This is a genomic window from Rhodococcus globerulus, assembly GCF_019334125.1.
In the GTDB taxonomy this organism is placed as follows: domain Bacteria; phylum Actinomycetota; class Actinomycetes; order Mycobacteriales; family Mycobacteriaceae; genus Rhodococcus_F; species Rhodococcus_F globerula.
Genome location: NZ_CP079698.1, coordinates 1,250,343 through 1,711,715 on the forward strand (window position 1 = coordinate 1,250,343; position 461,373 = coordinate 1,711,715).

420 protein-coding genes, 2 tRNA genes, 1 other RNA gene, 5 pseudogenes and 1 riboswitch (2 of these 429 running past the window's edge) are annotated in these 461,373 nt (G+C 62.3%); of the genes and pseudogenes, 170 read left to right on the forward strand and 258 right to left on the reverse strand.

Translation table 11 applies throughout. From position 1 onward, the window contains the following. The 18 genes from KYT97_RS05585 to KYT97_RS05670 form a co-directional block, all read right to left on the reverse strand. A protein-coding gene (locus KYT97_RS05585) for an MCE family protein (RefSeq protein ID WP_219111887.1) crosses the window boundary here: on the reverse strand, nt 1-195 show its 5' portion. Its footprint begins 1,104 nt before the window's first position; 195 of the gene's 1,299 nt are visible here — the first part of the coding sequence; it begins with the start codon at nt 193-195; the stop codon falls past the left edge of the window. After that, nucleotides 192-1,277: an MCE family protein gene (locus KYT97_RS05590; protein ID WP_219111888.1), complete on the reverse strand. Its 1,086-nt coding sequence runs from the start codon at nt 1,275-1,277 to the stop codon at nt 192-194. The genes KYT97_RS05585 and KYT97_RS05590 overlap by 4 nt, the downstream gene beginning before the upstream one ends. Next, nucleotides 1,274-2,494: an MCE family protein gene (locus tag KYT97_RS05595; protein ID WP_219111889.1), complete on the reverse strand. Its 1,221-nt coding sequence runs from the start codon at nt 2,492-2,494 to the stop codon at nt 1,274-1,276. The genes KYT97_RS05590 and KYT97_RS05595 overlap by 4 nt, the downstream gene beginning before the upstream one ends. Continuing rightward, nucleotides 2,494-3,516: an MCE family protein gene (locus KYT97_RS05600; protein WP_245006026.1), complete on the reverse strand. Its 1,023-nt coding sequence runs from the start codon at nt 3,514-3,516 to the stop codon at nt 2,494-2,496. The genes KYT97_RS05595 and KYT97_RS05600 overlap by 1 nt, the downstream gene beginning before the upstream one ends. Then, nucleotides 3,513-4,535: an MCE family protein gene (locus KYT97_RS05605; protein WP_219111890.1), complete on the reverse strand. Its 1,023-nt coding sequence runs from the start codon at nt 4,533-4,535 to the stop codon at nt 3,513-3,515. The genes KYT97_RS05600 and KYT97_RS05605 overlap by 4 nt, the downstream gene beginning before the upstream one ends. After that, entirely contained in the window at nt 4,532-5,701 is a 1,170-nt protein-coding gene (locus tag KYT97_RS05610; RefSeq protein WP_219111891.1) for an MCE family protein, read from the reverse strand. The genes KYT97_RS05605 and KYT97_RS05610 overlap by 4 nt, the downstream gene beginning before the upstream one ends. Before the next feature lie 9 nt (nt 5,702-5,710). Then, nucleotides 5,711-6,562 (reverse strand): MlaE family ABC transporter permease, encoded by an 852-nt coding sequence (locus tag KYT97_RS05615; protein WP_045071047.1) that lies wholly within the window; start codon nt 6,560-6,562, stop codon nt 5,711-5,713. A gap of 5 nt (nt 6,563-6,567) precedes the next feature. Further along, the gene (locus tag KYT97_RS05620; protein WP_045071049.1) at nt 6,568-7,308 is read right to left on the reverse strand and encodes an MlaE family ABC transporter permease; all 741 of its coding nucleotides are present in this window, start codon (nt 7,306-7,308) and stop codon (nt 6,568-6,570) included. A gap of 36 nt (nt 7,309-7,344) precedes the next feature. Beyond that, nucleotides 7,345-8,598, reverse strand: coding sequence for a cytochrome P450 (locus KYT97_RS05625; RefSeq protein WP_219111892.1), 1,254 nt, complete (start codon nt 8,596-8,598; stop codon nt 7,345-7,347). Between the two features lie 47 nt (nt 8,599-8,645). After that, nucleotides 8,646-10,283 (reverse strand): acyl-CoA synthetase, encoded by a 1,638-nt coding sequence (locus KYT97_RS05630; RefSeq protein WP_219111893.1) that lies wholly within the window; start codon nt 10,281-10,283, stop codon nt 8,646-8,648. A 26-nt stretch (nt 10,284-10,309) separates the two neighbouring features. Beyond that, nucleotides 10,310-11,557 (reverse strand): hypothetical protein, encoded by a 1,248-nt coding sequence (locus tag KYT97_RS05635; RefSeq protein WP_425332400.1) that lies wholly within the window; start codon nt 11,555-11,557, stop codon nt 10,310-10,312. Nucleotides 11,558-11,562: 5 nt separating this feature from the next. Continuing rightward, nucleotides 11,563-12,114 (reverse strand): Cif family virulence factor, encoded by a 552-nt coding sequence (locus KYT97_RS05640; RefSeq protein ID WP_045070097.1) that lies wholly within the window; start codon nt 12,112-12,114, stop codon nt 11,563-11,565. Nucleotides 12,115-12,130: 16 nt separating this feature from the next. After that, nucleotides 12,131-12,325: a ferredoxin gene (locus KYT97_RS05645; RefSeq protein WP_045070099.1), complete on the reverse strand. Its 195-nt coding sequence runs from the start codon at nt 12,323-12,325 to the stop codon at nt 12,131-12,133. A gap of 3 nt (nt 12,326-12,328) precedes the next feature. Continuing rightward, nucleotides 12,329-13,741: a cytochrome P450 gene (locus KYT97_RS05650; protein ID WP_095886437.1), complete on the reverse strand. Its 1,413-nt coding sequence runs from the start codon at nt 13,739-13,741 to the stop codon at nt 12,329-12,331. Beyond that, complete coding sequence (locus KYT97_RS05655; RefSeq protein ID WP_095886438.1) at nt 13,738-14,544, reverse strand: SDR family oxidoreductase; 807 nt, start codon at nt 14,542-14,544, stop codon at nt 13,738-13,740. The genes KYT97_RS05650 and KYT97_RS05655 overlap by 4 nt, the downstream gene beginning before the upstream one ends. Further along, nucleotides 14,544-15,749, reverse strand: a complete 1,206-nt coding sequence (locus KYT97_RS05660; protein ID WP_219111895.1) for a cytochrome P450 — start codon at nt 15,747-15,749, stop codon at nt 14,544-14,546. Before KYT97_RS05660 ends, KYT97_RS05655 begins: the two co-directional genes overlap by 1 nt. Further along, on the reverse strand, nt 15,746-16,321 hold the full coding sequence (locus KYT97_RS05665) for a TetR/AcrR family transcriptional regulator (protein WP_141484394.1): 576 nt from the start codon (nt 16,319-16,321) through the stop codon (nt 15,746-15,748). The genes KYT97_RS05660 and KYT97_RS05665 overlap by 4 nt, the downstream gene beginning before the upstream one ends. Before the next feature lie 101 nt (nt 16,322-16,422). Beyond that, complete coding sequence (locus KYT97_RS05670) at nt 16,423-17,280, reverse strand: mycofactocin-coupled SDR family oxidoreductase (RefSeq protein ID WP_045070108.1); 858 nt, start codon at nt 17,278-17,280, stop codon at nt 16,423-16,425. Nucleotides 17,281-17,504: 224 nt separating this feature from the next. Here KYT97_RS05670 and KYT97_RS05675 point away from each other — a divergent pair, with 224 nt between their 5' ends. The 6 genes from KYT97_RS05675 to KYT97_RS05700 all read left to right on the forward strand — a co-directional run bounded on the left by KYT97_RS05675 (nt 17,505) and on the right by KYT97_RS05700 (nt 23,993). Continuing rightward, nucleotides 17,505-18,971, forward strand: coding sequence for an aldehyde dehydrogenase (locus KYT97_RS05675; RefSeq protein WP_219111896.1), 1,467 nt, complete (start codon nt 17,505-17,507; stop codon nt 18,969-18,971). A 40-nt stretch (nt 18,972-19,011) separates the two neighbouring features. Then, entirely contained in the window at nt 19,012-19,788 is a 777-nt protein-coding gene (locus tag KYT97_RS05680) for an SDR family oxidoreductase (protein ID WP_219111897.1), read from the forward strand. Beyond that, entirely contained in the window at nt 19,785-20,702 is a 918-nt protein-coding gene (locus KYT97_RS05685) for an NAD(P)-dependent oxidoreductase (protein WP_219111898.1), read from the forward strand. Before KYT97_RS05680 ends, KYT97_RS05685 begins: the two co-directional genes overlap by 4 nt. Next, a complete protein-coding gene (locus tag KYT97_RS05690; protein WP_219111899.1) occupies nt 20,699-21,130 on the forward strand; it encodes a carboxymuconolactone decarboxylase family protein in 432 nt (143 codons plus the stop codon). The genes KYT97_RS05685 and KYT97_RS05690 overlap by 4 nt, the downstream gene beginning before the upstream one ends. A 6-nt stretch (nt 21,131-21,136) precedes the next feature. After that, on the forward strand, nt 21,137-22,621 hold the full coding sequence (locus tag KYT97_RS05695; RefSeq protein ID WP_219111900.1) for an FAD-dependent oxidoreductase: 1,485 nt from the start codon (nt 21,137-21,139) through the stop codon (nt 22,619-22,621). A 241-nt stretch (nt 22,622-22,862) separates the two neighbouring features. Next, nucleotides 22,863-23,993, forward strand: coding sequence for a lipase family protein (locus tag KYT97_RS05700; protein WP_219111901.1), 1,131 nt, complete (start codon nt 22,863-22,865; stop codon nt 23,991-23,993). A 12-nt stretch (nt 23,994-24,005) separates the two neighbouring features. Here KYT97_RS05700 and KYT97_RS05705 read toward each other — a convergent pair whose 3' ends face one another. Then, nucleotides 24,006-24,311: a hypothetical protein gene (locus tag KYT97_RS05705; protein WP_219111902.1), complete on the reverse strand. Its 306-nt coding sequence runs from the start codon at nt 24,309-24,311 to the stop codon at nt 24,006-24,008. Nucleotides 24,312-24,590: 279 nt separating this feature from the next. Beyond that, a complete protein-coding gene (locus tag KYT97_RS05710; protein WP_172936168.1) occupies nt 24,591-25,190 on the reverse strand; it encodes a TetR/AcrR family transcriptional regulator in 600 nt (199 codons plus the stop codon). 119 nt (nt 25,191-25,309) lie between these two features. On the opposite strand from KYT97_RS05710, the gene KYT97_RS05715 reads away from it, so the two are divergent. The 4 genes and pseudogenes from KYT97_RS05715 (at nt 25,310) to KYT97_RS05730 (ending at nt 28,149) form a co-directional block, all read left to right on the forward strand. Beyond that, nucleotides 25,310-26,254, forward strand: coding sequence for an alpha/beta hydrolase family protein (locus KYT97_RS05715; RefSeq protein WP_172936167.1), 945 nt, complete (start codon nt 25,310-25,312; stop codon nt 26,252-26,254). Nucleotides 26,255-26,725: 471 nt separating this feature from the next. Beyond that, nucleotides 26,726-26,839, forward strand: a pseudogene (locus KYT97_RS05720) (IS110 family transposase); the annotation flags it as partial. A 282-nt stretch (nt 26,840-27,121) separates the two neighbouring features. Then, complete coding sequence (locus KYT97_RS05725; protein ID WP_033230885.1) at nt 27,122-27,763, forward strand: nucleotidyltransferase domain-containing protein; 642 nt, start codon at nt 27,122-27,124, stop codon at nt 27,761-27,763. Beyond that, nucleotides 27,763-28,149, forward strand: a complete 387-nt coding sequence (locus KYT97_RS05730; protein WP_033230886.1) for a hypothetical protein — start codon at nt 27,763-27,765, stop codon at nt 28,147-28,149. Before KYT97_RS05725 ends, KYT97_RS05730 begins: the two co-directional genes overlap by 1 nt. Before the next feature lie 122 nt (nt 28,150-28,271). On the opposite strand, the gene KYT97_RS05735 is transcribed toward KYT97_RS05730, so the two are convergent. After that, on the reverse strand, nt 28,272-29,210 hold the full coding sequence (locus tag KYT97_RS05735; RefSeq protein ID WP_219111903.1) for a thiamine pyrophosphate-dependent enzyme: 939 nt from the start codon (nt 29,208-29,210) through the stop codon (nt 28,272-28,274). A gap of 176 nt (nt 29,211-29,386) precedes the next feature. Continuing rightward, a pseudogene (locus KYT97_RS05740) lies at nt 29,387-29,668 on the reverse strand (hypothetical protein); the annotation flags it as partial. Nucleotides 29,669-30,154: 486 nt separating this feature from the next. Here KYT97_RS05740 and KYT97_RS05745 point away from each other — a divergent pair. Then, on the forward strand, nt 30,155-30,634 hold the full coding sequence (locus KYT97_RS05745; protein WP_033231413.1) for a carboxymuconolactone decarboxylase family protein: 480 nt from the start codon (nt 30,155-30,157) through the stop codon (nt 30,632-30,634). Here KYT97_RS05745 and KYT97_RS05750 read toward each other — a convergent pair. The 3 genes from KYT97_RS05750 to KYT97_RS05760 all read right to left on the reverse strand — a co-directional run bounded on the left by KYT97_RS05750 (nt 30,628) and on the right by KYT97_RS05760 (nt 59,585). After that, the gene (locus tag KYT97_RS05750; protein ID WP_219111904.1) at nt 30,628-31,458 is read right to left on the reverse strand and encodes a helix-turn-helix domain-containing GNAT family N-acetyltransferase; all 831 of its coding nucleotides are present in this window, start codon (nt 31,456-31,458) and stop codon (nt 30,628-30,630) included. The genes KYT97_RS05745 and KYT97_RS05750 overlap by 7 nt on opposite strands. Nucleotides 31,459-31,551: 93 nt before the next feature. Continuing rightward, a complete protein-coding gene (locus KYT97_RS05755; RefSeq protein WP_045070131.1) occupies nt 31,552-32,595 on the reverse strand; it encodes an alpha/beta hydrolase in 1,044 nt (347 codons plus the stop codon). Nucleotides 32,596-32,708: 113 nt separating this feature from the next. After that, nucleotides 32,709-59,585 (reverse strand): non-ribosomal peptide synthase/polyketide synthase, encoded by a 26,877-nt coding sequence (locus KYT97_RS05760; RefSeq protein ID WP_425332401.1) that lies wholly within the window; start codon nt 59,583-59,585, stop codon nt 32,709-32,711. Between the two features lie 196 nt (nt 59,586-59,781). Between KYT97_RS05760 and KYT97_RS05765 the strand changes: the two genes are divergently transcribed. Genes KYT97_RS05765 through KYT97_RS05775 form a run of 3 tightly spaced genes read left to right on the forward strand, consistent with a single transcriptional unit; the run spans nt 59,782 to nt 64,276 of the window. After that, nucleotides 59,782-60,606 (forward strand): FAD binding domain-containing protein, encoded by an 825-nt coding sequence (locus KYT97_RS05765; protein ID WP_033230890.1) that lies wholly within the window; start codon nt 59,782-59,784, stop codon nt 60,604-60,606. Beyond that, a complete protein-coding gene (locus tag KYT97_RS05770; protein ID WP_219111905.1) occupies nt 60,603-63,308 on the forward strand; it encodes a molybdopterin-dependent oxidoreductase in 2,706 nt (901 codons plus the stop codon). The genes KYT97_RS05765 and KYT97_RS05770 overlap by 4 nt, the downstream gene beginning before the upstream one ends. Further along, on the forward strand, nt 63,305-64,276 hold the full coding sequence (locus KYT97_RS05775; protein WP_045070134.1) for an antibiotic biosynthesis monooxygenase: 972 nt from the start codon (nt 63,305-63,307) through the stop codon (nt 64,274-64,276). Before KYT97_RS05770 ends, KYT97_RS05775 begins: the two co-directional genes overlap by 4 nt. A gap of 210 nt (nt 64,277-64,486) precedes the next feature. Here KYT97_RS05775 and KYT97_RS05780 read toward each other — a convergent pair whose 3' ends face one another. The 4 genes from KYT97_RS05780 to KYT97_RS05795 all read right to left on the reverse strand — a co-directional run bounded on the left by KYT97_RS05780 (nt 64,487) and on the right by KYT97_RS05795 (nt 70,610). Further along, nucleotides 64,487-65,818 (reverse strand): HNH endonuclease signature motif containing protein, encoded by a 1,332-nt coding sequence (locus tag KYT97_RS05780; protein WP_219111906.1) that lies wholly within the window; start codon nt 65,816-65,818, stop codon nt 64,487-64,489. Nucleotides 65,819-65,950: 132 nt separating this feature from the next. Then, complete coding sequence (locus KYT97_RS05785; RefSeq protein WP_219111907.1) at nt 65,951-69,094, reverse strand: multicopper oxidase family protein; 3,144 nt, start codon at nt 69,092-69,094, stop codon at nt 65,951-65,953. Nucleotides 69,095-69,192: 98 nt separating this feature from the next. Continuing rightward, nucleotides 69,193-70,200, reverse strand: coding sequence for a cation diffusion facilitator family transporter (locus KYT97_RS05790; protein ID WP_219111908.1), 1,008 nt, complete (start codon nt 70,198-70,200; stop codon nt 69,193-69,195). After that, nucleotides 70,197-70,610, reverse strand: a complete 414-nt coding sequence (locus KYT97_RS05795; protein WP_219111909.1) for an ArsR/SmtB family transcription factor — start codon at nt 70,608-70,610, stop codon at nt 70,197-70,199. The genes KYT97_RS05790 and KYT97_RS05795 overlap by 4 nt, the downstream gene beginning before the upstream one ends. A 103-nt stretch (nt 70,611-70,713) precedes the next feature. On the opposite strand from KYT97_RS05795, the gene KYT97_RS05800 reads away from it, so the two are divergent. From KYT97_RS05800 to KYT97_RS05810, 3 genes are all read left to right on the forward strand, one after another. Continuing rightward, the gene (locus tag KYT97_RS05800; RefSeq protein ID WP_033230896.1) at nt 70,714-71,139 is read left to right on the forward strand and encodes a nitroreductase/quinone reductase family protein; all 426 of its coding nucleotides are present in this window, start codon (nt 70,714-70,716) and stop codon (nt 71,137-71,139) included. Between the two features lie 25 nt (nt 71,140-71,164). Beyond that, the gene (locus KYT97_RS05805) at nt 71,165-71,752 is read left to right on the forward strand and encodes a DinB family protein (protein WP_219111910.1); all 588 of its coding nucleotides are present in this window, start codon (nt 71,165-71,167) and stop codon (nt 71,750-71,752) included. Nucleotides 71,753-71,880: 128 nt separating this feature from the next. Next, complete coding sequence (locus KYT97_RS05810) at nt 71,881-72,492, forward strand: VOC family protein (RefSeq protein WP_033230898.1); 612 nt, start codon at nt 71,881-71,883, stop codon at nt 72,490-72,492. A gap of 8 nt (nt 72,493-72,500) precedes the next feature. On the opposite strand, the gene KYT97_RS05815 is transcribed toward KYT97_RS05810, so the two are convergent. From KYT97_RS05815 to hisI, 4 genes are all read right to left on the reverse strand, one after another. Beyond that, entirely contained in the window at nt 72,501-72,890 is a 390-nt protein-coding gene (locus tag KYT97_RS05815; RefSeq protein ID WP_045070148.1) for a DUF2784 domain-containing protein, read from the reverse strand. Nucleotides 72,891-72,963: 73 nt separating this feature from the next. Beyond that, nucleotides 72,964-73,590 (reverse strand): SRPBCC family protein, encoded by a 627-nt coding sequence (locus tag KYT97_RS05820; protein WP_045070150.1) that lies wholly within the window; start codon nt 73,588-73,590, stop codon nt 72,964-72,966. A gap of 24 nt (nt 73,591-73,614) precedes the next feature. Further along, nucleotides 73,615-73,908: a DUF1905 domain-containing protein gene (locus KYT97_RS05825; RefSeq protein ID WP_033230901.1), complete on the reverse strand. Its 294-nt coding sequence runs from the start codon at nt 73,906-73,908 to the stop codon at nt 73,615-73,617. Nucleotides 73,909-73,933: 25 nt separating this feature from the next. After that, the gene (gene hisI / locus KYT97_RS05830; RefSeq protein WP_033230902.1) at nt 73,934-74,278 is read right to left on the reverse strand and encodes a phosphoribosyl-AMP cyclohydrolase; all 345 of its coding nucleotides are present in this window, start codon (nt 74,276-74,278) and stop codon (nt 73,934-73,936) included. Nucleotides 74,279-74,407: 129 nt separating this feature from the next. On the opposite strand from hisI, the gene KYT97_RS30835 reads away from it, so the two are divergent. Further along, complete coding sequence (locus KYT97_RS30835; RefSeq protein ID WP_245006027.1) at nt 74,408-74,575, forward strand: hypothetical protein; 168 nt, start codon at nt 74,408-74,410, stop codon at nt 74,573-74,575. A gap of 12 nt (nt 74,576-74,587) precedes the next feature. Next, nucleotides 74,588-74,944: pseudogene (locus KYT97_RS30840) on the forward strand (universal stress protein); the annotation flags it as partial. A gap of 305 nt (nt 74,945-75,249) precedes the next feature. On the opposite strand, the gene KYT97_RS05840 reads toward KYT97_RS30840, so the two are convergent. The 4 genes from KYT97_RS05840 to KYT97_RS05855 all read right to left on the reverse strand — a co-directional run bounded on the left by KYT97_RS05840 (nt 75,250) and on the right by KYT97_RS05855 (nt 81,187). After that, nucleotides 75,250-75,588, reverse strand: a complete 339-nt coding sequence (locus KYT97_RS05840) for a hypothetical protein (protein ID WP_172936152.1) — start codon at nt 75,586-75,588, stop codon at nt 75,250-75,252. A 57-nt stretch (nt 75,589-75,645) separates the two neighbouring features. After that, nucleotides 75,646-76,155 carry a DUF3558 domain-containing protein gene (locus KYT97_RS05845; RefSeq protein ID WP_342393906.1) on the reverse strand — a complete coding sequence of 170 codons (510 nt, stop codon included), beginning with the start codon at nt 76,153-76,155 and terminating at the stop codon, nt 75,646-75,648. 101 nt (nt 76,156-76,256) lie between these two features. Then, nucleotides 76,257-79,589: a protein kinase domain-containing protein gene (locus KYT97_RS05850; RefSeq protein WP_219111911.1), complete on the reverse strand. Its 3,333-nt coding sequence runs from the start codon at nt 79,587-79,589 to the stop codon at nt 76,257-76,259. A gap of 116 nt (nt 79,590-79,705) precedes the next feature. Further along, nucleotides 79,706-81,187, reverse strand: a complete 1,482-nt coding sequence (locus KYT97_RS05855) for a flavin-containing monooxygenase (RefSeq protein WP_219111912.1) — start codon at nt 81,185-81,187, stop codon at nt 79,706-79,708. Nucleotides 81,188-81,264: 77 nt separating this feature from the next. Here KYT97_RS05855 and KYT97_RS05860 point away from each other — a divergent pair, with 77 nt between their 5' ends. Then, complete coding sequence (locus KYT97_RS05860; protein WP_033231415.1) at nt 81,265-81,894, forward strand: TetR/AcrR family transcriptional regulator; 630 nt, start codon at nt 81,265-81,267, stop codon at nt 81,892-81,894. Here KYT97_RS05860 and hisF read toward each other — a convergent pair. The 11 genes from hisF to hisD all read right to left on the reverse strand — a co-directional run bounded on the left by hisF (nt 81,891) and on the right by hisD (nt 89,903). Further along, nucleotides 81,891-82,664: an imidazole glycerol phosphate synthase subunit HisF gene (hisF, locus tag KYT97_RS05865; RefSeq protein WP_033230908.1), complete on the reverse strand. Its 774-nt coding sequence runs from the start codon at nt 82,662-82,664 to the stop codon at nt 81,891-81,893. The two genes, KYT97_RS05860 and hisF, sit on opposite strands and share 4 nt — an antisense overlap. Next, nucleotides 82,661-83,494, reverse strand: a complete 834-nt coding sequence (locus KYT97_RS05870; RefSeq protein ID WP_095886456.1) for an inositol monophosphatase family protein — start codon at nt 83,492-83,494, stop codon at nt 82,661-82,663. The genes hisF and KYT97_RS05870 overlap by 4 nt, the downstream gene beginning before the upstream one ends. A gap of 9 nt (nt 83,495-83,503) precedes the next feature. Beyond that, nucleotides 83,504-84,238: a bifunctional 1-(5-phosphoribosyl)-5-((5-phosphoribosylamino)methylideneamino)imidazole-4-carboxamide isomerase/phosphoribosylanthranilate isomerase PriA gene (gene priA, locus KYT97_RS05875; RefSeq protein ID WP_045070169.1), complete on the reverse strand. Its 735-nt coding sequence runs from the start codon at nt 84,236-84,238 to the stop codon at nt 83,504-83,506. A 19-nt stretch (nt 84,239-84,257) separates the two neighbouring features. Further along, a complete protein-coding gene (locus KYT97_RS05880) occupies nt 84,258-84,521 on the reverse strand; it encodes a hypothetical protein (protein WP_219111913.1) in 264 nt (87 codons plus the stop codon). Continuing rightward, complete coding sequence (gene hisH / locus KYT97_RS05885) at nt 84,518-85,153, reverse strand: imidazole glycerol phosphate synthase subunit HisH (RefSeq protein ID WP_033230912.1); 636 nt, start codon at nt 85,151-85,153, stop codon at nt 84,518-84,520. The genes KYT97_RS05880 and hisH overlap by 4 nt, the downstream gene beginning before the upstream one ends. A 37-nt stretch (nt 85,154-85,190) precedes the next feature. Next, a complete protein-coding gene (locus KYT97_RS05890) occupies nt 85,191-85,487 on the reverse strand; it encodes a DUF2470 domain-containing protein (RefSeq protein WP_219111914.1) in 297 nt (98 codons plus the stop codon). Further along, nucleotides 85,474-86,628, reverse strand: a complete 1,155-nt coding sequence (locus KYT97_RS05895) for an MFS transporter (protein WP_245006030.1) — start codon at nt 86,626-86,628, stop codon at nt 85,474-85,476. Before KYT97_RS05895 ends, KYT97_RS05890 begins: the two co-directional genes overlap by 14 nt. A gap of 62 nt (nt 86,629-86,690) precedes the next feature. Beyond that, a complete protein-coding gene (locus KYT97_RS05900; protein ID WP_033230914.1) occupies nt 86,691-86,840 on the reverse strand; it encodes a hypothetical protein in 150 nt (49 codons plus the stop codon). Continuing rightward, entirely contained in the window at nt 86,837-87,451 is a 615-nt protein-coding gene (hisB, locus tag KYT97_RS05905) for an imidazoleglycerol-phosphate dehydratase HisB (RefSeq protein WP_033230915.1), read from the reverse strand. The genes KYT97_RS05900 and hisB overlap by 4 nt, the downstream gene beginning before the upstream one ends. Further along, a complete protein-coding gene (locus KYT97_RS05910; RefSeq protein WP_219111916.1) occupies nt 87,448-88,584 on the reverse strand; it encodes a histidinol-phosphate transaminase in 1,137 nt (378 codons plus the stop codon). Before KYT97_RS05910 ends, hisB begins: the two co-directional genes overlap by 4 nt. Next, the gene (gene hisD, locus KYT97_RS05915) at nt 88,581-89,903 is read right to left on the reverse strand and encodes a histidinol dehydrogenase (RefSeq protein ID WP_033230917.1); all 1,323 of its coding nucleotides are present in this window, start codon (nt 89,901-89,903) and stop codon (nt 88,581-88,583) included. Before hisD ends, KYT97_RS05910 begins: the two co-directional genes overlap by 4 nt. Nucleotides 89,904-90,238: 335 nt before the next feature. On the opposite strand from hisD, the gene KYT97_RS05920 reads away from it, so the two are divergent. The 3 genes from KYT97_RS05920 to KYT97_RS05930 are packed head-to-tail and all read left to right on the forward strand — an operon-like array spanning nt 90,239 to nt 95,195. Next, the gene (locus KYT97_RS05920; protein ID WP_245006146.1) at nt 90,239-93,412 is read left to right on the forward strand and encodes an arabinosyltransferase domain-containing protein; all 3,174 of its coding nucleotides are present in this window, start codon (nt 90,239-90,241) and stop codon (nt 93,410-93,412) included. A gap of 49 nt (nt 93,413-93,461) precedes the next feature. Next, nucleotides 93,462-94,748: a glycoside hydrolase family 1 protein gene (locus KYT97_RS05925; RefSeq protein WP_219111917.1), complete on the forward strand. Its 1,287-nt coding sequence runs from the start codon at nt 93,462-93,464 to the stop codon at nt 94,746-94,748. Nucleotides 94,749-94,754: 6 nt separating this feature from the next. Beyond that, nucleotides 94,755-95,195: a DUF8021 domain-containing protein gene (locus KYT97_RS05930; RefSeq protein WP_033230919.1), complete on the forward strand. Its 441-nt coding sequence runs from the start codon at nt 94,755-94,757 to the stop codon at nt 95,193-95,195. 8 nt (nt 95,196-95,203) lie between these two features. On the opposite strand, the gene KYT97_RS05935 is transcribed toward KYT97_RS05930, so the two are convergent. The 3 genes from KYT97_RS05935 to KYT97_RS05945 are packed head-to-tail and all read right to left on the reverse strand — an operon-like array spanning nt 95,204 to nt 97,571. After that, on the reverse strand, nt 95,204-95,752 hold the full coding sequence (locus tag KYT97_RS05935; protein ID WP_033230920.1) for a dihydrofolate reductase family protein: 549 nt from the start codon (nt 95,750-95,752) through the stop codon (nt 95,204-95,206). Further along, on the reverse strand, nt 95,746-96,402 hold the full coding sequence (locus KYT97_RS05940; protein ID WP_033230921.1) for a nitroreductase family protein: 657 nt from the start codon (nt 96,400-96,402) through the stop codon (nt 95,746-95,748). Before KYT97_RS05940 ends, KYT97_RS05935 begins: the two co-directional genes overlap by 7 nt. Nucleotides 96,403-96,458: 56 nt before the next feature. Continuing rightward, nucleotides 96,459-97,571 (reverse strand): GGDEF domain-containing protein, encoded by a 1,113-nt coding sequence (locus KYT97_RS05945; RefSeq protein ID WP_219111918.1) that lies wholly within the window; start codon nt 97,569-97,571, stop codon nt 96,459-96,461. 161 nt (nt 97,572-97,732) lie between these two features. Between KYT97_RS05945 and KYT97_RS05950 the strand changes: the two genes are divergently transcribed. After that, entirely contained in the window at nt 97,733-98,362 is a 630-nt protein-coding gene (locus KYT97_RS05950; protein ID WP_033230922.1) for a LysE family transporter, read from the forward strand. 15 nt (nt 98,363-98,377) lie between these two features. Here KYT97_RS05950 and KYT97_RS05955 read toward each other — a convergent pair whose 3' ends face one another. From KYT97_RS05955 to KYT97_RS05985, 7 genes are all read right to left on the reverse strand, one after another. Then, nucleotides 98,378-99,070, reverse strand: coding sequence for a DUF1345 domain-containing protein (locus KYT97_RS05955; protein WP_267951774.1), 693 nt, complete (start codon nt 99,068-99,070; stop codon nt 98,378-98,380). Between the two features lie 21 nt (nt 99,071-99,091). Beyond that, entirely contained in the window at nt 99,092-100,381 is a 1,290-nt protein-coding gene (locus KYT97_RS05960) for an SAM-dependent methyltransferase (protein WP_033230924.1), read from the reverse strand. A 109-nt stretch (nt 100,382-100,490) separates the two neighbouring features. Further along, nucleotides 100,491-102,005 (reverse strand): pyridoxal phosphate-dependent decarboxylase family protein, encoded by a 1,515-nt coding sequence (locus KYT97_RS05965; protein WP_219111919.1) that lies wholly within the window; start codon nt 102,003-102,005, stop codon nt 100,491-100,493. Further along, nucleotides 101,992-103,368: an MFS transporter gene (locus KYT97_RS05970; protein ID WP_415395478.1), complete on the reverse strand. Its 1,377-nt coding sequence runs from the start codon at nt 103,366-103,368 to the stop codon at nt 101,992-101,994. The genes KYT97_RS05965 and KYT97_RS05970 overlap by 14 nt, the downstream gene beginning before the upstream one ends. A gap of 113 nt (nt 103,369-103,481) precedes the next feature. Beyond that, nucleotides 103,482-103,895 carry a DUF7144 family membrane protein gene (locus KYT97_RS05975; RefSeq protein ID WP_033230925.1) on the reverse strand — a complete coding sequence of 138 codons (414 nt, stop codon included), beginning with the start codon at nt 103,893-103,895 and terminating at the stop codon, nt 103,482-103,484. A 39-nt stretch (nt 103,896-103,934) separates the two neighbouring features. Then, nucleotides 103,935-104,216, reverse strand: a complete 282-nt coding sequence (locus tag KYT97_RS05980; protein ID WP_033230926.1) for a hypothetical protein — start codon at nt 104,214-104,216, stop codon at nt 103,935-103,937. Nucleotides 104,217-104,526: 310 nt separating this feature from the next. Continuing rightward, nucleotides 104,527-105,789, reverse strand: coding sequence for a multidrug effflux MFS transporter (locus tag KYT97_RS05985; protein WP_245006031.1), 1,263 nt, complete (start codon nt 105,787-105,789; stop codon nt 104,527-104,529). An 85-nt stretch (nt 105,790-105,874) separates the two neighbouring features. Between KYT97_RS05985 and KYT97_RS05990 the strand changes: the two genes are divergently transcribed. Together KYT97_RS05990 and KYT97_RS05995 are read left to right on the forward strand one after the other, a co-directional pair. Continuing rightward, a complete protein-coding gene (locus KYT97_RS05990; RefSeq protein WP_095886466.1) occupies nt 105,875-106,330 on the forward strand; it encodes a MarR family winged helix-turn-helix transcriptional regulator in 456 nt (151 codons plus the stop codon). A 146-nt stretch (nt 106,331-106,476) separates the two neighbouring features. Continuing rightward, entirely contained in the window at nt 106,477-107,511 is a 1,035-nt protein-coding gene (locus KYT97_RS05995) for an iron-siderophore ABC transporter substrate-binding protein (RefSeq protein ID WP_045070188.1), read from the forward strand. A 28-nt stretch (nt 107,512-107,539) separates the two neighbouring features. On the opposite strand, the gene KYT97_RS06000 is transcribed toward KYT97_RS05995, so the two are convergent. From KYT97_RS06000 to KYT97_RS06010, 3 genes are all read right to left on the reverse strand, one after another. After that, nucleotides 107,540-108,088: a GbsR/MarR family transcriptional regulator gene (locus KYT97_RS06000; protein WP_219111920.1), complete on the reverse strand. Its 549-nt coding sequence runs from the start codon at nt 108,086-108,088 to the stop codon at nt 107,540-107,542. Between the two features lie 68 nt (nt 108,089-108,156). Further along, nucleotides 108,157-109,341: a hypothetical protein gene (locus KYT97_RS06005; protein WP_219111921.1), complete on the reverse strand. Its 1,185-nt coding sequence runs from the start codon at nt 109,339-109,341 to the stop codon at nt 108,157-108,159. Between the two features lie 47 nt (nt 109,342-109,388). Then, nucleotides 109,389-111,275 carry a glycosyltransferase family 39 protein gene (locus tag KYT97_RS06010; RefSeq protein ID WP_219111922.1) on the reverse strand — a complete coding sequence of 629 codons (1,887 nt, stop codon included), beginning with the start codon at nt 111,273-111,275 and terminating at the stop codon, nt 109,389-109,391. A gap of 112 nt (nt 111,276-111,387) precedes the next feature. Here KYT97_RS06010 and KYT97_RS06015 point away from each other — a divergent pair, with 112 nt between their 5' ends. After that, complete coding sequence (locus KYT97_RS06015; protein WP_033230929.1) at nt 111,388-111,840, forward strand: GNAT family N-acetyltransferase; 453 nt, start codon at nt 111,388-111,390, stop codon at nt 111,838-111,840. 65 nt (nt 111,841-111,905) lie between these two features. On the opposite strand, the gene nadC is transcribed toward KYT97_RS06015, so the two are convergent. The 3 genes from nadC to nadA are packed head-to-tail and all read right to left on the reverse strand — an operon-like array spanning nt 111,906 to nt 115,383. Continuing rightward, nucleotides 111,906-112,778 (reverse strand): carboxylating nicotinate-nucleotide diphosphorylase, encoded by an 873-nt coding sequence (gene nadC / locus KYT97_RS06020; RefSeq protein WP_219111923.1) that lies wholly within the window; start codon nt 112,776-112,778, stop codon nt 111,906-111,908. Then, nucleotides 112,775-114,349 (reverse strand): L-aspartate oxidase, encoded by a 1,575-nt coding sequence (locus tag KYT97_RS06025; RefSeq protein WP_092800504.1) that lies wholly within the window; start codon nt 114,347-114,349, stop codon nt 112,775-112,777. The genes nadC and KYT97_RS06025 overlap by 4 nt, the downstream gene beginning before the upstream one ends. Then, nucleotides 114,346-115,383 carry a quinolinate synthase NadA gene (gene nadA / locus KYT97_RS06030; RefSeq protein ID WP_033230932.1) on the reverse strand — a complete coding sequence of 346 codons (1,038 nt, stop codon included), beginning with the start codon at nt 115,381-115,383 and terminating at the stop codon, nt 114,346-114,348. Before nadA ends, KYT97_RS06025 begins: the two co-directional genes overlap by 4 nt. 102 nt (nt 115,384-115,485) lie before the next feature. Here nadA and KYT97_RS06035 point away from each other — a divergent pair, with 102 nt between their 5' ends. After that, nucleotides 115,486-116,214 (forward strand): NUDIX hydrolase, encoded by a 729-nt coding sequence (locus KYT97_RS06035; protein WP_033230933.1) that lies wholly within the window; start codon nt 115,486-115,488, stop codon nt 116,212-116,214. A gap of 15 nt (nt 116,215-116,229) precedes the next feature. Here the strand turns inward: KYT97_RS06035 and KYT97_RS06040 are convergent, their stop codons facing one another. From KYT97_RS06040 to KYT97_RS06050, 3 genes are all read right to left on the reverse strand, one after another. Then, on the reverse strand, nt 116,230-116,562 hold the full coding sequence (locus KYT97_RS06040) for an SDR family NAD(P)-dependent oxidoreductase (RefSeq protein WP_219111924.1): 333 nt from the start codon (nt 116,560-116,562) through the stop codon (nt 116,230-116,232). A gap of 229 nt (nt 116,563-116,791) precedes the next feature. Next, complete coding sequence (locus KYT97_RS06045; protein ID WP_415395479.1) at nt 116,792-118,165, reverse strand: DUF2252 domain-containing protein; 1,374 nt, start codon at nt 118,163-118,165, stop codon at nt 116,792-116,794. A gap of 50 nt (nt 118,166-118,215) precedes the next feature. Continuing rightward, on the reverse strand, nt 118,216-118,785 hold the full coding sequence (locus tag KYT97_RS06050; RefSeq protein WP_095886471.1) for a DUF2567 domain-containing protein: 570 nt from the start codon (nt 118,783-118,785) through the stop codon (nt 118,216-118,218). 121 nt (nt 118,786-118,906) lie between these two features. Here KYT97_RS06050 and KYT97_RS06055 point away from each other — a divergent pair, with 121 nt between their 5' ends. Beyond that, the gene (locus KYT97_RS06055) at nt 118,907-120,073 is read left to right on the forward strand and encodes a TDT family transporter (protein ID WP_280639072.1); all 1,167 of its coding nucleotides are present in this window, start codon (nt 118,907-118,909) and stop codon (nt 120,071-120,073) included. An 18-nt stretch (nt 120,074-120,091) separates the two neighbouring features. Here the strand turns inward: KYT97_RS06055 and bsaP are convergent, their stop codons facing one another. Then, nucleotides 120,092-120,316: a biotin synthase auxiliary protein BsaP gene (gene bsaP / locus KYT97_RS06060; protein WP_092800548.1), complete on the reverse strand. Its 225-nt coding sequence runs from the start codon at nt 120,314-120,316 to the stop codon at nt 120,092-120,094. Then, complete coding sequence (gene bioB, locus KYT97_RS06065; protein WP_033230938.1) at nt 120,313-121,341, reverse strand: biotin synthase BioB; 1,029 nt, start codon at nt 121,339-121,341, stop codon at nt 120,313-120,315. Before bioB ends, bsaP begins: the two co-directional genes overlap by 4 nt. A gap of 139 nt (nt 121,342-121,480) precedes the next feature. Between bioB and KYT97_RS06070 the strand changes: the two genes are divergently transcribed. Then, a complete protein-coding gene (locus tag KYT97_RS06070; protein ID WP_092800554.1) occupies nt 121,481-122,119 on the forward strand; it encodes a TetR/AcrR family transcriptional regulator C-terminal domain-containing protein in 639 nt (212 codons plus the stop codon). Here the strand turns inward: KYT97_RS06070 and KYT97_RS06075 are convergent. Next, entirely contained in the window at nt 122,105-122,425 is a 321-nt protein-coding gene (locus KYT97_RS06075; RefSeq protein WP_219111925.1) for an AzlD domain-containing protein, read from the reverse strand. The genes KYT97_RS06070 and KYT97_RS06075 overlap by 15 nt on opposite strands. Continuing rightward, a complete protein-coding gene (locus KYT97_RS06080) occupies nt 122,422-123,099 on the reverse strand; it encodes an AzlC family ABC transporter permease (protein WP_219111926.1) in 678 nt (225 codons plus the stop codon). Before KYT97_RS06080 ends, KYT97_RS06075 begins: the two co-directional genes overlap by 4 nt. 64 nt (nt 123,100-123,163) lie before the next feature. Between KYT97_RS06080 and KYT97_RS06085 the strand changes: the two genes are divergently transcribed. From KYT97_RS06085 to KYT97_RS06095, 3 genes are all read left to right on the forward strand, one after another. Beyond that, nucleotides 123,164-123,724 (forward strand): helix-turn-helix domain-containing protein, encoded by a 561-nt coding sequence (locus KYT97_RS06085; protein WP_116101420.1) that lies wholly within the window; start codon nt 123,164-123,166, stop codon nt 123,722-123,724. Nucleotides 123,725-123,815: 91 nt separating this feature from the next. Continuing rightward, nucleotides 123,816-124,226 carry a VOC family protein gene (locus KYT97_RS06090; RefSeq protein ID WP_045070208.1) on the forward strand — a complete coding sequence of 137 codons (411 nt, stop codon included), beginning with the start codon at nt 123,816-123,818 and terminating at the stop codon, nt 124,224-124,226. Then, nucleotides 124,223-124,603: a VOC family protein gene (locus KYT97_RS06095; protein WP_219111927.1), complete on the forward strand. Its 381-nt coding sequence runs from the start codon at nt 124,223-124,225 to the stop codon at nt 124,601-124,603. Before KYT97_RS06090 ends, KYT97_RS06095 begins: the two co-directional genes overlap by 4 nt. Before the next feature lie 20 nt (nt 124,604-124,623). On the opposite strand, the gene KYT97_RS06100 is transcribed toward KYT97_RS06095, so the two are convergent. Further along, nucleotides 124,624-124,782, reverse strand: coding sequence for a hypothetical protein (locus KYT97_RS06100; protein WP_172936148.1), 159 nt, complete (start codon nt 124,780-124,782; stop codon nt 124,624-124,626). A gap of 135 nt (nt 124,783-124,917) precedes the next feature. Here KYT97_RS06100 and KYT97_RS06105 point away from each other — a divergent pair, with 135 nt between their 5' ends. The 12 genes and pseudogenes from KYT97_RS06105 (at nt 124,918) to KYT97_RS06160 (ending at nt 137,805) form a co-directional block, all read left to right on the forward strand. Continuing rightward, nucleotides 124,918-125,058: a hypothetical protein gene (locus KYT97_RS06105; protein ID WP_187328468.1), complete on the forward strand. Its 141-nt coding sequence runs from the start codon at nt 124,918-124,920 to the stop codon at nt 125,056-125,058. 428 nt (nt 125,059-125,486) lie between these two features. After that, nucleotides 125,487-127,085 (forward strand): SMP-30/gluconolactonase/LRE family protein, encoded by a 1,599-nt coding sequence (locus tag KYT97_RS06110; protein WP_245006032.1) that lies wholly within the window; start codon nt 125,487-125,489, stop codon nt 127,083-127,085. 8 nt (nt 127,086-127,093) lie between these two features. Then, nucleotides 127,094-127,954, forward strand: a complete 861-nt coding sequence (locus KYT97_RS06115; protein WP_116101421.1) for an SDR family NAD(P)-dependent oxidoreductase — start codon at nt 127,094-127,096, stop codon at nt 127,952-127,954. Between the two features lie 28 nt (nt 127,955-127,982). Beyond that, the gene (locus KYT97_RS06120; RefSeq protein ID WP_092800567.1) at nt 127,983-129,359 is read left to right on the forward strand and encodes an aromatic ring-hydroxylating oxygenase subunit alpha; all 1,377 of its coding nucleotides are present in this window, start codon (nt 127,983-127,985) and stop codon (nt 129,357-129,359) included. 44 nt (nt 129,360-129,403) lie between these two features. Then, a complete protein-coding gene (locus KYT97_RS06125) occupies nt 129,404-131,257 on the forward strand; it encodes a flavin-containing monooxygenase (protein ID WP_245006033.1) in 1,854 nt (617 codons plus the stop codon). Next, nucleotides 131,250-132,176 (forward strand): SDR family NAD(P)-dependent oxidoreductase, encoded by a 927-nt coding sequence (locus tag KYT97_RS06130; protein WP_219111928.1) that lies wholly within the window; start codon nt 131,250-131,252, stop codon nt 132,174-132,176. The genes KYT97_RS06125 and KYT97_RS06130 overlap by 8 nt, the downstream gene beginning before the upstream one ends. After that, nucleotides 132,166-133,872 (forward strand): thiamine pyrophosphate-binding protein, encoded by a 1,707-nt coding sequence (locus KYT97_RS06135; protein ID WP_219111929.1) that lies wholly within the window; start codon nt 132,166-132,168, stop codon nt 133,870-133,872. The genes KYT97_RS06130 and KYT97_RS06135 overlap by 11 nt, the downstream gene beginning before the upstream one ends. A gap of 69 nt (nt 133,873-133,941) precedes the next feature. Further along, nucleotides 133,942-135,372 carry an aldehyde dehydrogenase family protein gene (locus KYT97_RS06140; protein ID WP_045070218.1) on the forward strand — a complete coding sequence of 477 codons (1,431 nt, stop codon included), beginning with the start codon at nt 133,942-133,944 and terminating at the stop codon, nt 135,370-135,372. Between the two features lie 13 nt (nt 135,373-135,385). Further along, a pseudogene (locus tag KYT97_RS30845) lies at nt 135,386-135,502 on the forward strand (SDR family NAD(P)-dependent oxidoreductase); the annotation flags it as partial. A 109-nt stretch (nt 135,503-135,611) separates the two neighbouring features. Beyond that, nucleotides 135,612-136,448 (forward strand): TauD/TfdA dioxygenase family protein, encoded by an 837-nt coding sequence (locus KYT97_RS06150; RefSeq protein ID WP_219111930.1) that lies wholly within the window; start codon nt 135,612-135,614, stop codon nt 136,446-136,448. Further along, nucleotides 136,445-137,188 carry an SDR family NAD(P)-dependent oxidoreductase gene (locus KYT97_RS06155; RefSeq protein WP_116101429.1) on the forward strand — a complete coding sequence of 248 codons (744 nt, stop codon included), beginning with the start codon at nt 136,445-136,447 and terminating at the stop codon, nt 137,186-137,188. The genes KYT97_RS06150 and KYT97_RS06155 overlap by 4 nt, the downstream gene beginning before the upstream one ends. Before the next feature lie 38 nt (nt 137,189-137,226). Then, entirely contained in the window at nt 137,227-137,805 is a 579-nt protein-coding gene (locus KYT97_RS06160) for a carboxymuconolactone decarboxylase family protein (RefSeq protein ID WP_116101430.1), read from the forward strand. A gap of 85 nt (nt 137,806-137,890) precedes the next feature. Here the strand turns inward: KYT97_RS06160 and KYT97_RS06165 are convergent, their stop codons facing one another. The 4 genes from KYT97_RS06165 to KYT97_RS06180 form a co-directional block, all read right to left on the reverse strand. Continuing rightward, on the reverse strand, nt 137,891-139,282 hold the full coding sequence (locus KYT97_RS06165; RefSeq protein ID WP_219111931.1) for an HNH endonuclease signature motif containing protein: 1,392 nt from the start codon (nt 139,280-139,282) through the stop codon (nt 137,891-137,893). A gap of 120 nt (nt 139,283-139,402) precedes the next feature. Further along, nucleotides 139,403-140,188 carry an enoyl-CoA hydratase/isomerase family protein gene (locus KYT97_RS06170; RefSeq protein WP_045070230.1) on the reverse strand — a complete coding sequence of 262 codons (786 nt, stop codon included), beginning with the start codon at nt 140,186-140,188 and terminating at the stop codon, nt 139,403-139,405. Continuing rightward, the gene (locus tag KYT97_RS06175) at nt 140,188-141,432 is read right to left on the reverse strand and encodes an acetyl-CoA hydrolase/transferase family protein (protein WP_045070233.1); all 1,245 of its coding nucleotides are present in this window, start codon (nt 141,430-141,432) and stop codon (nt 140,188-140,190) included. The genes KYT97_RS06170 and KYT97_RS06175 overlap by 1 nt, the downstream gene beginning before the upstream one ends. Continuing rightward, on the reverse strand, nt 141,423-142,571 hold the full coding sequence (locus KYT97_RS06180) for a CaiB/BaiF CoA transferase family protein (protein ID WP_141484438.1): 1,149 nt from the start codon (nt 142,569-142,571) through the stop codon (nt 141,423-141,425). The genes KYT97_RS06175 and KYT97_RS06180 overlap by 10 nt, the downstream gene beginning before the upstream one ends. A 77-nt stretch (nt 142,572-142,648) precedes the next feature. Here KYT97_RS06180 and KYT97_RS06185 point away from each other — a divergent pair, with 77 nt between their 5' ends. The 4 genes from KYT97_RS06185 (at nt 142,649) to KYT97_RS06200 (ending at nt 147,505) form a co-directional block, all read left to right on the forward strand. Continuing rightward, nucleotides 142,649-144,178 (forward strand): class I adenylate-forming enzyme family protein, encoded by a 1,530-nt coding sequence (locus KYT97_RS06185; protein ID WP_245006034.1) that lies wholly within the window; start codon nt 142,649-142,651, stop codon nt 144,176-144,178. Next, nucleotides 144,175-144,951, forward strand: a complete 777-nt coding sequence (locus KYT97_RS06190) for an SDR family NAD(P)-dependent oxidoreductase (RefSeq protein ID WP_245006035.1) — start codon at nt 144,175-144,177, stop codon at nt 144,949-144,951. The genes KYT97_RS06185 and KYT97_RS06190 overlap by 4 nt, the downstream gene beginning before the upstream one ends. Before the next feature lie 125 nt (nt 144,952-145,076). Next, entirely contained in the window at nt 145,077-146,216 is a 1,140-nt protein-coding gene (locus tag KYT97_RS06195; RefSeq protein WP_219111932.1) for an acyl-CoA dehydrogenase family protein, read from the forward strand. Further along, complete coding sequence (locus tag KYT97_RS06200; RefSeq protein ID WP_245006036.1) at nt 146,213-147,505, forward strand: acyl-CoA dehydrogenase family protein; 1,293 nt, start codon at nt 146,213-146,215, stop codon at nt 147,503-147,505. Before KYT97_RS06195 ends, KYT97_RS06200 begins: the two co-directional genes overlap by 4 nt. A gap of 18 nt (nt 147,506-147,523) precedes the next feature. Here the strand turns inward: KYT97_RS06200 and KYT97_RS30850 are convergent, their stop codons facing one another. Further along, nucleotides 147,524-148,093, reverse strand: coding sequence for a GGDEF domain-containing protein (locus KYT97_RS30850; protein WP_245006037.1), 570 nt, complete (start codon nt 148,091-148,093; stop codon nt 147,524-147,526). Nucleotides 148,094-148,132: 39 nt separating this feature from the next. Next, on the reverse strand, nt 148,133-148,924 hold the full coding sequence (locus tag KYT97_RS30855) for an MASE1 domain-containing protein (RefSeq protein ID WP_245006038.1): 792 nt from the start codon (nt 148,922-148,924) through the stop codon (nt 148,133-148,135). A 337-nt stretch (nt 148,925-149,261) separates the two neighbouring features. On the opposite strand from KYT97_RS30855, the gene acuI reads away from it, so the two are divergent. The 3 genes from acuI to KYT97_RS06220 are packed head-to-tail and all read left to right on the forward strand — an operon-like array spanning nt 149,262 to nt 153,190. Beyond that, the gene (gene acuI, locus KYT97_RS06210) at nt 149,262-150,245 is read left to right on the forward strand and encodes an acrylyl-CoA reductase (NADPH) (protein ID WP_219111933.1); all 984 of its coding nucleotides are present in this window, start codon (nt 149,262-149,264) and stop codon (nt 150,243-150,245) included. Between the two features lie 16 nt (nt 150,246-150,261). Continuing rightward, nucleotides 150,262-151,461 carry an FAS1-like dehydratase domain-containing protein gene (locus tag KYT97_RS06215; protein ID WP_045070242.1) on the forward strand — a complete coding sequence of 400 codons (1,200 nt, stop codon included), beginning with the start codon at nt 150,262-150,264 and terminating at the stop codon, nt 151,459-151,461. A 28-nt stretch (nt 151,462-151,489) separates the two neighbouring features. Further along, on the forward strand, nt 151,490-153,190 hold the full coding sequence (locus KYT97_RS06220; protein ID WP_245006039.1) for a class I adenylate-forming enzyme family protein: 1,701 nt from the start codon (nt 151,490-151,492) through the stop codon (nt 153,188-153,190). Nucleotides 153,191-153,247: 57 nt separating this feature from the next. Here KYT97_RS06220 and KYT97_RS06225 read toward each other — a convergent pair whose 3' ends face one another. From KYT97_RS06225 to KYT97_RS06245, 5 genes are read right to left on the reverse strand one after another with little or no spacing between them, the layout of a single operon-like run. Then, entirely contained in the window at nt 153,248-154,345 is a 1,098-nt protein-coding gene (locus KYT97_RS06225; RefSeq protein WP_219111934.1) for an acyl-CoA dehydrogenase family protein, read from the reverse strand. Next, nucleotides 154,345-155,523, reverse strand: coding sequence for an acyl-CoA dehydrogenase family protein (locus tag KYT97_RS06230; protein WP_219111935.1), 1,179 nt, complete (start codon nt 155,521-155,523; stop codon nt 154,345-154,347). Before KYT97_RS06230 ends, KYT97_RS06225 begins: the two co-directional genes overlap by 1 nt. Beyond that, nucleotides 155,520-156,302 carry an enoyl-CoA hydratase/isomerase family protein gene (locus KYT97_RS06235; protein ID WP_219111936.1) on the reverse strand — a complete coding sequence of 261 codons (783 nt, stop codon included), beginning with the start codon at nt 156,300-156,302 and terminating at the stop codon, nt 155,520-155,522. Before KYT97_RS06235 ends, KYT97_RS06230 begins: the two co-directional genes overlap by 4 nt. Beyond that, entirely contained in the window at nt 156,299-157,288 is a 990-nt protein-coding gene (locus KYT97_RS06240; RefSeq protein ID WP_219111937.1) for an acyl-CoA dehydrogenase family protein, read from the reverse strand. The genes KYT97_RS06235 and KYT97_RS06240 overlap by 4 nt, the downstream gene beginning before the upstream one ends. Beyond that, nucleotides 157,285-158,460, reverse strand: coding sequence for an acyl-CoA dehydrogenase family protein (locus KYT97_RS06245; protein WP_219111938.1), 1,176 nt, complete (start codon nt 158,458-158,460; stop codon nt 157,285-157,287). The genes KYT97_RS06240 and KYT97_RS06245 overlap by 4 nt, the downstream gene beginning before the upstream one ends. Before the next feature lie 96 nt (nt 158,461-158,556). On the opposite strand from KYT97_RS06245, the gene KYT97_RS06250 reads away from it, so the two are divergent. Next, nucleotides 158,557-159,363, forward strand: a complete 807-nt coding sequence (locus KYT97_RS06250; protein ID WP_033230967.1) for a FadR/GntR family transcriptional regulator — start codon at nt 158,557-158,559, stop codon at nt 159,361-159,363. On the opposite strand, the gene bioD is transcribed toward KYT97_RS06250, so the two are convergent. Next, nucleotides 159,319-160,035, reverse strand: coding sequence for a dethiobiotin synthase (gene bioD / locus KYT97_RS06255; RefSeq protein ID WP_033230968.1), 717 nt, complete (start codon nt 160,033-160,035; stop codon nt 159,319-159,321). The genes KYT97_RS06250 and bioD overlap by 45 nt on opposite strands. Then, nucleotides 160,032-161,177, reverse strand: coding sequence for an 8-amino-7-oxononanoate synthase (locus tag KYT97_RS06260; RefSeq protein ID WP_033230969.1), 1,146 nt, complete (start codon nt 161,175-161,177; stop codon nt 160,032-160,034). The genes bioD and KYT97_RS06260 overlap by 4 nt, the downstream gene beginning before the upstream one ends. Before the next feature lie 38 nt (nt 161,178-161,215). Between KYT97_RS06260 and KYT97_RS06265 the strand changes: the two genes are divergently transcribed. The 5 genes from KYT97_RS06265 (at nt 161,216) to KYT97_RS06285 (ending at nt 169,215) form a co-directional block, all read left to right on the forward strand. Then, the gene (locus KYT97_RS06265; protein WP_095886489.1) at nt 161,216-162,502 is read left to right on the forward strand and encodes an adenosylmethionine--8-amino-7-oxononanoate transaminase; all 1,287 of its coding nucleotides are present in this window, start codon (nt 161,216-161,218) and stop codon (nt 162,500-162,502) included. Between the two features lie 61 nt (nt 162,503-162,563). Next, nucleotides 162,564-164,918, forward strand: coding sequence for a glycogen debranching protein GlgX (gene glgX / locus KYT97_RS06270; protein ID WP_219111939.1), 2,355 nt, complete (start codon nt 162,564-162,566; stop codon nt 164,916-164,918). A 10-nt stretch (nt 164,919-164,928) separates the two neighbouring features. Further along, complete coding sequence (gene treY / locus KYT97_RS06275) at nt 164,929-167,283, forward strand: malto-oligosyltrehalose synthase (protein ID WP_045070258.1); 2,355 nt, start codon at nt 164,929-164,931, stop codon at nt 167,281-167,283. A gap of 110 nt (nt 167,284-167,393) precedes the next feature. Further along, entirely contained in the window at nt 167,394-168,206 is an 813-nt protein-coding gene (locus tag KYT97_RS06280; protein WP_092800635.1) for a mycofactocin-coupled SDR family oxidoreductase, read from the forward strand. 79 nt (nt 168,207-168,285) lie between these two features. Continuing rightward, nucleotides 168,286-169,215, forward strand: a complete 930-nt coding sequence (locus tag KYT97_RS06285; protein ID WP_045070263.1) for an NADP-dependent oxidoreductase — start codon at nt 168,286-168,288, stop codon at nt 169,213-169,215. Between the two features lie 16 nt (nt 169,216-169,231). On the opposite strand, the gene KYT97_RS06290 is transcribed toward KYT97_RS06285, so the two are convergent. Next, on the reverse strand, nt 169,232-169,651 hold the full coding sequence (locus KYT97_RS06290; RefSeq protein ID WP_239654798.1) for a PaaI family thioesterase: 420 nt from the start codon (nt 169,649-169,651) through the stop codon (nt 169,232-169,234). Between the two features lie 55 nt (nt 169,652-169,706). Here KYT97_RS06290 and KYT97_RS06295 point away from each other — a divergent pair, with 55 nt between their 5' ends. Then, nucleotides 169,707-170,300: a TetR/AcrR family transcriptional regulator gene (locus KYT97_RS06295; RefSeq protein WP_141484449.1), complete on the forward strand. Its 594-nt coding sequence runs from the start codon at nt 169,707-169,709 to the stop codon at nt 170,298-170,300. 34 nt (nt 170,301-170,334) lie between these two features. On the opposite strand, the gene KYT97_RS06300 is transcribed toward KYT97_RS06295, so the two are convergent. The 3 genes from KYT97_RS06300 to KYT97_RS06310 form a co-directional block, all read right to left on the reverse strand. Beyond that, the gene (locus tag KYT97_RS06300) at nt 170,335-170,688 is read right to left on the reverse strand and encodes a PLD nuclease N-terminal domain-containing protein (RefSeq protein WP_141484450.1); all 354 of its coding nucleotides are present in this window, start codon (nt 170,686-170,688) and stop codon (nt 170,335-170,337) included. A 56-nt stretch (nt 170,689-170,744) separates the two neighbouring features. Beyond that, the gene (locus KYT97_RS06305; RefSeq protein ID WP_033230976.1) at nt 170,745-171,374 is read right to left on the reverse strand and encodes a TetR/AcrR family transcriptional regulator; all 630 of its coding nucleotides are present in this window, start codon (nt 171,372-171,374) and stop codon (nt 170,745-170,747) included. Nucleotides 171,375-171,452: 78 nt separating this feature from the next. Beyond that, complete coding sequence (locus KYT97_RS06310) at nt 171,453-171,641, reverse strand: DUF1918 domain-containing protein (protein ID WP_141484451.1); 189 nt, start codon at nt 171,639-171,641, stop codon at nt 171,453-171,455. 174 nt (nt 171,642-171,815) lie between these two features. On the opposite strand from KYT97_RS06310, the gene KYT97_RS06315 reads away from it, so the two are divergent. Beyond that, nucleotides 171,816-173,807: an MFS transporter gene (locus KYT97_RS06315; protein WP_033231434.1), complete on the forward strand. Its 1,992-nt coding sequence runs from the start codon at nt 171,816-171,818 to the stop codon at nt 173,805-173,807. Between the two features lie 86 nt (nt 173,808-173,893). Next, nucleotides 173,894-175,615, forward strand: coding sequence for a malto-oligosyltrehalose trehalohydrolase (treZ, locus tag KYT97_RS06320; RefSeq protein ID WP_219111940.1), 1,722 nt, complete (start codon nt 173,894-173,896; stop codon nt 175,613-175,615). A 26-nt stretch (nt 175,616-175,641) separates the two neighbouring features. Here treZ and KYT97_RS06325 read toward each other — a convergent pair whose 3' ends face one another. Beyond that, nucleotides 175,642-177,186: an MFS transporter gene (locus KYT97_RS06325; protein WP_033230978.1), complete on the reverse strand. Its 1,545-nt coding sequence runs from the start codon at nt 177,184-177,186 to the stop codon at nt 175,642-175,644. Nucleotides 177,187-177,327: 141 nt separating this feature from the next. On the opposite strand from KYT97_RS06325, the gene KYT97_RS06330 reads away from it, so the two are divergent. Next, a complete protein-coding gene (locus tag KYT97_RS06330) occupies nt 177,328-177,849 on the forward strand; it encodes a TetR/AcrR family transcriptional regulator (RefSeq protein WP_033230979.1) in 522 nt (173 codons plus the stop codon). 19 nt (nt 177,850-177,868) lie between these two features. Here the strand turns inward: KYT97_RS06330 and ilvA are convergent, their stop codons facing one another. Together ilvA and KYT97_RS06340 are read right to left on the reverse strand one after the other, a co-directional pair. Beyond that, a complete protein-coding gene (gene ilvA / locus KYT97_RS06335) occupies nt 177,869-179,224 on the reverse strand; it encodes a threonine ammonia-lyase IlvA (RefSeq protein WP_033230980.1) in 1,356 nt (451 codons plus the stop codon). A 53-nt stretch (nt 179,225-179,277) separates the two neighbouring features. Further along, the gene (locus KYT97_RS06340; RefSeq protein WP_219111941.1) at nt 179,278-180,525 is read right to left on the reverse strand and encodes a phytanoyl-CoA dioxygenase family protein; all 1,248 of its coding nucleotides are present in this window, start codon (nt 180,523-180,525) and stop codon (nt 179,278-179,280) included. A gap of 83 nt (nt 180,526-180,608) precedes the next feature. Between KYT97_RS06340 and KYT97_RS06345 the strand changes: the two genes are divergently transcribed. Further along, nucleotides 180,609-181,319: an IclR family transcriptional regulator gene (locus KYT97_RS06345; protein ID WP_045070273.1), complete on the forward strand. Its 711-nt coding sequence runs from the start codon at nt 180,609-180,611 to the stop codon at nt 181,317-181,319. 1 nt (nt 181,320) lies between these two features. On the opposite strand, the gene KYT97_RS06350 is transcribed toward KYT97_RS06345, so the two are convergent. After that, nucleotides 181,321-183,096 (reverse strand): pyruvate dehydrogenase, encoded by a 1,776-nt coding sequence (locus KYT97_RS06350; RefSeq protein ID WP_095886493.1) that lies wholly within the window; start codon nt 183,094-183,096, stop codon nt 181,321-181,323. A 15-nt stretch (nt 183,097-183,111) separates the two neighbouring features. Beyond that, nucleotides 183,112-183,546 carry a nitroreductase family deazaflavin-dependent oxidoreductase gene (locus KYT97_RS06355; protein ID WP_033230984.1) on the reverse strand — a complete coding sequence of 145 codons (435 nt, stop codon included), beginning with the start codon at nt 183,544-183,546 and terminating at the stop codon, nt 183,112-183,114. A 172-nt stretch (nt 183,547-183,718) separates the two neighbouring features. Between KYT97_RS06355 and KYT97_RS06360 the strand changes: the two genes are divergently transcribed. Further along, nucleotides 183,719-183,949 (forward strand): hypothetical protein, encoded by a 231-nt coding sequence (locus KYT97_RS06360; protein ID WP_033230985.1) that lies wholly within the window; start codon nt 183,719-183,721, stop codon nt 183,947-183,949. Between the two features lie 86 nt (nt 183,950-184,035). Here the strand turns inward: KYT97_RS06360 and dnaE are convergent, their stop codons facing one another. The 5 genes from dnaE to lspA all read right to left on the reverse strand — a co-directional run bounded on the left by dnaE (nt 184,036) and on the right by lspA (nt 190,926). Further along, nucleotides 184,036-187,572: a DNA polymerase III subunit alpha gene (dnaE, locus tag KYT97_RS06365; protein WP_033230986.1), complete on the reverse strand. Its 3,537-nt coding sequence runs from the start codon at nt 187,570-187,572 to the stop codon at nt 184,036-184,038. 99 nt (nt 187,573-187,671) lie between these two features. Then, nucleotides 187,672-188,625: an EamA family transporter RarD gene (gene rarD, locus KYT97_RS06370; RefSeq protein ID WP_045070278.1), complete on the reverse strand. Its 954-nt coding sequence runs from the start codon at nt 188,623-188,625 to the stop codon at nt 187,672-187,674. Then, nucleotides 188,622-189,266: a hypothetical protein gene (locus KYT97_RS06375; RefSeq protein WP_095886495.1), complete on the reverse strand. Its 645-nt coding sequence runs from the start codon at nt 189,264-189,266 to the stop codon at nt 188,622-188,624. Before KYT97_RS06375 ends, rarD begins: the two co-directional genes overlap by 4 nt. Further along, nucleotides 189,263-190,189: an RluA family pseudouridine synthase gene (locus KYT97_RS06380; protein ID WP_045070283.1), complete on the reverse strand. Its 927-nt coding sequence runs from the start codon at nt 190,187-190,189 to the stop codon at nt 189,263-189,265. Before KYT97_RS06380 ends, KYT97_RS06375 begins: the two co-directional genes overlap by 4 nt. Beyond that, nucleotides 190,186-190,926: a signal peptidase II gene (gene lspA, locus KYT97_RS06385; RefSeq protein WP_342393907.1), complete on the reverse strand. Its 741-nt coding sequence runs from the start codon at nt 190,924-190,926 to the stop codon at nt 190,186-190,188. Before lspA ends, KYT97_RS06380 begins: the two co-directional genes overlap by 4 nt. A 90-nt stretch (nt 190,927-191,016) precedes the next feature. On the opposite strand from lspA, the gene KYT97_RS06390 reads away from it, so the two are divergent. From KYT97_RS06390 to gad, 6 genes are all read left to right on the forward strand, one after another. After that, a complete protein-coding gene (locus tag KYT97_RS06390) occupies nt 191,017-191,958 on the forward strand; it encodes a hypothetical protein (protein WP_051730192.1) in 942 nt (313 codons plus the stop codon). Next, nucleotides 191,958-192,716 carry a sensor domain-containing protein gene (locus tag KYT97_RS06395; protein WP_219111943.1) on the forward strand — a complete coding sequence of 253 codons (759 nt, stop codon included), beginning with the start codon at nt 191,958-191,960 and terminating at the stop codon, nt 192,714-192,716. Before KYT97_RS06390 ends, KYT97_RS06395 begins: the two co-directional genes overlap by 1 nt. 127 nt (nt 192,717-192,843) lie before the next feature. Next, complete coding sequence (locus tag KYT97_RS06400; protein WP_095886496.1) at nt 192,844-193,686, forward strand: mycofactocin-coupled SDR family oxidoreductase; 843 nt, start codon at nt 192,844-192,846, stop codon at nt 193,684-193,686. A 19-nt stretch (nt 193,687-193,705) separates the two neighbouring features. Then, nucleotides 193,706-195,472: a flavin-containing monooxygenase gene (locus tag KYT97_RS06405; RefSeq protein WP_219111944.1), complete on the forward strand. Its 1,767-nt coding sequence runs from the start codon at nt 193,706-193,708 to the stop codon at nt 195,470-195,472. Between the two features lie 186 nt (nt 195,473-195,658). Beyond that, nucleotides 195,659-195,994 (forward strand): hypothetical protein, encoded by a 336-nt coding sequence (locus KYT97_RS06410; protein ID WP_133637953.1) that lies wholly within the window; start codon nt 195,659-195,661, stop codon nt 195,992-195,994. A 111-nt stretch (nt 195,995-196,105) separates the two neighbouring features. Further along, on the forward strand, nt 196,106-197,497 hold the full coding sequence (gene gad / locus KYT97_RS06415) for a glutamate decarboxylase (RefSeq protein ID WP_033230992.1): 1,392 nt from the start codon (nt 196,106-196,108) through the stop codon (nt 197,495-197,497). 73 nt (nt 197,498-197,570) lie between these two features. On the opposite strand, the gene KYT97_RS06420 is transcribed toward gad, so the two are convergent. The 25 genes from KYT97_RS06420 to KYT97_RS06540 form a co-directional block, all read right to left on the reverse strand. Further along, complete coding sequence (locus KYT97_RS06420) at nt 197,571-198,068, reverse strand: WKL family lipoprotein (RefSeq protein WP_095887886.1); 498 nt, start codon at nt 198,066-198,068, stop codon at nt 197,571-197,573. Between the two features lie 117 nt (nt 198,069-198,185). Continuing rightward, nucleotides 198,186-199,538 carry a DNA polymerase IV gene (locus KYT97_RS06425; RefSeq protein WP_051730193.1) on the reverse strand — a complete coding sequence of 451 codons (1,353 nt, stop codon included), beginning with the start codon at nt 199,536-199,538 and terminating at the stop codon, nt 198,186-198,188. 36 nt (nt 199,539-199,574) lie between these two features. After that, complete coding sequence (locus KYT97_RS06430) at nt 199,575-199,922, reverse strand: TfoX/Sxy family protein (RefSeq protein WP_033230993.1); 348 nt, start codon at nt 199,920-199,922, stop codon at nt 199,575-199,577. A 59-nt stretch (nt 199,923-199,981) separates the two neighbouring features. Next, nucleotides 199,982-203,095 (reverse strand): isoleucine--tRNA ligase, encoded by a 3,114-nt coding sequence (gene ileS / locus KYT97_RS06435; RefSeq protein ID WP_280639073.1) that lies wholly within the window; start codon nt 203,093-203,095, stop codon nt 199,982-199,984. Between the two features lie 280 nt (nt 203,096-203,375). Continuing rightward, the gene (locus KYT97_RS06440) at nt 203,376-203,639 is read right to left on the reverse strand and encodes a hypothetical protein (protein WP_033230994.1); all 264 of its coding nucleotides are present in this window, start codon (nt 203,637-203,639) and stop codon (nt 203,376-203,378) included. A 49-nt stretch (nt 203,640-203,688) separates the two neighbouring features. Continuing rightward, a complete protein-coding gene (gene wag31 / locus KYT97_RS06445) occupies nt 203,689-204,519 on the reverse strand; it encodes a DivIVA-like cell division protein Wag31 (RefSeq protein ID WP_033230995.1) in 831 nt (276 codons plus the stop codon). A gap of 117 nt (nt 204,520-204,636) precedes the next feature. Further along, a complete protein-coding gene (locus KYT97_RS06450; RefSeq protein WP_033231443.1) occupies nt 204,637-204,924 on the reverse strand; it encodes a YggT family protein in 288 nt (95 codons plus the stop codon). Between the two features lie 189 nt (nt 204,925-205,113). Beyond that, nucleotides 205,114-205,764, reverse strand: coding sequence for a cell division protein SepF (locus KYT97_RS06455; protein ID WP_045070302.1), 651 nt, complete (start codon nt 205,762-205,764; stop codon nt 205,114-205,116). Nucleotides 205,765-205,846: 82 nt separating this feature from the next. Continuing rightward, nucleotides 205,847-206,605 (reverse strand): YggS family pyridoxal phosphate-dependent enzyme, encoded by a 759-nt coding sequence (locus KYT97_RS06460; protein WP_033230997.1) that lies wholly within the window; start codon nt 206,603-206,605, stop codon nt 205,847-205,849. 9 nt (nt 206,606-206,614) lie between these two features. Beyond that, entirely contained in the window at nt 206,615-207,370 is a 756-nt protein-coding gene (gene pgeF / locus KYT97_RS06465) for a peptidoglycan editing factor PgeF (protein WP_033230998.1), read from the reverse strand. A 144-nt stretch (nt 207,371-207,514) separates the two neighbouring features. Next, the gene (gene ftsZ, locus KYT97_RS06470; protein WP_033230999.1) at nt 207,515-208,702 is read right to left on the reverse strand and encodes a cell division protein FtsZ; all 1,188 of its coding nucleotides are present in this window, start codon (nt 208,700-208,702) and stop codon (nt 207,515-207,517) included. Between the two features lie 226 nt (nt 208,703-208,928). Next, nucleotides 208,929-209,735 carry a cell division protein FtsQ/DivIB gene (locus tag KYT97_RS06475; protein ID WP_342393908.1) on the reverse strand — a complete coding sequence of 269 codons (807 nt, stop codon included), beginning with the start codon at nt 209,733-209,735 and terminating at the stop codon, nt 208,929-208,931. After that, complete coding sequence (gene murC / locus KYT97_RS06480) at nt 209,732-211,240, reverse strand: UDP-N-acetylmuramate--L-alanine ligase (RefSeq protein ID WP_033231000.1); 1,509 nt, start codon at nt 211,238-211,240, stop codon at nt 209,732-209,734. Before murC ends, KYT97_RS06475 begins: the two co-directional genes overlap by 4 nt. Next, nucleotides 211,237-212,427: an undecaprenyldiphospho-muramoylpentapeptide beta-N-acetylglucosaminyltransferase gene (murG, locus tag KYT97_RS06485; RefSeq protein ID WP_219111945.1), complete on the reverse strand. Its 1,191-nt coding sequence runs from the start codon at nt 212,425-212,427 to the stop codon at nt 211,237-211,239. The genes murC and murG overlap by 4 nt, the downstream gene beginning before the upstream one ends. After that, nucleotides 212,424-213,800, reverse strand: a complete 1,377-nt coding sequence (gene ftsW / locus KYT97_RS06490) for a putative lipid II flippase FtsW (RefSeq protein ID WP_219111946.1) — start codon at nt 213,798-213,800, stop codon at nt 212,424-212,426. Before ftsW ends, murG begins: the two co-directional genes overlap by 4 nt. Then, the gene (murD, locus tag KYT97_RS06495) at nt 213,797-215,314 is read right to left on the reverse strand and encodes a UDP-N-acetylmuramoyl-L-alanine--D-glutamate ligase (RefSeq protein ID WP_415395482.1); all 1,518 of its coding nucleotides are present in this window, start codon (nt 215,312-215,314) and stop codon (nt 213,797-213,799) included. The genes ftsW and murD overlap by 4 nt, the downstream gene beginning before the upstream one ends. 2 nt (nt 215,315-215,316) lie before the next feature. Further along, a complete protein-coding gene (gene mraY, locus KYT97_RS06500) occupies nt 215,317-216,399 on the reverse strand; it encodes a phospho-N-acetylmuramoyl-pentapeptide-transferase (RefSeq protein WP_033231003.1) in 1,083 nt (360 codons plus the stop codon). Further along, a complete protein-coding gene (locus tag KYT97_RS06505) occupies nt 216,396-217,895 on the reverse strand; it encodes a UDP-N-acetylmuramoyl-tripeptide--D-alanyl-D-alanine ligase (protein ID WP_045070313.1) in 1,500 nt (499 codons plus the stop codon). The genes mraY and KYT97_RS06505 overlap by 4 nt, the downstream gene beginning before the upstream one ends. Further along, the gene (locus KYT97_RS06510; RefSeq protein ID WP_116101961.1) at nt 217,892-219,523 is read right to left on the reverse strand and encodes a UDP-N-acetylmuramoyl-L-alanyl-D-glutamate--2,6-diaminopimelate ligase; all 1,632 of its coding nucleotides are present in this window, start codon (nt 219,521-219,523) and stop codon (nt 217,892-217,894) included. The genes KYT97_RS06505 and KYT97_RS06510 overlap by 4 nt, the downstream gene beginning before the upstream one ends. A gap of 153 nt (nt 219,524-219,676) precedes the next feature. Next, entirely contained in the window at nt 219,677-221,620 is a 1,944-nt protein-coding gene (locus tag KYT97_RS06515) for a peptidoglycan D,D-transpeptidase FtsI family protein (RefSeq protein ID WP_245006041.1), read from the reverse strand. Beyond that, nucleotides 221,617-222,285 carry a cell division protein FtsL gene (gene ftsL, locus KYT97_RS06520; protein WP_033231006.1) on the reverse strand — a complete coding sequence of 223 codons (669 nt, stop codon included), beginning with the start codon at nt 222,283-222,285 and terminating at the stop codon, nt 221,617-221,619. The genes KYT97_RS06515 and ftsL overlap by 4 nt, the downstream gene beginning before the upstream one ends. Further along, complete coding sequence (rsmH, locus tag KYT97_RS06525) at nt 222,282-223,295, reverse strand: 16S rRNA (cytosine(1402)-N(4))-methyltransferase RsmH (protein ID WP_045071103.1); 1,014 nt, start codon at nt 223,293-223,295, stop codon at nt 222,282-222,284. The genes ftsL and rsmH overlap by 4 nt, the downstream gene beginning before the upstream one ends. A gap of 158 nt (nt 223,296-223,453) precedes the next feature. After that, entirely contained in the window at nt 223,454-223,885 is a 432-nt protein-coding gene (gene mraZ, locus KYT97_RS06530) for a division/cell wall cluster transcriptional repressor MraZ (RefSeq protein WP_033231007.1), read from the reverse strand. 532 nt (nt 223,886-224,417) lie between these two features. After that, the gene (locus KYT97_RS06535; RefSeq protein WP_033231008.1) at nt 224,418-224,864 is read right to left on the reverse strand and encodes a DUF3040 domain-containing protein; all 447 of its coding nucleotides are present in this window, start codon (nt 224,862-224,864) and stop codon (nt 224,418-224,420) included. A 238-nt stretch (nt 224,865-225,102) separates the two neighbouring features. Further along, the gene (locus tag KYT97_RS06540) at nt 225,103-225,660 is read right to left on the reverse strand and encodes an SAV_6107 family HEPN domain-containing protein (protein ID WP_242484544.1); all 558 of its coding nucleotides are present in this window, start codon (nt 225,658-225,660) and stop codon (nt 225,103-225,105) included. A gap of 181 nt (nt 225,661-225,841) precedes the next feature. Here KYT97_RS06540 and KYT97_RS06545 point away from each other — a divergent pair, with 181 nt between their 5' ends. The 4 genes from KYT97_RS06545 to KYT97_RS06560 are packed head-to-tail and all read left to right on the forward strand — an operon-like array spanning nt 225,842 to nt 229,651. Further along, nucleotides 225,842-226,483 (forward strand): GNAT family N-acetyltransferase, encoded by a 642-nt coding sequence (locus tag KYT97_RS06545; RefSeq protein WP_033231009.1) that lies wholly within the window; start codon nt 225,842-225,844, stop codon nt 226,481-226,483. A 5-nt stretch (nt 226,484-226,488) separates the two neighbouring features. Continuing rightward, complete coding sequence (locus tag KYT97_RS06550) at nt 226,489-228,069, forward strand: phytoene desaturase family protein (protein WP_219112855.1); 1,581 nt, start codon at nt 226,489-226,491, stop codon at nt 228,067-228,069. Further along, a complete protein-coding gene (locus KYT97_RS06555) occupies nt 228,069-228,890 on the forward strand; it encodes a carotenoid biosynthesis protein (protein ID WP_219112856.1) in 822 nt (273 codons plus the stop codon). Before KYT97_RS06550 ends, KYT97_RS06555 begins: the two co-directional genes overlap by 1 nt. A gap of 23 nt (nt 228,891-228,913) precedes the next feature. After that, nucleotides 228,914-229,651, forward strand: coding sequence for an LppM family (lipo)protein (locus KYT97_RS06560; RefSeq protein WP_219111947.1), 738 nt, complete (start codon nt 228,914-228,916; stop codon nt 229,649-229,651). 9 nt (nt 229,652-229,660) lie between these two features. Here the strand turns inward: KYT97_RS06560 and KYT97_RS06565 are convergent, their stop codons facing one another. Further along, on the reverse strand, nt 229,661-230,650 hold the full coding sequence (locus tag KYT97_RS06565; protein WP_033231012.1) for a methylenetetrahydrofolate reductase: 990 nt from the start codon (nt 230,648-230,650) through the stop codon (nt 229,661-229,663). Between the two features lie 172 nt (nt 230,651-230,822). On the opposite strand from KYT97_RS06565, the gene KYT97_RS06570 reads away from it, so the two are divergent. Further along, nucleotides 230,823-231,935 carry a polyprenyl synthetase family protein gene (locus KYT97_RS06570; protein WP_219111948.1) on the forward strand — a complete coding sequence of 371 codons (1,113 nt, stop codon included), beginning with the start codon at nt 230,823-230,825 and terminating at the stop codon, nt 231,933-231,935. A 188-nt stretch (nt 231,936-232,123) separates the two neighbouring features. Next, a complete protein-coding gene (locus tag KYT97_RS06575; protein ID WP_033231013.1) occupies nt 232,124-233,680 on the forward strand; it encodes an alpha-(1->6)-mannopyranosyltransferase A in 1,557 nt (518 codons plus the stop codon). A 158-nt stretch (nt 233,681-233,838) separates the two neighbouring features. On the opposite strand, the gene KYT97_RS06580 is transcribed toward KYT97_RS06575, so the two are convergent. Further along, nucleotides 233,839-234,207, reverse strand: a complete 369-nt coding sequence (locus tag KYT97_RS06580) for an Rv2175c family DNA-binding protein (protein WP_033231451.1) — start codon at nt 234,205-234,207, stop codon at nt 233,839-233,841. A 137-nt stretch (nt 234,208-234,344) separates the two neighbouring features. Here KYT97_RS06580 and pknB point away from each other — a divergent pair, with 137 nt between their 5' ends. Then, nucleotides 234,345-236,396, forward strand: coding sequence for a Stk1 family PASTA domain-containing Ser/Thr kinase (pknB, locus tag KYT97_RS06585; protein WP_084703063.1), 2,052 nt, complete (start codon nt 234,345-234,347; stop codon nt 236,394-236,396). A gap of 94 nt (nt 236,397-236,490) precedes the next feature. Here pknB and KYT97_RS06590 read toward each other — a convergent pair whose 3' ends face one another. The 8 genes from KYT97_RS06590 to KYT97_RS06625 all read right to left on the reverse strand — a co-directional run bounded on the left by KYT97_RS06590 (nt 236,491) and on the right by KYT97_RS06625 (nt 243,055). Next, the gene (locus KYT97_RS06590) at nt 236,491-237,876 is read right to left on the reverse strand and encodes a class II 3-deoxy-7-phosphoheptulonate synthase (protein WP_033231014.1); all 1,386 of its coding nucleotides are present in this window, start codon (nt 237,874-237,876) and stop codon (nt 236,491-236,493) included. Between the two features lie 90 nt (nt 237,877-237,966). Continuing rightward, nucleotides 237,967-238,458 carry a polyadenylate-specific 3'-exoribonuclease AS gene (locus KYT97_RS06595; RefSeq protein WP_033231015.1) on the reverse strand — a complete coding sequence of 164 codons (492 nt, stop codon included), beginning with the start codon at nt 238,456-238,458 and terminating at the stop codon, nt 237,967-237,969. Nucleotides 238,459-238,524: 66 nt separating this feature from the next. Next, nucleotides 238,525-239,340 (reverse strand): lysophospholipid acyltransferase family protein, encoded by an 816-nt coding sequence (locus KYT97_RS06600; protein WP_116101470.1) that lies wholly within the window; start codon nt 239,338-239,340, stop codon nt 238,525-238,527. Nucleotides 239,341-239,448: 108 nt separating this feature from the next. Then, entirely contained in the window at nt 239,449-240,447 is a 999-nt protein-coding gene (locus KYT97_RS06605) for an ROK family glucokinase (protein WP_033231453.1), read from the reverse strand. A gap of 71 nt (nt 240,448-240,518) precedes the next feature. After that, a complete protein-coding gene (locus KYT97_RS06610; RefSeq protein ID WP_033231017.1) occupies nt 240,519-240,935 on the reverse strand; it encodes a hypothetical protein in 417 nt (138 codons plus the stop codon). After that, a complete protein-coding gene (locus KYT97_RS06615) occupies nt 240,932-242,149 on the reverse strand; it encodes an ArsA family ATPase (protein ID WP_219112858.1) in 1,218 nt (405 codons plus the stop codon). Before KYT97_RS06615 ends, KYT97_RS06610 begins: the two co-directional genes overlap by 4 nt. After that, entirely contained in the window at nt 242,146-242,583 is a 438-nt protein-coding gene (locus KYT97_RS06620) for an SRPBCC family protein (RefSeq protein WP_033231018.1), read from the reverse strand. Before KYT97_RS06620 ends, KYT97_RS06615 begins: the two co-directional genes overlap by 4 nt. Before the next feature lie 79 nt (nt 242,584-242,662). Then, nucleotides 242,663-243,055: a polyketide cyclase / dehydrase and lipid transport gene (locus tag KYT97_RS06625; protein ID WP_033231019.1), complete on the reverse strand. Its 393-nt coding sequence runs from the start codon at nt 243,053-243,055 to the stop codon at nt 242,663-242,665. Nucleotides 243,056-243,216: 161 nt separating this feature from the next. Here KYT97_RS06625 and KYT97_RS06630 point away from each other — a divergent pair, with 161 nt between their 5' ends. Continuing rightward, the gene (locus KYT97_RS06630) at nt 243,217-245,028 is read left to right on the forward strand and encodes an AMP-dependent synthetase/ligase (RefSeq protein WP_219111949.1); all 1,812 of its coding nucleotides are present in this window, start codon (nt 243,217-243,219) and stop codon (nt 245,026-245,028) included. 69 nt (nt 245,029-245,097) lie between these two features. Here the strand turns inward: KYT97_RS06630 and KYT97_RS06635 are convergent, their stop codons facing one another. The 4 genes from KYT97_RS06635 to KYT97_RS06650 all read right to left on the reverse strand — a co-directional run bounded on the left by KYT97_RS06635 (nt 245,098) and on the right by KYT97_RS06650 (nt 249,685). Then, on the reverse strand, nt 245,098-246,225 hold the full coding sequence (locus KYT97_RS06635; RefSeq protein ID WP_219111950.1) for a glycosyltransferase family 4 protein: 1,128 nt from the start codon (nt 246,223-246,225) through the stop codon (nt 245,098-245,100). A 50-nt stretch (nt 246,226-246,275) separates the two neighbouring features. Beyond that, the gene (locus KYT97_RS06640) at nt 246,276-247,646 is read right to left on the reverse strand and encodes a hypothetical protein (protein ID WP_245006042.1); all 1,371 of its coding nucleotides are present in this window, start codon (nt 247,644-247,646) and stop codon (nt 246,276-246,278) included. Nucleotides 247,647-247,715: 69 nt separating this feature from the next. After that, a complete protein-coding gene (locus KYT97_RS06645) occupies nt 247,716-248,684 on the reverse strand; it encodes a C40 family peptidase (protein ID WP_106939680.1) in 969 nt (322 codons plus the stop codon). A gap of 425 nt (nt 248,685-249,109) precedes the next feature. Continuing rightward, nucleotides 249,110-249,685: a C40 family peptidase gene (locus KYT97_RS06650; protein WP_033231024.1), complete on the reverse strand. Its 576-nt coding sequence runs from the start codon at nt 249,683-249,685 to the stop codon at nt 249,110-249,112. Nucleotides 249,686-249,699: 14 nt separating this feature from the next. Beyond that, nucleotides 249,700-249,877, reverse strand: a riboswitch (cyclic di-AMP (ydaO/yuaA leader). A gap of 524 nt (nt 249,878-250,401) precedes the next feature. Between KYT97_RS06650 and KYT97_RS06655 the strand changes: the two genes are divergently transcribed. Together KYT97_RS06655 and KYT97_RS06660 are read left to right on the forward strand one after the other, a co-directional pair. Further along, nucleotides 250,402-252,183 carry a DEDD exonuclease domain-containing protein gene (locus KYT97_RS06655; RefSeq protein ID WP_245006043.1) on the forward strand — a complete coding sequence of 594 codons (1,782 nt, stop codon included), beginning with the start codon at nt 250,402-250,404 and terminating at the stop codon, nt 252,181-252,183. Nucleotides 252,184-252,223: 40 nt separating this feature from the next. Continuing rightward, nucleotides 252,224-252,499: an Lrp/AsnC family transcriptional regulator gene (locus KYT97_RS06660; protein WP_033231456.1), complete on the forward strand. Its 276-nt coding sequence runs from the start codon at nt 252,224-252,226 to the stop codon at nt 252,497-252,499. Between the two features lie 3 nt (nt 252,500-252,502). On the opposite strand, the gene trpD is transcribed toward KYT97_RS06660, so the two are convergent. Both trpD and KYT97_RS06670 read right to left on the reverse strand, forming a co-directional pair. Then, entirely contained in the window at nt 252,503-253,594 is a 1,092-nt protein-coding gene (gene trpD / locus KYT97_RS06665; protein ID WP_033231025.1) for an anthranilate phosphoribosyltransferase, read from the reverse strand. Nucleotides 253,595-253,703: 109 nt separating this feature from the next. After that, a complete protein-coding gene (locus KYT97_RS06670; protein WP_202025934.1) occupies nt 253,704-254,192 on the reverse strand; it encodes a hypothetical protein in 489 nt (162 codons plus the stop codon). Between the two features lie 128 nt (nt 254,193-254,320). Here KYT97_RS06670 and ctaE point away from each other — a divergent pair, with 128 nt between their 5' ends. The 4 genes from ctaE (at nt 254,321) to qcrB (ending at nt 258,671) form a co-directional block, all read left to right on the forward strand. Beyond that, the gene (ctaE, locus tag KYT97_RS06675) at nt 254,321-254,935 is read left to right on the forward strand and encodes an aa3-type cytochrome oxidase subunit III (RefSeq protein ID WP_033231027.1); all 615 of its coding nucleotides are present in this window, start codon (nt 254,321-254,323) and stop codon (nt 254,933-254,935) included. 63 nt (nt 254,936-254,998) lie between these two features. Next, entirely contained in the window at nt 254,999-255,850 is an 852-nt protein-coding gene (gene qcrC / locus KYT97_RS06680) for a cytochrome bc1 complex diheme cytochrome c subunit (RefSeq protein ID WP_080711563.1), read from the forward strand. Continuing rightward, the gene (gene qcrA / locus KYT97_RS06685; RefSeq protein ID WP_033231028.1) at nt 255,847-256,989 is read left to right on the forward strand and encodes a cytochrome bc1 complex Rieske iron-sulfur subunit; all 1,143 of its coding nucleotides are present in this window, start codon (nt 255,847-255,849) and stop codon (nt 256,987-256,989) included. The genes qcrC and qcrA overlap by 4 nt, the downstream gene beginning before the upstream one ends. Nucleotides 256,990-257,048: 59 nt before the next feature. Next, complete coding sequence (gene qcrB / locus KYT97_RS06690) at nt 257,049-258,671, forward strand: cytochrome bc1 complex cytochrome b subunit (protein ID WP_204369004.1); 1,623 nt, start codon at nt 257,049-257,051, stop codon at nt 258,669-258,671. Between the two features lie 83 nt (nt 258,672-258,754). Here qcrB and KYT97_RS06695 read toward each other — a convergent pair whose 3' ends face one another. The 4 genes from KYT97_RS06695 to ctaC all read right to left on the reverse strand — a co-directional run bounded on the left by KYT97_RS06695 (nt 258,755) and on the right by ctaC (nt 261,664). Continuing rightward, a complete protein-coding gene (locus KYT97_RS06695; protein WP_033231030.1) occupies nt 258,755-259,729 on the reverse strand; it encodes a helix-turn-helix transcriptional regulator in 975 nt (324 codons plus the stop codon). Then, nucleotides 259,726-260,034 (reverse strand): antibiotic biosynthesis monooxygenase family protein, encoded by a 309-nt coding sequence (locus tag KYT97_RS06700; RefSeq protein ID WP_033231031.1) that lies wholly within the window; start codon nt 260,032-260,034, stop codon nt 259,726-259,728. Before KYT97_RS06700 ends, KYT97_RS06695 begins: the two co-directional genes overlap by 4 nt. Before the next feature lie 109 nt (nt 260,035-260,143). Next, nucleotides 260,144-260,560: a cytochrome c oxidase subunit 4 gene (locus KYT97_RS06705; RefSeq protein ID WP_033231032.1), complete on the reverse strand. Its 417-nt coding sequence runs from the start codon at nt 260,558-260,560 to the stop codon at nt 260,144-260,146. A 39-nt stretch (nt 260,561-260,599) separates the two neighbouring features. Next, a complete protein-coding gene (ctaC, locus tag KYT97_RS06710; protein WP_033231033.1) occupies nt 260,600-261,664 on the reverse strand; it encodes an aa3-type cytochrome oxidase subunit II in 1,065 nt (354 codons plus the stop codon). Nucleotides 261,665-261,985: 321 nt separating this feature from the next. Between ctaC and asnB the strand changes: the two genes are divergently transcribed. After that, nucleotides 261,986-263,911 carry an asparagine synthase (glutamine-hydrolyzing) gene (asnB, locus tag KYT97_RS06715; RefSeq protein WP_045070326.1) on the forward strand — a complete coding sequence of 642 codons (1,926 nt, stop codon included), beginning with the start codon at nt 261,986-261,988 and terminating at the stop codon, nt 263,909-263,911. Between the two features lie 69 nt (nt 263,912-263,980). Here asnB and KYT97_RS06720 read toward each other — a convergent pair whose 3' ends face one another. The 3 genes from KYT97_RS06720 to KYT97_RS06730 form a co-directional block, all read right to left on the reverse strand. Beyond that, nucleotides 263,981-264,955 carry a carbohydrate kinase family protein gene (locus tag KYT97_RS06720; protein ID WP_033231035.1) on the reverse strand — a complete coding sequence of 325 codons (975 nt, stop codon included), beginning with the start codon at nt 264,953-264,955 and terminating at the stop codon, nt 263,981-263,983. 118 nt (nt 264,956-265,073) lie between these two features. After that, the gene (locus KYT97_RS06725) at nt 265,074-265,424 is read right to left on the reverse strand and encodes a HesB/IscA family protein (RefSeq protein WP_033231036.1); all 351 of its coding nucleotides are present in this window, start codon (nt 265,422-265,424) and stop codon (nt 265,074-265,076) included. 143 nt (nt 265,425-265,567) lie between these two features. Continuing rightward, the gene (locus KYT97_RS06730; protein ID WP_219111952.1) at nt 265,568-266,629 is read right to left on the reverse strand and encodes a glycerate kinase family protein; all 1,062 of its coding nucleotides are present in this window, start codon (nt 266,627-266,629) and stop codon (nt 265,568-265,570) included. A gap of 101 nt (nt 266,630-266,730) precedes the next feature. Here KYT97_RS06730 and KYT97_RS06735 point away from each other — a divergent pair, with 101 nt between their 5' ends. From KYT97_RS06735 to KYT97_RS06750, 4 genes are read left to right on the forward strand one after another with little or no spacing between them, the layout of a single operon-like run. After that, on the forward strand, nt 266,731-267,387 hold the full coding sequence (locus tag KYT97_RS06735; protein WP_045070330.1) for a DUF3043 domain-containing protein: 657 nt from the start codon (nt 266,731-266,733) through the stop codon (nt 267,385-267,387). Between the two features lie 2 nt (nt 267,388-267,389). Next, nucleotides 267,390-267,941, forward strand: coding sequence for a bifunctional adenosylcobinamide kinase/adenosylcobinamide-phosphate guanylyltransferase (cobU, locus tag KYT97_RS06740; protein WP_245006044.1), 552 nt, complete (start codon nt 267,390-267,392; stop codon nt 267,939-267,941). A gap of 31 nt (nt 267,942-267,972) precedes the next feature. Beyond that, nucleotides 267,973-269,127 (forward strand): nicotinate-nucleotide--dimethylbenzimidazole phosphoribosyltransferase, encoded by a 1,155-nt coding sequence (gene cobT, locus KYT97_RS06745; protein WP_045070332.1) that lies wholly within the window; start codon nt 267,973-267,975, stop codon nt 269,125-269,127. A 2-nt stretch (nt 269,128-269,129) separates the two neighbouring features. Then, entirely contained in the window at nt 269,130-269,897 is a 768-nt protein-coding gene (locus KYT97_RS06750; RefSeq protein WP_172936117.1) for an adenosylcobinamide-GDP ribazoletransferase, read from the forward strand. Between the two features lie 91 nt (nt 269,898-269,988). On the opposite strand, the gene KYT97_RS06755 is transcribed toward KYT97_RS06750, so the two are convergent. After that, the gene (locus KYT97_RS06755) at nt 269,989-271,092 is read right to left on the reverse strand and encodes a branched-chain amino acid aminotransferase (RefSeq protein ID WP_033231041.1); all 1,104 of its coding nucleotides are present in this window, start codon (nt 271,090-271,092) and stop codon (nt 269,989-269,991) included. Nucleotides 271,093-271,124: 32 nt separating this feature from the next. Beyond that, nucleotides 271,125-272,225, reverse strand: coding sequence for a glycine cleavage system aminomethyltransferase GcvT (gene gcvT / locus KYT97_RS06760; protein WP_219111953.1), 1,101 nt, complete (start codon nt 272,223-272,225; stop codon nt 271,125-271,127). 133 nt (nt 272,226-272,358) lie between these two features. Between gcvT and KYT97_RS06765 the strand changes: the two genes are divergently transcribed. Next, on the forward strand, nt 272,359-273,876 hold the full coding sequence (locus KYT97_RS06765) for a leucyl aminopeptidase (protein WP_141484476.1): 1,518 nt from the start codon (nt 272,359-272,361) through the stop codon (nt 273,874-273,876). Nucleotides 273,877-273,932: 56 nt separating this feature from the next. Here the strand turns inward: KYT97_RS06765 and KYT97_RS06770 are convergent, their stop codons facing one another. After that, nucleotides 273,933-274,283: a hypothetical protein gene (locus KYT97_RS06770; RefSeq protein ID WP_033231043.1), complete on the reverse strand. Its 351-nt coding sequence runs from the start codon at nt 274,281-274,283 to the stop codon at nt 273,933-273,935. A gap of 356 nt (nt 274,284-274,639) precedes the next feature. Here KYT97_RS06770 and sucB point away from each other — a divergent pair, with 356 nt between their 5' ends. The 5 genes from sucB (at nt 274,640) to KYT97_RS06795 (ending at nt 280,099) form a co-directional block, all read left to right on the forward strand. Beyond that, on the forward strand, nt 274,640-276,388 hold the full coding sequence (sucB, locus tag KYT97_RS06775) for a 2-oxoglutarate dehydrogenase, E2 component, dihydrolipoamide succinyltransferase (protein WP_219111954.1): 1,749 nt from the start codon (nt 274,640-274,642) through the stop codon (nt 276,386-276,388). Between the two features lie 108 nt (nt 276,389-276,496). Next, nucleotides 276,497-277,384, forward strand: coding sequence for a TIGR01777 family oxidoreductase (locus KYT97_RS06780; protein ID WP_033231045.1), 888 nt, complete (start codon nt 276,497-276,499; stop codon nt 277,382-277,384). Between the two features lie 29 nt (nt 277,385-277,413). Then, a complete protein-coding gene (lipB, locus tag KYT97_RS06785; protein ID WP_092800882.1) occupies nt 277,414-278,175 on the forward strand; it encodes a lipoyl(octanoyl) transferase LipB in 762 nt (253 codons plus the stop codon). Between the two features lie 51 nt (nt 278,176-278,226). Further along, nucleotides 278,227-279,267, forward strand: a complete 1,041-nt coding sequence (lipA, locus tag KYT97_RS06790; RefSeq protein WP_230589957.1) for a lipoyl synthase — start codon at nt 278,227-278,229, stop codon at nt 279,265-279,267. 76 nt (nt 279,268-279,343) lie between these two features. After that, nucleotides 279,344-280,099 (forward strand): DUF4191 domain-containing protein, encoded by a 756-nt coding sequence (locus KYT97_RS06795; RefSeq protein ID WP_219111955.1) that lies wholly within the window; start codon nt 279,344-279,346, stop codon nt 280,097-280,099. A gap of 66 nt (nt 280,100-280,165) precedes the next feature. Here the strand turns inward: KYT97_RS06795 and KYT97_RS06800 are convergent, their stop codons facing one another. Next, nucleotides 280,166-280,639 (reverse strand): RDD family protein, encoded by a 474-nt coding sequence (locus tag KYT97_RS06800; protein ID WP_033231048.1) that lies wholly within the window; start codon nt 280,637-280,639, stop codon nt 280,166-280,168. A gap of 215 nt (nt 280,640-280,854) precedes the next feature. Between KYT97_RS06800 and glnA the strand changes: the two genes are divergently transcribed. Continuing rightward, complete coding sequence (gene glnA, locus KYT97_RS06805) at nt 280,855-282,291, forward strand: type I glutamate--ammonia ligase (RefSeq protein WP_021344608.1); 1,437 nt, start codon at nt 280,855-280,857, stop codon at nt 282,289-282,291. 407 nt (nt 282,292-282,698) lie between these two features. Here glnA and KYT97_RS06810 read toward each other — a convergent pair whose 3' ends face one another. Then, nucleotides 282,699-282,875 carry a hypothetical protein gene (locus tag KYT97_RS06810; RefSeq protein ID WP_219111956.1) on the reverse strand — a complete coding sequence of 59 codons (177 nt, stop codon included), beginning with the start codon at nt 282,873-282,875 and terminating at the stop codon, nt 282,699-282,701. A gap of 720 nt (nt 282,876-283,595) precedes the next feature. Here KYT97_RS06810 and KYT97_RS31155 point away from each other — a divergent pair. Both KYT97_RS31155 and KYT97_RS06815 read left to right on the forward strand, forming a co-directional pair. Next, nucleotides 283,596-283,859 (forward strand): cyclic-phosphate processing receiver domain-containing protein, encoded by a 264-nt coding sequence (locus KYT97_RS31155; protein ID WP_033231055.1) that lies wholly within the window; start codon nt 283,596-283,598, stop codon nt 283,857-283,859. A 694-nt stretch (nt 283,860-284,553) separates the two neighbouring features. Next, the gene (locus KYT97_RS06815; RefSeq protein WP_155276671.1) at nt 284,554-284,706 is read left to right on the forward strand and encodes a hypothetical protein; all 153 of its coding nucleotides are present in this window, start codon (nt 284,554-284,556) and stop codon (nt 284,704-284,706) included. Nucleotides 284,707-284,750: 44 nt separating this feature from the next. Here the strand turns inward: KYT97_RS06815 and KYT97_RS06820 are convergent, their stop codons facing one another. Both KYT97_RS06820 and KYT97_RS06825 read right to left on the reverse strand, forming a co-directional pair. Continuing rightward, nucleotides 284,751-285,356 (reverse strand): transglutaminase-like domain-containing protein, encoded by a 606-nt coding sequence (locus KYT97_RS06820; protein WP_045070342.1) that lies wholly within the window; start codon nt 285,354-285,356, stop codon nt 284,751-284,753. Nucleotides 285,357-285,366: 10 nt separating this feature from the next. Further along, complete coding sequence (locus tag KYT97_RS06825; RefSeq protein ID WP_219111957.1) at nt 285,367-286,569, reverse strand: LppP/LprE family lipoprotein; 1,203 nt, start codon at nt 286,567-286,569, stop codon at nt 285,367-285,369. A gap of 122 nt (nt 286,570-286,691) precedes the next feature. Between KYT97_RS06825 and KYT97_RS06830 the strand changes: the two genes are divergently transcribed. Beyond that, on the forward strand, nt 286,692-287,039 hold the full coding sequence (locus KYT97_RS06830) for a nitroreductase/quinone reductase family protein (RefSeq protein ID WP_095886522.1): 348 nt from the start codon (nt 286,692-286,694) through the stop codon (nt 287,037-287,039). On the opposite strand, the gene KYT97_RS06835 is transcribed toward KYT97_RS06830, so the two are convergent. After that, a complete protein-coding gene (locus tag KYT97_RS06835; RefSeq protein WP_045071116.1) occupies nt 287,040-287,438 on the reverse strand; it encodes a PPOX class F420-dependent oxidoreductase in 399 nt (132 codons plus the stop codon). It abuts the gene before it with no gap. A gap of 116 nt (nt 287,439-287,554) precedes the next feature. Between KYT97_RS06835 and KYT97_RS06840 the strand changes: the two genes are divergently transcribed. The 3 genes from KYT97_RS06840 to KYT97_RS06850 all read left to right on the forward strand — a co-directional run bounded on the left by KYT97_RS06840 (nt 287,555) and on the right by KYT97_RS06850 (nt 290,342). Beyond that, entirely contained in the window at nt 287,555-288,793 is a 1,239-nt protein-coding gene (locus KYT97_RS06840; RefSeq protein WP_245006045.1) for an inorganic phosphate transporter, read from the forward strand. 11 nt (nt 288,794-288,804) lie between these two features. After that, nucleotides 288,805-289,134: a DUF3349 domain-containing protein gene (locus tag KYT97_RS06845; protein ID WP_080711566.1), complete on the forward strand. Its 330-nt coding sequence runs from the start codon at nt 288,805-288,807 to the stop codon at nt 289,132-289,134. Between the two features lie 176 nt (nt 289,135-289,310). Then, entirely contained in the window at nt 289,311-290,342 is a 1,032-nt protein-coding gene (locus KYT97_RS06850; RefSeq protein ID WP_219111958.1) for an alpha/beta hydrolase, read from the forward strand. Nucleotides 290,343-290,369: 27 nt separating this feature from the next. Here KYT97_RS06850 and KYT97_RS06855 read toward each other — a convergent pair whose 3' ends face one another. Then, the gene (locus KYT97_RS06855; protein ID WP_033231058.1) at nt 290,370-290,828 is read right to left on the reverse strand and encodes a DUF5994 family protein; all 459 of its coding nucleotides are present in this window, start codon (nt 290,826-290,828) and stop codon (nt 290,370-290,372) included. Nucleotides 290,829-290,999: 171 nt separating this feature from the next. Further along, complete coding sequence (locus KYT97_RS06860; protein ID WP_230589960.1) at nt 291,000-291,257, reverse strand: hypothetical protein; 258 nt, start codon at nt 291,255-291,257, stop codon at nt 291,000-291,002. A gap of 155 nt (nt 291,258-291,412) precedes the next feature. On the opposite strand from KYT97_RS06860, the gene KYT97_RS06865 reads away from it, so the two are divergent. From KYT97_RS06865 to KYT97_RS06875, 3 genes are all read left to right on the forward strand, one after another. Further along, nucleotides 291,413-291,643 (forward strand): hypothetical protein, encoded by a 231-nt coding sequence (locus tag KYT97_RS06865; RefSeq protein ID WP_033231472.1) that lies wholly within the window; start codon nt 291,413-291,415, stop codon nt 291,641-291,643. A 32-nt stretch (nt 291,644-291,675) separates the two neighbouring features. Continuing rightward, nucleotides 291,676-292,122, forward strand: a complete 447-nt coding sequence (locus KYT97_RS06870; protein WP_219111959.1) for a hypothetical protein — start codon at nt 291,676-291,678, stop codon at nt 292,120-292,122. A gap of 78 nt (nt 292,123-292,200) precedes the next feature. Beyond that, a complete protein-coding gene (locus KYT97_RS06875; protein ID WP_141484478.1) occupies nt 292,201-292,518 on the forward strand; it encodes a hypothetical protein in 318 nt (105 codons plus the stop codon). A 29-nt stretch (nt 292,519-292,547) separates the two neighbouring features. Here the strand turns inward: KYT97_RS06875 and KYT97_RS06880 are convergent, their stop codons facing one another. Then, nucleotides 292,548-292,940, reverse strand: coding sequence for a VOC family protein (locus tag KYT97_RS06880; protein ID WP_033231060.1), 393 nt, complete (start codon nt 292,938-292,940; stop codon nt 292,548-292,550). Nucleotides 292,941-292,996: 56 nt separating this feature from the next. Between KYT97_RS06880 and KYT97_RS06885 the strand changes: the two genes are divergently transcribed. Further along, a complete protein-coding gene (locus KYT97_RS06885; protein WP_245006046.1) occupies nt 292,997-293,818 on the forward strand; it encodes a helix-turn-helix transcriptional regulator in 822 nt (273 codons plus the stop codon). A gap of 17 nt (nt 293,819-293,835) precedes the next feature. On the opposite strand, the gene KYT97_RS06890 is transcribed toward KYT97_RS06885, so the two are convergent. From KYT97_RS06890 to KYT97_RS06900, 3 genes are read right to left on the reverse strand one after another with little or no spacing between them, the layout of a single operon-like run. Further along, nucleotides 293,836-294,945 (reverse strand): LLM class flavin-dependent oxidoreductase, encoded by a 1,110-nt coding sequence (locus KYT97_RS06890; RefSeq protein ID WP_219111960.1) that lies wholly within the window; start codon nt 294,943-294,945, stop codon nt 293,836-293,838. Further along, nucleotides 294,945-295,787: a hydroxyethylthiazole kinase gene (thiM, locus tag KYT97_RS06895; protein ID WP_219111961.1), complete on the reverse strand. Its 843-nt coding sequence runs from the start codon at nt 295,785-295,787 to the stop codon at nt 294,945-294,947. The genes KYT97_RS06890 and thiM overlap by 1 nt, the downstream gene beginning before the upstream one ends. Nucleotides 295,788-295,829: 42 nt before the next feature. Beyond that, nucleotides 295,830-296,738: a sulfurtransferase gene (locus KYT97_RS06900; protein ID WP_141484479.1), complete on the reverse strand. Its 909-nt coding sequence runs from the start codon at nt 296,736-296,738 to the stop codon at nt 295,830-295,832. A 185-nt stretch (nt 296,739-296,923) separates the two neighbouring features. Here KYT97_RS06900 and KYT97_RS06905 point away from each other — a divergent pair, with 185 nt between their 5' ends. From KYT97_RS06905 to KYT97_RS06930, 6 genes are all read left to right on the forward strand, one after another. Then, nucleotides 296,924-297,610 carry a GntR family transcriptional regulator gene (locus tag KYT97_RS06905; protein WP_033231065.1) on the forward strand — a complete coding sequence of 229 codons (687 nt, stop codon included), beginning with the start codon at nt 296,924-296,926 and terminating at the stop codon, nt 297,608-297,610. A 188-nt stretch (nt 297,611-297,798) separates the two neighbouring features. Continuing rightward, the gene (locus tag KYT97_RS06910) at nt 297,799-298,962 is read left to right on the forward strand and encodes an ABC transporter substrate-binding protein (protein ID WP_219111963.1); all 1,164 of its coding nucleotides are present in this window, start codon (nt 297,799-297,801) and stop codon (nt 298,960-298,962) included. Continuing rightward, entirely contained in the window at nt 298,943-300,028 is a 1,086-nt protein-coding gene (locus tag KYT97_RS06915) for a FecCD family ABC transporter permease (RefSeq protein WP_219111964.1), read from the forward strand. The genes KYT97_RS06910 and KYT97_RS06915 overlap by 20 nt, the downstream gene beginning before the upstream one ends. Beyond that, nucleotides 300,021-300,812, forward strand: coding sequence for an ABC transporter ATP-binding protein (locus KYT97_RS06920; protein ID WP_219111965.1), 792 nt, complete (start codon nt 300,021-300,023; stop codon nt 300,810-300,812). The genes KYT97_RS06915 and KYT97_RS06920 overlap by 8 nt, the downstream gene beginning before the upstream one ends. Then, a complete protein-coding gene (locus tag KYT97_RS06925; RefSeq protein WP_052683624.1) occupies nt 300,809-301,441 on the forward strand; it encodes a hypothetical protein in 633 nt (210 codons plus the stop codon). Before KYT97_RS06920 ends, KYT97_RS06925 begins: the two co-directional genes overlap by 4 nt. Next, the gene (locus KYT97_RS06930) at nt 301,438-302,127 is read left to right on the forward strand and encodes a hypothetical protein (protein WP_219111966.1); all 690 of its coding nucleotides are present in this window, start codon (nt 301,438-301,440) and stop codon (nt 302,125-302,127) included. The genes KYT97_RS06925 and KYT97_RS06930 overlap by 4 nt, the downstream gene beginning before the upstream one ends. Here KYT97_RS06930 and KYT97_RS06935 read toward each other — a convergent pair. The 4 genes from KYT97_RS06935 to gatC all read right to left on the reverse strand — a co-directional run bounded on the left by KYT97_RS06935 (nt 302,101) and on the right by gatC (nt 305,804). Further along, on the reverse strand, nt 302,101-302,631 hold the full coding sequence (locus tag KYT97_RS06935; RefSeq protein WP_045070373.1) for a hypothetical protein: 531 nt from the start codon (nt 302,629-302,631) through the stop codon (nt 302,101-302,103). The genes KYT97_RS06930 and KYT97_RS06935 overlap by 27 nt on opposite strands. A gap of 72 nt (nt 302,632-302,703) precedes the next feature. After that, nucleotides 302,704-303,831, reverse strand: a complete 1,128-nt coding sequence (locus KYT97_RS06940; protein WP_033231475.1) for an NDMA-dependent alcohol dehydrogenase — start codon at nt 303,829-303,831, stop codon at nt 302,704-302,706. A 195-nt stretch (nt 303,832-304,026) separates the two neighbouring features. Further along, entirely contained in the window at nt 304,027-305,508 is a 1,482-nt protein-coding gene (gene gatA / locus KYT97_RS06945; protein ID WP_045070375.1) for an Asp-tRNA(Asn)/Glu-tRNA(Gln) amidotransferase subunit GatA, read from the reverse strand. Then, nucleotides 305,505-305,804: an Asp-tRNA(Asn)/Glu-tRNA(Gln) amidotransferase subunit GatC gene (gatC, locus tag KYT97_RS06950; RefSeq protein ID WP_033231072.1), complete on the reverse strand. Its 300-nt coding sequence runs from the start codon at nt 305,802-305,804 to the stop codon at nt 305,505-305,507. Before gatC ends, gatA begins: the two co-directional genes overlap by 4 nt. A 254-nt stretch (nt 305,805-306,058) precedes the next feature. Here gatC and KYT97_RS06955 point away from each other — a divergent pair, with 254 nt between their 5' ends. Continuing rightward, the gene (locus tag KYT97_RS06955) at nt 306,059-306,709 is read left to right on the forward strand and encodes an ACT domain-containing protein (protein ID WP_033231073.1); all 651 of its coding nucleotides are present in this window, start codon (nt 306,059-306,061) and stop codon (nt 306,707-306,709) included. Between the two features lie 55 nt (nt 306,710-306,764). Here KYT97_RS06955 and KYT97_RS06960 read toward each other — a convergent pair whose 3' ends face one another. The 9 genes from KYT97_RS06960 to KYT97_RS07000 form a co-directional block, all read right to left on the reverse strand. Beyond that, the gene (locus KYT97_RS06960) at nt 306,765-307,253 is read right to left on the reverse strand and encodes a GNAT family N-acetyltransferase (RefSeq protein ID WP_033231074.1); all 489 of its coding nucleotides are present in this window, start codon (nt 307,251-307,253) and stop codon (nt 306,765-306,767) included. Nucleotides 307,254-307,306: 53 nt separating this feature from the next. Then, nucleotides 307,307-309,346: an NAD-dependent DNA ligase LigA gene (gene ligA, locus KYT97_RS06965; RefSeq protein WP_202026010.1), complete on the reverse strand. Its 2,040-nt coding sequence runs from the start codon at nt 309,344-309,346 to the stop codon at nt 307,307-307,309. 105 nt (nt 309,347-309,451) lie between these two features. After that, nucleotides 309,452-310,474, reverse strand: a complete 1,023-nt coding sequence (locus KYT97_RS06970; protein WP_033231076.1) for a uroporphyrinogen decarboxylase/cobalamine-independent methonine synthase family protein — start codon at nt 310,472-310,474, stop codon at nt 309,452-309,454. Further along, nucleotides 310,471-311,583, reverse strand: coding sequence for a tRNA 2-thiouridine(34) synthase MnmA (mnmA, locus tag KYT97_RS06975; protein ID WP_116101494.1), 1,113 nt, complete (start codon nt 311,581-311,583; stop codon nt 310,471-310,473). The genes KYT97_RS06970 and mnmA overlap by 4 nt, the downstream gene beginning before the upstream one ends. Continuing rightward, nucleotides 311,583-312,812, reverse strand: coding sequence for a cysteine desulfurase family protein (locus KYT97_RS06980; protein ID WP_033231476.1), 1,230 nt, complete (start codon nt 312,810-312,812; stop codon nt 311,583-311,585). The genes mnmA and KYT97_RS06980 overlap by 1 nt, the downstream gene beginning before the upstream one ends. Nucleotides 312,813-312,856: 44 nt before the next feature. Further along, on the reverse strand, nt 312,857-313,714 hold the full coding sequence (locus tag KYT97_RS06985; RefSeq protein ID WP_219111967.1) for a lysophospholipid acyltransferase family protein: 858 nt from the start codon (nt 313,712-313,714) through the stop codon (nt 312,857-312,859). After that, nucleotides 313,711-314,541 carry a GNAT family N-acetyltransferase gene (locus KYT97_RS06990; protein ID WP_045070386.1) on the reverse strand — a complete coding sequence of 277 codons (831 nt, stop codon included), beginning with the start codon at nt 314,539-314,541 and terminating at the stop codon, nt 313,711-313,713. Before KYT97_RS06990 ends, KYT97_RS06985 begins: the two co-directional genes overlap by 4 nt. A gap of 135 nt (nt 314,542-314,676) precedes the next feature. After that, nucleotides 314,677-315,633, reverse strand: a complete 957-nt coding sequence (locus KYT97_RS06995; protein WP_045070388.1) for an electron transfer flavoprotein subunit alpha/FixB family protein — start codon at nt 315,631-315,633, stop codon at nt 314,677-314,679. 48 nt (nt 315,634-315,681) lie between these two features. Next, nucleotides 315,682-316,482 carry an electron transfer flavoprotein subunit beta/FixA family protein gene (locus KYT97_RS07000; RefSeq protein WP_033231080.1) on the reverse strand — a complete coding sequence of 267 codons (801 nt, stop codon included), beginning with the start codon at nt 316,480-316,482 and terminating at the stop codon, nt 315,682-315,684. 247 nt (nt 316,483-316,729) lie between these two features. Here KYT97_RS07000 and KYT97_RS07005 point away from each other — a divergent pair, with 247 nt between their 5' ends. From KYT97_RS07005 to KYT97_RS07015, 3 genes are read left to right on the forward strand one after another with little or no spacing between them, the layout of a single operon-like run. Continuing rightward, on the forward strand, nt 316,730-317,539 hold the full coding sequence (locus KYT97_RS07005; RefSeq protein ID WP_045070389.1) for a class I SAM-dependent methyltransferase: 810 nt from the start codon (nt 316,730-316,732) through the stop codon (nt 317,537-317,539). A gap of 29 nt (nt 317,540-317,568) precedes the next feature. After that, the gene (locus KYT97_RS07010) at nt 317,569-319,104 is read left to right on the forward strand and encodes a 1,4-alpha-glucan branching protein domain-containing protein (protein WP_219112864.1); all 1,536 of its coding nucleotides are present in this window, start codon (nt 317,569-317,571) and stop codon (nt 319,102-319,104) included. Beyond that, complete coding sequence (locus KYT97_RS07015) at nt 319,101-320,345, forward strand: glycosyltransferase family 4 protein (protein WP_033231082.1); 1,245 nt, start codon at nt 319,101-319,103, stop codon at nt 320,343-320,345. The genes KYT97_RS07010 and KYT97_RS07015 overlap by 4 nt, the downstream gene beginning before the upstream one ends. On the opposite strand, the gene KYT97_RS07020 is transcribed toward KYT97_RS07015, so the two are convergent. Both KYT97_RS07020 and KYT97_RS07025 read right to left on the reverse strand, forming a co-directional pair. Next, nucleotides 320,331-320,960 carry a maleylpyruvate isomerase family mycothiol-dependent enzyme gene (locus KYT97_RS07020; protein WP_219111968.1) on the reverse strand — a complete coding sequence of 210 codons (630 nt, stop codon included), beginning with the start codon at nt 320,958-320,960 and terminating at the stop codon, nt 320,331-320,333. The two genes, KYT97_RS07015 and KYT97_RS07020, sit on opposite strands and share 15 nt — an antisense overlap. A 28-nt stretch (nt 320,961-320,988) precedes the next feature. Continuing rightward, entirely contained in the window at nt 320,989-321,750 is a 762-nt protein-coding gene (locus KYT97_RS07025) for an acyltransferase (protein ID WP_033231084.1), read from the reverse strand. A gap of 117 nt (nt 321,751-321,867) precedes the next feature. Between KYT97_RS07025 and KYT97_RS07030 the strand changes: the two genes are divergently transcribed. Beyond that, nucleotides 321,868-323,175 (forward strand): outer membrane protein assembly factor BamB family protein, encoded by a 1,308-nt coding sequence (locus KYT97_RS07030; protein ID WP_219111969.1) that lies wholly within the window; start codon nt 321,868-321,870, stop codon nt 323,173-323,175. Between the two features lie 19 nt (nt 323,176-323,194). Here KYT97_RS07030 and KYT97_RS07035 read toward each other — a convergent pair whose 3' ends face one another. From KYT97_RS07035 to KYT97_RS07055, 5 genes are read right to left on the reverse strand one after another with little or no spacing between them, the layout of a single operon-like run. Then, nucleotides 323,195-324,352 (reverse strand): THUMP-like domain-containing protein, encoded by a 1,158-nt coding sequence (locus tag KYT97_RS07035; RefSeq protein ID WP_219111970.1) that lies wholly within the window; start codon nt 324,350-324,352, stop codon nt 323,195-323,197. A 4-nt stretch (nt 324,353-324,356) separates the two neighbouring features. Continuing rightward, nucleotides 324,357-325,370: a class I SAM-dependent methyltransferase gene (locus tag KYT97_RS07040; protein WP_372472364.1), complete on the reverse strand. Its 1,014-nt coding sequence runs from the start codon at nt 325,368-325,370 to the stop codon at nt 324,357-324,359. A gap of 52 nt (nt 325,371-325,422) precedes the next feature. Further along, nucleotides 325,423-326,202, reverse strand: coding sequence for an enoyl-CoA hydratase/isomerase family protein (locus KYT97_RS07045; protein ID WP_033231088.1), 780 nt, complete (start codon nt 326,200-326,202; stop codon nt 325,423-325,425). Between the two features lie 10 nt (nt 326,203-326,212). Continuing rightward, a complete protein-coding gene (locus KYT97_RS07050; protein WP_033231089.1) occupies nt 326,213-327,040 on the reverse strand; it encodes an NUDIX hydrolase in 828 nt (275 codons plus the stop codon). Nucleotides 327,041-327,051: 11 nt separating this feature from the next. Beyond that, nucleotides 327,052-327,903, reverse strand: coding sequence for an ABC transporter ATP-binding protein (locus KYT97_RS07055; RefSeq protein WP_033231090.1), 852 nt, complete (start codon nt 327,901-327,903; stop codon nt 327,052-327,054). A 33-nt stretch (nt 327,904-327,936) separates the two neighbouring features. Between KYT97_RS07055 and glgX (KYT97_RS07060) the strand changes: the two are divergent. After that, nucleotides 327,937-329,877: pseudogene (gene glgX, locus KYT97_RS07060) on the forward strand (glycogen debranching protein GlgX); the annotation flags it as partial. 14 nt (nt 329,878-329,891) lie between these two features. Here the strand turns inward: glgX (KYT97_RS07060) and yczE are convergent. The 4 genes from yczE to ctaD all read right to left on the reverse strand — a co-directional run bounded on the left by yczE (nt 329,892) and on the right by ctaD (nt 334,576). Then, nucleotides 329,892-330,581, reverse strand: coding sequence for a membrane protein YczE (yczE, locus tag KYT97_RS31160; RefSeq protein WP_342393915.1), 690 nt, complete (start codon nt 330,579-330,581; stop codon nt 329,892-329,894). Between the two features lie 120 nt (nt 330,582-330,701). Next, nucleotides 330,702-331,475 carry a peptidyl-tRNA hydrolase gene (locus tag KYT97_RS07065; protein ID WP_116101510.1) on the reverse strand — a complete coding sequence of 258 codons (774 nt, stop codon included), beginning with the start codon at nt 331,473-331,475 and terminating at the stop codon, nt 330,702-330,704. Continuing rightward, nucleotides 331,472-332,692: a phosphoserine phosphatase SerB gene (gene serB, locus KYT97_RS07070; RefSeq protein ID WP_033231092.1), complete on the reverse strand. Its 1,221-nt coding sequence runs from the start codon at nt 332,690-332,692 to the stop codon at nt 331,472-331,474. The genes KYT97_RS07065 and serB overlap by 4 nt, the downstream gene beginning before the upstream one ends. Before the next feature lie 150 nt (nt 332,693-332,842). Further along, complete coding sequence (gene ctaD, locus KYT97_RS07075; RefSeq protein ID WP_072782333.1) at nt 332,843-334,576, reverse strand: aa3-type cytochrome oxidase subunit I; 1,734 nt, start codon at nt 334,574-334,576, stop codon at nt 332,843-332,845. 359 nt (nt 334,577-334,935) lie between these two features. On the opposite strand from ctaD, the gene KYT97_RS07080 reads away from it, so the two are divergent. From KYT97_RS07080 to KYT97_RS07090, 3 genes are read left to right on the forward strand one after another with little or no spacing between them, the layout of a single operon-like run. Continuing rightward, entirely contained in the window at nt 334,936-335,928 is a 993-nt protein-coding gene (locus KYT97_RS07080) for an ABC transporter substrate-binding protein (protein ID WP_033231093.1), read from the forward strand. 37 nt (nt 335,929-335,965) lie between these two features. Then, a complete protein-coding gene (locus KYT97_RS07085; RefSeq protein ID WP_219111971.1) occupies nt 335,966-337,030 on the forward strand; it encodes an iron-siderophore ABC transporter substrate-binding protein in 1,065 nt (354 codons plus the stop codon). 4 nt (nt 337,031-337,034) lie between these two features. Beyond that, nucleotides 337,035-337,511: an NUDIX hydrolase gene (locus KYT97_RS07090; protein ID WP_219111972.1), complete on the forward strand. Its 477-nt coding sequence runs from the start codon at nt 337,035-337,037 to the stop codon at nt 337,509-337,511. A gap of 89 nt (nt 337,512-337,600) precedes the next feature. Here the strand turns inward: KYT97_RS07090 and nrdF are convergent, their stop codons facing one another. Then, on the reverse strand, nt 337,601-338,566 hold the full coding sequence (gene nrdF, locus KYT97_RS07095) for a class 1b ribonucleoside-diphosphate reductase subunit beta (RefSeq protein ID WP_033231096.1): 966 nt from the start codon (nt 338,564-338,566) through the stop codon (nt 337,601-337,603). A 171-nt stretch (nt 338,567-338,737) separates the two neighbouring features. On the opposite strand from nrdF, the gene KYT97_RS07100 reads away from it, so the two are divergent. Beyond that, a complete protein-coding gene (locus KYT97_RS07100) occupies nt 338,738-339,655 on the forward strand; it encodes an SPFH domain-containing protein (RefSeq protein WP_033231097.1) in 918 nt (305 codons plus the stop codon). A 12-nt stretch (nt 339,656-339,667) separates the two neighbouring features. Then, nucleotides 339,668-339,880, forward strand: a complete 213-nt coding sequence (locus KYT97_RS07105) for a type II toxin-antitoxin system antitoxin (protein WP_020969285.1) — start codon at nt 339,668-339,670, stop codon at nt 339,878-339,880. Nucleotides 339,881-339,950: 70 nt separating this feature from the next. Here the strand turns inward: KYT97_RS07105 and nrdE are convergent, their stop codons facing one another. The 3 genes from nrdE to KYT97_RS07120 form a co-directional block, all read right to left on the reverse strand. Next, entirely contained in the window at nt 339,951-342,134 is a 2,184-nt protein-coding gene (gene nrdE, locus KYT97_RS07110; RefSeq protein WP_033231098.1) for a class 1b ribonucleoside-diphosphate reductase subunit alpha, read from the reverse strand. Then, nucleotides 342,092-342,571 carry a class Ib ribonucleoside-diphosphate reductase assembly flavoprotein NrdI gene (gene nrdI / locus KYT97_RS07115; RefSeq protein WP_033231099.1) on the reverse strand — a complete coding sequence of 160 codons (480 nt, stop codon included), beginning with the start codon at nt 342,569-342,571 and terminating at the stop codon, nt 342,092-342,094. The genes nrdE and nrdI overlap by 43 nt, the downstream gene beginning before the upstream one ends. Nucleotides 342,572-342,672: 101 nt before the next feature. Next, entirely contained in the window at nt 342,673-342,903 is a 231-nt protein-coding gene (locus KYT97_RS07120; RefSeq protein ID WP_033231100.1) for a redoxin NrdH, read from the reverse strand. Between the two features lie 302 nt (nt 342,904-343,205). On the opposite strand from KYT97_RS07120, the gene KYT97_RS07125 reads away from it, so the two are divergent. Next, entirely contained in the window at nt 343,206-344,045 is an 840-nt protein-coding gene (locus tag KYT97_RS07125) for a siderophore-interacting protein (protein ID WP_116101514.1), read from the forward strand. Between the two features lie 75 nt (nt 344,046-344,120). Here KYT97_RS07125 and KYT97_RS07130 read toward each other — a convergent pair whose 3' ends face one another. Beyond that, nucleotides 344,121-344,687, reverse strand: coding sequence for an NAD(P)H-dependent oxidoreductase (locus KYT97_RS07130; protein WP_033231102.1), 567 nt, complete (start codon nt 344,685-344,687; stop codon nt 344,121-344,123). 107 nt (nt 344,688-344,794) lie between these two features. On the opposite strand from KYT97_RS07130, the gene KYT97_RS07135 reads away from it, so the two are divergent. After that, nucleotides 344,795-345,394, forward strand: a complete 600-nt coding sequence (locus tag KYT97_RS07135; protein ID WP_033231103.1) for a TetR/AcrR family transcriptional regulator — start codon at nt 344,795-344,797, stop codon at nt 345,392-345,394. Between the two features lie 36 nt (nt 345,395-345,430). Continuing rightward, nucleotides 345,431-346,210, forward strand: coding sequence for an META domain-containing protein (locus tag KYT97_RS07140; protein ID WP_219111973.1), 780 nt, complete (start codon nt 345,431-345,433; stop codon nt 346,208-346,210). A gap of 15 nt (nt 346,211-346,225) precedes the next feature. Here KYT97_RS07140 and KYT97_RS07145 read toward each other — a convergent pair whose 3' ends face one another. Continuing rightward, complete coding sequence (locus KYT97_RS07145; RefSeq protein ID WP_219111974.1) at nt 346,226-346,780, reverse strand: nucleosidase; 555 nt, start codon at nt 346,778-346,780, stop codon at nt 346,226-346,228. A gap of 33 nt (nt 346,781-346,813) precedes the next feature. Here KYT97_RS07145 and nadE point away from each other — a divergent pair, with 33 nt between their 5' ends. Continuing rightward, nucleotides 346,814-347,638, forward strand: coding sequence for an ammonia-dependent NAD(+) synthetase (gene nadE / locus KYT97_RS07150; RefSeq protein WP_219111975.1), 825 nt, complete (start codon nt 346,814-346,816; stop codon nt 347,636-347,638). A gap of 81 nt (nt 347,639-347,719) precedes the next feature. On the opposite strand, the gene KYT97_RS07155 is transcribed toward nadE, so the two are convergent. From KYT97_RS07155 to moaA, 3 genes are all read right to left on the reverse strand, one after another. Beyond that, a complete protein-coding gene (locus KYT97_RS07155) occupies nt 347,720-348,493 on the reverse strand; it encodes a hypothetical protein (protein WP_219111976.1) in 774 nt (257 codons plus the stop codon). Between the two features lie 364 nt (nt 348,494-348,857). Further along, a complete protein-coding gene (locus KYT97_RS07160; RefSeq protein ID WP_080711593.1) occupies nt 348,858-349,115 on the reverse strand; it encodes a MoaD/ThiS family protein in 258 nt (85 codons plus the stop codon). Beyond that, nucleotides 349,108-350,181, reverse strand: coding sequence for a GTP 3',8-cyclase MoaA (gene moaA, locus KYT97_RS07165; protein ID WP_219112867.1), 1,074 nt, complete (start codon nt 350,179-350,181; stop codon nt 349,108-349,110). The genes KYT97_RS07160 and moaA overlap by 8 nt, the downstream gene beginning before the upstream one ends. A 117-nt stretch (nt 350,182-350,298) precedes the next feature. On the opposite strand from moaA, the gene KYT97_RS07170 reads away from it, so the two are divergent. From KYT97_RS07170 to KYT97_RS07185, 4 genes are all read left to right on the forward strand, one after another. Further along, nucleotides 350,299-351,498: a molybdopterin molybdotransferase MoeA gene (locus KYT97_RS07170; RefSeq protein ID WP_219111977.1), complete on the forward strand. Its 1,200-nt coding sequence runs from the start codon at nt 350,299-350,301 to the stop codon at nt 351,496-351,498. A gap of 49 nt (nt 351,499-351,547) precedes the next feature. Continuing rightward, nucleotides 351,548-352,540 (forward strand): bifunctional molybdenum cofactor biosynthesis protein MoaC/MoaB, encoded by a 993-nt coding sequence (gene moaCB, locus KYT97_RS07175; RefSeq protein WP_116101517.1) that lies wholly within the window; start codon nt 351,548-351,550, stop codon nt 352,538-352,540. Continuing rightward, nucleotides 352,533-352,946, forward strand: coding sequence for a molybdenum cofactor biosynthesis protein MoaE (locus KYT97_RS07180; protein ID WP_033231110.1), 414 nt, complete (start codon nt 352,533-352,535; stop codon nt 352,944-352,946). Before moaCB ends, KYT97_RS07180 begins: the two co-directional genes overlap by 8 nt. Nucleotides 352,947-353,180: 234 nt before the next feature. Continuing rightward, entirely contained in the window at nt 353,181-354,593 is a 1,413-nt protein-coding gene (locus KYT97_RS07185) for a DEAD/DEAH box helicase (RefSeq protein WP_033231111.1), read from the forward strand. 15 nt (nt 354,594-354,608) lie between these two features. Here the strand turns inward: KYT97_RS07185 and bluB are convergent, their stop codons facing one another. The 3 genes from bluB to KYT97_RS07200 are packed head-to-tail and all read right to left on the reverse strand — an operon-like array spanning nt 354,609 to nt 356,906. Further along, nucleotides 354,609-355,238, reverse strand: a complete 630-nt coding sequence (gene bluB / locus KYT97_RS07190; protein ID WP_033231112.1) for a 5,6-dimethylbenzimidazole synthase — start codon at nt 355,236-355,238, stop codon at nt 354,609-354,611. Further along, the gene (locus KYT97_RS07195) at nt 355,235-356,257 is read right to left on the reverse strand and encodes a CobW family GTP-binding protein (protein ID WP_116101519.1); all 1,023 of its coding nucleotides are present in this window, start codon (nt 356,255-356,257) and stop codon (nt 355,235-355,237) included. Before KYT97_RS07195 ends, bluB begins: the two co-directional genes overlap by 4 nt. A gap of 34 nt (nt 356,258-356,291) precedes the next feature. After that, nucleotides 356,292-356,906 carry a lipocalin family protein gene (locus KYT97_RS07200; RefSeq protein ID WP_033231114.1) on the reverse strand — a complete coding sequence of 205 codons (615 nt, stop codon included), beginning with the start codon at nt 356,904-356,906 and terminating at the stop codon, nt 356,292-356,294. Nucleotides 356,907-357,069: 163 nt separating this feature from the next. On the opposite strand from KYT97_RS07200, the gene KYT97_RS07205 reads away from it, so the two are divergent. Then, the gene (locus tag KYT97_RS07205) at nt 357,070-359,604 is read left to right on the forward strand and encodes an alpha/beta fold hydrolase (RefSeq protein ID WP_219111978.1); all 2,535 of its coding nucleotides are present in this window, start codon (nt 357,070-357,072) and stop codon (nt 359,602-359,604) included. A gap of 56 nt (nt 359,605-359,660) precedes the next feature. Here KYT97_RS07205 and KYT97_RS07210 read toward each other — a convergent pair. The 13 genes from KYT97_RS07210 to KYT97_RS07270 all read right to left on the reverse strand — a co-directional run bounded on the left by KYT97_RS07210 (nt 359,661) and on the right by KYT97_RS07270 (nt 370,930). Beyond that, nucleotides 359,661-359,736: transfer RNA gene (locus KYT97_RS07210), tRNA-Ala, on the reverse strand. A 138-nt stretch (nt 359,737-359,874) separates the two neighbouring features. Then, nucleotides 359,875-360,612 (reverse strand): DsbA family protein, encoded by a 738-nt coding sequence (locus KYT97_RS07215; RefSeq protein ID WP_033231116.1) that lies wholly within the window; start codon nt 360,610-360,612, stop codon nt 359,875-359,877. Between the two features lie 60 nt (nt 360,613-360,672). Continuing rightward, nucleotides 360,673-361,161, reverse strand: a complete 489-nt coding sequence (locus KYT97_RS07220; protein WP_033231117.1) for a MauE/DoxX family redox-associated membrane protein — start codon at nt 361,159-361,161, stop codon at nt 360,673-360,675. A 9-nt stretch (nt 361,162-361,170) separates the two neighbouring features. Further along, nucleotides 361,171-362,382 carry an MFS transporter gene (locus tag KYT97_RS07225; protein ID WP_045070444.1) on the reverse strand — a complete coding sequence of 404 codons (1,212 nt, stop codon included), beginning with the start codon at nt 362,380-362,382 and terminating at the stop codon, nt 361,171-361,173. Between the two features lie 42 nt (nt 362,383-362,424). Then, entirely contained in the window at nt 362,425-364,062 is a 1,638-nt protein-coding gene (gene pgm / locus KYT97_RS07230) for a phosphoglucomutase (alpha-D-glucose-1,6-bisphosphate-dependent) (protein ID WP_045070447.1), read from the reverse strand. A gap of 56 nt (nt 364,063-364,118) precedes the next feature. Further along, on the reverse strand, nt 364,119-364,463 hold the full coding sequence (gene crcB, locus KYT97_RS07235; RefSeq protein ID WP_033231120.1) for a fluoride efflux transporter CrcB: 345 nt from the start codon (nt 364,461-364,463) through the stop codon (nt 364,119-364,121). Next, a complete protein-coding gene (locus tag KYT97_RS07240; RefSeq protein WP_219111979.1) occupies nt 364,460-364,837 on the reverse strand; it encodes a fluoride efflux transporter FluC in 378 nt (125 codons plus the stop codon). The genes crcB and KYT97_RS07240 overlap by 4 nt, the downstream gene beginning before the upstream one ends. 62 nt (nt 364,838-364,899) lie before the next feature. Beyond that, the gene (locus tag KYT97_RS07245) at nt 364,900-365,679 is read right to left on the reverse strand and encodes a DUF1295 domain-containing protein (RefSeq protein WP_219111980.1); all 780 of its coding nucleotides are present in this window, start codon (nt 365,677-365,679) and stop codon (nt 364,900-364,902) included. Then, complete coding sequence (locus KYT97_RS07250) at nt 365,667-366,938, reverse strand: SAM-dependent methyltransferase (protein ID WP_095886542.1); 1,272 nt, start codon at nt 366,936-366,938, stop codon at nt 365,667-365,669. The genes KYT97_RS07245 and KYT97_RS07250 overlap by 13 nt, the downstream gene beginning before the upstream one ends. After that, nucleotides 366,935-368,203: an SAM-dependent methyltransferase gene (locus tag KYT97_RS07255; protein ID WP_116101974.1), complete on the reverse strand. Its 1,269-nt coding sequence runs from the start codon at nt 368,201-368,203 to the stop codon at nt 366,935-366,937. The genes KYT97_RS07250 and KYT97_RS07255 overlap by 4 nt, the downstream gene beginning before the upstream one ends. Before the next feature lie 11 nt (nt 368,204-368,214). After that, nucleotides 368,215-368,955, reverse strand: coding sequence for a DUF1365 domain-containing protein (locus KYT97_RS07260; RefSeq protein ID WP_219111981.1), 741 nt, complete (start codon nt 368,953-368,955; stop codon nt 368,215-368,217). After that, the gene (locus KYT97_RS07265) at nt 368,946-370,283 is read right to left on the reverse strand and encodes an NAD(P)/FAD-dependent oxidoreductase (RefSeq protein WP_219111982.1); all 1,338 of its coding nucleotides are present in this window, start codon (nt 370,281-370,283) and stop codon (nt 368,946-368,948) included. Before KYT97_RS07265 ends, KYT97_RS07260 begins: the two co-directional genes overlap by 10 nt. Next, nucleotides 370,280-370,930: an alpha/beta hydrolase gene (locus tag KYT97_RS07270; protein WP_219111983.1), complete on the reverse strand. Its 651-nt coding sequence runs from the start codon at nt 370,928-370,930 to the stop codon at nt 370,280-370,282. Before KYT97_RS07270 ends, KYT97_RS07265 begins: the two co-directional genes overlap by 4 nt. A 146-nt stretch (nt 370,931-371,076) precedes the next feature. Between KYT97_RS07270 and KYT97_RS07275 the strand changes: the two genes are divergently transcribed. Next, entirely contained in the window at nt 371,077-372,432 is a 1,356-nt protein-coding gene (locus KYT97_RS07275) for an HNH endonuclease signature motif containing protein (RefSeq protein WP_245006048.1), read from the forward strand. Between the two features lie 104 nt (nt 372,433-372,536). On the opposite strand, the gene ssrA is transcribed toward KYT97_RS07275, so the two are convergent. From ssrA to KYT97_RS07290, 3 genes are all read right to left on the reverse strand, one after another. After that, nucleotides 372,537-372,907: a transfer-messenger RNA gene (gene ssrA, locus KYT97_RS07280) on the reverse strand. A 66-nt stretch (nt 372,908-372,973) separates the two neighbouring features. After that, complete coding sequence (locus KYT97_RS07285; RefSeq protein WP_033231126.1) at nt 372,974-374,461, reverse strand: SDR family oxidoreductase; 1,488 nt, start codon at nt 374,459-374,461, stop codon at nt 372,974-372,976. 28 nt (nt 374,462-374,489) lie between these two features. Then, nucleotides 374,490-375,479: an NAD(P)/FAD-dependent oxidoreductase gene (locus KYT97_RS07290; protein ID WP_033231486.1), complete on the reverse strand. Its 990-nt coding sequence runs from the start codon at nt 375,477-375,479 to the stop codon at nt 374,490-374,492. A gap of 65 nt (nt 375,480-375,544) precedes the next feature. Here KYT97_RS07290 and KYT97_RS07295 point away from each other — a divergent pair, with 65 nt between their 5' ends. Next, nucleotides 375,545-376,129 (forward strand): helix-turn-helix domain-containing protein, encoded by a 585-nt coding sequence (locus KYT97_RS07295; RefSeq protein WP_033231127.1) that lies wholly within the window; start codon nt 375,545-375,547, stop codon nt 376,127-376,129. Nucleotides 376,130-376,143: 14 nt separating this feature from the next. Here KYT97_RS07295 and smpB read toward each other — a convergent pair whose 3' ends face one another. From smpB to prfB, 6 genes are all read right to left on the reverse strand, one after another. After that, complete coding sequence (gene smpB / locus KYT97_RS07300; protein WP_033231128.1) at nt 376,144-376,620, reverse strand: SsrA-binding protein SmpB; 477 nt, start codon at nt 376,618-376,620, stop codon at nt 376,144-376,146. Nucleotides 376,621-376,700: 80 nt separating this feature from the next. After that, nucleotides 376,701-377,606 (reverse strand): permease-like cell division protein FtsX, encoded by a 906-nt coding sequence (gene ftsX / locus KYT97_RS07305; protein WP_033231129.1) that lies wholly within the window; start codon nt 377,604-377,606, stop codon nt 376,701-376,703. An 82-nt stretch (nt 377,607-377,688) separates the two neighbouring features. Beyond that, nucleotides 377,689-378,369: a cell division ATP-binding protein FtsE gene (gene ftsE / locus KYT97_RS07310; protein ID WP_202025995.1), complete on the reverse strand. Its 681-nt coding sequence runs from the start codon at nt 378,367-378,369 to the stop codon at nt 377,689-377,691. A 73-nt stretch (nt 378,370-378,442) separates the two neighbouring features. Beyond that, nucleotides 378,443-378,928, reverse strand: coding sequence for an Rv3103c transmembrane domain-containing protein (locus KYT97_RS07315; protein WP_072782331.1), 486 nt, complete (start codon nt 378,926-378,928; stop codon nt 378,443-378,445). After that, nucleotides 378,925-379,809 (reverse strand): mechanosensitive ion channel family protein, encoded by an 885-nt coding sequence (locus KYT97_RS07320; RefSeq protein WP_033231131.1) that lies wholly within the window; start codon nt 379,807-379,809, stop codon nt 378,925-378,927. Before KYT97_RS07320 ends, KYT97_RS07315 begins: the two co-directional genes overlap by 4 nt. A gap of 19 nt (nt 379,810-379,828) precedes the next feature. Continuing rightward, a complete protein-coding gene (gene prfB, locus KYT97_RS07325; RefSeq protein ID WP_033231132.1) occupies nt 379,829-380,935 on the reverse strand; it encodes a peptide chain release factor 2 in 1,107 nt (368 codons plus the stop codon). 77 nt (nt 380,936-381,012) lie between these two features. Between prfB and KYT97_RS07330 the strand changes: the two genes are divergently transcribed. The 3 genes from KYT97_RS07330 to KYT97_RS07340 all read left to right on the forward strand — a co-directional run bounded on the left by KYT97_RS07330 (nt 381,013) and on the right by KYT97_RS07340 (nt 383,993). Further along, nucleotides 381,013-381,507: a beta-class carbonic anhydrase gene (locus KYT97_RS07330; protein ID WP_033231133.1), complete on the forward strand. Its 495-nt coding sequence runs from the start codon at nt 381,013-381,015 to the stop codon at nt 381,505-381,507. A gap of 61 nt (nt 381,508-381,568) precedes the next feature. Continuing rightward, nucleotides 381,569-382,351 (forward strand): histidinol-phosphatase, encoded by a 783-nt coding sequence (gene hisN, locus KYT97_RS07335; protein WP_033231134.1) that lies wholly within the window; start codon nt 381,569-381,571, stop codon nt 382,349-382,351. A 136-nt stretch (nt 382,352-382,487) separates the two neighbouring features. After that, entirely contained in the window at nt 382,488-383,993 is a 1,506-nt protein-coding gene (locus KYT97_RS07340) for a multicopper oxidase family protein (RefSeq protein WP_219111984.1), read from the forward strand. On the opposite strand, the gene KYT97_RS07345 is transcribed toward KYT97_RS07340, so the two are convergent. Together KYT97_RS07345 and KYT97_RS07350 are read right to left on the reverse strand one after the other, a co-directional pair. Further along, nucleotides 383,987-384,625, reverse strand: coding sequence for a response regulator (locus tag KYT97_RS07345; protein WP_219111985.1), 639 nt, complete (start codon nt 384,623-384,625; stop codon nt 383,987-383,989). The genes KYT97_RS07340 and KYT97_RS07345 overlap by 7 nt on opposite strands. Continuing rightward, a complete protein-coding gene (locus tag KYT97_RS07350) occupies nt 384,622-385,764 on the reverse strand; it encodes a sensor histidine kinase (protein ID WP_245006049.1) in 1,143 nt (380 codons plus the stop codon). The genes KYT97_RS07345 and KYT97_RS07350 overlap by 4 nt, the downstream gene beginning before the upstream one ends. A gap of 148 nt (nt 385,765-385,912) precedes the next feature. Here KYT97_RS07350 and KYT97_RS07355 point away from each other — a divergent pair, with 148 nt between their 5' ends. From KYT97_RS07355 to KYT97_RS07365, 3 genes are all read left to right on the forward strand, one after another. Then, nucleotides 385,913-387,328 carry an acyl-CoA dehydrogenase family protein gene (locus KYT97_RS07355; RefSeq protein ID WP_045070477.1) on the forward strand — a complete coding sequence of 472 codons (1,416 nt, stop codon included), beginning with the start codon at nt 385,913-385,915 and terminating at the stop codon, nt 387,326-387,328. 27 nt (nt 387,329-387,355) lie between these two features. Next, nucleotides 387,356-388,558 carry an acyl-CoA dehydrogenase family protein gene (locus KYT97_RS07360; RefSeq protein ID WP_033231139.1) on the forward strand — a complete coding sequence of 401 codons (1,203 nt, stop codon included), beginning with the start codon at nt 387,356-387,358 and terminating at the stop codon, nt 388,556-388,558. Nucleotides 388,559-388,648: 90 nt separating this feature from the next. Beyond that, nucleotides 388,649-390,274 (forward strand): acyl-CoA synthetase, encoded by a 1,626-nt coding sequence (locus tag KYT97_RS07365; RefSeq protein WP_219111986.1) that lies wholly within the window; start codon nt 388,649-388,651, stop codon nt 390,272-390,274. On the opposite strand, the gene KYT97_RS07370 is transcribed toward KYT97_RS07365, so the two are convergent. The 3 genes from KYT97_RS07370 to KYT97_RS07380 are packed head-to-tail and all read right to left on the reverse strand — an operon-like array spanning nt 390,271 to nt 393,864. Then, entirely contained in the window at nt 390,271-391,602 is a 1,332-nt protein-coding gene (locus KYT97_RS07370; protein ID WP_219111987.1) for an amidohydrolase family protein, read from the reverse strand. The genes KYT97_RS07365 and KYT97_RS07370 overlap by 4 nt on opposite strands. 38 nt (nt 391,603-391,640) lie before the next feature. Further along, a complete protein-coding gene (locus tag KYT97_RS07375; protein ID WP_045070488.1) occupies nt 391,641-392,618 on the reverse strand; it encodes an isopenicillin N synthase family dioxygenase in 978 nt (325 codons plus the stop codon). A 19-nt stretch (nt 392,619-392,637) separates the two neighbouring features. Further along, nucleotides 392,638-393,864, reverse strand: coding sequence for a nitrate ABC transporter substrate-binding protein (locus KYT97_RS07380; RefSeq protein WP_245006050.1), 1,227 nt, complete (start codon nt 393,862-393,864; stop codon nt 392,638-392,640). A 208-nt stretch (nt 393,865-394,072) separates the two neighbouring features. Here KYT97_RS07380 and KYT97_RS07385 point away from each other — a divergent pair, with 208 nt between their 5' ends. The 4 genes from KYT97_RS07385 to KYT97_RS07400 all read left to right on the forward strand — a co-directional run bounded on the left by KYT97_RS07385 (nt 394,073) and on the right by KYT97_RS07400 (nt 397,507). Further along, a complete protein-coding gene (locus KYT97_RS07385; RefSeq protein ID WP_033231143.1) occupies nt 394,073-394,855 on the forward strand; it encodes an ABC transporter ATP-binding protein in 783 nt (260 codons plus the stop codon). A gap of 95 nt (nt 394,856-394,950) precedes the next feature. Beyond that, complete coding sequence (locus tag KYT97_RS07390) at nt 394,951-395,715, forward strand: ABC transporter permease (RefSeq protein ID WP_202025990.1); 765 nt, start codon at nt 394,951-394,953, stop codon at nt 395,713-395,715. A gap of 36 nt (nt 395,716-395,751) precedes the next feature. Next, a complete protein-coding gene (locus KYT97_RS07395; protein WP_219111988.1) occupies nt 395,752-396,813 on the forward strand; it encodes an isopenicillin N synthase family dioxygenase in 1,062 nt (353 codons plus the stop codon). A gap of 49 nt (nt 396,814-396,862) precedes the next feature. Beyond that, on the forward strand, nt 396,863-397,507 hold the full coding sequence (locus tag KYT97_RS07400; RefSeq protein ID WP_045071140.1) for a GntR family transcriptional regulator: 645 nt from the start codon (nt 396,863-396,865) through the stop codon (nt 397,505-397,507). 76 nt (nt 397,508-397,583) lie between these two features. Here KYT97_RS07400 and KYT97_RS07405 read toward each other — a convergent pair. After that, nucleotides 397,584-397,657 (reverse strand) — tRNA-Met (locus KYT97_RS07405). Between the two features lie 444 nt (nt 397,658-398,101). Here KYT97_RS07405 and KYT97_RS07410 point away from each other — a divergent pair. Then, nucleotides 398,102-398,656 (forward strand): transglycosylase family protein, encoded by a 555-nt coding sequence (locus tag KYT97_RS07410; RefSeq protein WP_219111989.1) that lies wholly within the window; start codon nt 398,102-398,104, stop codon nt 398,654-398,656. Nucleotides 398,657-398,754: 98 nt separating this feature from the next. On the opposite strand, the gene KYT97_RS07415 is transcribed toward KYT97_RS07410, so the two are convergent. Next, the gene (locus KYT97_RS07415) at nt 398,755-401,712 is read right to left on the reverse strand and encodes a UPF0182 family protein (protein WP_033231490.1); all 2,958 of its coding nucleotides are present in this window, start codon (nt 401,710-401,712) and stop codon (nt 398,755-398,757) included. Between the two features lie 147 nt (nt 401,713-401,859). On the opposite strand from KYT97_RS07415, the gene KYT97_RS07420 reads away from it, so the two are divergent. Next, nucleotides 401,860-402,462, forward strand: coding sequence for a PPA1309 family protein (locus KYT97_RS07420; RefSeq protein ID WP_033231147.1), 603 nt, complete (start codon nt 401,860-401,862; stop codon nt 402,460-402,462). A 7-nt stretch (nt 402,463-402,469) separates the two neighbouring features. Here KYT97_RS07420 and KYT97_RS07425 read toward each other — a convergent pair whose 3' ends face one another. Then, nucleotides 402,470-403,516, reverse strand: a complete 1,047-nt coding sequence (locus tag KYT97_RS07425; protein ID WP_179300731.1) for a YlbL family protein — start codon at nt 403,514-403,516, stop codon at nt 402,470-402,472. A gap of 91 nt (nt 403,517-403,607) precedes the next feature. Here KYT97_RS07425 and KYT97_RS07430 point away from each other — a divergent pair, with 91 nt between their 5' ends. The 3 genes from KYT97_RS07430 (at nt 403,608) to KYT97_RS07440 (ending at nt 407,368) form a co-directional block, all read left to right on the forward strand. Further along, complete coding sequence (locus KYT97_RS07430; protein WP_033231148.1) at nt 403,608-405,038, forward strand: zinc-dependent metalloprotease; 1,431 nt, start codon at nt 403,608-403,610, stop codon at nt 405,036-405,038. Between the two features lie 109 nt (nt 405,039-405,147). Beyond that, nucleotides 405,148-406,041, forward strand: a complete 894-nt coding sequence (locus KYT97_RS07435; RefSeq protein ID WP_219111990.1) for a hypothetical protein — start codon at nt 405,148-405,150, stop codon at nt 406,039-406,041. A gap of 7 nt (nt 406,042-406,048) precedes the next feature. Further along, nucleotides 406,049-407,368: an ABC1 kinase family protein gene (locus tag KYT97_RS07440; RefSeq protein ID WP_092801093.1), complete on the forward strand. Its 1,320-nt coding sequence runs from the start codon at nt 406,049-406,051 to the stop codon at nt 407,366-407,368. A gap of 17 nt (nt 407,369-407,385) precedes the next feature. Here KYT97_RS07440 and KYT97_RS07445 read toward each other — a convergent pair whose 3' ends face one another. Together KYT97_RS07445 and KYT97_RS07450 are read right to left on the reverse strand one after the other, a co-directional pair. Next, nucleotides 407,386-407,676, reverse strand: a complete 291-nt coding sequence (locus KYT97_RS07445; RefSeq protein WP_045070502.1) for a WhiB family transcriptional regulator — start codon at nt 407,674-407,676, stop codon at nt 407,386-407,388. A 373-nt stretch (nt 407,677-408,049) separates the two neighbouring features. Next, on the reverse strand, nt 408,050-410,173 hold the full coding sequence (locus tag KYT97_RS07450) for an ATP-dependent DNA helicase UvrD2 (protein WP_033231151.1): 2,124 nt from the start codon (nt 410,171-410,173) through the stop codon (nt 408,050-408,052). A gap of 102 nt (nt 410,174-410,275) precedes the next feature. On the opposite strand from KYT97_RS07450, the gene KYT97_RS07455 reads away from it, so the two are divergent. Then, nucleotides 410,276-410,533 (forward strand): mycoredoxin, encoded by a 258-nt coding sequence (locus KYT97_RS07455; RefSeq protein ID WP_033231152.1) that lies wholly within the window; start codon nt 410,276-410,278, stop codon nt 410,531-410,533. 4 nt (nt 410,534-410,537) lie between these two features. Here KYT97_RS07455 and nudC read toward each other — a convergent pair whose 3' ends face one another. After that, nucleotides 410,538-411,434, reverse strand: coding sequence for an NAD(+) diphosphatase (gene nudC / locus KYT97_RS07460; protein WP_033231153.1), 897 nt, complete (start codon nt 411,432-411,434; stop codon nt 410,538-410,540). A 42-nt stretch (nt 411,435-411,476) separates the two neighbouring features. After that, nucleotides 411,477-412,544, reverse strand: a complete 1,068-nt coding sequence (locus KYT97_RS07465) for a potassium channel family protein (RefSeq protein WP_033231154.1) — start codon at nt 412,542-412,544, stop codon at nt 411,477-411,479. An 80-nt stretch (nt 412,545-412,624) separates the two neighbouring features. Between KYT97_RS07465 and KYT97_RS07470 the strand changes: the two genes are divergently transcribed. Next, the gene (locus KYT97_RS07470; protein ID WP_033231155.1) at nt 412,625-413,020 is read left to right on the forward strand and encodes a DoxX family protein; all 396 of its coding nucleotides are present in this window, start codon (nt 412,625-412,627) and stop codon (nt 413,018-413,020) included. On the opposite strand, the gene KYT97_RS07475 is transcribed toward KYT97_RS07470, so the two are convergent. Together KYT97_RS07475 and KYT97_RS07480 are read right to left on the reverse strand one after the other, a co-directional pair. After that, a complete protein-coding gene (locus KYT97_RS07475; RefSeq protein WP_219111991.1) occupies nt 413,017-416,403 on the reverse strand; it encodes an ATP-dependent helicase in 3,387 nt (1,128 codons plus the stop codon). The genes KYT97_RS07470 and KYT97_RS07475 overlap by 4 nt on opposite strands. Then, nucleotides 416,404-419,763, reverse strand: a complete 3,360-nt coding sequence (locus KYT97_RS07480) for an ATP-dependent helicase (protein ID WP_245006051.1) — start codon at nt 419,761-419,763, stop codon at nt 416,404-416,406. It lies immediately after the preceding gene. Between the two features lie 63 nt (nt 419,764-419,826). Between KYT97_RS07480 and KYT97_RS07485 the strand changes: the two genes are divergently transcribed. From KYT97_RS07485 to KYT97_RS07495, 3 genes are read left to right on the forward strand one after another with little or no spacing between them, the layout of a single operon-like run. Beyond that, nucleotides 419,827-420,603, forward strand: coding sequence for an alpha/beta fold hydrolase (locus KYT97_RS07485; protein ID WP_219111992.1), 777 nt, complete (start codon nt 419,827-419,829; stop codon nt 420,601-420,603). A gap of 10 nt (nt 420,604-420,613) precedes the next feature. Then, on the forward strand, nt 420,614-420,913 hold the full coding sequence (locus tag KYT97_RS07490; protein WP_045070513.1) for an MGMT family protein: 300 nt from the start codon (nt 420,614-420,616) through the stop codon (nt 420,911-420,913). A 14-nt stretch (nt 420,914-420,927) separates the two neighbouring features. Next, on the forward strand, nt 420,928-422,670 hold the full coding sequence (locus tag KYT97_RS07495; RefSeq protein WP_219111993.1) for an NTP transferase domain-containing protein: 1,743 nt from the start codon (nt 420,928-420,930) through the stop codon (nt 422,668-422,670). Nucleotides 422,671-422,720: 50 nt separating this feature from the next. Here KYT97_RS07495 and KYT97_RS07500 read toward each other — a convergent pair whose 3' ends face one another. From KYT97_RS07500 to KYT97_RS07525, 6 genes are all read right to left on the reverse strand, one after another. Beyond that, on the reverse strand, nt 422,721-423,428 hold the full coding sequence (locus tag KYT97_RS07500) for a sirohydrochlorin chelatase (protein ID WP_280639082.1): 708 nt from the start codon (nt 423,426-423,428) through the stop codon (nt 422,721-422,723). After that, entirely contained in the window at nt 423,403-424,542 is a 1,140-nt protein-coding gene (locus tag KYT97_RS07505) for a uroporphyrinogen-III synthase (RefSeq protein ID WP_219111995.1), read from the reverse strand. The genes KYT97_RS07500 and KYT97_RS07505 overlap by 26 nt, the downstream gene beginning before the upstream one ends. Then, on the reverse strand, nt 424,539-424,934 hold the full coding sequence (nirD, locus tag KYT97_RS07510; RefSeq protein WP_033231161.1) for a nitrite reductase small subunit NirD: 396 nt from the start codon (nt 424,932-424,934) through the stop codon (nt 424,539-424,541). The genes KYT97_RS07505 and nirD overlap by 4 nt, the downstream gene beginning before the upstream one ends. Nucleotides 424,935-425,024: 90 nt before the next feature. After that, nucleotides 425,025-427,526, reverse strand: a complete 2,502-nt coding sequence (gene nirB, locus KYT97_RS07515) for a nitrite reductase large subunit NirB (RefSeq protein ID WP_219111996.1) — start codon at nt 427,524-427,526, stop codon at nt 425,025-425,027. A gap of 56 nt (nt 427,527-427,582) precedes the next feature. Continuing rightward, complete coding sequence (locus KYT97_RS07520; protein WP_092801120.1) at nt 427,583-428,983, reverse strand: MFS transporter; 1,401 nt, start codon at nt 428,981-428,983, stop codon at nt 427,583-427,585. 115 nt (nt 428,984-429,098) lie between these two features. After that, nucleotides 429,099-430,328, reverse strand: a complete 1,230-nt coding sequence (locus KYT97_RS07525) for a CynX/NimT family MFS transporter (RefSeq protein WP_219111997.1) — start codon at nt 430,326-430,328, stop codon at nt 429,099-429,101. A 90-nt stretch (nt 430,329-430,418) separates the two neighbouring features. On the opposite strand from KYT97_RS07525, the gene KYT97_RS07530 reads away from it, so the two are divergent. After that, entirely contained in the window at nt 430,419-431,084 is a 666-nt protein-coding gene (locus KYT97_RS07530) for a FadR/GntR family transcriptional regulator (protein ID WP_033231164.1), read from the forward strand. Between the two features lie 9 nt (nt 431,085-431,093). Here KYT97_RS07530 and KYT97_RS07535 read toward each other — a convergent pair whose 3' ends face one another. The 3 genes from KYT97_RS07535 to KYT97_RS07545 are packed head-to-tail and all read right to left on the reverse strand — an operon-like array spanning nt 431,094 to nt 434,196. After that, nucleotides 431,094-431,948 carry a TIGR02569 family protein gene (locus KYT97_RS07535; protein WP_033231496.1) on the reverse strand — a complete coding sequence of 285 codons (855 nt, stop codon included), beginning with the start codon at nt 431,946-431,948 and terminating at the stop codon, nt 431,094-431,096. Nucleotides 431,949-431,995: 47 nt separating this feature from the next. After that, nucleotides 431,996-433,183, reverse strand: coding sequence for an adenylyltransferase/sulfurtransferase MoeZ (moeZ, locus tag KYT97_RS07540; RefSeq protein ID WP_045070524.1), 1,188 nt, complete (start codon nt 433,181-433,183; stop codon nt 431,996-431,998). Between the two features lie 23 nt (nt 433,184-433,206). Next, on the reverse strand, nt 433,207-434,196 hold the full coding sequence (locus KYT97_RS07545) for a DUF3152 domain-containing protein (RefSeq protein ID WP_230589980.1): 990 nt from the start codon (nt 434,194-434,196) through the stop codon (nt 433,207-433,209). A 395-nt stretch (nt 434,197-434,591) separates the two neighbouring features. Between KYT97_RS07545 and fasR the strand changes: the two genes are divergently transcribed. After that, nucleotides 434,592-435,254: an HTH-type transcriptional activator FasR gene (gene fasR / locus KYT97_RS07550; RefSeq protein ID WP_033231167.1), complete on the forward strand. Its 663-nt coding sequence runs from the start codon at nt 434,592-434,594 to the stop codon at nt 435,252-435,254. A 98-nt stretch (nt 435,255-435,352) separates the two neighbouring features. Here fasR and KYT97_RS07555 read toward each other — a convergent pair whose 3' ends face one another. Together KYT97_RS07555 and KYT97_RS07560 are read right to left on the reverse strand one after the other, a co-directional pair. After that, nucleotides 435,353-435,583 (reverse strand): DUF3107 domain-containing protein, encoded by a 231-nt coding sequence (locus tag KYT97_RS07555; protein WP_033231168.1) that lies wholly within the window; start codon nt 435,581-435,583, stop codon nt 435,353-435,355. 105 nt (nt 435,584-435,688) lie between these two features. Next, nucleotides 435,689-436,384 carry a ferritin-like fold-containing protein gene (locus tag KYT97_RS07560; protein WP_033231169.1) on the reverse strand — a complete coding sequence of 232 codons (696 nt, stop codon included), beginning with the start codon at nt 436,382-436,384 and terminating at the stop codon, nt 435,689-435,691. Nucleotides 436,385-436,813: 429 nt separating this feature from the next. Here KYT97_RS07560 and KYT97_RS07565 point away from each other — a divergent pair, with 429 nt between their 5' ends. Then, nucleotides 436,814-438,355 (forward strand): DEAD/DEAH box helicase, encoded by a 1,542-nt coding sequence (locus tag KYT97_RS07565; protein ID WP_245006052.1) that lies wholly within the window; start codon nt 436,814-436,816, stop codon nt 438,353-438,355. A 9-nt stretch (nt 438,356-438,364) separates the two neighbouring features. Continuing rightward, nucleotides 438,365-439,567, forward strand: a complete 1,203-nt coding sequence (locus tag KYT97_RS07570; RefSeq protein WP_219111998.1) for an Rv3212 family protein — start codon at nt 438,365-438,367, stop codon at nt 439,565-439,567. 6 nt (nt 439,568-439,573) lie between these two features. Here KYT97_RS07570 and KYT97_RS07575 read toward each other — a convergent pair whose 3' ends face one another. Then, on the reverse strand, nt 439,574-440,371 hold the full coding sequence (locus KYT97_RS07575; protein ID WP_033231497.1) for a ParA family protein: 798 nt from the start codon (nt 440,369-440,371) through the stop codon (nt 439,574-439,576). A gap of 84 nt (nt 440,372-440,455) precedes the next feature. Here KYT97_RS07575 and KYT97_RS07580 point away from each other — a divergent pair, with 84 nt between their 5' ends. Then, entirely contained in the window at nt 440,456-441,076 is a 621-nt protein-coding gene (locus KYT97_RS07580; protein ID WP_051730206.1) for an acid phosphatase, read from the forward strand. A 5-nt stretch (nt 441,077-441,081) separates the two neighbouring features. Continuing rightward, complete coding sequence (locus KYT97_RS07585) at nt 441,082-441,561, forward strand: GNAT family N-acetyltransferase (protein WP_033231172.1); 480 nt, start codon at nt 441,082-441,084, stop codon at nt 441,559-441,561. A 4-nt stretch (nt 441,562-441,565) separates the two neighbouring features. Here the strand turns inward: KYT97_RS07585 and KYT97_RS07590 are convergent, their stop codons facing one another. Beyond that, nucleotides 441,566-442,036, reverse strand: a complete 471-nt coding sequence (locus tag KYT97_RS07590) for a hypothetical protein (RefSeq protein ID WP_172936064.1) — start codon at nt 442,034-442,036, stop codon at nt 441,566-441,568. A 41-nt stretch (nt 442,037-442,077) separates the two neighbouring features. On the opposite strand from KYT97_RS07590, the gene KYT97_RS07595 reads away from it, so the two are divergent. Further along, nucleotides 442,078-443,034, forward strand: a complete 957-nt coding sequence (locus KYT97_RS07595) for a diacylglycerol/lipid kinase family protein (RefSeq protein ID WP_033231174.1) — start codon at nt 442,078-442,080, stop codon at nt 443,032-443,034. Nucleotides 443,035-443,287: 253 nt separating this feature from the next. Further along, nucleotides 443,288-443,542 carry a WhiB family transcriptional regulator gene (locus KYT97_RS07600; protein WP_003940950.1) on the forward strand — a complete coding sequence of 85 codons (255 nt, stop codon included), beginning with the start codon at nt 443,288-443,290 and terminating at the stop codon, nt 443,540-443,542. 134 nt (nt 443,543-443,676) lie between these two features. On the opposite strand, the gene KYT97_RS07605 is transcribed toward KYT97_RS07600, so the two are convergent. Further along, nucleotides 443,677-445,179 carry a sensor histidine kinase gene (locus tag KYT97_RS07605; protein WP_033231175.1) on the reverse strand — a complete coding sequence of 501 codons (1,503 nt, stop codon included), beginning with the start codon at nt 445,177-445,179 and terminating at the stop codon, nt 443,677-443,679. A 10-nt stretch (nt 445,180-445,189) separates the two neighbouring features. After that, nucleotides 445,190-445,405 (reverse strand): biotin/lipoyl-binding carrier protein, encoded by a 216-nt coding sequence (locus tag KYT97_RS07610; protein WP_033231176.1) that lies wholly within the window; start codon nt 445,403-445,405, stop codon nt 445,190-445,192. A 128-nt stretch (nt 445,406-445,533) separates the two neighbouring features. Here KYT97_RS07610 and KYT97_RS31245 point away from each other — a divergent pair, with 128 nt between their 5' ends. Beyond that, a complete protein-coding gene (locus KYT97_RS31245; RefSeq protein WP_095887907.1) occupies nt 445,534-445,608 on the forward strand; it encodes a 50S ribosomal protein bL37 in 75 nt (24 codons plus the stop codon). A gap of 90 nt (nt 445,609-445,698) precedes the next feature. Here KYT97_RS31245 and rsrA read toward each other — a convergent pair whose 3' ends face one another. Together rsrA and KYT97_RS07620 are read right to left on the reverse strand one after the other, a co-directional pair. Continuing rightward, nucleotides 445,699-445,980: a mycothiol system anti-sigma-R factor gene (rsrA, locus tag KYT97_RS07615; protein WP_219111999.1), complete on the reverse strand. Its 282-nt coding sequence runs from the start codon at nt 445,978-445,980 to the stop codon at nt 445,699-445,701. Further along, nucleotides 445,977-446,702, reverse strand: coding sequence for a sigma-70 family RNA polymerase sigma factor (locus KYT97_RS07620; protein WP_202025927.1), 726 nt, complete (start codon nt 446,700-446,702; stop codon nt 445,977-445,979). Before KYT97_RS07620 ends, rsrA begins: the two co-directional genes overlap by 4 nt. A gap of 142 nt (nt 446,703-446,844) precedes the next feature. Between KYT97_RS07620 and ybaK the strand changes: the two genes are divergently transcribed. The 4 genes from ybaK to KYT97_RS07640 all read left to right on the forward strand — a co-directional run bounded on the left by ybaK (nt 446,845) and on the right by KYT97_RS07640 (nt 450,264). Further along, nucleotides 446,845-447,339, forward strand: coding sequence for a Cys-tRNA(Pro) deacylase (gene ybaK / locus KYT97_RS07625; RefSeq protein WP_116101553.1), 495 nt, complete (start codon nt 446,845-446,847; stop codon nt 447,337-447,339). Between the two features lie 356 nt (nt 447,340-447,695). Further along, a complete protein-coding gene (locus KYT97_RS07630; protein WP_219112000.1) occupies nt 447,696-448,910 on the forward strand; it encodes a hypothetical protein in 1,215 nt (404 codons plus the stop codon). A 139-nt stretch (nt 448,911-449,049) separates the two neighbouring features. Continuing rightward, nucleotides 449,050-449,499: a class F sortase gene (locus KYT97_RS07635; protein WP_219112001.1), complete on the forward strand. Its 450-nt coding sequence runs from the start codon at nt 449,050-449,052 to the stop codon at nt 449,497-449,499. Between the two features lie 45 nt (nt 449,500-449,544). Continuing rightward, entirely contained in the window at nt 449,545-450,264 is a 720-nt protein-coding gene (locus KYT97_RS07640) for an SIMPL domain-containing protein (protein WP_141484514.1), read from the forward strand. A gap of 42 nt (nt 450,265-450,306) precedes the next feature. Here KYT97_RS07640 and KYT97_RS07645 read toward each other — a convergent pair whose 3' ends face one another. After that, complete coding sequence (locus KYT97_RS07645; protein ID WP_045070552.1) at nt 450,307-451,059, reverse strand: SOS response-associated peptidase; 753 nt, start codon at nt 451,057-451,059, stop codon at nt 450,307-450,309. Between the two features lie 49 nt (nt 451,060-451,108). Here KYT97_RS07645 and aroA point away from each other — a divergent pair, with 49 nt between their 5' ends. Together aroA and rsgA are read left to right on the forward strand one after the other, a co-directional pair. Beyond that, nucleotides 451,109-452,416: a 3-phosphoshikimate 1-carboxyvinyltransferase gene (gene aroA, locus KYT97_RS07650; RefSeq protein WP_092801157.1), complete on the forward strand. Its 1,308-nt coding sequence runs from the start codon at nt 451,109-451,111 to the stop codon at nt 452,414-452,416. Further along, the gene (gene rsgA, locus KYT97_RS07655) at nt 452,371-453,402 is read left to right on the forward strand and encodes a ribosome small subunit-dependent GTPase A (RefSeq protein ID WP_045070554.1); all 1,032 of its coding nucleotides are present in this window, start codon (nt 452,371-452,373) and stop codon (nt 453,400-453,402) included. The genes aroA and rsgA overlap by 46 nt, the downstream gene beginning before the upstream one ends. Before the next feature lie 55 nt (nt 453,403-453,457). Here the strand turns inward: rsgA and KYT97_RS07660 are convergent, their stop codons facing one another. The 6 genes from KYT97_RS07660 to KYT97_RS07685 form a co-directional block, all read right to left on the reverse strand. Then, nucleotides 453,458-454,699 carry a fatty acid desaturase family protein gene (locus KYT97_RS07660; RefSeq protein WP_033231184.1) on the reverse strand — a complete coding sequence of 414 codons (1,242 nt, stop codon included), beginning with the start codon at nt 454,697-454,699 and terminating at the stop codon, nt 453,458-453,460. A gap of 115 nt (nt 454,700-454,814) precedes the next feature. Then, nucleotides 454,815-456,077, reverse strand: coding sequence for a fatty acid desaturase family protein (locus tag KYT97_RS07665; RefSeq protein ID WP_033231185.1), 1,263 nt, complete (start codon nt 456,075-456,077; stop codon nt 454,815-454,817). 24 nt (nt 456,078-456,101) lie between these two features. Further along, nucleotides 456,102-457,220, reverse strand: coding sequence for a ferredoxin reductase (locus tag KYT97_RS07670; protein WP_033231186.1), 1,119 nt, complete (start codon nt 457,218-457,220; stop codon nt 456,102-456,104). A gap of 117 nt (nt 457,221-457,337) precedes the next feature. Then, the gene (locus KYT97_RS07675) at nt 457,338-457,832 is read right to left on the reverse strand and encodes a DUF6912 family protein (RefSeq protein WP_219112002.1); all 495 of its coding nucleotides are present in this window, start codon (nt 457,830-457,832) and stop codon (nt 457,338-457,340) included. Between the two features lie 41 nt (nt 457,833-457,873). Then, nucleotides 457,874-459,283 carry a WS/DGAT/MGAT family O-acyltransferase gene (locus KYT97_RS07680; RefSeq protein ID WP_219112003.1) on the reverse strand — a complete coding sequence of 470 codons (1,410 nt, stop codon included), beginning with the start codon at nt 459,281-459,283 and terminating at the stop codon, nt 457,874-457,876. Then, a complete protein-coding gene (locus KYT97_RS07685; RefSeq protein WP_219112004.1) occupies nt 459,277-459,741 on the reverse strand; it encodes an HAD-IA family hydrolase in 465 nt (154 codons plus the stop codon). Before KYT97_RS07685 ends, KYT97_RS07680 begins: the two co-directional genes overlap by 7 nt. Nucleotides 459,742-459,905: 164 nt before the next feature. Between KYT97_RS07685 and KYT97_RS07690 the strand changes: the two genes are divergently transcribed. Further along, nucleotides 459,906-460,373: an Rv3235 family protein gene (locus KYT97_RS07690; protein ID WP_245006053.1), complete on the forward strand. Its 468-nt coding sequence runs from the start codon at nt 459,906-459,908 to the stop codon at nt 460,371-460,373. A 41-nt stretch (nt 460,374-460,414) separates the two neighbouring features. Here KYT97_RS07690 and secA read toward each other — a convergent pair whose 3' ends face one another. After that, a protein-coding gene (gene secA / locus KYT97_RS07695) for a preprotein translocase subunit SecA (RefSeq protein ID WP_219112006.1) crosses the window boundary here: on the reverse strand, nt 460,415-461,373 show its 3' end. The gene runs 1,879 nt beyond the window's last position; 959 of the gene's 2,838 nt are visible here — the last part of the coding sequence; the start codon falls outside the window, past its right edge; its stop codon occupies nt 460,415-460,417.

The following is a 461,373-nucleotide window of genomic DNA, read 5'->3' on the forward strand; positions in this document are numbered from 1 at the left end:
GGTGTCGCCTCGGTACGTCACATTCGCATTGCGGTACAGGCCACCGGCGTTGGGCAGTTCCAGCGTCACTGTGTATCGCCCGATACCCAGCATCGTGGGAACACGGAGGTACGCGATCGCGGCCACCGTCATACCGAGCACGGCAAGGATCGCAAAGATCACCAACTGCCGGCGAACAAGCTTGGTGAGGATCATCGTCCTCCCTCCCCTGCATTGCCCGTTGCATTCAGCGGCGCGGTCATCGGGTCGACCGGCCCGCCGCCTATTTGCGGAGCACCGAACGGGGTGCCGAAACCGAGTCCGGACTGTAATCGGTTGGTGGTCAGGTCGATCAGCGCCCACAGATTGGTGTAGTCGCCGCGCATCCCGTCATCGATGGTGGTCTGGGGGAACGGGAAGGTGCTCAGGTTTCCGAGATTGTTGATCAGATCCGGACCTGCCGCGACAACCTGCTGCAATGTCGGCTCGAGTGCCGCAAGATTTGCGCTCAGATCATCTCGCGTGCGGTTGACCAGGTCGGTGCCGACGTCTCCGAATCGGCCCACCGAATCGAGTGCGGTGGTCAGGGTAATGCGCTGATCTTCCAGTTCCGCCAAGGCTGGAGCCAGCACGTCGAGCGCCTTCCCCAGTACGTCGCGTTGGGCGTTGATTTCCCCCGCAAACACATCCAGGTTCTCCATCGTGGTCACCATGGCGATGCGTTGCCGGTCCAGGGTCTCGGTCAACGTGTCCATCTGCGCGAGTAAGTCACGTGCTGATACGGTGCGTCCGCCGAGTGCATTGTTCAGTTCGGTGGTGATGGTGTGAATTTGCGCGAGTCCGCCGCCGTTGAGCACTATGGACAGCGCTGTCAGAGTTTCCTCCGTAGTCGGGTACACGCCCGCCGACGCCAGAGGAATGAGCGAGCCCTCGGCGAGCGTCCCTTCCGGTTCGACACCGACCGGCGGTGCCAGGGCAACATGCTTGGAACCCAGCAGGCTGGTCTGTCCGATTTTCGCGGTGGAATTAGCCGGCAACACCACCGAACCATCCAGGGACACTGTCACTTTCGCGTGCCAATTGTCGGAGGCGATGGCACTGATAGTGCCGACGGTCACATCGTTCACCATTACCGGGGAGTTGGGACTGATCGACGTGACGTCCGGCATCTCGATGACCACGGAAAAACTGTCGGCGCCGCGCCCCGCAGCACCGGGCAACGGCACCGAATTCAGGCCGTTCCACCCGCAGCCGGACACGAGCACAACAACACCGACGCAACAGATTCTCCGGATCATCGTGTCCCCACCTCCGGCATCAGCAACTGACCCAGCCCTGCGGGAACACTCACGCTCGGCAGGGAGGGAGCCGGCTTCAGATCCGGTTCGCTGTACACCAACTGATCCGGCGCCGCACCAAGCGCACGGGTCGGATTGATGTTCAGATCCGGATAGTTCGCTCTGATGGTGTTCAGGTACGGTCCGAGGTACTCGGCACACAATTCCGCACCCTTCGCAGAGGTTTCGTTTGCCAGTCCCGCGATACCGCCGCAGATGAAGTCGATGGGATTGCCGATGTTCTGGAAGGCAGGCACCCCGACCATCGCGCCTTGGGCCGGGCGGTACACGTTGTAGTAATTGGACAAGGCCGTCGGCGCCAGATGCAGAAGCTTTTCGATCCCATCGCGTTTGTCCACCAGCACCTGGGAGACATCGGCCAATGTGTTCACCTGTTCGGTGAGCCCGCTGCGATTCTGTTCGACAAATCGGTGGACATCACCGATCGCCGCATCCAGATCAACCAGAGCTGGTGCCAATTGTGTCCGGCTGTCTGCCAACAGGCCTGTCACTGTTGCCAGACGTCCCTGAAAGCTCACTATCTGTTCGTTGCTTGCCGCCAACGCCGTGGTGAAAGTCTGCAGTCCCCGGATCGTTCCGAAAAGATCGCCACCTCCCTCGTTCAGAGTGCTCATGGCCGAAGACAGTTCCGTGATCGAACGTCCTAACGCCTCACCGTTCCCACTCAAAGCCGTGCCTGCGGCATCGAGGAATTCGGCCGCTGACCCGCGGGTGCCCTCGGACGGCCCCAATGCATCTGCCGCCCGGCCCAATTGCTCCTTGATCTGGTCCCATTCCACGGGCACCGCGGTTCGCTCGATTCCGATCTCCGCTCCCTCGGCCAACGCGTCTCCCCCGTCCTCCGTCAATGCCGGCGTCAGCTGGACGAACCTGGCCGAGACCAATGACTGAGCAACGATCACCGCGTGTGCGTCCGCTGCGACAGGGACGGATCGGGCGAGTTCGAGTTCGACCCGCATCTTGTCCCCCTGCGGACTTATCGAGGTGACCTTGCCGACGTCGACGCCCACAACACGGACGTCGTCGCCGACGTAGAGTCCCGTCGTCGACGCAAAATAGGCCGTCACCGAGTAGTACCGAAAGTGTTGTACGACAAAATATCCCGCCACCGCCACCGCGAGTACCCCGACCGCGGCGACAATACGTTTCGCGACCATCAGCGAACCTCCGGTATCGGTAGCGGCGCAGGCGGAAGCCCGACAATCGCGTTGATCAACGGTTGGGTGTACTGGGCGGGAAGAAGGTTCTGAATGTACGAGTAGTAGAACGGTCCGCTCGCGACGGTATCGCCGAGCGTCCCCACGTACGTTCCGAGTCCGTCGATGCCCTGGGCCAGGTTGTCCTTGTTCTTCTGGAGTATCCCGAGCACCGTGTCGAGCTTGTTCAGCACCGGGCCCAGTTGTGCTTCGTTGTCGTGTACCAACCCACTGAGTTGAGTGGAGACAGCCGAGATGTCGGTGATGACGTTGCCCAACGCATCCTGCCTGCGGACCAGTTCACCAAGGAGAGCATTGCCGTCGACAAGAAGCGCGTTGACCTGCGGTCCCCGGTCCGCGAGGAGACCGGCCACGTGATTCGCATCTGCGAGCAGAAGCTTCAGTGTCTCGTCGCGGCGGTTGATGCTGTCCGACAGGCGGGCTACCCCGTCGAGGGCGGGCCGCAAGGAAGGCGCGCTGTCCGTCATCACTGCACCAACCTCCTCCAACGACGCCGACAACTGGTCGAGGTTGATGTCCTCGACCGTGGTAGTGAGGTCGCCGAGTACGTCGGGCAACGAATACGCCGATCGGGTGCGTTCGAGTGGGATCTGTCCGCCGACGGGAATCCGTCCACTTCCATCCAGGTCGAGCGATAGCGCACGTTTACCGAGCAGGGACATAGTGGTGATCGCCGCCGACGTACTCTCACCGAGAGTGACGGAACCGTCGAGCGTGAAATCAACTCGAGCACGGCCTTTTTCGACAGCGATGCCATCGACGGTACCGATCTTCACCCCGGCCGCGTTTACCTCGTCACCGGCAGCCACACCACTCGCGTCGTTGAACACTGCGCTGTAGCTCACCCCGTTTTTCACGAACTGCAGATCCTGATACTGCAGAGACGCCAGCACCACCGACGCGGTCATCACCATCCCCACAACGCCTACTCGCACGGCCTGCTTCTGCGCCATCTCTCTCATCGTGGTGCGCACCTTCCGGTCGTCTGGTCGATCAGGTCGACCGTCATCGGTTTGCCGTCAGCCCCGTCGACTTTGAGCGCGATACCGCAGAGATAGAAGTTGAAGAAGGACCCGTAGGCACCAACTCGGATCAGTTGCCGATAGTTCGACGGCATCGACGCGAGGATTCGATCGAGCTCGCCTTGTTGCTCGACCAAAGGGTCCAAGCTCTGGTCGAGTTGCGACAGTGTGCCACTGATGTCGGGCCTGACCCCGGCCAGGAGATCTGCGAAAGTTTGTGCAGCGGTATCGATGCTCGTCACCGAAGCCCCGATCAGTTCCTTGTCCGACGCGAGTCCGCTGACCAGTTGTTGCAGATGGTCGAGTGTGTCGGTGAACTGTCCGCCTCGCCCACGTAATTCACTCAATACGCCGTCAAGATTGTTGATGACCCGGCCGATGAGCACATCACGGTCGGCAAGTGTGTTGGTGATCGATCCGGTATGTGCGAGCACCGACGCCACTGTCCCCGACTGCCCTTGAAATACCTCGAGCAGCGACAGGGACAGCGCGTTGACCTGGGTCGGGTCGAGCGCCTGGAACAACGGTTTGAAGCCACCGAGCAGCGCGTCGAGGTCCAGCGCCGGCGCAGTCCTGGTGGTGGGGATGATTGCACCTGCGGCCATAGGTTGCGCGGCGCCGGGACTGTCGAGCAATTCGAGATAGCGGTTGCCCACGAGGTCCTGATAGCGCACCGCCGCCCGGGTCTGCTCCGTCAGAGTCTCCACTGAATCAACGCTGAATTTCACGTGAGCAAGGTGGTCGTCACCGAATTCGACGGCGCTCACCGTTCCAACAGGCACCCCGGCGATCCGTACCTTGTCGCCGGATTTCAGCCCGGACACATTGACGAATTGGGCTGCGTAACTGTGCTCGTCGCCTCCTCGCATCTGCCCGAAGACCAGCACGAGCCCAGCATTGACCAGCAACATCACCGCCACGAAGATGCCGAATTTGATGCCGTAGCCGCGCCGCATCATCGAATCGCCGTTCCGAACAGGTAACTGAGCAGGTTCGGCATGTCGTTTATCGGCTGGCCGCCATTCCACTGACGTTCCGGTTCGAAAGGATTCACACCCGTGTCCGTCACCAGGTAGGGCGCGTTGACATTCGGATCGCGCAACGGAAGGCCCATGCACTGCGGTCCGCCGGTTGCCGCGACCTTCGGGAGATCGTCAGGATAGCGATACGGCTCGGTGCCTGCGATCAATCCGATCGACATCTTGATTCCCGGCTGCCCGTTGTACGCGCCGTCGCCGATTGCCTTGCTCTCCTCGAGGCCATGGAACATGCATGGAATCACCGGCGAGTACTCTTCAAGAAGTTCGGTGGTTGGGCGCATGAGCGACAGGACGGTGTCGACACCGTCGGTATTTGCCCCGAGGACATCTTCTCCGGTGCGCGCCAACCCGATGACGTTCAGTAGCAGCAGATCCAGATTCTCTTGCTCGTCGAGGACGGTGGTGCCGGTGACAGTGAGCGAGCCGAGGGTGTCCATCAGATCCAGCACAGCCGCCCGATATGTCCCGGACACTACCGGAAGGTCTGTGAGAACCTCGTCGAAAGCGGCACCGGCACTGTTGAATTCGGCCAGCGACGCGTCGGCCTTCCCGAGTGCGACGCCTAACCTCTCCCCGCGACCTTGCAACGCGGTGGAAATCGCCCCAAGCGTCTGATCGAGTTTTCCGGGATCAACTGTCCGCAGGACGGCCGTCAACTTCTCGAACACGGTATCGATTTCGACGGTCACGTGATTCGCGTCGATGGTGGCGCCAGCGGTCAATCGCTCGCCGCTCGGATCCGCAGGCGCCGACATACTGACGAACTTTGCGCCGAAGGCGGTGTTCGAGGTGATCGCGACATCGACGTTGGCGGGAATCGACTCGAGTGCATCGGGATCGAGAAGGATGGACAACGTCGCGGTGGAATCGTCGGCCGGCGCGATCGACTCGACGGACCCGACGGTGACACCGGCCATCTTCACTCGCGCACCCGGATCCATCACAAGGCCGGCCCGCTCGGCAACAATTGTTATCGGAACGCGGGTGGTGAACGACTGATTGAACGACGCGACCGCCAGCGCCACGACGGCAACAATCGCGCACGTCAAGCCTACTGCCGCAAGCTTGTATCCGTATCTCTCCACTCGCTCTCCCTATCCGGACAAGTTGAAGTTGCCGGAACCGCCGTACAGCGCCAGCGAGACCAGAAGGGTCACCGCCACAACACAAATCAGTGACAGACGGACGCCGCGCCCGACAGCTGTGCCCACCCCCGAGGGTCCGCCTACAGCGCTGTAGCCGTAGTACGTGTGAATCAGCATGACCAGCAACGCCATCACCAGTACCTGCACGAAGGACCAGGCGACGTCGACCGGATCGAGAAAGGTGGTGAAGTAGTGGTCGTAGAGCCCGGACGATTGACCGAACAGCACCACCGTGGTGAAACGTCCCGCGAGGAACGATCCGACGAGCGCCAACGAGTACAGCGGCAGAATGGCGAGCATCCCGGCCACGATGCGCGTACTCACCACGTACGGAACAGAACTGATCGCCATCGCTTCGAGTGCGTCGATTTCTTCACTGATGCGCATCGCACCGATCTGCGCCGTCGAGCCGGCGCCGATGGTTGCGGACAGCCCGATTCCCGCGATGACCGGCGCGGCGATGCGCACGTTGATGAACGCGGAGAAGAACCCGGTGAGTGCCTCGACACCGATGTTTCCGAGCGAACTGAAACCTTGAATCGCGATGGTTCCGCCTGATGCCAGCGTCAGGAACCCGACAACGGCGACGGTGCCGCCGATCAATGCCAACGCACCTGTTCCCATGCTGATCTCGGCGACCAGACGCAAGACTTCTTTCGGGTGTTTGCGCAGCGCCCAGGGAATGAAGGCAATAGCTCTGACGAAGAAAACCGCTTGCCGTCCGACATCGTCGACGGACCGCGACACACGTGCCATCCGCGCTCGGGTCGCCCCGAATTTTCCGAGTTCCGCCAGTGCCACGCCGCTCACCCCGCCGTCAGCCTGATGCCCACCGCGGTCACGATGGTATTGACCACGAAGAGCGCCATGAACGCGTAGACCACTGTCTCGTTGACAGCCTCGCCAACACCTTTCGGACCGCCACGGACGGACAGTCCCCGGTAACACGCAACCAGTCCGGCGAGCATGCCGAACAGTGCGGCCTTCACCATCGACAAGGCAACTTCGGGTAATCCGGTGAGCAACGTGATGCCGTCGACAAACGCACCGGGATTCACGCCTTGGAGGAACACCGAGAAGATGTAGCCGCCGGTGATGCCGATGACGCACACAAGTCCGTTGAGCAGCAACGCAACCACCGTCGACGCGACAACCCGGGGAATCACCAGCCGATTGATCGGATCGATCCCGAGCACTTCCATCGCGTCGATCTCCTCGCGAATGGTCCGCGAACCGAGATCTGCGGCAATGGCGGTGGCGCCGGCGCCCGCCACGATGAGGACAGTGACCACTGGCCCGACCTGGGTGACGGCGCCGAGTGCCGCCCCGGCTCCGCTGAGGTCGGCAGCACCGATCTCGCGCAGCAGTATGTTGAGAGTGAAGCTCACCAGAACCGTGAACGGCACTGCCACCAGAACCGTCGGTACCAGCGACACCCGCGCGATCATCCAACTCTGTTCGAGAAACTCCTGCACCTGAAAGCGTGTGCGTACCAGTCCCACCGCAACATCGGCACCCATTTTGTAGAACTGACCGAGTTGACGCATCGGCGCTGCCAGCGAGACCCGCCCGGTGTACACGGTTCAGTGCTCCACGGGACACGAGGCGTTGTTGCCGTAATCGACCCTGAATTCCTTGATCCCGTTGATCCACCCTGATGCCAACCGGCTGGGATCACCAAGTTTGCTGATGTCCGGCATGTGGTCGGCGATCTTGTTGAAAATCAGGTCGATCTCCATCCGGGCCAGGTTGGCGCCGACGCAGTAGTGTGGCCCGGTACCACCAAAAGCCAAGTGCGGATTGGGATCACGAAAAATGTCGAATACGTCCGGGTTCTCGAACGCAGATTCGTCGAAGTTCGCCGATCCATACAGGAGCACAACACGCTGCCCCTTCTTGATCGGAGTTCCGGCAATCTGAGTGTCCACCAACGCCGTACGTTGGAATGACGTCAGCGGCGACGCCCAGCGAATGATCTCGTCGGCCGCCGTGCGTGGACGCTCACGCTTGTACAGTTCCCATTGATCCGGGTACGCCAGGAACGCCATCATCCCGAGTGTTGTTGCATTGCGTGTTGTCTCGTTGCCCGCAACCGCCAACATGATGACGAAGAAGCCGAACTGTTCCGGCGTGAGAGCCTCACCGTCCACGTTCGCCTGGACCAATCGCGAAATGATGTCGTCGAGCGGTTCGTCGCGACGAGCCTCGGCAAGCTGATACGCGTACCCGAGTATCTGCGCCGACGCCATTCTGGACTCCCCGGCCATGGATTCGTCGTCGTATCCGGTCATCTGATTCGACCATTCGTAGAGCTGGCGTCGGGCCTCCTGCGGAACTCCGATGAGGTCCGAGATCGCCTGCATCGGTAGCTCACTGGCAACCTGCTGGACAAAATCACCGGTACCCGACGCCGCCGCGGCTTTCGCAATCTCTTCGGCTCTCTCTTCGAGCCCGGCTCGCATCGCTTCGACGGACCTGGGTGTGAACAATCGCGCCACCAACTTGCGCAACTGGGTATGTTCGGGCGCGTCCTTGTTGATCAGAACGTATTTACTGACTTCCAACTCTTCGGCGGTGATGTTGTCTTCATGGCGTGGGACGCACCCGTTGACGTTGTTGGAGAACTCCTCCGAACGCAGCGACACGTCACGCACGTCGGCGTGCCGCGACACTACCCAGGCGCCACCGTCGTGGAAACCGCCGGTTCCCGGTTCCTGCGCGTTCCACCACACCGGAGCGCAGCGGCGTAGTTCCGCGAACTCGGCAAGGGGAACGCGCTTGCCGTACATCTGGGGGTCGGTGACATCGAAGCCGTCGGGAAGGTTCAGCTCGGGCATTTCGGTTGCTCCTGTTACAGGCAAGGCGCCGCGCGCGCCGAGGCGGACTAATCGATGCGGTGAACCGGCTCCTGACCGAGGGCGTACTCCTTCGCCCAGCGGTAGTCGGGTTTTCCGCTTGGCGCTCGCACCACCTCGGACGCAATCCAGAACGCACGCGGAATCTTGTACCCGGCAAGCTGGCTCCGAGTGTGTTTCTCGATCGACTCGAAATCCGGAACAACACCATCGCGCACCCGGACCACGGCCGAGACTCGACTTCCCCAGCGTTCGTCCGGCAGCCCGATGACGGTGGCGTCGTAGATATCCGGATGGGCCTTGACGACGGCCTCGACCTCTTCGACGAATACTTTCTCGCCGCCGGTATTGACCACCATGTTGCCCCGGCCGAGCAGCGTGATGGAACCGTCGTCCTCGATCCGGGCGCGGTCTCCGGTGACCACTGCCCGTCCGCCGTCCACCGTTCGGAAGATTTCCGTCGACTTCACCGGATCCTTGTAGTAGCCGAGTGGGACGTTGCCGAGTTTTGCCAGCCACCCCTCGTCGCCGGAACCCGGTGGCAGAATCCGGTTGTCATCGTCGACTACCACCGTGAACCGGTTGGAACCCACCCTAGGTCCACCGTGCTGCTTCAACCCTTTGGCTGCGAATCCGATACCGCCGAAGCCTGTTTCGGAAGAGCCCACCGAGTCGGAGATCATCAGATTCGGGAACACCTCGAAGAAGGCGTCCTTCACCGAACCGGAGAACAGCGCCGCCCCGGACGCGAGAACCGCCAAGCTGGACGCATCTGGTTGTAGTTCGCGGTGCGCTTCCACCAAAGGCCGCCCCATTGCGTCACCGGTGATCACCATGACCTGTGGCCGGTATTCGGCAACAACTTTCCAGACGTGTGCCGCATCGAACCGTGGTTCGAAGATCACGGTGTTGCCCGAGAACAGTGCGTTGAACGTCGGCATCAAGGCCGACGTGTGGATGAGCGGTGGCAGCATGCACCATCGCATAGGTTCTGCAGCCGCTGCGCCGCCACGGGATTGTTGGTACTCGTCGGCAATCGGCTCACCGGTGTAGAAATCATAGCCTCCGGCCAGAACTCGCCAGATGTCCTCTTGACGCCACACCACGCCCTTGGGTCGTCCGGTGGTTCCGCCCGTGTAGAGAATGTACGGGTCGTCTCCGCTCCGCTCGTCGAACGCGTCACTACCGGTGCGTTCCGGAGATTGCGGCGACAGCGCGTTCTCGTACGCGACCGCGCCTGGCACGGGCGGTTCGGCACCCGATGCAAGCTCGTCCGGCACCACCACAGCGTGCTTCACCCGAGGCGTGGATTCCAGGGCCTCGGCGACGCGAGCGGAGTACCCCCGATGGAACACGAGTGCCTCGAGATCGGCGTTGTCGTAGAGGTACACCAACTCGTCGGTGGTGTACCGATAGTTCACGGTGATCGGAACGGCGCGAACCTTGAACGACGCGAGGACCGCAACCATCGTCTCGATCGAATTGTGCATCTGAATTCCGATATGGGTGCCGTGCCCGAAACCCAACGACAGGAAATGATGTGCCAGACGGTTGGCCCGCGAGTCGAGTTCGCGGTACGTCACTTCCTCCCCCGACACGATCAGCGCTCGTCGATCAGGCATCGCATCGACGGAATGCTCGAAAAGGTCTGCAAACGTGTAGGCCATGAACGATCCTTTTCAGGGTCAGCCACTCAAACCACGAAGAGAGGCAACGGAATTCCACGATCTTCGAAAGCAAATGCTGCGCCGCTGCTCACTTTGGTGATGGCGACCTCGACACATTCCGGCGCAGCCTCCGCCGTCGTATCGACCGTGATCAAAAGCCCGGCCTCGGAATCGTCGAGCACCCGGGCTGTGAAATGTGGATTCACGCCGCGTACCAGTGCCTGAAGCGGATCCAGATGCTCACCGTCGATCAGAGTGGGCCAGCCACCGTCGGCGTCAACCAGGCCGGTCCGCGAAATCAAGATCTCGAGACTCTCTCCATCCCAGCGAATTTCACGCTCGACATATTGCCTCGGATTGAGCAACGGATGTAGCTCCAGCACCACCGACAGGCCTTCCAGATCCGGCGGCAGACCCAATGCGTCGCGGATGCGCTGCGAAGCGACGCCTGCAATTCCGGTGAGTTGTTTGAGCGTAATTTCTCGGGCTTTGTCCGCACTACTGCGCCCGCGCACCGCGAGCAGAAACCCCAGCGCAAGTAGGTGGTGTTGCAGGCACACTTCCTGCGCGATACGAACCAGCGCTGACTGGGAGAAGTCGGAGAAACGCAGATCCGAGAGCAGCGGTCCCGAGTAGTCGGCCGCCCCGTCGTCGCTGCCGTCGATCGGACTCAACTCAACCGACACCGCAGCAGTCCGGCCGATCTGCTCGGTGTGGGCCGTCATGACCGGCGGGACATGCGACGGGTCGATTACGACTGTCCACGCACAGTGTGGGTGCCTGTCAGCAGGTTTGCGCGGCGGCCGATGGATCGGACGGATCTGCGCATGCGCATTGGTTGCTATCGCCGTCGCGTCGAACGTCGGGTCTTCGATGTCATGACACATGGTGGTGACAAACTCGTCCCCCAGCGGTTCGACGTCGGTCAGAGCGCCACAATGGTCGAGCCAGAACTCACCGTGTTGCGGGTCGTCGACGCGATAGCGGAAATCCATGAACTGCGGCGGGGCCCCGATGTCGAGTTGCAGTCCTTTGAAAATGGTCACGACGTCGTCACCCTCGTACCGCAGCGCCTTCTGCATCCGGCGGGTGTACCAAGGACTGGCGGATTCCCACTCCGCGATCGCAACCTCCGCCATGCCTTCGCGCCCGTACTCCACGATCAGGTGCGCCATCCCGGATCTGTCGATCAGCTGACCACAGAGCAGGAGTTCTGGCACCAACACAGCAAGGTCGCCGCGCGAGAGCGTCTCGAAGGACCCACCGACAGTCACCGGACTCACCACAGTGGAACCGGCGAGGTACCCGCGCGATACCAGCCTGGGAGTGGTTCGCCGGAGATCGATCGCTGAATGCGTGCCTGCATACCTTTGGACAGCGCGTTGTTCTGGATCATCTCCATGAACAGTGCCGAGACGTTTCCGAAGTCGAAGAAGTCACGCTGCCAGGACCATTGGAAATTTCCGCCGTACCGGAACCAACTACCGCCGATGCCGTAGACGGAGTAGTTACTGCCGTCGTCTCGTTTGGCGTCGGAGATCTGTTTCCACAGTCCGATGACGTTGCCACTGCGCTCGTCGATCACAAAGTCCTGATAGGGATACTCCCAGCCTTCGAGGCCGTTCATCTCGAGACCTAGCGCGACGGTGCGGATCTCTTCCCGACCGATCGCCATGAAATCCTGTTTGGGGCCGTAGTTCCAGCCGTAGGTCGCGTCCTCGGTGTACATGTCCGCCAACGGCTTCCAGTCGCCGGCGGCCTCGGCCTTCTTGTTCGCGTCAATCCAGCGTTGCACCATGTCGTCGAGCTCGGCGCGGTCGAATCCGGTCATGTGAACCTCTCCCTGGTCAGTCCTCGACAATTTTCAGTGCGCCTGTCGGGCAGTAACGCACTGCCATTTCCACCTCGTGTCGCTGCTCGTCCGGCAGCGGCTGATCGGACACTTCGACCTTGCCCCTTTTCGGAACCACAAAAACGTCCGGCGCTTCCAATTCGCATGCGGCGTGGCCCTGACACAGATCCAGGTCGACTTCGACACGCATGACTCACGCTCCCCTGCCAGTATCGGATCGACTGCCTGTACCGGTTCTCCGCCGATATCTGACCGAGCACGGCTGCTCCAATTGCACGACCATCTTGCTGTGATCGTTGCGATAGCTTTCCGACGGTTGGGTCATCTCGAATTCGTAGTCGCGCAGCAGAATCGAAAAGATCGCCTTGAGCTGCATTTGGGCAAACGCCGCGCCGACGCACCGATGCCTGCCCGCTCCGAACGGAATCCACGTCCATCGATTGACGATGTCTTCCTGACGTGGATCGATGTAGCGGCCAGGATCGAATTCGTCGGGATTCGGAAAGTCTTCGGGAATGCGATTGGAAATTGCCGGGGTGGCCGCCACCAGGTCACCTTCGCGAATCTCGAAACCACCCACCTCGAAGTCCCCCCGCGCCACCCGCAGCAAGATAATCAGCGGCGGATGCAGTCGCAGTGTTTCCTTCACCACGGCTTCGAGAATCGGGATCTGGCGCAGGGCATGAAAACTGATGTCGGCACCGTCTGCGTACAAACTGTCGAGTTCCTCGACGACGTCGGCCATGACGACGGGATGGCGTAGCAATTCGATCAACGACCACGCCGCCGTCCCGGATGTCGTGTGGTGACCGGCAAACATCATCGAAATGAAAATTCCGGTGATCTCGTCCGCACTGAAGCGCAGCTCACCGTTCTCGTCCTTGACCGAAACCAGGATGTCGAGCATGTCCCGGTCGTCCTTGCCATGGGGAGGATTCGCAATCCGCCCGTTCATGATCTCCTGAACCAGCGCAACCAAAGCCAGTCTCGCTTCGTCGCGTCGGCGAAAGCTCTCGATCGGCGCATACGGATCGACAAAGGCAAGCGCGTCGGTGCCCTGTTCCAGTTCGTGATAGAGCTTGGCAAAACTGTCGTCGAGTTCGTCGCGGAATTTCTTTCCGATCAGGCAGGCCGACGACGTGTAGATGGTCAACTCGGCGAAGAAATCGAGCAGATCAATCTCGCCCTCGTCGCCCCACTCTGCCACCAACGCTTCGACTTCCGTGCCGATTGTCGAAGCATGGCCTTTCATCTGCTCGCCGCGCAGTGCCGAGTTGTGCAGCATTTCCTTGCGCCGCTCAGGACTGGCGTCGAACACCACCCCCTCACCGAAGATCGGCTTCATGAACGGGTACGCAGCTTGCTGGTCGAGGTCCTCGTCAGTCGAACGGAAGAAGAATTCGTTTGCCTCGGCGCCGGACAGCAGGATCACCGTGCGATCGGCTAGTTGGAAGGCTCCCACGTCGCCGCACTCGTCGCGGACCCGGCGCATCAATGCGATCGGATCGGTACGCAGTTCTTCGAGATGACCGTGTTCGAGTTCGCCGCCGGACACCCGCGGGGGCTGCGGCAGCGTGCGCGGATTCTCCTGTACGCCGTGAGTCATGTCGTCTCCTGCGAAGTGTGAGTAGGACGAGGATTGAGTGGAGCTTCCGGCTGAACCTCCACCAGAACGAGGTGCGCACCTCGGGGAGCGGTCACGACGGCAACGATGGCGTTTGCGATATCGGACGGCCGCAGCATGTAGCCGTGTCGCGCGAAGCCCCACCTGGCCCACGATTCGCCGACGGGGCCGATGATCTCCGGCGTCGTGTCCATTCCCATCCCGGTCAACGTCGGTCCAGGCCTCACGATCGAGGCGCGAATGCCCGTGCCTTCGAGTTCCATTCGCATCTGACGCCCCATTGCTTCGAGACCGGCTTTCGACGCGTCGTAAGCACCCATGAGCGGACGTTGCCGGTCGGCGCAATCCGAACCGATCAGCACAAAATCACCCCGTTGCCGCTCCCTCATACCGGGCAGGATTCGGTGAGCGAGCCGTTGTGCACCGACAAGATGGACCTCGACCTGACGCAAGAACCGTTCGGGTTCCATTTGATCGGCGGCACCGAATTCGAGATCACCGGCACCCGATACGACGATTTCCACCGGCCCCATCGCTTTTTCGGCGGCAGTGACACACGCATCCACCGAACTGCCGTCAGTGACGTCGAGGAAATGTGCCATGGCTTCGCCGCCGTTGCTGCGGATCTTTTCGGCAATCGCCTCGCACTCGGCTTCCCGCCTCGCTCCGAGGACGACTGGGTGACCGAGTTCCGCCAGGGCATAGGCCGCCGCGGTGCCGATACCCGACGATGCGCCGCTGATCAAAGCGGTCCGCCGGGCCGGATTGGGTTCGAAACGAGGCATCAGCGCACCTGCACCTTCACCGGCAGGGCCGCGAAACCCCGCACATTTGTCGAATGGACTCTCTCGATACCCGCCTCGTCCACCTCGTAATCGCGCACGTGGCGGGCAAATTCGGCAAGAGCGATCTTCGCTTCGAGACGCGCCAGGTGAGCACCGAGGCAAAAGTGAACGCCCGCACCGAAACTCGCCAACTTGTTGCCAGAATTACGTCCGAGGCGAAACGCGTCTGCATCGTCGAAGACATCCGGATCTCGATTGGCCGAACCGATCAGGAGCAGCATCTTCTCCCCCGCCGGAACGGTAGTGCCGTAGTACTCGAGATCGACAGTGGTCGTGCGAGCCACGATCTGACTCGACGTGTCGTAGCGCAGCGTTTCGTCCACCCACTCCGCTGACAGATCCGGATCACGAAGAACCTCCGCAATCTCGTTGGGATTGTGCGAGCCCCAGTACAGGGCGTTTCCGAGAAGTTTGGTGGTGGTTTCGTTTCCGGCAACGACCATCAGAAACATGAAGCCCAGAATCTCGGCATCCGACAGTTTGTCTCCGTCGATTTCGGCATCGAGCAGCGCTGATGTCAAGTCGCCGGTTGGTGAACGACGACGCTCGGCGATCATGTCCTTGTAGTAGTTCATGAGGCTGATCGATGCTTCCACGGCCGCTGGCGGTACGTCGAGGACGCCGTCTTCGCGGTGCACCACCAGATCTGCTTTTCTCCGCAGTTCCGCGCGGTCCGGTTCGGGAACGCCCATCAACTCGGAGATCACGTCCATCGGCAATTTGCCGGCCACTTCGGATATCCAGTCGAATTCCCCGGTGGCAAGTGCCGGAGTCAGGTGCGCCGTGGTGAGCTCGAGTATCCGCGAGTCCAGTTCGGCAACACGGCGGGGTGTGAAACCGCGAGACACCAACTGCCGCAGACGCATATGCCGCGGATCGTCCATGGCAAGAAAGGACATCACGTAGTGCGCATGGGGCCCGTATGCTGCCGGGTCGAGCGAAACCCCGTTTGCACTCGAGAGTCGCTTGTTGTCCTTGAATGCACTCAGAACGTCCGAATACCGTGACAGCGCCCAGAATCCGACGTCGTCGTTGTGGTAGATCGGAGCTTCATTCCGCAATCGCGCGTAGGTCGGATACGGGTCTTCGTGAAAATGGTAGTCGTACGGATTGAACACCACCGGTTCGATCAATGCTTCGGTCATGGATGCTCCAAGATCAGTCGTGCGGAAGCCTCCAGGCGTCCGGCAATGTACTCGTAAGTCCCATATCCCATTCCGGCCCGCAAAAGTGCTCCGGCATACAGCATTTCAATTGCCTCGATCCGATGTGGATTAACTACCGGATCCATTGCCGCGACCAGCCTGCTGTGAATCTCGAATCCGATCCGGTCGCGAAGGTGCTCAACCTCAGGATCGGTTCCCAGCAATGCATTGGTCACGGCCGCCGACACCTGCGGTTCGTCGGCCAGCAGCAACGCAATGTTGCGCAGTACGGCCAACACTCGGGCGGTGGGGTCCGAACCGGTGCCGTCCGAGTTCGGGAACGCTCGCAACCGGCGCCAGAAGACCTCGGCAACAAGATGCTCCTTCGACGAGAAGTAGGTATAGGCGGTTGCTGCTCCCACCCCGGCCTCGGCAGCGACGGCGCGCACAGTCAAACCGGAATATTCATGCTCACGGAGCACGACAACGGCAGCTTCGGTGAGCTTGGAGACGGTGTCTGCCTGCTTACCGTTGAGGCGTCGGCGAGTCGATTCGTAACCATGACTGGACACATGTCTGGACGTTACTACAGGTACCTGTCCAGGGCAACGAATTCGAGATTTCAGTGTTCAGAAGCAAGTCATCCACGCCGGTCACAGCCGAAAATCGCACCTTAGAGGCCGATCTTCATGCCGGCGCCCGCATCAACCCGAAGCTGCTGACCAGTGACAAATCGCGACTCGTCCGACGACAAATACACGACCGCGTGCGAGATGTCCTCCGGTTCCACCCACGGCGTCGGCATCGCCTGCATGAAAGGAAACGTCACAGCGGCATCTTCCGCGGTCGGGTTTTCCAAATCCGGACGAAAGGTCCGATACATGGGCAAGCTCTGCAGCATGTTCGTGTTCACATTGGTCGGATGGATCGCATTGACCCGAATCGAACTCGGCCCCAGTGTCAATGCCAACGACATGGTGTACGTCTGAATCATCTTCTTGGCCAAGCCGTATCCGTCACCGCCAGGCCCTTGCAGCGCCTGTTGACCGTTGAATCCGGTCTGCGGAACCAGGCCGGCCACGGACCCGATAGCAATGATCGATCCGCCCTCCCCCAGGTATTCCAAACCCGCATGGACGGTGTTCACGACGCCGAGAAAGTTCACGTCGAACGCGTCGACGAAGCCGGAATTGGAGACATGCTTACCCAGCGGACAGATCCCGGCATTGGCAACAACCACATGTAACCCGCCGAGCGTTTCCACGCCCTCTGCCAGGGCTTCTTCGACGCCGGCCCGATCTCGAACGTCCACCCTCGCTGCGACAACGCGGCGCCCGGTTTCCTTGACCAGCCTCGCGGTCTCATCCAAATCGTCTCGAGTGGCCAGCGGGTACTCATTGGTTGCGATGTCGGCGCAGATGTCGAACGCTATGACGTCCGCACCTTCCTGAGCCAGACGCACCGCATGACTGCGCCCCTGGCCACGGGCGGCGCCCGTCACCAGGACAACTTTTCCAGCAACTCTGTTCATCGGCCTACTCCTGCACTCGGATCGACACACGAAGGGAACCGCCCAGGCCCACAGCAGGGCACCGGATCGGGGATATCTGGTGGAGAACCGTAGCGCCCGAACCGACTAACCAAGACAGTTTTCGAATTCTCGGTACCCAAATCGCTTATGCCCGAAACTCATTGCCATGGACGATTGTGTGAACTAGAGTCCAGACATATGTCCAGAAAGGAAGAGTTCACGCTATGAACCTTCGACCCACAGACAGTTCCGCCCTTCTTGTCGACGGCAAACTTGTTCCCGGTTCCGGCGGCACCTTCGACATCCTCAATCCCGCCACCGAGGAAGTACTCGGTCAAGCGGCCGAAGGCACCTCCGTCGACATGGACGCCGCAATCGCCGCGGCCCGACGCGCCTTCGACACCACCGATTGGTCTCGGAACCACACATTTCGCGCACACTGCCTTCGCCAACTCTGCGATGCTCTCGAGTCTCATATCGAAGAGCTACGCGACATCACGATCGCCGAGGTCGGGGCACCGCGAATGTTGACCAGCGGCCCCCAACTCGAAGGACCGATCGATGACCTCCGATATTGGGCACAACTGATCGAATCCTATTCGTGGCAACAGGATCTCGGGAATGCCTCGCCGATGGGAGTCCCCACCCACCGTCAGCTACTCAAGGAAGCCGTTGGGGTGGTCGGTGCCATCACTCCGTGGAATTTTCCACACCAGATCAACTTCGCCAAACTGGGTCCGGCGCTCGCCGCCGGCAACACCATTGTTCTCAAACCGGCACCGGACACACCGTGGTGTGCCGCGTTGGTAGGCAAGGTGATCGCCGAGGAGACCGACATCCCCGCCGGCGTCGTCAACATCATCACCTCCACGGACCACTCGCTCGGCACACAACTGTGCGCCGACCCCCGTGTCGACCTGATCTCCTTCACCGGATCCACCGCGACCGGGCGTGCGGTGATGTCTACCGCGTCGAGCACCCTGAAAAAGGTGTTCCTCGAACTTGGCGGAAAATCTGCCTTCATCGTCCTCGACGATGCCGACATCAAATCCGCCAGTTCCGTCGCGGCATTCTCGGTGTGCGTCCACGCCGGGCAGGGCTGCGCTTTGAGCACGCGACTATTGGTGCCGCGCAGCCGATACGACGAAGCGCTTGCCGCCGCCACCCGGACCATGGCCGGCATTCGTGCTGCCGATCCGTCGATACCGGGAACCATCTGCGGCCCGCTGAGCTCCGCACGCCAACGCGAACGCGTCGAAGGCTATCTGAAGCTGGCCCAGGACGAAGGGGGCACCGTGGTCACCGGCGGCGGCCGACCGGACGATCAACCGCTCGGATACTTCATCGAGCCCACTTTGATTGCGGGACTGGAAAACTCGTCACGGGTCGCCCAAGAAGAGATATTCGGTCCGGTACTGGTGATCATTCCGTTCGACGATGACGACGATGCCATCCGCATCGCCAACGACTCTCCGTACGGCCTGTCAGGTTCGGTGTGGGGCACCGATCCCGATCGCGTCAACCGCGTCGTCGCTGGTGTACGCACCGGAACTTTGAGCGTCAACGGTGGAGTGTGGTATTCCGCCGACGCCCCGTTCGGCGGCTACAAGCAATCCGGAATCGGCCGAGAGATGGGCCTCGCCGGTTTCGAGGAATACCTCGAGACAAAGCTCGTCGCATCCCCCGCATAAGCACCTCACACACATCCGTCACCTCGAAAGCAGGATCGACATGGGACGTACAGAACCTACAGAACGTACCGAACGTTTTAGGGGACGCACTGCAATCGTCACCGGCGCCGCTCAGGGAATCGGCGAGGCATACGCCCGCGCACTCGCAACCGAGGGTGCCAATGTTGTTGTCGCCGACCTCAATCACGAACTCGGCGAATCGGTGGCCAAACAGATCTCTGCCGACGGTGGCAGCGCGGTCTTCAAGGCGGTCGACGTTGCCGACGGCGCATCCACCCAGGCGCTCGCAGACTTCACGATCGAGCAATTCGGAAGCATCGAACACCTGGTCAACAATGCTGCCATCTACGGCGGAATGAAGATCGACTCACTACTCACAGTCGACTGGGAGTACTACCGGACGTTCATGAGCGTGAACATGGACGGCGCACTGCAGATGTGCCGAGCAGTAGTGCCCCACATGCGCGCCAACGGCGGTTCCATCGTGAACCAGTCCTCCACTGCCGCCTGGCTGTACTCCGGTTTCTACGGCCTTGCCAAGGTAGGGATCAACGGCCTGACTCAGCAATTGGCCACCGAACTCGGTTGGTCCAAGATCCGGATCAACGCGATTGCACCCGGACCGATCGACACCGAAGCCACCCGCACGGTCACACCAGGCAACATCGTCAAGGACATGGTCAAACGAATTCCACTGCAACGCATGGGAACACCGGAAGACCTGGCGGGCATGTGCCTGTTCCTCCTCTCCGACGAAGCGAGCTGGGTGACCGGCCAGATCTTCAACGTCGACGGCGGGCAGGTGTTCCGATCGTGACCGAGAATGCCGACAAGCCCACGCTCGGATACATCGGACTGGGCAATATGGGCGCGCCCATGGCGACCCGTCTCCTCGGTTGGCCGGCCGGGCTGGTGGTGTGCGACGCGCGAGCCGAAGCGCTCGAACCGTTCACTGCCGCGGGGGCTCGTGCAGCACAAACGCCGGCCGACGTCGCAACCACGGCAAGCGTCATCTCGGTAACCGTGCTCGACGACGCTCAAGTGCGTGATGTCGTCAACGGACCTGACGGCATCCTCAGCACTGCTCGGCCCGGGACCGTCATCGCCGTCCACTCGACCATCTCCGACACCACCGCGGTGGAGTTGGCCAGGATCTGCGACGAGCACAGTGTGACCTTGATCGACGCACCCGTCAGTGGCGGCGCCCCCGGTGCCACACAGGGCAAGCTCGCCGTGATGATCGGCGGGCCGATAGAGGCTTTCGAGAGGGTTCGCGAGCCGTTCGGATGTTGGGCAGAACTGGTGGTCCACGCCGGAGACATCGGCGCCGGAACCCGAATGAAGCTGGCGCGTAACCTTCTTCACTTCGTATCCTTCACCGCCGCTACCGAAGCATCGAGGTTGGCCGAAGCTGCCGGTCTCGATATTCGCACCCTGGGTAAGGTCGTACGCCACACCGATGCCATTACCGGTGGGGCCGGCGCCATCATGCTGCGGACCACCACCGAGTCCGTTGACGAGGGCGATCCTTGGTTCTCGATCCTCGGTCACGTCCGCAACCTGGGTGAGAAAGATCTGAGCCTGGCGCTCGATCTGGGTGACCGTCTCGGCGTCGACCTGCCCCTCGCGCACCTTGCACTGACCGGGCTCGGTACAGGACTCGGTGTGGGGGTAGGCGCCCCGCCGGAAAATACCGCATTCTCAGGACCATCCACGAAGGAGCAGTCATGACCGATCTGAACGGACACTCCATCTCCGAGGCCCGGACACGCGGTGTGTCGAAAATGAACGAGGTGTACGGCTGGAACTTGCCTGCCGACGTTCCGGGAGAGTTTTTTGCCGTCACAGCAGATCATCTGTTTGCCGATATCTGGACTCGGCCGGGGTTGTCGATGCGTGATCGACGGTTGCTCCTCCTTGGCGCGATTACCGCCCAGGGGCAAACCGACGTCGCAAAAATCCAGATCAATGCGGCGATCCTCAACGAGGAACTCACCGAGCAGCAAGTCGAAGAAGCTGCCATCTTCCTGTGTCACTACACCGGGTGGCCTTTGGCAACCGGACTCAACAATGCCTTGATCTCGGTCAAGTCCGACCGGCGTAAGGCTGCCCGAGCTGCCGAAAAGGCCGCAACCGAACCAACTCCCGCGAAGGACTGAAACGCGATGGCCCCAGCGAACTCCACCGGATCGGCGCACTCGATTCGGCCCGTAGCCGTAGACGATGTAGACACCTGGCATCTCGAAGCCGACGTTGTTGTCGCCGGATACGGAATTGCCGGAGTCAGCGCCGCCATCGAAGCGGCGCGGGTGGGTGCGGACGTGCTCGTTCTCGAACGCACCAGCGGGTGGGGCGGGGCCGCCGCGTTGGCGGGCGGGTTCATCTATCTCGGCGGCGGTACACCGCTGCAGAAGGCACTCGGTTTCGAAGACACCCCCGAGAACATGAAGACGTTCATGATGGCCGCTCTCGGCCCAGGTGCCGACGAGGAAAAGATCACCGACTACTGCAACGGCAGCGTCGAACACTACAACTGGCTGGTCGACAACGGAGTGCCGTTCAAGGAGAGTTTCTACGGCCAGCCGGGCTGGGAAACTCCGTTCGACGACGGTCTCATGTACTCCGGCGGCGAGAACGCCGCGCCTTTCAACGCTATCGCCACCCCGGCCCCGCGCGGGCACGTACCGCAGATGAGCGACAAACGCACCGGCGAGAAGGGCGGCGGGTTCATGCTGATGAAGCCACTCGTCGAGACGGCGGAGAAACTCGGCGTGCGGGCCGAGCACGACATGCGGGTGCAACGCCTTGTTGTCGACGGTGATCGAGTGGTCGGCATCATCGCCAAGCGCTACGGCAAGGAAGTGGCTGTGCGGGCTCGGACCGGTGTTGTTCTGGCAATGGGCAGTTTTGCCTACAACGAGTCGATGGTCGAGTCGTATGCGCCGCGTCTGATCGGGCGGCCAGGTGCGGCCATCGAGGAGCACGACGGCACTGCCATCCGGATGGCGCAAGCTCTGGGCGCCGACCTCGCGCACATGGATGCCACCGAGGTCGCGTTTTTCGGCGATCCTCAGCTGATGGTGCGCGGAATCCTGGTCAACGGCCGCGGGCAACGCTACGTCAACGAGGACACCTATCCTGGGCGCATCGGCCAGGAAACGTTGCTCCGCAACAACAATGAGGCCTACCTGATCATCGACGAAGCCGCGTACGACGAGGGCGCCGGCGCTGACAGTTCCACGCCGTTCTTCCGGTTCCGCCCCAAGTGGGTGGCCGAGACCGCCGCGGAACTCGAATCGGACATGGGTTTGCCCGAGGGCACCTTGCAGTCCACTGTCGAGGTGTACAACCGCCACGCCGAACGGGGCGAGGATCCGGTCTTCGGCAAGAAACCCGAATGGGTCAAGCCGATCGGCTCCCCGATTGCCGCCCTTGACCTTCGGGGCTTCACGGCAGGCTTCACCCTCGGCGGCCTGCGAACGTCGATCCAGTCGGAGGTACTGCACGTTTCGGGCGAACCGATCCCCGGATTGTTTGCTGCGGGCCGCTGCACTGCCGGAGTCTGTGCCGGCGGATACGCGTCGGGAACGTCGCTCGGCGACGGCAGTTTTTACGGTCGGCGCGCCGGGATCAGCGCAGCCAAGGGCTAGCGGGAGTACTCTCACCGACCGCGTCCCCGTCAACGAACCGAAAACGGACCTAAAGAGCCTCGCACCACATGATGCGCTGCGGAGCATTCGCCCTCGCCTCTGGACCGACAGTGAAACCACTCGACCGGCCCTCGACCGCGGTAGCGGCACCCGAAGATGGTCGAACCGGTATGCCGGCACCTCCAGTTCGCGCAGAATGGAAGTCGGCGTACTTATACGGACGAACCCCGGGAGCGGTGCAATGATCCGACGACGGCTCGGCCAAACATTGATGGTGATCACGCTCGCCTCTGCGGTCGTCTCGACCGCGCCCGCCCAGGCGCAGGTGCCGTTGCCAGTCACGGCGCCGGGCACAGTGACCGCGACAGATCCCCTGCCACGAACCTTCTGGATCCCCGGCGCCGTCAACGGATCAAAGCTCACCTATTGGTCCACGGGACCGCTGAACCGGCCCGCGTTGAGTACGGGCGCGCTCTTCCTCCCCGCCGGTGATCCACCCGAAGGCGGCTGGCCGGTGATCTCGTGGGCCCACGGCACCGTCGGTATTGCCGACAAGTGCGCTCCCACGGTGACCGGGACCGTCGGCAGTCCATACCTCACGAACTGGCTCTCGCAGGGCTACGCGATCGTCGCGACCGACTACGTGGGGCTCGGCACGCCGGGAATCCACCCCTACCTGGACGGACCGTCGGAGGCGCACAGCATGATCGACATGGTGCGTGCTGCGCGTGCGGTCGAACCGTCGCTCTCACCGCGGTGGGTGGCACTCGGACAGTCTCAGGGCGGGCAGTCCGCGATGGTCACGGCAGCGATCGCCACACGGTACGCACCCGAATTGGACTACCGGGGCGCGGTCGCGACCGGGGCGCCGTCGAATCTGGAGAACCTTGCACCACTCCTGGGGCCGGACTTTCCCCGATTGCCACTGACCGGCAGCACCGTATTCGTGTCATACATCCTGGCCGGACTACGGGCGGCGCGACCCGATCTCGACATCGATCGTTACTTGACACCGCGCGGCACCGATGCCCTGGCCCGAGCCGAAACCGACTGCTACCAGGAAATGGCATCGGACCTCGGCGACGTCACGATCGGCGATCTGGTGAACCGGCCCCTCGACGATCCCGCAGTGCTGGCCGCTGCTCGCAGCATGCTGGAAATCCCGGCGACCGGGTACGATCGGCCCGTCTTCCTCGGGCAGGGGCTGACGGACGAGATGGTGCCGGCGCCGCTCGCGTTGAAACTCGCCGCCGAACTCGCCGCCAACCGCCAGCCAGTCACATTCCGCACGTATCCGACGGGGCATATCGAGACGATGCGGGCTGCACTCCCCGAGAGCCTCTCCTTCGTCCGGAACCTATTCGAGCCGTAGATAAGTCGATGCTCAGCGCGGGGCCAGGTTCTTCAGCGCCAGAGCAAGAATGCGCTGCATGTCTTCGAACCGATAACTCGTCTCGGGCTGGCAGACTCGGACAACGACCAGGTAATTCGACATGGCCAGTCCGTGCAGCAGACGCCAGAGCATTGGACCGATGTCCCGAGCCTCGCCGGCGATCAGGGTGCCGCTCTGCTGCGCCTCGACGACACTACGCTCGACGAGTCCTTGCGGCGTGCGGTAATACGTCCGCGAGATCTGCACTATTACGGGGATGCCGAGGCAATCGTGTCTCGGTACGAGGCCCGTTTTCATCCGGACCAAAAGATCCATTTGCGTGATGACCGACCACAACTGACAAGCCACGTGATCGTGCAAAGTCATTGAAGTACGGATGTGAAAAGGAAGATTAGGGCCGAGTGCGTCTCGGCGGTGCCGACGACAGTGCCTCAGAATCGTTCGTTACTAACACACCCGACGATGAGACACTCCGAACCTGCGCCGGCCTTGCCGACTGTGAATCACAGCAGTAAGTGGCGTGATTTTCGCGGCGCTTCCCGTCCGTGCTCCACGTGAGGGTGCGATGGGCCTGGGTCAGCGAAGTCCTCGGCTCAGCACGCCCGAAATGAGTAGTTGCACGAGAATGGTGGCCTCGTATTGGGCGTCGCTTGCGGCACCGATGCAGAGGTTGCCGATGCCTTTGAGCACGTTGTACGCATCGACCGGCGGAGCAGAGTCAACGGACTCGAGTGCTGCCTCGAGGAGATCGCCACACACCGGTACGAGACGGTCAACGAAGTAGGTGTGCAGAGCGTCGGACCCGGCGCTGTCTCCGTGGAGTGCGCCAGCGAGCCCGTGTTTGGTGACAAGGAAATCGACGAACAAATCCACCCATGCCCGCAAGGCCGCCTCGGGCGCCGCGCTCTCCGCGAGTAGTCGCGGGCCGGCTTCTGCGCATGCCTCGACCTGGTGTCGGTACACCGCCACCACGAGCTCCGGACGGGTCGGAAAGTGACGGTAGATCGTCCCCACACCGACGCCGGCTTTCGCTGCGATCTCCCGCACCGGAGCGTCGACCCCGGACGTCACGAACACCGCCGCCGCTGCGTCAAGGAGTGCCTGCTGGCTTCGACGCGGACGGCCCACCTGCTGGGGCCGCGCAACGCGCGACTGGTCGCTCTCGGTGTCAGTCATGTGCCTGTCCTCACCATTCGATCGGGTGCACTTGCATTACGGAACACTGTTCCGTAACGTTACGGAACGTCACTCCGATAACCAGTATCGCAGAGCGCACCCGCAGCAAGGAACTTTCCATGACCTCATCAATGATCAACACACTGAACGGCATTGTCGGCGCCGGCACTCCGGTCGTCTCCGTTGCTCCCACCGAACTGTCCGCCCCCGACCGGCCGGTACCGCTGGAAGTTCGGGTGTCCGCCCCGGCGACCGGCGCGAACCTGCCGATCGTGGTGTTCTCCCACGGCAACGGGTGGAACCTCGACGGCTACGCTCCGCTCACCGCGTTCTGGGCCTCCCGCGGGTTCGTCGTGATCCAGCCCACCCACCTCGACTCGCGCCGGAACGGTTTCGGGTTCGACCACCCGGTGTTCCCGACCATCTGGACCGAGCGGATCACGGATCTCACCCGCATCCTCGACCAGCTCGACACCATCGAGGCCGCCGTCCCCGGGCTTGCCGGCCGCATCGACCGCAGCCGCGTCGCCGCCACCGGTCACTCCTGGGGCGGACAGACAGCGCAGTCACTCCTCGGCGCTCGGATCTTCGACGAAGCAGGCCAAGTCGGCGAGGACATGTCCGACAGCCGCGTCACCGCGGGCATCCTGTTCGCAGCAACCGGCGTCGGCGGCGACGACCTGCATCCGTTCGCGAAGGCGAACTTCCCATTCATGCGCCCCTCGTTCCAGGAACTGACCACGCCCACACTCGTCGTCGCCGGCGACCACGACCAGTCCAAGATGTCCAGCCGCGGCCCCGACTGGTTCACCGACGCCTACACACACAGCCCCGGCGCCACCGACCTCCTAACCTTTTACGGTGCCGAGCACTCGCTTGGCGGAATCGTCGGATACGAAGTCGCCGAAACCACGGACGAAAGTCCGGAACGGGTCGCCGTCATCCAGCGGATGAGCACCGCCTACCTTCGCAGCGCTCTCCGCGTCGATGAGACCAGCTGGCCCGCCGCCCGCGCCGCATTCACCGACAGCGCCGACCCGATCGGGCACGTCGACAGCAAGTGACAGGCCCAGTTAGGTCTCTCGTCGTGCACCAATGGTCGCTGGCAGAGGCCTGACTGCGGTACTTGGGAGCGGCACGTCGACAGCGACTACTGCCGGCGAGACTGGTGGTGGTCGTAATGAGATGAAGACGTTGCGCCGGATGCCGGGATGACTGCATTTTTCAGAAGACGACTGCGCGCTCGGTGGAAGCATCATCACTGAGTCGTTCCCTGACTGACTGCTGAACCTTGAGTCCGAGAATTGATCGGGTGTTCCCTAAGGTTGGTGGTGTCCAGAGTGGACGCTCTGGATGCCCAGCGCGGTGGGGTGTAGCTGATCGGGTTTTGTTGCTGTCGTAGCTCGATAGGACTGGCTGCCTCACCGTTCTGGACGCTCCGGTCGCTGATTGAGAGCTGATGCGAACGGTCGCTGTTTAGGGATCTGGTGACGGAGACGTCCACGGGCCCCACCTGCAACGACAGGAGCGAGTTGATGAATGATCACCTCACCGTGTGGATCGGGATCGATGTCGGGAAGGCCTCGCACCACGCATGCGCGATCGACGACACCGGAAAGGCCCTCTGGAGCCAGAAAGTGCGCAACGACCATACGCCGGCTGCTTCGACGCAGAAAGAATGACCGCAAATCGACTCCACAGATGACGGACGGAACACACATTACGATGGACGCCGTCACAGCCACGCTCCCAACAATATTGGCCCACACAGCATCTGCTCACAAGGCTCGAACACAGAAGCCGGCAAGCACGTCGACAGAATTGCTCAGGTCCATTCTGTGGCTCTCAGCCCTGACGGTCCGGACTACCTCGCACTACTCCAACTATAGTTGCTATAGTCAAACTTTAGTTGGAATGAGGAGGTGCCTGCCATGCAGCTGAACAGGCCGTTCGCCACGGTAACACCGACCCTGGACGGCGACGTGCTAGCTGTCTTGGCGAGCGCGGAGGTCACGTTCACGATCAGCCAGGTCCAGCGCATCCTCGCCACGGGGTCGGGCGAAGGCATCCGCAAGGTCCTCACCCGCCTCGTCGCGCAGGGTGTGGTGCGCCGCGATCAGGTAGGTAGGACCAACACCTACCGCCTCAACACCGAGCATCTCGCGGCCGAGCCCATTATGGCGCTTGCACAGCTGAACTCCACCTTCCTCAAGCGCCTCGAAAAGCACCTGGACGGGTGGCACAAGACGCTGCGATACGCCGCAGTGTTCGGATCGGCAGCGACCGGGCGCATGAAGCTCGACAGCGACATCGATCTGTTCCTGGTACGCGCCGCTGACGCCGGCAACGACGGGGACGATGCATGGGAGGAACAGGTAACCGAACTCGCCCGACTGGTCACGGCGTGGACCGGCAACGACGGCCGCGTCGTCGAGTACGCCGAAGACGAACTCCGTGCCGCGGCCGCCGCCGGCGAACCCCTGCTCCGTGACGTGGCGAAGCAGGGCCTGACCGTAGCGGGAACACGGAGCTGGTTCAACGCGCAACTGCTCCCCGCTGCGAGGAGATCCTGATGGCGGGACAACGCGACTGCGACTCCGTTGTCACCGCGGGGCGCATGTCCAAAGCGAACGAGTTCTTCGACGCGGCTGACTATCTCGGAGAGGAGATGCCCAACGCCGCCGGGGACTTGTACGTCGACGCGGCTATCGCCGCCTCGGACGTACTCTGCTGCGTGCGCCTCGGTGTGCACTCGAACACCGGCAACCACAGCGAGGCCATTGCCCTACTCAAACGTGCCGACAGTGGATCCGAACGGCATCTGAACACACTGCTGAACTTGAAGAACAAAGCGGCCTACACGCACCAGGACCTGACCTCTGCGGAGTTGAAGAAGATGAACCGCGCGGCGGAGCACCTGGTCGAGGCAGCCAAGCAGGCAATGGCCGCCCGGGGGTAGTCCGCCGACTCCCCGGGATCCAGCGCGCCTACCGTTGCGTGGTGCGCCGTCGTTTGTTCACAAAAAAATGCGCTTTGAGCCATCACAGCTGTACTACCCGATCATGCATCCCGATCCCTGCATTACCCGACTACCGCTTCCACGAGCGTGGGTCCAGGGACCGCATGTGCCCGGCGCAACGCCGCCCGCAACTCTCCCACCGAGTGCACCTGAGAGGACGGCACTCCGTAGCCACGAGCGGTCGCACACCAGTCCAGACTCGGATTGGTAAGCGAAGTCAGAGAGTTCGCCAAGTCGCCACTGGTGTGACCGAGGCGCTGCAGTTCGGTGTTAAGGATTCCGTACTTTTGGTTCGACACCAAGACGACGGTGATATCAGTACCTTCGAGGGCCATCGACCACAGTGCCTGAACCGTGTACTGGGCACTGCCATCGGACTGAATCGCGACGACGCGACGTCGTGGTGCCGCCAACGACGCACCAAAAGCTACAGGTAGTCCCTGTCCGATTGCACCACCGGTGTTGGTAAGAACACTGTGACGCGGCCCGTTCTGCGATGCTGCGAAAAAGCTGTGCCCGACAGTGCCACCTTCGATTGAAACAATGGCGTCCTCCGGCATCGTCTCAGCCGCCACAGAACCGATGGTCCATCCGTCCAGGCCCTGCTCATCCGAGAGCGCGGCAGTTTGGCCACCCACACTGACGGTGGCCGTCGAAGCGCCCACCGGGAGGCCGGACAATTCTTCGTCCAGCGCAACAAGTGCGGCGTACGAGTCCTCCTCGCCGGTCGACAACGTCAGTGTTGCAACGCCTTCAGCAAGAGCACTCGGATGTTCCCGGTACCCGAAAAACGCGACCGGCGACTTGGTACCGACCAACACCAGCGGGGCAGCGGTCGATAACGCCGCAACCACATCTTCGGGGAAGTACGGCAACCGGCCGAACTCAGGGCGGTCTCCAACCTCGATCAAGTCGCGCTGCCGTCGTTCCGGTGAATGCGCGGCCACCAGTTCGTCGACAGATCCGATCAAGTATTGTGCGGCAACGAGTTTCGAGCGCATCCCCGCCAATGAGAAACACCGGCCGCGCATCATTCGCTCGTAGGCTCGCAGCAACTGCCTCCACCGCGCTGCCCGCAGGACGTGACCGCGCGGTCTGGCAGGAAGTCACCGAGAGCGGGATTGCATCCTGAATCGTAAACAATCCCAACTGGGTGCATCGCCGTGTTCTCCAAACCTATTGCGCCACTATTCCTTTGAATCAACGGGACAGTGCCATCCAAGATCGGGTTCAAACCCTTGAACCATGCCTGCGCGACCGCAGCCGTGTCACAGGCAGTGACCAGTTTCGCGGCACGGCACGCGATACGAAGGCGTTCGACATCGGTGTCGTTGCCGATGGTTCGCGTGCCCTCCACCCACAGACGGACCGCCCGTGTTTCCTTGACCTTCCCGAGATCCGCGACAAGGCGAGCGCCGAGCATCTCGCGCAGTGCGGTCACCAGTTCCGCCCGCTTCATGCGGGCAGCAAGATTGTAGGCAGCGAGATCAGGACTCGGATGCGCCGTAGTCGTACAAATACAGCTCCCAATCACAGGGAAGATCACATCGAGAAACCCGCCATCAACACAAGCTCGTGTGGCATCGACCATGGCTCGAACTGGCCGACAAACTGTTGAGTGACCCGCTGTTCGACTCTGCCAAAACCACGTTCTTCCTGCGCAGAAGACTGAACCGAGATTTCTCGGCCTATTCGGTTGAGAACGGCATCTTCACTCCATGTCCCGCTGGATTCCGGCGAATTGAACCGCTCCAGAGAGGTTTGAACAGAGTCCCCAACTTGGCGTGATTCCGATCGGTCGCCGCGCCGGGATCAGGGCAGCCAAGGGATAGCGGGCACATTTTCACAACGTGGTTCTCATGCCGACCAGTGGGATTCGCACAGCGGCTTGGCAGGTTCGCGCCGCTATCGTCGGAGAAAGAAACCACACGAGATGGAGTCGACGATGAACATCACTGTGCCCGAGGGTAAAGATCCCATCGAATACGTGTGGGGTGACCTGGTTCCCGAGATCGGGCGCGCGGCGTCGAGACTCTCACGCGCGGTCACCACGAAGTCGACTCTCGGCCTACGCGAGTTCGAGGCCGCACGGTTGCGGATCGCGCAAATCAACGGCTGCATCGTGTGTATGGACTGGCGCACCGAACGCGACGGAGTAAAAGTTGAAGATACTTTTGGCGAATCCGTTGAAAACTGGGAAACCACTGACGCTTTCGATGACCGCACGCGCCTGGCCGCCGAATACGCGCAGCGGTACGCATTGGATCACCACGGACTCGACGACGCATTCTGGGAACGGATGAGCGCGCAGTACAGCCAAGCGGAGATCGTCGAACTCTCGATCAGCATCGGATCGTGGATCACGTCCGGTCGGCTCAATCACGTTCTCGGACTCGACACGGTCTGCGCACTGCCCGGTCAGTGAAGCTGGGACTCACGGCGTCGTTCCAGAAACAAGGTGTCACGCCACTGTCCACCCAGCTGGGCGATCCGTGAGCGGGTGCCGACAATGCGGAATCCGACGGCCTGATGCAGAGCAATGCTCGCTCGATTCTCAGGGAAGATGGACGACTGGATTGTCCAGATCTCGCTGGTGTCGGCGGCCTGAACTTGATGACGAAGGAGCAGTTTTCCGACGCCGCGGCCACGCGCCGCGCCGCCGACGTAGATGGAGTTCTCGGCAACACCCCGGTAGCAGTCGCGCGATGAGGTGGGACTGAGGGTCGCCCAGCCCACGACATGGCCGTCGATCTCGGCTACCCACCGATGATCGGGCAACCATTGCTCGTCCAGCTTCTGCACGGAAGGCACCGACGTGGTGAATGTTGCTGTACCGGTGTCGATTCCCTCGCGGTAGATCGATCGCACGCCGTCCCAGTCACTCTCGGCCATTCTGCGGAGCGTGACGTCCGTCGGCAAGGCCCCCAGTGTGTCGCGCACTTGCGCCCGCGGCGAGACGATCTTTGCCGCGTCCATGAGGTCGGAATACGCCGAACCCGCAACGCGGATCACGGAAGTCTCGCCTTGGACGTCGACATCGATGAAGCCCACGTTCGCGAGCGCCTCGAGATGGGTTCCGAGTGTCGACGGTTCGATGCCGGTTTCACCTGCAAGTGCCGCAATCTCGACTGGTCCGACTGCAGCGAGTTGCAACACTCGAAGCCTCGCGGGATCTCCCAGACAAGCAAACCGACGGGCAAGAACGTCAGTGTCTTCGACTGCGGCGACGCTGCGCGTTTCGGAACTCACCCGGTGATGATAACCGCGCTGACCAGCATCTAGGTTAGTCAGCTCTCGAACGATGCGAGAGAAGTGAGCAATAACTCACCGGCTCATCGGTACCTATCGCTGGGTACCGATCGCGTCGGCGATCATGGGCCAGGAGTTGTGCAGATCGTCCTGCCAGTAACCCCACGAGTGAGTGCCGGTCGGCCGGAAGTCGTACGTTGCCGGGATTCCCAAGGTATTGAGGCGATCCGCGAGACGCTGCGTGCACTGATTTGTCCCCGCCTCGATGACGCCGCCCACGATCACCTGATTAGCGAGGACGCCCGGATCTCCATTCACCATCGGCCCCGCCAAGGTCTCATGTGGGCCAGGTAAACCTGTTCCGTTGCTGATGTACAGGTCGATGCCACGCAACTTCTCCGCGTTGACAACCGGATCGTTGGCCACCCAGGCCGGGCTGCCGGGCGGACCCCACATGTTGTTGACGTCGCCGCCGCGGAAGCTGACCACGAAGGTCACATAGTCCTGACCCGGTTGGGTGCTCGTCTCAGCGCAACCGCTGAACGCTCCCACGGCGCGATACACCGACGGCGCCGCTTCGGCCAGACTCAGAACCGATGTGCCGGCCATGGATAGACCAGCGACGGCATTCTCCCCAGTCGTTCCGAGCGTTGCGTCGACGATCGGGGGAAGCTCCTCGGTCAGGAAGGTCGTCCATTTATTGAGTCCGAGAACGGGATCGGGTTGCTGCCAGTCCGTGTAGTAGCTGTATGCACCGCCGATGGGATTGACGACATTGACGTTCTTGTCACCGAAGAAATTGACGACGTCTGTCCGGGTCTGCCACGTCGCCGAATCTTCGCCGCCGCCGGCTCCATTCAGCAGATAGAGCGTCGGCCGCGGCGCGCTCGCATCTGCTGGGAGGATCACCTCGAGCGGTATCACTTTGTCCATCGCCGCCGAGCGGACGTACATCGTCAGTTGGCGGTCGTTGACCACTTCGATGCGATCGAGCGCGGACCCGTCTGCCGATGTCGGTGTGCCGGGGGGAAGAGATCGAGACTGATCGGCAGACGCCAGCGCTACTTCACCGAACAATCCCGTCGACGCAATGAGTGCGCCAACCAGTAGTGCCCGACTGTGTCTGATCCTTCTCATTGCCGCTCCTCGTGCTCGATTGCGGTGCCCGAAAACGGGATGGTCGCTCTTGTGTCATTCCCCCACAGTCCAATCCGAAAACATCACCCGATCAGTACCGTATGCACACGGGTTCAGGAATCAGCGGAAAGCGCGCGTGCCAGTGCCGGCCCGATGATGGTCATGGCCTGCGGTTCGATCATCTCGTTATGGGAGCAGTCGACAGGTATCTCGTCGATCCTCCCGGTCACGAGCGGCTTCCATTCCTGCGGTGACCGCTCCCGAGTATCACTGTCCCCATCACCTGTGGCCGGAAAGATCAGCAGGTTCCCGTCGTACACTTGCGGGACGAATTGATGACCGATCCGCTGCGAGTTCTCGTATCCCGCGGCAATCCGTTCGAGGTCTTTTCCGCGTATCCCGGTCTCGGTCCCGAGCGACTCGTCCAACAGTGCAGCGGCGTGTTCGAAAGTCATCTCACCTCCCGATTCGATCTCCAATCCGAGTCCGCGCAACAGATCTCGAACATCGAGTCCGCCCTGCGGTGCCACCTCACCGTTGTCGGGATAACTGTCCATGACAGCCAATGTGGCGACCTCACGACCCGACAATTGAAGTTCGACAGCCATGGCGTGTGCGATGACCCCGCCGAGCGACCAGCCGAGCAAATCGTACGGACCGTTGGGCGCGATGGCCTCGATCTCCTCTACATAGCGGTTCGCGAGTTGTTCGATCGACCGGTAGTCGCCGTCGTCGCTGATCGTCGGCAACTGTAACCCGTACACGGGCCGATCTGGCGGTAGGTACTGCACCAAACCCGCGTAACCCCAAGACAATCCGATTCCGGGATGCACGCAGAACAACGGCCTACCGCCCCCCTCGGCGCGTAGCGGAATCACCACGGCAAGAGCCTCTTCCAGGTCGCTGCTCGCTGTCGGGATATCGAGGCGCCTGGCGATCCCCGCCGGCGTGGGGTCGAGGAACATCCATTGAAGCGGAATCCTGCGATCCAATCGGGCATGCAGGGCGGTAACTATTCTGGTCGCGATGAGCGAATTGCCGCCCAAGTCGAAGAAACTGTCGGCGGTACCCACCCGATCTACTCCGAGAACCTCGACAAAAGCGTCCACGACGGCGTGTTCGGTTTTAGTGGTCGGTGCGTGATACTCGGCACCGATCGACCCGAATTCCGGTGCAGGCAAGGCTTTTCGATCGAGCTTACCCACCGGCGTCATCGGGATGCGATCGAGTACCACCACCGCAGACGGCACCATGTGCGACGGCAACCGCTCCGCGGTGAAGGCGCGTAGGTCTGCGGGCTCCACCTGGTGCCCGTCCACTGCTCGCACGTACGACGCGAGAACGGTGTCACCCGATGGAGCGGTATGACCGATGGTGGCGGCAAAGTCCACCGACGGATGACGCACGAGAACGGCATCGATTTCGCCGAGTTCGATACGGAACCCTCGAACCTTGACCTGGAAGTCGCTACGTCCGATGTACTCGAGCGTGTGGCCAACTCCATTTCCCGTCCCGCCGTTCGCCGACTCGCGCCACCGGACCACGTCTCCGGTTCGGTACATCCGGCGCCCCGGCTCACCGTACGGGCACGCGACAAACCGTTCCGAGGTGAGGACGGTTCGATTGTGGTAACCGCGCGCCATACCGGGTCCGATGATGTACAACTCGCCGTGAACACCCAACGGAACGGGCTGCAGTCGCTCGTCGAGGACAAGGAAGCCGAAACCTAGCGCAGGCGCCCCGATGTTCACCCCTTCTCCTGGCCGCATCGGTGCGCTGACGCTGGCCTGAACTGTAGTTTCCGTCGGTCCGTACCCGTTGTGCAGGCTACGACCTGGCGCCCATTGCGCAACTACATCTGGCGGGCAGGCCTCCCCAACCAAATCGAGGACGTGCAGCGACTCGAAGCCGTTGTCACCCAATGCCGCCAGCGCCGTAGGCGTGATGGTGGCATGGGTGACCTCCTCGTCGCGAAGCAGGTCGGCCAATTCACTGCCGCCGAACACTGCGGGCGGAACGATCACCACACGCGCCGACGCACTGAAGGCCATCATCAACTCGAACACAGACGCGTCGAAGCTCGGAGAAGCCAATTGCGATACCCGCGAATCATGAGTGACGTCGAATCGTTCCCGCGTTTCAGCGGTAAGGTTCGCCAACCCGCGATGAGTGACGTTGACACCCTTCGGCTTTCCGGTCGAACCCGAGGTGTAGATGAGATAGGCCGGATGTTCGAGATGCAGCGGGCACGTACGATCCCGATCGGTGACCTCGTCCGCCGATTCCGCGGCCACACGCTCCGCAAAATCCACGTCGTCAAGTACCAGCCAGGGAACCGTATCGGGTAGTCGACCTCGACTGCCCGCTACTGTGAGCCCGACCGAAGCACGGCAATCGGCGAGCATGTAGTCGATACGCTCGCGCGGGTATGCGGGATCGACAGGCACAAACGCCGCTCCTGCCTTTGTCACCGACCAGATCGACACGACGGATTCGATCGACCGCGGCATCCCCAATGCCACAAAGGTTTCCGGACCAACTCCACGCGCTCGCAGGACCCTGGCCACTCTGTTGGACCATTCGTCGAGTTCGCGATAACTGACGTGGCGACCTTCGTAGGTCAACGCCACCGAATCCGGGTCGAACGCCGCGGCGGTCGTGAGCAACTCGGGCCACAACTCAGGTTGCACTGCCGGCTCTCCGAGCGCCGGCACCATCATGCGACGATCCATCTCGCCCAGCAGCGGAATATCGCCGATCGGCAGGTCCGGGTTCTCGGTGACGGATTCCAGAATGCGTACGAACATGTCGGCAAACCCGGCAACGGTCTCCGTGTCGAAGAGGTCTGTGGCGAAGTCGACGGCACCGCTCATCCCCGTCGGCGCACCATCGTCGTCGAATTCCTCCGCCAGCAGGAATTCGAGGTCTACCTTGACTACGTCGAGCTCGGGGTCGAGTCCTCCGACTTCCAACTCCGGCAGTGTCAGCACCGGCCGATCGTTGTTCTGGAATTCGAGCGACACCGAGGCAATCGGTGCATACGCCGTCGACCTGCTCGGACCGATCGTGTCGACCACTCGCTCGAAGGGGACGTCTGCATGGGCAAAGGCACCGAGATCAACTTCACGGCAATGCGCTGCCAGCGCGCGGAACGAGTGCGCAGGTTCGACTTTCGTTCGCAGAGCCAGCGTGCCGACAAACATGCCGATCAGGTCGTCGAGAGCGCGATCCCCCCGGCCGGCGATGGGCGTTCCGATCACCACATCGTCAGTGCTGCCGAGACGCGCCAGCAGGATCGCGAGCGCAGCATGCACGGTCATGAACTCGGTGGACTGATGCCGACGCGACAGTTCCCGGATGCGGCGATGAAGGTCACGTCCAACAGTGAAGTGCACACGAGCGCCGTGGAAGGTCTGCTGCGCCGGCCGGTCACGATCGAGCGGCAGTTCGAGAAGATCCGGGGTACCGGCCAGCGCGTCGCGCCAGTAGGCAAGCTGCTCTCCGATCACCGACTCCGGGTCGTCATCATCACCGAGTACCTCTCGTTGCCACAACGCGTAATCTGCGTACTGCACCGGCAACGGCGCCCAGTCCGGCGCGGCGCCGCTGGTGCGCGCCTGATACGCCGTCATCACGTCCCGAACAAGCGGGGACATCGAGAAACCGTCGGCCGAAATATGATGTACCACAACGGCCAGAACGTGTTCGGTGTCGGTGAGCTCAAACAGGGCGACTCGCAACGGAATACGCGCGGTGACATCGAATCCCGCCGATACCAGACGGGCAAGCTCGTCATGCAGTTCGTGCTCGTCCGCAACGCGGTGAGGCAGCAGAGTCTCCACCGCATTCTCGGTCGGGAGTATCTGCTGGACGGGTGCAGCGCCGCGGATGGGAAACATCGTTCGCAGCGACTCGTGCCGGGCAACCAGATCGGACACCGCCGAATCAAGCGCGGCCACATCGAGTTTGCCACTCAACCGGACCACGATCGGAATGTTGTATGCGGGAGAACTGGTATCGAGCTGATTGACAAACCACATTCGCTGTTGAGCGAACGAGAGTGGAATGTCTCCCGGCCGGGTGCGGCCAGCAAGGGGTGCACGCCCGGATTCTGCGGTACCCAGTGGCTCAGTTGTACGCAGTTGCTCGATGCGCGAAGCCAGGCCGTCGACGGTCGACGCTTCGAAGAGATCCCGCACTCCGCTGTCAACACCGAGCACAGTCCGGAGCCTGGCTGTGACCCGAGTTGCACTGAGCGAATTGCCACCGAGTTCGAAGAAATCGTCGTCACCACCTACCCGTTCGAGGCCGAGTACATCGGCAAACACTTCCGCAACTGATTGCGCAACAAACCCCGTCGGCTCTCGGAAGGGCCTGGTCCGTGACAGGGCGTCGGGGATGGGCAAGGCTGAACGGTCGAGCTTGCCCACTGCTGTCAGCGGAATCCGCTCCAGCACTGTGATCGAGGAGGGAACCATGTGCGAGGGCAAGCTCGCGGACAACGCCCGCATGAGAACCTCGCCGTCGAGCGCACCTCCAGCGGTCGGTACGACGTACGACGCGAGCAGGGTGTCGCCAGCTGAGCCACGGTGAGCGATCGTGGCCGAAAATCCGACCTGGGGCTGCGCCATGAGGGCACCGTCGATTTCACCAGGTTCGATGCGGAAACCACGAACCTTGACCTGGAAGTCACTGCGACCCACGTATTCGATGCGCTTCTCCGGAGTCCAGCGCACGATGTCCCCGGTGCGGTACATGCGCGCTCCCGGATCGGCGGGATTGGCAACAAAACGTTCGGCGCTCAGCCCTGGTCGCCGGTGATATCCACGCGCCAATCCGGCCCCGGCCAGGTAGAGCTCGCCTGGCACGCCCACCGGCACCGGTTGCAGCCGAGCGTCGAGTACGAGTTCACTCACGCCACGGATAGGTCCACCGATGGTGATCCGGTCGCCAGGCACCATCGGTGCGCTGATGTTGGACATGATCGTCGTTTCGGTCGGCCCGTACGCGTTGTGCAACCGACGCCCTGGCGCCCAGCGAGTGACCAGGTCGGGCGGGCAGGCCTCACCGCCGACCACGAGGTCCGAAAGATGTTCGAGCCCAGCCGGATCGAGGGATGCCAGCGCCGCGGTGGTGATAAAAGCGTGGCTGACGTCCTGCTCGGCCAACAGACGGGCGAGTTCCTCACCGCCGTAGACGTCTGGTGGCGCAATGACCATCGTCGCGCCGGCGCCGAACGCCTGCAGATATTCGAACAGCGACCCGTCGAAACTCGGCGTCGAGAAGTGCAAGGTTCGAGATCGGGGGCCCGCTGAGAACCTGTCGATCTGATCACGGGCGAAGTTGTCGAGACCCCGGTGCGTGACCACCACACCTTTGGGCAGGCCGGTGGACCCTGAGGTGTACACGACGTACGCGGCGCTATCCATCCTGATCGGACGGATTCGGTCGGCATCTGTCACCGGCGCCCCGGAGTGTTCCTCGCATTCGCCCACGAAATCGGGGTGGTCGAGAACCAGCCAGCGCGCGGTTCCCGGGAGACGATCGTGATGATCGGCAGTGGTGACACCCAGGCTCACTCCCGAATCTGCGAGCATGTGGGAGATGCGCTCGTCCGGATAGTTCGGATCGATCGGCACAAACGCGGCGCCGGTTTTTGCCACCGCCACTATCGACAGCACCGAATCGAGAGAGCGCGAAATCCCCACCGCCACAGAGTTCTCCGGGCCAACGCCACGCGAGATCAGCAATCGGGCAACTCGATTCGAGCGTCGGTCCAACTCCTCGAAGCTCATGTCGCCGTCCTCCGACACGACGGCGAGCGCGTCCGGATCACGCGTGGCGGCGTCGTCGAAGATCTCTGGCAAAGTGCGAATCGAACCGCCACTGGAGCCACGGACCGGCACCAGTTCGCTGCGCTCGCTGTCGGTCAACAACGATACGGCGGCCAGAGGTAGGTCTGGGCGAACACACGCGTCGAGCACTTGATGCAGGCGCCGCGCCATGGATTCGACTGCATTCGGACCGAAAACGTCGGGAAGGTACTCGAATTTGAGGTGCAACTTGGTGTCGACCGACGCGACCAGACTCAGCGGATAGTGAGCGGCGTCCTTGGCCTCTACACCGGTGACTCTCATTCCGGCGATATCGGTGTCGGTCGACAATCCTTCGCGGTCAACCGGATACGACTCGAACACGGTCAACGTATCGAATCCGATCTCCGGACCACCGACGTCCTGGATCTCCGCGAGTCCGAGGTAGTGATGATCCAACAACGCTGCCTGCTCAACCTGAACCCGATCGAGCAATTCACCCAGCGTCTCGTCGGTGCGCAGACTGATCCGAACGGGAAGTGTGTTGATGAACAGTCCGATCATCGTTTCGATGCCACCCAATTCGGGCGGCCGGCCCGACACTGTGGCACCGAACAGCACGTCGTCACGACCGGTCAGCGTGGCAAGCACGATCCCCCACGACACCTGCACCAACGTGTTGATTGTCAGTCCGCGCGAACGCGCAACATCGCGCAGACGCGTAGTCCCCTTTTCACCGACATCGAACTCCCACTCCGCCGCCACGGTGGACAGCCGACGCGCCCGATCCACGGGAGCGAGGAGGGTTGGGCCGTCCACCCCGGAGAGAGCCCGGGCCCAGGCGTCTCGCGAGTCACCGTGATCGCGGCGACTCATCCAGTCGAGGTAGTCGCGGTACCCGCGGGTGCGTGGCAGTGCCGACGCGTCACTGTCGACGGCATACAACGTCAACAGTTCTTTGACCAGCAAGGGCATCGACCAGCCGTCGAGCAGGATGTGATGGTTGGTGATCACCAGCGTGTACGTACTCGCTGTGATCTTGATCAGTGTGAACCGGATCAGTGGCGGTTGTGTCATGTCGAAGGGCGTCGACCTGTCCTGCGCCAGAACCTGTTCGAGGTTCTGCTCGCCACCGGACGTGAGATCAACCTCGCGCCACGGAGGTGGCACTTGGCGCCCAACGACCTGCACGGCCTGTCCGTCCACGTCGTGCAGAAAAGCGGTGCGAAGGTTGGCATGCCTGTCGAGCAGCGTGGCGGCGGCACGGTGCAACCGATCGGAATCCACGTCGCCTACAAGGTCTAGCGCCACTTGCACCAGGTAGGCGTCGACAGATTCGTGGTTGTGGGCTGACTCGAGATCCTGGCCGGACTCGTCTGCCAGTTCGGCGTGGAAGAGGAGCCCCGATTGCAACGGCGAGAGTGGCCAGACGTCAGCCAGGTCCGCGCAACGCCTTTCGAGGTCTTCGATCGCATCCTGTCGAAGGTCGACAAGATCGAAGTCGGACGGGGTGAACCCACCACTCGATGCCGCGTACGCACCGAGCGCAGCAAGCGCTTCCAACCACAGCTGGGTAAGTTGTTGTGCGTCTTCGCTGGTGAGCACGCCGGGAGGATACGTCCAGGTAGAGCTCAGCACCGTACCGTCGTCGGTCTCGATAGCCATCGCATTGATATCGACGACAACAGCCAGCGGCAGGTCTGCCGTTGTCGCGTCGCGTAGTGCACCATCGTCAATCGGCGCCCAGCCCGCTGAACTGTCCATGCCGGCACTGCCTAGCCGTCCGTGGTAGTTGAAGCTGATCTGCGGATCGGGTAGCGGAGAAAGCTGACTGGCCGTTTCACTGTTCAGATATCGGAGCAACCCAAAACCGATGCCGCGCTCGGGAATTGCGCGAAGCTGTTCCTTCACCGTCTTGATCGCATTGCCCATGGACGGACCGCCGGCATACGCGTCGTCTAGATCCACGCCGTTCAGATCGAGACGAACCGGGAAGATCGTCGTGAACCATCCGATAGTGCGGGCAAGATCTGCACCGGGTACGACGTGCTCTTCGCGGCCGTGACCTTCGAGATTGAGCAATGCGTCCGCATGTGCGATACCGCGGTCACGACGCCACCGGATCAATGCCAGGCTCAGCGCAGTCAACAATCCGTCGGCAACACTGCCGTGAAATGCCTGCGGCACCGCCACGAGCAGGCTCTCGGTCAACGCAATGGGCACTCGCACCTCGATATCCGCGACGCTGGCTCCGGTGTCCCGCGGTGTCAGTGCCCGTGTACCCAGCGCTGGATCGGGACCTGTGAGTGTCTGTCGCCAGAAGTCGAGTTCACCAGCGCGGTGCGGATCGTGGGCGGCGTCGACCAGTGCATGCGACCACCGGCGCATCGACGTTCCCACCGGCGCTGGGGCCGGCTCGACACCGGCCTGAACCTGAGCACAAGCAAAGGCAAGGTCGGGGATCAATATTCGCCAGGACACGCCGTCCATCACCAGATGATGGACGGCAAACAACAAGCGGCCCTCTCGATCCGGACCGGCGTCGAGCCACACAATCTGCACCATGACACCCGACTCCGGGTCCAACCGCCCCACTGCCGCATCAAGTTCCCTCGCTGTATCCGTGGCCGTGGTTGCTTCAGGGGCGGTCGGAACCCGCCGAACCACCGCGGATGCCTTCACCGAACCTTGGCCCATCACCTCTAGTGAATAGCCGTGCTCGGTGTGGTGTAGCCGCGACCGCAAAACGTCGTGCCGGTCCAGGACTACCTGCACGGCCGTCGTCAGAGTGTCTTCATCCATGTTCCCCGGAACCGTGAAGAGTGCAGACTGCGAGTATCGGCGGAAATCGCCGCCACGCTCGAACATCCACGCCGCGATCGGGGTCAACGCGATCTCGCCGACACCGCCGCCTGGCAGTTCGTCCAGAACAACTTCGTCGCCACTCGTTCGCGCTGTCTGGGCCAGCGCCGCAACGGTTTTACGCTCGAACACGTCTCGCGGTGTGATCAGAACTCCGGCTGCTTTGGCACGGGTCACCAACTGGATCGACATGATGCTGTCGCCGCCCAAGGTGAAGAACGAATCGTCGACGCCTACTGTGCCTAGTCCCAGAACTTCGGCAAACAGGTCGACGAGAATGCGTTCGTTCTCGGAACCCGCAGCTCGACTCACCCGCACCTGTTGCCCGAAGTCTGGTTCCGGCAGAGCTTTTCGGTCGAGCTTCCCATTCCCGGTCAGGGGCAGTTGATCCAGGACCACGACAACCGACGGCACCATGTGAGATGCCAAACCCTCCGCGGCCTGATCGAGTAGCGCAACCGGGTCGATCACCGCGCCGGCTTCCGGCACAACGTAGCCCACCAACCGGTCACCGCGTGCCACCGCCGCAGCCTGCGTCACCCCAGCGCCGGCGAGCAATGCCGACTCGACCTCGCCGAGTTCGATCCGATAACCCTTCACCTGCACCTGTTGATCGTTGCGGCCGAGATACTCCAACTGGCCATGCGCATTCCATCGCGCCAGGTCGCCGGACCGGTACATACGCGCCCCAGGTGTGAAGGGGTCCGGCACAAATCGTGCCGACGTGAGTCCGAACCGACCGAGATAACCACGGGTGATCTGCGTGCCTGAGACGTACATCTCGCCGGCCACGCCCGGTGGCACCGGATGCAGCCGATCATCGAGCACGTAAACGCGGAGGCCGGGCAATGCCGGGCCGATCACCGATGCGGATACGTCGCGCACAAGGTCGTGATCCAGAGGTAGGTAGCTGACATGCACCGTCGTTTCCGTGATGCCGTACATGTTGACCAAAGTCGGGGCGGTGTCGCCGCGTCGCGAGTACCAGCGTTCCAACTGCGCGAAATCGAGGGCTTCCCCGCCGAAGATCACGTACCGCAACGACAAGTCGGGTTCGCCGGCCAGGCGGTCTGCCTGCGCCAGTTGATAGAAGGCCGTCGGGGTCTGATTGAGCACGGTGACGCGTTCGCGCTGCAGGAGTTCGAGGAACGCCTCCGGTGAGCGGGCAGTGAAGTAGTCGACCAACACCAGGCGGCCACCGTGGGCAAGGGCACCCCACATTTCCCAGACCGAGAAATCGAACGCGGCGGAATGGAACATCGTCCATACATCATTTTCGCCGAATTTGTACAGCGCCTGGGTGTTTGCCAGCAATGTGACCACGTTGCAGTGCGCTACCTGCACGCCCTTCGGCCGTCCGGTAGAGCCCGACGTATAGATCACATACGCCACCGAATCGGGATGCAACGGACGCAGGCGGTCGGCATCCGTGACCGGAAGAGGCGAAAACTGTTGCAGCGCAGTCACAGTATCGTCGCTGTCCACCACGATCATGGGGACAATCGAAGACTCCAATGCGCCGCAGTCTTCGATTGTGGTGAGAGCGCAGGCCGGCGCGGCATCACTCAACAGGAATTCCAGTCGCTGCGCCGGAGAAGCCACGTCCACCGGGAGGTAGCCCGCACCCGCTTTCACCACAGCTAGCAGTGCCACAACAAGATCGACAGATCGCGTCATAGCCACGGCTACCAGAGTTTCCGCGCCCACTCCCCGCGCCACCAACAGCCTCGCGAGTCGGTTCGCCCGCTCGTCGAGTTCGCGGTACGTCACCGCATTGCCGTCGCAGCTCACCGCAACCGCATCACCCGCCGACGCCACCGACTGATCGAACAGATCCACCAGTGACATCGGTCCGACATCAACGCCCCGGCGGTTCGGGTCCAGGAGCACACGCTCGCGTTCTGTCGGCAGCAGTATGTCGATATCACCTACCGCAACCGAGGGGTCCTCGGCCACGGTTGCGATCACACGCTCAAATCGCTCTGCCATACGTTGAATCGATTCCTGATCGAAAACGTCACTCGCATAGCGGAACCCGGCGCTGATCCCGGCCGGCGACCCGTGCTCGTCGACCCGCTCGATGAGACTGAGTTGCAAGTCGAATTTTGCCACGTCCAGATCCACGTCGAGTTCGCGGACAGTCAACTCAGGTAGTTCGAGTCGCAGGTGGCTGGCGTTCTGGAATTCGATGACCACCTGAAACAGAGGCGTATGCGACGTAGACCGTTCTGGTGCAAGCTCGTCCACCAGCCTCTCGAAGGGGATATCCGCATGCCCGAACGCCCCGAGATCCACTGATCGCACCACACTCAGCACGTCTGCAAAGGAAGATCCCGGCGATACCGGGGTTCGAAGCACCAGCGTATTGACGAACATCCCCACCACGTCGTCGAGCAATGCTTCACCCCGGCCTGCGACCGGCGTCCCCACCGCAACGTCACCCGAGCCAGACAACCGTGCCAACAGCGCTGCCAGCGCTGCGTGCATCACCATGAACAACGTCGAATTACTCTGATGCGCAATCTCGACCAGTTCACGATGCACGCTGAGAGGAATGTCGAACGGGATCACGGAACCTTCGGTGGACCGCTGAATCGGCCTCGGGCGATCCAAGGGCAACGGCAGGACCTCGGGGATCCCTTCCAACGCTGCGGTCCAGTATTCGAGCTGATCGGCGACCACCGACTCCGATTGTTGCTCCGTGCCCAGAACCTCCCGCTGCCATAGGCTGTAGTCGGCGTACTGCACGGACAACGGCGCCCACTGGGGCCTCTGGTCTTGCGCGCGAGCGGTGTACGCGAGCATGACATCCCGGGCAAGCGGTGTCATCGAGAATCCGTCAGCCGAGATGTGGTGAGCGACAATGGCAAGAACGTGCCGCTCGGGAGCCAGTCGCAGCAACTGCACTCGGATCGGAAGATCCGTGGTGACGTCGAATCCCGTGCCGATGAAGCCCTCGATCACATCGTGAAGTTCCTGATCGAGTGCGGGAATCGGACGAAGATCCGGCGCGACATCCGAGGATTCGAGTATCAGCTGACGCGGTCCGTCCGCCGAACCCGGGAACACTGTACGCAAGGACTCATGCCGGTCCAGCACATCGCCCAGCGCCGCACGCAGAGCCTCCACATCCAGTGCGCCGTCCAACTGCAGGACAACCGGGATGTTGTAAGCCGACGAGGACGTGTCGAACTGGTTGACGAACCACATCCGAGCCTGGGCAAGGGACAACGGGATTCGATCGGGCCTCGCCCGCGCCGCGAGTGCGGGTTGGGTGAGTTCGGTTCGTGCAGTCGACTCGAGCCTGGCAGCAAGCGCGGAAACCACTGGTGTGTCGAACAACCCGGCCACGCCCAATTCGGTGTTCAACGCACTGTTGATCCGTCCCACTGCTCGGGTAGCACTGAGCGAATCGCCGCCGAGTGCAAAGAAACTGTCGTCGGCGCCGACGCGATCAACGCCGATCACGTCGGCAAATGCCTGCGCAACCACTTCCTGTGCCAGTGTGCTCGGAGCTCTATACACCACTGCGGCAAATTCCGGTTCCGGCAGGGCTTTTCGGTCCAGCTTGCCGTTCCCGGTCACCGGTAGCGCCGCAAGCACCGTCACCACCGACGGCACCATGTACGCAGGTAGATCCTGTGCTGCCGCGTCGAGCACTTCTCGTTCGACCAGTGTTATACCCTGCGCGGCAACAACATAGGCAGCCAGGAAATCGCCGGCTTCGCCGCTTCGGAGAACCACCACCGCCTGCGCAACCCCCTCCTGGCGCGCCAATACTGCCTCGATCTCCCCCAATTCGATGCGCTGACCCCGCAACTTCACCTGAAAATCACTGCGCCCGACGTACTCCAACTCACCCAAAGCAGCAACATTCCCCCTCACTCCGCTCGACCCCGCAATACCACTCCGCACCCACCGCACCAGATCCCCGGTCCGATACAACCGCTCACCCGGTGCCCCGAACGGATCCGCCACAAACCGATCCGCCGTCAAATCAGCCCGCCCCTGATACCCCTGAGCCAACTGCACACCACCGAGATACAACTCACCCACAACACCCACCGGAACCGGACGCAAGCGCCCGTCCAGCACGCACACCGTGGTGTTCCACACCGGCGCACCGATGGGCACTACTGTCGTGTCGACATCGCTGACCTCGTGGGACGTCACGTCCACCGACGCCTCTGTCGGACCGTACAAGTTGTGCAATTCTGCATCACTGCACCTCAGCAGACGCGCCGCCGTCGATGCTGCCAGCGCCTCACCACTGGTAAACACCCGCCTCAGCGTGTCACAACCGCCGACATCTGCGCCGGCGAGAAACGCCTCCAACATCGACGGCACAAAATGCACCGTCGTCACCGACTCGTCGCGGATCACCCGGTCCAGATACACCGGATCACGATGCCCACCAGGTTCGGCGATCACCAGTCGAGCACCAACCTGCAACGGCCAGAACAACTCCCACACCGATACGTCGAACGTCGCCGGCGTCTTCTGTAGCACCACGTCACCGGCGTCCAATGGATACCGATCCTGCATCCACAGCAACCGATTCACCACACCCTCGTGTGGAACCACCACACCCTTCGGCCGGCCCGTCGATCCCGATGTGAACATCACATACGCCGGATGCTCCGGTCGCAGCGGCGAAATCCGCTCGCACTCGAGTACTGTGTCCGGCGAGAACTCCGATACGTCAACATGATCCAGCTCCACGACCGTCATGGCCCCGGGCAGCACAGCCCGCTCGGCAGCAGTGGAGAGCACCAGCACCGGATCGACCGCTCCCACCACATATGCGACGCGCTCCGCAGGTTGATCGGGGTCGATCGGGACGTACGCCCCGCCTGCCTTCCCCACGGCGTAGATTGCGACCAGCATCTCCAGCGACCGAGACACCGCAACACCCACCCGCGACTCCGGACCCACGCCTGCACCGATCAGCAGCCGCGCTAGTCGGTTCACGCGCGCATCGAACTCCGCGTACGTCAACACTGAGCCATCTATCACCACCGCACCAGCGTCCGGAGTGCGTGCCACCTGTGCGTCGAATAGATCCACCAAGGTCGCAGCGGGCACGCGATGCTCCGTCGCATTCCACTCATCCAGCACCAACTCCCGCTCACCGTCGGCAAAGATGTCGACTTCAGCGACCGGTGTTGAGTCGTCGAGAGCAATCGTTTCGAGAATCCTCGTCAACCGATCGGCGTACAGGTGGACTGTCGCGGAGCCGAAGATCGATGGTTGATAGCGCAGGCTCAGACGCAACCGGGGTTCGAGGATCGAGAGCACGGTCAGCGGGTAGTGCGTCGCGTCGCGAGCATCCAACCCCGTCACCCGCATACCGGCGATGTCCACGTCATCATCGAGCCCTGATGTGTCGACAGGGTACGACTCGAATACCGACAGCGTGTCGAACAGGTTGCCCACACCGACGCGGGCCTGAATCTCACCGAGCCCCACCTCGTGATGATCGAGAAGAGCGGCCTGCTCCTCCTGCATCCGAACCAGCAACTGTGCGCAGGTCTCGTCAGGATCAACCTGCATTCGCACGGGCAACGTGTTGATGAACAACCCCAGCATGTTTTCCACACCGGGCAGTTCCGGTGATCGCCCCGAGACAGTGGCGCCGAATACTATGTCATCACGAGAGAGTAAGCGGGACAGTAGAACACCCCACGCAGCCTGAATCACTGTGTTCATCGTGACCCCGCTGCGCTGGGCCGTGGCAGTCAGGGCATCGAGCACCGAAGCGGGCAGGTCGATGTCGACCTCGGCCGGCACAGCCCGGTGCCCGCCAGGCGCGGAAGGCGCCAGCATCGTCGGCTCGGTGACACCGCGCAGCGCACGTTCCCACGCCTGTGCTGACGCTTCGGAATCCCGATGTGCCAACCAGGTCAGATAATTGCGGTACGAAGCAGACTCCGGCAGATCCACCGGGGTTCCGTCGGCGGCGTACCGCGTCAGAAGCTCGCGCACCAGCAAGGGCATCGACCAACCGTCGAGGATGATGTGATGGTTTGTCACCGCAAGCACTGATCGATCGGGTGCAGTTCGCAGCAGAGTCAGACGCAGCAACGGAGGTGAGTCGAGATTGAACCGGGCACTGCGATCCGCGTCGAGGTAGCGTCGCAATTCCTCGTCGGCGGCCGATCCGTATCCGGTCAGATCCACCTCCTGCCACGGAATCTCCACGTCGTCGACAACCACTTGAGCGGCAGCACCGTCGCTTCCGTAGACGAACGCGGTACGCAGATTCGGGTGACGGGCCATCAAACCTGCTGCAGCGGAACGCAGGCGCCCCGCATCGACGGAACCTTCCAACTCGATGCACAGCTGTGCGGTATATACGTCCACGGTTTCTGCGGCCACCGCGGCGTGAAAGAGCAACCCCTCCTGCAGCGGCGAGAGCGACCACACGTCGCGCACTGTGGGGAATCGCTCCTCCCAAGATTCGATCTGCTGCTGGCTCACCGACACAAGTGGAACATCGGACGGGGTGAGCCCACCCGCTCCCGGCAGTGACGTGTAAGTAGCAAGGCCTTCGAGGCCACGACGCCACAGATCGGCAAACACCGCGACTTCGTCCTCGTTGATCACACCGGTCGGGTAGGTGAACGTCGCGGTCAGATGCGGACCGTCCGGACCGTCCTCGACGGCAGCGTTGATGTCGATCACGGACGCGACCGGCATGGTGTGGTTCTGCGTCCCACCGAGCTCTCTGCTGCCCGCGACCGGTAGCCAGTCTTGCGTTCCGTCGGAGGTGCTCACTCGTCCCAGATAGTTGAAACTGACTTGAGGAGAACCATATTGGCTAAGCGACGCTCCCTCGACACCGAGGTATCGCAGCATTCCGTAGCCGATGCCGTGATCCGGGATCGCACGCAACTGCTCCTTGACGGCTTTGACCGACTGCCCGGCGGCACGACCACCGGCCAGCGCATCGTCGACATCGATCCCGGCGAGACTCAGCCGCACCGGATACACGGTGGTGAACCATCCGACGGTGCGGGAAAGCTCCGCGCCGGGGACTGCATTTTCCTCGCGGCCGTGTCCCTCGAGTGTGATCAGCGCGTCTGCCGCAACAGTGCCCTGTTGACGCCGCCAACTGACGAGAGCCAGCGCCGCGGCAGCAAGCAACCCGTCGCCAACGCTTCCGTGAACAGCCGTCGGCAATGTGGTGAGCAGACTACGTGTAACGGCGGGCGGCACGTCGACGGTGACAGTGCCAACACTCGCGTCGACGTCGATAGTGGGATCGAGTGGACGCGACCCGATCAACGGATCGGGGCCGTCCAGGATGCTCGTCCACAGGTCGATTTCACTGCTGCGGTCGCGTTCGCGCAGGCCATGAGACCAGCGACGCATCGACGTACCCACGGGCGCGAGAGAAGGCGTTTCACCGGCCTGGACTTGTCCCACTGCCGACGCAAGATCCGCGACGAGGATGCGCCACGAGACGCCGTCTACCGCGAGGTGATGAATCACCACAAGGAGTCGGCCGTTGGCATTCGGGGCGTCGAACCAGACAATGCGCAGCAGGCCGCCGGTGGCCGGATCCAAAAGGTCGGCAGCGGCCTCGAGTTCCGCGGCGGCCAAGGCGGCAAAATTATCCCCGTCAACCGTGTCGACGAGCACCCGACTGATCACCGTGTCCGCCGTGATCGAACCTGGCGGCAGCACCTCCATGCCAGGTCTTGCCATATCCCGGTGTGCACTGTTGTCCACGATCAGACGCGCCCGAAGTATGTCGTGGTGGTCCAGCACTTCCTGGACTGCGAGAGCAAGAACGCTCTGCGTGAGGCCGGCGGGCGCTGCCAGCAGCAAGGCTTGAGAGAATCGGTCGAGTTGGCCGCCGCTGCGTTCGAGCATCCACGACGCGACCGGGGTAACGGGCAGGAAACCGACACCGCCACCGGGCAACTCGTCGAGGGCATCCGCGTCGTCACCGTCGAAACGCGCCGATTCGGCAAGCGCTGCAACGGTTCTGTGATCAAAAACGTCTCGGGGACTCAGGATCACACCGGCAGCCTTTGCGCGGGCTACCAATTGGATGGACATGATGCTGTCCCCGCCGAGCGCGAAGAAAGAATCGTGAACGCCCACCGATTCCAGTCCGAGTACCTCGCTGAACAGTCCGGCAAGCAACGCCTCGGTCTCGGTTCGCGGTGGTCGATCCGGTCTCGCCGCGGCCGAGAAGTCAGGCTCCGGCAACGCCGCGCGGTCAAGTTTCCCGTGAACCGTGAGGGGAAGAGATCCGAGTATCACCAGCGTCGCCGGGACCATGTACGACGCCAGTCGCCCAGCGGCGACGTCGAGAACTTCTTTCGAGTCGATTATCGCGCCAGGTTCGGGCACCACGTAACCGATCAACCGGTCGCCGCTGCCGTCACCGTTCCATACGTCGGTAACGGCCTGAGCCACGTCCTCGTGCGCAGTGAGCGCCGATTCGACTTCGCCGAGTTCGATGCGGAAACCACGAATCTTCACTTGTGAATCAGTGCGCCCGAGGTACTCCAATTGCCCATCTGACGACCACCGCACCCGATCGCCGGTGCGGTACATACGCGTTCCGCCCGGGCCGAAGGGGTCGGCGACAAAACGTTCGGCGCTCAGGCGGAACCGCTCGTGATAACCACGTGCAAGAGCCGGACCGGCAAGATACAACTCGCCGGCAACACCCACCGGTACCGGCTGAAGCCGCGTATCGAGAACAACTTCAGTGAAACCGCGCGTGGGAGCACCGATGGTGACCGGGTCCGAGGGCGCAAGGGGCGCACTGATACTCGATACTACTGTCGTCTCGGTCGGTCCGTAGGCGTTGAACATCCGCCGACCCGGCGCCCATCGTGCCACCAGTTCGGGCGGGCAAGCCTCCCCACCCGTCACCACGCATTCGAGCGAAGACAGACCTGCCGGTTCAACCGACGCCAGTGCCGCCGGAGTGACAAAACAATGCGTGACCCGCTCGGATTCGAGCAGTTCCGCCAAAGCGGTTCCGCCGTACACGGACGGCGGCGCAATCACCATCGTGGCGCCGGCACCGGTCGCCAACAACAATTCGAGGATCGATGCGTCAAAGCTGGGCGACGCAAAGTGCAGTGTCCGCGACTGCGTTGTGGTTCCGAATGTTTCGCGCTCCTGAACGGCAAAGCTGTGCAGACCGCGGTGTGTCGTAACGACGCCCTTGGGTGTGCCGGTCGACCCGGAGGTATAGATCAAGTACGCCGGATTATCGATCCGAATCGTCGATGTCCGCTCCTCATCGCTGATCCCCGACGACGGGTAGGACGACAGTCGTTCGTCGAAGCCCGGTTCATCCAGTACCAACCAGGGCACGACAGCGGGAAGGGTGGCGTGGTGCGCCGCCCCGGTCACGCCCCACACTGCGCTGGAGTCGGTGAGCATGTATTCGATCCGCGCAGAGGGATGATGTGGATCGACCGGAAGGAACGCGGCACCCGTCTTGGCCACAGCCCACAGCGCCAGAATGGACTCGACGGATCGCGACACGCATAGTGCAACTACGTTCTCGGGCCCGATACCGTACTCGATCAGCATGCGGGCCAATTGATTCGAGCGTTTGTCGAGTTCGTGGTACTTGACCTCACGCGTGTCATAGATCAGCGCAACAGCATTCGGATCGTGACCGGTTGCGGCTGCCAACAGATCCGGCACCGTGTGCGGGTCCACTCCCTCCTTACCTCGAACCGGGGTCAGGTCGTCACGTTCACCAGCGTCGAGGATATCGATATCTCCGACCCTTGCATATGGATCAGCGGTGACACTGACGAGGATTCGCTGCAGCCGCCGCGCAAACGTCAAGGCAGAATCACTGTCGAAAAGGTCTGTGGCATAACCGAACTTTGCATCCATGCCGCCTGGGTTACCGTCGGCGTCCACGCGTTCCGACACTGTCAATTGCAGATCGAAATTGGTGGTGTCGATCTCGACATCGACACTGCTCACCTGCAGATCGGGAAGTTCCAAGGTCGGACGCTCGATGTCCTGGAACTCCAGCATGACCTGGAAGAGCGGAGAATGCGCGGTCGACCGTGACGGATTCACCACTTCCACAACACGTTCGAAGGGAACTTCCGCGTGCGTGAATGCACCCAGATCAGCTTCCCGGACGGTGTGGAGCAATTCGGCGAATGTCGCGCCCGTGTCGATCGTGGTGCGCAGGACAAGCGTGTTGACGAACATGCCCACGACGTCGTCGAGCTCCCTCTCACCACGACCCGCGATCGGTGTGCCGACGGCGATATCGTCGGAATCAGTCAACCGCGCCAACATTGCCGCCAACACCGCGTGCACAACCATGAACACCGTGACGTTGTATTCCCGCGACAGCGCCACCACGCCCGCATGAACCTCGGGATCTATCGAAAACGGGACGTGTCCGCCGCGAAGCGAACGAACAGCGGGACGCGGACGGGCGGTGGGAATCTCCAACACCTCGGGCAGGTCAGAGAGCGTGTTGCTCCAATACGCCAGCTGCGTCGACATCAGCGACTGCTCATCGGATTCCGAACCCAGCCACTCGCGTTGCCACAACGTGTAGTCGGCGTACTGAACCTCGAGTGGTGCCCAGTCCGGTGCCGAACCCAGCACACGTGACGAATACGCGCCCATGACATCTCGGGCCAGCGGCGCCATCGAGAAACCGTCGGCAGCAATGTGGTGCACCACGACTGCCAGGACATGAGAAGCCGCCTTTCCTTCGAGCCGGAACAGAGCGGCACGCAGCGGGACCTGCTCTGTCACGTCGAAGCCTTCGGCCAGCACCTGCACGCACTTCTCGCGAAGCTCTGCGTCACCGGACACTGCGATGGGATCAAGGTCAGGCACTGCACTCGCGGTAGGCACGACCACTTGGTGTGGGCCGTCATCGGCGAGCGGGAAGATTGTGCGCACTGCCTCATGTCGTTCGACGACGTCACCAAAAGCTGCCTGCAGCGCACTGATATCGAGCGCGCCGTCCAACCTCAACGCAAACGCGACGTTGTACGCCGACGACGACGTGTCGAACTGATTGACAAACCACATCCGCTGTTGCGCCAGCGACAGTGGGACTTCCGCAGTACCACCCCGCGGCTTCAGCGGCGGTCTGGATTCCACACCGTCATTCGACTGCGCCAATGCCGCCAAATCCGCGACGGTCGGAGCGTCGAATACGTCCCGCACTCCTATCCTGTCCCCGACCACGGCATTGATCCTTGCGACCAACCTCGTGGCGATCAGCGAGTTCCCTCCGAGGTCGAAGAAATTGTCGTGCGTACCTACTTTCGCGACTCCGAGTAGATCCGCAAATACAGTGGCGACAATGTCCTCGATCGGATTGCGCGGTGCAAGATATCCGGCAGCACCGGCTTCGAAATCTGTTTCCGGCAGCGCTTTCCGATCCAGCTTTCCATTTGCCGTCACCGGCAACTCGTCCATCACCGCCAGCACTGACGGCACCATGAACCCCGGAAGCTCGGCGGCGGCCCGCTCCAAGATCACTCGCTCGTCAACTGTCGCCCCTGGCTGGGGAACCACAAACCCGGCGAGATAATCGCCCGCGACCCCCGACCGCAGTACCACTACCGCCTGCGCTACCCCGTCGCACCGGGCCAGCGTTGCCTCGACCTCTCCGAGTTCTACCCGCTGACCACGCAACTTCACCTGGAAATCACTACGCCCGACGTACTCCAACTCACCCAAAGCAGCAACATTCCCCCTCACTCCGCTCGACCCCGCAATACCACTCCGCACCCAACGCACCAGATCCCCAGTCCGATACAACCGCTCACCCGGTGCCCCGAACGGATCCGCCACAAACCGATCCGCCGTCAAATCAGCCCGCCCCAAATACCCCCGAGCCAACTGCACACCACCGAGATACAACTCGCCCACAACCCCCACCGGCACCGGATGCAAGCGCCCGTCCAGCACGTACACCGTGGTGTTCCACACCGGCGCACCGATGGGCACTACTGTCGTGTCGACATCGCTGACCTCGTGGGACGTCACATCCACCGACGCCTCCGTCGGACCGTACAAGTTGTGTAGCCCGGCACTGGGAATCAACTCACGCATCCGCCGCGCAGTCCCCGGCGGCAGCGCCTCACCCGATACAAACACTCGCCGGATACCTGAACACCGCGCCGCCGACGCCTCGGCAACAAACACCTCCAACATCGATGGCACAAAATGCACCACTGTCACCGACTGGTCGACAATCACGCCCGCAAGATATGCCGGATCACGATGCCCACCCGGTTCTGCGATGACCAACCGCGCACCAACCTGCAACGGCCACAGCAACTCCCACACCGAGACGTCGAACGTCGCCGGCGTTTTCTGTAGCACCACGTCACTGGCGTCCAAAGGGTAGCGATCCTGCATCCACAGCAGGCGGTTGACTACTCCCGCGTGCGGAACCACAACACCTTTCGGCCGACCCGTCGATCCCGACGTGAACATGACATACGCCGCATGTTCCGGCCGCAGTGGAGTCAGCCGGTCACAATCTGTCACCGGTGAACTCGAAAACTCACTCACATCAACATGATCCAACTCGACGACGAACACACTGGCGGGCAATACCGAACCTTCACCCGAAGTTGTCAGCACCACCACGGGATCCGCGGCGCCCACCACAAACCCCACCCGGTCCGGTGGCTGGCCCGGATCGATCGCGACATACGCCCCACCTGCTTCGAGCACGGCATACACCGATACCAACAACTCCACCGAACGAGAAATAGCGACACCCACTCGCGATTCCGGACCAACACCCACCGAAATCAGGAATCGGGCCAGCCGATTCACCCGCTCACCGAACTCCCGATACGACAGCACCGTTCCGTCGAACACAACAGCTGGCGCATTCGGTGTCCGCAAAACCTGCCCATCGAACAGATCAGCCAACGTCACCGACGGAATCGGTCGATCCGTCTCGTTCCACACCCCCACAACCACGTCGCGCTCACGCGAATCGACCACGTCTACATCACCGACAGGGGTGTTCGAATCCGCTACTACAGCGCTCAGAATTCGAACGAACTGCTCCCCGAAGCCTGCGACCGTGTCCCGATCGAAGATGTCCGACGCGTACGTGAACGACGCCGCAAAGCCTGCTGCCGACCCCATGTCGTCACGGCGTTCCGCAAGCGTCAACTGCAGATCGAATTTGGCGACGCCGGAATCGACCGGTACGACGTCCACTGTGAGGCCCGGGAGTTCCAGGTGGGGCGCGACCGTGTTCTGGAACTCCAGCAAGATCTGGAAGAGCGGTGATTGCGATGTCGAGCGTTCCGGCGCCAATGCTTCGACGACACTCTCGAAGGGCACCTCCGTGTGGCCGAACGCCGCCAAATCCACCTCACGGACGCCGGCCAGTACTTGTTCGAAGGTCGCGGCAGAATGTACGGCCGTCCGCAGCACCAGTGTGTTGACGAACATCCCGACCAGGTCGTCGAGTGCCTCCTCACCACGACCTCCTGTCGGTGTCCCGATTGCTATGTCTGCCGATGCGCTCAGCCGCGCCGACATCACCGCAAGCACAGCATGCATCACCATGAACACTGTGGCGTTGTGCCGGCGCGCAAGTTCGAGGACTTCACTGTGCAATTCCGCGGGAACCGAGAACTCGACGGTCTCACCGCGCAGCGATCGCTGCGCCGGCCGCGGCCGATCCAGCGGTAAGTCGATAGCGGCGGGGACGCCGGACAGCGTCGACTTCCAGTACCCCAATTGTGCGGACATGACGCTGCCCGGATCGTCGTCGAGGCCGAGAACACCCTGTTGCCACAGGCTGTAGTCCGCGTACTGCACCGGTAGTGGGAGCCAATTCGGATCCTGCTTCGCCGCTCGCGCCGCGTATGCCGCCGTGAGGTCGCGGGCGAGCGGTGCCAGTGACGCTCCGTCCGCCGAAATGTGGTGTACCACAAGAACCAGGACATGCTCATCGGGACTGATCCGAAACAACGCACTGCGAACGGGCACATCGGCACTCACGTCGAAACCCCGACCGGCAAGTTCGGAAATCCGCGCATCCAACGTGGAGCGCGTGACGGCGACAAGCGGAATCAACTCCGGGATCACCTGCGCCGGCGGAACAATAGCTTGAAGAGGACCGTCCACCGACGCCGGATACATGGTGCGGAGCGACTCGTGGCGGTTGATCACGTCTGTCATTGCGGCCCGGAGCGCATCTACATCCAACGTTCCTGCCAGCCGCACCACCATCGGAATGTTGTACGCGGCCGACGATACGTCGAACTGATTGACGAACCACATACGTTGTTGCGCAAGCGAAACAGCGACTCTGCTGGGACGAGGTTGCGCGTTCAGATTCGGACGGCCGGAGCGAGCGGCGGTCCGCGCACCGCGAATTTCCACCGCCAGCGCGTCAACGGTGGGAGCCTCGAACAGACTCCGTACACCAAGGTCGACCCCCTCGGCCGCGTTGACCCGAGCGATCAGCCTTGTTGCCACAAGGGAGTTTCCGCCGAGATCAAAGAAGCTGTCGCCCAGTCCAATCCGTTCAACCCCGAGGACATCGGAGAAGATCTGTGCAACAACCTGCTCCAGCGGGTCGAGCGGAGCACGGAACTCGCCGGCGCCGCGCAGAAATTGTGGCGCTGGCAACGCCGCACGATCAAGCTTCCCCACCGGCGTCATCGGCAACTCGTCGCGCAACACGATCGCCGCCGGCACCATATACGTGGGCAGATGTTCCCCCACGTATTCCGTCAGGTCGGCGGGCGACAGCACCTGCCCGTCGGCAGGCACAACATACGAGACGAGCACCGTATCGCCTGACGGCGCGGTTCGTGCCACGGTTACAGCAGTCCGCACCCGCGGATGAGCTAGCAGAAGAGTATCGATTTCACCCAGTTCGATGCGGAACCCGCGGACCTTCACCTGGAAGTCGCTGCGCCCGACGTATTCGAGCGTGCCGCCGCGGCGGCGCACCACATCTCCAGTCCGGTACATCCGGTCACCAGGATGGCCAAAGGGGCTGGCCACAAACCGTTCTGTGGTCAATGCCGGTTTTCCGTGATACCCGCGAGCGAGGGCCTCACCGGAAATATAGAGCTCACCGGCAACACCGTCCGGGACGGGATTCAACCTCGAATCGAGGACAACTTCGACGCACCCGCGAAGCGGGCCACCCAGTGTGATCGGTCCCGCCGGCGACATCGGCGTACTGATATTCGCCATGATTGTCGCCTCGGTCGGCCCGTAGGCATTGCACAACCTGCGACCAGGAGACCACCGCTGCACCAGCTCCGGCGGGCATGCCTCACCGCCGAACACAACATCCTGAAAGTCGGGAAGGCCGTCGGCGGGTGTTGATCCGAGTGCGGCGGTGGTGATGAATCCGTGGGTGACCCGTTCGGTTTTCAGGAAGCGGGCCAACTCCTCGCCGCCGTAGATCGTGCGCGGAGCGATCACCATTGTGGCTGCGGCCCCGAACGCCTGAAGATACTCGAAGATCGACGCGTCGAAGCTCGGGGTCGAGAAATGCAGCGTTCGAGAGTTCGGTGTAGCACCGAACCGTGAAAGTTGCTCAGCAGCAAAGCCGTCCAGTCCAGTGTGGGTGACCGACACGCCTTTCGGTCGCCCCGTGGAACCCGAGGTGTAGACCACGTACGCCGGATTCTCGCGGCGAAGTGGTCGCGCTCGCTCGGCGTCGGTGACTGCCGAAATCGGCATCGCCGCGCAATGACCGCGAAAGGTGTTGTCATCGAGAGTCATCCACGGAATCGAATTCGGCAATGACGATTGCTCAGCGGAAACTGTCAACCCCACGACAGCGCCGGAGTCCATCAGCATGTGTTGAATTCGTTCAGTCGGATACGTCGGATCCACGGGAACAAATGCCGCACCGGACTTTGCCACGGCGAGCATGGCCAGGATCGACTCCACCGAGCGTGTCATACCCAGCGCCACACGATCTTCCGATCCGATGCCGCGGGCAGCCAACACGCGCGCCAACTGGTTCGAACGTTCGTCGAGTTCTCGATAGGTTACCGAGGCGCCCTGATACGACAGCGCGATACCGTCGGGATGCGCCCGCGCCGCCGCATCGAACAACTCCGGCAGGGTGCGCTGCGAACGTCCCGGCGCGGCCTGGACCGGAAGGAGCGCTCCCCGTTCGTCCTCGGAGAGAATGCCTATGTCACCGACTACCGTCTCAGGGTCGGCGGTGACCGCCTCCAGAATTGTTCGGTATCGAATTCCGAGACGAGTCACAGTGTCGGCATCGAACAGATCGGTGGCAAACCCCAGCGTCACATTGATGCCGGACGGTGCGGCGTCGTCGCTGAACGTTTCTTCCGCAGATACCCGAAGGTCGAATCCGCCGATACCGTTGCCAGTCCCCTCCGCGGCAGTGCCGGTTTCGAGGCCGGTCTCGAGGCCGCGCTCGAGGCCGCTCTCGAACAACACTTGAACAACAGGCGAATACGCAGGGGATTCACTGACCTCCAGCTCCCCCACCAACCGATCAAACGGTATATCGGCGCGCTCGAACGCTTCCGCGTCGACCTCGACAACGTGGCCCAACAGTCGCGTGAAGGACTTGTCCGGTTCCACCTGGCTGCGCAACACGACGAAGTTCGATCCTGCCGACACCGGCGTCCCGACCGCCACATCGAGCGCACCGGACAGGCGGCTCGTCAAGAGCGCGAACCCAGCGTGCAGCACCTCGAACATTGTGGTGTTGTGTTCCTGAGCCAGCGCGATCAGGTGCTGATGTGTGTCAGCGCTGATCCGAACGTCAACCCGATCGCCGTTCAACGACTGCGCCGCGGGTCGAATTCGGTCGGACGGGAGACTCAGCAGTTCGGGCATCCCCGCGAGCTGGTTCTTCCAGTACTCGAGTTGCTCTGCTTCACGGCGCAGTTTGACACCGGTGCGGAAGGAGCGGTCGTGAATGGTCGCAAGCTGCACATCCGGAGCCGCCGCGATCAGTTCTTCCAGCAGTTCGACGAACTGCCCGTGATGCGTACGCAACACCGAATCCGCGTACCTGTTCGGATTCGCCCGGAAGTCGACGAACAGTTGATCCGCGCTCGGATACACGTTGACCAGGAGATCTTCCACTGGCCCCGAGGTGACGATGTGGTATTCACCCACCATCGCCCCGAGCTGAACTTCTTGTCGGAACATCATGACGTTGACCATCGGCCCGGCCAATGCGTCATCACTGCTCACACCATTTGTACTGACACCATTTGTACTGACACCGATGTCGCGGCGAATGTCTTCGAGGCTGCAGCGCTGATGCCTTAGTGCACCCATCAATTCACGCTGAACCCGGGACGCCAGTTCGGCGACGGTACCCCCTTCGTCGACCGAGATGGACAGCGGCGCAACATTGACCATCATTCCGCCGGACTCACGCAGTACCGCCGTCGTCCGGCCTGACATCGGAACTTGCACCAGGACAGTGCCTTTCGCAGTGAGACGTGCCAAAAAGCAGGCCAGCGCTCCGATGATCGTAGCCGCCTGACCTTCGGATTCCAGGAGTTCGGCAGACGATTCCCCTGACAGCACAGCGCTCTGGAGTTTGCTCGCAGCGACTGCCGGTTCGTGCCCGGCCGCCAAGGCTGAACCGGTACCGCCTGAGTTCCTCTCCGCCCAGTACTCGCGATCGGCGGCAAACCGATCCGACGACCGGTAGCGACTGTCGATGTCGTACAGCTTGCGTAGTGGCGCAGCGCGATTCGGATCCGGCTCACTCCCGGAGACTGCTGCCGAATATCGGTGCGCAATACGATTCATAAGCGTCATCGCACCAAATCCGTCGAGTGCGACATGATGAATTCGGCTGTACCACAAATAGTGCAGCTCACCCACGCAGAGCACCGAGGTCTCGACCAGTCGATCAATTCCGAGATCAAGAGTGGTCTGATAATCCCGCTGCATCCACTCGTGTGCAGCGACCATCGGATCGTCGTAGTCACGGAAATCGATGAGCTCGACCGGGATCTCCATCGAGTTGTCCACGTACTGCATCGGCTGGCCGTCGACCGCGAGCACTTTGAGCAAGGGCGACTGAAACTCCCGCGCGACCGTCCGGGTTTCCCTGCGCAGCAGGTCGACATCGAGAGCTCCCCGCAACTCGACGTAGTGCGCTATCGAAATCGGCACCTTCGGCTCGAGTTGCTGCGCAAACCAGGTCGCACGCTGCGCGGCGGAGAGAGGAAACAGCTCTACGTCCGAAACTCGAGTGGGCTGTTGCCTGACATCGAAGCGTTTCACAATAGTGCCACCCTGTTGGGTCTCCGCAGCCGCCGAATGCGTAGCCACGTCCGTATCCGAGCTCGCAAAATGCAAGAGGCGGAACCCGCCCCGTACTCAGACGTACCCAAAATCTGAAATCGCATGCACCGACCAGTTGGACTTAATTCCGATTGGTCTGAAATACCCGAAACATGTGAATGCGCTTCGTGTACTCGGTAATGTCGCAGTCCGGTATGTCACTTCCCCGAGGGGAGCACGACGCATGGACCTCACCACCATCAACGACGTAGTTCGGCGACCACCGGATCGCCCCGGTGCGATCTGGCGGGTCGGCGACGCGTGGCTTGCCGGTGGTACATGGCTGTTTTCAGCAGAACAGCCCGATCTGGATCGCCTTGTCGATCTGACAACGCTGGGCTGGACGCCGCTGGAAACACACGCGACCGGTCTCACCATCGGCGCAACCTGCACGATCCATGACCTGTATACGTTTGTAGCGCCGGGTGATTGGCCGGCGGCTCAACTCTGTCGTATCAGTTGTGAGTACTTCCTGTCCTCGTTCAAGGTCTGGAACAGCGCAACCGTGGGCGGGAACATCTGCATGTCGCTGCCCGCCGGCCCGATGATCACGCTGTGCGTCGCACTCGAGGCGACATACACGCTGTGGTCCACCGACGGCACCGAACGAATCGTCGACGCCGCCGATTTTGTGATCGGAGACCACCAGAACATCCTCGAACCGGGCGAGGTGCTTCGTAGCATCGACATTCCGATTCACGCGCTCACCAAACGTCACGCCCACCGCCGATTCAGTCTCACCCACCTCGGCCGTTCCACCATCTTCATGATCGCTACTCGGACACCGGGCACTACTGATCTCCTGCTCACCATCACCGCCGGAACAACCCGACCGATCCAACTGTCGTTTGCCACCATCCCGGACCGCGATTCGCTGCAGCACGTCATCAATGCCATTCCTGAAGCTGCCTGGTTCGACGACCCGAACGGCACCCCTGACCACCGCCTTCACCTCGCCCGGCATTACGCCGAGGAGCTGCGCCTGGAACTGAGCGAGGACCGGTTATGAGCTACGTGGTGAACGGCAAGATCTTCAGCGAGCAGCCATTCGCCGGGCAGTGTCTACGCACCTTCCTCCGGACACTCGGCCATCACGGCGTCAAGAAAGGATGTGACGGGGGCGATTGTGGAGCCTGCACCGTCTGGCTTGACGGCGCTCCGATCCACAGCTGCATCACCCCCGCCTTTCGAGCCGAAGGTCGGGATGTCACGACTATCGAAGGCCTCGGAACTCCGGAGAATCTGCACCCGATGCAGGCGCAGTTCCGCGACGCGCCCGGATTTCAGTGCGGCTTCTGCACCGCCGGCATGATCATGACGGCGGCAGCATTGACCGACGATCAGAAGGACGACCTGCCGCGCGCCCTGAAGGGAAACCTGTGCCGCTGCACCGGGTATCGAGCGATCGAGGACGCGGTCAACGGAGTCAGCGCGATCGAGGTTGCACTACCCGGGCAAGCAGTAGGGACAAGCGTCGGCGCACCCGCCGCTACCGATATCGTGACCGGCCGCGCCGAGTTCACGATGGATACAACGATCGATACACCGACGGGCAGGATGCTGCATCTGAAGGTGCTGCATTCACCGCACGCCCACGCACGAATCGTCTCGATCGACACTGCTGCTGCGCTCGCCGTTCCCGGAGTGCACCGCGTCTATACCTGGAAAGACGTGCCGCGCAAGCGTTTCACGACGGCTATCCATACCGACCACCTTGTGGATCCCGACGACACCTACATTCTCGACAACGTGGTGCGCTTCGTCGGGCAGCGGGTGGTAGCCGTACTTGCCGAATCCATTGCCGCAGCCGAAGAAGGTCGTCGCAAAGTTGTGGTCGAGTACGAGGTTCTCCCGGCTGTTTTCGATCCAGAGGAGGCGATGGCCGACGGCGCCCCGGCATTGCATGGATCGGACGACCCGTTTGTCCGCGACCCCGAGCACAACATCCTGCTCGAGATCCATGGGCATGTCGGCGACGTGGACGCCGGGTTCGCAGCGGCGGACGTGATCCACGAAGGCACATACTTCTCGCCCCGGGTCCAACATGCGCACCTCGAGACACACGGTTCCATCGCCTGGATGGAGGACGAACGCCTGCACGTGCGCACCAGCTCGCAGTCGCCGTCGATTGCCAAGGTCAAACTTTCGCACCTGTTCGATCTGCGGCCGGATCAGCTTCGCGTGTTCTGCAAACGGGTGGGCGGCGGATTCGGTGGAAAACAAGAGGTGATCACGGAAGATCTCGTTGCACTGGCAACACTGGACACGGGCCGACCCGTCAGCCTCGAGTTCACGCGCGAAGAGGAGTTCACCACCGCATCTCCGCGACATCCGATGAAATTGACTATCAAATTGGGCGCCACGGCGGACGGGACGCTGACCGCATTTCAGTACCGAAACATCTCCAACACCGGCGCCTACGGAAACCACGGCGGTGAAACGTTGTTCGCCGGCGGAGCTGCCGTCTCGCTGTACCGATGCGCAAACAAGAAGTTCGACGCGTATTCCGTCTACACGAACAACGTTCCGAGTGGAGCCCTGCGCGGTTACGGGATGACTCAGCCCGCATTTGCCGTGGAGTCCGCGATGACCGAACTCGCACTCGCGTTGAACATGGACCCGCTGGAACTGCGCCGACGCAACATCGTGCGGCCCGGCGATTCACTTGTGGCACTCGAGGACGGACCCGATGACGTCATCTTCACCGAAGACGGACTCGGCAAGTGCATCGACCTGGTGGACTCCGCTTTGGATCGCACGCCGGTCCCATCTCTCGGCGAGGAATGGCTCATAGGCACCGGCACAGCCAGCTCATTACACGAGACCGCCCCACCCACTGAGCACATCTCGGAGGCCTGGCTCACGCTCGGCGACGACTGCATGTACGAACTTGCCATCGGCACAGTCGAATTCGGCGAAGGAACGTCCACCGCTCACGTCCAGATCGCCGCGAATCAGTTGGGAACCACCCCGTCCCGCGTGCGAATCATCCAGTCGGACACCGACCGTACCGGTTTCGACACAGGGGCTTTTGCCAGCGCCGGCCTGTTTGTAGCCGGAAACGCTGTCTTGCGAGCATCGAATGCGTTGCGAGATCGCCTACTTGCCTTTGGCGCACACCACACTGGCGTTGCAGTCGATCAGTGCTCGATGGACGACGACAAGATCGTCTGCGCAAGTACACGATTGACTCTGCAGGAAGTTCTCGACGCCGCGAGGCAACGCGGGATCCGATTTACCGTGGCCCGCAAGGCCTACGGATCGCCGCGGAGCGTGGTGTCCAATACTCACGGCTTCCGCATCGCGGTGCACCGGATAACCGGCGAAATCCGGATACTCTCCAGCGTTCATGCGACCGACGCTGGTGTGATCATCAATCCCGCACAAGTTCGAGGGCAAATCGAAGGTGGCGTCGCGCAGGGAATCGGCTTTGCTCTCACCGAGAACTTTCATGTGGACGCAGCCGGCGCGATGATGAACCCGAACTTGCGAAACTATCGCATTCCCACGTATGCAGATGTTCCTCGCACCGAGGTGATATTGGTCGATTCGGCTGATTCCGTCGGCCCACTCCGCTCGAAAGGCATGGCGGAGTGCTGCATCAACCCGGTCGCCCCGGCCCTGGCGAATGCTGTGCATAACGCGACCGGCACCCGATTCCGGTCGCTTCCCCTCACTCCTGAACGGATCTACACGGGGTTGAACCGATGACCGCGGAAACATCCGCCGACAACATCGCCACAGTCATCATCGGTCAGCGGGTACACGCCGGAATGGCAGAGCAGTTCGAAGTCTGGCAAAAGGACCTCAACCGGGCTGCCGCGGGCTACGCCGGATTTCTGGGCACCGAAGTGTCCGCGCCGACGGCCATCCACCCGGAGTGGGTAATCGTGTATCGCTTCGACTCCATCGCTCATGTTCAGGCCTGGATCAACAGCGCGACACGTCAGGATTTCCTCGAGCGCGGCCGCCAATTCTTCGACGGACCCGGTACCCAACAGGTAGTGAGTGGCGGGATCAAACCACCCGATCCACTTCTCACCGTTGTCGTGTCACACCGAGTCAGTGATGACAACATCGAGGAATTCCTTGCCTGGCAAGACCGCCTGCGCGAGGTGGAAAGCACGTTCGAGGGATTCCGCGGCACCGAACTTTTCCGACCCGTCGACGGAGTCCAAGACGAATGGACCACTCTCTACCGCTTCGACAGCGCCGCCCATCTCGATACCTGGCTGACCTCCCCCGAACGTCAGGAACTCCTTGCCGAGGGGCGTAGGTTCCACGATTTCGAATTGCGCACCGTCGACAATTCATTCGGCAGTTGGTTTGCGTTCGACGAGAACGGCAACGAAGCCCCACCACCATCGGACACCAAGACTGCGATCGCGGTGTGGGTTGGCCTGTACCCGACTGTCGTCTTGCTGACCTTGGCATTGTCACCACTGAAAATGCCGCTCTGGCTTGGGTTGTTGGTGGGAAACCTTCTCTCGAGCTTCATCATGAGTTTCTTCACGATGCCTTATTACGTGAACCGTCTGCTGAGTCGCTGGTTGCGTCCGCCGGCCGATGTTCCCGCGGCGAAAATAAATGCTCAGGGTTTGGCGATCGTCGCAGCGGTGACAGTGTTCTGGGTTGTGGTGTTCTATCTCGTCACTACACAGATCTGGTCGCTGCCCTGATTGCACTGCACCACGCAGCAGCACTGAACGCAAAGCGGTCCCTCCCCATCATCAGCGGAATCCTACTTACCCGCTTTGGCCCTCACCACGAATATGCCGTGCGAACCCGTGCGTGTTTGCTTCAGGAGCTGCGCATGCGTGTGGGCTTCGCATCGTCTTTCCTGGTGATGCGAAGCTCTCACACGGTATTCAGTTCCGGCAGAGCCGGTTTCAGTCTCGATGCACTGGGCCTTGGCGGGTGGTGGACCGGCGGCGTCGTTGTTTCGGGTCGATCGCAGCTGGTGGGATGAACCAAGGTTTGTGATCGGTACCCATCTTGATTTCCCAGATCCCGCGGAACCCGCTGGTGCTGTGGATCAATCGGTGGTGGCTACGGCAGAGGAGGGTGAGGTTGTCCATCACCGTCAAGCCTCCGGTTGACCAGGGTTTTATATGGTGCGCGTCGCACCAAGCAGGTACGGCATCACAGTTCGGGAAGGCGCAGCCTTTGTCCCGGGCAATCAACGCAGTCCGCTGCTCGGGTGTGACGAGGCGTTTGTGCGGGGTCACATCCAACGGTGCCCCGTTGCCGTCCATCAACACGGTGGAGAGCATGCAGTCACAGGCGAGCATCCGGGTCAGGCTCACACTCAGTGGTCTCATCCAGGGCATGTAGCCGACGTCCAGATCTTCGACATCAAGCTCTGCGTCCCTGCTAGGTCGCGTAGCGGCGCATTCGCGATGCTCGGCAAGATCTTTCGCGGTGATGTGCACATTCACGTGCGGACGCTGACCACCGTCAACACCGGTCATGGCATTGTCGAGGTACCGGCGAATCAACTCCGTGAAGGCGTCGGCAGTGCGTTTGGCAGCCGACCGCTGATCCGGGGTTCCGTCCGCTGCTGGCTTCGGCATCGACAACCCCGAAAGTGCCGACAACAGCATTTCACCAGTGAGCGCGTCGAAATCACCCTTGATCGCGACCCGTCCGTTGAGCGTTGGCGAAATCCGCAAGACGTTGAGATCATCGTCTTCACCGGGTGGGGTCTCGTCGGATTCGAAAATCCGCTCCAGGACCGCAATCGCGTAGCGGAGTTTTATGGTGGTCGCTTCCACCCCGGATGCCGCAGCGAGCAGTGTTGCCATGCAGGACGGTAGAGCGTTCTCCGGCATACCTTTTGGTGGGGATTCACAGAACGCGACGATTATTGCCGCATGATCGAGCGAGAGATCACCGGCCTCGAACTGCGCAGCAACATCCGGGAAGGACCGCAGTGCGGCACCGAGAGCGGCGATTTTGTTACCGGCCGCATTCTGCAGCATCGTATTCGCCGCCAACCACCGACCAACACCCCGGTAACACAGCACCTGCTCGTCCGGACTAAGCGCCAACGCGTCGACAGCGGCAACCCGAATCGATTCCAACCGAAGAATTTCCGCAGACGCACTAACGGCAACGTCCCGAACCTCCGCCGGGCGCAATTGCCACAACCTGCCACGCACACCCGCAGCCGAACCCGCTACAACACCCCCCACCGAAACAAAATCGCTGACCGTAGTCATCAAGGCCTCCCCACCCGTGACCCAATTATACTCGAACAACCATTCGATTCAAGGGGCATTTCGGGCAGGCTTAAGGAGATCTACGCTCGAGAACTTCTGACATGCAACAGCATTCAACGTTCGACATACGCACTAGCGACCTCCTAGCGGCAACGCTCCGATCCCACTCGCATAGGGCGGCAATGTTCCGATCAGGCTAGGCGTAAGCGTCGTCGCAGACGGATCTGCACGTCCCAGAGAGAACTTCCGAACTTCGGCACTCGCTCCGCTACCGCTGATCAGCAAATCCGCCCCCGTTGTGGTGCTGGTAGTCGCAACGCTCACGCCGGAGAGCCCCTCGAACGGATCGAAGGACGCAATCTCCCGAAAGGCAACGTCGGTTGAGTGGTGGTCGGGGCTTTCCAGATACATCTCAGGTGATCCGTCGAGGCGTGATCCGCTCGAGAAGATTCGCACCGTTCCGTCTCCGCCGCTCATCCCGGCGACTATGGATTTCGCGCCGCCTTCCGCACCGGCCACCCAACCGGTCGACAGTGATACCCCACCTCGATAGCTCTGATCGAATGCCAAGAACTGCGAGGTCGCCACCGGCCCACCTGTGTGTCCTTCATGTTCGTCGGTCTTTCCGGCGGCTGCTGTCGGCTCGTACAGGTCATACCGGAACGTTTTCACCAACGGCTCGTCGCCGGGGCCGGGAGCAGTCACGATGCTCGCCCGGCCGGAATGCGCGTCGACCATTCCCGTGGCAATGGTGACTCCGCTGCTCGAACCCGGATATGGGATGAACGATCCGAATTCGGCCGGCGCCGACTTCTTGTCCGTCGGCAGTACGGTGGAGTAGATCTTGACCTGCGATTCCATACCCGGGCCGGAGGCCACGATAATGTTGTCCGCCAATGCATTTCCGTCGATATCGACGCCGGCGACGTTGACACCACCACGGAAACCCGCATCAAAAGGAGCAAACCGTGCCAGTTCGTCGGTGAACGGTGGCCCGTCGACCGCGTTGTACGCCACGACTTCCGGTGCCACTCCACCTCCGGTTCCAGCGATGAGGTCGAGCACCATGTCACCGTTGACGTCTGCCATCGCCACACTCGGAGTTCCCTCGAACGACGGGAACGGTGTCACGGTTGTGAGCAACGCGTCGCCGTTCGCGTCGAAGATCTGCACTGTTGCAGGCACGCCGGGCGAACCGGGCACCGCAACCGCATACGTCGACACTTCGGGAATCACGTTCACCGTCGCCATCAACCCGTTGTCCTCGTGATTGAGCCGATGGCAATGGATCACAAAAGTCCCCGTATATTCCGTGAATTTGGTTCGCAGCGTCACCGACGCCGGTACGAGCGCGTTCTCATTCTCGTCCGTCACAGGCGCAGGCACGTTGACGTTGTCGATCCCCCACTGCTGCACCCCGGTTGTGGTCCCGGCAACAGGATCCACAACCTCCATCACTTGAAAGTCATTGACGTGGATATGCATTGGATGCTCGTCATTGTTGAGGTTTGTGATTGTCCATTCCTCGACCGAGTTCAGCCGCGGCTGAATCAAGGGGATGTTCGGGAAAGTGTTGTCGGCGAACTCATATGTGAAGGCTTTCGGGTCACTGTTACTGGCCTTGTTGTTTCCGAATCCACCAGAGACAGTCAGGTTGCGGGTCACATCGGGATTCGCTGCTGCGGTATCCACGAAAGACGTATAGGCATCAAGTTTCTGACCGAACTCGAATGGTGTTGTCCTGCCTTCACCTTCGTCTGGCGTTGCTCGGATCAGCTGCTGGGTCGGGAAGGTGAAGAATCCGTCGGCGTAACTGATCACCGACGGGTCGACAGTGACGGTTCCGAGCTCAGCAGGAGGATTATCGGTGCCGTTGTTGGTGTAGAGAATGCCAGGATTGCTCACCGGTTGTGCACCGTCGAGCGGCGGCATTTCCAGCACCAGATCACCGGACTCCGGCATCGTGACCGCAATCGCGTATCGCGACGCCGGCGGAATCACGAGCCTGGTTCCGTCACCGTCCACCGGCGGCCTGACCTCGGAGAACGGGTTTCCGTCCTGACCCACTATCGCGAACCGCGGATGGTGGCCTGTCGCGGTTTCCGTCAACGTAACCGGCATGTATGCGAAGTCACTGATATTGGCGAGCACCCAGATTTCGGTCTGACCCGGCTTCAGTTTCAACGAAGGTTGGAACTGCCCGTTCACGGTGTACTGCACATCGCGTTGATTGTCCGGCAGCGACAGATCGGCCGGAACGTTCGTCGATTCGCCAACGAAACTCTGCAGATTTGCGGGGACAAACTGATTCTGCCCACGATGGTTGGCCGGTGACAAGGGCCCGCTGTACCAGTTGGTGAAATACTGTGAGCCCTCCGTGGTTTCCGAGAAATTCACCGGCGCGAGACTAGGGCGGTACGAGCCGTCGGCAAGTTCCTGACCCGTCGGCGGATCCAAAGTGCTGACAAATTGTGGCCACATTGCGTCATTGAGTTTTCGGCCCAGGCCTTTGCGGTCAAAAATGAAGTTGTACTGCAGTGCCATATCGCGAACTGGTATGTCATTGGCCGTCACTATTGGCAAATTCCCATCGGGGCGGCCGATTTCCAGCAGTCCCGCGAGTCCCATATATGTCTGTTGAGCAGTGAGCGTGTGACGGTGGCTGTGGTACCAGTACAAACCGTTGGGCATCGTTCCGGGAATCGCGTAGTCGTAAACATTCCCCTGCCCGGCGGGAATGTTGAGCAACACGTTGTCGGCATTACCGTCCGGACTGACGTGCACGCCATGAGTGTGCAGATTGAGCGGCGCAGACGTCAGCACCGGAGGATAGATCGGTACTTCACCACCCGCCGGAGTGAATGCGGGATCGTAGAAGTCCTCGATCGTGAGATCTTGCAAGTCGTTGTCGTAGTGGACAATCAAACGCTCGCCAGGATTCACCCGCAATGTCGGAGCCGGATACACATCGGTTCCGGAACTCGACCCATCAGACGCTGCGCCACGAATGACGTCGTATCCGAAGAGCAAGAAGTCCGACACTGTTCCCGACGCAGTATCAAGCGGCACCGATCCCTGGTGCGCAGACAATCGCACCTCGAGAACACCGTCCACGCTACTGAGTTTGATCGGTTCCCGGAAGTCGGCCGGCGCCCCGTCCGACCCGTAATTGGCGCCGGCACCAGATACCGGATCACCCGTTGCGCAGGCAGCCAAGGCCACCGTCAATGACACCACTACCAGGGCAACGAGCGACCTTCTGTACCGAGCGATCACTGGTTTCCCCGTTCCGTGGCGGCGTGAGATACGTCCGATCGACGCTTCGTAGCGTACCGAGGAAACCCCTAGTGAACAGGATATTCAGAACAAAGTGGTCATGTTGTTGTGTGCCTGTCGAGCGTGGTGTGAGCGGGGTACGCATGAACCAACGCTGAGGACAGCTTCGGAACCGCGTGCGTCAATGTGTGTTCGGCGCTGTGCGCAATCGCGTGGGCCTCCGCAAGACTCGCAGATGGATCGATATCGAGTTCGGCATCTGCGTGCAACCGATGACCGATCCACCGCATCTTCAAGCCGCGAACCCCGAGAACGCCGGGTTCCGCACGCAAAGCGGTTTCAGCGTCGTCCACCAACTCCGGTTCGACGCCGTCCATGAGACGTCGCAACACGTCACGAGCGGCGCTGCGGAGCACGGCAACTATGGCAGCGGTGATGACAAGTCCGATGATCGGGTCTGCAAGCGGGAATCCCAACGCAACTCCCCCGGCACCGAGCAGAACTGCCAATGACGTGAATCCGTCTGTCCGAGCGTGTAATCCGTCGGCGACCAGTGCGGCGGAACCGATCTGCCGACCGACCCTGATCCGGTACAACGCCACAAGTTCGTTGCCGACGAAGCCCACCAGACCTGCGGCAGCAACCCATCCCAGATGATCGATCTCGATCGGGTTGATGAGCCGCCTAACTGCCTCGACACCGGCAACCACCGCAGACAGCGCGATCATGGCCAGGACGAACAGTCCGGCCAAGTCCTCGGCACGGCCAAATCCGTAGGTATATCGACGCGTTGCCGCTCGTCGTCCAAGAGCAAAGGCAATCCACAGCGGGATCGCGGTAAGCGCATCCGAAAAGTTGTGAATGGTGTCCGCCAGCAGCGCCACCGACCCGGAGATCGCAACGATCGCCACTTGCACCGAAGCAGTGATTCCCAACGCCACCAAGCTGATCTTGACTGCCCGGATACCGATCCTGCTCGATTCGAGAGCGTCGTCGACGCTGTCGGCCGCATCATGACTGTGTGGCGCAAACACGTCACGCACGGCAGACCGGAAACCACCGCGAGGATGGCCGTGGCCGTGACCAACAGTGGGTTCGTGCGTCATGACGCCCCCTCCTCCTCATTTCCACGAGGCACGCGCTCAGGATGTATCTCACGGAGTTCTCCGGCGTTGCGGTGATGCCCCGGCAAGCCTGGACCGGCGTGCTCGGCATTGAAGACTGCGTCGGTAACCAGTTGGCGCACATGGTCGTTCTCGAGGCGGTAGAACACAGTGGTGCCTTCACGACGGGTTCGCACCAATCGAGCCATCCGTAGTTTTGCCAGGTGCTGCGACACTGACGGCGCGGGCTTTCCGACGCGCTCCGCCAGTTCGTTCACCGAGCACTCTCGATCGACCAACGCCCAGAGAATCTGCACACGCGTCGCGTCAGCGAGCATCCGAAACACCTCGACGACGAGGTCCACCTGATCGTCGGGAAGCTTCCGCCTACAAACCTGACTATCTGCGTTCATGCGTAGATAATAGATCAAGTATGTCTGAACACAACCCCTCGCATCCCAAGGTGTGCCAAGATTTTGTTATCGAAACCCCCACAGTCCTAACCAGGAGACGACGATGAGTACTGACGACTGGAACGCAGACATCATTGCCCAATTCCGAGAAAATCAAGGTCACGTGGGAGGCCCCTTCGAAGGCGCACCGATGGTGTTGGTCCACCATCGAGGCCGAAAGTCCGGACGTGAATTCGTCAGCCCGATGATGTACCTGGCCGATGAGGAAGACCCCGACACCATCTACGTCTTTGCGTCCAAAGCCGGCGCCCCCACCAATCCGGATTGGTACTACAACCTCACTGCAACGGACCACGCCGAAATCGAAGTCGGCACCGAAAAGTACTCGGTTGCTGTCAGCGACGTGACCGGCGACAAACGCGACAAGATCTTCAACGAGCAGGCCAAGCGGTATCCCGGTTTTGCAGAGTACGCAGAGAAGACGGCTGGAATCCGCACTATTCCCGTGATTGCTCTCCGACGCACGTAGCTAGCGACGCTGGCAGAGTGAGTACATGAACGCAACTGAATTCGACTGGAATCGTACGCTCCGCGAGCAGTGGGAATTTCATTGGAACCATCAGATCAAAACTCGACTCGACGGTCTCACCGACGACGAGTATTTCTGGTCCCCGGTGCCCAATGCCTGGAGCATCCGTCCTCGCGGCCAGTCGACGGCACCGATGCATGTCGGCGCTGGAGAGTTCGCGATCGACTTCGCCTTTCCCGAGCCGGTCCCACCGCCTTTCACGACAATCGCGTGGCGACTCGGCCACGTCATTGTCGGTGTGCTTGCCGCGCGGAATGCTTCACACTTCGGCGCTGCCGCCGCGTCGTACGAGACCTGGGAGTATGCCGGCACCGGGGCCGAGGCACTCGAGCAACTCCAGACGCAGCTCGATATCTGGCTCGCCGGAGTCCGGAGTCTCGGCGAGAGCGGCCTGCGGGAACTAGTCGGAGCGAAGGAGCCTTACCCCGAATTGGCGATGGCCGATCTGGTGCTGCACATCCACCGCGAGCTGATCCATCATCTGTCCGAGGTCGCCCTGCTGCGCGACCTCTACACCCACACCAGATCTGTTGATATCCAGGCAAACCCGTAGCAGCCCGGAGCGCGCACAAAACCGATCAGGAATCGAGAAGCGTTGGTTTCCGCACCGAAACTACCGTTACAGACATGAATTCACCACGTGATACCCAGTCCGCTCGCATATCAACGAGGAGCGCCAAGATGACCACCGCAGAGTCCGTGATCCTCGAAGTCCCCGATACCGCAGCCGCCCAATCCTTTTACGATGCTTTCGGCGTCGGAGACCGCGTGAGTGTACGAGCGTCGGAGACACCGACAACAGGGTTCCGCGGCCACACGCTTTCGCTTGTCGTGTCGCAGCCGAACATCGTCGACGCCTTCGTCGATGCGGCCCTCGAAGCCGGCGCCACAGTGTTGAAGCCCGTCAAGAAATCGTTCTGGGGATACGGCGGTGTTGTACAGGCACCCGACGGCGCAATCTGGAAAGTGGCAACGTCGTCGAAGAAGAACACCGGCCCAGCGACCCGGGAGATCGAAGATCTCGTGCTGTTGCTCGGCGTCGAGGACGTCAAGGCCAGTAAGCAGTTCTACGTCGATCACGGTCTCGAGGTGTCGAAAAGCTACGGACGCAAGTACGTCCAGTTCACAGCTCCCCCGAAAAAGCTCACGGTTGCGCTGTACGGCCGGAAGGCCCTGGCCAAGGATGCGGGCGTCGCCCCAGAAGGCAGCGGATCGAGTCGAATCATCATCACTGGTGACGGGGCGCCGTTCACCGATCCGGACGGCTTCACGTGGGAGACCGGACTCGCCTGAAAACACCATCAACGGCGTGGCTGCGCCCCTACCGACGCAGACTTCACATGCCGTCCGAGCAACACGTATCCCACCCAGGAACCCACGACCACTGTCGCGGCAACGCCCTGGACAATCGCTTCGATACTGACCGGATAGAAAACGCCGGCAATGTAGTGAGAGATGAACCCTGCGGACGGTAATTCGGAACTTCCCGCCATCCGACGGGCCCAGTTCTCGAGATGCGTGAGCGGGCAGTCATATCCGATCAGGACCGAACCTGCACCCCACGCGACTGCGACGAGGTGAAAAACAATTGTATGACGCCACTTCCACGCCACGAAACCACCGAAGACCACGTAGAGAATGAAGCTGAAGTGAACGAATACCGTCGCACTTTCGATGAGCCGGTACACCATCGTTGTCTCCGCTCGTGGCGCGGAAGTCCCGCAACAACCAGACTATTCCGATGTTAGTCCGCGGAGATGATCTCTACCCGGTGTATGCAGCGGTTGTTCGTGCGGCGGCGGCTCGCGCCTGCGCAGGATCGTCGCCGGAAGCAATCGCGGCGTCAGCCCACAATTCACTACTGGCTGCCATGAATGCCTTGGCTTCGTCACTTGCCGACCACTCCGGCGCCTCCAGTGGTGTGTTGGTTCCCTGTTCGACGTGTTGTGCCAATCCCAGCAATCCCATGTCCCAACCGACCCCTACGGCACCTGGCCCGTATTCACTCCAACGATCCGGGTCGACATCGGCGGTGTGATCGAAATCGAATAGCGTTTCCCCGCTGGAGGTTTCGATCAATTTGATCGTCACGTAGCTGACGTCACCGCCGTATTCCCAGGTGATCTTCAGTGTGTGCGGCGCGGTGCACGCCAGAATCTCACCACCGGCATTGCCGTCGAGTTGATAGCGACTACCGAGTCGGGCGTCGCCTGAAACAGGCATGAACCACTGTGGAATGCGATCCAAGTCGGCTATTGCCGACCACACCGTCGTGATCGGAGCCGCGAGTTCACGCGACATGTGGAGCGATCGCGTTTTCCCCTCGTCGCCACTGACCCCGCTCAGGTGCCGGGTTACCAATGACAAAGAGTCAACTGCTTCAGCGACCATGACGCTCCTTCATCAAGGCAAAAGTCAGCTCAAACGCTGCTGCAGGTGAACCGACACTTCTTCGCCTGCCGCGCTCTTACCGATCGCTTTGCACAGCGCTACCCGCAGTGGCAACCAATGCGGTCCGTCGCCTGAGGGCATCAAGGTCGCTTCGAAGGGGTGCTCACCGTCCAGCGTGCCGACAACCTTGACTGCTCGCCGGGTACCGAGCAGGTCCGCCGACCCCGGCACGGTCAGATACGTCGCAAACGCGCCGTCCTTCTCGATCGGAGAGGTAAACGAATAGTCGAGCGGTTGCGGAGTCTTCGTCGCGGCCATAATGCTCCCCTTCGGTGAAGTTTTCCTACTCTGCAGCGAGCAGAACGTCGGTATCGAAGCAGGTGTGTGTGCCGGTGTGGCACGCAGCGCCTTCCTGATCGACGATCAGAAGGACTGAATCGCCGTCACAGTCGAGGCGAACTTCGTGGACATACTGGGTGTGGCCCGACGTCTCCCCCTTGACCCAGTACTGCTGACGTGAACGCGAATAGTACGTTCCCTTACGGGTTTCCAAAGTGCGAGCGAGTGCTTCGTCGTCCATCCACGCGACCATCAACACATCGCCTGTGGACTTTTCCTGCGCGACTGCGCTGAACAGTCCGGCGTCATTTCGCTTCAGTTTTGCTGCAATCGCGGGGTCAAGACTCATAGGACGTTTATACCGTCCCACGGCCTCTCCTGCGGAATCCGCCTCCGGAAACTCAGTGGCGACAGCCGTAAAGTAGTTGTCAAAGTTCCGAATTCGTAGATTCGTTCGCCTGGTTAAGGAGAACTCGCGATGAAGAAGCATCATGACGGACCACACCCCGAGCACACCTTCCACCTCGAGAGTCCGGCAACAGGCATCGCCAATCCACGCCATGTCGTGGTGGGCATCGGCAGCGAACCGTCGAGCGTCGACGTGCTGGACTTTGCCCTCTCGCTGGCCACCGCGGAAGATGCATGACTTCATGTCGTTCACTGCATCGATGCCGAGGACCAACCCGTGGAAACCGATTCACCTCAGTTCGAGAAACGCCTCAATTCCGCGATGATCACTCAACGTGAACGCGCACTCTCTGCTTTGACATCTCACCCCGGCAACTGGACATACGACTGCAAGCACGATGACCCGGCAGATCTCATCGTGTCGACGGCGGAGAAGTACGACGCGTTCACCATCGTGATCGGGGCGCCGCGACGAGGTCCGATTTCCGCGATGAGTCAGTTGCTGCACAGTTCTGTCACCTCGCGCCTGGACCGCCAGAACAGATACCCGATTGTCATGGTTCCTGCCGGGGTGAAGTCGAGGACATGGACGCATAAGTCGACGTAACTATCGCCGGCAATACCGCACTGTCAGGTTCGCTTCCCTTCAGACCAACTGCTGCCGTCCGACGATTGCGCGGTCGTAACTTCTCGTATCGAACAGGGCGCGACCACATTCAATCTCCAACGAACCAGAGATATCCATGCCGACGGATTGCAGATTTCGCCGCAGTTTTCAGATCGGCGATCGATTGTTCTTCTTGCTCGTTCTTCGGAATCACCATTGACAATTAGTTCAACAGGAACTGCAATTGATAGCTGTTGAACATAGTATGGCAATATGTGTCAATCCCGTCCGATAATGAACATAATTCAGTTGGTCTGACCCACACCCCTGAGAGAGTCAACATTGGTTTGCTCTTGTGTTACTGCATTGTCGATGCACTTCTGAAAGTACGCGCGCATGCCATCGACTGCAGCGATGTGACTTTCCAATGCGTTGACCAATGAGTCTGGACTACCAAAAGCCTTTTCTTGAAATTTTCCTTGGAGAGCAAGACCGGAGTTCAGAGTACCGAAACCTCCAAACTGCTTGATGTGTTGGGCATCGTTTACTAACGATCGATACTCGGCGATCAGTACCTCACATGCAATCGCCAGCGGTTTTGCAACATTCGGGTCAACGCCGAAAACCTGATCCGAATTTGACACTGATCTCACACTCACTCTCAATAACTCGATTTTCGGTCAAGACAAAATCCCACCCCTTCAGGACAGCAGCGGAACGATTGTTTGCGCCGCCCGCTCTACTAGTGCGCATGGCGTTTCAGGCCGGTCGATACTGAACTTTGCACCCACACGAACCATCGCGGTTGACTGAGCTGTCGCGAAGGCTACGTTGCATGCCAAATCCCCGTCATCGCCCTGTTCCTGGTACACAAGAATGCTTCGTCCCGCGATTTCGTCTCGACGCAAATCTCGAATCGTGGAGTTTTTTTCCACAGCATCGAGTGAACGATCCGCTGACGTGAGTCCGAGATAGAACCACGAGCCCTCCCAGCTACACACGTTGAATCCATCGATGTGGGTGTTTAGGAGGTCCACACGCTGCGTGCCGGGATCAACACCCAAGTTCAAGAGCTCATCGTGACTCAGAACCGCGCACGGATCGAACATTCCGATCGAATCGACCGGGTAAGCCTCACCCTCGACCGTCGAGGAACATCCCCCAAGTAGAGCGACCACAGAAACCGACAGACAAGCGCCCCACGGCCTCACAGCACTCCCCCTTGTCCATTGGCTTCACCCAGTTGGACGCACGGGAGTACCGCACGGTTCCGCCCGACTACATCCATTGCGACAAGTCATGATCCCCAGCGCTACGAGGGCTGCTCCAACTCCCACGCCGCGAGTTGTGTGCGCGAGGTGAAACCGAGCTTTGTCAGAATGTGCTCGATATGCCGTTGCGTGGTCCGAACCGAGATTGCCAGGTTATCCGCGATGGCTTTGTTATCCAGGCCGACAGCGACGAGGTCGGCAACCTGTTGTTCGCGCGCACTCAATCCGGCCTCCTGGCCGGTAGCCGACGGATTCTCTTGCAGCGCAAAGGCTACGGACTCGTGAAAGTCCAGGGCGTGCCCTTGATTCCGGGCACTGCGAAAAGCCTGGCTGCCAAGCGCACGAAGCGTTTCCTGCTCGCATCGCTGCCGATAGTTTCCCAAGCTCGGAAACAGAACCGGAGAACTGTTCACCATGTCGACGATCGCCTCGGCGGCGCCCATCAAGACCACGGCGCGACGTTCGTCGTGTTCGGCGCCGGCAATCCATGCAAGCGCGTCCAAACACACCGTCGCTGTGAGCGGTTCCTCGACGCGTTCGGCGATACGCAATGCCTGTTTGACAAGGTCCGCTGCGTAAGCGAGATCTCCTTGACGCCAGACCGCGACGCCCATCGACCACAGCGAGTAGGACCGGTACACCGATTCGCCGGTGCGCTGCGTGATCGCAAGAACCTGCTCATGACAGGAGATCGACTGGTCCGTCTCACCATTGGCTTCGTACGCCATCCCGAGCGTGTTCAGAATCCACACCCGCAAGGCGAGATCATCGCCGGTGCCGACCAGGTCCAACGCCTTCCGGAGGTAGTCACACGCGCGCGCAGTGTCGCCGAGAAACAGTTCGAGGCAGCCTTGCGCTTGGATCACCCTAGCCTGCGAGGTCCACTCGTCGAGATGCTCGGACAAGTCCAGGTGATCGAACACATCCAGTTTTTGGGACAGCTCGACCGCTTCGGCAACACGCGCCGCCGCGACATCGAGCGCACCCTGGATTTCGGCGAGAACGCCACTGGCACATAGCGCTTTGATTCTGTCGACGGTCGGATGCTCGACATCGATGTCCAGGAGGTGGTCGAGCCAATAGCGCCCCTCGCTGAAAAGTCCACGCGAGAGCCAGAATGGGAAGAGTGCGCCGGCGATCTGCAGCCCGAGGCGGTCGTCATTGTGCGTCGACTCCGCGTAGTCCATCGCGTCGCGGAGATTTGATTGTTCTCTCCCCAATCGATCAATCCAGTCCTTCTGCCGGGCACTGATCCATTCGGTTTCCGCTTCCAGCACCATCTTTCGATACCAGTCGCGATGTTGCCGCCGCAACAAACCGTAGTCGCCGGATTCCTCTGCCTTCTCGCGGCCGTAGTCGTGGAGCGTATCGAGCATCCGGAAACGCACGACCGTTTCCGATTCTTCGCGGATCAGGATCGACTTGTCGACCAGCGAGGCCATTCCGTCGAGCAACTCGTCCGCACTGTGATCGCCGCAGCAAATGCTTTCCACTGCATCGAGTTCGAAGCCACCGGCAAAAACGGACAGCCGCGCCCACAACTGCTGTTCCCACCTGGTGCAGAGGTCGTAACTCCAGTCCATGCACAACCTCGAGGTCTGTTGACGGGACGGCGCATTACGACTACCGAGTGTGAGAAGCTTGAACCGGTCGGTCAACCGATCCAGGATCTGTTCGACGGACATCGAACGCAATCGGGCTGCAGCCAATTCGATGGGTAGGGGCAATCCGTCGAGTCGCTGACAAATCCTCGCAACCGTGACCTTGTTTCCCTCAGTCAGCTCGAATCCAGGCAATGCCGCCGCTGCCCGATCAGTGAACAGCGTGATCGCGTCGAATCTGGACAAACCGTGAATTGACGTTTCGCGGTCGGGGGCGGGCACGGACAACGGCGGCACCCGAAGGACAGTCTCGCCACCGATACCGAGCGGTTCACGACTGGTTGCGAGAATGCGAAGTTCCGGACACACACGCAGAAGAAACGTGACCAGATCGGCTACTGCATCAACCAGGTGTTCGCAGTTGTCCAGCAAAAGCAGAACGTTCCGATTGGCCAGAAAGTCAGCCAATACGTCGTCGAGAGGGCCGGTTCGGTCTCTGATCCCGAGCGAGGACGCAACAAGATCGGCAAGCAAAGACGCGTCCTGGAGTTCGCCCAGTTCGGCTACGGACACTCCGTCGTCAAATTTCTGTCGCAGATCCGCTGCGACTCTGACCGCCAGCCGAGTCTTTCCTACGCCACCGATACCCGTCAATGTGACCAGCCGAGATTCGAGAATCTTCGCTTTGGTTTCGGTCAACTCTCGCCGCCGACCGATGAAGCTGGTCAGTTCCAACGGCAAATTGCCGGAAGGGGGCGGAGAGGTGGTAGTCGCCGACGAGCCTGCGTATCTGACGAGGACATTCCCATCTGACGCTCCGGAGTTCTGCTGACTTTCCTCACCCGCTTCGGTTGCCAGCAGCGCCATATCGGTAACGGGAAAACCTTTAGCCGACTGGATCTTTCGAAGGTCTTCGCCGAATTCACGGGCAGAAGCAGTCCGCCGAAGTGGGTCGCCATTCATCGCGTGCTCGATCGCCGCGGACATCCCTTCCGGGATTCCCAGTTCACGGAGGTCGGGAATCGGCTCGGTCGTGATGCGCAAGAACTGCGCGATCAATTCCTCGCCGCTGCGACGTTGGAATGCCGCGTGCCCGGACACAGCGCAGAACAATGTTGCACCGAGACCGTAGATATCTCCCGCAACGCTGGGCGGCTCTCCGCTGAGAATTTCGGGTGCCGTGAACGCCGGCGATCCCGTCACGGTACCGGTGGACGTCTCGAATCCGCCCACGATGTGCGCGATACCGAAATCCGTGATCGCCGGCTCGCCATAGTCGGTGAACAGGATGTTCGCAGGTTTGACGTCCCGGTGGAGGATCCCGAGTCGATGAGCACTTTCGAGGGCGCCGGCAATTTTCACTCCGAGCCTAAGAGTCTCGTTCAGCGACAGCGGACCCGTCGAACGAATTCTTGTTTCCAGAGATCCTCTCGGGTGATACGGCATCACGATGTACGGGTGACCGCTTGCCGTGGTGCCGACGTGCAAAACGTTGACGATGTTCGGATGGCCGGTCAGCCTCCCCATCACGTGTTGTTCACGGACGAAGCGAGCATCGTTTTCCTGTTCAACGCTCGCGGTCAGGACCTTGACAGCAACGATGCGATCCAAGCGCGGCTGCGAACAGCAATAGACGACGCCGAAGCCTCCACGCCCGATCTCGCGAGCGTCCTCCAGCCCCGACATCTCCAGTTCGGAGACGACGTTCGACGTATCGTGCGCCGTGCTGAACGGATCAGCACGCTGCGTACCAAACGGATCGATTTCCGACATCAACCTTGCACCAACCAACCCTCCCCGAAGATTCGCTGGCACTGATCTCGAGAAGCCCAAAATCAGGATATCCCTTTTTACCGCAGCGCACCGTCGCCCTCGGCCAGGAAACAAGCTCAGGAGATCGAATAGGCCTCGAGAGGGAAGCGCTTCGCCTCGACAAATGCGTTGCGCGTCGATGTTGGCCGCAGGATAGCCGCCTCACCGTGCTGATTGAAGTAATAGCTTCGCGCGGTCTGGCAACTGCCGCCGTAGAAAACGGAGTCCGCCAGGTTTTCGGTCATTCGGTCGAGAAACTCGGTATTGGCGGCCTCGGTGACCTCGAAGGTGTCGGCTCCTCGCCGCTTCAATTCACCGAACAGTCGCTCGATGTGCTGCATCTGCGATTCGATAGTCGTGAAGTAGGACAGCCCGCTGTACGAATAGGGACTCGCGAGGGTGAGAAAGTTGGGGAAATGCGGAACCGACACTCCCTCATACGCCTGGAAACGGTTGTCACGCCACCACTTTCCGAGATTTCTGCCCTCTCGGCCGATAACCTCGATGGCCGGGAAGTTGACGTCCCACAGATTGAACCCAGTGGCCAGCACCAGAGTGTCGATCTCGGTCTTACGACCGTCAACAGTGACGATACCGTCGGCGGCAATGTGGTCGATCGACGTGGTCTCGAGGTGAACGTTTCGTTTGGTGAATGTACGGAAGTAGCTGTTGGAGAAGGTAGGTCGCTTGCATCCGAAATCGTAGTCGGGAGTGAGCTGCTTACGCAGCGCCGCGTCGCGGACCTGCGACCGCAGGAAGGCACGCGATGCTGCTGCGGCGCCCTTGTTGAGCAACTTCACCTGCTTGTAGTGCAAGACAGCGCTCACCATGATCATTTCCAGAATTCCGGAACTGACAGCTCGTGCGATCCGCTGGGTCAACGGAATTCGAGAGAAGAGCTTCTGGACGGCCGACGGAATGGGGACGTCGAGCTTGGGAACAACCCAGATTGGCGTGCGTTGGTACACGGTCAGATCCGCGGCTTGGCGCGCAACTTCGGGAATGAGTTGCACTGCAGTAGCGCCGGTTCCGATGATTGCCGTCTTCGTACCGGCAAGTTCGTACGAATCGTCCCACGCCGTGGTGTGAATGATCTTGCCCGCAAATTCGTCGATGCCGGAGATATCCGGCCGATGCGGCTGAGAGAGAAAGCCCGTCGCCGTCAGTAGATAGGTCGCGGTGATCTCAGGCTGCCCCTCCACGGACACCACCCAGTGTGCCTTGTCCTCGTCCCACCGCGCGCCGTTCACCACGGCGCCGAACGTCATATGGCGTCGTAGGTCGTACTTGTCCGCGACATGGTCGGCATACTTCTTCAACTCCGCACCTGGCGCAAAGAGCCTCGACCAGTGCGGATTGGGCTCGAACGAATACGAGTAGGTGACCGACGCGATGTCGACCGCCAATCCCGGATAGCGATTGACGTGCCACGTTCCACCCAGATCATCCTCGCGTTCGAGGATCGCCAGGTTGTTCAGGCCCAACCGCTTGAGTTGAATGGCTGCGCCCATTCCGCCAAAGCCCGCCCCGACCACTACTGCGTCGTACTGCACTGCCATCAGTTGAAATCCCCTCGTGAACCGCACATCAGAAACTGACACGTCATTCCGTTATGGAAAACGGTATCATCTTCAGCGTGACGAAGGCCATAACCCGAGCGGAGCGAAAAAAGGCGGAACTACGCCGCGAGATCATCGACGCATCGTTCGAGTGTTTTGCCCAACGGGGCTATCACGCCACCGGAATCGCTGATATTGCAACAACTCTCGGTATCGGCCACGGCACGTTCTACCGATACTTCGAGAACAAACGCGACATCATCGATCACGTCATCGACGATCTGATTGCCAAGATCATCGACGCACTGGCCACCGACAATGCGCCGGACGCAGCCAACACCTTGGACGAGTACCGAGCTCAGGTAGCCCGCATCGCGGATGTACTCCCCCGTATCTTTTTCGACGACCCACGGATCCCGCGGGTGCTGCTCTTCGAGACAACGGGGGTCGACGCCGACCTGACGGGCCGGATGCTCGACCTACTCGACCAGGCCGCGGCACTGACTGCCGGATATCTCCGTCACGGCGTCGAATGCGGATACCTTCGCGCCGACCTCGACATCGCGAATACAGCCCAGGCCGTCAACGGCATGATGCTGGCCAGCGGCATACAGGGACTGCGAGCCGAGTCGTCCGTGGACTGCACCGCCCTCAATCAGGCGATCACCCGGATGATGTTCGACGGAATCCGAGCAGAAAACACCTAGCGGACAACAATCCCTTCGGCGCGCATGGCATCCTTGACCTGCGGGATGCTCAGGTCACCGAAGTGGAAGACACTCGCCGCGAGGACTGCGTCGGCGCCTGCTTCGACGGCAGGCGCAAAATGTTCGACCAGACCGGCGCCGCCGCTGGCGATGACCGGAACGTGAACAGCGGCACGGACAGCGCGGATCATCAGGAGGTCGAAACCGGCCTTGGTGCCGTCGGCGTCCATTGAGTTGAGCAGGATCTCTCCGACGCCCAACTCTGCGCCGCGCTCGGCCCACTCGACCGCGTCGATGCCGGTTCCGCGCTTGCCACCGTGCGTCGTGACCTCCCAGCCGGACGGAGTATCCGGCTGGCCCTGCGGAACCGTCCTTGCGTCGACGGACAAGACGATGCACTGCGAACCGAAACGCTCACTCAATTCCTTGAGCAGTTCAGGACGTGCGATGGCTGCGGTGTTGACGCTGACCTTGTCGGCTCCGGCGCGCAGTAGGCGGTCGACGTCCTCGACCGTGCGTACACCGCCGCCCACCGTCAGCGGAATGAAAACCTGCTCGGCAGTACGACTTACGACGTCCAGCATCGTGCCACGATCAGACGTCGACGCGGTCACGTCCAGGAAGGTCAGCTCGTCGGCGCCTTGGGCGTCGTACGCTGCGGCCAGTTCGACCGGATCGCCCGCGTCGCGAAGGTTCTCGAAGTTGACACCCTTGACCACTCGTCCGGCATCGACGTCGAGGCACGGGATCACACGAACTGCGAGGGTCATGACGTTGGTCCTCCTGAGGACGAAGCGCGCGGATCACCGAGCGATGTAAGGATGTCGAGAATTTCACCGTGAACACCGGGAGCGGCAGCAAGTACCGAACCCGATTCTACGGTCCACGGGTTGCCGGCGAGGTCGGTGACCACCCCACCTGCCGCGCGCACAAGGGCAACGCCCGCCGCATTGTCCCACGCATTGTGCCCATAGACGATTGCGCCGCCTAAAATGCCTGCCGCGGTGAAGGCCAGATCAACTCCCGTGCTGCCGTGGATACGGATACGGGAAGACACCTTGCTGATTTCGGCCAGTACTTCCAGCCGATAGCTGCCGGGAATTCGTCCGCGACTCTTCACGTTGAGCGCACCCAGCGCAACGATCGACGACGCCAGATCAGTGGATTCCAAGGGTGGTACGGCACTGCCGTTCACCAGCAACGGGCCGCCTGCTTTTGCCGCGTAGGTATGTCCGATCAACGGCAACCAGGTCAACCCCAGGACCGGAACGCCGTCGTCGAGCAATGCCAGCAGAGTTCCGGCCTGCGGGAGCCCGGCCGAGTAGTTGAACGTGCCGTCGACGGGATCGAGAACCCAGACGAGCCCGGACTCGATGTCGGGCCCGCCAAATTCCTCGCCGTGCACTTCAATCCCGGTGCGATCGAACAACTCCGACGACAACCGCTTCTCGAGCGCGAGGTCCACCTCGGTGGCAAAATCGGCCCAACCCTTACGGACTGCGCTCGGCGAACCCACACCGGCAACAAACTGATCGTGAACGCCGTCAAGCAGCCCACCGGCAATCGCGAGGAGTTCGTCGAGGTCACGCGGCGGGTTCATCAAGCGAATCTAACCGGAAACTGCAGCAAGTGCTTCAGGAAGGGTGAAGCGGCCGGCGTACAGCGCCTTGCCGACAATCGCGCCTTCGACGCCCTGATCAACGAGGCTGGAGATGGCCAGCAGATCATCGATGGTTGAAACACCACCGGATGCAACAACGTGGGCGTCGGTCACGGCGCACACCTGGCTCAGAAGTTCGAGATTGGGACCGGTGAGGGTTCCGTCCTTGGATACGTCGGTGACGACGTAACGCGTGCAGCCGTCACGGTCCAGACGCGCGAGGGTTTCCCAGAGGTCTCCGCCGTCGGTGACCCAGCCGCGCCCGCGGGTACGGTACTGGCCGTCGACCAGACGCACATCGAGGCCGACGGCAATCTTGTCGCCGTACTTGGCCAATGCACGAGCACACCACTCGGGATCTTCGATGGCAGCGGTGCCGAGGTTGACGCGAGCACAGCCGGTGGCCAGTGCAGCTTCGAGGGAGGCGTCGTCACGGATTCCACCGGACAGTTCGACCTTGACCGTCAGGTCACCGATGACGCCTGCCAGCAGTTCGCTGTTGGATCCGCGCCCGAAGGCGGCGTCGAGGTCGACAAGATGTACCCATTCGGCACCGTCGTTCTGCCACGCAAGGGCGGCGTCGCGGGGCGACCCGTAACCGGTCTCACTTCCCGCCTCTCCTTGCACGAGGCGAACAGCTTCACCGTTGACAACATCCACAGCAGGCAAAAGGACCAGGCTCACGTGCGATAACCCTAGTCGGTCAGGACCTTGAACCGTGTGCCGGGTCTTGATCACCGTCGCCGAAGGCATTTCGCGTCATCCGCTTCGACACGACGCCCATCGCCGCGATGGCCGCGCCAACCCCGACGAGGCCGATCACGAGCCCTACGACCGGCGTCGGATCCACCAGAACGACGATCACCGTCGTGACTGCCAGAACAGCCACGGCTGCGCCGAGCGAGAACAGCGCAAGACGAGCCAACGAGAAGTTGTCTCCGCTGTACTTGCCGGAAGGTCCGGTCACAAACTCTGCACCCAGTTGCTCAGCAATTCAGCACCGGCATCGCCCGACTTCTCGGGGTGGAACTGCGTTGCGGACAGCGCACCGTTCTCGACGGCCGCGAGGAACTTTCCGCCGTGATCGGCCCACGTGAGTTTGGGAGCAGCGATGTGCTCGGACGGCGGCAGTTCCCAGTTCTGCACACCGTACGAGTGGACGAAGTAGAAACGGGTGTCCGCGTCGATGCCCTTGAACAGCGTGCTGGACTCGGGTGCTTCGACGGTGTTCCATCCCATGTGCGGCAACACATCGGCCTTCAAGCGCTCGACAGTGCCGGGCCATTCGCCGCAGCCTTCGGCTTCGACGCCGAATTCGACTCCGCGCTCGAACAGGATCTGCATACCGACACAGATGCCCAGAACCGGCCGTCCGCCCGCGAGGCGCTGACCGATGATCCGCTCACCCCGAACCTCACGCAGGCCCTCCATGCACGCAGCAAAAGCGCCGACGCCGGGAACGACCAGGCCGTCTGCGGCCAGCGCCACCTTGGGATCGCTGGTTACCTCCACCTGTGCGCCGGTGCGCGCCAATGCGCGGGTGGCCGAATGCAGGTTGCCGGAGCCGTAGTCGAGGACGGCAATCGTGGAAGCGCTCATGCCCCAACTCTATCGGGCACGTCTGACGCTACTGCGATCAGTGCTCGGGCCTCGCGACACCAAGTTTGTTGTACGCGTCCATACACAGAGCAACCACTTGCGTCCGGATGGCGGCGCGGTCCACTGCCGGCTCGGGCCACGGAACCTTCACGAGCTTTTCCGTCCCGTCGACATCGGCAACCCACTCGCCCGCAACCGAATCGAGTCCCACCATTCGCGCGCTGGTCGCGGTCGGCTCCGCGAAAGCCCGAACGATCATCAGATTGTCGCCCGTGTGATCCGCATTCATATGAGCGGTCACACCGGCGATAACCGTGTCGTCAAAGGTTGTCATAGCTCCGGATCTTAGAACCTGCCGTGTGGTTGTCCGGTTTCGGATCGCCCCGTCGGCCGATCGATGTGCCGGCCACAGCGAGTGCCGGGATCAACGCGACGACACTTGCCGAGACGATGAATACCCACGTGTATCCCGACACCGATGCCACAAATCCCAGCGCAATCGCGCCGATTCCAGTTCCGGCGTCGTATGCGATGTTCCAGATCGCGCTGGCCGATCCGATGCGTTTCGGACCTGCAGCCGAAAAAGCCATGACCAAGGATTCATTCTGCACAGCACCGAATCCGAACCCGAAAAGCACTGCAGCGCCGATCAACACCACATTCGCACCGTCGTCGACACTCAGGGCGAACAGGAGGAGACCGACTGTCGCCGACACCAAGGCCGGTGCGAGCATCTTGCCGCTACCGAATCGATCGGAGATCAATCCCGCTGAGTATCGACCCACCAGCATGGACCCACTGGCCGTCGCCAGCACCACGCCGGCGATCGCGGCACGATCCGAAATTGCGATGGGCAACAGCGAGGACAAGCCGCCGAACGACGCTGACACGCACGCAAGCGCGACCACGGGGACGATCACCGTGAACACACTCACTCGCGCAGACGTGCCGGTTGGCTGAGCGCGCAATTTCGGCAAGCGGGTGATGGCGATTACCGCGAGCGCCGGAACCACGGCGCCCAAAACGAAGACCGGTGTGGCCGACCATCTTGCCGCTATCGCCAAACCCAGTGGCAACCCTGCCATTTGAGAGGCTGCAATCGCGATGCCCTGGGCTCCGGTAGCTCGGCCCAGTATCCGCCTGGGCGCCAATTCCGCGACCAGTGCGCCGCCGGCGACCGTGAGCAAACCGAATCCGACACCGCGCACTGCCGACACCGACAACGCCGCAATCGAATCGGAAGACATCAACAGCACCAGCGACGGTGGCCCGAGCAACAGGCACCCCGCAGTGAGTACAGGACGATAGCCGCGAGTCCTCAACAAGCGCGGCACCAGCAACTGTGTCAGCACAGTAGCCGCCATGAAGACGCCCGTCACGGCCCCGGCCAAGGCGTCGGAGCCACCCGACTGCGCCACCACCAACGGAACAACCGGAAGCAGTAACGACCAGCCACCAAATGCAGCAGCAGCCATGACCAGGACACTGATCATCCCCGGGGTTCGGAGTAACCCCGGGGATGATGTGCGTTCGACCATCAGATGCGCAGCGCGCCGGCTACCGCTGCAAGAATTGCCAGTGCCAGAAGGATTCCCGACGCCAATTTGTTCACCTTGAACATCGAGTAGGCCCCGCCCACAGCGATTCCCGCGCCGATGAACAACAGATAGGTAAAGAGGACGCTCACAGAGTTCCCTTCGTCGAAGGCACGCCGCTCACGCGCGGATCCGGCTCGACGGCCTCACGCAGAGCGCGAGCAACAGCCTTGAACTCGGCCTCCGTGATGTGGTGCTGATCGCGTCCGTACAGAACCCGAACATGCAGGGCGATACGAGCATTGAGCGCGATCGACTCGAAAACGTGGCGGTTGATCACCGCGTGGTACGGAACGCCGGGGTACCCGCCGATGACGGAATGCACCATGTAATCCGGTTCCCCGGTATGCACGCAGTACGGACGGCCGGACACGTCGACGGACGCGTGCGCGAGGGTTTCGTCCATCGGGATGAAGGAATCACCGAATCGGCGAATACCCTTCTTGTCCCCCAATGCCTGACCCAACGCCTGACCGAGAACAATGGCGGTGTCCTCGACGGTATGGTGAGCGTCGATTTCGACGTCACCTTTCGCCTGAACACTCAAGTCGAAGCTGGCGTGCGTACCCAACGCGGTGAGCATGTGGTCGAAGAACGGAACGCCGGTGGAAACGTCGACAATGCCGGTCCCGTCCAGGTTCAATTCGACGACGATGCTGGATTCTCGCGTCGTTCGTTCGATCCGCGCAATGCGATCGCTCATGCCGTTTCTCCTGCGTTGATGAGTTCTGTACCGGCGATCTCGTCACTGGCTTTGATGAACGCGTCGTTCTCGGCTTCGAGTCCGACCGTCGCCCGCAGATATCCGGGGATGCCGATGTCGCGAATGAGGACACCTCGATCGAGGTAGGCCTGCCACGCCTGCGCACTGTCGGTGAATTGACCGAACAAGATGAAGTTCGCGTCACTGGGAATCACTCGGAAACCGGTGTCCGCCAATGCCTTCGATACCCGATCACGCTCGGCTGACAATGCGTGAACGCTGGCGAGGGTCTCGTCGGCGTGACGCAGCGCAGCGCGCGCGGCAGCCTGTGTGACCACCGAGAGGTGATACGGCAAGCGCACCAACAACAATGCATCGATGAACGCGGGGGCGGCAGCCAGATAGCCGAGTCGGCCACCGGCAAACGCAAACGCCTTGCTCATCGTGCGCGTGACCACGATCTTGGTGGGGAACTCGTGGATGAGCGTCATCGCGCTGGGGGCGGCGGAGAACTCGGCGTAAGCCTCGTCGACGATCACGATGCCCGGCGCCACCTCGAGGATGCGTCGCAGTTCCGCGATGCCGACACTGTGGCCGGTCGGGTTGTTGGGACTGGTCACGAACACGACATCCGGTCGACGTTCCGCGATCACGGTGACGGCAGCATCCACGTCCAATGCGAAGTCATCCCGACGGAAGACCTCGACCCACTCGGTATCGGTGCCGTCCGCGATGATCGGGTGCATCGAGTACGAGGGCACAAATCCCATCGCGCTGCGTCCAGGACCGGCAAAGGCCTGGAGTAGTTGCTGCAGGATTTCATTCGATCCGTTGGCCGCCCACAGGTTGTCGACGGTGACCGGTACACCCGTCTGCTTCGACAGATACGCAGCAAGATCCGTCCGCAGCGCCACAGCGTCGCGGTCGGGGTAACGGTGCAGTTCCTTGGCCGCTTCACGCACGGATTCGGCGACGTCATCGATGAGCGCCTGCGTCGGCGGATGCGGGTTCTCATTGGTGTTGAGCTGTACGGGAACCGTCAACTGCGGAGCGCCGTACGCGGACTTACCGCGCAGGTTCTCACGAATCGGGAGCGCGTCGACCGAAATCGACGCTCCGGGAGCGGCACTCATCGCAGAGCCTCGAACCGCAGACGCACAGCCTCACCGTGAGCCGGCAGGTCTTCCGCATTGGCCAGTGTGATGACATGTCCGGCAACATCTTTCAATGCCGATTCGGAGTAGTCGATCACGTGGATGCCGCGCAGGAAGGTCTGCACACTCAGTCCGGACGAGTGACGCGCACAGCCGGCCGTCGGCAGCACGTGGTTTGAGCCGGCGCAGTAGTCGCCGAGGCTGACCGGCGCCCACGGACCGACAAAAACCGCTCCGGCGCTGGTGACCTGAGCTGCGACACCGGTGGCGTCTTCGGTCTGGATCTCGAGGTGCTCGGCCGCGTAGGCGTTGACTACGCGGAGACCGGCTGCGACGTCCGAGACCAGAACGGTTCCGGACTGGCTTCCGGTGAGGGCGGTGGTGACGCGCTCGCGGTGCTTGGTGATCTCGAGTTGCGCGGCCAGAGCCTTGTCGACCGCGTCGGCCAATTCAACGCTGGTCGTGACAAGGACGCTGGCGGCCATCACGTCGTGCTCGGCCTGGCTGATGAGGTCGGCGGCAACGTGGACCGGGTCAGCGGTGTGGTCGGCGAGGATCGCGATCTCGGTGGGACCGGCTTCTGCGTCGATGCCGACCAGTCCGCGGCACAGACGCTTGGCCGCAGTGACGTAGATGTTGCCGGGACCGGTGATGAGGTCGACCGGGACAAGCTCGGTTCCATCGGTGTCGGTTCCGCCGTAGGTCAGGAGGGCGACGCCCTGCCCGCCGCCGACGGCCCACACCTCGTCGACGCCGAGCATGGCTGCTGCGGCAAGAATGGTGGGGTGCGGCAATCCGCCGAAGTCAGCTTGGGGCGGCGAAGCGACAACCAACGATCCGACGCCGGCGGTCTGAGCCGGGACGACGTTCATGACAACGCTCGACGGATACACGGCATTGCCGCCGGGAACATAGAGACCAACACGCTCGACCGGAACCCAACGCTCGGTGACCGTGCCACCCGGAACGACCTCGGTGACGGTGTCCTTGCGACGCTGATCGGCGTGCACCTTGCGAGTGCGCTCGATCGCAACCTCGAGGGCTTCCTTGACTGCCGGGTCGAGTTCACGAAGTGCGCGCTCGAGCTCAGCTGCGGGCACACGAACCGACCCGGGACGAACGCCGTCGAACTTCTCGCCGAACTCGAGAGCAGCTTCTGCGCCGCGATCGCGAACGGCCTCGACCATCGGGCGAACCTGATGCAGCACCGCATCCACATCCACTCCACCTCGCGGAAGCGCGGCACGAAGTTCGGCCGTGGATGGGGTACGACCACGCAGGTCGGTGCGGGCAAGCATGAGAGTTCCTCTCGTACGCAAACGGGGGACCTGTGTCTCGCGGAGAGAACACAGAACTGACGTCAATTATTCAGGATAGTCGCACCCTGTTAAGCACCGGTCCACCTGCGGCGCTCAGCGACCACCCGCCATCGCCGCCAGTGGCGGCGGTCACGGTCGATCGGCGTCGCGGGATTAGGCAAATTCCACATCCGACATTTCGAAGGTCGCTGTGTTTATAACAAACGCGTCACGCACCGCTAGGGTCGAAAGTCGTGACAGACAGTGACGTGGCCGTGGCCGCACCTCCCAACCCGCCGATTCCGCAGCGCGCCGCACGGCAGTCGCACGCAAGGATGGTGGCAATCGTTGCCTCCATTCTCGGAATCCTCGCGTGTGTTTCCATACCGTTCCTGCCTATCCAGCAGGACACGGCCGGCATCAACTGGCCACAGGCCGGTTCGACGACCAGCGTCGAATCCCCCCTCGTCTCGTACACACCGCAGCGGTTCGAGGCCTCCATTCCGTGCGCGTCGATAAACGAGCTGGCAGCAACGGGTGGAACCCTCGTATCTACCGCGCCCGCAAGCGCCGCCGATGCGCGTCGCTACGGGTTTGTCGCTACGGTGTCGCCCGCATCGGCAGACGCACCCGCACGCGTCGACGCGATCCTGCGGGACGAGGTTGTGTTCTCGGGACCGCTTGACGAACTCCCCGGCGGTTGCGCGCTGACGGTGCTCGCCGAGCCCACCCGGACGACGGTCTCCGTCACCGGGTCAGAGCCACGGATTCTCGATGGTGACCACCGGCCGCAAGTTGTCGGCGTGTTCAGCGACCTGAACACCGCTGCCGCCGGATTGGACGTCTCGATAGTCTCCGACTCCCGATTCACGTCGAGCCCGTCGACGATCAAAACGCTCGCCATGATTCTCGGTGCGCTGACCGCGATCATCTCGCTCGTCGCGTTGCACCGCCTCGACAATCTCGACGGCCGTCACAGCCGCAAATTTCTGCCGACGAGGTGGTGGAAATTCACCCGCGTCGACGGTGTTGTCATCGGAACATTGGTGCTGTGGCACTTCATCGGAGCCACGACAACTGACGACGGCTACCAGTTCACGATGGCCAGGGCAGCTGAGCAATCCGGGTACATGTCGAACTACTTCCGCTGGTTCGCCGTCCCGGAAACACCGTTCGGAACTCCCTACTACAACATCCTCGGACTACTCGCGCACATCAGTCCGGCAAGCCCGTGGGTCCGGCTACCGGCACTGGTGGCCGGCGTCGTCGCGTGGCTTGTCATCAGTCGTGAGGTCGCCCCGCGCCTCGGCGCAGCAATCCGCGGAAACCGTCTTGCTCTCTGGACCGGCGCGCTCGTTTTTCTCGCATTCTGGCTCCCGTTCAACAACGGATTGCGCCCCGAACCGATTGTTGCACTCGGCGTTCTCCTGACGTGGTGCTCGATCGAACGCGCCATCGCGACACGTCGACTCCTGCCGGTTGCCGTCGCAATTCTGATTGCCGGGTTCACGTTGACGGCAGGTCCGTCCGGGCTGATCTGCTTCGCCGCGCTGATCGCCGGCATCCGTCCCGTCATCGGCATCATCGTCGAACGCGCTCGGACCACCGGTTACCTCGCTGCCGTCGGACCGCTTCTTGCTGCAGGACTGTCGATTCTCATCCCCGCCTTCGGCGATCAGAGCCTGGCCGCCGTCATCGAAATGCAGCGCGTTCACTCGATCTCACCGAACGCCCCGTGGTTCGACGAATATCTGCGCTACCAGTACCTGCTGAACATCTCCGTCGACGGATCACTGACACGGCGCTTCGGCGTGTTTGTCATGTTCCTGTGCCTTGGAGTCTGCACCGCGATGATGCTCCGCAAAGGCGGCCGCATCCCCGGATTGGCCGCCGGCCCGCCGCGGCGAATTGTCGGTCTCACCATCGGCGCGCTGCCGCTGCTGATGTTCTCGCCCACCAAGTGGACTCACCACTTCGGGATCTTCGCGGGGCTGACAGCAATTCTCGCAATGATGACGGCAGTTGCGGTCGGAACCACCCTTCTGCGTTCCCCGCGCAATCGCGCGCTGTTCGCCGCAGGCGTGCTGTTCCTGCTCGCAGTGGCGTTCACCGGCAGCAACAGCTACTACTACGTCTCGAGCTACAGCGTTCCCTGGTGGGACAAACCCGTATCGATCAGTGGGCTCGGCGCGAGCACCGTTCTACTCGGGCTGACCGTGCTGATGCTCGGGGTCGCCGCGTGGTTCTTCTTCCGTGAGCCGTACACCGTCGGCAAGGAAATGTCGCCGCGTCAGGCTCGCCTGCTGGCCATCTCACCGCTGACCGTCGCGGCCGGTGCCATGGTTCTCTTCGAAGTTCTCTCGATGTCCAAGGGCGTGATCAGCCAGTACCCGGCCTATTCGGTGGGTCGCGCGAACGTCGACGCGGTGCTCGGACAACCCTGTGGACTAGCCAACGACGTCCTGCTCGAAACAGATCCGAACGCATCGATGCTGGCTCCGTTGTCCGGCGACATCGCAACCGCACTTTCAGCCGGCGGCGCCACCGGATTTGATCCGAACGGTGTTGCCGGCGACCTCAGCGCCGACGAGGAAGCGACCGCCACCGGTGGTGCCAACACTGTCGACAGCGACGAGACCACGGCCGGAAACTCCGCCGGAACCGGTGGTGGCGCTGGAGTGACCGGCGTCAACGGCAGTTCGGTCGCGTTGCCGTTCGGCCTCGATCCCGCCACAACTCCGGTGATGGGCAGCTACGGCCAAGCCGCACCGGGCACCCTGACCAGTGGGTGGTACCAACTTCCCGACCTCAGCGACAGCGGCACCCGCGGCGACATCATTTCCATCGCCGCAGCCGGACGCGTCCGATCCGTCGACACCGACGGCATCGTCACGTACGGGCAGAACGTCGAGGTCGAATACGGCACCGCGCGAGGTGCCGATGACGTCGAAATCGGTGGCCGAATCGCACCTCTCGACATCGGCCCGTCGCCGTCGTGGCGCAACCTTCGCGTTCCTCTCGACCAGATTCCTGTGGAAGCCAACACCATTCGTCTTGTTGTCAGCGATCTCGACAGCAAGGACGATCAATGGGTAGCGGTTACTCCGCCGCGTGTACCGCAAACACAGAAACTGCAGGACGTTGTCGGTTCCGACGCTCCCGTGATGTTGGATTGGGCTGTGGGTCTGGCCTTCCCGTGCCAACGGCCGTTCGATCATCGCGTCGGCGTTGCCGAGGTTCCCGAGTACCGCATCCTGCCCGATCACAGCGGCGCACTCGTGACCACAGCGTGGCAGGACCACTTCGGTGGTGGTCCGCTCGGGTGGATCGATCTCCTCGTCAGTGCGCAGACCATACCGTCGTATCTCGACAACGACTGGGATCGCGACTGGGGTTCGATCGAGAAATACACTCGACTGGATCCCGCGGCGGTACCCGCGGAACTCGACGAATCCCGCGTGCAACGTTCAGGTATGTGGACTCCCGGTCCGATGACGATTGAATTCTGATCCTGCAAAAGCCACCTTTCTGGACACCTGTATGACCTAACCTCCCATCATGGGAGTCACGTCACGGTCGATTGCCGCCGCCCTACTCGCCCTCGTGATCGGGGCGGCGGCATCGCCGGCGCAGGCATCGGAAACCCCGTCGGAGGAGTTCCTGTGGGGCGTTGCCACTTCCGGTTTTCAGTCGGAGGGTTCCTCCCCAGACAGCAACTGGTCGAGGTACTCCGCATCGGGTCGCACCCACGACGCCATCGGCGACTCGGTCGACTTTCGGCACCGCTTCACCGAGGACATCGACCGCGCGGCAGATCTGGGCGCGCGAGTGTTCCGCTTCGGCGTCGAATGGGCGCGGGTGCAACCCTCACCCGGAACGTGGAACGAGACCGAATTCGGATACTACGACGATGTCGTCGCGCATATCCTGGCCCGCGGAATGACGCCGATGATCACTCTCGATCACTGGGTATATCCGGGTTGGGTCGTCGATCAAGGTGGGTGGACAAACCCGAAAACCGAAGCCGACTGGCTGACCAACGCCGAGAAGGTGGTCACGCGATATTCGGGGGTCGGCGCATTGTGGATCACGATCAACGAACCGACGGTGTACGTGCAGCGTGAGTTGACGTACGGCGGAATCACTCTCCCCCAGGCACCCTCGATGTTCGACGCATTGGTTCGGGTGCACCGATCGATCTACGACCGCATCCACGTCCTCGACCCGGGCGCTCGTGTCAGCAGCAACTTCGCGTTCATTCCGGGTGTCTCGGAGGCAATCGACTCCGTGTTCACCGATCGGGTCAACGACAAGCTCGATTTCCTCGGTATCGACTACTACTACGGTGTGGCACTGGACAACCCGACCGCGGCCTACGCCGCGATCGACGAGTTCTACAACGTCACACCACAGCCCGAGGGTTTGTACGACGCACTGATGCGCTATTCGCGCAAGTACCCGGCACTCCCCCTCTACATCGTCGAGAACGGAATGCCCACGGACAACGGAAATCCTCGCCTCGACGGGTACACGCGCTCGATTCATCTGAGCGACCACGTCTATTGGATGGAACGCGCCCGCGAGGACGGCGCCGACGTTATCGGATACAACTACTGGTCCATCACCGACAACTACGAATGGGGTTCGTACCGGCCACGTTTCGGTCTGTACACCGTCGACGTCCTGACCGATCCCACCCTCACCCGTACCCCCACCGACGGCGTGGAGACGTACCGGAACATCATCGAAAACAACGGCGTCGGGCCGGAATACGTACCCGTGAAAGCGCCCGCATTCTGCTCGCTTGTCGATCCCCCACTCAGTTGCACCAACACCACGCGATAGGAACTCATGTCCACGTTCGGAAAGACCGTCGCCACTGCAGCCATCTCTGCAGCAATGATTTTTACCGGTGCTTCACTTGCCCAAGCCGCACCGGACTCACCCCGTGAGGCAGAAGCCCGGGCCTACATCGACGCGTTGGTCTCTCACGACGTCACCGACGTGCACTTCGCGCCGGACGCCACGCGCGTCGAAGCAGGCATCCAAACCGGGTTCTCGGGCCCTCAGTTGAGCGCCGACCTCGATCACGGTGTGCAGTACACCGTGATTCAGTCCGTGCGTGATCTTCGAATGACCGAAGAGGGGGACGTCGTGACCGCCGTCTATCTCCTCGACGCCGGCGTTGCCGACACACGCTTGATGACGGTCGAGATCCGGGAGACATTCGAGATTCGCGACGGCCTCATTCACGTCATCGTGGCAGATATCATGCCCGTATCGCTGTCCTGACTCAGTCCCTACCTCACTCTGTATCGCAGATAGACAACTCCGCTCCGAAACGCCTTCTGCTCCATCAGTTCGAGGTCGACATGAACGTCGGCAGACAATGCGCGCAGTCCGCTACCGACGATCACGGGGCAAAGGAACAGGTGAATCTCGTCGACCAGACCGGCGGCCAGCGCATGAGCTGCCAGTGTGGGACCACCGATCGAAATATCCTGCGTCGCCCTTGCTTTCATCGCCCGCACGGCTTCGGAGTCAAAGGTCCGCTCGATACGGGTTCGCTGAGTCGACGGCTCCGCCAGCGTCGTCGAGTACACAACTTTGTCCGCTCGGCGCCAGATCCGAGCGAAGTCTTCGGCAATCGGGTCGGGATCCGCCATCGTTTCCCACGCCGCCATGATCTCGTACATCCGGCGCCCGTACAGCTGCGTGCCCACGTCGCGTTCGAGGTTGTTGGCAAAGCCGTGTACCTCGGCGTCCGGCATTGCCCAGTCGAAGTTCCCCTCCTCGTCGGCGACATAGCCGTCGAGCGAGCAGATCGCCGAGTACTCGAGGTTCACCATCGGTCAAGGTGCAGAATGTTGTCGATCGGCTCGCGTGCCGCCGGTTTGAAGGTCTCTCCCGTGAAGTACGCGGTGGGTACCAGCGCGCCCTGGTGGAAGCCCGCCGGGATTCCCAGGATTTCTGCGACTTCGGCTTCGCGCGCAAGGTGCAGTGTTGTCCACGCCGTTCCCAATCCGCGGGCGCGCGCCGCCAATGCGTAACTCCACGCCGCGGGAAGTAACGATCCCCAGAGTCCCGCCTGATTACCGGCAGGCAAGGTCCGCTCCGCCTTGATGCACGGAATCATCAGCACCGGAACTTCACCCATGTGTTGGCCGAGCCACTCGGCACTACTTCCGACACGCGCTTGGACTGCAGCCCGATCCGGATCGTCACTGAACAACTGCGCCGGAGCCCCCTGCGACGCCAAATAGCTCTCCGTGACGTCTTTGTAAATGTCGCCGATCTGTCGACGCAGTTCGGGGTCGGTCACCACCACCCATTGCCATCCCTGGCGGTTCGATCCCGACGGAGCTTGCAACGCGATCTCCAGGCATTCCTTGATCAGATCCAGAGGAACGGGCCTTGTCAGGTCCAAGCGCTTTCGTACCGTGCGCGTTGTCGTCAACAATTCGTCGGGCGTCAGGTCCAGAACCGGAAATTCACTCATCAATCGATCATCGCATCGACGGGACGAGCGGCGCTGGAAATGTGGCTCAGTGTGGACTACTGCGCTGACACATCAGCCACGACGCGGTTGCGACCGTCCGACTTCGCCTCGTACATCGCTTTGTCTGCACGAGACAAAGCCTCCTTGATCTGTTCCTGCCCCGTCAGTTTCCCGTGCGCGCCCGACGCGAGTTGTGCAACACCGATACTGACCGTGATCGGAACGTCGTCGGAACGCACGGCGACCTCCCCCCGAATCGCTTCTGCAAGTCGGGTGAGCCCTGCTATATCGCCGCGCACCGCGATAGCAAACTCATCGCCACCTGTTCGAGCTACTGCCGCGTCCACCCCGACGACTCGTTCGAGTCTGCGCGAAAGCAACCGCAACACCGTGTCACCGCCGTCGTGACCGGACCCGTCGTTGACCGCCTTGAAGTTGTCGATGTCGAGCAGTAGCACGCCGGATCGACCAGGCCCACGCTCTTCCGCAATCTGCATCCACAATTCGAAGCCTCGCCGGTTGAGGAGTCCGGTCAACGGATCACGATTGGCATTCGCAAATTGAGTGCGGTACGACGTCAGCATGCCCGCCGAGAACGACCTGAGTAGGACAAGCGTCGCATTGACAGCGATCACCGACGTTGCCGCCCTCGCAAGAATTCCCGCAATATCGTGGTATCCCTGACGCCACGTGAGAACGGCAAAAACGGCGATCACACAACTCGTGAAGACCATGTGCACCACGGTCTCTGCCCACCGGACAAAATGCGCCACGTACACACTGATCACCGCAAACAGAGCTGTCCCGTACAGCGCCAATTCGTGATTGGCGAACGTCGCCAGTACTACGGTCACACCCAAATCTGCATAGAGAACGAAGTACGTGCTCGCCCGTGGAACGGAATGATGCCCCATATCCCGGTTCCACCAGATGATGCCGAATCGAATTCGACTGACCAGATACGCTGCCGGAAGAGTACTGACGAGGACCAGCACCGCAACAATTCTCCGGAACGCATTGTTCTGACCTTCATCGGAAAACGCAGCACACACCCCGACAAGAGCAAAAACGGGAACCAGCACGGCGATCCCGTAACGCATACGGGTTTCGGAAACCTCGATCTGATTACGAATCAACGAACGCGGCCCTGCGTCACCGCCAAAATTCATCACGCCGATCCCCCGCCTGGCAAATATTCAGACAACAAGAACGAATGTACCGTGCCGGAACGGTCGGTACCACTCCGAACCCACCAACACGTACAACTACACTTCTTCGGAGTCCCGTCACCATCACGGGCCGCATACCTTCCCAGCCGAAAGGCAAAAGTATGAGTTGGCACGTCTGGTTGGCATTCTTCGGCGCAAGCTGGGTGATCAGTCTGTCCCCCGGCGCCGGGGCAATCGCCTCGATGTCCTCCGGTCTGGCCGTCGGACTCCGTCGCGGCTACTGGAACATTCTCGGATTGCAACTGGGACTTCTCCTGCAGATCGGAATCGTCGCGGCCGGCGTCGGCGCGATCCTCGCCAACTCGACGGCGGCGTTCTCGATCATCAAATGGCTGGGCGTCGCCTACCTGGTGTATCTCGGAGTGCGGCAGTGGCGGTCCGCTCCCAGCGAGATAACCACCGACTCCGAAGCCGCGCGGCGCTCCGGTCCGATGATGATGGTGCGTGGGTTCCTGGTAAATGCCAGCAATCCCAAAGCCGTGGTGTTCATGCTCGCAGTTCTTCCGCAGTTCCTCGATCCGAACGCGCCACTGGTACCGCAGTACCTGATCATCGCGGCGACCATGTGCGCGGTCGATGTCGTCGTGATGACCGGATACACCGGACTTGCGGCTCGGGTCCTGCGGCTCATGCGGTCACCGAAACAGCAGAGAATCACCAACCGTGTTTTTGCCGGACTGTTCTTCGGGGCGGCAGGCTTCCTGTCGAGCATCGGCCGCGCCGCGGCCTGACTTACCGGTGGCAGCTCATAATCCGGCGATCAAATTGACTACCGACGCGACGATGACCGAGCCGAACAGATAAGACAGCAACGCGTGGCCGAGCGCCATTGCCCGCATGTCCGACGACTGCAAATTGGTGTCCGAGATCGCGAAGCTCATACCCACGGTATAGGCGACATAGGCAAAATCGCTGTACCGCGGCGGTTCTTCCTGATTGAAGTCGATCCCACCGTCCGGACCTGTGTAGTACAACCGGGCGTATCCCAGAGCGAACAGCGTGTGCACAGCTATCCACGAAATGACAACGCTGACAACCGCAACCGACGCGGCGACAACTTGGTATCGACGGCCGTCAGGTGAGGCAACAAGCAGGAGCGCGATACCGACCAGGCTGGCCACCGCTGCAGCGAGAACGAGAAGGTGTGCGACATTGCGTGCCGGTTCCTCACGAGTCGCGTGACTGGCCGTCGTCACAGCGTCGAACGGCCACACCAGGATCCACGTCCAGACCGTGAACACCAGCGCCGCCACATTCCAGCCGATCAGAAAGGAGAACCGCGGAAAGCCCACTATCCACATGACAATTCCCGCGACAATGCCGAGCACCAGTCCCGCGGTGACTCGCAGTGCGGGCCCGGCACCCAAGCCGCTCTGGTTTCCCGGAATCGGCAAATCCTGCAATGGCTCGTTCACCCGCTCAGTCAACCATCGACGCATCGAACGCGCCCGCGATCCGGCTCAGCGATACCAGTTGCGCCGCGATCGCGGCATGCCACTTGATCCTCGTTCACCGGGTTTCACCGCCAGCACTTGATGAATGGTCAGTCGATGCGCCTCCTCGAAGCCGAGAGCGCTGGCCGCAAGGTACAACAACCACGTACGGACCCGCGCGTCGCCGACCTCGGCAACAGCAGCGTCCCAGTTCTCCCGCAGATTCGCCACCCACGCACGCAGTGTCAGCGCATAGTGTTCGCGCAGCGCATCACTGTCCCGAGTCTCGAATCCTGAACGCTCCAGAGCGTCAACCGTTTTACTCAACGGAAGGATCTCACCGTCCGGGAAGATGTATCTGTCGATGAAACCAGGAGCGCCGACAACCTTGTCCGGCAACGACTTCACCGAAGCAATGGCGTGATTGAGAAAGCGTCCCTCCGGCTTCAGCAACCCGTGCAGGTGTGCCGCATAGACCGGCAGGTTCGCCAAACCCACGTGTTCCGACATACCGATGCTCGAAATAGCGTCGTACGGGCCGTCATCCACGTCGCGGTAATCCTGCACCCGAACCTCGATATGTTCGGTCAATCCCGCGTCCGCTACCCGAGCCTTGGCGTACTCCACCTGTTCGCGGCTGAGCGAAACACCGACAACGTCGACGCCGTAATTCTGCGCCGCATGCAGTGCCATCGATCCCCACCCACACCCGACGTCGAGCAGGCGCATTCCCGGCTTCAAATCCAGCTTCCGGCAGATCAGATCAAGTTTCTCTCGCTGCGCGTCCTCGAGTGACACAGTGCCGTCCGGCCAGTACCCGCACGAATAGACCATGCTCGGTCCGAGAAACAGCTCGTAGAAACGATTTCCGACGTCATAGTGGTGAGAGACAGTCGCCGAATCACGAGACTTGCTGTGGCGCTTTCCCCGTTTGGAGCGCATCTCGATCTCGGGCGGCGACGGCGGAAGCCCGACCGCGCCCAAGCCGACAAAAGTCACCACCGACCGGGCAATCGTGCGTGCCGACATCCCGGCCAGGCGATGCTCACCAATCCGCGAAACAAGATCCGGAACATCCAGCAGCGCAAAGATGTCTCCGTCGACGTCCAAGTCTCCGGAGACGTACGCCCGCGCCAAACCCAATTCGTTCGGCGAATAGAGAACCCTCCGCAGCGCGCGTCGGTTCCGGAAAAAGACCCGGGCCGCTGCGTCGGGAGGGCCGGCTTGGGAACCGTCCCAACAGCGCACCTGGATTGGGAGTTCGATCCCCACCAATTCCTCGAACAGTGTCAGAACCTTGGTTGCGGCACCAGTCACCCATTCGTCCCTTCCCCGAAACGACAGCCTCCGATACTCGAAATCTACGCCCGGGACAGCGAAATTTCGCGGCATATGTGAGGTTTTGATGCGACGCAAGCCGTTCGAATCAGGGTTCCACGAGTCCAGCCAGGAACTCCACCAGCAGTCGCGTCGTGACCTCGCGGGGCAAGGACTCGACGGCGGCGAGGACCGCAGCCATGTCGAGGGGCGAGTCGCCCGCGCCCTTCGGATCCAGCCCCGCCGACACGAGCGCTGCCGCAACAGCCTCACTCGGCAATGCGCGAACGTCGTCGACACTTACGTCACCGCGCTCGAACGCGCCGGCCAGCTCGGCCAGCGCGGGCGGCGGCCCGGCCGCGGGAAGGCCGCGAACATCGTCGGCCCCCAACAACAATGCCGTGGTCAGCTCGGTCAGCACACTGTCCGTGACGGGTGTGATCGTGAGATGTGTGGTTCGCGGCAATGCAGTGCCGTCGGGTTGCGTCGACGCAGGTTGCCCCTGGAGCACAAACCCTCGAACTCCGACGGCGGTGGCCCAGCGATGCGGATCGACCTGGCGGTCCGGCGGCACTCCCACATCCGCCGCTACTGCGAAGAGTGGGCCGACCGGCGTTCCGACGACGCGCAAACCGTCGATGCCGCCAATCGTGTCCACGAGCGAGGCAGTTGCCCGGTGAGCGCGCGCAACCAGGTCGGCGTAACCCGATTCGCCCAGCACTTGGGTGATGGACCAGGCTCCAGCCAGGGCGGCAACGGATTTCGACCCCATCAGTGTCGGATTGACCACGGGATATCCGGGCCACGCTGTAAGACCGAAGTACTGCTTACGGTGCAGATCTCGCCCCCGGTACAGAAGAACCGACGCACCTTTTGGCGAGTAGCCGTACTTGTGTACGTCGGCCGAGATACTGGTGACACCGGGAACCTGGAAGTCCCAGGCCGGCAGTTCACCCCACCAGGGCAGGGCAAACCCTCCGATGCAGGCATCGACGTGAAACGGAACCGACTGTGTGCGAGCAATTTCCGCGATCTCGACGATCGGGTCTAGAGCAGCAAACGGATAGCTCGGTGCCGACGCCACGATCAGCACCGTGTCGCTGCGCAGAGCCGATCCAATGTCGGCGGCGCGCACACGACCGGAATTGGGATCGACAGCGACGAGAATCAGTTCGAGTCCGAGTAGGTGCGCCGCCTTGTGGAAAGCAGCATGAGCGGTAGTAGGCAGGACTATCGATCCCTCTCCCGGCGGAAGTCCGCGCAGGTCGCGGGCGGCTTTGACGGCCAGCACACAGCTTTCGGTGCCACCGCTGGTGACGTTGCCGATAACATCGCCATCTCCGTGGAGGAATCCGCGGACAAACCCGACGAGTTCTCGTTCCATCACCGCGGTGGACGGAAACACCGTGGGATCAAGCCCGTTGACGGGTTGTACTAATTGCGCTGCGTCCGTGGCCAACTGATCAAGCGCGGCCAGTCCGCTGTCGTACACGTAAGACAGAACTCGCCCACCGTGGGTGGGGGCGTCCTGTTCACGCAGGCTGCGGAGTCTCTCCAGCACTTCCGCAGACCGTTGCTCGATCGAGGTATTACCAAGAAAAGAGTTGGTGTCACTGGCGGTCATCGTGCTCCTGTTCACTGCTGTATGCGCGTAAGACGACAAGGCTGATCGCGACCAGAGCGGCCGGGGCCAGAGAGAATCCGAGGGCGATGCCGGTGATTGCGGAGTCCGGCTGGTCAACCGTCTCCCCTGCCTGCGAGGACACAAAGCCTGTCGACGCCAGAAACAGCAGGAACACTGCTGGTCCGAGTGCAAGACCCGCGGTTTCTGCTGCCGTCCAGATCCCGCTGAGCGAGCCGCCTCGTTGGCGTCCGCCGATGCGGGCATCGTCTTCGATTACGTCGGGAAGCATGGCCAACGGAAATACCTGCATTCCGGCGTAGCCGACGCCCGCCAGTCCGACCGCACCGTAGATCCACGCTCCGGCGTCAACTGCAGCGAACGCCAAAAGCAGTGTGGCGACAACAAAGACCGTCGATGCGACAACATATCCGCGGAGCTTGCCGTGGCGATGGGAATAGCGGTACCACAGCGGCATGATGACCAGCGCCGGGCCGACCAACGCCGCGAACAGCCACGTGATGGCGTCTTCGTTCCCCATGACATACGTCGCGAGATACTGGGCACCGCCCAACATCACGGCCGTCGCGAGGGCTTGCAGGACAAACACGATCACGAGCAAACGGAACGATCGCGTACTGCGAACTGCGTCGAATCCGTCGCGATACTGCGAGAGCAATGAGCCCACCGGGGCATCGGCGCGTGTCACCGTGCGCCGCGCCGCGCCGAATACCGCCCAGAGCATTGCCCCGCACATCAACGCCGACACGCCCACGGCCATCACCAGATAGCCCGCAGCCCCACCTCCAGCAGCGTTGCGAAGCGCTGGTCCCCCGCCACCGATCACAAGAATTGCCAAGGCCAGTACCGCTATTCGGACGGACACCAATCGAGTTCGCTCGTGATAGTCGCCCGTCAGTTCTGTAGGCAGGGCGATGTACGGCACTTGGAACAGGCTGTAGGCGCTCGCTGCCAGCAGGAAAAACACCAGTACCCACACCGCGCCGACACCCGGGCCGGCTGACACCGGTGCAGCAAAGGTGAGTACGAAGAGCAACGGAAGGGCAAGCGAACCCGCCAACATCAGGGGTACGCGCGTGCCCGTTCGATGCGAACTTCGATCGCTGACCGTGCCGATCAGCGGATCGACAAGTACGTCCGCAATCTTGGGAACAATTACTACCAGCGACGCCAAACCAGCCGCGACGCCCAAGGTGTCGGTGAGGTAGTACGCCAGTACCAATCCTGGCAGGACGCCAAAACCACCCGTCCCGACACTTCCCGCGGCGTAGGCGGCAACAACCCCCCGCGACAACCGTCCGCCCGCGCGGCGTCCGCTGCCCTGTATGGGCTTTTCTGTGGTCACCAATCACACACTAGATGGCGACGTGCATCCTCAAGAGCAAAAGCCGGGAGACACGAATAACTCGGAAAACACCTCGAGGCACCTTCTGCCGAGACGCTTCGAGCCTCGCTTGGTCAGTCCTCGGCATCCCAGGTGGCTACGGCCCAGATAACAATGACATCGAGCGCGATGATCAGGATCGACCAGAGCGGATAATGCGGAAGCCACAGGAAGTTCGCGATGATCGAGAGCGCTGCAATCAGGATCGCAGCGATACGCGCCCACGTGGCAGCCATCATCATTCCGATGGCAATCGCGAGGCCAACGACGCCCAGGGCTATGTGAATCCAACCCCACGTCGTCACATCGAATTCGTAGACGTAGTTGACCCCGACAACAAAAAGGTCGTCGTTCGCGACAGCCGAAATCCCTTGAAGGAGGGAAATGATGCCGACAATGAAGAGAAGGGCTGCTGCTGCAAAATTTGTGCCGGTCGCGATGCCACTGCGCACCGGATGAGCGTGTGACGGTGACGATGTGTCGGTCATATTCTTGCCTCTCGCAGAAGGAGATGTCGACGATGAAAGTTAGCGATCGGTGGAATGCGCAGCGTTGCTCGAAGTCCGGCGGTACCACTGCCAGCCTGCGGTGATCAGGACAGCTCCGACCAGCGAGCCGATGATTCCACTGGGACGCAATGAAAGTCCGTCACCCGCAATCAGACTCACGAGCAAGCCGCCGACCAGCGATCCACCAATTCCCGCGATGAAAGCGAAGGGCCAGTCCAATCGTCGGGTGTTGCCACCGAGAATCAACTGGGCACCCGCTCCGATGACGGTTCCGAACAAGATCATTCCGATGATGAGCATGAGGCAAAGCCCTTTCAGCTAGGCGTACTCCGCGAACCGAACACGACGCTTTCGCGCAATCTTTCCCATATGTCCGTTTATCCGTCGGTGAATTGAGCAAAATCCGCTGACCGCCTTGCTTCAACCTGCACTGTTCTCTCGCGCACTTCTACTTCGCGCAGTTCTACTTCGAGGAAACGAGTAGCTGAAATGTATCCGGCCACTGGCGGTCGGACATCACCCACTGAGGGTGATATTTCGACTCCTTCCACGTGAAAACCGACCCGGGACTGGTGGTGTCCCGGGTCGGCTGTGGCGAGTTCGGCACAGATTACTGCGCGTCTGCTGAAGCCTTCCCTCTCGTCAGGGCAAGCGCCGACAGCGCGATGAGCGCACTGACGACCATTGCGATGGCCATAGGCAGGGCGGTGCCCTCCCCGCCGATCCCGACGAGCGGGGAAATCGCAGCAGCGAGCAGGAACTGCAGCGCACCAAGCACTGCCGATCCGGTACCGGCGGCCTGCCGCGCCTCACCGAGCGCCAAGGTTGTGGCGTTGGCGATGACAAGGCCGAGGCTGGCCATCGTGCACCACAACGCGATCAGAGTGATCCACAGAACGGGCCCGGCAAGCGCATTGATCAGCATGACTGTCGAAAACACCGCGAGCAAGGTGAGGCCGATCCGCAACGTCACCCGGTCACCTAGTCTCGCGACAACCCCGCCGTTGGCGACGCTGAAGATCACAAGGCCGACCGCGTTGACGGTGAAAACAACTGTGTACCAAGCAGTGGAGAGTCCGTGCACATTCTGCAGGACAAACGGTGACGCAGAGATGTACGCAAACATGACACCAAAAGCGAAGGCGTACGCGAGGGTGAACCCGACGTACCGGCGGTTCCGCAGAACGTTTCGAGCCTCACCCAGCATCGCGGCAGCGCCGCCGGTGGTGCGCAATTCCTTCGGGAGCGTTTCCGATACCAATGCAAGGACGCACACGAACATCAACGCGGACAGCACTGTCAGAACCCAGAACACGCCACGCCACCCGAAATTAGTGACAACAACACCGCCGAGTAGCGGCGCGATTACCGGTGCTACTGCGTTGATCACCACGAGCAGGCTGAACAATTTTGCCGCAGCGGCACCGCGGGCACGATCGGAGATCACTGCGCGGCCCAGGACAATTCCCGCCGCCCCGGCAAAGCCCTGCACAAAGCGCGCTGCGGCCAGAAGTTCGATACTCGGCGCCAGTGCGGCACCCGCACTGAAGACGGCGCAAGCCGCAGTCCCGATGAGAAGTAACGGCCGTCGACCGTACCGATCGGAGAGCGGGCCGAACACAAGCTGTCCAAGGGCAAGGCCGACCAGGAAGGTCGTGAGTGTCAGCTGTACGGCTGATGCACTGGTATCGAACTCCACCGACATCTCAGGGAATGCCGGCAGATACATGTCGATGGCCAGTGGTGCCACAGCCGCCAACAGAGCCAATGTTGCGATGATCTTGGCGGGTAGATGTGTCGCGTGTCCCGCGTCCGACACAGACACCGGGTCGGACTCCACCATGGCGTCTGCTTCCTGCACGTGCTGTTTCACATTGATCCTTCATCCAGTTTTACCCTACAGCTATATCTAGAAATAGATATAGATTTATATATAGCTTAACGTCTAGACTGGGTTCGTGTCCAACAAATCGGTTGCAACAGATGACGACGTCCAGCGCTTGGCACATACGGCGCGTTCGGTGGTGTGGGCATTGCGGCGCTTCGGCGAGAAGGAGGCAGGCTTGTCCCGACTCCCCCATTCCGAGATCGAAGTCCTCCGCGTAATCGAGGAACATCCCGGCAGTACGGTGTCGGAGATCGCGCGCGCCTTGAACTTGCAAAGCAGCAACGTCAGCACAACGGTTCGCCGACTGGTGGACCAAGGCCTACTCGAGAAGCGATCCGATCCCAGCGACGGACGCTCGTTCCGCCTGCATCAAACCCCAGTGGCCACCCACAACAACCAGAAGATCGACCAGATGTGGGCCGACGGCATTCGAAGCCTCTTGGCGGGAATGGATCCTGACGACGCGGCCAAACTTGTCGACGCGGCGCCACTCCTGGCCCGCCTGGGATCCATGCCGACGGACTGAACAACCGGTGCAGGCGGTCTGAACTTTCAATTGACTTGAAAGTTCAGGGAAGGCTAGCCTATGCTTCCTGTGCGCTAGTCCATCTTGCTCGGCGATCCACGAGAGCCACAAGAGCACTCCGGCGCCTCGACACCGAAAGGCTCTTCATGCGATACGCCCCCGTGCGATCCCTCCGCCGGTCTGCGCTCCTGAGTGGACTTGTCATCGCCGCCCTGGCAATCGGCGGTTGCAGTACCAGTAGCAGCGACACCACCGACACCAATACCGGCAACTTCGAGACCGTCACTATCGAGCATGCTCTCGGCAAGGCAGTCATCACCGAGAAGCCGGAGCGGATCGTCACGCTCGGCATGGGTTCCGCCGAGACAGTCATCGCGCTGGGTACCATTCCCGTCGGCGTCGAGAAATATTCATGGGGCAGTGACGAATCCGGCTACCTCCCCTGGGTTCACGAGGCAGTCACCGAACAAGGCGGTGAACTCCCCGAGCAGTTCACCGGCGGAGCCGATCTGAACATCGAAGCGATCATCGCTCTTGATCCCGATCTGATCCTCGCACCATGGTCCGGTATCACCCAGCAGCAGTTCGACTCCCTCAACGCCTTTGCACCCACCGTTGCGTACGAGGAAAGCCCGTGGACCATCACATGGGAAGAGCAGATCAACGTGATCGGAAAGGCCATGGGCGAAACCGGGAAAGCCACCGCCGAGATCGACAAGATCAAAGACCAGTTCGCGAAATCGTCTGCAGCACATCCCGATTACGCAGACGTAAGCTTCTCGTTCATCTACAACACCGGCCCAGGAACACTCGGCGTGTTCTTCGCCGAAGAGCAGCGTGTTGCCATGGTTCGCGGACTGGGCTTGCAGGTTGATCCCGTCGTGAACACGCTGACCGAGTCCGAAGGTACCGATTCTGCAGTGATCGGCCTCGAGAATGCCCACCTCCTGAACAATTCGGATCTGCTGTTCACCTTCTACTCCGATCCCGCGAACCGGGCCGAAATCGAAGCGCAGCCCGCCTATCAGCAGATTCCGGCCGTCGCACGAGGAACTATCATCGCCCCGACGGACCAGCCTTTTGTGACGGGATCATCGATGATCAATCCCTTGACCGTCCCGTGGTCACTCGAGCGCTACGCACCGATGATCGACGAGGCAGTCGCAAAACTGAACAAATAAATCCGGCGAGACCCGCAGGGCCCGTACCTTATTCAGGTGCGGGCCCTGCTCTATCTTGTCCTGCCTCGTCCCGAACTGGCCCGTCCCGAACTGCCCCGTCCCGTACTTCCTTGAATCGAGCCCATTCACTGCCCAGCATGCGATTGTCGATGATCCAGCCCATGTAGTCGCGCATGTTCAGCACACGAATGTAGGCGGGGCCGTTGGGGTTTGCATACTGGAGTGCCTCGGTCGCGAGCGTGCGCTGATTCTCGAGGTACTGGTGCTCGTTCTCGAGGAAGCCGCCCCACACGTCGGAATCCATGACGTAATAATGAGTTCGATCGCGAGGCTTACGAACGAGCTTCACAAATCCACGATCGATAAGCCGTCGAATGTAGTTGGAGACAGATCCACGACTGGTGTCGAGAGCAATGGCCAACTCCTCGGCACTGACTCCCGGAGATTCACTGATGAGCAGATAGCCGGCGATCCGGCCCTCGATGCGAGCACCACCGCCCGACTGCCAATACGTCGCAAACTGGTCGATGAACCACGCGGAAAAGTCCCCACCCCGCGCCGGGCTGACGTCGCCCATTTTTTGTTGCCTCCAGCTAGTCGAAGCGGCAAATACCCTCTGATTCTGCCAGTTCCATCGAACCTTCCCTAGCTCGGCGCAATTTCGAGACCGGGTGACGTCGCAATCAACTCGAGTTGCTCGATTACCAGCGGCGACACAGTGTGCGTCACCGTTCGCACAACAACAGTCTCGCCGGACGGATGCTGGACGGCCACCGAACTTGTGCCGGGGTTCTCGGTGCGACTGATCAACGTATCGTCGGGCAGGATTACGGCGTTCTCGAGCAAGCGGAATTCGTTCCGGGTAATCGAGATTTGCAGGTTCGCTGCCGCACCCGGCGCGCTCACGACAACGTCCCCACACAGGCCGCTGCCCGAGTCGTCTGGCACCAGCGAACCCAACGGACGGTCAAGCGTGACGCCGGTTGTTCCGAGCCACCGCCATCGCTCGTCAAGTACGGCGTTGAGCCTCGACACGTCGTCTTCGTCCACCCCACCCTCGTCCATCACCGTGAGAATGCCACAGAATGTCGCCGGCGGAATATCTTCTGTCACAGCAAAACCTGGCGCGAGAGCGACGTCGACCAACTCGTCCGTCGACAGGACTTGCGCGTCCGATCCGTCAAATCCGGTTACCGAGGCGAAGACGCGACTGACACCGGGGACGTAGACTACGACAAAGTCCTGAGCATATGGACTGGCAGCGTCTTTCGCCTCGTAGAAGTCGAGAACTGTTCCGTCGGCACGCACTTCACGCCGATCTACGGAACCTTCGACACACGACGGAATCGGTCCTGTCCATTCTCGAACATCCACCGAGACCGTTGCTCGCGCATCACCGCGGGCTATGTCACCAAGTGCAGTGGTCGAACCACCGAGGGTCAATTCCTCCGCCGATTCGGGCGACCGGGCCTCGCCGAAGTTGTGCACTGGCGGAAATATGAAGGCGAATCCCGGGTCTTCAAGTCTGGCGTCCACCGGTAGTGCCTCAGTCACCGCCCTACGCATCGCGTCTGCTTTCGACTTGGAGAACCACGGATAGTCAGGATCGTTGTACCCGGGGTCGTCACCCCCGATCGTGGCGACCAGAAAACTCTCCACCTCCCCGGCCGCTTCGACGGATTCACAACCGGGAATCGCAGCCGGGCCGTCGTCCTGCGTCAGGCGCGCCGCACCGGCGCCCAGCAGCACGACCACCGCGATAAACGCGGTGTCGCGCCACGTCCATCGTTGACGCCGATCCTTCGGCAGACGCTCCTCGGTTCCAGGCATTGTTCGATCATGACCGACAGTGTCCGGCGACCGGGCACCTGCCCTGCCTAGTCGGCGTAGCCACTGAGGTCGTAAACCGTTGCATTCCCGACGGTTGTGCCTTCGAAATTGGCTTCCACCCAGGCTTGGATTGCACTCGACGTACTGTCACCGCCGCCGCGGCCACCGCCCTGACCACCAGCGACGTAATAGTGGACATCGCCGTTCGTGACATAGGAGATGAACTGGTCCAACGTGGGTGCTGGGTCCGAACTCCAACCACCGGTCGCCATCACGGCAGTATTGCTCGCCAACTCGTACGTCGCGGCACTCTGCGACCCGTTGGTTGCTGCGGACCAGCGGGTGCCTGCGCCGATCAGCATGGCTGTCAGCTCGGAACTGTTGGCACCCGTACCGGCCGATGGGGTCGGCGCAATTGAGACGGCACCGGCCGGGCCGGCCGTGGGGATAGATCCACCGTGAGCTGTTGCTGCGGTGGCGATTGAGTACGAGGCTGAGCCTCCGATGCCGGCCAACGATCCGACGACCAGCCCCGCGATCACCAACTTCCGGAACCGATTCCTGGCGCCGAGGAGAATCAGTGCCGCGCCGACGACAGTCCCTGCCAGTACGATCCATTCGAGAGCCGGTAGCCAGTCGGAATTGCGATGCAGGAGAACCCAACTCCAGATTCCCGCAGCAAGCATCATTGATGCCAGGCCGAGTCGCCCGATCCACCGCGACCGTTCCAACCACAATGCGTATCCGCCGGCTGCGATCATTCCGGCAATCGCGGGAGCCAACGACACGGTGTAGTAGGGATGGATGGTGCCGGACATGTAGCTGAAGATCAGCCCCGTCACCAGGAACCAGCCGCCCCAGACGATCATCGACGCCCGCAACAGATCGGTTCTCGGGGCACGACCACGCGCTATCAGTCCGAGAACAAGTGCAATCAGCGCAGCGGGGATCAGCCACGAGATCTGAATTCCCATCTCACTTCCGAACAACCGATCGAGGCCCGTGCTCCCGCCGAAGCTCGAACCTGCAGCGCCGCCACTCATTCCGCCGCCACCGCCACCGGAATTCCCGAAGATCCGACCGAGCCCGTTGTACCCGAGGACAAGATCCATGACGCTGTTGTTGATCGAGCCCCCGATGTACGGCCTCGAATCTGCGGGCCAGAGCCACACGGCCAGCACCCACCACCCGGCCGCCAGGATCACCGCACCAACACCGATCGCAAGGTGCAGAACCCGGGCGCGCAACCTGGCCTGTCCGGCAACCAGATACGCCAGGCCGAACGCGGGCAGCACCATCAGGCCCTGCAGCATCTTGGTGAGGAATGCAAAGCCGAGAGCAATGCCGGTGAGAGCAATCCACATCGCGGCGCGTCGGCCCACCGACGTCTCGACTGCTCGAACCACCCAGTAACCCGCCAGTGTCATCAGGAGCACTAACAAGGCATCGGGATTGTCGAACTTGAACATGAGCGCAGCCGCGGGTGTTGCCGCGAGAACGGCGCCCGCAATGAGCCCCGCTGTCGGAGTCGCGAAGCGTTTCACTGCCGCGTAGACGAGCGCAACCGAACCAACTCCCATCAACGCCTGCGGCACAAGCAGACTCAGGCTCGAGAATCCGAAGATTCGTCCTGACAACCCCATTACCCACAGCGACGCGGGTGGTTTGTCGACGGTGATGAAGTTGGACGTGTCCAACGATCCGAAGAACCAAGCTTTCCAGTCCTGCGAACCTGCCTGAGCCGCTGCCGCATAGAAGGTGTTGGCATAACCACTTGCGCTCAGGTTCCACAGGTAGAGAACTGCGGTGCCTACGAGAAGCGCAGTCAAGGCCGATGCGGCGCCGCGGGTACCAATCCACGACTGTGACGGGTCGCCGTGATGGACAGGGGGCGCCGGCGGCCGCGTCGGCGCCGGATTCAGAACTGCGGTCATCATGAGTCCCTTCACAGGTGGTGATATTCACTACCTTCGCGCGCGGACCCGCGACGCCACTGCACAGTGGCTGCGAGATTCCTGTGAACTCGAGATGACCTAGGGTGATGCCGTGGACTCAACAGGCGCCAACATCGTGAAGATTCGACCCTATCGGCCCTCCGACGAGGATGCCGTCATCGAATTGTGGTCGCAGGCATCAAAACTCGCACACCCCTTTATCGACGGCGAGGGCGAAGGTGCACGTGAGGCGAAGATGCGCGACATCTACCTCGTGAAGGCAGACAACTGGGTTGCCGAAACCGACGAGCAGGTTGTGGGACTGCTCGGCCTACTGGGAGCAGAGATCGGCGGCCTGTTCGTGTCACCACAGGCTCAACGACTCGGAATCGGGCGGCTGCTCGTCGAGCATGCAACGACACTGCACGGAGCGGTGACGCTCGAGGTTTACGAACTCAACGGATCGGCACGACGCTTCTACGACATCATGGGTTTCGAGGAAACGGGACGCTACACCGATGCCGAGACCGACCACGTTCTGATCCAGCTTCGCCTGACGACCTGACGACCTGACGGCCGACACCACACATGCTCTCATGGCCGCCCCCGAACAGGCGGCGGCCATGAGAGTCACATATCCAGACCGAGATCCAGAACCGTCACAGAGTGCGTGAGGGCACCGACCGCCAGATAATCGACTCCGGTACCCGCGTACTCGGCGGCAACGTCGAGACTCAGACCGCCGGAAGATTCGAGCTTGGTCGTGGGCGACGCGGTGTTACGTCGCTGCACCGCGATCTGGGTCTGCCACAGCGGGAAGTTGTCCAGCAGAATTAGTTCGACATTTTCGGCAAGCACCAGATCAAGCTGCTCGAGGGTGTCTACCTCGACCTCGCACTCGATGTCTGGCGCAAGTTCACGCACAGCCCGCAGTGCTGCGACGACAGATCCGGCGGCAGCAACATGATTGTCCTTGATCAAAGCCGCGTCACCGAGACCCATGCGGTGATTGACTCCCCCACCGACCTGGACGGCGTACTTCTGCAGCGCGCGCAGACCGGGAAGGGTCTTGCGGCTGTCGCGGATCTTCGCATCGGTGCCGGCAACGGCATCAACCCAAGCCGCTGTAGCGGTGGCGATTCCGGACAGGTGGCACACCAAGTTGAGCATCGTCCGCTCCGCCGTGAGCAGTCCGCGGGTAGGCGCTTCAACGGTCAGCACCGATTGGCCGGGAACCACACGGGTGCCGTCGGCAACACGATCGACCACGTCGTAGTTGCCCGCGCCGATCACTTCGTCGAGGACAAGCAGTCCGACATCGATTCCCGCAACCGTCCCTTCGGCGCGCGAGACAACCGACGCCTTCGCGGTCGCGTCAGCGGGAACTGTCGCAACGGAGGTGACGTCTGGTCCATAGCGAAGATCTTCGTCCAAAGCGAGTCGAACCAGCGTCAGGACTTCGTCAAGCTCGAGGGGGGCCGGCAAGGTCTTCTGCGCGGTCATCGGTGGGCTCCTGTCAACAACATGTCGTGTATTTCCATCTCGCCATCGGCACCGCGCTTGATGCGGATGCTGCGACGCTGATCGGGATCGGTTTCCGGGTAATCGGTGCGGGTGTGGCACCCGCGGCTCTCGGTACGTGCAGCGGCGACCGCAACCAGTGCCGTCGCAGTCACCGTCAACGCGGCGTCCTCGAGTTCCTCGGCATTCACTGCAAGAGTGAGTTCCGCATTCGCAAGGCCGGTGCGTGCAGCTTCGAGGCCGGCGCCGTCTCGAACAACCGATGCGTGAGTAGTCATGATCGTCTGAACGGCCTCGCGGGGCAATATCGGCAGCGGTGCGCTGGCGACGTTGACAACCTCGGCGTGAACCTCACGTCGCTCCGCGGCGGCGATCCCGGCTCGCTCCCCAACGACCAATCCTTCGAGAAGACTATTGGATGCAAGGCGATTGGCACCGTGCAGACCGGTACGGGCAACTTCTCCCGCCGCATAGAGTCCCGGAACTCCGGTACGTCCGTGGACGTCCGTCGCGACACCACCACACGAGTAGTGGGCGGCGGGAGCAACCGGAATCAGCTGCGTCCGAGGATCTATGCCCGCCTCGAGGCACGAGGCCGTGATGTTCGGGAATCGCGTCGAGAACCCGTCGAGTTTTCGAGCGTCGAGGTACACATGATCGCTGCCCAGGTCACGCAGACGCGCGGCAATTGCCCGCGAGACGACGTCACGGGGCGCCAGATCACCAAGTGGGTGAACTCCTGCAGTCACCGAATCACCGTTGGTGTCAACAAGAATTGCACCCTCACCGCGTACGGCCTCACTGATCAGCGGCCGTCGACCGAGGCCGCCGGGAGTGAACAGAACCGTCGGGTGGAACTGCACGAATTCGAGGTCGGCGACCGACGCACCAGCTGCGAGCGCCAGCGCGATACCGTCAGCGGTTGCACCGGGCGGATTGGTACTGCACGAGTACAACTGGCCGAGACCACCCGTCGCCAACAGAACAGCAGGCGCATGGATCACGCCCAGGCCGTCCGGGGAGGACACGACAAGCCCGCACACACCGCGCCGATTGGTGACTACCTGCACGGCAGCGGCGCCGAACAGGACCGGGAGACCAGCGGCGTTGAGTGCCCGCTGCACTTCCGCGCCGGTGGCGTCTCCACCGGCGTGGATGATTCGCCTGGTGCTGTGGCCACCCTCGCGGGTACGGGACACTTCGCCGTCACGCCCACGATCGAACACTGCACCGAGCGCGGCCAGTGCCGCGACTGCCTCGTGCCCTGCTTCCACAACGGAGTACACCGCTGCTTCGTCGCACAGTCCGACACCGGCTTCGCAGGTATCGGCGACATGTGAATCCACCGAATCGGTACTCAAGTCGCCCACGACGGCAATCCCGCCCTGCGCATACTGCGTCGACGTATCGGTCGGACCGCCCTTGCTGACAGTGAGCACCTTCAACCCGCGCATCGACGCGACGCGCGCAGCTGTGAGCCCCGCAACGCCGCCGCCGACCACAACAAGATCGGCATGCGCCTCCCAGGCGTAGCGCCCGGCAGGGCTCGTCACTCGCCGCCGCCCGGATTACCGATCTCGATCATGCGCTGCACAGATTTCTGAGCACGCTTGGCCATCTCGAGGTCGACGTGAACCTCGTCCTTGCCTTCGAGGAGGCAACGAAGCAACGCGGCCGGAGTGATCATCTTCATGTACGGGCACGACGCGCGGTCATTCACCGCCTGGAAGTCGACATCCGGTGCGGCTTTACGCAACTGGTGCAGCATGCCGATTTCCGTGGCGACCAGAACCTGCTTGCTCTTCGTGACGCGGGCAGCGTCGAGCATGCCACCGGTGGAGAGGATCTTGACCTTGTCCGCCGGAACCGCACCTTCACCGGCCAAGTACAGAGCCGAAGTGGCACAACCGCATTCAGGGTGCACAAAAAGCTCGGCATCGGGGTGAGCCTTGGACTTCGCCGTCAACTCGTCACCGTTGATACCCGCGTGGACGTGGCATTCACCGGCCCAGATCTGCATGTTGGTGCGGCCTGTGACGCGCTTGACGTGGGCTCCGAGGAACTGGTCCGGGAGGAAGAGAACTTCCCGGTCGGGATCAATGGAGTTGACCACGTCGACTGCATTGGACGACGTGCAGCAGATGTCCGTCAGGCCCTTGACCTCGGCCGTGGTGTTGACATAGGACACGACGAGGGCGTTCGGGTTGTCCGCCTTCCACTCGCGAAGTTGCTCCGCGTTGATGGAATCAGCCAACGAGCAACCGGCGCGCTCGTCCGGAATCAGCACCGTCTTGGACGGCGACAGAATCTTGGCGGTCTCGGCCATGAAGTGGACGCCGCAGAACACGATCGTGTCTTCGGGGGCCTCCGCCGCGATACGCGAGAGGGCAAGAGAGTCACCGACGTGGTCGGCGACATCCTGAATAGCGGGAAGCTGGTAATTGTGCGCCAGAATCGTGGCACCGCGTTCGCGAGCCAGACGTTTGACCTCGGCAGCCCACTCGGGGGTCGCTTCGACTCCTGCGTAACCGCCGGGGCCGTCGTGAATCTGCGAGGTCGATCCCTCCCACAACGTCGTGGTCGTCATGGCGTTCTCCTTCACCGTGAACCCAGGCTCATCACCCAGTTCAAATCCGAACGGGCTGGCCCGGATTTCCGTTATCGAGGTTTTCGACTTAGGATCGAAAACGTGCCCAATAGTAACACCACCCACGAAGTGCTCACAGCGGTGTTCCAGGTTCGAGCCTTTCCCACTGACATCACCGCAGGTGACGGCGCTCACAGCACCGATGAACGTGAAGAACTTGCCGTCCTGCTGTGGCAGCGCGCGCTCGATCCACAGAAGGGCACATGGTCACTGCCCGGCGGCACCCTGCGTGACGACGAGGACCTCACCACGTCGGCTCGCAGACTCCTCGCCGACAAGGTCGATCTGCGTAAGGTCGCACATCTCGAACAACTGTCCGTTTTCAGCGATCCGCAGCGCGTTCCGGGTGGGCGCCGCATCGCGTCGACCTTCCTGGGACTGGTTCCCTTGAGCGCGGACCCTCAACTTCCGTCCGACACTGCGTGGCACCCCGTGTCGCAACTGCCGGAGATGTCTTTCGACCACGGCACTGTTGTTCGGCACGCCCGCAACCGACTGGCCGCCAAGCTCTCCTACACGAACATCGGCTTCGGCCTGGCTCCAGACGAGTTCGCGATGTCGACTCTGCGTGAAATCTATTGCGCTGCACTTGGATACCAGGTGGATGCAACCAATCTGCATCGAGTCCTTTGCCGACGCGGTGTGCTCACCGCCACCGGAAACACGGCGCCGTCCGGGAAATCAGGTGGCCGTCCGCCGGCGCTCTACCGCTTCACCGACTCCACTCTGCGCGTGACGGACGAGTTTGCGGCTCTACGACCGCCAAGCTGACTGCGAATATCACTGTCAGGCAACAGCATCGGCACTTTCCCGCGTATGCCAGACTGATGCGATAACGCCCGCTGGATCGACGATTCTATTGATCGTGCCGAAACGCACCGTCACCCGATCGAGGATACGATCTGCCTGCCAACGATCCGTCGGATCCGCGACAACCGCGAAGAACCGATGCGCCGGCTTGCCAGCCATGATCCGAACCAGTTCCGTAACGCTCCGAGCCGTCACTGCCACATTCCAGCCGGCAGCAAGGAACTCGGCGGCAACACGCGTTCCGTGATCGCGGCCGATATCGGTCACCAACACCACTCCCCGGTCGAGATCAACTGTGTGAGCACTCATTGCGGCATCTCCTTCGAGGAATCAATCACTGTGACTCCTATGTAAGCCCACAATCTTGTGCTGCCGTTGTGCTCATTCTGTGAGAACTCTGGGGATTCGGCCTAGGAAGGACGAATGATCGGTGGCATGGGGCTTTCGCTGACCAAGACCAAGGCCACGGCGTCGTGTTTCGCAGCGAGTTCGCAAAATACCCGTTGAGCGTCCTCGGCCTGGCTCGCGCGGTCCACCGTCACCAACCGGGAGCACGCGCCACCGATCCACGGGCAATCGCCGCAACCAACTGTGCGTGATCGCGCTCGTTCTGATCCGCGTACCGGCGTGCGAACTTCGCCAAAGCCACAACGGCTTTGTCCGACTGGCCGAGATATTCGGAGATCGCGCTCGCGTCACCGCTGCGGGCATGAGCACGAGCCAGCACTTCCCCACACGCACTTGCGAATTCGGCGAGGTACGGTCCGATGGTTGCGCCGTCGGGAATGACCTTCATGTCGCGGAATTGTCGAACGTAGAAATCCATGCCGCCAACACTGGTCCACCCGACGAACATGTCTGTCGCACTCTGAAGCATGCGTTGCCCCTGGACAACTCGCTCACCGGAGTTCGAGTATCTGCTCGGTTCGACGTATCCCTCGTACACCGAGCGCCCGGCTTGCTTGATCTGGAGGAAAAACGGATCGCCGGTCCGACGCTCTTCGAGAAGTGCAAGATAGACACGCATCCCGACGCTGCCGACACCCACCACTTGCCGCACCACGTCCGATGCCCGATATCGCGAGAGCAGACTCCAGATATGGTCCGGAACCGAAGTGCTGTAACCGGCCACGACCTCGGTGACAAGTTCGACCTGACTGTCGCCGACGTGCGTGCGGAACGGTGGCTCTTCACGGATACGTCGCCGACCGTCGACCAAATCCGTAAGTTTGCGTGACGCTCCCCGACTGGTTCGACGCTGAGCTTTGGTTTCGATCATTTTCCCGGCGCGCAGGGCAGTATCCGGGGTGAAGTAGCCCAGCAGACGGTCAACGTCGATGCGGTCGTACCAGATGTCGATTTCGGGGGTTGCAGCGTAGGACTGGATCTTGTCGCGGTAGGCCCTCATTGCTGCCACCGTCGCCGCTTCTGCACGGCCCTCGGAAACTCCGTTCTCACGGGCGAGGACAACGATGCTTGCGGCGAGTCTCTTGACGTCCCACTCGAACGGGCCTGGAAGGGTTTCGTCGAAGTCGCGGAGATCGAAGGACAAGTTGCGTTCCGGGGTGGCCCAGAGCCCGAAGTTCAGCACGTGGGCATCTCCACACAACTGCACCCCGATGCCGGTGCTCGGCGCCGATCCGAGATCGGCGGCCATGACCGCGGCCGCGCCCCGGAAGTACGTCCACGGAGATGCCGCCATTCGGCCATGCCGGATGGGCAGCAAGTCCTGCGCCCGAATCGTGTTCTGCGCCAGTATCGTTGCGAGCGAATCGTGACCCCGCTCGGCGTCGTTCCACAGCGCTAGTTGCGAGCGGGTCACAACCTTGCGAGCAGACCTACCACCCAGCAACACCTCAGGAGTGGTTACTGTGGCGCGCGGACGGGCGATGTCAGCTTCGAATACAGGCACGCGCTGAGTATGAACGACAACGGACAATTAGGCGTCTGCTAGACCAACCGTCAGGACAATTCCTGCGTCGCGGGCTCCGACAACACATCAGCCTCGACGTCCGCGTCGTCCGCATGGTCGGCAACCCCGAGGTCGTCGTACGGGCTCAGTGCCACAAGAACCAATGTCGTGATGCACGCCGCCAACGGCTGAACGATCAGCACAAGCAACGTGCCGATGCCGGGCGCCCGCGCGATGATCTCCCCCACCGCCGGATTGTCGACGGACGGAAATCGCAACTTCGCGATGCCGGTGCCCACTGCAGCCATCAGTGCAGTACCGAGCACTGAACCGACGATCAACCCGCCGAGCGCGTACGGCCCTCGGCTGAGTCTCGCGAGCCACGCGGCCACCCCGGTGAGAACACCGAGAATCAAGGCAAGCAGGAAAAAGATCGCGACCGCATCGAACTGATGAAGACTCTCCCCGGTCAGCGCAATTCCGCGGCCCTCGGCGACAACCAACAGATGCTCGGCCGGCGCCAGGAACGCCCACAGCACTCCGATCAGCGCGCTGACCGCTGCCGTTGAGCAACCGATGAGAAGGGCAGTGCGTAGTCGAGTCCGCCGAAGAGAAATCACACTGTGTGACGCTACCTTCCCCCGTCCATCAGTCGAGAACCTCTCGGAATCAGTGCCGGCGCCGCTACGCTGACCTGACGCACCATTTCATATCAATTGGCGCCCTGAGCGAGGAGCAATCGTGGTTGCACCGCACCAGCCGTGGTTACTTTCCTCACTGCAATCGCCCGGGCAGATCCTCGGCAATCTCGGGCCGAACTGGTTCGCGTCCGTCATGGGCACCGGAATTGTCGCGACGGCAGCAGCAACACTCCCCGTGCAAGTTCGGGGTCAGCAAGTGTTTGCACAGGTGATGTGGACACTCGCCACGATTTTGCTCGTGGTTCTCGTCGTCGCAGTGGTGGCGCATTGGGTACGCCATCCGACAGTGGCTCGCAGCCATGCACACAACCCGCAGATGGCGCATTTCTACGGCGCCGCACCGATGGCATTTCTGACAGTGGGAGCCGGAGCGCTATTGGTCGGAAAGTCTCTCATCGGGGAACGCGCTGCTGTCGGCCTCGACGCGGCACTGTGGACGATGGGAACCATCGGCGGACTATTTACCGCAATGACCATCCCTTATCTGATGTTCACTCAGCACAAGGTCGAAGCGGACGCGGCCTTCGGCGGGTGGCTGATGCCCGTCGTTCCGCCCATGGTCTCCGCCGCGACCGGCGCGCTGCTCATCCCCCATATGCCGCCCGGCACCGGACGCACGACGATGCTCTACGGCTGTTACGCCATGTTCGGCCTGTCGTTGTTCGCGTCGTTCATCATCATCACGATGGTGTGGAGTCGCCTCGCCCACTTCGGCACCTCCGGAACCGCTCGTGTGCCGACTCTGTGGATCGTCCTGGGTCCGTTGGGCCAGTCCATCACCGCGGTCGGCCTGCTCGGAGCGAATGCGCATCTTGCCGTTTCACCGCAGTTGGCATCCGGGATGGGAATCTTTTCGATCCTGTTCGGAGTTCCCGTGTGGGGATTCGCTGTGTTGTGGATCGGATTGGCCACAGCGCTGACAGTCCGGACCGCACGCCAGGGAATGCCATTTGCCCTGACGTGGTGGAGTTTGACTTTTCCGGTCGGCACTTTTGTTACTGGCACAACACAATTGGCGTTGCATACCGAATTGCCGGCCTTCCGATATGCCGCTGCCATCGCTTACGTCGGGCTATTGGGCACGTGGTGCCTGGTGGCAGTCCGGACTGCCCGCGGCAGCCTTCGCGGAAATCTGTTCCTGCCACCTCCGACGACTGGGGCGATCAAGGCACACAAATTCCCACCGGTGACAACGCCTCCGACGTGAGTTGCCACCTGCCGCGCGCTACCTGAGCTTTGCGTCGATCGAGTCGACCACCCCGTGACGTGAGCACTGTGCCCACCAACCGTCTGGGCTGATTTGCACGATCATGCGCCGACCGCAGTGCTCGCAGAACCGAGGTGGTTCGAGTCCGAGCGACGCAGCGGCCGGCGTCGGGTCTTCGACGCCCTCGACGAGTCGACGCCCGGTGTACGGGTTGTATCGCTCGTCCGTGACCGACTCGGTCACAGCGTGTCGTTCAGGGCTTTGATCGGCATCTGCAGATCGATGAGCAAATCGAGGTCACTTTCGGCTGGACGGCCGAGCGTCGTGAGGTAGTTACCGACGATGACGGCATTGATGCCGCCGAGGATTCCCTGCTTGGCACCAAGGTCGCCGAGCGTGATCTCACGCCCACCGGCGAAACGCAGGATGGTGCGCGGCAATGCGAGGCGGAATGCGGCGACGGACTTCAGCGCCTCGCTTGCGGGAAGGACCTCGAGGTCGCCGAACGGCGTACCCGGACGCGGATTGAGGAAGTTGAGCGGAACCTCGTCTGGCTCGAGTTCAGCGAGGTTCGCGGCAAATTCCGCTCGCTGCTCCAACGTCTCGCCCATTCCCAGAATTCCACCGCAGCACACTTCCATGCCCGCTTCGCGAACCATGCGCAACGTGTTCCACCGCTCGTCCCACGTGTGAGTGGTGACCACGTTCGGGAAATGCGATTTCGAGGTTTCCAGGTTGTGGTTGTACCGGTGCACTCCCATCGCGGCGAGTTGATCAACCTGCTCCTGCGTCAGCATGCCGAGCGAGCAGGCGATCTGAATGTCGACCTCATTGCGGATCGCTTCGATTCCGGCCGCGACCTGCGCCAGCAACTTCGCGTCCGGCCCACGGACGGCGGCAACGATACAGAATTCCGTGGCACCCGATTTGGCCGTCTGCTTGGCAGCCTCCACCAGGCTGGGAATATCGAGCCATGCCGCACGCACAGGAGATTGGAAAAGCCCGGACTGCGAGCAGAAATGGCAGTCCTCGGGACAACCGCCGGTCTTGAGGCTGATGATGCCTTCGACCTCGACTTCGGGCCCACACCATTTCATACGCACATCATGGGCGAGGGCCAGCAGGTCCTCCAGGCGTTCGTCGCCCAATCGAAGTACGTCGAGCACCTGGCTTTCGCTCAGGCCTTCGCCGCGTTCGAGGACCTGCTCGCGGGCGAGGTCGAGGATGTCGATCGAAGCGGGCGCCGTGCTTACCGAGGTCGGAGTCACCGGGAGTCTCCTTCAAGACTGGAAAATTGAACACCGTACAAGTTGAACGGTGTTCACGTTAGAGACGAGGTGGAATACTGTCAAAGGCAAGCTCCGATGAGGCCATCGGTTCGATCCACAGAAAACGAGGGGCAAACACGTGCAGTTGCGACGCGGAGACGTTCTGGACGGCGCTATGGCGATCCTCGACGAATTCGGCCTGGCCGACCTCACGATGCGCAGACTCGCCACGTCTCTCGGCGTTCAGCCCGGCGCCCTGTACTGGCATTTCCCGAACAAGCAGACTTTGCTCGGCGCGGTGGTCGACAAGATCCTCGAGGGCGTGGACACCCCGATCGACGCCGAGAGCTGGGAAGAATCCTATTCCGAACTGGCACACAGACTTAGGTCCGCTCTGCTGGCGCACCGCGACGGCGCCGAGTTGGTGAGCGCCACCTTCGCGTCACGGATGACGACAAGCGAGGTGCGCGAGAACTTCGTGACGGCCGGACTCACGTCAGGCCTGTCACGGGAACATGCCGAACTCGCAGCCTACGCAGTCCTGTACTACGTCCTCGGGCATACCGTCGACGAACAGTCTCGCGCCCAAATGGAAGAATTCGGCGCCCTGACCAGGGCTCCCATCTCCCCCGACGCCCCGGAGATCATCGGCGGCGGATCCGACGACGATCTCCTCGCCGGCGATCCCACCGTCCGCTTCCAGTTCGGCCTCGACCTGTTCATCGACGGAATACGCGCACGATTGACAAACCCGCACGCTGCGCTACGCAACTCCTGACAACCGCAGCAATGCGGTGACGCCCGCCGCGACGAACACCACCGCAACCAGTGGAGCTTTGAACCACGCAGCAATCGCGCCGGCGCTCACCCCGGCGACACGTGCGAGCCCACCATAATCGTTGCCGTCGAATAGCATCGACGTCAGCGCTACGGCAACCAGCAGACACACAATACTGCGATCGAGCGACGCAAGCGCCCCAGCGGACAGTGCAACCCGAGCCCGGAGCAGAACTCCACTGACCCTCAAGGCATAAGTGCCACAGGCAAATACGACGATCGCAACACTCACGCCCAGTGCGCTCATCGGGCGTTCTCCCGAAACGGGAGGACAGCAGCCATCCCCAACAAGGCCACAAGTGGGGCCATTCCCGATGGCAAGAAGGTCGAAGTGCCCACCGCTACAACCGCGCCGACGGACGCCGCAATCAACGTGAGTCTCTCCTTCAATGCCGGCAACACCAGCGCGAGAATCACGACCGGAAACGCGGCGTCCAGTCCGAGCGTCGCCGGATCACGGACCACCGAGCCGAGAATTCCGCCCGTCAACGCACCGAGCGGCCAGCAGATCGCGATTCCGATTCCGCACAGCCAGAAGGCCGCTCGCTTTCGCGCGAGAGTGGAGTGAGCGGTGGCAATCGCCACGGATTCGTCATTGACCAGATGCGCGCCCACTACTCGCCGCCAGCCTTGGCCGAGGAATGAGCCGACAGATAATCCGTAGGCAAAATTTCGTGAATTGATCAGCAACCCGGCAAGAACCGCCGCGACCGGACTTCCGCCGACGGCAATGATCCCGATGAACAGAAACTCCGACGATGCCCCGAGCACCAGGATCGCAAGCACAAGTAGTTGCCAGAGCGAGAATCCGGCAGACCCGGCAGTGACGCCGTAGGACACCCCCACCACGGCCACAGACGCGCAAATCAACGCGGCCACCCGGACAGTGTCACGATCAAGTGTTCGCCATAGAGAACGCATGTATTCTATGTTGAACGAACTGACACCGTTCGTCAAGGCGAACGAATGATCGGAGCATCGAACAATGGTGAGTGGGGACAGCACACCTCAGCAACTGGTTGCGCGTGCGCTCAAACGAGAGCGCACCCGAGCCGGACTGAGCATCTCCGAAGTCGCACGACGGGCCGACATCGCCAAATCGACACTCTCGCAACTCGAATCCGGCCTGGGAAACCCCAGCCTGGAAACGTTGTGGGCTCTCGGAAACGCGCTGGGTGTTCCATTCGCGCAACTCGTCGACTCCCCGTCGCACCCCGTCCAGTTGATTCGCGCCGGTGACGGCCCGGCCATTGGGTCTGCAAACGCGTCGTACATTGCGACGCTTCTGGCTCCCAGCCCACCGAATGCCCGGCGCGACCTCTACCGGATAGTCGCCGAGCCGGGCGAACCGCGCATATCCACGCCGCATGCACGCGGAACCACCGAACACGTTGTCATCGGTCATGGTCGAGCCGAAGTCGGACCGACCACTGACCCCGTCGAACTGGGTCCGGGTGACTACCTCTCCTACCCCGGCGACGAAGACCATATCTTCCGAGCGCTCGAACCCGGCACGACGGCAATCCTGGTGTCCGAACATATCTGAGTATCGTGCGATGACTTTTGCGGAAGTGGGCAGTCTATAAATCAAGGCAGTCCTTCTCGACTCGCCCGTACGGCTACCAGCAGGAGGAAGCATGTCCGGATCCAGCATCGGGAGCATTTTGCTCTCCAGCACCAACCCAGATCGGCTGCGCGACTGGTATGCGCAGGCATTTGCGCCGAAAGTCGACCGAACACCCGGAGAACCCGGCTACGACGTCCTCGACTTCAACGGTTTCTACGTGATGATCGACAAACGCGACGACATCGGCGACACCAACAAAGAACCCGGCCGAATGTTCCTCAATATCGAGACCGACGATGCGCGCGCAATTGCGAAGCGGATCGATGCACTCGACGGAGCCTGGTTCGCCCCGCTAGAAGACCGCGGCGGCAGTTGGTTTGCCACTGCGATCGATCCCGATGGCAACTACATCCAGATTATCGAGTTCAGCGAGGCAGCCCGAGCAGAGATGGAGTCGACCATGAGTGAGGACAAGAAATGAGCGCACTCGGAAGCACAAAGGCCATCAGCGGATTCTCTGTCGACGACATTGACGCGGCCAAGAAATTCTATGGCGAAACCCTTGGATTGAAGGTCACCGACGAGGAAATGGGAATTATCCGCCTGCACCTAGCAGGTGGGACCGAAATACTCGTCTATCCCAAGCCGAATCACGAACCCGCGTCGTACACGATCCTGAATTTCCTCGTGGACGATATCGACAGTACGGTCGACGAACTGACCGGCCACGGAGTGGAGTTCGTCAAATACGACGGATTCCCTCAGGAGGAAAACGGCATCATGCGAGGCAATGGACCCGATATCGCCTGGTTTACCGACCCGGCCGGCAACGTGATCTCCGTCCTGAAAGAATCCTGACCCGTCTCGGCGCCGAAAAACTACCCGCTGAACAGCTGCGACTGGCGCTGTTCAGCGGTGTCGGCGTTGGAACGTTCCGCCACAGATGCGGTGCGTTCGGACGCCAATTCCTCTGCAGTTTTTTCGATCTCGGCCGGCTCCGTCGCACTGGAGTCGGAGAACAAATTCGATTCGTACATTTGCCACCCTTGTGATTTTCACCCGCCGCGATTTTCACCCTATTGCCGTAGAAACGGCACCTATCCGGAACGGATGACTCAGCGGTTCATCCACCAGTCTTGCACGCCATCGCGTTACCGGAATAAACGGTATCCATGGTTGCGTCCAGAGGAGCGTGGAAAGTGATCGCAGAGCGGGCCAACCACGCACGAATCGTGGATGCCTTCGCGGATGTAGGCAATGCAGTGACCGCATCGCGTGACGCCGAGGCCGGCCCAAAGGTAGTCGCGCGCTAACCCGCCTTCGGGCAGATCAGCACCTGGACTTACGGTCGCGATCATGCCTCCGCCTGGCATATCGCCGAAGTGTGCCGGATTGCTCGAAGGTCAGGGCGAACGAAAGTCGCTGTCCACCAAGGACAGTCAAACCCCTTGCCCGCCGGCCAGCAGCGCCGGACTCACAGCGAACAAACCGCCGTACTGCACATACGCACATGGCGGTCATCAGTACTGCCCACGATCAGTGCTGCGTCAAAACCGGAAATCAGACACACATATAGCGAGAATCGTACTTCCATCCTCCTAAGGATTGCAATACTTGAAATGCTTAGGGTTCCGTGATTAGCTCACGATCAACGAAGAGTGGCGCACGTCACGACCCAATCGGTCAGTCGAGGCCCGTCTACTCACCCCCAAAAATCTCTCCTCACCACAGGAGGCACTCCTTGACACAGGCGGCCCGCTACACCAGCCCAGCGCAATTCACCCTCGCCGAGGGCTGGAATCTCACCCGGCTCACTCCCCCGAGCAGGCTGTTCGGCGCAAACGGACTCCGCACCGGACCGGACGGCCGCGTCTACGTGGCACAGGTGGCAGGCAGCCAGATCAGCGCGCTCGACATCAACACCGGCAACCTCGAGACCATCAGCGCCATGGGCAGCGACATCGTTGCGCCCGACGACGTCGCCTTCGATCCCACCGGTGACCTGTACATCACCGAGTACTACGACGGCCGGGTCAGCGTGCGCGAATCAAGCGGCAGCACGCGGCTTTTGCGCGACGACCTCCCCGGAGTCAACGGAATCACGTTCCACCAGGGGCGACTGTTCGTCAACGAGTGCCGCATCGGTGGCCGGTTGATGGAACTGAGCCTCGACGGCGGCGCGCCCCGGATACTTCTCGAAAACCTCCCGATGCCCAACGGCATGGAGGTCGGCCCCGACGGCAAGCTGTACTACCCGGTGCTCGGGACCAACGAAATCTGGCGCATCGACCCCGACGGCAACGGTGAACCCGAACGCGTCGCAGCAGATCTCGGCGTCCCGGACGCAGTCAAGTTCGACTCCGAGGGCTTCATCGTCTCCACCCAGGTGGCGTCGGGCGAAGTGCTGCGGATCAATCCCCGCAACGGCGATCGAACCGTACTGGCAAGCCTCAATCCCGGACTCGACAACCTCACCTTCGTAGGTGATCGACTGTTCGTATCGAGTTTCACCGGCCAGATCACGGAGATCCTCGATGGTGGCCGAACCCGCACCGCCTTGGCCGACGGTTTGACTTGGCCCCTGGATTTGACCGTTGGCCCGGACGGCACGTTGTACATCGCCGATGGCACCTTCTTGCTCGCACTCGAACCGAGCGGCGAACTCCGCACTCTCGGAATGCTTTTCAGCCCAGGATACCCCGGTTACATCCGCGGAATGACGGCCGTCGGCGACGGCGAATTCATCGTCGCGGGCAACGGAACCGTTTCGCGCTACAACGCCGTCAGCGCTGAAAGTGAGGTCCTCGCCGAAGGACTCGACCAACTCTACGGTGTCGCGGTCTCCGCGAACGGAACCATCGCGGTTGCCGACCTGGGAGCAGGTAAAGTTGTTGCCGTCGGGTCGAGCGGGCAGGTTGAAGAATTGGCCTCGGGACTGCACGACCCGATGGGCGTGGCCTTCACCGCGGACGGTACCTGCCTGGTCTCCGAAGCCGGCGCCGGACGAATCGTCGCGATCAACGGCTCCAGCGTCGACACGATCGTCGACGGACTCGAGAATCCGCAGGGAATTCTTGTTCGAGGCGGCGTGCTCTACATCGTCGATGTCGGAACAAAAGCCCTGATCAGCTTCGATCTGTCGACCAAGATTCAGCAGAAAGTTGCCGGCAATCTGCCGGTGGGCGCACCCGAGGGTGTCACCCCCAAGCCGCTGCTGGGACTAGCGCCGTTCTCCGGTCCTCAGGGCCCGTTCGCCGGCATCGCGGCCGGACCGGACGGAACAATCTACGTCTCCGCAGATGCAGAAGGCAGCGTCCTGGCACTACGCAAGGCAGTGTGAGCCCCGCGATGAGCAACAGCCAAGTTGGCGACAGCTTTGTCGGTCTGGACGGACGCATCGTGGTTGTCTCGGGCGCAGCAGGCGGCGGGATCGGCACGTCGGTAACGAGCATGCTTGCCCGCGCCGGAGCAACCGTGATCGCCGTGAGCCGTTCCAAGGAAAACCTCGACACCCACATCGCACCACTTATCGCGCAGGGTCTTTCGATCATCCCACTGGCGGCCGATGCGTCCACCGACGACGGTATTGCCATCGTGCGGGAGCAGATTCGACGCACCGACGGCAAACTGCACGGATTGGTCAACGTCGCCGGCGGCGCTGCCCCTGCAACCTGGATGCCCTCCACTCGCGTCACCCGAGCGGACTGGCGCGAATTGTTCACGGCAAATCTCGAAACGATGTTCTTCATGAGCCAGATGGTCGCGTCGGAATTGAAGGCCCAGAGCCGTCCCGGTTCCATCGTGTCGATCTCGTCGATCAGCGGAATGAACACCGCGCCTTTTCATATCGGTTACGGCAGTGCAAAAGCCGCCTTGGTCGCGGCAACCCGCACGATGGCCGTGGAACTCGCCGAAGTCGGTATTCGAGTGAACGCCATCGCTCCCGGCGTGACCGCCACCCCTGCGTCTTCCACCTACGTCGACGACGATCCCGAGCGTGATCGCCGCGCCATCACGATGGGTCGACGCGGCCGCCCCGAGGAGCAAGCCGGTGCAATTCTCTTCCTGCTGTCGGATCTCTCGACCTACATCACCGGACAGACATTGCTCGTGGACGGCGGACTGAATCTCAAGTGGACGCACATGGGCCCAGATCACACGTCACTTTTTCTCAAGGACGAATCGTTCCGCGCCGCGATAACGCACTGACACAGAACCGATGTGAAGAGGAGACACCATGACCGACACCGCCGAGAACATTCCGGAATCGACTGTAACCGAGTCACATTCCACACCACTCACCATCGGTGTGGAGGCATACATTTCGCAGACGTATGCCCGCGCCGAGGGCGACAAGCTGTGGTCGAAAGTGTGGCAGCAGGTCGGTCGGGTGGAGGAAATTCCCAAGGTCGGCGACTTTCTCACCTACGAAATTCTCGATGACTCGGTCATCATCGTGCGCTCGACCCCGGACACGATCAGTGCCTATCACAACGTCTGCTCCCACCGCGGTCGCCGACTCGTCGACACGCCGCCCGGTGCCCACGAAGCCCGCGGCCAGGCAAGGCAATTCATCTGCGGGTTTCACGGCTGGCGGTACGACCTCGACGGCAAGAACACCTTCGCCGCCGAACGTCAGGACTGGCCGTGTGGGTTGACCGAGGAATCAACGAAGCTGCGTGGTGTCACAGTGGACACCTGGGGTGGATGGATCTGGATCAACATGGATCCGGGCTGCGAACCTCTACGTGACTATCTCGAGCCCGCGGCTTCCCTTCTCGATCATTTCCACCTCGAGAACATGCGGTACCGCTGGCGCAAATGGCTTGTCTTCGACTGCAACTGGAAGGTTGCGCTCGAAGCGTTCATGGAGACCTACCATGTTCCGTACACCCACCCGGAGTTCATGAACTTCGGGAATTTTCTCGGTTGGTCCCGCGCCCAAGGTAAGCACAGCAACATCGGTTACGACGCACCGAAGGGCATGGAAGAAAACCAGGCAAAACTGCGCATCGGCAGCGGCGCGGACCCCCGTAAGTCGACCATCGAAATGCAGAACTTCACGTGGGAAAATGCAAACACCAATACAACTCGGACCCTCGTCGATGCGGCCCAGCGACTGATCGACGAACTCCCCGAGGGCACCCCATCGGATCAGGTTCTGCGTCACTGGCTGGATTCGGCCAGGCGCGACGACGAAGCGCGTGGCGTGATCTGGCCGACCGTCGACCCACAGGTTGTCGCCGCAAGTGGCACGGCGTGGCAGATCTTCCCGAACTTCCAGATCGGGCACGCCCTGAACAACATGCTCTGCTACAGCGCCCGGCCCTACGGCGACGATCCGAACAAGTGCATCTTCGAGGCCGCTGTCTACGAACTCTTCCCCGCAGGCGAGGAACCGGAAACCGAATGGGAGTTCACCCCGCCGGAGGATCCGGCCTGGCGAACCGTCCTGCCACAGGACTTCGTGAACATGGCTGCGGTCCAGAAAGGTATGAAGTCGCAAGGCTTTTCAGGGCCGAAACCCAACCCGTACCGCGAACGCAGCATCGTCAACCTCCACCACAACCTAGCCACGTACATGGGTACCGGTGCGCCGGTGGATCTCGCCTGACTCCTCACATCGTGTACTGACTTGCTCTGACGAAAGAAGATCCGATGACCGCACCGACCCAAGCTACGGCCATGGCGCCTTGCGCGCCCACACACACTCCCGAAGTCGACATCGACGCTCTCCGGGCGAAGTACCTCCTCGAACGCGACAAGCGTGTTCGTCCCGAAGGTCAGCAGCAGTACGTGGAGGCCGCCGACGAATTCGCGGGTTTCTACGAGAGCGATCCGCACCTGCCCGTCGAACCGCGCGAGCCCATCACCGACGACATCGAGGTCGTAGTCCTCGGCGGTGGATTCTGCGGCCTCATTGCCGCGCACCGCCTTCAGCAGGCGGGCGTCACAGACTTCAAGATCGTCGAACTCGGTGGCGACTTCGGCGGCGTCTGGTACTGGAACCGCTACCCGGGAATCCAGATCGACTCGGACGCCTACTGTTACCTCCCGCTGCTCGAGGAAACCGGCTACATGCCGAAGGAGCGGTTCTCGCACGGCGACGAGTGCTTCGAGCACGCTCAGCGCATCGGTAAGCACTTCGGGTTCTACGACAACGCGATCTTCCATACCTTGATCCGCTCGCTGGAATGGGACGAGGAGATCAATCGCTGGCAGATCCGTACCAATCGCGGCGACGAGATCCGTGCTCGTTTTGTCGTCATGGCACAGGGCCCATACAACCGGCCGAAGCTTCCGGGTATCCCCGGGATCACGGACTTCAAGGGACACACATTCCACACGGCTCGTTGGGATTACGACTACACCGGCGGCGACCTGCACGGCGGGCTGGACAAGATCGCCGACAAACGAATCGCCGTCATCGGCACCGGATCAAGTGGTATTCAGGCGATCCCGCACCTGGCAAAAGGCGCGAAGCACCTGACCGTCTTCCAGCGGACACCGTCGTACATCTTCGAGCGAGCCAACTACCCGACCGATCCTCAATGGGTGAACAGTCTAGAGCCAGGTTGGCGGGCAGCACGTCAGCGCAACTTCCACAATGCCGCCTTTGCCTTCTACTCCCCCGGCGAGCCGGATCTCATTTGCGACGGCTGGACCGAAGTGTCGCGCAACATGGCCGCGAAACTGACCGAAACCAACGGCTGGGCTGCGCTCGCCGATCCGGTGAAGTTCATGGAACTCAAGGAGATCGAGGACTACCGATCGATGGAGCGGCTCCGCCGACGGATCGAGGAGATCGTCGACGACTCGGACACTGCGGAACTACTGAAGCCGTACTACCGCAACATGTGCAAGCGTCCCGTCTTCAACGACGACTATCTCCCGACCTTCAATCGCCCGAACGTCACTCTGATCGATGTGTCGGAAACCAAAGGCGTGGAACGGATCACCGAGAAGGGCGTGATGGTCGACGGCGTCGAGCTCGAGTTCGACGCGATCGTGTTCGCGAGTGGGTTCGAGATCACCACCGCGCTCGACCGCCAGTTCGACATCGCGCCGTTTGCCGGTCGCGACGGAACCTCCCTCTACGACCACTGGGGCAAGGGATTCCGCACCCTGCACGGTGTCATGGCGCACGGCTTCCCCAACCACTTCGCCACCGGCTTCGTTCAAGGCGGAGTCACCGCATCGACAACGCTGATGTTCGAGCAGCAGGCCGACCATATCGCGTACATCATCAAAGAGGCCCAGGCGCGCGGAGCCACGCATGTCGAACCCACCGCGGCAGCCGAAGAAGGCTGGATCCAGACCATCCGGGCCCACTCGATCGACAACAGCACGTTCACGTCGGAATGCACCCCCGGCTATTACAACAGCGAAGGCGAGCCGAACGGGCGCTCATTCCTCGGCGACCCGTTCTGGGGCGGCTTCTACGAACTGGGCGAAATCCTTCAAACCTGGCGGGACACAGGCACATTGGAAGGCCTGAAACTCGATGTCTGACGCCCGCTTCGACGGTCGTGTTGCCGTCATTACCGGCGCCGGCAGAGGAATCGGACGTGAGTACGCACTACTACTCGCGTCCAAAGGGGCCAAAGTGGTCGTCAACGATCCCGGTGTCGGGATCAGCGGTGAGAATACAGATAGCGGAGTCGCCAGTGCGGTCGTCGCGGAGATCACTGCTGCCGGCGGCGATGCAGTCGCGAGCACTGCCTCCGTTGCAACCGCACCGGGCGGCCAGGCGATCGTCAACGCGGCCATCGAGCACTACGGACGTATCGACATCCTCATCCACAACGCCGGAAACAACCGCTACGCACCGCTGACGGAGATGACGTACGAGGATTTCGACGCAGTTCTCGACGTTCACCTCCGCGGCGCATTTCACGTACTGCGGCCGGCATTCCCGCTGATGTGCGACGCCGGATACGGCCGGATCGTGCTGACCTCGTCGATCGGCGGTCTGTACGGAAACAACCGCATCGCGAACTACGCGGCGTCCAAGGCCGGCATCATCGGACTGTCCAACGTGGCAGCAATCGAGGGTGCCGACCACGGCGTCTTGTCCAACGTCGTCATTCCCGCAGCAATCACGCGGTTGGCCGACGGGATCGACACGTCGTCGTACCCGCCCATGGGACCGGAACTCACGGCCCCGACGGCCGCCTGGCTGGCTCACGAATCCTGTTCCGTCACCGGCGAAATGCTGGTGACAATCGGCGGCCGCGTTGCTCGGGCATTCATCGCCGAAACCCCCGGGGTGTACCAACCGTCATGGTCGATCGAGGAGGTTGGAAGGCAGATCGACGCCATCCGCGACATCCGCGATCCGTGGATCCTGCCTGTCGTCCCGTCAGCTCACGTCGACCACATCACCAAGAGTTTTGCGATAGCCATGGAGGGCAACGCACATGTCAGTTAAGGTTTACGAACGCATTTTGCAGCTCTTCGAAGCCGAGGGCATCAACACGATTTTCGGAATCCCCGACCCGAACTTCGTGCACATGTTCCACCTCGCCGAGGAACGCGGATGGAATGTGGTTGCGCCGCACCATGAAGAGTCGGCCGGATTCATGGCTGAGGCCGTATCGCGCATGACCGGCAAGGCCGCGGTGTGTATCGGCACCCTTGGCCCCGGCGTCGCAAACCTGGCCGGCGCCATGATGTGCGCCAAAGTCGAGAACTCACCGGTGATCTTCCTCGGTGGCCAGCGCGCCCGCATCACCGAACAGCGCGTTCGACGTGGGCGCATTCAATTCGTCAAACAGGCAAACCTCTTCGAAGCATCCGTAAAATACAGTGCCAGTATCGAATACGCCGATCAGACGGACGAAATTATCCGCGAAGGACTGCGGAAGGCACTGTCCGGCACCCCTGGACCCGTGTACATCGAATACCCCTCCCACATCATCCAGGAAGAGCTGGACGTGCCAGACCCGTTGCCCCCCAATGCGTATCGCATGGTCGGCCAGACTGCGGGACCAGACTTCGTTGCCGAAGCGGTGAAATTGATCCAAGCGGCCCAGCAACCCATTCTGCTCATCGGGCACGGAGTCCACACCTCCCGCGCCGGCGAATCCGTCAAGGCACTCGCAGATGCCATGGCCTGCCCTGTCATTCAGACCTCAGGGGGCACCTCCTTCATCGAAGGACTCGAGAACCGCACCTTTCCATACGGCTTCTCCTCCGCCGCAGTCGACGCCGTGGTGAAATCCGACCTGTGCCTGGCAATCGGCACCGAACTCGGAGAGCCGGTCCACTACGGCCGGGGCCGGCACTGGATCGCAAACGAAGCGAACCGGAAATGGATCCTCGTCGAACAGGATCCGGAGGCGATCGGCGTCAACCGCAGCATCGACGTGCCCCTCGTCGGCGATCTCCGCGCGATTGTTCCCCAACTCTCCGACGCGCTGTGGGATGCACCGCGCACGGCGACCCCCGAGCTCGACGGCTGGATCACACAGGATGCGACGCAGCTGGCGGAACTTGCCGAAACCGCGCCGTCCGGTATGACTCCGGTGCATCCCGCTCGTCTGATTGTCGAGGCGACCAAGGATTTCCCGAGCGACGGCATCATGGTCCGAGACGGCGGCGCCACCACTATCTTCGGCTGGACGTACTCACAGGCAAAACCCCACGACGTGATGTGGAATCAGAACTTCGGCCACCTCGGCACCGGGCTCCCGTATGCCGTCGGCGCCGGTGTAGCTGACGGCGGCCAACGCCCCATCATGTTGATCACCGGCGACTCGTCGTTCCAATTCCATATCGCAGAACTGGAAACCGCTGCGCGACTCAACCTGCCGCTGGTCTGCGTAGTTGCCGTCGACTACGCGTGGGGACTCGAGGTGGGTGTCTACAAACGCACCTACGGCCAGGGATCACTCGAGACCGGTGTTCACTGGAGCACAGATACGCGGCTCGACAAGGTTGCCGAAGGCTTCGGCTGCTACGGGGAGTACGTCGACCGCGACGAGGATATCGCGCCGGCGATCAAGCGCGCCTACGCCAGCGGTAAGCCGGGCGTCATCCACGTTGCCGTCGACCCCAAGGCGAATTCCGAGGAAATGCCGAGCTACGACGAGTTCCGAACGTGGTACGCAGAAGGCACTCAGTGAACATTCCAGCTCGCATCATGCCCGGCTCGACGAGTACTCACGAACACTGCGAAAGGGACCAGAACAGTCATGCGTGAATATCTGAAGTTCTACATCGGCGGACAATGGGTCGATCCAGCGGAGTCCAGCACACTGGAGGTTGTCAATCCTGCGACCGAGAAGGTCTGCGGCACAGTAGCATCAGGATCACCGGCAGACGTCGACCGCGCCGTTGCAGCAGCACGCGACGCGTTCTCGAGTTGGTCTGCAACCAGCCGCGAGGAACGACTCACGATTCTGCGAAACATTCTCACCGAGTATCAGAACCGGATGGGCGACCTCGCTGCAGCTCTGACCGAGGAGATGGGCGCACCGAACGCGCTGGCCAACGGTTTCCAGGTGAACCTTGGTGCCGGTCATCTCACCACCGCGATCGATGCGCTCGAGAACTTCGTCTTCGAGGAGCAGCAGGGCGATTCACTGATCGTCAAAGAACCGATCGGAGTCTGCGGATTGATCACCCCGTGGAACTGGCCGATCAGCCTCATTGCCGTGAAAGTCTTCCCCGCACTGGCAACTGGTTGCACCATGGTGCTCAAACCTTCGGAGAAGTCGCCGTTCACCGGCCAGATCTTCACCGAAATCCTCGACGCTGCAGGAGTTCCCGCCGGCGTGTTCAACCTCGTCCAGGGCGACGGACCCACTGTCGGGGCAGCACTGTCCGCACACCCGGGCGTCGACATGATCTCGTTCACCGGCTCCACCCGCGCCGGCATCGACATCGCCACCAACGCCGCACCCGGCGTCAAGCGAGTCTCGCAGGAGCTCGGCGGCAAGAGCCCCAACATCATCCTCGACGACGGCGACTTCGCCGAGAACGTCGCCAAGGGTGTGGCAACCATGATGATGAACTCCGGACAGACGTGCAGCGCACCATCACGCATGCTTGTGCCCAATTCCCGGATGGCAGAAGCCATCAGCGCCGCGCAAGAGGCAGCATCACAGGTGACCGTGGGTGATCCGGGCGGCGATTCTGCAATCGGCCCCGTAGTGTCCGAGGCCCAGTTCGAGAAGATCCAGTCCCTGATCGACAAGGGGATCGGCGAAGGTGCGACGCTGGTTGCGGGCGGCCTCGGACGTCCGGACGACTTGCCGACGGGCTACTACGTCCGCCCCACCGTTTTTGCCGACGTCACCAACAACATGACCATCGCCCGCGAGGAAATCTTCGGACCGGTTCTCACGATTCTCGGCTACGACAACATCGACGACGCCATCGACATCGCAAACGACACCGAGTACGGCCTCGCCGGATTTGTTGCCGGCGCGGACCTCGAGCAAGCTCGCGCCGTCGCTCGACGGATCCGCGCCGGGTCCGTCGCCATCAATGACGGATTCGACTTCGCCGCACCGTTCGGCGGCTACAAGAAGAGCGGCAACGGACGTGAGTGGGGCGGGTTCGGTTTCCACGACTACCTGGAGATCAAGGGCATGCTCGGCTACACCGCTGACGCTTCCTGAAATAGCACGGGAGATGAGTTCTCTGTCGGGCAAAGTTGCTGTGGTCACGGGCGCCAGTCGCGGTATCGGGAAAGGAATCGCGCTGGCGCTCGCAGAGCAGGGCGCCGTCGTCTACGTCACGGGACGCACGGTTATTGACGTCAACGGCGCCCCGTCGCGCAGCACAACAGACCCGTCGTACCAACGACCACTGACGAACATGCGGAATCCGCATGTCCCCGACTGATCCAGGAGTAGCCATGACCACGCTTGACATCAGGAAACTCAGCAACAATCTCGGCGCGGAGGTTCTGGGCGTCGATACCGATCGGCTACTCCGCGATGACGGTCTCGCAGACGCGTGTATGACTGCACTCGAAAAACATGGCGTATTGCTGTTTCGCAAGATCAATGTCGACGATCGCACGCAAGTCGAGTTCTGCCGCAGACTCGGAACACTGATCAACTTCTCCCGCTTCCCACCGTACGACGCGGAAGAAGTGATGGAGATCAGCTTCGACCCCTCCAACCCCAATGCGGAATACCTTGCCAGTAATGACTTCTGGCACATCGACGGCCTACTCGACAAGATCGCACCGAAGGCGTCCGTGATGAGTGCCCGCGTCACGGCCGACCGCGGTGGTGAAACCGAATTCGCCAGTACCTACGCCGCATACGAGGCGCTATCAGACGACGAGAAGAAACTGTTCGCCGATCTGCGCGTAGTCCACACCTTCGCGGCAATTCAGCGGCTGACGTACCCAGATCCGACACCGACTCAATTGAAGGAATGGGCCTCGCGCCGTGAAGTGGAACATCCCTTGGTGTGGCAGCATGAATCGGGTCGGCAATCGCTCGTGTTCGGGGCGACAACATCGCACGTCGTCGGAATGAACTTCGACGAAAGTCGTGCGCTCCTGGACGATCTCGAAAAGCGCGCCACAACACAAGATCTGGTGTATCGGCACACATGGTCCGAAGGTGACCTGGTGATCTGGGACAACTCCGGCCTCGTCCACCGGGCCTGCGAGTTCGACCGGAGTGAGCCCCGCCGTATGCATCGCTCAACCCTGGTCGGCCACGAGATCATCAAGTGAGCAGTCGCACCGCGGTAGTCACTGGTGGGGCATCGGGAATCGGAGCAGCGATCAGCCGGCGACTCGTCTCTGACGGCGCGATGGTGGCGATCTTCGATATCGACGGCAGTGCCGCCGAGGCGTTGGCGTCATCTATCGAATTGTCAGGCGGCAAAGCCATCGGATTGACCGTCGACGTGACCGACCGCGCCGCGATCGACGCAGGATTGAACGAAGCGCGTACACGTCTAGGACGACCAGCCATCCTGGTGAACAGCGCCGGATTGAGCATCGACGGCCCCTTCCTCGAGATCACTGCCGAAACGTGGAACCGCTCACTCGCGATCAACCTGACCGGCACGTTCGACTGTTGCCAGGCTGTGCTGCCAGACATGATCGAAGAAGGCTGGGGCCGGATCGTCAACATCTCGTCGTCGAGCATTCACAGCGGTGCCCCCGGCTTGGCCGGCTACGTGGCCGCCAAATCGGGAGTTGTCGGCCTCACCAAAGTGCTGGCGCTCGAATTCGCCAAATTCGGAATCACCGTCAATACGGTTCCTCCCGGATTCATCGACACCCCGATGCTGCGCAACACAGTCGAGAAAGGATTCATCGACCTCGACCAACAGACAGCAAAAACACCCGTCGGCCGGATCGGCCAACCAGAGGATGTGGCGGCTGTCTGTGCGTTCCTCACCAGCGAGGAAGCCGGTTACGTCACCGGGCAGAGCATCGGTGTCAACGGTGGCCGGAACACCTGATCGAAAGCACGTTCGCTACCCGAGAGGATTTACAGCCGATGGCTCGAATTTCGCCTGCAACACCACAACAATGGACGCCCGAGATGAGGGAATTCTTCGACGGCTTCCGAACGACCGTTGCTGCCGATCCGCAACGGGCCGGCAAGGCTGGACTTAACTTGGTCGGGACCCTGGCCCGATATCCCGCATTGGCGATGCCATTCCTGTCCTTCAACGCGCACTTGCTTTCTGGGACTTCGCTTACCGACAGGCAACGGGAACTGCTTGTACTCCGCGTCGCGTCGGTTCGGCGATCCGATTACGAATGGGCCCAGCACGTCATCCTTGCCGAAACTGCCGGCATGACGAAAGACGAAATCCTTCGCGTCGCGGACGGCCCGGGTGCATCCGAGTGGTCATCACTGGAACGGTCCCTGCTCAGTGCTGTAGACGAACTGCTGGCGGACGGCATGGTAAGTGAGCTGACCTGGTCGGCGCTGGCCGAGGAGTTCAACACCGAGCAACTGATGGATATGGTGTTCACAGTTGGCTGCTACTCGATGCTCGCCATGGCACTGCGGTCATTCGACGTGAATCCTGAACCGGAGCTTGCTCCGTACCTCCCTGCCGTTCGGTAAATGGACACATGCGTGTTGGCTTCGCATCGTCTTAGCTCGTGATGCGAAGCTTGCACGCGGTGTTCAGTTTCCGGCGGAGCCGGATTCAGTCTCGGTGAACTGGACCTTGGCGGGTTGTGGAGCGTCGGCGTCGTTGTTTGGGGTCGATTGCGGATGGTGGGATGAACCAGGGTTTGTGATCGTCGCCCATCTTGATTTCCCAGATCCCGCGGAATCCGCTGGTGCTGTGAATCAACCGATGGTGGCTACGGCAGAGGAGGGTGAGGTTGTCCATCACCGTCAAACCGCCGACCGACCAGGGTTTTATATGGTGCGCGTCGCACCAAGCGGGTACGGCATCACAGTTGGGGAAGGCGCATCCTTTGTCCCGGGCGATCAGCGCGGTGCGTTGCTCGGGTGTGACGAGGCGTTTGTGCGGGGTCGCATCCAGCGGTGCCCCGTTGCCGTCCATCAACACTGTGGAGAGCATGCAATCGCAGGCGAGCATCCGGGTCAGGCTCACACTGAGCGGGCCCATCCACGGCATGTACCCGACATCAAGATCTTCGAAATCAGGCTCATCGCCATCGAAGGCACTGCCGTAGAACTCGCCATCACTGACGTCGGCATCTGCACAGTCTGATGCTGTTTCGCTGCGCGTGGTGGTGCATTCCCGATGCTCGGCAAGGTCTTTCGCGGTGATGTGCACATTCACGTGCGGACGCTGACCACCATCAACACCGGTGACGGCATTGTCGAGATAGCGGCGAATCAGTTCCGTGAACGCGTCGGCGGTGCGTTTGGCAGCCGACCGCTGATCCGGGGTTCCGTCCGCGGCCGGTTTCGGCATCGACAACCCCGAGAGGGCCGACAACAACATCTCACCGGTCAACGCGTCGAAATCACCCTTGATCGCCACGCGCCCGTTGAGCGTCGGCGAAATCCGCAACACATTGAGATCATCATCCTCACCGGGCGGGATCTCATCGGATTCGAAAATCCGCTCCAAAACCGCAATCGCATACCGCAGCTTGATAGTGGTCGCCTCCACCCCGGATGCCGCAGCCAACAGAGTCTTCATACAGGACGGTAACGCCCTGTCCGGCATTCCTTTTGGTGGAGATTCACAGAACGCGACGATCATTGCCGCATGATCGAGCGAGAGATCGCCGGCCTCGAATTGGGCAGTAATATCCGGGAACCCCCGCAGTGCGGCACCGAGGGCGGCGATCTTGTTACCGGCCGCGTTCTGCAGCATCGTGTTCGCCGCCAGCCACCGCCCCACACCGCGGTAACAGAGCACCTGCTCGTCCGGATTGAGCGCCAATTCGTCGACCGCGGCAACTCGAATCGCTTCCAGCCGAAGAATTTCCGCAGATACACAGACTGCAACGTCTCGAACCTCGGCCGGTCGCAATCGCCACAACCTGCCCCGCACACCCACAGCCGAACCCGCTACAACATCCCCCACCAAAGTTGAATCGCAAACCGTAGTCATCAAGGCCTCCCCACCCTGACCTAATTATACTCGAACATCTATTCGATTCAAGGGACATACCGGGCACAGTTCGTTCCCCCACGTTCTTGCAATGCGACGTCCACGAGTCACATGAGCCAGTCAGCGCCCCATCCACTGCGGGCGACGCTTTTCCGCAAATGCAGCCGGCCCCTCCTGTGCGTCGTCACTGTTGTAGCAGTGCTCGGATACGTGGCGTGCGGCCTTGAGTGCGGCCGAACGACCCATCTCCGTCGACAGCATCACAGTTTCTCTCGCCGCTTTGACGGAAAGAGGTGCACCGGAGAGTATTTCGGTTGCCAGGTCCAGAGCCGTCGCCATCAGATCCGCAGGCTCGGCAAGTCGGTTGACGAGACCGATCTCGTAAGCGCGCGTAGAAGATATCGGCTTACCCGTGAGCAGGATTTCCATCATGATGCGCTGCGGAATCATGTGAATCAGCGGCGACGCCCACGGCGAGCTTCTCCCCACCTTGACCTCCGTGACCGCAAATTTCGCGGTGGTGCTGGCGACACACAGGTCACAGGCCTGAGCAATCATCCAACCACCGGCGTAGGCAACGCCGTTGACCGCGGCAATGGTGGGTTTTGACAGTTCGACCGTGTCGTAGGGAAGTGCAAACATATCGCGCGGCGGTACCGCCATTGCGGTATTGACCATCTCTTTGAGATCGCCACCTGCACAAAATGTTTCGTCGCCGGAACCGGTGAGTATCGCTACCCGCAACGCTGGGTCGTATTCGAATCGGTTCCAGGCGTCGCGTAATCCCTCGCGCACGTCTCGATCGAGACAGTTTCGGGACTCCGGTCGGTTCAGCGTGATGACAGCAATGCCGTCGTCGCGCGCGTCGAACAACACGGCGTCATTCGAAAACACAGCATCACTCATCAGAATCCCCTCTGCCTGATTGCATGCGCTTCGCGCATCAACTCTTCGCGAAAATCCGGATGGGCAATATTGATCAAACGTCGCGCTCGTTCCGCGAGGTTCTGTCCTCGTAGCTCGGCTGCACCGAATTCGGTGACCACAACATCGATGTCACTACGCGCCGTCGTGACAGGCCCTGACAGGTGCGCGGTTATCCTGCTGACGGTTCCCCCCTTGGCCGTGGCGGGGAGAGCCATGATCGCGTGACCGCCCGGTGAACGCGAACCGGCCCGGACGAAGTCCACCTGACCACCCGTGCCACCGAGATACGCCGAACCGCTTTGCTCCGCATTGACTTGCCCTGTGAGATCAACTTCGAGTGCGGAATTGACTGTCACCAGTTTGTCGAGCTGAGCCAGAACTGCCGCGTCGTGTGTGTACGACGTCGCACACATGCGAATTGCCTGGTTACGGTGCGCGAACGCGTACAGTTCCTTGCTGCCGATGAGTGCGCCGGTGACGGACACTCCCGTGTCGATTCGTTTGCGTGCGTTGGTCACCGTGCCTGCTTCCACCAGATCAACGAGGCCGTCGCCCACCATTCCCGAATGAACACCCAGATCTTTCCGGTCTCGAATCAGCCGAAGCAACGCATCCGGCACGGCTCCGATCCCCACCTGGATGACCGCACCGTCCTCGATATACGCAGCGGCATGTTCGGCAATTGCATGATCGGTCGGTCCAATTGTTGCCGGCGCCAGTGTAACCGGAGGTCTGGATACTTCGATGGCGTAATCGATCTTCGCTGCCGGTAACAGTTCCCCGCAGGTGAACGGGACTTGATCGTTCACTTCCGCCACGACAACGCGCGCTTTCGCCACAGCCGCCTGAACGTAGTCACTGATCAATCCGAAGCTGTGATTGCCGTTCCCATCCGCAGCGCTTACTTGTACGAAGGCAACGTCGCACCCGATCAACCCGGCCTCGATCATCGGCGCAACTTGACTGACGTGGCACGGAATCACACTGAGCTTGTGCACTTTGGTCAACGATCGCAGCGTTCCGATCGCCCCCATACTGGAGAGCGAAAAGCTCTCACTTGCTTCGGCATTGAAGACTCCTGAGAAACTCGTTGCGACAAATGCCGATAGTCCGCCAATGTCTGCCCCTTGATCGATCAGAGCTTCGATCAACGTTGTCGGTTCGCCGCACGCCTGTCCGATGACAATACGGTCTCCCCGATTCAGGAACCGATTCAACTCCACGCTCGACCGACCTCATTCAGGACTTCCTCGGTGTGCTCACCGAGTCGAGGGGCCGGCCGGGCAATACGACCGGGCGTGCGCGAGAACCATGTCGGCGGACCAGGGAAACGCACTGAGCCGTAGGGAGTATCGACGTCTTCGAAAAAGTTGACGGCATCGAGGTGCTCGTTGTTCAACAACTCGTCCAGTGTCCTCACCGGAGCGGCCGGAATATCGTGAGATCGGAGCAGATCCAGCCATTCCTGCGTCGTGCGTTCGAGGAAGGTTTCACCCAGCAGCGCGTACACCGTGTCGATCTGACGGGCTCGTTGTTCGAGAGTCGCGAAATGTGCACCCGCCCAGGGTGGATCGACTGCGTCGACGAAAGCCGCCCATTGCTTGTCGTTGTACACCATGGCCGAGATCTCGCCGTCTTTGGTCCGGTACGGTTTCCGATTCGGTGCCACAGCACGGGGATACACCGCCGGACCCAGCGCCGGGGTGAACAGTGCCCCATTTGCATGTTCGACCAGCATGAAAGCTGCCATCGTCTCGAACATGGCAACCTCCACCTCTTGGCCTTCTCCAGTACGTTCGCGGTGAAAGAGGGCCATCGTGGTGGCGTACACGGCAGTGAGTCCCGCAACCTTGTCCGCGATAATGGTTCCGACATAACCACTCTCGCCGGTCAACTGTTCCTGCACGTGCGGTAAGCCGCATTCGGCCTGAATTGTGTCGTCGTAGGCCGTCAAATCGGCATCCGGCCCGCGACGCCCGTATCCGTAGCAGTTGGTGTAGACGATCGACGGATTGACGGCGGCCACGTCGTCGTAGCCAAAACCAAGTTTTGTGATTGCCGAGCCTCGCATGGAATGGATGAATACATCCGCATCGGCGATCAAGTCACGCAGTACACCTGCACCCTCATCGGTTCGCAGATCCAGTACCGCACTGCGCTTTCCACGATTCACGTTGACAAACACACCGCCCAATCCCGGTTCCGGACCCACCGAAATGTAGCGGGTGTTGTCGCCGGCGGGGCTTTCGATCTTGAGAACATCAGCCCCCATGTCGGCCATGATCTGCGTGCAGTAGGGACCCATCACCATCGCCGTGAGATCGACGATCCGAACCCCGGTCAACGGACCCGAGTGCTTCATCAGAATGAACCTCCACTTTTCTTCAGAACGATTCGACGCTATCAGGTGAATCTTTACAAGGATAGTGGTATTAGTGAGTGGTGAAGAAATCCAACGGGACCGCCGTCCTCGGCACGATAGCGACGGTGCTCGATGCGGCACTGGCGGCAAACCCGCAGGCCCCGGCCGTGGAAGCCGTATCTGGGATCTGGTCATATGCCGAACTCGACACACAGGCAAGGCGCTGCGCCGGAGCGCTGTGGTCACTGGGCGTGCGACCAGGCGATCGTGTCGCGGCATGCCTGCCCAACGATCTCGGCATCGTCGCGGCATTTCACGGCGCTCAGCGGATCGGTGCGATCTGGGTGGGAATCGGCGAAGCGCTGTCATCCAGTGAGCAGCAAGAATTACAAACTCTGTGCAAGCCGAGTGTTGTCCTGGCCGGACCGAACTGTCGGCTGGACCCTCTCGACTGCGTCAGCGAGGCTCAGTGGGCAGAATTGTGCGGGCGCGACGAGACCGCCCCTTCGGTCGAGTTGGATATCGACGCTCCCGCCGGAATCGCTTTCACCAGTGGCACTTCGGGTCAGCCCAAAGCTGTGGTGCACAGTCAACGAAACCTACTCCTCCCCGGCGCCGTCCTGTGCGCGACCAGAGGATGGGGGCCAGAACTACGCAAGGGCGACAGCTTCCCGCTGACCATCCTCAATCTCATGGTCTTGTCGACGCTACTTACGGCCCAGGCCGGCGGGTGCTCAGTCGTGATGAACCGGCGCGACGTCGACGGGGTTGCCGAATGGATCGCCTCGCGGCGTGTCACAGTGTGGAACGGCGCCCCCGCGCAACTGTACGACCTCGCGCGACGTCCCGACGTCAACCTCGGTTCACTCCAGGAGATCTGGTGCGGCGGCGGCGATACACCGGACGGGTTACGCCAAGCGTTCACCGACGCGCACGGCCTCGTCCCCCGCGTCACGTACGGCCTGACCGAAGCACCGACCGTCGTATCGATCGATCCTCCCGGGCGCGAATGGCACCCCGGGACCAGCGGGCAGGTACTGCCACAGTACGAGGTTGCAGCCTACAGCGAGGACGGAAGCCCGCTGCCTGCAGGAAAATTGGGCGAACTGCGCGTCAGAGCAGCGAGGTCAGGTCAATGGGCGGGCTCGTGGACGCCGATGCTCGGCCATTGGGAGCACGGCGGTGTCACTTCGACTGAACCCGGCCCTCTCGCGACTGGGGATATCGGAACTGTCGACGCCGACGGTTGGCTCACAGTCCTGGACCGCAAGAAATTGGTCATAATTCGCGGTGGTGCAAACGTCTACCCGCTCGAAGTGGAACGAGTCATCGCGACGCACCCCGATGTCGCGAAGGTCGCCGTGTACCCGGTACCCGACGACCGACTCGGTCAGCGGGTTGCCGCGATTGTCGAAAGTGTCGGACCTCCGATGGAGTTCGGCATCCTTGCCGACCTCTGCCGGAACGAGCTGTCGCCCTACAAGGTTCCGGAATTCTGGTCACAGGTCGACGCACTGCCGGTCAACGCCATGGGAAAAATCCAGCGGGCCGGACTCGCAGAACTCACCACTTCCGCCGTCAGGGCACCGCAGCGAGGTCTCCGGTGACAACACACCGCGATACCGCCGCACAGATGTTCGGCTTGGACGGCCGGGTAGCCATCGTGACGGGCGCTTCATCAGGCCTCGGCGCTGCCATAGCCGAGGCACTTGCCTCACTCGGCGCCCGAGTTGCCGTCGTCGCGCGCCGCCGCGACAAACTAGCCGAACTCGCCGAGCGGATCAACGGCACCGCCATCGAGTGCGATCTCTCCGAGGCCGGCCAGGTCGGCTCTGTTGTACCCGCCGTGGTCGAAAGCCTTGGGCCGCCCGAAATTCTGATCAACGCAGCGGGCAGCATGTTCACCTACGAACGAGCCGAATCCGAGCCACTCGATGCCGTCCGCAAGACCTTGGATCTGAATTTGATCGCTCCGTTCTTGTTGGCGCAGGCCACTTTCCCCCACATGCAGTCCATCGGCCGCGGCACTGTCGTCAACATCTCGTCCATCAGCGGCCGGGTGGGAATACCGGGCATCCCGCAGGCGTCATACGCCGCAAGTAAGGCCGGATTATCAGGACTCACCGCAGAACTCGCGATCCAGTGGGCGCGGCACTCGATCCGGGTGAACACAGTTGCTCCCGGATTCTTCCGGAGTGAAATCACTGATCAGCTGTACACCGATGACCGATCGGCGGAGTATCTGCGACGAAACACTCCACTTCCGCACGAAGGGACGCCGCACGATGTTGTCGGCTCTGTTCTCTGGCTCGCAAGTGACGCAGGAAGTTACGTCACAGGCCAGACCATAGTTGTCGATGGTGGTTGGACGGCACGCTGAGTGTTCGACACGGGTGCCGATCTCAGTTCGAGTTCGCTTTAATTTCGACATTGAAAATGCTATTCTCAGAATAGAGAGTTTCATACTCTGATTGCGATTTCTAACCGCAGGGCGAGAGGGCGAACATGTTGTTGGAGCTGACCCCGGACCAGGAATTCTTCCGGGACACCACAGCCCGGTTCCTGAACACACAGGTGCCCAGCTCAGCTGTGCGTCTTCTGCGCGACAACCCCATGGGCTTCGACTCCGAATACTGGCGGCGCGGCGCAGAACTCGGCTGGACCAGCCTCCTGGTGGACGAAAAGCACGGTGGGGGCACAATCAGCGATCGCGGACTCGTCGACCTCACACTTGTCGCGTACGAGTTCGGCCGCACCGCCGCGCCCGGCCCACTCACCCCGACCAACGTCGTTGCCGCACTTATCGACAACTACTCCAGCGAGACCACAGACCAAGTTCTTGCAGAACTACTCGCCGGAACTTCCACCGCAGCATGGTGTTTCACCCAGCCACAAGCGAACAGTCTCGTGAGCACTCCACCACTGGAGATTCGCGTCGATGGCAACGACGTAATTGTGTCCGGCACAAAACGCCCCGTCGAAGCTGCCCAGACCGCCGATGTCCTTCTCGTCACCGGCCAGAACGGCGACTCCGTCGCGCAAGTCCTGGTGCCCACCGATACTCCCGGTGTGCACGTAAAGCCGTTGCGATCAATCGATCTGACACGGCGCTACGCCGCGGTGACGTTCGACAACGTACGTCTCCCCCTGAGCGCCATGATCGGAGACACACGCGATGCGGCTCGTGACGTCGAGCGTTGTCGGCAACTCGCCATCGTGCTGGGCTGCGCCGAATCCGTCGGAGCGATGCAAGCGGCATTCGACCTCACCGTTGCGTGGGCATTCGACCGATACTCGTTCGGACGCCCCCTTGCGTCGTACCAAGAACTCAAACACCGCTTCGCAGACATGAAGACCTGGCTCGAAGCCAGCCACGGTCTCGCCGACGCGGCAGCAGCCGCAGTTGCTGCGGAAAGCCCGGACGCCGCTGAACTCACCAGCGCCGCACACGCATACATCGGCGATCGCGGCGGCGAGCTACTCCAGGATTGTGTGCAGATCCACGGCGGGATCGGCGTCACATTCGAGCACGATCTACACCTGTTCATGCGGCGGGCTGCAGCTAATCGCTCGAGCTACGGCACTCCCGCAGAGCACCGCCAATTGATCGCCGCCATCGCCGTACGTCAGGAGAGCATCCGTTGAGCACCCAGGCACCCCAGACCGTCGTCGACATGGAATCGGTCGAGCAGTTTCGCACTCGGGCACGCACCTGGATCCGAAACAACCTCGGCCCCAGCGACCCGAAGGCAAACATCGGTGTCATGCGCGCCGAAGGACCCGACGAGGACGAACTCACCGACGTCGCGGAGCAACGCGCACTTCAGCGACGACTGTTCGATGCGGGCCTTGCCGGGATCTGCTTCCCTCAGGAGTACGGCGGGCAAGGCCTCACTCATGCTCACCAGCGGGCATTGAACGAGGAACTCGCCGGTTACAAGTACGCCGAACGTCTACAGTCTCCGACCTTTGTGCCCTGCGCCGCAGTGCTTCTCGAATTCGGCACCGAGGAGCAGAAGCAACGCCACATCCCCGCCATCTTGAAGGGCGAAGAGATCTGGATGCAAATGCTCTCCGAGCCCAGTGGTGGCTCCGACGTCGCCGGCGCGGTCACCACCGCTGTTCGAGACGGCGAAGACTGGGTACTGAACGGATCGAAGATCTGGACTACCGGCGCCTGGTGGTCCGATTGGGCGCTCTGTCTTGCCAGAACCAACTGGGACGTGCCCAAGCATCGGGGGCTGAGCGTGTTCATGGTGCCGCTCGATCGCACCGGCATGGAAGTCAACCGCATCGAGTTGCTCAGTGGGTCGCGGGAATTCTGTCAAGAGTTCATGACCGACGTCAGGGTTCCGGACAGCGACCGCATCGGCGAAATCAACGACGGTTGGACCGTCGGCACACGCTGGATGTTCCACGAACGAATGCTGTCGAACTCGCCGTACGCGACCATGGCAGCCGGAAGCACGCAACGAGGAACGAAGATGCCGGAACTGCTTGCAGTCGCGCGCGATGCGGGTCGCTTGAACGACCCCGTCAGCCGTGACCTCATCGGTGAGGCCCGCATGCTGGAACTGGCCAACAACGCACTACAGCATCGGGTTGTCCAGGGCATCACCACCGGCGCAATGTCCGATCAGGCCGCGAGTATCGCCCGATTGATGGCAGGTCTGATGTCTACCCGTCTGGTGACGATCATCTACGAATTCACCGGGCCTGCCGGGGCAGCGTGGGACGACGACGACGGTACGGTCGGCGACTGCGCCACGGACTATCTCGGCCAACAGGTGTGGTGCATCGCCGGCGGGACCACCGAAATGGCCCGCAACGCCATCAGCGAGCGAGTCCTCGGTATGCCGCGTGAACGCACACACGAGCAGAACATCGCCTTCCGGGACATTCCGAAAAGCCGATCAACTTCCGGCAGCCACTAGTTTCCGGCGGTCAGGACATCAGCTTCTCGCGGTCAGGGACACGGTGCAGTTACGGTCGAACTTCTTTGCCAGATACAGCGCTTCGTCGGCGCAATCGATCATGCTGTTCACGTCCGCGTCACCGGACGGCGAACACGCCACACCGATACTGACAGTCGGGCCGAGTTCTCCGAGCGTTGTCCTCGATTGCTCCTGCTGTGCCACCCGAATTATTTCGGCTATTTGCGTTGCCTCGTCCAGATCCGTGTCGATCAACAGAACGACAAACTCCTCACCGCCCAGGCGCGCAAACAGCGCTGTGTCGTCGAGATGGCGCCGCACTTGATCCGCAAACGCAACAAGGACCGTGTCCCCGGTCCGATGGCCCAAGGTGTCGTTGACCTTCTTGAAGTGGTCCAGGTCCATCATCAGGACGCTGACCGGCAGGCCGGACTGAAGAGATCCGACGGCGCCGATGCTTTTTCGCATGAATTCGTCCCGGCGCAGCGCTCCAGTCAGGTCGTCGAGCATCACAGCTTCAGTCAGAGCAGCGAGAGCGCGTCGACGTTCATAGATCACGCAGGCAACCGCGAGGGGCGCAGTTGCCAACAGAGCCAATCCGATCCTTACGGAAACGCTGACCGCGGATTAACCTTCGACAGCTGTTCCCAAGTGCCCATCGGCTGTCAAGACCAACGTACATACGGTCGATATGGCGGTCATCAGTGACGTGACAAAGACATTGGTCAGCAGTGCGGCGGTGACAAGAGCAGGCATGGCAAACGCAATTGCACCGGCGCCGCCGATGACCCATTGGAGCAGAATGCACAACGCCAACAATGCGGCCGGAATCACGGACAGCCGAAGGATCCTGGACACGGCCTCAGGGTCTCGGTCCTCAGGTCGAAGCGACGGAAAAGTCAGTACCAGCGGAACAATCGTCATGTAGTTGACGAGGTTGCCCGAGAACCAGAGAATCCAGCCGTCCGGCCATGTGCCGCCGAAAAGTGCCACATTCGCAGCTCCTCCGACACATCCTGTCAGCGCCGCCGCGACCATGGTCGCGGATACGAAGTAACCCACCGAGCGGATACTCGAAAGCCTTCGATCTTCCGCGCAGACCCATCGAAATGCGTAGAACCCACCGACAACGCCGATGATGTTGCTTGCACCGAGCCACAAAGCTGATTCGACGGAACCGCCAGTGACCAGATCCGCGGAAATATAGGCGGTCGCCGCACAGAACCACGTCGGAACGGTTGCCGAACGGGGTGATCGAACAAGCAGACCGAGCAACAGTGCGTTTGCCGGCCAGAACACGGCGAGGGTACCGGGAAGCCGGCTGAAAGTCCCGATCAAGCACGCGACAAAAACGCAAAGACCGATAAGCAGGCTGTGGCGTAGCGCCGCAGCTGACGTCGAGTTTTCCACCGCATCCACCGCCCTACCTACCTAATCTTTGGATCAATTGTGAGAGGCGATCGGACATACAGCGGAAAACGTGCGCTGGAAACCGACGAATTGCGCTAATTATCCCTTTTAGAGCTGTCAAATCAAGGACATCCGTCAGTACATTCCGATCTGCGTAAATGTCAAGTATTGCCATCATTGATAGGATTGACGTACTGTGCGAAAAGACCTGTACGACAGCTACTGCGCAGTACAGTCCCGGCAGTTCGGCCCTGCTAACGGTGGACACCGCGATCTGCAGTGCATCACCCACGGATTTCAGGACGCGAACGCGCTCCGAACCGGTTGAGGAAGGAATTCATTTCTGATGTTTTCGGCAATAGTCATCGAGAAGAACGACACGGGACAAAGCGTCGCCTGCACCAGTCTCGACGAAGCTGAGCTACCCGACGGAAATGTCAGCATCGACGTGGACTATTCAACTCTCAATTACAAAGACGCTCTGGCCATTACCGGTTCGTCTCCAGTAGTGCGCAAGTTCCCGATGGTCCCCGGAATCGACCTCGCCGGAACAGTCACCGAGAGTTCACACGCAGACTGGGCAGCCGGCGATCGCGTCGTACTCAACGGTTGGGGCGTCGGCGAATCCCACTGGGGTGGACTCGCCCAGCGCGCGCGCCTGAACGGCGACTGGTTGATACCACTTCCCGCGGCATTCACCGCCCATGCCGCCATGGCTATCGGCACTGCGGGCTATGCCGCCAGCCTGTGCGTCGACGCTCTCGTCGACTTCGGTGTATCGCCCGACCAGGGCGAGATACTCGTGACCGGAGCATCCGGCGGAGTGGGCAGTGTCGCGATCGCCCTACTGGCAAAGGCAGGCTTCACCGTCGCTGCGTCGACCGGCAAGGTCGACGAAGCGGAATACCTCCAAAGCCTTGGCGCAACAACGGTAATCGACCGCGCCGAACTCTCCGGTGCCGGCAAGCCGATGCAGAAGGAACGCTGGGCGGGCGTCGTCGATTCGGTGGGCAGTCACACCCTCGCGAACGCGTGCGCGCAAACCCGGTACGGCGGTGCTGTCGCAGCCTGTGGCCTCGCTCAGGGGATGGATTTCCCTGGCTCGGTTGCGCCGTTCATTCTCCGCGGCGTGTCACTGCTCGGTGTCGACAGCGTGATGGCACCCAAGTCTCGTCGCCTGGCCACCTGGGATCGCCTGGCTCGTGATCTGGATGCCGAGGCACTGGAGTCAATCGCCCACGACATCGCACTGGGCGAATCGATCACTGCTGCAAGAAAACTCATGGACGGCACGGTGCGTGGACGCATCGTCGTCGACGTCAATCGATAGCCGGGAGCCAGAGACGATGAATACGAAGTTAACCGAACCGGAAACCGTCGAACTCGATCTGTCCGATGTAGACCACCGTGTAGGCCAACCTGTCGGCGGCGGGCAGCTGTGGGATCCGTGCAGCACCACCGACGTGCGGCGTTGGGTCATGGCGATGGACAACCCCAACCCGATCCACTGGGATGAGGAATTTGCCCGTGCCAGTAAGTTCGGCGGTCTGATCGCACCGCAGTCCATCGCAGTAGGTCTGGACTACGGGCACGGAGCTCAGCCGGCGTGCGTCGGACACATTCCGAACAGCCACTTGATCTTCGGCGGCGAGGAATGGTGGTTCTACGGAACGCCGGTGCGTCCCGGCGACACGTTGTTCCAAGAACGACGCTTCCACGATTACAAGGTTGCCGATACGAAGTTCGCCGGTCCCACGATGTTCTCGCGCGGCGACACGCTCCACACCAACCAGCACGGCTCCAAGGTTGCACTCGAACGGTCGACAGCCATCCGTTACCTGGCCGACGAGGCAACAAAGCGCGGCATGTACAACAACAATGTCGGGGCCGTCAAACGGTGGACCAACGCAGAACTCATCGAGGTCGAGAACCTGCGCCACGAATGGCTCATGTCCAACCGCATGGGTGTTTCACCGCGCTTCGACGAGGTCGAGATCGGCGACACACTGCAGCGACGCGTCATCGGCCCGCACAGCATCGCAAGCTTCACCACGGAGTACCGCGCATTCCTTTTCAACATCTGGGGCACCTTCCACTGGGTTGCACCCGAAGGCGTCGAAGATCCCTGGGTCTACCAGGATCCGGGCTGGGTGGAGGGCTTCGGTTACGACGAGGAAGGAGCCAAGATCGACCCGCGCAAGCGCGACGGCCTGTACGTCGGTCCGTCTCGCGGCCACATCGACAGCGACAAGGCCAGCGAAGTCGGGATGGCCCGGGCCTACGGTTACGGCGCGACGATGGGCGCCTGGTGCACCGACTTCCTCGCCAACTGGGCAGGTCACAACGGCATGGTCCGCCATACCAAGGCCGACTTCCGCACACCTGCATTCGAGGGCGACGTGACGTACTTCGACGCCGAGGTCGTTGGCAAGGAAGCTCAATCAGCCTGGGGCGTACCGCTTGTCCAGATCAAGCTGCGTCTGACCAATCAGGACGGCGACGTTCTGGTGTCCTGCACGGCCGAGGTCGAACTGCCGTTCTCCTGACTCTCCCTCGACATGAAAGAGGCAAGCCTTGACCACCGATGTGAATGCGGCACCAGCTGTTTCAATCGCGCACGGTGTACCACTGCTCGACGAACCAGGCCTCGGCGCACTGACTCTTCCCGGATTCCTCCGGGAAGTGACGCAGATGTACGGCGATCGCGAAGCTCTGGTCATGCGCTCCGACGACGGTGTCGTCCGCTGGTCCTACGCACAATTGTGGGAGCGCGCAATCGAAGTCGCCCAAGCTCTGCGGGGTGTCGGTCTGGGCAAGGACGGCCGGGTGGGCGTCTTGATGACCAACCGTCCGGAGTGGATCGCGTCGGTGTTCGGCACCGCCCTCGCCGGCGGTGTAGCGGTCACACTCAGCACGTTCTCAACAGCGGCGGAACTGGACTACCTGCTGGAGAATTCTGCAGTCTCGGTTCTGCTGTTCGAGCGCACCGTACTCGGTAAGGACCTTGCGGAGGTGCTGACCACGCTCGAACCACAGTTCGGCACTGCAGCTCCCGGCACAGTGCAGTCGCCGCGATTCCCTTTTCTTCGCCATCTGGCCATGGTCGGCGACGGAGAAGCAATCGGGGCGATCGACACGTGGGACACATTCCGCTCGCGAGGCGTCGACCAATCGAGGGGGTTGATCGAATCCATCGCGGCGGCTGTGCGCCCGAGTGATGCTGCTGTGCTGTTCTTCTCGTCAGGGACGACAAGCAAACCCAAAGGCATTCTCAGCGCACATCGTGGTGTCAGCATTCAGATGTGGCGATTTCGGCGCATGTATCGTTTCAACCCCGAGGACAACATCCGATGCTGGTCGGCCAACGGATTTTTCTGGTCAGGCAACTTTGCGATGGCGCTGGGCACGACCTTCGCGAGCGGTGGCTCATTGGTACTGCAATCGACGTTCGACGCAGCAGAGGCAATCGGGCTCATCGAGTCGGAACAAGTCAACTTTCCGTTTGCGTGGCCGCACCAATGGGCACAGTTCGAATCCGCACCCAACTGGACCGGCGCGGATTTGAGTAGCTTGTCGTACGTCGATTTCAACACACCGGTAGCCCGTCACCCCAGCGTCACGGCCACATGGTTCGAACCCGGCCATGCGTACGGAAACACCGAAACCTTCACCATTTCAACTTGTTTCCCGGCCAATACGCCGGACGACGTAACGGGCGGCAGCAGCGGTGAGCCGCTTCCCGGAACAACCGTCAAGGTTGTCGACGCGCTCACCGGCGATGTTCTCCCGATCGGCGAACGCGGCGAAATTTGTGTCAAGGGTCCGACACTGATGCTCGGGTATATCGGCACACCACTCAGCGAGACCGTCGACGCCGAAGGTTTCTTCCACACCGGCGACGGCGGATATCTCGACGATGTCGGCCGGCTGTTCTGGGAGGGCCGCCTCACCGACATCATCAAGACCGGTGGCGCAAACGTCTCACCGCTCGAAGTCGACGAGGCTCTGGTCAGCCATCCCGGCGTGAAGGTCACCCGCACTGTTGGTGTTCCGCACGAGACGCTTGGCGAGGTCGTCGTGTCCTGCATCGTTGCGCACGAGGGCACCGATCTGCATCAAGAAGAAATTCGCACTTTCCTGCGAGAACGCCTCGCCAGCTACAAGGTTCCGCGTCATGTGCTGTTTTTCGACGAGGACCAAATCGCTCTCACCGGCAGTGCAAAAATCAAATCCAGTGAAATTCGAGAGCGCGCTGCACAACTGTTGAAGGCGTGAAGGTGTACCGGCTGATCGATAGCTACCGGGTTGATCAGCCGGTACACCCAGCGAAATCTACGACTCCTGAAAATACCTCTGAGCCAACCGCGTTCGGTGCGCAGCCGGAGACCCGAACAGGGAACGATTGAGCGTCGCACGTTTGAGGTAGACGTGTATCCCGCTCTCCCACGTGTAGCCCATGCCGCCGTGGAGTTGCATTGCCTTCCCGGCAATATCAACTGCCGCAGAACACGCGTACGACTTCGCCATCGCGGCTGCGACGGAAGCGTCCGACGTGTCCTGGGTTAAAGCACGCACCGCCGCCGCGACCAGAGACCTGGCAATCGTCACCTGAACGAGCATGTCCGCACACGCATGTTTGACGGCCTGAAACGAACCGATCCGACGTCCGAACTGCTCACGCACTCCGACATAGTCGACGGTCGCCTCCAACATGGCCTCGCTCAGCCCGAGGCTGTCACACGCCACTGCAACCGCAGCCCGATCACACAGTCGGGTAAGAGCATTCGACGCATCATCGCGCACACGCCACACCGATTCCGGGCCGACGACCACGCACGAGGCTGTCACGGACCCGAAGTTGCGCGTGGCATCGAGAACTTCCTGCTCCGTCACAGTCAGTCCGGCAGCCCGCGGGTCGATGTTGACAACAACGAGGTTCCCGTCAGCCTCACGTGCAGGCACAAGGTAACTGTCCGCCGCGCTCGCATCGAGCACAAAGCTCGCGTGCCCGCTCAGTTGGTAACCATCTGCATTCTGGTCGATACGGAAGGTGCTCTCCCCCAACGTTTCACCACCGAGAACAACAATCGGAGCCGCGTATCCGGCGGCGGTATCGCACAACAGCCGATCTCGTTCCGGCCGCGATTCCAGCAGATTGAGCGCGCCGACGCCAAGTGCCGCAACAGTCGCGTATCGGGTGCGCGAAGCCGTACGACCGATTTCCTGCAGGACTAGCGCGACCTCCCCGAACGTTGCGTCGGCGCCGTCGAATTCCGCCTGCACCTCGAGACCAACTGCACCGGAGCGAGCAATCAGTCCCCAGTCCACCTCCCCGTTCACCGCCTCACTACCGGACTTTGCCAGAATCTCACGCACCATTGCGCGCAGTTCTGCGTGCACTTCGGCAAGTTCTGTAAGCGACGACGACATCAGTGGCCTCTCGGTTCGCGAGGGAGGCCGAGGCCGCGCTCGCCGATAATGGTGCGTTGGATTTCGCTGGTTCCACCGGGGATCGTCCATTCCCACGAGCCGATGAAGTCCAGAACCCACGCACCGGATTCCCACCCACTCGACAAAGGTTTGCGCAGCACGGTGTGCGCGGAAAGGCCCGCGATGTCGGCGCCGAAATCCGTCATCCGTTGCAGGAGTTCGCTGTAGTGCAACTTCACAATGGATGCATCCGCCGGACCAGGCCGGGGATTAGCGGCAAAGTCTGCGCACAGCGCGCGCAATCCCGTCAGTTCGATCTCGAGTGACGCCAGTTCATCTGCCACCAGAGCATCGCCGCGGTGACGCGAACACAACTCCACCAGCCACCGAAACCCGCTCGAGCCCAGGCGCTCTGCAAGCTCGAGCATAGTCATCCCACGTTCGGCGCCAAGCGTTTCCTGCGCAACCTGCCATCCCTCGTTGGGCCGGCCGACCAGTTGCGACGCCGGGATGACAACGTCGTCGAGAAATATCTCGCAGAAGTGCGACTCGCCGGTGGCCTGCCGGATCGGCCGGACCTCGATTCCCGGAGTTTTCATATCCATCAGAAAGTACGAAATGCCCTGCCGCTTCGGTGCGTTCGGGTCGGTTCGAGCCAGGAGAAGGCACCAGTCCGCGTACATCGCGCCACTCGCCCACAGCTTTTGTCCCTTGACGACGTAGGCATCCCCGTCCCGTCGCGCTGTCGTCTTCAGTGCCGCCATGTCCGATCCTGCTCCCGGTTCGGAGAAACCCTGACACCAGATTTCGCCGTCGAGGATCGCCGGTAGATGACGACGCCGCTGTTCGTCGGTCCCCGCCGCAAGCAGCGTCGACGCTGCATGATGGATCGAGACGAACGGCAGCACGAGGCGCGGCGCGTCATGGGCCGCAAGCTCTTGATACAGGACGATTTGCCGCGGGGTGGACATCCCGCCGCCCCACTCCTGCGGCCAGTGCGGCACCGCCAGACCAGCAGTGCGGAGTTCCTGCATCCATGCCTTCTGGAACCGAACGAACTCCTCGTCCGACGCTCCGGTCTGCTCGGCTCGCCAGTCTGTCGGCACATGGGCGCGGCACCAGTCCCGCACGTTCTCGCGAAATTCGTCGAGCGAGCCACCAGGAGCGAGCACGGTCATCGGGTCACGGCCGTCGATCGCATGGCGCCAAGACGCTGCCGATGCTCGGGAGAGGTCATGGTGGCAACCTCCGCAGCAAAACCGGCTTGCATGGGACCACCGAGTGCTTGGGACAGGTACATGTTGACGATGCGTTTGGTCCCCTGTAATGCCTCGCGCGGCTGCGCCGCCAATCGCACAGCAAGGCGTCTCGCCTCCCCAACCAAGTCCTCGGGCGCGCAGGTTCGACTGGCAAGCCCCAACTCGACTGCCGTAGCAGCGGAGATTCGATCACCCGTGTACAAGAACTCTCGCGATCTCATGATCGGGGTGAGTAGCGGCCAGAAGGCAGCCCCGCCGTCGCCGGCAACCAGGCCGACGGCAACGTGCGGATCGGCAAGATAAGCGGTGTCCGACATCAGTACGACGTCACACAGGACAGCCACACTGCACCCGAGGCCTACCGCCGGACCGTTGACCGCGGCGATCACGGGAAGCGGAAATCTCAGCATCTCGTCGATGACTTCTGCACCCTCACGGATGCTTTCGTCCCGGGCAACCGGATCGTCGAGGAACGAACAGATCCAGTCCAGATCGCCACCAGCACTGAAGGCTTTGCCGGCCCCGGTCAGAATCACCACAGCCGCCTCACGATCCGCGGCCAACTGTCGCCACACGTTCGCCAGAGCCCAGTGCAGAGGTTTGTTCACGGCATTGCGTTCGGCCGGTCGATTGATCGTGACACGTCGAATCGGGCCGTCACACTCGACTGTTAGCTCTTCAGGAAGGTCGTAGGTCACAGTGTTGCCACTTCCCTTGCACCACCGATAGACGCTGCACCACCGATAGATGCTGTGTCACTGAATAGTCCGGTAAGGCCGCGACGGCCGATCCGCTGCGTCAATGCGCTACCCGTCGCCGACAAGCCGAGCGGTAGCCGCCGCAGTGGAAGGCTGTACCGCGAGAGCCACGACAGCGTGGTCTCGTCGCAGAAGCCACTCGCCCCGTGCAATTGATGTGCAACACGGAACACGATCTCGGCAGCTTCGATTGCGGCCAACCGCAGCGCAAGTGCGTCGTCGAGCGCCTCACTGCTATCGGTCTGGACGCTCCACAGTGCGTACTTCGCGAGCACCTCGAGGCCACTGCGCTGCACCTGTGCATCGGTGAGTTGGAACTGCACACTCTGCAGCTTCGCGAGCGGTTGCCCGAACTGCTCGCGCAGCAACACATGTGCGCGGGTCAGGTCCATCGCCCGATCGAGCATCCCGAGTAGCGTCCAACAGGGCAACAGCAACGCCAGCGCCACATCCTTCGCTCCGTTGTCGTCGACGAAGTTCGTGTCGAACTGCGCGACGAATGCCGTTGTGCGCGGCGAGTCCTGCGACGGGCGGACGACAACGGAGCTACGACGGCCGCCCAATGTCACTGCGGCCCAGCGTAGATCGATTCCGGATACCGGGCCGGCAGGGGCGCGATCGGCAACAACGATCAACCCGTCGACGGCAAGGTCAACCGGCCTCGCCAGCCGCTCAGCCACTGGATACGGCACAGCCCAGTAACCAGCACTGTGACACAGCGCGGCCGCCGCTTCGAGTTCATCCCTGTCACCGCGAGGATCGAGATCCCACGCGCCGAGGTCGGCCAACACCGGTGCCACAACACTGCCCCGACGCGCCGGATCCCGCTCGCCCCGCTGAATCAGTTGATCACCACCCGCAGACTCGAAGGCACGTAGGGCCGTTCGACCGTATTCGATTGCCTCGTTACTTAATTCAAGCTTCATGCGGCCGCCAGAAGTGACCGAGCAAGGAGAATTCGTTGCATCTCGATGCTTCCCGACGCCACTGTCGCGGCCTGCGAATAGCGCCAATGTTCCTCGACATCGCGGCAGAATCGTTGCGCGTCTGCGTTATCCACAACCACGCCCCCTGCAGTGTCCGACGAGTGTACGAAGGCCGCGAGTTCCGTCAGCACTTCGGCACTGTCCTGATCGAGTGTGGTCACAGCGATGCGGTATGCGGCGGCGTCGCCCGGGCGAACTGTTCCCTGGCTCTGCAACGCGACGACTTGATAGGCAAGCAGTCGAGCGCGCCGACAATGAGTCAGCATTCGCGCCCACCGGTTTCGCAATCCTTCCGGGACACTGTCCCAGCTGTCCCCGAGAACCGTTGCGGCGTCGTGCAACAGCCGTTCACAGCGCGCGTAGCGAGCGATGCCGACGCGCTCGAAGGCAAGCACTTCCTGAACCAGGCTCCAGCCTTCGTCCACCTGACCCAGCACGTTCTCTTCGGTAACCCGCACATCGTTGAAGAACACCTCGTTGAGGTGGTGCGGTCCGAGCATGGCGCGGATCGGCCTGACCTCGATATCCGGGTCGGACATCGGGACGAGAAATACCGTCAGGCCTTGCTGCCGGCGCTCACCGGTCGACGTCCGGGCAAGTAGGAAGCACCACTGCGCCATCGTGGCGTACGACGTCCAGATCTTCTGGCCGGAAATTAGCCAACCATCGCCGTCACGGCGTGCGGCAGTATGCAGCGAGGACAGATCGGAACCGGCTTCGGGCTCACTGAATCCTTGGCACCAGATGACGTCGCCTCGGGCAATCGGTGGGAGGTGCAGGCTCTGCTGCGTGCGCGTTCCGTGTCGCATGATGGTGGGCCCCACCCAGTTGACGCCCATGTATTGCGCGCCGCGCGGTTCGTGAAGCGCCCACATCTCCTCGCGAACCACCGTTTGCTCCCACACCGTGGCGCCGCGACCGCCGAACTCCTCGGGCCATGCCATGCACAGCAGTCCGCGGTCGGCAAGAATGCGGCAGAACCGCTGGGCCACATCAAGATCAGCCGGGTCATCTGTGAAGGCCCCGCGGAAATCCTCGGGAACGTGCTCCTTCACCAGCTGGCGCAGCTCACCTCGGAACGCCGTCGCGGCCTCACTCATCGTGAAGTCCATGGGAATTACATTAGTTCAATCCTAATAAGGATAGCAATACTTGGAGGTGCGAGATTCTCCGTCTAGGATTCACCCCATGAGCAAAAAGGTGCCCGTGTGAATACCGGCGGGCGCGGCCGCGTCCCGCAGCGCCGCATTGCAGAAACAGTTGCCGACGAACTTCGCGACCACATCCTCGCCGACGACAACTACCGACTCGCCACCCAGGAACAGCTGGTCAAAGACTTCGGTGTCAGCTACCCGTCCATCCGGGAAGCACTGCGCATACTCGAGACCGAGGGATTGGTGACGGTACGGCGCGGCAATGTCGGCGGCGCCGACGTGCATCGCCCCGACGAAGTTTCGGCCGCCTACCACCTTGGTCTCTCCCTTCAAGCCGCGCGAGTCACGTTGCGCGACCTCGCATCCGGCCTCCAGATGCTGGAACCCCTCTGCGCATCCGAATGTGCGAAGCGGGCGGACCGCAACCGCGTCGTAGTACCGGCACTGACCGCGTCCATCGACGCATCTGCGCGAAAGATCGGCGACGGCGTCGCCTTCACTCACGCGGCGCGCGAGTTTCACGATCTTGTCGTGTCCTTCACCCCGAATGCCACCATTCGCTATGCGGTGAGTAGCTATGTTGCCCTGTGGTCCGCGCAGGAAGAAGCCTGGGCGGAGGCACTCACCGTTCGTGGGGAGTATCCGTCAGAGGGCGAAGCGGAGGAAGCGGTTCGCACGCATCGCCGCATAGTCGAAGAAATCGCAGCCGGACGATCAGCCGAAGCGGAGCGCCTGGCGCGCGTTCACCTCGCGGCTACCCAGTCACTTGTTCTCGAGCGCTTCGGTGAGACCGTCGTCAATGCCTCGGTTGCCATGTCACGGCAAGCAATCCACTCCAACAGGCGATCGCGACTCACCTAGACAACTTGACCCAAGTTCGCTCGACGCAACGCGAGCGAACTCCCGCGACTCCAATGAACCGCTACCAGCAGGCAGCGATCCGAGCAGCGGAACACCGGTCACCGACACAAGATCGTCGCGGTTGCACTGCTCAGCCAGCCCTGGTTCGTCCGGCCACGACCCGATCACCAGACCGGAGCACCGAACATCCCTGTGTGCCAACGCTTCCACACTGAGCGCGCAGTGGTTGAGCGTTCCCAACCCGGCAGCGGCAACGAGGACGGCAGGCGCCCCCAGTTCCGCTGCGACATCGCGCACCGTGAAGTTGCCTGCACCCAGGCGAACCAGGACTCCGCCGGCACCTTCGATCAGCGTCAGGTCGTGAGCGGCATCCAACTCTCGCGCGCAGGCCAGTACCGCGCCCATCGTGAGCATCGGAAGGCCGCTGCGCCGAGCGGCGGTGTCGGGCGCCAACGGATCGGGATACCGCGCCAATTCGGCCAGCGTGACGCCGCCGCCGGTCAGACGATCGATCTCGGCCAGATCCCCGGGTTCACCGAGTCCGACGCCGGTCTGCGCCGGCTTGAGGACAGCAACCGAGCGCCCAGACTGCAGCGCCAACGACGCCAATGCCGCCGTCACCACGGTCTTTCCGACGTCCGTCGACGTCCCCGTCACCACGAGAATGCTCATACCGCGGCCTCCGCCAGGACATTTCCGAGAATCTGACCGATCTGGTCCATCTCGGCTCGCGACAGGGAAGCGCGAGCGGTGAGTCGCAGACGCGACGTTCCTTCGGGAACCGACGGCGGCCGGAAACAACCGACGTGCAACCCCTGCCGACGACACTCGGCGGCCGCGTCGTACGCCCGTTGCGGATCACCGAGAACAACTGACACGACGGCAGATTCAGGCGTTCCGACGCCGGTGATCGCGGCCAGCTCCGACGCACGATCCAATACGTCCTTCGCGCGCGACGGCTCCCGACGAAGAACCGTCAGCGCTGCCCGTGCCGCACCCACTGCTGCGGGCGCCAGCCCCGTGTCGAAGATGAACGTTCGTGCCGAATCGATCAAATGTGCGCGAACCTTACTGTGCCCCAAGACAACCCCACCCTGACTTGCGAGGGACTTGGACAACGTTGCAGTCACCACTACGTCCGGTTCACCGGCAAGACCGACTTCGTGCACCAGACCGCGCCCACCGCTCCCCCGGACACCGATACCGTGGGCCTCGTCGACCAGCAACAACGCGCCGTTTTCGCGGCAGATGCCGTGCAACGCGCGAAGCGGGGCCAGATCGCCGTCGGCGCTGAACACCGAATCGGTGACCACCAGGGCGCGCTCCTCGGTTCGTGACTCGAGCTGCGCCGCGACGAAGTCGATGTCGGAATGCGGAGCAACCACCACCCTCGCCCGCGAGAGACGACACGCGTCGACCAACGACGCATGCGAACCGGCGTCGGAAATGATCAACGACCCCGGCCCTGACAATGCCGTGACCGCACCGAGATTGGCGGTGTAGCCCGACGAGAAGACCAAGGCGGAATCGGACCCGACAAACTCTGCGAGCTCGAGTTCGAGTAATTCGTGTTCGGTCGTGGTTCCCGTCACGAGTCGCGAACCCGTGGCCCCGGCACCCCACTTCTCCAGTGCGGCCATGGCGCCGGCAATCACCTCGGGATGGCGCACCAATCCGAGGTAGTCATTGGACGCGAGGTCGATCAGCGGCGAGTCGGCAGTTCGCGGGCGCACATCACGGCGCAATCCGGCGGCGCGGCGTTCCGTTTCGACGGCAGTGAGCCAGTTCAACGAGGTAGTCACATTTCCGACCATACTTGAACGCCGTTCAAGCATGTCGCTATGGTGCAGGTGTGCACACACTCGGACAGGAATCAGCCACCGTCTCCGCGATCGACGCCGCGCACCTCTGGCATCCGTACGGAGCGTTTCCGGCAACAACCGAACCACTGGTCGTCGACAGCGCACATGGCGCCACCTTGACGTTGTCGGACGGCACCCAACTCGTCGACGGCATGAGTTCGTGGTGGGCTGCGATCCACGGCTACCGCAATCCGGTTCTCGACGCCGCCGCGGTATCCCAACTCGGCAAGATGAGTCACGTCATGTTCGGCGGACTCACCCATGAACCCGCGGCCACACTCGCAAAACTCCTCGTGGATATCACCCCGGCGGGGCTCGAGAAGGTCTTTCTCTCGGACTCCGGTTCCGTCGCCGTCGAAGTTGCCGTCAAGATGTGTCTGCAGTACTGGCGCAGTCTCGGAAAACCGTCGAAGAATCGCCTGATGACGTGGCGCGGTGGATACCACGGCGATACGTTCACCCCGATGAGCGTCTGTGACCCCGACGGCGGCATGCACTCCCTCTGGACCGACGTTCTCCGCGCTCAGGTTTTTGCGGACGCACCGCCAACCGAGTATCACCCCGAGTACGTCCGGCATCTCGACGGATTGCTCGCGGCGCATCAGCACGAACTGGCTGCGGTCATTGTCGAGCCTGTTGTTCAGGGCGCAGGCGGTATGCGATTCCACGACCCCGCCTACCTCGTCGACCTTCGAGCGCTCTGCGACAAGTACAACGTCCTTCTGGTCTTCGACGAAATCGCGACCGGTTTCGGCCGAACCGGTGAACTGTTTGCCGCCGATCACGTCGGCGTCAGCCCAGACGTCATGTGCGTCGGCAAAGCTCTGACCGGTGGATATTTGAGCCTGGCAGCCACTTTGTGCACCACCGACATGGCCGAGGCCATCACCGCAGGCGAGGGCGGCGGCCTGATGCACGGGCCGACGTTCATGGGCAATCCACTGGCCTGCGCAATCGCAGTCGCGTCCACCGAACTCCTGCTGGCGATGGACTGGCGACGCGACGTGACGAGACTGACCGAGGGACTCGATCGAGGACTCGCGGACGCACAGTCGATCCGAGGCGTGAAGGACATCCGAGTTCTCGGCGGTATCGGAGTTCTCGAACTCGACCGTCCGGTCGACATGCGCAGCGCCACCGATGCCGCGGTCAGATCAGGTGTGTGGCTGCGCCCGTTCCGCAACCTCGTGTACACGATGCCGCCGTATCTCTGCTCCGCCCACGAGGTGGAACAGATCACAGCCGCAATGCTCGAAGTCGCCCGCAGCCAGGCCTGACGAGGTTGCAGGGAAAGCGGTCCGACAGGAGGGTGTCCGACGTGGGCGATAGGGTTCGTTCATGGAGCAGTCGCCGACAGACAAACCTGCCAGCACACCGATCGCCGTGTGGCCGGGCAGCGCATATCCTCTGGGCGCGACGTACGACGGCGCAGGGACCAACTTCTCCCTGTTCTCCGAAGTTGCCGACGCCGTCGAACTCTGCCTGATCGCCAAGGACGGAACCGAAACCCGAATCCGGATGGACGAAGTGGACGGATACGTCTGGCACGCCTACCTGCCCTCGGTATCCCCCGGTCAGCGCTACGGTTACCGGGTGCACGGTCCGTACGATCCATCTGCCGGACTGCGCTGTGACCCCAGCAAATTGTTGCTCGACCCGTACGGCAAGGCCTTTGCCGGCGACTTCGACGGTGATCGTTCGCTGTTCTCCTACGACATCGATGCGGCCGACATGGCTGAAGCGAACGACGACAACACGATTCCTGACACCGGCGAACTCGAGGAAACTGCTGCCGAAGAACCTACCGGCGAAGAAACAGGCATCGACGAAACAGTTGCCGAAGCAACCCAGGCCGAAGAAACACCCGAAGACGACACCGTCGATACCGGCGACACCGCAATCGAAGACGACGAGTTGGTCGACGAACCCTCGACTATCTCTTTCCCGCAGCATGATTCGCTCGGTCACACGATGTCTACCGTAGTGATCAACCCATTCTTCGACTGGGCGTCGGACCGCTCACCCGGGCGCCCGTACCACGAAACCGTGATCTACGAGGCGCACGTCAAGGGCATGACCGCCGCGCATCCCGGAATTCCGGAGGAGCTGCGCGGAACCTATGCCGGACTGGCACATCCGGTGATCATCGACCACCTGACCAACCTCGGAGTCACCGCCATCGAACTGATGCCGGTGCACCAATTCATGCACGATCAGGTGCTGCTCGATCAGGGACTGCGAAACTACTGGGGTTACAACACCTTCGGCTTTCTCGCTCCACACACCGACTACTCCTCGGCCGCCAAACCCGATGCGGCCGTGGCGGAATTCAAGGCCATGGTGCGCAGCTTCCACCAGGCGGGTATCGAGGTGATCCTCGACGTGGTCTACAACCACACTGCCGAGGGAAACCACATGGGGCCGACCATCAGCTTCCGCGGAATCGACAACGCCGCCTACTACCGCCTGGTCGACGGCGACGAAGCGCACTACATGGACTACACCGGCACCGGAAACAGCCTCAATGCCCGTCATCCGCACACGTTGCAACTCATCATGGACTCGCTGCGTTACTGGGTCACCGAAATGCACGTCGACGGATTCCGTTTCGACCTCGCGTCCACACTGGCCCGCGAACTGCACGACGTCGACCGACTGTCCGCGTTCTTCGATCTGGTGCAACAAGATCCGGTTGTCAGTCAGGTCAAGCTGATTGCCGAGCCGTGGGACATCGGAGAAGGCGGCTACCAGGTCGGCAACTTCCCCGGACTGTGGACCGAATGGAACGGCAAATACCGCGACACGGTTCGTGACTACTGGCGCGGCGAACCGGCAACACTCGGCGAATTCGCGTCCAGGCTCACCGGATCGTCCGATCTGTACGAGGCCACCGGTCGGCGTCCCGGCGCCAGCATCAATTTTGTCATCGCTCACGACGGTTTCACTCTCCACGACCTCGTCTCGTACAACGAGAAGCACAACGAAGCCAACGGCGAGAACAACAATGACGGCGAATCACATAATCGGTCCTGGAACTGTGGCGTCGAAGGCCCCACCGACGACCCCGAGATCCTCGAACTCCGCGCACGCCAGAGTCGCAACATTCTTGCCACGCTGATGCTGAGTCAGGGCACCCCGATGCTCGCACACGGCGACGAAATGGGCCGAACTCAGCTGGGTAACAACAACGTCTACTGTCAGGACTCCGAACTGTCCTGGATGGACTGGTCACTGGCGGAGACCAACGCCGACCTCGTCGAGTTCACCAAACGCGCTATCGCGTTGCGCGCCAAGAACCCCGTGTTCCGGCGTCGACGGTTCTTCGAGGGTCGGCCCATCCGCAGTGGTGATCAGAGCCGTGACATCGCGTGGCTCACTCCCGCCGGCGAGGAAATGACACCGGCGGATTGGGACAGCGGTTTCGGTAAATCGTTAGCCGTGTTCCTCAACGGCGAAGCTATCCCCGAGCCGAACTACCGCGGCGAGCGCGTAGTGGGCGATTCATTCCTGTTGTGTTTCAACGCCCATTACGAAGACATGGAATTCTCCACTCCCAATGCCGACTATGCGGCGGAGTGGACGGTGGTACTCGACACCTCGATGCCCACCGGCGAAAGCGATGTGGTGATTGAAGCCGGAACGGTTCTGGGCGTCCGCGCTCGTGCATTGATGGTCCTTCGCAGAACGGCCTGAGGAGACAACGATGACGCCGATCACCAGCACGTACCGCCTGCAACTGCGACCAGACGCGTTCACGCTCCACGACGCGGCCGGTATCGTCGATTACCTTGACACTCTGGGAGTTTCACATCTCTACCTCTCCCCCGTCCTGACGGCGACGTCCGGATCGACCCACGGGTACGACGTCACCGACCCCACCACCGTCGCTGAGGGTCTCGGTGGCCGAGAGGCACTGGTGAAGCTGTCGGGCGTGTGCCGAGAACGCGGCATGGGACTGATCGTCGATTTGGTGCCCAATCACGTCGGAGTGGCCAAACCCCACGAAAATGCTTGGTGGTGGGATGTTCTCACGTACGGGCGGGCATCTACGTACGCAGACTTCTTCGACATCGACTGGGACAAGGACAACGGGGCGGACGGAAAGCTAGCTCTCCCGGTGTTGGGAAAGCCCGCTGATCTCGACTCCCTCACCGTCGATCACGCCACCGCGACACCGCTTCTCGCATTCTACGAACATCGGTTCCCCATCGCCCCGGGAACAGGCACGGGATCGGCTCAGGAAATCCACGCCCGTCAGTCGTACCGGCTTGTTCCGTGGGACGCCGGAATCATCACTTACCGGAGATTTTTTGCCGTCAACGAACTCGCGGCATTGCGCCAAGAAGATCCGCGGGTTTTCGAACTCTGCCACCGTGAACTGAAATCGTGGGTCGACGAGGGCCTGATCGACGGGGTTCGGATCGATCATCCCGACGGACTTGCCGATCCGGTGGAATACCTCGAACGCCTTCGATCGTTGCTGGGACCGGATCAGTGGATCGTGATCGAGAAGATTCTCGGGCACAGCGAACCACTCGATCCATTACTTCCCGTCGACGGCACCACCGGGTACGACGCTCTGAACCAACTGGGCGGAGTATTTGTCGATCCCAGCGGCGAGCACGAGCTTTCCGAACTGTCCGGCGCCTTGACCGGCAACGACGGCGACAGCACCTGGCTACATCACACAGAACGTCAGTTCAAACGTGAGACGGCGCGCGGTGAACTCGCCCCTGAAATCCGTCGCCTGGTGCGGGCTATTCGCAGCGAAACCGGAACCCGATGCAGCGACAAGGCGCTCAATGACGCAGTTGTGGTTGTCATCGCACGAATGCCGGTGTACCGCTCCGACTACAGCCCCCTTGCCGGTCTGACGGCTCGGATTGTCGGCGGAATCCACGAACTTGCTCCTGGCCACGAAGAAGCCTTCAACGCCCTGGCGCAGGCATTGTCCGGCGGCGGCGAGGCGGCGGTCCGCTTCCAGCAGGTGTGCGGCGCAGTGATGGCAAAATCCGTCGAGGACCGGTTGTTCTATCGGACTGCGCGATTGATCTCGCGGCAAGAAGTCGGGGGCAATCCGGCCGCGTTCTCCATTTCAGTTGCCGAGTTCCACCTCGCCAATTCCGATCGGGCTCGACTGTGGCCCGCAGCGATGACCTCCCTGTCCACCCACGACACCAAACGCGGCGAAGACGTTCGCGCCCGGATCAACGTCCTGTCGCAGATGCCGGAAGTGTGGTCGAGGCTGGTGCAAGACTGGGAAGAGGTGGAACCCAGCCCCGAACCGATGACAGGATTGTTCCTCTGGCAGAACATCGTCGGCGTGTGGCCGGTGGGTGAGGCTGCCCCCGACTTCCGCTCACGTCTGCACGCATACGCCGAGAAGGCAATTCGCGAGGCCGCGCTCGCGACCTCGTGGAATTCTCCGGATTCGTCATTCGAGACGGCAGTCCACACCTGGATCGACAACGTCATCGACGGCCCGGTCGCCGCATCGATCACACAACTTGTCTCCCGCATCGCCCGACATGCCTGGTCTGACTCGTTGGGACAGAAACTACTTCAGATCTGCGGACCGGGAATCCCGGACATCTACCAGGGCACCGAACTCTGGGAAGATTCGCTGGTGGACCCGGACAACCGTCGATTGATCGACTTCGATGTCCGTCGCGGGCTGATTGACAGCACCGAAACCTCCGTCGACGCGACCGGCGCAGCAAAACTCCATGTAGTTCGCACCGCGCTGACATTGCGACGCGAGTACCCCTCTTGGTTTGTCGGCGGCACCTATCTCCCGGTTCTGGCATCCGGTGAGAGCTCAGGGCACGTCGTCGGATTCTCGCGCGGTCCTCGAGGTGGGAAGGCCGCCGTCGTTGCACTAGCTACCCGGCATTCGATGGTCCTCGCAGATCACGGCTGGGGTGACACGGTGATCGGGCTACCGGAGGGCCGCTGGACCGACAATGCAACCGGCAACGTCATCGAGTCGTCTCGTGCCGGCGATATTTTCCGCGGCGGTCCTACTGCTCTACTGATTCGCGAGACCGAATCACCGTGAACCGGGCCTGCCCGTGTATTCCGGTGAGCGGGTTACGTGTCCTGCAACACACTTTCCCACGCTAACTTTCTTGGTACCAGCACTACAGGACCATCGAGAGGTTGCACACTATGTCCACAGGTCGCTACACCGGCAAGGTCGCATTCATCACGGGAGCCGCTCGCGGTCAGGGCCGCGCCGAAGCAGTTCGGCTCGCCGAGGAAGGCGCCGACATCATCGCCGTCGACGCGTGCGTCCAATTCGATTCCACCTCGTATACCGGAGCAACCGAAGACGACTTGGCCGAGACCGTCGAACTGGTCAAGGCACTCGACCGCCGAATCGTCGCCACCAAGACCGATGTCCGCGACTTCGACGCGCTCTCGGCCGCACTCGACTCCGGTATCGCCGAACTCGGCCGCCTCGACGTCGTAGTTGCCAATGCCGGAATCTGTTCCGCGAACATGTCCTGGGAGATCACGCCCGAGCAGTGGAAGGAAACGCTCGACGTCAACCTCACCGGCGTCTTCTACACCGCGAAAGCCGCAATCCCGCACCTGATCAAGCAGGGCACCGGCGGCTCGATCATCTTCACCAGTTCCGTGGCCGGCCTGCGCGGGCTTCCGTTTCTCGGCCACTACGTCGCCAGCAAACACGGCATCACCGGTCTCGCGAAGACCATGGCGTCGGAGTTGGGGCAGTACAACATTCGAGTCAACACCATCCACCCACACGGTGTGGCCACCGGGATGCAGATGACGGATATGCAACCCCTCATCGCGGAACACGCTCACACACTCGGACCGATCTTCATGCAGACCCTGCCCGATCCGGTCAGCCAGCCGGAAGACATCGCCGCAGCGGTCGCATTCCTGGGATCGGACGAAGCGCACCACATCACCGGAATTGCCATGCCGCTCGACCTGGGAACCTTGCTTCGCTGATCGAGTCACACCGAACAAAATCAATGAATGTGCAGCGGGTCTCGGGAATATCGTTCCACCGAGGCCCGTTGCGCCACACATGACCAAAACAGTGATAGCGCAGAAATACGGAAGCCCCGATGTTCTGAAGCTGATCGACGTGGAGGTTCCGCCGCCGGCGCGCGGAGAAGTACGCGTCGACGTCAAAGCAATCGGCGTCAATCCCTTCGACTACAAGCTCTACAGCGGTGCGTGGGGAACCGATCCGAGCAAACTGCCGATACATCTCGGTGGTGAGGCTGCCGGAGTTGTGTCAGCGATCGGCCCCGATGTCACGACAGTTGCCGTCGGCGACGAAGTGATCGTCAGCCCGGGAAGTGGCCTGTACTCCGAACAGGTTGTGGTTCCCTCGTCGTCCGTCACGCCAAAACCTTCTTCGATCAGTTGGGAGCAGGCGGCCGGACTCCTTCTCGTCGGCGGAACTGCAGTCGACGCCCTCGACACCATACGAGTCGGCTCCGGGGACACCGTCCTCATCCACGGCGCGTCCGGCGGCGTCGGCGCTATTGCGGTTCAGCTCGCCGCAGCACGCGGTGCCACCGTGATCGGCACTGCGGGAGCATCGAATCAGGACTACGTGCGCTCGCTCGGCGCCACGCCGGTGCTCTACGGCGACGGCCTCGAAGCCCGCGTTCGTGAACTCGCACCGAACGGTGTCGACGCCGCTTTCGACACCGCCGGAACTGACGAAGCCGTCGATACATCTTTGGCATTGGTCGCCGACAAGGGCCGTATCGTCACCATCGTCGCGTTCGGACGCGCGCAGACCGACGGCTTCGCGTCTGTCGGCGGAGGCAATCCGGCAAGTGCCGAAGCACGTTTGAAGGCTCGCTCCGAACTGGTCGAACAAGCCGGGTCCGGACACCTCACCGTGAAGATCGCCAAGACCTTCCCGCTCGCAGACGTCGCACTCGCTCACACCGAGTTGCAGAGTTCCCATCCCGCCGGGAAGTTCATCCTCATTCCCTGAGGTTGCCCGAGGTTCCCTAAGCCTGAGCGGCGAGTGGAACCAACAGGGTGGTGCCGAACGCGACGAGCACGGATTCGCCTTCGCGTTCGGCATGAACCTCGGCGGTGACGAATACCTGCTTGCGCCCGGTCTTGACCGAGCGTGCCGTGGCGACAAACGCAGTTCCGACCCCTGGACTCACGAAATTGACCGCGCAGTTGGACGCCGCCACTACGCCCACTTGCGTGAAAGCAGCAAATCCGCACGCGGTGTCGATAAGCCCCGCAACCAGTGCAGCGTGCAGATGTCCGGCGTACTGCCCAAGATCCTCACGCCACTCGAGTCGCAGACTCACGCGACCCGGTTCAGCCTCCGCGACCTCGAATCCGGCCCACCGGTTGAAAGCTGCCGACGCGTTGACCGCCCGCAACTGCTCGAGCATCTCGGAATTCTTCATGTAGACCAGTCTACATAGATTGTGGTGGATCGCCGGGGTGTTTAAGCTCCAACTCGTGGCGACTCCCCCGAAACACCGCGAAGCACTAGTTCGAGCAGCGGCCGATCTGTTTCGACGCCAGGGGTACGCGGCAACCGGGCTCAACGAGATCCTCAAGTCGAGCGGAGCCCCGAAAGGTTCGCTCTACCACTACTTCCCCGACGGCAAAGAGCAGATCGGCACGGAGGTCGTCCGCGTCGGCGGGCAGTTGGTGGCCAACACTCTCACCGAACTCGCCGACAACCACCCGGACGCCGGGTCGCTGCTGCGCGAGTACTCCCGGTTACTCGTCGGATGGGTGAGCGATTCAGACTTCCACGAAGGCTCACCGGTCACGACGGTGCTGTTGGAACTTGCCCCCGATTCAGAGAGCGTCACCGCCGCCGGACAGGCCGTCTACCGACAGTGGTCATCGATACTGAGTGACTCGTTGATTGCCTCGGGTGTCGCACACACTCGAGCGGAACGGCTTGCGGTACTGGCTGTATCGGCACTCGAGGGTTCACTGGTACGGGCCCGTGTCGAACAATCAGGGCAGCCGATTCTCGACTCCCTCGGCGAGGTGGCAGACCTGTTCGATGGCGCGATCGCCGCGGCGGACGTGCCCTGAGCGAAACACCGGAGACGAGCGCGCTATCGGTAGCTCATATCCGGCCGGCGTCGCCGTCACGCTGCTGCTTCGCGATTCGTCGCTGCTCCTCGGCGCGGGCACGGCACTGTCGGAGGAATTCCTCGTCCGCGGCCGGATCGGCAGCAACTGCCCGCCCGGGACGCTCGTATTCGCCGTACCCGGTAGATCCGACGTACCCCGCCGGTGCGTTATGTCCGCGCCCGACGATCAGCCACAGCACCGACCCGAGCGTCGGCAGGAAGATGATCACCAGAATCCAGACCACCTTGGGTAGGTGCTGGATGTACGCGTCGTCGCGAGTGATGGCGTCCACGATGCAGAAAATCCACAACAGCATCGTGATGAGTCCGAACAAGGCGTAAGGCACGCTGGATTTCCTCCCAGATTCGAAAAACTCCCGCCATGCTAGCTAAAACAGACCGATTAGTACATTAGGTTCGTCCGAATCGCGAATTCGAGCCACTCGCGGTAATCGTTGACATTCCAGCCTCCGATCGACCGCAGTTGCTGGTGCACGTGCGGCGAGACCAGGGCAGCGAGAACGCCCGACGCCTTGTCCACCGAAATGTCATTGCGCAACAGTCCGTGTTCGGAAAGACCTTCCGCGATCGACGTGGCATTGGCAAAGGACTGTTCCGAAGATTCCGCGGCCAGTCGACGCATATCGGCGTCGGCGCCCGACGACTGGACCGCCGTCATCATGAGTGGACCGGCCCGTTCGAGCAGACCGACGCTCTGTTCCACGATCTGCGCAACCAACCTCCGAACGTCGTCGGGATCAGAGTGGTCACGGCGCACGGGCGCACTGTCGTCGCCCGACTCCGCTTCGAGCGCATGACTGAATGCTGCCTCGAAGATCTCGAGCTTGCCCCCGGGAAATGCGGTGAAGACAGTGCGAGGGGCGACACCCGCGGCGTCGGCGATATCCTTGGCCGTCGCGCTGACGTAGCCCTTGTCGACAAAGAGCGCAGCTCCGGCATCTCGGATCAATTCACGCGTGCGCCGGGCTGCATCGCCGCGAACCTTCGACTGATAGTGCCGCTTCTCGATCACAGAAGAACTCTAGCGACCCTTTCCATCAGCTGCATTGAATGCAGTGCGGATGCAGATAAAATAATTGCAGGTCATGATCTATGTTTTCGGATGATCGATCCAACCGTCACTGCCCGGGAACACCAGAACTTCATGTCCGTCGTCATAGCGCACTAGATACGGCGGAGCGCCGTTCTCGCCGTGCACCTCGATCACCTCGGCCGACGTCTCGGGCTGACCCACCACTCGGCCCTGCACATGTAGACGATCACCTACCTGGGCATGCATGTGAATTCCTCCCTCGAGACGAGTACTCCGAATTCGGGTTCCCCACCGCGTCGTCGAATAACCCCGATGCGGCGCGGTGACAAAATCCACACCGGATTACGTGGCGTCAGCGAGGTAAACAGTGGTTCACTCTATGGTGAACGTACATTCACCTCGTCAAGGAAGGCACCCACCTTGGCTCTGCACTCGGCACCTGCCGCCCGCCGTTCCAGCGGACTCATCACCGGAATCCTCTGCCTCTCCGGAACTGTGGTCGCCCTACAGCAGACGATGGTCATTCCGCTCCTCCCCGATTTCCCGAAAATTCTCGGAATCAGTTCCGACGACGCTTCGTGGCTCGTCACGATCACGCTCCTGACGAGCGCGATCGCGACACCCATCGTCTCGCGCCTGGCCGACATGTTCGGAAAACGACGGATGATGCTGATTTCGATGGCGATGATCGTCCTCGGATCGCTGATCGCGGCTGCCGGCGGCACGTTTGTGACACTGCTCATCGGACGCGGATTGCAGGGATTTGCCATCTCGATGATTCCTGTCGGCATCAGCATCATGCGAGACGAGCTACCCAAGGACAAGGTCGCATCGGCCACGGCACTGATGAGCGCCACCCTCGGAATCGGCAGCGCGCTAGGCCTGCCGCTATCGGGATTGATCTTCGAACAGTTCGGATGGGAAGCGATATTCTGGCTTTCCGCTGCTGTCGGCGTGATGCTGATAGTCGCAGTGGCGCTTGTCATTCCCGAATCCAGCGTGCGCACCCGCGGAAAATTCGATTTCCTGGGCGCGGTCATGCTGTCCGTTGCCCTGGCAGCACTCCTCCTTGCCATCTCCAAGGGAGCGCGGTGGGGATGGACCAGCGAGCCGACAATCCTGATGTTCGTGCTCGGCTTCACCGTTCTGGCGCTGTGGTTCCCTTACGAGCTTCGCGTGACACAACCCATGGTCGACCTGCGGACCTCGGCCAAACGCCCGGTCTTGCTGACCAACCTCGCGTCAGTCATGGTCGGTTTCTCCATGTACGCCAACAATCTGTCGACGACGCAGCAACTGCAGATGCCGAAAATCTCCGGCTACGGCTTCGAACTCGGTGTAATGGCAGCCGGAATCTGCATGATCCCAGCGGGCCTCGCCATGGTCTTCTTCGCACCGGTATCCGCGAAAATCACCAAACGATTCGGAGCCAAGACAACGCTGATGGTCGGCGCAGTGGTGCTCGCCGGAGCGTATGTGGCCCGCGTCTTCCTCACCGGTTCTATTCCGCTGATCGTGATCAGTGCCGCCGTCGTCAGCATCGGCACGGCCATCGCCTACTCCGCGATGCCCATGCTGATCATGCGGTCGGTGCCCATCACGGAAACCGCGTCGGCGAACGGACTCAACTCGCTCCTGCGCTCCGTGGGCACTTCGATGTCGAGCGCCGTAGTTGCCGCGATGCTCACAGCATTGGTGATCCCGTCCGGTCCCGGCGCCGGACTGCCGTCGCTCGACGCGTTCAAGAACATCTTCTGGCTCGCTGCCCTTGCTGCCGTCGCCGCCCTGGCCGCAGCGGCCTTCATTCCGCGTTACGGCGCCAAGCCCGAATCGGCCGTGCGTCCCGTCACACCCGAAGGCTTCGAAATCCCCTCCACCGACAACGACATCGTCGTGGCAGGGCGTGTGATTCGTGCCGACAAGCGCCCGGTCAAGCAAGCCGTCGTCACCGTCATGGACATGGCCGGGTCGCCCGTGGACTGGAGTCGCGCCGACAACGAGGGAGTCTTCTCACTGGCATTGCCCGAACCGGGGCGCTATCTCGTGGTGACCAGTGCTGACGGATGGTCTCCGACGTCGCAGGTCATACGCTTCGATAATGCGGAATCAACACATACCGTGATGTTGGGCGAACGACTGACCATCTCCGGACAGGTCACCATTGCCGGCCTACTGACCTCCGGAACCGTGATCACGCTGACCAAACCGACTGGCGAATTTGTGGCCTCCACCCTCACCGACCACGCCGGACGGTACGGAATCGCGCTCCCCTCGTCTGGCCGGTACATCCTCACGGCACTCGCCGACGACGGAGCAGGCTCGCAAGCCAGACAGATTGCCGTGATCGCGCAATCGACGTCCGTCGACTTCGACGTGCCGTTGGAACAGGTCCCGGTACCGAGTCGCGTCTGAGTGCGCGGCACAGTCAAATCCGAGTGCGCGGCACAGTCAAATCTGAGTGCGCGGCACAACCGGGCAAAACCAGGCATGCTGATGCCGTGCACACATTCGAGGTCTGGGCGCCCACTCCGGAATCAGTACAGGTCGACGTCGACGGCGTAGTTCACGCGATGACACGGGATTCCGATGGTTGGTGGCGCGCCGCTGTCGATTGCACCGAGAATGCTCGCTACGGCTTTGTCGTCGAAGGGGCAACCCTTCCCGATCCGCGATCCCCGCGCCAACCCGACGGGGTTCACCAACGCTCACAACTGCATACCCTCGACCACGCTGCGTGGTCCGATAGCGCCTGGACAGGGCGTCAACTCGCAGGCTCGTCGGTCTACGAACTTCACATCGGAACCTTCACTCCCGAGGGGACATTCGACGCCGCGATCGAGCACCTCGATCACCTGGTGAATCTGGGAATCGGGTTCCTGGAGATCATGCCGGTGAACGGCTTCAACGGAACTCACAACTGGGGTTACGACGGCGTGCTCTGGTACACCGTCCACGAGGCGTACGGCGGCCCGGATGGGTTGCAGCGCTTGGTGAATGCAGCACATCAGCGCGGACTGGGCGTTCTCCTGGACGTGGTCTACAACCACCTCGGCCCGTCGGGCAACTATCTCGAACGCTTTGGCCCGTACCTCACCGACGGAGCCAACACATGGGGGCGCACCATCAATATCGGTGGTCCGCAGTCCGGTGAAGTACGCGAGTACATCATCGAGAACGCACTGCGCTGGATGCGTGAATTCCATATCGACGGCCTCCGCCTCGACGCCGTCCACGCGCTGGTCGATCACACCGGCACCCACATCCTCGAGGAACTTGCCGTCCGTACCGAAACGCTGTCCACCCATCTCGGCCGGCCGCTGACACTGATCGCCGAAAGCGACCTCAACGACGCCACCCTGATCACCGCGCGGGCGGCGGGAGGTTTCGGCCTCAGCGCACAGTGGGACGACGACATTCACCATGCAATCCACACGGCAGTCTCCGGTGAGCGTCAGGGCTATTACGCGGATTTCGGTTCACTGGAAACACTCGCGAACACGTTGCGCCTCGGTTTCTTTCACGCGGGCACGTACTCGTCATTCCGCGGACGGGTCCACGGCCGCCCCATCGACATCACGCATCAGCCGGCAAGTGCGCTGCTGGCCTACACGTGCACGCACGATCAAATCGGAAACCGTGCACTCGGAGACCGTCCGAGCGCCTACCTGACGCCAGGACAGCTGGCCGTCAAGGCCGCGCTCGTGTTGCTCTCCCCTTACACGCCGATGCTGTTCATGGGCGAAGAATGGGGTGCATCAACGCCTTTCCAGTTCTTCACCTCGCATCCGGAGCCCGAACTGGGCGAGGCCACCGCCAAGGGACGCAAAGCGGAGTTCGCGGCCCACGGTTGGAACACCGACGATATCCCGGATCCGCAAGACCCCCAGACCTTCCTGCGATCGAAACTGAACTGGGACGAACTTACCGAGCTGCCACACACTCGAATCCTGGCGTGCTACCGCGATCTGATTGCGTTGCGCGAGAGCCGAAGTGACCTCACCGACCCGTGGCTCGGGCACCTTCATGTCGACTACGACGAGGACAAGCGGTGGATAACGCTGCGCCGCGGCACCTTACAGATTGCCTGCAATCTTGGACCGGACGCGGCCCACGTCCCGGCCGGTGGAACCCCCATTCTCTGGTGGGATCGACCGACACAGGACGAGACCGCGTCCGCAACAGTGGTACCTGGATATTCGTTTGTCGTGCTGGAGAACTAACGCTTCGCGTTCTGCTGTTTCATGCGTTAACGCTTCGCGTTCTCTGGTGTACTCCGCAGCATCCGCAGAACCAGCGCCGCACAGATGAACAGTACGAGCGCTGTCGCACCGGTCGCCACATGCATACCGTCGACAAAGGCCGACTTCGCGGAATCGACCAGCACCGAGCCCGCGTCGCCAGGCAGGTGAGCGGCTTCCTGAATGGCGCCGCCGAGTGTGCCCTGCGCCGCATGCGCCTGATCCGCGTCGAGCATGGACGTGTCGATTCCCTTACGGAAAATCGCCATGACCACACTGCCGAGGATCGCGACACCGAGTGCAATACCCAGCTCGTACGCAGTTTCCGACACTGCCGAGGCTGCACCGGCTCGCTCCGGCTCAACAGAACTGACCACCAGGTCGGAGGTGAGCGTCAGTGCAACACCGACACCCGCGCCAACCAGTCCGAAGCCCGCAACGAATGCCAGTGGCCCGCTGTCGACACCGAGTGCCAGCAGCATCGCCGCGCCGATACCAGCGACAATGAGACCGGCACTGAGCACCTGCGTCACTGTCCAACGTCGAACCAGCCAGGCTGCGGCGACGGCAGTGAAAGCACTGAGCAACATGCCGGGCAGCATGAGCAGACCTGCGTCGAACGCACCGTTGCCGAGGACCAACTGCAGGTACTGCGAGCCGAAGAACAGCACACCGGCCAGCGCGAAGATCGAGAGGAGGTTCGTCAGAACCGCCGTGGTGAACGACGGGTTGGAGAACAGTTTCAGATCCAGCATCGGATCCTTCAGACTGCGCTGACGACGGACGAACGCAACACCCGCGGCAAGACCGAACGCGGCAATTCCCAGCATCGTCAGATCGATACCGTGCACCACGGATTCCTTGACCGCGTAAACCAGCGGAAGCATCGTGGCCATCGACAATGCGGCGCTGACCAGGTCGAATCGACCCGGGTTGGGATCCTTGGACTCCGGGATCAGAATCGGGCCGAGCGCGAGAAGTGCGATCATGACCGGAATGTTGATCAGGAACACCGAGCCCCACCAGAAATGCTCGAGCATCCACCCACCGATCAGTGGTCCGGCTGCCGTACCACCGCCGGCCATCGCGCCCCAGATGCCGATGGCTTCGGTGCGCTGGCGCGGGTTGACGAAAATGGTGCGGATCAGACCGAGCGTCGCGGGCATGAGCGTCGCACCGGAAATACCCTGCAGCACGCGGGCACCGATCAGCATCTCCGGACTTGTGGAAACGGCCGCGACGACCGAAGCCAGACCAAAGCCGAAAGCACCGATCAGCAACAGCTTTCGCCGTCCGATGCGGTCGCCGAGTGTACCCATCGTGATCAGGAGACCGGCAAGGATGAACGAATAGACGTCGATGATCCACAGCAACTGTGTGCTGCTCGGTTCGAGGTCCGCGCTGATGAACGGGAGCGCAAGATCGAGCACTGTGCCGTCCACCGCGATGAGCAACACGGCAAAGGCCAGGACCACCAGTCCTGCCCAGTCACGTTTTGTTGCCCGAACGTCCTCGGGATTGATTGCAGACGTGTGATCTGCCGACACTGACATGGCTCTTCTCGCAACTTTCCGTGAGTCGACTACGCATTCACTGAACAGAATTTCACTGAACCGTCCAGCCGGTACAGTGATGACAACACTAACAGTCAACCGTCTGGGCGGTAAAGTTATTTCCCGGTACAGTTTCATCACATGGCTGAAGGCACACGCGATCGCATTCTCGACGCACTGGAGAAGTTACTGCTGGTCAACGGGGTCGCACAGGTCACCCTCGAGGCAGTCGCAGCACAAGCAGGAGTGTCCAAGGGCGGGCTTCTCTACCACTTCCCGAGTAAGGAAGCTCTCCTCGCGGCCATGGTTCGCAGACTCGGCGAACGCTCCGATCAGCAACTTGCGGATGCTGTTGCCGGCGGAACCTCGGCAAGCGAGTTCTACCTCCAGATCCCGGAAGCGACCGAACACGAAGAACTATCACTTTTCCGATCGATCATCGCTGCACTACGCACTGTCGACGGACAGCACGACGAAATCCAGAAGGCCGTCACCGACGTGATGCGCAGCTGGGATCAGGGACTGCAAGCCGAGATCTCCGATCCCGTTCAAGCGGAAATCATCCGCCTCGTTGGCGATGGCCTCTACCTCGCCGCAATGCTCGGACTCCCCCAGCCCGATCCCGAACTCCATCGCCAGGTGGTCGAGCGTCTACTGCCCTGACCACCCGGCGCATGAAGTGTTATGTCAGATACCGATAAGCCGGGCTACCCGGCTCTAGTCGCTCGGACTGCATCGGCGCCCGCTCCATCCGTTCGAGCAACGACGCCAAACCGTCGGCCGAGCCCAGTTCGATACCGACCAAGGCAGCACCCGTCTCACGGTTGTTGCGCTTGACGTACTCGAACAACGCGATGTCGTCGTCCGGGCCGAGTACCTCGGACAGGAAACGACGCAACGCCCCCGGCTCCTGCGGGAAGTCCACCAGGAAGTAGTGCTTGAGACCCAGATGCACCAGCGAGCGCTCGAGGATCTCGCCGTAACGGGAAACGTCGTTGTTGCCGCCCGAGATCAAGCACACCACGGTGGAACCAGGTTCGAGCGTCAAATTCTGAAGGGCCGCAACGGAAAGCGCTCCCGCAGGTTCGGCGATGATGCCCTCGTTCTGGTAGATCTCGAGCATCGCCGTGCAGATGGCACCTTCGTCGATCTGGTTCACGACAAATGATCCGGTCCCGGGAATCGCGGACAACTGCTTGGCGACCAACGGCAACGACGCATGAGAGACCACGGCAGCGCCGAGCCTCGATACGACCTCGAACGGAACATCACCGATCCGCTTGACCGCCGCACCGTCCACAAACGGATCGACCACCGGCAGCGTCACAGGCGCACCGGCAACCAGAGCAGCTGTCATGGACGCCGCACCCGAAGGTTCGATACCCACGATCGACGTCTTCGGCGAACGCTCGTGCAGGTACGTGGCAATACCGGCGATGCACCCACCGCCACCAACCGGAACAACAATCGCGTCGAGGGGGGCGTCCAGTTGCTGCAGGATTTCGGCGGCAATAGTTCCCTGACCCGCAGCGGTACGCACATCGTCGAACGGCGGAACCATCGTGGCACCGGTCCTGGCGACATCCTCGGCCGCAGCTGCGGCAGCAGCGTCGTACGTTTCACCCACCATGAAGAGTTCGACAAAATCGCCGCCGTGAGCGCGGATTCGGTCACGCTTCTGCTTCGGAGTGTTGGCCGGAACGTAGATCCGTCCGCGGATCTGCATTGTGCGGCACGCGTACGCAACACCCTGTGCATGATTTCCGGCACTGGCCGTTACGGCACCGGCGGCTCGTTCCGCCTCCGTCAGCTGTGACATGAGGTTGTAGGCACCGCGGATCTTGTACGAGCGAACACCTTGCAGGTCCTCACGCTTGAGGTAAACCTTGGCACCGGTCAGCGCGGACAGACGCTCGCTGTACTGCAGAGGTGTAGCCGCAATAACGTTCTGAATTCGCTCGATGGCCGCGTCAATTTCCCGCGCATCGAGCGCGGGCAGAGTGGACTTGGTAGCTACGACATCGGGCGAGTTAGACACTCCGTCATTTTTGCACGTCCGAGCGCAAGGTTTCCATCGCGGTCACCTCCCCCTCATGCGCGCTGGGTGGCCGCGCGCGCTGAAACCGTCCCGTCCTCGTCAGCACGGAACAGTACGTCGTTGTAGTGACATCCCGAGGGCACCCATCGGAAGGTCTTCTCCTCGGAGAACTTGTAGTACAGAGCCCGCCGACCAGCGTCGCGACCGGTGGGCGGCGGGGTGCTGTGCATGACGTCGCCAAAATGAAGTGTGAGGTCGCCTGGCTCTGTTTCGAGCTTCGTCACCGGCAGGTTTCCTTCCTCTCCCCACTTGCGCCAATGGTTGGCGTAACGATGCGATCCCGCCAAGACCATGAGTTGACCATTCTCGGGATTTGCGTAGTCGAGCTGAATTCCGCCTTGGATGAGAGGACACAGAACCGGATGCCCACCGATACCGTCGTCGACGTGCCAGCCGAGGTCTCCGTCACCCTTGACCACGTTGGACGATTTGATGAAAACCATCGGCCCGTCCAGGCGGTCGTCACACACGCGAAAAGCTGGGTTTCCCAAGCGCGCCCACTCGGTCAGTCGAGGTTCGAAGCAAAGGTCCTGCAGCACTTGCGAATAGCGACCGAGGTAGTTGACGCGAGTAACCACTTCTTCGCCATCCGCATTGACGGACCACCACGAAAACGGATCCCCTGGGGTTGTCTTCGACCGCACGAATTCGACTTCGTCGCGCAGCGTCGAGATCTCCTCCGGCGTGTACACCCCTTTGACATGGAGGAACCCCGCCGTGGCGAGAAAATGGCGCATTTCGTCGCGATCACCGTCCGCCGGGAACCGTCGATGCAGATCGAGCGGAGTGCCGTCGCGATCGATCAACGTGTCCCAGACGGCTTCGGTGTAGATCGGTCGACCTGTTATCAATGCCCGCGTTGCCGGTTCCCATCGTTTCCAGCTCGCCACTGTGCCCCGCACAACCTTTGCCCGGCCGGTACGAACCGACCCACTGGCCGTCAGGAGTTCATGCAGAAATGCGGAGAACGTCGCCTCGTCGAGTTCGACGAGTGTCGCGGCATTCGCGTCACCTTCGACCGCTTCGATGCCGTCCGCCGTGGCGATCCACGTAAATGTCAGACCGTCTACGCGGAAGGCCAACGGGGGCACATCGGCCAAGTCGTCGACAACCAGCCTGCCGTTTTCTGCGTTCAGCGCTGGTAGCTCGACCGTATGGAACGTCTCACACGAATACCGCGGGAACGAATCCGCAATCGCTTCGACCCACGGAAGGCCGGTTCCCAGCTTGTCCGTACCCACAAGCACCCCTCTCGGCAGCATTTTCTTCGACCCGTGTTACTCTGCAACACGATTGTGTTATATAGTGACCTTAGGGTGGTTTCATGTCCTCCGTCAAGGAAATCCAGTCCGTCCATAACGCATGCCGCTTGTTCGAGGCAATCGCTCGCATGCAGCCCGTCGGAGTCAGCGACCTCGCTCGCGACATTGGGATCGACAAAAGTGCCGCGCACCGATTGGCGATCACGCTGCACTCCGCTCGGTGGCTCGAGCGCACCGAAGACGGCCGGTGGAGCATCTCGCCGGCGATACTCCCCACCTTCCGGGAGTCCGCAGCCACAACTCTTGTGACCGGTACACGCCCATTACTCGAGGCAGCTCGTGACCAATCCGGGGAAATGTCGATGCTCGTCGTGCCAGACGGCGATCGCCTGATGATCGTCGATTCCGCCGAAAGCCGACAGACTCTCAGAGCGTCCGTAACCGTGGGGACCGAGATGCCCGCGCGTACCAGTTCGGCGCTGCGCGCTATCGCCGCCCACCTACCCGCCGAAGAGGTAGAGCCGTGGCGGCGCATTGATCCCAGCCTGACCGACTCTGCCCTCGCGGCGGTCCGAGCGCGCGGCTGGGCACAGAACGACGGCGAGGGATTCGACGGCACACGAGCCGTCGGGGCTGCCTTGCGGCGCTCCGACGGCCTACCGGTTGCAGCGCTGGTGCTGTGCGCCCCGGCCAGCCGCTTTCAACCCGAGTTGATGCAGCAACACGGAGAATTGGTCGCGCGGCTTGCGGAATCCTGGCAAGCCGGACGCTGACCTACCCTCTCGGGTTGAACTGCGACGGACGCGGCACGTTCCGCAGATTCGACTTTGCCATCTGCACGGCCTCGCCGACGCCACCGTTCATCACCATCTTCGACATCGCGAGAGCGAAGCCCTTGACCTGACCACCGGTTATGTTGGGCGGCAACGACAATGCCAACGGATCCGTCACAAGATCGACCAACGCGGGACCGTCGTGATCGAGTGCCTCACGTAAACCTGATTCGATGTCAGCAGGATTCTCGATCCGTCGCGAGTAGATTCCGAGAGCGGCGGCGACGCCCGCATAGTCGACAGCGGGAACGTCGACTCCGAAATCAGGCAAGCCGTCCACCAGCATTTCGAGCTTGACCATACCGAGCGTGGAGTTGTTGAACACCACGATCTTGACCGGCAACTTGTACATCGCCACTGTCACCAACTCGCCCAACAGCATCGACAGACCGCCGTCACCGGAGACCGAAATAACCTGCCGGCCAGGACTCGCCCACTGCGCACCCATCGCGTGTGGCAACGCATTAGCCATGGAACCGTGCAGGGCCGACGACAGGAATCGCCGCGATCCGTTGGGGGTGAGATACCGCGCTGTCCACACGTTGCACATGCCGGTGTCCGCGGTGAAGATCGCATCCTCGGCGGCAAGATCGTCGAGAATCGATGCCGCGTACTCGGGGTGAATCGGGGTGCGCTGTTTCACCGGATCGGTGTACGCGCCGACAACTTTGGTCATCAATGTTCTGTGCACCTCGAGCATGTCGTCGAGGAACGCTCGATCCGACTTCCGCTCCACCTGGGGTATCAACGCTGCCAGTGTCGCAGCGACATCTCCGTGCACCGCAAGATCCAGGCTGGTTCGACGCCCCAATTTCTCTGCGGCAGAATCGATCTGAGCAGTACGAACGGTGTGCGGCAGAAACTGATCATACGGAAAGTCTGTGCCGATCAGCAGCAACAAGTCGGCCCCGTGCATACCGTCGTGCGCGGCACCGTACCCGAGCAGCCCGGTCATGCCCACGTCATACGGATTGTCGTACTGAATCCACTCCTTACCGCGGAGGGAGTGCCCGATCGGAGCGCCGACCGCCTCGGCCAGCGCGAGCACTTCGTCGCGGGCACCTCGCACGCCGGCTCCGGCAAAGATCGCCACCTTCCGCGACGCGTTGATCACATCTGCCAGGGCGCGCACGTCACCCGCGTCTGGCACCAGCGTCGGACGACGAGTTGCGACCAGCGTCGGCGGTTCACCCTCCACCGGGCAGTCCGCGATATCACCGGGGAGAACGATCACGGATACGCCGCTTCGGGCGACCGCGTGCGTGATTGCGGACTGAACAACACGCGGCGCCTGCGCCGCTGTGCTGATCAGCTCGGTATAGCTCGAACACTCGATGAAAATTCGCTCAGGATGGGTTTCCTGGAAATAACCCATACCGATCTGAGCACTCGGAATGTGCGACGCAATCGCCAGGACCGGCGCGCCCGAGCGATGTGCGTCGTAGAGCCCGTTGATCAGGTGCAGATTTCCCGGTCCACACGAGCCCGCACACACGGCCAACTCGCCGGTGATCTGGGCGTCGGCCGCAGCCGCGAACGCGGCCGCCTCCTCGTGACGAACATGAATCCAGTCGATACCACCCTTGGCAGAGCCACCGGTGCGCCGCACGGCGTCCACCACAGGATTGAGACTGTCTCCCACGATGCCGTAGATCCGGGAAACCCCGGCATCCACGAGCTGTTGAACCAACTGATCTGCAACAGATTTCGGACTCATCGGGCCTCCGTAGATCTACTTGGGTTCGAGCACGAACACCGGAATCTCTCGGTCGGTCTTCTTCTGATAGTTCGCGTAGTCGGGGAATGCCGCAACTGCGCGCTCCCACCAGATCGCCTTTTCGTCGCCCGTTACCTCACGCGCAACCATGTCGAAGACCTGCGTCGCATCGCGCAACGTGACATTCGGATTTGCCTTGACGTTGTAGTACCAGACGGGGTTCTTGGGCGCGCCTCCCAAGGACGCCACAACGGCGTACTTCCCGTCATGCTCGACACGCATCAACGGCGTCTTGCGCACCTTGCCAGACTTTGCGCCGATGGTCGTGAGGATGACAACGGCCATCCCGTTGAGTTCGTTCCCCTCGGTGCCACCGGAGCTCTCGATCTGCTCGACCTGATCTGCTGCCCACGTAGCGGGACTGGGTTCGTATTCACCTGTAATTGGCATGGGTACAAGTGAACACCGACTGTCTGACCTTGGCCACCGCAACACGCACACTGCACGGTGATCGATACAGTGATGCACCCATCAATAAAGTTCGCTTGCCCGAAACCAGCTATCTGGATACCCTTAAAGTCCAGAACGGACCACAGAGACGACAGAGACGGTAGGTGACCTCATGACAACCGCAGGTTTCGATACTCGCGTGTCACGTCGGAGCACCGACAACAGCGTCGACATCGCCGGCACACTGTGGCCGCTGTACAAACTCGAAGCGCTGGCAATCGGTCTGGTCGTCTTTGTTGCCACCCTCGCAATCACCACGTCCATGCAGCCGGCAGTCCTCATCGCCGCCGCCGCGACGGTGGTTACGTGGTGGGTTCGCAGAAATTTCTACTCCCGCAGCTAAGTCTCTCGCTTCGCTCTTTCAGGACATACACAAACGTCTCGTTCACTTGGCTTCCCAGGTGAACGAGACGTTTGTTGTATGAGGCCCTAAACCGCCAGGCAGCCAGGCCCGAGGAGCGCCTTGAGATCGCCCATCAGAGCTGACGACGGCTCTACCCGCAGAACGTCGTCGACCTTCCACATCGTGATCTCGTTGCTTCCGATCAAACGGACATGCACGTCCGACGTGCCCGGGTGGCGGGTCAGGATCTGCTTGAGCGCGCCCAACTTGTCCTTGGTGCACTGACGCAGCGGCAACGACACCGAGAGCGGTCGCGCCACGCCGATAGCCGAAAGATCCGGCACCGCAAGATCGTTGCCGATCAACGACATACGGTCATCTCGAATAGACACCCGCGCCTTCACCAGAACGATCGCATCCTCGGCGATGTCCATGCCGTACACGGCGTACGCCTGAGGGAAGAACAGCACCTCGATACCGCCGACCAGATCCTCGAGTTGCACGATGCACCAGGTGAGGCCGTTCTTGTTCACTCGGCGATCGACCGACGCAATAATGCCTCCCAATGTGACCTGCGCACCGTCTTGGACACCACCGTCGAGGATTGCGGCAATCGAGGTATCGGACTGCTGCTTGAGGATATGTTCGACGCCGTTGAGCGGGTGCCCGGAAACGTACAGCCCCAACATCTCTCGTTCGAGCGCAAGGCGGTGTTTGGTTTCCCATTCCTCTTCGGGAATGCGAACGTCGAACACCGACGCGATGGACTCGTCCACTTCGGACCCGCCGAACAGGTCGAACTGTCCGATGGCCTCCGCCTTCTTGGTGCTCATGACGGCATCGATAGCGTCGGCGTGCACCAACATCAAGCCCTTACGCGGATGTTCGAGAGAGTCGAATCCGCCTGCCTTGATGAGGGATTCAGTAACCTTCTTGTTGCACGCCATCGCATCGATCTTGCCGAGATAGTCGGAGAAGTCGGTGAACTTACCCTTCTCCGTGCGCGCTTTGATGATGGATGCCACGACATTTGCGCCCACATTGCGGACGGACCCCATACCGAAGCGGATGTCCTCCCCCACCGTCGCGAAGTCGACGCGCGACTCGTTGACGTCAGGCGGCAGCACCGTGATGCCCATCTTGCGGCAGTCGGCAAGATAGACAGCGGACTTGTCCTTGTCGTCGCCGACCGAGGTGAGTAGACCGGCCATGTACTCGGCCGGATAGTTCGCCTTGAGGTACGCGGTCCAGAACGAGACGAGACCGTAACCAGCTGAGTGCGACTTGTTGAATGCGTAGCCGGCGAACGGGAGAACGGTATCCCAGAGCGCCTTGATGGCGGCTTCGCTGAAGTTGTTGTCCAACATGCCCTGACGGAAACCGGCGTATGCCTTCTCGAGTTCGGACAGCTTCTTCTTACCCATGGCGCGGCGCAGCAAGTCGGCCTGCCCCAGGGTGTACCCGGCCACCTTCTGCGCCAGTTGCATGATCTGCTCCTGGTAGATGATCAGGCCGTACGTCTCCGAGAGGATCTCCGCGAGCGGTTCTTCCAGCTCGGGGTGAATGGGGCTGACTTCTTCGAGCGCGTTCTTACGCTTGGCGTACGAGATGTGGGCGTCCACACCCATCGGACCCGGCCGGTACAGTGCCAGTGCGGCCACGATGTCGCCGAAACCGGTGGGCTGCATCAGTTTCAGAAGCTCACGCATACCGCCACCGTCGAGCTGGAACACGCCGAGAGTGTCGCCGCGCGCCAGGAGTTCGTACGTAGCCGGGTCGTCCATCGGCAACGTGTCGAGGTCGATGTCGATACCGCGGTTGGCCTTGATGTTCTCGAGTGTGTCACCGATGACGGTGAGGTTTCGCAGACCAAGGAAGTCCATCTTGAGTAGACCGATGGCCTCACACGACGGGTAATCCCAGCCCGTGATGATCGCACCGTCCTGCGCGCGCTTCCACACCGGAATCGCATCCATCAACGGCTCGGACGACATGATCACGGCACAGGCGTGGACACCCGCGTTACGGATCAGACCCTCCAGACCCACCGCGGTCTTGTAGATCTTCGCGACGTCCGGGCTGGAGTCGATGAGCGAGCGAACCTCGGCAGCTTCCTTGTACCGCTCGTGCTTGGGATCGGTGATACCGGATACCGAGATGTCCTTGGCCATGATCGGCGGCGGCAATGCCTTGGTGATCTGGTCGGCAATAGCAAAACCGGGCTTACCGAACTGCACGCGAGCGGAGTCCTTGATGGCAGCCTTGGTCTTGATGGTTCCGAACGTGATGACCTGCGCGACGCGGTCATCGCCCCACTTCTCGGTGGCGTAACGCACCATCTCGCCGCGACGGCGATCGTCGAAGTCGATATCGATATCAGGCATCGACACGCGCTCGGGGTTGAGGAATCGCTCGAACAGCAGACCGTACGGAAGCGGGTCGATGTTGGTGATACCCATCGCGTACGCCACCAACGAACCTGCAGCGGATCCACGACCGGGTCCGACGTGGATGCCCACTTCTTTTGCATGGTTGATGAGGTCACCGACCACCAGAAAGTAGGCCGGGAAGCCCATCTCGTTGATGACGCCGATCTCGTAGTCGGCACGCGCGAGGTACTCCTCGGGCGGGCCGCTGGGGAAACGTCGATCCAAGCCGCGCATGACCTCGGCGCGCAGGAACGTCTGCTGCGTATGTCCTTCGGGTACCGGGAAGATCGGCATCCGGTCGTGGAACTTCCACACGTCCTCGTACGACTGGACGCGCTCACCGATTGTCACTGTGTTGTCGCAGGCTCCGGGAACTTCGCTGTCCCAGATAGCCCGCATCTCGGCCGCGGACTTGAGGTAGTAACCGTCGCCGTCGAACTTGAAGCGCGTGGGATCCGAGAGCGTCTTACCGGTCTGGATGCACAGCAGCGCCTCGTGGTTCTCGGCTGCGTCCTTGGTGACGTAGTGGCAGTCGTTGGTCGCGAGCGGCGGAATGCCGAGCTGCTGACCGATATTGAGCAAACCCTCACGCACCCGACGCTCGATCGAGAGACCGTGGTCCATCACCTCGAGGAAGAAATTGTCAGGGCCCCAGATTTCCTGCCACTTCGCTGCCGCTTCGAGGGCTTCACGATCATGCCCGAGTCGCAGGCGCGTCTGGATCTCACCGGACGGGCAACCCGTGGTGGCAATGATTCCCTCGGCATGCGAGGCGATGAGCTCCTCGTCCATACGGGGCCACTTGCCCAACTGGCCCTCGATGGACGCAAGCGAAGACAGTTTGAAGAGGTTGCGTAGGCCTGTCGCATTTTCCGCGACCATCGTCATGTGCGTATACGCGCCGCTACCGGAGACGTCGTCGGACTTCTGGCTGCGATCGCCCCACAACACACGCTTGGTGTTGAACCGGGATTCCGGCGCGATGTACGCCTCGATACCGATAATCGGCTTGATCCCGGCCTTGACCGCTTCGTTGTAGAACTGGCTGGCGCCGTACATGTTTCCGTGGTCGGTCATACCGACGGCGGTCATGCCGAGCCGAGTGGCCTCCTCGAACATGGCGCCGACCTTGGCCGCGCCGTCGAGCATCGAGTACTCGGTGTGATTGTGAAGATGAACGAACGAGTCAGCCACGTGCGCCTCTCTGATGTCTGGGAGCTTGGTCGAGTGTATGCCCCGCTACCGACAGAGTCGGCGGCCGATCGATGTGACCGGCAGGCGGCGCGACGATAGTTACGTGACCGGCTCCTGCTTGGACGACGTCGACCCCTGTGAACGCCGATTAGCGCGGACGATGTCTGTCGTGAAGATCACCAGTGCCAGCCAGATCAAGGCAAACCCGATCCACCGCGACGCGGGCATGTCCTCACGCATCACCGCGACGCCCCACAACATCTGCAGCGCCGGTGTCAGGTACTGCAACATGCCCATTGTGGAGAGTTTCACTCGCTGCGCGGCAACACCGAACAGCAACAGCGGCAATGCCGTCACGGGGCCGGCCGCCATGAGGAGCAGGCTTTGGCCGGTGCCGCCGGAGACAAAAGCACCGGCGCCGGTCAGACCGAGAAATACGAGATATCCCACCGCGAACGGAGCGGCGACGACGCCCTCAGCCGTCAAGCTGGTTCGTGGGTCGAGCGGAACCACCTTCTTGATCAGTCCGTACGTCGCAAAAGACCCCGCCAGGACGAGTGCCACGATCGGCGGTTTGCCGTAATCGATGGTGATCACCACCACCGCTGTTGCAGCCAGCGCCAGCGCCACGATCTGAGCGCGTCGAAGCCGCTCTCGGAAGATCACCACACCGAGCAGGACAGTCACCAACGGGTTGATGAAATATCCGAGCGCGGCTTCCACCACTCGCCCCGACGCCACCGCGTAGATGTAGGTTCCCCAGTTGACAGCGATTGCCGCCGAGGCTGCCGTCACCAGCAACCACGTACGCCCGCTGATGCCGCGAAGCGAGGCAAGTCGACCGAGAACCGCCAACACGATCAGCATCAGCACGAGTGTCCACACCACTCGATGAGCAAGAATTTCGAGCGGGTCGGCAAAATCGAGCAAACCGAAGAACGCGGGGAATGCGCCCCAGATCAGGAAGGCGCCGGCACCGAACGCGATGCCCGAACTCGAACCGGACCTGGTCACTTTCGACAGCGTGATCTCGCGTCCGTCATCGGTGCTCATGGAACTGGTCCGTCATCCGGTCCTACCCGAACCACGTCCACATACTCCGGCAGCAGCGGCCGAACCGCTGCGCGCCACGGAGTGCCGTCTTCCGGCAAGGCTTCGAGCGCTCGGATCGATGGAGTACCTGCCAATGTCGCAAGTTCCTGCGCAGTGCCGTGCACTACCGCGCCGATCGCACACGCGCACCCCTGCGACAACAGCCGACTCGACACTTCCGCGACGCGTTTCTGCCGTTCGTCGACCCCCGTCATGGCGGCGAGTCGCGTCGCCGCAGCTCCAGGTGCCCGTCGAATCGCGTCGTTGTTGTCCGGTACTGCAATCGCGACCATCGGAGTCTGAACCCGATCCAACGGCACTCGGAACAACACCTCGGACACCCGAACTCCCGGGGTGGCCGCGATAACGTCGTCGGCAGTCATCGGAGCGGCAAATGATGCGAGGGCCCACGCCGAGCCCTCGACCGCGTCGAGTGATTCTCGCGCACGGTCGAGATAATCGGATACCAGTTCACCACTGTCCGGGCCGAGCGAATCGGTTCCCACCGGCGGGGTGGGAACCGGATTCAGCAGGCCGGCTCCAACGACGAGCGCAACAACTGCGATTCCCGCCAGCGCGGAACCGACTGCTCGCGCGCTCATGCGGATCGAAGAACCTCTAGCGCATGTTCGAGGTCTTTCGGGTACTTGCTCTTGATCTCGACCCAGCGCCCGTCCGCCGGATGTGCAAACCCGAGTGACACTGCATGAAGCCACTGCCGCTCGAGTCCCAACCGCTCGGCGAGGCGGGGGTCCGCTCCGTACGTCAAGTCGCCACAGCACGGGTGGCGCAGCGCGGAGAAATGCACCCGAATCTGGTGTGTCCGCCCCGTTTCGAGGTGCACATCCAACAGACTTGCCGCCTGAAATGCCTCGATAGTGTCGTAATGCGTGACGCTTGCCTTACCGTCGGCGGTCACGGCAAAACGCCAGTCGTTCCCGTGGTGCCGCCCGATCGGAGCGTCGATCGTTCCGCTACTCGGGTCCGGGTGCCCCTGGACCAGCGCGTGGTACCTCTTGTCGATAGTGCGCTGCTTGAAGGCCCGCTTGAGTACGGTGTACGCCCGCTCGGACGTCGCAACGACCATGACACCGGACGTCCCGACATCAAGTCTGTGAACGATGCCTTGACGCTCGTGCGCGCCCGACGTCGAAATCCGGAAACCTGCAGCGGCCAGGCCGCCGATGACCGTCGGACCCGTCCACCCCACACTCGCGTGCGCGGCAACGCCGACCGGCTTGTCCACGGCAACAACGTCGTCGTCCGCGTAGAGAATTTCCATGCCCTCGACGGGAGTGGCTTCCACGGTCAGCGGACGCGGCGGCTCGGGCAGTACAACTTCGAGCCACGAACCCGCGGTCAACCGATCGGACTTCCCGACAGCTACACCGTCGAGCAGTACCGAACCTTCTTCTGCAAGGGTGGCCGAGACGGTTCGAGAGAGACCGAGTAGTCGTGCCAATCCGGCGTCGACACGCATCGCGTCGAGTCCGTCCGGTACCGGCATCGAACGCGATTCCCTCATTTGCTCTCCCCCGTGACCTTGTCACTGCCCGGGCACTCGCCCGTGTCCTTGTCACTGCCCGGGCCCTCGCCCGTGTCCTTGTCACTGCCCGGGCCCTCGCCCGTGTCCTTGTCACTGCCCGGGCCCTCGCCCGTGTCCTTGTCACTGCCCGGGCCCTCGCCCGTGTCCTTGTCACTGCGCAGGCGCTCGCCGTTGGGTTCGAACCCGAACAGCGTCAAGACGACCAACAGGATTGCACCGCACACGATCGCAGAATCAGCGATGTTGAACACAGGCCACCAACCGATGGACATGAAGTCGACGACGTGTCCGCGCATGAAACCCGGGGCGCGGAACAATCGGTCGATGAGGTTGCCGAGTGCGCCGCCGAGCACCAGACCCAGACCCAGCGCCCACCAGGGTGACCGCAGAGTGCGACCGATCTTGATCACTCCGATCACGACGCCGATTGCAACCAACGTGAGGATCCACGTCATCGACGTTGCCATCGAGAATGCGGCTCCGGGATTGCGGACCAACGTGAAAGTGACGACGTCGCCGATGATTTCGATCGGCTTGCCGGGCGTGATCGCCGCAACAGCCCAGATCTTGGTCAAGACGTCCGCGATCAGGATGACTGCCGCGATGGCGATCAGCATCGCCAACCGTTTTGGCCGTGTCGGTGATGCGGACTTCGACAAATCGGTAATCGGCTGATCCTCCGCGCTGAGATCTCGGTCTGGGTGGTCTGTACTCACGCCCACCATCATCCCCTATGTCTGCTGCTCTGCACGCACGCGCTCCCCGACCCGACCGGGCACTCCGGCGAAGCGGTTAGCCTGGAGCGCGTGCCACAGTTGTCTATCTCCGGCCGGCGCGTTCCGTATGTGTTCGCCGCCGCCCTTGCTCTCGTCACCGTTCTCACCTCATGCGGCGACGCCGAGCAGTCGCCTGATACGCCTTCGGCGACTCCAGCCGAGTTCACCGTCCCAGTCACCGCTGCGACCGTCGAGGTGCTCGATGCCGGAAGTGAGCCCAGGCAAAGCCTGCGGATGAACCTGCCGGCCGGAACCACTCAGGCAACAACCCTGGTGACGTCGACCGATGTGCGCCAGCAGATCGACCAGCAGCCGGTTCAGGACATTTCCTCGCCTGAAGTGACCATTCCGCTCAATGCCGTCGTGGCGACGGCCGCCACTCCCCAGAATCCGACAACCGTGGTTGATCTCACCCTGTCTGGCATGACTACGCCGGACGAGACGCTCCAAGCCGCCCTCGGTGGCGCCGAAGGGTCAGGAGCCGGGTTGACCTTTACAGAATCCGGTGCTGTCACGGCGCTGCGCTTACGCCCGTCGGCCGGGTCGGCAAATGCGGCCCGCGCGGCAATCGAACAGGCCTTCGGCCAAGCGGTATATCGTGCAGTTGCACTACCGACAGAGCCCGTCGGAGTCGGTGCCCGGTGGACGGTGAAGCAAGACGTCAGTAGCGAGATCCAACTCGATCAGACAACCACCGTCACCGTGACCGCGCGTGACGGCGACCGTCTCACCCTCGCCGTAGAACTGTCACAGACTCCGCAGAGCAACATCTGGAATCTCGCGGGCGGGGCGGGCACTCTCGACATCGATCAGTACGTCATGGCCGGGTCGGGAACCATGATCGTCGACCTGAATCTGCCGCTCCCCGTCAGCGGCGAACTTTCGGTCGGCGGCGACCAGGCTTACAGCGACCCGGACGGCACATCGGTCATCCGACAGAGCATTACCAACAACATTCGGTGGACATCGTGATGTCGCGTCGCGCTGTCGCCGGGCTCAGCGTGGTGACCGTTCTCCTCGTCGGCGGATGCGGAACCGAAACATCTTCTCCCACAGCATCGGATGCCTCCCCGGTACCCGATGTTGCCCTCGCTCCGTTCAGCACTGCGCCTGTCCCGACCGGCCTCACCGGCACTCCCCTGGACAAAGCAGCGCTGACGCAGACCGTACTCACACTCAGCGAGCTACCAGCTGGTTTCGACATCGTGCCGGATCCGGTCGAGGATCTGGGCCTCGCTCCCGCACCCGCTACATCGGAGTCCGACAAGTCCAGCACCAACCCCGCCGCTTGTGCCGGCGTGCTCGCACCGATCGCCACCCAGGTTCCGGGTTCCGTGGCCTCGATCTCGAAGATGTTCACCGGACCCGATTTCACGAGCATCGATCAGGACAGCGCCTCGTACGCCGACGGCGCCGCGGCCACAGCAGCATTCGAGAGTATGCAGGCCACGGTTGCCGGATGCAGCGAATTCTCGGGTACCGACGCCGACGGCATCGATATCACCTATCAAGTCGGCGCGGGACATCAGCCGACCGTCGGCGACGCGTCGTTCTCCTACCGAATCACGACGGCGAGTGAAGGATTCACACTTGTCGCCGATGTAGTCGTCGCGGCAGTGGGACCCAACCTGACTCAACTCTCCGCCACCGCGCCGACGCCCATCGCGCCCGAGGTTCTGGGATCGATGGCCAGCACGGCTGTGGAGCGTCTACACACTCCGTCCTCGTAATCACTTCAGCCGGAGACACTCTCGCGAGCCCCCCAGACTCCGTCCTACTGAATGGGAGTGCCGCGCTGACGCTTCTGTGATCCTCGTTACCTTCCGGACGACAACGACGTCGGACAGAAGGAGCAGGATGCCCGGACGGCTAGCTGGAAAAGTTGCCTTCATCACCGGCGCAGCGCGAGGCCAGGGACGCAGTCACGCGCTCCGGCTCGCCGAAGAAGGCGCCGACATCATCGCCCTCGATCTCGCAGACGGCATCGATACGGTCACTCGGTTCTACCCTCCCGCCACGCCGGACGACCTCGCCGAAACAGTTCGCGGAGTCGAGAAGATCGGCCGTCGCATCCACGCCGGGATTGCCGACGTACGCGACTTCGACTCGGTGCGCACGCTTCTCGACCGCGGAGTCGCGGAACTCGGCCGCGTCGACATCGTGGTCGCAAACGCCGGGATCTTCATCAGTGGCGAACCGGCACACCGGATTACCGAAGACGAGTGGGACGACGTACTCGACGTCAACCTCAAGGGCGTGTGGCACACCTGCAAAGCCGCAGTACCGCACCTGATCGAGCAGGGTGACGGAGGGTCGATCGTCATCACCAGCTCGACAGCCGGAATCAAAGGCACACGCAACGCCGGCGCCTACGCCGCCAGCAAGCATGCGGTCGTCGGCCTGATGCGAACGCTCGTCAGCGAACTCGGCGAACACGGCATCCGCGCGAACACCGTCCACCCGGGCGCAACCGATACCGACATGATCATGAACGATCGCTGCTTCAACCTCTTCCTGCCCGGCACCCGGAACCCGACCAAGGAACAGGTGGCACCGCTCTTCACGGGAACCAACGCCTTGCCTGTCCCCTGGGCCGATCCGATCGACGTCTCCAATGCGGTCCTGTTCCTGGCTTCTGACGAGGCGCGCTACGTCACTGGCACCGAACTGAAGGTCGACGCCGGCTTCACCACCCGCTGATTTCACGGAAAGTGTGTATATGACAACACAATTGGATTCCGCCGAACTCGACACGGTCGCAGTTGCGGCGACGGCAGAACAGTGGCTCTCCGATTTTGCCGACCTCCTCCGCTCCGGAGTGGGTGCTGAGATGGTTCTACACCCCGACGTGTGGTGGCGCGATCTGCTCGCCTTCTCCGGTGACCTACGCAGTCTCAACGGCAGCGCACCGATCGATGCCGTCATCGCGTCCGCATTGGAGCAACGCGTGCACGGCGAACACCTCGACCCGGTTGCCGCACCAGCATTGGTTCCGACACTGTCCGGATCCACGATCCAACTACTGTTCCGGTTCGACAGCGACCTCGGCCACGTACGGGGTGTTGCCAGGCTGATCCTCGACGACGGAACCTGGCGGGCCCGGAATCTCCTCACCGCACTGGATACCCTGGCAGGCCACAAACCGACCACCGGCGAGCATCGACCGGACGGCACGGGGGATCATCCGGAGTACTGGTCGGCACGGCGCAGCCGCGAAGTCGAGTGCCACGACGCCGATCCGGATGTTCTCGTAATCGGTGCCGGCCACTCGGGCCTGGCATTGGCCGCTCAACTCGGCGTGCTCGGAGTCAGGACTCTTCTGATCGACCGCGGTGATCGAGTCGGCGACAACTGGCGCGGGCGCTACGACTCACTGGTGCTACACGACGCAGTCTGGTCGAATCATCTTCCGCTCATGCCATTCCCATCGTCCTGGCCGGTTTTCACGCCCAAGGACAAGATGGGCGACTGGCTCGAAATATATTCACGTGCGATGGATCTGAACGTGTGGACGCGATCGGAGATTGTGGAATCCACATTCGATCCAGGCGAGCGGCGCTGGACCGTCGTCGTCGATCGTGACGGCACACGGCGCACACTTCGTCCGCACCACGTGGTTCTCGCGACAGGTCTCAGCGGTACCGAACCTGTCCTTCCAGAATTTGCGGGCGCCGAGGATTTTGCCGGCGAACTGCTGCATTCGAGCCGGTATCGCACCGAACCGGCACGCAAGGGAACCCGCACCGTGGTGATCGGAACCGGCAACAGCGGCCACGACATCGCGCAGGATCTCTACGAATCGGGTGCGCAGGTGACACTGATCCAGCGTGGGCCCACCCATGTGGTGAGCGGGCATACCCTGTCTGATCGAGGCCGGATGCGCTACGGCGAACACACTTCCACGGACGTGGCAGATCTGCTCGACGCGTCGTCGGCACGCCTCGATCCACAATTTCTTGAAGCTCTGAAGTACGGTTCCGCCGCAATGGCCGAGGACGACCGCGAGCTGCTCGACGCTCTCGCTGCCAAGGGATTCGCGCTCGCCGACGGAGTGGACGGCACCGGAGTGATGATGCTGTTCTTGACCCGCAACGGCGGTTACTACATCGACGTCGGCGCCTCCCCGCTTATCGCTGACGGCAGCATCGCATTGGTATCGGGTCCGACCGTCGAGCGACTCGTCCCGGACGGGCTGATCATGTCGGACGGCACCCACGTCCCGGCCGACACGATCGTGTGCGCCACCGGGTTCCGTGGCATTCTCGACACCGCACGACGCGTCCTCGGTGATGCCGTCGCCGACGCCTGCGGTCCGGTCTGGGATCTGGACGACGAGGGCGAGCTTCAGTCGGTGTGGCGGGCGTCCGGGCACGACCGGTTCTGGATCCACGGTGGGAACTTCATGCTGGTGCGTAACTACAGCAAGTACCTCGCGCTGCAGATCATGGCCGACCTGACGGGCGTCGAATTACCAACGCTGACCTGACGATCAGATGTCGCCCGGCCAGATGTCGAACGGCGTCCCCGCGGGGACGCCGTTCGAGGCGGAAACCACCCCAACTCTGCCCGGCCTGAGAACGGCTGCGCGCTAACCGCATACAGCCGCCTTCTCTGGGTATACACAGGCATGACGGTTCCTGTGACTGCACAATCACAACTGCAGGTGCTCGTGGTGACCACTCTCGTACTCAGTGCTGTATTCCTCGCCGTCGCCGGAATTCTCGAAGGTGATTTCGGTACGGCCGTCTGGGTTGCGGTGGTTCTGCCCCTGCTATTCGATTGGCGGATCACCGTGCGAGGCAAGCCCTCTGCGATCCGTCCCGACTCTCCCCGTTGGCAGGTGGCCAAGCTGGTCTATGTCCTCGCTCTCGGGGTGTCGGGTACGGCAATCCTGGCATTCGACGACCGCGCCTTCGCCCGCATCGCGGGTTTACTCCTGATTGTCACGACTTTGTGTTACTTCGCGGCGTTCTACGATGCGCGCAGGCTCAGGCCGCAGACTGCCTGATCACAGTTCCCTTTGACAACTTCCGTTCCGCAATGGACGGTAATGGGTAGCTGGATACGAACAATCAGGACACCGACCACCGTGAAATACCGTTGTGAGGAGCAGAAGTTCATGCCAGAGCCGCGAAGAGCCGAACATACCGATTACGTCGCCGCGAATCCCATTTTCTCCAGACCTGGAGAAGATTCGGTTGCCTCGAAATACACTCTCGAACCTGATGGCATGCTCCCCGAAACTGCCTATCAAATCGTCCACGACGAAACGATGTTGGACGGCAATGCCCGTTTGAATCTCGCGACGTTTGTCGGCACGTGGATGGACGACCACGCCACGCGCTTGTATTCAGAGTCGTTCGACAAGAACATGATCGACAAGGACGAGTACCCGCAGACGGCCGCGATCGAAACATACTGCTGGCGGATGCTCGCCGACCTGTGGAACGCACCGTCTCCGAAAGACGCGATCGGTACGTCGACCATCGGCTCGTCGGAAGCCTGCATGCTGGGCGGACTCGCTCTCAAGCGTCGCTGGCAGCACGCCAGGCGCGCTGCAGGCAAACCGGTGGACCGCCCGAACATGGTGATGAGTTCAGCCGTGCAGGTGTGCTGGGAAAAGTTCTGCAACTACTGGGACATCGAAGCGCGATACGTCCCCATCAGCGAAGAACATCGCACACTCGACGGGCACGATCTCGAGAAGTACGTCGACGAGAACACCATCGGTGTCGTCGCAATCATGGGTGTCACCTACACCGGCATGTACGAACCCGTCCTCGAGATATCCAACGCGCTCGACGCAATCCAGAAGAAGACCGGACTCGACATCCCGATCCACGTCGACGGAGCGTCCGGCGCCATGATCGCACCGTTCCTCCAACCGGAAATCGAATGGGACTTCCGGCTCCCCCGAGTTCATTCCATCAACACGTCGGCACACAAGTACGGCCTCGTGTATCCGGGGCTTGGCTGGGTGGTGTGGCGCTCGGAGGACCTGCTCCCCGAGGATCTGGTGTTCAAAGTCAGCTATCTCGGCGGCAGTATGCCGACCTTTGCACTCAACTTCTCGCGCCCCGGCGCCCAGGTGATCTTGCAGTTCTACATGTTCTTGCGGCTAGGCCACGACGGTTACCGTTCCATCCAGCAGTCCTCGCAGGACGTCGCAAAGTTCCTCGCCGAAGGAATCGGCAAGCTCGACGCCTTCGAACTCTGGAACGACGGCAGCGATATTCCGGTGTTCGCGTGGCGCCTGAAGGCCGGGCACACCGAGAATTGGACGCTGTACGACCTGTCGGATCGACTACGCGCCAAGGGCTGGCTGGTGCCGGCCTATCCCATGCCGGACAACCTCACCGACCTCACCGTGCAACGCATTGTCGTGCGTAACGGTCTGAGCATGGACTTGGCTGCCAACCTGTTGGGTGTCATCGAAGAGGAAACCGCGTTCCTCGACGAACTGTCCAGCCCGATGCCCAAGCCTCGTGTCACCGAGGGATTCCACCACTGAGCGAACCTGAGCAAACAAAAGCGGCCGCCGAACCCGTGAGAGTTCGGCGGCCGCTTTGTCAGCTAGCTGAAAATCAAGCAGCGCAAGCCGGGGTGGTCAGCTGAGCGAAGCTGACGATCTGGCAAGCGGTGGTCTTGGACAGTGCCCACTCGCCGTCCAGGTTCACGAAGACAGCGTTCATGCCGCCGGCAAGGGGCTGGCCGTTGATAACGATGGCGAGCGGTGCGGTAGCCGTGTCGCTGCCCGAATCGGTGACGGGGTCGACAACCTCGACCTGTGCGCCGGCAGCCTTGGCAGCCGCGGCGACCTGGTTGATCAGCTCGGGATCGGCGTCTGCGCCCTCGACGAACTTGACCTTCTCCGAGGACGGAACGCTCTCGTCGAGTGCCGTAGCGATCTTGGCGTTGAGCTCAGCAGCAGTCGGGAGCGCAACGTCAATCTCGACCGTGGTGGTCGTAGCCTTCGCGGAGGTGGTGGTCTTGGTGGGCTCGGCCTCTTCGGAACTGCAGGCAGTCATCGTCAGGGCCGCTGCAATCGCGACGGCTGCGACGGTCATGTTACGAAGCTTCAACTTCTCAGTCCTATCCATTCCGGTTTTCACAAACGAGCGTTGTCAGCACTGACGTGCATCGCTCGCGGTCCGCCACAACATTACCCAACGGTAAGCCGAAAAAGTCTAAGGGTGTCCTTAGAGAAGGCTGTCGAGTGCATCCGCCACCTGAAGCGACGCATCGTCGTCGGTGAAGGTTTTAGCGATTCCTGTTCCTGTGGAACGGGTTTCGAAGCGAACCGTCACGACACCATGACCGGCGCCCTGCACCCAACCATGTCCGAATTCGGGATGGCTCACATCCAGACCGGGATGCCAGTATCGTTCCGGAACCCGCGCAGGAATGGGACTCTCGTCGAGATCCTCCGCGAGAGTGTCCATCGGATATCCCGGCACATCCTGATCCAACTCCGGAAACAGCGATCCCTGACGCACTGTGGAGAGCCCGGCAAATCCCACCCCCACCAACCGGATCGGCCCCAATTCCACCGGATCGATCACCTGCTTCTGCGCGGTGGCAATCAGGATCGCCCGGTCGAGGGTGGCATATGGCAACGTCACCGACCTGGTCAGCACACTCATGTCGGATTTCTTCAGCTTGAGCACGACCGTGCGCGCCGCGCGGCCGTCCTTCTCCAACCGTGAGAACGCCGCCCCACCGCTGTTCTCCACCGCCGCACGCAACTGCCCCAACGTGACGATGTCGCTCGCGAACGTCGATTCCGCACTGATCTGCTTGGAGTCCGCGCGCTCGGCCACGGGACGATCGTCGATACCCTGCGCCAGACGATGCAAGCCAGGGCCTACCGTCGTACCGAGGATGGACGCGACCTCCGATATCGGAGTGCGCGCAAACCCCCCGATAGTCACGATCCCCAACCGTTTGAGCTTCTCCTCAGCCACCGGGCCGATTCCCCACAGCTTGCGAACCGGAAGGGAATCGAGGAGCTCGTGTTGCTGACCCGGCGGCACCACCGCCACACCGTTCGGCTTCGCCAGCCCCGACGCAATCTTGGCGACCTGTTTGCCCGCACCCGCGCCGATGGACGCAACCATCCCGGTCTCTGCCAGCACCAAAGCCCGCAGTTCTTCACAGAACGCCCGCACCTCGTCCGCACCGGCCCCTGCCAACTCGGCCGGTTCGCCAAACGCTTCGTCCACCGACAGCTGTTCGAGCACCGGCATGCGCAGACGCAACGCCTCGAACGCCCCTTTACTCAGTACCGAATACAGCGACATGCGCGGCGGTAGGACCACTGCCCCGCCGCCCACCAAGCGCCTTGCCTGATGCATTGGCATAGCGGACCGGGCACCGAAAGCGCGAGCCTCGTAACTTGCGCCGGCAACCACGCCCCTGCCACCGAGACCGCCCACCATGACGGGACGTCCGCGCAACGTCGGCCGGGTCAATTGCTCAGCGGAGGCGAAAAAGGCATCCATATCGAGATGAAGCACCCACCGGCGGCTTCGTGTGGGATCACCCTGGTTCATCGGCGGTAACAGTTCTCGATCTCGGCGAGCAATGGATTACTTCTGGACCTTCGGTTTGGCCTTCTTCGGTGGCTTCTTCTTGGGCAGTGGAAGCGCGTCGGCGGTTCGCTGAATGAATGCGTGCAGCCGATCCACGTCGTGAAACCGCTCCTCTGGAACCCGGTAATACTCCTTTGCGCCCGGGTACGGCGGCGCAAGGTCTGCGTCCGATCCGAACTCCGCACTGATCTCTGTCGGCTTGACGTACAGAACGTCACCGCAGATCAAGCCAACGACCTTCTCGTCGCAGTACAAGCCATACTCACCGAACATAGCCCGCGCACGGACATCGAGCGGCTCCAACTGCTCGAGAATGCGTGCCACGGTGTCCTTGCTCGCGCTCATGAGAGCAAACTACTCCGGTGCTCCGACATATTTCGGGGCACCGGAGTAGTTGTCAGCTACTAGACCTTCGTGATCGCGGCGCGAATACCGTCGCCGAGATCGACGGCACCGTCCCCGGCCTCGCCGATCGTGAACGACGTGGCCAGAACCTCACCGGCAATCAAGTCGCGATGACGATCTGCCCAGTCCTTGCGATCCTCGGGCACCTCGAGCACAACGTTGATGCGATCCGAGACATCGAGTCCCGCGGCGCGGCGCGCATCCTGCAATTGGCGGATCCGGTCCTTGGCCCACCCCTCGGCCTCGAGCTCTTCCGTCACGACGGAATCGAGCACGACAAGACCTGCACCATTGGGAAGCGCTGCAGTCGAATCAGGCTCGGCTGCAACCAGTTTCTGCGTGTATTCCTCGGGCAAGAGCTCGATGCCGGCGGCAACCACTACACCGTCCGCATTCTCGGTCCAGTCGCCGGCTTTGACGGCCTTGATGACGGTCTGAACAGACTTACCCAGACGCGGACCTGCAGCACGCGCGTTGACCGCGATCTCGAACCGACCGTGAACGTCGACGTCCTCGGTCAGGTCGACCTTCTTGACGTTGACCTCATCGGCGATCAGGCCGAGGAACGGACGCAGACGCTCGGCGTCCGGCGCTGCGACCGTAACCTCGGGCAGCGGCAGACGGACACGCAGGTTCTGCGCCTTACGCAAGCTCAACACTGTCGAGCACACCGTGCGCACGTCGTCCATGGCGGCAACGAGTTCCGGATCGCCAGGCAACTCGGACTCCGTCGGCCAATCGGCGAGATGTACCGAGCGTTCCCCGGTCAATCCACGCCAGATCACTTCGGACACCAACGGCAGCAAAGGCGCAGCCAGACGCGTCACAACCTCTAGCACAGTGTGCAGAGTGTCGATGGCATCACGATCTTCGTCCCAGAAGCGTGAACGCGACCGTCGCACATACCAATTGGTGAGTGCATCACAGAACAACCGGAGCTCGTCACAAGCTCCCGCGATGTCGTTCGCCTCGAGGGCATCGGTGATGACGTCCCTCGTGCCCGCCAGCTTCGCGAGGATGTACTTGTCGAGGATGTTCTCCGAATCCGTGCGCCACACACCACATTCCGGCGCATACAGCTGCAGGAAGCTCCAGGCATTCCACAGTGGAAGCAAAGCCTGACGCACACCTTCGCGGATGCCCTGCTCCGTCACGACCAGGTTGCCACCGCGCAGGATGGGCGAGGACATGAGGAACCAGCGCATGGCATCACTGCCGTCGCGGTCGAACACCTCCTTGACATCCGGGTAGTTACCCTTGGACTTACTCATCTTGAGCCCGTCGTCACCGAGAACGATGCCGTGTGCTGCAACGGTTTTGAAAGCGGGACGATCGAACAGAGCCGTCGCGAGAACGTGCAGGGTGTAGAACCAGCCACGGGTCTGACCGTTGTACTCGACGATGAAGTCACCCGGGTAGTGGCTCTCGAACCAGTCGCGGTTCTCGAAAGGGTAGTGCACCTGGGCGTACGGCATCGAACCGGACTCGAACCAGCAGTCCAGAACCTCGGGAACTCGACGCATCATCGACTTGCCGGTCGGGTCGTCCGGGTTCGGACGCACCAGATCGTCGATCATCGGACGGTGCAGGTCGGTCGGGCGCACACCGAAGTCTGCCTCCAACTGATCCAGGGAACCGTAGACGTCGGTACGCGGGTACTGCGGATCATCGGAGACCCACACCGGAATGGGGCTGCCCCAGTAGCGGTTTCGGCTGATGTTCCAGTCGCGAGCGCCTTCGAGCCACTTGCCGAACTGACCGTCGCGGATGTGCTCGGGAACCCAGGTGATGTCCTGGTTGAGTTCGACCATGCGGTCACGGAACTTGGTGACGGCCACGAACCACGACGGAACCGCCATGTAGATGAGCGGCTGACCACTGCGCCAGCTGTGCGGGTACGAGTGCTCGATCGTCTCGTGCCGCAACAGGTTTCCGGCAGCCTTGAGATCTTTGATGATAACGGGGTTGGCGTCGAACACCATCAGACCCTCGTACGGCGGCACCATCGACGTGAACTTTCCACCGGGGTCGAGCGGCTGAACGACCTCGATGCCGTTGGCGGTCGCAACATCCATATCCTCTTCACCGAAAGCCGGTGCGAGGTGGACGATTCCGGTACCCGAATCGGTGGTGACGTAATCGGCCGACAACACGACATGGGCGTTCGGGTGCCCGACGAAGAAGTCGAACGGCGGTGTGTACGACAGGCCGACCAGGTCGCTACCCTTGTGCCGCGAAACGACCTCGGGGTCGTCCCCCAACTCACGGGCGTAGTGAGCAACTCGAGCTTCGGCGAGCACGTAGCGCTTGCTGTCCTGACCGAGAACCTGGACATAGTCGATGTCGGGATGAACAGCCAAAGCGAGGTTGGACGGCAGCGTCCACGGCGTTGTGGTCCAGATGACGGCATTGGCACCATCGAGCGGTGAGCCCGACGCCACCAGCGGCATCTCGACGGTGACCGCCGGATCCTGACGCATCTTGTACGCGTCGTCGAGACGAGTTTCCTGGTTGGACAGCGGTGTCTGCTCGTACCAGCTGTACGGGAGAACGCGGAAGCCCTGGTAGATCAGGCCCTTCTCGTGCAGCTCCTTGAATGCCCACATGACCGACTCCATGAAGTCGAGGTCCAGGGTCTTGTAGTCGTTGTCGAAGTCGACCCAGCGAGCCTGCCGGGTGACGTACTCACGCCACTCGTCGGTGTACTTGAGCACCGACGCCTTGCAGTACTCGTTGAACTTCGCAAGTCCCATGACGTCGATCTCGGACTTGTCCTTGATGCCGAGTTGCTTCTCGGCCTCGAGCTCTGCGGGCAGGCCGTGGCAATCCCAACCGAACCGGCGCTCCACCTTGCGTCCGCGCATTGTCTGGAAGCGGGGCACCAAGTCCTTGACATACCCCGTCAAAAGGTGACCGTAGTGCGGCAAGCCGTTGGCAAACGGAGGGCCGTCGTAGAAGACGAACTCCTCGTTGCCGTCACGATTGTCGACCGATGCCCGGAACGTGTCGTCGTCGGCCCACTCTTTCAGAACCTTCTGTTCCAGGGCCGGAAATTTGACTCCGGTGTCGGCGGGGACGCCGTAATCGACTTTGGGATACCCGTTATTCGCCACTGCGATCTCCTCGTGCCTGTACTACTCGGCACGGGGACGATACGTGCGCATCTGCGTACGTACCGCGGTACCACCCCGCTTGCACCACGTGAATCCGGCAAAAAACTCTGCCAGGCCTTCCGTGTTGCCACTCTTCGCGAGCTGTGACGGGCTCACCCGTTCGGTTCTACTGAGTGCCTGACAGGCCCGAGCCTGGCTGAACACCGTTCTTCCGAAGGCTCCCCGGTGATTGCCGGTTCATCGCCTGTAATTCGTGAATAGCCTGTTCTTGACGAACAGTCTAATGCTCGCCGTTTTCGTTTGCCGACCCACCGTGGTTTCCCGGAAAATCCGTGTTGTCCGGTGTGTCGACGTCGGCGGTTGTATCCGGCTCGTCCAACGGCAGAACCGCCCTCTTACCGGTCAGCGCACTGACCAGCAGGAGGACGGCACCCGCCAAACAAATTGCAATACACGCCCACGCCCAGATAATCGACCCGGTGGTCAGCGCGATAATCAGGAAAGCAAATCCTGCCGCCGCGAGTCCTATCGTCACGACCAGCACGTGTCAACCTCTACCCGATGTCGGCGCTGACCTGGCGAGTATCCCTCGGTCAGCTGTTTCCCTTTGCGAACGACGGACTGCTGAAGGACTCCTGCCCACCGTCGACCGGAACCGCAGAACCACGCTGTTCGAGCTCTTCGAGCTGCGATTCCAGGTAGGACTTGAGGCGCACCCGGTATTCGCGCTCGAACGTCTTGAGCTGCTCGATGCGGCCCTCGAGGACGGATCGCTGCTGGTTGATGGTCGCCATGATCTCGGTGTGCTTCTTCTCGGCGTCTGCCTTGAGAGCATCGGCCTTCTCCTGAGCCTGGCGAAGCTGGGTCTCCGAGCGGGTCTGCGCATCGGTGAGCATTGCTTCCGACTTGTTGCGAGCGTCCGCGATCATGCCGTCAGCCTTGCTGCGAGCCTCGCTCATCAGCTGCTCGGAGTTGGTGCGGGCACTTCCGAGCAGCTGCTCGGACTCTGCCTTGGCATCGCCGGTGAGGCGATCTGCCATCTCCTGAGCCAGGCCGAGAACCTTGGCTGCCTGCATGTGGGTGTCGCCGCTCTGCGGAGCCTGTGCGGCAGCAGCCACGGGAACCGGTGCCACGACGGGAGCGGGCTTGGGAGCCTCGACCACGCGAGCCGGTTCTGGCTTGGGCTGGGCTACCGGGGCACCTGCATTGGCAGCCGGTGCCGGCGCCTTCTTTGCAGCAGCAAGTTCCTGATCCAGCTCGCTTACTCGCTGTTGCAGATCTGCATTTTCCTCGATGAGCTGCGAGAGCGCCTGCTCGACGAGATCAAGAAATGCGTCGACCTCGTCTTCGTTGTAGCCACGCTTGCCGATAGGCGGCTTGCTGAACGCAACGTTGTGCACGTCAGCTGGAGTCAGTTGCGGCATGGAAGGATCCCTTCACGCGTCATTTGGCGGTCAAGCAAGCATTCAGTTACAGCACGGTGTGCGTAGCAGCTAACCACTACGCGAGTTATGGGTTCCATTCTGGCACACCCCACTCAATTACCGGGCCGAGCCGACAACCGACATCAGGATGATGACGATGAAAAGCAAGACCATGATGGATAGATCCAAGCGAACCCCACCCAGGTTGATCGGGGGGATCAACCTACGGAGAAGCTTCACCGGCGGATCGGTGATCGTAAAAACGGTTTCGAGAATGATGGCGACCACTCCCGACGGACGCCAGTCTCTGGCGAACGAACGAACGAACTCGACAATCACTCTGCCGATCAGCAAAAGCCAAAACACAACCAGCACGAGGTAGATCACATCGAAAAGCGCGTTCACACCCTCACTCTGCCTGACTTCTGCGTCGCGTCCAAAACAGACACTCGCCATCCGAGGCCGGATTACGAGGCTGCGAACTCACCGAGCCGAGACCGTGAACACCCCTGCCATGCGACCCCTGCACAGGCCCCAGCGCAACAGAATGTCCAGCATTTCGGCTGTTCAAGGAGCTATCTACGATCGAGAGCATCATTTCTGACTGTAGAAGCCCGTCTCCGCGATACGACGACGCTCCTCGGCGGAAACATCGATGTCGGCCGGTGAGAGAAGAAACACTTTGGTGGCGACCTTGTCGAACGAGCCGCGCAGCGCAAATGCGAGACCGGCGGCGAAGTCGACCAGTCGCTTCGCGTCGGCGTTGCTCATGTCGACCAAATCCATGATGACCGGCGTGCCGTCGCGGAAGCGCTCGCCGATCGTGCGGGCCTCGGCGTAGCTCTGCGGACGCAGAGTCGTGATCTTGGCCAACGGGCCGCCGTCGTCGACTGCGGGCGCGCGGCGAACTTCAGGGCGCTCGGCGCGGGCGTCAACTGCAAGATTGCCCCGGCTGGTGGGACGAGGCGCCATCGACGGGCGGGGTGCACGCGAGGCAACGGTGTCCATTCTCGGACGTGATTCGTAGCGATCGAACTCGGCTTCTTCCTCATCCCGACGGCTGGGCGCGTAGCCAGCCTTCGAGAAAGCCGGCTCGGCAAACTCGCGGTCATCACGTTCGGCATAGCCGTCATGGCTACGGCGAGGTGCGCGACGAGCCTGATCGGGTTCTTCTACGTACTCGTCCTCGTAGTCGTCGAGGGGAACCATGCCGAAATATGCCTTGAACTTGTGCAGGTTGCTCATTGATCGACCTTCCTTGGCGCGGCGGATTGTCTCCGACTGCGGCCGGTCGCGGTGTGGACGGGTTGGGCGATCACCAGAGCGATCATTTCGAGATTACTGGTCGTGAGCCGAGCAGTGCGGTTCCGACACGCACGCAAGTCGATCCGTGGCGAACCGCAGCCTCGAGATCTCCGGTCATTCCGGCCGACAACTCGACCGCATGCGGATGCGACTCGAGGACGGTCCGATGGACCTCGTGCAGGCGAGCAAACTGCTCGTCGGCGTCCGAACCCAGCGGCGGAACGGCCATCAGCCCGGCCAGTTCCAGACCGTCGGCCGTCGCGATCCGCGCGGCGAGTGCCGGTAACTCGTCGAGCGCGATGCCGCCACGCGTCGGATCGGCGTCGAGGCTCACCTGAATCAGAACTCGCAACGGTGCAGCGCGATCACCGGCGGAGAGGGCATCGAGCGCGGCCCGATCGAGAGCGTCCGCGAGCCGCGCACTGTCGACCGAGTGAATCGCGTAGGCCCACTTCGCGACCGAACGTGCCTTGTTTCGCTGCAACTGACCGATCATGTGCCACCGAACAGGATCCGCCCCGTCGATTGCACCACCGGCGGCCGCTGCGGCGAATTCCGCAACCTTGGCTATCGCTTCCTGCTCGCGCGACTCACCGAACTCGCGGCAACCCAATTCATACAGAATTCGCGCATCCGACGCGGGGAAGAACTTGGTAACCGGGAGAAGCGTCACGGCAGAAGCCGGACGCCCTGCCGCGGCGCACGCCGCAGTGAGGCGGGACCGCACCGAATCGAGTGCCGCCGAGATCTCGGCCACGCGTCCAGAATTGTCGGCGTTCATGCAATCGGCCTAGTTGTCTTCCACAGCGACGATCGGATCCATCCAGATCACCGCAGCCTGACGCCCGGTGAGGGAATCGCGGCGGTGACTGAACAGTGCGCGGTCCTCGATCGTGCAACGAGGATCCTCGGCGACACCCGTAACACCGGCATCAAGGAGTTGTTTGCGGATTCCGGCCCGCAGATCCAGACCGGGAGTGCCCTTCGCGGTACGAGTTGCACTGCCAGGCAGATGCTTCTCGACGTCGGCACGCATCTCGGCAGGCACTTCGTACTGCCGGCCACTGGCTGCCGGACCGAGGAAGGCGCCGATCCGAGAGACGTCAGCGCCTTGGCGAACCATCTCGGCCAGAACCCGCGGCACGATTCCGAGGCGCGCACCGATCCGGCCGGCATGCACGGCGGCGATGACGCCGGCCTGCTCGTCGGACAGCAGCACCGGAACGCAGTCGGCACTGAGCGTGGCCAGTGCCAACCCGGGGACAGTAGTGACCAAGGCGTCGGTCACCTCGATGACCTCGTCCGTCGGCTCGGTAACGACGGTTACGTTGCGCGAGTGGATTTGTTCCATCCAGACAAGATGATTCGGCTCGACTCCGATTTCGCGTGCGAGGCGTCGACGGTTTGCGTCGACGGCTTCGGCGTTGTCGCCGACGTGATCACCGAGATTGAACGAGTCGTACGGCGCTTCCGAAACACCGCCAGCGCGACTGGTCACGACACGGCGGACTCGGAAATTGGCGGTCGAGTTCTCGGTACTCAAAATTTTGTGCTCACAAACGTCGAATGTTCACTGCTGCACGGGACATGATCCCGAGGCAGCTTCCGGACAGAGATAAGGGATCAATCAAGAACAGGGTACCCAGAAAATCTGGATACCCTGCTCTCGAAAGCGTGCGCGGCGCTCTACTCAGCGACGCATGAAGACGGGAACGTCGACGTCGTCATCGCCGTCGTCCTCCTGTGGCGCAACATGGCGCGGCGGAGCAATCGGCGGCAGCGAGCCCGAACCAATCGGCTCGCGCGCAACCGGAACCTGCTGCTCCACAGGCGGTTCCGCAGCTACCGGTGAACGTCCGACCTCGCCGGCGCGCCCTGCTCCGATAGCTCCTCGGCCGGGTGCCGCGGACTCGACGGGGCGACGCGCAGGCGCTCCCCCGTCGAAACCGGCAGCGATGACCGTCACACGAACTTCGTCTCCGAGTGAATCGTCGATCACCGTTCCGAAGATGATGTTGGCATCGATGTGCGCGGCTTCCTGCACGAGGGAAGCCGCTTCGTTGATCTCGAACAGACCAAGATCGCTGCCACCGGCGATCGACAGCAGAACGCCGCGGGCGCCTTCCATCGACGCCTCGAGAAGCGGTGAGTTGATAGCGGACTCAGCAGCTTTGATCGCCCGACCTTCGCCGCGCGAAGAGCCGATGCCCATGAGTGCACTACCGGCACCGGACATGACGCCCTTCACATCCGCGAAGTCGACGTTGATCAGTCCGGGAGTGGTGATCAGGTCGGTAATGCCCTGAACGCCGTTGAGCAGAACCTCGTCGGCGCTACGGAATGCGTCCATCAAACTGACAGCCGCGTCCCCGAGCTGAAGGAGCCGATCGTTGGGGATGACGATGAGCGTGTCACACGACTCACGCAACGCCTGGATGCCCGTGTCGGCCTGGCCACCACGACGCTTGCCTTCGAAGGAGAACGGCCGGGTTACGACACCAACGGTGAGGGCGCCCAACTTCCGGGCGATGCTGGCGACGACAGGGGCACCACCGGTTCCGGTTCCACCACCCTCACCGGCGGTCACGAACACCATGTCAGCGCCCTTGATGACCTCTTCGATTTCGTCCTTGTGATCCTCGGCGGCCTTGCGGCCGACCTCGGGATCTGCACCGGCGCCGAGGCCTCGGGTCAGTTCACGACCGACATCGAGTTTGACGTCGGCGTCGCTCATCAGGAGGGCTTGCGCGTCCGTGTTGACCGCGATGAACTCGACTCCCTTGAGTCCTTGTTCGATCATGCGGTTGACTGCGTTCACGCCGCCGCCGCCGATGCCGACGACCTTGATTACGGCGAGGTAGTTGTGCGGGGGCGTCATCGGCTCTCGCCTTCCGTGTCGTATTACGCGCTGTTGTCTATTGCTGGGTAAAGCAGGTACTGAGTAAAGCGGGTGAATCTCAACTCTCAACCTCAACCACAGGGTTAGAGTTATGTCAAGTATTCGATCTGAAACCAAACGCTATGCATCGACATCACGATCCGCCATTAGGCGCGCCGAAACTTCGGTAAGTATTTGACGTGAGTTCGCACATTCCGCGCCCGAACTAACGCACCGTCGGAAGGTCGGGACTCGACACGTCGTACGTCTGGCCCGGCTGCGTCAACAGCGGCAGCGTCACCGCGGCCTTGCGATCCGACTTCTCGACGCCACCCCAGTTGACGACACGCCCGTCGACCAACGTCATCGAGACATCCGAAATGGACCGGGCAGCAACCTCTCCCACCTGCATCCGTAACTCCGGCGGCAATGCCGCGAGCACCTCGAGCGCAGCCAAGGTCGGCGGGTCGTTCCATCCGGGTGTCGCCGTCACCAGTCGGGGCACGCCGGGCGGCGGAACGCCGATCTCGAAGTCGACGCCCTTCTCGTCCAGCAGATGGGTGCCTTCCGGCGAATCCACGAACACCAAGGGGACTCGCTCCGTTACCGTCACCCGAATGGTCGACGGATACATCCGCTGTACACGCGCGGATGCGACCTTCGGAATAGCCGCGACACGTGCCGCTGCCGAACCTGCATCGACGCGCATCAACGGCGTGCCGGCTGGGATTGCCAGCAATTCCAGGATCTGCTCCTCGGATACCGTCGACGCTCCCCTGACTTCGGTACCGCGAACCGAGAGAACTGGTGACAACCACGCTGTCAGAACGAGTCCGACAACAACAACGAGCGCCAGCGGCGCCATCACCACCGGCCGCTTGTACCAAGGCGATTTCGGTGTCGGCGGCGGCTTCGGCGCAGTAGCGCGGGTCGAGTATCGCGATTCTGTGCGGGTACTTCGCGCTCTGGCGCCTGCGGTACGCCGGGCCGCCGGATCACGACGACCGCGGCGGCTACGTGCGTCCGAACTCATCGCGTCTGCGTGCGCGAAGCCTGATGAGGAACTGCGCGCAACGCGTCGAGGATTTGTTTGCCCAACATGGTCACGTCACCGGCACCCATCGTGATGACGATGTCGCCGGGACCGGCCAGGCCGGCTACCTGACGCGGCGCGAGCGACAGATCAGGCTGGTAGTGAACGGGTTTCGTGACAGCCTGTGCAACCAATGCCCCACTGACACCGGGCAACGGTTCTTCACGCGCACCGTAGACGTCGAGAACGACTACCTCGTCTGCAAGGTCCAGCGCTGCCGCGAACTCGTCGGCAAACGTCGCCGTGCGTGAATACAGGTGCGGCTGGAAAACCACGATCACGCGACCGGCAGCAGAGTTCGCAACCGATGAAACATCTTGTGGTCGAACAAGATCCGCGGCTGCGCCGAGAACTGCTCGCACCTCGGTGGGATGGTGGGCGTAATCGTCGAACACACGCACACCGCGCTCACGACCCGTGAACTGGAACCGCCTGTGCACTCCCCCGAATCCGGCGAGCCCTTCGACGATCTCGTCGATCTCCGCACCGGCATCACGCGCAGCCAACAGCGCAGCCAGAGCGTTCAACGCCATGTGACGACCGGGAACAGCCATCCGAACCGTCCGCGCAGCCTTTTCCCCTGCCAGCTGGAACTGCAGGACTCCGCCGACGTCGTGCGCCCGGAAATCGAGCAGTCGCACACCCACCTCGACCCCGTCGACCGGCTCGAACGCCGCATCTCCCGCATCGGCACTGCCGTAGCCGATGACTCGAATATCGCCCCGGCCGGAAGCTACGATCCGCTTGGCCAGATCCGCCGACCCCGCGTCGTCGAGGCAGGCGATCAGGAGACCACCGGGAGCCAGTTTGCCCACAAAATCATCGAAGACCTGCACGTAGTTCTCGACGCTTCCGAAGTAGTCCAGGTGATCGGCTTCGATGTTGGTCACGACGATCACGTCGGGGTCGTACTGCAGCAGCGAGCCGTCACTCTCGTCGGCTTCCGCCACGAAGACGTCGCCGCTACCGTGATGCGCGTTGGTTCCGGCCTCGTTGAGTTCGCCCCCCACCGCAAACGACGGATCGAATCCGCAATGCTGCAGAGCGACTACCAACATCGACGTGGTCGACGTCTTGCCGTGGGTTCCCGAAACCAGGAACGTGCGGTTTCCCTCCATCAACGACGCGAGGACTGCCGGCCGGAGAATCACCGGGATCCCACGACGCGCTGCTTCGACCAGTTCCGGATTGTCCTTGGGAATGGCCGCGTGCGTGGTGACGACAACAGTGGGGCCGCCGGGAAGGAGATCCAACGCGTCGGCGTCATGGCCGATCCGGACCTGCGCTCCGCGTGCCCGCAAAGCCAACACGCCGCGACTTTCCTTGGCGTCGGATCCTGATACAAGTCCGCCGCGGGACAACAGAATTCGTGCGATGCCGGACATGCCGGCACCACCTATACCCACCATGTGTACTCGCTCGAGGTGGGCGGGCAGCGCGGTCATCGGTTTCCCCTATTTGTGTTGCGTACTGCGGTGCTGTTACGTGCTTCTGTGTTGCTTTTCCGGGCAGTGTCCAGAACGATCCGCGCGATCTCGGTCGCCGCGGTCCGGTGCCCGACACCGGCAGCCGCCGCGCTCATCGCCTGCAGTCGCGGCGAATCGGTGAGCAACGGCACCACGGTGTCGGCGACAAATGCCGGAGTCAGGTCGGCGTCGCTGACGATCACAGCACCACCTGCTGCGACGACTGGCTTTGCGTTCAACTCCTGCTCACCGTTTCCATGTGGCAACGGAACGTAGACGGCCGGCAGTCCGACGGAGGACACCTCAGCCACAGTCATCGCGCCGGAGCGACAGATTGCGGCGTCGGCCGCGGCATACGCAAGATCCATGCGCGAGAGATACGGCACGGCAACGTACGGCGCAGCCTCCGAGAACTGCGCGGCGTCGAGCGTGTTCTTGGGTCCGTGTGCGTGCAACACCGAGATTCCCGCGTCTGCCAATTCCCGGGCAGCGCCTGACACCGCGTCGTTGAGCGACTTGGCCCCCTGCGATCCGCCGAATACGAGCAGAACCGGACCATCGAGCGGAAGGCCGAAATATTCACGCGCCTGTGCCCGTAAACCGGCCCGGTCGAAGTTCGCGATGGATGCCCGCACCGGAATACCCACGATGTCCGCGTCGCTCGCGCCGCGATTCTTCACCCCGGACCCGGGGACTGCAGCCAGGACACGCGTTGCCAGCCGCGCACCGATCTTGTTCGCGATGCCGGCGCTGGCGTTGGCCTCGTGGATGACAATGGGAATGGTGCGACGGCGGCGCAAGACCCCACCGCGAGCGGCGAGGTACGCGGGCAGTGCCACATACCCACCAAAACCCACGATGACATCGGCGTCGACTGCGTCGAGCACCTCACGTGTCTTACGCACCGATGCTCGAATGCGTAGTGGGAGTTTCACCAGGTCCATCGTCGGCTTACGCGGCAACGGGACCGGCGGAATCAGTTCGAGTGTGTATCCCCTGGCGGGAACAAGTGTCGTCTCGAGCCCGCGGGCGGTTCCCAACGCGGTGACGATGGTGTCGGGTGCCAGCGCCTTCACGGCGTCCGCAACTGCCAGAGCAGGCTCGATATGACCAGCGGTTCCTCCACCTGCCACCACTACCGACAGAGCTGAATTAATGCCGCTCACCTACGAATTCCTCGCTCTCGAACTTCATGTGCATCGTGTGTCTTGCGCGTCGGCGCCTGCCGACGTCGTCCATTCTGCCCTGCTGGGGCCTTGCGGTTCGATTCTGCACTGCCGCGCGAGCGGCTCGATTCCGCGCTGCCGCGAGGCCGGCTCGGCCTGACCGACTGAAACGGCACCGGCATCGGTAGCCGCAGCAGCTTGGAAATCCTACCGTCCTGACCGGAGTGCAGGGCGGCGATCGCTTCAGGCTCGTGACGTGCGGCATTGGCGACGACGCCGAACATGAACAACGTGGTTGCCGTCGACGTTCCACCCGCCGACACCAGCGGCAGCTGCAGTCCCGTGACGGGCAGTAGCCCCACGACGTATCCGATGTTGATGAACGCCTGCCCGGTGATCCAGGTCGTCACCGTCGCGGTCAGGATTCGCAGGAACGGATCCGAGGACCGCGCCGCAATCCGTAGGCCGGTGTAGACGAACAGAGCAAACAGACCGATGACGGCAGCGCCGCCGACAAATCCGAGTTCCTCACCGATGATCGCGAAGATGAAGTCGTTGTGCGAGTTAGGCAGGTAACTCCACTTGGCCACGCTCTGGCCGAGTCCACGACCGAATATTCCACCGTCGGCCAGCGAGTACATAGCCTGACGAGCTTGGTAGCCGGTGCCCTGCGGATCTGCATCCGAATCGAAGAAGGCGCGCACTCGGTCTGAGCGGTAACCCGCCGTCAACGCGAGAATCGCCACCGACACCACGCCGGTTCCGAGAATCGCGAGGAATAGTTTGATCGGCAATCCGCCGTACCAGAGCAGCGCAAAAAGAATGATGATGAGCGAGACGGTTGTGCCGAGGTCGGGCTGCAGGATGATCAACACGAAGACCACCAGCGCTGCCGGAACCAACGGTACGAGAAGTTCTTTGATGGTCGTGATCTCGCCGCGGCGCGACGCCAACACGTGCGCTCCCCAGATCGCAAACGCAATCTTGGCCAACTCGGACGGCTGCACCGACAGCGGACCGATGACAAACCACCCGCGGGTGCCCTGCGCCTCGGTCCCGATACCCGGGATGAGAACCAGGACAAGCAGCACAACCGTGGTGACGAACACCGGGAACGACATCGCGCGCATCGAACGAATCGGCAACCGCAACGCGACGTAGAACAACACAAATCCCACAACGGCGAACATCGCCTGCTTCAAGAACATCGAGTACGCCGACTTGTTTTCGGCATAAGCCTCGACGCTCGACGCCGAGAGAACCATCACAAGTCCCAAGACCGTCAACATCACTGCGACGGTTACTACCAGATGAAATGACGCCAACGGCCGCGCAAGCCAGGCACCGATTCGGGTCTTGGGACCCTTGGTCATTCCGCGATCCCAGCCTTGTTCGCGCGTTCCGGCGGATCCGGCAGTGCACCGACCGCCGCGGCAAAACTGTCGCCGCGGTGGCCGTAACTGACGAACATGTCCAACGACGCCGCGGCGGGAGCTAGAACCACCGCGCTACCCGGCGACGCCAGCGCAGCGGCTTGACTCACCACCGCCGCCATCACGGCGTCCGCATCGGACCCGGATGGCAGCCGAATCACCTGCGTCGAAGAGCTGAGATTTTCACTCACGTCTGCATCGTCCCCCGTCATCACGCGGACGACGGGGACCTCGGGCGCGTGTCGCGTCAATGCCTGCTCGATGTCGCCCGCGTCGCGTCCGAGTAACACCGCGCCGGCAAGTCGGCTGCGGACCTCTGTCACCAACTCGTCGACACTGGCGCCTTTGAGTAGACCACCGGCCACCCACACGACTCGATCGTGAGCCAGGATCGACGGGCGAGCAGCATGCGGATTGGTTGCCTTGGAATCATCGACGTACAGCACCGACCCGACATCACCGACAACTGCGCCGCGGTGCGGTCCGACCTTGTGAGCCGTCAATCCGGCCCGCACAGAGTCAGGTTCGATTCCCACAGCCCGCGCGAGGGCCGCTGCGGCAAGCGCATCCATGACACCGGCGGGGCCAGGCGGATCGATGTCCGCGGCCTCGGCCAACTGCAGGCCGTCGCCAAATGCGTTGTCGACCAGATGGCCGTCCGACACACCCAACTCGCCGGACGCCGGAGCGCCCAACCGGAACCCCACCACGACGTCGGCCTCGGCGCCGGCACCGAGTTCTGCGGCAATCGCGTCGTCGAGTCCGACTACCGCGACCTTGCCACTGAGAGCCCGTGCCTTGGCCTCCGCATACGCGGCCATCCCGCCGTGCCAATCGAGATGATCCTCGGCCACGTTGAGGACAACACCGGCGTCCGGGCGCACCGACGGCGCCCAGTGCAACTGGAACGACGACAATTCGACGGCCAGGTAATCGACTCGCGGCGACGTGTCCGACAGCGCAGACAGCACTGGAAGTCCGATGTTGCCGCACGCCCGCCCTTCGAGACCCGCAGCGTCGAGGATGGACGCGAGCATCGATGTAGTTGTTGTCTTGCCGTTGGTTCCCGTGACCACCAACCACTTTCGCGGCGGACCGTAGAGACCACAGTGGTCGATGCGCCAGGACAGTTCGACGTCGCCCCAGATAGGAATCCCGTGTCCGGCGGCGGCCGCCAGAATCGGGGCGTCCGGCCGGAACCCGGGACTCGTGACGACCAGCGCGAACTGCGTGATCAAACCACGATCTTCCTCGATCGAACTGGTCGTGACGGTGGTGTCTGCACCGAGTTCGGCGCAACGATCGGCAAAATCCAAGGTGGAATCGGCGACGGTCACCGAAGCACCAAGTGCGACCAGAGGTTCGATGGTGGCCTGGCCGGATACCCGGCCACCAGCCACCAGAACGCGTTGTCCGCGTAGCCAACTCAGGTCGTTCACTCCAGCTTCGGTCACGGTCAGCCTCCGATAGCTGCGAGGAATTCGCTGTAGAAGAGTGCAAGCCCGATCGCCGACGCAATCGCGGCGAGCAGCCAGAATCTGATGATGACCGTGGTTTCCGCCCACCCGGCAAGTTCGAAGTGATGGTGGAACGGTGCCATTCGGAATACCCGTCGACGGCTGGACTTGAACACTGCTACCTGGATCACCACCGACGCAGCCTCAGCGACGAACAGTGCGCCGATGACAACCATCAAGAGTTCGGTGTTGGTGGTGATCGAGAGTCCGGCAAGCATGCCGCCGAGGGCCAGCGAACCGGTATCACCCATGAATATCTTTGCGGGAGCGGCGTTCCACCACAGGAATCCGATACACGCTCCGGCACCGGCAGCGCAGATCAAGGCCAGATCGAGCGGGTCACGCACGTCGTAGCAACCCTTGACCGGACTGGTTTCGCACGAGTTGCGGAACTGCCAGAACGTGATTATGACGTAGGCGCCGAGAACGAAGCTCATTGCGCCCGCCGCAAGTCCGTCGAGGCCGTCGGTGAGGTTGACGGCATTCGACCACGCACTGACCAGCAAGTAGCAGAACGCGATGAAGACGACCGAACCGAGCGACACCGTGGCGATGTCACGCACGTAGGACAGGTGGACGCTGCCCGGCGTGAGACCGTCGGCGCCGCGGAACTGCAACGCGAGGATTCCGAAGATCACGGCCGCGACAAACTGCCCCACCAGTTTTGCCGTCTTGTTCAGACCGAGATTGCGCTGCTTGCGGATCTTGATGAAGTCGTCGAGGAAGCCGACGCCGCCGAGCGCCGTTGTCAGACCGAGAACCAGCAACCCGGACGCGGTCGGGCCCTCCGCCCCGTCGATGCCCATTCCGATGAGATGCGTTCCGAAGTACCCCGCCCAGATTCCGGCAAGGATAGCGACGCCGCCCATTGTGGGTGTGCCGCGCTTCGCCTGGTGACTGGCCGGGCCTTCGGTGCGGATCTCCTGGCCGAATCCCTGTTTTGCAAACGCCTTGATCAGAATCGGCGTGAGCATGATCGAGACCGCGAGAGCGATGCCCGCGGCCAGCAGAATCTGGATCACTCCGACACCTGCTTCTGCGCCAGGACCGCCTCGGCGACCGTCCAGAGTCCGATCGACTGTGAAGCCTTGACCAGCACCAGATCACCTGGCTCCAGTTCCGCCTCGAGCACCTTCAAGGCCGCGGCAGCGTCCGGGACAACCATCGACTCGTCTCCCCATGAGCCCTCCATCACTGCGCCCTGGTGCATCGCGCGGGCCGGACGACCGGTGCCGACAACAATGAGCTTCGTGACGTCGAGCCGCACGGCCAATCGGCCGATCGCATCGTGCTCGACTACCGACTCGGGACCGAGTTCCGCCATCTCACCGAGCACAGCCCAGCTGCGACGGCCGAAATGACGGTCCGATCTGGCCATCGACACCAACGCCTTGAGCGCTGCGCGCATCGAGTCCGGATTGGCGTTGTAACTGTCGTTGATCACGGTGACGCCGTCGCTGCGGTCGCTGACGTCCATGCGCCGGGCCGACGCGGCCTTGGTGTCTTCGAGGATGCGGGCGATCTCGGCGACCTCCACGCCGTTCTCGAGTGCAACGGCGGCCGCGGCAAGCGCGTTGCCGACCTGATGTTCACCGTGAACCGCGAGACGGATTCGCGCAGAACCCTTCTCCGAGTTCAGGGTGAAACTCGCACGAGCCTGATCATCGACGGTCACGTCCGTCGCGCGCACGTGCGCACCTTCGGACTGACCAACCAACACCACCCGCGCTGCGGTCCGCGACGCCATGGCCGCGACCATACGATCATCGGCGTTGAGGATGGCGACTCCGCCATCGGCCGCCGACGGAAGTGCTTCGACCAGTTCACCTTTGGTGGCTGCGATCGCCTCACGGGAGCCGAACTCACCGAGGTGCGCCGTACCCACGTTCAGGACGACGCCGATCTTGGGCGGAGCGATCCGCGCCAACTCCGCGATGTGACCGAGGCCGCGGGCCGACATTTCCAATACCAGGAATTTGGTCTGCTCGTCGGCGCGAAGGGCGGTCCAGGGGTGACCCAATTCGTTGTTGAACGAACCGGGCGGAGCAACAACGTCGCCCGAACCACGCAATACCGCAGCAACAAGATCCTTGGTGGACGTCTTGCCGGCCGATCCGGTGATCCCGACAACAGTGAGACCGTTCTGCGCCGACAACGTATCGACTACCGCGCGCGCCAATAGCCCCAATGCGTTCAGCACTGCCGCACCGGAACCGTCTGCGTCGTGCTCGAGCGCCATGACCGAACTCGGACCGCTCGTTTGCGTCGGCGCCACCACGATGGCGGGTACTCCCACCGGCCGCGCGGCGAGCACAGCCACCGCGCCGGCCGCAACCGCTGCTTCGGCGTGCTCGTGACCGTCGACGCGGGCGCCTGGCAGCGCCAGGAACAGTCCACCCGGACCTACTCTGCGAGAATCGAATTCGACGGTCCCTGTCACCATTGCCGACGGATCGTCGACGTCGTGCAGAGTTCCTCCGACGATCTCGGCAATCCGAGAGAGCGTCATCGGGATCATTTCGTGCCTCCATGCGCTGTGTCGATCGCGATCCGGTCGATCGCGTCTCCCAGCACCTCGCGGTCGTCGAACGGGTGCTTGACCCCGTCGATTTCCTGACCTGTTTCGTGGCCCTTGCCGGCCACCAGTACTACGTCGCCGGGCTGTGCCCAACGAACGGCTTGTTCGATCGCTTCCGCTCGGTCCCCGACCTCGAGCACAACCCCACGCTCGGATTCCGGGACCGCGAGCGCCCCGGCCATCACTGCTGCGCGAATCGTGGCAGGTACTTCGGTCCGAGGGTTGTCGTCGGTGACGATCAGCAGATCGCTGCCTCTCGCGCCGGCCTCCCCCATCAAAGCGCGTTTACCCGCATCGCGATCACCGCCGGCACCGACAACAACCCCGACGCGTCCGGAAACCTGATTACGCAGCGTCGCGATGACAGCCTCGAGCGCGGCGGGCTTGTGCGCGTAGTCGACCACGGCGAGGAAATCTTGACCGCGGTCGATTCGCTGAACGCGACCAGGAACATCCACCGATCCCACCGCCGCCACCGCCGATTGCACGTCGATACCGGCTTTCGCGCTCACCGTCAGGGCCAGCGCGGCGTTTGCCACGTTGTATCGACCCGGCAGTCGCAAGGACACCGGCCATGACTGCTCATTCGGTCCGGAAAGGTCGAACAACTGGGAACCGTCGGCTGCAACCTCGACCGAACCGACCTTCCAGTCGGACTCGGCTTCCGTGGTCGCCACCGTTGTCACGTCGCCTGCGGACGCCACTTCTGCCATCCGACGTCCCCACCCGTCGTCGACGCAGATGACGGCGCTATCGGCGTGAACTGTGGACGCCGGATCGAACAAACGAGCCTTCGCCGCGAAGTACTCTTCGAAGTCTCGGTGAAAGTCCAGGTGATCCTGCGAAAGGTTGGTGAACGCTCCGATGTCGAATCGGATGCCGTCGACGCGTCCGAGGGAAAGCGCGTGACTCGACACTTCCATCACAACGGTATCGATACCCTGCTCTGCCATCACGGCAAACAAGGCATGGAGGTGTGGGGCCTCAGGCGTGGTGAGAGCGCTCGGAACCCGCCGTCCATGGATTCTGGTCTCGATGGTGCCGACCAGACCGGGGTTTCGTCCCGCACCGACCAACGCCGCTTCCAACAGGTAGGACGTTGTGGTCTTCCCCGACGTACCGGTGATGCCGATGACCTGCATCTTCTCCGACGGTCGGCTGTAAATCTCAGCCGAGATCTCGCCGAGGACATCCCGAGGCTTCGGGTGAACGAGAACCATCACCGGCCGGTCGACGCTCGGGTTCGACGCGCGCAACAACGCCAACCCGTCGTCGTCGGTCAAGATCGCGGCAGCTCCACTGGCCAATGCGTCACCGGCGAACTGCGCGCCGTGCGAGCGTGCGCCCGGCAGCGCGGCAAACAAATCACCGGCGACGATGTCCTGCGCACGCAGGTCGACACCCGATACGACGGTGGCGGCCTTCCCGGCACCCGACCATTCCGCGTGCAGCCAGTCGAGTCGGGCTCCGGACAACTCCGCCAAGGCCGTGATCGCCGTCTCAATCGGATTCGCCGGTCGTGCGTTCACCGCTACACCCGGCTCTGACGATTGCGAACGATTCGGCACTGTCACTCGACTCCTGGCGATTGTCGTTGGTCATGGCAGTCGCAGATTCGGACAACCGAAAACTGCGACGTATGAGATTACCGCGTGCAGGAACACCCCGAAGACCGCGTGGATCGTGATCCCTGACGAAACTGTGGATCGTGATCCGCTCGATCAGTCCGCCTGCAGCACCAACTTACGACCCGGATCCGGGGACATCGGCACACTGTCACGCTGCAGCATCCACGACGCGATGTTGTGGAACAACGGTGCGGCCGATTGTCCGCCGCCGCCGTCGACACCCCGCACGGGAGCATCCAACATGATTCCGATCACGAACCGCGGGTTGTCTGCCGGTGCGATGCCCGCAAACGTGATCCAGTAGTTGGAGTTGGAGTAGCACTTGCACGCCGGATCGATCTGCTGTGCGGTGCCGGTCTTGCCGCTGACCTGATAGCCCTCTACGCCCGCAGCCACACCCGTGCCGCGCTGATTTCCGGTGTCGTCCTGCGTGACCGATCGGAACATGTCCCGAACTGTCGCCGCTGTTTCCGGGCTCACCACCTCGATACCGTCAGGCTGCGGCGCTTCGGTTCGCTCCCCTGACGAGTTCTCGGTGGACTTGACGATGCGCGGCGGAATACGAACGCCGTCATTGGCAATCGCCTGGTACATGCCAGTCATCTGCAGCAAAGTCATGGACAAGCCCTGACCGATCGGCAAGTTGGCAAACGTGCCACCGGACCACTGGTCGCGGCTGGGGACCAAGCCGGCACTCTCGTCGGGAAGCCCGACCTCGGTGCGCTGTCCCAAACCGAACTTGTCGAGCATCTCGGCAAACCTATCCTCGCCGATCCGCTCGGCGAGCATGAGCGTTCCGACATTGGACGACTTCCCGAACACACCGGTAGAGGTGTACGGAACCACACCGTGATCCCACGCGTCCTTGACCGTCGCCCCCGACATCGTGATGCTTCCCGGAACCTGCAGAACCTCGTCCGGTGTGGTCAATCCGTCCTCGACGGCCGCCGCCGCGGTGATGATCTTGTTCACCGAACCAGGTTCGAACGGGCTCGTGACCGACAGATTGCCTGTCTCGACCGACCGCAGATTATTTTCCAGACCGATCCCAGGGTTGAACGTGTTGTCATTGGCCATTGCCAGAACCTGACCGGTCGCAACGTCCTGGACGACAACCGACGCGTTCTTCGCACCTGATTTGTCCTTCGCAATCTGCACCTGTTGCTGAACGAAGAACTGGAGGTCGGAATCGATGGTGAGCTGAACTCCGGAGCCGTTGACGGCAGGCTGCTTGTCGCGCCAACTGCCCGGAATCACAGCGCCGTCACTGCCGCGGTCGTAGGTCTGGGAACCGTCTATACCGGCAAGGGTCGAGTCCATCGAATCCTCGAGGCCGAGGAGGCCGTGCCCGTCCCACCCGGTTGCACCGACCATATTGGCCGCGAGTGAGCCGCCCGGATACTCGCGGATATCCTGGCGTTCGAGGCCGACCTCACGGAAGCTGTCCGAAATCTCCGCTGCAACAGCCGGATCGACGCTCCGCGCCAGATAGACAAACGTCTCCTCGCTGTTCAACTTCGCGAGAATGTCCTTTTCCGGGGCTGCATCACCCAGCTTCGCGTGGACTCCGGCCGCGATCTCGGCCAGCCGAGTCGACACTTCGGGTGCCTGCTGATCTGGTTCGACACCCGCTTCGATGCTCTTGGTCCGGGCTTCTTCCAGTTCTTTGCGAACGGCTTTCGGCTGGAACGTCAGCGCCTTCGCTTCCATCGTGAATGCGAGCGTCGTGCCGTTCCGATCCGTGATCGATCCTCGAACCGCCGGATCGATCTGAGTCGTCGTGCGCTGATTGGCCGACTCCGCAGCGAGGCTCGGAGCGTCGACGCCTTGAATCCACAACAGCTGCAGCGCTGCAACGGCAAGCGCCCCACACATCGTCCACCGACCTACACGCTGACGAAACGGGAAGGTCGCAGACTTCGATCCGCGAGGACCCCGAGAAGCCCGCTGCCCGGCAGGTTGACGACGTGGTTCTCGCCGAGGCGCGTCGTACTGGGGATCTCGTCGGCGCGCGTCGTAGTGTGGGTCCCGATTCACCGACGGTCCTCAGTCGGAGACGGCACCACCGTCGTGGTCGGGGACGGAGGAGCGGACGTGACGGGGATCAATTGCTCACTCTGAGCGAGGTTTTGCGGGTTGAGTGGAGCCGGCGCAGTCGTCCGCGCAGCCGGGGGCGCCGAAGGTGCGGTGGTTGCCACCCGGGGCGGCGACGCCACGACAGGTGCGTCGAGCGGCGGCAACGGTTCGGCACTCGCCGGCGCCGGTGTACCGACCACCTCGACGCTACCGTCCGGGTGGACAACAAGGCGGGCCGGATCCTTGGCCGGAACCATGCCGAGCGCGCTCGCCTGATTGGCAAGCTCCGGTGCGGAGTTACGCGACTGGAAATCGCGCTCGAGAGCAGCCTTCTGCTCCACCAAAGACTGATTGAACTCACGGGCATCGCTGAGTTGATACGAGTCCTCGGCGGACCGGGTCGTCAGGAGCAACGTCACGGCAAGTCCGATGGAGAACAGCCCGATGATGGAGACTACAAACGGAATTCGGGCCTTGAACTCGCCGCCTCGAGAGAGTGCGGTGCCACTGGCACCCACCCCGCTGTGCCCGAGTGCCCGAGCCGTTCGCTTTTCGTACGCACGCTGCGCCGCACCCGAACGGCGCTTACGTGAAGATTCGTCCCCGGTGGTGCTCTGCTTCGTCATGCCCGCCTCCTGGCAATGCGTTCAGCGGCACGCAAGCGCACCGGAGCTGCTCGTGGGTTCTCCTCGATTTCCTGCTCCGAAGCTCGCTCGGCACCCCGGGTGAGGATCTTGAACTCCGGACCCATACCGGGAAGCTCGACCGGAAGCCCCTCTGGGCTGGTCGACTTGGAGCGAGGGACCAACTCGGCCTTGACAACTCGATCCTCGAGCGACTGGTACGACATGAAGACAACTCGGCCACCAACTGCGAGGGCGTCCAATCCTGCCGGTACTGCGGCACGCAAGGAATCCAATTCGGCGTTTACCTCGATCCGCAGAGCTTGGAACGTGCGCTTTGCCGGATGCCCGCCGGTGCGACGGGTGGCCGCAGGGATGGTCCGATACAAGAGTTCGACCAGAGCGGCGCTGGTGGTGAACGGCTCCTTCTCGCGCTGCCGAAGTATCTCGGACGCAATCTTTCCCGCAAAACGCTCTTCGCCGTACGTACTCAGAATTCGGGCGAGATCGCCGTGGCTGTAGGTATTGAGAACCTCGGCCGCGGTGAGCCCGACGGTCTGGTCCATCCGCATGTCCAACGGTGCGTCTATCGAATACGCAAAACCACGATCAGCTTCGTCCAACTGCATCGAGGAAACACCGAGGTCGAAGAGAATCGCATGAACCGACTCCGTCGTCGGCAGGCCCGCCTGCTCGAGCGCATCTTCGATGCCGTCATAGGTGGTGTGCACGAACGTCGTTCGGTCGGCGAAGGGAGCAAGACGCTCCGACGCGATTGCCAGCGCATTGGTGTCGCGATCGAGACCGATGAGGTGCAGTCCCGGGTACTTTCCGAGAAAGAACTCGGAATGCCCACCCAGGCCGAGTGTCGCGTCGATCATGACAGCGCCGGCGCCGCCGTCACCGACCGCAGTGATAGCGGGACCGAGGAGGTCGTCTGCGCGGTGCAGAAGAACAGGAACGTGCGCGAAGCCGTCGGTGTCCGAGGGTTCGTTCACCTCGCGATCAACCATGTGTGCTCCGGCTCCTACTTTCATGATTCCGATGAAGAATGACTGCTCGAACGGGCGAATGCTCCGAGGTCCCTGCCCGAAGGAGAACCTGGCGCTGGGGAAGTGCGTCAGGGCCTTTCCGGGCAGAGGCCTCGTGGCATTCGCCACAAACTATCCGCCTAGACGATCTCGCTGAGAGATTCGCCAATTGCTTGGGAATAGTCCTCTTCGTTGTCTCCGAGATACCTCTCCCAGGCTTCGAGATCCCAGATTTCGAGGTAGTCGACAGACCCGGTCACTACGCATTCCTTGGAAAGGTTTGCGTAACGCCGATGATCAGCCGAGAGGGTGATTCGCCCCTGGGCATCGGCGTGCTGTTCATCCGTGCCGGCTGCCAGAGCGCGAACATACGCTCGTGCGGCCGGATCATTACGTGGAGCTGCCGCTGCTTTACGAGCCAGCTTGACGAACTCGTCCCGGGGATAGACAGCAAGGCTGTGATCCTGACTCTTGGTGATCATCAACCCTCCTGACAACTCTTCTCGGAACTTGGCCGGCAAGGTGAGCCGGCCTTTGTCGTCGAGCTTCGGCGTGAAGGTTCCGAGGAACACTCGACACCTCCTGCGAGCTTTCGCCGAAACCCTCCCGTTTGGGCGAAATACGGCTTCAAGCTCTCCGCCCGCACCCACAGTACCCCACTTTCCCCCACACACAAGGAGCTACCGGGCACTAACCGGGCTGATTTGCTGAGTATTAGCAGCTCAAAGCAGGTGGGGAAAGTTGGGGAATTTTCGTCAGCAGTGTCCCCACGCACATCACCGACGTGCTCCGCCCTACGTCACACAGGCCCACATTCGACCTATAAGTCCAGCTCAACGAGTACGGCGGATTGCCGCAGCCCCATGCGCCCATCTTTACGCCAGAACTACCCATAGCAGGGGAGGAAAGTGGAGGGGACCATGGTCCCCCGATAACGCGACAGACGGCCGGCAACCAGTGGTTGCCGACCGTCATGTTTTGTTATGAGTTATGTCGCTTGCGAGGGCGCACGCGCCACCCGCACAGGTGGAACAATTCAGGTGAAATTGACCACCGTGACTCTCCCGCCGAACTGGCCGACGGGATCATCAGCTTGCGTCAGAGCTAGTCCTGCTCGAACCGGCGACGGAATCGATCTTCCATTCGGGAAGAGAATCCCCCACCTGATCGTCGACCGCGTGAATGCCCTCGGCCGCCGCTCGACCCACCCGCGCCTGGAGGCCCGGACTGGTGTTCACCGGCCTGAGCGCCGTCCGCAGTTGGTGTCCCAGTCCGTCGACCGCCGCCCCACAAGAGCATGACGCCGGCGCCGAACATACACAGGAACCCGACCAAGCTGAGAATCGGAAATGAGCCCAGTTTGAGGACTTGAAGGCCTGCAATCAACAGGATCAAGCCCACAACAAAGAGCGCCGCAGCTTGAAAACGCCGTCTACTCGACGGCGCCCTCATACGGCCGCCCCTCACATTGGAGGCGAACTTGGGGTCTTCGGCATAGAGAGCGCTCTCGATCTGATCGAGCATGCGCTGCTCGTGCTCGGAGAGTGGCACGGTACCTCCCCCGGCACTGGAAGTTAGGCAACCACCCCACGGTGTGAGGTGGCGGGTAGTCAACGTGAACGACTACCTGCTTTTTATACTACGAGCAGTTTAGGTCGCGGACCACCAACTCTGGGTACGAGTTATGCCACAAGCGTACGTATTTGCCCGGCCGAACCGTAAATCAGGCCCCATCAGGCCACAGAACCTGCATTTTCTCTGAATTCGGCCATCTCAGACATCAAAAATTTCAGGATGCTCTCAGGTCGATTCGACGAGCCTGGCCGACAAAATCTTCGACCGCAGTCAGAAATCTGCCTACTTCGACAGAAAATCCATCGGCATCAGCGTCGCTGAGATCCACCTGCATGCCTGTTTCGACCGCCGCCCGGGTGTTCGACCAGCCGGCGAAGTAACTCGACCACGCACCGAAAGTGGGTGCGTCCGCGTCCAACCGGGTCCATGCGTTCCCGCTCTTCTTACGCCGTCCACTTCCCGTCGCACCCACAGCCAGAACTGCTCCAGCGCCGCGCAACGCTGCCAGATAGGCGCATCGAAAGCGTTCTGACGCGTCTCCTGCTCCGACGGACTCCGCCAACAATGAATCGGCCTTCCCCAACAGATTCCACGCGAGTCCGCCTGCGGACCCACTTCCGGAGAACGCGGCGGCGGACGATCGCGCCACTCGCCCCGGCATTTTCGCTGACTTCGGGAGCCGTGACAGCGCCGACCGCGAGGGGCACGCCAGTTCCGCCGGCAGCGCCCTTTCGGACTTCGGTGTTCTTTCGGACTTCGCTCGATCGGACATCCGGGGCACCTCCCGCGCCAAAGGGGATTGCATTCACAAGGATCGAAATCTGGTGCGGCGGGGATGCCCGCTTCCCTTCGGGCATCCCCACCTCGGGTGTCATTTCCAGATCACCCTTATCGAACATTCGTTCGACCTATTCAATATAACTGCACCCACCGACAAGTAGTCAAGAGAAGAGGTGAGACCAGTCGACCCGCAGATCGCCTGGACTCCGTACACGGTCGACCTCGACCGCGAGGAATTCGCGAATCGACTGCACGAGGCACTGTCCGTGTACGTCACCGCGATGGACTATCCGCGTGGCACCGAGTTCCACCGCGCGCCGATGTGGACGGAGCACTCGACCAGACCGGGATGGAAAGCCGTCGGCGCCTGTGCCGGACGAGAACCCACTGCGAACTCTGTTGCTCCGGAAAACTCTGTTGCTCCTGTAGACACTTCTGCTCCCCTGATCGGAATCGCCTACGGCTATCGCGGAAGTTCGGATCAGTGGTGGCACCAACAGGTATTGCACGGACTGCGTCGCAGCGGTCGGCCCCAGTCCGAGATCTCGGCCATTCTCGACGATTACTTCGAACTGACCGAACTCCACGTCCACCCCAGTGGCCAGGGACATCGCCTGGGTGAATCCCTGCTTCGGCATCTCTTGCGAGATCGGACGGAGCGCTCCGTCCTCCTGTCCACTCCCGAGGTGTACGACGAGGACAACCGCGCGTGGCGGTTGTATCGGCGACTGGGATTTCAGGACGTGCTCAGGCGATTCCGCTTTGCCGGAGACAGTCGACCGTTTGCCGTGCTCGGACGAGGATTGCCGCTGTGACCGCGATTCTCGACGCAATAGTTGTCGGTGCCGGGCACAACGCGCTGGTCTCGGCGGCCTACCTCGCACGCGAAGGCTGGTCGGTCCAGGTGCTCGAGAAAGACACCGTCGCCGGCGGGGCCGTCTCGACGATCGAACGATTTCCGGGACACAAAGTCGATCGTGGTTCGTCCGCGCACATCATGATTCGGCACACCGGAATCATCGAGGAACTCGGGCTTGCGGCCCACGGACTTCGGTACATCGATTGCGATCCCTGGGCGTACGCGCCACCTCCCGCAGGTTCGGATTGCCCGGGAATCGTGTTCCACCGCGACCTCGACGCCACCTGCCGATCCATCGAACAAGCATGTGGCACACGTGATGCCGACGCCTACCGCAGGTTCGTGAATATCTGGTCGGAGCGCAGCGCGCGGGTGATGCGCGCGTTTTCCGCCCCACCGACCGGACCCAATCTGCTGTCGTCGTTCTGGGGCCTCGATACCGGGAGCGGCGGGAGCGATCTCGCGCGCCAGTTCCTCGCGACCGGTGACGCGCTCCTGGACGAGTACTTCGACAGCGAACCACTCAAAGCCGCCCTCGCCTGGTTCGGAGCGCAATCAGGACCACCGATGTCGGAGCCGGGCACCGCGCCGATGGTTGGTTTTGCCGCGCTCATGCACGTTCTTCCGCCGGGGCGCGCCGTTGGTGGCAGTGGCGCACTCAGCGCCGCCCTCATCTCGAGGCTGAAGACGGACGGAGGCGTCGTCAGCCTCGGCGACGCCGTGACGTCGCTGACCCGCGACGGCGATCACTGGTCCGCGAGAACCGCCGGCGGACACCACGTTCGGGCTCGCACCGTCATCGCCGGCTGCCACATCTTGACGACGTTGGATCTACTGGGCAACGGAGGCTTCGACGCAGCCACACTGGATCGGTGGCGTCGGCGGATCCGCGTCGGTCCGGGAATCGGCATGGTCCTGCGATTGGCAACATCGGCGCTTCCGCGGTACCCGTCGGCGTCGATTGCCGAGAGCACGTCCGGCCTGCAACTTCTGGTGTCCGATCGCGCACACCTACGGACTGCTCACGGAGCAGCTCTCGGCGGCGAACTTCCCCCGCGCCCCGCGGTTCTCGGTATGAGTTTCAGTGGGATCGATCCGAGTATCGCTCCCCCGAACGAGCATCAAGTGACTTTGTGGTCACAGTGGCAGCCGTATCGACTGAGCGCAGATCGCGACTGGGCGTCGCTCGCGGAGTCCGAAGCCGATCGCGTGGTCGCCGAGATGGAGGCGTCGGCGCCCGGCTTCACCGACAGCATCCGCCACCGGCACATCCAGACTCCGCGCGACATCGAGTCCGAGATGGGGTTGATCGGCGGCAACGTCATGCACGTCGAGATGTCCCTCGATCAGATGATGATGTGGCGCCCACTGCCCGAGTTGTCAGCGCACCGCGTCCCCGGCGCAGAGGGCCTCTACCTCACCGGCGCGTCGACGCACCCCGGCGGTGGTGTGTCCGGAGCGAGTGGGCGCAGCGCTGCGCGCATTGCACTGTCCGAGCGGCGCGGCACGTCGTTGCTGCGCCGGATACGTCGAAGGACGTGATCCGCCAACGTGTTCCGCTGATTCTGGCGTTGGCAGCGATCGGCGCGCAGATCGTGTATCCGTTGGCGGACGGCAGCTCTCGCGATGCCGTGACGATCGCCGTGGTGGGTTTACTGGCCGCCGCGTCAATCAGCCACGCGGCGATCAACCGTGGCGTTGTGTGGACCGCCGCGCTGATCGCAGTCACCGCGGGGGTCGGGCTGGCGTCGGAGATAGTGGGTACCGCCACAGGAATGCCGTACGGCTGTTACGGGTACAGCGTCGACCGACTCGGTCCGGCGTTGTCCGGTGTGCCGCTGATCGTGCCGTTCGCCTGGACTGCCGGCTTCTATCCGATCTGGTGTGTGGCTACTCGCCTGGTTCAGCGATTCACGCCGGCCTCACGGCGAATCGGCCGAGTCGCGCTCACGGTCACAGGGCTGGTCGGCTGGGATCTGTATCTCGATCCACAGATGGTGGCCGACGATCAATGGGCATGGTGTGTCGACAACGCGGGACTTTCCGGCATCGCTCACATTCCCCTGACAAACTACGCGGGGTGGATCGCGATCGGTCTGATCATGGCATCGATCATGGAAGCGATAGCGAGTCGATACGAAAAACCGACGCTCTCCGACGCCGTTCCCTACGGGCTGTTTCTGTGGACGTGGCTCGGTTCAGCCCTCGCGCATGCCGTGTTCCTCAGTGCACCCGAGCTGCGCTACTCGGCCATGTACGGGTTTGTCGTGATGGGAATTCTCGGGGTCTGGCTTCTTGCCACCTTCGGCGTCGCGTTCGCCCGGTCTCGGACTTCCCACGCCGACACACCCCCTCGTAGCTGACTACCGATGCAGCGGCTGGCACGATGACGACTGTGCAACAGTCCACGGATGACACCACGCGGCCGCGACGTCGCAAGCAACTCCTTGCCACGACGGCTCTCGTACTGATGCTGGTGCCGCTGCTCGCCGGCTGCCTACGGGTCCAGGTCTCGATGGGTGTCTCGGCCGATGATCGCGTGTCAGGGCAGATCGTCGCGGCCGTGATTCCGGAGAACGAAGCCGATCCCGGGCCACAACTGGTACCGCCGACATCGCTCGCGGAGAACATCCGGGTTCAGGAATACACGAAGGACGGCTACGTCGGATCACAGGTGTTCTTCTGGGATCTCAGCTTCGGTGACGTCTCGCAACTGGCTGCCATGACGGACGAAGGCGCCGGTTCGTTCCAGCTCACCCTTCAGCGCAGTGGCGACACCGTCGCGTTGGACGGAAAGGCCGACCTCAAAGCCCTGCCCGCCCAGGGCTCCGACATCCAATTCAGCATCGCCTTCCCGGCACGCATCTCCACGACGAACGGCAACCGAGACGGCGATTCCCGGGTCTCGTGGACTCTGCCGGCCGGCGAGGTATCGACTGTGCGCGCAGAAGTGAACTACGCCGATCCGAGTACCCGCAGCTTTGCGGGATGGGCAGGCATCATGGCCGGCCTCACACTCGGTGTCGCGATTATCGTCGGTGCGATGGCCTGGATGGTGCGCAATCGCGCACCCGTCTCGCAGGCACCGAAGAGTCCACAATCGGCAAAGAGTGACACGCACTGAGCGGGAGTGCTAGACGCTCGCCTGCGAATCGGTCGACACATCCGACGTCAGCCCCAGACGTTCAAGAACCTCGCTCGTGGCCCGTGCGAAGTTCAACGTGATGAAGTGCAGGCACGGAGCGCCTTCAGCGATCAATCGCTCGCCCATTTCGGTAGCGAGGTCGATCCCGAGCTCACGCACCGCTGCCCGATTCTCCTGAGAACCCGAACCGGCGGCGGCGTCGAACCGGCGCTCGAGGGCGGGCGGCAACGACGATCCGGACAGTTCGAGCATGCGCCGCACCGACCGCAGTGAGGTGACCGGCATGATTTCGGGGATGATCGGCTTGGCGCCCTGCTCGGGGTCGAACGCGCTCACGCGATCACGCAGACGCAGGTAGTCGTCGACGTCGAAGAACATCTGCGTGATGGAGTACTCGGCTCCGGCGCGCAACTTCGAGACGAGGTACTTCGTGTCGTGGGCCAGGTCAGGTGCTCGGTAATGTCCTTCCGGGAACGACGCCACGCCGACGTGGAAGTCACCGAGATCGCGGACCATCCGGACAAGCTCTTCGGCGTACTCGACGCCATCGGGGTGTTTCTTCCATTCGCCGAGGGGGTCGCCAGGGGGGTCGCCGCGCAGAACGAGGATGTTGCTGATTCCGCGATCGGCATAGGCGCCGACCATGGATCGGAGTTCGTCGATGCTGTGGGACACCGCGGTGAGGTGTGCAACCGGCAGCAACGTGGTCTCTTCGGCCAATTCTCCTGTGACCCGAACGGTGCGGTCACGAGTCGAACCACCGGCGCCGTACGTCATGGAGACAAAAGCCGGACCGAGCCTCTCGAATGTGCGCACGGCACGCCACAGACGCGCCTCGGCTTCTGCGTCGCGCGGCGGTGAGAACTCGACCGAGAACGGAATCCGACTCCCTGTGGAAGATGTGATCCGATCGACGATCGATGGTGTTCGGCTGGCCCAGCCATCGCTGGAGCGTCCCCTGACTGCATCGAATGTCACGAGGTAAGCATATGTTTTGTCGACGCAGAACGGAGCATCGCGTCCGTGAATACGTCCCGGATGCCAGGATCGTGCAGTTCACGGCCCACACCGGACATCGGTAGGGACCCCACTAAGCTGGACTCTACGCTCACTGCCTGGCCCTGTTCGCCGGTATGAGAAGTTACCGACCTTGGAGGCCATCCTGTCTGCTCGAACCGACGCCGCCTATCCGTCCTCGCTCGAGTTGCCGGCTTTGTTCGAACAGAGCTTGCGTGACTTCTTTGCCTCCAGGCGCGAAGCGGTGGAAACCATCGGCGGCGGATACGAAACCGCCGTCGACACTCTCGAGAGCTTTGTTCTGCGCGGCGGCAAGCGCGTGCGACCGGCCTTTGCGTGGACGGGCTGGCTCGGCGCCGGCGGCGACCCTCGAAGCGACGACGCCGACAGCGTCATGCGCGCCTGCACGGCGCTCGAACTGGTCCAGGCATGCGCGCTGGTCCACGACGACATCATCGACGCCTCCACGACGCGTCGCGGATTTCCCACCGTGCACGTCGAGTTCGAGAACCTGCACCGAGCTGACAACTGGAACGGCGACGGCGCCCACTTCGGTGAGGCTGTCGCAATTCTGCTCGGCGATCTTGCGCTCGCATGGGCAGACGACATGATCCGCGAATCCGGAATCGGCGCCGACGCCGCCGCTCGGATCAGTCCCGTGTGGTCGGCGATGCGCACCGAAGTGCTTGGCGGTCAGTTCCTCGATATCAGCAACGAAGCTCGCGGCGACGAGAGCGTCGAGGCAGCTATGCGCGTCAACCGGTTCAAGACTGCGGCGTACACGATCGAGCGCCCCCTGCACCTCGGTGCTGCCCTTTTCGGAGCAGACGCGGCACTGATCGACGCGTACCGGAAGTTCGGCACCGACATCGGTATCGCATTCCAGCTCCGGGACGACCTGCTCGGCGTCTTCGGCGATCCGTCGGTGACCGGCAAGCCGTCCGGCGACGACCTCCGCACCGGTAAGCGGACAACACTGTTCGCTGCCGCACTTGCGCGCGCCGATGACACTGATCCTGCTGCGGCACAACAACTCCGATCCGGAATCGGCGCAGAACTGACCGACAACGACGTCGATACGCTACGCACCCTGATCACCGACCTCGGGGCAGTGGACGACGCGGAAGCACGCATCGCCACCCTGGTCGAATCTGCCGCGGCCGCACTGGAATCGAGCAGCGCCACCGCGGAGGCCAAGACACGGCTGCGCGAGATGGCCCTCGCAGCCACGTCGCGCACGTACTGACAGACTGTTCATGAGTGATCCGTCACTATTGGGCACCGAACCGGCTGTCACCGGCGCGCGCAAACGAGTCGACGGCAGGGTTCGGCCTCCCGAGCAACTAAACTGTCCCCTCGTAACCGACTATTCGCCAGCAATTCACCACGTACGCGCTACCGCATCCGAACATCTCGGGGGAGGAAACTGCACTCATGACGCCCTCTGCCGCAGCCACCACACCAGCGTGGCATCGAAGGGCCGCTGATTTCCTTCGCACTCCCGAAGGACACAGCGCGCTGCTCGGATTCCTGGGCGCCGCCATGATCATGTTCGGCGGATTCGGCGCAGGTAGCGTCCGGCGCGAGGACCCGTTGCTCGAGTCGATGCATCTGTCCTGGCTCCGATTCGGGCACGGGTCGATACTGTCGGCGGCGATCGTGTGGATCGGCGTGTTGTGCATGATCGGCGCGTGGGCGCGACTGGGTCGCTCGGCGCTGCGCGGTGACGTCGGTTTGCGCGGGCTGCGATTCATCGTGCCGCTGTGGACGTTCCCCCTGCTCTTTGCCGTTCCGATGTTCAGCCGTGACGCTTACTCCTACCTTGCGCAGGGCGCTCTGCTGCGTGACGGCTTCGACCCGTACGAAGTGGGGCCGGTGGTCAATCCCGGCATCCTGCTCGACAACGTCTCCAATGTCTGGACGACGACAACAACCCCGTACGGTCCGGTTCATCTCCTGCTCACTGATGCCATTGTTCGCCTGACCGGTGACAACGTCATCGCGGGCACGATGTTACTGCGCATCACCATGCTGCCCGGCCTGGCATTGATGGTGTGGGGTGTCCCCCACCTCGCGCGCAAACTCGGTGGGAACCCGGCGATCGCCTTGTGGCTCGCGGTCCTCAATCCACTCGTCCTGATCCATCTGATCGGCGGCGTGCACAACGAGATGCTGATGGTCGGCCTGATGGTCGCCGGCATCGCACTGGCCCTCGAACGCAAGCACATGTTCGGAATCGGTCTCATCGCCTTTGCCGTTGCCATCAAGGCCACTGCCGGGGTGGCGCTGCCGTTCATCGTCTGGATCTGGATGATTCACGAACGTGAAGACGCCGCAGCGCAGGGAACGGAAGCACCGAATCCGATCCGATCCTTTATCAAGACCGCCGGTAGCGGATTTGCGATGTTCGTTGTTGTCCTCGGTTCGACGTCGTTGATTGCCGGTGTCGGACTCGGCTGGACGACGGCGCTCTCCGGCTCCAACAAGATCATCAACTGGCTGTCGTTGCCGACCCTCGTCGCCGAACTGTCCACCGCCGCGACATCGTGGCTCACCGGCAATCACTTCGACGACATACTCCAGGTGACCCGGCTTGTCAGCGCAGTCGTGCTCATCGGAATCATCGCTTTTGTCTGGTGGCGATTCCGCACCACCGAACGCGACGCCGTGATGGGCATCGTGATTGTCATGGTTGCCATCGTGATTCTCTCCCCGGCGGCGCTCCCCTGGTACTACTCGTGGCCGTTGGCCGTAGCTGCCGGCTTTGCACTCTCCCCGACGACCCTGGCCATACTGGTGGGGCTGTCCAGCTGGCTCATGTTGATATTCCAGCCCGACGGATCGATCGGCATGTACTCGTTCCCGCACGTGGTATTGGCAACATTTGCCTCCGTCGTCGCGGCGATGACACTCCGGACGGAAGACCCACTGCGTCTACGGGGACATGCACCGGAGAAAGTCCCGGCAGAAGCGACGTCGACGGCACGATGAATTCGGTGCTCCGCACGGGGTGGGGTCAGTCGGCTATCGCATTCTCGACCACATTCTCGACCGCCGGGTGACCGTCCACCACCGCACGCGCCTGACGTTCGCCGTACCGGCTCCAGTCCGGTCGGCGAGCTACGTCAGGCCGGAAAAACCAATCAGACTCAGAAAGCCATTGCCTGTGCACGGCGGATAACCTCGCGGGCGAGGTGCCCATGCAGGGCGTCGACCGGGCGTCCGGGGAGGGACTCGTCAGACTGGAAAAGCCAGCGCAGCGACGCTACATCGCTGTATCCGCCATCGTGCAGAACTGCCAGCAAACCGGGAAGCCATTTCACGATCTGGCCGTCTTCGTCGAAGAATTCCTCGGGAACCCCGAGAACCCCGTTGCGCTTGACTGCGATGATCTTGCGATCGCGGAGCAACTGGTGCACCTTCGCGACCGGCAACCTGACGCTCTTCGCTACATCGGCCAACTGGAACAGGGATACCGAAGAATCCAGGACATCATCACAATAAGGAATCGCGCTCACCACGGAAGTTTATCGGGTCGGCTTGTCGCGCGGCACGTGGGTGGAACTTTCCGTCGGCAGCGCTGGCTACGATGGACGAGGCGGATGCGACCACAGATTATTACTGCACCACAGATTTTCACAACGGAGGTCAAGGGTTGATCGGCGAAATGCTCGAACGCCGCTATCGCGTGGATGCGCCCATCGCACGCGGCGGAATGTCGACTGTGTATCGAGGCCTCGATACGCGGTTGGATCGGCCTGTCGCTATCAAGGTCATGGATCCGCAGTTTGCCGCCGATCCCGCTTTTCTCACCCGCTTCGAGTTCGAGGCGCGCGCAGTCGCCCGCCTTAAACACCCTGCCTTGGTTGCCGTGTACGACCAGGGCAGCGATCGCGGTCATGCCTTCCTCGTCATGGAATTGGTCGACGGCGGCACCTTGCGCGAATTGCTGCGCGAGCGCGGCCCGATGCCGCCACACGCTGTCGCCGCCGTAGTCGGGCCGGTACTCGACGCGTTGGCAGTTGCACACCGGGCCGGCCTGGTGCACCGCGACGTCAAACCGGAGAACATCCTGATTTCCGACGCCGGTGAAGTGAAGATCGCCGATTTCGGTTTGGTGCGCGCCGCAGCTGCCGCGACAACAACGTCGAACAGCGTCATTCTCGGCACCGCCGCCTACCTCTCCCCGGAGCAGGTCACCTCCGGAGTGGCCGATCCGCGCAGCGACGTGTACTCCACCGGCGTTCTCATGTTCGAACTCCTCACCGGTACAACACCTTTCACCGGGGACACCTCTCTCTCGATCGCATACCAGAGAATTCACGACGACGTTCCGCCGCCAGGTTCACGAATCGCCGGCGTACCGGCGCAGTTCGACCGACTCGTCACGCAAGCCACCAATCGTGAACCTGCACATCGGTTTACCGATGCCGGTGAAATGGCAGCCGCCCTGCGCATCGTGTGCGAACAACTCGAACTGCCCGCGTATCGGGTGCCCGCGCCGCGGCGATCCGCGCAGCATCACAGTGCCGCTGCCGCACCGGCGCCGACACCCCGGCCGGCAACACCCCGTCCCGCGGCCCCCGGTTCGCCCGCCACCACCGTTATCGGTGGCGCCGGTGCACCAGTCGGCGCCGCCACCACGGCATTTGCGGCCGGAGCTGCGGCGCCGCCTACAACCGCGCTGGCGCCGCACGCACCACCGGACGGCATTCAGCACACCCGCGCGGTCACCGCACAAACCGTGCGTCCGCCCGTCGCCGAGACGGACGAGCACGAAGACGACTCTGCCGACATCGATCCACACGACCACTTTTCGCAAGCACGACGACGCTCTCGCCGGACCACTCTCGTCTGGCTTCTTGTCATCGCGTTGCTTGCGCTTGCGCTGGGGTTCGGCGGTTGGTGGATGGGCTCTGGCCGATTCACCGCGGTCCCCCAGATCGGTGGCCTGAACAAGGATGCGGCAGTCACGGCACTTCAGGATGCCGGACTGTCGCCAGAAGTGCGTGGAACGTACTCGGACACCGAGGTTCTCGACACCGTGACCGGAACCGATCCCGAAGCGGGCTCGCGGATTTCGCGCGGATCGAGTGTTGTCCTGTTCACCTCGCTCGGGCGCCCGACTGTGCCGCCGATACCAGCGGGCGGCGCCGTCGAAGCCACCCGAGATCAGCTCACTGCGCGCACCCTCGTTGCCGTCGACGGCGGTGAGACGTTCAGTTCCAAGATCCCCATCGGCGGTGTCGCCGCTCTTGACCCGGCTCCGGGAACCACCGTGCCTGTTGGCTCCTCGGTCAAAGTTGTCACGTCCAAAGGATCACCGCCCGTTGATGTTCCCGACGTAAAGGGCATGTCGGAGAACGCCGCCCGGGCTGCCCTCGACAAACTGGGCATCACCGTCAGCGAAACCCGATCTGCCTTCGACGACGGTGTCGACGGCGGAAAGGTCATCGGCACCGACCCCGCTGCGGGTTCGTCTGTGAACGCCGGAACGTCCGTTGCCCTTCTCGTGTCCAGCTCCGTGAAGGTCCCCAACCTGCTGGGACGTAGCGTCGCCTCCGCTCGCGAGGAACTGACCCGCCTCGGTCTCACCCTCACCGTTCGCCAACTGACCCAGAACGACAGCTCGCTGATCGTCAGTCAGAGCGATAAGAACGATCGTGTGGAGAAAGGCTCCAACGTCACCGTTGTTGCCATTCCCTGATCGCAGCAGTGCCTGATCGAACCAACAGCCTGACAACGTAAAACGCCCCCACCCGCGCACGGCGAATGAGGGCGTTCGATACAACAGCTAAGCGTCAGCCGCGCAGCATTTCTGCGACGAGGAACGCAAGCTCCAACGACTGCTGGGTGTTGAGGCGAGGATCGCAGGCCGTCTCGTAACGACCCGACAGGTCGCCGTCCGAAATATCCTGCGCACCACCGAGGCACTCGGTGACGTTCTCGCCGGTCAATTCGACGTGAATACCGCCCGGATGGGTACCGAGTCCGTTGTGGACCTCGAAGAATCCCTGAACCTCGTCGACGATGCGATCGAAGTGACGCGTCTTGTAACCGGTGGACGCCTCGTGCGTGTTGCCGTGCATGGGATCGCACTGCCAGATGACCTGATGGCCGGTGGCCTGGACCTTCTCGATGATCGCAGGAAGGAGGTCACGGACCTTGCCGTTGCCCATCCGCGAGATCAGCGTCAGGCGACCTGGCTTGTTTGTCGGGTCGAGACGCTCGACGTATTCGACGGCCATCTCCGGAGTGGTCGTGGGACCGATCTTCAGACCGATCGGGTTGGACACCAACTCGGCAAAGGCGATGTGCGCGCCGTCGAGCTGACGAGTACGGTCGCCGATCCACAAGAAGTGAGCCGACAGGTCGTAGAGCTTGGGGTGATCGCTGTCGTTGTCGAGACGCAGCATCGCACGCTCGTAGTCGAGGACCAAGGCTTCGTGGCTCGCGAAGATCTGCGCCTGGTGCAGGCTCGGATCGGTCACGCCGCAGGCGTTCATGAACTGCAGGCCACGATCGATTTCCGACGCGAGCTGCTCGTAGCGGGCTCCGGCCGGAGACGCTGCCACGAACTCGCGGTTCCAGTCGTGGACCTTGTGCAGGTCGGCCATTCCGGCGCCGGTGAGCGCCCGAACCAGGTTCATCGCGGCACTGGCATTTGCGTACGCCCGTACCAACCGCGACGGATCGTGGGCGCGGACAGCCTCGTCGGCGACAATCGAGTTGACCATGTCGCCGCGGTAGGACTTGAGGCCCAACGAGTCGATGTCGGCTGATCGAGGCTTGGCGTACTGACCCGCGATACGTGCCACCTTGACCACCGGCATGGAAGACCCGTACGTCAAGACGACAGCCATCTGCAGCAGCGTGCGGATATTGCCCTTGATGTGCGGCTCGGTGTTGTCGGCAAACGTCTCGGCGCAGTCGCCGCCCTGCAACAGGAAGGCTTCGCCGCGCGCTACCTGCGCAAGGCGATCCGACAATGCCTCGACTTCGCTGGCCACGGTGATCGGCGGCACGCTCTCGAGCACAGTGCGCATCGCAGCCGCCTGGTCAGCGGGCCATGAAGGCTGCTGCGCGGCGGGTTTCGCAAGGGCCTCGTCGAGCTGCTGACGCAGTCCGGCGGGCAGCGGCGGAAGTTCGGGCAAGCGGTCGATCGGCACGTCGACAGTCCAGTTCACTAGTACAGGATATTCGCTCACCTACCCGCGCGTCACACAGGCTCTCGTTAGCGCACGGTCTCGTCTAACCGAGTTCGGCGTCACAGCAGGTCAACGAAGTGACCGGACTCGGGCAATCGCGTCGAACTTCACCAGATTGTGTCGTGCGTCCGCCAAAGCGTCATGCGCGTCGGACGGTGCAGGCGGCAGAGCCGGGCTGCCGTTGTCCTCCCAGAACTGGCGCAACTCCCGCGTGTAGCGCGGCAACGACTGGGGCAGTTCGGTCATGTCGCCCCACAGCTGGCACAACGCGACGTGGTCGTACGCCGCGACCCATGCCCACAGTTCGGGAACCACCATCGGCCGCGGAACGAAGAACTTCAGGAGGTCGTCACGGATCTTGTCGCGCGACTTCCAGAGCGGAGACGACGGCGCAGGAAGCTTCGGCAGAACATTCTTGCGCACCCAACTGCCGGCCCGCGCCGGATCGAATTCCGTCGAGACGGCGTAGTACTCTCGGCCGTCCTCGCAGACGACGCCGATGGACACGAGGTCGATGGTTCGACCGTCTTCGATGAATTCACAGTCGTAGAAGTAGCGCACGGCTCAAAACTATGCCGCACCGCCGGTCCCGAGAGCTAATGCACGCCCGGCAGTTGTGGGAAATCTCTAACTGGCGCGCGTGTCCGGGACGTGCGGCCCATCAGTCTGCTCGGCATCGGGGTCGACAACGGCCGCAAGTGGAGCGGCAGCCTCGTCGGACTCCTCGAGCTGGTGGGTCTCGTCGGACGGGGACTCCTCCGCCTTGACCGGCTTCGGGTTCTTCAAACTCGCCGCATAGATGTCGACGTATTCCTGGCCGGACAGCTTCATCAGCTTGTACATGACCTCGTCGGTCACAGCCCGCTCCACGAAGCGGTTGCCGCCCATCCCCTCGAAACGCGAGAAGTCGATAGGTTCACCGACGATGACGGTGACCTTGGCCGGACGCCACATCCTCGAACCGATGGGGTTCATCTTGTCGGTGCCGACCATCGCTACGGGAATCACCTTGACACCGGATTCGAGTGCCAGGCGAGCCATTCCGGTCTTGCCCTTGTACAGACGACCATCCGGCGAGCGAGTGCCCTCGGGGTAGATACCGAGCAGCTTGCCGGCATCAAGGACCCGTAGACCGGCGTTGAGCGCGTCCTGGGCTGCGTCCGCACCGGTGCGATCGATGGGCACCTGGCCGACAGCCGTGAAGAACCACCGCTGGAACGCACCCTTGAGTCCGCTGCCCGTGAAGTACTCACTTTTTGCGAGGAACGTGATTCGACGGTTCGAGCGCAGCGGAAGATAGAACGAATCCAGAACTGCCTGATGGTTGCTGGCGAGAATCGCCGCACCGTCAGTGGGAATGTTCTCGTGCCCCTTGATCGTCGGACGCCCGAGCAGCAGGAGAATCGGCCCCAACAACACATACTTGAAGAGCCAATACCACACGGCGTCCCTCCCATTCACAACCCGAATTGCCTTGTGCACGACCTTACTGCGCGCCGGTTACCCTCGCTACACATGCCCCGACCGGCACCTCGTGATCACAAGTGCGACTCAACGCCTGGCAGGCGAAATGATGCCTGGAACCGCCGAACGCGCCAACGCCGCCGCCCCCACCATCCCCGCGGCCTCCCCCAACTGGGCAGTGCGAATCCGGGCCAGAGGTCGATATTTCGCACCCGTCAACAACGTTGCGTACTGCTCACGGGCGTCATCGAGAAACAGTGGAGCCGAACTCGCGACGCCGCCGGCGATCACCACGACATCCGGGTCGTAGGCGTCGGCGACCATCGCCAGGCCGACTGCCAGCCAATGCGTGAACTCAGCCATCGTCGCCAGCGCGAGTGGGTCACCGTCGTACGCGGCATTGGCGATTCGACGCCCGGTCAAGCTGCCCGGGTCGACGGCAACTTCTCGCGCCAGGACTGTTGACGCGGCCGGATCTTCGGCCAGAAGTTCAATTGCTGTGTCCACCAACGCAGTTCCGCTGCAGTACCGCTCCCAGCAGCCGCGCTTGCCACACGCGCACGGGCGGCCGTCCGGCACGACCTGGACGTGGCCGAACTCCGGCGCAACACCGTAACTACCCCGGTACAGCTCACCGCCGATCAGCAACGCGCCACCGATGCCCGTCCCGATCGCCACCGTGACGACGTTCCGGCCACCAGCCGCAGCACCGAACCGATACTCCGCGTACGCCGCCGCATTGGCATCGTGTTCCAGAACAACCGGCAACCCCAGCCGTACGCTCAGGTCCTTGCCGACCGGCGCGTTCACCCACGGCAGGTGCGGAGCAAAAAGCACGATCCCGTGATCCGAGGTGACGAACCCGGCTACCGCCAAACCCACTGCGGCCACATTGTGCCGACTGACCAGTTCACGCACCACCCGATCGAGCGCATCCTCGAGCGACCGCGCGGACTGGGGCGTCGGAGCCTGCATGGTATCGAGCACTTGCCCGTCGACGTCGACCACCGACGCTCGAATACTGGTGCCGCCCACATCTATTCCGACGGTCAGGATGTCGGCATTTGCACTGCGATTGGTGATCATCCGGTCCACACTCCACACTCGGTATGCGTTCTTGACGATTGTGCCCACCGATGGCACCGAAGTACCAGCGTTTACCGCTTGACAGTCACCGTAATCGGAACGAAAGCAGGCGATCGGGGCTTCGGCGACGAGGTACCGTCGGGCGTCGGCGCCCCACCCCCTGGACCACCGTCCGGCTTCCCGTCGGATGGGGCGCGCCCGCCGAGAAACTCGTCCAGCAGCTCACGCAGCAACGCCAGAAGTACGGCAGCATGCCCTGCCAGGATTGCCAGTAACTCGTGATGTTCACCGCGCATCAAGGCTGCAACAGCGCACACCGGGCACCAACTGCAGCCGCTGAATGCAGGCAATTCCTCCGAGGTCTCGAGATCCGCCGCTGCGTTCGTGCGCCCCTCCGCCATCTGCGCCACAATCGGCTCGATCCGGGAGAGGACGGAATCGGCCAACACCCGAAACTCGGCGAGAAGCTTGGTGTGATCGTCGTTCATACAGGCCACACCGTGGGATCCGGCGAGAATCGAATGATCAGATAGGCGCCGTCGAGTTCGGCACCGGTCACGACGCATCGCCGTAACACCGACGCAAGTCTCACTCTCCGTCGCACCCCGTCCGCTCCCACCAGCACATCGTCTTCTACCCGACCCAACGTCAGTGACGCCGGATCGACGAGCGGCAGATACATCCGCATCGCGTAGACCGACTCCAACCCCGTCCCCGATTCCAGCGTCACCGCTATCGGGTCGGGATGGCGGTGCGGCTGCGCAGCGGCCCCCTCGCCCAGCGCAACTGCAATGTCGCCCAGGGCCGCCAACCCTACCGGTTCGGTGCCGACATGTTCGACAACCGTGACGGCAATCCCATCGGCGGCCTCGCGAACTCCCGCGAGCACCGACATCTGGGCCGCGCGAACGTTGGACAACCAGCACATATCTTCATCTGCGTAACTCTGCGAAACGGGTTGCGGAACAACACTATTGACGATTATCCGAGCAACCGGCAGCACTGAGAGCGCAAGACCGGACAGTGTGCGCCGAGTCGCAAGCGCCGCCGATCCCTGCGCCGACGTCACGAGATGAATCTCCGTGTGCGAAGTGTCGGCGATACACGCTGCGATCTCGTCGACCGACGAGACAATGCGTTCGATTATCGACACCAACAGCATCAACCGCACGTCGGTAGCCGCCACCGCCGCAAGCCGCCTGTGACGCGGCCACAGCCGCTCGAGGTACTCGGACACCATCGCGGGCGCGCCGAGGATCCGCAACGCCTCCGGCGACGGCGGGCAATCCACGATCACGACGTCGTATTCGCCGCTCGATGCCATCCCGACGACCTCGGCAAGCGCCAGAATGTCCGCGATGCCAAGCGAACCCGTGAGTTCCTCGGGCTCCAAAGTCTGGAGCGACGATCCGTGTTCATGGGAACCCGCCGCATCGAGTAGCGCCGACACACCACGGAACTTGTCTTCGACAAGCGTCAGCGTATCGACCTGCCAGACATCCATCCGGTCGAACAATGGGGTCACTACACGCGGAACCGGAATCGCCAGCACATCCGCAAGCGAATGAAGCCGATCGATCGACATCAGCAGAACCTTGGAACCGGCAGTCGCCGCCGACAGCGCTGCGGCAGACGCCAGCGTCGTCGTTCCACTGCCACCGCTGCCGATGAAGAGTTGAAGACGGGCCCGCGCGGCGTTCAGCCCTCGACTCGCTTCTTCAGTTCCTTCAAAGCCGTGTCCGTGATGATCTTCTCGGCCTTGCGTTTGAACAACCCGATCATCGGGATAGTCAGATCGACCGTCAGCTCGTAGGTGACGGACGTACTGCCGCCCGGCTCGGAACGCAAAGTGTACGAACCGGATTGGGACTTCTGAATCTCCCCGCTCACCAGTTCCCAGCTCACCGACATTCCGTCGGGCGCCCACGTGTACGCCAGCTCGTACTTGTCCTTCACCATCCCGGCATCGAGGACGAACCGCACCCGGTTCGCGCGGCCGTTGCCGCCAACTTCCAGAACCTCGACGGACTTGGCCGCCGCAACCCACGCGGGGTACTCCTCGAAATCGGCGATCACGGCCATGACGGCGTCAGGCTGAGCGTCGATGCTGATCAACCCCTTGGTTTTCTCGGCCATCCGACTACTCTTCCTTCCCTCGAAACTTCATGGTCCCCGTAATTCTCCCCGAACACGGGCCTGAAAACTTCCTGCCACGTCACACAGATTCGGGCGCCACACCTGCCGGGCGCCCCGCTTCCAGTTCGCGCTTGAGTTCAAAGGACATGACCTTGCCGTCGACGCGCCGTGCGCGATTCATGGCGGCCAGGTCGAGATCAGCCAGGCCTGACGGCGACACACCCACTGGTTCCGCGTGCAGGAAGTAGTGAACGATGGCGCCGTCCATGACCGGTTCGAGCCACACCTCCATGGTGCCGACGAGACTGCCGGACACGCCCCACCGGAAGCCTGCGGGACCGCGGTCCTCGCGCACCTCGAGCTGGAGATCTCGCCACCACCGGCGCCACTGCGCACGCGAAGACAACAGTTCGGCGACACGCTCGGGCGGTGCCGCGATGAAAGTCTGGTCTGCGACCTGAATGCTGCTCACGACAGTTAGCTTCACATATCGCGTCGACGAGTGAGCGAACGGTGCCACACCACTGCGAAACGGACAGACTGTAAGCCGGGCCACAACTATGCCGGACGTGCGACTACAGTGAATAGCGTCAAACCCTACTCGTCAGTATTTCGCAGTGTCGGAGGTATTTTGTGCCTGAATACAGCGCACCCCAGACGTTCACGATTCCCGAGGATGCCTCTGCGGTCGACTCGGTGTTCACATTCGCGAAGACGAAGCCCGCGGCCGTCGTCTACAAGCGAAAGGTCGGCTCCGCATGGGTCGACGTCACTGCCGGCGAGTTCGCCGCCCAGGTAACCGCAGTTGCCAAGGGTCTGATCGCGATCGGCGTCAAGCAGGGTGATCGCGTCGGGCTGATGTCCGCGACTCGCTACGAGTGGCCACTGATCGACTACGCGATCTGGGCCGCAGGCGGCGTGACCGTTCCGATCTACGAAACATCCGCCGCTGAGCAGGTTCGCTGGATTCTCGAGGATTCCGAAGCCATCGACCTCGTTGTCGAGAACGACGTCCACGCAGCCACCGTCAAGGACGTCGCAGAAGCGTCGCCGTCGCTGCGCACCGTCTACCAGATCGAGGCCCCCGCAGGCGGACGCGGCGCCGTCGAGGAACTCTCTGCCCTGGGCGCCGACATTTCCGACGACGAGGTCCAGACGCGCGTCAACGCTCTGAAGGCCTCCGATCCCGCAACCCTGATCTACACCTCCGGCACTACGGGCCGCCCCAAGGGCTGCCAACTGACACACTCCAACCTCATTGCAGAGTCGAAGGGCATCCTCGACTCCAACCTCGGCGATCTGCTCAAGACGCCAGGCGTGCGCACGCTGATGTTCCTGCCCCTCGCTCACGTCCTGGCGCGCGCGGTCAGCATCGCCTCGTTCGACGCCGGCGCCACCCTCGGGCACACCAGCGACATTCCGAACCTCGTCCCCACCTTCGGCGAATTCAAGCCCGACTTCATCCTGTCGGTACCGCGAGTGTTCGAGAAGGTCTACAACAGCGCCCGCGCAAAGGCCCACGGCGAGGGCAAGGGCAAAATCTTCGACGCGGCCGCGGAGACCGCTGTCGCGTGGAGCGAGGCCAAGGACAAGGGTGGCGCCGGTATCGTCCTCAAGGCCAAGCACGCGTTGTTCGACAAACTCGTCTACTCCAAGCTGCGGGCAGCCCTCGGCGGACAGTGCCAGCTCGCCATTTCCGGTGGCGCCCCGCTCGGCGCGCGGCTCGGCCACTTCTTCCGCGGCATCGGAGTCACGATTTACGAGGGTTACGGCCTCACCGAAACCACCGCCGCATTTGCCGTCAACACCATCGGCTCCCAGAAGGTCGGAACCGTCGGAAAACCGTTGGCCGGCAACTCTGTTCGCATCGCCGACGACGGTGAGATCCTACTCTCCGGACCCGTGGTCTTCACCGGATACTGGCGCAACGAGAAGGCAACCGCCGAATCGATCGAGAACGGCTGGTTCCACACCGGCGACCTCGGAACCGTCGACGCGGACGGGTTCATCACGATCACCGGGCGCAAGAAGGAAATCATTGTCACGGCAGGCGGAAAGAACGTCTCCCCTGCCCAGCTCGAGGACGCATTGCGCGCACATCCGCTCATCAGCCAGGCAATCGTCGTGGGCGATCAGAAGCCGTTCATCGGCGCACTGATCACCATCGACGCCGAAGCTTTGCCCGCCTGGAACGAGCGCAACAACAAGGCAGCCGGCACCACCGCGGCTGATCTGGTCAGCGACGGCGAACTTGTCGGCGATATCCAGGACGCGATCGACGAGGCCAACAAGCTGGTCTCCCATGCCGAGGCAATCAAGAAGTTCAAGATCCTGCCGGTCGACTTCTCCGAGGACACAGGCGAACTCACCCCGACGATGAAGCTCAAGCGCAACGTCGTCCACGCCAGCTTTGCCGCGGAGATCGAGATGATCTACGCGAAGTAACACCGCGCACACCTGTGGCCGCCATACCTTGGAAAAGGTATGGCGGCCACAGTGCTTGATGCTCGGGGCTCAGCCGAGCAGCGCCTGCAACTTCGACGCGAGCGTGTCCCACTTCCAATCGGTCGCCACCCAGTCGCGACCGGCGGCGCCCATTGCGGCAGCTCGATCACGGTCGGACAGGATCTCGATCACCGAGGCGGCAACGTCGTCAACCGACGTACCGTCGACCACTAGCCCGGTCTTGTTCTGCTGCACCGTTTCCGGGGCACCGCCACTGCGACCCGCGATCACGGGAACACCCGTTGCCGACGCCTCGAGGTACACGATCCCGAGACCTTCGACGTCGAGTCCTGCACCGCGGGTGCGGCACGGCATCGCAAAAACATCGGCGATGGTGTGATGGGCAGCCAATTCCGCCGCCGGGACGGTGCCCGTGAACACGACGTGATCGTCCATCCCCGTCTTGTGGGCGAGCTCACGCAGTTTCTCGTCGTACGGCCCACCCCCGACGATGACAAGTACAGCGCCGTCGATGCTCGCACGGATAGTCGGCAGTGCCTTGATCAGCATGTCCTGTCCCTTGCGCGGCACCAGCCGTGACAGGCAGAGAATTGTCGGGCGCTCCCCCAGCCCGTACCGTGCCCGCAATTCTGCGCGAGCAGCCGAATCAGGATGGAAGACAGACGTATCCACTCCCGACGGCAGATGCTCCAGCGCAGCCTGCGGCCCGAAAGCCGCCGCGAACCGGCTTCGGGTGTATTTGCTGACGAAGGTAACCGTATCCGTGTTTTCACCGATTGTCCGCAACGACTGCCGCGCACCGGGAATCATCGACCAACCCACTTCGTGACCGTGAGTACTCGCGATCACCCGCGACGCACCTGCCCGGCGGACCACCGGCGCCAACAACGCAAGGGGCGCCGCCGCGCCGAACCACACGGACTCGCAGTCATGCTTCTTGACCAGTTTCGCGGCCCGTCTGGCGACAAACGGAGTCGGAAGCATCAATGTCGTGGGATGCCTCACGACCTCGAAAGGTTGAGCGGCATCGAACTTCTTGTGCGAATCACCGCGCCACCGCGGCGCATAGACAACCAACTTGTCGGCCGGAAGATGCTTCGCGAACGTATGTAGATACGACTGGATTCCGCCCGGTCGGGGCGGAAAATCATTGGTCACCAAAAGGGTCCGGCGCATTCGTCCACCGTAAAGCACGAGCCGATCAACCCACGCTGCGGTGCAGCCAATCAACGCAGTGTGCGGTGCAGCCAATCCACCCAGCCGTCGCGCAGGTCGTCGATACTCACACCAAGTACCTCGACGATGCGCCGGTTGATCTCCTCCGGTGTCGACGGCCCCACAGCCAAGGCGCGGAATAGTTCCGTCAGCTCGGACTCGCCGAAACGATCCGCAATATAAGCATTTATCGACCACGCCGATTCGTACGCAAGGGAACTCACCACCGGCACGCCCCCGAACTGTGAATCCTCGGGAAACTCCGACGGCACGTCACCGGACCGAACAGCGGCCGCAAGTGTCGGCGCAATCTCCCGCGCCGCCCGCCCGGAGCCACGGTTGCCGGCATACTCCGCGTACCCTTCGAGCACCCACATGGGCGACCCGTCCCGGGTCTGGGATCGCGCCGCGATATGCATCATCTCGTGGCGAAGCACCGCCTGCCGCGTCGTCGAAGTCAAGCGTGATGCGGCGGCCGGCGAGAATATGATGCGCTGCCCACTCACGTCACTGGCACCGTCGCGCACCGTATCCGCCACCGACACAGCCGCTATGGACGATCCGTCGTGCTGCGAACCGACCATCGCCGTGAATTCCTCGGGCGAACCGGCGACCATCACGACTGCCCGCTCGGACCAACCGTCGCCCCACAACTGCGTCGTATTCTTCACAGCGCCGTCGAGGTCGGCGGCCAACGCGTCAACGAATGCCTGCTGGCCCGGGTGCCCGACGACTATCGAATCCTCGGCCGCGTTGGTCGAAACCGCGAGTGGGCCGAAATCCCATGGACCGTGCCACGAGTCGACGCTCAACTGCGAACCGGTCGAGCCGCTGCCCAGCACGTCGACAATCGAACCGTCAGCGAATACGAACCACGAACCGTCACGTTCCGCAAAAGTCATCAAGACAGTCTTACGCGTCGGCGCCGCATCCACACCGTCGAGTGTATAACGCAGGTTCACCTGAGCGCCCCACAATGTGACGCCGTCGGGCGACCCCGTTCGGGCAGCCTCGACAAGTGTTCCCGGCGAAACCTCGTACGCCCAATCCGAAAAACTCAGTGCACCGGCAGCCGTGGCGCGCCGAATCTCTGCGTCGAGCAACCCCGGGGCGGCGGCAGCATCTACGAACTGCGCCAGCGATGTCGGATCGTCGGACATCTGAGCGCGTGCCCACGAATCGAGGAGCGCTTGAACCTCGCTGACACGCGCAACATCCGCTTCCGCAGCGGACTGCTGGGACGAGCCCGGAGCGTCAGTCAGGACAACGGTGAGTCCGAGGATCACCACAACGGCACACCCGAGCGCAATGAGAGCTGGGTACTCCCAGCGGCGCTTACGGTTCGTCCCGGCTGCGGGGGACGTCATGGGGTCACTCGACACGATGCCGAGTGTAGGAGACGGAGGGGACCCCCAGTCGCAGCGGCCGAGCCACTTGTGACGATGCGCTGGTCAGTAACGGCGAGCAGTCGAGAACTGCATCCCTGCCATCGACTCGACCTTCACCGGTACGCCGAACGTCGACGCGTGGAGGATATTGCCATCGCCTGCGTAGATACCGACATGCGAGTTGTCGCTGTAGAACGTGACGATGTCGCCCGGCTGCAACTGGTCACGGGATATCGGCGTACCACCCGCTGCCTGCGCCTGGCTGGACCGCGGCAGTGTTTTACCGATTTGTTTGTACGACCACACGACGAGCCCGGAGCAATCGAACTCGTTGGGCCCGGTAGCTCCCCAGACGTACGGGTCGCCGATGCGGGTCAAACCAGCCTGTAGTGCCGCGGTGCCCGACCCTGGAGTCAGATTAGCCAGTATTTTGCTGGCGTCGACGCCCTCTGGAAATGTCGACCCACTCAATTGCACGCGTTCGGCTTCGGTCAGATCGTCGAACGCCTTGGTCACCTCGGCAACCTGAGCCTGAAGTTCGCTCTGCTTGCGCTGCAGATCGTCGCTCAGCGCCTTCGCCTGATCAGCCGCAACCCGTGCAGCATCCGCGGATTGTTGCGACGAGTCCGCTGCTTGGCGAGCGTCGAGCGTCGCTTCGTTGAACTGGCGGACCTGCACCGCCGCGTCGTTGGAGATGACATCGAGTGCAGACATCTGATCGAGCAGCTGCTGCGGTGAATCGCTGACCATCAAGGCAAAGAGCCGATTGGTCCGCGCGCCCTGATAATTGGCCGTAGCAATTCGATTCACAGCCGGCGCAACCTCGGCGACCTTGGCCTTTGCCACGTCGTAGCGTCCCTGATCCTCGACAAGTCGAGCTTCAGCGTCGAGCTGCACGGACGTCTTTGCATCGAGATCGATCTGCGCGTTGTGCAAAGCCTCGTTGGTCTGCTCGGACACTCGGGCGAGTTCGCCGAGCTTCTCGAGCGCCTCGGTGGGATTCGTGATCACCGGGTCGGCGGCCGCCGGCATCGATGGCAACGCGACAAGCCCAACTGCCAATACGCCTGTTGTGAGCGCGATGCGGACCCGGCTGTACTTTCTCGATGAAAACGATCTAGATGAAACCACGGAACGCGACTCTCCGTCTCAGTTTTTGTGATGCCTGCCGATGCCCGTCAGGATCTGTTAGCTGGATGTCAACTACCCACACTACCTGCCGGCGGCACCTAATGTCTCGATAAGGTTACGGAATGGCATACGTTTGTGTCTACTCGTCGGTAGGTGTAACGGGAGCGAAGCGAGTGTGAACCCCTCGGAACGCCCGGAACTCACCCGGATAAACAGATGTGGGCCTCGAATCAGTTGATTCGAGGCCCACATCTGCACAGAGTGGAACTGCCCCTTTTCCAGTGGATCAGGTCGACCTTCACAGGTACCCGATCAGTGACACCGGATCAGAAGCGGCGAGCACCGTCGTACGGCATGGACGACACGGGTGCCAGCTTCACGGGCTGACCCGCGGTCGAAGCATGGATGACATTTCCGTTGCCCGCGTAGATACCCGAGTGCGATCCGCCGTAGAAGGAGATGACGTCGCCGACACGGAGATCGGACTGCGCAACTGCGACACCGGCTGCAGCCTGGTCGTAGCTCGTGCGGGGGATGTTGAGGCCGGCCTGCTTGTAAGCCCACTGGATCAGACCGGAGCAGTCGAACGCGTCCGGGCCTGCCGCGCCGTACACGTACGGGGCGCCCAGCTTGCTCTCTGCGGCGCGAACAGCCTGCTCACCAAGGGTGGAGATGGGAGCGGCGGGTGCAGCCTGTGCAATCGGCGCAAACGCGGGGTTGTCCGTGACACCGGGGATAACGGGAAGTTCGGGGATCGAGACGCCCGGGATGTCGAACGTACCGACACCGGGGATGGTGATGGGGTCTGCCGAGGCAGGCGCAGCGGTTGTAGCAAAGGCTCCGGCTGCAAGTGCGCCGGCGACAACCAGTGTTGCCGAACGCTTCAAACTTTGTGACGCCACTTAAGGGGTGCTCCATTTCTTCCATTCGTCCGCCGACCGAGTTAGCTGACGGGTTCGGGCTGGGAAGATCAGCCCTACCCGCGTGGTCCGTAGCGATGACGCTTGCTACGCCCCAGGCGGGATTCACCCCAGTGAAACTTGGGTTCCCGGTTCGGGTTCCTCGCGGAGATCCCGATTAGGCGGTTCCTGACGAAGCCGGTCCTTTGTGGCCCGGCAAGACTTCGTTAGGTCTCAGGAAGATTACGAAATGATCGCGGCGATGTCGACCGCATCGCCAATTTCGCGTGCGATTCATCCGAATTTCCGCGCAGTCGCGCTCGATACGCCAAAACGGTCACAGCGGGATAACGATACGTCCGGTTTCCGTAACGTCGTGAACCATTTCTCGTGAGTCGACCCGATTCGATCCGGCCCGGCAATCCGTGACTTACCCCAGATCAGCACCAGTTACGTACCGGTAGGCCCCTTTTCACCCGAGGTGGATTACGAGTCGGCACACGCCAGGCAACGCAGCCAGATCCACTCCACCCGAGTGCGACACCGAAGGCGCCGACACACCTCGAAAATCGCCCAACTGTGACGCTCGTCTCTTTTAGGTCACGGGCGACCAAATGCCGGGGTGCGTGCGATGCCCGTTAGTCCCGAATTCAACTTCTCTTGGTCCTTGCGCCGAAGCGACCGATTCCTGTCGGCCCCTCCCTCTACTGTCTTGCGCTGTGAGTCAAGCCGACGCTGTCAAGGCCGCCGTTGACGCCGATCCGGATATCGGCCGTCAACTGTCGTTCGACGAGCTGGACACTCCGCTCAGCGAGACGACGTTTGTAGTCGTCGACCTCGAGACCACCGGCGGAAGCGCGGACAACGATTCGATAACCGAGATCGGTGCCGTCAAGATTCGCGGTGGCCAGGTGCTCGGCGAGATGGCAACTCTGGTCGATCCCGGGCGGTCGATCCCGCCGTACATCGTCGAACTGACCGGCATCACCGATGCCATGCTGATCAACGCTCCGCGCATCGATCGCGTTCTACCCGCGTTCCTCGAGTTCGCGAAGGGTTCCGTACTCGTTGCCCACAACGCGCCCTTCGACATCGGATTCCTCAAGGCGGCAGCTTCCCGCACGGCCCGGCCTTGGCCACCGTTCCAGGTTCTCTGCACCGTCAAACTCGCCAGGCGTGTCCTGACCCGCGACGAAGCACCCTCGGTCAAGCTCTCTGCGCTCGCGCATCTGTTCCGCGTCTCCACCCAACCGACGCACCGAGCGCTCGACGACGCCAGAGCCACCGTCGACGTGCTCCACGGCCTGATAGATCGGGTCGGCAACCAAGGCGTACACAGTTACAGCGAGCTGATCGACTATCTCCCCAACATCTCGGCTCATCAACGCGCCAAACGCTCCTTCGCCGCAGACCTCCCCCGAAGGCCGGGCGTCTACCTCTTTCGCGGCCCGTCCGACGAAGCGCTGTACATAGGGACGGCAGTGGACCTGCGCCGCCGCGTCCGGGGCTACTTCACCGGTTCCGAGACGCGTGGGCGCATGAAGGAGATGGTGGCCCTTGCCACCCGGGTCGATCATGTGGAGTGTGCTCACGCCCTGGAGGCCGGAGTACGCGAACTCCGACTCCTCGTGGCACACACTCCGCCGTACAACCGCCGCTCCAAGTTTCCCAAACGCGGATGGTGGATCGTTCTCACAGACGAGGCCTTCCCCCGGCTATCCGTGGTGCGTAGCCCGACGCCGCACTCGATCGGACCGTTCACGTCCCGCGCGAGCGCGCAGGAGATTGCAGAGACCGTGTGCGAGTTCACCGGGCTGCGTACCTGCACCAAGCGGATACCTCTTGGCGCCGTGCACGGGCCTGCCTGCCCCGCACGCGAACTGGGCTCGTGCCCGGCAGCCCGAGATGACACCGCGGAGCGCTATGCGGTGTCAGTCGCCGACGTTCGGGAGTTCTTCGCCGGCGTGCACGACATGCCGCTTCAACGAATGAAAGCGCGCATCGAGCAACTCGCTGCCACCGCACTGTTCGAGAACGCGGCCAGACTGCGCGACCGAACTGCCGCAGTTGCAGTAGCAGTACGACGCACTCAAAAGCTCGCCGCCGTCGCCGCCATCGATCAGTTGGTACTGGCGCGCCCCGCGCCGGAAGGCGGCTGGGAATTAGCCGTGATCCGCGCCGGCAGGCTCGCCTCCGCCGGCCTTGCCCGAGCCGGGACTCACCCGATGCCCGTGGTCGACGCCCTCGTCGCATCGGCCGAAACCGCACTTCCCGACAACACACCGCTGCGCGGAGCGCCCCCGGAAGAACTGGCGCTCGTCGTCCGCTGGCTCGGATCGGACGGAATCAGGATCGTCTCCGCCACATCGGGCTACACCGAGCCGGCGTGCGGCGCGGGGCGGTGGGAAGACTGGTGCCACCTCGCCAAGGTTGGAAACGAATCCGAGCGTGCAGAGAACCATCGTGATGCCTGGAATGGGCGCGGCGACGCGAGGACATAAGCTCGACCACAGCACAGCACCGCGCAACCAGAGGAGCGACATGATCAATGCGATCGTCATGATTCACGCCGAATCGGCCCGAATCCCGGAGACTGCTCAGGCCGTCGCCGACATCCCCGGAGTCAGCGAGGTGTACTCCTGCGCAGGCGACGTCGACCTGATCGCGGTAGTCCGGGTCCGTGACCACGCCCAGATCGCAGAGGTCATCACCGGCCGGATCAACAAGGTTCCCGGAGTGACGCGAACCGCCACTCACATTGCGTTCCAGTCCTTCTCCAGCGCCGACGTCGAAGCTGGGTTCTCGCTCGGCGAATGACTCTCAGGCGCCTTCGGTCAGCGCGGTGGTGAGCGACGCCCACCTCCGCAGCAGTTCCGCAGCTGCGCCGCTGTCGATTGCGACAGCGGCCGAGGCCATTCCCGCGGCAATCGCACCTTCCAGGTCGTCACCGACTCCGTTGAAGGCCGCGATCGCCGCGCCCGCGTTGAGTAGCACCGCGTCCCGGACGGGGCCAGGCTGACCGGACAGCAGGGTGCGCGCGACCTGAGCGTTCACGTCCGCGTCGCCGCCTCGCAATTCGTCCAGTGGTACCCGAGCGATGCCCAGATCTCGCGGATCCAGTGTGACGGTTCGAACCGCTCCGTCGGCAACGATGTACACCGTCGACGTCGTGGATGTCGTCAGTTCGTCGAGTCCGTCGTCGCCGCGAACGACCAATGCCGAATTACCGCGCTGCGCAAGAACTCCCGCAACAACGGAGATCAGCTTCGGGAAGGCACACCCGATCAATCCGGCACGCGGTCGTGCTGGATTCGTCAAGGGACCGAGCACGTTGAAGGCCGTCGGGATGCCGATTTCCTTCCGTGGCACTGCCGCAAATCGCAGTGCCGGGTGAAATACGGGCGCAAAGCAGAAACCGATGCCGACCTCGTCTACGCACCGAGCCACGTCTTCCGGGCCCAGATTGATCCGAACACCGAGAGCCTCGAGCACATCGGCGCCGCCACTCTTCGACGATGCTGCCCGGTTGCCGTGCTTGACCACTCGAATTCCCGAGGCTGCCACCACAATCGAAGCCATGGTCGAGATGTTGACAGTGTTGGAGCGGTCGCCGCCGGTTCCGACGATGTCGACCACATCGGAATCGACCGGCACCGCCTTAGCGTGTTCGAGCATGGCGTCGGCAAGGCCCTGCAACTCTGCGGGTGTCTCGCCCTTCATCTTCAAACCGACACCAAAAGCGGCGATCTGCGCCGAACTTGCGTTGTCGGACATGATTTCGCTCATCGCCCAACGGGAATCGTCGCTCGACAAATCGGAACCATCGGTGAGCTGACCGAGAATCATCGGCCAGGACCGCACGACACCGCTCGAATCGGAGTTCACAGCGTTGGTTGCGTCGGTGCCGGCCATCTACTTCGGTCCCCTATGTTCAGTCGAAATGTTCAGTCGAATCAAATCGCGATGTATCTGACATACGTAGCGTAGTCAGTCACCGTGCGGCAGTCGCGAATCGGTCCGCTCACACTGATCGCCGGCCCTTGCCCGGGCCTGACTGCGCCGCATCCCCCGGCTGCAGCGCGTCCCATCCCGCGACGGACCCACCCAACCGTTGAGCCAAACCTGCCATCCGCGATCGCTCCTGCGAGCAGTGCAGCGCGTCCAGAAGCTGGACGCGTTCGAACACCACACGAACCACACCGTTGCCATCGCTCGACGCGCTATCCGCGGCTGTCACCGAGCGCCGATATCCGTCCTGAGCGACGATCGACTCGGCCTCTCCGAGTGACGCCTCCGGAAGGTCGAGATGGTGGCGCAGCACTGCCTCCGAATCCGGTCGCCAACGAGGCGGCGCGGAGGCCCCGCGCTCCAAAGCGGTCGAGCACGATTCCACGTCGTCGAAACCTTCGGCGACGATCTCGAGGTCGGCTCTCGACGGATCCAGCGGAGGCGAAACTTTTCTGCTGAAAATTCTCAGGTACCAACGTCTACTCTGGTGTGTAGCTGCCATCGCGTCAGCATATTCAAAGTGTCGCCACCTGCGCGTACGCCGACCGAAATCGCGAACTCGAGCCTTACGACGCGCCGATGACGGACCCGAGTGGCCGTCTCTTACGACGAAGCGTCATACTTCTGTCTGTGACGAGCGCAGTAGGGACTTCAGGATCGGCAATCACCCAACGCGTGCACTCGCTGAACCGGCCGAATATGGTCAGCGTTGGCACCATCGTGTGGTTGTCCAGTGAGCTCATGTTTTTCGCAGGGCTCTTCGCCATGTACTTCGTGGCACGGGCGCAGGCACCGGAGGGCAATTGGCCGCCGGAGCCTACCGAATTGAACCTTTATTTGGCTGTACCGGTGACGTTGGTGCTGATCGCATCCTCATTCACCTGCCAGATGGGCGTGTTCGCGGCCGAGCGGGGCGACGTCTTCGGACTTCGACGTTGGTACACCATCACTTTGGTCATGGGGGCGTTCTTCGTCGCCGGCCAGGGCTACGAGTACTACCACCTCGTGCATGAGGGCACCACAATCGCCAGCAGTGTCTACGGCTCGGTGTTCTACATGACCACCGGTTTCCACGGCATGCACGTCATCGGCGGTCTCATCGCCTTCGTTTTCTTGATCGCACGCACCCGAGTCAGCAAGTTCACGCCGGCTCAGGCAACCGCAGCGATCGTCGTTTCGTATTACTGGCACTTCGTTGACATCGTGTGGATCGCGCTGTTCGCAACGATTTATTTCATCCGTTAATCAGCTGAACGCCACAGGCAGCCCCTGACGTCCAGTCCGTCCCGACATACCAAAGGGATACAGATGAGTTCATCCCCCCCTCCCACATCCGATACAACAGCGACCGCCGCGAAGACGCGTCGCCAGCGGAAGATCCGCCGGCGTGTCACCGGAGCGCTCGTACTGATGATGGGATTGATCAGCGCAGGTTTCCTCGCCTCGGCACTGACACCCGCTCCGCAGGTCGCTACTGCAAGCGACGATTCAGCCGCGCTTATCCGTGAAGGCAAGCAGTTGTACGACACGTCGTGCATCACGTGCCACGGAGCCAACCTTCAGGGTGTCGCGGACCGCGGTCCCAGCCTGATCGGTGTCGGCGAGGCGGCAGTGTACTTCCAGGTTTCGACCGGTCGTATGCCTGCAGCACGCAACGAGGCACAGGCTCAGCGCAAGGACCCCAAGTTCGACGCTGCACAGACCGATGCCCTGGGTGCTTTCATCCAGGCCAACGGTGGCGGCCCGACGCTCATTCGTGACGAGAACGGCGAAATCGCTCAGTCCTCGCTTCGCGGTGGCGACATCGGCCGAGGCAGCGAACTGTTCCGCCTGAACTGCGCGTCTTGCCACAACTTCACCGGCCGCGGTGGCGCACTGTCCTCGGGCAAGTACGCACCGGTCCTGGACCCCGCCAACGAGCAGCAGATCTATGCCGCTATGGTCACCGGCCCCCAGAACATGCCGAAGTTCTCCGATCGTCAGCTCTCGATCGAGGAAAAGAAAGACATCATCGCCTACGTGAAGTCGTCCGGAGAGGCCAAGAACCCCGGTGGTTACGGTCTCGGCGGCATCGGTCCGGCCTCTGAAGGTCTCTTCATGTGGGCCGCCGGAATCGTCGCTGTCGTTGGTGCAGCATTGTGGATCGGAGCAAGGTCATGAGCGACGCTGGCCAGCAGGGCGGCGATACGCCAAAGAAGTACACGGATGAGGAACTCGAAGCGATGACTCGCGACGAGTTGGTCACCCTCGGCACCAATCTCGACGGCGTCGACGTTGTCTACCGTCGCGACCGCTGGGCCGTCGAAGGCACCAAGGCAGAGAAGCGCGCCGAGCGCAATGTTGCGTTCTGGTTCGGCCTCGCCGGCGTCTCGGCGATCGCATTCATCGCGATCTACTTGTTCTGGCCCTGGCAGTACGCCGGCGCCGGTGACGAGAACTACGGCAAGTACAGCCTGTACACACCGTTGATCGGTCTGACCATGGGTCTCGCGATCCTCGGTGTCGGAATCGGTGCGGTCCAGTTCACCAAGAAGTTCATCCCCGAAGAGGTGTCCATCCAGGACCGCCACGACGGTGGATCCGCTGAGGTTGACCGCCGGACGATCGTCGCCGAACTCAGTGACACGTTGGAGACGTCCACCTTCCCCCGCCGCAAGGCCATCAAGCGCAGCTTGATGTTCGGTGGTGGCGCACTCGGCGTCATGATGATCATGCCTCTCGGCGGCCTCATCAAGAACCCGTGGGCCAAGGGCGACGAGTCTCCGCTCTGGGTGTCCGGCTGGACCCCGAACTACCCCGGCGAGACCATCTACCTTCGTCGTGACACCGGACGCCCCGAGGACATCGTTCTCGTCCGCCCGGAGGACCTCGACGCCGGCTCCATGGAAACGGTCTTCCCGTTCCGTGAATCCGATCGTGGTGACGAGCACGCGTTGCTCGCTGCGCTGCGCGGTATCCGCAACTCGGTCATGCTCATCCGTCTGCGTACGGAAGACACCGAGCGGGTCACCAAGCGCAAGGGCCAGGAGAGCTTCAACTACGGCGATTACTTCGCCTACTCGAAGATCTGCACGCACCTTGGTTGCCCCACCTCGCTCTACGAACAGCAGAGCAACCGTATTCTCTGCCCCTGCCACCAGTCGCAGTTCGATGCACTGCAGTACGGCAAGCCGATTTTCGGTCCCGCTGCTCGCGCACTTCCGCAGTTGCCTATTACAGTGAACGAAGAGGGCTTCCTAGTCGCCGACGGTGACTTCATCGAAGCACTCGGCCCGGCATTTTGGGAGCGTCGACCGTGACCACAACCACCACAAAACCGACAAAGATCGCCGCTGCTGCAGCAGGTCAAGCGGAGGCGATGGACTCGCGCTACCACCTCGCAGCGGGTATGCGTCGTCAGATCAACAAGGTCTTCCCGACGCACTGGTCCTTCATGCTCGGCGAGATCGCGCTGTACAGCTTCCTGATCCTGCTCATCTCAGGTGTGTTCCTGACGCTGTTCTTCGATCCGTCGATGGCGCACGTCACCTACCAGGGCGCATACCAGCCTCTTCGTGGTGTGACGATGTCACGCGCATACGAGACCACCCTGAACATCTCGTTCGAGGTTCGCGGCGGTCTCTTCGTACGCCAGATTCACCACTGGGCCGCATTGATGTTCGCCGCGTCGATCATCGTGCACCTCGCACGTATCTTCTTCACCGGTGCGTTCCGACGCCCGCGTGAAGCTAACTGGGTCATCGGCTGCTTGCTGCTGGTCCTGGCGATGTTCGAAGGCTTCTTCGGTTACACCATTCCTGACGACCTGCTCTCCGGCACCGGCCTCCGCGCCGCGTTCGGTGGTATCACGATGAGTATCCCGGTGGTAGGCACCTGGATGCACTGGATGATCTTCGACGGTGACTTCCCCGGCGACCTCATCATCCCGCGTCTCTACGTCGCTCACGTGTTGCTCTTCCCTGGCATCATCCTCGCGCTGATCGCCGGCCACCTCGCGCTGGTCTGGTACCAGAAGCACACGCAGTTCCCCGGCCCCGGCCGTACCGAAGAGAACGTCGTCGGCGTTCGTATTCTTCCGGTCTTCGCCATGAAGGGTGGCGCATTCTTCGCCATCACGTTCGGCGTGCTTGCACTGCTCGGTGGTCTGTTCCAGATCAACCCCGTGTGGAACATCGGTCCGTACAACCCATCTCAGGTCTCCGCTGGTTCTCAGCCTGACATTTACATGATGTGGACGGACGGACTCGCACGACTGTGGCCCGCCTGGGAGATCTACCTGTTCGACCGGTACACGATCCCCGCAGTGTTTGCCGTCGCCCTGATCATGGGCCTCGTCTTCGCCATGCTGTTCGCGTACCCGTGGATCGAGAAGCGCCTCACCGGAGACGACGCTCACCACAACATCCTGCAGCGTCCCCGCGACGTTCCGGTTCGTACCGCAATCGGTGCAATGGCTATCGCGTTCTACGCGGTCCTGACGATCTCGTGCATCAACGACATCATCGCGTACCACCTGCATATCTCGTTGAACGCAATGACGTGGATCGGCCGCATCGGCATGATCGTGCTTCCGCCGCTCGCGTACTTCGTGACGTACCGCTTCTGCATCGGCTTGCAGCGCAGTGACCGTGCAGTGCTCGAGCACGGTATCGAAACCGGCATCATCAAGCGGATGCCGAACGGCCAGTACATCGAAATCCACCAGCCGCTCGGACCCGTCGACGATCACGGTCACCCGATCCCCCTCGAGTACCAGGGTGCAGCTGTTCCGAAGAAGATGAACAAGCTCGGCCTGGCCGGCAAGCCCGGCACCGGCAGCCTCACCAAGGCAGACCCGGTGGAGGAGAGCGCAGCTCTCGAAGCCGCACAGCATGCCGGTGAGCATGAGCAGCTTCAGATTCTGCTCGACTACCAGAACCGCATCCACGGCAATGGCAGTGGCAACGGCAAGGCCGACGATTCCACTGGAGAACTCCACTAGATCGTCAGCAGCAACACGAAAAAGACGCGGTCGCCGCAACACTCTCGAAAGAGAGGTTGCGGCGACCGTGTCTTTTTCGTGCGCTAGTGTCCGCGCGAGGCGCTCCAGGCAGCGCCGAGTGAGAATTGACTGGACACACCGTAATGACGCATGGCGTCGGCGACCCGACGCCTGCCCGTCCTAGGAGTCAATCCCAGGGCAATTGATGCGGATTCCATCGTCAAGCCTGAATTCATCAGTTTCAATATCGGATCCCACGGGTTCTCCCACGAATGACCGTGGTCAGCGACCGGTACTGCTTCCTCCCACACCCGGTGGTAGATCCAAGTCATGATGCCCGCCAGTGTCGGGGACTGGATGGACATCATGCTGCTCGGCCACGCTTCTCCCCAAGTGAAGGGGATTCCGACACTCGTGTGATCGAGTATCCAGAAGAAACTCGGTGGATTCGGGTGCATCCGAACTTGGGAGCCTGCGTTGATTTCATGCGTGATCTGATTGCGCCCCAACTCGGTGTTCGCGTCGACTGTGCTGACGATCAGACGGATGTCGTGGTTGGGACCACCGTTTTCCTCCCAGTACGAGCCCGGCTTCTTCTCGGCCAGCACCGTGTACAGAGGCACTGTGTCAGGCATACATGCGTACGACGCGACGGGCTTCGAACGTGAAGCCTGAATTTTGTACATGTCCGGGGCGGCAAACGGCCCGTGCATCACGTCGATGGGCAGACCGTGGACATCGGAGTCACCGTGCTCCCAGGCCTGCAACAACTTGGGAAGCGATTGGAGTATCCCTTGTGTTCTGGCAATACCGGACTCGAGGTCGTGCGCCACACCGGCCAGGATGTGCTGCGTGACATCGGCGACGGTGGCGTCGGGGCGCCGGTAGGTGATGACGCCGTCTGCGACAGAAAGGAATCCGAACTCTTCGAGCCGCGCCACTGTCTTTTCGGTCGTATCCATCGAACCGCCCGTCACTTCGGCAAGCTCGGCGACGCTCTCGATCCGACCACGTAAGGCGATGTCGAGGAATTCTGCCAGTTCGGTAGTTCGGTTCATGTCGGGGACCCTTCCTCGACCACCGTCTCGTAGTGCTCGACAACCGGGAAAGGGTCGTAGAAGTGATGGAGAAGCTCGCGCCACCGCTGGTAGCCGTCGGACTGCCGGAAGCCCACCGTGTGCGCTTCGAGGCTCTCCCACTCCACGAGCAGTAGGTACTGCTGCGGCGATTCCACGCAGTGCGAGAGATGCAGACGGATAAAGCCGGGCACCGCGGAGATGATGGACTTTGCTGTACCGAACGCCTTCTCGAATTCTTCGGACAGAGCCGGATCAACCTGGAGCAGTGCATGTTCGAGGATCATGTGTCGAGTGTCGCAGAGGACGACGCGATCTCTTGCGCTCCCCCGCCCCAACGCAAGAGGCGCCGAACCCCGCGAAGGGTTCGGCGCCTCTTTGTCGAGAGCGTTTGTGCTAGTGCTTCTCAGGTCCGACGTGGTACTCGAACACCAGACCGGCTGCGGTCGCGATGATGAGGACAACTCCAACCACGATCATCCAGGGCTGGAAGTACGCCAGTGACACCGCGGCAATGGCAGCCGAAGCAGCCAGCAGCATGGGCCAGAAGCTACCGGGGCTGAAGAAGCCCAACTCGCCTGAACCATCCGAGATTTCAGCGTCGTCGTAGTCCTCGGGACGAGTGTCCAGACGACGGGCGACAAAGCGGAAGTAGGTTCCGACGATGAGCGTCAGGCCCGCAGACAGAACGATGGCCGTGAGTCCGGCCCACTCGATTCCCGTACGGGACAGAGCGGTGAACACACCGTAGATGATCGCGACGAGGATGAAAAACAGCGTCAGGATCTCGAAGAGCTTGGCTTCGATCTTCATATCAGCACTTGTCCTTGTTCAGTGAGGAGGCTGGCCGGCTCAGTTGCCTGCGGTGGCGACTGTTGCCTGACGGTACTCGCGGTCGGTGTTGAACGGCGTGGTCGACGTAGCCACCGGCGACTGACCGATTGCCGACAATGCCTCAGCGGTGCTCAGACCGCCGTTGCCCTGATCGTCACCCTTGCGCAGTTCGATGTACTTGGCGAAGTCCTCGGGCGAAACCGCACGGACCTCGAAGTTCATCATCGCGTGGAACGTGCCGCACATTTCGGCGCAGCGCCCGACAAATGCGCCTTCCTTCTCGATCTCACTGATCTGGAAGATGTTGTCGGAGTGGTTTTCCTTGGGGTTCGGCATCACGTCGCGCTTGAACAGGAACTCGGGAACCCAGAACGCGTGAATCACGTCGGAGGAGGCCAGTTCGAACTGGATGCGCTTGCCGGTCGGAAGAACGAGAATCGGGATCTCGGAGCTGGTTCCGACGGTCTCGATCTTGTCGTAGTGCAGGTAGCTCAGATCCTGGACGCTGTTTCCGTGGATCGGGCCGGGAACCTCTTCGCCGTGGGCGTCGACAGTCGCGCCCTCGGCCTTGGCTGCCTCTTCGGCTTCGAGATCGATGCCGTTGTACTTGGCGGTACCGTCACCGAACTCGATGGAGCGGTAACCGAACTTCCAGTTCCACTGGAACGCAGTGACGTCGACGACGACGTCCGGGTTCTCCGTGCGCTCGAGAACATGGTTCTGGACGACAACGGTGAAGTAGAACAGAACCGCGATGATCACAAACGGAACTGCCGTGTAACCGAGTTCGAGCGGCACGTTGTATGCCGTCTGACGCGGGAACTCCGGTGAGTCCTTCTTCTTACGGTGGAAGATAACTGCCCAGAAGACCAGTCCCCACACCAGCACACCCATGAAGAGGGCGGCGACAACCGACCACGTCCACAGTTCTCGCATGCGCGTCGCTTCAGGAGTGATGCCCGAAGGCCACCCGAAACGAAGCACTTCATTGTCGATGGAGCAACCCGACAGCAGCAAGGCAGCAATGCCCAAAGATACTGCCAGCCCAGCTCGCCGAAGGATCCGACCTTGCGCCACGTTCACGCCTTCCTGATCGCCGCAAAATTCAACTAGGGCACCTCGAATGGAAGGCCCAATTACTACGCAGCGTAGACCAAAGGTGGGCGGTATCCATCCCCGGGTCCTTCACCGTGTCGCGTCGGACGTCACACAAATCTCTCAGGCGCAGCTCAGGAACAGGTCAGGCATCGTCAGCGACCTACATCACTGCGATTCGTTCGTCTGTGATCGGCGCAGAGACGGATCTGCGGCATACTTTCCAGGAAGAGTTCGTTGACCTCTCCCCGATGCTTACGTCCGGGAGCCTTCTGCAATAAAAAATTCTGAATCGAGGAACCGGACGCTGTGTGTGGACTGCTCGGGCTACTGACATCTGGCGGAACCAGCGACGACGCCGTCGCACAGGTCGACCAGGCACTGCACTGCCTGCGTCACCGCGGACCCGACGAACAGGGGACGTGGCACGACGACCATCTCGTGTTCGGTTTCAATCGGTTGTCGATCATCGACATCGCGCACTCGCATCAGCCGCTGCGCTGGGGCCCGCCGGAGAATCCGGAGCGTTATGCCCTGACGTTCAACGGTGAGATCTACAACTACCTCGAGATCCGCGCGGAGCTCGCGAAGGATCACGACGCGAAGTTCTTCACCGAAGGCGACTCCGAAGCCATCGTCGCCGCGTTCCACTACTGGGGCGAGGACGCGGTACGACGCCTTCGCGGAATGTTTGCATTCGCGATCTGGGATACCGATACGCGCGAGCTGTTCATCGCTCGCGACCCCTTCGGCATCAAGCCGCTGTTCATCGCGACGGGCACCGGTGGCACGGCGTTCGGCAGTGAGAAGAAGAGCCTGCTCGAGCTGACCGACCTGATCGGAATCGGCACCGAATTGGATCCGCGTGCGATCGAGCACTACACGGTCCTGCAGTACGTTCCGGAGCCGGAAACGCTGCACAAGGAGATTCGTCGGCTCGAATCCGGCAGTTTCGCGCGGGTGCGTCCGGGTGAGCAGCCGCAGATCACGCGATACTTCACGCCCAAGTTCCCGGCCAAGCCGTTTGCGCCGGGCACGGAGAAGGCTCGCTACCAGGAAATCGCCGAGGCGCTCGAGGACTCCGTCGCCAAGCACATGCGTGCCGACGTGACCGTCGGTTCGTTCCTGTCCGGCGGTATCGACTCCACCGCGATCGCCGCGCTGGCCATGCGCCACAACCCGAACCTCATAACCTTCACCACCGGTTTCGAGCGCGAGGGCTACTCGGAGGTCGACGTGGCGGCCGAGTCGGCCGCCGCGATCGGCGCGAAGCACATCGTGAAGGTGGTCTCCCCCGCCGAGTTCGCTGCCGCGATCCCCGAAATCGTCTGGTATCTCGACGACCCCGTCGCGGACCCCGCGTTGATCCCCCTGTGGTTCATCGCGAAGGAAGCGCGCAAGCACGTCAAGGTCGTACTGTCCGGCGAGGGCGCGGACGAACTGTTCGGCGGATACACGATCTACCGTGAACCGTTGTCGCTGAAGCCTTTCGAGTACCTCCCAAAGGGGTTGCGCCGGGCGGCCGGCAAGTTGTCCGAGCGAATCCCGGATGGCACGCGCGGCAAGAGCCTGCTCAACCGCGGTTCGCTGACCCTCGAAGAGCGGTACTACGGCAACGCGCGCAGCTTCAACGACGCCCAGTTGCGCGCCGTTCTGCGCGATTTCCGCCCGGAGTGGACGCATCAGGACGTCACAGCGCCGATCTACGCGCAGTCTCGCGATTGGGATCCGGTTGCCCGTATGCAGCACCTGGACCTGTTCACCTGGCTTCGCGGCGACATCCTCGTCAAAGCTGACAAGGTCACGATGGCGAACTCACTCGAACTGCGAGTGCCGTTCCTCGACAACGAGGTGTTCGACGTCGCGTCGCGGGTGCCGTTGGATCAGAAGATCACCAAGGACACCACGAAGTACGCGCTGCGTCAGGCCCTCGAAGGCATTGTGCCGCATCATGTTCTGCATCGCGCGAAGCTCGGATTCCCCGTACCGCTGCGCCACTGGCTGCGCGGAACCGAACTGTTCGACTGGGCACATCTGCAGATTGCCGAGTCCGGCACCGATCACATCTTCGACAAGGCAGCGGTCGTGAAGATGCTCAACGACCACCGCGACGGCGTTTCCGATCACAGCCGTCGTCTGTGGACCGTGCTGACCTTCATGGTGTGGCACGGAATCTTCGTGGAGAAGCGGATTGTTCCGCAGATCCAGGAACCGGTGTACCCGGTCAACATCTAGGGCCTTCGGCCCTGTGCGCCTTTCTGGTAGTTCGCACTACCAGAAAGGCGCACAGGGGGGCGTAGCCCCCTAGGGAAGAATCGTTGCGATCTCGTCTGCGGCGGCGCTGCCGTAGGCGTCGGTGAGACGCTTGAGCGCCTCGTCGCGATTGAAGACCCACTCCTGCGTTCCGACGGTCTCGAGGACCAGCACAGCCACGAGTGAACCCAACTGCGCGGCGCGCTCGAAGCTCAGACCCGCGCCGTGGGCAAGCAGGAAACCTGCACGGAAGGCGTCGCCGACACCAGTCGGATCAACCTTGCCGGTTTCGGGCACCACGTCGACGCGTACCCAATTGCCCTCGGCGTCAACGATTTCGACACCCTTCGAGCCGAGCGTCGTGACGCGGATACCCACCTGTGCGCGAATCTCCTCCTCGCTCAGGCCCGTCTTCTGCTGGAGGAGTCCCCACTCGTATTCGTTGGTGAAGAGATACTTGGCACCGTGGATGAGTGCCTTGGCTTCCTCTCCCGACAGGCGTGCAAGCTGCTGCGACGGATCGGCGGCAAACGGAATTCCGAGCTCGCGGCATTCGTCGGTGTGGCGGACCATGGCCTCGGGATCGTTTGCACCGATCAGAACCAGATCGAGGGCACCGGCCGTCTTGGCTACCGACGCGAGATCGATTTCACGGGCTTCGCTCATCGCTCCGGGGTAGAACGAGGCGATCTGGGCCATGTCCTCGTCCGTGGTGCACACAAAACGCGCAGTGTGCGCCTTGTCGGAGATCCGGACCGCGCTGCAATCGACGCCGTTGTCCTCGAGCCAGGTGCGGTACTCGGCGAAGTCGGCGCCCACCGCGCCGACCAGCAGCGGCGATCCACCGAGAACACCCATCGCGTACGCGATGTTTCCACCGACTCCACCGCGACGAATCACGAGGTCGTCCACCAGGAAGCTGAGCGAGATATGCGCAAGCTGGTCGGCGAGCAGCTGATCCGCGAAGCGGCCGGGGAAACGCATCAGATGGTCGGTGGCAATGGAACCGGTTACCGCAATAGTCACGGATCGAGGCCTTTCAGCGAAAGTGAGTGGACGTTGAATGAAGAATTCATACAACTGACGCGGAACCGATTACCGGTTCCGCGTCAGTTGTTATGTCTGAAATTGTGATCGACTCGACTCAGTTGAACGAGTCGCCGCAGGCGCATGAGCCCGTGGCGTTGGGGTTGTCGATCGAGAAGCCCTGCTGCTCGATGGTGTCGAGGAAGTCGATGGATGCACCTTCGACGTACGGGGCACTCATCCGGTCGACAACCAGGTTGACGCCGTTGAAGTTGACGGTGAGGTCGCCGTCGAGGCTCCGGTCGTCGAAGAACAGCTGGTACTTCAGTCCGGCACAGCCGCCCGGCTGCACTGCAATACGCAGTGCGAGGTCGTCGCGACCTTCCTGATCGAAGAGTGCCTTCGCCTTCGCGGACGCGGACTCGGTCATCGTGACGCCGTGGGTGGCGGTCTCGTTCTGCACAGTCATGGGCTCTCCCTAATGTTCATACCAACCCGTGAACGCTTCAACGGTACGCCTCTGCCGACTTATTCCCGCCAGTTCACTACCGTGTGCGATTCGTCTTCATCCTAACCTTTCCACGCCCGTCGGCAACGACGCCTCGGCAGCGTTCACCCGCGTCGCCAGATGCTCCACTCGCGCGCTGTCTCTTCGGCCAGTCCGCGCAGGTGGATCGATGCGTCGCGCATGGCGTCCTCGATCGATCCGGCGAAGTCGGTGACGGATTCCGCGCCGACTATCCCGAACCTCTCGTAGTCGGACGCCGAGAGTTCGACCTGACCGGCCAGAACAAGCGTCGGGACGCCGTACGACGCACTTGCGGCGGCGAGGGATGTGACCAGTTTTCCGCGCAGTGACTGGCTGTCGAATTTTCCTTCGCCGGTGATGACCAGGTCGGCGGACTCGAGAAGTTCCGCCTGACGTGTCCGCTCCGCCACCACTTCCGCACCGGAGCGGCGGTCACCGCCCAGAGCGAAGAGCGCGGCGCCGATTCCTCCGGCCGCGCCCGCACCGGGCAACTCCGCCACGGATCGGCCGGCTCCACTCCCCAGAGTCGACGCCCACTCCCGGTTCCGTTGTTCCAGGATCTCGACAGCACTTCCGTCTGCTCCTTTTTGCGGTCCGAATACCCCGGCCGCGCCGATCTCGCCCAATAGTGGGTTCTCGACGTCGGTGGCAGCGACCAGTTCGACGCCTCGGAGTGCGGCGCGGGCAGCCTGCACCCCGCCCAATGCGTCGACAAGCCCGCGTCCACCGTCTGTGCAACAACTCCCACCGAGGCCGATCACGATCTTCGTCGCACCCGCGTCCAGGGCTTCGACGATCAAGTCTCCGACACCACGGCTGTGCGCCGCGAGTGCACTCTCCCTGGTTGGCGGGCCGCCGAGTAGGGCAAGTCCACAGGCCTGAGCGGACTCGATGTATGCGGTGTCCGAGTCGAGGAGCCAACGTGCATCAACCGGAGTGGTCAGTGGGCCGGAGACATGCGCATTCCGGATCTCACCACCAGAAACTGCCAGTGCATCGACAAATCCGGGGCCACCGTCGGACTGTGGTGCGCAGATGATCTCGTCGCCGGATCGCGCCCGTCCCCAACCGTCGGAAATCGCGTGTGCGGCGGCGGTAGCAGTCAAGGTGTCACCGAAGGAGTCAGGAGCAACAATTACCCGCATGGGCGAAGTGTAGGGGCGGTCGGTGTCGCCGATGTTTCACAATCAGCAGAAATACCGAGGTCGGTTTCCCAGAGGACGCACTTATCCAATAGCCTGGAGGGGTGAAATTGCTACGCCGCGGTGACTCAGACAACTCCGACAAAAATGACGTCGAGGTCACTGAGGCGTCCTCAGCCTCTGACGAGGCGTCCACCGAGCAGGTGGGCAAGGGTCGCCCCACACCCAAGCGTCGCGACGCCGAAGCCAAGAAGCGCGGACCGGTCGCGCCCGCTCCGCTGACGTCCAAGGAAGCCCGCGCACGCCGAAAAGCGACACGCGGCTCCAAGGAGGAGCGCAAAGTCGAAGCTGCCGAGCGCCGTGCATCGTCGGCAGACCGTCGCGCGCGCATGCTCGCCGGTGAGGACAAGTACCTCCTCCCCCGCGACAAGGGACCCGTCCGCGCGTACGTTCGCGATTTCATCGACGCCCGCCGCAATCTCGTCGGCCTGTTCATGCCGCTGGCCCTCGTCCTGATCATGACGATGTTCGTGACGCCGCAGCTGCAGGCGATTGTCACGCTCGCCATGCTCGTGATGATGCTGTTCATGGTCGGTGAAGGCATCTGGCTCGGACGCATGATCAACAACCGCGTCGCGGAGCGCTTCCCCGAGAGCACCGACGGAGGGTTCAAGCTCGGCTGGTACGCGTTTGTCCGCGCGTCGCAGATCCGCAAACTTCGCGCACCGAAGCCTCGCGTGGGACCCGGCGACGCAATCTGAGCGTGTCGAACCCTGTCAGAACTCTGGTCCTCGGCGGCGCGCGGTCTGGTAAGTCCGCGCACGCCGAGGCTTTGTTTTCTCCCGGATCGCCGGTTCGCTACGTCGCCACAGCCCGGCGCGACCACACCGACACCGACTGGGAAAGCCGCATCGACCAGCACCGCGTCCGGCGACCGGCGCACTGGTCGACCGTCGAAACTGCGGCTGATGGCGATCTCGAGCGCACGCTCCGCAACGACAATTCGACGGATACCCTGGTCGATGATCTCGGTACCTGGCTGACCGGCGAGTTCGATCGACGCGGTGCCTGGGAGGCACCGCGCGGCACCATCACGCCCGCGGTCGATGCGCTGATCGAGAGTGTGCGCGACTACCGCGGATCACTGGTCCTGGTCAGCCCGGAAGTCGGCTTGGCAGTCATTCCGGAAACCCGATCGGGCCGGTTGTTCCGCGACGAAATCGGCTCGCTCAATGCCCGCGTCGCAGCGGTGTGCGATCGTGTTGTGCTGGTGGTCGCAGGACTACCACTCGTCTTGAAAGAGCCCTCAGCGTGAAATTTACTGTTGCACAACCGGAAGGCACGAAGTGAGCACCGAAGCGAACTCCACCAGTAGCGCGGCTGTCAGTAGCGCGGCTGTCAGTAACGCGGAGTTCGAGCCGGTTACTCCGCCGGATCGCGACGTTCGGGCTCTCGCCGATGCTCGCCAGCTCGACCTCACCAAGCCCGCCGGATCGCTTGGCCGACTGGAAGCACTGGCCGGCTGGGCTGCAGCCTGCCAAGGTGTTTGTCCCCCACATGCTTTCGCCCGTCCCCGCGTGGTCGTGTTCGCGGGCGACCACGGCATCGCCCGCAACGGCGTATCTGCCTATCCACCTGAAGTTACCGCGCAGATGGTTGCCAACTTCCTCGGCGGCGGCGCAGCGGTGAACGTACTCGCCGAGGTTGCCGGCGCAACCGTGCGCGTTGTCGACATCGCGGTGGAAGTGGATACCGATCCTGCGGTCTCGAACTACAAGGTGCGCCGTTCCTCCGGTTCGATCGATCGCGAAGACGCCCTCACCCATGAGGAAACTCTGCAGGCCATCGCAGCCGGCCGAGCTATTGCCGACGAGGAAATCGACGGGGGCGCAGACCTTCTCATTGCCGGCGACATGGGCATCGGCAACACGACGCCCGCCACGGTACTGATCGCGGCACTGACAGACACAGAGCCCGTCGCAGCAGTCGGCCGCGGCACCGGCATCGACGACGCAGGCTGGATCCGCAAGACCGCAGCCATCCGCGACGCACTGCGCCGCGCCCGGCCGCACGTCCGCGATACCGTCGCACTGCTACGAACGGTTTCCGGCGCAGATCTTGCCGCGATGGCCGGCTTCCTCGCCCAGGCAGCGTCGCGTCGCACTCCCGTCATCCTCGACGGCGTTGTCGTGACCGCTGCGGCCATGGCTGCGGACGAGTTGGCTTTCGGTGCCCGGGACTGGTGGGTGGCCGGACACCGCTCCACCGAACCAGCACACACCATTGCCTTGACGCGCATGGGATTGACCCCGATCGTCGAATTCGACATGCGACTCGGCGAAGGCTCCGGCGCGGTGACAGCGCTGCCGATCCTGCAGGGTGCGGTGGCCATCCTCGCGAAGATGGCTACGTTCAGCGAAGCGGGCGTGAGCACCGAGGGCAGCAAGCCCGCCGCCGAACCCGAGGCGGTCGAGCTCACCAAGACAGACACGGCGGACTGACCGTGGCCGGCGCGCTTTCCGGTGTGCCACTGGCATTTTCCTGGCTGACGATACTGCCGGTACGCGGTCCGTCCGACATCAACCGCACCGCTGGTCGGCGCGCAATCGCGGCCGCGCCCCTCACCGGGATCGCGCTCGGAGCCTTTGCCGTCGCAATTTTGTGGGGCGCGACCGGTATCGGTCTCAACCCCTATCTTGCGGGCCTACTGACAGTGGGCGCGATCGCACTGGGAACCCGCGGCATGCACGTCGACGGCCTCACCGACACCGTCGACGGCTTGGGGTGCTACGGCCCCCCTGAGCGAGCACGAGAGGTCATGCACAGTGGCGGCGCGGGGCCGTTCGGGGTGGCCGCGCTGTTCATATTCCTTGGGCTGCAAGCAGTATCGTTCGGCGTTTTGGCTGCAGCAGACTCTCCCACCCAGTGGGCAGGCGTGGTTGTCGCCGTCGCCGCGGGACGAGTTGCCGTCGTTTTTGCCTGCCGCCGAGGGATTCCCGCGTCGAGCACTACCGGATTCGGTGCGCTGGTTGCCGATTCGCAGCCGTGGTGGGCGGCTGCCGCCTGGACCGCTCCCCTGCTTGCCGCGTCGGTTCTGGTGACAGACCGATGGTGGCTCGGACCACTTGTCGCCGCCGTTGCGCTACTGATCAGCGTTGTCTGCGTGCGTCATTGCGTCCGCCGGTTCGGTGGCCTCAACGGTGATGTTCTCGGATTTGCACTGGAATTGACGGTCACGATCACTGCCGTCGGGCTAACTCTCGGAATCTGAACGATCGCTGCGCGCGACGAGATTACGGCGTTTCTTCTGCCGTCGTCTCGCCGCGCGAGCAATGAAGTCGTCTCGCCGCGCGAGCAATGAACTAGTGAAGCTTGGTCATCCAGCCGTGGGTGTCGGCAAACGTGCCACGCTGAATGCCGGTGAGGGTGTCGCGCAGCGCCATGGTGACCTCGCCGGGCTCACCGTCAGCGATGGTGAATTCACCCTCGGCGGACTTGACGCGACCGACCGGCGTGATGACTGCCGCTGTGCCGCAAGCGAATACCTCGGTAATCTCGCCGCTCTTGCACTTGGTGCGCCACTCGTCGGTGCTGATCTTGCGCTCTTCGACGGCAAAGCCCGAATCGGCTGCCAGTGTCAGCAGTGAGTTACGGGTGATACCGGGCAACAACGAACCTGAGAGCGACGGAGTGACAAGGCGAGCATCGGGGCCGGAACCGAAGACGAAGAACAGATTCATGCCTCCCATTTCCTCGACATACGTGCGCTCGATGGCGTCGAGCCACACCACCTGGTCGCAGCCTTCGTCAGCAGCCTGAGCCTGGGCCAGGAGTGAAGCTGCGTAGTTGCCTGCGAACTTGGCAGCGCCCGTTCCGCCGGGCGCTGCGCGCACGTATTCAGTGGACAGCCACACACTGACCGGCTTGACGCCACGCGGGAAGTACGCGCCGGCAGGTGATGCAATCAGCAGGTAGCGGTATTCCTTGGCGGGACGCACACCGAGGCCGGCTTCGGTCGAGAACATGAACGGACGCAGGTACAAGGCGTCTTCGCCGCCCGCTGCCGGAACCCACTCGATGTCGACGTCGACCAGCTCGGTGATGGAGTCCACGAACATCTCGGTCGGCAACTCGGGCATCGCGAGGCGACGGGCCGAAGCCCCGAACCGCTCGGCGTTGGCCTCGACGCGGAAGGAGCTGATGTCGCCGCTCGGCTGGCGGTAAGCCTTGAGCCCTTCGAAGATGGCCTGACCGTAGTGCAGGACCATCGCCGCAGGGTCGAGCTCGATGTTTCCATACGGCAACACCTGACCGTTATGCCAGCCCTTACCCTCGGCGTAATCGATGGAGACCATGTGATCGGTGAAGTACTTCCCGAAACCGGGCGCCGCCAAGATGTCGCGGCGCTCGGCGTCGGACTTCGGGGTCGAGCTCTGGACACGAACGAAATTGGCGGCACCAGTCATGGCGGCAATCCTATCGAACGCGCACAATCCCCTTACTTGGTGCTGGTCTCCACAAACGGCGGCGACACGACAACACACCGCAGCGCACGTCCGCGGACGTCGACCTCGATCTCGTCACCGGCCGCGATTCCCACACCGGAATCGAGGAGCGCCAACGCAATTCCGACCTTGAGCGTCGGCGAGAACGTTCCGGACGTGGTCTCCCCGACGGGTTCGCCGTCGCGCAGAACGCTCAGCCCCGCACGCAGCACACCACGATCGAGTGCCTTGATTCCCCACAACTTGCGCGCCGGGCCTGCCGCTTTCTCGTCGAGAAGGGTTTCCTTGCCCCAGAACGTGGGCTTCTTCCAGCCGACAGCCCAGCCGCAGCGAGCTTCGAGGGGTGAGATTTCGAGCGAAAGCTCATGCCCGTGCAACGGATAGCCCATCTCGGTGCGCAGGGTGTCGCGCGCGCCGAGTCCGGCGGCCTGCCCACCCTGAGCTTCGACAACCTCGAGAAGCGCGCGGAACAGCGGCTCACTGTCGGCCCAGTGCGGCAGAAGTTCGTAGCCGACCTCGCCCGTGTAGCCACTGCGGCACACGCGAACCGGAACACCATTCCACGTAGCGTCCTCGAACGCCATGTACTCGATGTCCGTAGGCAAGCCCAGCGCAGTCAGAACGTCAACCGACTTCGGACCCTGCACGGCCAACACGCCGTATTCACGATGCTGATCTTCGACGGTGATTCCGTCCGGCGCGAGCGCCACCATCGCGGCAACAACATCTGCCGTGTTTGCCGCATTCGGCACGAGGAAGATCTCCTCGTCACTGACGTAGTAGACGATCAAATCGTCGATAACTCCACCGGACTCGTTGCAGCACAACGTGTATTGCGCCTTGCCCGGACCGATCTTGCCCAAATCGTTGGTCAGCGCCGAGTTCACGAACTCCGCAGCACCGGTACCGCGCACCACGGCCTTGCCGAGGTGACTGACGTCGAACAGGCCGACATTCTCACGGACAGAAGTGTGTTCGGCTACTACGCCGGCGTACGACACCGGCATCTGCCAGCCACCGAACGGGGCAAACGTCGCACCCAGTTCGACGTGCACAGCGTGGATCGGACCCTGCAAGAGTTGTTCGTCGGTCATGGCCCACAACCTATCGGACTTCCGTCACCGAAACATGTTCGCCGCAGACACGCACCGGGGGCTCTGGGCCTACCATCAACTCAGGCGTCCGCCCGAACCGGACGCATCGCACACTCACCACGCAGGAGACATCTTGAGCACTCGCACAGCCCGATCATTGGGACCCGACCTGGTTCTCGCCGGAAAGCTCGGCAAGCGCGCCGACGTATTGGTGGTCGGTCTCACATCGGGTCCCGACGGCCCCGAACTCGCACTCAGCGAAGGCATCGTCGACGAGGATGTTCTGGCCGAAGTACTCGACAGCCTCATCGCCGTCGGCGCAACGGGCAAGCCGGAGCAGCTCACTCGAATCCCCGCGCCGAGCGATCTCCCCGTGGTCAGCGTTCTCGCCGTCGGCCTCGGTTCGGCTGAGAAGCTGGGCAGCGAGCAGATCCGTAAGTCGGCCGGCGCCGCTGCACGCGCACTATCGGGAATCGACACAGCAGCGACGACGCTGTCCGTCCTCGACCTCGCCGCCGCAGTCGAAGGCTTTGCGCTCGGCGCGTACACCTTCACCGAATTCAAGTCGTCGAAGTCCGCGCCCGGACCCGACGCGCAACCCCTCGCCCGCGTCGAACTTCTTGTCCCGTCGCCGCGCGCCAAGGAAACCAAAGCAACCCTGACTCGTTCGGCCGCTATCGCCGAGGCAGTCGCGACCGCACGCGAATTCGTCAACACTCCCCCCAGCCACCTCTACCCGGCGGAGTTCGCGGACCGCGCCAAGGCACTCGGCATCGAGGCCGGTCTGACGGTCCAGATTCTGGACGAGAAGGCACTCGCCAAGGGCGGCTACGGCGGAATCCTCGGCGTGGGCAAGGGATCGTCACGACAGCCTCGTCTCGTCCGGATGGAGTACGCGTCGAAGAAGCGCGGCGCGTCCAAGGTCGCGCTCGTCGGCAAGGGCATCACATTCGACACCGGCGGAATCTCCATCAAGCCGGCCGCAGGCATGGAGAACATGACCTCCGACATGGGCGGCGCAGCGGCCGTCATCGCGACCGTGGTTCTCGCCGCGAAGCTCGGCCTGCCCGTCAACGTCGTCGCCTACATCCCGATGGCGGAGAACATGCCGTCGGCCACCGCCCAGCGTCCCGGCGACGTGCTGACGCAGTACGGCGGAATCACCGTCGAGGTCATCAACACCGATGCGGAGGGCCGCTTGGTCCTCGCCGACGCCATGGTTCGCGCCGGCGAAGACAACCCCGACTACATGATCGACACTGCCACCTTGACCGGTGCGCAGATGGTCGCCCTCGGCAACCGCACCCCCGGTGTCATGGGAACCGACGAATTCCGCGACCGTGTTGCATCCATCTCGCAGAGCATCGGCGAGAACGCCTGGGCGATGCCGCTGCCGGAGGAACTGCGCGGCGATCTCGATTCCAAGGTTGCCGACATGGCGAACGTCACTCCGCATCGTTGGGGCGGAATGCTCGCGGCAGCTCACTACCTGAAGGAATTTGTTCCCGAGGGCGTGCAGTGGGCGCACATCGACGTTGCCGGCCCGGCCTACAACACCTCCGGCCCGTGGGGTTACACGGGTAAGGGCGGCACGGGTGTTCCGGTTCGCACGATGATCTCGGTCCTCGAGGACATTTCGGTCAACGGCTGACCTCTTCGCTGTGCGCCTTGATTAACCTCCCGCGGTTAATCAAGGCGCACAGCCGGTCAGCTCCCGTCCCGCAATTCCTGCGTGCGAGCACGTTTGCGTTCGATGCGCAGACGCTCGTCGTGATCGCGCATGCGCTGCGGATATCCCGTTTTACGGACGTCGTACACGGGAATTTTCAGATCCTGACCAAGTTTGCGGGCACCACGCTCACCACCTACCCGGCGACGCGTCCATTCCCCGGACTTGTCGACCAGGACGACAGTGACCTCGGTGACGGTTGTTTCCGGCTCCACGAAGGCCTCGACGCCTTCGTGCTCATGGGCCCAGTTGGCCAGATGCTCTGCGTCGCTCTGGGCTGCCAGTTGCCCTGCACTGGGTCGGCGTTTGAATCGATCGAACAACCCCACGCGTGGATCCCTCCTCGGTGCCGAGACCGCGGAAGAACCCCGGCCGTATGTCAAGTTTGCCAGCATTCAACTGCTGTCACCGGCACAAGACATACCGTTTGGTCCCATACGCGCGTTACACGCTCCACCTACTGACGAGTAGCGACACACCGAAACCCGGTGGCATCCCCCTCAGCGGACGCGCCCGGCGTATCAATGGAAAGATGAACGACGGTGACGCCGCGCCCGCGCGTCGACATCGGCACAAAATAGCTACAAGTAGCCGCACGTCGCGCGCAACTCGAGCACAATGCACTAACGACCACAAGTCGACAAAATAAAACAACCCGAACACAACTGTCGAGGAGTCAAAAGACATGGCCTTCTCCGTCCAGATGCCAGCCCTAGGTGAGAGCGTCACCGAAGGAACTGTCACACGGTGGCTCAAGCAGGAAGGAGACACGGTCGAAGTCGACGAACCCTTGCTCGAAGTCTCCACGGACAAGGTCGACACCGAGATTCCATCTCCGGTCGCCGGCGTCCTGACCAAGATTGTCGCGCAGGAAGACGACACCGTGGATATCGGTGGCGAGCTCGCTGTTATCGGCGAAGCTGGTGAAGCACCCGCAGAAGAAGCACCGGCGCCCGCCGCTGAAGAGCCGGCCGCAGAGGCCCCCGCAGCAGAAGCAGCTCCCGCACCGGCAGCTGAAGCACCGGCAGCCGCTCCCAGCAGCGGAGCCGAAGGCACCCCCGTGACGATGCCCGCCCTCGGCGAGTCTGTCACCGAAGGAACCGTCACCCGTTGGCTCAAGGCCGTGGGCGACGAAGTTGCCGTCGACGAACCGCTTCTCGAAGTTTCCACCGACAAGGTCGACACGGAGATCCCGTCGCCTGTTGCCGGAATTCTTCTCGAGATCAGCGCCAACGAGGACGACACCGTCGACATCGGTGGCCAGCTGGCCGTCATCGGATCCGGCGCTCCCGCAGCCGAAGCACCGGCCGCTCCCGCAGCACCGGCACCGGCGGCCCCCGCAGCACCGGCACCGGCAGCACCCGCCGCTCCGGCGCCCAAGGCCGAAGCACCGGCCGCTCCCGCACCCAAGGCCGAAGCACCGGCAGCTCCGGCTCCCGCCGCCGCACCGGCTGCCCCGGCAGCCCCCGCAGCATCGGGTGACAGCAGCCCGTACGTGACCCCGCTGGTCCGCAAGCTTGCCAACGACAACGGCGTCGACCTCGCCACTGTTACCGGCACCGGCGTCGGTGGACGCATCCGTAAGCAGGATGTTCTTGCCGCCGCAGAAGCCAAGAAGGCTCCGGCCGCTGCTGCGCCGGCAGCACCCGCCGCTGCTGCAGCTGCTCCGGCAGCGAAGGCAACTGCAGGTGTCCGCCCCGAGCTGGCCCATCTGCGCGGAACAACGCAGAAGGCCAATCGGATCCGCCAGATCACGGCCACCAAGACGCGTGAATCGCTGCAGACCACCGCGCAGCTCACGCAGACCTTCGAGGTGGATGTCACCAAGATCGTCGCGCTGCGTGCCCGTGCAAAGGCCGGCTTCATCGAGCGTGAAGGCGTCAACCTGACGTTCCTCCCGTTCTTCGCCAAGGCTGTTGTCGAGGCGTTGAAGTCGCATCCCAACATCAATGCCAGCTACGACGAGACGGCAAAGCAGATCACGTACTACGACTCCGAGCACCTCGGAATCGCAGTCGACACCGATCAGGGTCTGCTGTCCCCCGTCATCCACAACGCCGGTGACCTCGGCTTGGCCGGCTTGGCTCGCGCCATCGCGGACATCGCGAAGCGCGCACGTTCGGGCGGCCTGAAGCCGGACGAGCTGTCGGGTGGAACGTTCACGATCACCAACATCGGCAGCCAGGGCGCGCTGTTCGACACCCCGATCCTGGTCCCGCCGCAGGCAGCCATGCTCGGAACCGGCGCGATTGTGAAGCGTCCGATGGTGGTCACCGACGAAAACGGCAACGAGTCCATCGGCGTTCGTTCGATGATCTACTTGCCGCTGACCTACGACCACCGTCTGGTGGACGGCGCCGACGCCGGCCGATTCCTCACCACTGTCAAGCAGCGGTTGGAAGAAGCCTCGTTCGAAGCTGACCTGGGTCTGTAAGCAACTGTTGTTCCGGCCGGGGCGTCATCTCCATCAGGAGGTGGCGCCTCGGCTTTTTCAGTACGGTCGGAGAGAGAAACCCGCTGGATCGAAGGAGGCATTTTCCGAATGCGAGTAGTCGTCGCCGGTTCGTCCGGTCTGATCGGAACGGCCTTGGTGTCCTCGTTACGCTCGGACAACCACGATGTGGTGCGTCTGGTGCGTCGCCCGACCACCGGTCCCGACGAGTCCCGATGGGACCCCAATCGTGACCGCCTCGACACGTCAGTGCTGCACGGCGCTGATGCCGTCGTCAATCTCTGTGGCGTCGGGATCGGCGACAAACGGTGGTCCGGTTCCTACAAGCAGGAGATTCGTGACAGTCGCATCAGTGCGACAGACGTGTTGGCCGACGCCGTCGCGACGGCCAAGATTCCGGTTCTCGCCAATGCCAGCGCCGTCGGCTACTACGGCGATACCGGCGACCGCATCGTCGACGAGGATTCGGCCGCCGGCACCGATTTCCTCGCGACGACGTGTCGTGACTGGGAACTCGCCACCGAACCGGCCGGCAAAGGCGGCGCTCGGGTGGTGAACCTGCGGTCTGGTGTAGTCCTGTCGCCGCACGGCGGAATGCTCGGGCGTCTGCGTCGGATCTACTCACTCGGCCTCGGTGGACGGTTGGGCAACGGCCGCCAGTACTTTCCGTGGATCTCACTCGAAGACGAGTGCAACGCAATCAAATTCACTCTCACCAATCCCGCGCTCTCCGGTCCTGTCAATCTGACCGGACCGGCACCGGTGACCAATGCACAGTTCAACGACGCGATGTCGCGGATCATGCATCGGCCGGCGCCGTGGATCGTGCCGGGGTTCGCCCTCGAAGCGCTGATCGGCGAGTTCGCGAAAAGTGGCATCCTGGGCGGCCAACGGGCTATACCGTCGGTGCTCGAAAATGCGGGATTCACGTTCCGCCACAACACAATCGGCGAAGCACTGGCGGCCGCGCTGAATTGAGTTGGCAATCGGGCGTAATCTCTAGTGCCATGAGTAGCGCTGCCGGATCCGCACGATTGTCGCAACTGCCGATCGCCGTCGACAATCTCGGATTGATCGACTACACAGCAGCGTGGGATCGCCAACGCGAATTGGCTGCGGAGCGCGCAGACAACATCGGACAGGACACACTGCTCCTGCTCGAGCATCCTCCGGTGTACACGGCGGGACGACGTACCGAACCCGCGGACCGTCCCGTCGACGGCACCCCCGTCATCGATGTCGATCGCGGCGGAAAAATCACGTGGCACGGGCCTGGTCAACTGGTCGGGTACCCGATCGTGAAGCTCGCCGAACCGGTCGACGTCGTGCGGTATGTCCGACTCATCGAGGAAGCGCTGATCACGGTCTGCACCGACATGGGCCTGACGTGTGGCCGAATCGACGGCCGCTCAGGTGTGTGGTTACCCGCTGAACTGTCTGGCGGCCAGTGGAAGCCCGAACGCAAGGTTTCCGCCATCGGCGTGCGCGTCCAACGTGGCGTCGCACTGCACGGTTTTGCGCTGAACTGCAACTCGGTCCTGACCGGATTCGACAACATCATTCCGTGTGGCATTCGCGATGCCGGGGTGACGACGCTGTCGCAGGAACTCGGCCGAGACGTCACCGTCGCCGAGGTCACTCCGGCGGTCACCGAAGCGATCATCGCCGCCCTGGACGGAAACTTGCCCGTCACAGTGCGCGACATCGAACGTGTCACCTTCGAGAAAGCCTCACCTACCCCGACTTTTACTACCGTTCAGTACAGCTGACGGGCTCGCCCGAACCCTGTTGCAGTAATCACCGGGCGTAGGATCGTCCCCGTGACTATCGCCCCCGGTAATCCCCCCGTCGCTTCGCTCGCCCCACAAGGCCGTAAGCTGCTCCGCCTCGAGATCCGAAACGCGGAGACACCCATCGAACGCAAACCCAACTGGATCAAGACCCGAGCAAAAATGGGCCCCGAGTACTCGGAGCTCAAGGGCCTGGTCAAGCGCGAAGGTTTGCACACCGTCTGCGAAGAAGCAGGCTGCCCCAACATCTACGAATGCTGGGAAGACCGCGAAGCCACCTTCCTCATCGGCGGCGAGCAGTGCACCCGCCGCTGCGACTTCTGCCAGATCGACACCGGCAAGCCCGACGCCCTCGACCGCGACGAACCCCGTCGCGTCGCCGAAAGCGTTCAGGCCATGGGACTTCGGTACTCCACGATCACCGGCGTCGCCCGCGACGACCTCCCCGACGGCGGCGCCTGGCTCTACGCCGAAACCGTCCGCAAGATCCACGAACTCAACCCGGGCACCGGCGTCGAGAACCTGGTGCCGGACTTCAACGGCAAACCCGAACTGCTCGACGAGGTCTTCGCCTCCCGCCCCGAGGTACTCGCCCACAACCTCGAGACCGTCCCCCGCATCTTCAAGCGGATCCGCCCAGCTTTCCGGTACCAGCGCAGCCTCGACGTCATCACCGCCGCCCGCGAATACGGACTGGTCACCAAGTCCAACCTCATCCTCGGCATGGGCGAAACCCCCGAAGAGGTCACCGAAGCGATGGCCGATCTGCACGCTGCCGGTTGCGACATCCTCACCATCACCCAGTACCTGCGCCCCTCACCGCGGCACCACCCCGTCGAGCGGTGGGTCAAGCCCGAAGAGTTCGTCGAGCACTCCAAGGCTGCAGAAGAGATGGGCTTCGCCGGCGTCATGGCCGGGCCGCTCGTCCGCTCGTCGTACCGCGCCGGACGCCTGTACGCGCAGGCCATGGCCCATCACGGCCGCGAACTCCCCGAGGCACAGCGCCATCTCACCGAGGGCGGAGACGCTTCCCAGGAAGCCAGTTCACTCATGGCGCGCCTGGCCCGCTGATCCACTTTTTGCTGTGCGTCTTTATTAACCGCGGGCGGTTAGTAAAGGCGCACAGCAATGGACGTATCCTGGTCACATGGCGAACGGCAGCAAATCCGGTAAGGGCAAACCCACCAAAGAGGCAAAGGCTGCAGCGAAGGCTGCCCGCAAGCTGGCTTCCAAGGAACGCAGAACTCAGCTCTGGCAGGCATTCCAGATGCAGCGCAAGGACGACAAGCTCCTTCTGCCGCTGATGATCGGCACCCTGGTGGGTGCTGCTCTGGTCTTCTTCCTGGTCGGTCTCATCTGGGGCATCGAGTGGTTCCTGCTGCCGATCGGCCTCGTTCTCGGCATTCTCGGTGCCTTCATCATCTTCGGTCGCCGCGTGCAGAAATCGGTGTACAAGAAGGCTGAAGGCCAGGCCGGCGCAGCTGCCTGGGCGCTGGACAACATGCAGGGCGCGTGGCGCGTCACGAACGCCGTCGCCGGCACCACCCAACTCGACGCCGTTCACCGTGTTGTCGGACGGCCGGGCGTCATCCTCGTCGCCGAGGGTTCTCCGCAGCGCGTCAAGAGCCTCCTCGCTCAGGAGAAGAAGAAGACTGCCCGCCTCATCGGCGACACCCCGATCTACGACATCATCATCGGCAACGACGAGGGCCAGGTTCCGCTCTCGCAGTTGCAGCGTTACCTGAACAAGCTGCCGCGCAACATCGATACCAAGCGCATGGACAACATCGAGGGCCGCCTCGCAGCATTGAGCGCACGCGGCGGCGGAGCAGCCTTGCCGAAGGGCCCGATGCCCGGCGGCGCAAAGATGAAGGGTATGCAGCGCACGATTCGTCGCCGCTGATTCCGCGCATACAAAAATGACCCGAGTCCGTCATGGACTCGGATCATTTTTTGTTCGATCGAATTGTCAGCGCGAGCGAACCAGAAGCGTGCCCGTCGCTCGGTCCTGCATTCCGCGTCCGTCGATGTCGGTGATAGTTGCCGGGATGACAAACACAAGGAGCGCCTGGCGAGCGAGAGCTCGAACGAAGCCGACCCGGATGGGTCCTTCGATTCGCGCCACCTGCAGGCCCATGACAAATTGCCCGGGAGTGAAGTTGAACAGGGTTACCGTGAGCACGCCCACGATGAACCACACGATCAAGGTGATGGTCGACGTCTGGCCGTCGAAAAAATCTCCGGTGATCAGTGAGGCAACGCCGACCGCCATCACCCAGTCGATCATGAGCGCGCCGAGTCGTCGGCCGGAGCCGACAAGCGATCCCGGGCCGTCCTGCGGGAAGCCAAGATTCTCGCCGCGGTACGCCTGCTCACGTCCGTCGGCGTTCTTCGGCAAAGCTGCTTGCGGCCCCGAGAGCCAAGTTCCGGTGATACGTGCCATGCTGTCCAGGATAGGCGTCGTAGCACCGTAGTCCAGATTGCCGTGTTTTAACTGTGCAGCTGATCACACAGATTTCGGAAATCCCCAGGACAATACGACGTGTAACACTGCCGAAACAAAGGGTTGACGAGCGGGCAACACCAGATACCTACCGTCTGGCTCGACGGATTCAACCTTTCATAACAGTTGGCTGAAGCGACTTAAGGAGCACCAGCGTGGCATTCACCACGGCCGAAGAGGTCATAAAGTACATCGCGGACGAGAACATCGAGTACGTCGACATTCGCTTCAGCGACTTGCCTGGCGTACAGCAGCACTTCTCGATTCCCGCGTCTGCTTTCAACCAGGACGTGTTCGAAGACGGCCTTGCGTTCGACGGTTCGTCCGTCCGCGGGTTCCAGTCGATTCACGAATCCGACATGATGTTGCTCCCTGACGTCACCACGGCCCAGATCGACCCTTTCCGCAAGGCGAAGACCCTCAACATCAACTTCTTCGTCCACGATCCGTTCACCCGTGAGTCCTACAGCCGCGACCCGCGCAACGTTGCCCGCAAGGCCGAGGAGTACTTGGTCAGCACCGGCATCGCGGACACCGCATTCTTCGGCGCCGAGGCCGAGTTCTACATCTTCGACTCGGTTCGTTACGACTCCGGCATGAACTCCGCTTTCTACGAGCTGGATTCGGTTTCCGGTTCCTGGAACACCGGCGCTGAGACCAACGCCGACGGCTCCCCCAACCTCGGCTACAAGGTTCGCGCCAAGGGTGGCTATTTCCCCGTCGCTCCGTACGACCACTACGTGGACCTGCGCGACGAAATCTCCACCAACCTGACCAACGCGGGCTTCGAGCTCGAGCGCGGCCACCACGAGGTCGGCACCGGCGGACAGCAGGAGATCAACTACAAGTTCAACACGCTGCTTGCAGCTGCTGACGACCTGCAGCTCTTCAAGTACATCGTCAAGAACACCTGCTGGCAGCACGGCAAGTCCGCCACCTTCATGCCGAAGCCGCTCTTCGGTGACAACGGTTCGGGCATGCACGTCCACCAGTCCCTGTGGAAGGACGGCAAGCCCCTCTTCCACGACGAGTCCGGCTACGCAGGCCTCTCGGACATGGCTCGCCACTACATCGGCGGCATCCTGCACCACGCTCCGTCGCTGTTGGCCTTCACCAACCCGACCATCAACTCGTACCACCGTCTGGTGCCAGGCTACGAAGCTCCCATCAACCTCGTGTACAGCCAGCGCAACCGCTCGGCAGCTGTCCGTATCCCGATCACGGGCAACAACCCGAAGGCCAAGCGTCTCGAGTTCCGCGCACCCGACTCCTCGGGTAACCCGTACCTCAACTTCGCTGCACAGATGATGGCCGGCCTGGACGGCATCAAGAACAAGATCGAGCCGATGGCTCCGGTCGACAAGGACCTCTACGAGCTTCCCCCGGAGGAGGCTCGCAACATCCCGCAGGCTCCGACCAGCCTCGAGACGGTTATCAACCGCCTCGAAGCAGATCACGAGTACCTGACCGAGGGTGGCGTCTTCACCACCGACCTGATCGAGACCTGGATCTCGCTCAAGCGCGAGCAGGAAATCGCTCCCGTCAACCTGCGTCCGCACCCGTACGAGTTCGAGCTCTACTACGACGTGTGATCCCGGTGGAGTGGCTGACCTGCACAGCAGTTCACAGGTCTAGCCCTCCGTCCGCGGTACCTTTAGCCGAGTCCACCCGCTTTGCGATCCCAGCATCGATCGCAGAGCGGGTGGACTCGTCTGCGTCGGGCCACATGTGCCCGTAGACATGGAGGGTTGTCTTGGCGCTATCCGTCGGAGAACCCGAACGCGGGTAGCTCATCGCTGTCTAGGTCGTCGAAAGTCACCTCGTATGCCAACGCGGCACTCGCTTACGTGTCGGCGGCCAATGCCGGGCTCACGGTTCAGCATGGAACGTCTGGTCGCACTTTGATGTCCGATGCGACAAATAGGGCACTGAGCGCTGTGGGAGAGTCACTTACGCTCATGTGAACCGGCGCGACGTGGGCACAGATCCAAGGTTCGAACTAGTCACCCTGGCGGGGCTTGTCGCATCCGGCGTGCCGCATCTCACGCCTTTCTGGTCGCCGCAGTTCGGCGGCTGATTCTTCGAGGTCGGTGTGGCTGATTGCGCGGCCAATCCAGACCGCGGACAACGCACCTACGACGATCCAAACGGCGACAATTCCGACAATCCACCACATAGCTGGGAGTGTGCCATGGGTTGTCTGGCTCTGTCGGACTGTGGTCCAGTTTTGGTGGCGGGTTCACCCCCGGTTTCACCCGACCGGGGCGCACTGGATTGGAAGAGCCCACCGCACAGAATTTCTCACGCAGGGCAACTAGCGGGCAGGGCTGCATAGGTCTCGTTTCGATCACGGCCAAGTGGGTACATGACTCGCAGGCCGCGACGGCCGGGGCGAGCATGCGGCCTCGCAACCGCGCGGTTCAGGTTCTTGCCGGTTGAGCACACAGCCCACAGGAACCGATGTCGTTCGGGACTTCTTCCATGTCGGGGGATTTCGCTTCAATGAACGATGCCCCCACTCTCAGTCGCTGAGAGTGGGGGCCTTTGTCGTCATCCGCGTTGAGCACACAACGTGGGGACCCTCTTTCCGTGCTGAGCTGACCCCTCATGTCTTGCCTCGCATTCCTAACCGTAGGCCTGCGCACAGGTTCGTGCCAGGTTTCCGAACAAGACGATCGGGACAGATGGCAGCCGATTCGTATTTGCAGGCTGCCCAGAGTTGCTCACACGCAGCGACTGTTGGGAGGAATTCCTTAGGTCGCTTACCCCGACCGACTAACACCCCACAGACTTCGGGACCGACAGCACTTGCGACTCGCCCACCTTAGGTGCTGGACTTTCGCCCCCGTTTCGGGAGATGGTTAGCAATGCAACCGAACATAGCCACGGATACACAATGAACCTCTGGGTCGACAACTTACGGAAACCGCCAGATGGGTGGACGTGGGCAAAGACCAGTTCCGGAGCTATCGACGCACTCTGTTTCGGCATGGTGGAACGAGTCTCTCTTGATTACAACCTGGGCGGCGATGACACCACACGCTCGGTCATTCGCTGGATGCGCGAAAACAGTGTGTGGCCGAGGGAGATCCACGTGCATTGCATCAACCCTGTACGTGTCGAATTGCTTACCAGATTCATCGACCGGTATCGCAAGTAACTCCGCCCAGAATTGCTCGATGCCCCGCCCCCGATGAATCGGGAACGGGTTTGGTGCGACTGGGTTGAACTTCATCGATGCTGGCGGATTCGTCTACATACGAAAATTCAATTCGCATGAGCAAGAAGGCATTTGATATTTGGATCGCATACCGGGCGCTGCGGTAGCCCACCGCCAAGTTTGATCACTGCCAGGCGCGGAGCGCTCCTTCCGCATCAGCATGATTGATAGCGCGGCCTAACCAAACAGCAAGGAACGCGGCGGTTGCCGTCCAGCCCGTCAAAATTTCAACAATCAACATGTCGCGATTGTGACACATGACCAACATATGTAACTACAGGTCGAATAACGATGTAACGCGACTCACCGAGACGCACAAACTGATTCCTGATTTTGCGAGCGCAGGATCAGAAAAAGTAGGTACCTATGTAGGTAATTCTGCCCGCGCATGTCACGCCTTCCACTGACAGTGTCAAAACGTACCTACAACGTGACCGAAGGTGGCGGCAACGGATGAACCTCAGGGATCAACTGGACACGTGTCAGTTTCTACTGAACCGTGCCCAACTCGCAGGTGACGTCGACGCCATTCGGCGACTCTCAGAGCGTCGACTCGTGCTGGTTAAACAGCTAGCCAGCATGAGAGCCCACCTCCGCCTGGTGTAGGTACACCAAATTCTCGTAGCATCGGACGATGACCCCACTCGATGTCGGCATCATCGCCGTCGCTGTTCCTGCCCTGGGCATCACTGTGTGGGCTACCGCGATGTTTTTCCTCGGCCGAATTGTCCGGGCTCGCCGCAAGTCTGGACGCATTACCTATCGCGCCGAGACGCAGCCAAGCTAATGCCACAGTTCAAGTCTCATCACGTAGCCACCGGCACAGAAGACTCACGTATCCAGGGCCGTTGGCAAGCCTCCGCCCAAAAGGTCGAGAACGTTGGTCGCACCGCGAAGTGCATCGGCAACGCACGCCGCAGTTGACGCAAATACCTGCGGGTAGTCGATCTCCCCCAGCGCCGGATCGACCGGCCAGGCAAGCCTTTCCGAGCCAAGTGAGAATTCCGCGTTCACCCCGGCCTTGTTTCCGCGCGGATCTTGGCGATGCCAGGATCCTTCGAGATAGATCGCGACCAATCCGTGGAGCACGAAACCGTCGCGATCCACGAGTCGCTGGTAGCAGAGCCCAGTCGGAATGCCCTCGGATCGCAACAGTGCGGCCAGTAAGTGGGACTTTGCGTAACACAGCCCGACCCGCGCTTCGAGAACCTCCGTCGCGGTCAACGTCACTCTCGGATCCTGAACATCGTTGGAGTGCCCGACATTGTCTCGCACCCATTCGAATGCGACCTTGGAGAACGCACTCTCGGTGTCCGACTCCTGACGCAGCTGTTGCGCCAAGGATCGGATAGCCGGGTCGGCAACTTGGATGATCTCGTCGTGCCCCAGGTAGTTCTGCGGAGCTCCCGCCTCGAGCAAGAGTTTTTCAGTCGCCATATCCAGAACCCTAGTTACAGCCGCTCATATTCAGCAGCTCGGCCGGCAGATCGTTCTGCATGACGACCTCGTTTCCGTCCCAGACGAAAGTAGCGGTCGCCAAGCCGCTCGGATTTGCATTCGAGTCCATACCGCGCGGCCACCTGTACTGCACCGTTGCACTCTCGCTGGTGCCATCGACAACGGTGGTGAATCCGAACGCACATGACGTCGCAGTTCCGAGGTACTCACCTCGATGGAAAAACATCACGTGCTCCGGAGAACTGCCCGTGCCTCCCTTGGTTTCGACGACGGCGTAGCTCAGGTCGGCACACGGATCGAAGTTCGTGTCCCCCATGAAGATCCATTCGATACCGGGGATCCTGGAATCGGCAGGAACTTGCGCGACGGCATTCGTGATCGCAGTGTTCTGGGAAGCGTTACCGCACTGGAGCGTTGACGCCGTCGCGGGATCGACAGCATTGTCGCCACACAGCCAGGGCCAACCTGTCAGCTGCCGAAGATTCTGCGGCTCCGCACTGAAGGTCTCGTCTTCACCGAACATCGAGCCATCCCCAGACCCGCCTCCGTTGGCAGCGTCATACGTGTAGGAGGTGACCTTCATCGACGGCCGGGCGGTAGATCCGCCGTAAGGCGAGATGAATTTCCACACCTCGATCGGCCTATCGGTGTCGCCGGTGCAGCGGACCGCAGTGTCGTAACCCTCGCCGCTGTGCAGCTTCCACTCAACGGGGTTGCCTTCGTACAGCGAGACCGGCGGCGACATCACCGCGAGTGTCGAGTCCTCCCAGGACCAGACCTTGTACGCGGCGCTACCTCCGAGATCGGATGTGGCGATGACTACTTCAGCCCCCGGACGCCCGTCGATGTCCCACGCTCCGACAAATCCGCCTGTTCGTTGAATCGCCGGATCCGCGAGCATGGTGGACTCGGTCGCCGCCACCTGGGCTTCGGTGCCGGCCATCGTGAGAACCACTATCTGATCGTCGACTCGGCCGATCGAATCGTCTAGGCCGTCCCCATCGACGTCCGCCAGCGCCACATCGACGCAGCGCAACCTCCCCGCACAGACGTCGGGCACGGATGCTTCCGTCGACGTCGAGAATTCCGTGCTCTCCCCCACCTGCGCCGCACCGTCGATCGATTCCGATCCACACGACGTGAGTACTACTACCGCCGACGCACACACAGAAACAGCCAACTTGGTTCTCACATTGCCCCCTGATCCGATCACCGGAGATACCCGAGAATCATAAAAGTCCCGGTGAGGTAATCGGGGTTAAGCTGGCGAACGAATTTCGAGACGGCACCATCGAGATGATCGAGGATAGACCTATGAACACCTTCCAGAAGTCTGCGGCGGCCATCAACAAGGTGGTCTTGGCCGCGATGCGCGTGCCGCTTGTCGAAAAGCTCATCGGCGGTTCGACGGCCCAGATCACCTACACCGGACGCAAATCCGGAAAGACCTTCACTTTGCCTGTTTCCTACCGCCAGAAGAACGACGAACTGTTCATCCGAGTTGCACTTCCCCAGAAAAAGAACTGGTGGCGCAATTTCCTCAACGAGGGCGATCGGATGCGCGTCAAAATTCGGGGAATCGATCGCACCGGGCACGCAGTCAGCACCCGAGACGACAAGGGCAACGTATCCGTGAAGGTGACCCTCGACCCAGTCGGCTGATTACAACGACCCTACGGCGACAACGACGCCCACGTCGCCATAGGGAAACGAACCCTTGCCGATATGGCCAAGCTTGTTGAAAAATTTCGAAATCGGCACCATCACACCATATTTCGCTTTCACTTTGCTTTGAATCTCGTCGAAGTCGGGACCGGAGCTCACCAAGGTAGCGGTCCCAGCGGCAGGCACAGCACCGGGCGCCGGCTTCCCACGGTTGTTGCACGGCACAACGGTCACCCGTGGATTGTTGCGCAACCGTTTTGCCTTGCCGGATCTCGAGGACGTCCAGAATCCGATTCGTCCGTCAGACAGCGGCACAGCCCAGGTGGGCGTCGCAACGCCATCGCCGCTCTTCCTGAAGGTAGTTACCGAGATCGTTTTCTCTTCACCGAGGGACATCGATCGAGCGTATTCCTGTTCAGTCGAAGTGACCACAGAAACAATTCAGCTAGAGCGCTCGAACACCAGCGGCCAAGTCCGTTTCACCGACCGCTCGTCAGGGAATATCTATACACGTGAATGCGGAACTGATCGTTCTCCTGGTTGTTGTTGTCACCGCGCTCGGGTTCGACTTCACGAATGGTTTTCACGACACCGGAAATGCGATGGCCACCTCGATCGCTACCGGAGCGTTACGCCCCAAGGCAGCAGTGGCCCTATCCGCATCGCTCAACCTCGTCGGAGCTTTCCTCTCCGTCGAGGTGGCCGCAACGGTAGCCAAAGGTGTGGTGAACCTCGGAAATGTCGGTGGCCAAGCGCTCCTGACGATAGTGTTCGCGGGCCTTGTGGGCGGCATCATCTGGAACCTCGCCACCTGGCTGCTCGGTATCCCGTCGAGTTCCTCTCATGCACTGTTCGGCGGCTTGATCGGCGCAGCAGTTGCGTCGCTGGGCATGAATGGCGTCGCGTGGAGCGGCGTCCTGAGCAAAGTAGTTATTCCGGCAGCGCTGGCACCGCTCGTTGCCGGCTTGGTAGCAACAGCAGGCACATGGCTTGTCTACCGAATCACGTCGAATGTCCGCGAAAACACCAAGGAGCGAGGCTTCCGCTTGGGCCAAATCGGTTCAGCCTCACTGGTTTCTCTCGCTCACGGGACCAACGACGCTCAGAAGACCATGGGCGTCATCTTCTTGGCTCTGGTCGCACACGGCACCATCTCCGCCGACGCTCCGATGCCGTTCTGGGTCAAGTTGACCTGTGCGCTCGCGATTGCGGCGGGCACTTACCTGGGCGGGTGGCGGGTTATCCGCACACTCGGCAAGGGCCTTGTCGAGATTGCCGCACCTCAGGGAATGGCTGCCGAAGCGTCTTCCGCTGCAATAATTCTCACCTCCAGCCACCTCGGTCTCCCGCTGTCTACAACCCACGTGGCAACGGGTTCGATCCTCGGAACCGGACTCGGGCGCAAAGGCGCCGAAGTCCGCTGGAGCGTCGCACGACGGATGGGTATCGCGTGGTTGATCACGCTCCCCTCCGCTGCACTCGTGGGAGCCGCGTGCTGGGGCCTGGTAAATGTCGTCGGTGGACTGCCCGGAGTGCTCGTGGTCTTTGCGATTCTCATCGCAATGGCCGCCTGGATGTACATACGCTCCCGCAAGGAACCCATCGATCCCAGCAACGTCAACGCTGATTGGGACGGCGCTCTGGTTCCCGCCGAAGTTCCGGGACCCGACGTCAGCGTCCTCACCGAAACCATCGTCCCCACAGAAACCATCGTCCCCACTGAAACCCAAACCCTGCACCTACCGAACTGAAAGTCATCACATTGCCTGCACCGATCCCATCATTGGCACAGTCGATCCTCACGTGGCTACGCGTCGGTTATCCCGAAGGGATCCCACCGAAGGACCGAATCCCTCTCATGGCATTGCTTCGCCGCCGACTCACCGACGCGGAGGTTCGCGAAATCGCAATCGGTACTGCACTGGCCGAACTGATCGACGACAGCAGCGACCAGGTAATCAGAGGTGACGAGATCAGTGCCCAAATCTCTGATGTGACAAGCCAAAGCGCTTCCGACCAGGACATCGCACGCGTCGCAGCAGTCCTGGCGGCGGCGGGTTGGCCGCTCGCCGACCTCGACGCAGGCCGATGATCTCCTCTTGATCGACCCCTATGAACCAGTAGCGGCAAACCAACCGCTTCGGTATCAATGCAGTAACAGATCCGCAATTGATTGACTCCGCCCCCGGACAGTTCGCGAGAATGCAGTAACTCGGGGGCTCTGCCAGATTTCTCGAGCACACCACTAAAGGGGCGGGAGTGGCGCGAATGCGATTTTTCCAACGAGGGTTGACGGAACCGATTCGACAAGGCAAGTCCAGGACACGTCGTTGGTCCAGAACACGTCGTTGGTCCGGAACCGCGGCACTCGCCCTGACGCTTCCGTTGGCGATTGGACTTATCGGATCCTCGGTGGCCGCCGCAGCACCGGCACGAACCGCACAATCCGGTGGCTACGAAGAAGTTTTTGTCGACTCCTCGATGGGGCCCATCAAGGTTCAGATCCAGTGGGCATCTCGCGGCGGCAACGCTGCCCTGTACCTGCTCGACGGGCTCCGCGCTCGCAATGACCGCAATGCCTGGAGCTTCGAGACAAATGCATTCGACCAGTTCCGCGACAACAACATCACGTTGGTGATGCCGGTCGGTGGCCAGTCGAGTTTCTACTCCGACTGGTATTCGACCAGCAATCTCAACCGCCAACCAGTCACATACAAATGGGAAACATTTCTCACCCAGGAACTTCCTGCTTACCTCGATACTCGTGGCGTCTCGCGGACCAACAACGGTGTCCTCGGCCTGTCGATGGGCGGCAGCGCAGCACTGACCCTGGCCGCCTACCACCGCGACCAGTTCAAGTTCGCTGGATCATTCTCGGGATACCTCAATATCTCCGCGCCCGGTATGCGTGAAGCGATCCGGGTTGCGATGATCAGCGCCGGATCCTTCAACGTCGACGCAATGTGGGGCCCACCGTGGAACCCGGCGTGGTTGCGTAACGATCCCCTCGTTTTTGCACCGGAGCTCAGGGGCCTGTCGATGTATATCTCGGCGGCGAGTGGATTGCCGGGAGAATTCGACAAACCCCGACGACCAGTGGACTTCGTCAACACCGGTAGCGCAATCGGACTCGAAGCACTCGCCTTGCTCAACACCCGAGCATTCCAGGTACGCCTCAATACACTCGGCATTCCTGCCACGTACAGCTTCCCGTCCAACGGAACCCACTCGTGGCCGTACTGGGGTTCTGAGCTCTGGAAGGCACGCGGTCAGATCCTCGACACACTCAACGCCTGGTGAGCGGCTGCCTGTGACACAGACCCCGACTCACGGCACTCGATAGGTGTCTCCACACGTAGGATCCACCAGACGGCGCATGATGTCGTACGCCCGATCCGGATCGACGTATGGCGGAATCATCATCAACACAAGTTGCCGACCGTAGATGTCGTCGAGATACATCAAATCTACGGGTTGACCTGGATACGGACCTCGAACTTCGAGGCCGTCGACCTCGTCGATACGACGCTGCGCAGTGCTCACCGTGTTCCAGTCGAACGCAACCCGGGTAATCGGCCCTAGACGCAACGATAGTGCTGATATCAGATCGTGTAGCTCCGCTGTGACGTTGGTGGTCCATGGGAACCAAGCACCGTCGACATGCGACTTCACCGCGCCCTGACCCCGCAGTAGGAACCGTGGTGTTCGGGTAGGCGAAGGAAATGGTTGACCGGGGTGTCGCGGTTGCGTTTCCATCCCGAAGTCGATGGTGTTTGTGTGCGCCATGACGGACGCCCCTTAGATAAAACGTTCATGGGACCGTCAGGCATACGCCGGATCATGAGACCCATGTCATCCAGAGTACGCCGCCCGGGCTGTCCGAAATCTCCTGCCGCGATGGCGATCCAGCTCAACGTCCGGGAGCCCTCGAGATCCACCGCGAACCCGGAGCGGTGGTCAGCCGCCCAATTCGGCGATCATCTGACTCAATGACGCGGCAGCCAATGTCAATTCACCTTCGACCGGCGATTTTCCGCCGGACGGCAATCGCTCGCTGAGTTGCTCGCGCGTCACGATTGAGATTCCGTCGGATTGGAATCCTTCCTCGTGCGGTTCGTAGACTGCGATACCGCCGTCGACGGCCACCAGTTCCGCGTGCGGGTTGCTCCGGAGAAGAGCTCGCAGGTGTTCGACAGTCACAGTCAGATCGTTCATGCGCATCTCTTTCGCGTCGACAACACCACACCTGGGCATCCAGTAGGTACCCACTGACAGTGACTCGAAATCAGAGCCGAGAATTCCGGTTTCGCAACGCCGGTGACCGGGCACAGCGATCGAGTACAGCGCGAAGACGAATGGACGTGACGGCTATGAGCACGGAAAAGCAGTTATTCCTCGCGACACGTTTGGACGAGTTGATCAGAGACTTGGAAGCGGATGCACCAGCGCCTGCGCAAGGTCCCCCTGGCCATCCCGACGGGCTACTCGTCACAGCACAACGGCATCGGGCGGAGGTTGACACAGCTGACGCCAAGCACATCGACGAGATCATGAGCGCTCACCCGGAGATTGCCGCTGCGTGGTCGGACAGGTCGACGTAGGCCCGCGAACGCGACCGCCGACGGACGTGATCATGAAGGCACTGCCGGCAATACTGACGAGCGTCGTGGTTGTGTGTGTCGTGGCCGTGGGTGTTTATCTCGTTACCCAGAGATCGCCACATGGCGACACTTCGCGCCCACTCGCCGATACGTCAGCCATTATCGACGGGCAACCGACGACGTGCACCGAGTTGTTCGGCGCGACGTGCAGCTTCGACCTGCAAACCGAGTACAACCGGTGGGGCGAGGCGATCGATAGCTTCGTGAACTCCGGACTGCTTGGACCCTACGCCCGCAGTATCGGATTTGTCCCCGCCGCGAAGCTGAGCCTGCAGGCATGTGGCGTCAGCAACACCACGGGCCGAACCGTCCTCGATTTCAACGACCTGGCTCGGGTGGACCACCCCGATGCCAGCACGACCAACCTCTTCCCGTTCTGGAATGCGTCTCGTCAATTCGTATGTCCTGCAGCGCCTTAGCGACCCAGCGGCGCGAGTCGCCCGGGTCGCGACAGGAGCTTGCCAGGCGCTGCCACATACTGTTCCCATAGTCGCAGCATGCGGCACCTACTGGAAGCGGTCGACGGAGCAATGGCAACTGACATACCCAAACATGATCGACGCCAACGCCTCATGGGATCCGTGGCGCAGATCGTCATCGGCCTGCCGCTAGGCCTGATCGCTGCTGGAGCGCTCTGGCAAGCGCTGCCTTTTCAATCCGGGATCGTCATATTCGTGACCGCCGTCGTAATTACACTTGTGCTGCCGGCACTCGTCGCCGCCCGCTTTCGAACTTTGACACCCGGCGCTGTCGCATTCGCGGTATCGGCGACGCTACTCAACCTGCTGGTGGCACTCGTCGTTCTCGAGTTCTGACAAGATACCTCGCGCTCAAAATGATTGGGTCAGAGCGCGGCAAACAGATCGACGGTGTTTCCGTCCGGATCGAGTAGCACCGCATAGCGCTGCCCCCACACGGCGTCAAAGGGTTCCTTGTGCCCGGGAAAGTCTGTGGTGATCCGCTTGTAAGCTTCGTCGACGGCCGCGGGGGTGCCGAAATCGAAAGCCAGAGCCACGGGGTGTCGGCCCGCGACCGTCGCATATTCAGGGTCGAAACTCTTGATCGTCGACTCTGCATCCCACGCCAGTCGCAACCCGTTGCCGAAGGTGAACTCGACGTGTGGGGCATCGGACGGCGTTTCGGGGATGTCGAGGCCCAGACTGCGGTAGAACGCCAGGGAACGATCGAGATCGGTGGTGACAATTCCGACGAGGTCGAGACGGGGTGAAACCGACACTGTGTTCTCCTGTTTTCGGTTCGAAAAGTAGTCGACGAGTGTGTGACGATCAAGAGATGACTGCCACGGACGCTCGCACCACACACGGTAGTCGCAGTGCAGAATCCGGTCTTGAACAAAACGGCCACACATACACCGAACAACGCATCAGGGGCACGGACTTCTTCAGTTGCCTGTGGACAAGCACATCATCTGCAGCCGAATCGACGCCGACGACCACGGCATCCGAGGAACCCGTCGCAACGCACCGGATCATTCCGGATCTCTGCGCAGACTTCATCGTCGACAGCACCGGCAAAGCCTGGCTGGTCGGCCCGGCAACCGTCGCAGATCTCGTCACGACGGCACCTGGAGTGACCCGGTGGGGAGTTCGTATCAATCCCCCGGCGCTACGTTCGATACTCGGAACCGACGCCGAGATTGTGCAGGACACCAAAATCGATTTCGGCGACGTTCTCTCGTCACGCCAGGCCCGGATACTGGCCGACGCGCTGCGAAGCACACGCGTCGACGCAACACTCCTCGAAAACCTCTGGCCGAGTATCTGTCCCGATGATACGGCCCAGATCGGCTACGCAGCGTTGACCGCGTCGCCCGAAATACGGGTCCGCGAAGTGGCATCGGATCTCGGGGTTTCCGAGAGACATTTCCGCCGCACAATCGCTGCGTCGACTGGGCTCTCTCCGAAGACGATCCAGCGAGTCCAACGTATGCAGAACGTGCTGATGCTGGCCCGCGGCACGAACACATCCGCGCACATGTCACTGGCAAACCTTGCGGTGCACGCCGGATACGCCGATCAGGCCCATCTGTCTCGAGATGTTCAGGCACTGACCGGCGTCACTCCGACCCAGCTACTGCGCGAGCACCGCCGCTAACGCGAGTGCCGCACAGATCAGTCCAGTTCGTCGAACCGCGGAATCAGATACTCCGACACCCATTTTGCTTCTTCGGTGAGTGGCCACCCGGCGAGAATGAGGGCGGTCAGCCCGGTGCGCTGCCGAAGGGTACGCACCGAATCGGTGATCGAATCGGGGTCGCCGACGTAGTAGACCGCCGACGAACCGGTTCCGAAGATATCGAGCGGCGACCACGCGGTGATGCCGGCATAAAGCCCGTCACCGACATACAAGTCTTCAGGTTCAGGGAGCCGACCCGCGGCGATTGCATCGACCCACCCTTGGCGCTGCGAGTCGCGGGCGGTGAAGGTCTTGAGATCCTGCGCGCCGTGTGTGCGTCGACGCACCGCGTTGTCGAGAACCTCTGCAATCTGCTCGATGCCTGTCTTCTCGAACAGCGACCGGAATCGTTCGAGGGCTTCGTCTTTCGTAGGCCTGACGATCACGCCGGTCAAAGCACCGAAGTCTGTGAATTCGCGTCCAGCGGCGGTTGCCGCATCCCTTGCGGCCGAGAACTTCTCCTCGATGAAGGACGTTTCACGGAGCATCGCCAGGTACGTGTCGAGCACCTTGCCTGAATTTGCCAGGCCTGCAGGCGAATCCCCGGTTCCCCACAGCGGAACCTGGTGTCCCACCGGCGCGTCGATCCGCAACGGTGTGTTGGGGAAGTTCGACTCGGTGCCCTCGGCGTAGATGCGTCGGAAATCAGCCCAGTACTGCTCGCCCAGTTCGTACCGCTGATCGTGGTCGACGTTCATGTCGTACTTGGTCAGGATGTTCTCGCGGCCGTTGACCGAGTTGATCATCAACCTGCCACCACTGAAAGCGTCGAAGGTCAGCGCCTTTTCGGCCAGCAATCGTGCCGGCGTCATGTTCGCGTAAATCGCGACCAGGAACTTCATGCGACTGGTGTGGGCTGCGGCCCACGTCGCGGAAATGAACGGATCGTTCGGCCAGGTCGCTACCAGTGCACCTTCGAATCCGCCGTCGTCGATCGTCTTCGCAAGTTCGATCTGGCGCGCGCCGTCCACCGGGTATAACCCACCGGGGCTCCACGGGTAGTCTCCGTCGGCCTGGGTGAGATACCAGAAAGTCTTGACGCTCATCAGTTCTGCACTCCAGCCGGCAGTTCGAAGGATTCGACGCGGGCCCGCGCCCGAACGGTGTCGGCATCGACGGCATAGAGCGCGTCCAGATAGGCAACCGCAAACGATCCGGGGCCGGTGGAGTTCGCCTCGGCGATCTCGGACGCAACCGCAACGTGGGTGTGGGCTGCAACAAGTCCTTCCAGCGGCGTCTGTGCCACCGCAAGATACGCAGCAACAAGGCCACCCAGGGAGCATCCGGTGCTGGTGACACGGGGAAGTAGTGCGCTGCCGCCCGAAATCTTGACGCCGACCACGACGCCGTCACGATCACGTCCGACGACGTAATCAACTGGGCCCGAGGCAGATACCGCGTCCGTGTGCTTCAGCAGTGCAAGCGCCGCCGGAACAGCATCGATCGAATCCGATGCGCTGTCGACGCCGCGGGTATCGCCGCCGAGACCGGCGAGCGCGATGATCTCCGACGCGTTTCCGCGGATTGCGGTCGGATGGAACTGAAGAAGGTCCACGGCAATCTCACTGCGCCAGGGCAATCCGCCGACACCGACCGGGTCGAGAACCCACGGTGTGCCTGCGCTCTGTGCTGCTTCGGCTGCAACTCGGAAAGCCGCTGCGGTCGCGTCATCCGGAGTTCCGAGATTGACCAGAACTCCCCCGGCGATCGCCGCAAATCCGGCCGCCTCGTGGACATTGTCGATATGCGCATTGCTCGCGCCTGCCGCCAAGAGAACGTTGGTCAGGAAGTTGGCAGAGACGATATTGGTCAGTGATTGAACGAGCGGCACCTGCGCGCGAAGCGCTTCGAGCGCCGAGGCAACGGTGTCAGCAGAGACGTCAGACATGGATTTTCCTTCGAGAATGTGAGGTCGGTACGGGCCGGGCGATCAGGACTCGCGACATCGATCGCCTTCGGCGGGCTCGATTCCCGTGACCATCGGCAAAGTGGGGTCGGCGGTCCATTCTTCGAGAGAACCGTCGTACACCTTGATGGCGTCGTATCCGCTGATCACCAGTCCGAGCGCGCTCAGACACGCGGAAACGCCTCCGCCGCAATAGATGATGATCGGTGCGGCGCTCGCCGACAGTTCCCGCGCACGGACGGAGACATCCGTGGCAGGGAGCATCAATCCGTTGTCGTCCAGCAGGCTTTTGGCCGACAGATTCCGGCTTCCCGGGATGTGCCCACGACGCGAGTATCTCGTTTTCTCGGTTCCGGCAAATTGCTCAGGTGACAACGCACAAACAAGGGTGCCCGACGAGGTGCCTGCAGAGACCGCGGCGACATCGTCTCGATCCGCCCACAGGTCCAGATCGACAACGCCCCACGGCGCAACAGAGTGTGCAGGTGCTCCTTCATCCCCTGATTCGACGGGAAACCCGTGCCACGTCCAGGCCGCCAATCCGCCGTCGAGAACCCGCGCGTCGATTCCCGCATTACGCAGCACCCACCACAGCCGCGAGGCCCAGGTCATCGAGCCTTGGTCGTACAGGACGATTGTCGAGCCCACACCGATCCCGGCAGCGGCCAGGTCGAGGGACAATTGCTCGGCCGTGGGCTTCGTGAAGTGCAATGACGCATCGCGGTCGGAGAACGTTGTCATGAGATCTACGTGGCGAGATCCGGGAATATGCGCGTCGACCCAGCCTGCGTAGCCCGATTCGGGGCGATAATCACCGTCGAATCGTGCGGGCGGGAAATGCACCGTGACGTCGAGAACTACGACGTCGCTGCCAGTCAGCAGCTGCGCAAGCGCCTCACTGCCGATCAACGGCGTGACCGATGTCTGTGTCACCGAAGCACCTCTCCGTAGTAGAACCAAGCAAGTTGAACCAAGCAAGTTGAACCAAGCAAGTTGAACAAAGCGCGCTGAAACCAACGCCCACGAACCTAAGTGAGTACTAGCGTATACGCAAGTACTCATGCGTTGTCGGTGGCATAATCAAACGCGCTTCACTCACGGAGAAGGAACGGGGAAACATGGGCGTCGAGGAAACCACGACCAGCGCAGAATTACTGGTGCCCGAGGCGGCACTGGGACGTTCCGACCAGACTTCCCGCCAGTACCTTCGGTTGCGGGCCGACATCCTCGACGGAAAGTTTGCCCAGGGCGCCCCGCTGCACGAAACCCAATTGTGCGAAACGTACGGCGCCTCGCGCACACCTATCCGCGAAGCCCTCAATTGGCTTGCGCACGACGGACTTCTCGAGCGCGCCGCCCGCGGCTTCCGAGTGCGATCCGGAACGCCCGAAGACGTCATCGAAATCTACGCTGCGCGAGTGGCTTTGGAGTCCGAGGCCGCCGGGGCAGCTGCGTTGCGACACACCGAGTTGGACCTTGCGCGCCTCGAAGGTCTTCATGACCAGTGCTGCACAGCCACTGACGGCGCAGCGATTCGGGCCGGCAATTTCAAGTTCCATGAAGCACTCTGGCAGTCCGCACACAATGCGACGATCACGTCACTCCTGATCAGGTTGACCACCCAACTGCGGATCTACGACAGCGGACCGCCCTCCAACTACGGTGAACCCGATCTACTGAATTCCGAGCATCAAGACATCCTGACGGCAATACGAGGTCGCGACGAGAAGTCCGCCCGTGAACATATGCGGGCTCACCTCGAACGTAGTCGCGAGCAGCGCATCAAGATGTTTGCAGGTCGCTGACCGGAGAAACTACCGACACCACGACCGCCCGGTCCGTCCATCGGACGGACCGGGCGGTCTTTGCCATGTCTATCGCGCCACATAATTAGGCAAGTCAACCCTTAGTAAGGGTATGCTAGCTTAATTCCGGTTAGAAATTGTTTCAGTTTTCGATAACCATCACCACGCCAAGTCTTTTCGGAGAAACCATGCCCCCGAAGCACACCCCCTCCCCTCTTGCCGGTGCCCTGACGCGGCGCCAACTCATCCGCTCGATGGGCGTCGCAGCAGCAGCACTCGGCGCATTTGGTATTACCGCCTGCTCCTCTCGGGCACCGGTATCCGAGACGGCGTCGACCGGCGCCACAAGCGGTCCGTTCACCGTCGTGGATCAGTACCAGAACACGATCACCTTCGACACCCCGGTCGGCCGCATCGCGTCAGCGATCATTCCGGTTCCGTCGATGATTGCCGGCTCCGATCAGTCGATCTCGCGCAATGTCGGCGTCAACTCGAGTGCGATCTCGCTGGCCAAGAACGGCATGCTCGGGGTGATGTTCCCCGAATTCCTCAATACCCCAGTTGTTTCCGGACCCGACTTCGTTCCGAACGTCGAGCAGATCCTCTCACTCAACCCGGATGTCGTGATCCAGTGGGGCGACAAGGGCGACGACATCGTGGCGCCGCTGCGCAACGCGGGTCTCAAATTCATCCTCCTAAAGTACGGAACGCAGGAAGACCTCGAAGCCTGGATCAACATCTTCGGAGACCTCCTCGACAAGAAAGCCGAAGCGCAGGAAATCCTCGCGCGCATGGCAACCGACCGCAAGACCGTCGAATCCATTGCCGCTGCAAACACCGCCACGGCGCCGCGAGCGATGTACTTCTACAGCACCCCTGAAACCAAGGTCTCGGCCGACAACACGTACATGGACTTCTGGATCACCCTCGCCGGTGGCAAGAATGTTGCCAGGGGCGCCGGAAAGGGAACCAGCGTCGCCGTCACCAAGGAACAAATCCTCACGTGGGATCCCGAGGTCCTGGTTCTCGGAAACTTCGACGCAGCAATCCCGCAGGATATCTACGACGACCCCAACTGGGCATCCCTGAGCGCCGTGAAGAACAAGCGCGTCTACAAGGCGCCCATCGGCGGATTCTCGTGGGACCCGCCGTGCAACGAGTCGAACTTGATGTGGCTCTGGGTCGCTGAAATCTTCTATCCCGAAGCGAAACTCGATCTCGATCTGCGTAATCGTATTCGTCAGACGTACACCTCGTTGTACGCCTACGACGTTTCCGACGCCGAGATCGATCGCATCCTGCACCTCGAGTCCAACCAGGTGAGCGCCGGATATGACTCGTTCCGCGCTTGAGTCGGACGCGGTACCTTCCGGTAGCGAGAAAACTGCCGGAAGGCCCTCCCGGTACCGGGCTTTCACCGTTCCGCTGATCCTGACGTTCGGCATCCTCGCTATCGGTCTGGCAGCTCTGGCCATCGGCCGCTACACGATCCCCGTCAACGAGGTCGCCCGCATCCTCATCGATCGGGTCATCCCGCTCGAGCAGACGTGGACCGATGTCGAGTCGCAAGTTGTTCTCGGCGTACGATTCCCGCGACTTCTGCTCGGAATGCTTGTCGGTGGCGGTCTTGCACTGGGCGGTTCCGCACTGCAGGCCGTATTCCGCAACCCCTTGGTGAGCCCTCAGGTCCTTGGCGTCTCGTCCGGCGCATCCTTCGGCGGAGTCCTTGTCCTGATGCTCGGTCTCGGTTCAGCTTTCTTGGTCGGCGGTGCATTCATTTTCGGTATCGCCGCCCTGATCATGGTGATGGCGATCGGAAAGACCCGTTCCGGCAGTTCGATTCTCATGATCGTGCTCGGTGGCGTGGTGACCAGTGCGTTCTTCTCGGCGCTTGTCTCGTTGATCACGTACCTCGCCGATCCGTACAGCACGCTGCCGTCAATCGTGTTCTGGCTCATGGGTTCCCTGGCCACCGCAGACATGGGCAAGGTGGCAATCGCCGCTGTTCCCATCCTTCTCGGCAGCGCGGTCATCCTCGGGTTGCGCTGGCGGGTGAACATCCTTTCGCTCGGCGACGACGATGCCGCGTCACTCGGCGTGAAACCGCACCGCCTGCGCATGCTGCTGCTGGTCATGGTGGCGTTCATGACGGCCGGCGCAGTTGCGGTGTCCGGTGTAATCGGCTGGGTCGGTTTGGTTGTCCCGCATCTGGCCAGGCTGTGGGTCGGCCCGGATCACCGGATCTCGATGCCGACGACGTTTGTTCTCGGCGCCGCCTACCTGACCGTCATCGACACACTCTCGCGCACCATCAGTCCAGGCGAGATTCCACTGGGAATCCTGACGGCAATCATCGGTGCACCGGTCTTTGTTGTTCTCCTTCGCAATTCGAGCAGAAGGGCCTTCATCGATGCTTGAGCTCATCGACCTCGGGTTTCGGTATTCAGGACGGGACTGGGTTTTTCGCCACACGAATCTCACCATCGAGTCGGGCTCGATCACCTCGATCCTTGGCCCGAACGGCAAGGGCAAGACCACCTTGCTGCGCTGCATTGCCGGGCTGAATACCGCTCAGGAAGGCCGCGTTGTCCGCGACCCGAACATCGGTTACGTTCCGCAGGCTACCTCGTCGAGTTTTGCGTACTCGGTCTTCGACATGGTGCTGATGGGCCGAGCGAAAAAGGTGTCGACCTTCGGGGTTCCCCGCAAAGCCGATGTGGCCCAGACCCGTACGGTACTCGAGCGAGTCGGCATCGATCACCTCGCGACATCGAACTTCACCGAACTGTCCGGCGGACAACGGCAACTGGTCCTGATCGCGCGCGCACTCAACACCGACTGCACCTTCATGATCCTGGACGAACCCGTCTCGGCGCTCGACCTGCGAAACCAAGCGCACGTCCTCCAACTTCTGCGCGAACTCGCGTCAGAAGGCATGGGCATCCTACTGACCACCCACCATCCCGATCACCCACTTCATCTGGGCGGCGACGCCGTAGTGATGTTCAGTCCCGAAGAGATCGTCGTCGGTCCGGTAGCGACCCTCGTTACCGGTGAGACCCTCTCTCGGCTCTACGGCATCGATGTCGCCACCGACACGGTCCACGACCGCGGGAATCCGCGCACCGTGGTCTACACCCGCTACGACAATTTTGCGGCGGCCGGAAACGACCTTCGCCTCACAGAAAGCTCACTCACATGACCGCCGCGCTACACGCAACAACTCCGGTTCTGCACTTCGTGATGGGGTCCAACGCCGGCATGGCCGGCGGCACGTCGGACACGGATGTCGTCCGCAACGTAGACCTCTACGAACTCGACGCTCTGGACCTGACCTCTGTTTCCGGACTCATCGTCAACGGCAACTGCGATCAGATCTACTTGGAACGACGCAAGGACGTCCTCACGGACTTCGTCACCGCCGGCGGCCGGATCGCGATCATGGGGCATCCCCTGACGGATTTCCTTCCCGGCCTGGGACAGTGGCGCAAATTGCAGTACTCCGGCCCCAAGGATCTGGCAATCTCCGCCGGAAGCCCGCACCCCGTGTGGGCAGGTGTCGACCCGGCCGATCTCAGTTTCCGCAAGGAAGTCTCCGGTTTCTACGGGCGTGGCTACAGCCAGAAACTTCCGGACAACGCCATCGTCACCAATTACATCGGCCGCCACGGACTGCCGGTCGACTACGTCTACCCACTGGGCAAGGGCGAGGTGCTGGTGCACGGAGGAATCGATCTGGCTGTGTTCCAGTCCGATCCGAATACGTCGGCACGCGTCTACCCCCAGTTGCTGTCCTGGCTTGCCCAGCTCGACCGAACGGAAAACCGATGACCATACTCAACGAAACCGCCCTCGAAGCATTCAACCGCACCGACCGCGCTCCCCTGTCCACGCGCAATCTCGCTCTGGTGCACGGCGGCTCGCATTTTCATCTGCAGACCCTCGAGGATCCGGCCGTTGTCGCGCACCAGCCGGATTTCCATTACCTCGCTGATCTGCAGCCCGGCGATCTCGACGACGTCACGACGCTGATCCTGGCCGATCGTTTGCATCCCGAGCTTCTCCGCAAGCACGCCGCCCAGTTCCTCGCTGTCGCCGAACGCGGTGGCACCCTCGTCGTCCTCGGTGAGAACGCCGCACACACATGGCTACCCGGTGTGACCTGGAGCCCGCGTCCCACCAACTTCTGGTGGTGGCGAACCGGCGAGGACCCGTTGATCCGCACACGCAGCCACGATCACGAATCGTGGAAATATCTCACCACGAAGTCTGTGATCTGGCACCACCACGGCCTGCTTCACACCGACGCGGACGTTGTGCCACTGCTGATCTCGGAAGAACCCGACGCGGAGGGCAACCCCTGTGACGCCGGCATGATGCTGTTCGAGGACACCACCTCGACTCCCGGCCGCATCATCGCCACGACGCTGGACCCGACGTACCACCACGGCAACAACTTCATGCCGGGTTCGACGCGATTCCTCTACGCGCTACTGCGGTGGGTCGATCACACCTGACGGCACTACGTCGTAGACCTCGTCGGCCGGTTGCGCCATAACTCGATCAGTCATCTCCTGCTTGAGCACCACCAACCGGGCCTCTGCTTCGGCGCTTCGGCTGGGAGTGCGTGACAGCTCGATGAATTCGTCCACGACGAAGCCCTCACGCAGGATCAGCGTGACACTCTCATCACGGTAGTCGATCTGGAATACGTACAGTTCCAGCGTAATTCCCCGCTCGGGGCGGGCAAGGGAGCCGTCGACGGTGTATCGACCTTCGGTGACTGCGCGAGTGACCAGTTCGACAGTGTCCCGCACTCCAGGGCCACCGTGCGATGTCGTGACAACAAGCTCGCGCCGCTCGACGGGCTCATCCTGCCCCAGGACTCCGAGTGCACGTTCGAGCACTTTGTAGGCGTGGGCAACACCGCCGGGCGCCAAAGGTCCGTGGTAGCGCAGGGCGTCGGCGAAGGTGAAGTCCAAGGTCGTTCCCTGATCGATCACCGTGAGGCTGTTGGTCATGACAGAATCCTTGCAGAAAATCGGGCTCTCCGGCACCACTGCCGGAGAGCCCGAGTCAAGGACAGTGAAAGATCAGTAATCGTCCTCGGTGTAAATGATCATGCCGCGCAAGTTCTTTCCCGCGAGCATGTCGGCGTAGCCCTCGTTGATCTCCTCGAGCTTGTAGGTGTTGGTCACCAACTCGTCGAGTTTCAGTGCGCCGCTGCGGTAGTGATCGAGCAGCTTCGGAATCTGGGAACGCGGGCCGACACCGCCGAAGATGGCTCCCTGCAAGCGCTTCTGCAGCAGTGTCAGCTCGAACAGGCTGAGCGTCACCTGCGAATCGGCGTAGTGGCCCATGCCGACCACAACAACCTGACCGCCCTTACCCGTGGCGCTGAGGGCAGGTTGAATGATGTCGCCGTGGATCTCTCCGACAGTGATCACGGTGACGTCGGCCATCTTGCCCCACGTGAGTTCACCGATCGCGGGGATAGCTTCCTCGAGCGAAGCGAAGGTATGAGTTGCGCCGAATTCCTTGGCCTTCTGCCGCTTGAATTCAACCGGGTCGATCGCAACAACAAAGCGCGCGCCCGCAGACGCGGCACCCTGCACCGAGTTGATGCCGACACCGCCGACTCCGATAACCACGACCGTGTCACCGACCTTTGCGCCGCCGATAGCCGTCGCCGATCCCCAACCGGTCGCGACGCCACAGCCGAGCAGCGCTGCCTTGTCGAGTGGGATGTCCTTCTCGATCTTGATCACCGAGGACTCGTTGACCGTCACGTACGGAGAGAACGTGCCGAGCAGGCACATCTGAATGACGGGCTCACCATCGAGGGTGACTCGGTACGAATTATCCGAGATCGATTGTCCGGTAAGCAGACCCGCACCCTGGTCGCAGATATTCTGCAATCCCTTTGCGCATGACGGACAGCGTCCACACGCCGGAATGAACGCCAGTACGACGTGATCACCTTCGACGACGCTCGTAACGCCCGGTCCCACCTTGGTCACCACTCCGGCACCTTCGTGCCCGCCCACGGCAGGATAGAAGGGAAGCGGGCTTGCACCCGTCCGCAAGTGCTCGTCCGAATGGCACAGCCCCGATGCGGCAAGCCGAATCTGCACTTCTCCGGAAATCGGATCACCCAGATCGACCTCTTCGATTTCCCACGGCTGACCTGGCGCCTTGACTACTGCTGCCTTGACCTTCACCAGCACTCCTCGAAATTATTCGTGATGCACGGACGACGACGGACCGAATCGGGACTTGTGTTCCCGATCACACTCCACCTACGAGTGTGCCCGATGGGGGCAGAAAATATCGGCGCTCAGACGATCACCTTCAGACGCGACAATGCCGCCACCGAAAAACCAGTGACGGCATTGTCGAAAGCACGAGATCTTCGCTCAGACAGCGGTACCGATCGGGCCACGCGCTGCTTCGTACGCCGCACCGACGCGGTACAGACGCTCGTCCGCCATGGCCGGAGCCATGATCTGCAGACCGACAGGCAGATTGTCGTCCGCCGAGAGACCCGACGGCACCGACATGGCGCAATGGCCGGCCAGGTTGGTAGGCAGGGTGCAGAGGTCGGAGAGGTACATCGCGAGCGGATCGCCCACCTTCTCGCCCAACTTCCACGGCGTGAACGGACTGGTCGGCGAGACCAGAACATCGACCTGCTCGTACGCCTTGTCGAAATCGCGAGCGATCAGAGTGCGAACCTTCAGGGCTGAGCCGTAGTAGGCGTCGTAGTAACCCGAGGACAGTGCGTACGTGCCGATCATGATGCGGCGCTTGACCTCCGGACCGAAGCCGGCAGCGCGAGTGGCTGCCATGACCTGATCGGCGCTCATGTTGCCGTCGTCGACGCGCATGCCGTAACGCATCGCGTCGAAGCGCGCCAGGTTGGACGAGACCTCACTGGGCAGCACCAGGTAGTACGACGCGAGCGCGTACTCGAAGCTCGGGCACGAGACCTCGACAACCTCGGCGCCGAGAGCCTTCAGTTGCTCGACAGCCGCGTCGAAGGACGCGATGACTCCGGGCTGGTAGCTGTCGGAGTGCAGCTCCTTGACAACGCCGACCTTGACGCCGCGCAGGTCTCCGTTGGCACCTTCGCGAGCCGCGGCAACCACCGGACGCACGGGAGCGTCGATAGACGTGGAGTCGCGCGGATCGTGTCCGGCGATGACCTCGTGCAGCAGCGCGGTGTCGAGCACGGTGCGACCACACGGGCCACCCTGATCGAGCGACGACGCACACGCGACAAGACCGAAACGCGAGACGGTTCCGTACGTGGGCTTGGTGCCGACGGTTGCCGTGACTGCGGCCGGCTGGCGAATGGATCCACCGGTGTCGGTGCCGATGGCCAACGGTGCCTGACGGGACGCCAGCGCAGCTGCACTACCGCCGCCCGAGCCGCCGGGGATACGCGTGGTGTCCCACGGGTTACGCGTCGGGCCGTACGCCGAGTTCTCGGTGGAGGAACCCATCGCGAATTCGTCGAGGTTGGTCTTGCCGAGGATCGGAATGCCTGCGGCGCGAAGCTTGCTCGTCAGGGTCGCGTCGTACGGCGCCACCCATCCTTCGAGCATCTTCGACGCGCAGGTCGTCGGCATGTCCGTGGTGGTGAAGATGTCCTTGAGCGCAATCGGCACACCGGCGAGCGGCGATACGGGCTCGTTTCCGGCTGCCAGGGAGCTGTCGACGGCAGCAGCGGCTTCGAGCGCCTGATCGCCGGCGACGTGCAGGAAGGCGTGGTACTCGGAGTCGACTGCAGCGATGCGATCGAGGTGCGCCTGGGTGACCTCTACGGAGGACACCTCACGCGAATGGATCTTGTCTGCCAGAACCGAGGCGTCCAGCGTTGTCAGGTCGGCGGTCATTCGCCCTCTCCAAGGATCTGCGGAACGGCAAAGCGATCCTGTTCGACTGCGGGTGCACCGGACAACGCCTGATCCGGGGTCAACCCCGGCACGATGACGTCCGGTCGGGTGACGTTGGTGACGGCATTGGGGTTCGCCATGGGCGGAACGTCGTCGGCCGCAACCTCGGTGACCACCTTGACGTGGTTGAGAATCGAATCCAACTGACCGGCGAACTCGTCGAGTTCTGCGTCGGACAGTGCGAGTCTGGACAGCCGCGCGAGGTGCGCGACCTCGTCACGGGAGATGGCAGGCACCGCGGGGCCCCTTTCGGAAGAGGACGTATTCATTGCCGGTCCAGCCTAGTTGCTCGGCTCAGCACACTTGTAGTCGCGCCTCGCGTGTCCACCGCCACGTCCGGTTCGACCGAAGTGTTTCGGTCATGTCACAACCTCGTACAGCGGGCGTGACGGGGCCGCGGCGCCGACCATCGACACGGCGACAAGTGCAAAGATGACGTACAGCGCGAGTCACCACGACCCGGGCGACAACCGAAAGCGAAAGGACGAACGTGTCATACCTGCTCCGCGTCAGTCTGCCCGACCGTCCCGGTAGCCTCGGCGCACTCGCCGTCGCACTGGGTTCCGTCGGAGCCGACATTCTCTCCCTCGACGTCGTAGAGCGAGGCGACGGTTTTGCCATCGACGATCTTGTTGTCGACGTCGAACCGGGAGCGCTACCGGACACACTCATCACGGCAGCCGAGCATCTCCCCGGCGTATCGGTGGATTCCATCCGTCCGTACGCGGGAATCCTCGACACCCACCGTGAGCTCGAACTCATCGACTCAGTCGCCACCGCGAAGGACGATCGCCTCCAGGTACTCGTTGACGGCGCCCCGCGAGTGCTGCGAGTGGGTTGGTCCGTCATCGTCGACATCGGCCCGCAAGGGGCATATCGGGTGGTCGGCAGCTCGGGCGCACCCGAAACTCACGCCACCGAGGTCCCGTGGATGCCCCTCGAGAAGCCGGCAGTCCTCGACGGTGAAGCCGACTGGGTGCCCGAGGTGTGGCGCGACATGGACACCAGCCTCGCCGCCGCACCATTGGGTTCGGGCGGTCGAGTCCTGATGCTCGGACGCCCCGGCGGGCCGGAATTCCGGCCGTCGGAGATTGCCCGGCTGGGTTATCTCGCCGGGATCATCGCGACAGTTCTGAGCTGACAACGACAGTTCTGGGTTATTACAGTTCTGGGTTACTACAGCTCTGGGTTACCACTCAGGCCAGGTCGCGCACCAAGACGGTCAGCTCCATGCCCCGGATCGGTTCCCACGCCCGGTCCGGGTCAGGGACAAATCCGTTGCGATCGTAGATACGACGCGCATCGACCATCTCCGGTTGAGTCGACATGACCACCGAGTGATCGCCACGGTCGTACGCCTCGGCGATCACGGCGCGTACCAAAGCCGTACCCGCTCCCGATCCGCGAGCATCGGGTGAGACTGCGAGCATGCGGAATTCGAGTTCGCCGGCCTGCGCTACGTCCGCGAACGGCGTTCCCGGTTCTGCCACGGTGAGCGATCCCACAACGCGGTCAGCGAGAACCGCGACCAGCACTCGGCCGTCCTGCGCCCGAGTTGCCGTGTCGCGCAGACGCTCCGCGTACGGGGTTCCTTCGGCAACAAATCCGCCACCCACGTAAGCCTGCACAGTCAGCTCCCCTACGGTGTCGAACTCGTTGGGGAGGATTTCGCGAATCTCGATCATGGCGTCACTATTGCACCCTGCGTACCGAACTCGGAAATCGCAAAGCGAAGTAGTTATTCGTCCAATTCGGTGGGTGTTACCGCGTCCGGGCCACCTTCGAGCAACCGACGGAAGCCGTCCTCGTCGAGCACGGGCACGCCCAATTCGACCGCCTTGTCGTGCTTGGAACCCGGTGCTTCACCGACAACCACAAACGCCGTTTTCTTCGAAACGGAACCGGCTGCCTTACCGCCGCGCACGAGGATCGCTTCCTTCGCCTGATCGCGGGAGTACGTCTCGAGGGAACCGGTGACCACGATAGAGAGGCCCTCGAGGTTGCGCGGAATGGAATCGTCTCGCTCATCCTCCATTCGCACTCCAGCGGCCGCCCACTTGTCCACGATCTGCTGATGCCAGTCCACCGTGAACCACTCGACCACTGCGGCGGCAATCGTGGAACCGACGCCGTCTACAGCTGCCAACTGCTCCATCGACGCTTCCCGAATGCGTTGCAGCGAACCGAATTCCCCCGCCAACGCTCGCGCCGCCGTTGGACCGACATGCCGAATGGACAGTGCCACAAGCACTCTCCACAACGGCTTGTCCTTGGCCGAATCCAGGTTGGCCAGCAAGCGTTTTCCGTTTGCCGAGAGCGCTCCGGCGTTGGTCCGGAAGATCGGCACACCGATCAGAGTGTCGGCGTCGAGTGAGAAGAGATCACCTTCGTCGTCGATGGCCTTCGCTTCGAGAAGACCGGTCGCAGCCTCGTATCCGAGCACCTCGATGTCGAAGGCCCCGCGGCCGGCAACATGGAACACCCGCTCACGCAGCTGCGCCGGGCAGTGCTGCTGATTGGGGCAGCGCACGTCGACGTCGCCCTCTTTTGCGGGCGCCAGCAATGTGTCGCACTCGGGACAATGCGTCGGCATGACAAACTCGCGCTCGGTGCCGTCGCGGACGTCGGCCACCGGTCCGAGAACCTCGGGGATGACGTCGCCCGCCTTACGCAGCACCACGGTGTCACCGATCAACACACCCTTGCGCTTGACCTCACTGCCGTTGTGCAGCGTGGCCAACGACACAGTCGAACCGGCTACCGTTACCGGTTCCATGTACGCAAACGGCGTCACACGTCCGGTTCGTCCGACGCTGACGCGAATGTCGAGAAGCTTGGTCGTGACCTCCTCGGGCGGATACTTGTACGCAATCGCCCAACGCGGCGCTCGTGACGTGGTGCCGAGACGGCGATGCAACGACATTTCGTCGACCTTGACCACCAGGCCGTCGATCTCGTGCTCGACGTCGTGGCGATGTTCGCCCCAGTACTTCATCTTGTCCACGACGGCGTCCGCCCCGACAACACGTGACGTGTGCGTCGACACCGGCAGACCCCACGCGGCGAGCGCGACATAGGCGTCGTACTGCGACGCGGGCTCGAAGCCCTCCATGCGGCCGAAACCGTGACAGATCATGCCGAGCCGTCGACGCGCCGTCACCGCGGGATTCTTCTGGCGCAACGATCCGGCGGCAGAGTTTCGCGGGTTTGCGAAGGGCGCCTTGCCTTCTGCGACCAACGACGCGTTGAGTGCGGCAAAGTCCTCGAGGCGGAAGAACACCTCACCACGCACTTCGAGCACGCTGGGGATCGGGTACTCGTCCGTCGCGGTGAGGTATTCCGGGATGTCGTTGATGGTGAGCGCGTTGAGCGTGACCAATTCGCCCGTGCGGCCGTCTCCACGGGTGGCAGCCCGCACGAGCTTGCCGTTCTCATAGACGAGGTTGAGCGCAACGCCGTCGATCTTGACTTCACACAGGTAGTGCAGATCCGGCCCGGTTTCCTGCTCTACCTTGGCAATCCAGCCGCGCAGTTCGGACTCGTCGAAAACGTTGTCGAGGCTGAGCATGCGCTCGAGGTGATCGACCGAGGTGAAATCCGTAGCGAACCCGCCGCCCACCAACTGAGTCGGTGAGTCAGGAGTCCGCAAGTCCGGATACTGCTCTTCGAGGGCATTGAGCTGACCGAGCAGTGTGTCGAATGCGCCGTCCGAGATGGTCGGTGCATCACGAACGTAGTAGCGGAACTGATGCTGACGGACCTCCTCGGCCAGCTCCATCCACTGCTCACGCGCCTCGTTGGGCGCAGGCTGCACGGTTCCCTCGGTGGTTTCACTCACAAGACAAGAGAATATCGGTTCTCACCGACAGAAAAGCACCGCGAGTCAGAACGCCGACGGATCGTCCACCAAGGCCTTGCTGACGTCGGTGCACACCTTCAGCGCCGTGCGGGCGTAGTCGAGGCCGGCGCCGGCCAGACCGCATCGCGGGGTCACCGCCACCTGAGTCTGCAGCAGCTCCCGTGAGAACCCGAGACGGTCGATCAGCGTCACGGCAGGCATTGCGCATTCTTTCCACGTCAGCGGCTTCTCGGGCGCCGTGGAGGGAACCAGACCCAACGCCAGCTGCTTGCCGGCATCGAACAACTGGCCGATGCCGTCCAAGTCGCGCGAGGAGATCAGGGACAGGTCGAAGCTCACGGCACTCGCCTTGCTGCGTCGCAGCAGATCCCACGGGAGGTCCGCGCTGCAACTGTGCACGATGGTCGGCAATCCGCAGCCCTCGATGGCCGAGTCCAGAATCGCCAGGGCTTCCGGTTCTGGGAGCGCCGGAACACTTTCCATTCTCGTGCGTCCGGGCAAAGACCCGGCGAGCACAGCAGTCATCTGCGGTTCGTCGAGCTGAACGATCACGCGGGCACCCGTGCGGCGGGTCACCTCGGCGGCGTGGCGGGCCAACCCCTCGCCCAACGATTCGGCGATGTCACGCAGTGCTCCGCGATCCACGAGCACACGTGAACCGTTTGCGACCTCGATCTCGGCGCCGAGCGTCAGCGGTCCGGCAGCCTGCAGCTTGATCACGTGATCTCCGCCAACCAGCCGCGCTGCTTCCCAGGCTTCCTCGAGAGCGTCGAGATCCTGGTTCAGGAAGTCCTCCGCGCGCTTGGCGATGTTGCCGCGCCGGGGCACAACCCGGTACGAGCGCGTCGACGCGTCGAGGTTGATGTCGACGAGGACGGCACCGGTTCGGCCCACTGTGTCTGCGCCGAGACCGCGTGCCGGTAGTTCCACCAGGTGCGGAAACCCGCCGAGCTCACCGAGGATGGTGGCGGCACTTTCCCGGGCATCCGTGCCCGGCCAGGATCCGATTCCGGTGACCAGGCCACCGATGGAAACCTGCTGTGTCACAGTGTGTTCGGCTCGGATTCGGTTCCGGCGATAGTGCCGCTGCCGAGTACCTGATCGCCCAGTTCACTGTCGGGACGGTACAAAACCACTGCCTGCCCCTTCGCGACACCCGTCAGCGGTTCCCGCAAGGAAATCGTGATGCCGCCGCCTGAAGTGCCGTCGTCGACTGCCTCTGCCACTGCCTGCGCCAGTCCGCCGTGAGCCCGAACCTGCACCATGCACTCGACCGGGCCTTCGGGGGCCTGACCGGACGTCCAGATCGCACGCTGCGCCGCGATCGCCCACACATCGAGATTCTTGGCCGAACCGACTCGGACAGTGCCGGTTTCGGGTTCGATCGACGTGACGTACCGCGGGCGTCCGTCCACCGCCGGACCTTCGACGCCCAGTCCCTTACGCTGACCGATCGTGAAGCCGTGCACGCCGTCGTGTGCTGCCAGGACCTCACCGGAATCGGCGTCGACGACGCTTCCCGGGCGAACACCGATCCGGGCGCCGAGGAATGCTCGGGTGTCGCCGGTCGGGATGAAGCAGATGTCGTGGCTGTCCGGCTTGTTCGCGACGGCAAGTCCGCGCTCGGCGGCCTCTTCGCGGATCTGCTCCTTCGGTGTGTCGCCGATCGGGAACATAGCGCGCGAAAGCTGCGCTGCTGTCAGAACTCCCAGGACGTACGACTGATCCTTGTCGGAGTCGACTGCGCGGCGCAGAACGCCGTCTTCGAGGCGGGCGTAATGGCCCGTGGCAACGGCGTCGAATCCGAGCGCAACCGCGCGATCCGCGAGAGCGGTGAACTTGATCTTCTCGTTGCAGCGCAGGCACGGGTTAGGCGTCTCACCCGCGGCGTACGACGCCACAAAATCGTCGATCACGTCTTCTTTGAAGCGATCCGCAAAGTCCCAGACGTAGAAGGGGATTCCCAGAACGTCGGCGGCGCGCCTGGCATCGCCCGCGTCTTCCTTGGAACAGCATCCACGCGAACCCGTGCGCAAAGCGCCAGGTGCCGTCGACAACGCCAGATGAACTCCCACGACGTCATGGCCGGCGGCAACTGCGCGGGCGGCGGCAACGGCGGAGTCGACGCCTCCGCTCATGGCTGCGAGTACTCGCATCAGCGATCCCCTCCACGCGAACCGGCACCGGCAAGACCGGCGGCCCGAGCGCGCTCTACTACTTGTGGCAGCGCTGCGATGAGCGCATCCACATCGGTGACACTCGACGTATGTCCGAGTGAAAATCTCAAGGAGCCCCGCGCGGTCGACGGTTCTACGCCCATCGCGATCAGCACGTGGCTGGCCCGGGCAACACCTGCGGTGCACGCCGAACCGGTGGAGCATTCGATACCCGCAGCGTCGAGGAGCATCAGCAACGAGTCCCCTTCACAGCCGGGAAAAGTGAAGTGCGCGTTGCCGGGCAGACGGTCCGAACCGGTCGGGCCGTTGAGTACCGATTCGGGAAGAATCCGGAAAACACCCTCGATCAAACGATCGCGTAGTTCCGCCAATTCCCGTGCACTGGAATCGATGTGCGCGGTGTTCTCGCGCAGCGCCGCGGCCATGCCCACCACGCCCGCGGTATCCGGGGTTCCCGAACGAAGATCACGCTCGTGTCCGCCGCCGTGCAGGAGCGGCACACACGGAACCTGACGTCCCAGCAGCAGTGCGCCGACGCCGTGCGGGCCGCCGAACTTGTGTGCCGCGATACTCAGAGCAGAGAGCTTGCTCGCGGCAAAATCGACTGGCAACTGGGCAACGGCCTGGACCGCGTCACTGTGCATCGGGATTTCGAATTCCGCTGATATCTCGGCCAATTCGAGAATCGGCATGACGGTGCCGACCTCGTTGTTCGCCCACATGATCGTGACGAGTGCAACCTCGTCGGCGTGCACCGACAACTCGTCTCGCAGGGTCTGCGGGTCGACTACTCCGTTGGCGTCCACCGGCAACCAGGTGACCTTGGCACCCTCGTGCTTTTCGAGCCACTCCACGGTGTCGAGAACCGCGTGGTGCTCTACCGAGCTCGCCAGGATTCGGTTGCGCCTCGGGTCGGCGTCACGGCGGGCCCAGAAGATTCCCTTGACTGCGAGGTTGTCACTCTCGGTACCGCCGGACGTGAAGATGACCTCCGACGGCCGAGCGCCCAGGCAGGCCGCGATCGACTCGCGCGATTCCTCGACACGGCGGCGCGCAGCACGGCCGGAGCCGTGCAGCGAGGACGCATTGCCCACGGTTGTGAAGATATCGGTCATCGCCTCGATAGCAGCTGCCGTCATCGGTGTGGTGGCGGCATGATCGAGGTACACCGGAAATGCGGTGTCAACACGGTGTGCAGGCAGAGTCATGGCCTGACCAGGATAGCCCAGCACGACGGCTCGCTTCGCGCCGCTTACCCGGCTAAGCGAACATCCTCCGGCGCGGCGGTGATCCGCATCTCCAGATCGGACACCAGAGCAGTTGTGCCGCGTACTGCCCGCTCACACCGCTCCGCAAGCTCGCGCCGGCACTCCCCTGCCTCTTCGAGCGGCGCCAATCGGACCTCGACCTCCACACTTTTCTGACGCAGGATTCGCACGATGGATTGCCCGATCGTCTCGCTGCCGACAAAACACGGGCCAGTACACAGGGAGCCGTCGGCGTTGGCGTACCGGATCGCCATGGGCTGGACCGGGCACTGCGAATCGACCGCTGCCTGGAACATCGCCGGGCGGAATCCGCCGTACGCCCGCCCGCACCAGGTCGTTCCCTCCGGAAAGACCATGATGCGCACGCCTCGTTCCAGGCGCTCGCGCACAGCTGCGACGACTTCGGGCAGCTCACGCAGCCGAGCGCGATCGATCGGCACAACTCGCATCCGACGTGCCAGCGATCCAAGGACCGCCCACTCGAGCAGATCCGCCCGGGCGACGAAGTTCGCGGGCGCAACGGCACTCGCAACCAGTACGTCCGTCCAGGAAACGTGGCCGGCGACCACCATTACCCCGTCCGGTTCAGGCCTGCCCAATCGCTGATCGTCGACGCTCAGTTTCATGCCGAGGCAGCGGAGCAGCAGGCGTGAGTACGCACGCTGCAGATGGGCCCGCCAGGTTCGCGGCAGCAGCCAGCCCGCCGACAGTATCGGCGCAGTCAGCAACGCGCAGCCGACCATCACCGCTCGAATCCCTACCGTGATATTCGACACACGCGCCGGATCGGACGGCAGACACCCGTCGCCGCAGGGGCTCGACGGCACCCAGTACGGGGTCATCCCGCGAGCCCTTGCTGGGTAGACGCCGCCGATCGAAGCCGATCGAGGTACCTCTTGTTTGCCGAGTGCAAACCCTGCAGCGCAACAAAATCCGCGACGCCGAACGCGGGATCGTAGGCGGGTTCACCGCAGATCACGGCGCCCATGCGCAGATATCCGCGCAGCAGCGGTGGCATGGTCACGCGTGCGGGTGGTGCGATCTGATCCAGTGTGCGGCCGCCGAGAACGACAGGATTTCGGGGAACGGCCCGCCTCTCCAACGGACTGGCGTGCTTGTTCAACACAAAATCGCGGACGCCGCGCACATCCGCGCCGGGGACGGCACCGGGGTGCGGGGTGATCGGAACGGAGACGCACCCCATCACCCATTCGTGGCCGGTCAGTTCGAGGTACTGCAGAATCCCGGACCACATGAGTCCGAGTACCGATCCGTTGCGATGCGCCGGATCGACACATGCGCGGCCCATCTCGACCACTCGGCGCGCCGCCGGATCGATAGCCGAGATATCGAATTCCGTTGCGGTGTAATACCCACCTGCTCTGGCCGCGGCATCCGGGGTGAGCATGCGGTAGCACCCGACGTAATCGCCGGTGAGATCGTCGTAGACCAGGATGTGGTCACAGAAATCGTCGAACGCATCTGCGTCGAGCTCGAAAGGTGAAGCGGGAATCGAGAATCCGGGCTCGGAGACGAATACCCGGTATCGAAGGCGCTGCGCGGCCACTCGATGTTCACGGTCGGAGGAGACGATCAGGGAATATCTCGGCGCGGCGACCTCACGGCCGAGATTGTCACTCGCGGGGCGAAGGACTGACGTAATTGTCATGCGCCAGGTTTATCGACCGGACGCGACGGCGCGGCATCAGCAAAGTGACGCGCCGATGCAGGCCGGGTGAATAAAGCACTGTGCGCCCTTATCAACCGCTGGGGGTTGATAAGGGCGCACAGCAGGTGGTGCTTTTTAGCCCTTGTGAGCCTTCACAGCCTCGGTGAGCTGCGGTGCGACGTTGAACAGGTCGCCCACGATGCCGAAGTCGGCGATCTCGAAGATGGGTGCCTCTTCGTCCTTGTTGACCGCGACGATGGTCTTGGACGTCTGCATGCCGGCGCGGTGCTGGATGGCACCGGAAATGCCGAGTGCGATGTACAGCTGCGGGGAGACCGTCTTACCGGTCTGACCGACCTGGAACTGTCCGGGGTAGTAACCCGAGTCCACAGCCGCACGCGAAGCGCCGACTGCTGCGCCGAGGGAATCGGCGAGCTCTTCGACGACGGAGAACTTGTCGGCGCTGCCGACGCCACGTCCACCGGAAACCACAACGCTGGCTTCGGTGAGCTCGGGGCGGTCGCCACCGACGATCGGCTCACGCGAGGTGACCTTGACGGCACTCTCGTCCTGAGCCGGAACCTCGACAGCGATCTGCTCGCCGGCGCCGGCCTGCGGAGCTGCTTCGACTGCACCCGGGCGAACCGAGTAGACGGGGACGTCGCCGTTTGCCTTGGCCTCGACGGTGAACGCGCCACCGAAGATGGAGTGGACGCCGGTTCCGTCGGCCTTGATCTCGATGACGTCGGTCAGCAGACCGGAGCCCAGACGTGCGGCCAGACGACCGGCAACCTCTTTGCCCTCCGTGCCGGCTGCGGTGATGACCGCTGCGGGGCTGGTGGACTCGACGAGTGCGGCGAGAACGTCGACCTTGGGGGTGACGAGGTAGCCCTCGATGTCGTCGGACTCGGCGACGTAGATCTTCTCTGCGCCGGCTGCTGCCAGTGCGTCGGCGAGCTTGGCTGCGGTGCCGGCGGGGCCGGCGACAACTGCCGACGGCTCACCGAGTGCGCGTGCAGCGGTGATGAGTTCGGTGCTGACCTTCTTCAGCGCACCTTCTGCGTGCTCTACGAGCACAAGTACTTCTGCCATGACTTAACTCTCCCTGAGTTTTTCTGCTGGTTGCCTAGAAGGGCGCGATCAGATGACCTTGTTGCTGACGAGGTACGCGGCAATCTTGGTGCCACCGTCTCCCTCGTCTGCGATGCGCTCACCAGCGGTGCGGGGGGGCTTCGGAGTGGAGGAGGTCACGGTCGTGCCGGCGTTGGCAACACCCACGGTCTCCGGGTCGACACCGAGGTCGGCCAGTGTGTAGACGAGAACTTCCTTCTTCTTCGCGGCCATGATGCCCTTGAAGGAGGGGAAGCGCGGCTCGTTGATCTTCTCGGTGACCGAGACGATTGCGGGCAGCGAAGCCTCGAGGCCGAAAACGCCCTCGTCGGTCTCGCGCTCACCGGTGACGGTGCCGTCAGCGACGACGAGCTTGCGCAGCTGCGTGAGCTGCGGAATGCCCAGGTACTCGGCAATGATGGCCGGAACAGCGCCGACACGGCCGTCAGTGGCCTCGTTGCCGGCGATGATCAGGTCTGCAGGCTCTTCGTTCTCGAACGTGATCTGTCCGAGTGCGGCTGCGAGGGTCCACGCGGTCTGGATGGCGTCGGATCCGTGCAGCGCGGGGTCGTTGATGTGGACAGCCTTGTCGGCGCCCATCGACAGTGCCTTGCGGATAGCGTCGGTGGCGCGGTCGGGGCCTGCGGACAGCACCGTCACCTCACCGCCCTGAGCTTCCTTGATGAGGAGTGCTTCTTCGACGGAGCGCTCGTTGATCTCGTCGAGCACTGCGTCTGCGGCTTCACGGTCAAGCGTGTAGTCGCCGTCGGTCAGCTTGCGCTCGGACCATGTGTCGGGGACCTGCTTGATCAAAACAACGATATTCGTCATGGGTCTTCGTCGACCTCCTGTGTGTATTTCACCTGATAAATCGTCTGTGTTGCTACGCGCAGGCCGAGGGATTCCGCAAATGGATTTCTCGTCTCACGTCGGCTGTGCGTTAGATTACCTCACGTTAAGTTACCCGTCGGTAACTTAACGTGGAACCACCCTCACCATAACGGCACGGAGTGCAAATTATCGCTGTGATCTGGACCACGTGAACACGTTCTATCCGTTTGGCACTAATCTCCCAGAGGTGAGTGAAACAAGTGTCAGCAACCACGAGGACGCACCCCTGCCCCTGACGGGCGAACGAACTGTGCCGGGAATTCCCGAGGAGAACTACTGGTTCCGGCGCCACGAAGTTGTCTACCGCGCGTTGCTGGAACGCTGCACCGATCGCCGCGTGCTCGAAGCCGGTTCCGGAGAAGGCTACGGCGCCAACATGATTGCCGATGTCGCCACCAAGGTCACCGGTCTCGATTACGACATCTCCGCCGTCGAACACGTCCGCGCTCGTTACCCCCGCGTCGAGATGGTCCACGGCAATCTCGCCGAATTGCCACTCGAAGACAATTCGGTGGACGTAGTAGTGAACTTCCAGGTAATCGAGCACCTGTGGGACCAGGGACAATTCCTGCGCGAGTGCTTCCGAGTCTTGGCTCCTGGCGGCGAACTTCTCATCAGCACCCCCAATCGGATCACCTTCTCCCCGGGCCGGGACACACCGCTCAACCCGTTTCACACCCGCGAACTCAACGCAGACGAGATGACGGAACTCCTGGTAGACGCCGGATTCCGCGTCCAACTCATGACGGGTGTCCATCACGGCCCGCGACTGAAGGACCTCGACGCCAAACACGGCGGATCGTTCATCAATGCGCAGATCGACCGTGCCCTCGCCGGTGAGCCATGGCCGGCGGACCTGACCCGCGACGTCGAAGGCATCACCGTGGACGACTTCACGCTCGCCGTCCCCGACATCGACGCAAGCCTCGACCTCGTCGCAATTGCCGTGAAAGACGCCGCTGTCAAAGACCCCGCAGTGAAAGATCCTGCCGAGTGAGTAACGCAACACCCGTCCGAGAACCGGGGATGTTCGCCCTGGTCCTGCACTCGCACCTGCCGTGGCTCGCCAACCACGGGCGATGGCCCGTCGGCGAAGAATGGCTCTACCAGTCGTGGGCCGGGTCGTACCTCCCCCTCACCGCGGCGCTACGACGCCTCGCCGACGAAGGTCGATCCAACCTTCTGACGCTGGGAATCACGCCGGTACTCGCGGCACAGCTCGACGATCCACACTGCCTCGCCGGGATGCACCACTGGCTCGGCAATTGGCAGATCCGCGCGCACGAAGCGGCCGGGATGCCCGACGCGGCGCACCGTGAACTCGGCACGCGCGAGCACCGTGCGTCTGCCGCAGCATTGGAAGACTTCGAAACCCGTTGGCAGCACGGCGCTTCCCCGGTTTTCCGCGATCTCATCGACCGCGGCGCCTTCGAATTGCTCGGGGGCCCGCTGGCTCATCCGTTCCAGCCGCTTCTCGATCCTCGGCTGCGCGCGTTCTCCCTCCGCGAGGGCCTCGCCGACGCTCAGGCGCGGTGGAACCACACTCCCACCGGCATTTGGGGACCCGAATGCGGGTACACCCCCGGCATGGAACGTGGGTACGCCGAAGCCGGCGTCACACACTTCATGGTCGACGGCCCTGCCCTGCGCGGTGACACCACCCTCGGCCGCCCGGTCCGCGACTCCGATGTTGTGGCCTTCGGCCGCGACCTGCAGGTCAGCTACCGCGTCTGGTCTCCGAAATCCGGATATCCCGGCCACGGCGCGTACCGCGATTTCCACACGTACGACCACGAGACCGGCCTGAAACCGTCCCGGGTCACCGGCCGAACGGTCGACTCCGCTGACAAGGCTCCCTACGATCCGGACCTCGCAGCGGCCGCCGTCGACAAGCATGTCACCGACTTCGTCGAGGCCGTCCGTGCGCGACTGCGATCGGAATCCGCGCGCATCGGGCGCGACGCACTGGTGGTCGCGGCGTTCGACACCGAGCTGTTCGGGCACTGGTGGTACGAGGGTCCGCAGTGGCTCGAAAAGGTTCTGCGCGCCCTACCAGAGGCGGGCATCCGCGTCGGAACCCTAGGCGATGCGCAGGCCGCCGGATACGTGGGTAAGCCTGTGCAACTGGAGGATTCGTCGTGGGGATCTGGCAAGGACTGGCGAGTGTGGGCGGGCGATCAGGTCAGTGATCTCGTGCAACTCAACACCGAAGTTGTCGACACGGCACTGAATGCGGTGGACAAGTCTCGTGGGCACGACAATGTCCCCGGACGTCCGGAACTGCGAAACCGGGTAAACGATCAGGTGCTTCGGGAGACACTGATGACAGTGTCGAGCGATTGGGCGTTCATGGTGAGCAAGGATTCCGCAGCGGGGTATGCGCGCGAACGCGCACACAAGCACGCTCACGCAACCAGGGAGATCGCCGACGCCGTGGTCTCCGGCAGGGATGCGGTTGCCACCCGCCTCGCCGACGGCTGGAATCGCGCGGACGGCCTGTTCCCCGGCCTCGACGCACGGCGTCTGCCCCAGAGCGAACTGGCAAACGGGAGCATCTCGTGAAAATTCTCATCGTTTCGTGGGAATACCCCCCGGTTGTGGTCGGCGGACTGGGTCGGCACGTCCACCATCTCGCCACCGAACTGGCCGCGGCCGGGCACGAGGTGGTTGTTCTGTCGCGTCGTCCGTCCGGTACCGACGCGTCGACGCACCCGACGGTCACGCACATCTCCGAAGGCGTGCTAGTCGTCGCGGTTGCCGAGGACCCAGCACACTTCGTGTTCGGCGAGGACATGCTCGCCTGGACACTCGCGATGGGTCACGCGATGGTCAGAGCCGGAACGGCGCTGCACAAGCCCGGCGTCGGCGAAGGCTGGCAGCCTGACGTGGTTCACGCCCACGACTGGCTGGTCGCTCACCCCGCAATCGCCTTGGCCGAATTCTACGACGTGCCACTGGTTTCCACGCTCCACGCCACGGAAGCCGGCCGGCACAGCGGCTGGATCTCCGGACGCATCAACCGTCAGGTCCATTCCGTCGAATGGTGGCTGGCCAACGAATCCGACGCTCTCATAACATGTTCCGCGTCAATGCAGGACGAGGTTACCGAGCTCTACGGCCCTTCACTGCCGCCGCTCACGGTCATCCGCAACGGAATTGACCTGACCACGTGGAACTTTCGCGAACGTGCACCGAGGTCGGGGCCACCGAAACTACTCTTTGTCGGACGCCTCGAATACGAGAAAGGTGTCCAGGACGCTATTGCTGCGCTGCCGCGAATCCGTCGTAGCCATCCCGGCACCACACTCGCTGTCGCGGGCGAGGGCACTCAGTTCGGCTGGCTCGCCGAACAGGCGCGCACCCATCGCGTCGTGCGGTCGGTCAACTTTCTCGGCAACCTCGACCACTCCGAGCTTCTGAGTTGGCTGCACGGCGCCGACGCCATAGTTCTGCCGTCACGGTACGAACCGTTCGGCATCATCGCTCTCGAAGCCGCAGCAGCCGGTACACCGCTGATTACTTCTACTGCAGGTGGATTGGGCGAAGCCGTTGTCGACGGCGTAACCGGTATGTCCTTCCAACCCGGCGATGTTGCGGGACTGACGTCGGCCGTACGCGAAGTGCTCGACGACCCGGCGGGCGCTCAGGAACGCGCCGTCGCAGCGCGGGCACGCCTCACCTCGGACTTCGACTGGCATCAAGTGGCCGAGGAAACCGCGCACGTGTACGCGGGAGCCAAGCGTCGGGTGCGCCATCCCCTGGCCCGCCCGGTGATTCCGGAGCGCCCGCTACCCGGACGCTGACGTGAACCGCATCCGCGCGTCGCCGAGCAGATGGCCCGGCGGCAGGATGCGGCCACACAGCACCATCAGCAAGTCCTGTGCGGCGCCGTGCACTTCGGCGCCTGCGCCGAATTCCCAGTCCCGGTCGTCAGCGCGCAGACGCACGCCTTCGAGGTCTGCGCCGAAGTACTTCACGTTCTTGGGTGACAAGCCGCCCAGAACACGACTGAGGCGGTCCTCCGGTACGACGTAGTCGTCGCCGAGGGCAACGCGGATGTCCTGGCCGTGAATGACGTCGTGGGACAGCGCCCCGTCGAAGCCGCCACCGGGCGGCTTCCAGGGGTATGCGACGTGCTCGCGCAGGGAGCCAAGCAGCTGTTGCTCGGTCAGATCGCGTGCGTCCGCAAGCGCACGGCGGTTGGACATGCGGTTGAAGTTACCGCGCGATTTCACCATTTCGAGTACGAATCGCGAAGCGGGATAACGGTACGGCATGGTGATGTGCGCGACCACTTCACGCACACGCCACCCCTCACACAGCGAGGGCGTGTCCCATTGCGCAGTGGTGAGACCGTCCAGGAAGGTCACCAACTCGCGTCGGTGCTCCACAACCCAATCGGGTGTCTGTTCGCTCATGCCGCACTCCCCTCCCGAGCGTCACGCTCTACTTCTTGACAGATTTGTCCGCCTCGGCGGCTGCCTTCTTCCGCGCGATGTCTTCGAGGGCCGCGATGTACTCGGCACGGTCCGCTGCGCCCGCTTCCCAGTCGGCCTTACGGTTCTTGACGACCTTGGCCGGGGAACCGACGGCGATGCTGTAGTCCGGGATGTCCCCCTTGACTACGGCGTGCGCTCCGAGAACACAACCCCGACCGACGCGGGTGTTACGCAGGACGGTGACCTTCGCGGCAACCCAGGTGTCCGGACCGATGCGCACGGGGCCCTTCACGATGCCCTGATCCTTGATGGGGGTGTTGACGTCGTCCATGCGGTGGTCGAAGTCGCAGATATAGCACCAGTCGGCAACCAGCGTCGAGGCGCCGATTTCGATGTCGAGGTACGTGTTGACGACGTTGTCCTTGCCGAAGACCACTTTGTCTCCGATGCGCAAGGAGCCTTCGTGGCAGCGGATCGCGTTGCCGTCGCCGATGTGGACCCAGCGCCCGATTTCGAGGCGGGACAGATCGGGAGTCGAGTGGATTTCGACGTTCTTGCCGAGAAACACCATGCCGCGCAGAATCACGTGCGGATTGGCCATCTTGAACTTGGCAAGACGGTAGTACCGCACCAGGTACCAGGGGGTATATGCCTTGTTCGCCAGAACCCATTTGAGGGAATCGACGGTCAGGAACTTGGCCTGATCGCTGTCGTTTCGGCGTGATCCCCGCCACCGAGTGCGCAACGGTGCGCCCCACATGCTCGTCATGAGTATTCAGAGTACGGGCAGTCGACGCACCGACCCTCGGGGTGTGCCCCGTCACGTTGCCTACGGCGGGATAGTCTCTGGTCCGAACTACTTTCGCGAGCGGCAGGGAGATGTGAGATGCGGCGGGTCCTACGGTCGTCCGTGATGGTGATGGCGGCGATCGCTACGGTGATGGCTGCCGGCTGTGGAAGCGAGAGTTCCGTCGTCGACCGCTACGCAACTGCCGGTTGGCCGGCGATGCACGCCGACGCCCGAAACAGCGACACCAGCGAGGTCACGGGTTCCCGCGATCTCGAGTTCGCGTGGTCGCGTCCACTCGGCGGCCCCATTGCCGCGTATGCGTCCGTGGGAGCAAACGGCCAGAGTTTCGTGACGGCGCGCGCCGAGAACGGCTGCAACCTCTTCTCGTTTCAGCTCGACACCGGCCGCAAGGTGTGGTGCACCCGGATGAACGACGGCGTTGCCGCGTCGACGCCCATCGTGGACACCGCGACCAACGTCTACGTGGGTGAAAGCGGGGCGATGGCGTCGTACACCCGCAACGGCCAGTTGCGTTGGCGCACACTTGTTGTCGGCACTCCCCTGTCGGCGCAGTTCACGGGCGACGGCAATCTGCTGTTCATCACACAGCTCGGCCAGATCAACGTGCTCAATCCCCAGACCGGCGCCAAGGTTGTCTCGTCGTTCAATTTGATTCCGCCGCCGACGTTCGAGCAGCAGACTAACGCCGAACTCATTCCCGACAACCAGGGACTCGACGAGTGCTTCCTCGGCACGTCGGGCTGCCCGGTGGCAAACACCCCCGCAATCGATCTGGAAAGCGGCACGTTCTACTTCACGTTTTACGGGCCCAACTCCCAGGCCGCCGATCTGGTCGCCATGAAGTACACAGGCGGCGACAATCCCTCGATCACCCCGGAGTGGTCCACCGACGCACTGCCCGGCGGAACCGCGTCGAGCCCGGACCTGTCGAAGGACGGAAACACCGTCTACACCACCGACAACAACGGAACGCTGTGGGCGATCGATGCCGCAACCGGCGACCCGGTGTGGAGTTACGACATCGGCTTCAACTCCGCGGGGAGCCCTTCCACCTCCGACGACGGGTTGATCATCCCCGCCGGAGCTGCCGACGGTCACCTGCTTGCCGTCCAGGACAAGGGCGATCACGCCGAACTCGTCTGGGAGCGCAAGGATCTACTGCAGCTGGGTGTTCCGGCTCAAACTGCCGGGGACACCGGGTACACCGTCGTCCGCGAAGGCGACAACGGGCTGAGCCTGATCACGTTCGACACCCGATCCGGTGAAACCGTTGCTCAGAACACCCTGCCAGGCGCGGTCGGCTTCACCGTCGGCACCTCCGTCGGCCCGAACGGTGAAGTGTTGACGCCCAGCGCAATCGGTGAGCTGTTCGTCTTCAAGTGAGCTGTGCGACGACTCAGGGCTAGCGCGACGCCTCACAGATGAAAGCCGACGCCGAGCGTCCGATGCGCACGATCACCACACTCAGCGACACAGAACCCTTGAGTTTGAGCCGTGGACGCAGCACTGCCGGATCGACGTCGACACCACGAACCAGGATCTCGACGACGCCGCAGTCGCGCTTCGAGAGAGTCTGCTTCAACAGCTTTTCGGAGTACTTGATCTGTTCGAGAATCCGGAATCCGCGAACACCCTCGGGGACACTGTTTCCGGTGAGATACGCAATCCGTGGGTCCAGTTGCCACAGACCATGTCTGGCCGCGTAGTGGCGCACCAGGCCCGCGCGAACGACGGCGCCGTCCGGGTCGATGATCCACTCTCCCGGTTCCTGCTCGGGGATGGTGTCGTCCTCGGCGTCGGTCACCGACCACCCGGTGCCGTCGGACCGCAGTACCGATGCCCGACGGGTCACGCCCGCCTCGGTAAGTCCCGCCGACCACAGACAGGCCTCTTTGACACCGCCGTCGAGTGAGACGACCTCGACCTCGCCGTTCCAGCCGAGGTTGTCGAAATCGAGTCCGGGAGCACACTTCACGGCAATGTCGCGGCCGTCGTACGCATCGAGCAGATCCGGGAGCGGCGGCATCAATGCGGCCGGATCGTGTGTTCGTCGGCCACCCGAACGGCGTGCCGGGTCGGCAAGGATCACGGTGTCGCGCGTTGTCGGACGCAAAGCATCAGCCCGCAACAGCGCCGCCGACGGCACGTTGTGACGGGCCATCGCCAAACGGACGGCGTCGATGTCACTACCGATTACCCGATCCGCAACGCCGGTGAGGGCGTGCAGTTCCGCACCGATGGAACACGTCACGTCGTGCACCGTGCGCCCGACAAGTCGCTTCGCACGGTGATCTGCGACAGCCGCCGGGGTGGCCTGCTGCATCGCGTCGTCGGTGAACAACCAGCCCCCGCTGCCGGGGAGTTTTGCAGCCGCCTTTCGGCGCAGCAGAACCGTGTCGACAAGCGCGGGCATGTGGTCGCCGAAACGCGTACGCGCCCGGCCGATGTCGGCCAGACGCGTACGCGTGGACAGCTCGAACTGTTCCATCTCGGCCAATGCCGCTATGCCGGAATCACTTTCCAGATAGGCGATGTCAGCGAGGGTGAAGTCATAACCCAATGTTTCAGTTGCCTGGCTTTACGCCGGTGATCATGACGTTGTAGAAGAAGCCGCGCGGTACGACGTGGCGCAGAATCTTCTCGTCGACCCAACTGAGGGTCTTCCAACCACCGAAAGCGAAGCGCCCCCAGCCCCAACCGAGCTTTTCCTGCGGAACTGCGGCTTCGAAGGTGCGAACCGGCCACCCGAGCAGTGCTGCGGCAAATTCTTCGGTGGCGGCGTGAACCTGGTCGGCGCCGGCGGACTTCGCCATGTTCTCGAGGTCCGTCGGGTCGAACGTGTGAATGTCGACAACAGCTTCGAGAGCGGCGGCGCGTGAGGACTCGTCGAGCTCCTCCTGCGGACGACGCCAGTCGGCGAGGAACGGCAGCTTGGTCACCGTGGTCGTGGCTTCCCACGTCGCGCGGCCGAGCCAGCGAGCGTAGAAGTTACCGACGGTGGTCGGCTCCCCCGCGAAGACAAAGCGCCCACCGGGCTTGAGGACACGAAGAACCTCGCGCAGCGACTTCTCCACGTCGGGAATGTGGTGCAGCACAGCGTGTCCGACCACGAGGTCGAAGGTGTTGTCCTCGTAGGGAATGGTCTCGGCGTCGGCGACGCGTCCGTCGACGGGCAGACCGAGGTTTTCGGCGTTGCGCATCGCGACCTTGACCATGCCGGGCGAGAGGTCAGTGACCGAACCCGTCTTGGCAACCCCGCCCTGCATCAGGTTGAGGAGGAAAAAGCCGGTGCCACAACCCAGTTCCAGTGCCCGCTCGTACGGCAGCGGCTGATCACCGGCGACGGCGTCGAACCGGCCCCTGGCGTAGTCGATGCAGCGCTCGTCGTACGAGATGGACCACTTGTCGTCGTAGGTCTCGGCTTCCCAGTCGTGGTAGAGCACCTGAGCAAGCTTGGTGTCCTTGCGAGCGGCCTCGACCTCTTCGGCCGTGGCGTGCGGCCGCGGCGCGGGGTCCATTACTGCTTCCTCGGCAGCAGGCGGCGTGGCAATGTCGTCGTCAGTGGGGCTGGCAGTCATTCGGCTATCCTACTCGCTGGTAAGAGATGAACAAGTTCTAATTTAGGGAAGCCTACCGGCCTGTGAACTCGGCCTTGCCTGGACCGTTCTCGATGAACGACGCCATGCCGATCGACTGATCCTCGGTCGCAAACAGTCCTGCAAACAGATGCTGCTCGATCTTCAGGCCCGTTTCCAGGTCCGTGTTCAGGCCCTCGTCGATAGCAGCCTTCGCAGCCGCAATCGCACGCGATGCGCCGCCCACGAACTGCGACGCCCACTTCCGGGCAGCGGTGTACACGTCGTCCGGCGCAACAACCTCGTCGATCAAGCCCATTGCCAACGCCTCGTCAGCGCCGACAAAACGGCCGGTGAACACCAGATCCTTGGCCTTGGCCGGTCCGATGAGACGGGCCAATCGCTGGGTGCCGCCGCCGCCGGGGATGATGCCGAGCAAGATCTCCGGTACGCCGACCTTGGCATTGTCTCCCGCGATACGACGGTCCGCGGAGAGTGCAACTTCGAGTCCGCCGCCAAGGGCATAGCCGGTGATCGCTGCAACGGTCGGCTTCGGGATTGCGGCGACGGCGCCTATTCCGGCTTGGATTCCGGCCACCGCGTCACTGATCTGAGCGAAGTCCATCTCGGCCATTTCCTTGACGTCCGCACCGGCAGCAAAGACTTTCTCGCCGCCGTAGATAATGACGGCCTTCACTGCCGGATCGACTGCCGCCGCGCGTGCCGCGACCGCGAGTTCGTCCTGGACCTGACGGTTCAGAGCGTTCATCGGGGGGCGCGCGAGACGGATCGTGCCGATACCGTCGGAAACCTCGAGAGTTACAAATTCAGACATGCCCTGGAGATTACTTGGCGGGCCGGGCAGCCCAAGGATGCGGCCCGGGGATGTAGTAGTCATCCTGATTCGGGAAGTCGATCCGGAACGTCGTCTCGTCGCGGTAGAGCGTCGGGAGGATGATCGGAATCTCGGGTTCGGCCGCCAGGACGTCGGCAACGGAGTTGTACTTCGCCAACTCCGTCAGCTGAGTCCAGGTGGGCGGCAACAGGATACTGTCGCCGGCGCGCCAATGGTCCAGCGCGTCCTGCGGACTCTGCCAGCGAACCTCGGCTGCCTCGGAGGTAACTCCATCGGCCACCTGGCCCTCGGGTGAGGCGGCCACGAAGAAGCGAGTGTCGTATCGACGGGCCTCACCGATCGGGGTGATCCAGTTCGCCCACGGACGCAACAGATCCGTACGCAGAACCAGATTCTCCTGCTTCAGGAAATCGCTGAACGTGAGTTCGTGGTTCTCGAGAGCAACCCGCGACGCCGAGTAGCCGGACGTGTCTGCGACGACGGTATCCGCACTCGGCCCGGCGAGCAGGACACCGCATTCCTCGAACGTCTCGCGGACTGCTGCCAGCACGAGCGCCTTGGCCCGCGCGACATCGGTGCTGAAACGCTCCGCCCACCACTGAGCCGACGGGCCCGCCCACTCGACCTCGGCCGTGCCGTCGGATTTGTCGACGCCGCCGCCGGGGAACACGGTCATCCCGCCGGCAAACGCCATCCCCTTCACCCGCTGGAGCAGGAATATCTCGATGCCCGATGCCGCGTTTTCCGCGTCGCGCACCAGAATCACCGTCGATGCGTCCTTAGGTGTGGGGACAGCGTCCGCAAACTCGTTAGCCATGTTTCGGGAACCTACACCGTCACGGGTGCCCGGTGCGCTCCGGATGCTCGCGTACGACGCGCGAAGTACCGACCGTCGACCTGATCGAGGGTGATCGACTGACTGAACGCGTTGCTGAGGTTCTCGGCGGTGATGACGTCCTCGAGCAGCCCCTGCGCCACGACGCCACCTTCCTTGAGCAGGAGGGCATGAGTGAATCCCGGCGGGATCTCCTCGACGTGGTGGGTGATCAGGACAGTGGCGGGCGCGTCGGGATCGGCCGCGAGTACAGCGAGGCGGGCGACCAGTTCTTCGCGGCCACCAAGATCGAGGCCGGCTGCGGGTTCGTCGAGCAACAGCAGTTCAGGATCGGTCATCAGGGCACGCGCGATGAGCACTCGCTTACGTTCGCCCTCGGAAAGAGTCCCGTACGTGCGGTCCGCGAGATGTTCGGCGCCGAGGCTCTCGAGCATCTCGACGGCACGGGATGTGTCCATCGACTCGTACTCCTCGCGCCAGCGGCCGAGAACCGCATAGCCAGCCGAGACAACAAGGTCGCTGACCTTCTCGTCGGCGGGCACCCGGTTGGCCAGCGAGGACGACGACAGGCCGATGCGCGGCTTGAGTTCGTTGACGTCGACGCGGCCGAGCACCTCGCCGAGCAGATGCGCGGTACCGCTGGTGGGAAACACCTCGCCGGCCGCGATACGCAGCAGCGACGTCTTGCCCGCACCGTTCGGTCCGAGCACCACCCATCGCTCGTCGAGCTCCACCTTCCACGTCACCGGACCCACAAGAGTGGACCCGCCGCGGCGGATGAGAACGTTGTCGAAATCGATGAGCAGGTCAGGATCAGGTGTTGGCACCCGACCATCTTCCCGCACATTCTCCGGCCATCCACGGCAGGATCTACTTGCGTGTCGCCTCTAGATGAATCTCACACCCCACTTCCGGGTTCTCCGTTCCCACTCGGAGCGACCGTCGTCGACGGCGGAACCCAGTTTGCCGTCCATTCGCCGGACGCCACGGCGGTACAGATCTGCCTGATCAACAATGCCGGCCGAGAACAGCGTGTGAACCTCCGCCAACACACGTACGGAATCTGGCACGGAGTGATCAACGGCGTCGGGGCCGGGCAACGTTACGGCGTCCGCGCCGACGGACCGTGGAGTCCGCGGACAGGTCAGCGGTTCAATCCCCACAAACTTCTGATCGACCCGTGGGCGCGCCGCATCGAAGGTGACCTCGGCGACGCTGCAGCGCTGCGCGACTACCAACACGATCCGTTCGGCGAACCGTCGACGGTCGACTCGCTCGGCCACGTCCCCGTCTGCGTCGTGACGGCCGGCCTGACACCGCCGCACCATCGACTCGAGACACCGTGGGAGGAGACGGTGATCTACGAACTCCACGTCGGCGCCTTCACCGCCACTCATCCCGACGTACCGATCGCACACCGCGGAACATATCTCGGGCTTGCCGCCCCAGCCATCGTCGACTATCTCGTCGGCCTTGGCGTCACGGCCGTGGAACTGCTTCCCGTCCAAGCATTTCTGACCGAAGACAGCGTTCGGTCGCGCGGAATGCGCAATCACTGGGGCTATTCGACGGCGTCGTACTTCGCGCCGCACCCCGGATATGCGGCTACCCCGGGCAACGAGGTCTCCGAGTTCCGGTTCATGGTCGACGCGTTGCACAACGCCGGAATCGAAGTGATTCTCGACGTCGTCTACAACCACACTTGTGAGCAAGGCGTCGACGGAATCAGCGTCAGCTGGCGCGGATTGGATGCGCGCGGCTACTACCTCCTGAGCGAAAACGGCAGCGATATCGACCTGACCGGGTGCGGCAATACCGTCGACGCCTCCTCCCCTGTCTCGGTGCGCATGATTACCGACAGCCTGCGTTACTGGGCCGACGAGATGGGCGTCGACGGCTTCCGTTTCGACCTTGCCAGCGCGCTGGGACGACCACGCGGCGCGGCCTTCGATTCGCGAGCTGCCGTGCTCTCGGCGATCTCGTCCGACCCCGTCCTGACGCGTCGCAAATTGATCGCCGAACCGTGGGACGCCACCGGCGACGGCTATCAGGTGGGCAACTTCGGCTTGCAGTGGTCCGAGTGGAACGACAAGTACCGCAGCAGTATTCGACGCTTTTGGAACGGCGATTCCAGCGTCCGGGAAGTTGCGTCACGACTCGCAGGCTCGGAGGACGTTTTTGCCGGCAACGGTCGGCGGCCGTGGGCATCGATCAACTTCGTGACCGCCCACGACGGCTTCACCGCGGCTGATCTCGTGTCGTACAACACGAAACACAACGAGGCCAACGGTGAGGACAACCGTGACGGCGCCGACAACAACGATTCGTTCAACCACGGGATCGAAGGCCCCAGTTACGACAGCGACGTCATCGAAGCCCGACGGCGACACGTCCGGGCACTCCTGGCAACACTCGTCCTCTCCACCGGCACACCGATGCTGACCGCAGGCGACGAGTTCGGACGCAGCCTCGGCGGCAACAACAACGCGTATTGCGTTCCCACGCATGCAACGCCGGCACAGTCGTGGGCACTCGATTGGTCGAGTGCGGATCCCACCCTGATCAGTTTTGTCTCCCGAGCACTTGCACTGCGCAGATCGGCACCTGCCCTCCGGCAACCTGAGTTCTTCGAGGGGCGCCGACGCATCGACCATCCCGACCTCGTCTGGTTCGACTCCACCGGAACCGAATTCGACGACAGCGCCTGGTACGACGAGCGCAACCGAACAGTGCAAGCGTGGATAGACGGCGCCGACGTCCGCTCGCACACGCGTGCCGGGCGACCACTCGGCGACAGCAGCTGGCTACTGATCCTGCATTCCGGCGGACCGGCTCAGATCACGGTCGGAACCCCGGAATGGTTCGACGGTTCACTGGTGCCGGTGTTCGATTCGGCCACCGCCACCGGCGAACCCGGTTCGGCCGGCCCCGTCGCAGTAGGTTCCACGCTGACGGTGAGCGGTCCGACGGTCCTGGCCTTACGCGTCCCTGTCACTGCCGCTGTCATGGAGTCGGGAAGCACCTTGATCAGGAGCTGAATGGTGGGCCCGATACCCAAGGCGTACAGCACGGTTCCCACACCGACCGTGCCGCCGAGGGCCCACCCCACGGCAAGGACAACAACCTCGATGCTGGTCCGAACCAGGCGAACGGACAGCCCCGTGCGCGAGACAAATCCCGTCATCAGGCCGTCGCGTGGGCCGGGGCCCATGCCCGCTCCGATGTACAGGACACTGGCCAACCCGTTGAGAAGAACACCGGATACCAGCATGAGGATTCGAACTGGCATGGAATCAAAGTCCGGCAAAAAGGCCAATGAGGTATCCACTGAAATGGCGATGACAACAACATTGGCGACGGTTCCGAAACCCGGTCGTTGACGTAGCGGGATCCATAACAACAGCACAAGCGCACCGGTGATCGCGGTGATGACACCAAAACTCAACGAGAACCGCTCTGCCACACCCTGGTGGAAAACATCCCAGGGGTCCAAGCCGAGCCCGGCGGCGATCATCATCGCCATCGAAAAGCCGTACAGCCACAGGCCAAGGAACAGCGAGGCAAATCTACGTATGAGCACTCAGCCATCCTGCAGGCTCACTGGACACTTAACCCATAGCCAAGATGGCGATACTGGACTGGTCTAGCCGGGAACCGCAATCACCGTCATCGACCCGGGCGCCACTTCGGTGTATCCCGCATCCCTGACGGCGACGGCGTCGGAACTCAGCCGAGCCACAGCATCCGCCCATTGCGCCGGGTCCGCGTCACGAACCGAACACCGGAATCCGGTCTGAGCCCAGCGCCAGGCTTCCTCGTCGGACATGGCTGCCGCCAACAGCATTGACGCATGACCGACCTGTGCCGATGCTTTTCCCACGGTCATCTCGAGCGCGGGGTCAATCCACAGCACGGGCAGTCCAGGTATGGGCGGACCCGGGTTGTCGTGTTCGAGATCAGTGCCGCCGATCTGCATCTTCTTGATCCGCGGATCAAGTTCCCCGACAGGTCCGGGCACCAGAGCGCGGGCCTGGGCACCGCCGACCTCGACAGTGATTCCCGCGACATCCTGCGCCGCCAACCACTGCGCTCCCCGCGCGCGGCGCGACACCTTACGAATTCGCCCACTCACCCATGCCGTGAAGTTGCCTTGCCACGGGCCGGGTTCGCCGTCCTCGGCCAACCCGACTCGCTCGTCGAGACACAAAGCGACCGCCGCCGATGCGGCCGCTTCCAGGAGCGAACTGCGCAGGGGCGGATCAGCTTTCGGGATATGCAGGACGATCGGCATCGCCAAAACCTGGGCGGGGTCGGCCGGATCGGGTCGGCCACCGTAACCCGCAGCCAGCACGGCGTGCCGGGCGCGCCAGAGCGCGTCCGGGCCCAACATCACCGCGGCGCAGGGGTCGTCGATCATGGGATCGGCACGCGCCGAACGCCGCCGTCGATCGCGTCTGCTGCTTCGACCTCGTCGCGAGTCACACCGAGGATGAAGAGCACGGCGTCGAGGAACGGATGCGACAGCGCCGCGTCGGCAACCTCGCGCAGTGCCGGCTTCGCGTTGAACGCCACACCCAGGCCGGCAGCATTGAGCATGTCGATGTCGTTTGCGCCGTCACCGACGGCCACGGTCTGTTCCATGGGGACGCCGACCTGATCGGCGAACTTCCGGAGCGCGACCGCCTTGGCGGCGCGGTCGACAATTTCGCCGATCACTCGGCCGGTCAACTTGCCGTCGACGATTTCCAGGGTGTTGGCGTGAACGAAGTCCAGTTCGAGTTCGTGCGCCAATCCTTCGATGACCTGACGGAATCCGCCGGAGACAACGCCGCAATGGAAGCCGAGACGACGCAAGGTGCGGATGGTGGTGCGTGCACCTGGGGTCAGTTCGATGCTCGCAGCTACCTCGTCGATCACCGAGGCGTCCAGTCCCGCGAGGGTGGCCACCCGCTGATGAAGCGATTCGGTGAAGTCGATCTCGCCGCGCATCGCAGCTTCCGTGACAGCGCGAACCTCGTCTTCGACGCCGGCCTTGGCAGCGAGCATCTCGATGACTTCACCCTGAACGAGCGTCGAGTCGACGTCGAACACGATGAGACGCTTGGCGCGCCTTGCCAAACCGGCGCGCTCGACCGCGATGTCGACGTTCTCGAGTGCTGCGACTTCGGCAAGACCGGTGCGCAACTTCGCGTCTGCGTCGGCGCTGCCGGCGGAGCTGACACTGAGTTCCAGGCCTGTCACCGGGTAGTCGGCAACACCGCGAATGGAATCGATGTTGGCGCCCTGCTTGGCCAACTCGCGTGCCACTCCGCGCATCGCGCGAGCATTCACGGGACTGCCGAGAACGACAACGGCGTGGGTGGACACAGCGGGCCGACCGGGATCTGCGCCGATTTCGATGTCGACGTTCATGCCGACCGTCGCCATCGCCTGCTCGAGTTCTTCTTGCAGCGCCTCCGGATCGTTCGGGCATGCAACGAGGACGCCGAGCGTGAGCCGACCTCGGATGACCACCTGCTCGACGTCGAGCAGGCTCACATTGTGCCGCGACAGTGCGGCAAACAGTACCGAGGTGACACCGGGCCGGTCAGGCCCGGTCACGGTCACCAGAACAGTGGTGTCTGAGGCACCCACCGAGAACTCCGATCATTTCTTGGAAATCGTGTCGTGATCGACATGCGTCGACACCTATTGTGCCAATCGGCAATCGAACAAGCGAAAGGCCCCACCCGTTGTTCGGGCGGGGCCTTTGGCGTTGACCTACGTGTAGGTCGGGTTGCTCATTTAGTGAGAACTGCCTTCGAGGGCGTCGTTCTTACTGTTGTGGCCGGGGCCGACGTGCGCTTCTGCGCGCATCCGCTCAACCATGTGCGGGTAGTGCAGTTCGAATGCCGGACGCTCGCTGCGGATGCGCGGCAACTCGGTGAAGTTGTGACGCGGCGGCGGGCAACTGGTTGCCCATTCGAGCGAGTTTCCGTAACCCCACGGGTCGTCGACCGTGACAACTTCGCCGTAGCGGTAGCTCTTGAAGACGTTCCAGATGAACGGCAGCGTCGAGGCACCGAGTACGAAGGCAAAGATTGTCGAGACCGTGTTCAGCGACGTGAAGCCGTCGGACGGCAGGTAGTCGGCGTAGCGACGCGGCATGCCTTCGGCGCCGAGCCAGTGCTGCACGAGGAACGTGCCGTGGAAGCCGACGAACGTGGTCCAGAAGTGCCACTTGCCGAGGCGCTCGTCCATCATGCGGCCGGTCATCTTCGGGAACCAGAAGTAGATACCGGCGTAGGTGGCGAACACAACGGTGCCGAAGACCACGTAGTGGAAGTGGGCAACCACGAAGTAGCTGTCCGTGACGTGGAAGTCGAGCGGCGGGCTCGCGAGGATGACACCCGACAGACCACCGAAGAGGAAGGTGATCAGGAAGCCGATCGAGAAGAGCATCGGCGACTCGAAGGTCAATTGCCCCTTCCACATCGTTCCGATCCAGTTGAATATCTTCACGCCTGTCGGCACTGCGATCAAGAACGTCATGAACGAGAAGTACGGAAGCAGAACTGCGCCGGTTGCGTACATGTGGTGCGCCCACACGGCGATCGACAGAGCTGCAATGGCGAGCGTTGCATACACCAGACCGCTGTAGCCGAAGATCGGCTTACGGCTGAAGACCGGGAAGATCTCCGAGACGATGCCGAAGAACGGCAGCGCGATGATGTACACCTCGGGGTGACCGAAGAACCAGAACAGGTGCTGCCAGAGCAACACACCGCCTGTTGCCGGGTCGAAGATGTGACCACCCAGATGTCGGTCGACGAACAGGCCGAGCAGTGCAGCGGTCAGCAGCGGGAACGCCAGCAGGATGAGAATGCTGGTGATGAAGATGTTCCAGGTGAAGATCGGCATGCGGAACATGGTCATACCGGGTGCACGCAGGCAGATCACGGTGGTGATCATGTTGACGCCACCGAGGATGGTGCCGAGACCACCGACAGCGAGGCCCATGATCCAGAGGTCAGCGCCGACGCCCGGAGAATGCAGTGCATTCGTCAACGGGGTGTAGGCGGTCCAACCGAAGTCGGCTGCGCCACCGGGGGTCACGAATCCGGCCGTCGCGATGATCGCACCGAACAGGTACAGCCAGTAGCTGAACGCGTTCAGACGCGGGAACGCAACGTCGGGCGCGCCGATCTGCAGCGGAAGAATGTAGTTGGCGAAGCCGAAGACGATCGGCGTCGCGTACAGCAGCAGCATGATGGTGCCGTGCATGGTGAACAGCTGGTTGAACTGTTCGTTCGAGAGAAACTGCATGCCGGGCACAGCTAGCTCGGCACGCATCATCAGTGCCATGAGGCCACCGATGAGGAAGAAGGCGATGGAAGTCGCCAAGTACATGATTCCGAGCACCTTGGGGTCGGTGGTCGTGATCATCTTGAAAATGAATGAGCCCTTGGGTCCCTGCCGCGGCGGGTAAGGCCTGGCTGCAGCTATCGCGGGGACTGGCTGGGGCGCTACGGCAGTCACTGATCCTCCTGAATGTGCCTTTGGTCGCTCCGCAGACTCCTTCGACAGAGCCTTTGGTCGCGCCGCAGGGTCCATTTCCCGGCGTGCGGGAAACGGCTTCTGGCTTGCGCTCATCGAATCGTAGACCGTGACCGTGACGCCTCGCGACCCGGTCCTACTCAGCGTCGTACTCGAGGGACCGTTTTGGCTCCCACTAAACGATCGACCTGCGGTTTATGTTCCCGAAGTGACGAGTGTGATCTCGTGTTGCGGCGTGTCGCACCCTGATTTCGCATCGCCAGGGAGTCGAAGCCCGAACTGTCCCGTTGTTCGGTCCGGTTGTTAAGGTCTGGCTTGCCTAACCTAGTACAGGAGTACCCGTGAAACACTTTGCTCGCCGAACCGCGGCGATTTCCGTCGTTGCCGCCCTGGCGTTGATCGTCCCCGCATGTTCGAGTGACGAGCCGGACACCACCGCGACGTCGACCGAACCGGGGGCATTTCCCCGCACGATCGAACACTTCCGCGGTAGCACCGAGATTCCGTCGCAGCCCAAGCGAGTCGTTGCGCTCGACAACAGCTTCACCGACGCCACACTGCTCCTCGAGTCACCCCTCGTGGGATACGTCGACTACCGCGAGCCGGGATTGCCCGACTACCTCGGATCAACCCGCGACGAGTTCGCAGCCGACGCAATTTCCGTCGGAACAGTCGGCGCCGTAAGCCTCGAGAAGATCGCGGCGCTCCAGCCCGATCTGATCATCTCGGCCGAAGTCCGCGACGGCAAGAACTACGAACAACTCTCCGCAATCGCCCCGACCGTGTTCACCCAGACAACGGGACCGACGTGGAAGGCCAACATCCGACTCGTCGGTGAGGCCCTCGGCAAGGAAGATCTTGCCGAGCAGAAGATCGGCGAATACGAAGCGCGTGCGGCCGCCGTCGGAAGCGCCGTCAACAAGGCCGCGAACAACCCGGTCATCTCCGTCGTCCGCTTTGCCGGCGAACCGACAGCACGCCTGTACCGCACCACCTCGTTCAGCGGCATCGTCCTCGAGGACGCCGGCCTCGCCCGCCCGAGCAACCAGGGCCCCGATCCTGCCGACCCGGGCAATATCATGATGAAGATCAGTCCAGAGCTGATCAACGAGGCCGACGCCGACGTCATCTTCGTCAGCACGTGGCAAGATCCCGAGGGCAAGAGCGCCGAAGCCGCGAAGCCGTTCCTCACGAGTCCGCTGTGGCAAACTCTGCGTGGCCGTACCGTCGACGTCGACGATTCGGAGTGGATGTCTCCGGTCAGTATTCAGGGCGCGCACCTGATTCTGGACGACCTCGCGGACACGTTCGGAGTGGACAAGTCGAGCAGCTAACCTAAAGCGGCGCCCGCCCACACAGGAAGCCGTCGACTTGACCGTTCTCTCCCGCACCACTCTCCGCCGCGTCTCGATACTCGGCATCGCAGCCACACTCCTTGTATTGAGTGGTTGTTCGTCGGACACCTCCGACGACATCGCCAGCAGCATCGTGCGGACCACGACGTCAATCGCCGGAGCCGGTGTCATGGGGCTCGCGCGCGATACGGCGAGCGCGTGCCCCACCCCGACGGCGGCCGACGCCGGAGCCGGACCCACGGTGACGCGACAGGTCGCGCACACGGCAGGCACGGCCGAGGTTCCTTCGGATCCTGCGCGCATCGTTGTGCTCGACAGTGCGTCGATGGACGCGGTGTGTGCATTGGGATTGTGGGAACGTGTGGTGGGCGCCGCGACGGGCGTCGATTCACCTCAGCCGTCGTACCTCGGTTTCGGCATTTCGGAGATTCCGAGCGTCGGCCCGGTAAGCGCGCCCGATATCACTGCAATCAAGGCAGCAGCACCGGATCTGATTCTCGGATCGAGCCCGGCGTCGGCGGACCTGTACGGGCAACTGACCGGGATCGCCCCGACAGTGTTTGCCGGTTCCGACCCGGTCTACTGGAAGTCGCAGTTCGCTCTGGCCGGCCAGGCTCTCGGCCGATCCGCCGCAGCAGCAGCCGCTCTGGACGGTTACCAACGGGACGCTCGGGAACTGGGCGAGTCTCTCAATTCGGCGCAGACGCAGGCATCTGTGGTGCGGTTCGATTCGGACTCGCTGAACATCGAGGGCCCCGCCTCGTTCTCGGGTCAGATTCTGAGCGATGTCGGGGTGCGCCGGCCTCCGGCACAACGACTCACCGACACCGTGACCGCCGAGGTTCCCGCCGACGATCTCAGCGCCGCCGAAGGGGATCTGATCTACGTGCTGTTCGACGGTCCGAACGGACTGAAGTACGGAACCGAGGTGATGAAGAGCGACCAGTGGCACGATCTGGGAGCGCCCTCCGGGAACCGTGTCTTCGTCGCCGAGGACGAGATCTGGAACGGCAACGGTATGACTGCCGCGCGCGCGGTTCTCGACGACCTTCAGCACACCCTCAACGGATACGCGAGCTGACGCGATGCCGATCCCTGAGTTCATTGTCGAGTTGCGCGAAAAAATCGGTCACGCGCCACTGTGGCTGTCCGGAGTCAGTGTCGTCATCCGCGACGACGAGGGCCGCGTGCTCCTCACCCGCCGCGCCGACAACGGATTGTGGGCAGTGGTGTCCGGCGTTCTCGAGCCCGGCGAGGAACCCGCGTCGGCTGCCGTTCGCGAAGCCAAGGAAGAGACGGGCGTCGACGCGGAGTTGGTTCGCATCACGAGTGTTGATGTCACAGAACCCATTACGTACCCCAACGGGGATATCACGCAGTATCTCGACGTTTGTTTCCTGGCCCGCTGGACGGGCGGCGACGCGCATGTCGCGGACGACGAGAATCTCGAGGTTGCGTGGTTCGAGCCCGACAACCTGCCGTCGGATCTGACCGACACGTCGCGCCTGCGTCTGGAAAAAGCGTTGCAGGACAAGGCAGAAGCCTGGTTCTCGGCGAGCTAACCCTCCCCTACCGACAACAAAAGCCCGATTCCCGCGTGTGCAGGAATCGGGCTCAGTTGTCAGGGGCTAGAAATCCTGAGCGCGTCGCTCTAGAAGTCCCAGTCGTCGTCTTCGGTGTTGATGGCTTTGCCGATGACGTAGGAGCTGCCCGAGCCGGAGAAGAAGTCGTGATTCTCGTCGGCGTTGGGTGAAAGTGCCGACAGGATAGCCGGATTGACGTCCGTCTCGTCCTTCGGGAACAGGCCTTCGTAACCGAGATTGTTGAGCGCCTTGTTCGCGTTGTAACGCAGGAACTTCTTGACGTCCTCGGTCAGTCCGACCTCGTCGTAGAGATCCTGGGTGTACTCGACCTCGTTCTCGTACAGCTCGAAGAGAAGCTCGAACGTGTAGTTCTTGAGCTCTTCGCGCTCTGCCTCGGACAGCTGCTCGAGGCCCTTCTGGTACTTGTAGCCGATGTAGTACCCGTGCACGGCCTCGTCGCGGATGATGAGGCGGATGAGGTCGGCCGTGTTGGTGAGCTTGGCCCGCGAGGACCAGTACATCGGCAGGTAGAAGCCCGAGTAGAAGAGGAAGCTCTCGAGCAGGGTCGACGCGACCTTGCGCTTGAGCGGCGACTCACCGTTGTAGTAGTCGAGAACGATCTGAGCCTTGCGCTGCAGGTTCGGGTTTTCCTCCGACCAGCGGAAGGCGTCGTCGATGTCGGGCGTGGAGCACAGCGTCGAGAAGATGGAGCTGTAGCTCTTGGCGTGCACCGATTCCATGAAGGCGATGTTGGTGTACACCGCTTCTTCGTGTGGAGTGATGGCGTCGGGGATGAGGCTGACGGCGCCGACGGTTCCCTGAATGGTGTCGAGCAGCGTCAGACCCGTGAATACGCGCATCGTGAGCTGCTGCTCAGGCGCGGTCAGAGTCCCCCAGGACGGGATGTCGTTGGAGACCGGCACCTTTTCGGGCAGCCAGAAGTTACTGACGAGGCGGTCCCACACCTCGGCGTCCTTCTCGTCCTGGACGCGATTCCAGTTGATTGCGGAAACGCGACTGACCAGCTTGACCATGATTCCTACCTAGCGCGAGAGATACTGCCGAATGTTGGCTTGCCTGAACACTACCCGTTGTGTCCGACTCCAGACGCCAACACAACAAGATGTGTCGTACGCGCCCACCCGCCAACGCGAAAAATGTGATATCAATTAAATATCACTTACCGATGAGGAAGCGAGTCTCACATGACCAGCACGCCCACCGTGGCCGAGAAACCAACCGGAGTTGCCACCACCACAATCGCCGAACGCCCAGGTTGGGACCTGTCGGGCAGTTGGATGCTCCTCGGCGGATTGATTCTGTTCCTCGGCGGAATCGCCCTGGCTGTTGTCGGAGGGCTCCTCGGACTCATAGCGCTGATCCCGATCGGAGTGGTGCTGTTCCTCGCGTCACTCCCCGCACTGATCGGCCTGACACTGGTGCAGCCGAACCAGGCGCGTGTTCTGCAATTCCTGGGAAGTTCGTACAGCGGCACATTGCGCACCCCCGGACTGCGCTGGACAAACCCGCTGACCGTGCGTCGTTCCATCTCCACCCGCATCAGAAACCACGAGACCGGCCAGTCCAAGGTCAACGACGCCGACGGCAACCCCATCGAGATCTCGGCCGTTGTCGTCTGGCAGGTGGCCGACACCGCGCTCGCGTCATTTCAGGTGGACGACTACGAGGAGTTCGTCTCGGTTCAGACCGAGGCAGCTGTACGCCACATCGCCGGCAGTTACCCGTACGACGCCGAAGGCCGAGTCTCGTTGCGGGAGAACGCCGACATCATTACAACGACGCTGTCGGAGGAAGTTCACGCCCGCGTGCGGGCGGCAGGGGTCGAAGTGATCGAGACCCGCATCAACCGGCTTTCCTACGCACCGGAAATCGCCAGCGCGATGCTGCGCCGCCAACAGGCGGGCGCTGTCATCGCAGCCCGGACTCAGATCGTCGAAGGCGCAGTGTCGATGGTGGACATGGCACTCAAGCAGCTGGAGGAAAAGCACGTCGTCGAACTCGACGAGGAACGCAAGGCCACGATGATCAGTAACCTTCTGGTCGTGCTGTGCGGTGACCGCGACGCACAACCGGTGCTCAACACCGGTTCGCTCTACCAGTAAAGGGAAGGCCACATGGCCACGGATCCAGCTCCGAGATCAGAGCGGAAGAAGATCCTTCTTCGGTTGGACCCGGCGGTGCACGACGCTCTTGCCCGCTGGGCCGCCGACGACCTCCGAAGTACCAATGCCCAGATCGAATTCCTACTCCGACGGGCGCTCACCGAGCACGGCCGAATGCCGAAGAACGCCGGCAAGATGCATGGTCCCGGCCGGCCGCCGTCCTAACAGAGAAAATGCCCCCGTGCGCCTTTCCGGTAGTGGTTACTACCAAAAAGGCGCACGGGGGCGGAGCCCTTTACAGCATGCAGGAAACGCAGCCCTCGACCTCGGTGCCTTCGAGTGCGAGCTGACGCAGACGGATGTAGTAGAGCGTCTTGATGCCCTTACGCCATGCGTAGATCTGCGCCTTGTTGATGTCGCGGGTGGTGGCGGTGTCCTTGAAGAACAAGGTCAGGGACAGGCCCTGGTCGACGTGCTGCGTTGCGGCAGCGTAGGTGTCGACGATCTTCTCGTACCCGATCTCGTAGGCATCCTGGTAGTACTCCAGGTTGTCGTTGGTCAGGTAGGGCGCCGGGTAGTAGACGCGACCGATCTTGCCTTCCTTGCGGATCTCGATCTTCGATGCCACCGGGTGGATGGAACTGGTGGAGTAGTTGATGTACGAGATCGAACCGGTGGGCGGCACGGCCTGCAGGTTCTGGTTGTAGATGCCGTGCTTCTGCACCGACGCCTTCAGCTCACGCCAGTCGTCCTGCGTCGGAATGTGAAGGTCGGCGGCGGCGAACAGTCCACGAACCTTCTCCGTGGCCGGCTCCCACACCTGGTCGGTGTACTTGTCGAAGAATTCACCCGACGCGTACTTCGACTGCGGGAAGCCCTTGAAGTAGGAACCGCGTTCGATGGAGATCCGGTTCGATGCCCGCAGAGCGTGGAACAACACGGTGTAGAAGTAGATGTTCGTGAAGTCGATGCCTTCTTCGCTGCCGTAGAAGATTCGCTCACGAGCAAGGTAGCCGTGCAGGTTCATCTGGCCGAGGCCGATGGCGTGAGAGTCGTTGTTGCCCTGCTCGATCGACGGCACGGAGTAGATGTGCGTCTGATCCGACACCGCGGTCAAGCCGCGGATCGCGACCTCGATGGTCTTGGCGAAGTCGGGCGAGTCCATGGTCTTCGCGATGTTCAGCGAACCGAGGTTGCAGGAGATGTCCTTGCCGACGTGGCTGTAGGTCAGGTCCTCGTTGAACTCGGACGGCGTGGAGACCTGCAGGATCTCCGAGCACAGGTTCGAGTGCGTGATCTTGCCTTCGATGGGGTTGGCCTTGTTCACCGTGTCCTCGAACATGATGTACGGGTAGCCCGATTCGAACTGCAACTCTGCGACGGTCTGGAAGAATTCGCGAGCCTTGATCTTGGACTTGCGAATTCGCTTGTCGTCGACCATCTCGTAGTACTTCTCGGAGACGTTGATGTCGGAGAACGGAACGCCGTAGATGCGCTCGACGTCGTACGGCGAGAACAGGTACATGTCCTCGTTCTTCTTCGCCAGCTCGAACGTGATGTCCGGGATCACGATGCCGAGCGACAGCGTCTTGATGCGGATCTTCTCGTCGGCGTTTTCACGCTTGGTGTCGAGGAAGCGGTAGATGTCGGGGTGGTGTGCGTGCAGGTAGACGGCACCGGCACCCTGACGCGCTCCGAGCTGGTTTGCGTACGAGAACGAGTCCTCGAGGAGCTTCATGATCGGGATGACACCCGAGCTCTGGTTCTCGATCTTCTTGATCGGCGCACCGTGCTCACGAATGTTGGTGAGCAGCAACGCAACTCCGCCGCCACGCTTGGAGAGCTGCAGAGCCGAGTTGATGGAGCGCCCGATGGACTCCATGTTGTCTTCGATGCGCAGGAGGAAGCAGGAAACGGGCTCGCCGCGCTGCTTCTTGCCGGAGTTGAGGAACGTGGGGGTTGCGGGCTGGAAGCGACCGGCAATGATCTCGTCGACAAGTTCGACGGCCAGATCTTCGTTGCCGGCAGCCAACGTCAGGGCCACCATGCACACGCGGTCTTCGAAACGCTCGAGGTAGCGCTTTCCGTCGAACGTCTTGAGCGTGTAGGACGTGTAGTACTTGAACGCGCCCAGGAACGTCGGGAAGCGGAACTTCTTGGAGTACGCGTGATCGATCAGGAACTTCACGAACGTACGTGAGTACTGATCGAGAACCTCAGGCTCGTAGTAGTTTTCCTCGACGAGGTAGTCGAGCTTCTCGTCGAGATTGTGGAAGAACACCGTGTTCTGGTTGACGTGCTGCAGGAAGTACTGACGGGCCGCCGCGACATCCATCTCGAACTGGATCTCGCCGTTTGCGCCGTACAGGTTGAGCATGGCATTGAGTGCGTGGTAGTCGAGACCGTTGGTGGAATCACCGCCGCGTGCGTCACGTTCTACGCTTCCAGCCGCGATCGTGTCAGTGATGGTTGGCGCCACTGCCCGTTCTCCTTCTCTGCTTCGAGATGATTCCAGAACTCCCCCAAGCCTTCTCGTACCCGTTCGACGTCCTCGGCAGTGCCCATGAGTTCGAAGCGGTACAGAAAAGGAACGTGGCATTTCTGGGAAATGATGTTTCCTGCGTAACAAAAGGATTCACCGAAATTGGTGTTTCCTGCCGCGATCACTGCTCTGATCAACGACCTGTTGTGTGGATTGTTCAAAAAACGAATGACCGGCTTGGGCACATAGCTGGTGTCGCGGCCTGTCACTGTTGCCCCGCCGCCGTAAGTCGGCAGGATCAGTACATAGGGCTCGTCGACGAGAAATGAGCCGTCACGGTCATGGATGGGTATGCGTGTCGCAGGCAGTCCGAGACGTTGAACGAATCGGTGGGTGTTCTCCGACACGCTGGAGAAATAAACCAGCGAAGTCATCGGTTGTCACCATTTCCTCATGCGGTGCCCGGAACTTTCGACTATTCAACACTTTCAACTACAGGGCCGACAGCGTCGTCGGCCACCGACGCGGTCGCGCTTCAAGCAGCGACGGCCAGCGTCTTGATGCGATCGGGACGGAAACCCGACCAGTGATCTTCACCGGCAACCACGACGGGTGCCTGGAGGTATCCGAGCGCCATGACGTAGTCACGTGCCTCGGCATCCTCGGTGATGTCGATGATGTCGTATTCGAGACCGGCCTTGTCGAGGGCGCGGTAGGTGGCATTGCACTGAACGCAAGCGGGCTTGGTGTAGACGGTGATGCTCATGAGAGTCCCTCTTTCGCTTAGCCAACAAAGGCCGATGTAGTGATGTTCAGCACCGATTCGACCGATTGCCGGAGCTTCGCTCGAGGCGTTCCGCGTTGTGGTCTCTCAGTGCTCAAGACACTACACCTAGTGGCCGACAGAATCACATAACCGAAGATGTTGTGAGTCACATAGATGAAATTCCCAGGTCGACCCAGCTCAGCACCCATAACTCCGCGCCAATTCCACGCTGTGTCGGCGTGTCGGCGCTCACATGTGCGCCGCCTACTCGACCGGGTCTCGGAACACCCCGCAGCTCTACCATGAGCGACGTGGAATCAGCCCCGATCGACCTCCCCAGCGACGAAGCCCCACGCCACCTGGCATCTGTTCTCGAGGCAACGCAGATAACGCCAGGGATGCGCAGAATCACCTTCGGCGGCGCCGGCCTGGCCGACTTCGTATCAAGTGCCCTACCCGACGAACGGGTGCTTGTCCGGTTCCCACTCGAGCCCCCACACGCGCGTAGTTACACAGTGCGCCGCTGGAGCGCGGACACCGGCGAGCTCGATATCGACTTCGTTCTGCACGGACACGGCGGGGCGGCGCGCTGGGCCGAGACGGCTATCCCCGGCGACACTGTGCACCTGTCGAGCGCCAACGGATGGTTCCGCCCGCCCGAGAACATCGAGTGGCTGACGTTGCTCGCCGACCACGCCGCACTCCCCGCAGTCGGCCGAATTCTCGAGAGCCTGCCGGCCGGGATTTCCGTACAGCTGATCGCGCAGATTCCCGATCCGAGCGAGCAGCAGAGCTTCACGACCGCAGCCGACGCCGACATCCGATGGATCGGTGACGCCGACTCCCTTCTCACCGAGTTGGCCGCCGATCCCCTACCTCCCGGCACCGGATACGTCTGGTGCGCACTCGAGGCCGCAGCAGCGCGCAAGGTTCGCGCCTACCTGCGTCACACGCTGAAGATCCCCGCGACCGCCATGCACACCATGGGTTACTGGCGCGCCGACAAGGAGAACTGGGAACGTCGCTATGCTCTCGTCGCGGAGCGCATCGACGAGGCAATGGGCGCAGCAATGATGGCGGGCAAGGACTTCGAGTCCGTTCGTGATGCCGTCGACGCCGCCATGGAACGCGAAGGCCTGTAGCGCGGCCGACCCCGGCTGACATGAAACGAGGGTCACGCCTGTCCGGCGTGACCCTCGTTCGAGAACTGGTACAGATTATGCGTTGACGAGCGTCTTCGTGGCGTCGACCAGGTCTGCGACAACCTTGGACACCTGTGCGACAACCTCAGCGTTCTCGCGTGCGTGCGAGGTGCCGAACTTGTCGAACGTGCTGGCGACAGCAAGAGCGGAATCGCTGAGCACGTTGCCGCCGGCGATGCCGACAGCCTTGACCGTGTCGTCGTTGGCCCACTTCGCACCGTTGCCGCTGGGCGATGCGCTGATGACTGCAACCGGCTTGCCGGAGACAGCACCCGCGCCGTAGGGACGCGAGATCCAGTCGATGGCGTTCTTGAGGACAGCGGGGATGGTGCCGTTGTACTCGGGGGTGACGAGCAGGAAGGCGTCGGCATTGCCGGCTGCGGCACGCAGGGCGTCGACTGCGGGGATCGATGCACCTTCGACGTCGAGGTCTTCGTTGTAGAAGGGAACGTCGGCGAGGCCTTCGAAGATCGTCAGGGCAGCACCCTCCGGCGCAGCGGACACTGCAGTCTCGGCGAGCTGACGGTTGACGGATCCGGCGCGCAGGCTTCCGACGAGAACGAGAACATTGCTCTGTGACATTGGGTGATTCCTTCGAGATTGGTGCGGTGGGCGGCTCTGGTTGAAAGTTATACCCCCTAAACGGACCACGGTCCACTTATATTCCGCAGCCATGTAACCTCGACCGGGTGAGCGCAATCCCCCTACCCCAGATCGGCGCGCAACCGGCCGAGCGCGGCGACGCCGCACGTAACCGGGCACTTCTGCTCGACGCCGCAGCGCTGCTCGTGGCCGAACGCGGAGTCGACGCCGTCACCATGGACGCCGTCGCGTGCCGCGCAGGTGTGGGCAAGGGCACAGTCTTTCGCCGCTTCGGCAGTCGTGCTGGATTGATGCAAGCACTCCTGGACCACACCGAGCGAGAGTTGCAGCACGCCTTCATGTTCGGTCCGCCGCCACTGGGGCCTGGCGCGCCGCCGATAGACCGACTGGTCGCCTTCGGTCGCGCCCGCATCGCCATGGTCGAGGTCCAGGGCGACGTTCTCCGCGCTGCCGAGAACGCGCCGGAGTTTCGCTTCGGTGGCCCGGCCCGCTCGCTGAGCATCGCGCACGTGATCAGTCTGCTCCGCACGGCCGGCGTCGAGGGCGATCTGGAACTTCTCGCTTCGGCACTATTGGCGCCACTCGAAGCGTCGTTGGTCCTGTACCAGGTTCGCGACCTCGGGATGACGACGGAAAGACTCGCTGACGGTTGGGAAAATCTTGCCCGGCGCGTTACTCGATGTTGAAGACCTCGAACACATTCCAGCGCCTAGTCTGAGCCAATGCGCATCGCAGCCGCCGTCCTCGGCCTCCTCGCCATCGCAGCCGTCAGCGGCTGTTCCAGCAACTCGGAAACACCGGACTCGGTCGCCGATCCCGCAGGGCGGGTATTCATCTCCACCCAGGTGGACGGAACCCCGATTCCCGGCGGCGGCCCACTGTCCCTCGACTTCACGACGCCCGGCCTGGTGGCGGCGACTGCCGGCTGCAATACAGCGAGCGGCGCAGTCGAATTCACGGACGGCAAGATCACCACCGACACGATGGCCACCACCATGATGGCGTGTGAGCCCCCCGTCATGGAATCCGACGCTTGGGTGACAACGCTCCTCTCCGCGCAACCGTCCTGGACACTGTCCGGTGACACACTCACCCTCACCACCGACACGATCACCGTCACGCTTGCCGACAAGAAGGTCGTCGACCCGGACCGTCCTGTTCAGGGCACTGCCTGGACCGTGACGTCGCTCATCACTCCCGATGCCATCACGTCGAGCCTGGCACTCGAAACCTCAGCGCCGGAACTCACGATCGCCGCCGACGGATCGGTCACCGGCAGCACCGGATGCAACCGCATGATGGGGTCGGCAACGGTCACCGACACCACCATCACCTTCGCCCCGATGGGTACCACGAGGATGGCGTGCGAGCCAGAAGTTGCCGACATCGAACGGCACGTCCTGACAGTGCTCGACGGTGAGGTCACCGTCGCCGTCGACGCCGCAACCATGACGCTCCGCAAGCCCGACGGCAACGGCTTGATCCTGACAGCCCAGGCTTGATCGAACGAGTCCGACTCAGACGTTCTCGGCCAGCCAGCGCCCCAATTCGCGGGCGCTGGCATCGATTTGGGCCGGCCAGTCCAGAGCGGAATCGTCAGCCTGATCGCTCACATGCTTGACCAACCGGCACCGAGCACCGGCGGCCTGCGCCGCGTAAGCAACCGCAAAACCTTCCATGTCCACCAGATCGGCCCGCTGTGCGAGCGCATCCCGGACGGCCGCGTCGGAGACAAATGCGTCGCCGGTGGCCAGAACCGAATCGTCGCCGTCGACTAAGACCAGTCGATCCACAACCTCGTGGCCGAACGATCTGATCGCCGCACTGCTGATGTCGTGATTGATCACGACACCCGGCACGAACAGCCCGCCGTGATGCACGTGCAGCGCGCCTGCAGTGCCGATATTGACGACCAACGGCAACTCTCCGGGAAGAAACCGTGCCAGCGCCGACGCGACTGCCGTTGCCGCACTGACTTTTCCGATACCGGTGATCACCAACTCGAACTCCTGCGGAACGTACGCCGCCTCCGCCTTGGTTGCGCTGACCACCAGAACTTTCTTCGCACTCATGCGCGAGACGATACCGGTCGCTAAAGTTCCCTCATGGCCACATTGCGCGAGAGCATCATCGACGAACTGGGCGCGAAGCCGTCCATCGAGCCGGCGGCCGAAGTCCGCACCAGGGTTCAGTTCCTGAAGGACTATCTGCTGTCCACTCCTGCCAAGGGATACGTGCTGGGCATCAGCGGTGGGCAGGACAGCACACTGACCGGTGCGCTCGCTCAGCGCGCGGTGACAGAACTGCGTGAGGAGGGCCACGACGCCGAGTTCGTTGCCGTTCGATTGCCGTACGGCGAGCAGGCCGACGAGTCCGACGCGCAGATCGCGCTCGGTTTCATCAAGCCCGACCGCAGCCTGACCGTCAACGTCAAGCCCGGAGCCGACGCCACAGCCCGTGAAGCTTCCGAGGCCCTGGGCGACGGTGAACTGCGAGACTTCGTGCGCGGCAACATCAAAGCTCGGGAGCGCATGATGATCCAGTACGCCGTCGCCGGCCAATTGGGGTACATCGTGATCGGCACCGATCACGCTGCCGAGGCCATCACGGGATTCTTCACCAAGTTCGGCGACGGCGGAGTCGACATCACCCCGCTGACCGGCCTGAGCAAGAGGCAGGGCGCCGCACTGTTGCAGGAACTGGGCGCGCCCGAGAGCACGTGGCGCAAAGTGCCCACCGCAGACCTCGAAGACGACCGCCCCGCCCTCCCCGACGAGGTGGCGCTTGGCCTTACCTACGCGCAGATCGACGACTACCTCGAAGGCAAGGACGTCTCCACGGAGGTATCCGACAAACTCGAGAAGATGTACCTGAACACCCGTCACAAGCGGACCGTTCCGGTTACCCCGCTCGACACCTGGTGGCGCTAGCCGGCCAGGCCCCACCTACATGCACGCGGCGCCCACCCCCCGAAAGGAAGGTGGGCGCCGCGTGTGTGATTCGGGAAAATATCAGCTGGCCGACAGGCTGCCGAAGATGTCGCTCAGGCTGCCGAACGCGCCGGCAGGCTCGTCCTTCTTCGCGAAGTTCGTGGTGCAACCGTTGAACTTCACGGCGTCGACGTACGTGGTGGTGCCGATGTCCCCGCGTCCGACGCTTACGCCGTAGTGCTCAATCGTGGCGTCGGGGTTGCCTGCGATGATGTCGTCAAGATCGGACGGAACGTTCTTGGGCGCACCTTCGATGTCGCGGGTGCTGATCCACTTGCCGTCCTGGATATTGGTGTGCGTTCCGCCGGTGGCGGTGCCAACGGAGTCGTTTCCGTTTGCTACCCAGTACAGCGTCGCGAAACCGTTCTCGCCTTCCTTTGCGTTCGTTGTACCGGTCAGACGCAACTGGAACGAAGTCTGCGACGTGGCTGCCTTTTCCGCGAAACCGATCTCGTTCTTGGCCGCATCGGCGAGCGGGATCGAGCCTGCAGAGTGATACCACGCCGAACGGTTGTCAGGGGTGGCCTTGACGATCTCCAGCTTCAGCGAGCCGTCGTCATCGATGACGCTGGTATCCGAGTAGAAGGCAAGCTGGTTCTTCTCGTCGTCGAACGGAATGCCCCAGCCATTGGGGGTTGTCTCGGTCGACAGTGCCGAGCAGGTGAAGCCTGCGGCGGGGGCATCGGAAGAACCGAGTGAGCCGGTGGTCGCTCCGGCAAGTGCCGGAGCCGTCAGCGCTGCTGCGCCTACCAGAGCAAAAGCGAAACCGAGACGACGTGTGGAATTGCGGGACATGTAAGTACCTTTCACCATTCACGGGGGGAATTACGACAAAAGGTAACACATGAATTTGGTGAAAATTTCGTCCCGGAAATTCCTTTGTCATTCATGTGAATGACGCATCTACCAGGGTACCGAAAACGTTACATCCCCCAAAAGTATGAGTTCAGTCAGACAATTCCGACTAATCAGAACGACAATCAAATGTCAGTCGAACACCGAGGTAAAATGCGCTGACCAGCACAACGAAGCTGCATCGTAAATCGGATCAACACGTCATACCGGGCCCCTTAGGACATCCGATCTCATCATTTAGGTCGGTACCTGTCAGCGACAGTAAACCGTAAAAGAATTTTGAGGTTTATTTTGATCGACAGCTCTAGCCGCCCGCGAAAGGCGGCAAAATGTCTACCGCAGGCCCCGCGACGCGACCGGTATCACGCGTCAATTCCTCGCCGACGAGATACGCAGAAACGGACAAAACGCGCTTCATGTCGGGGCCGTATTTGTCAGACAGAACAGCAACAAGATCAGCGAGCGTGCTTGAATGCGGCAGCGCGAGTGTCTCGCTACGACACCCCGAAGCGTCTGCGGCTGCAGCGAAGTATCGAACCGACATCGATTCCGAATCAGCCACCGATTGCACCCATACTTCTCTCCGGCGGCACAAAGCCTTCTGCCGCAATCCCATGACCTGCCCACTTGTTCCACATTGCGCCCCGCCACAGATCAGCGATCTCATCGTCACCGCCGCCTGAACGCAGTGCTGCTCGCAGGTCCACTTCACGATCGCTGAACAGACATGACCGAATAGTTCCCTCGGCTGTCATACGTGTCCGATCGCAGTCGGCGCAAAAAGATCGAGTCACCGAAGCGATAATTCCCACCGTCGCCGGACCGCCGTCGATTTTCCATTCCTCGGCCGGCGCACTGGGGTCGTCACGCCCGATCGCGGTCAAATTGAATCGAGTGCCCAATACGGTGAGAAGTTCCTCGGCGGTCACCATGTTCTCTCGCGCCCACGTGTGATCGGCGTCGAGGGGCATCTGCTCGATGAATCGCAATTCCACGCCGGCGTCCACGCACCAGTGGAGAAGCTCCGCCGCCCCGCTCAACGTCTCACGCATAAGAACAGCGTTCACTTTCAGTGGAGCCAGACCTGCTCGCGCCGCAGCGTGAATTCCCGCTAACACCGACGGCAGTCTGTCGCGGCGCGTCAGTTCTGCAAAGTGCGCGCGATCCACTGAATCCAAAGAGACATTGACGCGGGTCAATCCGGCTGCCGCTAATTGCTGCGCGCGGTGTTCCAATCCGACGGCATTAGTAGTCATTGCCAAAGGAATTCCGGGAACACGCTCAGCACAGCCGGAGATAATCTTCTCGAGATCTTTGCGCATCAACGGTTCGCCGCCGGTAAAACGAACTTCTCGAATGCCGAGACGATCGACTCCGATACCTACAACGCGAACAATCTCTTCGGTGGACAACAGATCTTCAGCGGGAATGACCGGCAGGCCTTCCTCGGGCATGCAATATGTACAACGCAGTGAACACTTTTCGGTGATCGAGATTCGCAAGTCACGGGCAACGCGCCCGAACTTGTCGATCAATACGTCGGTGTCAGGCCGGCCCGTCATCGACGCGGGATTGCCACGGACAGAACTGCTCCGGACAGTGGGGATCCCCACCACCACCGGAGTCATCGCTGCACCAGGTTCCACATCACTCCAGTATGGCGCAGCGGGCAACGGGAAGTGTCACTCGTATCACTCGACCTGGAACCAGACCATCTAGAATCGGACCATGTCGAGGCTATCGCTGTGAGCGCACGTTCCGTCGAAGACCATCAAGAGCACGTATCCGGATTGCTGGCCGCGTTGCACACTTTGGCACCCACCGCCCTGCCCCTCACCGAGGCGCTGGGGTCGATAGTCTCGGCGGACGTCACCTCCCCTGTCGATCTGCCTCTGTTCCGCAATTCGCAAATGGACGGCTACGCCGTCGACGCCGAGTCTGTACGCAACACGCCCGTCACACTCGCTGTCCGAGGAGTTCTCGCAGCGGGTAGTGGCACTCCCCCGAAGCATCTCGCGGGCTCGGCATTTCGGATCATGACCGGCGCGCCCATGCCCGAAGGCGCAGACACCGTCATCCCAGTCGAAGACACCACCGGCGTCTCGAAGCACGCCGTCACGATCAACCGTGGACGCGCCGCCGGAGAGTTCGTCCGTGAACGCGGAAGCGACATCACGGCTGGCATGCTCCTGGTTCGAGAAGGCACTCGCCTGGAACCGCGGCACATCGCGGCACTCGCGGCCGTCGGCGCAGCAACTGTCATCACATACACACCGCCACGGGTCGCCGTCATCACTACTGGCGCCGAATTAAAAAGCGCAGGAACACAACTCAACCCCGGCGAGATCTACGACTCCAACGGGCCCGCCCTGGCGAGCTTGGCCCGCGCCAACGGGGCCGACGTCGTATCCATCGCCCGCAGCACCGACGATCCGGATGTGTTCCGCGAATTACTCTCGTACGCAACATCTGTCGCAGACCTTGTCTTCACCTCCGGCGGTGTGTCCATGGGCGACTTCGAGGTCGTGAAGGAAACGCTGCAACCCCTCGGTGCTGCGTTCGGTCACGTCGCGATGCAGCCGGGCGGTCCGCAGGGCTCAGCTGTGGTCAACGAGGTTCCGATACTGAGCTTCCCCGGAAACCCGGTGAGCACAATGGTGTCGTTCGAAGTGTTTGCACGCGAGAACATCAGACGCGCCGCCGGACTGCCACCCATCGCATCCGAACGTCGCCCCTTGACTGCCGCGCTGCGATCAATCCCCGGCAAGCGCCAGTTCCTCCGCGGACGACGCTCCGGCGAGGGCGTCGAACCGGTGTCCGGCACCGGCTCCCATCTTGTTGCCATGATGGCCTGGGCGGACGTGCTTCTCGACATTCCAGCCGACGTCACCGAACTTGATGCCGGAACACCGGTAAGCGTCATTCCGCTCTCTGCCTGGAACTGAAACGCTGGAACTGAAACGCTGCAACTGAAAAGGACGGTAAGGACTTTCAATGACCGAACTGACACACGTCGACGGCGAGGGCCGCGCCCGCATGGTCGACGTGAGCGCAAAAGCCGAGACGACGCGCATTGCGGTGGCCGCAGGTGAACTGGTCACCACTGCGGAGGTCATTCGCCTCGTCCGGGCCGACGGAATGCCCAAAGCCGATGTCCTCTCGACAGCAAGGATCGCCGGCATCGCGGGCGCAAAGAAGACGTCCGAGCTCATTCCGCTGTGTCATCAACTCGCGTTGTCGTCCGTCAAAGTGGAGTTCGGGTTCACCGAGACCTCGATCACCGTCGAAGCTACGGCCAAGACTCGCGGGCAGACGGGCGTCGAGATGGAGGCCCTGACGGCGGTTGCCGTGGCCGGGCTCACGTTGCACGACATGGTCAAGGCCATCGACCCCGCCGCCACCATGAACGGCGTCCGCCTGCTCACCAAAGACGGTGGCAAACACGGACATTGGACGCGCGAGAGCGGCCGGTTACCTGAATCTGGCACTGCCCCAGATACATTCGACACCACGCGCACCGCGGCCGTCCTTGTCGCGTCTACCGGTGGCGCCGCTGGGACCCGCCCCGACACAACCGGCCCGGTCATCGAACAATGGCTCCGGGATCGCGATTTCGAAGTGCGCGGCCCACTGGTCTACGCCGACGCCGACATCGCCGCGGGCATCGACGACGCCAGAACCGGTTCCCCAGCCCTGATCATCAGCACCGGCGGAACCGGCGCTTCTCCCACTGATGCCACGCCCGAAGCGACGCTTGCCGTTCTCACCCGCGAACTACCGGGAATCGCGGAAGCGATCCGCACAAAGGGGCTCGAAAAGACCCCACACGCCTCGCTCAGCCGCGGAGTGGCAGGACTCACAGAGCGCACTGTCATCGTCAATCTGCCCGGATCTCCGGGCGGCGTGAAGGACGGACTTGCCGTCCTCGACCCCATCATCGATCACTTGCTCGCGCAGGTTGCAGGCGGAGGAATGCACGATGACTGAACTGCTCGCACGAATTTCCGAACATCCGATTCAAGCCGCCACCGTCGACGCTGCCGTCGCCGGACCGAAGAACGGCGCTGTTGTCGTCTTCACCGGCACGGTGCGCAATCATGATGGTGGCCAAGCTGTTTCAGCCCTCGAGTACCAGGCACACCCCGACGCCGAACGGTTTCTGCGCACCTGCTGCGAGGAAGTGTCGGCTTCTACCGGCCTACCCGTCGCAGCGATTCACCGCGTCGGACATCTCGAGATCGGCGACCACGCTTTGGTTGCCGCGGTCGCTGCCCCACATCGCGCGGAAGCGTTTGCAGCGTGCGCCGAACTGGTGGAACGAATCAAGGCCGAAGTGCCGATCTGGAAGCGTCAGCGCTTCGCCAGTGGCGTTTCCGAGTGGGTCGGGTTGTAGAGAAGCCGCGCGGTCCAGGTAGACTCAGCATCACTAGGTGTCCGAAAGTGGGCACCCAGCGTCGAAAGAACGCAACTTCAGTTCGCGAAGAGTGCTTAACGCACCCGCACTTCTTACGGCGAAGAAGCCTGCCGACCGGCAGCGCCGCCACCACTGTGCTTGATTGTCAGATACGGCTATTTTGCCGTGTCGGCATCCGGGCACGCAAAGTGCCCCGAAAGGCTCTGAACACACTTGTCCGACACCTCGACTGTCACCACTACCGCTACCTTCGCTTCCCTCGGTGTACGTCCGCCGCTGGTCAAAGCACTCGAAGACGGCGGAATCACCTCCCCCTTCCCGATCCAGATCGACACCCTCCCCGACACTCTGTCGGGACGCGACGTCCTGGGCCGCGGAAAGACCGGCAGCGGTAAGACGCTTGCCTTCTCCATCCCCATGGTCTCGCGCCTCGCGGGTGAATTGGCCGGCGGCAAGCGTCGTCCGGGCCGCCCGCTCGGACTGGTTCTCGCGCCGACCCGCGAGCTAGCCACCCAGATCACCGCAACCCTCGAGCCGCTTGCCGCGGCCTACGACCTGCGCGTCACCACCATCTTCGGTGGCGTCTCGCAGCACCGTCAGGTCCAGGCACTCAAGGCCGGAGTCGACATCGTCGTCGCGTGCCCCGGTCGCCTCGAAGACCTCATGAAGCAGAAGTTCGTAAGCCTCGACGCCGTCGAGATCACGGTCCTCGACGAGGCCGACCACATGGCCGACCTCGGCTTCCTTCCCGTCGTCACCCGCATTCTCTCGTCCACTCCGGCCGACGGCCAGCGACTGCTGTTCTCCGCCACCCTGGACAACGGCGTCGACAAGCTCGTCAAGCGTTTCCTCAAGAACGAGGTCATGCATTCGGTAGACGAGGCCAACTCCCCCGTCGCCGCGATGACGCACCACGTGTTCGACGTCGACGGCGTCGAAGCGAAGAAGGCTCTGGTGGAGAAGCTGGCGTCCGGCACCGGCCGACGCATCCTCTTCATGCGCACCAAGCACCAGGCTCGTAAGTTGGCTCGCCAGCTCACCGAGTCGGGCATTCCGTCCGTCGACCTGCACGGCAACCTGTCGCAGGCTGCCCGCGATCGCAACCTTGCCGCGTTCTCCGCCGGCGAGGCTCGCGTTCTGGTTGCCACCGACGTTGCCGCTCGCGGCGTTCACGTCGACGACGTCGAGTTGGTTGTGCACGTCGATCCCCCGGCCGAGCACAAGGCGTACCTGCACCGCAGTGGCCGTACCGCTCGCGCCGGCAGCGCCGGTGACGTAGTTACCGTCGTCCTGCCCGAGCAGCGCAAGGATCTCGCGATCCTCATGCGCAAGGCAGCTATCAAGGTGACGCCCGTTCGATCGACTGCGAACTCCGAGCACGTCGTGAAGCTTGTCGGCGACATCGCACCGCATGTCACCCCCGCACCCAAGGCTCCGGTGGCACCGCAGGGCGGCGGCCGCGGATCTCGTCCGGCACGTTCCGGTCAGGGCGGTCAGGCTCGTAGCGGCCAGGCACGTTCCGGTCAGGGCGGCCAGGCTCGCAGCGGCCAGGGTGGTCAGTCTCGTGGCGCGCGGTCCGGCGGCGCAGGCCGGGCCCGCACCGGTGGACGTCCCGCAGCCCGCTAACCGCGAGCGGACAACTCAATAAGTTTCGAAATGGACAGCGTCGGCCAATGGCCGGCGCTGTTTCCATCCGAAACGCTCGAGATCCGGAACCTGTTGGAACTGAGTTACTTTCCCGATGCACAGCCAGGCAATGGGCCTCACCGGAGCCGGAATGTTCATCAGTTCGGTGAGGTATTCCTCGTCGTAGAACGACACCCACCCGATGCCGATGTCCTCGGCAACCGCGGCCAGCCACAGGTTTTGAATTGCGAGAACTGCAGAGAACAAGCCGGTGTCGTCGACCGTGTGACGGCCGAGAATGTTGGGGCCTCCGCGCGACGGGTCGTAGGTGACAACGATCCCGGTACCGCTTTCCGTGATCCCCTCGATCTTGATGGGGTCGAACGTCTCACGCCGATCGTCAGGCAGAGACTGAGCAAAATTGACCCTCGCCTCCGCGACGTGCGCGGCAAATGTCGAGAGCGTGTCCGGATTGCGGACCACCACAAAATCCCACGGCTGCGTGTTCCCGACGCTCGGCGCCCGATGTGCCGCGTCGAGGATGCGCATCAGCACATCGTCCGGAATAACCTCACCGGAAAACTCTGCCCGCACGTCGCGCCGGCGCCGGATCGCTTCGTACACAGATACAGCTGATTCACTCACGCTCCGACGGTATAGCGGTGCAATCCCAGCATCGCATCGGGGTGCAACTCGACTCCCTCGACGCGTATGCACTCACTCAACGTGTCCCGGACGACCGCACTGTCCATGCCGCTGCCGATCACGACCAACTGTGTAGTCCGCGGCTCGCCGGCCTTCCACCGTAATGGTGTGATTCGCACGTGATCACCCACTGTCTGTACTTCGAATTTGCCTGTGTAACCCCGGATATCGAAGTTCACGAACCCCTTGATCCGGTACACACCGGCCGGTTGGTTCTCGAGAAATTTTGTGACGGCGCGCGCATCGAGCGCCGTGTCGGACACAAAATCGACTGCCTCGTAGTGGGTGTGAATGTGGTCGTGATGATCGTCGCGCAGCAGTTCGTCGAGGCTCATCTGCTGACCAGGTAACGGCTGCGGCGCGGCCGCGAAATCGAACAGCAGAGCTGGGTCCACGCGAGAGTGAGTCGTGTCCACAATCGGCGCTCGGGGGTTGAGCCCACGAATCACCTCCGTGAAGACCTCGCGTTCCGCAGAGTCGACGCAGTCGATCTTGTTCACGACGAGTAGATCCGCTAACCCGACGTGCTGATCGAGCTCGGGATGGGTGCTACGTGTCAATCGGAAGTTGGCCCCGTCGACAACAACAACCAGGCCGCCGTACACGACCCGCGGATTCTCGCTGCCCAGCACCAACCTGATCATGTTGCGCGGCTCCGCCAGTCCGCTGGCTTCGATGACGATGACGTCGATCTCGGATTGGCTGTGCGCCAACTTGTCGAGCATCTCGTCCATGTCGGAGACATCGACCGCGCAGCACAGGCACCCGTTGCTCAGTGAGAGCGTCGAGTCGACCTGGCCGGCCACCATCATCGAATCGATGTTGACCGAACCGAAGTCGTTGACGATGACCCCGATGCGCACACCGTTGTTGTTGTGCAGAAGGTGATTGAGGAGCGTCGTCTTTCCCGAACCCAGAAATCCTGCGACGACGATCACGGGAATCTGTTTTTTCACCAAGAAATCCTAGGCACCACGCAATCCTAGCGGGCCGTCAGATTGTGCAGAGCGGCTGAATCTCCTTCTTGCCTTCGGTTGTCGGTGACGTCACGATCGTGCATGCGTTGTACCCGCGGCTCTCGGCAACTCGGCGTATCTCACTCCACCCCGCGGCATCGACTGCGGGTGAACGCGACAATACAAACCCGGACGTTCGAAGCGGGTCACCCACCAGTGCCCACGAGTAGTCGTCGGCAATGTAGGTGACGATGTAGTTGGGCGGCCCGTCCAGTCCGTCCTGAAAAGGTACGCCCGGGAAACTGACATGAAGTTGCGCTGCGGACTGCGTATCGGTAACCCGCGCATTACCGGCGATGCCGCTCTGGTCCCCAGCCCAGGTCGTGCACGTATTCTGCACGCTCACATTCGACGAGTCGAGCACCTCGTATCGCGCCCGGGTGTCCTTGGCGCACATCAGGTTGAACGGCTGAGGCACCGCTGCCAGCTGGTACCAGTCGCCGACGTAGCGTTCGACATCCAATTTTTCGACGGGTGCCAACGGCTGCCACAAGTCCGCTGACATCGGAGCTGCCTGCGCCGGCATGGCCGTCATCGCCATACCGACACCCGCTCCGACTGCCGCAATCGCACATCTCCCCGACCACTTCATGTCATTGCCTTCCGTTCGTTTGTTTTCTCGCCTGACATTCGGAGCGGATGGTCCCGCGGATTGGTCGTATGGAAAACTACTTTTGGTTTGTTATAGACCTCGATACCCAACCTTCTGTAGTCTTTGCTAATAAGTAACTGATAGCTGGAACGGAGCGTCAGACATGAACGTGGTCGATCTAGGGCTCGAACGGACGCGGTATGCCGTCATCGACGAAACCATCGAATTGCGGTGGCGCCGCGTCACCTCTATGCAGCACGACACCGTTGCCGTCGTCACCCCACGGGATCAGATCACGTTCGCAGATCTCGAAGTCCGCGCAGACGCACTCGCGCGTGAACTCGATATTCGCGGGCCGCACGGCCGCTGTCCGGTAGCTGTCGAACTCGACCCCACCGCCGAGGCCGTTGTCCGCATCCTTGCCACACTGATCTCCGGTCGGCCACTCGTCATGATCGACCCGCAGCTGCCGCCGGCCAGGCGCGAGCACATCCTGTCCACGTCGGGCGCGGTCTCCATCGCGACAATCCTCGAACACGCCGCTGCCACTCCGTTCCGTTTCGGCAACGCACTCGAGTCACTGAGCTCCGATCCAGCCATGATCGCATTCACTTCCGGCACCAGCGGCGCACCCAAGGGAGTGGTGCTCAGCCATTCGATGTGTCTGAACAAGGCAGACGAACTTGCCGCCGCCATCGATCTCCGACCGGACGATCACATCGGGAACCTTCTGCCCGTCAGCTTCGGCGCGGGTATCACCGCACTCATCATGGGTTTGATGAACGGTGTCACCGTGTATTGCTGGGACCCCCGCGTCGACGGCAGTTCCACCCTGGGCAGTTGGCTCCGGAGAAACTCGATCACCACAGCTCATTGCGCACCGTCGTTCCTGCGGGCGTGGACGCAGCAGAATCCCGCCGAACCGGGCGCAGATCCCCAGAGTTCCCTTCGCGTTGTCGTTACCTACGGCGAGGCTGTTCACGGCGACGACTACCAACGTCACCGTGATCGCGGGTTCGCGGACGTGACCTATGTCAACTGGATGGCAACCACGGAAACGGGGGTCGTCGCCTACAACGTCTTTCCTCCCGCAGCCACGTTCCCGGAGGGCATCGTCCCCGCCGGTCGAGCACGTGACGGGAAGGACGTCCGGATAGTCGATTCCGAGGGCAACCAGCTGCCCGACGGCGAGATCGGCGAAATCCATGTCATTTCCAGCGACTTGGCCGACGGTTATCACGGCGACCCGGAGCGGACAGCGCAACGATTCACACCGCTGGGCGACGGCATCAGCCTGTATCGCACCGGCGACCGCGGATGCATCGACAGCGACGGCGAACTGCAACTCAAAGGCCGACTCGACGATGCTGTGAAAATTCGTGGATACCTTGTCGAACCCACCGAAGTCGACGTCGCCATCCGCGCGGTGGCCGGCGTCGTCGATGCGGCCGTGATCGTTCGGACCGAGAACGACCACCCAGAGCTCTGCGCATACGTCGTGAGTGATTCACAGCGAATTGCTCTGTCTCCCGCGGAGATTCGACGCGCGGTATCTCTGAGCCTGCCCGGCTGGATGGTTCCCCGCCACATCGTGATGCTGGCCTCGATTCCCCGCAACGAACGCGGAAAGATCGATCGCAACGCACTGCCGACACCGGCGCCGGTCGCTACCTCCACCTCCACCGCCACGCCGACTCTCGAGACCATCACCGAATTTCGGGTGGCCATCATCTGGTCCAAGATCATCGGGATCGAATCACTCGACCGTGACGACGACTTCTTTGCCCTCGGCGCAGATTCACTCGCTGCCGCAGAAATGCTCGCCGCACTACGAGCCGCTGTACTGGTCACCGTCAGCGCCGCCCAGTTTGCCGGCGCCACCACCATCCGCGAACTCGCCGCGCTGGTCGACGCGATGCTGCGCAACAAGAAGCGTGACGAAGGCCGGGCATCTGTGCTTGTTCCCCTTGCCACGAGCGGTTCCCGAACTCCGCTCTTCCTGATCACCGGAGCCGGTGCGCCTGCACTGAGCTTTCTCGCGACGGTGCAGGCGATGTCCGGTGAACGACCTGTGTACGCGTTGCAAGCACACGGGATGGAATCTCGCGGGCTCCCCGATCGCACCGTTGCCAAGATGGCCGACCGATACATCCGTGAGATCAGGAAGGTCCGTCCGCACGGCCCGTATGTGCTCGGCGGCTACTCCCACGGCGGTTTTGTCACCCTCGAAATTGCGAATCGCCTCCACGCGGAAGGCGAGATCGTGGAACACGTTGTCATTCTGGACACTCGGTTGCGGGAGAACATGATCGGGCCGCGGCCTGACACCACTGAGCCGCCGGCTCCATCGGAATCCGGCGAGCCGGTGCTCAATGCCCGAGCCCGGACCTCGAAAACATCGGTTCTGGGTATCTGGCTCCGGTACCAAGTCGCGGGCATCATGCAGTTCGACCCGTCGATGCAGTGGTACCTCTTCTACCATCGCGGACTGGCGTCCCTGCGCAAGTACGCGCCAAGCCCGTATCGCGGTTCTGTTGTGGTCATCCGCGGCGACGACAACCGACAGGATGCACACGATTGGTCGGCCATCGCCACCGGCCAGATCACTTTCGAGGATGTAGCCGGATCGCACGAAGACATTCTGCGGGCCCCGTACGCCGTTGCTACGGGCGAGGCACTCGAGCGGGCATTGAGCTAACGGCCGAAAACGACAAAAAAAGAGCAGGTCAGACATTTTGTCTGACCTGCTCTTTTTGGTGGAGCTAAGGGGACTCGAACCCCTGACCCCCACACTGCCAGTGTGGTGCGCTACCAGCTGCGCCATAGCCCCGTATTCAGTTCGATCTTGCAGGCGGTTGTTCTGCTTGCCGCTTGCTTGAAGAAAGTTACACCACTTGCGCGGTGAGCAACAAATCGCCTGGTCAAGCTGGTGCGACCGCTCCGGGTTTCAGAGCGGCCGCACACTGCTTCAGGAGGTGAACTGCGAAACCCAGTCACTGTTCTTGGTGCTGACGATCTTGCCGTCGGCGATAACCGTCGGGGTGCCCGTTCCGCCGGCGGCGGAGAGCGCCTCACTCGCCGCAGCAGCATTGGCCGCAGCGGCCTCCACGTTCGCTCCAGAGGAGATGCACGTAGTCGCTGCATCCGATGCACCGGCTTCGCCGGCTATCCGAGCCAAATCGTCGTTGGTGTGATCACTCTTGCCGCCTTCAGACGGTTGGTTGTCCGGAGAGAAGAGTGTGGTGTGCAGATTCGAGTAGGCAATCGCGTCGCCGTCCTGCGCGACGCACAGCAATGCGGCGCCCGCGCGGGTGGAGTAATCACCGCTGCTCGATGCCCGGTTGAGGAAGTTGAGCATGTGATAGCGAACAGCGACGTCACCGGCGTCGATTGCCGCCGACACCGATTGGCCACTCAAGTGCTCGAGTGCAGCGCACGCCGGGCACAGCGGGTCTTCGAAGATGTCGAGAGTGGTACGTGCGTCCGGTTTTCCGATCAGCACGACGCCGTTGTCCTCCACGGTGACAACCACCTCGGAGTTCTGAACCGAGCCGTAGCCGTCGTTTTGCACCTTGTTCTTGCTCGACTGCCACAGGACACCGCCGATGACGAGGGCTGCGATCACCAGGACCGCGATTCCACCGATGACATAAGTGGACCGACTCGACACCGGTTCCGGTTTGTACTTGTTGTTCTTGGCGCTCACGCTGATGCAGTCCTTCGTGCGTCGAAACGATTTTACCGAGGGGTTACCTTCCCCGGGTATTCACCTTGCCATTGAAGACTGTGCTTCAACTGAGAATGCGGTACGTGATCCCTGTCCCAATGCGAGCGGTGACCGTGGGAAGAAACACAACCACAGGGCCAATGCCAGGAATCCGATGTCGCGCAGGATCTCGCTGAGGTAGTCCCACGCGTCGACGTCGGCAGCTCCACCTCCCCCGAAACAGCCGCAGTCGATGGACAATCCACGTGCCCAGACCGAGATGATCACGCTGATGAGCACAACCAGCATGAGAACCGACACTGCAGCCGACGCTCGTACGGCGAGGCCAACGAGCAGCAGTAATCCGAGAACGATCTCGACCAACGGCATCGCAATCGCCACGGGGCCGACCAGGCTCTCGGGCAACAATTGATACGCCCGGACGGCGATCTTCGTCTGAACGGGATCGAGGAATTTGATGCCACCCGAAATCAGCCACACGGCTGCCAAACCCAAGCGGGCCACAAGACTCACGATGCGAATAGCCACGAGCCGAGCCTACAGAGGGACTTCCGAACTGACTGTTTTCGCGGTCACAGCCTTCGCAGGCACCAGCAGCCAACCCACGCTCGCAATGATCACCACAGCTCCCATCGTCGCGAAGGCTGCCGAGTACGAGAAATGCTCAACCAGTAGTCCGGCGCAGATCGGCGCGACCACACCACCAACGTCGGACATCATCTGGAACACCGCCAGAACGGGACCACCGCGCGCCTTGGACCCGACGACGTCGGCAACCGCAGCCTGCTGCGACGGACTCATCAAACCGGAGCCCGCGCCCGTCACGGCAGCAATCAGGAAAAACGCCACCAAGTTGTGCGTGAATCCGATCGCCATCGTGCCGGCGCCGCAGACAACCAGCCCGGCAAGCACAAACGGTTTACGTCCGTACTTGTCCGAGAGCCGACCCGAGAAGGTCAGAACCAGCGCATTTCCGACCGCAAAAACTGCCAGCGCATATGCGGCCACCGAGTCTTCACGACCGAGAGCCTCAACGACAAAAAGCGGGACCATCGCGACACGGACGCCGAAAATGACACCACCGAATGCCAGATTCGAGCCCAGAGCAGCGCGATAGACCGGCGAACGTAGTCCCTCCGACAACGTCATCGGTGTGATTGACGCACCTTTGTCCGGCGACGCAAGATGTGAACCGCGCAGACTGAAGAAAACTACAGCGGCTGCGATGACCAGAGTTGCCGCATAGATGAGGAACGGCATCCGCAGGCCGAACTGCAGCAGCGCGCCGCCAAATATCGGACCGGTAATCGAGCCCATCAGGAAGCTCGTCGCATACAGACCGGATACGCGTCCCCGATGGTCGGGCGGCGACATCCGGATAAGCAAACCTAGCGCCGACACGGTGAACATGGTGGAACCGATACCACCGAGTGACCGGAACAACAGCAGCTGCCAGTACTCCTGCGCAAACGCGCACGCTCCGGTGGACAACGCGACGATCAACAGTCCCAGGATGTACACCGGGCGCTCGCCGAGTTTCTGCACCAAGGTGCCGCTCATCGGCGCAAACACCAAGCGCATGAATGCAAACGACGAAATGACGACTGTGGCGGCCGTAACCGATACATCGAAGCTGCGGGCGAATTGCGGTAGCGCCGGGGCAACGATGCCGAATCCGAGAGCGATGACGAAGCTGGCGGAAACCAGCACCCAGATTTCCTGTGGCAGCCTGGCTGCGCGAGTTTTCATGTCGCCCGGGATTCTAGCCGGGCGACACGAGTGGGCCGCGAGCTAGTTCGCGTTCAAGACACCTGACACCAAGTCCTTCGCTGCCGACTGAACCTGAGCCAGATGATCGGCGCCCTTCATCGACTCGGCATAAATCTTATACACGTCCTCGGTTCCCGACGGCCTGGCCGCAAACCACGCGTTCTCGGTAGTCACCTTCAATCCGCCGATCGCGGCGCCATTTCCGGGCGCTGCCGTCAGAGCCGCGGTGATCGGCTCCCCCGCCAGTTCCGTCGCGGTGACCTGCTCCGGTGACAGTTTTGCCAGTACCGCCTTCTGCGCGCGACTCGCGGGCGCGTCGATGCGGGCGTAGGCGGGGCTACCGAACTTCTCGGTCAACGCCGTGTAGTGCGCCGACGGCGTCTTGCCGGTCACCGCCGTGATCTCGGACGCGAGCAGCGCAAGAATGATGCCGTCCTTGTCCGTCGTCCACACCGAACCGTCGTGACGCAAGAAGGACGCTCCCGCGCTTTCCTCGCCGCCGAACCCGACCGAACCGTCGAGCAACCCGGGTACGAACCACTTGAAGCCGACGGGTACCTCCAGGAGTTCGCGTCCCAGTCCGTTCACAACGCGGTCGATCATCGACGAACTGACCAGGGTCTTCCCGACCTTCGTGCCTGCAGCCCACTGTGGGCGGTGAGCAAAGAGGTACTCGATGGCAACGGCCAGATAGTGATTGGGGTTCATCAAACCGCCGTCGGGGGTGACAATTCCGTGCCGATCGGAATCCGCGTCGTTGCCGGTGGCGATATCGTAGCGATCCCGAATACCGATCAACGACGCCATCGCGTCAGGCGAGGAGCAATCCATGCGGATCTTGCCGTCGGTGTCGAGCGTCATGAATCGCCACGTCGGATCGACCAGAGGATTGACGACCTCGAGGTCGAGGTGATGAGTCTCGGCGATGGCTCCCCAGTAGTCGACACTGGCGCCGCCGAGCGGATCTGCGCCGATGCGGATACCCGCGTCGCGAATCGCGTCGAGGTTGAGCACCGACGGCAGGTCGTCGACGTAGTAGCGCAGGAAGTCGTACCGCTCGACCCTGGCCAGCGCCTGTTCCGTCGTGACGCGCCGGACGCCGGCCAGTCCGTCGCGGAGCAGTTGGTTGGCACGGTCCGCGATGACCGACGTGGCATCGGTATCAGCTGGGCCGCCGTGGGGCGGGTTGTACTTGAACCCACCGTCACGGGGCGGATTGTGCGAAGGCGTCACGACAATTCCGTCGGCCTTGGCCTCGGGCGCGGTGGAGTTGTATCGCAGAATCGCGTGACTCACAGCGGGTGTGGGGGTATAGGCGTCGCGCGAATCAACCAGCACCACTACGTCATTGGCAACAAGAACTTCGAGCGCAGACAGCCAGGCCGGCTCGGACAACGCGTGCGTGTCGCGGCCGATGAACAACGGCCCGTCAATGCGCTGCGATGCGCGGTACTCCACGATCGCCTGCGTCGTTGCCAGGATATGCGCTTCGTTGAACGCGCCGTCCAGACTGGAACCCCGATGCCCCGACGTCCCGAACAGCACCTGCTGCATCGGATCCTCAGGATCAGGTGTCCGTGTGTAATACGCGGAAACCAAGTGCGGAACGTCGATCAAATCCTGTGGTTGCGCCACCTGTCCTGCTCGTTCGTGCGCCACGAATCCCCCTAAGCCCGGTGGTCGACTACGCAGCCGACACGACTGCCGCTCATTCTCTACCCTGTGATCTGAATTCCCAACCAGGCGACGCTCAGCCCAACGACAAGACTGGCGATGATGTACACCAGCGACATCGCCGTCTGACGCTTGTCCAGCATGCCTACATTTTCGGTCGCAAACGTCGAGTACGTGGACAAACCGCCGCAGAACCCGGTTGCAAGCAAGGCCGCCATAGCGGTGGAGAGTGTTGCGCCGGTAAACAATCCGAGGAGAAAGCAACCCAGGACGTTAGCCGCGAATGTTGCTGCCGGAAATCCCCGGTATGTCGGGACGTATTTCGCGAGCAGGTACCTACCGGTCGCTCCGGCGCCTCCGCCGATCGCTACGAGGAGAACGGTCATACGTTCGCCCCCTCACTACGACGCATCCAGCGCTCGCCAAGGGCTCTGCCCCACGCTGCGGCCAAGATCGCCGGAATCAAAGTGCCGAGAACGTACAGAATGGATCGCACCGGACTTTCGGTAACCGCGTGAACCGCAAACGACGAGAACGTCGTGAAGCCACCGCAGAATCCCGTGCCCAGGAAGATGTACCAGACCTTGTCGTGAATCAGCAGTGCCGCAAGCACTCCGAGGATCAGCGACCCCACGACATTGATCACGAGAGTAGTCCAGATATGGGGAAACCACTCACCCAACCCGTATCTCGTCAGCGCTCCGAGCGCACCACCGGCGGCCACCGCTCCGATAGCCGCCGGCAAGCCCAGTTCACTCATTCACGCTCCTCACTCGCTCGAGCCAGATCTACTACTGAGCCAGACCCACTCCTGAGCCAGACCTACTTCGGCGGCCGCGGAATGAAGTAGCTCGTCCGCTCCTGGTACTCACGATAACCGGGGCGGTGCGCCATGTGCTGCTCGAGAAGTCGCGCGCCGGTCGCAAACACGAGAAAATATGTCATCGCAATCGGTGAGAGTACCGTCAATACTCCTGGCCATACCGATGCCGCGACGAGGAATATGCCCCACCACACGCAGGCGTCACCGAAGTAATTGGGATGACGCGTCCACGCCCACAGTCCCTGATCCATGATGTGCCCGTAACTGCCGGGATCGGATTTGAACTCGGCCATCTGACGATCGGCGACCGCCTCGAACGTCACACCGAACAGCCACAACACGATTCCCAGGAGTACCAACAGGTTGAACCCACCTGACGACACCGCGGACACCTGAATCGGCAGCGACACAAACCACAGGGAGATACCTTGCGTCACATAGATTTTCCGTATCGCATACAGAGTTCGACTGCCGGACGCCTTTCCCAGCATCTGCTCGTACCGAGGATCCTCGCCCTTACCGCGCGAGCGCACAGCCATGTGCCACGCCAATCGCAGGCCCCAGATGCCGACCAACGCGAGCATCAGTAGACGGCGCCACAGATCGCCCGCACCGACTACTGCCGATACTGCGGCAATGACGACAAAGCCCACACCCCAGGACACGTCGACAACATTGTGCCGGCCGATACGTATACCGATCGACGCCGTAACCGCCATCGTGACGACAACCGCCAGAAAGCTCGCGAACAACATCGGACCGAGCGTCATCGAAGACATGACGGCCTCACCGAAAGAATCTGATCCACACCCATCCGCCCGTCACGAAATGCCATGCCACCGCCGACGAGGTAGAGACGCCACACCCGCGCGACCTCCATGCCGACCAGCTCGACGACACGATCGAAGTTGGACTCGAACGTCTCGATCCATGAGTCGACTGTGCGCACGTAGTGCACCCGAAGCGCTTGAACGTCAAGCACTTCCAGCCCACCCTCCTCGATCATCGCCACGGTGCGCCCAACTGGACGCATATACATGTCGGGCGCAATGAACGACTCGATGAATGGCCCACCACCCGGATGCGGCCCGGTCCGCGACATCTGCTGGATCAGCACGCGACCACCCTCGATCACATTGTCGTGCAGCGCTTTCACATACGTCGGGTAATTGTCCTCGCCGACATGCTCGCCCATTTCGATCGACGCGACGGCGTCGTAGGGTCCGTCCGGAATTTCACGGTAGTCCTGCAGTCGGATCTCGACCCGATCTTCGAGGCCGAGCGATCGGACCCTCGCGTCGACAAACGCCTTCTGCTCCGCCGAGATCGTCACTCCGACAACGTGGGCACCGTACTCGCGAGCTGCGTGGACGCTCAGCGAACCCCACCCGCAACCAACGTCGAGTAAGCGTTGCCCGCGCGCCCGATCGAGTCCGATCTTGCGGCATACCAGGTCCAGCTTGTCCTTCTGAGAGTCTTCGAGAGTGTATTCCGGTGCATCGGAAGTCCAGTACCCCGAGGAGTACGCCATGTTCTGGTCGAGGATCAGCGAATAGAAGTCGTTCGACAAGTCGTAGTGATGACCGATCGCCGCCCGATCCCTCGACATACTGTGCAAGCGACCCTTGACCCGCGCCTGCGACACGGGAGGTGGCAACCGGCGCCCGAACACCCCCAAGGATCTCGCGGCCTTAACCGCGGCGAGGATAACCGACGGTGACGGCGAGATCGACCCCAGCCCACGCTCGGCAGACACTTTCCACACATGCGTGAGTGCTTCGCCAAGATCGCCTTCGACGTCGAGTTCGCCCAGAACATACGCCTGCGCCGCACCCAACTCTCCGGGATTCCACAAGAGTCGTCGCAGCACGTTTGCGCTGTGAAGCGTCACTTTCGGCGCATCGACCGGCCCTGCTGTGCTGCCGTCCCACGCCGTCAGCCGAACCGGAAGTTCGCCGCCGACAAGCGGACTGAGGATTTCCGACAGACGACCAGCAACGCCGGTGCCTTGTATCGATCGATCTATCGTGGTGGTCATCGCGGGTTCCTCCGATCGAGAATCACTTGCTGCACATCGAGATATCCGGAACGGAAACCCGCCTCGGAATAGCAGAGATAGAAATGCCACATGCGGGTGAATACGTCATCGAATCCGAGCGCTGCGACTTCCTCCGCGCGGGCACTGAACCGCTCATCCCAGAGGCGGAGTGTTTGCGCGTAGTGATCACCCATCGACATGCGTTCACGCACACGAAGAGTGGTCATGCGTTCGGTGACGTCCTCGATCGCCCGTATGGAGGGCAGGAAGCCTCCCGGGAAGATGTACTTGTGCACCCATGTATAGGTGTTGCGGGTAGCCAACATCCGATCATGCGGCATCGTGATTGCTTGGATCGCGGCACGCCCACCGGGCGCCAACAGGGAGTCGATCTTCTGGAAGTAACTTCCCCAGTACTGGTGGCCGACCGCCTCGATCATCTCGACCGACACCACTGCGTCGTACTCCCCCTGCACCTGCCGGTAATCCAGAAGGTCGACCTGAACGCGATCCGCCAGTCCCGCAGCGCTTATCCGCTTGGCTGCCAGTTCCTGCTGTTCCACCGACAGCGTCACCGAACGCACCGTCGCACCACGCTGGGCTGCTCGGATCGCCAATTCCCCCCACCCAGTGCCGATTTCAAGCACTCGCGAACCAGGCCCGACGCCCGCACCGTCCAGCAACCGATCAATTTTGCGGTGCTGGGCGGCTGCGAACACGTCCCATGACTGGGAGTCCCCTACTGACAGGTCGTCGAACAAGGCACTGGAATAGGTCATCGTGTCGTCGAGGAATAGTTCGAACAACTCATTCGAGAGGTCGTAGTGCCGCGAGATGTTGGAGCGGGTGTTCTGCGTCGAATTGTGTTCACTGCGTGGCTGCTTGGGAATGTAGAGGCCACGCAACCGCTGCAGAAAGTCGGGAATCAGTGTCGCCACACGAGAGGCAAAAACTTCCAGGACTGCGGTGAGATCGGAGGCTTCCCAGTCACCCGCCATGTACGACTCACCGAATCCGATCAGACCACTGTCGCCCACCCGAGCAGCAAAGTCATCCGGGCGATGAATGACCATCAACGGCGAATCGGGTCCACCGCCGCCCGAGAAATCACCGTTCGGCATCTGAACGCACAGGGGCAAGCGCGCGACTGCCTTGTGGAACAGCGCCCGTGCAACCGGCGACGCCACCCGCACCTTGAGACCGCTGGGAACGGTGGCAACTCCTGGCCAGCGTTCGACCTCAGCGCTACGAGTCATTGTTGTCATCACGGTTGTCATCACACTGCCTCCTGCGGTTGATGTTGCGGCCGTAGAACTACCGGTAATCGTCTGGTCCACAACCTGATGCCTTGATATCGAATCTGCGCGGAGACCCTCAGTGGTGCAGTCGGAATCGCGAGAAAGCTCCGAATTATCACGCCCGCGGTGGCCGGAACACATCGACCACGTACCGTGGCGACAAAGGGTGCCTGATCCGGTCTGGCAAGCACTATCGACAGCTCCACCGATTCCTTGGGAAGCGGTAGCCTCATCCGGTACTCGCCGGAAACGTCATTGAACGGCGAGACGTAGAACTCCTTCGGCGTGCGTGCCGCACCATTGTCGTTGGTCTCGAGCAGGTAGCAGTGCCGCTCACCATAGGTGTTGTGAACTTCAGCCACCACACACCGCACGGCGCCATCGTCATTCAGGCACCAGAACACACTCAACGGGTTGAACACATAGCCGAGTACACGCGCATTCGCGAGCATGAGGATCCGGCCGCCGCCGAACTCGATTCCGTTGGCCCGCAAGAACGACTCGACGTTTACGCGAATCGATAGGGTGGGATCGCCGAGATGATCTGCAGCCGTGAACCTCGCCAAGGGACGCAATGCTTTCGGCAGATGCGGCGACTTGTCCACATCGACCAGCCAGCTGTAGCTTTTGTACTCGAATGTGTTGTGCAGCGGTTCTGTTCGCACGTGGCGAATACTCGTGTAGACGATGGACGGTGTAATCGGCCCGGTCACTGCCACCGACCTCCGACCCGCTCCGCGGCACGCAAACCCGACAATGCACCGTCCTCGTGGAAACCCCACCCGTGGTACGCGCCTGCAAAAGCAAGCACATCCGAGTCCAACTCGGAAAGCCGGCTTTGAGCTGCAACGGAAGTCGGCGTGTATTGCGGATGCTCGTAGGTCATCTGGTCGATGACGGAATCCGCGGCGATCATGTCCTTGCCACCGAGAGTCACGATGTACCGTCGACCGGTCTCCGGTAGACGCTGTAACCGGGTCATGTCGTAGCTGACGAGCACGTGATCTGGCCTCGCATCGCAATGCGGCAGGTAGTAGTTCCACGACGCCCGCGCATTCGAATTGTCGGGCAGCACAGTCTCGTCTGTGTGCAATTGGGTGTGATTGATCGAATACGGCATAGCCCCGAGAACCTCGTGCTCCGTGGCCGTAGGATCGGCGAGAATCTTCAGCGCTTGCTGCGGATGCGTCGCGATTACCACCGCGTCGTATGTCTCGAGCCGATCATCTCCCCCACGAATCTCGACTGAATCACCGTGCCGGTACACCGCGTGAACCGGCGTGTTCAGGCGAACGGCACTGATGCTCTGTGCCACAGCTTTCACGTACTCGACCGAACCACCGGTTACCGTCCGCCAGGTCGGCGAACCGGAGATAGTAAGCATGCCGTGGTGATCGAGGAACGCGAAGAGGTACCGCGCCGGATACTCGAGAGCGGCCGACGGGTCACACGACCACACCGCGGATACCAGCGGGGTCATGAAGTGCGCGGTGAAGTAGTCCGAGAATCTGCCGTTTCGCAGGAATACGCCGAGCGTCTGATCGGGTGTCGAGGCAGTCGAGGCAGTCGAGGCAGTCGACTCCTCGGGCTGCTCGAGCAGTGCACGCGCTCGTCGATGAAACCGCTTGACCTCCATCAACATCGACAGAAAGCTGCCGTTCACCAGTAGTCCAGGCGTTGGCAGGACCCCGCGCAGCCCCTGCCCGCCGGAATACTCGAGGCCACAGCCCTCGCAGCGGACCGACATGCTCATGTCCGATTCCTGTGTCACGACACCCAATTCGGCGAACAATCTCAACAGCGTCGGATAGGTGCGGTCGTTATGCACGATGAAGCCTGTATCGACGGCGAAGTTGCGACCTTCAGGATCGGTCACCGCATGTGTATCGGCGTGACCGCCGAGCCGCGAATCGGCTTCGTAGAGCGTGACGTCACTGTCCTTGCTCAGCACCCACGCCGCTGTAAGACCTGCGACACCGCTGCCGACGACAGCAACCTTGCGCTTGCCAGAACTCCGCTTCACCGAACTCCGTCCACCCGAATTCATCGTCGCTCTCCTGCCTTCGCTTCGTTTGTTTTCTCTGCGCTCTGCGAGACCACTGCTATTTCCGAGACCGCATCTACTGCCAGTCGATGCCACAGTGATAGCCGGCGCAGCATGAAGTGCCCGGCACCTTCGACGCCGATCCACTCGGCGTCGAGGCCGGATCTACGCGCTCGCTCGACCGCCGCTTGGGAAAGATCCGGGTCGGTCCAGCGATCCGCTGTACCGTGCACTACCCGCAGCAGGCAACCCTGTCGCAGCCCGATGCCCGTCCCTGCCGGCCACCATGGCGCCAGCGCGACGACTCCTACGACTGCCGCGTCACCCGACAGAGCAGCGGCTACCCGTCCACCCATCGAATGTCCGAGCAGAATGACCTGCGCGTCAGAGTTTTGTGCCTTGATCCGATCGAGTACCTGCCGCGCATCTGCAACCGGGCTCTGCTCCCGACCGTTCCACCCACGTGTGCGATACCTGACCGCCACGACATCGAATCCACGTTGCCGAATCGCAGCCGAGAACGGGCGCATCCGGAGGTTCGACAGATGCCAGAATCGCGAACGGCGGTGACTCGAAACCTTCCCACCAGGCAGAACCATCACTGTGAGGTGGCGATCGTCCCGATACTGCGTCCGATGCTGAAGCGTCATATAGGGCATTCGGCACCGAAAGCCTGGCGGATTGGGGCTTAGCGAGATTTCTTCGCTTGATCGGAACGTCCCCGCGGGGACGCTTTTCGAAATCTGTCGGTGCCTCGATCTACTGTCGAATGAACATTCGAACCGGGGGGGTTGGCATGGACACAGACAAGCTCGACAGAGATACCAACAGAGATACCGATCAGGTCATGGGCTTCGCGGCCAAGCGTGAAGCCGTCGACAACATCGGCGTGGAAATCTGCGCACTAGCTGGACAAATCGCCGCAGCGACCGCTCGATTCCTCACGCTGCTCGCCGATTTCGACGAACAACGAGGCTGGGCCGGTCCCGGCCTGCATTCATGCGCTCACTGGCTCTCCTGGAAATGTGGCATGAGCCTGCACACCGGACGCGAATACGTTCGTGTCGCCAAAGCACTCCGCCCTTTGCCCGCGATGCGGAAAGCGTTCGAACAAGGCAATTTGTCCTACTCGAAGGTTCGCGCACTTACCCGAGTCACAACTCCCTCAAACGAGAAGCAGATGGTTCGACTCGGCCGCGAAGCACCTGCCGCACAGATCGACCGTCTGACTGCCGGGTTACGCAAAGTCGCCGACAACGAATCCGGCAAAAGTAAAGCGCCTGAACGCTTTCAAGTCCGCTGGCATTGGGACCCCGACACGGGCGATTTTGTCATCAAAGGTCGCCTCGCTGCACAGGACGGCGCCCGTATCCTCGCCGCACTCACCTCGGCAGAACGTGAACGAACACAGACAGCAATGCCGTCACCCGACAACGAGCCCAAGATCGACAATGACGATGACGCCACCGCGTTATCGGACGAGCCGATCACTCAGCAGAACGCTGCGAAAAAACCACCCGGCGACATCGGACCGGCGCTCCTCGCGATGGCCGAAATAGCTGCCACAGCCCCGACAAACAACGCGAGCGGCGTCAGCAACTCGGCCGAAGTGGTGTTTTTCCACGAACACGACAACCTCCGGGTTCCTGGCGGACCTGCACTCCCCGACAACGATTCCGAGGAAGTCCTCTGTAACGCCCACCTGCGCCTGGCAAAGACCAAGAAGCAATGCGTGCTCAATCTAGGCCGAAAGACCCGCGTCACCAGTCACAAACAAATGTTGGCGTTGAATTACCGTGACGGAAGCTGCCGGACACCAGGATGCGGTCGAACCAGATTCCTACACGCTCATCACGTGCAATTCTGGGGCGGCGGCGGAGAAACCAACCTCGACAACCTGATCCTGCTGTGCGGGACCTGCCACCGAGCGCTACATCGTGGCCAGTTCACCATCACTGCTCTTGGCGATCAACAGTTCGAGTTCCGGACGCTCAACGGCGATGTCATCGATCCGGCCCCTCCGATCAGCGGCCTGGCCGATCAACTCCTGCGCGGCGACATCCCGGACAATGCGATCATTCCGAACTGGGGCGGCGACCCTCTGCACCTGGACCACGCAGTCAGTGTGCTCCTCGACGGTTGGGCAGCATAAAGGGTAGAGGCCCTCGAAAGTGGACAGTAAGTGTTATCGGGCCATTGTCGGGCATAAAAATGAGGCAGGCCCTACACCCGCTTCCGAGTGTCTGACCTGCCTCTTTGTGGAGCTGCCGGGAATTGAACCCGGGTCCTACGTTGAATCGCTAGGGCTTCTCCGTGTGCAGTTCGCTAAGTCTCTACTTGGATCTCCCAGTCTCGCGAACAAGCCAGGATGACGATCCCAGTCACTGTTTGATGTCCCATCCAACTCCGTGACCGAGCCGAACAGTAAAGCCCTCTAGCTGATGCCAGGATCCGGGTCGAGGGCAACCCCGGGCTGACAGACACGCTTCGCTACTTAGGCAGCGAGAGCGTAGTCGCGCTGATTGGAATCGGCGCTTATAGGTTTGCAGCGACGCTTACGGTGGTCTCTTGCCTGCACCGACACGCTTCCCCTAACTCAACACACGCAGTCGAAACCGTTCAGCCCCGTGTGTGCCCCGCGTCTTTCGTGGGGCTACCTACTATAACGCGCTGCCGCACGGAAGTCATACCAATTAAATCGAGCGTTCTGCTGTGCTGGTGATGTTGGTGATCATGCCCTCGAAAACGACGCCATGGAACGGCAGGATCGAGTACCAGTACAGTCGCCCAGCCAAGCCTCGCGGGAAAAATACAGCGCGCTGCTCCAGACGCGATCCACCACCTTGCCCTTCGGAGACGCGCTGCCCCTCCGAAACTCTCAGCTCCAACCACGCCCCACCGGGGACTTTCATTTCGGCCCGCAGTCGCAGCAACTTTCCTCTGTCGATTTCTTCGACCCGCCAGAAGTCCAGGGCTTCACCGGTATTGAGGTGACGCGGATCACGCCGACCCCGCCGCAACCCGACGCCGCCCACCGCTCGGTCCATCCATCCTCGAATTGCCCAGGCCAAAGGGAATGAGTACCAACCGTTCTCGCCGCCGATGGATTCGACCACCTTCCACAAGGTCTCCGGGTCCGCGGCACAATCACGTTCACGATGGTCGACGTACACCGTTTCACCGGCCCAATCCGGATCAGACGGTAGAGGATCCGACGGTGCACCGGCGATGGTCGCACCCGACCATGAAGTCTCGACCTCTCCGTTCTCGATCTTGCGCAGAGCCAGCCGTACCGCTTCGCGATACGTGGTGAGCCCGCTTTCGGGCGGCGGGATGAAACCGTCGATGTCGTGATCGTGCATAACGGCATCGTTCTGCAGTGACTCGATCAGCGGCCTTGCGAGCCCGTGTGGAATCGGCGTGACCAACCCCACCCAGAGACCGGCGAGCCTCGGGGTCAGGACCGGCAAAACGACAATGCGCCGACGCACCAACCCCGCAACATCGGCGTAGGCGTTCATCATCTCGCCGTACTGCATGATGTCGGGTCCGCCGATATCGAATGGGCGGTTGATCTCCGGGGTCGTGGCCGCTGCAGCCACCAGGTAATGGAGTACATCGCGCACGGCAATCGGCTGAATCTTGTTGTGCACCCATTTCGGTGTGGTCATCACCGGCAGGCGATTGGTCAGGTGGCGAACCATCTCGAAAGAGGCCGAACCTGAACCGATCACCACGCCGGCCTGGAACACGACTGTCGGAACGGCAGAGTCCAGCAGGATCCGGCCGACTTCCAGCCGAGACTTCAAATGCGTCGACAGTTCTGCGTTTGATGGATGCAGTCCGCCGAGGTAGACGATTCTGCGAACACCAGCGGCCGCAGCCGCTTCGGCCACATTCACCGCGCTGCGCTTGTCGACATCGGAAAACGAGCCACCACCGCCCATGGCGTGGACAAGGTAATAGACAACATCGATATCGTCGAAAGCGCCTGCAAGGGATGCCTTGTCACTCAGGTCAGCTTTAACTACCTCGACGGACTCGCGCCACGGCACATCGCGCAACTTCTCAGGACTGCGTACCAGCACCCGGACGTGATGCCCCGCTGTAACCAACCTGGGAGCCAGACGCCCGCCGATGTAGCCGGTAGCTCCTGTGATCAACACTCGCACCGTATCCATCACACCACGCTACGCAGAAAACCAACTGCTACGCAGAAATCGAACCTCGGAGCGCCAACGCCGCCTCCAGATCATCGGCCGTAAGCGCCATGTTGATTCCGGCTCCTGCCTTCGCGCCTGCTGCTGCGGCCATGATGACCTGCGCACCCGGATCGACAACGTTGCCTGCCGCGAAGACGCCGGACACGCTTGTGGCACCCATCATGTCGACGGTGACGAACTCACCCATCATCGTCGCCGCCGTCGCTGCGCCGAAAGACCGCAGAATCAAATCGTTCGGATCCATCGTGACTGCGCCTCCGACAAAGATGGCCGACCGCGCAACAGTTCTGCCGTCGGCCAGTTGCACTCCAACGAGACGATCATCCTCGAGTACTGGCGCTGCCACCTCGCCTTCGACGATCGAAATATTGAGCGCTGCAAGCTTTTCCCGGTCCTCGGCGCTGAGATTCTCGATCCGATGGAGGAACAGCACCACATCGTCCGACCATTGACGGATCATCGGGGCCTGATGCATCGCGAACTCGACACTCTTGGCAATGACACCCAACGGTTGATCACGCACGTCGTATCCATGGCAGTACGGGCAGTGCAGGACGTCGCGGCCCCACCGCTCACCGAAGGCACTGAGTTCATCCGGCAACCTGTCGGTCAATCCTGTCGCCACCAGGACTTTGCGCACCGAGATTCGAGCGCCGTCAGCAAGGGTGATCGCGAATCCACTCCCACGGGAGGCTTCATCTCGTTCGACCGCCACGACGGTCCCGTCATGGAACTCTCCACCGTATTTCCGGACTTCGTCGCGTCCGATGGCGAGGAGTTCGGCTGGATTCATCCTGTCGCGAGAGAGGAATCCGTTCATGTGATCTGCCGCTGCGTTGCGCGGAGCGCCGTTGTCGAAAACCACAACGGATCTGCGGGCTTGACCGAGGATGATCGCGGCGTTGAGTCCGGCAGCGCCGCCTCCTATCACTGCCACGTCGTAGGTGTCTGCTGCGTCGTAAGAGGTCTGTGTCATGAATTCAGGATTGCATCGCAACACCAACTTGACAAACATGATTGCTGATTTGGCAAAATGGAAGAATGACCGAATCATCGTTCGACGCCGTCCTCGCGGGAATCGGCCCGCGTCTGCGCACACTGCGCCAGCAATCCGATATGACGTTGACCGATCTCTCCGAGGCGACAGGCATCAACGTCAGCACGCTGTCGCGGCTCGAATCCGGAACTCGCCGAGCCAACTTGGAGTTGCTGCTGCCGATTGCGAAAGCGCACGGCGTCCCGCTCGACGACGTCGTCAACAGCAAGATCGCAGACCCCCGGGTGCGGGAAGAACCGCAAAAGGTCGGATCGATGACGATCATTCCGTTGACCAGCCAGCCGGGAAACCTCCAGGCCTACAAGATGATCCTCGCGCCCACCGAGGACATCCGCGAGCCGGGTACTCACGAAGGGTACGAGTGGCTGTACGTGCTGTCGGGCCGGGTCCGGCTACAGCTCGGTGATCGCGATTTTGTCATGGGCGCGGGTGAAGCCGCCGAGTTCGACACTCATATCCCCCACCGATTCAGCGCCGCAGACGGCCGCCCGGCCGAGGTGATCAGCCTGTTCGGCAAGCAAGGTGAACGAGTACACCTACGCGCTGCGCCGGCCGACCGCCGCGGCTGAGATCAGGCCGACTACTACCCGCGCATGCCCTTGATCCGACGCCCCAGCTCGCGGGTCACCTCACGCTCGGCGGTGCGCTTGGCCATGTCCTGACGCTTGTCGTAGTCCTGCTTACCCTTCGCGAGAGCAAGTTCGACCTTGACCTTGCCGTCGGAGAAGTACATCGACAACGGAACCAGCGTCTGGTTGCCCTCGCGGGTCTTGCCTACGAGGTGTTCGATCTCGCGCTTGTGCAGCAACAGCTTCCGGGTCCGACGCGGCGAGTGGTTGGTCCACGAGCCCTGCGTGTATTCCGGAATGTGCAGCGATCGAAGCCACACCTCACCGTTGTCGACGGTTGCGAACGCGTCCACGAGTGACGCCTTACCTTCGCGCAAACTCTTGACCTCGGTGCCCACGAGCGCGATTCCCGCTTCGTAGGTGTCGATGATCGTGTAGTTGTGACGCGCTTTGCGATTGGTCGCAATGACCTTGCGGCCCTTTTCCTTCACTGTCCGGGCCTCTCAGTCCGCTGTCTTACCCAATAATGCAAACAACTCTTGCTCTCAGCATAGAAGGCCGTGCAAACCAATTACTCGCGCACGTACAAACGAAGCGTGACATACGAGGTGATCGCTGCCATTCCCACGCCTGCGAGGACCAGGAACGGTGAGACGAACAGGATGTCGCTGTTCGAAATACGGGCGACGATGTTGGCTTCGTAGACGTCGGCCAGCACTCCGTCGATGAAAAGGTTCTTTGCTGTGAAGAGACCGGCGATCGCCAGAACCGCGCCGATCAAAGCGGCAACAATTGCCTCGAGCAAGAACGGAAGCTGTGTGTACCAGCGTGTTGCGCCCACCAGTCGCATGATGCTGACCTCGGTACGACGCGTGAATGCCGCGATCTGAACCATGTTGGCGATCAACAGAATAGCGGCGATGGCCTGCACGACGGCGATCGCAAAGGCTGCATTGCGGACACCGCCGAGGACGCTGAAGAGACGGTCGACGAGCTCGCGCTGATTGAGAACACTTTCCACGCCTGGCCGCGAACCGAACGTGTCGTTGATGACGCCGAATCGTTCCGGGTCGCTGAGCTTGACCTTGAACGACGCCGGGAAGCTGTCCGGGCTGACCAGTGCGGCCAACTCGGGTTGGTCCTTGAAGACTCGCTCGGTCGCGTCCTTCACCGCGTCGTCGCGATTGAGGAACTGAACCGCGACGACGGACGGTGTCTGCTCGAGTTCCTGCCGCAGAGTGCTGCAGATTTCCTGCTCGCAACCGGGGTCCGCGGCGGAAATGTCGTCGGTCAGGAAGATCTGGACCTCGACGCGCTCGAGGAAGATTTGCTGCGTCTTACCGGCCATCTGAACTACGAGGAGGCCACCGCCGAAGAGTCCAAGCGAAATGGCGGTCGTCAAGATCATGGCAATGGTCATCGTGATGTTGCGGCGCAGGCCGGTCAGGACCTCGCTGAAAATAAAACTGGCACGCATCGGGGAATCCGATTCCTTCTCGAATGATCGGCGGCTTCGCGGCTACCGGTGGGCGTTCGGACGAGTGGTGAGCAGTCGGCGTTTACCTGCCGACGCCGTACACACCCCGCGCTTCGTCTCTGCTGACCTTGCCGAGATCGAGTTCGATGACTCGTCGACGCATCGAGTCGACGATGTGGTGGTCGTGAGTGGCCATGACGACGGTGGTGCCGGTGCGGTTGATGCGCTCGAGCAGCAGCATGATGTCCTGGCTGGTCTCGGGATCGAGGTTGCCGGTTGGCTCGTCGGCGAGGAGGACCAGCGGCCGGTTCACGAAAGCGCGCGCGATGGCTACGCGCTGCTGCTCGCCACCGGACAGTTCGGTCGGAAGTCGATCGGCCTTGCCGGCGAGGCCGACCATGTCGAGGACCTCGGGAACGGTGCGCGCAATCACGTCGCGTGGCTTACCGATCACTTCCAACGCAAACGCGACATTCTCGGACACCGTCTTCTGCTGCAGCAGTCGGAAGTCCTGGAAAACGCAACCCATGGCCTGCCGCAGCTTCGGAACTCGACGGGCCGACAACTTGTTGACGTGGAAATCCGCGACCTCGATGTCACCGGACGTCGGCGACTCCATTTTCAGCAGCAGACGCATGAAGGTCGACTTGCCAGAGCCGGAGGGGCCGATGAGGAAGACGAACTCCCCCTTTTCCACCTCCACACTGACATTGTCGAGCGCCGGCCTGGTGGAGGCCTTGTAGGACTTCGACACGTTCTTCATGCTGATCACAACAAGCCAGTCTAGCCGTTATCGAACAGTGACCTTGGAGCAACGCGCGGCGAGTGCGCCCGTATTACCCGGCTCCACTGGTTGTCGCGGCTGTTGTGCTCGGAATTGTCGTGACTGTGCTGTTGGAATTGCCCGAGTTGGAATTTTCGTTGCCGGAGTTACCGACCGGAGGGCCTGGAGGCGGTGCTGTCGTCGTCACCGTCGTCGAAACACCGCTCTGAGCTGAACCGGGAGTTGCTGAACCGGGAACCACAGTCGTCGACGGCACCGATTCCGAGGACGGAGGCGTCGAAGATTCCGGGACAGCTGTTGTCGTTGTCGCCACCGGAGGCTGCGTGTACGGCTCCGTCACCGACGATCCTGCGGCCGGCGCGGGCGTGGCCACGGTTGGCTCCGCCGGGTTGAGATACGCGTTGGCGACGTAGGCGAGGATCCAGGCCACGACCAAGATGAATGTCGACGTCCGCATCCGGCCACCGAACAAGCGGGACGGCATCCAGTCGAGATGGATGAGCCGGTCGAGACCGCGCCGGGGTTCCTGCTCGGTCATTCGCTCGCCTCCTCGATGTCGCCCGTATGAAGTCCCGGCGTGACGGTGATTCCTTGTCGACGCAGTGCCGCGGCAACTCGCACACGCAGTGCCCGGCCGACTTGGAACTGTTTGCCGGGTAGCGTGCGCGCCACCATCCGAATGCTGACTTGATCCACTTCGAGGCTTTCGATGCCCATGACCGTCGGCTCGTCCAGGAGAAGCTTCTTGAGTCCACGGTCGGACATTGCATCGACGCCGACCTGACGCAAGACCTCGTTGACGCGGTTGAGATCGGCAGTGGCGGGAACCGGAACGTCGATGACCGCACGTGCCCAATCCTTGGACAGGTTGGTCGCTTTCACGATCTGACCATTGGGAACGGTGATCACTTCACCGTCGGCGTTCCGCATTCGCGTGACTCGCAACGTCACGTCCTCGATGACACCTTCGGCGTCGTCGGACGAGCCAGTGATCGCCAGACGCACGGTGTCGCCGAATCCGTACTGGCGTTCGGTGATGATGAAGAAGCCCGCCAGAATGTCCTGCACGACGCGCTGCGCACCAAAGCCCAGTGCCGCGCCGAGCACCGTTGCCGGTGCGACCAAACTGCCGATCGGCAGGTTCAGTTGGTCGAGAACCTTGAGTGTCGCGATCACGTAGATGAACGTGATGATCACCCATGTGATGACCTGCGCGACCGAGTGACGATGCTTGGTCGCCTCCGACCGCACCAGAGCGTCACCCAACTGATAGTTGGCGTCGATCTGGTCGGTGACCTTGTTGCCGCCCCAACTGACCAAACGGGCAAGGATCATCGCTCCGAGCACGGTCATGAGGACCGACAATCCAGGGTTCTGGAGCCAATCGAGCAGGTTCTGCCCAGGTCTGAGAAAAGTCATCGTGCCTTTCGGTTGCCGCTTATGCGGACTGGTTCTCGCTCATGCGCCAGCGAATGCCGGCCTCGAGGAAACCGTCGATGTCACCGTCGAGCACTGCGGACGGGTTGTTGACCTCGTACTCGGTGCGCAGGTCCTTGACCATCTGGTACGGGTGCAGGACGTACGAACGCATCTGGTTGCCCCAGGAGCTTCCGCTGTCGCCCTTGAGCGCATCCATCTCGGCTCGCTCTTCCAGACGCTTGACCGCCAGCAGCTTTGCCTGCAGGACGCGCATCGCCGACACCTTGTTCTGGAGCTGCGACTTCTCGTTCTGGCACGTCACGACGATGCCCGTCGGGATGTGTGTCAGGCGAACCGCGGAGTCCGTGGTGTTGACGGACTGACCACCCGGACCGGACGAACGGTAGACATCGACGCGGATGTCGTTCTCGTTGATCTCGATGTGGTCGGTAGTCTCGACGACCGGCAGAACCTCGACCTCGGCAAACGACGTCTGACGGCGGCCCTGGTTGTCGAACGGGCTGATCCGGACCAGGCGGTGCGTGCCCATTTCCACAGACAGCGTGCCGTAGGTGTACGGCCCCTTGATCGCGAACGTCGCGCTCTTGAGTCCCGCTTCTTCGGCGTACGACGTGTCGTAGACCTCGACGCCGTAGTCGTGCTTTTCCGCCCAACGGATGTACATACGCATGAGCATCTCGGCCCAGTCCGCTGCGTCGACGCCGCCTGCGCCGGAGCGGATGTTGATCAGCGCGTCACGCTCGTCGTACTCGCCGGACAGCATGGTCTTGACTTCCATCGCCGCGATGTCCTCGCGCAGGCTGGCACGTTCGGCGTCGGCGTCGGCAATCGCGTCAGGGCCTTCGTCCTCGGCCAATTCGTAGAGAATCGGCATCTCGTCGAGCCTCTCTCGCAGCGCCACGATTCGACGAAGCTCCGATTGGGCATGCGACAGCTGGCTGGTTACTTGCTGAGCGTGATCCTGGTCGTTCCACAAGCCGGGATCGGCAGCCTGATGTTCGAGCTCGTCGATGCGTCGACGCAGCTCTTCGACGTCCACGACCGACTCGCAGGTGCGAAGGGTGGTGTCGAGCGCGTTCAGGTCTGCAATTACGTCAGGATGCACGGTTCTCAAGGCTACCGGGTGCCAAACCCTGCAATAACCGCGACTCGAATCAGGACCCGAACCAGAAAGGTGTATCCATGACCGTCACCGACGAATATCTACAGAACAACGCCGCATACGCCGAGCAATTCTCCGGACCGCTCCCCCTGCCGCCGAGCAAACACGTTGCCGTTCTCGCCTGCATGGATGCCCGTCTGGACGTCTACCGTGCCCTCGGCATCAAGGAAGGCGAATCACACGTCATTCGCAACGCCGGCGGTGTGGTCACCGACGACGAGATCCGGTCGCTTGCCATCAGCCAGCGCCTCCTCGGCACCACCGAGATCATCCTCATCCACCACACGGACTGCGGAATGCTGACGTTCACGGACGACGATTTCAAGCGCTCCATCCAGGACGAGATCGGCGTCAAACCGTCCTGGTCGCCCGAATCGTTCCCCGACGTCGACGAAGACGTACGGCAATCGCTACGCCGAATCGAGAGCAGTCCGTTCATCACTGCAACGACCTCACTGCGCGGATTTGTCTTCGATGTGGCGACCGGAAAGCTGAACGAAGTTCTGCCCGCGTAGGTAGGCGCACAGATGGGCGCGTAGATGGGACAGGGCGGGCAAGACGGTAAGTTGTCTACCCGTGACCGACCTCGCTTCCGACCTTGTTCTGGCCCTGCGTCTCGCCGACGAGGCCGACGCGATCACTCGCGCCCGCTTCGGCGCTCTCGATCTGCGAGTGGACGACAAACCCGACCTCACCCCGGTCTCCGACGCCGACCTCGCCGTCGAACGCGCCGTGCGCGCGAGCTTGTCCGAGGCTCGACCGGGCGACTCGGTGCTGGGCGAAGAGTTCGGCGGCGACGCGGTATTCGAGGGACGGCAGTGGGTGGTCGATCCGATCGACGGCACCAAGAACTTCGTGCGCAACGTGCCGGTCTGGGCGACCCTGATCAGTTTGCTCGAGGACGGCGTACCCGTCGTCGGTGTCGTCAGCGCGCCCGCACTGAACCGCCGTTGGTGGGCGGCAACAGGTTTGGGCGCCTTCACCTCCTGCAACGGCGGCGACGCCCGACGCATCGAGGTGTCCGCCGTCGACCGCAGTGAATCCGCAAGCCTGAGTTTTTCGAGCTTGTCCGGCTGGAAGGACCGCGGAATCCGCGATCAGTTCATCGATCTCACGGATCACGTGTGGCGCGTACGCGGGTACGGAGACTTCTTCTCGTACTGCCTCGTCGCCGAAGGTGCAGTCGATATCGCTGCCGAACCCGAGGTTTCCCTGTGGGACCTCGCCGCTCTGGACGTGCTGATCCGCGAAGCCGGCGGAACCTTCACCGACTTGGCCGGCGGGAGTGGCCCGCACGGTGGCAGTGCCGTTGCCACCAACGGCTTGCTGCACGAAGATGTTCTTGCTCGCCTGAGGTAGCCGGCCAGGTAGCAGAACTCCCCACTCGCCGCAACGGCCTGAGGGAGGAGTCCCGGCAGGCCCGTCGGCAGGATTCGGCGCGGCATCCGGGCACGTTGACTTGGAGTAGTCGATCACGCACTACTTCAGGAGAATGATGAACCGGATTTCCCGGCGCTCGATACTGTTCGGTCTGGCTGCCGCGCCCCTCGGACTTGCGGTGGGCTGCGGCGCCGACTCCGCAGGCGCCTCGCGGCCTACGGCAGCAGCAGGGTCTTCACGTCCGTTACCGATTCCGCCGCTGGCTGCATCCACGGTCGACGACTCCGGCGTCCGCCATTTCACCCTCCGCGCCGGCGCCGGAACCACCGAGATAGTCGCGGGAAAGATCACTGACACTTGGGGTTTCAACGGCTCTATCCTCGGTCCGACGGTCCGAGCCCGACGCGGAGAATCTGTCGCATTCACGATCGACAACGCACTGGCAGAGCCCACGACCGTCCACTGGCACGGCATGCATCTACCCGCCAGGTTCGACGGCGGACCGCACCAGACCATCGAAGCCGGCGGGCGGTGGGAACCGGCGTGGACCATCGACCAAGCGGCGTCTACGCTCTGGTATCACCCACATCCGCATGGATCCACCGAGCGGCACGTACAGCGCGGACTCGCCGGACTGTTCCTGATCGACGACGCCGACACCGATACGCTGGACCTCCCGAAAACCTATGGAGTGGATGATATTCCACTGATCATCCAGGATCGCCGATTCACCGCGGACGGCAGTTTCGACGAGACCGACCCCACCGACGTCGGCTTGCTCGGCGACACGATCGTCGCCAACGGCATCGCCGATGCCTACCTCGACGTCACTACCGGCGTTGTGCGACTGCGCATCCTGAACGGCTCTTCCGGCCGTCTCTACAACCTGGGGTTCCCCGACGACCGCACGTTCGATCTGATTGCCACCGACGGTGGACTGCTCGAATCACCGATTGCGATCAAGCGGATTCAGCTCAGCCCCGGCGAACGAGCCGAGATCGTGGTTCGCGTCGACCCCGGTGCGACGACCACACTGGTGTCGTTCCCGATCGAGGACGGCGGTGGCGTGAGTTCCTCCGACGCCGAGAACTTCGGCATGAACGACCGCTTCGACATCATCGAGCTGCGAGGGGTTGCCAGCCGCGCGTCACGGTCGACTCTCCCGGCGCAGTTGGCCGTACTGCCGCGTCTCGATCCGTCGAAGGCAAGCGTTTCCCGAACCTTCGATCTGCAGTGGTACATGATCAACGGGCAACGAATGGACATGAACCGCATCGACTTCGAGGCCGAAGTCGGCGCCACCGAAGTGTGGACGATCACCAACAAGGACAACTGGCCACACAACTTCCACGTCCATGACGTGCAGTTCCAGATCCTCGACGTCGACGGTCGCACTCCCCCGCCGCACCTGCGCGGCCTCAAGGACACCGTTTACACGCCGCCGGGCAGCAGGATTCGCGTCGCACTGCAGTGGTCCGAGTACACCGATCCCACGTTCCCTTACATGTTCCACTGCCACCTGCTGATGCACGAGGATCAAGGGATGATGGGCCAATTCCTCGTCCTCGAACCGGGACAGAAGGCGGCTCCGATGCAGATGGACATGGGCACCGGTCATTGACGGTTCTGTAAGTGGTACACGGCGAGGCGAACCCGATTGTCGCAACCCGTCTTCGACATCAGGTTCGCCACGTGAGTCTTGACCGTGGTCACACCCAAATGCAACGCGTCCGCGATTTCCTGATTGCTCTTCCCTTCCGCAACCAGGGCGAGAACCTGCGATTCGCGCTCGGTCAGCGAAACCGCCTCTGTCACAGCAGTGCCCGCGGCGGCGCCGATCACCGCCCGATCCACGACGCGGCGGAGCAGTTCCGGGGAGAACACCATGTCGCCCTCGGCTGTCCGGCGAATGGCACCGAGCAACTCGGCGGGTTCGGTGTCCTTGACGAGAAACCCCGAAGCACCGGCAGCAAGCGCAGGATACAGATGATCGTCGTCGTCGAAGGTGGTGAGTACGAGAATGCGTGCGCGCTGCCCGGACTTGACGATCTGCCGCGTGGCACCGATCCCGTCGAGTCCGGGCATCCTCAAGTCCATCAGGATCACGTCGGGATCCAGTTCGGCGGCAAGCGCTACCGCCTCGACGCCGTTCGACGCCTCACCGGATACGGTCATGTCCTCGGCCGCAGTGCACAGCATCCGCAGACCTGCTCGCACCAGCCGCTGGTCGTCGACAACCAACACTGCGATCACGAGTCGCCACCCTTGACCGGCAGCGGATGGGCCAACAGCGGAATACTCACGTGCACCTCCCACCTTCCGTCACCGAGCGTACCTGCGGTCATCTCACCGCCGGCCAACTCTGCACGCTCCCGCATTCCGACGAGGCCGTGTCCGGCACCCTTCGCCGACCCCTCGACATTGTTGATCACCTTGACGTCGACCCGACCGGCGTTGCGACGAACAGATACCGAGACGGGCCCCTTCCTGTCTCCGTGCTTCATGATGTTGGTCAGCGACTCCTGAATTACCCGTAACAGCGTCAACCGGCCGATGGCGTCGAGGTCACCTGCGCCCGACTCGACGTGCGCCTTGACCTGGAAGCCGGCTGCACGCACACGATCGAGCGCAGCCTCGATCTCCGCGGCGACGGCGTCCGGTTCGACCAGAGCAACCTCGCCGAGCGAGGGATCGCGCAATGCGACGAGAAGACGGCGAATATCGGTCAGCGCATCCGACGCCGTCGCGCGCACGTCGGCGAGGACTTCCCGCACGGCCTCGTCCTGCGGTGCCAATACGTGTTGAGCGACTCCGATCCGCAGGACGATCGACGCCATGTGGTGTGCAACAAGGTCGTGCAGCTCACGGGCCAGAGCGCTTCGTTCCGCAGCTCGGGTGTGCGCGAGATTGTTCGCGGCCAATTCACGCTGCGAACGCAGATATAGTCCGAGCAGCAGCGGTAAGCCCACGTACGCAAGCACTTTCACGGCAGTGGTGACCGAGAAGAATGCTTCGTGAGATTCGAACCAGATCCCTGCCAGTACGGAACCGCACCATCCGATTACAGATACGGCAACCAGTTCCCGGCGCTCGGCCCGCATCGTGACATCGACAACGGCTACCGCTCCGAGATACGGCACGAGCTCGGACAGACCCCACGCGTCGGCGACGAACATCGGAACCGCAAGTGCCGAGATGACCAGCGAAGCAAGTACCGGCAACCGGCGACCAGCCACGAAGATGATCGCCGACAGCATCGAGACGATCCAATAGCTGACGGGGACCCGATACTCCCCGGGATACGTGCTGGCAATCAGTAAGCACGGAATCAATACCAGCGGCGAGTAGCGCACATACCGCTGAATCCGATCTGGCACCTCTGTCCGGTTCACCTGTCGAGCCTATGACGCTCGGGGTCGTGGCACCTCCTACTCAGGGAGGAGTAGACGTGACTCGCGTCATTTCGAGGGATGCTCGACATCCGACCTTACTCCTGAGTAAGATAAGGGAGTCCAACGCCCCGACACCGAGAAACCCCTGGTGATCATGACCAAGCAAGACAGTGTGGCCCCGAGCAAGAGCCATGCCACGGCGCACCCCCGCGACACGTCCGCAGTCGGCCTCAACCCCGTCAAGCGCGATGCGATGGGTACCGCCATGCGCGTGCTGACCAAGATCACCGGTTCTGAATTCGCAGAAAAGTTCAACCTGCGCCAGACCATCGACCGGGTTACCTACGAGGGCACCAAGACCGGCTTCAAGACTCTCGGCGCCGCTACGCGCGGTTTCAAGAAGGTGGCCGGCAACGACGCGCCCAAGCGACTGCCGGACAACCCCGCCAAAAACTCGGACTACTTCGACCTCACGCCCGACGACGACCAGAAGATGATCGTCGAAACCGTGCGCGACTTTGCATCGGAAATCCTGCGCACCGCAGCACACGATGCCGATGCGGCCGCCGCCGCTCCTGCCGATCTGACGAAGCGGGCGGCCGAACTCGGGATCACCTTGATCAACGTCCCCGAGGAACTCGACGGCGCCGCATCCGATCGCGGCGCGGTCACCAACTCGCTTGTCGCCGAGGCGCTCTCACACGGAGACATGGGGCTGGCACTGCCGATCCTCGCTCCCAGCGGCGTAGCTGTCGCCCTTACTCAGTGGGGCACCGACGCGCAGCAGAAGACGTATCTCCCCGCATTCACCGGTGAGCAGGTTCCCGGTGCCGCAGTGGTAGTCAACGAGCCTCGCGCGCTGTTCGATCCCTTCGCACTGCAGACCAAGGCCGTTCGCTCCCCCAGCGGATACCGCCTCAACGGCGTCAAGAGCCTGGTACCGGCCGCTGCAACGTCGGAACTTTTTGTCATCGCCGCGGAACTCGACGGCAAGCCGTCGTTCTTCATCGTCGAGTCGGACACCAAAGGCCTTGTCGTCGAAGCTGACCCCAGCATGGGACTGCGGGCCGCATCGCTCGGTCGCCTGATCCTCACCGATGTCTCGGTCCCCGAATCCGCACTTCTCGGCGACGGCGACGCCGATCAGCGCAAGGCCGAGTACGCCGACGCGATCCGCCTCGCTCGTCTCGGATGGGCATCGATGGCGGTTGGCACCAGCCAGGCCGTGCTGGACTACGTGATTCCGTACGTGAACGAGCGCGAAGCATTCGGCGAGCCGATCAGCCATCGGCAGGCAGTTGCGTTCATGGTGGCCAACATCGCCATCGAACTGGACGGAATGCGCCTGGTCACGCTGCGTGGCGCTTCGCGTGCCGAGCAGGGATTGTCCTTTGCTCGTGAATCGGCCCTCGCCCGGAAGTTGGCTTCCGAAAAGGGCATGCAGATCGGCCTCGACGGCGTGCAACTCCTCGGTGGGCACGGATTCACCAAGGAACACCCGGTCGAGCGCTGGTACCGCGACCTTCGAGCCATCGGCGTTGCCGAGGGCATTGTCCTCATCTGACGCCGCTGACTTTTCAGGAGAACCACGATGATCAATCTCGAACTTCCCAAGAAGCTCAAAGCATCCGCGAACCAGGCGCATCAGGTCGCAGCTCAGATCTTCCGACCCATCTCACGTAAATACGATCTAGCCGAACACGAGTACCCGGTCGAACTCGACACCATGGCCGCCATGGTCGAGGGTCTGTCCGACTCGGGTGGCGACATCGGCGGCGCTGCCGGCGGCCGAGCTGACTCCGGCAAGACCGGCAATGCCAACGGTGGCAACATGTCGGCACTGCTCAACTCCCTCGAAACCTCCTGGGGCGACGTGGGTCTCATGCTCTCGATCCCCTACCAAGGCCTCGGCAACGCCGCGATTGCAGCCGTATCCACCGACGAGCAACTCGAACGGTTCGGCAAGGTGTGGGCTTCGATGGCCATCACCGAGCCCAGCTTCGGATCCGACTCGGCTGCAGTCACCACAACAGCAGTTCTGGACGGCGACGAGTGGGTTCTCAACGGCGAGAAGATCTTTGTCACCGCCGGTGAGCGTTCCACCCACATCGTCGTCTGGGCATCGGTCGACAAATCCAAGGGCCGAGCCGCAATCAAGTCGTTTGTCGTGCCGCGCGACGCGCCGGGCCTGAGCGTCGCCCGCCTCGAGCACAAGCTGGGCATCAAAGCGTCCGACACCGCCGTACTCTTGCTCCAGGACTGCCGAATCCCCGCGGACAACATCCTCGGCAGCGCAGAGGTCAACGTGGAGAAGGGCTTTGCCGGCGTCATGCAGACGTTCGACAACACCCGCCCGATGGTCGCCGCCATGGCTATCGGCGTCGGCCGCGCCGCACTCGAAGAACTGCGCACTATCCTGACGGAAGCCGGCGTCGAGATCTCGTACGACACACCGGCCTACAACCAGCATGCCGCGGCGGCCGAGTTCCTTCGGATGGAAGCTGATTGGGAAGCCGCCTACCTGCTCGCATTGCGCGCAGCCTGGATGGCAGACAACAAGAAGCCGAACTCCCTCGAGGCGTCGATGTCCAAGGCCAAGGCGGGCCGCACGGGCACCGACATCACCCTCAAGGCAGTGGAACTCGCCGGAACGTACGGCTACTCCCAGCGTCCACTGCTGGAGAAGTGGGGTCGGGATTCGAAGATTCTCGACATTTTCGAGGGCACTCAGCAGATTCAGCAGCTGATCATTGCCCGTCGTCTCTTGGGAAAGACGTCTGCCGAACTGAAGTAAAAACACGGCACCGAGATCGTCGGTGAAAGCGTCCGGTTTCGATTAGGCTGAGATCCGGTCCTTTCACCGACGCTCGGAAGAGGTTTACCCATGCCCGGATTGGTCACCAAGATCACAGACACCATCGGCGCCGTGGGAGTCATGACACGAGCGGGACTGATTCCGTTTCCCCGCCTCGACAAGGGTCTGAAATCCATTGCAGCTGTGGACAAGTACGGACCATTTGCCGGTCCCGTCCACGCGCATGCCGAGAACGGCCTCGATGCGGTAGCCATCATCGACGAACGTGGACCCATCACGTACGCCGAACTGGAACGGCAGAGCAACGCACTGGTACGGGCCTGGCAGGCCGATGGCATCACATCCGATTCGGTGATGGGCGCTATGTGCCGAAACCATCGTGGCCTGGTTCTGACCATGCTCGCGGCAGCCAAGAACGGCACCAAACTTGTCCTCATGAACACGGGATTTGCGCGCCCTCAACTGGTCGACGTCGCGGCCCGTGAAAATGTCGCGGCCTTTGTCTACGACGACGAGTTCACCGAAGTCGCCGACGCCCTCCCTGCGGACACAAGGCGATACCGGGCGTGGGCAGAGCGCGAAAACACCACCATCCGCACACTCGACGACGTCATTGCGGGACGAGGAACCTCAGCAGTGCCGGCGCCGGAACGCAGTGGCGGGTTCGTACTTCTGACCAGCGGAACGACCGGAACCCCGAAAGGCGCGCCGCGCAGCCACACCTCGCCGTTGGCGTCAGCGCAGTTCCTCGACCGGGTACCACTGCGCCGCGGGCAGACAATGATGATGGCGGCGCCGGCCTTCCACGGCACCGGCGTCTCCCAGTTCGCGCTCGCCCTCGGCTTGGGACAAACCGTCGTGATGCACCGGAAATTCGATCCCGAGAACACGGTCAAGCTTGTGGCGCAACACAAGTGCGACAGCCTTGTCGTGGTTCCGACCATGCTGACCCGCATCATCGATCTCGGCCCCGAAGTGCTGTCGAAATACGACACCTCACAGCTGAAGATCATTTTCTCCGCAGGGTCGTCCCTCTCACCTGATCTCTGCAAACGAGTGACGGAGGCATTCGGTTACGTCCTCTACAACCTGTACGGCTCCACCGAAGTAGCGGTCGCCACTGTCGCCACACCCGAAGATCTCACCATCGCGCCGGGCACTGCCGGCCGGGCGCCCGTCACGTGCCACGTCGAACTGTTCGACGACAACAATCAGAAGATCAACTCCCCCCACACGATCGGACGAATCTTCGTCTCGAGCGGCCTCAGCTTCGAGGGCTACACCGACGGCCGCGACAAGGAGCGCATCAACGGACTCCTCTCCACCGGCGACGTCGGGCACTTCGACGCCAACGGCCTGCTGTTCGTCGACGGCCGCGACGACGACATGATCGTCTCGGGCGGTGAAAATGTATATCCCCTCGAAGTGGAGAACCTCCTAGCTGATCATGCGGACGTGCTGGAAGCTGCGGTGATCGGAGTGGAGGACGCGGATTTCGGGCATCGACTGCGCGCCTTCGTTGTGATCGCCCCCGGTGCAGACAAGAACGCCGAAGATCTGAAATCTCACGTCCGCACCAACTTGGCGCGCTACAAAGTGCCCCGTGAAGTCCTGTTCATCGACGAACTCCCCCGCAACGCAACCGGAAAGCTGTTGCGCCGCGTACTGATCGAAATGGACGTCGACAAGACTTAGGCCGACAGTGCACTGATCAGCTCAGCCTCGTCCACCCGCGTCGAGTGCCCGTCCCGGATGACAACCTCGCCGGCAACCAGAACGGTGTCGACGATCTGCCGGGTTCCGGTCGTGAGAATGGATGCACCCGGGTCGCGCACCGGCAGGCATCCGAAGTCCCTCTCGAACCGAATCATGGTGAGATCAGCAGAATCTCCGACAGACACACCGCCTGATCGCGGCGGCAAGCCGAGTGCACTGTTGGCGCCGCCGGTGGCGATATCGATCATGGCACCAAATCCGAGTAGGTCCGCACGCGCTCGGGTGGCCCGCTGCACGTAGGCACCGGTACGCAAGGTCTCGAGCATGTCCTGCGTGTCGTTGCTGGCGGCGCCGTCCACCCCCAGCCCCACTGCGAGGCCGGCTTCCAGGAAGCTCGGCACCGGTGCGACCCCGCTACCGAGTCGCATGTTGCTCACCGGGTTGTAGGAGACGCCAACTCCTCTCTCTGCCAGCACTTTCTGACCACGATCATCGAGTTCGACGCAGTGAACCGCGAGAACTCGATCCCACAGGAAATCGTTCGCGTCGAGAAAGTCGACCGCACCCATCCCCGTATGTTCGGTACACATCATATTGTCGGTCTGTGTCTCGAGCAGGTGTATCGATACGGTCAGTCCGCGCGCCTGAGCGAATTCACGCACCTGCGCCATTCCCTCCGGAGTCAGCGATCTCGGATTCGGCACTGCCACAGCCGCATCGATGCGCGATCCGGCAACGTCTCGCATGATCTGATCGGTGTGATCGAGGACGTCGCCCAATGGCTGCAAAAGCCGCGGATCGAAGCCCCACTTACGCGTCGGGTCCGATCGATCCCCCACCCCACGCCCCAGCAGGGCGCGAATCCCGGTGTCGTGCAATCCCCGGATGACAGCGTCGTGTACCTCGCTCGACGGGTGCGGCCACATGTGTTCCACCAATGTGGTGGTACCGCTCCGCAAGGCCTCAAGGCTGGCCGCAACTGTTGCGGTGTACGCCTTTTCCGGGGTGATCAGCACGGATTCCTCGGCAACGGCAAGCAGCCATTCGAGTAGTGGAGTTCCCTCCGCGATCCCCCGCATCAGCGACTGCTGAATGTGCGTGTGCGTGTTGACGAATCCGGGAATCAAGTAAGCGCCGGATCCGTCAACACTTCCGGCCTTCGGGTCACCGAGAGCCGACGTACCGCGCGACGCATCGATCGCGGTGACAATTCCGTCCGTCACCACGACGTCTCGACCTTCGAGCCATTGCCTGCCGCTGTAGACGGTGACGTCGGTGATGGTGATGCTGGCGGGTGCGGTATTCATCGTTTTCTCCGTGTCTTCGGTCGGCATCTTCGGTCGGCTCAGCGGGCGAAATTGGCATTCACGCGCTGGTAGAGATAATCCTCGGCGGTGATCGGCGGATACTTCCCGGCCGGACCTTCGATCATGATGTCGCGGTTTGCCTGCGCGAAGAAAGCCAGGCTGTATCTAGGGCCCCGGTAGTCGTTCAGGCCTGGGCTCTTGACGCGATGAAAGTTCGACGGCAGCACATCGTCGCTCCATCGCATCAACATGTCACCGATGTTGCAAGTGATCGCTTCCTCGGCAGGTTCCACCGACGTCCATTCCTGGGTCTCCATCTCCTTACCCGGGCACAACTGCAGCCCGCCCTGACCGTCGCGCTGAAAGAGCAAGGTCAGGCAGTCGAAATCGGTGTGCGCGCCCGCGCGCCACATTCCTGCGACATCGGCATCGGGAGCGAGCGGGAAGTAGTGCAGCAACCGGAGGGTGCTCTGGTAACTGGTCACCGACGGATCGTGGGCTTTCGCAAAGAAGTCCCGCTCGAATCCGAGTTTGTCTGCGAAACACGAGAGCAGGGCCATCGCGACGCCCCAGCACCGTGCCTCGAAATCGAGAATCGTTTCGCGGAAGCCCTCGAGTTCGTCGTCGGTGGGCCACAGGTCACCCATGTGGGGGCGGGTTACCTGGTAGGACTCCTTCTGATCGGGCGTCCCGATCGACGGCCGCACTTGCGACATGCTCTCCCAGCCGGAATTGAATCCCTTCTTGAGTGGATATCGGGCCTTGACCTCATCGGGTAGCGCAAAGAAGTTCTCCGTGGCAGCGAACGCCTTGCGAACCTCACCGATGTCGATTCCGTGGTTGACAACCTGGAAGAATCCGATATCGGTTGCAGCCGACCATAACTCGTCCGCTATCTCGCTGCGGCGGTTCTCGAAGTCGGAGAGATCGATCCGTCGCACTTCGCGGTCGGTTGTTTCGGTACCGAGGCCGCCCATACGGCTCTCACGGTTGAGTTCGGTCATCTCGTACGTCATGATTTTTCCAGTCTCCTGATCAGCGGATTCCGATGGACGGGTTGGTGAACTTGTTGGTGTAGATCTGTTCTGCGGTCAGTGAATCCGGAATCGCTGCACCGCCGGCCACCAGAACGGGCGTCAGGTCGGCGACGTTTCGGGTGACTCTGGCCATGTCATAGGTTCCTACCGAACCGTCAGCCTCGTTTGCAATCAAACCTTCGTCTTTCAACATCTGAGCACTGAAGGCAGCCTCGCCCTCGGTGTAGGGACTGAACGAAATATCCTGGGAGACAACGTCGACGATCGCGCTGTTGGCCGCGGCCGGATCGGTGATGTAGTCGGCGCTCGCTTGCTGGATGATCGGAACCAATTTGGTCAGGCAGGACGAGAGCGATTCTACTTTGTCGGCGCGGACCGACACATTGGACGCGTAGATGTCGAAGCCTGAATCCTTCAGCAGGTCAAAGGAAACCGGCTTGTCCCAGGCCGGCGTCTCGTTCTCGTACGTGTACGGTTCGGAATTCGCGAATCCCTGCTGCGCAATGGTCGGGTCGCCGACGAACCGCGACGGTGCGCCGTCGTAACTCGTGTCGAGCTGAGACTGCTTCAACAACCCCTTCGCAACCAGCCACTGCGGGAACAACTGTTCCTTGGACACCACGACGCTTGCATCGGTCTTGCCGATGTCGGCAACACTCTTCCAATCAGGGTGCGACGCAGGGTCCCACATCACGATTGCCGGACTGTACTTGAGTAGTGGAGTCACCGCCATGACGGGCTGACTCGCCGACGCGGCGATCACCTGATCGCCATGGATCAGACCCAGGGTGATCGAATCGTCCACGTACATCTGAGAACTGACGGACTGGAACCCGATCGCCGGGCCACCTGCCCGAAGTGTGAGATCGACGCCGGTATCCTTGCCACCCGCGACCAGAGTGCCACTGACCGACTTGTCGTCCGTGTCGACCGTATATCCCGGCCCGAGCATCTCGAACAGCGCGCCCATATCCGACTGCGGCTGCCATTGCAGCTGCACTACAACGTTTTCCGGGCACACGCCGGCTAGTGTCTGGCCCTCCGCAGCGGGCTCGAGCGCTTCCGACGCAACGGCCGTGTCGGCGTCACTCGAACTGCATGCACTCAACCCGAATGCAGCGAGCAATGCGAGGGCAATACTGGCGGTTCCCACGGTTGTACGTTTGGAATTCACGGGTTCTCCTCGAAATGAAGGGACTCTGACTGCAGTGACTCTGACTGGCATGCAGATTGGGGATGAGCAGAGTCTGTAGCACTTCGATTACATGCAGATGCCGCTTTGTTTCTCGCAGGTTAATCATTCGAGATAACCGATTCACCTGCAATGTCACAATCAATTAACACTGAGAAATCCGCCCGACATACATGCAATCCACACTCAATCCCATCAGAACGCAGATATTTTGCATGCATCACAAGATCCGGAGGCACGGATGAAACTCGCAAACACGATGCAAGACACCGACGCACGCAGACTGACCACGTCCATGCAGATGGCCTTCACCGATGTAGTGAAGAAATTCGACACCGGCACGGTGGCACTGGACGGCATCAATCTCGATGTGCGCCGTGGCGACTTCGTGGCCGTGGTCGGCCCGTCCGGCTGCGGCAAGTCGACACTATTGCGCATGGCAGCCGGCCTCGAGCGTCCTACCAGCGGATCCGTTGCCCTCGACACCGAATCGGTTGGCTTCATCTTCCAGGAGCCGACGCTGTTACCTTGGCGAACAGTGCAATCCAATGTCGAGTTGTCGGCCGAGTTGGGCGGCGTGTCCAAAGCCCTCCGTCGTGAACGCGCCGGCGAAGCCATCAACGCTGTCGGTCTACGAGACTTCTCGGGGCAATTGCCCAATGCACTGTCCGGCGGCATGAAGATGCGAGTGTCTCTCGCGCGGGCTCTGACCTTGGCTCCGGAGGTCATGCTCCTGGACGAGCCGTTCGGTGCTCTCGACGAAATGACGCGCCTCGACATGCAGGTCGAACTTCAACGGCTATACGCGGACAAGGGATTCACCGCTATGTTCATCACGCATTCCGTGTCCGAGGCGGTGTATCTCGCCAACAAGGTTGTCATCATGACCGCGCGACCTGGTCGCATCCATTCTGTCGTCGACATCGGCTTCGGTTACCCACGCAGCCCGGAACTGCGGTACGACGCCCGTTTCACCGAATACGTCGCCGAAATTTCGGCCAGTCTGCACGGGAGCCTCCGATGACCGAAGCACTTACACTTCGCCGCGAAGTAGTAAGCACCACAGCAACTTCCCTACCCACGCAGCACTGGAAGCCACGCCTGAAGAGGATCGGGAGCATGATCGCGTTTCCCCTTCTCTCGTTGGCCGGCGCCCTCGCACTCTGGTCGATAGTGAGCAACCTGGTCCTCTCACCCGAACGCCAGTTCATGCTGCCGCCCCCAAGTCGGGTGCTCACCCAGTCGCTACTCGACTGGAAACACCTCGGTCCGATGCTCGAAGCGCTGGCCGTCACCGCGCAGGTCGCGGCGGTGGGATTTGTCGTCGCCGTTGCAATCGGCGTCGGAACGGGTGTACTGATGAGTCAGGCCAAGTGGATCGAGCGGATCGTCTACCCGTATGCCGTTGTGCTTCAGGTCATTCCCATTCTCGCGATAGTCCCGTTGATCGGCCTGTGGTTCGGCTACGGCATGACTGCCCGCACCTTGGTGTGTGTACTGATCGCGGCGTTCCCCATCATCACCAACACCCACTTCGGTTTGCAGTCCGTGGACCGGGGACTGCATGAACTCTTCACCCTCGGACGCGCATCGCGCTGGGATCGGCTGGTAAAGCTCGAACTGCGAGCGGCGATGCCTGCCATTCTCACCGGCATCCGCACCGCGTCCGGACTTGTTGTGGTCGGTGCCATTATCGGCGACATGTTCTTCGCAAAAGGACAACCCGGCATCGGCACCCTTCTCGACGTCTACCGCAGCCGACTTCAGTCCGAGGATCTGATCGGCGCGATCGTCATTGCTTCACTGTTCGGTGTCCTGGTCTTCTCCGCTTTCGGATACCTCTCCCGCATTCTGGTCGGTAAGTGGCACACGTCCGGCCGCTGATCGACCTACTCCCCATCGAAACAAGGACCTACCGACATGAGCTTCGAGATTCCCACCATCGACATCAGCCCCTACGTCATGAGCCCATACGTCGCGAACTCGCCGGACGAGCGCCACGATGCTGCCCGCGCCGCCGTCGCTACCGACCTGGACCGGGCTTGCCGCGAAGTCGGCTTCATTCAGATTGTGGGACATGGAATTCCACGCGAATCGATCGACGGACTGGCCGGCGCGCTGGACGAGTTCTTCGCCCTGCCCCTGGACGTGAAGAAGACGTACGCCCGCTCGTCGTCCGAGAACCGTGGATACTCTCCGCCGAAGTCGGAGTCGTTGAGCATGAGCCTGGGTGTCGCGTCCGCGAATATGATGAACGATTTCTACGAAGCCGTCGTCGTCGGAACCGAGGCCGCCGACTACCCGGACCTCGACCTCCCCGAATCCAGTTACGCCGCCAACACCTGGCCGGATGCGGCACCTGGATTCAGACCTGCTGTCGATCAATACTTCTCCCACGCACAGACTTTGGCTGCAATCCTGATGCGCGCGTTCACCGATGCGCTGGGATTGGAGCAAGGATATTTCGACTCCATGCTCGACCACTCGATCAATGCGTTGAAAATGAACAATTACGCACTCCCCGAAAGCGAGATCGCGATGCCCGGGGAAATGACCGGTATGGGCGCTCACACCGACTTCGGGATTCTGACCATCCTCTGGGCAGATCAGGTGCCCGGCCTTCAGATCCTGGGCGCCGACAATCTCTGGCATGACGCCCAACCAGCGGACAACGCCCTGCTTATCAATCTCGGCGACGCGATGGCTCGCTGGACCAACGACCGCTGGCGGTCCACGATTCACCGCGTCGATCCGCCGATCGTCGACGGTCGGATCATCAGACGGCGTTCTGCCGCATTCTTTTTCGACGGAAACTACGACGCCGTCATCGAGGCGCTACCGGGAACATTGCAGCCCGGCGAGGTCGGGTATCCGCCGATCACGATTGCCGAGAACATCGCGGCCAAGGTCGCAGGATTGAAAGGTGGGATTGCCCCGGGTGGGGGCTTTCGAGAAGCCGAACGAGTACGCGCGGCCGGGTAATGTCAGCACTGTGCAAGGGGACCACGAAATCCATGACGAAGAAGAAATCATGACCACAACCGAACGTGCACCGCTGACCGAGTCGGTACACGAGACTCTGCGAGAGCTCATCTTCTCCGGCGAACTCGCCCCAGGCACGCCGCTCAGTGTCCCCGCACTCGCATCCAAGCTGAATGTCAGTAGAACGCCGGTTCGCGAGGCCGTTCAGCAATTGATCTACGAGGGCATCGCGGTACACACCCGCAACGCCGGTGCGAAGGTCGAATCGCTCGATGCGGACTCACTGCGCGCGGTGTTCGAGGTCCGCGAGGTCCTGGACGGCCTTGCGGCTTTCAGCGCTACAACCCGCGCCACTCACGACATCGTCTCCCAACTGAACAAGATGGTCGAGGAACAACGTGAATTGTTGGACACCGCACCGGATCGGCGTCGCGATTCCGCGTTGGACCTCGAGTTCCACAATCTGATTCGGGAAACAGCGGCCAACGACCCACTCCGTGACGCTCTGCACCGCCTGGATGGTCAATCTCATCTGTTTCGGACGGACATGTGGGGTTCGGATCTGAACCGGCGGCTCGCCGTGGCCGAGCATGCCCGGATCGTCTCGGCCATCGAGACCGGTGACGCTGTTGCTGCCCGCGCCGCCGCGAGCGCTCACGTCGCCGGACTACTCGTCCGTACGACGCGCTGCTGAACACCGACACACGCCAACACACACTGACAAAAAAGAACCGCCGCACTGGATTCCAGTGCGGCGGTTCTTTCTTTAGTAGCGGGGACAGGATTTGAACCTGCGACCTCTGGGTTATGAGCCCAGCGAGCTACCGAGCTGCTCCACCCCGCGATGCATGGATAAAACTACACGAGCCGGTGAACAGAATGCAAATCGCCTGCGCCAGAGTCACATCCGAGCCCAGAACCACGATTTCCAGTGACCGGCTTCACAATTTCCCCGTGACCATCAACACATAACAAACGTGTAACGGAGTCACCTCGAATCCGCATCGCTGGGATCTGACCTGGCGATTGTCCGAATTTTCCGGACCGATACCGAACAGTCAGCTCGTAAAACTGTGAAGTGAACCTTGAAAGCAACTCCCGTACGGTCGATCCCGGCCCGAATCAACCGGGCGAACGCCGACCCGCCGCTGCCTGACTCTGCCCCGCGGGATCGGAACCCCCGAAACCTTCGAGGGGCAGAGACACGGAGAGAGAAGCGCCCGGGACGAAAGCATCACCTCGACCCGCAGGCCCGCCGTTGTCAGCGAGCGCGGAGAGGATTTACCCCATGTCTTACACCAGCATCAGCAAGCGTGCAGTAGGCACATTGGCCGTAGCCGGCGCCCTCGTTGCAGTACCCCTCACGATCTCCACCGGCACCGCATCCGCAGCCACCCACAACTGGGACGGCGTCGCAGCCTGCGAGAGCGGCGGAAACTGGAACATCAACACCGGCAACGGCTACTACGGCGGACTTCAGTTCTCGCAGAGCACCTGGACCGCCAACGGCGGCTCCGGCTCCCCCGCAAACGCGTCGAAGGAAGAGCAGATCCGCGTCGCCGAGAACACCCTGCAGTCCCAGGGCCCGGGCGCATGGCCCAGCTGCGGCAGGCACCTGACCGTCGCATCCGAGGAGCAGGCTCCGGCGCCCGCACCGGTCGTCGAAGAAGCACCGGCCGTCGTCGAAGCACCCATCGCCGCAATCCAGATCCCGGCCGAGGTCAAGCCCGCAGCACAGCAGGCCTACGACTCCGCTCGCGCGCTTGCCGACCAGTACGGTTTCGGCGCGCAGTTCCAGCAGCTCGCCGACACCAACCCGCAGGTGCTCGCAGCACTGCGCTGATACCGGCGTACAAGCACAACCCACAACGCACAAGCACAAACGCGAAGGCCCACCATCCGATTTCGATGGTGGGCCTTCGCGTTCTGCTACGACAACCCTTACTTCGGCAGCGCCTGGTAGGCGTCAACTGCCTTCTGCAGACGATCCAACGCCGCACCGTATGCAGCGAAGTCACCGCTCTGCTGGGTAGCTCGCAGATTTACCAGCGCTGCATCGAGTTCCGCGACAACCGCCGCGGTGTCGGTCGGAGCCGGGGCCGGGGCGCCGGGCGTCGGATTGGTTTCCGTGCTCGTATCCGGAGTCGGCGCAGTCTCGGCCGTTCCGCCCGGAGCCGTTGCCACACCGGCAGCACCGCCGTTGTCGAAGATCTGACCGAGAGCCTCGGCCAGCGTCGACGCGTAGCCGACCCGAACACGACCGGACACACCCGGTTCCTGGTAACTGGCCAGGACGCGAGAGAGCTGCGGGAACGACGTACTGGCGTTACTGCGTTCGGTGTACATCGGCTCGACGTAGAGAATGCCGCCCTTTGCGATCGGCAACGCCAACTGGTTGCCGTATCGAATGGTGTTGGTTCTCTCGAGGATCGATTTCTCCGAACCCACTCGCGGATCCGAGATCATCGAGTTCTGAGACTGCGACGGACCCTGCGTCTGTTTGTCTGTCGGCAACTGCAGGACGGTGATCTTGCCGTAGTTCTTCGGATCCGAATCCACCGAAATGTGGGCCGAGAGGAACTCACGACGGAAGCCGACCATCGGGCTGATGAGGCGGAACGCCGGCTCACCGGTCTCCTGATCGCCGACCATCACGTAGAACGGCGGCTCGTTCTGGTTGGAACCTTCGACCGTCGGCTCGTTGGGTACCGACCAGAACGCGTTGTTGGTGAAGAACTCGGTCGGGTTGTCGACGTGGTACTTCGCCAACATCTCGCGCTGGACCTTGAACAGATCCTCCGGGTACCGGAAGTGCGCACGCAGGTCGTCGGAAATCGCGCTCTGCGGCTGGACGGTGTTCGGGAACACACCCTTCCACGCATTGAGGACGGGATCGTTGTCATCGACCTGGTACAGCGTGACCGTGCCGTCGTAAGCGTCGACGGTGGCCTTCACCGAGTTACGGATGTACGACACCTCCTTCTTCGGGAGGAGTCGGCCAGTGGTGGCGTCGACACTGTCGGCCACCAGGCCCTCGAGCGAACTGCGCTGCGCGTACGGGTAGTTCTCGAGCGTTGTGTACGCGTCGACGATCCAGACGATCTTGCCGTCGACAGCAGCCGGGTAGGCGTCGCCGTCCATTGTCAGCCACGGAGCAACCTGGCCGACGCGATCGCGCGGGTCACGGTTGTAGATGATCTTGGAATCGGAGCCGACCGCACCGGAGAACAGGATGTTGCGCTCGGTGTACTTGGCGGCAAACGCCAACCGATTGAACCAGTTTCCGATATCGACACCACCGGATCCGGTGTACGTGTACTTGGTCTGCTCGGTGTCGTACTCACGCGGTTCGGAGCCGCTCGCCCCACCGACGATCGCATAGTCCGCGGTGCCCTGAGCGATGACCTCGCCGTAGTAAACGCGTGGCTGATCGACCGGAATGACCTGCGTTCCTGCGGCCAACGACGCGATGTCGCTTACCGTGTAGATCGGGTAACCCGCGTTGTTGTTGGCTGCTTCCTTGGTCGGATCGAGGACCGGAGCGGTGATCCTGTTGGCCGGCGCTGCCACCAAGCCGTCGCCGTGTGTGTAGACGGTGTGCTTGTTGATCCAGTCCGTCTGGTTGCCCTGCAGGTTGTTGGGCGAGAGTTCACGCGCCGCAACGATGTAGTCCTGCATTTCGCCCGCGACCTCGTAGCGGTCGATGTCGAGCGACGGCGGGAATCCGTAGAAGTTCTGACGCTGCTGCTGCTGTGTGAACGTGGGCGAAAGAATGTTGGGATCCAGCAAGCGTGCGTTTGCAATGGTCGTGACGTCCGCCGGAACGTCGCGCGGAATTGCGGTGCCGTCACCCGAATACGGCTGATAGGTCACCTTGTCATCGGTGATGCCGTACGCCTGCCTGGTGGCGGCGATGTTCCGCTCGATGTATGCGCTTTCCTTGTCTGCGGCGTTCGGCTTGACCGAGAACTGTTCGACGATCATCGGCCACACGGCACCGACCAGAACCGACGACAGCACGAGCAGAGCGACAGCCATCGCCGGAATGCGGAGATCCCGCGTGAAGATGGCTGCGAAAAACGCCAGCGCACAGATCACTGCGATGGACAGCAGGATCAGCTTGGCCGGCAGCACCGCGTTGATGTCGGTGTAACCGGGGCCAGTGAACGTTGGCTCCTTACGATCGCTCGAGAGCAGCGAGTACCGGTCGAACCAGTACGCAACTGCCTTGAGCAGAACGAAAGTTCCTGCCAAGACTGCCAATTGGATGCGAGCAGCCGTGGTGAACGTTCCCGCGCGACCGGCGAGTTTGATGCCGCCGAAGATGTAGTGCGTGAGAAGGTTCGCTACGAACGCCAGGAGAACCGCGACAAACAGCCAGTTCAGCACGAAGCGGTAGAACGGCAGATCGAAGGTGTAGAAACCGACGTCGAGGTTGAACTGCGGATCGGAGATCCCGAACGAACCACCGTTGAAGAACAACTGGACCGTGACCCAGTTGGCCTGCGCGATCAACCCGGACAGCAGTCCGATTGCGATCGGGATGATCACACCGAACAGACGCAGACGCGACATGACGGTGGTGCGGTAGCGCGCGATCGGATCATTCGGACCGGACACCGGAACAAAAACAGGACGCGAGCGGTACGCGAGCATCATCGCCAACCACACGATGGCACCGACCACAACACCCACGACGAGGAAGAGCAGCGCGCGGGTCAGGAGAACCTTGGTGAAAACACCTCGGAAATTGACTTCGCCGAACCACAGCCAATCGGTGTACATGCCGATCAGTCGCGGACCGATCAGCAGGAGGACCGCAACAATTACGGCTACCCCCAACAGGATTCGACTGCGTCTGGACAGAGAGGGTAAACCTGCGGGGGGCCGCATGCCCACGTGCCACGCTCCAAGATTCGGCGACGCCGAGGCGCCGCAACCGAGTGCATCGATCAGTGCAGCCATGCCCGAGTGGACTTGGCCGTTTCGGACCACTCTACGTAACAACAGTCACGGCGTGACAACACGAGGTGCAAGGATGAACGGGTGAGTGAAGAAAATCCGAACAGGTCACCGAAGGCGCTAGCCCGGTGCGTTCATGAAGTTGTCGACCACATCGACGCCGAAGGCTGGGATCAGCCACCCAAGTTGTATGCCCTGGTACCCACCGAGCTGCTTGCCGCAGCCGAACCGGGCCTGCTCGACCAACTCGAGGACGGGGCCGAATACACCCCGATCGAACAGGAGCCACTCCCCGACGACATCATCGGCGGATCACGCGCACTCGACGAGTTCCTGGCCACGACCAATTGGCCCGACTCCGTCGAGGGTTGCATCCTCGTGCAGGAAATCGTGGTTCTGCCGCCCGCCGCGGAATCGGATCTCGACCATGCCGTCGAGCCGGTCTTGACCGACGAACACGCGGCTGACGAAATTGCCCGACTGACGGCCGACGCGCACCCGGACCGACGAGCGGCACGCCTGTTTGTCGGCGTCCTCCGCGACGGCCCGTCCCTGTCGCTGTTGCAGATGCGCCCGGACGAGGACGCAGATCCCTACGCCGAGCCGGCGCTTCTGACGTACGACGGTTTGGCTCCTCACATCGTTCATGCGTTGTACGCGACGCTGGACGAAGTCGAAGACGACTAGCAGAGGATTAGCAGCTGGGTGCTTCGCCGCCCGAGTTGAGGCTGTCGAGTGCGTCAACCGCGCCGGACAGGTTGTCGACCTTCACCAGTCGAAGCCCGTCCGGCGCGTTCTGTTTTGCCTCGTCGCAGTTCTGCGCAGGGACGAGGAACGTCGAAGCACCGGCGTCCGCGGCTGCGATGAGCTTGAAGCGGATTCCTCCGATGGGCCCCACGGTGCCGTCCGAATCGATGGTCCCGGTTCCCGCGACGAACTGACCTCCGTTGAGTTCACCTGGCGTCAGCTTGTCCAACAGCGCGAGGGTGAACATCAGGCCGGCTGACGGTCCACCGATGTCGGCAAGGTTGAACGTCACGTCGAACGGAACGTCGGGAACCTCTTCCGGCGTGATGCCGAGGTATCCGAGTTCGGGTTGGTTCGGCCGGGCTCCGACAGTCACGGGCACTGTCGTTTCGGCACCGCCGCGAATCACGGTGACCGGCACCTGCGTGCCCGGCGCTATCGCCGCAACGGTTTCTTGCACCGCACCGACGGTGTCGACGGGGGTATCACCGATCTTCACCAGCGTGTCACCTTCGACCAATGCACCACTGGCGGGACCGTCTGGAGTGACCTTCGTGACGGTCAACGCGACTGGCTTGCCCAGGAAGTTGAGTGCCGCGAGTTCCGCGCTGTTCTCGGACTGCTGGAAGTCAGCCGTGTTGGCCTGCTGAATTTCTTCCTTCGACTTACTCGGCGGATACACCTCGGCACGGGGAACCAATCCGTGCTCGCCGCTGGCCCAGAGACCAAAAGCCTCGAAGAGATTGAGGCCGTCACGAACGGAGACGGTGGTCATATTGAGGTTGCCGGTTGTCGGATCGAGTTCGGTGCCCTCGATGTCGACCACGGATTTCGTGACCTGCTTGCCGTCGACGGTGGTGTCGACTGTGCCCAGCGTGTTGAACGTCGGTCCCGGCCCGAGCGCGACGTACGGAACGGTGACGAGCGATCCGACGATGCCCAAGACGACGATGGGAGCTAGGGCGGCCAGGAGAGTCACGATCCGTCGATTCACCTTGTCCAGGGTAGAGCCATTGCCTCCGCTGTTCGCCATCAGCGTGACAGCGCGCATTACTCGAGGCCTCCAACCCTTGTACCGTTGAGGTATGAGCAACATGCCGTTCGGCTTCTCCAACTCCGACGACGATCCCGACCGTGACAAGAACGCGGCCGGTGGCAATCCGTTCGGGGGTGGTGACATGCCGTTCGGATTCGGTGCGGGCGGTGAAGGTTTCGACCCCGCACAACTCGGGCAGATGCTGACGCAATTCGGCCAGATGCTCAGTGGCATGGGTTCGTCGATGGGATCCGGCGGATCGGGTCCTGTCAATTACGACGTCGCGAAGAAACTCGCGCGCCAGCAGATCGGTTCTGTCACACCGATCACCGAGGGCAACGTCAAGGCCATCGCCGACGCGGCCCACCTTGCGGAACTGTGGCTGGACGCTGCAACGACGCTGCCCGCCGGCGCCACCAAGACCGTTGCGTGGACAGCTAACGACTGGCTCGACAACACCATCGACACCTGGAAGCGCCTGTGCGATCCGGTCGCCGAGAAGGTGTCGGGGATGTGGGCTCAGGGCCTGCCGCCCGAGGCCGCTCAGATGGCCGGCCCGATGATGGGAATGCTCACGCAGATGGGCGGACTCGCATTCGGTTCACAGCTCGGCCAAGCTCTCGGCCAGTTGTCCAAGGAAGTGTTGTCCTCCACTGATATCGGCCTCCCCCTTGGCCCGGCAGGGACCGCCGCTCTTCTTCCCGCGGCCGTTCAGTCGTTCAGTGACGGGCTGGAACAGCCCAATCAGGAAATCCTGGTGTTCCTCGCCGCACGTGAGGCTGCTCACCATCGCCTGTACAGCCATGTGCCGTGGTTGCGCCAGCGAGTGCTCTCCACCGTCGAGGAATATGCCCGCGGGATCACCATGGACTTCTCGGCGATGGAGGAGTTCGCCAAGGATCTCGACCCGTCGGCTCTGGCCGATCCCGCCAAGTTGGAAGCCCTGATGCAACAGGGCACCTTCGAACCGCAGACCACTCCGGAGCAGAAGGCCGCTCTCGAGCGCCTCGAAACACTGCTGGCTCTGGTCGAGGGCTGGGTGGAGACGGTAGTCACCGCCGGACTCGGTGAACGCCTGCCCGGTGTTGCCGCGATGAGCGAGACGCTTCGCCGTCGACGCGCCACCGGCGGACCGGCAGAGCAGACGTTCGCAACACTCGTCGGACTCGAACTGCGTCCGCGCAAGGTCCGCGAAGCCGCAACTCTGTGGCAGCGCTTGACTGCCGAAGCCGGAATGGAAGCCCGCGACGGTATCTGGTCGCACCCGGATCTGCTGCCTGATTCCAGCGACCTCGATGCCCCGACCTCGTTCATCGAACGTGTCACCGGTGGTGGCGAGTCCGGCAATTTCGACGATCCGATGGCTCAGCTCGAGGCTCTGCTGGCCAAGGAACGGGCCGCCGAAGAAGCCATGGACAAGACAAAAACAGACAAGCCGAAATCGGACAAGCCGGCTGACGACGGCCAGGACGACAAGTAAACCGAAAAGTTGCGATCCACGCCGAAGTGCAAGGTCAGCGCTTCGAAAGCCTGTGGATAACTACGATTTTCGCAATCCGGAGAGCTCAGCTCACTGGCACTATCGGTGAATGAGCACACCGAACACCACACGATCCGTGGGTCCCGAATGGGATCCACGGATCGTTGTTCTTCTGCGCCCGGACGGCCGGCTTCAACTCGGATGGCGCCCGGGGAAAGCTGTGATCCTGACTCCCCCTGACGGAATCGACGGCAGGGACCTGCAAGCCCTACTCCGCTTGATGGACGGACACACGAGTATCGCGACCATCATGTGGACTGCGACGGGGCGCGGTATCAGCGCCGCAGTGATGACCGAACTGCTCGCCGAACTCACCGCAAGCGGATACCTCCGGGCAAGTCGGGGCGAGCGCGCCGACACAGGATCGATTCGCGTCCACGGGCAAGGACCGCTGTCCGACTCCATAGCCCAGGCTCTGCGTCACGGCAGCTCTTCCGTCCATCGCTCACACGGCTACCGAAGCAGCCACGTCGTTGCCGGGTGGCGGAATGCACTTGTTGTCCTGACCGATGACGTGGTCACCGATCCTCGTCTATGTGCCGACCTCGTCCGGTACGGCATACCCCACCTTGCCGTTCACCTGCGCGACGGCTGCGGCGTTGTCGGGCCATTGGTGCTGCCCGGGCACTCGAGTTGTCTGCGATGCGCCGACATCACCCGGGCGGCCCATGATCCGGACTGGCTGCACCTGGCGGCGCAGTTGCTCGGTAGCGCCGGTTACGCCGATCCCGCGATGATTCATGCGACCACCGCGCTCGCTCTGTCCGAGATCGAGTCGGCGATCAGTGCGTCCGAAGCGACGGCGCCGGTCAGCTTGTTCTCTACCCTCGAGATCGATCTTGTCCCATATCGCATCACGACACGTCGCTGGCCTCGACAAACGTCGTGCAGTTGCCATTACCTCGCACCCGTGACGGGCGCCGGTGGCATCCGTCAGACATGATGGTGGGGTGTCCGACATCCCGCGCAAAAGCTCTGCCCGTACTGCCAAACTCGCAAGCATTCCGATTGGGATGGCCGGGCGGGCCGCAATGGGCTTCGGACGCAAGCTCGCCGGTGGTGACAAGGACCAGATCGACGCCCAGCTCAGCGCCAGGGCCGCGGAGCAGTTGTTCTCGGTTTTGGGTGAACTCAAGGGCGGCGCCATGAAGCTGGGCCAGGCGCTCAGCGTCATGGAAGCGGCCATTCCGGAGGAATTCGCGGAGCCGTATCGCGAGTCCCTGAACAAGCTCCAGGCCGCCGCGCCGCCGTTGCCCGTCAAGCAGGTCCACAAGATGTTGGATCAGCAACTGGGAACCAAGTGGCGTGATCGGTTCCAATCCTTCGACGACACCCCCACCGCATCGGCCAGCCTCGGGCAGGTCCATCGGGCCGTGTGGTCCGACGGACGCGACGTGGCCGTCAAGGTGCAGTACCCCGGCGCCGACGAAGCCCTGCGTGCCGACCTCAAAACTCTCGCTCGGTTTGCGGGACTGTTCGGATCGGTGATGCCCGGCGTCGACGTGCGTCCGGTCATCGAGGAGTTCACCGCGCGAACCGAGGAAGAACTCGACTACCGGATCGAAGCTGACAACCAGCGCGCATTCGCCGCGGAATTCGAGGGCGATCCCCAGTTCCTCATCCCGCGCGTTGTTGCCAGCGCACCGAAAGTTGTTGTCACCGAATGGATGACGGCAACGCCGTTGACCAGGATCATCGAGAGCGGAACGCCGAACCAGCGCAATGCAGCCGGTGCGCTGCTCGCCGAGTTCCACTTCGCATCACCGGCGCGCGTCGGCCTGCTGCATTGCGATCCGCACCCCGGGAATTTCATGTTGCTCGACGACGGCCGGTTGGGTGTCATCGATTTCGGTGCGGCGGCCCCGTTCCCGGGCGGGCTACCCACCGTCTTGGGAACAATGGTCAGACTGGCGGTCGACGAACGATTCGACGAACTGACGGAACTGTTGCGCGCCAACGGTTTTGTCATTCCAGGCCGCACCGTCACCGAACAGGAAATCGCCGACTACCTACGTCCGTTCACCGATCCGATTCAGACCGAGTCGTTTCACTTCACTCGAACCTGGCTTCAACGAGCCGCCGGAACTGCGACCGATTTCAACAGCGCGCAGTTCCGGACGGCCCGGGCACTCAACTTGCCGCCCGAGTACCTGATGATCTTCCGAGTCCTCCTCGGCTCGGTGGGCATCTGTGCCCAGTTGGACGCGTACGCCCCGTACATGGAGATCCTGACCCGGTGGCTGCCGGGATTTGCGGAGCCACAGGTGTAACAGGTGTAACCGGCTCCTCAGGCGCACACGAGTTGCTTACGTGGTCTGCCCCTCGGCCTCTTGGTTGCTATGACGGCACCGTGGTCGAGGATTTCTCCGCCCCACACTCCCCACGGCTCTTCGCGGTCGAGAGCTGCACCCAGGCAGAGGGAGCGGATGGGGCACTGCGCGCAGAGCGCCTTGGCTTTTTCGAGTTCTGCCGGGGACTCCGCGAACCACAGATCGGGATCGGATACGCGGCACGGCAGGTCGTGGCGGGTGGAAGCGATCTCGATGAATGTGACGGCTCGACATGTCTGGGTAGACAACTCGTCTCTCCTAGCTTGGATGCGACAGGCGTGTCGCAAAAAATGGGTTCGATGGGTGCGAACCACAACCGAGCGGGAAACCGGAAAGCACGGGATCCAACACAAAGGCCACGGTCCGCGTAATGCGGGGTCCGTGGCCGTAAGTGAACGGATGTGTCCTATCGAGGATTTTCTCGATGGCTTAGAGACACGGACCTGATTGCTGCTGGGTGCAGCTGGGCGGCGGCAACAGCGAACTGTTCACGCACGGGGTACGAAATCATGTTCGTCATTTTTGCCACCTCCATTTCTGATCGGTCCGGATAATTTTCAGCGCACGAGTCTCCCCGTAGCACTGGAAACCAGACTAGAGAATTCTCGGAAACTGCACAACCTATTTTTGACCTGCAGTTTTGCAAATAATGAGGACGTCTTCGCCGTAGTCCTCGAGTTTCTTCGGTCCGATTCCATTGATGGCCACCAGGCCCCGAGCGTCCTGTGGTCGTTGCTCGGCGATCGCAGTCAGCGTGTTGTCGCTGAACACGACGTAGGCAGGCACCTTTTTCTCGCGTGACTTGTCGAGACGCCACGCACGCAGGTTCTCGAGCAATTCGACGTCGATGTTGGACGGACAATTCTCGCATCGACCGAGCATCGTGGCCGACGTTCCCATGAGCGGTTTTCCGCAGACACGGCAACGCTGACGCTTCTTGCCAGACTGCGCGGGCGCGGCAATTCGTGAGGCCGGCGAGTCCTCGGGGATCAACCCGTTCAGGAACCGTGAGCGGCGTCGGGATTTCCGGCCGCCCTCGTTGCGCGCCAACGCCCAGGACAAGTGCAGATGCTCACGGGCGCGGGTGACACCGACATAGAGCAGTCGACGCTCTTCTTCGACCGCTGCCTCATCGGGGGCGGAGTTGGAATCGCCGAGCACGTGCTGGATGGGGAGGGTGCCGTCGTTGAGACCCACGAGGAAAACGGCGTCCCATTCGAGGCCCTTGGCGGCATGCAACGACGCCAACGTGACGCCCTGGACCGTCGGTGGGTGCCGCGCTTCGGCCCGCGCCGTCAACTCCTGCAAGAGACCGGGAAGCGTCAGTTCGGGATCGTGCACCAACTGCTCCTCGGTGAGCGCAACGAGCGCGGTCAGTGACGCCCAGCGCTCGCGCGCCTGCGTACCGGCTGGTTCCTCGTTGGTCAGTCCGAGTGGTGCCAGTACCGCCCGGACCAGCGAGAGAAGTCCTGAGCCGCTGTCTGCCCCTTCAGGAAGGTCGTCACGACCGCCGGCCTGCCGCAGCGCCGTCACCGCCTGACGAACCTCGGTACGAGTGAAGAAACCCTCGCCGCCGCGCACCTGGAACGGGATGCCGAGCTTGGTGAGTGCCTGCTCGTGCACTTCGGACTGCGCGTTGATCCGGTACAGGATCGCGATCTCCGCCGCCGGTGTGCCTGCGGCGATCAGACGTTTCACCGACCGGGCTATCGCGAGTGCCTCGGACGGTTCGTCGTTGAACTCCGCGAACTCGGGCTCGGGACCCGGCGCGCGTTGTCCGATGAGTTGCAATCGGGTACCGGCGATTCGCCCGGTGGCAGCGCCGATGACCCGGTTGGCCAGCGAGACGACCTCGGGTGTGGAGCGATAGTCACGTTCGAGCCGGACCACTGTTGCCTCGGGAAACTTCCGCGAGAAGTCGAGCAGGTAATTCGGTGTAGCTCCGGTGAACGAGTAGATGGTCTGGTTGGCGTCGCCGACCACCGTGAGATCGTCGCGGTCGCCGAGCCACGCGTCGAGAACCCGCTGCTGCAGCGGCGTGACGTCCTGATATTCGTCCACGACAAAACAGCGGTAGCGCTCACGGAACTCGTCGGCCACGGACGAGTGCTCCTCGAGGGCAGCAGCGGTGTGCAAGAGGAGATCGTCGAAATCGAGCAGCATGCCGTCCTGGCCGCGCGCCTTCAATTCCTCGTACGCCGCATAAACCTGCGCCACCTTTGCCGGATCGGCCGGTGCCTCCCGGCGGAACTTGGCAATGGTGCGCGGGTAATCCTCGGGCGCGATCAGCGACGCCTTGGACCACTCGATCTCACTCGCGAGGTCGCGCACGCTTTCGGTGCTGGTCGGCAAACCAACCCGGGCTGCGGCGCTGCTGACAACAGCGAACTTACGATCCAGCAGACGCCATTCGGTATCGCCGATCACCTGCGGCCAGAAGTACTTGAGTTGCCGCAGCGCAGCAGCGTGGAACGTGCGCGCCTGTACCTGGGGGCCGCTGCCACCAACACCCAATTCCCGCAGTCGGCCGCGCATTTCACCGGCTGCGCGCGCGGTGAACGTGACCGCCAGGACCTGCCCGGCCTGCACATGACCGTCGGCAACCAGGTGGGCGATTCGCCGGGTAATCGTGCGTGTCTTGCCTGTTCCGGCACCCGCGAGTACACATACCGGGCCGCGTGGAGCGAGCACGGCGGCTGATTGTTCCGGGTCCAGTCCGGTGTCCGCAGGCATGAGCACCATCATGGCAGGACGTACCGACAGCGCCGCCGCGTGCCCGAGCGTATGTGGGCAAGCGAACACGGCCGGTTACGGAACAACAACCGAACTCGTGGTGTTATATGCGCCGTGACTACTTCCGAAAAAGCTCCTGCCCTCACCATCTACTCGACCACGTGGTGCGGCTACTGCCGCCGCCTCAAGACCCAGCTCAACGCGTCGGGCATCGAGTACACCGAAATCGACATCGAGAACGATCCGTCGGCAGCCGAATTTGTCGGCAGCGTCAACGACGGCAATCACATCGTCCCGACGGTGAAGTACGCCGACGGAAGTGTCGCGACCAACCCGTCGCTCAATCAGGTGAAGCAGGCCCTCGGACTGTAGGGCTCTATTTGACCCAGCTCTCGAGCATTCCTCGCGCAATCGAGATGGAACCGGGTAGGAGCAACGGCGCGTCGGCGTCGGACGCCCAGTCCCCCAGTTCGAGAGCAGATCGCACCTCTTCCTTGGTGAACCACGCTCCCTCGGCGATCTCGCCGTCCGCGAACACCAGCGGATCGGCGGGGTCGCCGATCGCCGTGAATCCCAGCATCACCGAACGCGGGAACGGCCACGGCTGACTACCCAGATACCGGACGCTGTGGACGTCGACGCCCACTTCTTCCTTGATCTCGCGCACCACACACGTCTCGAGTGACTCCCCAGCTTCGACGAAGCCTGCCAGGATCGAGAATCGTCGCGGCGGCCACGTCGGCTGGCGAGCCAGCAGTACTCGATCTGCGCCGTCGTGCACCAGGCAGATCACTGCCGGGTCGGTGCGCGGGAACTCTTCGTGGCCGGTGGTCGTCGAAATGCGTGACCACCCGGACATCGTCGGCTCACTCGGAGCCCCGTCGATCGAGCTGAATCCGGCACTGTCGTGCCAGTTGAGAATGGCGATCGCGCCCGTCAGAAGACCTGCGTCCGCGTCGTCGAGCGTTCCGCCCAACATCCGCAGATCCGACAGTTCTCCGGCAAGGAGTGACACGCGCACAGCCCATACATGCTTGTTGTCACGAATTCCGAGAAACACTGCGCCGCGGACAGGTTCCGCACCCAGGTCGGTGGCCTCGCCGAACACCAACTGCCCGCCTGACACCTTCACCTGACCGCGCGAGTTGACTCGCAAGAGCGACGCGTCACTCCACCCCGCGGTCAGTGCGGCTGCGTCGGACCGTAATTCCTCGGCGCGGCCGACACTCGAGCGGGAAAGCAGAGGCGTTTCGGTCAGCTGGAAGTCGTTCACGCTGACGACATTACTGGGCGCCGAAATACCGGGTTCCAGCTATCAGCTGACAACGCGACGGATGTACAGCAGGCGATCGTCTGCCTCGACAGCGTCGACCTCCGGTGAACCGACCCGGACCAGTCGCCCGTCGCGAACAACGCCCAGCACGATGTCGGACAGGTGACGCGGTGATCCGCCGACCTCGTCACGTTCGACAGCACGCTCGGCGATCGCGAATCCAGCCTCGGGTGTCAGGAGATCTTCGATCATCTCGACGACGGTTGGCGTGGTGGTGGCGATGCCGAGGAGTCGGCCTGCGGTTTCCGACGAGAGGACCACGGAGTCCGCACCCGACTGACGCAGGAGATGCGCGTTGTCCGCCTCCCGGATAGCCGCGGCGATTCTTGCCTTCGGCGCAATCTCGCGGGCGGTGAGCGTCACGAGCACCGCTGTGTCGTCGCGGTTGGTCGCGACGATGATCGAATTTGCCCGTTGCGCCCCGGCGAGACGAAGAACGTCGGACTTGGTTGCCGAACCGAATACGGTCACCAGGCCCTTGGCCTCAGCGGCGTCCAGCACAGCCCGGTCCGTGTCCACGACCACGATCTCGGATGCGGAAACACCGTCACCGATCATGGCTTCAATTGCTGTGCGCCCCTTGGTGCCGTATCCGACGACGACGGTGTGATTACGCACTTGCTGCCTCCAACGCTGAATTTTGAACGCCTGACGCGAACTCTCGGTCAGAGCTGACAGTGTGGTTCCGACCAACACGATCAAGAAGAAGATACGAAGTGGCGTGATCAACAAAACGTTGACCAGACGAGCCGACGGGGTGAACGGCGTGATGTCGCCGTAGCCGGTGGTCGAGAGCGACACTGTGGCGTAGTAGATGCAGTCGAGAAGCGAGAGCTCGTTGTCCTGCGCGTCCCGATACCCCGCACGATCGATGTACACGATGAGCACTGCGGCTGCGAGCGCGCCGAGCGCAACCAGAACGCGCTTGTAGATAGCGCGGGCAGGACTGGTCTGCAGCTGCGGAATCCGCAGCACCCCGACAAGGGCAAAGTCAGGCTGGTCGGCCAATGATTCCGACCTGGAAAAACGCGCCCGGAGCTTTCCGGCCATACTTGCAACTCTCTCACTAGTAACTACGCAGACGCACCACAGTAGTGGCACGCACAGGCTCTGTAAGGCAGGGTAGGTCAATGTCTTCGAAAAGTTCGACATCCAGCCAGGCCGCCGCACTTCGACTTTCCGCTCTACTGCTCGGCGCGGGAACCATGCACTTTGTTGCGCCATCGTTCTTCGACAGCACCGTCCCCCGCCAACTCCCCGGCGAAGCCCGTACATACACCCAGGTATCCGGTGTCGCAGAATTGGCAATCGGGGCCGCTCTGGCCATTCCGAAAACTCGCCGATTGGGAGCCGGTCTGGCAGCAGCGCTGTTTGTTGCGGTGTTCCCCGCCAACATTCAGATGGCAGTGGACTGGTGCCGCAGCAACAAGACGTCCACTGCGCAGAAGGTCGGTTCGATCGCGCGCCTTCCAGTGCAAATCCCCTTGGTGACCGAAGCTCTCAAGGCGCGTCGTAACGCCGGCTAGCTCGAGCTGTCCTCGCGGGCTCCTGCCGTGCGGATGAGGTGCGCCAGCGCTTCACCGTCCGGCAGGTTCTCGGGCGAGATGGTGCGGCCGGTCCGCACGTAGTGGAATGCCGCGCGAACCTTGTGCAGTGGAAACTCTTCCTTCCGTCCCGACGCGCGGGCGCGCGCGGACATCAATTCGCCCCACGCCACGCGGTAGGCGGCCAACTGCATGACCACAGCATCTTCGTTGGCGGCGGACGGTTCAGCTCCGGTCTTCCAGTCGATGACCGTCCAGCCTCCGTCCGAGTCCGCGAACACCGCGTCGATTCGGCCGCGCAAAACCGTTCCGGCGATGGAGGTTTCGAACGGGACCTCCACCTCGACGGGACTGCGGTTAGCCCACGGAGAACGCAGGAACGCATCCTGCAGTTTGATCAGATCGGTTTCCGGGCCGGCTCCGGTATCGGCGGCGCCCGGCAATTCGTCGAGATCCAGCAACCGTGTTGCGCCGAAGCGTCGCTCGATCCACGCATGGAATGCCGTACCTCGCCTGGCCAGCGGGTTGGGCGGATACGGAAGAGGCCGACGCAATCGAGCCGCGAGTTCGTCGGGATCAGCTTTGAGGTCGACCAACTGTGTCACCGAAAGTTGTGCCGGGAGAATCACTTCGGCACGAGCATTGGCGCGGGCCTCTCGTTCTGCCAGGAGCACCGTCACATCCGACGCCCAATTCTCCGGGTCGTCTTCAGGGTCGTCTTCAGGGTCGACTTCAGCGTCGTCAGGGTTGGTTTCAGTGGGCTTCGCCAGCTCTGCCAGTACAGCGGCTGCGCCGGCCTCCACCGCGCCGCGCCGTGAACCGAGCGGATCCGGTGGCCACTGAGCAGTTCTCGGTGTGGATGCCAACGGATTCTCGGTGTCGGGTTCAGGGTCGGGCGCCCAGGTCTCGACAACGCCGATGTCCCCGGTTTCGGTAACCGTCTGGTGCAGTTCGGCCAGGAACTCCGACGGCCCTTTGGGTTCGGCTCCCGACTCGGCCCAGTGGTGCGCCGAAATGAACAGTGCCCGTTCGGTTCGCGTGAGAGCAACGTAGAACAGGCGCCTGTCCTCGTCGAGTCGGCGATCTCCGAGAGCCTGCTTGTGCGCGTCGATCGCGTTCTGCAGATCCTTGCGGTTGTAGACATTCTCGAGGTCGAGCACGGGAACACCGTCGGCCGAATCTGCGTCGACGGCACGGTCGCCGCGCAGCGAAGGCGGCAATTCTGCAAGCGCTCCCAGCCACGAACCGGACGCCGTCGAGGACGGGAACACACCGTCGCTGACGTGCGGAACGGCAACAACTTCCCATTCCAGTCCCTTCGCGGAGTGCACCGTCAGAATCTGGACCCGATCCGGCGCCACCTCCACTTCGCCGGGCGTCAGCCCTTTCTCGATCTGTTCGGCGGCTGCGAAGAACGACAACATCCCGGTGAGATTGGCGGTGGGACGCGTCGCGTAGTTGGCAACAACATCGGCAAAGGCGTCGAGGTGCTCACGACCTGCGGTACCAAGCACACCGAGTCGCGTCCGTGCACCGGCCTCGATTCCGATGCCGAGCACCCGCTCGACCTCTGCCACCAATTCTGTGAGCGGTTGTCCGATGCGTTCACGCAACGAGGCCAGCTCACCGGCCACGGCGCCGATTCGCGCATAGCCGAGCGCCGAATAGTTCTCGGCCGGACCAGGATCCGATATCGCATCGACCAGCCCCGCCTGCTCGGCCTGCTCACCGGGCAGTGAATCCTGCACGGCCTCGGCCAACGCAGCCGAATCGGTGACGGCACCCGCCGTACCGTAACCCGCAGAAATCGCAAGCTCCCGAGATCGCTTCGACAGTGCGGCAACGTCCTTGGCACCGATCTGCCAGCGCGCCCCCGTCAGCAGGCGCACCGCGGCGCTGCCCGCCAACGGATCGGCTACTACCCGCAGCATCGCAATGACGTCGGCAACTTCGGGGGTGTGCAGGAGTCCACCGAGGCCGACCACCTCGACCGGCAAGCCGGCTGCTCGCAGTGCTTCGGCCAGCGGCGCGGCGTCGGCATTGCGACGGATCAGCACCGCTGCGGTAGGCGGCGGTCGATCATCGGCGCGCGCAGCGTCGTACTGCTCGGCAATTTTCTGCGCCACCCACTCTCGTTCCTGCTCGACGTCAGGCAACAATGCGAGACGGACATCGCCGGCAACTGCCCCAGGCCGGGCTCGCAAGGTGCTGACGGCAACCCCGCGTCGACGAAGCGGCGCAGACGAGAGATTGGCAAGTTCGAGTGCCTCCGGCGGATTGCGCCAGCTTGTCAACAATTCGAGGGTCGGAGCCGGGTTTCCGTTCGCGAGTGGGAAATCCGTCGCAAAGCGTGGGAGGTTGGCTGCCGATGCGCCGCGCCACCCGTAGATGGACTGCATCGGATCGCCGACGGCTGTCAAAGCCAGGCGGGCGTCAGTGCCGCCGCCGAACAACGAGGACAGCAACACTCGCTGAGCGTGACCGGTGTCTTGATACTCGTCGAGGAGCACCACCCGGAAGCGACTCCGTTCTGCTTCTCCCACTTCGGGGTGCCCCGAAGCAACGCGCGCCGAGAGAGACATCTGACTACCGAAGTCGAGGGCTCCTTCCCACCGCAACGTCTCGGACAATCTCGCAACGAGCGGCAGGAGTTCGACACGCTTGTGCTGGACCTCGAGGTATCCGAGCAGTTCCTTGCTCGGTCCGCCGCGCTGCTTCGGCCCGGCAGGCAACGTGTGGATCAACGCGTCGAGTTCCGCGTGCGCACCGCGCAGTTGATCTGGGTCCACAAGGTGCTCGGACAGTTGACCGGCAAGTGCCAGAACGGTTTCGGTGATCGACCCCGGATTCTTGTCGGTATCGAGATCACCGTCCCAGCCGCTGACAACTCGGTGCGCGACCTGCCACAGTTCCGTCTCCGAGAGCAGAGTCGCCGACGGTTCGATAGGCAGAAGAAGCCCGTGTTCGGACAACAGCCGGCCCGCATACGCGTGATACGTGCTGACCTCGGGTTCGCCGGCCAGTATCCGCGCACGCACTCCCCCGGTGGGGTCGAGGGCGCGCAGAACATCGGAACCGGCAAGCCGGGCCAGGCGCTTGCGAATACGAGTAGTGAGCTGCTGCGCGGCTTTTCGGGTAAACGTCAGACCCAGCACGGCCTCGGGGTCGACAAATCCGTTGGCCACCAACCAGACGACGCGGGCAGCCATTGTTTCGGTCTTGCCGGCGCCGGCGCCGGCAACAACCAGCGTCGGGCCCAGCGGTGCGGCGATGACCTCTGCCTGTTCCGGCGTCGGCGGGTGCTGGCCGAGAGCGAGCGCAAGATCGACCGGGCTGATCTTGGGGCGCCGCGCCTTGGACGCCATCTAGGAACTCACCTGCCGTCCTTCGTCGTGGGCGGGGCAACTGGACCGCACCGGGCAGTGGCGGCATCCGTCGTTGACCCGGGCCAGATACTGCGGCCCCTGCGTTGCGGCAGCGGCATTGTGGATGACATCACGCCACATCTCGACGGCCTCGGCGGTCAGCGGCGGCTGAACACGCTGCGTCGCACCGTCTTTCTTGTTGGACTTCGCCACGAATACCAGCCGGGCCCCACCGGGTTGCGCCGCCGGTTCTCCCGCTATCGCGCCTTCCGCTGCCGCCACCTGATAGGCCGCCAACTGCGCATGGGACTGCGCCGCGTCGTTGCTGACCGGGTTTCGCGCAGTCTTCACGTCGATGACGACAGGACGCCCCTCGGTGTCGCGCTCGAGTCGATCGATGCGGCCGCGGAGCTTGACGGCCGGCTCCCCCTCCTCGCGCGGTTCGAGAATGCCCTCGACCGCGACCTCCACACCGACTTCGGTGAGTTCGCCGCGGGTGGAACTCATCCAGGCCGTGAACGTGGCCAGCATCTCGCGGGTGCGATTGAGTTCCCGGCGCGAGTACCACTGCGAACCCAAGTCGATGGATTCCCAGGCATTTTCGAGTGCCTTCTCGACCTGATCCGGTGGTATACGCCCGGCGAGTGCCTGAACGAGAGTGTGGACGAGCGTGCCCGCGATGGCATGGGTGTTGTCGCCATCGGAACCGCCATGACGTTCGAACACCCAACGCAGCGGACATGTTTCGAGCAACTCGATGGTGGACGGCGAGAGCGCCACCGGGCCGTCCTCCGGCTGCCACAACGGTTCGACAGTGCTGGGCGAGCTGGTGCCGTACCACTGATCGGGGTGCGCGCCGCGCACTCCCGCTGCGGCCAGACGCGCCAATTGACGAGCTGCACGCGCATGCTTCTCGGGATCGCCCGCGGCGAGGTCTGGATCGCAGACCACACTGCGCAATTGGGCGACCAACGCCGGCAAGGACAACACCCGGGTGTCACCGGGTTCGGGAGCGGGCACCGCCGGTTCACCTGCGCCGTCGTCATCGAATTGATCGCCGCGCAGAAGCTCGTCGACAAATCGTGACGGCACCAGATCGGTATCACCCGAGGCGGATTCGACGGCTGTCACCAACAACCGGCGGCGTGCGCGAGAACATGCCACCAGGAAGAGTCGACGCTCCTCGGCCAGCAGCGGCGCAGTTCTCGACAACCGCTCTTCGGCGGAATCGCTGCCGTCCGACACACCGTTGATCAAATCGATCAGCGCCTCCGTCCGAAGGAGCGAACCGCGTGCCCGCAAGCTGGGCCACAGCCCTTCCTGAACACCGGCCACCGCGACAACAGCCCACTCACGTCCGGCCGCTGCGTGCGCACTGACAACAGTGACCGCATCCGGCGCGATCACCGAGCGCGAGCGCGAATCGGTGGGGATCTCCTGACTGGTGAGGTAGTCGACAAAACCCGCGAGCTGCGAACGCGGCAAGCGGTCCACGTAAGTGGCTGCGGCATCGAACAGCGCAACTACTGCGTCGAGGTCGCGATCTGCCTGCGAGCCGATCGGACCGCCGCGCGCCGACGCGGCCGCCCAGCGGCGTTCGAGCCCGGTGGCCTGCCACGCCGCCCACAGAACTTCCTCGACGCCGAGTCCACGATCGAGCGGCACGCGGGCTTTGCGCAATACCGACAGCACTCGATTCAGCGCGGCAGATTCGACGTCGGTCAGCTTTGCGGTCAATCGCTTGGATTGCGCTCGGTCCTCGTCGATCAGGATGAGCCGCAACAGTTCTGCGGAATCGCGATCCTTCCCCGAAGCAAGTTCGATGCGGCGCAGACCGCGCCGCAACCGCCGCAGTGTCACCGGTTCGGCGCCGCCGACGGGGCCGGACATGAGCGCCAAGGCGTCGTCGCCGGTGAACCCGTCTCGCCCGAGCGCCCGAAGTAGCAGGAGAAGCCCGGACACTCCGTGTTGACGGGCAAGTGGGAGTTCGGTGGCTGCGGTGGTGACTGGGACGCCTGCCGCCAGCAAGGCACGTCGAAGCGGAGCCAAGGTTCGCGGAACCGAACGCACGATGACGGCCATGTCGGACCACGCAATGCCGTCGAGGAGGTGCGCGCGCCGCAAGGTGTCCGCGACCACTGCCGCTTCCTTGGCTGTGGTGCCCAAGACTCGCACCGACGCGTGAGCGGGATTGTCATCCGACAGGTCGGCGGGTACCGCAATCCGGTGAGCGAGGTTGCCGGGCAATCGTGCGGCGACCTTCGCCGCAATGGCCGCGACGTCGGCGTTGTTGCGGTACGTAGTGGGCAGGATGACTGCCCGCTCGTCGCCCTTGTCCGCCAGGTCTAGCAGGAAACGGGAATCAGCCCCGCGGAATCCGAACACGGACTGATCCGGGTCGCCGGCGATCACCGTCGTTGCCGTTCCGGTTCCGATCAGCCGAACCAATTGCGCGGCTTGCGGATCCAAGTGTTGAGCATCATCGACAAGGAGGTGACGGATGCGGGCGCGCTCGGATCGCAACAACTCGGGGTCCGTGGCAAACGCGGTGAGCGCAGCACCGATCAACTCGGCGGCATCAAGTGCCGGCGCCGTCGCCTCCGGGGCTTCGACTCCCACGGACGCGCGCAACAGAACTCCCTGCTCGTACACCTCGGCGAATCGTCCGGCAGCCACCCATTCCGGACGGCCTTTACGCTTGCCGAGCTTGATCAGATCTTCCGGTCCGAGGCCGCGTTCGTTGGCGCGCAACATCAGATCGCGCAGTTCGACGGCAAACCCGTTCATGCCCAGTGCCGGCCTCAGTCGCTCCGGCCAGTACCGCGCGCCGTCCTCGATGTCGCCGCGCAACATCTCACGCAACACCGCGTCCTGTTCGGCCCCGGTGATCAAACGCGGCGGAGCGTTGCCGTGCGCTGCTGCCTGCAACCGCAGCACCGCAAACGCGTAGGAGTGCACGGTGCGGACCAGCGGTTCCCGAGTTGCCTGCGGGCCACGCTCGCGTTCGAACCCGAACAGGCCCGCGGTGATCTGTTCGCGCACCGCTGTTGCCGCCCGACGCGACTGTGTGAGGACCAGAACGGATTCCGGGTCTTCGCCGCCGGAAATCTTGGCAACCGCCAGATCGACCAGTAGTGACGACTTGCCGGTTCCCGGACCGCCGAGCACCTGCCAGGGATTCCACTGCTCACCGCCGAAGGCCAGCATGAACGGATCGTCGGCGGGCTCCGCGAACAATTGCGCAGCGGCGGCGTCCCACTTCCGCGGAACGAGTGAGGGCGCGGCCCGGTGCACCAACCGCGCCCGCGGGATGGTGTTCTTGGTGCGCGCCGGCGGTGGCGCCACAATCGTCTCACTCACCCAGGCATTCCATCAGAGGGCACCGACACGGCACACATCGCCCGCGTCGGGCAAGATTGGCCTGTGCCCGCACTCCACACCTATCTGTACGGCCCGGCCGGTGCGCCGGAGATACTCTCGTTGCACGGTCTGACCGGCCACGGCCGACGGTGGCAGTCGATGGCCGAGAATCAGCTCCCCGACGCTCGCTGGATCGCTCCCGATCTGCGTGGTCACGGCCGCTCGACCTGGTCTCCCCCGTGGAATATCGAGGCGCATGTTGCCAGCCTGATCGATACCCTGGACGAGCATGCGTCCGGCCCGGTCCTGATCGTTGCCCACTCGTTCGGTGGCGCTCTGGCGCTGCATCTCGCGGCGACTGCGCCGGACCGCGTCCGCGGATTGGTATTGCTCGATCCTGCTATCGGACTCGATCCGGAGTTCATGGGCCGAGTGGCCGAACTCACCATCGGTTCACCGGATTACACGGATGCAGCCGAGGCGCGTTCGGAAAAGGTTCACGGCTCGTGGGGAGAAGTTCCCCCGGCGGTACTGGACGAGGAATTCGAAGAGCATCTGATCCACCTCGACAACGGACGCGTCAACTGGCGACTCTCCACTCCCGCCGTCGTCACAGCGTGGGGAGAACTCGCTCGGCCACCGGTACTGCCACCGAGTTCCATGCCGACGGTGATCGTCCAGGCCATGAAGGTGCAACCGCCGTACGTCACCGACGAGTTCCGCACGGCAATCACCGAGCACCTCGGCCCGAACCTCACCAGCGTCGAGTTCGACTGCGACCACATGGTGCCGCACGTGCGCGCCGACGAGGTTGCGGCCCTGATCCGCAAACTACTCTGAGACTCAGACAATGGCCGCCACCACGGACGAACAGATCGAAGAGGTCCGCCGACTCGTCGCGTCCATACCCGCCGGATGTGTCGCCACCTACGGCGATATTGCCGATGCTGTAGGGCTTTCCAGCCCACGCACGGTCGGGTGGATCATGCGTACCGACTCCTCGGATCTCCCCTGGCATCGGGTTCTGGGTGCATCCGGGAAACCCGCAGCGCACCTGGCGCATCGACAGATTGCGAAGCTGGAATTGGAGGGCGTGCCGATCAAGGACGGCCGGATCGACATGGCGCGCGCACGGCACACCTTCCCGTAAGGCAGCATGGACGCATGAACGCCCATCCGCCTACCTGTGCGCTGATACTTGCCGGCGGACGCGGCACCCGGATGGGTGGTGTCGACAAACCCGGACTTGTGGTGCACGGTCACCGTCTGCTCGACATTGCACTCGCTGCAACAGCACATTTAGGCACGACGGTGGTGGTCGGACCGCATCGCGACGACCTCGACACCGGGGTCGTGCAAACCCAGGAGTCGCCGATCGGCGGTGGGCCGGTGTCGGCACTCTGGGCAGGATTGAACGCCGTTGAACTACCCGACGACGCAGTAGTGGTCGTCCTGGCAGCCGATCTGCCACACGTCAGTCGCGGGGTCGTCGACTCCCTGATCGACTCAACGTCACACCTGGGCCCAGTGACGTGCGCGGTCGACGAGAACAACCGAACGCAATTTCTGTTGTCCGCCTGGGTATTCCATGAACTACGTGAGCGCATCGCGACACTTCGGGAGAGTGCCGGTCTCGACAATCAGCCGATGAAGAAGCTACTGACCCAAGGATTCTCGGCACTCCAGGTGAGTGGCACAGCCGATTGCGACACTCCCGAGGATCTCGAACGGGCACGGGAGCTACCTCGACTGACAATCGCGGGGGCCCGCGCCGCGGTTCTGGAGTCGCTCACACCACTGCGCCCCCGCCGAGCAGTGCTGGCCGAAAGCTTCGGCGCGACGCTCGCCGAACCTCTTGTTGCACAGGGTGATCTACCGCCATCTCCTGTCTCCGCGATGGACGGCTATGCCGTTGCAGGTGACGGCCCCTGGCGGATTCGCCGGGAAGTCCGCGTCGCCGGCGCCGACGCCACTCTCGAGTTGGCAGACGGTGAAGCAATCCGCATCGCGACGGGCGCACACCTTCCCACCGGCGCAAGCGCAGTAATCCGGGACGAACACGTGGTCGCCGACGGCACTCCCCCATTACTGACGCTGCTGCCGAACACACCGCAGCGCAACGACTCTCGGCCGCAGGGCGAAGACTGGACCGTCGGTTTCACCATCGCACCGGCAGGTACACCGGTGACACCGGTACTCGTCTCCGCGGCCACCAGCGGTGAAGTTGTCGAAGGCCTGGTTCGCGGCCCGGTGCGTGCGCGGGTCGTGACAACGGGCGACGAAATCCGACGAGACGGGCCACTGCGCGAAGGCCAGACACGCGATTCCATCGGCGGCATCCTCCCGCTTCTTCTCGGGCAATGCGGCGCGACATGCATCTCCGACACCCATTTACGCGATACCGCAGACGGTTTCGAGACCACTCTCGGTGCTGACGACGGCGCCGATCTCATCGTGATCGTCGGTGCGACGGGCGGCGGCGCTGCCGACGAAATGCGCTCTGCCCTGGACCGTCTCGGCGCCCACACCGTTGTCGGCAGGGTCGCGTCGCGTCCGGGCGGTTCACAGATCACGGCAGTCCTGCCCACCGGAAAGGTGGTGCTCGGCCTTCCCGGAAATCCTTATGCAGCAGTGACCACACTGTTGACAATGCTGCCCACCATTGTCAGTGCGCTCACCGGGCGAACTCCGTTGCCGCCGTTGCTCGGAGTGGTCGCGAATGCCTCCGAGGTCAGTTACGATGCCGTGCGACTACTTCCGGTCACGCAGACCGATGACGGCCGCTGGCACGCAGACCCTTCGGTTCGCACCTCACATCTGGCGGGCTTGATAGGCAAGGCAGCGTTTGCGCTTGTGCCCGCATCGGCACCCGACAACGTCGTGGCCGAACTCGTTCTGCTGGGATAAGGCTCACCATTCCTGGTACGACGTCGACGGCGCACTGGTCCCGAGCAGCCTCAGATCACCGCCACGCCGCGGCGAGCCGCCGAATACCGGTCGACCACAAGGTCCACGACACCGGGATCTACTCCGAGAGGTTCGGTGACGCCGTCAGCGCCTGCCGCACCAAGACGTTCGTGAAACAATCCGTGCGCAAGAAGATATGACGCGATGAACACGCGGCGCGCGCCGCGAACTCGGGCTGCTGCAACAACATCCGCCACCTTGGGTGTTCCGGTTGCGATATACCCGATATCGACTCGCGTGTCGGCCTGCTCCGCCAACATCAGGGCGGCGCGCTCGACATCGCGCAGGGCGCGCGAATCGGAAGATCCTGCTGCGGCAAGGACTATCGCGTCGCCGTTGCGCCAACCGGCATCGCGCAATCGACGCATCAGGACGGTGGCCAACGCGGGATCGGGACCGAGCGCAGGCGTGACCGTGACGCCCTGGTGCCCACTGACTTCCACTTCGCGTCGCACATCGGTGTGAACGTGATATCCCGACGCCAGGAACGCGGGCACGAGAACTGCCCGGCCGGGGATGTCGCGGAGAACCTCCGACGGCGACGGACCCAGGACGTCGACAAAGGCCACCCGAGTTGCACCTACCCGGGCACTGACCGCTTCGGCCAGTGCCGCAATCATTTCCACGCCCCGCGCACTTCGTGTGCCGTGCGCTACCAGGACCAGGACGTCGCTAGAGTTCTGCGTATTCGGTGGGATCGAGTGCAAGACGATAACCTCGCTTCACAACGGTTTGAACGGCTTTGGGAGCGCCGAGGCACGCGCGCAGGCGTGCGACGGCGGTTTCGACGGCGTGTGTGTCGTCGCCGCTCCCCGGAAGGGCGGCCAACAGTTCGGCACGAGAGACCACGTGCCCCGGCCTCGCTCCGAGAGATCGCATGAGAGACATACCGGCCGGCGACACTGCTCGGACTTCACCGTCTACGACAACGCAACCACCGCGGATACTGATTTCGTGGTCGCCGGCCTGAATACGGTTGGCACGCTGCGGAAGTTCGTCGACAATGTGTCGCGCCAAGGCTCCAAGGCGAGCCCTGGCCGGTGCTGTGGTCGGGACCTGCAATGCCTCCAGCGGCGCGGAGGTCACCGGCCCGACGCACACTGCCGTTACCGGTCCGCGCATGGCATCGAGAATGCTGTCGAGTCGCCCCGTCGTATCGGCCCGCATCAGGATCGACGCCACCGCCGGTGCACTCGTGAAGCTGACAGCATCAATTGCAGATGACGCGATGGCCTCGATCATCCGGTCGAGCAGAGTCGGATCTTCCGGAGGTTCCCAGCGGTAGACCGGCACTGCGATGACCTCGGCACCCACGTCCCGCAGCACCTGACAGAAATCGGGAATCGGTTCCCATTCCGTAGTGGCGCCGTGCAACTGGACGGCAATGACCTTTCCCGCAACCCCCTCCGCAAGCAGGTGTTCGAGTACTTCAGCCGACGATTCGGAGGCCGGAGACCATTCTTCGCGCAGGTCCGCTGCGCGAATCGCACCTTTGGCCTTGGGCCCGCGGGCCAGTAGACGTGCCGAAGTCAGTGCCGCGGAGAGATTCTCGGCCTCGCCCCACCCGTCCGCAGCTTCGAGCCAACCACGAAATCCGATACCGGTCGTGGCAACAACCACCTCGGGCGGACTCGCGATGATCTGCTGCGTCACCCGCTCCAATTCACGGTCGTCGGCGAGTGGGATGATGCGGATAGCCGGAGCGTGCACCACTTCCGCTCCCCGACGCGTCAGCAGCATCGCAAATTCATCGGCACGGCGCGATGCCGTGATCCCGACCGTGAACCCCGCTAGTGGCATGTTGTCATTCACGAGACGGATTCGACAGCCCGAATAGTGCTGTGCACCTGCACCACGCCGGCCCAGACCCTGATCTCGTACACCGGTAGCGACACCGATTCGTCGTCGAGTGCCCGGCCGTCGACCAGCGAGAACGCCTGCTTGAGCAACGGCGACACCACGATCGGCTCACCGTCACGGTCTCCGACCAGTCCGCGTGACATCACCGAGGCGCGTCCGTACGGATCGAAGTTGCCGACGGCACGCAAGGTGCCGTCCTCGAGGAGGAACAGCGCCACCTGCTCACCGCCGCGGAGCAGCACTGCTACCCCGCGTCCAGGGATGAGGTGACTCAGTGGGCACGCCGAAGTCCATTCCAGTCGTTCGGAATCCAGCTTGGCGATCTGCGCATCGATGACACTCATCGAAGTCCTCCTGTCGATCCGGCGACAACGCCGCACGGGTTCTTGTATTAGTTTGTACGGACCCCGTGTTACCCACGGGTTACGCAGCGATTACCGGCGCGTAGGGATGCTCGGCATTCCCATCAATACGGGAACCTTGCGCACTCCGGTCTCGTCGAACACGACCGTCGGGTCGGCTTCTTCCGGCGCATTGACAAACGACACGAACCGCGACAACTTCTCCGGATCACCGAGCACACCGGCCCATTCGTCCTGGTAGCCCTCGACATGCTTGGCCATCAGCGCCTCGAGTTCCTCGCCGATACCCAGGCTGTCCTCGCAAATCACCGACTTGAGGTGGTCGAGTCCGCCGTCCAGCGAGTCCACCCACGGTGCGGTGCGCTGAAGTCGATCAGCCGTGCGGATGTAGAACATGAGATAGCGGTCGATGTACTTGACCAGGGTGACGTCGTCGAGGCCACCAGCGAGCAACTGAGCATGCTTGGGTGACTGTCCGCCGTTGCCGCCCACATACAGATTCCAACCGTTCTCCGTCGCGATGACGCCGACGTCCTTGCCACGGGCTTCGGCGCATTCGCGGGCACATCCCGAGACGCCGAACTTGATCTTGTGCGGCGATCGCAGGCCGCGGTAGCGGTTCTCGAGGTCGACGGCCATTCCTACCGAGTCCTGGACGCCGTAGCGGCACCAGCTCGATCCGACGCAACTCTTGACCGTTCGCAGGGACTTGCCGTACGCCTGTCCCGACTCCATTCCCGCATCGACCAGGCGCTTCCAGATTGCCGGCAACTGCTCGACTCGAGCGCCGAACAAGTCGATGCGCTGGCCGCCGGTCACCTTGGTGTACAGACCGAAATCACGCGCCACCTCACCGATCACGATGAGCTGTTCTCCCGTAACCTCGCCGCCGGGCATGCGCGGTACGACCGAGTACGTACCGTTCTTCTGGATGTTGGCCAGGAAGTGGTCGTTGGTGTCCTGCAACGACGCCTGCTGACGGTGCAGGATGTGATCGGAATCCGTGGACGCCAGGATCGACGCGACGACGGGCTTGCAGATATCGCAACCGGAACCCTTGCCGTACTTGGCAATCAGAGCCGAGAAGGTTCGAGTCTGCGTCGACTGCACGATCTGGAACAACTCTGCGCGTGACTGCGCGAAGTGCTCGCAGAGCGCCTTCGACATCACGACGCCCGAATCGGCGAGCAACTGCTTGACAGTCGGAAGGCACCCGCCGCAGGTGGTTCCAGCGCTGGTGCACGCCTTTACCGACGCGATGTCGCACGCACCCGCCGCGATCGCGCCGCAGATGGCGCCCTTCGTCACGCCGTTGCACGAGCACACCTCGGCATCGTCAGGCAGCGAACCCGCACCCGGCTTCTCCCCCGCAGGCGAGATCAATGCCGCTGGGTCACCGGGCAGTTCGCGACCGACCAGCGGTCGCAGTGACGCGTACGCCGACGCGTCCCCCACAAGAATTCCGCCGAGCAGGATCTTCGCGTCGTCCGACACGACAAGCTTGGCGTACGTTCCCTTGGCTGCATCGCTGAGGACCACTTCGAGAGCACCGGGCGAGGTGGCCATCGCGTCACCGAAGCTGGCGACGTCGACACCCATGAGCTTGAGCTTGGTGGACATATCGGCACCCGGGAAATCTGCGGCGCCGCCGAGCAGACGGTCGGCCACGATCTCGGCTGTCGTGTAGCCGGGTGCGACCAGTCCGTAGCAACGGCCGTCAACCGCAGCACATTCGCCGACTGCGTAGATGTTCTCATCCGAGGTGACGCAGCCGAGGTCGGTCAGGATTCCGCCGCGCTCACCCACTGCGATGCCGGCGTCGCGAGCCAGCTGATCGCGCGGACGGACACCGGCCGAGAAGACCAGCAACGACGCGTCGATGGTGGAGCCGTCGGACAGTTCGACCACAATTCCGTTGTCGGTCTGCGAGATTCCCGCCGTTCCGACGCCCGTGTGGACGGTGAGCCCCAACTCGGTGACGAGGCGAGCGAGCAGAGCGCCGCCGCCCTCGTCGACCTGCATCGGCATCAGACGCGCATTGTGCTCGACGACGTGTGCCGTCATTCCCATGAGCGAGAGAGCATTTGCGGCCTCGAGTCCGAGAAGACCACCGCCGACCACTACGCCGACGGCGCCCTTGCCGGCTTTCTCCGCGGCAGCGCGGATGCCGTCCAGGTCGTCGAGCGTGCGGTAGACAAAGCATCCGTCGGCGTCGTGGCCCGGCACCGGCGGAACAAAGGGGTACGAACCCGTCGCCATCACCAGTGCGTCGTAGGAGAGCGTGTCGCCGGTCGTTGTCGTGACCGTTCGTGCGTCCTTGTCGATCGAGAGTCCGCCTTCCCCCACTCGAAGGTCGACCAGGCTGTCGCCGATGTAATCGTTGCCGGCCAGCGCCAATTCCTTGGGGTCCCAGGCTCCGACGTACGAGGACAGCCCGACTCGGTCGTACGCTGCGTACTGCTCGTCGCAGAGTACGGTCACCGACCAGGTGTTTGCCTCGTCGCGCGAACGGAGCGCCTCGACGAAGCGGTGTCCGACCATTCCGTGTCCGATGACAACAACCGACTTGCTCATGACGCGCCTACTTCCTGATGTAACGAGAGAGTTCTGGAGATTCTGCGAGCCGGGCGTTATGCCGTGACCGCAACCTTCGCGTCGTCGACGTCTGTAGTGAGCGTGGACGGCTTGCGCAGGAAGACGAACCAGGTCACTGCGATGCAGGCGATGTAGAAGGCGAGGAACACCCAGAACGCCATCGTCGCCGACTTCGCGGGGCTGGTGTACGACGCGCGCAGCACCAGGTTGATGCCGACACCGCCCAAACCGCCTACCGCACCGGCAAATCCGATGAGAGCACCGGAAATACTGCGCGACCACGTTGCCTTCTCCGCCCGATCCATGTGGTCGAAGCTCTGCGCCTTCGCCTCGAAGATCGCGGGGATCATCTTGTAGACCGATCCGTTGCCGATGCCCGAGAGCAGGAACAGTGCGATGAATCCGAGAACGAACGTCACCATGATCCCGGCACTTGCGACGCCTGCGGTGTTGTCGTCCATCGTTCCGGCCGTCACGAGGACCGATGCCGCGAAGGCCATGCCGACAAACGTCCACATCGTGATCTTTCCGCCGCCGATCCGGTCGGCGAGTTTGCCACCGAGGGGGCGAGCGATCGAACCGAGGAGAGGACCGATGAAGGCGATCTGGGCTGCATGCAGCGCCGCCGCAGCCGGAGTGGCACCGCCGGCGAGGAAGTTGATCTGCAGAACCTGACCGAAGGCGAAGCTGAATCCGATGAACGAACCGAACGTGCCGATGTACAGGAAGCTGATCACCCAGGACTCGGAGAACTTCAGCGCCGTGGCCATCGAGCGCAGGTCAGACTTCTGGTTACCCAGGTTGTCCATGAACAGTGCAGCGCCGACGGCAGCAGCCGCGATGAACACGAGGTAGATGGCGCACACGATCCACGGCGCACGGTTACCGACGGTGGCGATCACCAACAGGCCGATCAGCTGGATCATCGGAACACCGATGTTGCCGCCGCCCGCGTTGAGACCGAGCGCCCATCCCTTGAGCCGCTGCGGGTAGAAGGCATTGATGTTGGTCATCGACGACGCGAAGTTACCGCCGCCGATGCCTGCGGTAGCCGCCACCAACATGAACGTGGTGTACGACGCACCCGGGTTCATCATCAGGTACAGCGTGAGAAGTGTTGGTATGAAAAGGAACAGCGCACTCATGACGGTCCAGTTGCGACCGCCGAAACGCGCGGTGGCAACCGTGTACGGAATGCGGAGGATGGAACCCACCAAGGTGGGAACCGCGACGAGGAAGAACTTTCCGGCCGCGTCGATGCCGTAGATATCAGTGGGCATGAACAACACCATGACGGACCAGATCGACCAGATGGAGAAGCCGACGTGTTCGGCTACCACTGACCAGATCAGGTTTCGCTTCGCGATGTCCTTGCCGCCGGATTCCCAGGCGTCGACGTCCTCTGCATCCCAATGCTCGATGTAATGACTCACCAGGGCCTCCTGAATGTGTGGGAGACCTAAAGGTAGAAAACGGTTATTGCGCCGGTGCTGCGCGCGGTGACCGAGAAGTCAATTGATCCTCACCCGGTAACAGGACTTGATGTGAGGACTATCGGGCGTGCCAGGAGTCCTCGAGCATCCGCGGCTTGCAGGCCTGATATGCACCGACCAGCACTACGACGACGGCAACGACGAGCAGTCCGAAGGGTGCCGCATATCCATCCGTCGCATCGTGAAACACGCCGAACAGCAACGGCCCGAGGCACGCCACTGTGTAACCGATGCCCTGAGTGAAGCCGGACAACGCCGATGATCCGGCGTGCGAACGTGTGCGGAGGTTGATCAGCGTCAGCGCCATCGGGAACGTACTCGGACCAAGACCCAGAACGACAACCCAGACGATCGGTGCGGCCATCGGCGCGAAGTACAGGCCGGCAAAGCCGATCAGATAGCAAGCAGCACAGACGATCACCACGGGGAACGGATTAGCGATACGAGCGCAGAGCGTCGGCGCACCGAAAGCCGCGACCAGACCCATCACCGAGAAGACTCCGACCATGGTTCCACCGAAGGCATCACTGGCACCGGCGTCGGCGAGGATCGACGGAATCCAGGTGAACATCGAGTACGTGATCAGCGAGGTCATACCGAACATGCCGGCCATCCCCCACGCAACGGGTGAACGCCACACCTGACCGCGGCGACTCTCGTCGACTGCCGGTGCAACAACTGTCTCGGCTTCGGCTTTCCGCGAGCGTGCCAGGGTGATCAGCCACGGTACGGCCGCGGCAAAGCCGAATGCAGCCCACCATCCGATGGAGAACCGCCATCCGAAGGCGTCGGCCACGGGAACCGCGACAAATGCCGGAACGATGGTGCCGATCTGCACGGCGACGATGTAGACCGAACTCATGGTGGCAAGACGATCGGAGAAGTATCGCTTGACCAACGGCGGGATCACGACATTGCCGATACCCATGCCCGCCAACGCGAGAGCCGAAAGGGCCAGCAACGACCACGTCTGAGACATCATGGCGCGCAACAGCATTCCGACGGCAGCCATGATCATGGCCAGCAACGCGGTGCGTTCGAGGCCGAGGCGCTTGGCCAGGGCAGGCGTGAGCAGACCGAAGACGGCGAACATCGCCGTCGGCACCATCCCGAAGACACCGACCACCGAACCGGAGAAACCGAACTCGTCTTGGATCTGCGACGCAAGCGGAGAGAACGACGTCACCGCAAGTCGTAGTACGAGCGCAGACATCGCGATGGCAGCGAATACGAGCACACGGCCTTTGACGAGCGGGCGGCGTTCTGTTCTCTCCAGCTGAGCAGTCACCGAGAAATCATAGGATGACCGGACGAAATGACACAAGGGAGATAATCTAGCGTCACCACCGATCAGTTACCGGAAACCGAGGAACACCACGTGCAACCAGTTCGACGCGCCAGCCTCATCTCACAGGTCACCGAACAACTCCGCGACGAAATACGGAGCGGAACGTGGCCCGTCGGAACAAGGATTCCCACCGAACCCGAACTGACCGAACTGACCGGCACCGGGCGGAACACCGTGCGCGAGGCTGTGCAGGCACTCGTGCACGCGGGCATGCTCGAGCGCCGACAGGGCTCGGGAACCTACGTTGTGGCACTCACCGATCTCGGTGGCACCCTCGGCAACTACTTCGCCGGAGCGCACGAGCGCGACGTACTCGAACTGCGTCGAGCACTCGACATCACCGCTGCGACACTCGCCGCCGCCCGGCGCACCGATGACGACGTCGCCGAACTGACACGCCTACTCGCGGTACGGGCAGCAACCTGGGAGGGTCACGACACCACAGCAGCCGCCGTGGCCGACGCGGCACTGCACCGCGCGATTGTCGCGGCCAGTCACAATGCGGTGTACCTGGAGTTCTACGACTCCCTGCTGCCCGTCATCGAATCAACGATCCATCAGCACATCGACGCCACCGGCGAAGGATTCCACAGCCGGCATCAGAACCTCGTGACGGCGGTCATCGCGGGCGATACACGGGCCGCATCGGATGCAGCGCGTGATCTGTTCGAAGGCCTGGTCGCCGACTTCGGCTGACCACGCGAGCTAGAGAAGCAACCGGACGATATCGGAGGTTCGGGCCAGACCGGGAAACGCGTCCGCCGTCGACCGGGGATGCAGAACATGAACAGCCAATCGGAACATCACGGCTCGAAGCAGCATCTGCGGCCACTCCGGCAGATCCTCCCACCGGCCGACCAGAGCCTCGTCGGCGCCGCCCCACGAGATGGCGTCGACAACCGCGACAGCTGCGGCCCAGGCCGCCGGTCGCCAGTACGGCGTGATGTCGGTGATCCCGGGAGCCATGCTGCCCGAGAACAGAACGGTGCCGAACAGATCACCGTGCACCAATTGATCAGGACTCTGAACCGGTTTACGGAGAGTGGCCAGACCCGCGATCAGTTCGAGGCTCTTTCGCCCGTCGGGAGTCGGCGACTCGAGCTGCTCGACGCCCTTCGCAATTCTCAGCGGAACCGTTTCCCAGGCCGCGCGGTCAGCGGCAACAAACACGTCGACCTCCGCCCACGGTGGCACCGGGGGCTGCGCCAGGAATCGCGGACGCTCCAGCGACGCCGTAGCAGCGTGGAGCCTGCACGACATGGAAACAACCTCGTCGTGCCGCGGTTCAGGCGTTCCGACGATGAAAGTGTCGGCGCGCCAACCGGATACGACATACCTGCCGTCGGTGGATCGGACCGGACGGGCCAAACGCACCCCGTCGACTTCGAGATTCTCACGCACTTTTGCAGACCAGGCCGCGCGCGCATGATCCGCGACGGCAGAGAGGACGACGTCTCCACACAACCAACCGCCGTCCCAATCCGCACCGAGTGGGATGGGCTCGACTTCGCGGAGGCCGAAGGTGGAGCACACGTGCTGGGGAGGTTGGCCTGTGCTCACCACCCCAACGCTACCGGTGCGAACCCGCTACGGGGTGCAAGGCACGCCTAGTAGAGGGGCAGAGAAGTATCCACCTGTTTCGCCCACGCGACCGCGCCGCCCTGCACATGAACGGCATCCGCGAACCCGGCGCTCTTGAGGACGGCAAGCGCCTCAGCCGACCGGATACCGGTTTTGCAGTACAGAACTATCTGCTTGTTCTGCGGCAACGACGCCAACGCTTCACCCGAGACAATCCGGCCCTTCGGAATCAGAACCGCCCCCGGCAGGTGCATGATGTCCCACTCGACGGGTTCTCGCACGTCAACGAGCTGCAACTCGCGACCGCTCTCGATCAGCTGCGCGAGTTCCGGCGCCGTGATCGTCGACTGCGCCACTGCCGCGCTCGCCTCCTCGGACACCACACCGCAGAACTCGTCGTAATCGATCAGTTCCGTCACCGGCGCCCGCGACGGGTCACGTTGCAACCGAATTGTGCGGAATGTCATCGACAACGCGTCGTACATCATCAGGCGACCGAGCAACGGTTCGCCGATTCCCGTGATCAGTTTCACGGCCTCCGTGGCCATGATCGAACCCACAGTCGCCGGCAGGACACCGAGCACTCCACCCTCCGCACACGACGGCACCATGCCTGGCGGCGGAGCTTCGGGGTACAGGTCCCGATAGTTCAGGCCCACACCGCCCGGCGCGTCTTCCCAGAACACGGAGACCTGGCCTTCGAAGCGATAAATCGAACCCCACACGTACGGCTTACCGGCGATGACGGCGGCATCGTTGACGAGGTACCGCGTCGCGAAGTTGTCGGTGCCGTCGAGGATCAGGTCGTACTCGGAGAACAGTTCGACCGCGTTGGAGTTGTCCAGGCGGAACTCGTGCAAGCGCACGTCGACGTGGTCGTTGATCTCGAGGATCGACTCGCGCGCACTGACCGCCTTGGAGCGGCCGACGTCCGAGCGGCCGTGAATGACCTGCCGTTGCAAGTTCGACATGTCGACTTCGTCGAAATCGACGATGCCGATCGTTCCCACTCCCGCCGCAGCGAGGTAGAGCAATGCCGGCGAGCCGAGTCCGCCGGCACCGATGAACAGGACCTTCGCGTTCTTGAGCCGCTTCTGACCCGACATCCCGACGTTCGGAATGATCAGATGCCGGCTGTACCTCGCGACTTCTTCCCGGCTCAACTCAGCGGCAGGCTCCACCAGAGGTGGCAGGACGACGGGTGATGCGGACACGAACGAACTCCTGAATTATCTACTTACGCTCTCGGATACGGCCACGGATTGAAACGGCAGGTCAGTCCGTTCATCGGTACGACGCCGTCGGGATCGAGGACCGCGATGTCGTTATTGGCGGTTCCGAACGTCTGCTGCATCATGATCGGCGCCAAACCACCTTCGGTTTCGCACGGCTGATGTTGGGCGTATCCAATGGCATGGCCGACTTCGTGGTTGATCTGATACTGCCGGTACGAACCGATGTCACCCTGGAACGAGATTGCTCCGCGAACCCATCGCGGCTCGTTGAGCAGGACTCGATCCATACCCGGGTTGTAGCACGAGCCTTCGAGTTCGATCTCGTATCCACAGCCGTCGCGAATGGTCATCTGAGAAGTCAACGAGATGCGGAAATCGGGCGAACCGGAATCGATACGCCGGAATGCGACCTTCGGATCGTTGGTCCAGCTCTTGGGATTGGCCAGCGTCTGATCGATCATCCGGCCGTACGACTCGTCGCCGCCGAATCCGGTGGTGTCGACGCCGTCCTCGATTTCGACGGTGTACGTGAACTCACGCTCGGTGCCCTGCCCGACCTTGCCCGTAGTTCCGGGGACTATGTGCCACGTGCCACCACCGGTGACCGCAAACGGTCCCCCATCCGGAAGTGCTCCGGACGGTATCGATGCCGCGAACTCGCCGTCGGCAGCCGGCGGAGCCCCGATGACATCGGTCCCGTCGGTGCTGTGCGCGAGGTCGGCAGTAGCCGTCGTAGACGACGAGGAATCCGTGACGGGGTCCGCACGCAGAGCGTCGAAGATGACAAAAATCGTCAGAATTGCGAGCACGGGAATCGCGTACGCACGCCACCCGTACGTCGCAACGAACTTGCCGAGCCGACTCTGCTTACGGGCACTGCGATCCGGCCGTGGGGTGCGTGGGGTCTTGCCCACCTGCCTCTTCGTGGGATCCCACTGCGCTCGCAACGGCTGGTGCGACGCAATTCCTCGGTAGTCGCGCTCTCCGTACATCCGGTCCTCGGGCGCACGGCTCTCACCGTCTTGGTTGCCCCACGGCTCGCTCACTCCGCTGCGCATTCGAAGCTCGTCACGGTCAGGGTTCTGCGTAGTTCGTCCACGCATGCGCGGTCCCCCTGGGTCAGTCACGGCTCCAGAATCTCACATCCCGCAAGCGGCAGGCTCCGACCGCACGAAACCCGCAGGCAAGGGCGTGTCAGATGTGCCATCCACCACATCACGCCGCGCGAGGTTCCGCTTGCCGAGACGAAAAAACGCGAGCGCGCGACACACGGTATCGTTCATGCAGCTACGGCTGATGTGACGGAGGATACTGGCGAGTACGCATTCGCGACTCGACATATTCGTGCCGCGGCCGAATTTTACTTTTGCTCAGATTGGACAGCGACATGACAGAACTCGCGGATCGGACAGAATCCGATCGCGGTACATCGGCCGGTAAGCCGGCTGGAACCCGTCGCAGCACCCGCCTTCCGCGAGATGCACGCCGGCTCCAGCTCCTCGCCGCTGCCAGCGAGGTGTTCGTAGCCAACGGCTACCACTCTGCGGGTATGGACGAGATCGCCGAATGCGCAGGCGTGAGCAAGCCGGTCTTGTACCAGCATTTCCCAGGCAAACTCGAACTGTATGTAGCGGTTCTGCAGAGTTACGTCGACAGCCTTATCTCCGGTGTCCGCCAAGCCCTGCGCTCGACCACCGACAACAAACAGCGTGTGCGTGCCGCTGTTCAGGCATTCTTCGATTTTGTCGACAACGATTCACAGGGCTTCCGCCTCGTCTTCGAGTCCGACATCATGGGTGAGCCGCAGGTGCAGACGCGGGTCGAGCAAGCCACCGAAGCGTGCGTCGACGCAGTCTTCGACCTGGTCAGCCACGATTCCGGCCTCGACCCCTACCGGGCGCGCATCCTTGCCGTCGGCCTGGTCGGCGCCAGCCAGTTCACGGCTCGCTACTGGCTGGAAGCAGCTCGCCCGATCCCCAAGGAAGAAGCCATCGAAATCACGGTGACCCTGGCCTGGGGCGGTCTCTCGAGAGTGCCCTTGCAGTCCTGAAGACACAGCAGTCCTGATCTTTACGGCAGTCCTGTTTCTTACAGAAAAGGGCGGGCAGTCTCAGCTGAGACTGCCCGCCCTTTTTCTTAACTAACGCATCAGACGGTAGGCGCAAACCCAACCTTGCGAATATCGGACGGCCCGATTTCCACATATGCGACGCGGCTCGCCTGCACCAGGAACTTGCGGCCCTTGTCGTCGACGAGCGAAAGAACCGGCTCGCCGCCACCGAGGACGCCTGAGACCAATGCCTCAACCTCGTCCGGGGTCTGTTCGCTGTTGACGATGAGCTCACGCGGGCTGTCGATTACACCGATCTTGACCTCCACGGTCAACCTCCGAACTGTTCGTGAAATACATCAGCTGTCCTGGCCAGGCTAATGCAGCATCACTCCCACATGCTCGCTGCCGCGCTGTGCCGATAGCGAACAGGCTCAGACCAGTCCGAGCGTGGCCATGCGCTCGGCATGCTTTTCCTGCATACCGTCGAACAATGCGACCACACCGTTGAGATCACCGGAGGCGGAAATCACCAGGTCCGTGAGATCGTCGCGCTGCGCGAGAACAAACTGTGCCTGCGTGATCGCCTCACCGAGCAGCCGGCGTCCCCACAGCATGAGGCGGTCCTTGACCCGGCTGCTCGACTCCACGGCGGCCTTCACTTCGAGGACCACGAATTCGGAATGCCCGGTCTGGGAGAGAACGTCCTCGACGATCTCGGCCACGTCTTCCGGTAACGAATGACCGATTTCCCGATAGAAGTCGGCGGCAATTCCGTCGCCGACATAGGCCTTCACGAGGGATTCCATCCACGTCGACGGAGTCGTCGACGCGTGGTAGTTGTCCAGCGCGCGAACGAAAGGATCCATGACCGCAAAGATCTCGTGCCCACGTTCCGTCAGAGCCGCGCTCAACGTCTCGAAGTGCGCCATCTCCGCCGCCGCCATGCTGGCAAAAGCAACCTTTCCATGCAGGTCAGGAGCCATCTGCGCGTCCTCGGACAAGCGATAGAACGCTGATATCTCGCCGTACGCGAGTACCGCGAACAAATCGATCACGCCGGGATGGTCGGAAGGCACCCGGCCGGCGGTTCCAGTGTCAGTCGAAGCATCAAGATCGTGTGCGCCCATGCCTACGAACTCTAGTGCCACATCCCCGCTCGGTCCCCTCGATCACCCCATGTCGACAGGGGTGATCTAGGCCATGCTTTGCTGGGAATTGCCCGGTTACCGTTACAATGGTTTCGGGAGTCCGCTTAGTTTCCCCCGCCCGTTCATTCAGCGGGGATGATCTAGTACTCACGGACCCCACAGATAATGTGCGCGCACCTGCATCGAAGGTTGTTGCCCGCTTCGCCGAGATTTCACGGACGGCATCAGAACATCGGTCCGCGAAACCCCAGTGCTGAGGCGTAGGCAGAGCCGACGAACAAGAGGGCATCGACTTCGGCCGATTTACGGCCAGGCCCCTTACCTTGTGCGTGCGTACCGCAACGAGGAAAGGCTAGTCCCCTGAGCAAGATCACGATCGACCACGAAGACGAAGCAACAGAAAACACCGTGTCCGTCCAGCTCGACGACACCCATGTACCCCCGACGTTTGCCGAACTCGGCGTTCGCGACGAAATCGTCCGCGCGCTGAACGAAATCGGCATCGAACGCACTTTTGCCATCCAGGAACTCACACTTCCGTTGGCTCTCGCCGGCGACGACCTCATCGGCCAGGCCCGCACCGGAATGGGCAAGACCTTCGGTTTCGGCGTCCCGCTGCTGCACCGCATCGCCACTGCCTCCAATGGCACCGCTGCCCTCGACGGCACGCCTCGCGCCTTGATCATCGTCCCGACCCGCGAACTGTGCATCCAGGTTGCTCGCGACCTCGAGAACGCCAGCAAGTACCTCCGCGTCGGCGATCGCGGTCTCCAGGTTCTGCCCATCTACGGCGGCCGTCCCTACGAAGCTCAGATCGCGGCACTCCAGAAGGGCGTCGACGTTGTTGTCGGCACCCCGGGCCGCCTGCTCGACCTCGCGAACCAGTCGCACCTGATTCTCGGCAAGGTCGGCGTTCTCGTCCTCGACGAAGCCGACGAAATGCTCGACCTCGGCTTCCTGCCCGACATCGAACGCCTCATGGGCATGGTCCCCGACAAGCGTCAGACGATGCTGTTCTCCGCAACGATGCCGGGCCCGATCATCACCCTGGCGCGCACCTTCCTGACGCAGCCGACGCACATCCGTGCCGAGGAAGCCGAATCGTCCGCCGTGCACGATCGCACGAGCCAGCACATCTACCGTGCACACGCACTCGACAAGGCCGAGATGGTCGCCCGCGTGCTGCAGGCCGAAGGTCGCGGCGCAACCATGATCTTCACCCGCACCAAGCGCACCGCCCAGAAAGTCGCCGACGATCTCGCCGAGCGCGGCTTCTCCGTCGGTGCCGTCCACGGTGACCTCGGACAGATCGCCCGTGAAAAGGCCCTGAAGGGCTTCCGTAACGGCAAGGTCGACGTTCTTGTCGCCACCGACGTCGCTGCTCGCGGTATCGACATCGACGACGTCACCCACGTCATCAACTACCAGTGCCCCGAGGACGAGAAGACGTACGTCCACCGCATCGGCCGTACCGGCCGAGCAGGACGCACCGGTATCGCCGTCACGCTGGTCGACTGGGACGACATCCCTCGCTGGCAGCTCATCGACAAGGCACTGAGCCTCGGAATTCCCGACCCGGTCGAGACGTACTCGAGCTCGCCGCACCTGTACGAAGAGCTGTCCATCCCGGCCGACGCGAAGGGCACCGTCCGCAAGGCTGCGCCTGCGAAGGCACAAGCTGCGCCCGAAAAGGCGAACGCGGACACGAAGGCTGCTGCCGACACCGACGGAAGCGAAGAGAAGGCCGCTCCTCGTCGCAACCGGACCCGTCGCCGTACCCGGGCCGGCAGCGAATCAGCTGACGCAACTCAGACAACTGCACCCACGGCGGATGCTGCTGCACCCGCCGACGATGCTGCCACTTCAGCCGATTCCGACGCCGCATCCAAGCCGCGCCGTCGCCGTCGTCGTCGCCCGGCGCAGGCCGTTGCGGCAGCCGCAGCAGAGTAAGCTCCCCATGTGCTGGCACCTGAACGGCGTACTCGCTCTGATGTAATCGCGGCTCTCGGTATCGCGCTGGCCGTGATCGTGGCGGTGACCGTGGTGTGGTTGCGCAGTGATGCGCGCGGAACCACCTCGGTCACCGCTGACACGGCTCTCCCTCCGCTGACGACGTCCGCGGTTCTTCCGGACATTCTGCGCGAGGTGTGGGCGTTCCCGAGCGCGGACTCCACAGCTCCGATCGCCGTGGGCAACGCCGCAGTCACAGCGGACGGCTCCGACGTCGTCGGCCGTGACCCCGCCACCGGGGACGAAGTGTGGCGTTACTCGCGCAACTATCCACTGTGCGGAGCTATCGGTTCCTGGGATCGAGTCGTGGCGGTGTACCAGGACGACCGTGGGTGCTCACAAGTCACCTCGCTGGTAGCCGACACCGGAGCACGTAAAGACCAGCGCAACAGCGACGCCGATCCGGCGGTCACCTTGTCGGCCGACGGCACCTATGTCATCTCCCTCGGTGACACCCGCATGGAACTGTGGCGCTCGGACCTTGTGCGCACGCTCGAGTACGGCCGCGTCGACGCCCCGGTCAATCCCAACAAGCAACCGCACGCAGGTTGCGAATTACTCAGCGCCGCTTCAAGTTCCAGCCGCGTGTCCGTCCTCCAGCAATGCGAGGGCGACGCGTCGAACCGTCTGACGATCATGAATCCCGCCCCGAAGGATGCTCAGGAACCGCAGGAATACGGCACGGTCGTGCTTCCGGATTCCGAGGGTGCCCGCGTCGTCGCCGTGTCCGGTGAGAAGACCGCCGTCTACCTACCCGGCGCAAACGGAACCGTCTCTCGCCTCAGCATTTTCGACGGCGCCGGCACCGCACTGGTCGACTACCCCGTGAACGGCGTCGACTCTCAGCGCGCAACCCTCCGCACCGACAAGAACAGCATCACGTGGTGGACCGGCACCCAGACGATCAATCTTCGATCGAACGACTTGACCCCCACCTGGATCGTCGAGGGAACATCCGGCCCGGGCACGCTGGTCTCCGATCAGCTTCTTGTTCCCGTACCCAACGGAATTGCCGTGATCAACCCCACCGACGGCGCCGTCACCCGCATGATCGGCGTCGACCGCGGCGACGTCACGTCACCGATCGTCATCGCGAGCGCCGGCGACACCATTCTCGAACAGCGCGACGGCACCCTGGTTGCGCTGCGCTGACTTGCCTCAGACCGTCGGGTCCGGCACAAAGGTGACGATTTCGCTTCCCGCCCAATGTTTTACAAGGTTCGCCGCCAGATCGCGATAGGCGTCGGCCCCCTTGTTCTTCCGGCCGGCCAATACCGTCGCACCGGACGCCGACGCCTCGGCGAACTTTACCGTCCGCGGAATCGGCGGAGCGAGCACGGGCAGCGAGTAGCGGTCGCTCACATCTGCGAGAACGTCGCGGCTGTGTGTAGTCCGAGCGTCGTACAGCGTCGGCAATGCACCGAGCAGAACCAGGTCGGGGTTGGTGATCGCCTGCACTTCGCGCACCGTACGCAGAAGCTGCCCCACACCGCGATGCGCCAGCGTTTCGCATTGCAGCGGAACAAGAACCGACTGCGCGGCAGTCAATCCGTTGAGCGTCAACACACCCAACGAGGGCGGGCAGTCGATGATGACGACGTCGTAGTTCCCGAGCAGCGGCGACAGCGCACGCTTGAGCGCGAACTCTCGGCCCGGACGCATCAGCAGGAGCGCTTCCGCTCCCGCCAGATCGATGGTTGCCGGCAGAAGATCCATGCCGTCACCGGTAGACAGGATCGCATCGGCAGCGTCGAGATCACCGGCCAGGACTTCGTTGACCGAACGTTCGAGCCGATCGGGATTGTGCCCGAGCGAGAACGTCAGGCACCCCTGAGGATCAAGATCCACCACCAGTACACGTTGACCGAGAGCGGACAGAGCCGCACCGAGGGAGGCGACGGTCGTGGTCTTGGCCACGCCGCCCTTTTGATTTGCCACTGCGAGAACCGTCGTCACAGATAGATCCTTGCGCATTTCGAGCGAAGAGGCGAACGCTACACGCGGATGTCGTGTCACGAGTTGTCCTGCAATGATGGGCACATGGCCTCCTCGGTTCGCAGCACCGTCACGTCCAATCCCCGCGTCATTCTCTTGCGTCACGGCGAAACCGAATGGGCCCGCAGCGGTAAGCACACCAGTCGCACCGAAGTCCCGCTCACCGCGCTCGGCGAGATCCAGGCCACCGCCACCGGTAATCGCATTCGAGCACTCGGCCTCCGCAATCCCATGATCCTGACCAGCCCACGGCTGCGCGCCCAGCGCACGGGCGAGCTCGCAGGGCTGCCGGACGAGCAGACCTGGGATGCATTGTCCGAGTGGGATTACGGTGACTACGAGGGACTCACCACGCCTGAAATTCGCACAAGCGTCCCCGATTGGACGGTGTGGAGTCATCCCTGCCCGGGCGGCGAGCATGCCGACGAGATCGGCGCCCGCACGGACATGGTGCTCAGCCTGGTGACGTCTCAGCTGGCCGAACGGGACGTCATCCTGATCGGGCACGGGCATTTCTCCCGCGCTCTCATCGCGCGGTGGCTCGAACTGCCCGTCTCCGAGGGCCGACGATTTGCCCTCTCCCCCGGCGCCTACTCGGTGCTCGGGTACGAACACGGATCGACGCATCTCCTGCACCACAACGTGCCACCGCTCGTGGAAGGCTGAGTGCCATGATCCGACGCGCCACTCCCGCCGACGTCCAGCCGATCACCGACATGATCTACGAACTTGCCGATTATCAGAAGGCGCTCGACGAGTGCACCGTCAAACCCGCTCAGATCGGCGAAGCACTTTTCGGTGATGCGGCGTCCGCTTTTGCCCATGTCGCGGTCTCCGAGAGCGGAGATGTTGTCGGTATGGCGCTGTGGTTCCGCAATTTCTCGACCTGGGAAGGCGTCTACGGCATCTACCTCGAAGACTTGTACGTGAAGCCCTCCGAGCGCGGATCAGGCCACGGCAAAGCCTTGTTGGCTGCTCTCGCGAAGGAATGCACGGACAACAACTACTCACGCCTGTCGTGGTCGGTGCTCAACTGGAACACATCGTCCATCGGGTTCTACGAATCACTCGGCGCCGAGGCGAAAACCGAGTGGACCACCTACCGACTGACCGGCGACCACCTGGGTTCGTTGGCCGCGCAGGCTCGCTAGAGCGTCAGCTGTCGGTCTTGTCCCGACCCTCGGTCGTTTCGGTCTCCTCGGTCGCGATCTCGTCGGAGAATGATCCGTACTCCAGTGCCATCCACTTGGACGTGGGCGCGGAGAACAGGAAAACCAGCGTCACGAGAACAACCGCTCCGAGGACAACACCGAGAAATACCTGGTGCGAGTCGGTCAAAAGCGACCAGGCAACCGGCAGAAGCAGCAACTGCGCAACGACGGCAATCGCGCGTCCCCACCGCCGACCCGTCAGCAGCGCGATACCGGCAGCCAACACGGCACCACCGAGAATCGCCACCCACGCGGCAAACCCGTAACCGTTGGTCACGCTCTGGTCGTGCCCGGTCAGACCCCGAATTACGGCGACTACGGCAAAGCCGGCCGCAACCAGACCTTGCAGCGTCACGAGGGCACCCGCCCACCTGACTGTGTTGGGAAGGGTATTCGGACTGGCAGTATTCGGCACGAGACCAGCCTAGAACACGACACCGGATAGGCTCATGCCCCGTGCGCGCACTGCTGATCGTCAATCCCAATGCCACCTCGACCACCGCGGCCGGTCGTGATCTGTTGGCTCACGCTCTCGAGAGTCGGGTGCGACTGACCGTGACGCACACAACCCATCGTGGTCACGCCGCCGAACTCGCTCGGCAAGCGCACGAAGACGGTTTCGGTGTGGTGATCGTCCACGGCGGCGACGGCACCGTCAACGAAGTGGTCAACGGCCTCCTCGGATCGCCGCATCCGACATCGATGAAAGCCGTGCCCGTAGGACCCATTCCGACCGTCGCGGTTGTTCCCGGTGGATCCGCCAACGTGTTTGCCCGTTCACTGGGCATTGCACCCGATCCTGTCGATGCCACCAATCAACTGATCGATCTCTTGAGCGAGCGGACTCGTCGACGCATCGGACTTGCCCACGCAGACAACCGATGGTTCACGTTCAACGCCGGGATGGGCCTCGACGCCGATGTGTGCGAGGCCGTCGACGCCAGTCGTAAGAACGGTGATCCCGCGACGCCGAGTCGATACGTGCGCACCGCGATCGCCGCGTTCTTCCGAGCCAAGCGAGCCGAACCTGCACTGACGGTCCAGCTTCCGGGTCAGGATCCCATTCCGGGCGTCCACTATGCATTCGTGTCCAATTCCAGCCCGTGGACCTATCTCGAAGCGCGCCCCGTACACACCAATCCCGGAACGACTTTCGACTCGGGGCTCGGACTCTTCGCGATGACGAGCACCAAAGTCCTTCCCTCCCTGAAGGTTGTCCGGCAACTGTTGGCGAAGGGCGCAGAGCCGAAATCGAAAGTCCTCGTACGGACCGACGACGTCGCGGCCATCACCATCGAGTCGTCACGGCCGATCGGTTTTCAAATGGACGGAGATTTCATCGGACTTCGCAAATCGGTCGAATTTACCGCTGTACCGGACGCACTCGAGGTCTTCGCTCCACTGCCTGCGTGATCCACACAACTGTCTTGACCTGCAAAAACAGTGGAAAACCGTCATTGCGCTCGGGTAAAATGCCGATGACTACAAGGTTGCCAATCGGTACGTCCGATTTTAGTGAGTTGGCCCACGAACCTGTCCAAATCTATTGACATACCGCGAGTTCGTGAAAGCATTCACAAGTAACAGTGCGGAAACATTGATTACGCACACACAAACTCATTGGTACCAAACGGTGTATTCACACCCAGCTTAAGGAGCGAAAAAGATGGACTGGCGCCACAACGCAATCTGTCGCGACGAGGATCCCGAACTGTTCTTCCCGGTGGGAAACAGCGGACCGGCCCTCGCACAGATTGCTGATGCCAAGGTTGTCTGCAACCGCTGCCCCGTCACCGCCGAATGCTTGTCCTGGGCTCTCGAGTCCGGTCAGGATGCAGGCGTGTGGGGCGGAATGAGCGAAGACGAGCGTCGCGCACTCAAGCGTCGTAACGCACGCACTCGCGCACGCACTTCCGTCTAGGCAAGTACTCGAGTACTTCAGACGTCCGACGCGAACGCGAGTACAGCTCCTCCCGTTTTGCCGTCGAAGACGACAGCCCGGCACACCATGGTGCCGGGCTTTTTGTCTGCTCGAAATATCGCGATCGATGCGAATCAGTAACGCGCACTTCGCCTGCCGAGCGGCACACGGAGAACCGCATCGGTTCCGCCACCACTTCCCGGGTGCAATCCGAGTGAACCTCCGAGCTCTGCACCGAGCAGTGTCCGCACGATCTGCAAGCCCAGACGGTCGGATTTCTCGAGACTGAAACCCGCAGGCAAACCACGCCCGTTGTCGTGGATGATCACGTCCAGCCACCGCGCCGAACGCTCCGCGCTGAGAGTCACGGTGCCCGCGACGCCAGGATCGAACGCGTGCTCTATCGCGTTCTGTACCAACTCCGTCAGCACCATCACCAGCGGCGTCGCTCGCTCGGCGGAGAACACACCGAAACTACCCTCACGCCGGATCGTCACGGGCGCACCGACTCCCGCGACATCGGAGAGCATCGGAACCAACCGGTCGATCACCTCGTCGAGGTCGACCTCCTCGTCCACCGACATCGACAACGTGTCGTGCACCAACGCGATCGACGTAACGCGTCGTACCGATTCGGTCAAGGCCTGGCGTGCTTCGTCATTGCCGGTTCGCCGAGCCTGCAAGCGCAACAGCGCCGCGACGGTCTGCAAGTTGTTCTTCACACGATGGTGAATTTCGCGGATGGTCGCGTCCTTGCTGAGCAGGGCACGATCTCGCCGCTTCACCTCGGTGACGTCGCGGACGACAACAGCAGCCCCCACATGGCGTCCACCCGGTTTGAGGACCAACGCACGCAGCAACACCGTGGCACCACGCGCTTCGATCTCCATCCGTCGACCGGGCTTGTCCGCCAAAGTGTCTCGGATGTAGCCGGCAGCCTCTTGCGATTCGAACGGGTCGGTCACCAACATCCGCGTCACCGCGGCGAGATCCTGGCCCACCAGGTCCGCACTCAACCCCATGCGGTGATAGGCGGACAACGCATTCGGGCTCGCGTACACCACCCGCCCCTCGGTATCGAGCCGGATGAAACCGTCGCCCGCACGCGGACTCGAGTTGGTATCCGAACGCGATTCCCGAACCGGGAACGTGCCGTCGCTGATCATCTGACACAGGTCGGCAGCGCAATCCAGATACGCCACTTCCAACGGACTCTGCGCCCGCTGATGCGAGAGGTTGGTATCGCGACTCAGGGCGGCAATGACACGGCCGTCCAATCGCACCGGCAATGCCTCCCGGCGCGGCGGCATACCTTCGCGCCAGTCAGCGTCCTCCGTCCGCACCACCTGTCCCTCGACCAACGCACGCAGAACCTGCGGATGCTCGGACTCCGACACAAGGGTCCCCACAGCGTCTTCCGGGAATGCCGTCGACGCGGTGGTCGGGCGGCAATGCGCGACGCAGATCACGCTTCCGGACGGCGCGGACTGATCCGATTCGGCGGCCACCCACAGCAGGACGTCGGCGAAGGAGAGGTCGGCGAGGAGCTGCCACTCGCCCACCACCCGTTGCAGGTGATCGACGGCGGTGCCGGGTAGGTCGGTGTGTTCTGCCAGGAGGTCGCTGAGAGTGGACATTCGCGAACGCTTAGGAGATCACGGCGATCAAGTCGCCTTGCTGAATGACATCGCCGACCTTGACTCCCACGGTGGTGACGGTGCCCGCAACCTCCGCCAGCACCGGAATCTCCATCTTCATGGACTCCAGGATGACCAGCGTGTCGCCGTCCGCGACAACATCGCCCTCACTCACGACAACCTGGAACACCGTGGAAACCATTTCCGCGCGCACGTCTTCTGCCATCGTGAACCTCACTTCTGCCGAGAACCGGTAGGACTTCTGTCGCCGGGAGACCCGATCGACCTGCCAATGGAACCACACCGAGGTGGGCGTGAAAGAATGACGCGAAAGAAACAGAAGGGAGACCAATCATGGGTAAGCGCGGTCGTAAGAAGCGTAGCCGTAAGGGCAGTGCAGCTAACCATGGCAAGCGTCCAAACGCCTGACATGTAGTGCACCGACAACAAGGGGCGGGGAAGCAATCATTGCTTCCCCGCCCCTTGTTGTTGTTGACGTCTCAGACGCCCCCAGCCGGACTATTTGTCGGTTTCGGTAGTCGTCACGATGATCGTGCGTCGCAACTCGATGGTGAGCCTCTGACGGAGGCTCTCGGGCGCATGCTCGCGACCGCACTTGCGGCTGATCAAACTCTTGACCTTCTCCTCGATTCCGTACGCTGCGAGGCAGGAACCACAATCGTCGATGTGTCGCTGCAGACGCGCACGACTGGCATCGTCGCATTCACCGTCGAGCATCAACCACACGTCGGCAATGACCGCTGAGCAGTCGAGCCTTTCGAATTCGTCCTGCGTGCTCATCGGGTAACACCTTCCGCTTCGGCAGCTACGTCCTTCTCGCCCCGGTTGAACCCGCGGTCCTTCGCGACGTCGCCCAACAATCCGCGCAATTGCTTACGTCCGCGATGCAGCCGTGACATCACCGTTCCGATGGGCGTGCCCATGATCTCCGCGATTTCCTTGTACGGGAAACCCTCGACGTCCGCGTAGTACACCGCCATGCGGAACTCTTCCGGCAGCTCTTGCAGAGCGGCCTTGATGTCGTCGTCGGGAAGCGCGTCGAGCGCCTCGACCTCAGCGGAACGCAGCCCGGTCGACGTGTGCTCCGCCGTAGCAGCCAACTGCCAGTCGGTGATCTCGTCGGTCGGATACTGCGCCGGCTGACGCTGCTTCTTCCGATACGAGTTGATGTACGTGTTGGTGAGAATCCGGTACAGCCACGCCTTGAGATTGGTTCCGTCACGGAACGATCGGAAAGCCGTGTACGCCTTGATGTACGTCTCTTGAACCAGGTCCTCGGCATCCGAGGGATTACGCGTCATACGCAGCGCGGCACCGTAGAGCTGGTCGAGCAAAGGCAGCGCGTCCCGCTCGAAACGGGCAATCAACTCATCCGCAGTTTCGGGCGTTTCGGACGCAACGGCATCGGCAGGTTCGGTGACCTCCGACTGTTCGTCCTTGGGCCGGTCGTGTTCCAGCACTCTGATCCCTTCACTAGCCGTGGGGATCAAGGTTACCGCCATCGTCAGTTCCGACCTATGGGCCGGTCGTGGCTCGCACACAGCCAGCACGGTCGCTCCTTCACTTTTTCCGGATGGGATCAACCAGTACCAACACCACTGCCTCGGACTACATTCCCCGCGCTTCTGGACATAGGGTGTCGTCATGGCCGGAACTGCGACCCCTGCGACCAAACTCCTCGAGAAGTCGAAGACCGCCCATCAGGTTCACAGCTACGACCACGACCCGCGCGCGGAATCCTTCGGCGACGAGGCGGTCACCGCCCTGGCCGGGGCTGTCGGTGTCACGGCAGATCAGATATTCAAGACTCTGGTCATCAAGCTCGATACGGGGAAACTAGCCGTTGCCGTGCTCCCCGTCCCAAACAAACTCTCGCTGAAAGCCGCTGCCGCCGCGCTCGGCGCAAGCAAAGCCGTCATGGCCGACCGCGCCGACGCAGAGCGCTCGAGCGGCTATGTCTTCGGTGGCATCTCCCCGCTGGGGCAGCGCAAGAAACTGCCGACGGTGATCGATGCGTCAGCACTCGAGTGGGATCGCGTCCTGTGCAGCGCGGGCCGGCGCGGACTCGAAATCGAACTGGCACCTGGCGACCTTGTCGATCTGTGCGGCGCGACGACAGCGTCGATTACTGCCGGCTGACAATTACTCGAACAGAGCCGTGGGCCTAAAGTCCCGAACCCGCCTACACCTAAGGTCCCGTCGATAGCCAGTCGGCGGGACGTTTCCCGGAGAGATTCACCCCCGAAATCACCCTTTGCAACGCATCCGAAATATGTTCCTACGCAATGGATTAGCGCATTTCTGTGAAATGGCGCACGATCAGCAAATCGGACTTGACGGACATAGCGACCATCGAGTTACCTAGTAATTGAAGGATTGATCAACTACCCACCGCCATCGGCACACTCTTCGATTCGACCTGCCCGGCCTTGCTGTGCCGTGCGTCCATCCGAGCCTGTGCGCCGCCGCTTTCGGGACCGAAAGGCCATACTGTCGTGAACAATCAGCGCGGACGTACCAAGATCTACGCAGCAGCAGTAGCCGTCGCCAGTTTCACCGCATTCGCTGCTGCGGCTCCGGCAGCGGCAACAGATGACGACAACGGCGAGGCGACAACGGCGCAGACAACCGTCGAGTCACCCTCCACCACCGAGTCGGCAACGCCTTCCGAGTCCACGCCAGCAACAACTCCAGCAACGTCGTCGGCAACTTCGGAGACCACAACGGCAGCGACCACAACCCCCTCGGCAAGCACAACAACGCCGTCGGTTGCCGCAAAGTCGACCCCGACATGGACCACGCCGACAGACGGCATCGCCGCAGGTGGGCGCGAATATTCCGTCTCTCCCGGAACCGTGACGGTCTACTACCCCGACGGCCAGAGCGCTGCGATGGGCCAGCACATCAACCTGACGATCACGAACCCCGACACCGGCGAAACCATGCAACTGGGGACACACATCGACGGCAACGGGCAGTGGACCGAAAAGTTCATCGGCCAATCCCCCTGGGTGCTCGATATTTCCTCACACCCGAACTTCCCGGGGTGGGAAAACTTCGACATCACCTGGGTGCAGGTCGACGGCCAGAACTACCACTACGGCGAGCACGGTGAACCGCCGATGCCCTCCGATCCCAAGACACCCGAAACAACGACCAGCACAACAACACCCGTGACCACTACAACGGTGACGACAACCCCCGTCACAACAACACCCGTCACGACCACCACCGAAGTAACGACCACAGAACCGACCACCACCACGGTCACCACAGAACCGACCACCACCGAAGTAACGACGACGGAACCGACCACCACGACGTCTGCGCGAGTCACCACGTCCTCCGCAGTGTCGACACCGTCGGCAACGTCGATTCCCACAACCACCACTCGGGTGATCGTTCTTCCCCCGATTCTCGTGGGAATCCCGAAGATCGACGGTGGGACCCCGGCGCCCACGACGGGACCGTCGAAGGAACCGGTGTACGTGGTCACTACCCCCGAGGGGTACAAGGTCCACGGTTACGACGATCCGCAGGGCACATTTGTACCTCTGGCCTACGACGACGCTCTGGTGTTCCAGACCGGGGCAGGTGAGTCCACCGGACCGTCCGGTCTGCTGATCGCCGGAATCGGCGGCGCGGCATTGCTGGTCTCCGCCGCGGGTGCATTTGTTTTGCGCCGTAAGAATGCGCCGAACCAGCACTGATCGGTGTCGTGTCCTGATCCTGGCAATACTCTTTCTGCTACTGCCAGGGTGCGCGATCTCCGGACAAGCTCGCCTCGAGGCCGCGCACACATCGGCCGACACGATTCCTGCCGATTCTCTGCAATCGCAGTCGGTCCCGATGGCCCAGCCGACACGGTTGTCGATCGCCGATCTTGGGATCGACACGAAAGTGCTCCCGATGCCCGCAGGCGCCTGCCCCGTGCTCGATCCACCGACCCTGGCGGACGCGTATTGGGTCGGCTGTCGCAGCGAGCCTGGAACAGACAGTGACGGAACGGTTTTCGTGATCGGCCACGCCGGCGCCGGGACTGCGGCAGTGTTCGACACCCTGCCGGACATCGTGGCCGGCAGCCGGGTGCTGATCGAAACGGATTCCGGCACACTCGAGTACACGGTGCGTTCGACTGCGCTGTACGAGAAGTTCGGCGAAGCGCAGGAGTCGCCGGAACTGCGCCTTCGACAGCCTGGACGGCTCGTCCTGGTGACGTGCTACCTGGAGAACGGAACAACGCTGTCGTCGAAGAACTTTGTTGCCTACGCCGATATCACCGGCGCCCTGGCTCGATGAGGGATTCGACCACGCGGCGTAGTGGGAGTCGCTAGCCTCTGGGCCATGAACCTCACGTCTGTCCGACCACACCTGACAACGCTTGCAGTGGCCGCTGCGCTCGCGATCTCGCTCACCGCCTGCGCAAGTAGCGACAACACAACCAAAGAGGTCACCGTCGTCGGAACAGGTGAGGTTCGCGGGGCCCCTGACATTCTCAGTGCGGGCATCGGCGTCGAGGTTGTTGCGCCGGATGTGTCGGGAGCGGTATCCCAAGCGAACGAGAAGGCCCGGGCGATGATCGACGCGATGGTCGCCGCGGGTGCAGCTGCCGAAGACATTCAGACCAGTGATCTGTCCGTCCAGCCGCAGTACGACGGATCCGGTGGGCCTTTCGGCGGCGCAACAGTGACGGGTTACCGCGCGACCAACTCGGTGCGGATCGTCGTCCGGGATCTGAGTAAAGCGTCGGCCGTGCTCGACGCGGGGATCGCCGCCGGCGGTGATGCGGCACGCCTGAATACCGTCGCCTTCGACATCGACGACGATTCGGCGCTGCTCGCCGACGCTCGGACTCGGGCCTTCGAGGACGCACAGAACCGCGCGGAGCAATACGCCGATCTTTCCGGGACCTCGCTGTCGAACGTCATCACGATCACCGAAGCACCAGGCACCACCGGCGACCAGACAATGAGGGCGCCCGGTGGCGCGATGCTCGACATGGCCATTGCACCGGGAACCCAGCAGGTATCCTTCGAGGTCACCGTGACGTGGGCCTTGGAATGACGTGGCTTTGGAATGACGTGGCCTTGAATGACGGGCGCTCGACTAGAGCAGACTGATCTGCTCCCCTGCGCGGTCGACGTCCGGCTCGATCAATTCGCGCCCGTTGTTCTTGACGCTGTTGACGAGGGGCCTCACTCGGTCGATCTCGATCCCCGAGAACAGTTCGGGCACCGGTTCGAGCAGTGACGGGTTCGCGCCGTGATCGGGATCGAGCCAGGCGTCCCAACGATCACGGGGCAGGGCGAGTGGCATCCGGTCATGTACCTGTTCGAGGTGGCCGAGCGAGTCCACGGTGACGATCGAACAGCTCAGAACCGGATCGGCGTTCTCGATCCGTGGATCGCGCCACGCCGACCACACTCCGGCCATGAACAGCCTCGATCCGTCGCCGCGGTGCATGTAGTACGGGATCTTCGACGCTTTCTTGCCACCCTGCGGTTCGGTCTGCCACTCGTACCAACCATCCATCGGGACGAGACAGCGCTTGTATTTGAATGACGTTCGGAATGCCGGTTTCTCCGCCAGGGAATCGGCGCGCGCGTTGAACAGAACCGGGCCCTTGCCCAATTCTTTCGTCCACGAGGGCACCAACCCCCATCGCATCTGCCGAATCCGCTTGGCCGGATCGCTGTCGGGGTTCTCGCGATCGTGGCGCTCGACAACCGTCAGCACCGGCGTCGTCGGTGCCACGTTGAAATCCTCGGCGACGGCCGACGAGTGATCGGTCTCGTCGATCGCATCGAGTTCGACTGCCAGGCTCGCCGGGTCCGCTGTGGTCGCATACCTTCCGCACATGACACCCAGGGTGGCACGGTTTCGACCAATCTCCCACTGATGAGAGAAGATGGACCTCGTGAGTCTGAGTCTGTGGAGCGCCCCTCTAGCCCAAACGCCGGTCGACGCAGTGGTGACACTGCCCGGATCGAAGTCCATCACCAACCGAGCCCTGATCCTGGCAGCGTTGGCGGACGGTCCGTCCACCCTCACCGGCGCCCTCCGCAGCCGTGACGCAGACCTCATGATCGCGGCATTGCGTGACCTCGGGATCGGCATCGAGGAAGCGGGCGATCCCAGCACGCTCGCCGTCACACCCGGACCGCTGCGCGGCGCCGACGTCGACTGCGGGCTCGCCGGTACCGTCATGCGATTCCTCCCGCCCCTGGCTGCAACGGCTGACGGCGTCGTCCGTTTCGACGGCGACGAGCAGGCCCGGACGCGGCCACTCGGCACTATCCTCGAGGCTCTGCGAGGCCTGGGCGCGCAGATCGACGGCGACGCTCTGCCGTTCACCGTGACCGGAACCGGGTCGCTGCGCGGCGGAACCGTCACCATCGACGCATCCGGTTCGTCACAGTTCGTCTCAGGCCTGCTGCTCTCGGCCGCAGCGTTCGAGCAGGGCGTCACCGTGCATCACACCGGCAAGCCTGTTCCGTCGATGCCACACATCGACATGACCGTCGAGATGCTGCGCGAAGCCGGAGTGTCCGTCACGACTCCGGCCACGGGCGGCGACGCCGACACCTGGCGGGTCGACCCCGGACCGGTGCGCGCTATCGACTGGGTCATCGAACCCGATCTGTCGAATGCCACACCGTTCCTGGCAGCAGCGGCTGTCACCGGCGGTACCGTCAGCGTGCCGTTGTGGCCGTCGTCGACAACGCAGCCCGGCGACGCGATCCGCGATATTCTCGCCTCGATGGGAGCCGAGGTCACCCTCGCCGACGGCATCCTTACTGTGCGAGGTCCCGAAACGTTGCGCGGCATCGACATCGACCTGCACGACGTCGGTGAACTCACCCCGACGGTTGCGGCGCTCGCCGCGCTGGCAGAGGGAACGTCTCATCTCCGCGGTATCGCACACCTGCGGGGCCACGAGACGGATCGACTGGCGGCACTGGCGGACGAGATCAACAAGCTGGGCGGGTCCGTCACCGAAACCGATGACGGCCTGACCATTGTCCCCGCGAAACTGCATGGTGGGCAATGGCTCTCGTACGCAGACCATCGCATGGCCACGGCCGGCGCGATCATCGGCCTGGTCGTCGACGGCGTGGAGGTCGACGACGTCGCAACCACGGCCAAGACGCTGCCGGGCTTCGAGAACATGTGGACAGACATGCTGGCACCCTCCGCGCGAAAGGCAAGCTTCTGAGTCCGCGGCAGTACGACGAGTCCGACGTCCGGGTCCGCCCCGGTCGCGGATCACGCCCACGCACCAAGACCCGCCCTGAGCATCTCTCTGCCGAGTCGGGGATGGTGGTCTCGAAGGATCGTGGCCGGTGGGGTTGCGTCCTCGGCGGCGATCCCGACCGGCTGATCGTGACGATGCGCGCCCGTGAACTGGGCCGCACGCCCATCGTCGTCGGTGATCAGGTGGACATCGTCGGCGATCTGTCTGGCAAGACCGACACCCTCGCTCGCATCGTCCGGGTCTCCGAGCGTTCGACCGTGCTTCGACGCACCGCTGACGATACGGATCCGTTCGAGCGCATCGTGGTCGCCAACGCGCAGCAGTTACTGATCGTGGTTGCCTTGGCTGATCCGCCGCCGCGCACCGGATTTGTCGAGCGCGCCCTGGTCGCGGCATATGTGGGCGGTCTCACGCCGATCGTGTGCCTCACCAAGAGCGACCTCGAACCGCCGGAGGAGTTCGCCAGCACCTTCGCCGACCTCGACATCCAAGTGGTCGTGGCCGGTCGTGACGATCCGCTGGACGAACTCACTGCCATCCTGCACGACAAGTTGACGGCCCTGATCGGGCACTCGGGCGTCGGTAAGTCGACGTTGGTGAATCGCCTTGTCCCCGACGCCAATCGAGCCGTCGGCATCGTCTCGGGCGTCGGCAAGGGACGGCACACGTCGACGCAGTCTGTGGCACTCCCCCTCGCCGAGGGTGGTTGGGTGATCGATACGCCGGGCATCCGATCGTTCGGCTTGGCCCACATTTCACCGGAGAATGTTGTCGCCGCTTTCTCCGACCTCGCGGCACAGATCGAGGATTGCCCTCGTGGATGCACGCACCTCGGCCCGCCCGCGGACCCGGAGTGCAAGCTGGATCTTCTCGAAGGAAAATCGGCCCGTCGTGTGATTGCCGTGCGGCAACTCCTCGAGGCCATCAAATCCAACGACCAGTACTGACAAACGAGAAAAGCCCAGACACCGATTTCGGTGTCTGGGCTTCTTCGGTAGTTGATCAGCGCAAGCCGAGCAGGCTCCGCAGCTTTCCGCTCTTACGCTTTTGCGCTATGGCGCTCTTGAGTCCACGGCGACGGCCGGTGACCGGATCGACGCTCGAGGCGGCGTTGCCGTCGAACATCAACTCGGATGCCGTTTCCGGCGCATTGTCGACGGTGTCCTTGAGGTACTTGTTTGGCAGCGACAACTTGGCGATGGTGCGCCACGACTTGGCGTACTGCACCAGGAAAGGCCCTGTCGTGTAAGGCAAGTCGTACTTGTCGGTGAGCTCACGAACCTTGACCGCGATGGCCGGGTACCGGTTGCTCGGCAGGTCGGGGAACAGGTGATGCTCGATCTGGTAGCTGAGGTTGCCGGACATGAAGTCCATCAGCTTGCTGCCCTCGATGTTGGCGCTACCGAGCATCTGACGCAGGTACCACTGCGCCTGCGATTCGCCGTCGATGTCTGCCTTGGTGAACTTCTCGGCGCCGTCCGGGAAATGCCCGCAGAAGATGATGGCGTTGGTCCACAGATTGCGGATGATGTTGGCGGTGAAATTCGCACTGAGAGTGCTCTTCCATGCCGGTCCCGTGAGTGCCGGGTAGACGACGTAGTCCTTGACCAGTTGCTTGCCGACCTTCTCGCCGACCTCACGCAATTTACGACGCGTGTCGTCCATGTCTGCGCGACCCTTGGCCACCTTGCCGAGCTCGAGATGCTGCGCGGCGATGCCCCACTCGAAGAAGAGCGCAAGCAGGGTGTTGTACACGAGGTTGCCGGCGTTGAACGGCTTCCATCGCTGGTCGCGGGTGACGCGGAGCAGTCCGTATCCGACGTCGTCGTCCATGCCGAGGACGTTGGTGTACTTGTGGTGCAGGAAGTTGTGGGTCTGCTTCCAGTGCGCCGACGGGCCGGTGACGTCCCACTCCCACGAGCTCGAGTGGATTTCCGGATCGTTCATCCAGTCCCACTGCCCGTGCATGACGTTGTGGCCGAGTTCCATGTTCTCGATGATCTTCGCGACACCGAGAACGCCGGTGCCGAGCAGCCACGCCGGGCGCTTGCGGCTGGCGAACAGGATAGCGCGACCACTGACCTCGAGGGTCCGCTGAAGACGAATGACGTTACGGACGTAGCGTGCGTCTTTCTCGCCACGCGAATCCTCTATGTCGCGACGGATCGCATCGAGTTCACGACCGAGCGCTTCAACGTCGGCTTCGGTGAGATGCGCATATTCCTTGACGTCTGCAATCGCCATGCGGGCCTCCTACGGTGAGTTCTTGTCGAAAAGTTCATGCCGAACGGATTCAACACGACCTACTCTAGCGTAAGTTACGGCACCGTAGGTTAGCTTTTGCTCGATGTAATCTATATCACTTCTTGCGCTTCGGCAGGCGAGAACGCGCCTGCGACTTCAAAGCCGTCAACAGACCCAAGCGCTTGCCGGTCACCGAATCGGTACGCAGATCGTCGACCATCGCCATCGCAGCACCCTTGAGTCCCGGCTCCCGGAACCGCAGCTCCGAGGAAGTCTCCGGCGCATTGTCCGAGGTCGCGATCAACCACTTGTCCGGCAGGGCCAGCTTGTGAATGGTGCGAAGCGCAAGCAGATACTGCTTGAACAACGAACCTGTCGTGTACGGAAGATCGAACTTCTCGCACAGCGCACGCATCTTCACAGCAATCTCCGGATAGCGATTACTCGGCAGATCCGGGAAGACGTGATGCTCGATCTGGTAACTCAGGTTGCCGCTCATGAACCCCATGAGCTTTCCGGAATTGAAGTTGGCGCTACCGAGCATCTGACGCAGGTACCACTCGTGACGTGTTTCCTGCTCGAACTCTGCGACGGTGAACTTTTCCGCACCATCGGGAAAATGGCCGCAGAAGATGACCACGTACGCCCAGAGGTTACGAACGAGATTTGCCGTCGCATTAGCCGTCAGCGTCGATTTCCACGCGGGCCCGGTCAGCAAGGGGAACACCACAAAATCCTTGCCCACCTGCCGGACGATCTTGCGTGCAAAATCCTTGTTGGCCTGGGAGTTCAGCTGCCCCTTCGCGGCACCTTCCAACTCGGAAGCCGCAGTCAGGTCATGGAGAGCGATGCCCCACTCGAACGTCGCCGCAAGAATGACATTGGCAATCGGCTGCAGAAGGTTGATCGGCTTCCACGCCTCGTCCCGCGTCATCCGCAGGATCCCGAAGCCAAGATCCTCGTCCATCCCGACAACATTGGTGTACGTGTGATGCTGGTAGTTGTGGGCACGTTTCCAGTGCTCGGACGGGCCCGTCTGATCCCATTCCCACGAGCAGGAATGAATCTCCGGATCGTTCATCCAGTCCCACTGCCCGTGCATCACGTTATGCCCGAGTTCCATGTTCTCGATGATCTTCGAGATGCTCAGCAGCGCCGTGCCCGCCAACCAGGCGGGACGGTACTTGCTACCGAACAGGGCGATACGACCGCCGAGTTCCAAGGCGCGCTGGACGCGAATGACCCGACGGATATAGCGAGCATCCCGGATTCCACGAGAGTCTTCGACATCGAGTCGAATCTGGTCCAGTTCACGCCCGAGCGCTTCGACATCAGCTGCGGTGAGGTGCGAAAACTCTTTGATGTCGGTGATTGCCACCGTTGTCCTCCGTGTGCCTAGAAGCTATGCGTCCAGCGTACAGTCGCCCGCCGCGGCGGAAATGCATGTCTGGATGCGTTCACCCTCGACATGCTGCTTTCCCGAGCGTAGGTCGATTGCATGACCGGAAACGAGAGGTACAACACAAGTCTGGCAAATGCCCATTCGGCAACCGAAAGGCATCAGAGCGCCGGACTGTTCCCCGGCTTCGAGAAGTGTTGTCGCACCGTCCACCGTGACGGTCTTTCCCGATTTCTCGAACGTGACGGTGCCGCCGTCTGCGGACGCATCGATCCTCGACACCGCAAACCGCTCCATGTGCAGGCGGTCTTCGATCCCCTCGGCTTTCCACACGTCGTCGATCTCGTCGAGCAACGGCAGGGGTCCACAGGCCCAGGTGTGACGCTCACGCCAATCCGGGCACACCTGATCAAGTGAACTGAGCTTGAACTTTCCGTCGCGGCGCGTCAGCTGAATGTGGCTGACAAAATCCTCGTGCTCGGCATGTAGTGCCGTCAGCTCGTCCGCGAACATGACATCGGATTCCGTGGGAGCGGAGTGCACGTGCATGACGTCGGGCAACTGCCCTCGACGATTCATCGTGCGCAGCATGCCCATGACAGGCGTGATTCCGCTGCCGGCGGTGATGAACAGGACCTTCTCCGGCGGCGGGTCCGGCAACGCGAAGTTACCGGCCGGCGTGGCCAGACGGACGATCGTGCCGGACGGAACAGCTCCGCTGACCAGGTGGCTCGAAAGAAAACCCTCGGGCATCGCCTTCACCGCGATGGAGATCTTCTTGTTCTCCCAGTTGGGCGGCGACGTCAACGAGTACGACCGCCAATGCCATCGCCCGTCGATGTGCAAGCCGATACCGATGTACTGCCCCGGCTGGTAATTGAAGTCGAAACCCCAACCCGGCTTGATCACGATCGTCGCGGAATCCTGAGTTTCCGGTCGAACCTCGACGATCCGGCCACGCAGTTCGCGCGCCGACCACAACGGATTTGCCAGATGAAGGTAGTCGTCAGGCAAGAGAGGTGTGGTCAATCGCGCTGCGGCACCGCGCAGCAAATTGAGCTTCGACCGCGCTGCCGGAACTACCGACGCTGCCGGTGCCTCGATCCAGTCCTTCAGACCCATCAGACCTCCACCTCTCACCTGCAATGCTCACCCGCAATACCTATGCCTACGCTATCGTAGGTTATCAGGTTACGGTACCGTAGGTTACTTCATAGTAAGGACAGCGGGTGTCCGATTTCAGAGCAGGTCGAGCAGGAACGGCAACTCTTGCGCCGCGTACCACGCCAACTCGTGATCCTCCGCGTCACCGAGGATGAACTCGGCATCCGTGTCGCCGAGATCGGCAGCATCGACAATCGCCGCCGCCCGCTCGATATCGGGTTCGGCTTGCGCAAGATCAACATGAACGGACGCGACCTGCGCCATCGTGACCGGGCCGGCCACGCGGACCACCGCGTCATCGAGATCCGGACGCAACTTCGCGTCGTCGACATCCGCGGCAACCACCGCACGCCGGAACGTCACCGGTCCGTCAGCGCCGGCAATCAAGCGCAACGACGCCCGCGCCGCCTCACTCATCGCGACTTCCGCCAACTCGTCGTCGTCCCCGGCCGCATAGGCCTCACGCAGTGCCGGAGTGACGGCAAACGCAGTCCGACTCATCGCGTCGAACTCCTGATCGGCAACCAAACGCTGCAGAATTTCCACAGTTGCCGGTACGTACACCCTCATGAGACCACCTTCGTTGGACTGTCACGACGCGCGAGAAACACCTACCGACTGGCGTCGGTCAACTCCTCGAGAGACTCGAAGAGCAACGAACGCACCACGTCGACGTCCGACATCGCGTCACGGTCGGCATTCAAACCGTAGTAGACATTCCCGTCATACGACGTCAAGGCAATACTGAGTGTCTGATTCTTCAGCAATGGCGAGACCGGATACATCTCCTCCATCCGCGCGCCACCGATGTACAGCGGAAACTGCGGACCCGGCGCGTTGGTGATCATGAGGTTGAACATGCGCTGCGAGAGACTGCTCGCCGCGCGCGCACTCATCGCATGGAGTGTGGCGGGCGCGAACCCGGACATCTTCACCATGGTCTGAGCGGTCACCCGACGGCCCTGACGCGCGAAAGCTTCCGTTGCATGCGCGACGTGCGACAACCGGACGACAGCATTGGGCTCCCCCACCGGCAGGTCGATCAGGAACGACGACACATGGCCGGGCGCCTGCGGGTCTTCGACGTCCGGGTTGTCCGGCCCGTCGATGTACACGGACATCGGCACCAGCGCGCGGACAACGCTCGCCTCGGTAACCGGCTCCCCCCGCGACAACAGCCAGTTCCGCAATGCCCCGGCGACCACCGTGAGGATCACGTCGTTGATCTCGCACCCGTACTTCGCCCGAATCCGTCGGTAGTCGTCCAGCGGAGTCTTGGCGACGGACAATCGTCGACTCCGCGTGATCGGCGCGTTGAGCGGATTGCTCGGGGCGACCTGCGCGGCCGTACGCACCACTGCGGCAATCTTGCCGACAGCACTGACCGCCTCCGTCATCGACGTCGTCACGTCGCCCAGCGCCGCCCTCGCGCGAGCCACCCCTTCACCCGGACTCGTCACCAGATCAGCGAGCGCACCGATGAGCAGATTCAGATCACTGGGTGGTGGGGCAGGCATCCACAACTCTTCTGCGCCAGGCTGACGCTTCTCCTGCGGATCGAACAAGACCTGACTGATCTCGAGCGCGGTTTCACCGTCGACCAAAGCGGAATGCGATTTTGTGAAGATGGCAAACCTGTCGTCCGCCAGCCCCTCGACGAGGTACATCTCCCACAGCGGCCGGGTGTTGTCCAGCGGCCGGGAAATGAGGCGCGCGATCAGATCGTTCAACTGTTCGGCCGATCCCGGTTTCGGAAGGGCCGACCTACGCACGTGGTACGTGATGTCGAAATCTCGATCGTCGACCCACACCGGACGTGCCAGACCCAGAACAACTTCCCGGACCTTCTGCCGGTACCGCGGCACCAGACTGAGTCGCTCTTCGACAAGCCGCAGCAATTCGTTGTGATCGATCCCGGTGCCCGGCTGCCGGAAGATCCCCAACGAACCGACGTGCATCGGAGTGCTGCCGGCTTCGAGGAAGTAGAAGGCTGCGTCCTGAGTCGTCAATCTGTTCACCATGATTGATCACCCGCCGACACGTCGTCCAAACCAGCAGCAGCATCCACACCAGCCGCCCCGTCCACATCGAGCAGGATCGACAACTCCTCGATCGTGTCGGCCGCGTCGTAGTGATGGACACCCACCATGCCGACGTCGACGGCGCCTCGAACATTCACCTCGAGGTCGTCGACGAACACGCAGTCCCCCGGACGCAGACCCAACCGTGTTGCGGCCAGAAGGTAGATATCAGCATCCGGCTTTGCCATGCCGACGTCACCGGAGAGCACGACGTCGTCCACCAACACCCCGTCGCCGAGGTCACGGAGCCACTGCGCGTCCGCTCCACCCGGGTCGTTGCTCACGATTCCCGTCGCGATGCCCGCGCTACGAGCCCGCCGAACCACCGCGCTGAGACCGTCCAGGTCGGACCCCGGACCGAACAGCACGCCACCCACATCCAACAGAAGTCCCCGCACCAGAATTACATTAGGGTGCGGCCGTGATCTCTGCGACATCTGTAGGGGTTCGTGTCATACTTCTCACCATCGTTCGGGGGAGCGATGCAAAAAATATCCGGGGGATACATCATGACCATCGACCAACTCCACACACCACAACGCTTTCTCCAACCCGCGCCGCAGTGCGAACCGCCGGCGGATTCCCTGATGATCAGGCGACCGTCTGCCCGAACCGAACGAGTGCTGGGCCCGCACGCAGAACACCACACAGTGGAACATCAGGGCACAGTGGAACATCGGGGCAATCCAGCCTCACTGCCGAGCCCGTCGCACCCGGTGCCGATGTCTTCTGGAACACGTCGCTGCGCCTTGTCCTCGAAGTCCTCGACCAACGACGAAGTCCCGCACACCTCAAATCAGTACTGTCTCCAACGGTGATGGAACTTGTTCAGCGCCTTTCCATTTCGCATGATCCGACGCGCGGACTCGGCGCCGCTCGAACCCACCGCACACACGTGAACACCGCCTCGCCCCACGCGGCCGAAGTGTGCGCGACCTTTCGACGCGGCCCACGAACCTTTGCGATTGCCGCCAGGATCGAGAACACCGACAACAAAGGCTGGATGGTCACCGCACTACACGTGGTGTGAGCATCCAGCCTTTGTCGGGTGGAAAAGTCAGCGCCTGAGAATCAGCGCTTGCGCTTGGACTTGGGTGCGCGGTTGCCCTTTGCCTGCGTGCGAGCGGCTTCACGACGCTCACGACGCGACGCGGTGTCCCCCGCGTCGACAGCCGGATCGCGTGTGGCCTTTGCCTTCCCGTCCTCGTCCGGACCGGTGTACGTCAGCCTCGACGGGCCGTCGTCGTCAAGTCCCTTGGCGCGCAAGGCCGATGGAGCTGCCGTACCCGTGGAACCTGCCGCCGCTTGCTGCGTCGGCAGCGGCTTCGGTGCGGTCGCGTACGCCGCGGCAGCGGAACCGGCCGTGACCGAGATACCCGAAGAAGGTTGCGCAGGAGTGGCTTCGACCTGAAGGTTGAAGAGGAATCCGACGGACTCCTCCTTCAAGCCGTCGAGCATGCCGATGAACATGTCGTAGCCCTCGCGCTGGTACTCGACCAACGGGTCACGCTGCGCCATCGCGCGCAGGCCGATACCTTCCTTGAGGTAGTCCATCTCGTAGAGGTGTTCACGCCACTTGCGGTCGAGCACGGACAGGAATACCCGGCGCTCGAGTTCGCGCATTCCGTTCTCGCCGGCAATCGCGTCGATTTCGGCTTCACGCTTCTTGTACGCGGCATGTGCGTCGTCGAGCAGGGCGGTGCGCAGTTCCTCACGGGTGAGGTCGCTGGTGATCCCACCGTCCTCGCCCACGAGAGCCTTGTAGTCGATACCCACCGGGTAGAGGGTCTTGAGTGCCGTCCACAGCTGCTCGAGATCCCAGTCCTCGACATATCCTTCAGCAGTCGCGCCGTCGACGTACGCGGTGACCACGTCGGTGATCATCTGCTCGACCTGGCCCTCCATATCCTCACCTTCGAGGATCTGGCGGCGTTCCTTGTAGATCACGGTGCGCTGCTGATTCATGACCTCGTCGTACTTGAGGACGTTCTTGCGAATCTCGAAGTTCTGCTGCTCGACCTGAGTCTGCG

What these genes read in the sequence shown, in the direction of transcription:
- KYT97_RS06980 (WP_033231476.1), bottom strand. Translation starts at nt 312,812, where the DNA reads ATGACTCTGCCTGCACACCGTGTTGACACCGCATTTCCGGTGTACCTC.
- KYT97_RS06700 (WP_033231031.1), bottom strand. Translation starts at nt 260,034, where the DNA reads ATGATCCTCGAACATGCACTGCTCCAGGTTGATCCGGCTCTGTCCGAA.
- KYT97_RS05965 (WP_219111919.1), bottom strand. Translation starts at nt 102,005, where the DNA reads ATGACCGCCAGTGACACCAACTCTTTTCTTGGTAATACCTCGATCGAG.
- KYT97_RS06985 (WP_219111967.1), bottom strand. Translation starts at nt 313,714, where the DNA reads ATGACCCCGTACTGGGTGCCGTCGAGCCCCTGCGGCGACGGGTGTCTG.
- KYT97_RS06285 (WP_045070263.1), top strand. Translation starts at nt 168,286, where the DNA reads ATGACCAAAACAGTGATAGCGCAGAAATACGGAAGCCCCGATGTTCTG.
- KYT97_RS07265 (WP_219111982.1), bottom strand. Translation starts at nt 370,283, where the DNA reads ATGAATTCGGGTGGACGGAGTTCGGTGAAGCGGAGTTCTGGCAAGCGC.
- KYT97_RS06100 (WP_172936148.1), bottom strand. Translation starts at nt 124,782, where the DNA reads ATGTACGAATCGAATTTGTTCTCCGACTCCAGTGCGACGGAGCCGGCC.
- KYT97_RS06635 (WP_219111950.1), bottom strand. Translation starts at nt 246,225, where the DNA reads ATGCGCCGGACCCTTTTGGTGACCAATGATTTTCCGCCCCGACCGGGC.
- ftsX (WP_033231129.1), bottom strand. Translation starts at nt 377,606, where the DNA reads ATGCGTGCCAGTTTTATTTTCAGCGAGGTCCTGACCGGCCTGCGCCGC.
- KYT97_RS06995 (WP_045070388.1), bottom strand. Translation starts at nt 315,633, where the DNA reads ATGGCAGAAGTACTTGTGCTCGTAGAGCACGCAGAAGGTGCGCTGAAG.
- moaCB (WP_116101517.1), top strand. Translation starts at nt 351,548, where the DNA reads ATGACCGAACTGACACACGTCGACGGCGAGGGCCGCGCCCGCATGGTC.
- hisD (WP_033230917.1), bottom strand. Translation starts at nt 89,903, where the DNA reads ATGCTTGCCCGCACCGACCTGCGTGGTCGTACCCCATCCACGGCCGAA.
- KYT97_RS06475 (WP_342393908.1), bottom strand. Translation starts at nt 209,735, where the DNA reads ATGAGTTCGGACGCACGTAGCCGCCGCGGTCGTCGTGATCCGGCGGCC.
- KYT97_RS05945 (WP_219111918.1), bottom strand. Translation starts at nt 97,571, where the DNA reads ATGAATTTTGGCGGTGACGCAGGGCCGCGTTCGTTGATTCGTAATCAG.
- KYT97_RS07605 (WP_033231175.1), bottom strand. Translation starts at nt 445,179, where the DNA reads ATGTCCACTCTCAGCGACCTCCTGGCAGAACACACCGACCTACCCGGC.
- KYT97_RS05930 (WP_033230919.1), top strand. Translation starts at nt 94,755, where the DNA reads ATGTCCACGTTCGGAAAGACCGTCGCCACTGCAGCCATCTCTGCAGCA.
- KYT97_RS05590 (WP_219111888.1), bottom strand. Translation starts at nt 1,277, where the DNA reads ATGATCCGGAGAATCTGTTGCGTCGGTGTTGTTGTGCTCGTGTCCGGC.
- KYT97_RS07030 (WP_219111969.1), top strand. Translation starts at nt 321,868, where the DNA reads ATGCGGCGGGTCCTACGGTCGTCCGTGATGGTGATGGCGGCGATCGCT.
- KYT97_RS06455 (WP_045070302.1), bottom strand. Translation starts at nt 205,764, where the DNA reads ATGAGCAACCTGCACAAGTTCAAGGCATATTTCGGCATGGTTCCCCTC.
- KYT97_RS06345 (WP_045070273.1), top strand. Translation starts at nt 180,609, where the DNA reads ATGTCCTCCGTCAAGGAAATCCAGTCCGTCCATAACGCATGCCGCTTG.
- KYT97_RS06240 (WP_219111937.1), bottom strand. Translation starts at nt 157,288, where the DNA reads ATGAAGCTTGAATTAAGTAACGAGGCAATCGAATACGGTCGAACGGCC.
- KYT97_RS06005 (WP_219111921.1), bottom strand. Translation starts at nt 109,341, where the DNA reads ATGCCTGGAACCGAGGAGCGTCTGCCGAAGGATCGGCGTCAACGATGG.
- KYT97_RS07290 (WP_033231486.1), bottom strand. Translation starts at nt 375,479, where the DNA reads ATGACACAGACCTCTTACGACGCAGCAGACACCTACGACGTGGCAGTG.
- KYT97_RS07410 (WP_219111989.1), top strand. Translation starts at nt 398,102, where the DNA reads ATGTCTTACACCAGCATCAGCAAGCGTGCAGTAGGCACATTGGCCGTA.
- KYT97_RS06405 (WP_219111944.1), top strand. Translation starts at nt 193,706, where the DNA reads ATGACAACACAATTGGATTCCGCCGAACTCGACACGGTCGCAGTTGCG.
- KYT97_RS06540 (WP_242484544.1), bottom strand. Translation starts at nt 225,660, where the DNA reads ATGTCCGATCGAGCGAAGTCCGAAAGAACACCGAAGTCCGAAAGGGCG.
- KYT97_RS07430 (WP_033231148.1), top strand. Translation starts at nt 403,608, where the DNA reads ATGAGCAACATGCCGTTCGGCTTCTCCAACTCCGACGACGATCCCGAC.
- KYT97_RS06290 (WP_239654798.1), bottom strand. Translation starts at nt 169,651, where the DNA reads ATGAAGAATTCCGAGATGCTCGAGCAGTTGCGGGCGGTCAACGCGTCG.
- nrdI (WP_033231099.1), bottom strand. Translation starts at nt 342,571, where the DNA reads ATGACTTCGCTGGTTTATTTCTCCAGCGTGTCGGAGAACACCCACCGA.
- KYT97_RS07315 (WP_072782331.1), bottom strand. Translation starts at nt 378,928, where the DNA reads ATGACCGAGCAGGAACCCCGGCGCGGTCTCGACCGGCTCATCCATCTC.
- KYT97_RS06645 (WP_106939680.1), bottom strand. Translation starts at nt 248,684, where the DNA reads ATGCCGGCGGCCGCCGACCCGGTGATCACGAATCCCACCGAGGCGCTC.
- KYT97_RS07670 (WP_033231186.1), bottom strand. Translation starts at nt 457,220, where the DNA reads ATGGGTCTGAAGGACTGGATCGAGGCACCGGCAGCGTCGGTAGTTCCG.
- KYT97_RS07340 (WP_219111984.1), top strand. Translation starts at nt 382,488, where the DNA reads ATGAACCGGATTTCCCGGCGCTCGATACTGTTCGGTCTGGCTGCCGCG.
- nrdF (WP_033231096.1), bottom strand. Translation starts at nt 338,566, where the DNA reads ATGGTCAAGCTGGTCAGTCGCGTTTCCGCAATCAACTGGAATCGCGTC.
- KYT97_RS06910 (WP_219111963.1), top strand. Translation starts at nt 297,799, where the DNA reads ATGCCCCCGAAGCACACCCCCTCCCCTCTTGCCGGTGCCCTGACGCGG.
- KYT97_RS05600 (WP_245006026.1), bottom strand. Translation starts at nt 3,516, where the DNA reads ATGAGAGAGATGGCGCAGAAGCAGGCCGTGCGAGTAGGCGTTGTGGGG.
- KYT97_RS06170 (WP_045070230.1), bottom strand. Translation starts at nt 140,188, where the DNA reads ATGAGTGATGCTGTGTTTTCGAATGACGCCGTGTTGTTCGACGCGCGC.
- KYT97_RS07385 (WP_033231143.1), top strand. Translation starts at nt 394,073, where the DNA reads ATGAAACTCGCAAACACGATGCAAGACACCGACGCACGCAGACTGACC.
- KYT97_RS05650 (WP_095886437.1), bottom strand. Translation starts at nt 13,741, where the DNA reads ATGACTCACGGCGTACAGGAGAATCCGCGCACGCTGCCGCAGCCCCCG.
- KYT97_RS05825 (WP_033230901.1), bottom strand. Translation starts at nt 73,908, where the DNA reads ATGGCCGCGACGAAGACTCCGCAACCGCTCGACTATTCGTTTACCTCT.
- KYT97_RS06135 (WP_219111929.1), top strand. Translation starts at nt 132,166, where the DNA reads ATGTCAGTTAAGGTTTACGAACGCATTTTGCAGCTCTTCGAAGCCGAG.
- KYT97_RS07140 (WP_219111973.1), top strand. Translation starts at nt 345,431, where the DNA reads ATGCGCATCGCAGCCGCCGTCCTCGGCCTCCTCGCCATCGCAGCCGTC.
- KYT97_RS07660 (WP_033231184.1), bottom strand. Translation starts at nt 454,699, where the DNA reads ATGGCGATTGCAGACGTCAAGGAATATGCGCATCTCACCGAAGCCGAC.
- KYT97_RS07545 (WP_230589980.1), bottom strand. Translation starts at nt 434,196, where the DNA reads ATGTACGGAGAGCGCGACTACCGAGGAATTGCGTCGCACCAGCCGTTG.
- KYT97_RS05620 (WP_045071049.1), bottom strand. Translation starts at nt 7,308, where the DNA reads ATGCGTCAACTCGGTCAGTTCTACAAAATGGGTGCCGATGTTGCGGTG.
- KYT97_RS05980 (WP_033230926.1), bottom strand. Translation starts at nt 104,216, where the DNA reads ATGCTCATCATCGGAATGATCTTGTTCGGAACCGTCATCGGAGCGGGT.
- ftsZ (WP_033230999.1), bottom strand. Translation starts at nt 208,702, where the DNA reads ATGACGCCCCCGCACAACTACCTCGCCGTAATCAAGGTCGTCGGCATC.
- KYT97_RS07475 (WP_219111991.1), bottom strand. Translation starts at nt 416,403, where the DNA reads ATGGCGTCCAAGGCGCGGCGCCCCAAGATCAGCCCGGTCGATCTTGCG.
- KYT97_RS05850 (WP_219111911.1), bottom strand. Translation starts at nt 79,589, where the DNA reads ATGTCGGAAATCGATCCGTTTGGTACGCAGCGTGCTGATCCGTTCAGC.
- qcrC (WP_080711563.1), top strand. Translation starts at nt 254,999, where the DNA reads ATGAGTTCATCCCCCCCTCCCACATCCGATACAACAGCGACCGCCGCG.
- KYT97_RS06085 (WP_116101420.1), top strand. Translation starts at nt 123,164, where the DNA reads ATGGTGAGTGGGGACAGCACACCTCAGCAACTGGTTGCGCGTGCGCTC.
- rsrA (WP_219111999.1), bottom strand. Translation starts at nt 445,980, where the DNA reads ATGAGCACGCAGGACGAATTCGAAAGGCTCGACTGCTCAGCGGTCATT.
- KYT97_RS05975 (WP_033230925.1), bottom strand. Translation starts at nt 103,895, where the DNA reads ATGACCGACACATCGTCACCGTCACACGCTCATCCGGTGCGCAGTGGC.
- KYT97_RS07370 (WP_219111987.1), bottom strand. Translation starts at nt 391,602, where the DNA reads ATGAATACCGCACCCGCCAGCATCACCATCACCGACGTCACCGTCTAC.
- KYT97_RS06165 (WP_219111931.1), bottom strand. Translation starts at nt 139,282, where the DNA reads ATGACTACGGTTTGCGATTCAACTTTGGTGGGGGATGTTGTAGCGGGT.
- KYT97_RS07320 (WP_033231131.1), bottom strand. Translation starts at nt 379,809, where the DNA reads ATGACTTTTCTCAGACCTGGGCAGAACCTGCTCGATTGGCTCCAGAAC.
- KYT97_RS07050 (WP_033231089.1), bottom strand. Translation starts at nt 327,040, where the DNA reads ATGGCTAACGAGTTTGCGGACGCTGTCCCCACACCTAAGGACGCATCG.
- KYT97_RS06930 (WP_219111966.1), top strand. Translation starts at nt 301,438, where the DNA reads ATGACCATACTCAACGAAACCGCCCTCGAAGCATTCAACCGCACCGAC.
- KYT97_RS06325 (WP_033230978.1), bottom strand. Translation starts at nt 177,186, where the DNA reads ATGTCAGTGTCGGCAGATCACACGTCTGCAATCAATCCCGAGGACGTT.
- nadC (WP_219111923.1), bottom strand. Translation starts at nt 112,778, where the DNA reads ATGACCGCGCAGAAGACCTTGCCGGCCCCCCTCGAGCTTGACGAAGTC.
- KYT97_RS06815 (WP_155276671.1), top strand. Translation starts at nt 284,554, where the DNA reads ATGACCCCACTCGATGTCGGCATCATCGCCGTCGCTGTTCCTGCCCTG.
- KYT97_RS05950 (WP_033230922.1), top strand. Translation starts at nt 97,733, where the DNA reads ATGAGTTGGCACGTCTGGTTGGCATTCTTCGGCGCAAGCTGGGTGATC.
- KYT97_RS06660 (WP_033231456.1), top strand. Translation starts at nt 252,224, where the DNA reads ATGATCAATGCGATCGTCATGATTCACGCCGAATCGGCCCGAATCCCG.
- KYT97_RS06860 (WP_230589960.1), bottom strand. Translation starts at nt 291,257, where the DNA reads ATGAACGATCTGACTGTGACTGTCGAACACCTGCGAGCTCTTCTCCGG.
- KYT97_RS07240 (WP_219111979.1), bottom strand. Translation starts at nt 364,837, where the DNA reads ATGAGTGAACTGGGCTTGCCGGCGGCTATCGGAGCGGTGGCCGCCGGT.
- KYT97_RS07065 (WP_116101510.1), bottom strand. Translation starts at nt 331,475, where the DNA reads ATGATCGACGACCCCTGCGCCGCGGTGATGTTGGGCCCGGACGCGCTC.
- KYT97_RS06755 (WP_033231041.1), bottom strand. Translation starts at nt 271,092, where the DNA reads ATGACTGGTGCCGCCAATTTCGTTCGTGTCCAGAGCTCGACCCCGAAG.
- KYT97_RS07040 (WP_372472364.1), bottom strand. Translation starts at nt 325,370, where the DNA reads ATGACTGCCAGCCCCACTGACGACGACATTGCCACGCCGCCTGCTGCC.
- KYT97_RS07270 (WP_219111983.1), bottom strand. Translation starts at nt 370,930, where the DNA reads ATGACGCTTCAGCATCGGACGCAGTATCGGGACGATCGCCACCTCACA.
- bioD (WP_033230968.1), bottom strand. Translation starts at nt 160,035, where the DNA reads ATGAGCATTCTCGTGGTGACGGGGACGTCGACGGACGTCGGAAAGACC.
- KYT97_RS06885 (WP_245006046.1), top strand. Translation starts at nt 292,997, where the DNA reads ATGACTGCCACGGACGCTCGCACCACACACGGTAGTCGCAGTGCAGAA.
- KYT97_RS06095 (WP_219111927.1), top strand. Translation starts at nt 124,223, where the DNA reads ATGAGCGCACTCGGAAGCACAAAGGCCATCAGCGGATTCTCTGTCGAC.
- KYT97_RS06730 (WP_219111952.1), bottom strand. Translation starts at nt 266,629, where the DNA reads ATGCGGGTAATTGTTGCTCCTGACTCCTTCGGTGACACCTTGACTGCT.
- KYT97_RS05660 (WP_219111895.1), bottom strand. Translation starts at nt 15,749, where the DNA reads ATGACCGAAGCATTGATCGAACCGGTGGTGTTCAATCCGTACGACTAC.
- KYT97_RS07360 (WP_033231139.1), top strand. Translation starts at nt 387,356, where the DNA reads ATGATCAATCTCGAACTTCCCAAGAAGCTCAAAGCATCCGCGAACCAG.
- hisI (WP_033230902.1), bottom strand. Translation starts at nt 74,278, where the DNA reads ATGAGTCTTGACCCCGCGATTGCAGCAAAACTGAAGCGAAATGACGCC.
- KYT97_RS06870 (WP_219111959.1), top strand. Translation starts at nt 291,676, where the DNA reads ATGAAGGCACTGCCGGCAATACTGACGAGCGTCGTGGTTGTGTGTGTC.
- KYT97_RS06280 (WP_092800635.1), top strand. Translation starts at nt 167,394, where the DNA reads ATGTCCACAGGTCGCTACACCGGCAAGGTCGCATTCATCACGGGAGCC.
- KYT97_RS06115 (WP_116101421.1), top strand. Translation starts at nt 127,094, where the DNA reads ATGAGCAACAGCCAAGTTGGCGACAGCTTTGTCGGTCTGGACGGACGC.
- KYT97_RS06080 (WP_219111926.1), bottom strand. Translation starts at nt 123,099, where the DNA reads ATGCGTTCTCTATGGCGAACACTTGATCGTGACACTGTCCGGGTGGCC.
- KYT97_RS06460 (WP_033230997.1), bottom strand. Translation starts at nt 206,605, where the DNA reads ATGAACGCCGACAATTCTGGACGCGTGGCCGAGATCTCGGCGGCACTC.
- KYT97_RS06670 (WP_202025934.1), bottom strand. Translation starts at nt 254,192, where the DNA reads ATGGCAGCTACACACCAGAGTAGACGTTGGTACCTGAGAATTTTCAGC.
- KYT97_RS07245 (WP_219111980.1), bottom strand. Translation starts at nt 365,679, where the DNA reads ATGTCTTCGATGACGCTCGGTCCGATGTTGTTCGCGAGCTTTCTGGCG.
- qcrA (WP_033231028.1), top strand. Translation starts at nt 255,847, where the DNA reads ATGAGCGACGCTGGCCAGCAGGGCGGCGATACGCCAAAGAAGTACACG.
- KYT97_RS07585 (WP_033231172.1), top strand. Translation starts at nt 441,082, where the DNA reads ATGATCCGACGCGCCACTCCCGCCGACGTCCAGCCGATCACCGACATG.
- KYT97_RS06330 (WP_033230979.1), top strand. Translation starts at nt 177,328, where the DNA reads ATGGCTGAAGGCACACGCGATCGCATTCTCGACGCACTGGAGAAGTTA.
- KYT97_RS05700 (WP_219111901.1), top strand. Translation starts at nt 22,863, where the DNA reads ATGATCCGACGACGGCTCGGCCAAACATTGATGGTGATCACGCTCGCC.
- KYT97_RS06810 (WP_219111956.1), bottom strand. Translation starts at nt 282,875, where the DNA reads ATGTGGTGGATTGTCGGAATTGTCGCCGTTTGGATCGTCGTAGGTGCG.
- ybaK (WP_116101553.1), top strand. Translation starts at nt 446,845, where the DNA reads ATGGCCGGAACTGCGACCCCTGCGACCAAACTCCTCGAGAAGTCGAAG.
- KYT97_RS05775 (WP_045070134.1), top strand. Translation starts at nt 63,305, where the DNA reads ATGACCGCGGAAACATCCGCCGACAACATCGCCACAGTCATCATCGGT.
- yczE (WP_342393915.1), bottom strand. Translation starts at nt 330,581, where the DNA reads ATGGCGATGATGATCGCCGCCGGGCTCGGCTTGGACCCCTGGGATGTT.
- KYT97_RS07640 (WP_141484514.1), top strand. Translation starts at nt 449,545, where the DNA reads ATGAACCTCACGTCTGTCCGACCACACCTGACAACGCTTGCAGTGGCC.
- KYT97_RS07675 (WP_219112002.1), bottom strand. Translation starts at nt 457,832, where the DNA reads ATGAGGGTGTACGTACCGGCAACTGTGGAAATTCTGCAGCGTTTGGTT.
- KYT97_RS07205 (WP_219111978.1), top strand. Translation starts at nt 357,070, where the DNA reads ATGAACGTGGTCGATCTAGGGCTCGAACGGACGCGGTATGCCGTCATC.
- KYT97_RS06855 (WP_033231058.1), bottom strand. Translation starts at nt 290,828, where the DNA reads ATGGCGCACACAAACACCATCGACTTCGGGATGGAAACGCAACCGCGA.
- KYT97_RS05820 (WP_045070150.1), bottom strand. Translation starts at nt 73,590, where the DNA reads ATGGTCGCTGAAGCAGTTGACTCTTTGTCATTGGTAACCCGGCACCTG.
- KYT97_RS06920 (WP_219111965.1), top strand. Translation starts at nt 300,021, where the DNA reads ATGCTTGAGCTCATCGACCTCGGGTTTCGGTATTCAGGACGGGACTGG.
- KYT97_RS05630 (WP_219111893.1), bottom strand. Translation starts at nt 10,283, where the DNA reads ATGGCCTACACGTTTGCAGACCTTTTCGAGCATTCCGTCGATGCGATG.
- KYT97_RS07000 (WP_033231080.1), bottom strand. Translation starts at nt 316,482, where the DNA reads ATGACGAATATCGTTGTTTTGATCAAGCAGGTCCCCGACACATGGTCC.
- nirD (WP_033231161.1), bottom strand. Translation starts at nt 424,934, where the DNA reads ATGAGTGTCATCGATGCGCAGATCGCCAAGCTGGATTCCGAACGACTG.
- KYT97_RS06620 (WP_033231018.1), bottom strand. Translation starts at nt 242,583, where the DNA reads ATGGCCGAGAAAACCAAGGGGTTGATCAGCATCGACGCTCAGCCTGAC.
- KYT97_RS07390 (WP_202025990.1), top strand. Translation starts at nt 394,951, where the DNA reads ATGATCGCGTTTCCCCTTCTCTCGTTGGCCGGCGCCCTCGCACTCTGG.
- KYT97_RS06820 (WP_045070342.1), bottom strand. Translation starts at nt 285,356, where the DNA reads ATGGCGACTGAAAAACTCTTGCTCGAGGCGGGAGCTCCGCAGAACTAC.
- KYT97_RS06850 (WP_219111958.1), top strand. Translation starts at nt 289,311, where the DNA reads ATGCGATTTTTCCAACGAGGGTTGACGGAACCGATTCGACAAGGCAAG.
- KYT97_RS06990 (WP_045070386.1), bottom strand. Translation starts at nt 314,541, where the DNA reads ATGACAATTACGTCAGTCCTTCGCCCCGCGAGTGACAATCTCGGCCGT.
- KYT97_RS05940 (WP_033230921.1), bottom strand. Translation starts at nt 96,402, where the DNA reads ATGAGTGAATTTCCGGTTCTGGACCTGACGCCCGACGAATTGTTGACG.
- gatA (WP_045070375.1), bottom strand. Translation starts at nt 305,508, where the DNA reads ATGACCGCCGACCTGACAACGCTGGACGCCTCGGTTCTGGCAGACAAG.
- KYT97_RS05855 (WP_219111912.1), bottom strand. Translation starts at nt 81,187, where the DNA reads ATGGCAGTGCAGTACGACGCAGTAGTGGTCGGGGCGGGCTTTGGCGGA.
- KYT97_RS06395 (WP_219111943.1), top strand. Translation starts at nt 191,958, where the DNA reads ATGTCGCGTCGCGCTGTCGCCGGGCTCAGCGTGGTGACCGTTCTCCTC.
- KYT97_RS07560 (WP_033231169.1), bottom strand. Translation starts at nt 436,384, where the DNA reads ATGGGCGCACACGATCTTGATGCTTCGACTGACACTGGAACCGCCGGC.
- KYT97_RS07495 (WP_219111993.1), top strand. Translation starts at nt 420,928, where the DNA reads ATGAACGCCCATCCGCCTACCTGTGCGCTGATACTTGCCGGCGGACGC.
- KYT97_RS06140 (WP_045070218.1), top strand. Translation starts at nt 133,942, where the DNA reads ATGCGTGAATATCTGAAGTTCTACATCGGCGGACAATGGGTCGATCCA.
- KYT97_RS05625 (WP_219111892.1), bottom strand. Translation starts at nt 8,598, where the DNA reads ATGCCCGAGCTGAACCTTCCCGACGGCTTCGATGTCACCGACCCCCAG.
- KYT97_RS07200 (WP_033231114.1), bottom strand. Translation starts at nt 356,906, where the DNA reads ATGAAGTGGTCGGGGAGATGTGCGATTGCGGCAGTCGGAGCGGGTGTC.
- KYT97_RS05730 (WP_033230886.1), top strand. Translation starts at nt 27,763, where the DNA reads ATGGCGGGACAACGCGACTGCGACTCCGTTGTCACCGCGGGGCGCATG.
- KYT97_RS05605 (WP_219111890.1), bottom strand. Translation starts at nt 4,535, where the DNA reads ATGATGCGGCGCGGCTACGGCATCAAATTCGGCATCTTCGTGGCGGTG.
- KYT97_RS07600 (WP_003940950.1), top strand. Translation starts at nt 443,288, where the DNA reads ATGGACTGGCGCCACAACGCAATCTGTCGCGACGAGGATCCCGAACTG.
- nadE (WP_219111975.1), top strand. Translation starts at nt 346,814, where the DNA reads ATGGCCACATTGCGCGAGAGCATCATCGACGAACTGGGCGCGAAGCCG.
- KYT97_RS06195 (WP_219111932.1), top strand. Translation starts at nt 145,077, where the DNA reads ATGTTGTTGGAGCTGACCCCGGACCAGGAATTCTTCCGGGACACCACA.
- KYT97_RS05795 (WP_219111909.1), bottom strand. Translation starts at nt 70,610, where the DNA reads ATGAACGCAGATAGTCAGGTTTGTAGGCGGAAGCTTCCCGACGATCAG.
- KYT97_RS05810 (WP_033230898.1), top strand. Translation starts at nt 71,881, where the DNA reads ATGACCACCGCAGAGTCCGTGATCCTCGAAGTCCCCGATACCGCAGCC.
- KYT97_RS06350 (WP_095886493.1), bottom strand. Translation starts at nt 183,096, where the DNA reads ATGAGTCCGAAATCTGTTGCAGATCAGTTGGTTCAACAGCTCGTGGAT.
- rarD (WP_045070278.1), bottom strand. Translation starts at nt 188,625, where the DNA reads ATGAGCACCGATGACGGACGCGAGATCACGCTGTCGAAAGTGACCAGG.
- KYT97_RS06935 (WP_045070373.1), bottom strand. Translation starts at nt 302,631, where the DNA reads ATGACCAACAGCCTCACGGTGATCGATCAGGGAACGACCTTGGACTTC.
- KYT97_RS07610 (WP_033231176.1), bottom strand. Translation starts at nt 445,405, where the DNA reads ATGGCAGAAGACGTGCGCGCGGAAATGGTTTCCACGGTGTTCCAGGTT.
- KYT97_RS06000 (WP_219111920.1), bottom strand. Translation starts at nt 108,088, where the DNA reads ATGGGCGACGTCAGCCCGGCGCGGGGTGGGGACTTTTCCGCGTGGTTC.
- KYT97_RS07025 (WP_033231084.1), bottom strand. Translation starts at nt 321,750, where the DNA reads ATGACGAGCATGTGGGGCGCACCGTTGCGCACTCGGTGGCGGGGATCA.
- ftsW (WP_219111946.1), bottom strand. Translation starts at nt 213,800, where the DNA reads ATGACCAAGGGTCCCAAGACCCGAATCGGTGCCTGGCTTGCGCGGCCG.
- KYT97_RS06430 (WP_033230993.1), bottom strand. Translation starts at nt 199,922, where the DNA reads ATGAGCGCGAGCAAGGACACCGTGGCACGCATTCTCGAGCAGTTGGAG.
- KYT97_RS06105 (WP_187328468.1), top strand. Translation starts at nt 124,918, where the DNA reads ATGGTTGCGTCCAGAGGAGCGTGGAAAGTGATCGCAGAGCGGGCCAAC.
- KYT97_RS06400 (WP_095886496.1), top strand. Translation starts at nt 192,844, where the DNA reads ATGCCCGGACGGCTAGCTGGAAAAGTTGCCTTCATCACCGGCGCAGCG.
- KYT97_RS06830 (WP_095886522.1), top strand. Translation starts at nt 286,692, where the DNA reads ATGAACACCTTCCAGAAGTCTGCGGCGGCCATCAACAAGGTGGTCTTG.
- KYT97_RS05690 (WP_219111899.1), top strand. Translation starts at nt 20,699, where the DNA reads ATGACCGATCTGAACGGACACTCCATCTCCGAGGCCCGGACACGCGGT.
- KYT97_RS05675 (WP_219111896.1), top strand. Translation starts at nt 17,505, where the DNA reads ATGAACCTTCGACCCACAGACAGTTCCGCCCTTCTTGTCGACGGCAAA.
- KYT97_RS06180 (WP_141484438.1), bottom strand. Translation starts at nt 142,571, where the DNA reads ATGAAGCACTCGGGTCCGTTGACCGGGGTTCGGATCGTCGATCTCACG.
- KYT97_RS07635 (WP_219112001.1), top strand. Translation starts at nt 449,050, where the DNA reads ATGGCCCAGCCGACACGGTTGTCGATCGCCGATCTTGGGATCGACACG.
- sucB (WP_219111954.1), top strand. Translation starts at nt 274,640, where the DNA reads ATGGCCTTCTCCGTCCAGATGCCAGCCCTAGGTGAGAGCGTCACCGAA.
- aroA (WP_092801157.1), top strand. Translation starts at nt 451,109, where the DNA reads ATGGACCTCGTGAGTCTGAGTCTGTGGAGCGCCCCTCTAGCCCAAACG.
- KYT97_RS07435 (WP_219111990.1), top strand. Translation starts at nt 405,148, where the DNA reads ATGAGCACACCGAACACCACACGATCCGTGGGTCCCGAATGGGATCCA.
- KYT97_RS05890 (WP_219111914.1), bottom strand. Translation starts at nt 85,487, where the DNA reads ATGACAACCTTTGACGACACGGTTATCGCCGGTGTGACCGCTCATATG.
- KYT97_RS05655 (WP_095886438.1), bottom strand. Translation starts at nt 14,544, where the DNA reads ATGCCTCGTTTCGAACCCAATCCGGCCCGGCGGACCGCTTTGATCAGC.
- KYT97_RS06605 (WP_033231453.1), bottom strand. Translation starts at nt 240,447, where the DNA reads ATGATCACCAATCGCAGTGCAAATGCCGACATCCTGACCGTCGGAATA.
- KYT97_RS07330 (WP_033231133.1), top strand. Translation starts at nt 381,013, where the DNA reads ATGACCGTCACCGACGAATATCTACAGAACAACGCCGCATACGCCGAG.
- KYT97_RS06010 (WP_219111922.1), bottom strand. Translation starts at nt 111,275, where the DNA reads ATGACCGCAGTTCTGAATCCGGCGCCGACGCGGCCGCCGGCGCCCCCT.
- KYT97_RS07125 (WP_116101514.1), top strand. Translation starts at nt 343,206, where the DNA reads ATGAGCGACGTGGAATCAGCCCCGATCGACCTCCCCAGCGACGAAGCC.
- KYT97_RS07145 (WP_219111974.1), bottom strand. Translation starts at nt 346,780, where the DNA reads ATGAGTGCGAAGAAAGTTCTGGTGGTCAGCGCAACCAAGGCGGAGGCG.
- KYT97_RS06915 (WP_219111964.1), top strand. Translation starts at nt 298,943, where the DNA reads ATGACTCGTTCCGCGCTTGAGTCGGACGCGGTACCTTCCGGTAGCGAG.
- KYT97_RS30835 (WP_245006027.1), top strand. Translation starts at nt 74,408, where the DNA reads ATGAAGAAGCATCATGACGGACCACACCCCGAGCACACCTTCCACCTC.
- KYT97_RS06310 (WP_141484451.1), bottom strand. Translation starts at nt 171,641, where the DNA reads ATGCATGCCCAGGTAGGTGATCGTCTACATGTGCAGGGCCGAGTGGTG.
- KYT97_RS06215 (WP_045070242.1), top strand. Translation starts at nt 150,262, where the DNA reads ATGAATACGAAGTTAACCGAACCGGAAACCGTCGAACTCGATCTGTCC.
- KYT97_RS07680 (WP_219112003.1), bottom strand. Translation starts at nt 459,283, where the DNA reads ATGGTGAACAGATTGACGACTCAGGACGCAGCCTTCTACTTCCTCGAA.
- hisB (WP_033230915.1), bottom strand. Translation starts at nt 87,451, where the DNA reads ATGAGCGATCGCATTGCGCGGATCGAACGAACGACGCGAGAATCCAGC.
- KYT97_RS06160 (WP_116101430.1), top strand. Translation starts at nt 137,227, where the DNA reads ATGGCTCGAATTTCGCCTGCAACACCACAACAATGGACGCCCGAGATG.
- KYT97_RS06905 (WP_033231065.1), top strand. Translation starts at nt 296,924, where the DNA reads ATGGGCGTCGAGGAAACCACGACCAGCGCAGAATTACTGGTGCCCGAG.
- KYT97_RS05780 (WP_219111906.1), bottom strand. Translation starts at nt 65,818, where the DNA reads ATGACTACGGTCAGCGATTTTGTTTCGGTGGGGGGTGTTGTAGCGGGT.
- KYT97_RS07105 (WP_020969285.1), top strand. Translation starts at nt 339,668, where the DNA reads ATGGCCACGGATCCAGCTCCGAGATCAGAGCGGAAGAAGATCCTTCTT.
- KYT97_RS07645 (WP_045070552.1), bottom strand. Translation starts at nt 451,059, where the DNA reads ATGTGCGGAAGGTATGCGACCACAGCGGACCCGGCGAGCCTGGCAGTC.
- KYT97_RS05710 (WP_172936168.1), bottom strand. Translation starts at nt 25,190, where the DNA reads ATGACTGACACCGAGAGCGACCAGTCGCGCGTTGCGCGGCCCCAGCAG.
- KYT97_RS07375 (WP_045070488.1), bottom strand. Translation starts at nt 392,618, where the DNA reads ATGACGTACGAGATGACCGAACTCAACCGTGAGAGCCGTATGGGCGGC.
- KYT97_RS07580 (WP_051730206.1), top strand. Translation starts at nt 440,456, where the DNA reads ATGGCCTCCTCGGTTCGCAGCACCGTCACGTCCAATCCCCGCGTCATT.
- KYT97_RS05935 (WP_033230920.1), bottom strand. Translation starts at nt 95,752, where the DNA reads ATGGTGAACCTCGAGTACTCGGCGATCTGCTCGCTCGACGGCTATGTC.
- wag31 (WP_033230995.1), bottom strand. Translation starts at nt 204,519, where the DNA reads ATGCCGCAACTGACTCCAGCTGACGTGCACAACGTTGCGTTCAGCAAG.
- KYT97_RS07295 (WP_033231127.1), top strand. Translation starts at nt 375,545, where the DNA reads ATGACCGAATCATCGTTCGACGCCGTCCTCGCGGGAATCGGCCCGCGT.
- mnmA (WP_116101494.1), bottom strand. Translation starts at nt 311,583, where the DNA reads ATGCGAGTACTCGCAGCCATGAGCGGAGGCGTCGACTCCGCCGTTGCC.
- KYT97_RS05920 (WP_245006146.1), top strand. Translation starts at nt 90,239, where the DNA reads ATGGTGGCAATCGTTGCCTCCATTCTCGGAATCCTCGCGTGTGTTTCC.
- KYT97_RS06925 (WP_052683624.1), top strand. Translation starts at nt 300,809, where the DNA reads ATGACCGCCGCGCTACACGCAACAACTCCGGTTCTGCACTTCGTGATG.
- KYT97_RS06560 (WP_219111947.1), top strand. Translation starts at nt 228,914, where the DNA reads ATGACGACTGTGCAACAGTCCACGGATGACACCACGCGGCCGCGACGT.
- KYT97_RS06695 (WP_033231030.1), bottom strand. Translation starts at nt 259,729, where the DNA reads ATGAACCGAACTACCGAACTGGCAGAATTCCTCGACATCGCCTTACGT.
- KYT97_RS07490 (WP_045070513.1), top strand. Translation starts at nt 420,614, where the DNA reads ATGGCCGCCACCACGGACGAACAGATCGAAGAGGTCCGCCGACTCGTC.
- KYT97_RS05800 (WP_033230896.1), top strand. Translation starts at nt 70,714, where the DNA reads ATGAGTACTGACGACTGGAACGCAGACATCATTGCCCAATTCCGAGAA.
- KYT97_RS05645 (WP_045070099.1), bottom strand. Translation starts at nt 12,325, where the DNA reads ATGCGTGTCGAAGTCGACCTGGATCTGTGTCAGGGCCACGCCGCATGC.
- crcB (WP_033231120.1), bottom strand. Translation starts at nt 364,463, where the DNA reads ATGACCGTTCTCCTCGTAGCGATCGGCGGAGGCGCCGGAGCGACCGGT.
- KYT97_RS05735 (WP_219111903.1), bottom strand. Translation starts at nt 29,210, where the DNA reads ATGCGCTCGAAACTCGTTGCCGCACAATACTTGATCGGATCTGTCGAC.
- KYT97_RS06040 (WP_219111924.1), bottom strand. Translation starts at nt 116,562, where the DNA reads ATGAGTGCTCACACAGTTGATCTCGACCGGGGAGTGGTGTTGGTGACC.
- KYT97_RS05670 (WP_045070108.1), bottom strand. Translation starts at nt 17,280, where the DNA reads ATGAACAGAGTTGCTGGAAAAGTTGTCCTGGTGACGGGCGCCGCCCGT.
- KYT97_RS06225 (WP_219111934.1), bottom strand. Translation starts at nt 154,345, where the DNA reads ATGTCGTCGTCGCTTACAGAACTTGCCGAAGTGCACGCAGAACTGCGC.
- KYT97_RS06960 (WP_033231074.1), bottom strand. Translation starts at nt 307,253, where the DNA reads ATGATCGAGATTCGCGAAATCCTCCCCAACGAGTTCGACACCGTAGGG.
- KYT97_RS05680 (WP_219111897.1), top strand. Translation starts at nt 19,012, where the DNA reads ATGGGACGTACAGAACCTACAGAACGTACCGAACGTTTTAGGGGACGC.
- KYT97_RS06130 (WP_219111928.1), top strand. Translation starts at nt 131,250, where the DNA reads ATGTCTGACGCCCGCTTCGACGGTCGTGTTGCCGTCATTACCGGCGCC.
- KYT97_RS06725 (WP_033231036.1), bottom strand. Translation starts at nt 265,424, where the DNA reads ATGACTGTGCAGAACGAGACCGCCACCCACGGCGTCACGATGACCGAG.
- ligA (WP_202026010.1), bottom strand. Translation starts at nt 309,346, where the DNA reads ATGGAGCTGGCCGAGGAGGTCCGTCAGCATCAGTTCCGCTACTACGTT.
- KYT97_RS07120 (WP_033231100.1), bottom strand. Translation starts at nt 342,903, where the DNA reads ATGAGCATCACCGTCTACACCAAGCCCGCTTGCGTTCAGTGCAATGCC.
- lipB (WP_092800882.1), top strand. Translation starts at nt 277,414, where the DNA reads ATGAGTAGCGCTGCCGGATCCGCACGATTGTCGCAACTGCCGATCGCC.
- KYT97_RS05745 (WP_033231413.1), top strand. Translation starts at nt 30,155, where the DNA reads ATGAACATCACTGTGCCCGAGGGTAAAGATCCCATCGAATACGTGTGG.
- KYT97_RS07045 (WP_033231088.1), bottom strand. Translation starts at nt 326,202, where the DNA reads ATGTCTGAATTTGTAACTCTCGAGGTTTCCGACGGTATCGGCACGATC.
- fasR (WP_033231167.1), top strand. Translation starts at nt 434,592, where the DNA reads ATGACAGAACTCGCGGATCGGACAGAATCCGATCGCGGTACATCGGCC.
- KYT97_RS06705 (WP_033231032.1), bottom strand. Translation starts at nt 260,560, where the DNA reads ATGAAGATCGAAGCCAAGCTCTTCGAGATCCTGACGCTGTTTTTCATC.
- KYT97_RS07180 (WP_033231110.1), top strand. Translation starts at nt 352,533, where the DNA reads ATGACTGAACTGCTCGCACGAATTTCCGAACATCCGATTCAAGCCGCC.
- murC (WP_033231000.1), bottom strand. Translation starts at nt 211,240, where the DNA reads ATGACCGCGCTGCCCGCCCACCTCGAGCGAGTACACATGGTGGGTATA.
- moaA (WP_219112867.1), bottom strand. Translation starts at nt 350,181, where the DNA reads ATGACTCCGGTGGTGGTGGGGATCCCCACTGTCCGGAGCAGTTCTGTC.
- KYT97_RS05995 (WP_045070188.1), top strand. Translation starts at nt 106,477, where the DNA reads ATGCGATACGCCCCCGTGCGATCCCTCCGCCGGTCTGCGCTCCTGAGT.
- KYT97_RS07100 (WP_033231097.1), top strand. Translation starts at nt 338,738, where the DNA reads ATGACCAGCACGCCCACCGTGGCCGAGAAACCAACCGGAGTTGCCACC.
- KYT97_RS07130 (WP_033231102.1), bottom strand. Translation starts at nt 344,687, where the DNA reads ATGTCACAGAGCAATGTTCTCGTTCTCGTCGGAAGCCTGCGCGCCGGA.
- KYT97_RS06380 (WP_045070283.1), bottom strand. Translation starts at nt 190,189, where the DNA reads ATGAGGGAATCGCGTTCGATGCCGGTACCGGACGGACTCGACGCGATG.
- KYT97_RS07470 (WP_033231155.1), top strand. Translation starts at nt 412,625, where the DNA reads ATGTCTTCGAAAAGTTCGACATCCAGCCAGGCCGCCGCACTTCGACTT.
- KYT97_RS06865 (WP_033231472.1), top strand. Translation starts at nt 291,413, where the DNA reads ATGAGCACGGAAAAGCAGTTATTCCTCGCGACACGTTTGGACGAGTTG.
- KYT97_RS06360 (WP_033230985.1), top strand. Translation starts at nt 183,719, where the DNA reads ATGACAACCGCAGGTTTCGATACTCGCGTGTCACGTCGGAGCACCGAC.
- gcvT (WP_219111953.1), bottom strand. Translation starts at nt 272,225, where the DNA reads ATGACCGACGAACAACTCTTGCAGGGTCCGATCCACGCTGTGCACGTC.
- nadA (WP_033230932.1), bottom strand. Translation starts at nt 115,383, where the DNA reads ATGACGACCACGACGTTGTGGGAGGGATCGACCTCGCAGATTCACGAC.
- hisH (WP_033230912.1), bottom strand. Translation starts at nt 85,153, where the DNA reads ATGAGCGCTTCCACGATTGCCGTCCTCGACTACGGCTCCGGCAACCTG.
- KYT97_RS06800 (WP_033231048.1), bottom strand. Translation starts at nt 280,639, where the DNA reads ATGGCACGTATCACCGGAACTTGGCTCTCGGGGCCGCAAGCAGCTTTG.
- KYT97_RS07465 (WP_033231154.1), bottom strand. Translation starts at nt 412,544, where the DNA reads ATGGCCGGAAAGCTCCGGGCGCGTTTTTCCAGGTCGGAATCATTGGCC.
- KYT97_RS07395 (WP_219111988.1), top strand. Translation starts at nt 395,752, where the DNA reads ATGAGCTTCGAGATTCCCACCATCGACATCAGCCCCTACGTCATGAGC.
- KYT97_RS05925 (WP_219111917.1), top strand. Translation starts at nt 93,462, where the DNA reads ATGGGAGTCACGTCACGGTCGATTGCCGCCGCCCTACTCGCCCTCGTG.
- KYT97_RS06425 (WP_051730193.1), bottom strand. Translation starts at nt 199,538, where the DNA reads ATGAACCAGGGTGATCCCACACGAAGCCGCCGGTGGGTGCTTCATCTC.
- gad (WP_033230992.1), top strand. Translation starts at nt 196,106, where the DNA reads ATGCCAGAGCCGCGAAGAGCCGAACATACCGATTACGTCGCCGCGAAT.
- KYT97_RS06505 (WP_045070313.1), bottom strand. Translation starts at nt 217,895, where the DNA reads ATGATCCCGATGACGCTCTCTCGGATTGCCGAGATCGTCGGAGGAACT.
- KYT97_RS05765 (WP_033230890.1), top strand. Translation starts at nt 59,782, where the DNA reads ATGGACCTCACCACCATCAACGACGTAGTTCGGCGACCACCGGATCGC.
- KYT97_RS05815 (WP_045070148.1), bottom strand. Translation starts at nt 72,890, where the DNA reads ATGGTGTACCGGCTCATCGAAAGTGCGACGGTATTCGTTCACTTCAGC.
- KYT97_RS07365 (WP_219111986.1), top strand. Translation starts at nt 388,649, where the DNA reads ATGCCCGGATTGGTCACCAAGATCACAGACACCATCGGCGCCGTGGGA.
- KYT97_RS05910 (WP_219111916.1), bottom strand. Translation starts at nt 88,584, where the DNA reads ATGAGTGCCGCTCCCGGAGCGTCGATTTCGGTCGACGCGCTCCCGATT.
- KYT97_RS07020 (WP_219111968.1), bottom strand. Translation starts at nt 320,960, where the DNA reads ATGAGCGAACAGACACCCGATTGGGTTGTGGAGCACCGACGCGAGTTG.
- KYT97_RS31155 (WP_033231055.1), top strand. Translation starts at nt 283,596, where the DNA reads ATGAACCTCTGGGTCGACAACTTACGGAAACCGCCAGATGGGTGGACG.
- KYT97_RS06125 (WP_245006033.1), top strand. Translation starts at nt 129,404, where the DNA reads ATGACCGCACCGACCCAAGCTACGGCCATGGCGCCTTGCGCGCCCACA.
- KYT97_RS07155 (WP_219111976.1), bottom strand. Translation starts at nt 348,493, where the DNA reads ATGTCCCGCAATTCCACACGTCGTCTCGGTTTCGCTTTTGCTCTGGTA.
- nirB (WP_219111996.1), bottom strand. Translation starts at nt 427,526, where the DNA reads ATGAGCAAGTCGGTTGTTGTCATCGGACACGGAATGGTCGGACACCGC.
- KYT97_RS06230 (WP_219111935.1), bottom strand. Translation starts at nt 155,523, where the DNA reads ATGACCGTGCTCGCTCCTGGTGGCTCGCTCGACGAATTTCGCGAGAAC.
- KYT97_RS07090 (WP_219111972.1), top strand. Translation starts at nt 337,035, where the DNA reads ATGCCGATCCCTGAGTTCATTGTCGAGTTGCGCGAAAAAATCGGTCAC.
- KYT97_RS06090 (WP_045070208.1), top strand. Translation starts at nt 123,816, where the DNA reads ATGTCCGGATCCAGCATCGGGAGCATTTTGCTCTCCAGCACCAACCCA.
- KYT97_RS05755 (WP_045070131.1), bottom strand. Translation starts at nt 32,595, where the DNA reads ATGAGAAGGATCAGACACAGTCGGGCACTACTGGTTGGCGCACTCATT.
- KYT97_RS06795 (WP_219111955.1), top strand. Translation starts at nt 279,344, where the DNA reads ATGGCGAACGGCAGCAAATCCGGTAAGGGCAAACCCACCAAAGAGGCA.
- KYT97_RS07255 (WP_116101974.1), bottom strand. Translation starts at nt 368,203, where the DNA reads ATGACAACAATGACTCGTAGCGCTGAGGTCGAACGCTGGCCAGGAGTT.
- trpD (WP_033231025.1), bottom strand. Translation starts at nt 253,594, where the DNA reads ATGGCCGGCACCGACGCAACCAACGCTGTGAACTCCGATTCGAGCGGT.
- KYT97_RS06610 (WP_033231017.1), bottom strand. Translation starts at nt 240,935, where the DNA reads ATGAACGACGATCACACCAAGCTTCTCGCCGAGTTTCGGGTGTTGGCC.
- KYT97_RS07450 (WP_033231151.1), bottom strand. Translation starts at nt 410,173, where the DNA reads ATGATGGTGCTCATGCCTGCGGACACCGGACTGGACCCGGAACAATCA.
- KYT97_RS06375 (WP_095886495.1), bottom strand. Translation starts at nt 189,266, where the DNA reads ATGAGCGCGCGAGCAGTCGGTTCCGCGCTGGCGGGAATCGCAGTTGTT.
- KYT97_RS05955 (WP_267951774.1), bottom strand. Translation starts at nt 99,070, where the DNA reads ATGCGTCGATGGTTGACTGAGCGGGTGAACGAGCCATTGCAGGATTTG.
- ftsL (WP_033231006.1), bottom strand. Translation starts at nt 222,285, where the DNA reads ATGACGAAGCAGAGCACCACCGGGGACGAATCTTCACGTAAGCGCCGT.
- KYT97_RS05640 (WP_045070097.1), bottom strand. Translation starts at nt 12,114, where the DNA reads ATGACCGGATTCGACCGCGCCGAGCTCGACGACATGGTGCAACGCTGG.
- KYT97_RS05595 (WP_219111889.1), bottom strand. Translation starts at nt 2,494, where the DNA reads ATGGTCGCGAAACGTATTGTCGCCGCGGTCGGGGTACTCGCGGTGGCG.
- KYT97_RS06780 (WP_033231045.1), top strand. Translation starts at nt 276,497, where the DNA reads ATGCGAGTAGTCGTCGCCGGTTCGTCCGGTCTGATCGGAACGGCCTTG.
- KYT97_RS05715 (WP_172936167.1), top strand. Translation starts at nt 25,310, where the DNA reads ATGACCTCATCAATGATCAACACACTGAACGGCATTGTCGGCGCCGGC.
- treY (WP_045070258.1), top strand. Translation starts at nt 164,929, where the DNA reads ATGACGCCGATCACCAGCACGTACCGCCTGCAACTGCGACCAGACGCG.
- KYT97_RS06260 (WP_033230969.1), bottom strand. Translation starts at nt 161,177, where the DNA reads ATGGTCGGAAATGTGACTACCTCGTTGAACTGGCTCACTGCCGTCGAA.
- KYT97_RS05870 (WP_095886456.1), bottom strand. Translation starts at nt 83,494, where the DNA reads ATGAACCCGCCGCGTGACCTCGACGAACTCCTCGCGATTGCCGGTGGG.
- KYT97_RS05725 (WP_033230885.1), top strand. Translation starts at nt 27,122, where the DNA reads ATGCAGCTGAACAGGCCGTTCGCCACGGTAACACCGACCCTGGACGGC.
- rsmH (WP_045071103.1), bottom strand. Translation starts at nt 223,295, where the DNA reads ATGGTTGATCGCGAGGTGAACGAACCCTCGGACACCGACGGCTTCGCG.
- KYT97_RS07380 (WP_245006050.1), bottom strand. Translation starts at nt 393,864, where the DNA reads ATGCCAGTCAGAGTCACTGCAGTCAGAGTCCCTTCATTTCGAGGAGAA.
- KYT97_RS06890 (WP_219111960.1), bottom strand. Translation starts at nt 294,945, where the DNA reads ATGAGCGTCAAGACTTTCTGGTATCTCACCCAGGCCGACGGAGACTAC.
- KYT97_RS07010 (WP_219112864.1), top strand. Translation starts at nt 317,569, where the DNA reads ATGTTCGCCCTGGTCCTGCACTCGCACCTGCCGTGGCTCGCCAACCAC.
- KYT97_RS06835 (WP_045071116.1), bottom strand. Translation starts at nt 287,438, where the DNA reads ATGTCCCTCGGTGAAGAGAAAACGATCTCGGTAACTACCTTCAGGAAG.
- KYT97_RS05805 (WP_219111910.1), top strand. Translation starts at nt 71,165, where the DNA reads ATGAACGCAACTGAATTCGACTGGAATCGTACGCTCCGCGAGCAGTGG.
- KYT97_RS06150 (WP_219111930.1), top strand. Translation starts at nt 135,612, where the DNA reads ATGACCACGCTTGACATCAGGAAACTCAGCAACAATCTCGGCGCGGAG.
- KYT97_RS07225 (WP_045070444.1), bottom strand. Translation starts at nt 362,382, where the DNA reads ATGAAAACTCGCGCAGCCAGGCTGCCACAGGAAATCTGGGTGCTGGTT.
- KYT97_RS05895 (WP_245006030.1), bottom strand. Translation starts at nt 86,628, where the DNA reads ATGGCTGCTGCTGCATTTGGTGGCTGGTCGTTACTGCTTCCGGTTGTT.
- KYT97_RS06355 (WP_033230984.1), bottom strand. Translation starts at nt 183,546, where the DNA reads ATGCCAATTACAGGTGAATACGAACCCAGTCCCGCTACGTGGGCAGCA.
- hisF (WP_033230908.1), bottom strand. Translation starts at nt 82,664, where the DNA reads ATGACCCTCGCAGTTCGTGTGATCCCGTGCCTCGACGTCGATGCCGGA.
- KYT97_RS05705 (WP_219111902.1), bottom strand. Translation starts at nt 24,311, where the DNA reads ATGAAAACGGGCCTCGTACCGAGACACGATTGCCTCGGCATCCCCGTA.
- KYT97_RS06245 (WP_219111938.1), bottom strand. Translation starts at nt 158,460, where the DNA reads ATGGACTTCACGATGAGTGAGGCCGCGACGGCGTTCCGAGGTGAGCTG.
- thiM (WP_219111961.1), bottom strand. Translation starts at nt 295,787, where the DNA reads ATGTCTGACGTCTCTGCTGACACCGTTGCCTCGGCGCTCGAAGCGCTT.
- KYT97_RS05790 (WP_219111908.1), bottom strand. Translation starts at nt 70,200, where the DNA reads ATGACGCACGAACCCACTGTTGGTCACGGCCACGGCCATCCTCGCGGT.
- acuI (WP_219111933.1), top strand. Translation starts at nt 149,262, where the DNA reads ATGTTTTCGGCAATAGTCATCGAGAAGAACGACACGGGACAAAGCGTC.
- KYT97_RS06075 (WP_219111925.1), bottom strand. Translation starts at nt 122,425, where the DNA reads ATGAGCGCACTGGGCGTGAGTGTTGCGATCGTCGTATTTGCCTGTGGC.
- ftsE (WP_202025995.1), bottom strand. Translation starts at nt 378,369, where the DNA reads ATGAAGAACGTGTCGAAGTCCTACAAGGCCTCCACCAGGCCGGCGCTC.
- KYT97_RS07275 (WP_245006048.1), top strand. Translation starts at nt 371,077, where the DNA reads ATGGACACAGACAAGCTCGACAGAGATACCAACAGAGATACCGATCAG.
- KYT97_RS07285 (WP_033231126.1), bottom strand. Translation starts at nt 374,461, where the DNA reads ATGGATACGGTGCGAGTGTTGATCACAGGAGCTACCGGCTACATCGGC.
- qcrB (WP_204369004.1), top strand. Translation starts at nt 257,049, where the DNA reads ATGGACTCGCGCTACCACCTCGCAGCGGGTATGCGTCGTCAGATCAAC.
- KYT97_RS06875 (WP_141484478.1), top strand. Translation starts at nt 292,201, where the DNA reads ATGCGGCACCTACTGGAAGCGGTCGACGGAGCAATGGCAACTGACATA.
- KYT97_RS06120 (WP_092800567.1), top strand. Translation starts at nt 127,983, where the DNA reads ATGACCGACACCGCCGAGAACATTCCGGAATCGACTGTAACCGAGTCA.
- KYT97_RS05770 (WP_219111905.1), top strand. Translation starts at nt 60,603, where the DNA reads ATGAGCTACGTGGTGAACGGCAAGATCTTCAGCGAGCAGCCATTCGCC.
- KYT97_RS07400 (WP_045071140.1), top strand. Translation starts at nt 396,863, where the DNA reads ATGACCACAACCGAACGTGCACCGCTGACCGAGTCGGTACACGAGACT.
- KYT97_RS07250 (WP_095886542.1), bottom strand. Translation starts at nt 366,938, where the DNA reads ATGACCACCACGATAGATCGATCGATACAAGGCACCGGCGTTGCTGGT.
- glgX (WP_219111939.1), top strand. Translation starts at nt 162,564, where the DNA reads ATGGAGCAGTCGCCGACAGACAAACCTGCCAGCACACCGATCGCCGTG.
- KYT97_RS06575 (WP_033231013.1), top strand. Translation starts at nt 232,124, where the DNA reads ATGACGCCCTCTGCCGCAGCCACCACACCAGCGTGGCATCGAAGGGCC.
- KYT97_RS07620 (WP_202025927.1), bottom strand. Translation starts at nt 446,702, where the DNA reads ATGGCGGTAACCTTGATCCCCACGGCTAGTGAAGGGATCAGAGTGCTG.
- KYT97_RS05695 (WP_219111900.1), top strand. Translation starts at nt 21,137, where the DNA reads ATGGCCCCAGCGAACTCCACCGGATCGGCGCACTCGATTCGGCCCGTA.